The organism is Rahnella perminowiae (assembly GCF_019049695.1).
Lineage (GTDB): Bacteria > Pseudomonadota > Gammaproteobacteria > Enterobacterales > Enterobacteriaceae > Rahnella > Rahnella perminowiae.
Genome location: NZ_JAFMOT010000187.1, coordinates 57,672 through 419,224 on the forward strand (window position 1 = coordinate 57,672; position 361,553 = coordinate 419,224).

General features: G+C 53.0%; 304 protein-coding genes, 1 other RNA gene and 4 pseudogenes (1 of these 309 only partly in view). 146 read left to right on the plus strand and 163 right to left on the minus strand.

Annotated elements, in window-relative coordinates:
* From J1781_RS21960 to J1781_RS21985, 6 genes are all read left to right on the plus strand, one after another.
* On the plus strand, positions 1 to 461 hold the 3' end of the coding sequence (locus tag J1781_RS21960; RefSeq protein WP_217234199.1) for a SulP family inorganic anion transporter. 1,021 nt of this gene lie to the left of the window's left edge; the window shows 461 of its 1,482 coding nt (coding positions 1,022-1,482); the start codon falls outside the window, past its left edge; it ends in the stop codon at positions 459 to 461.
* Positions 462 to 740: 279 nt separating this feature from the next.
* Positions 741 to 1,385, plus strand: a complete 645-nt coding sequence (locus J1781_RS21965) for a hypothetical protein (protein ID WP_217234200.1) — start codon at positions 741 to 743, stop codon at positions 1,383 to 1,385.
* A gap of 253 nt (positions 1,386 to 1,638) precedes the next feature.
* A complete protein-coding gene (hflK, locus tag J1781_RS21970) occupies positions 1,639 to 3,609 on the plus strand; it encodes a protease modulator HflK (RefSeq protein WP_217234201.1) in 1,971 nt (656 codons plus the stop codon).
* Positions 3,606 to 4,643 carry a protease modulator HflC gene (gene hflC / locus J1781_RS21975; RefSeq protein WP_217234202.1) on the plus strand — a complete coding sequence of 346 codons (1,038 nt, stop codon included), beginning with the start codon at positions 3,606 to 3,608 and terminating at the stop codon, positions 4,641 to 4,643. The genes hflK (J1781_RS21970) and hflC overlap by 4 nt, the downstream gene beginning before the upstream one ends.
* Positions 4,640 to 5,683, plus strand: a complete 1,044-nt coding sequence (hflK, locus tag J1781_RS21980) for a protease modulator HflK (RefSeq protein WP_217218932.1) — start codon at positions 4,640 to 4,642, stop codon at positions 5,681 to 5,683. Before hflC ends, hflK (J1781_RS21980) begins: the two co-directional genes overlap by 4 nt.
* A 12-nt stretch (positions 5,684 to 5,695) precedes the next feature.
* Positions 5,696 to 7,609 (plus strand): heavy metal translocating P-type ATPase, encoded by a 1,914-nt coding sequence (locus J1781_RS21985; RefSeq protein WP_217234203.1) that lies wholly within the window; start codon positions 5,696 to 5,698, stop codon positions 7,607 to 7,609.
* A 73-nt stretch (positions 7,610 to 7,682) separates the two neighbouring features.
* On the opposite strand, the gene pth is transcribed toward J1781_RS21985, so the two are convergent.
* Positions 7,683 to 8,273 (minus strand): aminoacyl-tRNA hydrolase, encoded by a 591-nt coding sequence (pth, locus tag J1781_RS21990; protein ID WP_037034067.1) that lies wholly within the window; start codon positions 8,271 to 8,273, stop codon positions 7,683 to 7,685.
* 294 nt (positions 8,274 to 8,567) lie between these two features.
* Here pth and ychH point away from each other — a divergent pair, with 294 nt between their 5' ends.
* Complete coding sequence (gene ychH / locus J1781_RS21995) at positions 8,568 to 8,846, plus strand: stress-induced protein YchH (protein WP_129951345.1); 279 nt, start codon at positions 8,568 to 8,570, stop codon at positions 8,844 to 8,846.
* Between the two features lie 123 nt (positions 8,847 to 8,969).
* Here ychH and prs read toward each other — a convergent pair whose 3' ends face one another.
* The 3 genes from prs to lolB all read right to left on the minus strand — a co-directional run bounded on the left by prs (position 8,970) and on the right by lolB (position 11,568).
* Positions 8,970 to 9,917 carry a ribose-phosphate diphosphokinase gene (prs, locus tag J1781_RS22000; RefSeq protein ID WP_013575591.1) on the minus strand — a complete coding sequence of 316 codons (948 nt, stop codon included), beginning with the start codon at positions 9,915 to 9,917 and terminating at the stop codon, positions 8,970 to 8,972.
* A 162-nt stretch (positions 9,918 to 10,079) separates the two neighbouring features.
* The gene (ispE, locus tag J1781_RS22005; protein WP_217138669.1) at positions 10,080 to 10,943 is read right to left on the minus strand and encodes a 4-(cytidine 5'-diphospho)-2-C-methyl-D-erythritol kinase; all 864 of its coding nucleotides are present in this window, start codon (positions 10,941 to 10,943) and stop codon (positions 10,080 to 10,082) included.
* Between the two features lies 1 nt (position 10,944).
* Entirely contained in the window at positions 10,945 to 11,568 is a 624-nt protein-coding gene (gene lolB / locus J1781_RS22010; protein ID WP_129951343.1) for a lipoprotein insertase outer membrane protein LolB, read from the minus strand.
* Between the two features lie 276 nt (positions 11,569 to 11,844).
* Here lolB and J1781_RS26255 point away from each other — a divergent pair.
* The 7 genes and pseudogenes from J1781_RS26255 to kdsA form a co-directional block, all read left to right on the plus strand.
* Positions 11,845 to 11,922 (plus strand): annotated as a pseudogene (locus J1781_RS26255) (STM2901 family protein); the annotation flags it as partial.
* Between the two features lie 265 nt (positions 11,923 to 12,187).
* Positions 12,188 to 13,450 (plus strand): glutamyl-tRNA reductase, encoded by a 1,263-nt coding sequence (gene hemA / locus J1781_RS22020; RefSeq protein ID WP_129951342.1) that lies wholly within the window; start codon positions 12,188 to 12,190, stop codon positions 13,448 to 13,450.
* 32 nt (positions 13,451 to 13,482) lie between these two features.
* Entirely contained in the window at positions 13,483 to 14,565 is a 1,083-nt protein-coding gene (gene prfA / locus J1781_RS22025) for a peptide chain release factor 1 (RefSeq protein WP_217234205.1), read from the plus strand.
* Positions 14,565 to 15,398 (plus strand): peptide chain release factor N(5)-glutamine methyltransferase, encoded by an 834-nt coding sequence (gene prmC / locus J1781_RS22030; RefSeq protein ID WP_217234206.1) that lies wholly within the window; start codon positions 14,565 to 14,567, stop codon positions 15,396 to 15,398. Before prfA ends, prmC begins: the two co-directional genes overlap by 1 nt.
* A gap of 52 nt (positions 15,399 to 15,450) precedes the next feature.
* A complete protein-coding gene (locus tag J1781_RS22035; RefSeq protein ID WP_129951339.1) occupies positions 15,451 to 15,840 on the plus strand; it encodes a SirB2 family protein in 390 nt (129 codons plus the stop codon).
* A 2-nt stretch (positions 15,841 to 15,842) separates the two neighbouring features.
* Positions 15,843 to 16,652 (plus strand): invasion regulator SirB1, encoded by an 810-nt coding sequence (gene sirB1, locus J1781_RS22040; protein WP_129951338.1) that lies wholly within the window; start codon positions 15,843 to 15,845, stop codon positions 16,650 to 16,652.
* Between the two features lie 95 nt (positions 16,653 to 16,747).
* Entirely contained in the window at positions 16,748 to 17,602 is an 855-nt protein-coding gene (gene kdsA / locus J1781_RS22045) for a 3-deoxy-8-phosphooctulonate synthase (RefSeq protein WP_015689950.1), read from the plus strand.
* 62 nt (positions 17,603 to 17,664) lie between these two features.
* Here kdsA and dauA read toward each other — a convergent pair whose 3' ends face one another.
* The 7 genes from dauA to J1781_RS22080 form a co-directional block, all read right to left on the minus strand.
* On the minus strand, positions 17,665 to 19,332 hold the full coding sequence (gene dauA, locus J1781_RS22050; RefSeq protein WP_129951337.1) for a C4-dicarboxylic acid transporter DauA: 1,668 nt from the start codon (positions 19,330 to 19,332) through the stop codon (positions 17,665 to 17,667).
* Between the two features lie 172 nt (positions 19,333 to 19,504).
* Positions 19,505 to 21,064 carry a serine hydrolase domain-containing protein gene (locus tag J1781_RS22055; RefSeq protein ID WP_217234207.1) on the minus strand — a complete coding sequence of 520 codons (1,560 nt, stop codon included), beginning with the start codon at positions 21,062 to 21,064 and terminating at the stop codon, positions 19,505 to 19,507.
* Between the two features lie 74 nt (positions 21,065 to 21,138).
* Positions 21,139 to 21,912, minus strand: coding sequence for an ABC transporter ATP-binding protein (locus J1781_RS22060; RefSeq protein ID WP_129951335.1), 774 nt, complete (start codon positions 21,910 to 21,912; stop codon positions 21,139 to 21,141).
* Positions 21,909 to 22,739 carry an ABC transporter ATP-binding protein gene (locus J1781_RS22065; protein ID WP_217157285.1) on the minus strand — a complete coding sequence of 277 codons (831 nt, stop codon included), beginning with the start codon at positions 22,737 to 22,739 and terminating at the stop codon, positions 21,909 to 21,911. Before J1781_RS22065 ends, J1781_RS22060 begins: the two co-directional genes overlap by 4 nt.
* A complete protein-coding gene (locus tag J1781_RS22070) occupies positions 22,739 to 23,665 on the minus strand; it encodes an ABC transporter permease (RefSeq protein WP_129951334.1) in 927 nt (308 codons plus the stop codon). The genes J1781_RS22065 and J1781_RS22070 overlap by 1 nt, the downstream gene beginning before the upstream one ends.
* Positions 23,662 to 24,675, minus strand: a complete 1,014-nt coding sequence (locus J1781_RS22075) for an ABC transporter permease (protein ID WP_129951333.1) — start codon at positions 24,673 to 24,675, stop codon at positions 23,662 to 23,664. The genes J1781_RS22070 and J1781_RS22075 overlap by 4 nt, the downstream gene beginning before the upstream one ends.
* A complete protein-coding gene (locus J1781_RS22080; protein ID WP_217219583.1) occupies positions 24,672 to 26,267 on the minus strand; it encodes an ABC transporter substrate-binding protein in 1,596 nt (531 codons plus the stop codon). The genes J1781_RS22075 and J1781_RS22080 overlap by 4 nt, the downstream gene beginning before the upstream one ends.
* Before the next feature lie 237 nt (positions 26,268 to 26,504).
* On the opposite strand from J1781_RS22080, the gene J1781_RS22085 reads away from it, so the two are divergent.
* A complete protein-coding gene (locus J1781_RS22085) occupies positions 26,505 to 27,617 on the plus strand; it encodes a dipeptidase (RefSeq protein ID WP_129951331.1) in 1,113 nt (370 codons plus the stop codon).
* 77 nt (positions 27,618 to 27,694) lie between these two features.
* Here J1781_RS22085 and ydgH read toward each other — a convergent pair whose 3' ends face one another.
* Entirely contained in the window at positions 27,695 to 28,648 is a 954-nt protein-coding gene (gene ydgH, locus J1781_RS22090; RefSeq protein WP_129951330.1) for a DUF1471 family protein YdgH, read from the minus strand.
* 536 nt (positions 28,649 to 29,184) lie between these two features.
* On the opposite strand from ydgH, the gene pntA reads away from it, so the two are divergent.
* A complete protein-coding gene (gene pntA, locus J1781_RS22095; protein WP_129951329.1) occupies positions 29,185 to 30,714 on the plus strand; it encodes a Re/Si-specific NAD(P)(+) transhydrogenase subunit alpha in 1,530 nt (509 codons plus the stop codon).
* Between the two features lie 10 nt (positions 30,715 to 30,724).
* Positions 30,725 to 32,116 carry a Re/Si-specific NAD(P)(+) transhydrogenase subunit beta gene (gene pntB / locus J1781_RS22100; protein WP_129951328.1) on the plus strand — a complete coding sequence of 464 codons (1,392 nt, stop codon included), beginning with the start codon at positions 30,725 to 30,727 and terminating at the stop codon, positions 32,114 to 32,116.
* 63 nt (positions 32,117 to 32,179) lie between these two features.
* Here pntB and uspE read toward each other — a convergent pair whose 3' ends face one another.
* Both uspE and J1781_RS22110 read right to left on the minus strand, forming a co-directional pair.
* Positions 32,180 to 33,136, minus strand: coding sequence for a universal stress protein UspE (uspE, locus tag J1781_RS22105; RefSeq protein ID WP_217234208.1), 957 nt, complete (start codon positions 33,134 to 33,136; stop codon positions 32,180 to 32,182).
* A 134-nt stretch (positions 33,137 to 33,270) separates the two neighbouring features.
* Positions 33,271 to 34,026 (minus strand): fumarate/nitrate reduction transcriptional regulator Fnr, encoded by a 756-nt coding sequence (locus J1781_RS22110; protein WP_013575564.1) that lies wholly within the window; start codon positions 34,024 to 34,026, stop codon positions 33,271 to 33,273.
* 440 nt (positions 34,027 to 34,466) lie between these two features.
* Here J1781_RS22110 and J1781_RS22115 point away from each other — a divergent pair, with 440 nt between their 5' ends.
* Positions 34,467 to 35,492, plus strand: a complete 1,026-nt coding sequence (locus J1781_RS22115) for a TerC/Alx family metal homeostasis membrane protein (protein ID WP_217138662.1) — start codon at positions 34,467 to 34,469, stop codon at positions 35,490 to 35,492.
* Positions 35,493 to 35,571: 79 nt separating this feature from the next.
* Here J1781_RS22115 and J1781_RS22120 read toward each other — a convergent pair whose 3' ends face one another.
* Complete coding sequence (locus tag J1781_RS22120; RefSeq protein ID WP_129951325.1) at positions 35,572 to 36,792, minus strand: glycosyltransferase family protein; 1,221 nt, start codon at positions 36,790 to 36,792, stop codon at positions 35,572 to 35,574.
* A gap of 119 nt (positions 36,793 to 36,911) precedes the next feature.
* Positions 36,912 to 37,727 (minus strand): mannosyl-3-phosphoglycerate phosphatase-related protein, encoded by an 816-nt coding sequence (locus tag J1781_RS22125; protein WP_217234209.1) that lies wholly within the window; start codon positions 37,725 to 37,727, stop codon positions 36,912 to 36,914.
* Positions 37,728 to 37,941: 214 nt separating this feature from the next.
* On the opposite strand from J1781_RS22125, the gene smrA reads away from it, so the two are divergent.
* Both smrA and apbE read left to right on the plus strand, forming a co-directional pair.
* Positions 37,942 to 38,508 carry a DNA endonuclease SmrA gene (gene smrA / locus J1781_RS22130; protein ID WP_217156697.1) on the plus strand — a complete coding sequence of 189 codons (567 nt, stop codon included), beginning with the start codon at positions 37,942 to 37,944 and terminating at the stop codon, positions 38,506 to 38,508.
* 114 nt (positions 38,509 to 38,622) lie between these two features.
* Positions 38,623 to 39,663, plus strand: a complete 1,041-nt coding sequence (apbE, locus tag J1781_RS22135) for an FAD:protein FMN transferase ApbE (RefSeq protein ID WP_129990701.1) — start codon at positions 38,623 to 38,625, stop codon at positions 39,661 to 39,663.
* Between the two features lie 133 nt (positions 39,664 to 39,796).
* On the opposite strand, the gene glgX is transcribed toward apbE, so the two are convergent.
* Positions 39,797 to 42,082, minus strand: coding sequence for a glycogen debranching protein GlgX (gene glgX / locus J1781_RS22140; RefSeq protein WP_129951321.1), 2,286 nt, complete (start codon positions 42,080 to 42,082; stop codon positions 39,797 to 39,799).
* Positions 42,083 to 42,293: 211 nt separating this feature from the next.
* On the opposite strand from glgX, the gene J1781_RS22145 reads away from it, so the two are divergent.
* Both J1781_RS22145 and cbl read left to right on the plus strand, forming a co-directional pair.
* Positions 42,294 to 43,238, plus strand: a complete 945-nt coding sequence (locus J1781_RS22145) for a 2-hydroxyacid dehydrogenase (RefSeq protein ID WP_217138658.1) — start codon at positions 42,294 to 42,296, stop codon at positions 43,236 to 43,238.
* Between the two features lie 196 nt (positions 43,239 to 43,434).
* Entirely contained in the window at positions 43,435 to 44,388 is a 954-nt protein-coding gene (cbl, locus tag J1781_RS22150) for an HTH-type transcriptional regulator Cbl (RefSeq protein WP_129951319.1), read from the plus strand.
* A gap of 123 nt (positions 44,389 to 44,511) precedes the next feature.
* Here the strand turns inward: cbl and J1781_RS22155 are convergent, their stop codons facing one another.
* Positions 44,512 to 46,455 carry an exoribonuclease II gene (locus tag J1781_RS22155; protein ID WP_129951318.1) on the minus strand — a complete coding sequence of 648 codons (1,944 nt, stop codon included), beginning with the start codon at positions 46,453 to 46,455 and terminating at the stop codon, positions 44,512 to 44,514.
* A gap of 149 nt (positions 46,456 to 46,604) precedes the next feature.
* The gene (locus J1781_RS22160) at positions 46,605 to 48,911 is read right to left on the minus strand and encodes an FdhF/YdeP family oxidoreductase (RefSeq protein ID WP_217138657.1); all 2,307 of its coding nucleotides are present in this window, start codon (positions 48,909 to 48,911) and stop codon (positions 46,605 to 46,607) included.
* Positions 48,912 to 49,370: 459 nt separating this feature from the next.
* Between J1781_RS22160 and J1781_RS22165 the strand changes: the two genes are divergently transcribed.
* A complete protein-coding gene (locus J1781_RS22165; RefSeq protein WP_129951316.1) occupies positions 49,371 to 50,540 on the plus strand; it encodes a serine hydrolase in 1,170 nt (389 codons plus the stop codon).
* Between the two features lie 265 nt (positions 50,541 to 50,805).
* Complete coding sequence (gene oxlT / locus J1781_RS22170) at positions 50,806 to 52,065, plus strand: oxalate/formate MFS antiporter (protein ID WP_129951315.1); 1,260 nt, start codon at positions 50,806 to 50,808, stop codon at positions 52,063 to 52,065.
* A 60-nt stretch (positions 52,066 to 52,125) separates the two neighbouring features.
* Here oxlT and J1781_RS22175 read toward each other — a convergent pair whose 3' ends face one another.
* The 7 genes from J1781_RS22175 to J1781_RS22205 all read right to left on the minus strand — a co-directional run bounded on the left by J1781_RS22175 (position 52,126) and on the right by J1781_RS22205 (position 57,962).
* Positions 52,126 to 52,980, minus strand: a complete 855-nt coding sequence (locus tag J1781_RS22175) for a pirin family protein (protein WP_129990703.1) — start codon at positions 52,978 to 52,980, stop codon at positions 52,126 to 52,128.
* Between the two features lie 135 nt (positions 52,981 to 53,115).
* The gene (locus J1781_RS22180) at positions 53,116 to 53,343 is read right to left on the minus strand and encodes a hypothetical protein (RefSeq protein WP_015697366.1); all 228 of its coding nucleotides are present in this window, start codon (positions 53,341 to 53,343) and stop codon (positions 53,116 to 53,118) included.
* 131 nt (positions 53,344 to 53,474) lie between these two features.
* Positions 53,475 to 54,173: a DJ-1/PfpI family protein gene (locus J1781_RS22185; RefSeq protein WP_217234210.1), complete on the minus strand. Its 699-nt coding sequence runs from the start codon at positions 54,171 to 54,173 to the stop codon at positions 53,475 to 53,477.
* Positions 54,174 to 54,321: 148 nt separating this feature from the next.
* Entirely contained in the window at positions 54,322 to 55,260 is a 939-nt protein-coding gene (locus J1781_RS22190) for an ABC transporter substrate-binding protein (RefSeq protein ID WP_129951312.1), read from the minus strand.
* 9 nt (positions 55,261 to 55,269) lie between these two features.
* On the minus strand, positions 55,270 to 56,367 hold the full coding sequence (locus tag J1781_RS22195) for an LLM class flavin-dependent oxidoreductase (RefSeq protein ID WP_217234211.1): 1,098 nt from the start codon (positions 56,365 to 56,367) through the stop codon (positions 55,270 to 55,272).
* Between the two features lie 196 nt (positions 56,368 to 56,563).
* Positions 56,564 to 56,965: a NirD/YgiW/YdeI family stress tolerance protein gene (locus tag J1781_RS22200; protein WP_217234212.1), complete on the minus strand. Its 402-nt coding sequence runs from the start codon at positions 56,963 to 56,965 to the stop codon at positions 56,564 to 56,566.
* 79 nt (positions 56,966 to 57,044) lie between these two features.
* Positions 57,045 to 57,962, minus strand: a complete 918-nt coding sequence (locus J1781_RS22205) for a LysR family transcriptional regulator (RefSeq protein WP_217234213.1) — start codon at positions 57,960 to 57,962, stop codon at positions 57,045 to 57,047.
* A gap of 184 nt (positions 57,963 to 58,146) precedes the next feature.
* On the opposite strand from J1781_RS22205, the gene J1781_RS22210 reads away from it, so the two are divergent.
* A complete protein-coding gene (locus tag J1781_RS22210; protein ID WP_129951308.1) occupies positions 58,147 to 58,752 on the plus strand; it encodes a cysteine dioxygenase family protein in 606 nt (201 codons plus the stop codon).
* Positions 58,745 to 60,364 (plus strand): rhodanese-like domain-containing protein, encoded by a 1,620-nt coding sequence (locus J1781_RS22215; RefSeq protein ID WP_217234214.1) that lies wholly within the window; start codon positions 58,745 to 58,747, stop codon positions 60,362 to 60,364. The genes J1781_RS22210 and J1781_RS22215 overlap by 8 nt, the downstream gene beginning before the upstream one ends.
* 43 nt (positions 60,365 to 60,407) lie before the next feature.
* Here the strand turns inward: J1781_RS22215 and J1781_RS22220 are convergent, their stop codons facing one another.
* The 3 genes from J1781_RS22220 to J1781_RS22230 form a co-directional block, all read right to left on the minus strand.
* Positions 60,408 to 60,674, minus strand: a complete 267-nt coding sequence (locus J1781_RS22220; protein WP_015697358.1) for a YjbD family protein — start codon at positions 60,672 to 60,674, stop codon at positions 60,408 to 60,410.
* A gap of 185 nt (positions 60,675 to 60,859) precedes the next feature.
* Positions 60,860 to 61,153: a DUF1161 domain-containing protein gene (locus tag J1781_RS22225; protein ID WP_129951306.1), complete on the minus strand. Its 294-nt coding sequence runs from the start codon at positions 61,151 to 61,153 to the stop codon at positions 60,860 to 60,862.
* A gap of 52 nt (positions 61,154 to 61,205) precedes the next feature.
* Entirely contained in the window at positions 61,206 to 61,574 is a 369-nt protein-coding gene (locus J1781_RS22230; protein ID WP_129951305.1) for a DUF1283 family protein, read from the minus strand.
* A 133-nt stretch (positions 61,575 to 61,707) separates the two neighbouring features.
* On the opposite strand from J1781_RS22230, the gene J1781_RS22235 reads away from it, so the two are divergent.
* A complete protein-coding gene (locus J1781_RS22235; RefSeq protein ID WP_129951304.1) occupies positions 61,708 to 62,034 on the plus strand; it encodes a YnfA family protein in 327 nt (108 codons plus the stop codon).
* Between the two features lie 4 nt (positions 62,035 to 62,038).
* On the opposite strand, the gene J1781_RS22240 is transcribed toward J1781_RS22235, so the two are convergent.
* The gene (locus J1781_RS22240) at positions 62,039 to 62,944 is read right to left on the minus strand and encodes a LysR family transcriptional regulator (protein WP_129951303.1); all 906 of its coding nucleotides are present in this window, start codon (positions 62,942 to 62,944) and stop codon (positions 62,039 to 62,041) included.
* Positions 62,945 to 63,254: 310 nt separating this feature from the next.
* On the opposite strand from J1781_RS22240, the gene J1781_RS22245 reads away from it, so the two are divergent.
* Positions 63,255 to 64,550 (plus strand): NCS2 family permease, encoded by a 1,296-nt coding sequence (locus tag J1781_RS22245; RefSeq protein ID WP_129951302.1) that lies wholly within the window; start codon positions 63,255 to 63,257, stop codon positions 64,548 to 64,550.
* A 129-nt stretch (positions 64,551 to 64,679) separates the two neighbouring features.
* Here J1781_RS22245 and ydfG read toward each other — a convergent pair whose 3' ends face one another.
* The 7 genes from ydfG to J1781_RS22280 all read right to left on the minus strand — a co-directional run bounded on the left by ydfG (position 64,680) and on the right by J1781_RS22280 (position 71,764).
* Complete coding sequence (gene ydfG / locus J1781_RS22250) at positions 64,680 to 65,429, minus strand: bifunctional NADP-dependent 3-hydroxy acid dehydrogenase/3-hydroxypropionate dehydrogenase YdfG (protein ID WP_129951301.1); 750 nt, start codon at positions 65,427 to 65,429, stop codon at positions 64,680 to 64,682.
* A 126-nt stretch (positions 65,430 to 65,555) separates the two neighbouring features.
* A complete protein-coding gene (locus tag J1781_RS22255) occupies positions 65,556 to 66,611 on the minus strand; it encodes an aldo/keto reductase (protein WP_129952113.1) in 1,056 nt (351 codons plus the stop codon).
* Positions 66,612 to 66,636: 25 nt separating this feature from the next.
* Positions 66,637 to 67,731 (minus strand): ABC transporter ATP-binding protein, encoded by a 1,095-nt coding sequence (locus tag J1781_RS22260; protein ID WP_129951300.1) that lies wholly within the window; start codon positions 67,729 to 67,731, stop codon positions 66,637 to 66,639.
* On the minus strand, positions 67,732 to 68,685 hold the full coding sequence (locus J1781_RS22265) for a carbohydrate kinase family protein (protein ID WP_217138650.1): 954 nt from the start codon (positions 68,683 to 68,685) through the stop codon (positions 67,732 to 67,734).
* Between the two features lie 26 nt (positions 68,686 to 68,711).
* Positions 68,712 to 69,551: a carbohydrate ABC transporter permease gene (locus J1781_RS22270; RefSeq protein ID WP_129951298.1), complete on the minus strand. Its 840-nt coding sequence runs from the start codon at positions 69,549 to 69,551 to the stop codon at positions 68,712 to 68,714.
* The gene (locus J1781_RS22275) at positions 69,548 to 70,450 is read right to left on the minus strand and encodes a carbohydrate ABC transporter permease (RefSeq protein ID WP_129951297.1); all 903 of its coding nucleotides are present in this window, start codon (positions 70,448 to 70,450) and stop codon (positions 69,548 to 69,550) included. Before J1781_RS22275 ends, J1781_RS22270 begins: the two co-directional genes overlap by 4 nt.
* Positions 70,451 to 70,513: 63 nt before the next feature.
* The gene (locus J1781_RS22280) at positions 70,514 to 71,764 is read right to left on the minus strand and encodes an extracellular solute-binding protein (protein ID WP_217234215.1); all 1,251 of its coding nucleotides are present in this window, start codon (positions 71,762 to 71,764) and stop codon (positions 70,514 to 70,516) included.
* A gap of 419 nt (positions 71,765 to 72,183) precedes the next feature.
* Here J1781_RS22280 and J1781_RS22285 point away from each other — a divergent pair, with 419 nt between their 5' ends.
* The 7 genes from J1781_RS22285 (at position 72,184) to J1781_RS22315 (ending at position 81,115) form a co-directional block, all read left to right on the plus strand.
* A complete protein-coding gene (locus J1781_RS22285) occupies positions 72,184 to 73,356 on the plus strand; it encodes an ROK family transcriptional regulator (protein WP_205951560.1) in 1,173 nt (390 codons plus the stop codon).
* Positions 73,357 to 73,495: 139 nt separating this feature from the next.
* Positions 73,496 to 74,848 (plus strand): guanine deaminase, encoded by a 1,353-nt coding sequence (gene guaD / locus J1781_RS22290; protein WP_129951294.1) that lies wholly within the window; start codon positions 73,496 to 73,498, stop codon positions 74,846 to 74,848.
* Entirely contained in the window at positions 74,845 to 75,483 is a 639-nt protein-coding gene (locus J1781_RS22295; RefSeq protein ID WP_129951293.1) for a TetR family transcriptional regulator C-terminal domain-containing protein, read from the plus strand. The genes guaD and J1781_RS22295 overlap by 4 nt, the downstream gene beginning before the upstream one ends.
* A complete protein-coding gene (gene xdhA, locus J1781_RS22300) occupies positions 75,480 to 76,883 on the plus strand; it encodes a xanthine dehydrogenase small subunit (protein ID WP_217234216.1) in 1,404 nt (467 codons plus the stop codon). The genes J1781_RS22295 and xdhA overlap by 4 nt, the downstream gene beginning before the upstream one ends.
* Positions 76,876 to 79,275, plus strand: a complete 2,400-nt coding sequence (xdhB, locus tag J1781_RS22305; protein ID WP_217234217.1) for a xanthine dehydrogenase molybdopterin binding subunit — start codon at positions 76,876 to 76,878, stop codon at positions 79,273 to 79,275. Before xdhA ends, xdhB begins: the two co-directional genes overlap by 8 nt.
* A gap of 11 nt (positions 79,276 to 79,286) precedes the next feature.
* Positions 79,287 to 80,075, plus strand: a complete 789-nt coding sequence (gene xdhC / locus J1781_RS22310; RefSeq protein ID WP_129951290.1) for a xanthine dehydrogenase accessory protein XdhC — start codon at positions 79,287 to 79,289, stop codon at positions 80,073 to 80,075.
* Between the two features lie 368 nt (positions 80,076 to 80,443).
* Positions 80,444 to 81,115: an oligogalacturonate-specific porin KdgM family protein gene (locus J1781_RS22315; RefSeq protein WP_129951289.1), complete on the plus strand. Its 672-nt coding sequence runs from the start codon at positions 80,444 to 80,446 to the stop codon at positions 81,113 to 81,115.
* A 186-nt stretch (positions 81,116 to 81,301) separates the two neighbouring features.
* Here J1781_RS22315 and J1781_RS22320 read toward each other — a convergent pair whose 3' ends face one another.
* Positions 81,302 to 81,910 carry a hypothetical protein gene (locus J1781_RS22320; RefSeq protein ID WP_129990717.1) on the minus strand — a complete coding sequence of 203 codons (609 nt, stop codon included), beginning with the start codon at positions 81,908 to 81,910 and terminating at the stop codon, positions 81,302 to 81,304.
* Positions 81,911 to 82,174: 264 nt separating this feature from the next.
* On the opposite strand from J1781_RS22320, the gene J1781_RS22325 reads away from it, so the two are divergent.
* Positions 82,175 to 82,870 (plus strand): GntR family transcriptional regulator, encoded by a 696-nt coding sequence (locus tag J1781_RS22325; RefSeq protein ID WP_129951287.1) that lies wholly within the window; start codon positions 82,175 to 82,177, stop codon positions 82,868 to 82,870.
* A gap of 48 nt (positions 82,871 to 82,918) precedes the next feature.
* Here J1781_RS22325 and fetB read toward each other — a convergent pair whose 3' ends face one another.
* The 4 genes from fetB to manA form a co-directional block, all read right to left on the minus strand.
* The gene (fetB, locus tag J1781_RS22330; RefSeq protein WP_217219335.1) at positions 82,919 to 83,692 is read right to left on the minus strand and encodes an iron efflux ABC transporter permease subunit FetB; all 774 of its coding nucleotides are present in this window, start codon (positions 83,690 to 83,692) and stop codon (positions 82,919 to 82,921) included.
* On the minus strand, positions 83,679 to 84,350 hold the full coding sequence (gene fetA, locus J1781_RS22335; RefSeq protein WP_129951285.1) for an iron efflux ABC transporter ATP-binding subunit FetA: 672 nt from the start codon (positions 84,348 to 84,350) through the stop codon (positions 83,679 to 83,681). Before fetA ends, fetB begins: the two co-directional genes overlap by 14 nt.
* A gap of 64 nt (positions 84,351 to 84,414) precedes the next feature.
* Positions 84,415 to 85,956: a YdgA family protein gene (locus tag J1781_RS22340; RefSeq protein WP_217234218.1), complete on the minus strand. Its 1,542-nt coding sequence runs from the start codon at positions 85,954 to 85,956 to the stop codon at positions 84,415 to 84,417.
* Positions 85,957 to 86,090: 134 nt separating this feature from the next.
* Positions 86,091 to 87,272, minus strand: a complete 1,182-nt coding sequence (gene manA / locus J1781_RS22345; RefSeq protein ID WP_129951283.1) for a mannose-6-phosphate isomerase — start codon at positions 87,270 to 87,272, stop codon at positions 86,091 to 86,093.
* 246 nt (positions 87,273 to 87,518) lie between these two features.
* Here manA and fumC point away from each other — a divergent pair, with 246 nt between their 5' ends.
* Positions 87,519 to 88,916: a class II fumarate hydratase gene (fumC, locus tag J1781_RS22350; RefSeq protein WP_129951282.1), complete on the plus strand. Its 1,398-nt coding sequence runs from the start codon at positions 87,519 to 87,521 to the stop codon at positions 88,914 to 88,916.
* A 63-nt stretch (positions 88,917 to 88,979) separates the two neighbouring features.
* Here fumC and tus read toward each other — a convergent pair whose 3' ends face one another.
* Positions 88,980 to 89,915 (minus strand): DNA replication terminus site-binding protein, encoded by a 936-nt coding sequence (tus, locus tag J1781_RS22355; protein ID WP_217234219.1) that lies wholly within the window; start codon positions 89,913 to 89,915, stop codon positions 88,980 to 88,982.
* A 160-nt stretch (positions 89,916 to 90,075) separates the two neighbouring features.
* Positions 90,076 to 90,624, minus strand: coding sequence for a hypothetical protein (locus J1781_RS22360; protein WP_217138642.1), 549 nt, complete (start codon positions 90,622 to 90,624; stop codon positions 90,076 to 90,078).
* A 110-nt stretch (positions 90,625 to 90,734) separates the two neighbouring features.
* Between J1781_RS22360 and J1781_RS22365 the strand changes: the two genes are divergently transcribed.
* Positions 90,735 to 91,301: a DNA-3-methyladenine glycosylase I gene (locus tag J1781_RS22365; protein WP_217159534.1), complete on the plus strand. Its 567-nt coding sequence runs from the start codon at positions 90,735 to 90,737 to the stop codon at positions 91,299 to 91,301.
* A 55-nt stretch (positions 91,302 to 91,356) separates the two neighbouring features.
* Here the strand turns inward: J1781_RS22365 and yqfB are convergent, their stop codons facing one another.
* From yqfB to J1781_RS22385, 4 genes and pseudogenes are all read right to left on the minus strand, one after another.
* Positions 91,357 to 91,662, minus strand: a complete 306-nt coding sequence (gene yqfB, locus J1781_RS22370) for a N(4)-acetylcytidine aminohydrolase (protein WP_129952112.1) — start codon at positions 91,660 to 91,662, stop codon at positions 91,357 to 91,359.
* A 42-nt stretch (positions 91,663 to 91,704) separates the two neighbouring features.
* A pseudogene (locus tag J1781_RS22375) lies at positions 91,705 to 92,808 on the minus strand (Fic family protein); the annotation flags it as partial.
* A 92-nt stretch (positions 92,809 to 92,900) separates the two neighbouring features.
* Positions 92,901 to 93,638: a metallophosphoesterase gene (locus J1781_RS22380; RefSeq protein WP_217234220.1), complete on the minus strand. Its 738-nt coding sequence runs from the start codon at positions 93,636 to 93,638 to the stop codon at positions 92,901 to 92,903.
* Positions 93,639 to 93,967: 329 nt separating this feature from the next.
* Positions 93,968 to 94,573 (minus strand): transglycosylase SLT domain-containing protein, encoded by a 606-nt coding sequence (locus J1781_RS22385; RefSeq protein WP_217234221.1) that lies wholly within the window; start codon positions 94,571 to 94,573, stop codon positions 93,968 to 93,970.
* Positions 94,574 to 94,792: 219 nt separating this feature from the next.
* Between J1781_RS22385 and J1781_RS22390 the strand changes: the two genes are divergently transcribed.
* The 5 genes from J1781_RS22390 (at position 94,793) to J1781_RS22410 (ending at position 100,603) form a co-directional block, all read left to right on the plus strand.
* The gene (locus J1781_RS22390; protein ID WP_129951278.1) at positions 94,793 to 95,779 is read left to right on the plus strand and encodes a GlxA family transcriptional regulator; all 987 of its coding nucleotides are present in this window, start codon (positions 94,793 to 94,795) and stop codon (positions 95,777 to 95,779) included.
* 78 nt (positions 95,780 to 95,857) lie between these two features.
* Positions 95,858 to 96,868: a type I glyceraldehyde-3-phosphate dehydrogenase gene (gap, locus tag J1781_RS22395; RefSeq protein ID WP_129951277.1), complete on the plus strand. Its 1,011-nt coding sequence runs from the start codon at positions 95,858 to 95,860 to the stop codon at positions 96,866 to 96,868.
* 272 nt (positions 96,869 to 97,140) lie between these two features.
* Positions 97,141 to 97,599, plus strand: coding sequence for a MarR family winged helix-turn-helix transcriptional regulator (locus tag J1781_RS22400; protein WP_217159530.1), 459 nt, complete (start codon positions 97,141 to 97,143; stop codon positions 97,597 to 97,599).
* A gap of 188 nt (positions 97,600 to 97,787) precedes the next feature.
* Positions 97,788 to 99,506 carry an MFS transporter gene (locus J1781_RS22405; protein WP_217138637.1) on the plus strand — a complete coding sequence of 573 codons (1,719 nt, stop codon included), beginning with the start codon at positions 97,788 to 97,790 and terminating at the stop codon, positions 99,504 to 99,506.
* A 47-nt stretch (positions 99,507 to 99,553) separates the two neighbouring features.
* Complete coding sequence (locus J1781_RS22410; RefSeq protein ID WP_129951273.1) at positions 99,554 to 100,603, plus strand: HlyD family secretion protein; 1,050 nt, start codon at positions 99,554 to 99,556, stop codon at positions 100,601 to 100,603.
* Here the strand turns inward: J1781_RS22410 and J1781_RS22415 are convergent.
* Positions 100,593 to 101,621, minus strand: a complete 1,029-nt coding sequence (locus J1781_RS22415; RefSeq protein WP_129951272.1) for an isopenicillin N synthase family dioxygenase — start codon at positions 101,619 to 101,621, stop codon at positions 100,593 to 100,595. The two genes, J1781_RS22410 and J1781_RS22415, sit on opposite strands and share 11 nt — an antisense overlap.
* Before the next feature lie 169 nt (positions 101,622 to 101,790).
* Entirely contained in the window at positions 101,791 to 102,699 is a 909-nt protein-coding gene (locus J1781_RS22420) for an NAD(P)-dependent oxidoreductase (protein ID WP_255466694.1), read from the minus strand.
* A 193-nt stretch (positions 102,700 to 102,892) separates the two neighbouring features.
* On the opposite strand from J1781_RS22420, the gene J1781_RS22425 reads away from it, so the two are divergent.
* Entirely contained in the window at positions 102,893 to 103,264 is a 372-nt protein-coding gene (locus J1781_RS22425) for a YebF family protein (protein WP_129951270.1), read from the plus strand.
* A gap of 83 nt (positions 103,265 to 103,347) precedes the next feature.
* Here the strand turns inward: J1781_RS22425 and malI are convergent, their stop codons facing one another.
* Complete coding sequence (malI, locus tag J1781_RS22430) at positions 103,348 to 104,379, minus strand: Mal regulon transcriptional regulator MalI (RefSeq protein ID WP_129951269.1); 1,032 nt, start codon at positions 104,377 to 104,379, stop codon at positions 103,348 to 103,350.
* 255 nt (positions 104,380 to 104,634) lie between these two features.
* Here malI and malX point away from each other — a divergent pair, with 255 nt between their 5' ends.
* The 3 genes from malX (at position 104,635) to add (ending at position 108,603) form a co-directional block, all read left to right on the plus strand.
* A complete protein-coding gene (gene malX / locus J1781_RS22435; protein WP_217234222.1) occupies positions 104,635 to 106,248 on the plus strand; it encodes a maltose/glucose-specific PTS transporter subunit IIBC in 1,614 nt (537 codons plus the stop codon).
* 57 nt (positions 106,249 to 106,305) lie between these two features.
* Entirely contained in the window at positions 106,306 to 107,481 is a 1,176-nt protein-coding gene (locus tag J1781_RS22440; RefSeq protein ID WP_217234223.1) for a MalY/PatB family protein, read from the plus strand.
* Between the two features lie 123 nt (positions 107,482 to 107,604).
* A complete protein-coding gene (add, locus tag J1781_RS22445; protein ID WP_129951266.1) occupies positions 107,605 to 108,603 on the plus strand; it encodes an adenosine deaminase in 999 nt (332 codons plus the stop codon).
* Between the two features lie 62 nt (positions 108,604 to 108,665).
* Here the strand turns inward: add and J1781_RS22450 are convergent, their stop codons facing one another.
* From J1781_RS22450 to argH, 9 genes are all read right to left on the minus strand, one after another.
* A complete protein-coding gene (locus tag J1781_RS22450) occupies positions 108,666 to 109,685 on the minus strand; it encodes a bile acid:sodium symporter family protein (protein ID WP_217234224.1) in 1,020 nt (339 codons plus the stop codon).
* Positions 109,686 to 109,764: 79 nt separating this feature from the next.
* A complete protein-coding gene (locus J1781_RS22455; protein ID WP_217234225.1) occupies positions 109,765 to 110,811 on the minus strand; it encodes an oxidoreductase in 1,047 nt (348 codons plus the stop codon).
* Positions 110,812 to 110,973: 162 nt separating this feature from the next.
* Positions 110,974 to 112,329, minus strand: coding sequence for an MmgE/PrpD family protein (locus J1781_RS22460; protein ID WP_217138629.1), 1,356 nt, complete (start codon positions 112,327 to 112,329; stop codon positions 110,974 to 110,976).
* A complete protein-coding gene (locus J1781_RS22465) occupies positions 112,322 to 113,224 on the minus strand; it encodes a polysaccharide deacetylase family protein (RefSeq protein ID WP_129951262.1) in 903 nt (300 codons plus the stop codon). Before J1781_RS22465 ends, J1781_RS22460 begins: the two co-directional genes overlap by 8 nt.
* Positions 113,217 to 114,071, minus strand: coding sequence for a polysaccharide deacetylase family protein (locus J1781_RS22470; RefSeq protein ID WP_217234226.1), 855 nt, complete (start codon positions 114,069 to 114,071; stop codon positions 113,217 to 113,219). Before J1781_RS22470 ends, J1781_RS22465 begins: the two co-directional genes overlap by 8 nt.
* A 21-nt stretch (positions 114,072 to 114,092) precedes the next feature.
* Positions 114,093 to 114,914 carry an ABC transporter substrate-binding protein gene (locus J1781_RS22475; protein WP_217234227.1) on the minus strand — a complete coding sequence of 274 codons (822 nt, stop codon included), beginning with the start codon at positions 114,912 to 114,914 and terminating at the stop codon, positions 114,093 to 114,095.
* A 38-nt stretch (positions 114,915 to 114,952) separates the two neighbouring features.
* Entirely contained in the window at positions 114,953 to 115,717 is a 765-nt protein-coding gene (locus J1781_RS22480; RefSeq protein ID WP_129951259.1) for an amino acid ABC transporter ATP-binding protein, read from the minus strand.
* A gap of 13 nt (positions 115,718 to 115,730) precedes the next feature.
* Entirely contained in the window at positions 115,731 to 116,603 is an 873-nt protein-coding gene (locus tag J1781_RS22485; protein WP_129951258.1) for an amino acid ABC transporter permease, read from the minus strand.
* Positions 116,604 to 116,621: 18 nt separating this feature from the next.
* Entirely contained in the window at positions 116,622 to 118,049 is a 1,428-nt protein-coding gene (gene argH / locus J1781_RS22490; RefSeq protein ID WP_217219945.1) for an argininosuccinate lyase, read from the minus strand.
* Positions 118,050 to 118,236: 187 nt separating this feature from the next.
* Here argH and J1781_RS22495 point away from each other — a divergent pair, with 187 nt between their 5' ends.
* The 7 genes from J1781_RS22495 (at position 118,237) to J1781_RS22525 (ending at position 125,527) form a co-directional block, all read left to right on the plus strand.
* Positions 118,237 to 119,217 (plus strand): LysR family transcriptional regulator, encoded by a 981-nt coding sequence (locus J1781_RS22495; protein WP_129990732.1) that lies wholly within the window; start codon positions 118,237 to 118,239, stop codon positions 119,215 to 119,217.
* 274 nt (positions 119,218 to 119,491) lie between these two features.
* On the plus strand, positions 119,492 to 120,499 hold the full coding sequence (locus J1781_RS22500) for an ABC transporter substrate-binding protein (RefSeq protein ID WP_217234228.1): 1,008 nt from the start codon (positions 119,492 to 119,494) through the stop codon (positions 120,497 to 120,499).
* On the plus strand, positions 120,496 to 121,305 hold the full coding sequence (locus J1781_RS22505; RefSeq protein WP_129951254.1) for an ABC transporter permease: 810 nt from the start codon (positions 120,496 to 120,498) through the stop codon (positions 121,303 to 121,305). Before J1781_RS22500 ends, J1781_RS22505 begins: the two co-directional genes overlap by 4 nt.
* Positions 121,305 to 122,075 carry an ABC transporter ATP-binding protein gene (locus J1781_RS22510; RefSeq protein ID WP_129951253.1) on the plus strand — a complete coding sequence of 257 codons (771 nt, stop codon included), beginning with the start codon at positions 121,305 to 121,307 and terminating at the stop codon, positions 122,073 to 122,075. Before J1781_RS22505 ends, J1781_RS22510 begins: the two co-directional genes overlap by 1 nt.
* Positions 122,076 to 122,091: 16 nt before the next feature.
* Complete coding sequence (hisD, locus tag J1781_RS22515) at positions 122,092 to 123,432, plus strand: histidinol dehydrogenase (protein WP_129951252.1); 1,341 nt, start codon at positions 122,092 to 122,094, stop codon at positions 123,430 to 123,432.
* A 2-nt stretch (positions 123,433 to 123,434) separates the two neighbouring features.
* Positions 123,435 to 124,760, plus strand: a complete 1,326-nt coding sequence (locus tag J1781_RS22520) for a hypothetical protein (RefSeq protein ID WP_217234274.1) — start codon at positions 123,435 to 123,437, stop codon at positions 124,758 to 124,760.
* Positions 124,757 to 125,527: an SDR family NAD(P)-dependent oxidoreductase gene (locus J1781_RS22525; protein ID WP_129951251.1), complete on the plus strand. Its 771-nt coding sequence runs from the start codon at positions 124,757 to 124,759 to the stop codon at positions 125,525 to 125,527. The genes J1781_RS22520 and J1781_RS22525 overlap by 4 nt, the downstream gene beginning before the upstream one ends.
* A 347-nt stretch (positions 125,528 to 125,874) precedes the next feature.
* Here the strand turns inward: J1781_RS22525 and J1781_RS22530 are convergent, their stop codons facing one another.
* The 10 genes from J1781_RS22530 to J1781_RS22575 all read right to left on the minus strand — a co-directional run bounded on the left by J1781_RS22530 (position 125,875) and on the right by J1781_RS22575 (position 137,817).
* A complete protein-coding gene (locus J1781_RS22530) occupies positions 125,875 to 126,972 on the minus strand; it encodes an iron-containing alcohol dehydrogenase family protein (protein ID WP_217234229.1) in 1,098 nt (365 codons plus the stop codon).
* Between the two features lie 75 nt (positions 126,973 to 127,047).
* Positions 127,048 to 128,220 (minus strand): alpha-hydroxy acid oxidase, encoded by a 1,173-nt coding sequence (locus tag J1781_RS22535; protein ID WP_205951547.1) that lies wholly within the window; start codon positions 128,218 to 128,220, stop codon positions 127,048 to 127,050.
* Positions 128,193 to 129,359: a histidinol-phosphate transaminase gene (gene hisC / locus J1781_RS22540; protein ID WP_217234230.1), complete on the minus strand. Its 1,167-nt coding sequence runs from the start codon at positions 129,357 to 129,359 to the stop codon at positions 128,193 to 128,195. The genes J1781_RS22535 and hisC overlap by 28 nt, the downstream gene beginning before the upstream one ends.
* A gap of 164 nt (positions 129,360 to 129,523) precedes the next feature.
* Positions 129,524 to 131,221, minus strand: a complete 1,698-nt coding sequence (gene hutU, locus J1781_RS22545; RefSeq protein WP_217138621.1) for a urocanate hydratase — start codon at positions 131,219 to 131,221, stop codon at positions 129,524 to 129,526.
* 58 nt (positions 131,222 to 131,279) lie between these two features.
* Positions 131,280 to 132,830: a histidine ammonia-lyase gene (hutH, locus tag J1781_RS22550; RefSeq protein WP_129951246.1), complete on the minus strand. Its 1,551-nt coding sequence runs from the start codon at positions 132,828 to 132,830 to the stop codon at positions 131,280 to 131,282.
* Positions 132,831 to 132,953: 123 nt separating this feature from the next.
* Positions 132,954 to 133,739 carry an ABC transporter ATP-binding protein gene (locus tag J1781_RS22555; RefSeq protein WP_217234231.1) on the minus strand — a complete coding sequence of 262 codons (786 nt, stop codon included), beginning with the start codon at positions 133,737 to 133,739 and terminating at the stop codon, positions 132,954 to 132,956.
* A complete protein-coding gene (locus J1781_RS22560) occupies positions 133,739 to 134,620 on the minus strand; it encodes an ABC transporter permease (RefSeq protein ID WP_217234232.1) in 882 nt (293 codons plus the stop codon). The genes J1781_RS22555 and J1781_RS22560 overlap by 1 nt, the downstream gene beginning before the upstream one ends.
* A gap of 17 nt (positions 134,621 to 134,637) precedes the next feature.
* The gene (locus J1781_RS22565) at positions 134,638 to 135,618 is read right to left on the minus strand and encodes an ABC transporter substrate-binding protein (RefSeq protein ID WP_217234233.1); all 981 of its coding nucleotides are present in this window, start codon (positions 135,616 to 135,618) and stop codon (positions 134,638 to 134,640) included.
* Positions 135,619 to 135,862: 244 nt separating this feature from the next.
* The gene (locus J1781_RS22570; RefSeq protein ID WP_217234234.1) at positions 135,863 to 136,447 is read right to left on the minus strand and encodes a HutD/Ves family protein; all 585 of its coding nucleotides are present in this window, start codon (positions 136,445 to 136,447) and stop codon (positions 135,863 to 135,865) included.
* Complete coding sequence (locus J1781_RS22575) at positions 136,444 to 137,817, minus strand: formimidoylglutamate deiminase (protein WP_217234235.1); 1,374 nt, start codon at positions 137,815 to 137,817, stop codon at positions 136,444 to 136,446. Before J1781_RS22575 ends, J1781_RS22570 begins: the two co-directional genes overlap by 4 nt.
* Before the next feature lie 246 nt (positions 137,818 to 138,063).
* Between J1781_RS22575 and hutC the strand changes: the two genes are divergently transcribed.
* The 3 genes from hutC (at position 138,064) to hutG (ending at position 141,148) form a co-directional block, all read left to right on the plus strand.
* Positions 138,064 to 138,882, plus strand: a complete 819-nt coding sequence (gene hutC, locus J1781_RS22580) for a histidine utilization transcriptional repressor HutC (RefSeq protein WP_217234236.1) — start codon at positions 138,064 to 138,066, stop codon at positions 138,880 to 138,882.
* Positions 138,883 to 139,052: 170 nt separating this feature from the next.
* Complete coding sequence (gene hutI, locus J1781_RS22585; protein WP_217234275.1) at positions 139,053 to 140,315, plus strand: imidazolonepropionase; 1,263 nt, start codon at positions 139,053 to 139,055, stop codon at positions 140,313 to 140,315.
* Complete coding sequence (hutG, locus tag J1781_RS22590) at positions 140,312 to 141,148, plus strand: N-formylglutamate deformylase (protein ID WP_217234237.1); 837 nt, start codon at positions 140,312 to 140,314, stop codon at positions 141,146 to 141,148. The genes hutI and hutG overlap by 4 nt, the downstream gene beginning before the upstream one ends.
* 273 nt (positions 141,149 to 141,421) lie before the next feature.
* Here the strand turns inward: hutG and J1781_RS22595 are convergent, their stop codons facing one another.
* From J1781_RS22595 to bcsR, 5 genes are all read right to left on the minus strand, one after another.
* Positions 141,422 to 144,646 carry a cellulose synthase subunit BcsC-related outer membrane protein gene (locus J1781_RS22595; RefSeq protein ID WP_238483607.1) on the minus strand — a complete coding sequence of 1,075 codons (3,225 nt, stop codon included), beginning with the start codon at positions 144,644 to 144,646 and terminating at the stop codon, positions 141,422 to 141,424.
* A gap of 70 nt (positions 144,647 to 144,716) precedes the next feature.
* A complete protein-coding gene (gene bcsB, locus J1781_RS22600; protein WP_129951237.1) occupies positions 144,717 to 147,056 on the minus strand; it encodes a cellulose biosynthesis cyclic di-GMP-binding regulatory protein BcsB in 2,340 nt (779 codons plus the stop codon).
* On the minus strand, positions 147,053 to 149,668 hold the full coding sequence (gene bcsA / locus J1781_RS22605) for a UDP-forming cellulose synthase catalytic subunit (protein WP_217234238.1): 2,616 nt from the start codon (positions 149,666 to 149,668) through the stop codon (positions 147,053 to 147,055). The genes bcsB and bcsA overlap by 4 nt, the downstream gene beginning before the upstream one ends.
* Complete coding sequence (gene bcsQ, locus J1781_RS22610) at positions 149,665 to 150,408, minus strand: cellulose biosynthesis protein BcsQ (protein ID WP_217234239.1); 744 nt, start codon at positions 150,406 to 150,408, stop codon at positions 149,665 to 149,667. The genes bcsA and bcsQ overlap by 4 nt, the downstream gene beginning before the upstream one ends.
* Position 150,409: 1 nt before the next feature.
* Complete coding sequence (gene bcsR, locus J1781_RS22615) at positions 150,410 to 150,610, minus strand: cellulose biosynthesis protein BcsR (RefSeq protein ID WP_129951234.1); 201 nt, start codon at positions 150,608 to 150,610, stop codon at positions 150,410 to 150,412.
* 200 nt (positions 150,611 to 150,810) lie between these two features.
* Here bcsR and bcsE point away from each other — a divergent pair, with 200 nt between their 5' ends.
* Genes bcsE through bcsG form a run of 3 tightly spaced genes read left to right on the plus strand, consistent with a single transcriptional unit; the run spans position 150,811 to position 154,290 of the window.
* Entirely contained in the window at positions 150,811 to 152,409 is a 1,599-nt protein-coding gene (bcsE, locus tag J1781_RS22620; protein ID WP_217234240.1) for a cellulose biosynthesis protein BcsE, read from the plus strand.
* 4 nt (positions 152,410 to 152,413) lie between these two features.
* Positions 152,414 to 152,647 carry a cellulose biosynthesis protein BcsF gene (gene bcsF, locus J1781_RS22625; RefSeq protein ID WP_129990749.1) on the plus strand — a complete coding sequence of 78 codons (234 nt, stop codon included), beginning with the start codon at positions 152,414 to 152,416 and terminating at the stop codon, positions 152,645 to 152,647.
* On the plus strand, positions 152,644 to 154,290 hold the full coding sequence (gene bcsG, locus J1781_RS22630) for a cellulose biosynthesis protein BcsG (RefSeq protein WP_217234241.1): 1,647 nt from the start codon (positions 152,644 to 152,646) through the stop codon (positions 154,288 to 154,290). The genes bcsF and bcsG overlap by 4 nt, the downstream gene beginning before the upstream one ends.
* A gap of 88 nt (positions 154,291 to 154,378) precedes the next feature.
* Here bcsG and J1781_RS22635 read toward each other — a convergent pair whose 3' ends face one another.
* The gene (locus J1781_RS22635; protein ID WP_129951231.1) at positions 154,379 to 155,077 is read right to left on the minus strand and encodes a FadR/GntR family transcriptional regulator; all 699 of its coding nucleotides are present in this window, start codon (positions 155,075 to 155,077) and stop codon (positions 154,379 to 154,381) included.
* Between the two features lie 197 nt (positions 155,078 to 155,274).
* Between J1781_RS22635 and uxuA the strand changes: the two genes are divergently transcribed.
* Entirely contained in the window at positions 155,275 to 156,459 is a 1,185-nt protein-coding gene (uxuA, locus tag J1781_RS22640; RefSeq protein ID WP_217159479.1) for a mannonate dehydratase, read from the plus strand.
* A gap of 585 nt (positions 156,460 to 157,044) precedes the next feature.
* On the opposite strand, the gene araC is transcribed toward uxuA, so the two are convergent.
* From araC to J1781_RS22660, 4 genes are all read right to left on the minus strand, one after another.
* The gene (araC, locus tag J1781_RS22645; RefSeq protein ID WP_095922099.1) at positions 157,045 to 157,980 is read right to left on the minus strand and encodes an arabinose operon transcriptional regulator AraC; all 936 of its coding nucleotides are present in this window, start codon (positions 157,978 to 157,980) and stop codon (positions 157,045 to 157,047) included.
* A 176-nt stretch (positions 157,981 to 158,156) separates the two neighbouring features.
* Positions 158,157 to 159,161 carry an L-arabinose ABC transporter permease AraH gene (araH, locus tag J1781_RS22650; protein WP_013575455.1) on the minus strand — a complete coding sequence of 335 codons (1,005 nt, stop codon included), beginning with the start codon at positions 159,159 to 159,161 and terminating at the stop codon, positions 158,157 to 158,159.
* A gap of 17 nt (positions 159,162 to 159,178) precedes the next feature.
* The gene (gene araG / locus J1781_RS22655) at positions 159,179 to 160,765 is read right to left on the minus strand and encodes an L-arabinose ABC transporter ATP-binding protein AraG (protein ID WP_129951229.1); all 1,587 of its coding nucleotides are present in this window, start codon (positions 160,763 to 160,765) and stop codon (positions 159,179 to 159,181) included.
* A gap of 248 nt (positions 160,766 to 161,013) precedes the next feature.
* Positions 161,014 to 162,000, minus strand: coding sequence for an arabinose ABC transporter substrate-binding protein (locus tag J1781_RS22660; protein WP_015697441.1), 987 nt, complete (start codon positions 161,998 to 162,000; stop codon positions 161,014 to 161,016).
* Positions 162,001 to 162,417: 417 nt separating this feature from the next.
* Here J1781_RS22660 and J1781_RS22665 point away from each other — a divergent pair, with 417 nt between their 5' ends.
* The 6 genes from J1781_RS22665 to J1781_RS22690 all read left to right on the plus strand — a co-directional run bounded on the left by J1781_RS22665 (position 162,418) and on the right by J1781_RS22690 (position 169,848).
* Positions 162,418 to 164,097 (plus strand): ribulokinase, encoded by a 1,680-nt coding sequence (locus J1781_RS22665; RefSeq protein WP_129951228.1) that lies wholly within the window; start codon positions 162,418 to 162,420, stop codon positions 164,095 to 164,097.
* 36 nt (positions 164,098 to 164,133) lie between these two features.
* On the plus strand, positions 164,134 to 165,639 hold the full coding sequence (gene araA / locus J1781_RS22670; protein ID WP_217159477.1) for an L-arabinose isomerase: 1,506 nt from the start codon (positions 164,134 to 164,136) through the stop codon (positions 165,637 to 165,639).
* Positions 165,640 to 166,016: 377 nt separating this feature from the next.
* Positions 166,017 to 166,098: non-coding RNA, RtT sRNA (locus J1781_RS22675), on the plus strand.
* A gap of 273 nt (positions 166,099 to 166,371) precedes the next feature.
* Positions 166,372 to 167,121 (plus strand): ABC transporter ATP-binding protein, encoded by a 750-nt coding sequence (locus tag J1781_RS22680; RefSeq protein ID WP_129990752.1) that lies wholly within the window; start codon positions 166,372 to 166,374, stop codon positions 167,119 to 167,121.
* Between the two features lie 77 nt (positions 167,122 to 167,198).
* Entirely contained in the window at positions 167,199 to 168,140 is a 942-nt protein-coding gene (locus J1781_RS22685; RefSeq protein ID WP_205951558.1) for an ABC transporter substrate-binding protein, read from the plus strand.
* A gap of 49 nt (positions 168,141 to 168,189) precedes the next feature.
* Complete coding sequence (locus J1781_RS22690) at positions 168,190 to 169,848, plus strand: ABC transporter permease (RefSeq protein WP_129990754.1); 1,659 nt, start codon at positions 168,190 to 168,192, stop codon at positions 169,846 to 169,848.
* On the opposite strand, the gene J1781_RS22695 is transcribed toward J1781_RS22690, so the two are convergent.
* The 4 genes from J1781_RS22695 to J1781_RS22710 form a co-directional block, all read right to left on the minus strand.
* Entirely contained in the window at positions 169,845 to 171,341 is a 1,497-nt protein-coding gene (locus J1781_RS22695; protein WP_129951223.1) for an MDR family MFS transporter, read from the minus strand. The genes J1781_RS22690 and J1781_RS22695 overlap by 4 nt on opposite strands.
* A 128-nt stretch (positions 171,342 to 171,469) precedes the next feature.
* On the minus strand, positions 171,470 to 172,156 hold the full coding sequence (bioD, locus tag J1781_RS22700) for a dethiobiotin synthase (protein WP_129951222.1): 687 nt from the start codon (positions 172,154 to 172,156) through the stop codon (positions 171,470 to 171,472).
* A gap of 321 nt (positions 172,157 to 172,477) precedes the next feature.
* A complete protein-coding gene (gene mlc, locus J1781_RS22705) occupies positions 172,478 to 173,701 on the minus strand; it encodes a sugar metabolism global transcriptional regulator Mlc (protein ID WP_129951221.1) in 1,224 nt (407 codons plus the stop codon).
* A 167-nt stretch (positions 173,702 to 173,868) separates the two neighbouring features.
* Positions 173,869 to 174,768: a LysR family transcriptional regulator gene (locus J1781_RS22710; RefSeq protein WP_217234242.1), complete on the minus strand. Its 900-nt coding sequence runs from the start codon at positions 174,766 to 174,768 to the stop codon at positions 173,869 to 173,871.
* 142 nt (positions 174,769 to 174,910) lie between these two features.
* Between J1781_RS22710 and J1781_RS22715 the strand changes: the two genes are divergently transcribed.
* The gene (locus J1781_RS22715; RefSeq protein WP_217234243.1) at positions 174,911 to 176,203 is read left to right on the plus strand and encodes an MFS transporter; all 1,293 of its coding nucleotides are present in this window, start codon (positions 174,911 to 174,913) and stop codon (positions 176,201 to 176,203) included.
* Between the two features lie 77 nt (positions 176,204 to 176,280).
* On the opposite strand, the gene J1781_RS22720 is transcribed toward J1781_RS22715, so the two are convergent.
* The 6 genes from J1781_RS22720 to J1781_RS22745 form a co-directional block, all read right to left on the minus strand.
* Positions 176,281 to 177,375 (minus strand): ABC transporter ATP-binding protein, encoded by a 1,095-nt coding sequence (locus J1781_RS22720; RefSeq protein WP_129951218.1) that lies wholly within the window; start codon positions 177,373 to 177,375, stop codon positions 176,281 to 176,283.
* Between the two features lie 4 nt (positions 177,376 to 177,379).
* Complete coding sequence (locus J1781_RS22725) at positions 177,380 to 178,222, minus strand: carbohydrate ABC transporter permease (protein ID WP_129951217.1); 843 nt, start codon at positions 178,220 to 178,222, stop codon at positions 177,380 to 177,382.
* A 9-nt stretch (positions 178,223 to 178,231) separates the two neighbouring features.
* Positions 178,232 to 179,155 carry a carbohydrate ABC transporter permease gene (locus J1781_RS22730; protein WP_217234244.1) on the minus strand — a complete coding sequence of 308 codons (924 nt, stop codon included), beginning with the start codon at positions 179,153 to 179,155 and terminating at the stop codon, positions 178,232 to 178,234.
* A 63-nt stretch (positions 179,156 to 179,218) separates the two neighbouring features.
* A complete protein-coding gene (locus J1781_RS22735) occupies positions 179,219 to 180,493 on the minus strand; it encodes an ABC transporter substrate-binding protein (RefSeq protein ID WP_217138605.1) in 1,275 nt (424 codons plus the stop codon).
* A 62-nt stretch (positions 180,494 to 180,555) separates the two neighbouring features.
* Positions 180,556 to 181,734: an aminotransferase class I/II-fold pyridoxal phosphate-dependent enzyme gene (locus J1781_RS22740; RefSeq protein ID WP_217159468.1), complete on the minus strand. Its 1,179-nt coding sequence runs from the start codon at positions 181,732 to 181,734 to the stop codon at positions 180,556 to 180,558.
* Complete coding sequence (locus J1781_RS22745) at positions 181,721 to 182,434, minus strand: FadR/GntR family transcriptional regulator (protein WP_129951213.1); 714 nt, start codon at positions 182,432 to 182,434, stop codon at positions 181,721 to 181,723. The genes J1781_RS22740 and J1781_RS22745 overlap by 14 nt, the downstream gene beginning before the upstream one ends.
* A 307-nt stretch (positions 182,435 to 182,741) precedes the next feature.
* Between J1781_RS22745 and J1781_RS22750 the strand changes: the two genes are divergently transcribed.
* The 10 genes from J1781_RS22750 (at position 182,742) to nth (ending at position 192,589) form a co-directional block, all read left to right on the plus strand.
* Positions 182,742 to 183,947 carry an FAD-dependent oxidoreductase gene (locus tag J1781_RS22750; RefSeq protein ID WP_217234245.1) on the plus strand — a complete coding sequence of 402 codons (1,206 nt, stop codon included), beginning with the start codon at positions 182,742 to 182,744 and terminating at the stop codon, positions 183,945 to 183,947.
* 283 nt (positions 183,948 to 184,230) lie between these two features.
* Positions 184,231 to 185,598, plus strand: a complete 1,368-nt coding sequence (dcuC, locus tag J1781_RS22755; protein ID WP_129951211.1) for an anaerobic C4-dicarboxylate transporter DcuC — start codon at positions 184,231 to 184,233, stop codon at positions 185,596 to 185,598.
* Between the two features lie 253 nt (positions 185,599 to 185,851).
* Positions 185,852 to 186,292 carry a DUF2569 domain-containing protein gene (locus tag J1781_RS22760; protein ID WP_129990759.1) on the plus strand — a complete coding sequence of 147 codons (441 nt, stop codon included), beginning with the start codon at positions 185,852 to 185,854 and terminating at the stop codon, positions 186,290 to 186,292.
* Positions 186,293 to 186,332: 40 nt separating this feature from the next.
* Positions 186,333 to 186,914 (plus strand): electron transport complex subunit RsxA, encoded by a 582-nt coding sequence (gene rsxA, locus J1781_RS22765; RefSeq protein ID WP_015697462.1) that lies wholly within the window; start codon positions 186,333 to 186,335, stop codon positions 186,912 to 186,914.
* Positions 186,914 to 187,480, plus strand: coding sequence for an electron transport complex subunit RsxB (gene rsxB / locus J1781_RS22770; RefSeq protein ID WP_013575430.1), 567 nt, complete (start codon positions 186,914 to 186,916; stop codon positions 187,478 to 187,480). Before rsxA ends, rsxB begins: the two co-directional genes overlap by 1 nt.
* Position 187,481: 1 nt before the next feature.
* Positions 187,482 to 189,572, plus strand: a complete 2,091-nt coding sequence (gene rsxC, locus J1781_RS22775; RefSeq protein ID WP_217234246.1) for an electron transport complex subunit RsxC — start codon at positions 187,482 to 187,484, stop codon at positions 189,570 to 189,572.
* Complete coding sequence (gene rsxD / locus J1781_RS22780) at positions 189,573 to 190,625, plus strand: electron transport complex subunit RsxD (protein WP_129990761.1); 1,053 nt, start codon at positions 189,573 to 189,575, stop codon at positions 190,623 to 190,625.
* Positions 190,626 to 190,634: 9 nt separating this feature from the next.
* Positions 190,635 to 191,267, plus strand: a complete 633-nt coding sequence (gene rsxG, locus J1781_RS22785; protein WP_217220251.1) for an electron transport complex subunit RsxG — start codon at positions 190,635 to 190,637, stop codon at positions 191,265 to 191,267.
* Complete coding sequence (locus J1781_RS22790) at positions 191,260 to 191,958, plus strand: electron transport complex subunit E (RefSeq protein ID WP_129951206.1); 699 nt, start codon at positions 191,260 to 191,262, stop codon at positions 191,956 to 191,958. The genes rsxG and J1781_RS22790 overlap by 8 nt, the downstream gene beginning before the upstream one ends.
* On the plus strand, positions 191,951 to 192,589 hold the full coding sequence (gene nth, locus J1781_RS22795) for an endonuclease III (protein WP_129951205.1): 639 nt from the start codon (positions 191,951 to 191,953) through the stop codon (positions 192,587 to 192,589). The genes J1781_RS22790 and nth overlap by 8 nt, the downstream gene beginning before the upstream one ends.
* A gap of 609 nt (positions 192,590 to 193,198) precedes the next feature.
* Here the strand turns inward: nth and J1781_RS22800 are convergent.
* From J1781_RS22800 to J1781_RS22815, 4 genes are all read right to left on the minus strand, one after another.
* Complete coding sequence (locus J1781_RS22800; protein ID WP_217138602.1) at positions 193,199 to 193,693, minus strand: YjjA family protein; 495 nt, start codon at positions 193,691 to 193,693, stop codon at positions 193,199 to 193,201.
* 99 nt (positions 193,694 to 193,792) lie between these two features.
* On the minus strand, positions 193,793 to 194,713 hold the full coding sequence (locus tag J1781_RS22805) for a LysR family transcriptional regulator (protein ID WP_129951202.1): 921 nt from the start codon (positions 194,711 to 194,713) through the stop codon (positions 193,793 to 193,795).
* A 48-nt stretch (positions 194,714 to 194,761) separates the two neighbouring features.
* Entirely contained in the window at positions 194,762 to 195,742 is a 981-nt protein-coding gene (locus tag J1781_RS22810) for an alpha/beta hydrolase (RefSeq protein ID WP_217234247.1), read from the minus strand.
* Positions 195,743 to 195,966: 224 nt separating this feature from the next.
* On the minus strand, positions 195,967 to 197,385 hold the full coding sequence (locus tag J1781_RS22815) for a NarK family nitrate/nitrite MFS transporter (protein WP_129951200.1): 1,419 nt from the start codon (positions 197,383 to 197,385) through the stop codon (positions 195,967 to 195,969).
* A 364-nt stretch (positions 197,386 to 197,749) separates the two neighbouring features.
* On the opposite strand from J1781_RS22815, the gene narX reads away from it, so the two are divergent.
* Positions 197,750 to 199,540 carry a nitrate/nitrite two-component system sensor histidine kinase NarX gene (gene narX, locus J1781_RS22820; RefSeq protein WP_129951199.1) on the plus strand — a complete coding sequence of 597 codons (1,791 nt, stop codon included), beginning with the start codon at positions 197,750 to 197,752 and terminating at the stop codon, positions 199,538 to 199,540.
* Entirely contained in the window at positions 199,537 to 200,187 is a 651-nt protein-coding gene (narL, locus tag J1781_RS22825) for a two-component system response regulator NarL (protein WP_129990767.1), read from the plus strand. Before narX ends, narL begins: the two co-directional genes overlap by 4 nt.
* Positions 200,188 to 200,545: 358 nt before the next feature.
* Here the strand turns inward: narL and J1781_RS22835 are convergent, their stop codons facing one another.
* From J1781_RS22835 to J1781_RS22845, 3 genes are all read right to left on the minus strand, one after another.
* A complete protein-coding gene (locus J1781_RS22835) occupies positions 200,546 to 200,875 on the minus strand; it encodes a hypothetical protein (RefSeq protein ID WP_129951197.1) in 330 nt (109 codons plus the stop codon).
* 1 nt (position 200,876) lies between these two features.
* Entirely contained in the window at positions 200,877 to 201,386 is a 510-nt protein-coding gene (locus J1781_RS26260) for a hypothetical protein (RefSeq protein ID WP_238483601.1), read from the minus strand.
* 195 nt (positions 201,387 to 201,581) lie between these two features.
* Positions 201,582 to 203,090, minus strand: a complete 1,509-nt coding sequence (locus J1781_RS22845) for a YchO/YchP family invasin (RefSeq protein WP_217234248.1) — start codon at positions 203,088 to 203,090, stop codon at positions 201,582 to 201,584.
* Between the two features lie 348 nt (positions 203,091 to 203,438).
* Between J1781_RS22845 and J1781_RS22850 the strand changes: the two genes are divergently transcribed.
* From J1781_RS22850 to J1781_RS22860, 3 genes are read left to right on the plus strand one after another with little or no spacing between them, the layout of a single operon-like run.
* The gene (locus tag J1781_RS22850; protein WP_129990769.1) at positions 203,439 to 204,188 is read left to right on the plus strand and encodes a gluconate 2-dehydrogenase subunit 3 family protein; all 750 of its coding nucleotides are present in this window, start codon (positions 203,439 to 203,441) and stop codon (positions 204,186 to 204,188) included.
* Positions 204,189 to 204,203: 15 nt separating this feature from the next.
* Positions 204,204 to 205,967 (plus strand): GMC family oxidoreductase, encoded by a 1,764-nt coding sequence (locus J1781_RS22855; protein WP_129951194.1) that lies wholly within the window; start codon positions 204,204 to 204,206, stop codon positions 205,965 to 205,967.
* On the plus strand, positions 205,964 to 207,199 hold the full coding sequence (locus tag J1781_RS22860; RefSeq protein ID WP_217220249.1) for a c-type cytochrome: 1,236 nt from the start codon (positions 205,964 to 205,966) through the stop codon (positions 207,197 to 207,199). Before J1781_RS22855 ends, J1781_RS22860 begins: the two co-directional genes overlap by 4 nt.
* Positions 207,200 to 207,262: 63 nt before the next feature.
* On the opposite strand, the gene J1781_RS22865 is transcribed toward J1781_RS22860, so the two are convergent.
* Positions 207,263 to 207,682 (minus strand): hypothetical protein, encoded by a 420-nt coding sequence (locus J1781_RS22865; protein ID WP_129951192.1) that lies wholly within the window; start codon positions 207,680 to 207,682, stop codon positions 207,263 to 207,265.
* A 283-nt stretch (positions 207,683 to 207,965) separates the two neighbouring features.
* Here J1781_RS22865 and rstA point away from each other — a divergent pair, with 283 nt between their 5' ends.
* The 6 genes from rstA to J1781_RS22890 all read left to right on the plus strand — a co-directional run bounded on the left by rstA (position 207,966) and on the right by J1781_RS22890 (position 213,877).
* Entirely contained in the window at positions 207,966 to 208,697 is a 732-nt protein-coding gene (rstA, locus tag J1781_RS22870) for a two-component system response regulator RstA (protein ID WP_129951191.1), read from the plus strand.
* Complete coding sequence (gene rstB, locus J1781_RS22875; protein WP_129951190.1) at positions 208,694 to 210,037, plus strand: two-component system sensor histidine kinase RstB; 1,344 nt, start codon at positions 208,694 to 208,696, stop codon at positions 210,035 to 210,037. The genes rstA and rstB overlap by 4 nt, the downstream gene beginning before the upstream one ends.
* The gene (locus J1781_RS22880; protein WP_217220250.1) at positions 210,021 to 211,502 is read left to right on the plus strand and encodes a carboxypeptidase M32; all 1,482 of its coding nucleotides are present in this window, start codon (positions 210,021 to 210,023) and stop codon (positions 211,500 to 211,502) included. Before rstB ends, J1781_RS22880 begins: the two co-directional genes overlap by 17 nt.
* Positions 211,503 to 212,227: 725 nt before the next feature.
* Positions 212,228 to 212,656, plus strand: coding sequence for an acid resistance repetitive basic protein Asr (asr, locus tag J1781_RS22885; protein WP_129951188.1), 429 nt, complete (start codon positions 212,228 to 212,230; stop codon positions 212,654 to 212,656).
* Positions 212,657 to 212,775: 119 nt separating this feature from the next.
* A complete protein-coding gene (gene ydgU / locus J1781_RS26570; protein ID WP_455567028.1) occupies positions 212,776 to 212,856 on the plus strand; it encodes a small membrane protein YdgU in 81 nt (26 codons plus the stop codon).
* A 139-nt stretch (positions 212,857 to 212,995) separates the two neighbouring features.
* Positions 212,996 to 213,877, plus strand: coding sequence for a trypsin-like serine peptidase (locus J1781_RS22890; protein ID WP_129990772.1), 882 nt, complete (start codon positions 212,996 to 212,998; stop codon positions 213,875 to 213,877).
* Between the two features lie 77 nt (positions 213,878 to 213,954).
* On the opposite strand, the gene hrpA is transcribed toward J1781_RS22890, so the two are convergent.
* Positions 213,955 to 217,830 carry an ATP-dependent RNA helicase HrpA gene (gene hrpA / locus J1781_RS22895; RefSeq protein WP_217234249.1) on the minus strand — a complete coding sequence of 1,292 codons (3,876 nt, stop codon included), beginning with the start codon at positions 217,828 to 217,830 and terminating at the stop codon, positions 213,955 to 213,957.
* 300 nt (positions 217,831 to 218,130) lie between these two features.
* On the opposite strand from hrpA, the gene J1781_RS22900 reads away from it, so the two are divergent.
* The gene (locus J1781_RS22900; protein WP_129951185.1) at positions 218,131 to 218,748 is read left to right on the plus strand and encodes an FMN-dependent NADH-azoreductase; all 618 of its coding nucleotides are present in this window, start codon (positions 218,131 to 218,133) and stop codon (positions 218,746 to 218,748) included.
* 123 nt (positions 218,749 to 218,871) lie between these two features.
* On the opposite strand, the gene J1781_RS22905 is transcribed toward J1781_RS22900, so the two are convergent.
* From J1781_RS22905 to J1781_RS22915, 3 genes are read right to left on the minus strand one after another with little or no spacing between them, the layout of a single operon-like run.
* Complete coding sequence (locus J1781_RS22905; protein ID WP_408004165.1) at positions 218,872 to 219,225, minus strand: YdbL family probable chaperone protein; 354 nt, start codon at positions 219,223 to 219,225, stop codon at positions 218,872 to 218,874.
* An 8-nt stretch (positions 219,226 to 219,233) separates the two neighbouring features.
* Entirely contained in the window at positions 219,234 to 219,428 is a 195-nt protein-coding gene (locus tag J1781_RS22910; RefSeq protein ID WP_129951184.1) for a YnbE family lipoprotein, read from the minus strand.
* Positions 219,425 to 222,151: a YdbH family protein gene (locus J1781_RS22915; RefSeq protein ID WP_217159426.1), complete on the minus strand. Its 2,727-nt coding sequence runs from the start codon at positions 222,149 to 222,151 to the stop codon at positions 219,425 to 219,427. Before J1781_RS22915 ends, J1781_RS22910 begins: the two co-directional genes overlap by 4 nt.
* Before the next feature lie 242 nt (positions 222,152 to 222,393).
* Between J1781_RS22915 and J1781_RS22920 the strand changes: the two genes are divergently transcribed.
* On the plus strand, positions 222,394 to 223,380 hold the full coding sequence (locus tag J1781_RS22920) for a 2-hydroxyacid dehydrogenase (protein WP_129951182.1): 987 nt from the start codon (positions 222,394 to 222,396) through the stop codon (positions 223,378 to 223,380).
* A 73-nt stretch (positions 223,381 to 223,453) separates the two neighbouring features.
* Here J1781_RS22920 and J1781_RS22925 read toward each other — a convergent pair whose 3' ends face one another.
* The 5 genes from J1781_RS22925 to J1781_RS22945 form a co-directional block, all read right to left on the minus strand.
* The gene (locus J1781_RS22925) at positions 223,454 to 224,383 is read right to left on the minus strand and encodes a metallophosphoesterase (RefSeq protein ID WP_217234250.1); all 930 of its coding nucleotides are present in this window, start codon (positions 224,381 to 224,383) and stop codon (positions 223,454 to 223,456) included.
* Positions 224,384 to 224,403: 20 nt separating this feature from the next.
* Complete coding sequence (locus J1781_RS22930) at positions 224,404 to 225,219, minus strand: carbohydrate ABC transporter permease (protein ID WP_217138592.1); 816 nt, start codon at positions 225,217 to 225,219, stop codon at positions 224,404 to 224,406.
* Positions 225,216 to 226,127, minus strand: a complete 912-nt coding sequence (locus J1781_RS22935) for a carbohydrate ABC transporter permease (protein ID WP_129951179.1) — start codon at positions 226,125 to 226,127, stop codon at positions 225,216 to 225,218. Before J1781_RS22935 ends, J1781_RS22930 begins: the two co-directional genes overlap by 4 nt.
* Positions 226,128 to 226,144: 17 nt before the next feature.
* On the minus strand, positions 226,145 to 227,425 hold the full coding sequence (locus J1781_RS22940; RefSeq protein ID WP_129990777.1) for an ABC transporter substrate-binding protein: 1,281 nt from the start codon (positions 227,423 to 227,425) through the stop codon (positions 226,145 to 226,147).
* Between the two features lie 64 nt (positions 227,426 to 227,489).
* Positions 227,490 to 228,593, minus strand: coding sequence for an ABC transporter ATP-binding protein (locus tag J1781_RS22945; RefSeq protein WP_129951177.1), 1,104 nt, complete (start codon positions 228,591 to 228,593; stop codon positions 227,490 to 227,492).
* Between the two features lie 243 nt (positions 228,594 to 228,836).
* Between J1781_RS22945 and hslJ the strand changes: the two genes are divergently transcribed.
* Complete coding sequence (gene hslJ / locus J1781_RS22950) at positions 228,837 to 229,259, plus strand: heat shock protein HslJ (RefSeq protein WP_217138590.1); 423 nt, start codon at positions 228,837 to 228,839, stop codon at positions 229,257 to 229,259.
* 57 nt (positions 229,260 to 229,316) lie between these two features.
* Here hslJ and J1781_RS22955 read toward each other — a convergent pair whose 3' ends face one another.
* Entirely contained in the window at positions 229,317 to 229,598 is a 282-nt protein-coding gene (locus J1781_RS22955; protein WP_129951175.1) for a putative hemolysin, read from the minus strand.
* A gap of 236 nt (positions 229,599 to 229,834) precedes the next feature.
* Between J1781_RS22955 and J1781_RS22960 the strand changes: the two genes are divergently transcribed.
* Entirely contained in the window at positions 229,835 to 230,491 is a 657-nt protein-coding gene (locus tag J1781_RS22960; protein WP_217234251.1) for an MgtC/SapB family protein, read from the plus strand.
* A gap of 241 nt (positions 230,492 to 230,732) precedes the next feature.
* Positions 230,733 to 234,263 (plus strand): pyruvate:ferredoxin (flavodoxin) oxidoreductase, encoded by a 3,531-nt coding sequence (gene nifJ, locus J1781_RS22965; protein WP_217234252.1) that lies wholly within the window; start codon positions 230,733 to 230,735, stop codon positions 234,261 to 234,263.
* Between the two features lie 615 nt (positions 234,264 to 234,878).
* Here nifJ and J1781_RS22970 read toward each other — a convergent pair.
* The 7 genes from J1781_RS22970 to J1781_RS23000 all read right to left on the minus strand — a co-directional run bounded on the left by J1781_RS22970 (position 234,879) and on the right by J1781_RS23000 (position 245,192).
* Positions 234,879 to 237,536 (minus strand): family 78 glycoside hydrolase catalytic domain, encoded by a 2,658-nt coding sequence (locus J1781_RS22970; RefSeq protein WP_217234253.1) that lies wholly within the window; start codon positions 237,534 to 237,536, stop codon positions 234,879 to 234,881.
* Positions 237,537 to 237,582: 46 nt separating this feature from the next.
* Complete coding sequence (locus tag J1781_RS22975; RefSeq protein ID WP_129951171.1) at positions 237,583 to 238,881, minus strand: MFS transporter; 1,299 nt, start codon at positions 238,879 to 238,881, stop codon at positions 237,583 to 237,585.
* A 109-nt stretch (positions 238,882 to 238,990) separates the two neighbouring features.
* Entirely contained in the window at positions 238,991 to 239,857 is an 867-nt protein-coding gene (locus tag J1781_RS22980) for a helix-turn-helix domain-containing protein (protein ID WP_217234254.1), read from the minus strand.
* 252 nt (positions 239,858 to 240,109) lie between these two features.
* Entirely contained in the window at positions 240,110 to 240,820 is a 711-nt protein-coding gene (locus J1781_RS22985; protein ID WP_129951169.1) for a FadR/GntR family transcriptional regulator, read from the minus strand.
* A gap of 94 nt (positions 240,821 to 240,914) precedes the next feature.
* Positions 240,915 to 241,691 carry an SDR family NAD(P)-dependent oxidoreductase gene (locus J1781_RS22990; protein WP_129951168.1) on the minus strand — a complete coding sequence of 259 codons (777 nt, stop codon included), beginning with the start codon at positions 241,689 to 241,691 and terminating at the stop codon, positions 240,915 to 240,917.
* A gap of 10 nt (positions 241,692 to 241,701) precedes the next feature.
* On the minus strand, positions 241,702 to 243,840 hold the full coding sequence (locus J1781_RS22995; protein ID WP_217234255.1) for a heparinase II/III domain-containing protein: 2,139 nt from the start codon (positions 243,838 to 243,840) through the stop codon (positions 241,702 to 241,704).
* On the minus strand, positions 243,837 to 245,192 hold the full coding sequence (locus tag J1781_RS23000; RefSeq protein WP_217234256.1) for an alginate lyase family protein: 1,356 nt from the start codon (positions 245,190 to 245,192) through the stop codon (positions 243,837 to 243,839). The genes J1781_RS22995 and J1781_RS23000 overlap by 4 nt, the downstream gene beginning before the upstream one ends.
* A 257-nt stretch (positions 245,193 to 245,449) precedes the next feature.
* Between J1781_RS23000 and J1781_RS23005 the strand changes: the two genes are divergently transcribed.
* Complete coding sequence (locus tag J1781_RS23005) at positions 245,450 to 247,249, plus strand: sodium:solute symporter family transporter (protein ID WP_129951165.1); 1,800 nt, start codon at positions 245,450 to 245,452, stop codon at positions 247,247 to 247,249.
* A gap of 43 nt (positions 247,250 to 247,292) precedes the next feature.
* On the opposite strand, the gene nudI is transcribed toward J1781_RS23005, so the two are convergent.
* The 3 genes from nudI to J1781_RS23020 form a co-directional block, all read right to left on the minus strand.
* Complete coding sequence (nudI, locus tag J1781_RS23010; RefSeq protein WP_129951164.1) at positions 247,293 to 247,718, minus strand: nucleoside triphosphatase NudI; 426 nt, start codon at positions 247,716 to 247,718, stop codon at positions 247,293 to 247,295.
* 140 nt (positions 247,719 to 247,858) lie between these two features.
* Complete coding sequence (locus J1781_RS23015; RefSeq protein ID WP_129951163.1) at positions 247,859 to 248,101, minus strand: YgdI/YgdR family lipoprotein; 243 nt, start codon at positions 248,099 to 248,101, stop codon at positions 247,859 to 247,861.
* Between the two features lie 32 nt (positions 248,102 to 248,133).
* Complete coding sequence (locus J1781_RS23020; protein ID WP_015689902.1) at positions 248,134 to 248,367, minus strand: YgdI/YgdR family lipoprotein; 234 nt, start codon at positions 248,365 to 248,367, stop codon at positions 248,134 to 248,136.
* Positions 248,368 to 248,522: 155 nt separating this feature from the next.
* Here J1781_RS23020 and J1781_RS26265 point away from each other — a divergent pair.
* Both J1781_RS26265 and ttcA read left to right on the plus strand, forming a co-directional pair.
* Positions 248,523 to 248,654, plus strand: a pseudogene (locus J1781_RS26265) (site-specific integrase); the annotation flags it as partial.
* A gap of 101 nt (positions 248,655 to 248,755) precedes the next feature.
* Positions 248,756 to 249,691 (plus strand): tRNA 2-thiocytidine(32) synthetase TtcA, encoded by a 936-nt coding sequence (gene ttcA / locus J1781_RS23025; RefSeq protein ID WP_217220343.1) that lies wholly within the window; start codon positions 248,756 to 248,758, stop codon positions 249,689 to 249,691.
* 59 nt (positions 249,692 to 249,750) lie between these two features.
* Here the strand turns inward: ttcA and J1781_RS23030 are convergent, their stop codons facing one another.
* The 3 genes from J1781_RS23030 to J1781_RS23040 all read right to left on the minus strand — a co-directional run bounded on the left by J1781_RS23030 (position 249,751) and on the right by J1781_RS23040 (position 252,807).
* Positions 249,751 to 250,428 carry a hypothetical protein gene (locus J1781_RS23030; protein ID WP_217220346.1) on the minus strand — a complete coding sequence of 226 codons (678 nt, stop codon included), beginning with the start codon at positions 250,426 to 250,428 and terminating at the stop codon, positions 249,751 to 249,753.
* 280 nt (positions 250,429 to 250,708) lie between these two features.
* Entirely contained in the window at positions 250,709 to 251,692 is a 984-nt protein-coding gene (zntB, locus tag J1781_RS23035; protein WP_129951159.1) for a zinc transporter ZntB, read from the minus strand.
* A gap of 149 nt (positions 251,693 to 251,841) precedes the next feature.
* Positions 251,842 to 252,807, minus strand: a complete 966-nt coding sequence (locus tag J1781_RS23040; RefSeq protein ID WP_129990787.1) for a LysR family transcriptional regulator — start codon at positions 252,805 to 252,807, stop codon at positions 251,842 to 251,844.
* Positions 252,808 to 252,920: 113 nt separating this feature from the next.
* On the opposite strand from J1781_RS23040, the gene J1781_RS23045 reads away from it, so the two are divergent.
* Positions 252,921 to 254,123 carry an MFS transporter gene (locus tag J1781_RS23045; RefSeq protein ID WP_217234257.1) on the plus strand — a complete coding sequence of 401 codons (1,203 nt, stop codon included), beginning with the start codon at positions 252,921 to 252,923 and terminating at the stop codon, positions 254,121 to 254,123.
* Positions 254,124 to 254,187: 64 nt separating this feature from the next.
* Here the strand turns inward: J1781_RS23045 and J1781_RS23050 are convergent, their stop codons facing one another.
* Together J1781_RS23050 and ycjG are read right to left on the minus strand one after the other, a co-directional pair.
* Positions 254,188 to 255,822, minus strand: a complete 1,635-nt coding sequence (locus J1781_RS23050) for an ABC transporter substrate-binding protein (protein ID WP_217234258.1) — start codon at positions 255,820 to 255,822, stop codon at positions 254,188 to 254,190.
* Positions 255,823 to 255,967: 145 nt separating this feature from the next.
* Positions 255,968 to 256,945, minus strand: coding sequence for an L-Ala-D/L-Glu epimerase (gene ycjG, locus J1781_RS23055; RefSeq protein ID WP_129990790.1), 978 nt, complete (start codon positions 256,943 to 256,945; stop codon positions 255,968 to 255,970).
* Positions 256,946 to 257,081: 136 nt separating this feature from the next.
* Between ycjG and tpx the strand changes: the two genes are divergently transcribed.
* On the plus strand, positions 257,082 to 257,585 hold the full coding sequence (tpx, locus tag J1781_RS23060) for a thiol peroxidase (RefSeq protein WP_129951154.1): 504 nt from the start codon (positions 257,082 to 257,084) through the stop codon (positions 257,583 to 257,585).
* Between the two features lie 84 nt (positions 257,586 to 257,669).
* On the opposite strand, the gene tyrR is transcribed toward tpx, so the two are convergent.
* Complete coding sequence (gene tyrR, locus J1781_RS23065; RefSeq protein ID WP_129951153.1) at positions 257,670 to 259,244, minus strand: transcriptional regulator TyrR; 1,575 nt, start codon at positions 259,242 to 259,244, stop codon at positions 257,670 to 257,672.
* Between the two features lie 255 nt (positions 259,245 to 259,499).
* Between tyrR and xthA the strand changes: the two genes are divergently transcribed.
* Together xthA and J1781_RS23075 are read left to right on the plus strand one after the other, a co-directional pair.
* Positions 259,500 to 260,309, plus strand: coding sequence for an exodeoxyribonuclease III (gene xthA, locus J1781_RS23070; protein ID WP_129951152.1), 810 nt, complete (start codon positions 259,500 to 259,502; stop codon positions 260,307 to 260,309).
* Between the two features lie 4 nt (positions 260,310 to 260,313).
* Entirely contained in the window at positions 260,314 to 260,709 is a 396-nt protein-coding gene (locus tag J1781_RS23075; RefSeq protein ID WP_217138579.1) for a pyrimidine (deoxy)nucleoside triphosphate diphosphatase, read from the plus strand.
* 75 nt (positions 260,710 to 260,784) lie between these two features.
* Here the strand turns inward: J1781_RS23075 and J1781_RS23080 are convergent, their stop codons facing one another.
* From J1781_RS23080 to J1781_RS23090, 3 genes are all read right to left on the minus strand, one after another.
* Positions 260,785 to 261,099: a DUF1496 domain-containing protein gene (locus tag J1781_RS23080; RefSeq protein ID WP_129951150.1), complete on the minus strand. Its 315-nt coding sequence runs from the start codon at positions 261,097 to 261,099 to the stop codon at positions 260,785 to 260,787.
* On the minus strand, positions 261,092 to 263,041 hold the full coding sequence (locus J1781_RS23085; protein WP_165383681.1) for a DNA topoisomerase III: 1,950 nt from the start codon (positions 263,039 to 263,041) through the stop codon (positions 261,092 to 261,094). The genes J1781_RS23080 and J1781_RS23085 overlap by 8 nt, the downstream gene beginning before the upstream one ends.
* A 220-nt stretch (positions 263,042 to 263,261) precedes the next feature.
* A complete protein-coding gene (locus tag J1781_RS23090; protein WP_129951148.1) occupies positions 263,262 to 263,813 on the minus strand; it encodes an NAD(P)H nitroreductase in 552 nt (183 codons plus the stop codon).
* A 179-nt stretch (positions 263,814 to 263,992) separates the two neighbouring features.
* On the opposite strand from J1781_RS23090, the gene sppA reads away from it, so the two are divergent.
* The 3 genes from sppA to pncA all read left to right on the plus strand — a co-directional run bounded on the left by sppA (position 263,993) and on the right by pncA (position 267,651).
* Complete coding sequence (sppA, locus tag J1781_RS23095) at positions 263,993 to 265,846, plus strand: signal peptide peptidase SppA (protein WP_217138577.1); 1,854 nt, start codon at positions 263,993 to 263,995, stop codon at positions 265,844 to 265,846.
* A gap of 147 nt (positions 265,847 to 265,993) precedes the next feature.
* The gene (gene ansA, locus J1781_RS23100; RefSeq protein ID WP_129951146.1) at positions 265,994 to 267,007 is read left to right on the plus strand and encodes an asparaginase; all 1,014 of its coding nucleotides are present in this window, start codon (positions 265,994 to 265,996) and stop codon (positions 267,005 to 267,007) included.
* A gap of 14 nt (positions 267,008 to 267,021) precedes the next feature.
* Positions 267,022 to 267,651: a bifunctional nicotinamidase/pyrazinamidase gene (gene pncA, locus J1781_RS23105; protein WP_129951145.1), complete on the plus strand. Its 630-nt coding sequence runs from the start codon at positions 267,022 to 267,024 to the stop codon at positions 267,649 to 267,651.
* Between the two features lie 78 nt (positions 267,652 to 267,729).
* On the opposite strand, the gene J1781_RS23110 is transcribed toward pncA, so the two are convergent.
* Positions 267,730 to 268,890 (minus strand): Gfo/Idh/MocA family protein, encoded by a 1,161-nt coding sequence (locus J1781_RS23110; RefSeq protein ID WP_129951144.1) that lies wholly within the window; start codon positions 268,888 to 268,890, stop codon positions 267,730 to 267,732.
* Positions 268,891 to 269,208: 318 nt separating this feature from the next.
* Between J1781_RS23110 and J1781_RS23115 the strand changes: the two genes are divergently transcribed.
* Entirely contained in the window at positions 269,209 to 270,135 is a 927-nt protein-coding gene (locus J1781_RS23115; protein ID WP_217138574.1) for a glucosamine kinase nucleotide-binding domain-containing protein, read from the plus strand.
* A complete protein-coding gene (locus J1781_RS23120) occupies positions 270,132 to 271,259 on the plus strand; it encodes an ROK family transcriptional regulator (RefSeq protein ID WP_129951142.1) in 1,128 nt (375 codons plus the stop codon). Before J1781_RS23115 ends, J1781_RS23120 begins: the two co-directional genes overlap by 4 nt.
* A 48-nt stretch (positions 271,260 to 271,307) precedes the next feature.
* Here the strand turns inward: J1781_RS23120 and J1781_RS23125 are convergent, their stop codons facing one another.
* Together J1781_RS23125 and J1781_RS23130 are read right to left on the minus strand one after the other, a co-directional pair.
* Positions 271,308 to 272,393 carry an ABC transporter ATP-binding protein gene (locus tag J1781_RS23125; protein ID WP_217218765.1) on the minus strand — a complete coding sequence of 362 codons (1,086 nt, stop codon included), beginning with the start codon at positions 272,391 to 272,393 and terminating at the stop codon, positions 271,308 to 271,310.
* Positions 272,394 to 272,403: 10 nt separating this feature from the next.
* The gene (locus J1781_RS23130) at positions 272,404 to 273,006 is read right to left on the minus strand and encodes a GNAT family N-acetyltransferase (RefSeq protein ID WP_217138572.1); all 603 of its coding nucleotides are present in this window, start codon (positions 273,004 to 273,006) and stop codon (positions 272,404 to 272,406) included.
* Between the two features lie 555 nt (positions 273,007 to 273,561).
* Between J1781_RS23130 and J1781_RS23135 the strand changes: the two genes are divergently transcribed.
* From J1781_RS23135 to J1781_RS23145, 3 genes are all read left to right on the plus strand, one after another.
* Positions 273,562 to 274,908: an extracellular solute-binding protein gene (locus tag J1781_RS23135; protein WP_217234259.1), complete on the plus strand. Its 1,347-nt coding sequence runs from the start codon at positions 273,562 to 273,564 to the stop codon at positions 274,906 to 274,908.
* A 98-nt stretch (positions 274,909 to 275,006) separates the two neighbouring features.
* Positions 275,007 to 275,879 carry a carbohydrate ABC transporter permease gene (locus J1781_RS23140; protein ID WP_129951138.1) on the plus strand — a complete coding sequence of 291 codons (873 nt, stop codon included), beginning with the start codon at positions 275,007 to 275,009 and terminating at the stop codon, positions 275,877 to 275,879.
* Positions 275,879 to 276,694 carry a carbohydrate ABC transporter permease gene (locus J1781_RS23145; RefSeq protein WP_217219362.1) on the plus strand — a complete coding sequence of 272 codons (816 nt, stop codon included), beginning with the start codon at positions 275,879 to 275,881 and terminating at the stop codon, positions 276,692 to 276,694. The genes J1781_RS23140 and J1781_RS23145 overlap by 1 nt, the downstream gene beginning before the upstream one ends.
* A 91-nt stretch (positions 276,695 to 276,785) precedes the next feature.
* Here J1781_RS23145 and J1781_RS23150 read toward each other — a convergent pair whose 3' ends face one another.
* Both J1781_RS23150 and msrB read right to left on the minus strand, forming a co-directional pair.
* Positions 276,786 to 277,058: a YeaC family protein gene (locus J1781_RS23150; RefSeq protein WP_129951136.1), complete on the minus strand. Its 273-nt coding sequence runs from the start codon at positions 277,056 to 277,058 to the stop codon at positions 276,786 to 276,788.
* 95 nt (positions 277,059 to 277,153) lie between these two features.
* Positions 277,154 to 277,567, minus strand: a complete 414-nt coding sequence (gene msrB, locus J1781_RS23155) for a peptide-methionine (R)-S-oxide reductase MsrB (protein ID WP_217159392.1) — start codon at positions 277,565 to 277,567, stop codon at positions 277,154 to 277,156.
* 350 nt (positions 277,568 to 277,917) lie between these two features.
* On the opposite strand from msrB, the gene gapA reads away from it, so the two are divergent.
* The gene (gene gapA, locus J1781_RS23160; protein WP_013575362.1) at positions 277,918 to 278,916 is read left to right on the plus strand and encodes a glyceraldehyde-3-phosphate dehydrogenase; all 999 of its coding nucleotides are present in this window, start codon (positions 277,918 to 277,920) and stop codon (positions 278,914 to 278,916) included.
* Between the two features lie 166 nt (positions 278,917 to 279,082).
* Entirely contained in the window at positions 279,083 to 279,952 is an 870-nt protein-coding gene (locus tag J1781_RS23165) for a D-hexose-6-phosphate mutarotase (RefSeq protein WP_129951134.1), read from the plus strand.
* An 82-nt stretch (positions 279,953 to 280,034) separates the two neighbouring features.
* Here J1781_RS23165 and J1781_RS23170 read toward each other — a convergent pair whose 3' ends face one another.
* Together J1781_RS23170 and J1781_RS23175 are read right to left on the minus strand one after the other, a co-directional pair.
* A complete protein-coding gene (locus tag J1781_RS23170; protein WP_217234260.1) occupies positions 280,035 to 280,889 on the minus strand; it encodes an aldo/keto reductase in 855 nt (284 codons plus the stop codon).
* Positions 280,890 to 280,999: 110 nt separating this feature from the next.
* Complete coding sequence (locus tag J1781_RS23175) at positions 281,000 to 281,749, minus strand: MipA/OmpV family protein (RefSeq protein WP_217234261.1); 750 nt, start codon at positions 281,747 to 281,749, stop codon at positions 281,000 to 281,002.
* Between the two features lie 530 nt (positions 281,750 to 282,279).
* Between J1781_RS23175 and yeaG the strand changes: the two genes are divergently transcribed.
* Positions 282,280 to 284,214, plus strand: a complete 1,935-nt coding sequence (yeaG, locus tag J1781_RS23180) for a protein kinase YeaG (protein WP_129951131.1) — start codon at positions 282,280 to 282,282, stop codon at positions 284,212 to 284,214.
* A gap of 34 nt (positions 284,215 to 284,248) precedes the next feature.
* On the plus strand, positions 284,249 to 285,523 hold the full coding sequence (locus J1781_RS23185) for a YeaH/YhbH family protein (RefSeq protein WP_217138568.1): 1,275 nt from the start codon (positions 284,249 to 284,251) through the stop codon (positions 285,521 to 285,523).
* 777 nt (positions 285,524 to 286,300) lie between these two features.
* Here J1781_RS23185 and J1781_RS23190 read toward each other — a convergent pair.
* The 4 genes from J1781_RS23190 to J1781_RS23205 all read right to left on the minus strand — a co-directional run bounded on the left by J1781_RS23190 (position 286,301) and on the right by J1781_RS23205 (position 300,093).
* Positions 286,301 to 286,738: a PM0498 family protein gene (locus J1781_RS23190; RefSeq protein ID WP_015697206.1), complete on the minus strand. Its 438-nt coding sequence runs from the start codon at positions 286,736 to 286,738 to the stop codon at positions 286,301 to 286,303.
* Entirely contained in the window at positions 286,735 to 297,150 is a 10,416-nt protein-coding gene (locus J1781_RS23195; RefSeq protein ID WP_238483602.1) for a hemagglutinin repeat-containing protein, read from the minus strand. Before J1781_RS23195 ends, J1781_RS23190 begins: the two co-directional genes overlap by 4 nt.
* A gap of 36 nt (positions 297,151 to 297,186) precedes the next feature.
* Positions 297,187 to 298,911 (minus strand): ShlB/FhaC/HecB family hemolysin secretion/activation protein, encoded by a 1,725-nt coding sequence (locus tag J1781_RS23200; protein WP_238483085.1) that lies wholly within the window; start codon positions 298,909 to 298,911, stop codon positions 297,187 to 297,189.
* Between the two features lie 417 nt (positions 298,912 to 299,328).
* Positions 299,329 to 300,093, minus strand: a complete 765-nt coding sequence (locus J1781_RS23205; protein WP_129951128.1) for a DUF481 domain-containing protein — start codon at positions 300,091 to 300,093, stop codon at positions 299,329 to 299,331.
* 467 nt (positions 300,094 to 300,560) lie between these two features.
* Between J1781_RS23205 and nadE the strand changes: the two genes are divergently transcribed.
* Both nadE and J1781_RS23215 read left to right on the plus strand, forming a co-directional pair.
* On the plus strand, positions 300,561 to 301,391 hold the full coding sequence (nadE, locus tag J1781_RS23210) for an NAD(+) synthase (protein ID WP_129990805.1): 831 nt from the start codon (positions 300,561 to 300,563) through the stop codon (positions 301,389 to 301,391).
* Positions 301,392 to 301,541: 150 nt separating this feature from the next.
* The gene (locus tag J1781_RS23215) at positions 301,542 to 302,738 is read left to right on the plus strand and encodes a multidrug effflux MFS transporter (RefSeq protein WP_217219274.1); all 1,197 of its coding nucleotides are present in this window, start codon (positions 301,542 to 301,544) and stop codon (positions 302,736 to 302,738) included.
* A gap of 6 nt (positions 302,739 to 302,744) precedes the next feature.
* On the opposite strand, the gene dadX is transcribed toward J1781_RS23215, so the two are convergent.
* Together dadX and J1781_RS23225 are read right to left on the minus strand one after the other, a co-directional pair.
* On the minus strand, positions 302,745 to 303,818 hold the full coding sequence (dadX, locus tag J1781_RS23220; RefSeq protein WP_129951125.1) for a catabolic alanine racemase DadX: 1,074 nt from the start codon (positions 303,816 to 303,818) through the stop codon (positions 302,745 to 302,747).
* A 72-nt stretch (positions 303,819 to 303,890) separates the two neighbouring features.
* A complete protein-coding gene (locus tag J1781_RS23225; protein WP_129990807.1) occupies positions 303,891 to 305,192 on the minus strand; it encodes a D-amino acid dehydrogenase in 1,302 nt (433 codons plus the stop codon).
* A gap of 206 nt (positions 305,193 to 305,398) precedes the next feature.
* On the opposite strand from J1781_RS23225, the gene J1781_RS23230 reads away from it, so the two are divergent.
* The 3 genes from J1781_RS23230 (at position 305,399) to J1781_RS23240 (ending at position 308,456) form a co-directional block, all read left to right on the plus strand.
* Complete coding sequence (locus tag J1781_RS23230; RefSeq protein WP_217219276.1) at positions 305,399 to 305,710, plus strand: hypothetical protein; 312 nt, start codon at positions 305,399 to 305,401, stop codon at positions 305,708 to 305,710.
* Between the two features lie 128 nt (positions 305,711 to 305,838).
* Complete coding sequence (locus tag J1781_RS23235; protein ID WP_217219277.1) at positions 305,839 to 306,669, plus strand: alpha/beta fold hydrolase; 831 nt, start codon at positions 305,839 to 305,841, stop codon at positions 306,667 to 306,669.
* A 251-nt stretch (positions 306,670 to 306,920) separates the two neighbouring features.
* Positions 306,921 to 308,456: a SpoVR family protein gene (locus J1781_RS23240; protein ID WP_129951122.1), complete on the plus strand. Its 1,536-nt coding sequence runs from the start codon at positions 306,921 to 306,923 to the stop codon at positions 308,454 to 308,456.
* A 66-nt stretch (positions 308,457 to 308,522) separates the two neighbouring features.
* On the opposite strand, the gene fadR is transcribed toward J1781_RS23240, so the two are convergent.
* Positions 308,523 to 309,245, minus strand: coding sequence for a fatty acid metabolism transcriptional regulator FadR (fadR, locus tag J1781_RS23245; protein WP_129951121.1), 723 nt, complete (start codon positions 309,243 to 309,245; stop codon positions 308,523 to 308,525).
* A 242-nt stretch (positions 309,246 to 309,487) separates the two neighbouring features.
* Between fadR and nhaB the strand changes: the two genes are divergently transcribed.
* The 4 genes from nhaB (at position 309,488) to iraP (ending at position 313,835) form a co-directional block, all read left to right on the plus strand.
* Positions 309,488 to 311,065 (plus strand): sodium/proton antiporter NhaB, encoded by a 1,578-nt coding sequence (gene nhaB, locus J1781_RS23250; RefSeq protein WP_129951120.1) that lies wholly within the window; start codon positions 309,488 to 309,490, stop codon positions 311,063 to 311,065.
* Between the two features lie 181 nt (positions 311,066 to 311,246).
* Complete coding sequence (gene dsbB / locus J1781_RS23255) at positions 311,247 to 311,777, plus strand: disulfide bond formation protein DsbB (RefSeq protein ID WP_015697193.1); 531 nt, start codon at positions 311,247 to 311,249, stop codon at positions 311,775 to 311,777.
* 492 nt (positions 311,778 to 312,269) lie between these two features.
* A complete protein-coding gene (locus J1781_RS23260; RefSeq protein ID WP_129951119.1) occupies positions 312,270 to 313,379 on the plus strand; it encodes an AI-2E family transporter in 1,110 nt (369 codons plus the stop codon).
* Positions 313,380 to 313,493: 114 nt separating this feature from the next.
* A complete protein-coding gene (gene iraP, locus J1781_RS23265) occupies positions 313,494 to 313,835 on the plus strand; it encodes an anti-adapter protein IraP (RefSeq protein ID WP_129951118.1) in 342 nt (113 codons plus the stop codon).
* A gap of 79 nt (positions 313,836 to 313,914) precedes the next feature.
* Here the strand turns inward: iraP and J1781_RS23270 are convergent, their stop codons facing one another.
* The 4 genes from J1781_RS23270 to J1781_RS23285 form a co-directional block, all read right to left on the minus strand.
* Positions 313,915 to 314,364, minus strand: a complete 450-nt coding sequence (locus J1781_RS23270; RefSeq protein ID WP_217234262.1) for a YcgN family cysteine cluster protein — start codon at positions 314,362 to 314,364, stop codon at positions 313,915 to 313,917.
* Positions 314,365 to 314,471: 107 nt separating this feature from the next.
* Positions 314,472 to 315,128, minus strand: coding sequence for a fumarylacetoacetate hydrolase family protein (locus J1781_RS23275; RefSeq protein WP_217234263.1), 657 nt, complete (start codon positions 315,126 to 315,128; stop codon positions 314,472 to 314,474).
* Positions 315,129 to 315,154: 26 nt separating this feature from the next.
* Positions 315,155 to 316,318 carry a lytic murein transglycosylase gene (locus J1781_RS23280; protein WP_217234264.1) on the minus strand — a complete coding sequence of 388 codons (1,164 nt, stop codon included), beginning with the start codon at positions 316,316 to 316,318 and terminating at the stop codon, positions 315,155 to 315,157.
* 122 nt (positions 316,319 to 316,440) lie between these two features.
* Complete coding sequence (locus tag J1781_RS23285; RefSeq protein WP_129951114.1) at positions 316,441 to 316,713, minus strand: YcgL domain-containing protein; 273 nt, start codon at positions 316,711 to 316,713, stop codon at positions 316,441 to 316,443.
* 136 nt (positions 316,714 to 316,849) lie between these two features.
* On the opposite strand from J1781_RS23285, the gene minC reads away from it, so the two are divergent.
* The 3 genes from minC to minE are packed head-to-tail and all read left to right on the plus strand — an operon-like array spanning position 316,850 to position 318,649.
* Complete coding sequence (minC, locus tag J1781_RS23290) at positions 316,850 to 317,539, plus strand: septum site-determining protein MinC (protein ID WP_129951113.1); 690 nt, start codon at positions 316,850 to 316,852, stop codon at positions 317,537 to 317,539.
* A gap of 24 nt (positions 317,540 to 317,563) precedes the next feature.
* Positions 317,564 to 318,376: a septum site-determining protein MinD gene (minD, locus tag J1781_RS23295; protein WP_013575324.1), complete on the plus strand. Its 813-nt coding sequence runs from the start codon at positions 317,564 to 317,566 to the stop codon at positions 318,374 to 318,376.
* Positions 318,377 to 318,379: 3 nt separating this feature from the next.
* The gene (gene minE / locus J1781_RS23300; RefSeq protein ID WP_112290033.1) at positions 318,380 to 318,649 is read left to right on the plus strand and encodes a cell division topological specificity factor MinE; all 270 of its coding nucleotides are present in this window, start codon (positions 318,380 to 318,382) and stop codon (positions 318,647 to 318,649) included.
* Between the two features lie 335 nt (positions 318,650 to 318,984).
* Here the strand turns inward: minE and rnd are convergent, their stop codons facing one another.
* The 5 genes from rnd to J1781_RS23325 all read right to left on the minus strand — a co-directional run bounded on the left by rnd (position 318,985) and on the right by J1781_RS23325 (position 325,729).
* On the minus strand, positions 318,985 to 320,106 hold the full coding sequence (gene rnd / locus J1781_RS23305) for a ribonuclease D (protein WP_129990811.1): 1,122 nt from the start codon (positions 320,104 to 320,106) through the stop codon (positions 318,985 to 318,987).
* A gap of 97 nt (positions 320,107 to 320,203) precedes the next feature.
* Complete coding sequence (fadD, locus tag J1781_RS23310; RefSeq protein WP_129951111.1) at positions 320,204 to 321,901, minus strand: long-chain-fatty-acid--CoA ligase FadD; 1,698 nt, start codon at positions 321,899 to 321,901, stop codon at positions 320,204 to 320,206.
* Between the two features lie 320 nt (positions 321,902 to 322,221).
* Positions 322,222 to 322,854, minus strand: coding sequence for a Slp family lipoprotein (locus J1781_RS23315; protein WP_129951110.1), 633 nt, complete (start codon positions 322,852 to 322,854; stop codon positions 322,222 to 322,224).
* A 62-nt stretch (positions 322,855 to 322,916) separates the two neighbouring features.
* On the minus strand, positions 322,917 to 323,618 hold the full coding sequence (gene tsaB / locus J1781_RS23320) for a tRNA (adenosine(37)-N6)-threonylcarbamoyltransferase complex dimerization subunit type 1 TsaB (protein ID WP_217219328.1): 702 nt from the start codon (positions 323,616 to 323,618) through the stop codon (positions 322,917 to 322,919).
* 197 nt (positions 323,619 to 323,815) lie between these two features.
* Positions 323,816 to 325,729: a DNA repair helicase YoaA gene (locus J1781_RS23325; RefSeq protein WP_129951108.1), complete on the minus strand. Its 1,914-nt coding sequence runs from the start codon at positions 325,727 to 325,729 to the stop codon at positions 323,816 to 323,818.
* A gap of 143 nt (positions 325,730 to 325,872) precedes the next feature.
* Here J1781_RS23325 and J1781_RS23330 point away from each other — a divergent pair, with 143 nt between their 5' ends.
* On the plus strand, positions 325,873 to 326,217 hold the full coding sequence (locus tag J1781_RS23330) for a RidA family protein (RefSeq protein ID WP_129951107.1): 345 nt from the start codon (positions 325,873 to 325,875) through the stop codon (positions 326,215 to 326,217).
* A gap of 64 nt (positions 326,218 to 326,281) precedes the next feature.
* Here the strand turns inward: J1781_RS23330 and J1781_RS23335 are convergent, their stop codons facing one another.
* Both J1781_RS23335 and zwf read right to left on the minus strand, forming a co-directional pair.
* Positions 326,282 to 326,923, minus strand: coding sequence for a bifunctional 4-hydroxy-2-oxoglutarate aldolase/2-dehydro-3-deoxy-phosphogluconate aldolase (locus tag J1781_RS23335; protein ID WP_129990812.1), 642 nt, complete (start codon positions 326,921 to 326,923; stop codon positions 326,282 to 326,284).
* A gap of 258 nt (positions 326,924 to 327,181) precedes the next feature.
* Positions 327,182 to 328,657 carry a glucose-6-phosphate dehydrogenase gene (gene zwf, locus J1781_RS23340; protein WP_129951105.1) on the minus strand — a complete coding sequence of 492 codons (1,476 nt, stop codon included), beginning with the start codon at positions 328,655 to 328,657 and terminating at the stop codon, positions 327,182 to 327,184.
* 408 nt (positions 328,658 to 329,065) lie between these two features.
* Here zwf and J1781_RS23345 point away from each other — a divergent pair, with 408 nt between their 5' ends.
* From J1781_RS23345 to J1781_RS23370, 6 genes are all read left to right on the plus strand, one after another.
* Complete coding sequence (locus J1781_RS23345) at positions 329,066 to 329,935, plus strand: MurR/RpiR family transcriptional regulator (RefSeq protein WP_129951104.1); 870 nt, start codon at positions 329,066 to 329,068, stop codon at positions 329,933 to 329,935.
* Between the two features lie 232 nt (positions 329,936 to 330,167).
* On the plus strand, positions 330,168 to 331,610 hold the full coding sequence (pyk, locus tag J1781_RS23350) for a pyruvate kinase (protein WP_129951103.1): 1,443 nt from the start codon (positions 330,168 to 330,170) through the stop codon (positions 331,608 to 331,610).
* Between the two features lie 635 nt (positions 331,611 to 332,245).
* Positions 332,246 to 333,814 carry a pyridoxal phosphate-dependent decarboxylase family protein gene (locus J1781_RS23355; protein ID WP_238483603.1) on the plus strand — a complete coding sequence of 523 codons (1,569 nt, stop codon included), beginning with the start codon at positions 332,246 to 332,248 and terminating at the stop codon, positions 333,812 to 333,814.
* A gap of 13 nt (positions 333,815 to 333,827) precedes the next feature.
* Entirely contained in the window at positions 333,828 to 335,138 is a 1,311-nt protein-coding gene (locus J1781_RS23360; protein WP_129951101.1) for a lysine N(6)-hydroxylase/L-ornithine N(5)-oxygenase family protein, read from the plus strand.
* 13 nt (positions 335,139 to 335,151) lie between these two features.
* On the plus strand, positions 335,152 to 337,536 hold the full coding sequence (locus tag J1781_RS23365; RefSeq protein ID WP_217234265.1) for a GNAT family N-acetyltransferase: 2,385 nt from the start codon (positions 335,152 to 335,154) through the stop codon (positions 337,534 to 337,536).
* Positions 337,537 to 337,620: 84 nt separating this feature from the next.
* Positions 337,621 to 338,853, plus strand: coding sequence for an MFS transporter (locus tag J1781_RS23370; protein WP_217234266.1), 1,233 nt, complete (start codon positions 337,621 to 337,623; stop codon positions 338,851 to 338,853).
* A 33-nt stretch (positions 338,854 to 338,886) separates the two neighbouring features.
* Here the strand turns inward: J1781_RS23370 and lpxM are convergent, their stop codons facing one another.
* The 3 genes from lpxM to znuA all read right to left on the minus strand — a co-directional run bounded on the left by lpxM (position 338,887) and on the right by znuA (position 342,248).
* The gene (gene lpxM, locus J1781_RS23375; protein WP_129990817.1) at positions 338,887 to 339,867 is read right to left on the minus strand and encodes a lauroyl-Kdo(2)-lipid IV(A) myristoyltransferase; all 981 of its coding nucleotides are present in this window, start codon (positions 339,865 to 339,867) and stop codon (positions 338,887 to 338,889) included.
* Positions 339,868 to 339,960: 93 nt separating this feature from the next.
* The gene (gene mepM / locus J1781_RS23380; protein ID WP_129951097.1) at positions 339,961 to 341,295 is read right to left on the minus strand and encodes a murein DD-endopeptidase MepM; all 1,335 of its coding nucleotides are present in this window, start codon (positions 341,293 to 341,295) and stop codon (positions 339,961 to 339,963) included.
* Between the two features lie 20 nt (positions 341,296 to 341,315).
* The gene (gene znuA / locus J1781_RS23385; protein ID WP_129990818.1) at positions 341,316 to 342,248 is read right to left on the minus strand and encodes a zinc ABC transporter substrate-binding protein ZnuA; all 933 of its coding nucleotides are present in this window, start codon (positions 342,246 to 342,248) and stop codon (positions 341,316 to 341,318) included.
* Positions 342,249 to 342,343: 95 nt separating this feature from the next.
* Here znuA and znuC point away from each other — a divergent pair, with 95 nt between their 5' ends.
* Positions 342,344 to 343,102: a zinc ABC transporter ATP-binding protein ZnuC gene (znuC, locus tag J1781_RS23390; protein WP_129951095.1), complete on the plus strand. Its 759-nt coding sequence runs from the start codon at positions 342,344 to 342,346 to the stop codon at positions 343,100 to 343,102.
* Entirely contained in the window at positions 343,099 to 343,884 is a 786-nt protein-coding gene (znuB, locus tag J1781_RS23395; RefSeq protein WP_129951094.1) for a zinc ABC transporter permease subunit ZnuB, read from the plus strand. Before znuC ends, znuB begins: the two co-directional genes overlap by 4 nt.
* A gap of 45 nt (positions 343,885 to 343,929) precedes the next feature.
* On the opposite strand, the gene J1781_RS23400 is transcribed toward znuB, so the two are convergent.
* A complete protein-coding gene (locus J1781_RS23400) occupies positions 343,930 to 345,309 on the minus strand; it encodes a cation:proton antiporter (protein WP_217234267.1) in 1,380 nt (459 codons plus the stop codon).
* A 154-nt stretch (positions 345,310 to 345,463) separates the two neighbouring features.
* On the opposite strand from J1781_RS23400, the gene J1781_RS23405 reads away from it, so the two are divergent.
* Positions 345,464 to 345,769: an EthD family reductase gene (locus tag J1781_RS23405; protein ID WP_129951092.1), complete on the plus strand. Its 306-nt coding sequence runs from the start codon at positions 345,464 to 345,466 to the stop codon at positions 345,767 to 345,769.
* A 101-nt stretch (positions 345,770 to 345,870) separates the two neighbouring features.
* On the opposite strand, the gene J1781_RS23410 is transcribed toward J1781_RS23405, so the two are convergent.
* Entirely contained in the window at positions 345,871 to 346,197 is a 327-nt protein-coding gene (locus J1781_RS23410) for a hypothetical protein (RefSeq protein ID WP_129951091.1), read from the minus strand.
* 331 nt (positions 346,198 to 346,528) lie between these two features.
* On the opposite strand from J1781_RS23410, the gene J1781_RS26270 reads away from it, so the two are divergent.
* The 6 genes and pseudogenes from J1781_RS26270 (at position 346,529) to wrbA (ending at position 350,234) form a co-directional block, all read left to right on the plus strand.
* Positions 346,529 to 347,809 carry a YadA C-terminal domain-containing protein gene (locus J1781_RS26270; RefSeq protein WP_238483247.1) on the plus strand — a complete coding sequence of 427 codons (1,281 nt, stop codon included), beginning with the start codon at positions 346,529 to 346,531 and terminating at the stop codon, positions 347,807 to 347,809.
* Positions 347,810 to 347,871: 62 nt separating this feature from the next.
* Complete coding sequence (locus J1781_RS23420; protein WP_129951090.1) at positions 347,872 to 348,093, plus strand: hypothetical protein; 222 nt, start codon at positions 347,872 to 347,874, stop codon at positions 348,091 to 348,093.
* A 213-nt stretch (positions 348,094 to 348,306) separates the two neighbouring features.
* Entirely contained in the window at positions 348,307 to 348,756 is a 450-nt protein-coding gene (locus tag J1781_RS23425) for an STM2901 family protein (RefSeq protein ID WP_217234268.1), read from the plus strand.
* The gene (locus tag J1781_RS23430; RefSeq protein ID WP_235174096.1) at positions 348,741 to 349,070 is read left to right on the plus strand and encodes a DUF1493 family protein; all 330 of its coding nucleotides are present in this window, start codon (positions 348,741 to 348,743) and stop codon (positions 349,068 to 349,070) included. Before J1781_RS23425 ends, J1781_RS23430 begins: the two co-directional genes overlap by 16 nt.
* Positions 349,071 to 349,190: 120 nt before the next feature.
* Positions 349,191 to 349,375, plus strand: a pseudogene (locus J1781_RS23435) (transposase); the annotation flags it as partial.
* 259 nt (positions 349,376 to 349,634) lie between these two features.
* The gene (gene wrbA, locus J1781_RS23440) at positions 349,635 to 350,234 is read left to right on the plus strand and encodes an NAD(P)H:quinone oxidoreductase (RefSeq protein WP_217234269.1); all 600 of its coding nucleotides are present in this window, start codon (positions 349,635 to 349,637) and stop codon (positions 350,232 to 350,234) included.
* 36 nt (positions 350,235 to 350,270) lie between these two features.
* Here wrbA and J1781_RS23445 read toward each other — a convergent pair whose 3' ends face one another.
* The 3 genes from J1781_RS23445 to fusA all read right to left on the minus strand — a co-directional run bounded on the left by J1781_RS23445 (position 350,271) and on the right by fusA (position 353,063).
* Positions 350,271 to 350,582 carry a CcdB family protein gene (locus J1781_RS23445; RefSeq protein ID WP_129951088.1) on the minus strand — a complete coding sequence of 104 codons (312 nt, stop codon included), beginning with the start codon at positions 350,580 to 350,582 and terminating at the stop codon, positions 350,271 to 350,273.
* Entirely contained in the window at positions 350,582 to 350,818 is a 237-nt protein-coding gene (locus tag J1781_RS23450) for a type II toxin-antitoxin system CcdA family antitoxin (protein ID WP_129951087.1), read from the minus strand. The genes J1781_RS23445 and J1781_RS23450 overlap by 1 nt, the downstream gene beginning before the upstream one ends.
* A gap of 139 nt (positions 350,819 to 350,957) precedes the next feature.
* Positions 350,958 to 353,063, minus strand: a complete 2,106-nt coding sequence (gene fusA / locus J1781_RS23455) for an elongation factor G (RefSeq protein WP_129951086.1) — start codon at positions 353,061 to 353,063, stop codon at positions 350,958 to 350,960.
* Positions 353,064 to 353,300: 237 nt separating this feature from the next.
* On the opposite strand from fusA, the gene J1781_RS23460 reads away from it, so the two are divergent.
* Positions 353,301 to 353,654 carry an ArsR/SmtB family transcription factor gene (locus J1781_RS23460; RefSeq protein ID WP_129951085.1) on the plus strand — a complete coding sequence of 118 codons (354 nt, stop codon included), beginning with the start codon at positions 353,301 to 353,303 and terminating at the stop codon, positions 353,652 to 353,654.
* Here the strand turns inward: J1781_RS23460 and J1781_RS23465 are convergent.
* On the minus strand, positions 353,651 to 354,568 hold the full coding sequence (locus J1781_RS23465; RefSeq protein ID WP_217234278.1) for a LysR family transcriptional regulator: 918 nt from the start codon (positions 354,566 to 354,568) through the stop codon (positions 353,651 to 353,653). The genes J1781_RS23460 and J1781_RS23465 overlap by 4 nt on opposite strands.
* 124 nt (positions 354,569 to 354,692) lie before the next feature.
* On the opposite strand from J1781_RS23465, the gene J1781_RS23470 reads away from it, so the two are divergent.
* Both J1781_RS23470 and J1781_RS23475 read left to right on the plus strand, forming a co-directional pair.
* Complete coding sequence (locus tag J1781_RS23470) at positions 354,693 to 355,277, plus strand: chromate transporter (RefSeq protein ID WP_129990822.1); 585 nt, start codon at positions 354,693 to 354,695, stop codon at positions 355,275 to 355,277.
* Positions 355,277 to 355,795: a chromate transporter gene (locus tag J1781_RS23475; RefSeq protein ID WP_408004167.1), complete on the plus strand. Its 519-nt coding sequence runs from the start codon at positions 355,277 to 355,279 to the stop codon at positions 355,793 to 355,795. Before J1781_RS23470 ends, J1781_RS23475 begins: the two co-directional genes overlap by 1 nt.
* 58 nt (positions 355,796 to 355,853) lie before the next feature.
* Here J1781_RS23475 and J1781_RS23480 read toward each other — a convergent pair whose 3' ends face one another.
* Positions 355,854 to 356,141, minus strand: a complete 288-nt coding sequence (locus tag J1781_RS23480) for a Bor family protein (RefSeq protein WP_129951082.1) — start codon at positions 356,139 to 356,141, stop codon at positions 355,854 to 355,856.
* Between the two features lie 256 nt (positions 356,142 to 356,397).
* Here J1781_RS23480 and J1781_RS23485 point away from each other — a divergent pair, with 256 nt between their 5' ends.
* Positions 356,398 to 358,356, plus strand: coding sequence for a glycoside hydrolase family 3 protein (locus J1781_RS23485; RefSeq protein WP_217234270.1), 1,959 nt, complete (start codon positions 356,398 to 356,400; stop codon positions 358,354 to 358,356).
* A 6-nt stretch (positions 358,357 to 358,362) separates the two neighbouring features.
* On the opposite strand, the gene J1781_RS23490 is transcribed toward J1781_RS23485, so the two are convergent.
* Entirely contained in the window at positions 358,363 to 359,046 is a 684-nt protein-coding gene (locus J1781_RS23490; protein WP_217234271.1) for an O-methyltransferase, read from the minus strand.
* A gap of 352 nt (positions 359,047 to 359,398) precedes the next feature.
* On the opposite strand from J1781_RS23490, the gene J1781_RS23495 reads away from it, so the two are divergent.
* Positions 359,399 to 361,510, plus strand: coding sequence for a TonB-dependent siderophore receptor (locus J1781_RS23495; protein WP_129951079.1), 2,112 nt, complete (start codon positions 359,399 to 359,401; stop codon positions 361,508 to 361,510).
* Positions 361,511 to 361,553: the final 43 nt, after the last annotated feature.

The window sequence follows — 361,553 nt, forward strand, 5'->3', positions numbered from 1 at the left end:
GTATGCCGAAAGCCGACGTGCTGGTAATGCTGATTGTCACGGTCATCACGATTTTCACCGATCTTGCTGTGGCGGTTATCAGCGGCGTCATTATCTCAGCGCTGGTTTTTGCCTGGCAACAGGCGCGTATCCGTATTCGTGAGCACAAAACCAAAGGCGATCTGACGGTGTATAAACTGGACGGGCCGCTGTTCTTCGGTTCTGCGGCAACATTTGCTGAACTGTTTAATCCTGAAAACGATCCGCAAAATGTGGTGCTGGATTTTGCCGGTACGCGGGTCATGGATTCCAGTGGGGTGGAGGCGATTGATAAGCTGACTGCGCGTTATCTTGATGCCGGGAAAACCATTCGCCTGCGTCATCTGAGTAATGATTGCGTAAGTTTGCTTAAGAAAGCCGGGCCTTTCTGCTCTCATGAACTCGACGATCCGCAATATTATGTTGCGGAAGATAATTTGTAACGAATAGGTTAAATGTAATTTATTTTCCATCTTTGTGGATCTGACAGATAACTGAATTTGAAATTATAAATTCAGTTATCTATTTTATTTTTACACTTTACTATAATCATCTCATTTTCCGAACGGTATGCTCTGAATCATATTTAATAGTTATTAATCACTGATTGTTATATAAAAAGTGTATGGTTTTTATATCCTGGTCATTCAGCGGGGTGGTGGATAGCTTTCGCTGTTAACAGATTAAACTCGTTTAAAAGGAAGGGAAGTTAAGGATGATCTATGTATAAATTAATAAGTAATATTGAGCCAGCTTATGTTCGGTATGCGGATAAGATTGGAAGTGAAGGCGTGTGTATGGGGATGGTGCTGACATGGCTTGGCGATGTTTTAAAAAGCCCCATGGGGCGGAGTGCTGAAAAATGCTTACAAAAGTCTGTTTTCCCGAAAGATGTTGATGAGGCAGCACTGCAAGTCTTATTTGAGCGTTCAGCAAGAAAACAGACGCATTATACGGAAAGAAGTATTGCTTATATATTATCGGGGGGGAAAGAGCCTAATTTGAAATTTTTAGCGGCTTATAAAGACAAAAAGCAACGTATAAACGAAGTTAAACGTCATATCCCGGGGTTATACTACAGAGAATATCCGCTCACTTACTACAGGGATATTAAAGGGCTGGATGTTGAGAATGCATGCTCATCTAAGAAACAAGGGGTGATGATATCTGTTGATATGCACAGGCAAAAAGAGAATCCACATGTTACCGCTGCTATAAGAATGAGTGAGAGTCTGACTTATTTTCTTGATCCTAATTATGGTTTATATCGCATAGATGGCAAAGAGCCTAATAAAGAAATAGAGGCAATACTTTACCGCCAATATGGTCGTTTTTATTTCTCCGGGCAGATTGTCGTTAGTCAGTAATGCAGAGATTAACGGAGCCGCCGGTGAAGGTCTGTGGGTGTTATTCCCTGGCCTCGCAGATGTCAAACTGCTGACAGCGGGCAGGCCTGCCTGTCCGCATACTTTTAAGATAAACGCTTACAATTCGTGGCAAAAAAACGGCCAAATTCATATCGCTGAAAATTCTGTAATGTTATACCGTTACGACCGGTCAATTTCGCATTAACAGGTTTCAGGCCTGTTCTGCGGTTTTTTTTCCTTTGCCGGAGCGGACATGAGCACAGATAAGGCATCCGGGACTGATAACAACAGTAAACCACTGCGCTTTCAGTCAGCCGCCTCCCACACACATTGGCTGAGCGGGCTGATGAACGCCATCATGGTGATCAGCAGCCTGATGTACCTGATATTGCTGATGTTTTATCTGGTATCACCGGAATCGGTCTGGCCGTGGGTGACCGGCAATATCATGGCCGCGATGTGGGTTTGTGCGGCCTCTCTGCAATGCGCGAGGCGCATCAGTCGCTGGCGTGAGCAACAGTTTGCGCCTGCCATTGACATGGCGGCTGAAACCATCACACCACATACCTCTTCCGGATTTTCTCAACGCCTCGCGTCCCGGTCATGGATACGCCCGGTTTTACGTTATGTCAACGCGCAGGTGTTCTTTCAGGCATTTCCCGCGTTAGCGGCACTATTACTTATCGCATTATTGTGGCGATTACCGTTACCGGCAAATGACGCCGGTGCTGCGGGGTATTTTGCCGGTACGGTATTCATTCTTTGCGCTTTTGCGGTGCTGGTTCTGGAGCGTCACTGGACGCTTAAAAGCCCGCTGGAATGGCCGGAAGCGGCAAAACTCGCGCCAATATTGCGTATGCTGATTGGCGTTTTTTTGCTGAGTGCATTAGCGCTGATGTTTGCCCATGGTGCTTCGGTGTGGCCGGTGCATCTGCTGATGCTTACCGGATTGTTACCGGGACTGGTGGCGCTGGAGCTTGTCCTGCGGGCGCTGATGGCGATGTTTTCGCCGCTGCGGGAGGGTAAAGAACCTGAGTTTATTGCGGGCAGTCTGCTGGCTGCACAAATTTGCTGGCCGCCGCGTCCGTTACAGTTTGTGCAAAACGAACTGCATCACCATTTTGGTATCGATCTTCGTCAGATTTGGGCATTTCATTTTATGCGCCGTGCGCTGTTACCTCTGGCCGCAATTTTGTTACTGACCGGCTGGCTGCTGACGGGCATCAGCGAGGTGCCACTGACCCAGCGTGGGATCTATGAATCCTTCGGTAAACCGGTGGCAGTCAGGCAACCGGGTTTGCATGCCGGGCTGCCATGGCCTTTTGGCCGCACGCTGTTGGTCGATAACGGTGAGGTGCATGAACTTACCACGGGGTCAGAAGACGCTGCGATGCTCGCATCCGTCACGGTGGCTGACACCGCCGAAGGTCCGGCGCCGGAAAGTGCGAACCGTCTGTGGGACTCCGGCCACAGCAGCGACAAATCCCAAATTATCGCCAGCGCCGCGAACGACCGGCAAAGTTTCCAAATCATGGACATGGACGTGCGCTTCGTATACCGGGTCGCCATGAACGATGATGCTGCCATGGCAAGCCTTTATCACACCGCAAATATACCGGTGCTGATCCGCAGTATCGCCAATCAGGTACTGGTACATGATTTTTCTTCGCGCACACTCGACAGTCTGTTGGGTAGCGAACAGACACGCCTTGCCGCTGACATTGGCCGGAAAGTACAGAGTCAGCTTGATCATCTCAACAGTGGCGTGGAATTGCTGGCCACAGTGATTGAATCTATCCATCCGCCTGCAGGTGCGGCGGATGCTTATCATGGCGTACAGGCGGCACAAATATTGGCGCAAAGCGCGATTGCCGGTGAGAAAGGGCAAGCTGCACAGCAACTGAATGCGGCACAGCAATTTGCCCGTCTGGCGCTGGATGCCGCCAGCGCCAAAAATGACGAAAATCGCGATCAGGCGCAGATCATGGCGCTGCGCTTCAACGCAGAAAATCAGGCATATCAGGCCGGCGGGCAGTCGTTCCTGACCGGGCGTTATTTCAGTCAGCTGACGCTGGCAATGCAGCAGCATCCGAAGGTGTTGATTATCGATCATCGTATCAGCGGCGGAACGCCACCGGTGCTGGATCTGAGAAGTTTTACCCTGCCATTTACGCCCGCAGCGGATAAAGCGGCGCATTCTGTTAAAGCGGAGACTACCCGGTGACTGATTCCCCACAACCTGAAGTCCACGGACATGATCATGACGCACATGGTGGGCATCATCACGGCGCCGGACATCACCATCATCATCATTCCGGGCCTGCAACCCCCGGACTCTGGCGGCGGGTCACGATTGCCGTTGTCCTGGTGGCGCTGATTGCCGCCACAGCCTGTCTGGTACAGGTGCGTTCCGGTGAGGCGATGGTAATTACGCGCTTTGGTAATCCGGTGCGTGTACTGCTGCAACCCGGGCTGGCGTGGCATCTGCCGGTGCCGCTGGAAACGGCGATCCCGGTGGATTTACGTATCCGTACAACGTCCAGTGGCTTGCAGGATGTCGGCACGCGTGACGGGCTACGAATCATCGTGCAGGCTTATACCGTCTGGCAGGTGAAAAACGATTCCCAACATGTACAGCGTTTTATCCGTGCGGTACAAAATCAGCCGGATATCGCCGCCGCGCAGATACGCACCTTTATCGGCTCGGCGCTGGAAACCACCACCAGCGGTTTTGCGCTGGCTGATCTGGTGAACACAGACGCCGGCAAAATCCGCCTTTCCGGCTTCGAACAGCATTTGCATGATCAGATTGCCCGTCAGTTGCTTGACAGCTACGGCATCGAACTGGTGCAGGTCGGCGTTGAACGCCTGACATTGCCGTCGGTCACCTTAGATGCCACGGTAGATCGTATGCGGGCAGAACGCGAAACCATTGCCACCGAGCGGTCTGCTGAAGGCAAGCGTCAGGCGGCAGAAATCCGCTCATCCGCTGAGCGCGATGCCCGCGTGATTAAGGCCGATGCATTGGTCAGCGCGGCCAATATTGAGGCGCAGGCGCAGTTGGAGAGCACGGCAATATACGCCAAAGCCCGGGCCGGTAACCCCGAATTGTACGATCTGCTGCGATCGCTGGACACGCTCAACAACGTGATCACGCCGGGCACTCAGCTGATATTGCGCACTGATTCGGCACCGTTCCGGCAACTGGTGGAAGGCCCGCCGTCATTACCTGCCGCCAGTAACGGGACGCCGCCATGAATCCGCTGTCCCGTTTTCACGGAAATGCGTGGTTTCAGGCAGGGCGTATGGCCTACCTGGCGCTGTTTGCCATGACGCTGATTGCGGCCGCAAACTGGCTGTTCTCTAATGTCCGGCAGATAGCACCGGATAAGCGCGCGGTGGTGATGCGCTTCGGGGCTGTTTCGCGTACGGCGGGGGCCGGGTTGTTGCTGGCGTGGCCGGAACCGCTGGAACATGTTGAAATTTTGCCTGCCGCCGACCGGGTGATCGAACATCACGTTACGGCTTTGCTCAGAGAGAATATTGTGCCTGCCTGGAGCAATACCGGCGGTGAGAAAAATGATGCTGTCGCAGGTGCGGGGTATTTACTGACCGGTGATTCCGGCGTGGTTCAGCTGGATGTGCAGGTATATTACGTGATAACCGATCCGGTCGCGTTTGTCCTGCAAGGGGAACATGTATTACCGGCGCTTGATCGTTTAACCGGGCATGCGGCGGTCGCGATTTGTGCTTCCCGTGATCTGGATACCATTCTGGTCGCCCGGCCGGAAATGGTGAGTAACGGCAACTCTGTTGCAGAACGCCGTGAGCGGCTGCGTGGTGATTTACGTCAGGCAATTAATCAGCAACTTGCCGCGCTGACGGCGGCGGGCAGTAGCCCGGGGATCGAAGTCCGTCGCGTTGATGTGCAATCTTCACTGCCACCGGCGGCGGTTGATGCCTTTAATGCCGTACTGACGGCCAGCCAGCAAGCGGAACAGAACATCGCCACTGCCCGTAACGAGGCCGCACATGTTCATCAGGAGGCGGTTCAGTCGGCAGATCGTGCCGTGCAGGTTTCCCATGCCAAAGCCAGCGAGCAGATCGCGCGCGCCTCAACGGATACAGCAACCATTGTACAACTGGCTAACGACCACTCGCCTGAATTGCTGTGGCGTTTATGGCGTGAACGGATGCCGGGGATCCTCGCTCATGCCGGCAGCGTCACGGCTGTTGATCCCCATGACGACGCGCATCTGATCCTGCCGGGGCCAGACCGTCCATCATCTCAACCCTGAGGTATTGCTCCTGTGACTTCTTTTTCTTCTGAAGAACCGCAAACATCGCCGGCAAAAAGTGTGCTGTTAACGCGTCATGAGCAACGAAACATGGCGGTGCAGTTACTTCTGGCAATGGCGGCGTTTGGTCTGTTGCTGTGCGGCTGGATCTGGCAGTGGTTGTTTGCGCAGCAAAGTGACATCGGGCAAATTTTATTTGGTGTGGCGTCACTGCTGGTGGCGGTTCCGGTGCTGCGCTCGGCCCTGTACAGTTTACGCAGCCCCAGCCTGCATGGCGTTACCGATCAGCTGATTGCGCTGGCGATGTTGGGGGCCTGGGCTACGGGTGATCTGATGACCGCGGCACTGTTACCGGGCATTATGATTTTGGGTCATATTCTAGAAGAGCGCAGCGTTATCGGTTCGCAGGAAGCCATCAATGCACTCAGCCATCTGACCCGCAGCCGCGCCAGGCGGATGTTGCCCGGCGGTGAGATTGAGGAAATCGATAACCACCGGTTGCGAACCGGTGACCGGATTGAAGTGCGCGCCGGTGACCGGTTACCCGCCGATGGCCGCGTGTTAACGGGCAGCGCCAGCCTCGATACCGCACCGATCACCGGAGAATCAGTACCACAGGAAGCCCGCGTGGGTGACGATGTGTTCGGCGGTGCCATTAATCTCGACGGATTGCTTTGCGTTGAAGTCACGCGCACCGGTGCGGATGCTACGCTCGGAAAAGTGATCGCGTTGATGCAAAAAGCGGAGCATGCCAAACCGCCGATCACCCGTTTGCTTGAGCGTTATGCCGGGCAATACCTGATGCTTATTCTGCTGATTGCCGCCGCGACCTGGTTCGTCACGCAGGATGCCCATTCCATGCTGGCGGTGCTGGTGGCAGCATGCCCCTGCGCGCTGGTGCTTTCCGCACCCGCGACGGCAATAGCCGGTATCGCTGTGGCCGCGCGTCACGGCATTCTGATCCGCAGCTCGGCATTTCTTGAGGAACTGGCGGATCTGAATGCCATCGTGGTCGATAAAACCGGCACGCTGACGCACGGTGAATTGCATTTGCAGCGTACGGTTCTGGCCGGACAGGAATCTTCTGACGCTGTGCTCTGTCTGGCAGCCAGTCTCGGTGCCGCGAGCAGCCATCCGGTCAGCCGTGCGCTGGCGAAGTTACTGCCGCGTGAACAATACTTGCCGCTGGAAGATATATCAGAACAGCAGGGGATGGGGGTGCGTGCGCGAACGGCGCAAGGCGAGGCCCTGTTAGGGCGTCCGGCATTTTTCAGCCGGAATGCTATCCCGGTGACTGCCGAACCTGAGCATGACGGACCGCTGGTCGGGCTGGCGCTAAACGGGCGTTTTCTCGGCTGGTTACTTCTGTCAGATTCTTTACGGCCTGAGGCGCTAACCGCCTTAACCGAACTGCGTCAGTTGGGGCTGCAACGACAGCTTCTGCTAACCGGTGACCGCGCCAGTGTTGCTGAGCGTATTGCCAGTGAGCTGGGCATCAGTGATGTGGTCGCGCAGGCCTTACCGGAAGATAAACTGCATCAGGTATCAGCGGAAATTGCGCAAGGATTCCGGCCGATGGTGGTCGGTGACGGCATAAATGATTCTCTGGCGTTAAAAGCAGGCGTTGTCGGCATTGCGATGGGTGCGGGCGGTAGCGATATTGCGCTGGCCTCCGCCGATGTGGTGCTGATTGGCAGTGATTTGCGTCGTCTCGGCACCTGTGTCCGCCTGAGCCGGGCGTGCCGTAAAACGCTAAAAATCAATGTGTTCATCGGGCTGGGCTGGACGTTGTTAGTGATGGCTGCTGCCGCCACCGGTTTACTGGGCGTAGGCGGTGTGCTGATTACGGCACTGCTGCATAATCTGAGTACCTTGCTGGTGCTGGGCAATGCCGGACGTTTGCTGCGTTTTGACGAACCACTTTAGATAAATTAATGGAAAGTAAAACGGGCGCAAACATTTGCGCCCGTTATCGTCAGTACTGATCGCAAAGTGGTGTTTAAAGCTCTGCTTTAAAAGTATGTAACCGACGCATGGTTTTTTCCAAACCTTCTTTCATCAGCAACTCAGTACAGCGCAGTGATTCATCAATCGCATCGTCGATTAGCTTCTGTTCGCTGGCCGGTGGCTTACCCAGGACAAATCCTACCACTTTACTTTTATCGCCAGGATGACCGATACCGATACGCAGACGGTAAAAGTTCGGGTTATTGCCGAATTTACTCTGAATATCTTTCAGGCCGTTATGACCACCATTGCCGCCACCCAGTTTGATTTTCGCCATACCGGGTGGGATATCCAGCTCATCATGTGCCACCAGAATTTCATCCGGCTCAATGCGATAAAACTGAGCCATCGCCAGAACTGCTTTACCGCTGAGGTTCATAAAGGTGGTCGGCACCAGCAGCCGGACATCCTGACCTGCCAGTGACAGTCGGGCGGTGTAACCAAAAAACTTACTTTCTTCTTTCAGTTGCTGATTGTGCTGACGGGCGAGAAGGTCGACGTACCAGGCGCCGGCGTTATGGCGGGTCTGGGCGTACTCTGCGCCGGGATTGGCCAGCCCAACGATCAATTTAATGCTGCTCACGATGTTCGCTTCTTTAATCCGGTGAGGTGTAGCGGGCTAGTTTACCTGTCGCTGGTGGTTGTGCCAAACACCTGGCAGCGTTAATTCCTGCCGATGCATCAGAAACTGAATAGTTCATGGCGCTGACTATTAACCTTTCGAACGTATCTGTCTGGAAAACGTAAAGATTTGTCATTCAATATGCTCTGTCTGTGATCATGACCGCAAAGTGAACCGGATGGGACGTCTATAGTTAAAGGCAGGAAAAGACAAGACAGCAATGATGCTAAGACTATCGACAACCGGAGGTGACTTATGAAACGTAAAACCGCAACAATAATCGGCAATGGCCTGATGGGACTCGGTTTGCTCACAATGGTCGGTGGTGTTGGTTATTCTATCCTGAATCAGATGCCTGAACTGGGGTTACCGCAATTTCTGGCCCACGGAGCCATTGGGAGTATCTTTATCGGTGCTATTTTATGGCTGGCCGGTGCCAGAGTCGGTGGGCAAGAGCGTGTTGCAGACAGGTACTGGTGGGTGCGTCATTTCGATTCCCGCTGCACGAACGGTAAATCACACCGTCATTCCTGAGTGTATCAGAGAATGTTCTGATGTTCCGGGTCATAAAAAAACCGTTGTCGCTTTCGCGATAACGGTTTTTGCATTTCAGGTTCTGCAAAAGCAAAATGCCCCCTGAACACAGGGGCATGATGATTAATGCTCGAACATTGCAGAAATGGATTCTTCATTGCTGATGCGGCGGATAGCCTCAGCCAGCATGCCTGACAGGGTCAGGGTACGTACTTTTTTCAGTGCACGGATTTCTGCGGACAGCGGGATGGTGTCACATACAATCACTTCGTCGATCACGGAGTTTTTGATGTTTTCTACTGCATTTCCGGAGAAGATCGGGTGAGTGGCATACGCGAACACGCGTTTAGCACCGCGTTCTTTCAGTGCTTCAGCCGCTTTACACAGAGTGCCACCGGTATCGATCATGTCATCAACCAGTACGCAGTCACGACCGGCGACATCACCAATAATGTGCATTACCTGAGAAACGTTTGCGCGTGGACGACGTTTATCAATAATAGCCATATCAGTGTCGTTCAGCAGTTTTGCCACGGCACGGGCGCGGACAACACCGCCGATGTCCGGAGAAACAACAATCGGGTTTTCCAGGTTCTGTTGCAGCATATCTTCGAGCAGGATAGGGCTGCCGAAAACGTTGTCTACAGGCACATCGAAGAAACCCTGAATTTGCTCTGCATGCAGGTCTACAGTCAGAACACGGTCAACGCCAACGCTGGACAGAAAATCAGCCACAACTTTAGCGGTAATAGGCACACGGGCAGAACGCACCCGGCGATCCTGACGTGCATAGCCGAAGTAAGGGATAACGGCGGTGATACGACCAGCGGAGGCGCGGCGTAAGGCATCAACCATGACCACCAGTTCCATCAGGTTATCGTTAGTAGGCGCGCAGGTGGACTGGATAATGAAAATATCTCCGCCACGTACATTTTCGTTAATTTGCACGCTTACTTCGCCGTCGCTGAAACGACTGACGGCGGCGTCACCAAGGCTGGTGTATAAACGGTTGGCAATACGTTGTGCTAGTTCCGGGGTGGCGTTACCAGCAAAAAGCTTCATATCAGGCACGAGAAGAACCTCAGGCTTGCGTCCAGGGAAGACATTGGCTTTTGGCACCACCGGGCGGTGAGCGGTACCAAAGCATTATGCTCACGATACTTCTAAATCTTACTACTTAAATCTGTTGAATAATTGGCTGGCAAAGAACAGACACAAAATCTCTGTGACTCTCTACGCTTTGCCCGCAGTTCTCAACCAGACGTCACGAAAACGGTGTAATGGCGATACATTAACACCTTGTGCGACAAAACCCCGACTCCACGACGGTGTTTTATCTAAAACATGACGGGCGGCAGATTCGGTGTTGAATTCTGCAAACACACAGGCACCGGTTCCGGTCAGTCGCGACGGCGCGTATTCTAACAGCCAAGAAAGTAGCTGTTCAACCTCGTAAAAACGTTTTCTCGCAATCGGTTCGCAATCATTTGCGTAAGGCGTGTCCAAAAGCACATTAACAGTGCGTTTTGGTGTATTTCTGGTCAGATCAGGATCACCAAAAATCACCGGCGTCGGAATACTGACACCCGGATGTGCAATCAGATACCATTTTTCTGCCGGTTCGACCGGCTGTAAGATCTCGCCGATGCCTTCAGCAAACGCAGCATGGCCCATCACAAAGACGGGCACATCCGCGCCCAGCGTCACCCCTATTTGAGCCAGTTGAGGATCGGAAAGGCCGCAGTTCCAAATTGCATTCAGTGCCACCAGCACGGTGGCGGCATTGGAAGACCCCCCCCCCAGACCGCCCCCCATCGGAATACGTTTTTGCAATGTAATGTCTGCGCCCTGAGACGTGCCCGTGTGCTGTTGCAGAAGACGTGCGGCACGTGTCACCAGATTGTCTGCATCCGCCACGCCTTCAACAGGTGTGGCCAGCACGATATCGCCGTCGGCGCGGACGTTAAAACTCAGGCTGTCACCGTAATCTACAAACTGAAACAGGGTCTGCAGATTATGGTAGCCATCCGGACGCTGTCCGGTGATATAAAGAAACAAATTGAGTTTAGCCGGAGAAGGCCACCATTGCTGCGTCATATCAGTTTAGCGTCCAGTTATCCATTTTGAGCTTGATACGCTGTTCGCCCTGGGTCATTTCCAGACGTTGCGGGAGGGACGGTTTGGCATCTTCGTCATAACTCTGATACACCACGGTACCCGGTTTTCCGTTCTGCGTGAACTTAACTTGTGACAGGCGGTACTGGCTGTCGAGTGTGAAATCGGTGCCGTCACCTGGCAAACCGAGCATCCACAAACGCAGATTAGCCAGCGGAATCGACATACCGGTCAGCTTCTGGATCATGTCATCCGGATTATCACTGGTGTAATGCTTGCCTTCATTGTTGGTCAGCTGCGCAATCCCGCTTTGCACTTTCAATTCCATTTCCGTACTGCCCAGCGGATTGGTCAGCAACAGACGATAGCTGTCCGGGGAATATTGTTGCCAGAAGAAGCGCGCATAAACTTTTTGCTTATCAGAAAGATAAGCGAAAGAGCCACGGGTCTGATAATGCTCAAGCTGTTTAACCTGAGCTTCATGCTCACGCCATTGCGCAGAGGTCGGGCTGGTTGCCGGGCCTTTGGGTGCATTTATGGAACAGGCGGCAAGAACTAAACTTGCAAGAGGAAGAAGGCGAACGAAATGTGCTTTACGCATTGGCATAACCGATTAAATCCTTTGTGCTTTGGCGAAATGAGTTACCAGGACAAATGTGGCGAGCGTCAGTTTAGCACAGCCCGCGCGGCGGGTGATCTCAACCCTGCGCAGATGATCAGCGATTGAAAGACTTTGGGACAATGCTGATGTGTAAAAGGATTTAATTTAGATGACATCTTTCAAGGCATGACACGCGACACGCGGGTCAGCAAACCTTACAATCTTGCCTGCAACAGCCACCAAGAGTATTTTAAAACCCTTCAAATTGAATGGATATAACGAATGGATACGGTTGAGCAATTAAACGGAACTTATTTTTACGATGGAACATCAAATTTAAGTGCAGGCGAATTATTTTTTGGATGATGCATTGCGATGAAAATTCTTGGGGGGCAATGCTGCGCTGAATGCAAATAAATAACAGGAATAACAGCATGGGCGATACATTCCAAAAATCATGCTGCAAGCCGCTATCTGTGCGGTTTTTACCCAGGACAGACATAAACCCACATCATATTTAACCGAAGATGCTGTTCACCTTTTATTGATCTCGCGCATCTTGTAGAATGCGCAACAGACGTAAACCCATACTATTATAAAGTATAAGCCGAAAATCGCTCTCCCTATGACCCTGCTTGCATTAGGTATCAATCACAAAACCGCCCCGGTGTCTCTGCGTGAACGGGTAACATTCTCACCCGAGACCCTCGATCAGGCGCTCTCCAGTCTGCTCCAGCAACCGCTGGTGCAGGGCGGCGTCGTGTTGTCTACCTGCAACCGCACTGAGCTGTACCTGAGTGTTGAGCAGCAGGAAAACCTGCAGGAACAGCTGGTGAAGTGGTTATGCGATTACCATCATCTGAGTGAAGATGAAGTGCGCAAAAGCCTGTACTGGCATCATGATAATGAAGCGGTCAGCCACCTGATGCGTGTTGCCAGCGGGCTGGACTCTCTGGTACTGGGCGAGCCGCAAATTCTCGGGCAGGTCAAAAAAGCCTTCGCAGAATCACAAAACGGGCAGGCGGTTTCCGGTGAACTGGAGCGTTTGTTCCAGAAATCCTTCTCCGTGGCCAAGCGAGTGCGTACGGAAACCGATATCGGTGCCAGCGCCGTTTCTGTCGCGTTTGCTGCCTGTACGCTGGCACGCCAAATTTTCGAATCCCTTTCTGATGTGAGCGTGTTGCTGGTCGGTGCGGGTGAAACGATCGAACTGGTCGCGCGTCATCTGCATCAGCATAATGTGCGTCATATGATGATTGCCAACCGGACGCGTGAACGTGCGCAGGCGCTGGCGACCGAAGTGAATGCACAAGTGATCAGCCTGCAGGATATCGATTCCCGTCTGGCGGAAGCCGACATTATCATCAGTTCTACCGCCAGTCCGCTGCCCATTATCGGGAAAGGCATGGTGGAACGTGCGTTAAAAGCCCGCCGTAACCAACCCATGCTGATGGTGGATATTGCCGTTCCGCGCGATATTGAACCGGAAGTGGGTAAGCTGCCTAACGCCTATCTGTACAGTGTCGATGACCTGCACAGCATCATTCAAAACAATCTTGCACAACGTAAAGCCGCGGCTGTTCAGGCGGAAACCATCGTTGAGCAGGAGAGTTCCAATTTCATGGCCTGGCTGCGTTCGCAGGGAGCCGTTGAAATTATTCGTGATTATCGCTCGCGTGCTGATATCATTCGCGCCGACGCACAGGCCAAAGCTCTGGCCGCCATTGCGCAGGGCGCTGACGTCGAAGCGGTGATCCATGAATTAGCTCACCAATTGACAAACCGTCTTATTCACGCGCCAACCCGTTCATTGCAACAGGCAGCCAGCGACGGTGACGTGGAGCGTTTGCAAATTTTACGCGACAGCCTCGGGCTGGGTCAGCAATAGTTCTCCTTTTCTCACAGGGTTATACACCACGCATGAAGCCTTCTATTGTTGCCAAACTGGAAGCGTTACAAGAGCGCCACGAAGAAGTGCAGGCGATGCTTGGCGATGCCGGCGTTATCGCCGATCAAGATAAATTCCGCAGTCTTTCCCGCGAGTATTCTCAGTTAACCGCCGTCTCTGAATGTTTCCTTGCCTGGCGTCAGGCGGAGGACGATTTAGAAGCGGCTGAAATGATGCTCGATGATCCTGAGATGCGCGAAATGGCGCAGGAAGAAATCAAAGACTGCAAAACGACTATCGAAGAACTCGAACAAAAACTACAGCTTCTGTTATTACCCAAAGATCCCGATGATGAGCGCGGTTGCTTCCTGGAAATTCGCGCCGGAACCGGCGGTGATGAAGCGGCTATTTTTGCCGGTGATTTATTCCGTATGTACAGCCGTTACGCCGAAGCGCGCCGCTGGCGGGTGGAAATTGTGAGCGCCAGCGAAGGCGAGCACGGTGGCTATAAAGAAGTGATCGCCAAAATCAGTGGTGATGGCGTCTATGGTCAGTTCAAGTTTGAGTCAGGCGGCCACCGCGTCCAGCGTGTGCCGGAAACGGAATCTCAGGGACGCATTCATACGTCGGCCTGTACCGTCGCAGTCATGCCAGAAATACCGGAAGCTGAACTGCCGGAAATCAACGCGGGTGATTTGCGTATTGATACTTTCCGCTCATCGGGCGCTGGCGGTCAGCATGTTAACACCACCGATTCCGCCATTCGTATTACGCATATTCCAACCGGTATCGTGGTGGAATGTCAGGACGAACGTTCACAGCACAAAAACAAAGCCAAAGCGATGTCTGTGCTGGGCGCGCGTATCCGCGCGGCAGAAGTGGCAAAACGTCAGGCTGAAGAAGCCTCGACGCGCCGCAACCTGCTTGGCAGCGGTGACCGTTCAGATCGTAACCGTACCTATAACTTCCCCCAGGGGCGCGTCACTGATCACCGCATCAATCTGACCATTTACCGTCTGGATGAAGTGATGGAAGGCAAACTGGACAGTCTGATCCAGCCGATCGTGCAGGAATATCAGGCCGATCAGCTCGCCGCGTTATCTGAGCAGGACTGATGGATTTTCAGTCCTGGCTGCGTGAGGCTGCCTGCCGTCTTGCTGCGGGTGAAAGCCCGAAGCGGGATGCTGAAATTTTGCTCGGCTTTGTGACCGGCCGGGCAAGAACTTTTATTATAGCTTTTGGTGAAACACCGCTGACGGCCGACCAACTGCAACGCCTGGATACTTTGCTTGCGCGACGTGAGCAGGGTGAACCGGTGGCTTATCTGACCGGCGAGCGTGAATTTTGGTCGTTGCCACTGTCAGTCTCTCCCGCGACATTGATTCCCCGTCCTGATACCGAATGCTTAGTCGAACAGGCACTGGCCCGTCTGCCTTCTGAACCCGTCAGTATATTGGATCTCGGCACAGGAACCGGCGCGGTTGCACTGGCGCTGGCCAGCGAACGCCCTGACTGCAAGGTGACCGGTGTCGATCTGCAACCGGATGCCGTCCTGCTCGCGCGACATAACGCGCAGAAGTTAAATATCCTGAATACGCTTTTTTTGCACGGCAGCTGGTTTTCACCGGTAGCCGGTGAGCGTTTCGCACTGATAGTCAGTAATCCGCCGTACATCGATGCCGCCGATCCGCATCTGGCGGCAGGGGATGTGCGTTTTGAGCCCGCCAGTGCGCTGGTGGCAGGAAATGCCGGTCTGGCTGATCTGGCGCATATTATTCAGGCTGCACCCGCGTATCTTCATCCGGGAGGCTGGTTACTGCTCGAACATGGCTGGCAGCAGGCGGCTGACGTCCAGGCGTTATTGCACGATGCCGGTTATCAGCAGATCGCGACGATTAAAGACTATGGTGATAACGATCGGGTCAGCCTCGGACAGTGGCACCCTTAACGCGGATTCTAAGAAAATCAATCCAAAAAAGTAAATTTAAAGGAAACGGGCCATGGCATATGTCTGGATCAAGTATCTGCATCTGTTCACTGTAACCCTGAGTATTGTATTGTTTGTTTTACGATTTTTTTGGAAATGGGCGGGTTCTGCTATGATGCAGAAACGCTGGGTGAAGATCGTTCCGCATATGGTGGATACTTTACTGTTATTAAGTGGTATTTCGCTTATCTTCATCACACACTTTTATCCGTTCAGCCCTCAGGGAACCTGGCTGACCGAAAAGATTTTTGGCGTTATTATCTATATCGCGCTGGGTTTTGTGGCTCTGAGCAAGCGACCTGTTAGCCAGAACACCCGCTGGCTAGCCTTTATTCTGGCGCTCGCTTGCTTGTATCTGATTCTTAAACTGGCGCTGACGAAAATACCGCTGCTAATGGGATAACTATGAGTACCCTTGCTGATTTTGAATTTAACACCGCCCGGCTCAGTACCGGCGTGATCAAAGTAACGGAAGCCGTGCGTTTCGATTTCAATGCGGACGACGTTCGCCACCAGTTGCAGGCACTGGTCGATGAAGCCCGCCGCGTCGTTCCCGAAGAGCTTGATCAGGATCAGCAGCTCGAAGTGTTGATTGAACTGTTTTACCGCACCTGGGGTTTTGGTGGCGCGGGGGGCGTTTATCGTCTGTCTGACGCTATCTGGATCGACAAAGTACTGTCCTCACGCCAGGGTACACCGGTTTCACTGGGTGTGATTTTTCTGCACATTGCCCATGAACTGAGTTTGCCGCTGATGCCGGTAATTTTCCCCACTCAGCTTATCTTGCGTGCCGACTGGCTTGACGAAGAAATGTGGCTGCTGAATCCGATCAACGGCGATACACTCAACGAGCATATGCTCAGTGTGTGGCTGAAAGGGAATCTGGGCGTGATGGCGGAAATAGAAGATGACGATCTGGAAGAAGCGGAAAACACGCTGATCGTTCGCAAAATGCTCGATACACTGAAAGCCGCGCTGATGGAAGAAAAACAGTTTGAACTGGCTCTGCGCGCCAGTGAAACGGTACTGCAGTTCGATCCGGAAGATCCGTATGAAATCCGCGATCGCGGGCTGATTTATGCCCAGCTGGAATGCGATCATGTGGCGATCTCTGATCTTAACTATTTTGTTGAGCAGTGCCCGGAAGACCCGATTTCAGAGGTGATTAAAGTGCAAATCCATTCGATTGAGCACAAGCAAGTCACGTTGCACTAATTTATACTTACCTTACATCACATCCGGAATGCCGTTCCAGAACAATCCGTTATGTAACTTCCGGATGAAAGATTTATCACTAAAAAGGCCAAAGCATGAAACATAAAGTGGTTAGCATTCAGGACATCAAAGTCGCCAATGATCTGCCGTTTGTATTGTTCGGCGGAATGAATGTACTCGAATCGCGCGATATGGCGATGCGTGTATGTGAGCATTACGTCACTGTGACGCAGAAACTCGGCATTCCTTACGTATTCAAGGCGTCTTTCGATAAAGCCAACCGCTCATCTATTCATTCCTACCGTGGCCCGGGCCTGGATGAAGGCATGAAAATTTTCCAGGAGCTGAAAAAAGCATTCGGCGTGAAAATCATCACCGACGTGCATGAATCCTGGCAAGCACAGCCTGTATCTGAAGTGGTTGATGTGATTCAGTTACCGGCCTTCCTGGCGCGTCAGACCGATCTGGTTGAAGCGATGGCGAAAACCGGTGCAGTAATTAATGTGAAAAAACCACAGTTCGTCAGTCCGGGACAGATGGGTAACATCGTCGATAAATTCAAAGAAGGCGGCAACGATCAGGTGATTTTGTGCGATCGCGGCAGCAACTTTGGTTATGACAACCTGGTTGTCGACATGTTGGGCATGAATGTGATGATCAATGCCACTGGCGGCCATCCGGTGATCTTCGACGTGACGCACGCACTGCAAACCCGTGATCCGTTCGGTGCGGCTTCGGGTGGTCGTCGTGCTCAGGTCGCTGAACTGGCGCGTGCAGGTATGGCGGTAGGCATCGCCGGTCTGTTCATTGAAGCTCATGAAGATCCGGCTCATGCAAAATGTGACGGTCCGTCAGCATTGCCGCTGGATAAACTGGAACCTTTCCTGGTCCAGATGAAAGCCATCGACGATCTGGTGAAAAGCTTCCCGGCGCTCGATACCAGTAAATAACTGACAATGTGCAGATAAAACAAAGGCGACCTCCGGTCGCCTTTGTCGTTTACCGCGCAGAGTTATAACGCATCCTGTAAGGAGCTGTGGAAACTTAGCTTGCCTTCAACCGGTTGCATTCTCGCGCGGGCGAGTGTTTTCAGCGGCTGGAAAGGGATCTCTGCGATTCGCAGTTCCGTGCCCGGCGGCAGGGTATTGATGAAATGGCGTAATGCACTGACGCCACCGGCATCGAGCACGGCCACACGATCCCACACCAGAACGATGACTTTCTTACCTTCACTGCGTACCTGCAATTCACTGAAGATACGTTCCGCCGCAGCAAAGAACAGCGGGCCATTGATCCGCAGAACCAGCGCATCTTCGGGAGTTTCGGACAGGACTTCGGTCAGGCGGGTGAGTTTGGCAATACGGCGCATAAACAGCAGCGACGCCATCACGATACCCGCAGTAATCGCGATCACCATGTCGAACAGTACCGTCAGGCTCATACAGGTCAGCATCACCAGAATGTCGTCTTTTGGCGCGCGGCGCAGTAAATCCACCACTTTATGCGCTTCGCTCATATTCCATGCCACCATCAGCAACAGCGCCGCCATCGCCGCCAGCGGCAGCCAGGAAAGCAGGGGTGCCAGAATGAGCAGCGCGAGGATCACCAGCAGCGAGTGAATAATGGCAGAAACCGGAGAGGTTGCACCCGCGCGAACGTTAGCCGCAGAACGTGCAATCGCCGCTGTGGCGGTGATGCCGCCAAAAAAGGGGCTGATCATATTGCCGATACCCTGACCGATCAGTTCATTATCCGAATGGTGTTTTTTGCCGGTCATGCCATCAAGCACGACGGCGCACAGCAGTGATTCAATCGCGCCCAGCATCGCCATTGAGAACGCTGCTGGTAACAGCGCCTGCACCAGCGTCCAGCTCAGACCCCCACCGCCGTTTTGTGTCCACGGCAGGGTGAACTGCGGCAGAATTGACGGAATACCGTTGCCCTGCGAACCGTCAGGCAGCAGGAAATGAAAGCGTGAACCTATGGTGGCAATCGGGTGTCCTGCCTGCATGAAAATTGCCATCACCGCACAACCAGCCAGCAAAGCCGGAAGATGGCCGGGCACACGCAATCCCAGTTTTGGCCAGAAGATTAATATACCAAGAGTCACAATGCCTGTGGCGGCATCGCCAATATCCAGCGTGGGCAGCGCCATTACCAGCGCCGCCACTTTACTCAGATAATGTTCCGGCACTGTCGCCATCGTCAGACCAAAGAAATCTTTGAACTGCATGGTACCGATGGTGATCGCAATACCGGAGGTGAAGCCGAGGGTGACAGGTAGCGGGATGTATTCAATCAGCCTGCCAAAACGCGCCATCCCCATGAGAAGAAGCATGAAACCTGACATCAGCGTAGCCAGCAATAAACCGGACAAGCCGAACTGTTGCGACACAGGGTAAAGAATAACAACAAACGCCGCCGTCGGGCCCGAAACACTGAAGCGCGAGCCACCGAAAACAGCGATGACAATCCCTGCAATGGCCGATGTATACAGCCCGTATTGCGGCGGTACACCGCTGGCAATTGCCAGTGCCATTGCCAGCGGGATGGCGATGATCCCCACAGTGACGCCGGCAATGGCATCGTTGAGTAAACGTTGAAGCGTATATTTTTCACGAAAACAGGCGTCTATCAGTGCGCTGAAAGGCCTGATATGGCGTCTTCCTGAAGTATTCATAGGATGTAAATCACCTGACAGAAAAATGGATATGAACCCGGTACTCCTTCACCGGAAAAAGAGTAGCCTACGCCTTTCAGGCCCGCATCGCGCAGACATAAATCAAGCTTGGCATGAAAAAAACGCCACCAGACGTGCTCCGGGGGCGTTCTGCAGGATGATTGTACAGAAGTTATGTTCCCGGATGCCAGGTGCTGCGGCACTCATCACGGCGGAAATTCAATACACGGCTACGGTTGGAGATGAGTTTTACCGTGTAGCCCTGGAAATACAGGCAGAAGTTTTTCTTCCACGGACCGTCAGGAAGTTCCACCAGTAAACGTCCCGCACCCAGCGAAGTCAGCTGACCACTGGCGCGTAACGTGCCGACACCGATAAGCAATCGATCGCCTTCAATATCAAAGGCGGCTTTCGATTGAGGATGATACCAGCGTCCCTGTACCATTTTCAGGCAATCGTTGGGTTCCACGGGAGTGAAATAACGTGGTGCATGGCCGATCTCACCCTGAATGGCGGTGCCGTTCCAGCGCAGACGCATCGGCATATGCGCGGAAAGCGTGATGGCTTCGTCGACATCCGCGCCCTGATACAAATTATCCGCTGAACCGAGATAACTGGCAGTGCCGTTGCTCACTTTCAACCAGTAAGGCTCAGCCGCGCTGGAATATAAGCCATCCGGCAAAGCATGACTGCGTGCCGGAAGCGGCGTCGCTAACAGTGACGACATGACGTCCAGCGCGTGGGTAAAGGCCGTGGTGTCTTCGCGGTTAGAGACCAGCGCAATGCCTGCGTCAAGCTCAGGATGGAGCAGGAAATAGGTTTTATAACCGGCATGGGAACCCCCGTGGCCGTAAACCCTATGTTCACCGATTTGTGTCGAGGTGATGCCCAGTCCGTAAGCGGAGGGAATATTGCCATGCAAATAGCGTGGTTCTGTCAGTGTTTTCAGTACGCCCGCACCGGGTCCGCTTTGTGAAAGCAGGCTTTGCAGCCACACTGAAAGCGAACGCAGGCTGCCGGTGAGGCTGCCGGATGCGGACAAATGCAAACCCGCGACAGCTGTTTTCCAGCCTGTTGTGTCCTGCCAGTAACCGGGGACCAGATCCGGGACGATATCGAACCAGGTTTCCGGGGCATGAAAGACGATACCCAGCGGCTGCGCGATATGCTTTTGCAGCAGATCCTCAAACAAAATGCCTTGTTGTTTGAGGATCTCCTCTACCAGCCGGTAACCGGTATTGCTGTAGGAAATTTCAGTACCTGCCTTGAAGTTCAGCGCGCCGTCCTGCGCCAGAAATTCCATAATGGCAGCGGCTTCGCTGACGTTGTAAACCGAAATGCCCAGCAGAGAGAGGGTTTCCCGCACGTCCGGCAAACCGCCTGTCATGTCCAGCGCCTGCCCGATAGTGACCCGAGACATCGGCGCTTTCAGTTGCGGTAAATATTGGCCGAGGGTATCACTCGCCGAAAGACCGGCATGGCTTTTCAGCAAAGCCAGGGTGGAAAAAATATGTTTCGTGACTGAGGCATAGCGGACAACAGAATCGATACTAAAAGGTATTGAGGTGCTGAGATTTGCCAGTCCGCCGGTCGCGAAACCACGGAGAGCTTTACTGTCGAAAAGGGTGATTGCACCCCCCGGTTCACCGGGTTTATCCCAGTTCCGGGTGATACGCTTTGCTGTTTCTTCAGCCGCCTGCCACTGTAATGCAGACTGTGCGGTGGATGTCATTAATGTCTCCTGACTATCTTTCAGTGAAAAAGTGGGCCGCCCGTGAAATCCATAAACCTTCCGTGCAGGAAGGTTTATTCGGGTTCCTCTAAACTGAGACTTAACGATCGCAACTCAGCGGTATGCGGATGGCTGACGTTGCCCATCCGTAAATCGTCCGCGCTCAGAAGTTCGACCATTTCACCACCAATCATCACGCCAATGCTGGTGCAAAGATGCGTTACGACAGCCAGATTGTGACTGACCAGAATATAAGTCAGTTTGCGGCGCTCACGCAGGTCGCTTAGCAGATTGAGGATCTCAGCCTGCACTGAAACATCCAGCGCCGAGGTCGGTTCATCGAGCAGTAAAATTTCCGGTTCTGAAATCATCGCCCGCGCGATAGCGACCCGCTGGCGTTGGCCGCCGGAAAGCTGATGCGGGAAGCGAAAACGCACCGCCTGTGGCAGGCCAACTTCAGCCAGCGCATCAGTTATGCGTTTTTCGATATTCAGAAACCCGTGCACGATCAACGGTTCGCTGAGGATGCGGTCAATGGTCTGGCGCGGGTGCAGCGAGCCGTACGGATCCTGAAATACCATCTGTACGCGGCGGAAAAAGCGTTTCTGACGCACCGGCACCTGGTCTTCGCCGCCAATGGTCATCCCACCGGACCATGCCTGATTTAACCCTGCCAGCGCGCGCAAAATTGTGGATTTGCCCGAACCGCTTTCTCCTACGATGCCGAAACATTCGCCGGGTGCGACACTGAAACTCACGCCTTTCACCACCTCGGTATCGCCGAACGCGATGCGCAGGTTATTGAGGATAATTTTGCTGTTATCTAAAGGGGGGGATTCTACTGTCATGAGGTTTTCCATGCTTCGTCACGTACCAGCACCGGCAGTCTGTCCCGCGGATGTTTGAGCGACGGCAGGCATTCCAGCAGTCCGCGCGTGTAAGGATGTTGTGCTTTGAGCAAATCACCCGCCTGTAACGTTTCGACAATACGCCCGGCGTACATGACGGCCACGCGGTCGCAGAATTTCGACACCAGAGGTAAATCATGGCTGATCAGAATCAGCCCCATACCACGACCGGACACCAGGTCATCCAGCAGACGCAAAATCTCAGCCTGCACGGTGGCATCCAGTGCGCTGGTCGGTTCATCGGCAATCATCAGCTCCGGATCCGGTGCCAGCATCATGGCAATCATCACGCGCTGGCCCATGCCGCCGGAGACTTCATGTGCATAACGGCCCGCGACTTTGTGCGGATCACGGATACGCACCTGATCGAGCAGTTCTATGGCGGCATTCATCGCCTGTTTTTTCGAGCCTCCTTTATGTGTTTGCCAGGCTTCTGCCACCTGTTTACCAATCGGCATCACCGGATTCAATGAATACTTCGGATCCTGCAAAATGAAACCCACGCGCTTGCCGCGGATCTGACGCATTTGCTTTTCGCTGGCATTGCGCAGATCGATGCCGTCGAAAGACAGCGTTTCGGCGCGGCACTTTGCAGCGGAAGGCAGAAGGTTCATCAGGCAACGTGCTGTCAGGGATTTACCGGAGCCACTTTCGCCCACGATCCCAAATTTCTCCTTGCCCAATGACAGCGATACGCCGCGAACGGCGTCGAAACTGCCGCTATTGGTCTGAAATGTAATATGCAAGTCTTTAATATCAACCAGCATCATTGCTCCTTAGGATCGAGAACGTCACGCAGCCCGTCGCCGAGGAAGTTAAACGCCAGAGAGGTCACAAAAATGGCTATGGCCGGAATTAACGGTACCCACCATTCACTGAACAGGAACCGGCGGGCAGTGGCTATCATCGCGCCCCATTCCGGTGATGGCGGCTGAGCGCCCATGCCTAAAAAGCCCAGACTGGCGGCAGTGATAATGATCGAACTCATGTCGAGTGTGATACGCACTACCAGGCTCGGCACACACAGCGGCATAATATGGTGCAGCACGATGCGGGCTGGTGTCGCACCGGTCAGACGGCAGGCGGCAATGTAATCCGTGCCGCGCACCTGCATGGTTTCCGCGCGCGCAAGGCGGGCATACGGTGGCCAGGCCGTGAGGGCGATAGCCAGAATGGCGCTTTCGATACCGGGTTTCAGCGCAGCTACAAAGGCCAGTGCCAGAATCAGGCGCGGGAAGGCCAGAAAGATGTCGGTGATGCGCATCAGGATGCGATCGAGTAAACCGCCGGCATAACCCGCCACGCAACCGATCAGCAAGCCTAACGGGGCGACGATCGCGACTACCACGATCACCATACCGAGCGTAATCCGGCCACCATAAAGAATGCGGCTCAGGGTGTCGCGGCCCAGTTCATCGGTGCCCAGCCAGTGCAGGGAAGAGGGTTTCGCCAGACGGTGCGCCAGGTCTTGTACACCTGGGTCATAACTGGTCAGCCAGGGGGCGCAGAGGGAAACCAGCAAGACAAGCAGCACGGTGAACAGGCCGGTGACTGCCAGAGGATTTTTACGCAGGCCAAGCCAGATACGGTAACGGCGGCCCCAGACGGCTTGCGTACGGGTGTGCGGCGTATCCGCCAGCAGCCAGGCGCGGCTGCCCGCGCGGGGTTGAGGTGTGACAGGAAGAGTGCTCATTTTACGCGGGGATCCAATAGTCGGTAGAGAAGGTCAGCCAGCAGGTTGAGCAGCACATAAATCGCGCCAATCAGCAACGTTGAGCCGATCACCGGATTCATATCCGCGTTCATCAGCGACACGGTGAGATATTGTCCAAGACCCGGCCAGGAGAAGACGTTTTCTGTGACCACGGCACCTTCCAGCAAACCTGCGTACGTCAGGGCCAGCACGGTGATCAGTTGTACGCCGACGGTGGGGAATGCATGTTTCCAGATAACCCGTCGCGCCGGGAGGCCTTTGGCGCGGGCGGTGATCACATATTCGCCGCCCAACGCGTTGAGCATAAAAGTGCGGGTCATGCGGGTAATGTAGGCCATGCTGAAATACGCGAGGATCAGAACCGGCTGCACCATATGAGCGAGCGCGTCCCAAAATGCGCCCATATCACCCGCCAGCAGGGAATCGACCGTCAGTAAACCGGTCACCTGTGGGATCATATCCTGATAGATGATGTCCTGGCGCCCCGGTCCCGGCGCGATACCCAGCGCGGAGTAGAAAATCAGCAGGCTGAGCAGGGCCAGCACGAAAACCGGCAGCGAGTGACCGGCCAGACAGACCACGCGGATAGTCTGATCAATCCAGCTTCCCTGACGGGTAGCAGCCCAGACACCCAGCGGAATACCGACAATGGCGGCGATAATGATCGCCGCTGTGGCCAGCTCCAGCGTGGCGGGGAAAAACCGGGCGATGTCCGTAGTGACCAGATTGGAGGTCAGGGCGGATCGCCCTAAATCACCGTGGAATACCTGACTGAGATAATGGAAAAACTGCAACCAGAGGGGCTGATCCAGCCCCATTTCATGACGAACCCGTTCGACGACTGCCTGCGGGGCGTTATCGCCAACCGCAGCCAGAACCGGGTCCGTCGGCATGACGCGACCAATGAAAAAAGTCACTACCGACAGACCAAACAAAGTAAGACAAACGCTGATGCAGGTACTCAGAAATCCTTTGAGTCTCTTGCTCACGCTTTAACAACCTTCTCGTAGGGGCTGGTGCTCATTACAGTTAATACCACGCCGGAAATCACGTTGCGGCAGGCGGCGGTCATGGTCGGTTGCAGCATGATGGCAAACGGGCTGTTTTCCATATGTCTGGTCTGCAATTCTTCATACAGTTTGATGCGGGTGGCCGGATCCGATTCTTTCAGCGCTTTGGTGCTGAGATCTGAAATTTCTTTATCCTGCCAGCTGCAGCGCCATGCCAGTGTGCGACTCTTGGCTTTGTCGGTATTATCGGGATTGCTGCAGAAGGCTTCGGCGTTAGAGTTAGGGTCAAAGTAGTCCGCGCCCCATTGGGTCATCGCCAGTTGTTGCTGACGCGCACGCATTTTGGTCAGAACCTGGCGACTTTCCGCTGCCAGCAGCGTGACTTTAATCCCGACTTCCGCGAGGTTTGACTGCAATGCCTGCACAATGTCAGAAGAGGGTGAGGCGGAGTAGTGATCTAATGTAATTTCAAAACCGTTAGGGAAACCGGCTTCGGCCAGCAACGCTTTGGCTTTAGCCACATCACGTTTGTACATGATGGTATTCACTGCCGCCGGGAAACCTTCCGGCAGGAAGCTCTGATGGATTTTATGCGTCAGCGGCACGATATGCTGCTGGATATTCTCGTAATCGATGGCCCATTTGATCGCCTGCCAGACCTGCGGTTTAGCCAGATTCGGATGTGCGGTATTGGCAGACAGCATAAAGGTACCGGCGATACCTTTTTGTACCAGCGTGAAGTTTTTGTCGTTGATCAGCGGACGTAACTGCTCGGTGGTCAGGTTACGGGCGATATCCACATCGCCTTTTTGCAGCATCAGCAACTGTGCGGAAGGGTCAATGATATGACGCATAATGATGCGCTGGATCTTGCCCGCGTGCGGGTTGTTTTTGTTGCTTTCCAGAATCACAGATTCGCTGACTTTCCAGTCGCGCAGTTTGAACGCACCTGAACCGGCACTGTTTTTCTTCAGCCATCCGTTACCCAGATCATCTCCGGTCTGATTCGCCAGACAGGCAGATTTTTGCACGATGCTGCCGACGTTGGCGGTCAGGCAATAGAGCAGGAAAGATTCAGATGCCGGTTCAGCGGTTTTAATCACCAGCGTTTCGGCGTCAGGGGCGGTGATCAGGCTTTCGACGTTATCTTTAGTGTAACCAAACTGGTTAATAATATAGGCCGGGCTTTTATCAAGTTTTACCACGCGTTGCAGGGAGAAAGCGGCGTCTTCTGCGGTGACCGGTTTGCCATCGGCCCATTTGGCTTTCGGATCCAGCTTGAAGGTAAAGGTTTTTTTATCGTCAGAAGCGGTCCATGAAACAGCCAGATCACCCTCGATTTCATCAGGGGACGCCAGTTTAGGTTTCACCAGTTGCTGATACATATTGCCGGTAATTTCACTGCCCACGGATTCGAAGCTTTCATGCGGATCAAGGCTGGTAACGATGTCGAGCTGGATGGCCATGACCAGTATTGATGCCGGAGTGGCAGCAAACACGGCATCAAACTTCAGGTAGGACAGCACAGGTATTGCGGAAAAACCGGTAACAAATTGACGCCTGGTAACCATAACTACTCCCATGAGATTGATATATAAAAGTAAAATTAAAAATTACAGTGCCATACCCTTGACTTAATTCCGGGCAACGGGCTTAAATGAAAAACACGTCGTCGACATCTCATATCGAAAACGCATTTGAAGCGTACTGTCTTTGTTCAACGCTGGTGCAGCATGACGGTCTTACTGCACCCCGCACGAACAAATCTCCGTTGTCTTAGTCATGCTTAATCAAAGGTAGAGCTTTTTATGAATAACGTAGCGCACGGAACTGAAGAATTAATGCCGGTTTTTGATGGACATAACGATGTGTTGCTGCAGCTTTGGACAGCACATCGCCAGGATCCTGAGCGTGCATTCCTTCAGGGACCCGCCAGCGGGCAACTGGACCTGCCGCGCTGTCGTGAAGCAGGCTTTGCTGGCGGGCTTTTCGCAGCATGGGTGCCGACTCCTGATGTTGATCTAGCAAATAGCGTGCCGGATCGTTCAGTGGATACGCGTTTTCTGCCGGAAGGTACTCAAAAACATCCTGATTTTTCCCCGACGCCTTCTTTCGATTTTGCACGTGATGTCACATTTGGCATGATGGCATTCCTGCTGAGAATCGAAGCGCAGTCGCAGGGGAAGGTGAAAATTTGCCGCACTGCGCAGGAGATCAGACAGTCAATGGATAATCATGCATTAGCAGTGGTTATGCATATTGAGGGCGCCGAGGCGATTGATGAGGAGTTGTATAATCTCGATGTGCTTTACAGCATGGGGTTGCGTTCTCTGGGGCCGGTATGGAGCCGGCCTAACATTTTCGGTGAGGGTGTCCCGTTTAAATATCAAACCTCACCGGATACCGGGCCGGGGCTGACGGAGGCGGGGGTGCGTCTGGTGAAAGCCTGTAACCAGAAACGCATCATGATTGATCTCTCTCATCTCAACGAAAAAGGGTTCTGGCAGGTGGCTGAGTTAAGTGATGCGCCGCTGGTGGCGAGCCATTCCAATGCATTCAGCATCTGCCCGCAGTCACGTAACCTGACCGATCAACAACTGGGAGCAATCAGAGAAAGCCAGGGGTTCGTCGGGCTGAACTTTGCGGTGCCATTCCTGCGCGAAGATGGCAAGCGCAGCGATGATACCGGCACCGATATCATGGTGCGTCACGTGGATTACCTGCTTGAACACCTGGGTGAGGACGGGGTCGGATTGGGATCGGACTTTGACGGAGCTTCAATGGCGCCGTTTTTAAAAGATGTGCGCGGGTTACCGGTGCTGGTTGAAGCGTTGCGCAAAGCGGGCTACGGCAAGGAACTGCTGGAAAAAATCTGCTACAAAAACTGGGTGAACGTGCTGGAGCGTACCTGGGGAAGCTAATCTGACCAGAAAGGTTCTCGCGGTAAAAAAAGAAAAGGCAGCCACCGGGGCTGCCTTTTTGCTGCTGTTATTCAGACTTATTTGAAGAAGTCTGCGCTCACAGTCAGGTTGCCGCCGCTTTTGTTCTGCCACTGGCGGGTAATGTGGTAGAACTTGGCGCCTTTGGCCGCTGCACGGTTCGCGACTTCTTGCGAAACATCCGTGGTGCTGTTGAAGTGGCCGGTGAAAGTGGTGGAATCAAACGGAACCATCTGAGCAGCGGTCACGTCATTCACTTCCTGAATCTTAGCACCGTTAGTAGCAGTCACCGTGTAGCGCTGACCGGTTGAGGATTGTGTTTCAAAGAAACGGCCGACATCACGGCTTGGGCTACCAGAGGAAGCCACGCCGGGGATCTCAACCCTGGCTGCTGCTGCACCGCCTGCTGCCAGTGCTGCTTTACCGGCTTCAGAATCAGCAGGGATAGCATCCGGAGACTGGACAACACGCTTTTGCGCATCTTTCTTGTAAATAAATGCAGTGATGTACTGATTGCCGCCGCTGTTGGCATCAATCTGGCGAACGATGAAGAAGGAATATGCCCCTTTTTCTTTCGCTGCTTTCGTAATGGCATCATTGACGTCTGGCTGGCTGCGGTAGAAACCGTTAACTGTGACGGTATCGAAAGGTTCGAGGCCGTAAGCAACGTCTTTAGGCAATTCAACCACCCCGTTGATAACACGATAGTGCGGATCTTTGCTGATTTCTGGCGCATCTTTTTTATAGATGTCTGCAACTACGCGCCAGTTGCCGCTATTGTTAGTGCTGTTGGTATCCTGAATATAAAAATAATCTGCACCCAGCGTATCGGCACGGCGGGAAACGGCGTCAGCGGCGTCGCCCAGCGTGTTGAACCGCCCGGTAATAACAATGCGATCAAAAGGCTTGATGGCTGCTGCTTTCTGCGGGCTAATTTCCTGCGCGGCATGTGCAGCAGACAGCGCAGAAACAGAAAACAGGGCCGATGCGATGATCGTTTTTGTCAGCTTCATAAAAATCCTTTCACCTTGCGCAGTAATGTTGAAACGTGCTGAATTTTTGATGTGTAACAGGTTAGCGGCCGATTATTGCATGTAACAATGCCGAGTGTCTCAGCAATTTATGGCAATAATGCGAGCACGTACGACATATCACATTACTTTTTTCACTACACATAACGTATATAAGTTTGTTGAATAATCCAGGTAGTGAAATAAATGTTAATTATTCACTATTTTCTAACTTCTATGCCCACCATGAGCGGGTTAAGGAAGGGGGAGCTGAGTGATTGATCCGGCGTTATGCGCGTTATAAGGTGGATTAAAGGCTTGGTTCTCAAGGTTTGCAGCAGGTTTGCGGACTATATCAATTTTTTTATTATTAATTACCTGTCTATCACTGTGATACGTAGATTATTGATTAGATATTCAGTAGGTTATAACCAGCCTGAAAAAATAAAATTCGGTGACGGCTATTAACCGACAGGCTTGTACGTGATTTGTTATGTCGATGACAAAATCATCAATGAAAAGGGTGAAGGGAATAAATTATGCGTATTGGTGTACCAAGAGAGCGGTTGACCAATGAAGCCAGGGTCGCAGCTACACCGAAAACGGTGGAACAGTTGCTGAAGCTTGGCTTTACGGTCGCTATCGAACAGGGGGCCGGTAAGTTAGCCAGCTTTGAAGACTCTGCGTATGAACAAGCGGGGGCGACGGTCGTCAGTGGCGATGATGTATGGCAATCCGATATCGTGTTGAAGGTGAATGCGCCTGAAAACGATGAAATCGATAAATTACAGGCAGGCACCACGTTAGTCAGCTTTATCTGGCCTGCGCAAAACCCTGAGCTGATCCAAAAACTGGCCGACCGCCAGGTGACCGCAATGGCTATGGATTCCGTGCCACGAATTTCCCGTGCGCAATCCCTCGATGCCCTGAGTTCCATGGCTAACATCGCCGGTTATCGTGCGATCGTTGAAGCGGCGCACGAATTTGGCCGTTTCTTTACCGGGCAAATCACCGCTGCGGGTAAAGTACCTCCGGCAAAAGTGATGATTATCGGCGCCGGTGTGGCCGGTCTGGCTGCTATTGGTGCGGCAGGTAGCCTCGGTGCTATCGTCCGTGCGTTCGATACCCGCCCTGAAGTGAAAGAGCAAGTCCAGAGTATGGGAGCTGAATTCCTCGAGCTGGATTTCGAGGAAGAAGCGGGCAGCGGTGACGGTTATGCCAAAGTGATGTCCGAAGCGTTCATTAAAGCGGAAATGGCGCTGTTTGCAGCGCAGGCCGAAGAAGTGGACATTATCGTTACGACGGCGCTGATCCCTGGCCGTCCGGCACCGAAGCTCATTACCCAGGAGATGGTCGCATCCATGAAGCCGGGCAGTGTGATCGTCGATCTGGCTGCTCAGACCGGGGGTAACTGTGAACTGACCGTCGCCGACAAAATTACCACCACTGAAAACGGCGTGAAGATTATCGGCTATACCGACTTGCCAAGTCGTCTGCCTACGCAATCTTCCCAGCTTTACGGCACCAACCTGGTTAACCTGTTGAAGCTGCTGTGCAAAGAAAAGAACGGTGAAATTGAGATTGATTTCGAGGATACCGTTGTGCGCGGCGTAACCGTGGTCAGATCCGGTGAAGTCACCTGGCCTGCACCGCCGATTCAGGTATCTGCTCAGCCTCAGGCTGCGAAAGCCGCAGAACCGGTTGCCAAAGTTGAAGCCAAACCGGCGTCGCCGTGGACCAAATTCATCATTATGGCGGTAGCGATTGTATTGTTTGGCTGGCTGGCGAATGTGGCTCCGAAAGAGTTCCTTTCCCACTTTACCGTGTTCGCGTTGTCATGCGTGGTCGGTTATTACGTGGTGTGGAATGTCAGTCATGCGCTGCATACTCCGCTGATGTCGGTCACTAACGCCATCTCAGGGATTATCGTGGTCGGTGCCGTACTGCAAATTGGCCACGGCGGTTGGGTGAGTTTCCTGTCCTTCGTCGCGGTTCTGATTGCCAGTATCAATATTTTCGGCGGATTCACCGTCACTCAGCGCATGCTGAAGATGTTTCGTAAGAACTAAGGGGTAACATATGTCTGGGGGTTTAGTAACAGCAGCATATATTGTTGCCGCCATTTTGTTTATTTGCAGCCTTGCGGGGCTGTCGAAACATGAGACATCGAAGCAGGGTAATATTTTCGGTGTTACCGGGATGGCAATCGCGTTAATCGCGACTATCCTCGGGCCAGACTCCGGCAATGTTGGCTGGATCATCGTTGCTATGGTGATAGGCGGTGCGATTGGTGTTTATCTGGCACGAAAAGTCGAAATGACCGAAATGCCTGAGCTGGTGGCGATATTGCACAGCTTCGTGGGTCTGGCCGCAGTTTTGGTAGGCTTTAACAGCTATCTGGATCATGGTGCAGTGCCGATGGAAGGCGTGATGGAAAATATCCATCTGACCGAAGTGTTTCTCGGTATCTTCATCGGCGCAGTGACCTTTACCGGATCGATTGTGGCGTTTGGCAAACTGCGGGGGATTATCTCTTCCAAACCGCTGGCGTTGCCACACCGTCATAAACTGAATCTGGCGGCGCTGGTTGTTTCCTTCCTGCTGATGGTGATGTTTGTTCGCACTGAAAGCATCGGACTTCAGGTTCTCGCATTACTGATCATGACCGTGATCGCACTGGCGTTTGGCTGGCATCTGGTGTCCTCAATCGGCGGCGCTGATATGCCGGTTGTGGTTTCCATGCTGAACTCCTATTCCGGTTGGGCTGCGGCTGCAGCGGGTTTCATGCTCAGCAACGACTTGCTGATCGTCACCGGTGCGCTGGTGGGGTCTTCCGGTGCGATCCTTTCCTATATCATGTGTAAAGCCATGAACCGTTCATTCATTAGCGTGATTGCAGGCGGTTTCGGTACTGATGGTTCTTCTACCGGTGATGCTGAAGAGATGGGTGAATATCACGAAGCCAGCGCGGAAGAAGTGGCTGACATGCTCAAAAACGCCAGTTCAGTGATCATTACTCCTGGCTACGGAATGGCAGTTGCTCAGGCACAGTATCCGGTACATGACATCACCGCGAAATTACGGGCAAAAGGTATCAAGGTGCGTTTCGGTATTCACCCTGTTGCAGGACGACTGCCGGGACATATGAACGTATTGCTGGCCGAAGCAAAAGTGCCGTATGACATCGTGCTGGAAATGGATGAGATCAATGATGATTTCAGCGATACCGACGTTGTGCTGGTTATCGGGGCCAATGACACCGTGAACCCGGCTGCACAGGAAGATCCGCGCAGTCCGATCGCGGGTATGCCAGTGCTGGAAGTATGGAAAGCGCAGAACGTGATCGTATTTAAACGTTCAATGAATACCGGTTATGCCGGTGTGCAGAACCCGCTGTTCTTCAAAGAAAATACCCAAATGCTGTTTGGTGATGCCAAAGAAAGCGTAGAGAAAATTCTGCGTGCATTGTAATCACCCTCAGTAATGAAAAAGGCCAGTCAGTCGACTGGCCTTTATTTATGCATGAATCAGATTTTATTCGTCTTCATCTTCTTCGTCATCGGGCGTAATAGGGCATTCGAAATCATCCGGTTTGATTGCCAGCAAATCGCATTTCAGATGGTCGATCACCTGCTCGGTTGTGTTACCTAAAAATGCAGCGGAAAGGCCGGTGCGGCCAATAGCGCCGAGAACAACGACACCCGCCTGCAAATGCTCTGCAAGGTCAGGAATGACTTCTTCGGGCAGACCTTTTTCCACATGCGTGAACTTCTCATCCAGCTGGAATTTTTGACGCAATGCTTTCATCGCGATCAGATGCTGACCGCGGATTGCATCGTTATACACGCTCGGGTCAAAATCGGGCAGTTCGATAGCAATGTTGATAGGGGTAACCGGATAAGCGCCCACCAGATGTACTTCCGTCTGGTTAACGTGAGACGCCAATTCAATAGTTTCTTTCACCAGCTTAATGTTGAGCTGATCGTGATAAGGCTCTTCGCTGGAAAGGTTGACGGCAACAACCGCTTTGCCACCTTCCGGCCACGGCTGGTCTTTCACCATCCACACCGGACACGGACATTTACGCAGCAAGTTCCAGTCTGTCGGGGTGAAAATAACTGACTCAAGGCGATCGTGCTGATGGGCCATTTTTAACAGCAAGTCGTGATGTGAGGAAACGACTTCCTGAATAATGGCTTCGAAAGGTTTGTTATGCCAGACAACTTTGATATCAATGGGAATGCCCGCTTCGATATAATACCGACACTGTTCTTTAATCCATTCTTCCCGTTCGCTGATCACACTTTGTCGCATACTGGTCCGTTCGTCTGGCGACAGCATAGTGGTCATCTCATAGGAGAAGTCATAAATGGACAGAAAGGCTTTAATACGGCCGCCATTACGTTGCACCAGATAAACGGCACGACGCAGTGCGGGTTGGTCATCCTGATTGGGGTCTATAGCAACCAGTAAATTCTGATACTTAGCCATGGGGACTCCTTAACACCTGTAAAAGAACGGCGGTCAGTGTATTAAGTACAGAGTAAACCAAGATTAAGCAATCGGACAGAGGAGAAATTGAGTCGGATCAACAAATTATTGCTTGCAGATCCGATTCACAATTATCAGGCAGAAACCGGGGCCGACTGACCGGCTAACTGAGAAAGCATTTCATGATTCTCAATGGTGATATATTTACCTTTTACGCTCAACATTTCTGATTTCTGGAAACGGCCGAGTAAACGGCTGATGGTTTCCACGGTCAGGCCGAGGTAATTACCGATGTCGCCACGGGTCATGGTCAGGCGGAATTCGCGCTGTGAGAAACCACGTTGTGCAAAGCGGCGGGAGAGGTTGTAGATAAATGCAGCCAGTCTTTCTTCCGCATTTTTCTTCGACAACAGCAGGATCATATCCTGGTCGCCTTTAATCTCACCGCTCATCAGACGCATCATTTGCTGGCGCAGATTCGGCATTTTTCCTGAGAGATCGTCGAGGGTCTCAAACGGAATTTCACAAACCATGGACGTTTCCAATGCTTGTGCAAAACTTGGATGCTGTAAACCACCAATGGCATCAAAACCCACTAAATCGCCCGCGAGGTGGAAGCCAGTGATTTGCTCATCGCCTTGCTCAGTGATGGTGTAACTTTTAATGGTGCCGGAACGAATCGCATATAAAGACTTCAGTTCATCACCGGCTTTAAACAATGCCTGACCTTTTTGGATCGGCTTTTTCCTTTCGATAATGTTGTCTAACTGATCGAGTTCATGTTCGTTCAGGGTGAAAGGAATACAAAGCTGGCTGATGCTACAGTCCTGACAATGGATTGCACAGCCACCAGACTGGATACGTCGAATAATACGCTTTTCCGGGATCATAAGAGTCACTCTGGCAATATTGATATGGGTCAATTTTAACATCTTTTGCAGCGAGTGATAAGTGGCTGTAAGGTGCTAAAAGGGCGAAATGTTAAAAAACCCCGTTTTTTAACGGGTTTTTTTTCTAATTATTTTGATCTGCACGAAGAATTGAAGCTAATTGAGAATCAATGAGCTTAAAAGCGGGATCAATTTATTAAGCAAATGAATATTGAGATTTAAGAAAATAAGTCGAATGAATCAATTTAAGAGAGGAAATGTGAACTTCAATATCCGTCTGGGGGCGGTATCGGTCAGATTTTTTGAATCCTGGCAGCAAAAAAACGCCCCGGATTATGGCATAAAACGCCGTGGCGGATCGACTTTGATACCCATTCACCTCACAACCGCTTACAATGCCTTAATTCGTTTAGCTTTCGTTTACTTTTAGGAAAGGTGTAATGCAGTCTGATTCTCTGGGGTTTCCGTTTGAAACCACGATCGTTTTTATTGTTGTAGCCGTTGCGGCATTGCTGACCGACATCTTTGCCCACCGCAGTCATAAGCCTATCGGCCTGATAAGTGCCTCCCTCTGGACCGTATTCTGGATCGCTGTTTCTCTGAGTTTTGCCGGATTTTTATATATTCACCACGGGAAGGAAGTCGCCAGTCTTTTCCTCACCGGTTATGCACTGGAACAGGTACTTTCCATTGATAACCTGTTTGTGATTATGGCCATTTTCGCCTGGTTTAAAGTACCGGATGGCTATCGTCACCGCATTCTTTACTGGGGGGTGATTGGCGCGATTGTTTTCCGCGGCATTTTCGTGGTGATTGGTACCGGTTTGCTGGCACTGGGGCCCTGGGTAGAAATGGTATTTGCGGTGGTCATTCTCTGGACCGCTATTCTGATGATGCGCGCCGGGAAAGATGATGAGGAAACTGATGATTACTCTGATCATATTGCCAACCGACTGGTGCGCCGTTTCTTCCCGGTATTTCCTAAACTGGTGGGGCCACATTTTCTGGTCAGCAGTGAGCAGGTAGAAGCTGAACTGGCAAAGCCTGAAAATCAGGGATTCAGTTTTACCGTGAAGAAGGGCATGCGCTATGCAACGCCGTTATTGCTGTGCATCGCCGTGGTAGAAATTTCCGATCTGATGTTTGCCTTTGACAGCGTGCCCGCGGTGATCGCTGTCAGTCGTGAACCCCTGATTGTGTATTCCGCAATGATGTTTGCCGTTCTCGGTCTGCGTACGATGTATTTTGTGCTGGAAGCGCTGCGTAAATATCTGGTGCATCTGGAGAAATCAGTAATTTTCCTGCTGTTCTTCGTGGCTGCCAAACTGGCGCTGAACGCCAGTAATCACTTGTGGCATCATGGTATTGAAATCAGCGCATTAGCCAGCCTTTATGTGGTGCTGGGCGTTCTGGCGTTAGGTATTATTGCCAGCTTACTTTTCCCCGGAAAAAAAGACGCCGTATAACACAACCCTGAGATTCACCCATAAAAAACGCTGCGATTGCAGCGTTTTTACGTTCAGTGGTCATTCGTTTGAAACGGCGTTACACGTCGCCTTCGTTATCTTTTTCAACCGCTTCATGAATGCGGTCAAGCATATCAGGGAAGGCTGATTGCACGCGGCTCCAGCTGGGGATAAAGGGTTTTTCGCTCGGTGTATCCACAAAAGCCTGACCCGCTTCCATGATCGCACCCGAGAACAATTCTACTGCCGATTCCTCGCTGTGACGGTCAAAAGACAAACCGTTCATACGCGCATCATTTTCAAATCCGTCAATCATATCCAGCGCATTCCGGTAATAAGTGGCTTTCAGTATCCGGAAAGACTCACTGGTAATATTGACACCCAGAATTGCCATCTTTCGGTACAGCGCTTTGGTAATATCAATACTCATGCGCTGTAAACCATTTGACGCATCTTCTTCTGACATCGGCTGGTGCTTATGATCGTAATTGTCGGCGATATCCACCTGGCAAATACGTTTGGTCGCCGTATTTCGATGCAATTCTGACAACACGCCAATTTCCAGCCCCCAGTCACTCGGAATACGTAAATCGTTCAGAACATGCGTGCGCATCGCGAATTCACCGGAAAGCGGATAACGGAAAGTACGCAGATATTCAAGAAAATCAGAGTGGCCGTAAACGATTTGCAGGGATTTCAGTAACGGGAAAACCAGCAGGCGGCCGACACGACCGTTGAATTTTCCGTCTGCCACACGGGCATAATAGCCTTTGCAAAAATCGTAGTGGAAGTTCGGATTCGCCACCGGATACATCAGACGCGCCAGCATCTCACGGCTATAAGTGACAATGTCACAATCATGCAGCCCGACGACAGAGGTGCGGCGTGAGGCCAGCGTATAGCCCACACAAAACCAGACATTACGACCTTTACCGGGTTCATTGGGCGAAAGATTTTCTTTCTTCAGCTCTTCATCCAGTGCTGTCAGGCGCGGACCGTCATTCCATAAAATGCGGTGACGTTGTGGCAGTCGGGAGAAAAATTCGCGGGCAAATAAAAATTGATCGCGGTCAGCGCGATCTAATCCAATAACGATTTCTTCCAGATAGGGGACTTTCGTCAGCTCATCAACGATACGGCTCAGCGCCGGGCCTTCCAGTTCGGAAAATAATGACGGTAATATTAATCCCATCGAACGGCGGCCGGAGAACACCTGCAAATCGTATTCGAGTTCTTCAACTTTACGGTTTGTCAGATTATGGAAATTAGTAATGACACCATCCTGATAAAAATCGCTCATACGGTATTCTCCAATTTTAGAATAGATAAAATTATTGGAAGTCTTCTGTGTAAACACAAAACGTTAAACAATGTGAAAACAATCTATTAATAAAATCATTTGCCTTTTACGTATTACCCTCAACGAAGGGTAATAAAATGATTCAGCCCCTGACTCCAGCCGTGCGGGCCAGGCTCATCAGTGCGGAAAATATGTGCCACATCCTCCCGCTGCAGCGGCATCTCATGCTCATGATGGCCTTTGATCACCACGGCATAATTCACCGCTTCCAGCATTGATAAATCATTCGGACCATCTCCCAGACCCATGCTTATCACCGGCTGACCGCGTTTTTGCTGATAGCGATCTGATAACCATTGCACCGCCTGACCTTTACCGGCGCCGGTTCCCATCACATGCCAGAAACGCCCGCCGCGTGTCAGTGAGAGGCCTTCGCGCATCAGACATTTTTTCAGGCGTGCGAAATCCAGATCATTACCGAACCAGAGCAGCGGTTCAGATGCATCACGCTGCATCGCCAGTGCTGCCTCTTCCTCTGTGAGTCCGGTCCACAGGGCAACCTGCCTGGCCGTGACATCACCAAAGCCACGAAACTCGAAATCATAACGCTGGCGCAGAGCCACCAGAATCTGGCGGATCTCAGGATAACCCGCGCCGGAAATGTGAAATGGCACGGCGGCTTCGTCCCGCCAGTCAGGCGGCAAGTGAATGATTGCGCCATTTTCTGCAATAAAAGGCTGTTGTGTCAGGTTCAGGGCAGATTGCAATTCCGCCACTTCGGCTGACGTTTTGCTGGTCGTCAAAATTAACGGAACCTGTGCCGCCGAGAGTTTATCCAGCCAGGGCTGCGCGGGTTGCCAACTGTAATCATGATGGTCAAGCAATGAGCCATCCAGGTCAGTGAAAATAATCAAGGGATCATCAAGGTAAGGCATCTTTTCTCCTCAATTGGGGCAGGGAATGTCAGCGTAAGCTCAATGGTTTACTTCTTCCCCAGCAGCTAAGTATAGATATAAAAATGAGTTTTAACGGTTGTCAGGCCATTTCCGGAATTTTTACCGGCGCAGTTCCACTGGCATGCGGCTTTACCCGCAGCGGGTTTATGGCGATAATTTGGGGCAGTTCCACCGCTGAAAAAGAGGTAATCAGATGAGCGAAGATGATGATTTATTCAGTCAGGAGATGGCAGGTGTACAGCCACTGGCGTCGGATAAACGGGTGGTCTACCTCAAAAACTCCGCTTCCGGGCATAAGGTGAGTGCAGATACGGTGTCAGAAGTGCGTGAGAATCCGCTGACTACCGGTTTTCTGAATATTCAGCCTTGCGATGAGCCTCTCGAATACAAACACGACGGTGTGCAACAGGGAGTGCTGGATAAACTCCGGCAGGGGAAATATCCGCTGGAAGCCAGCCTGAACCTGCTGCGCAAGCCAGTAGAGCAGTGCCGTCAGGAACTTTTCACTTTTTTCTGTCAGGCGCAGGCTGAAAATTTACGCACTTTGCTGATCATTCACGGGCGTGGTCGGGAAGATGAAAGCCATGCAAATATTGTACGCAGTTATATTGCCAAATGGCTGCAGCAGCTCGACGACGTGCAGGCGTTTTGCGTTGCTGTTCAGAAAGACGGCGGAGCCGGTGCCTGTTATGTCGCGTTGAAGAAAACCGCGCAGGCAAAACAGGAGAACTGGGAGCGCCATGCAAAACGCAGCCGGTAATTTTTATGGCGCGACCGGTCATCGGGGTGTCCGTTGTGTCGTGGTTTAAGCATTACCCTTTACTGTCCTGATACTTTTCATGCCCGGTGACGGGCACCTAATCGAGTTATATCCATGTTCTTAAAACCGGTTTACCTGCGCTGTACACTTGTGTTGTGCGGCGTCAGCCTTTTATCTGCCTGCGATCGCAATGTTCCTGAGCCACTGGTGATTGAGGGCAAAACGATGGGTACGTTTTACCGTGTCAGTCTGGCTGGCGTGGATAAAAACCGGGAACCGGCGCTGCGTGAACAAATTGAAATGCAGCTCAAGGAAGATGATCACCAGTTGTCGACTTACAAAGATGACTCTGTACTGTCGCGTTTTAATCAATATCAGGGCAACGTGCCGCAGCCCGTCAGTCAGGGGATGGCGGATGCGGTTGTCACCTCCCTCCGGATTGGCCGGCTCACTGGCGGCGCGATGGATATCACTGTCGGCCCGCTGGTGAATCTGTGGGGATTCGGGCCGGACAAACAACCGGTAAAAATCCCGACGCCGGAACAAATCGATGCCGCCCGCGCCCGCACCGGTTTACAGCATCTTAAAGTGATCCAGCAAAGTGACGGACAGTACCTTCAAAAAGATTTAGCCGGTATGTATGTTGATCTCTCGACCGTGGGCGAAGGCTACGCGACTGATCATCTGGCACGTTTAATAGAAGGTAACGGCATCAGCAATTATCTGGTGTCAGTTGGTGGCGCGGTGGTTTCCCGCGGGCATAACGCGCAGGGCAAACCCTGGCAGGTGGCAATTCAGAAACCAACTGATAAAGAAACGGCGGTACAGGCGATTGTTGATTTACAGGGCATGGGGATCAGCACCTCCGGCAGTTATCGTAATTATTACGAACTCAATGGCAAACGTCTCTCGCACATCATTGATCCGGCGACCGGTTCGCCGATCACGCACAAACTGGTATCGGCGACAGTGATTGCGCCGACGGCGCTGGAAGCGGACGGCTGGGATACTGGCCTGATGGTGTTGGGGACCCGTAAAGCGCTGGCGCTGGCAGAGCAACAACATCTGGCGGTGTACCTCATCACCAAAGACGGCGACACGTTTAAAAGCTACATGTCTGAGCAATTCAAAGCCTATCTGAAAGACCCGGAATAGGTTAAGGCTCACGGTGCCGTTTGGATGCAAAGCCCGGCGGGACAGGGCTGTCTGAAGGCATGACTGTGACTTTATGCAGCAGGGCGGCAGGCGCGGCTTCAGATGCTTATTAATCTGAAGCCGCGCCAAAACCTTAGTGTTTCGCGGTGCTGAGCAGCTCGAATAACACCACAGTGCGGGACGTGCAGATGTACTCGCGGCCAAATTCAAAGTTATGCTCGTTGATGTCATCCGGCTGGAAGGTATCGAAAATATGTCGCCAGCTTTCACCATGCGCCACCGAAGGCAACGTGAACACCACGTCTTCATGTGACGCGTTGAACAGTAGCAGTACCGTGCTTAGCGAGCCCTGCCGCACCAGACCGGTCGGCTGGGCACGGCCATCGAGCAACATCGCAATGCATTTGGCATGAGGATCTTTCCAGGCTGCATCGGACATTTCCTGCCCCTGTGGCTGGAACCAGCTCACATCCTTCACTCCCAGTTTTTCATGCAGCGCGCCAGTCAGGAAGCGTCCCCGGTGCAATATCGGGAAGCGTTTACGCAAAGCAATGAGCCGGTAGGTGAATAGCAACAGCGCCTTGCCTTTGTCTCCAATATCCCAGTTTACCCAGGCAATATCCGTGTCCTGACAATAGGCGTTGTTATTGCCGTTCTGCGAGCGGCCAAACTCATCACCCGCAAGCAGCATCGGCGTCCCCTGAGAAAGCAACAACGTCGCCAGCATATTGCGCATTTGCCGCTGTCGCAGTTCATTGATGGCCGGATCGTCAGTCGGGCCTTCCACACCATAGTTCGCGGAAATGTTGTTATCGCTGCCATCTTCGCCGTTTTCGCCATTTGCCTCGTTGTGTTTATTGGCATACGACACCCAGTCATTGAGCGTGAAACCGTCGTGGGCAGTAATGAAATTCACGGAAGCATAAGGCTTGCGGCCCCGGTGATTAAACAAGTCTGCTGAACCGGAAAGTCGTGTAACAAACTGCGCCAGCTGACCTTCATCGCCACGCCAGAATTTACGCACCGTGTCACGGAACCGGTCGTTCCATTCCATCCAGCCTGGCGGGAAGCCGCCCACCTGATATCCGCCGGGGCCACAATCCCAGGGTTCGGCGATCAGTTTACATTGGCTGAGGATAGGATCCTGGCGGCAGGTGTCGAGAAAGCCGCAGCCCTCATCAAAACCATAGCTTTCACGTCCGAGGATGGTTGCCAGATCAAAGCGAAAACCATCGACCTGCATTTCAGTTGCCCAGTATCGCAGCGAGTCGGTGACCATCTGTAATACGCGGGGATGGCTGAGATTGAGCGTATTGCCGGTACCGGTATCGTTTATGTAATAACGCTTATTGTCCGGCATCAGCCGGTAATAGCTGGCGTTGTCGATACCTTTGAAAGACAGCGTCGGACCCAGCTCGTTACCTTCGGCGGTGTGGTTATAAACGACATCCAGAATAACCTCAATGCCTGCGGCATGCAGGGTGGCAATCATCTGTTTGAACTCATTAACGGTTTGCGTCGCCATATATTGCGGATGCGGCGCAAAGAAACTCAGCGTGTTATAGCCCCAGAAATTATGCAGACCATTATCCTGCAAATGCCGGTCATCGGTAAAAGCATGAACAGGCATCAGCTCGACAGACGTGACGCCGAGAGAACGGATATAGTCCACGATATGTGGCGTGCTCATGCCGGAAAACGTGCCGCGCAGATGCTCGGGTACTGCCGGATGGCGCATGGTATAACCGCGGACATGCGTCTCATAAATCAGAGTTTTTTCCCAGGGAATGTGTCTTTTTCGGGAACGGGCCCACGAGAATGCGGGATCAATCACCCGGCATTTAGGCAAAAACGCGGCGCTGTCAGTATTATCAATGTGCAAATCTTTCTTCGGGCTTTGCAGGTCATAGGCGAACAGCGCATCGTCCCATTTCAGTTCGCCGACAATCTGTTTGGCGTAAGGGTCGAGCAGTAACTTGGCGGGATTAAACCGGTGGCCATCGTGCGGCGCATAGGGGCCGTGTACGCGATAGGCATACAGCAGGCCGGGACGGGCATCCGGCAGATAACCGTGCCAGACTTCATCGGTATATTCCGGAAGTTCGATGACATCGTATTGCTCACCGTCTTCGTTAAAAAGACACAGCTCAACCTTGGTGGCGTTAGCTGAAAACAGCGCGAAATTGACGCCCAGTCCGTCCCAGGTCGCACCCAGTGGCACCGGCAATCCTTCGCGTACCCGTGTGGTGTGCCCGGAATCGAAACTGCGAACAATCTCACCATCACTGTAAGGCTCAATAATCCGCACGCCAAACTCATCTACTGCAATATCAACCTGTAAATGTGCCGGAATGGTGCGGGTTTCTTCCGTTGTTACAACAGGCTTACTTATCTTCTTGCTGGATCGGGCCTTTGCCATACTTGACGTCACTCCGTTTCAGGGAAATCTGACAAAAATTGCCGAAGGGGTCGACTGCGTGCATGCAGACGATAACAAGCAGTGTAGACCGGACTTGGTAACTTCTCCTGTAAACCGCCGAAAAGCTGTACAAGGGAAAGCGCATCGTTGATAGTGAAAGCGAAAAAGCTAGCCTGCTAGTGATTGACTGACATTATCCCGAGGAAACTCCATGACCATTGCGTTGCTCAGCCATATTGAACTTGATGCTGGCTATCCTGGCCGTTTTGAGGCCGCCGGTTTTTGCCTTTATTTTGCGACCTCGCCTGAACAGCGCGCAAACCTTGATCCGCAGATCGCCCGGCAAATCCGCGGGGTATTAACCATTGGCAGCATCGGATTAAGCGCAACGGAAATGGAGGTGTTACCGGCACTGGAAATCATTTGTGCGCAGGGAGTGGGCTTTGAACATATTGATGTCGCCGCAGCAAGACAACGGGGTATTCATGTCACCAATGGCCCCGGCACCAATAACGCCTCAGTGGCGGACCATACGCTGGCCCTGATGCTGGCTATTACCCGAAGAATTCCCCAATTTGATGCCGCCGTACGCACGGGGGAATGGAAAAAAACGCGCTGGAATACACCGGGAATGGCGGGTAAACGTCTGGGTATTATCGGCCTGGGTAACATCGGTGCATTGATTGCCCGCCGCGCATCAGGCGGATTTGATATGGAGATTGGGTATCACAACCGGCGGCAACAGGAAGACAGCCCGTACCGTTATTTCCTCACGACCACGGATCTGGCTGAATGGGCTGATTATCTGGTGGTGGCGACGCCGGGCGGCAAAAACACCGTCAGGCTGGTGGACGCTGCGGTGCTTCATGCGCTGGGGCCTGAAGGCTTTTTGATTAATATCGCGCGGGGAAGCGTGGTGGACAGTGCCGCACTGATTGCCAGCCTGCACAATAATGCCATCGCCGGTGCCGCGCTGGATGTGGTGGACGGTGAGCCGCAGGTGCCGCCGGAAATGTTCACGCTGGATAATCTGGTGCTCACGCCACATGTTGCAGGCCGTTCGCCGGAATCCGTCGAAAACATGCTGACACTGGTTCTGGCAAACCTTGAGGCTCATTTTAGCGGGAAACCGGTCATGACGCCGGTGCCAGAGTAATCTGCGGATTGTTAGCATGTTGCTGAGAGGTTTTAAAACCTGAAAACGCCGGTTACCGGCGTTTTTTACGATCGTCAAAAATCATCGCCTGTCTCCTATAGTCGTAAAAAGCATAAGTAACCGCTTTTTCTTATTTGTCTGGCATAGCAACAGATCGTAACAATAGGGTTTTCGGCAAGCAAAGAGGCAGACTGCGGTGAACTTTCAACAACTCAAAATTATACGGGAATCAGCGCGATGCAATTACAACCTGACAGAAGTATCGAACATGCTGTTCACGTCGCAGTCAGGTGTCAGCCGTCATATCCGCGAGCTGGAAGATGAACTGGGCGTTGAGATATTTATCCGTCGTGGAAAGCGCTTACTGGGGCTGACTGAGCCGGGTAAAGAGTTGCTGGCAGTCGCCGAGAGAATTCTTAACGAGGCGCAGAATATCCGGCGTCTGGCGGATGTTTTCTCCAAAGAAGACGCGGGTGTGCTGACCATCGCCACCACTCACACTCAGGCACGTTACAGTTTGCCTAAAGTTATCAAAGCCTTCCGTGCCATTTATCCGGGGGTCCGTCTCGAGTTACATCAGGGTTCACCACAGGAAGTGCTGGCAATGTTGCTCAGCGGGCAGGCGGATGTGGCCATCGCCAGTGAAAGGCTGATGAATGATCCGTCAGTCGCCGCATTTCCTTATTACCGCTGGCATCATGCCATCGTGGTACCGCAGGGGCATCCGCTGACGCTGCAACACCCGCTGACGTTACAGCATCTGAGCGAACAGCCTTTGATCACCTATCGTCAGGGTATCACCGGACGTTCCCGTCTTGATGAGGCTTTCAGCCGTGCCGCACTGACCGCTGATATCGTGCTGAGTGCGCAGGATTCTGATGTGATTAAGACATACGTCGAACTGGGACTGGGCGTGGGGATCCTGGCTGATAAAGCATTTGAAGCCAACCGTGATACCGGTCTTCAGTTGATCAACGCGGAACATTTATTTGAAGCCAATACGGTCTGGCTGGGGCTGAAGAAAGCCCAGTTGCAGAGAAACTACGTCTGGCGATTTATCGAGTTATGTAATCCGGGGCTGTCGGTCAATGAGATTAAAGAGAAGGTGTTTGCAACGGGCGGCGAACCGGTGATTGACTATCAGATCTGAGATAACGGGCTGGCTCCCTGCGAAGGGGGAGGAGCGAACAGAGCACTTTCTCAGCACGGCCTCTTTAGGACATAAAAAAACCGGTCAAATGACCGGTTTTTTATCTTCGCTGAAAGCGAAACCTTAAACTGCCGGTTTGGCAATCACATTCCGGTTTTCCATGCGGACTTCCGCAATGTTCACATCAATGATGTCACTCTGACGATAGGCCACTTCACCTTTGATCAGCACGGTGCCCGTCTCTGCGCTGCAGACCAGCTCATCACGCACACTGTGCAGGAACGGAGCCGGGATAAATGCTACGGCACCGATATCTTGCAGACGGACACGCAGGCCGCCGCGCGTGACATCGATGATCTCGGCGCTGAACTTAACCTCAGTACCGACTTTATCTTCCAGATAACGGGCATACAGCCAGTCACCGACGTCACGTTCGGCCATGCGGTTAGCACGGCGACGTTCTGCCAACTGAAGGGTCATGTCATCCTGAGGTTTTTCAGCAGACTGTTGCAGGATCATCGCTTTCAGCAAACGGTGGTTCACCATATCGCCGTATTTACGGATAGGTGATGTCCAGGTGGCGTAAGCTTCCAGGCCCAGACCGAAGTGCGGCCCTGGTGTGGTGCTGATTTCCGCAAAGGTCTGGAAACGGCGGATGCGGCTGTCAAGGAACTGCGTGGGTAAAGCATCAAGCTTGCGACGCAGTGCGCAGAAACCTGGCAGGGTCAGCAGTTCTTCAGCATTAGCCTCAACGTCATTGGCCTGCAACACGGTGATTGCGTTTTCAACCAGTAACGGGTCAAAACCGGTATGCACGTTGTAAACGCCGAAACCGAGGCTGTCACGCAGGGCAATCGCTGCACAGACGTTGGCGGCAATCATCGATTCTTCAACAATGCGGTTGGCAATGCGGCGATGCTCAGCGATGATTTCCAGTACATTGCCTTTCTCACCCAGCACGAAGCGGTAATCAGGACGATCTTTGAACACCAGTGCATGCTCGGTACGCCATGCACTGCGCACGTCACAGACGCGTTTCAGCAGGCGGATCTGGGAGGCAATCACATCGCTGGCCGGTTGCCATTCGCTTTTCTCATCCGCTTCCAGCCAGTCAGACACGTCGTCGTACGCCAGCTTGGCTTTTGATTCGATAGTCGCGGCGAAGAAGCGAATGTCGCTGCCCAGTGAGCCATCAGTGCCCACGGTAACAGAACACGCCAGAACCGGACGGCTGACGTCCGGCCACAGTGAACAGATATCATCGGACAATTCGCGCGGCAGCATCGGGATGTTGAAGCCTGGCAAATAGTTGGTGAAGGCGCGTTTTTTCGCAATATTGTCCAGATCGCTGCCTTCGCTGACGTAAGCCGTCGGGTCAGCAATCGCGACAGTCATTTGCAGGGTGCCGTCACCGTTGTCTTTAACATACAGTGCGTCATCCATGTCCTGCGTACTGCCGCTGTCAATAGTGACAAATGGCAGGGCAGTCAGGTCTTCGCGGGTCAGACCTTCATCGCGCAGTTCGGCAATATCCGTTTTTGGCGCTTCACGTTCGAGGTTATGACGGGCCAGCGTCACCCACCACGGCGCAAGTTCGTCGGCCCCGGTCGTGATCCATTCGGTGATTTCAGCCTGGAAACTGTGGTCGCCTTCTTTCAGCGGGTGGCGGCGCATCTCAGCCACACACCAGTCACCGTCGCTCACTTCATGATTGATATTGCGGGCAACGCGGCACTGAATAGCATCACGTAATAAAGGATGATCAGGAATGACAGAAAGGCGGTCATCTTTCTTCGTTACACGGCCAACAAAACGGCTGAGAAAAGGTTCAACCAACTTTTCCGGCTGGACGACTTCACGCTCTTTTTCGGTTTGCAGTGAAGCGATAACGCGATCCCCGTGCATGACTTTTTTCATGTACGGAGGGGGAATGAAATAGCTTTTTTGACCCTCTACTTCAAGAAAGCCAAAGCCTTTCTCAGTGCCTTTCACGATGCCTTCAACACGTGGAGTCTGAGAGTGAAGTTGCTGTTTTAGCTGCGCGAGCAGCGGGTTATCTTGAAACATATCGTCCAGAGAATTGGGGGTTAATGTGGCTCGATTAGCGGCAGACAGTTTTACGCGATCTGGCCCCTTCGGGCAAGCAGCATCTGCCCCTTTCGCCTCATAACCCTGAAGCGAAAGGGGAGATTTGCGCGATGTCTCGCAAGTAACACTTATGCGATACGTTGCAGGTCAACTTTTGGTTGGCAGCGACGGATAGTCACCGGCACAGCTTTCGAGGTCGGGGTGTGGGTCTGATCACCAAAACTGGACATCGGCACCAGCGGGTTGGTTTCCGGATAATAGGCCGCCAGGTTACCGCGTGGAATATCATAGCTGACCAGTTTGAAACCTGTGACTTTACGCTCAACACCGTCATTCCACAGCGTTTCGATTTCTACCAGTTCGCCGTCTTGCAGGCCGAGATCCGCCAGATCCTGCGGGTGGATAAACAGCACCTCACGCTGACCGTAAACGCCACGGTAACGGTCATCAAGGCCGTAAATGGTGGTGTTATATTGGTCGTGTGAACGTAACGTTTGCAGGGTGAACGGTGCATTCCGGTCACCCATCGGAATCAACACTTCTGGCAACGGTGATGCACTGAAATTCGCCTTACCGCTCAGGGTGTTGAATTTCAGTTCTGCTGCCGCGTTACCGAGATAGAAACCGCCTTTAATATCGCAGCGCGCATTGAAATCTTTGAAACCCGGAATGGTGGCTTCAATATGATCACGGATCAGATTGTAATCGTCAGCCAGCGCCATCCAGTCAAGGTATTTATCACCCAGAACGGCATTGGCGATACCGCAGACAATTGCCGTTTCCGAACGTTGCTCTTTGGATAACGGGATCCCCACACCTTCGGAGGCATGGACCATGCTGAAGGAGTCTTCAACCGTGATAAATTGCGAACCGGTTGCCTGCATATCCAGCTCGGTACGGCCCAGCGTTGGCAGAATCAGCGCTTCTGCGCCGGGTGTCAGGTGCGTACGGTTTAGTTTGGTGCTGATCTGAACTGACAGTTCCAGATTGCTCAGCGCCTGTTCGGTACGTGGCGTATCCGGTGCCGCCGCCGCCAGATTACCCCCGAGGCAGATCAGGACCCTGGCTTCTTTACGCAGCATGGCTTCCAGTGCTTCAACCGTGTTGTGCCCCGGTACACGCGGTGGCGTGAATTTGAAGTGGCTTTCCATCGCATCCAGCAGGGCGGCTGGCGCTTTTTCATCGATACCCATGGTGCGGTTACCCTGCACATTGCTGTGACCGCGAACCGGACACAAACCGGCGCCAGGCTTGCCAAGCTGACCAAACAACAGTTGCAGGTTGGTGATTTCACGCACGGTCGGTACGGAGTGTTTATGTTGCGTCACACCCATTGCCCAGGTACAAATCACACGTTCTGCATTCATATAAATAGATGCCGCTTCGCGCAAGTCCTGTTCGCTCAGACCTGACTGTCCAGTGATTTTTTCCCAGCTGGTGGCATCGACCACAGCCAGATACTCATCGACACCGGCACAGTGGGCTGCGATAAATTCTTCATCAAACAGGGAAGGCTGGCCGGAAGCAATACGTTCGCGGTGAGTCTGCAATAGCGCTTTAACCATTCCGCGTACAGCGGCCATATCACCGCCAAGGTTTGGCTGATAATAGGCTGCGCTGATGCGACCGGCTTTCGGTGTCACCACTTCCAGCGGTTTTTGCGGATCAGCGAAACGCTCCAGACCCCGTTCACGCAGGGTGTTAAAACTGACCACTTTTGCACCCCGGTCGGACGCATGACGCAGGCTGTGCAGCATACGCGGGTGGTTAGTGCCCGGATTCTGACCGAAGACGAAAATCGCATCGGCTTTCTCAAAATCATCCAGGCGGATGGTGCCTTTACCGACGCCGATACTTTGTTTCAGGCCAACACCACTGGCTTCGTGGCACATGTTTGAGCAGTCAGGGAAGTTGTTCGTCCCGAACATTCGGCCGAACACCTGATACAAATAAGAGGCTTCGTTACTCGCACGACCGGAGGTGTAGAAATCCGCCTGATCCGGGCTTTCCAGTCCATTCAGATGACTGGCGATCAGTGAGAATGCGGCATCCCAGCTGATAGGTTCGTAATGGTCGGTGGTGCGGTTATAACGCATCGGATGGGTCAGACGACCCTGATATTCGAGGAAGTAATCGCTCTGCGCACGCAGTTTGCTCACACTGTGTTGAGCGAAGAATTCGGGTTCAACGGCTTTACGGGTGGCTTCCCAACTGACGGCTTTCGCACCGTTTTCGCAGAAGCTGAAAGTACTGTGATTATCATCCCCCCAGGCACAACCCGGGCAGTCAAAACCTCGACCTTTGTTAACACGCATCAGGTTACGTAAGTTTGAAAGGACTTTCTTACTGTCGAAGACGAAACGGGTGGTTGATTCAAGTGCACCCCAACCGCCGGCCGCGCCGTGGTAGGGTTTGATCTCAGTTTTGAATTTCATAGTTATGCTTCGCAGGTGGTTTTTGTTTTGTCTGTGAACAAACCGGATGATGAATTGTTATCCGGATTGTTAATTTTATGTCACAAGTTTAGGAGGGGCATGCAAGAACGTCTAATCGAATGCTGTGATGGAGCGATAGAAATCCTCTATCGCAATAAAATATCGGGGAATAACGGAAATTCCCTGAAAGAAAAGGGGTTCATCCCTGTATTTGATCTGTTATGAAAACAGCGTGTTGCGATAACAAAACCTGATTGCAGCGGCGGATGAGGTTTTTGGTGAAAATTAACGCAAGTTGTAACAGAACCGTTTCACTATGAAATGGTTAGCAAAAGACTAAGGGTTTTTCTGACGGGGGTTTTAGTGCAACCTATGCCGCAGATTTTTATCCCATAGGTTTTTGATATATTGCCCCGTCTGTTAATAGATCGGCAATATGGCGCGTTTAAGGAAGATTCAGTGAAACGTAGTGTAATGAGTGTTTTATCTTGTGTATTGATGTTCTCCGCAGGCAGTGCGAAAGCTATCGCACCACTGGATTTCCCTGTCGTGCCACCGAGCATTGACGCAGCGTCTTTTGTGCTGATGGATTATGCCAGTGGTGATGTGCTGGCCGCCGGCAATCCGGATGAACGCCGTAACCCGGCCAGTCTGACCAAACTGATGACCGGTTATGTCATTGACCGCGCGTTAGATCATAAAAAAATCACCATGGATGACGTGGTGACCGTTCCGCAGGAAGCCTGGGTCGCCGGTAATAAAAGTCTGGCCGGTTCCTCACTGATGTTCCTCAAGCCGGGCGACCATGTCACCGTACGTGACCTGATCCGTGGCATTATCATTACTTCTGGTAATGACGCCTGCGTAGCCATGGCTGATTACGTGGCGGGCAGCCAGGATTCATTCGTAGGAATGATGAATCAGTACGTGGTCAGCATGGGCCTGACCAATACCCATTTCGAGACGGTACATGGCCTGGACGCGCCGGGGCAGTACACCACCTCTTACGATCTGGCGAAACTTTCCCGCGCCATTATCGGTGGGGAACCCGAGGAATATCATATGTATGCCGAGAAGTCGCTGACATATGACAACATCACTCAGCAAAACCGTAACGGACTTCTGTGGGATAAAAACCTGCAGGTGGATGGCCTGAAAACGGGTCACACCGAAAGCGCCGGTTTCAACATTATTGCCTCTGCAACACAGGGTGACCGCCGTCTGATCGCTGTTGTGATGGGGGGTAAAAGTGCAAAAGGGCGCGAAGAACAGGCGCGCAAACTGCTGACCTGGGGTTTCCGCGAATACACCAGTAAACAGATTTTCAAAGCTGATCAGACCGTTTCCAACGAACACGTGTGGTTCGGTGCGAATTCACAGGTCAAAGTCGGTTCCCTGAGTGATGTGTTTATCAGTGTGCCGCAGGCCGATGCCGATAAACTGAAAGCCCAGTATGTGCTGAGTAATCCGCAAATTGACGCACCGCTGAAGAAAGGCCAGGCGCTCGGCAGTATCAATATCGTGGATAACGGCAAAGTCATCAAAACCGTGCCGCTGGTAGCGCTGGAAGATGTTGCCCAGGGCGGGATCATCAGCCGTGCGATTGATTATGTGAAACTGAAAATCTAAGTGCTGTCCCGCTTGTCAGAACGCAAACAAAAAGCAAAAAGAGCCTGCCCGAAAAGCAGGCTCTTTTTTTGCACCTGCTGCACCACAGGTGAACATTCTGCAAGACCGGCGTGACATCTTTATGACTGTCGGTCGGACAGGGCAGGTGTAATTACCTGAAAATCCTATCGAATCAATGTGGCATGTTTGTTGCTGAGAACTTATTTCTTGCTAGCAATGTTAAAAATCTTTGGCTGGCGTTGACAGGAAATAAGGGAGACGACGAATGACAACATTGAATATGCCCATGACAATCGCGGCTGGCGCACGGTGGCGGCAGTTAGTGCTGGGGCTGATTTGCATGGCGGCGATTTCCAGTCCGCAATATGTCTGGACTCTGCTGACTAAACCGCTCGCGCTTAAACTGGGGGTTCCGCTGGCAGAGTTACAGGTTACGTTCTCGCTACTGATTATTCTGCAGACCTTCTTTTCTCCTTTTCAGGGCAGCCTGATTGAACGTTTTGGCCCGCGGAAACTGATTTCAATCGGCACGCTGTTATCAGGGTTCAGTTGGGTACTGGCCTCACAAGTCAGCAGCATTGCCGGCCTTTATCTGGTCTATGGCTGCATCGGCGGACTGGGTACCGGCATTGTTTATGTCGGTGTCGTCGGGTTGATGGTGCGCTGGTTCCCGCATAAACGTGGCTTTGCGGCGGGAATGGTGGCAGCCGGATACGGCATGGGGGCAATTCTGACCACGTTCCCGGTTTCGACGTCACTGACCAGTCGCGGGCTGGAAAGTACGTTGATTGTCTTTGGCGTTATTTTCGCTGTCATTGGTTTTTTGGCCAGCCAGGGATTACGGCTGCCGCCGTCGCTCAGCGAACGTCAGGATGTGCCGGTCATGGTTACGGAAGGCAAACAGTACCGTCCGAAACAAATGCTCAGGCAGCCCCTGTTCTGGCTGATGTTTTTCATGATGGCGATGATGTCGACTTCAGGGCTGATGGTTACATCGCAAATGGCGGTGTTTGCCCATGATTTTGGTATCACGGAGGCGGTGGTGTTTGGCATGGCTGCATTGCCGCTCGCACTGACCATTGACCGTTTTACCAACGGGCTGACACGTCCGCTTTTCGGTTTTATTTCGGATAAATTTGGTCGTGAGCAGACGATGTTTATCGCATTTGCGCTGGAAGGCTGTGCGATGATTTTATGGCTGATGTGCCGCGACAATGCTGTCTTGTTTGTTCTGCTCTCCGGCGTGGTGTTTTTTGGCTGGGGAGAAATTTTTTCCTTGTTCCCGTCAACGCTGACCGACACCTTTGGCAGTCAGAATGCCACAGCCAATTATGGCTGGTTGTATATGTCGCAGGGCATAGGATCCATTTTTGGCGGCCCGCTTGCGGCACTGATTTACCAGCACACGGGAGGGTGGAACGTTGTATTCACCTGTGCCATCACGCTGGATTTTGTCACGGCCATTCTGGCACTCTGGGTACTGAAACCCTGGCGCGCCCGTTTTATGCAGGCAGCCCGTGACTGAATAACCTTAAACAGCAAAAAGGCACCCTTTCGGTGCCTTTTTGCTGTTTATACTTTCCTGTCATAACTTCACATCAAATTTCCCGGCCTGATAATCCAGAATTGCCTGGTTAATTTCCTGTGTGGTGTTCATCACAAACGGCCCGTGTGACACCACCGGTTCATTGATTTTATCGGCATGGCCGAACAGGAACGTGGCGTCATCTTTTGCGGTAATGATGACGCGATCTTCATTGTTATCCAGCTCAATCAGATGCCAGGCTTGCGCCTCGTCACCCTCAATCGTCAGACGGCCTTTCACGGTATACAGAAACACCTGTCGCGCAGCGGGTGCCGGTAAGGTCACTTCACTTCCCGCTGTCATTTCTACTGTCATCATGGTTACGCCGGTGAGTGAAGCGATCGGGCCGGTGACGCCTGCTACGCTGCCGGAAATCAGATTGACCGTACCCTGACCTTTGCTCAGCGGGATCTGCGGGATTTCGTTTGCCTGTAAACCAACATAGCCCGGTGCTGTCATTTTCAAACGTGAAGGGAGATTAATCCACAGTTGCAGGATTTCCAGTTCGCCACCGCTACGTTTAAACGATTCCGGAGACAGTTCAGAATGGATCAGGCCGGAACCGGCTGTCATCCATTGCACACCGCCGGGGCCGATAATACTTTCATGACCACCGGTATCGCTGTGTGCCAGCTCACCACGGAGAATAAAGGTCACGGTTTCAAACCCGCGGTGCGGATGCGGACCAAACGGCAGACCGAGATTATCCGGTGCATACACCTGCGGACCGTGATGATTGAGAAACAGGAAAGGGTCGAGTTGTTCGAGCTGCGGTCCGGGGACTGGCCGGCGGGTTTGCAGATCACGAATATCATCGCGATAAGCTTTATATTGCTGAACAATTTTGCGGGTCATGGTGATGCTCCGGGAAAACATTGGGCTTTTTACGAAGACTAGCGAGGTTTTATGATGTTGTCACAGATGAATGTTAACAAGCTGTAATTCAGGAGAGCTCTGAGGGGCGACCGGCTCACGGACGCCCCGGAAACTTCAGAATACTTTGGATGAAAAATCAGTTTTCACTTCGCTTTCGATATAAGTATTTAATCCCCAGCCAGCACGCGCCAGTTCCTTCATCTTTTCAAGATGTTCAGGGCCGGGATGACGGATGTCATAAAGATAAACGTGATTATTTTTAAAGCGGACTTTAATCGAATTGGCATCAATCTGGAAGCTGACAACCTGTGAATCACCGCTTTTGTTGGCGTAATTTTCCATGCTGCATCCTGTTAGCTAAGCCTGATTTCGGGCGACATCCTCTATTAACCACGTCCGGGCTTTACTTGCAGGGCGACAGTTCACAGTTTATCCAACTCGCTGAAAACTTAGCGTATCTGTGTATGAATAAACTAGCCTTTGGGTAATTTAAGCCCTGCGGCGGCTGTCGCGAGTCGCCTTGTCTCAATAAAGGAGGCCATGTTTTTTTTTGCCTGCTCAACGTGTTTCGCGGATGCAACGCGGGGAGAACCTGATAAAAAGGGCGGTTCAGGGTCGTATTCCATTTGCAACTGAATACCTTGCGCTATGTCGTTGCCATAAATATCGGCAATGACATTTAAAGCGAAATCGATGCCTGATGTTACCCCCGCACCGGTAATCCTGTTGCGATCCCTGACCACGCGTTCATTCACGGGCTCGGCACCGAGTAAAGTAAGTTGGTCAAGCGAAGCCCAGTGGGACGTAGCTTTGTACCCCTGTAACAGGCCAGCTGCGCCAAGCACAAGAGAACCTGTGCATACGGAAGTCACCAGCCGGGCATTTTCACTTTTATGGCGAATAAAAGTGAGCGTCTCATCATCGGACATCAGTTTTATCTGGCTGGGTCCACCGGGGATGCAGATGACATCCAGTTCAGGGCAATTTTCAAATGTATGGGTGGGTAAAATACGCATGCCCCGGTCAGACGTCACGGGATCCGACGTTTTCCAGATAAGATGGATTTTGGCCCCCGGTGCTCTGGCGAAGACTTCAAACGGCCCCGTCAGATCCAATTGTGTAAGTTGCGGAAACAAAAGCATGCCGATTGATAAAGCCGGAAAGTCGCTCATTTACTGCTCCCTGTTTGCCGGACATCTGAGGTCAGATTGACAAATAAAGTGATTAAGCAGAGTAGTCAATTAACATCCGGATGACTACATATCCCTCCCCGATTTTTCGGGGAGGGATGCAACAGGCAGTTGTCATGCTTCTTCGCGATTATTTCAGCAGAAATGAGTGATCAAAGGTACCGGCGACGTTCAGTGCGACGGGCAATAATCCCTGCGCATGATAGAAATCCGCCGTTTGCTGTTGCTGCGTCTCGGTCGTGGCATCTATTGGTTGCCAGTAGGACTGACGGCGCTCGAACCCAAGCTTCGCGGCCTCCAGCGGGAAACCGATGATTTTCGCCAGTTTTTCGCTGTACGTATCCAGATTTTTATACGCCCATACCTGCGCATCACTCAGACGTTGCAGATAATCAGCGATGGCCTCGCGTTTAGCCTTATCTTTCAGTGCCGTATCCGTCGCAGCAAGGAAGCTGTTACCCGACCACAAACCGCGACCATTGACTAAAACACGCAGGTGATCCTGCGTTTCTGCGAATGCAGTGTAGGGCTCCCAGGTCGCCCAGACATCCACAGAACCTTGCGTCAGCGCCAGCTTCGCATCACTGGGTGGCAGGAAGCGGAACGTGACGTCTTTGGCGCTCAGTCCGGCAGAGGCGAGGGCTTTCAGCGCAACGAAGTGGCCTATGGAACCGCGGTTGGTCGCGATACTTTTGCCTTTCAGATCCGCCGCACTTTTGAGCGGGCTGTCTGGTTTTACCAGCAGCGCGGTGCCGTAGGCGTCTGACTTATCCACGGCGATGGCTTTCACCTGCGCACCTGCGGCTTGCGCAAATAACAGCGGCGCATCGCCGATAATACCCACATCCACCGCCTGCGCATTCAGCGCTTCTGCCAGCGGTGCGGCGGCCGGGAACTCTGACCATTCAATCTTATACGGCAGATTTTCCAGCTTATTCGCTGCTTCCAGCTGTGCCCGCATGTTGCCTTTCTGATCGGCGACCCGCAGGGTAATTTGTCCGGCACTGGCAGCAAACACGGCGCCGGTCAGCGTGACCAGCAGAAAAAGATTTCTCACATTCAGTCGCATCGGGGTTCCTTAACTCAGTGCGGTAACGGCGGTATGTTGTCGGACTTCACGGGCAGCGATTTTCTGCTTCGTCAGCGGGATCAGGCTTTTGCCGTATTCGACGGCGTCGTTAAGGGGATCAAAGCCGCGGATCAGGAAAGTGGTAATGCCCAGATCGTAATATTTGAGCAGTGCATCGGAAACCTGTTCCGGCGTGCCGACCAGGGCCGTAGAGTTGGAACCGCCGCCAATCAGCCCGGCGATGCCAGTCCACAGGCAGGAATCCAGACGGTCACCCTGCGCAACGGCATTGAGTAAACGCTGAGCACCCACACTTTGTGGTTTAGCTGCCAGCGTCTGACCTTTTTCAGCCTGCTGGGCTGTTGCTTTCGCAAGGATTTCATCGGCTTTCGCCCAGGCTTCTTCCTCTGTTTTACCCAGGATCGGGCGGAAGGAAATACTGAAGTTGATCGCCCGGTTGTATTTTGCCGCTGAGGCTTTCACGGCTTCCACCGTTTCTGCGGCACTGGCCAGTGGCTCTCCCCATAACGCAAACACGTCGGCCTGTTTGCCCGCCACGCGGATGGCATCATCGGAAGATCCGCCGAAAAATACCGGCAGTTTTTTCTGATAAGGTTTAATGGCGGAGAAAGCATTTTCCGCCTGATAAAACTCGCCCTGATGATCAAAACCGGTTTCTGAATACCAGCTCTGTTTCAGCACATCGATATATTCATCCGTGCGCTGATAGCGGCCGGACTTCGCCACGAAATCGCCGTCACGACGTTGTTCCGCATCGCTGCCACCGCTGATAATGTGCACCGCCACGCGGCCATCCAGCAGATGATCGAGGGTCGCCAGCTTTCGCGCAGCCAGCGTCGGTGCGACAAAGCCCGGGCGATGAGCGAGAAGGAAATGAATGCGGGATGTACTGGCCCCGGCATGCGCGGTGACCAGAAAAGCATCGGGCTGGTCGGAGGCATAAGCCACCAGAATACGGTCAAAACCGGCATCTTCATGGGCTTTGGCGAAATCAGAAATGTATTTTTTATCGAAAATGGGACCGGTCGGCGGGATGATTTCAGAAGCCAGACGGTGTCCGATCATACCAATAAATTGCACGCTCATAGGCTGTCACTCCTCGTGATGAGGCCAGCGGATGACATTCTGCGCTGGCAGGAGTTATCACCATAAACGGCAACTTACTATGTGAGAAATTCATTATCTTCATAAGCTAATATGAAAAATGTGCATCACAGGGGCGGGGGAGTGACACCCCGGCCGGCCTTAAGGCCAGTCCGGGGAGGCAGGCATTCAGAAACGGTTATTGTTTGCGTAAATGCTCAGCATTCAGCACTATTTCGTGCCCTTTCTTTTCGGTGCGTCCGCTTAAACTCACCAAATCCGCAGGGGTAATTTCCTGACCTTCCCAGGCTGATTTCTTAATAAACACATTCATCGTGCCGGTTTTATCACGGAAAATATACGTATCTTCACCGGTCTTTTTAATTAAATATCCTTCAATCGTCACCCAGTTGAGCGACTGTGTTTTCTGGATATTGGCAACGTTATTCTCATGGGCATCCTGCGTGCCACGCTTACCGCTGTCCTGTTTTTGCGGAGGCGGGGGCGTGTCGTCACTTTTAAATCCGCCACCGGTATCGGCCATAGCCTGTGTATTAATAGCGAATGCGGCCAGCAAAATAATAATCCATGATTTCATCATCAGTTTCCTCTGCTTATTTCCAGTAATAAAAAGCATGGCAGAAAATAACTATTTTGCCCGCAAACGGGGATGTTCCAGATTATTCCCCAAAACTGTTCGCGCTGTGTAGCGGTAAATCCAGCCCGTGAGCAATTGCCGCCGCAAACACATCTATTGCCGGTACCTGACTTGCAGGAACGTTGGGATAAATCAGCCACAACTGGCTGCGGGGGGCGAAATCTTTCAGCGCATACAATGTCAGTTCCGGACGTAGTGCATGTTTTTCAACCAGTGCGCGAGGCATCAGACCGAGGCCGCGCCCTTCGGCGATAAGGGATAACTGTAAGGTGGTGCCAAATGCCTCAAGGTTAATGAGCAAAGGTAAACCCTGTTCTGTCAGCGCGCGTTGCAGGGCGGCACGGAAACCACACCCCTGCGGATTGAGGATCCACCCGTGCTGATAACAATCTTCCAGACGTTGTGGTTCAGCCTGTGTGGCTTTCGGGCCGACAACCACTAAATCGACAGTGCCGAGCGGCTGGCTTTCGACACCCTCCGGGAATTGCTTACTGGCGGGGAACAGCACGACCGCCGCTTCCAGTTCCTGCTGCTGTACCCGTAACAACAACTCTTCGCCCCAGCCACTGGAAAGTCGTGGCTGGATTTCCGAAAACTGTGCAGACAGGGTTTTCAGGGCGGGTAACAGACTGCTTTCACTCAGACTTTGTGGCACGGCCAGACGCAGAAGTCCCGACGGCGGGCTGTCGGCGGCCACCAAATCACTGAGCGCATCCACTTCACGTAAAATATGCCGGCATTGCTGATAAACACGGTTGCCCATCAGCGTCGGTTTCAGGGGCTTGGTCTGGCGGTTGAGCAGCGCAATACCCAGCGATTCCTCAAAATTTTGTACCCGACGGGTAATTGCCGGCTGGGTCAGCCCCAGCTCATCAGCAGCCAGCCGGGTCGATTGCAGGCGGATAACAGCAACGAAAGCAGTCAGGTCTTCAATTTTCATGGGCACTCAGTGTCAGGATTAGTCATAACGTATCCGGGCAGAATAAAACAATTTTATGCAGGAAGCTGGATCCCGATGCACATTTTTATGTGTGATTTGCATATTAGCTTATCCATAAAATGAATTTTGGTTGCATCTGCCCGGTGCTAGCCTGTGAAGAAAATCATGAGACAGGAGCAAAGCGATGACCCCTTTACAGCTCGCGCCGCTGAGAGAGTTTCTGGCGGATTTCACCCGGCTGGTACAGGAACCGCATGAGCAGACGCAAATACTCGCGCAGGGAAGCCATCTGCTGGGCAGGCTAATCCGTGAGGATAACTGGTTGCCGCATGAGTTTGCGCAGCCGCATCCCGGGCATTATCAGCAATATCTGTTGTATGCCGATCCCTTGTCGCGCTTTTCCGTAGTGAGTTTTGTCTGGGGTCCGGGGCAGAAAACACCGGTACATGACCATCGCGTCTGGGGGTTGATAGGAATGCTGCGCGGCGCAGAAGTCAGCCAGAATTTTATCCGCCACCCGGATGGTACCCTGCAGCCCGAAGGAAACGCGGTGACGCTGCAACCGGGGGATGTGGAAAAAATCGCGCCAGATCAGCTGGATATCCACCAGGTCAGCAATTTTTATCAGGACCAGGTATCGGTCAGCATTCATGTTTATGGCGGTAATATCGGCGCGGTATCACGGGCGGTTTACCTGCCAGACGGCACAGAGAAAACCTTTATTTCCGGCTATTCCAGCCCGCATCTTCCCAATATCTGGGACCTGTCAAAAGAGAAAAATCATGTCTGATTCAAATTCGCTGCCTTTACGTCACTTTTCCGAACTCCGCGAAGCCCTGCTCGCCGGTCAGGAGGTGGCGCTGGTTGACCTGCGTGAGGAAGCGGCATTTGCCACCGGGCATCCGCTGTTTGCCGCTAACCTGGCCCTGTCTAAACTGGAACTTGAGGTGCAGGATCGCATTCCCAACCGCCATACACCGGTCACGCTGTATGATAACGGCGAGTTTTATAATGTGCAGCGCGGTGAGCGTAAAACTGTGCGGGCGGCTCAATTACTCAAATCGCTGGGGTATCAGGATATCGCGTTGCTGGCTGGCGATCTGGCGGGCTGGAAAGAGGCGGGCGGTGAGATATTTACGGATGTGAATGCGCCCAGCAAAGCCTTCGGGGAATGGGTTGAACATCACTACCGCACACCGTCACTGAGCGCGGAGCAGGTGCTGGCGTTGCAACAGCAGGGCGCCAATATTGCCGTACTGGATGTGCGCCGGTTTGATGAATTTCAGGTGATGAGTATTCCGGGCGGTGTGAGCGTGCCGGGAGGCGAACTTGTGCTGCGCCTGAAAGATGTGGTGCCTGATGAAAACACACACGTGATCGTTAATTGTGCGGGGCGTACCCGCAGCATTATCGGTGCTCAGTCACTGATTAATGCCGGATTTACGCAGCCGGTGTCTGCACTGCGTAACGGGACAATTGGCTGGACACTGGCGCGACAGAAGCTGTCTCATCTGCAACATACCCAGTTTCCTGCGCTGACTGAAACCTCCCGCAGATTCGCCTTAAAAGGCGCACAGACACTGGCTTTACGCGCAGGCGTGCGTTCAGTGACACTGTCACAAATACGTGACTGGCAACGAGATGAGACGCGCACGTTATACGTGTTTGATGTGCGTACGGCAGAAGAATTTCGTGCCGGGCACCTGCCCGGGGCGCGTCACGTTCCGGGCGGCCAGCTGGTTCAGGAAACCGATCACTACGCCAGCGTTCGCGGCGCACGTGTGGTGCTGGTGGATAATGATGGTGTGCGTGCACACATGGCGGCTTCGTGGCTGGCACAGATGAACTGGGAAGTGTATGTCGCGGAAGTTCAGCCCGAAGATCTGACTGAACAGGGCGACTGGAAATCCCGGGTTGCACCTGCACCGGCAGTGGAATCCATCAAACCGGAGCAACTGTTGGGCTGGCTGAGTGAGGGCAATACCGGCGTTATCGATCTCACGACCAGCGCGAATTTCCGTAACCGGCGCATACCGGGAGCAGTCTGGACCACGCGGGGGAATATCCCGCAGATTATCGCCTTACAGCCGGAGAAAGAACGTTGGGTTGTCACCTGCACCAGCGGTTTACTCGCACGTTACGCTGTCACGGAATTGGCTGAATTAACCGGCAAACCGGTGTACTTGCTGGAAAGAGGCACGGTGGGCTGGATTGATCAGGGGCTGCTGCTCGAACGCGGTGATTCTGTTTATCTGAGCGATGTGCAGGACAGGTATCGTCGCCCATACGAAGGCACGTATGTCAGCCCGCAAGCGATGCAGGATTATCTGGACTGGGAATACGGGCTGGTCGGGCAGTTAGAAAAAGACGGAACGCATGGTTTCAGATTACCGGAAGCCTGAGGCTGAGGCCTCTGCGTGAGGAACGCAGAGGTTCAGTTAGTTTTTAACGGCGGCCGCGCGGATGCGTGCGGGCTGTCCAGTCGTATGTTGCAGAGGTGCTTGGAACGGCTTTATTACGGCGCTTTTCGGCACGCGCTTTCGCAGCGACTTTTTCTTTTTCTGCCATCAATGTATCGATGTAGTCATCTTTAATCCGGTTATTTTCCGAATTCGTCAGCTCACGGCCCTGTGCTTTACGGGCTTTATCCAGCAGAGTTTTCAGCTCACGCTGTTCGCTTTCCGTCATATCTTGTTGGGTCAGTCTTTTCATTTTTACTGCATCCTGTGAGGAAAGTGGCTACCAGTGTAGTCGAAATGACCGCGGGAGTCGCTGCAACATTTTGGGTTGCCACCTAAACACCCCCTGTTGCTGCGCGGTGGCCTCCCGCCGGGTTACTCATCCCGATCAAACCCTCACTGCAAGTGAAAAGCCGTCCCGTCATATCCGGTCTGAGATCACTGTGAATCCTGGCTCGTCCCGGTCTTAGGACTGGCTGCTGAATTATCACCTGCGTCTGCAGTTTTGGTATAAACAATCTTCTGACTGTCATTACCGCAGTGACCAACCACCTGACCACCGGCCTGATCGGCCTGATCATTGGGCACGATATCCAGTTTAAATCCTGATTCAGGCAAACCGTTTGCCACGATTTTCTGGGTAATGTCCGCTTTCACGCTTTCACAGGAAGCCTGTGCTACCAGCGGTGCGAGCATAACGACAGCCAGAGCCGCCAGAAGTGTCTTTTTCATCATTCATTCCTTTTATGAAAACCAGTGTACTTATGAGTCTAGCAGACAGGATTTACGGAGCCAGTAACTGACGGCCGGTACGGCGATCAAGACAGCGCTCGGTGTTCGGTTCCCAGTACGCATTGATGTTCTGGCTGGCTTCACACTTGTCACGCAGATCAATTGAATTATCGTATTTGGAGAAATCTTTCTCGTTACGCTGGTTTTTCATGGCCCGCAGGCGCTGAGTTTCATTCCATTGCTCTTTGCTCTGACGTGCTTCTTCGTTGGTCATGGCATCATTGCCGGTTCCGCCAAAGACACAGGTTCCCCCCGCACAGTTGGTGGCCGCGAGCGCAGGCGCCTGCCAGCCGGCGGTCATGACCAGCAAAGCCACCGGCAGTACACTGCGGGTCAGTCGGGTTATAAACGTTGTATTCATTAGCTCATCCTTTTATATATACATATCGCTCAGGCGAATCCCTAAATTATAACATCCGGCTGAATGACGTCACCTTTTGCCTGTAAACTGGTTGATATCCTATTGAACTACGGACTGTAAACCTGGCCCTGTTATGCTCAAAACATCTTTACTGTTCTTTGCGACTGCGCTGGCAGAAATTATTGGCTGCTTTTTACCTTATCTCTGGCTGAGGAAAGGGGGAAGTATGCTGCTGTTATTGCCTGCGGCGGTCAGTCTGGCAGCCTTTGTCTGGCTGCTGACACTGCATCCTGCGGCCAGCGGCAGGGTGTATGCAGCTTACGGCGGTGTTTATGTCATGACCGCCATGCTGTGGTTGCGCTTTGTCGATGGCATGAAGCTCAGCACCACCGACTGGCTGGGCGCTTTGGTCGCCCTGGCGGGGATGCTGATCATTATTTCAGGCTGGAAACCATCCTGAAGCGTTAATGCGACAATCTTTCCATCAGCACAATCACTTTCTGAATCACAATCTGTGCCGCACGGGATAACTGGCGGCGTGGCGCAACACACAGCGCCAGTGTCAGCGGTTTGGCACTGCGACCCTGCAGCGGCACAAACGCCAGCCGCTTTTCCTGTAAATCCGGCAATACGTCTAACAAACTCAGTACGCCGACACCGGCCCCTTTACGGATAAGTTCGCGCATCATGCGCACGTCATTGCAGACGATCGACGGCGTTTCCAGTAGCTGATAACGGTTATACAGCAATCTGGCGCGGGCATTCACCATCAGCGGCTCAGAGGGAATGATCTGCCGGTAAGCGGCAATATCACTGAACGACAAGGATTCCTGCTGCGACAGTTTGTGCCCGACCGGCATCGCGATGCCGATGGGTAATTCCGCAAAAGCGCGCACTTCCAGCCCGGTATGCTCGACGGGGTCAAGCAACAGTCCAAAATCCACTTCCGCTGAACTGACCTGTTCACTGATATTCCGGCTGTCTTCGATGCGGATATCAAAAGTCAGATAAGGGTGCTCTGCACCCACATCGGCAATCAGCTCCGCCACCATGCCTTCACTGAGTGCGGCAATCATGGATATGGTGACATGCCCACGCCGCAGCCCCTGGATTTCATCAAAACGTTCGCGTGTGCGGGAAAACTCTTTCCGCCAGCGGCGGATGTCATCAAATAAAATTTCGCCTGCTGACGTCAGTTTCAGGCCCGTGGGTAAGCGCTCGAACAGCGGAGTTTCCAGCGTTTGTTCAGCCTGCAGGATTTGCCGGTTGATAGCCGATGCTGAGACGTGCAGCACTTCTGCCGCTTTGCGCAAACTTCCTGTTCGGGCGACTTCGGTAAAATATTGCGAAAAACGGGAGAATGGGGACATGGGTGTACTAATTTATGCAGTGAATAAGTGAGATAACTATTATGGACTGCATCACTCATTTTTCCTAGATTGTGCGATGCCCCTTTGTAAAACAATCACCTCAGGTTGTTTTACAGGCAAAGCGGGCAATGACAGGGTTCGTCAAAACACGTTTAAGCTCGCGTGCCTTATTCCACGGGATAATTGTGGGACGAATTGTGGCGTTCGTTCTGCTGTCGCGCGTGCGTGTTTTGAAAAACAACACTAATAACAAGCGTGCATTTTTGATCACCAGACTGAAAGTGATCACGCGACCAAGAGATTCTTTCTCATGTTAGAAAAACTATTTAAGTTAAAAGCTCACCGTACTAACGTGCGGACTGAGATTGTGGCCGGACTGACGACATTTTTAGCAATGGCCTATATTCTGTTTGTTAACCCGTCTATTTTGGGCGCGACGGGGATGGATAAAGGCTCGGTTTTCGTGGCAACTTGTCTTGCTGCCGCAATCGGTTCCGCACTGATGGGCTTTATTGCCAACTACCCGATCGCACTGGCACCGGGCATGGGGTTAAACGCCTTTTTCACCTACACCGTGGTTCTGCATATGGGTTACACCTGGCAGATCGCGCTGGGTGCTGTTTTCCTTTCAGCCTGTATTTTCTTCGCATTATCGATTTTTAAAATCCGCGAATGGATTATCCGCAGTATTCCGCTGCCTCTGCGCTCGGCCATTGCGGCGGGTATCGGTCTATTCCTCGCGCTGATTGCGCTGGAAAACGCCGGTATCGTGATCGCTAACCCGGCAACACTGGTGGGTCTGGGCGATCTGACCAAGCCGGGTCCGTTGTTTGCGATGCTGGGCTTCATTCTGATTGTGGTGCTGGAAGCCCGTAAAATCACCGGCGCGGTGTTGATCGGCGTGCTGGCCGTGACTGTTCTGGCCATTGTGCTCGGCTACTCACCGTTCGGCGGCGTGATGTCGATGCCTCCTTCGATCGCGCCAACCTTCATGCAACTGGACATCAAAGGCGCGTTTAACGTTTCTCTGATAAGCGTGGTGTTTGCCTTCCTGTTCGTGGATGTGTTCGACAACTCCGGCACCCTGATTGGCGTGACCAAACGTGCCGGTCTGGCCGACGAAGATGGCAACATCCCTAAAATGGGCCGTGCACTGGTGGCGGACAGCGCGGCTGCATTGTTCGGTTCACTGCTCGGAACTTCAACGACCACCAGTTACATCGAATCAGCGGCAGGTGTAAGCGCAGGCGGCCGTACCGGTCTGACGGCGATTGTTGTCGCAATCCTGTTCCTGCTGAGCCTGTTCTTCGCTCCGCTGGCAGGTAGCGTTCCGGCCTTTGCAACGGCTCCGGCTCTGCTGTTCATCGCGGTGCTGATGACGTCCGGCCTGGCTGAAATTGACTGGAAAGACATCACTGTGGCAGCGCCGGTTACCGTGACTGCGCTGACCATGCCGTTCACGTATTCCATCGCCAACGGCATCGCGTTTGGCTTCATCACCTGGACGCTGGCAAAACTGCTGACCGGCCGTGCACGTGAACTGAACGCAGCGCTTATCGTCTTGTCGATTCTGTTCGTGATTAAACTGGGCTGGCTGAGCGCGTAATCGTTACGTCAGTCATCAGCATAAAAGGGGGCGCGGGCAGTATAGCCGCGCCTTTTTTGCAGGCACTGATAACGTGCAGATAATAAAAAAAGCAGCCGGAGCTGCTTTTTTGTCAATCAGCAAGCAATATCACTCTTCGCGATGTACCTGTAAACCCGCGAGAGACTGGCTGACCGGCATCATTTCGATGCTGTTGATGTTGACGTGCGCCGGCAGGGTGGATGCCCAGAATACGGATTCGGCCACATCGGCTGCGGTCAGCGGATTCGTATTGTCGTAGGTTTTACTGACTTTCTCATCGTCACCTTTAAAGCGTACGTTGGAGAATTCAGTCCCGCCGCACAGGCCCGGTTCGATGTTAGTGACGCGAACATGAGTGCCGTGCAGGTCGGTGCGCAGGTTCAGACTGAACTGACGGACAAACGCTTTGGTTGCGCCATACACATTGCCACCCGCATAAGGCCAGTTGCCTGCGGTGGAACCAATATTAATCACATGACCGGTGTTGCGTTCCACCATGCCCGGCAGCACGGCGCGGGTCATGTACACCAAGCCTTTGGTGTTGGTGTCGATCATTTTGTCCCAGTCTTCCAGCGAGGCTTTATCCGCTTTTTCCAGACCGAGAGCCAGACCGGCGTTGTTAACCAGAACATCAATGTTACGCCAGTCAGCAGGCAGGCTGGCGATAGCCTCTTCAATAGAAGCACGGTTAGTCACGTCCAGTTCAACCGCGTACAACGCATCTCCCAGTTCGGCTTTCAGGTCATCCAGACGCTCTTTACGGCGGCCGGTGGCAATCACTTTATGACCTTCTTTAACAAACTTACGTGCGATTTCAGCACCAAATCCGGCAGTTGCGCCGGTAACAAAAATAATCATCCCGGTATTCCTCTGTTTTAAAGCAAGGTGTGCACGAGGCCCACTAAAGAAACTCTTTAAGTATTAACACAAAAATAACGAGACCGGCAGAGTTAACCGGTCTCAGTGCGTATCATTTTATTGCAGTTACTTCTTCAGATAGGGCGCGATCAGCGATAAATCCGCCGCAGACAAGCGATCCGGTGCGGTCTGCGCCTGATGCCAGTAAGGATACAACAAAGGCAACTGGCTGACTTTATTAAGTCTTTCAATTTCTTCGTTATTGAGGGTTAAACCGGCGGCGAGCAGGTTATCCTGTAACTGTGCGTCGTTGCGCGCGCCGACAATGACCGATGTTACCTGCGGACGGGCAATCAGCCACGCCAGCGCAATTTGCGCCGCAGAAACGCCACGTGCTTCGGCGATATCTACCAGCACATCGACTATGTCATACAGAGCACTTTCGTCACGCACCGGCGGTTCACCCCAGTCGGCCAGATGGCGTGTACCTTCGGGTGCTGCCTGATTACGGCGATATTTACCGGAAAGCAGGCCGCCTGCCAGCGGACTCCAGACCAGTACGCCCAGTCCCTGATCCTGCGCGGCGGGCAGCAACTCATATTCAGCTTCACGTGCCTGCAGGGTGTAATGGATTTGCTGACTGACCGGACGGATGAAGTGATTAGCGTCCGCTACACCCAGCGTTTTCATCACGTGCCAGGCAGAGAAATTGGAGACACCGACATAACGCACTTTGCCGCTGCTGACCAGATCATCGAGCGCCCGCAGCGTTTCTTCCAGCGGTGTCAGGCCGTCCCATTCATGCAACTGGTACAGATCAAGGTAATCTGTATTCAGCCGCTTCAGGCTGGCTTCACAGGCGCGCAGAATATGATGACGTGACGAACCCCGGTCGTTCGGGCCTTCGCCCATCGGGAAGCGGGCTTTACTGGCAACCAGTACGTCGTGACGTTTGCTGCCCAGCGCTTTACCGAGAATAACTTCCGATTCACCGCCTGAATAGACATCGGCGGTATCGAACAGGTTAACCCCTGCATCAAGACATAATCCTATCTGGCGCTTTGCGGCCTCAACGTCAGTTTGCCCGGTTTTGGCAAATTTGCCCTGACCACCAAATGTCATGGTGCCGAGACTGAGTACTGAAACTTTCAGGCCAGACCGGCCTAACAGACGGTATTCCATCATTTATCTCCCTCGAGAGTCATTTTTACCTCAAATCTTCCACCAGCCGTTCACCCGTTTGCGCGTCAAACAGATGGATCGCCTCGCAGTTAGCATCCAGATACAGCGGCTGACCGGCACTGACGCGGGCGCGTCCGGCGAACTGAACGTGCAGCGGGAAACCGTTCCAGTCGATGTGCAGCAGGCTGCTTTCTCCGGTCACTTCCAGCAATCGTAATGTGGCGGCGGGTTGAGCGTTGTGCGCTACCGGTTTTAAATCATGCGGACGCACACCGAGCGTGACAGGTTCTCCCTCAGAATGCCGCGCCTGCAATGCCCACTTCTCCGGTAGTGCGAACCACAACTGATTACAGTTCACACCGGGCTGACCGTCAACATGGCAGAAGACACCGCTGAGCAGGTTCATGGGCGGTGAGCCGATAAACCGCGCCACAAAGGTGTTTACCGGTTTGTCGTAAATCGACAGAGGGTCGCCTTGTTGCACGATAAAACCGTCTTTCATTACCACGATATTATCGGCCAGTGTCATGGCTTCAACCTGATCATGCGTCACGTAAACGGTAGTGGTGCGGAACTGCTGATGCAAAGACTTGATTTCGGCGCGCAGTTCCATGCGCAACTGTGCGTCGAGGTTGGACAGGGGTTCGTCAAACAAAAATACTTTTGGATTACGCACCAGCGCGCGACCCATTGCCACACGCTGACGCTGCCCGCCGGACAAATCTTTCGGCAGCCGTTTCAGTAAGTGATCAATACCCAGCACTTTTGCGGCCTGTTGTACTTTGGCCTGCTGCTCGGCTTTAGGCACTTTCTTCACCTGCATGTGGAACGCCATATTCTCGGCCACGGTCAGATGCGGATACAGCGCGTAACTCTGAAATACCATCGCGATATCGCGATCGGCGGGGTCGAAATTGTTGATCTGCTTTTTATCGAGCAGAATATCGCCATCAGAGAGGGATTCCAGACCGGCCAGCAGGCGCAGTAAAGTAGATTTTCCGCAGCCCGAGGGGCCGACCAGCACGGTGAAACTGCCATCAGGGATGGTCAGATCCAGCGGTTTCAGCACCTGTACTTTGCCATAATGTTTGGCGACTTTTACCAGTTCTACCAGAGCCATTTAGATTTTCTCCACAAGGCCAAAAAGCGATTGCCAGTCAGGATAACGGCGCGGGGAACTGCTGATGGCACAACCGGCAACGCGAACTCCCCATTGCAGCGCCGTGGCAGGCGGCAGGCCATAAATCAGCGCGGATAAAAATCCGGCATTAAAACTGTCTCCGGCACCAATGGTATCGACCACCCCGACCGGTTCAGCATGCTGATGTAGCGTCAGGCTGTTTGCCCACAAACGTGCGCCATCCGGTCCGCATTTCGCCACGCAAAAAGCGTTGTCCGCCATCTGTTCCAGTAACGTCAGCGCGGCGACATCCAGCGTGACGGCATCCGCCAGCCCGAGGGTTTCCACTTCATTGAGCAACAGTGCATCGCAGAACGGCAGCCATTTTGCTGCCTGTTCGCGCAATGCATCGCTCCAGTCTTCCGGCGGCCAGCCACTGTCGACGGCCACCTGGTAACCACGCTGTTTCAGTTGTGCCAGCAGTTGCGGATAGTCAGCATACAGCGCGGTACACAGCCAGGTACCGCACAGTAATACCCAGTCTCCGTCCTGAGCCGTTTCAGGGATTTGCCCCAGAACGTCCTGCATGGACAGGCGCACAATATGCCCCTGATTACTGAAGAATGTTCTTTCGTGATCAGGATGCGTCACGCCAAAGGTCAGTGAGGTTTCGCAGTCACAGGTTGGCCAGCGCGATGCGCTTTCCGGAAACATACCCGCCAGCCAGCCGCTGAACTGGTCATTGCCCTGATTCGCCACCAGCCGGAAAGGAGAACCGAGCGCAGAGAGCGCCAGCGCGCAGTTTCCCGCTGAACCGCCCGGGCGCAATGAACTGCTTTCGAGCATCGCCTCCGTGCCTTTTTTCGGCCATTCATGCAGCGTACTCATGATCAAATCGACGTTAATATTGCCCGTGACATACAGCGTGGCGCGGGTCTGAGGTTTGGTTGTCATTAATGAGAATTCCCTGGTGTTCATATTCAGCCTTTGCTGCCGCCGGCGGTTAACCCGCTGACCATGGTTTTTTGCAGCCAGAGCGCAATAAAGAGCGGCGGAATGGCCGCAAGGATCCCGACTGCGGCAATCAGACCGTCGTCGGTGGCGCGCCCGGCGGTGAATCCGGCGATGGTCACCGGTAACGTCTGGGCATCGATATTATTGGTAAACAGCAGGGCGTAGAAAAATTCATCCCAGGCCAGCAGCCAGCCAAACATGGCCGAGGCACCCAGCGCCGGTTTAGCCAGCGGCAGCGTAATACGCAGCAACACCTGCCAGTAACGCAACCCGTCAAGGCGCGATGCCTGTTCGATATCCACCGGCAGCGCGTCAAACTGATTTTTCAACATCCAGGTAAGGAACGGCAGGATCATTGAGCAATACACCAGAATCAGCCCGACATGGGTGTTCAGCAGTGTCAGCTGTTGCAGGATGAAATACAGCGGCAACACAAATGCTACCGGCGGCACCATGTAGATCGCCAGGCTGCCAAACAGCCAGCCGTCGCGGCCAGGATAACGGGAGAAACTGTACGCCGCCGGTATCGCCAGTAACAACGACACCAGCGTGGCGCCACAGGCGACCAGCACACTGTTGCCGAGCGCATGCAGGAACAGTACGCCGGGCGTCCCGGCCTGTAAGGTCAGCAGACGGCTATAACGACTGAAATCCCAGTGACGGGGCAACCATTCCAGCGGAATACGGGTCAGATCTTCCGCTGAGCTGACGCTCATCAGGAACATCCACAGCAGCGGGGCAAGGATCGAGACGGCCAGAACCAGCGCCGCGAAGTAGCGTAAAACGAGCCGGATTTTCTGTTTCATTCACTGCTCCCTGAACGGCGCTGGCGCACTAACATCACCATGTAAATCATGATCAGCAGGGCGCAGATCAGCGTCATCAGAATGGCGTACGCGGCACCGCTGCCGGCACGCAAATAGCTGAAGGATTCCTGATAAACAAAGAAGCTGACGGTTTTGGTACTGTCGAGCGGTCCGCCACGGGTCATGACATAAATGATATCGAAGATTTTAAAAGCATCGATGGTACGCAGCACAAGCGCCACCGCCAGAGGGGCGGCAATCGCCGGCAGGGTGATTTTCCGAAAACGACGGAAAGCCGAAGCGCCGTCGAGCCGGGCGGCTTCGAATAAATCTTCCGGGATGGTTTGTAATGCCGCCAGCACCAGCAGAGTGATCAGCGGGTAGTTTTTCCAGATGTCTGCAAACATCACGGCATTGATCGCCGAAGCCGGGTCTCCGAGCCAGCTGCGATAGGCATCAATCAGCCCGAGCTGAGAAAGCAGGGCGTTGATGCTGCCATAATCCGGGTTAAAGTTCAGCCGCCACATAGTGGCGTTGACGATAGTCGGTAATGCCCACGGTAAAATCACCAGCACGCGCAGGGCGCTGCGTCCCCAAAAGGGCTGGTTCAGTAACAGGGCCACCAGCACGCCGATGATGCCTTCAATAACCACCGAGACAACAGTGAAGTAGAGCGTCCGCCAGAGTGCGGCGCGAAAATCCGGATCCGTCAGTGCATAGATGAAATTCTCGCTGCCGACCCAGTTGGGGGCAGAACCATCGCCGATTAATCCGGCATCCGTAAAGCTGAGCCAGAATGTACGGGCGAGCGGCCAGGCGGTCAGTAAGAACATCATCAGCAGCATAGGGGCAAGCAGCAGCCAGGCCTGACGTTTCTCGCGTTGGGGTAAAGTCAGCATTCGGTTTTCCCACGCCCGCCGGGACGAAACCCGGCGGGCTTAATCATAGTGTTGGCGAAAAACTTACCGTAAACGATCGGCGGCTTTGGTTGCGGCTTCCATACCGTCCTGTGCCGGGGTTTTACCCTGCAATACCGCCTGAATATTTTGCTGCAATATATTGGATAAACGGGAGTAATCGGCGGTGACCGGGCGTGACAGCATGACATTAAGCGAGGTTTTCGCCGCTGCAATCAGCTGCTCCTGATCTTTCTGCACCGCCGGATCTTCATAAGAGGATTTCCAGATCGGCAGGCTGAGTTTGGCGTATTTGTTCTGTACCGGTTGCGACGTCATATAACTGATGTATTCCCACGCCTGATCCGGATGTGCGCTGGCTTTGGCAATGCCCAGTCCCATCGACCCGTTAACGCCGGATGCGCCGCCCGCGGTTTCTCCCGGCGCCGGAATGACGCCCACGTCACCCGCGACTTTGCTTTGTTTCGGGTCATTGGCCATGTTGTACATGTAGGTCCAGTTCAGGGCGAAAGCCGCATCGCCGTTGGAGAACGATTTACGCACATCTTCTTCCAGATACTCGCGTGAATTCGGGTTAGTCAGCCCTTTATCCAGCGTCTCTTTCATGTAATTGATGGCTTTCATTGCGCCGGAATTGGTGAAGTTCAGCTTGCCGTCTTTGTAGAAATCCCCTTTGAATGCGGACACCAGCGTGGTGTAGTCGCACAGCAGTGCCTCGGATTGTGACCAGCTCCAGACCAGCGGGTATTTCACGATGCCTTTTTCTTTGAGAATTTCAGATTGTTTTTCAACGTCAGCCCAGGTAGCCGGCGGGGTGGTGATCCCGGCTTTGGCCAGCATAGCTTTGTTGTAATACAGATATTTGGTGTCGAGGATCCACGGCATACCCCAGCGTTTGTCTTTGTAGGTCACGGTGGAAATTGCACCGTCAAAGATCTTGTTACTTTCTTCAGCCGGAATGCGCGCCGAGACATCCTGCAACAGGCCGTATTTGTTAAATTCAGCTGGCCAGATCGCATCGAACAGCACCACGTCATAGCCTTTATCACCGGCACCGCGTGCGGCAACGATTTTATCGTGCAGCGCTTCGTACGGCACAAATTCCAGATTCACTTTGATATCCGGATGCTGCTTTGTGAAATCAGCGGTCATTGCGCGGATATCCGTTTCACTGTAGGCCGCCTGAGTCATAAACAGGGCACTGAGCGTGGTTTCCGCCAGCGCGCTGACGGAATATCCCAGGGTGAGGGCAGAGAGGGCGCACAGGGTGGCCGCAGGGGTAAATCGTAAGCTCATCGTCATTCTCCAAAACAGGGTGAAGTTTATTAAATCAATTTGATTGCTTTAATCGGCTAAAAAAAATGGGAAGGCATAACTCTGCCAGTCCCTGCGTCCCTGCCGGATTTACCCTTCATACTTCGGGCTGCTGATGCGTTGGCTGCGCTCCATCACCCGAATCACTGACTTATGTCAGTTCATCGGGATTCACTCGCTTGCCGCCTTCCTGCAACCCGAATTATCTTGGGTATAAAACGTGTGCTACACGGATGATTCAAATCTCAATAGTGACTGGCGATTATTATTAACATACCAATAACATTCAAAGCTGTGATGCCACCGTCATATTCATCTTCTGTAATTTATAAAATCAATTTGATTGCTGTATTCACTGGCCACATACTGCCCGCAAGGTCTTCACCGTGGAGAGGGATGTGATAACAACTTCTGGCACCAATCTTGAGCACGCCCGTGCTCACAATCGTCGGGTAGTGATCGAAGCCATTCGCCTTAACGGTGAACTGACCCGGGCTGAAATCGCCCGGCTGACGTCGCTCACTCCCCAAACCGTCTCCAACATTGCCACCGAGCTCGAACAGGCGGGAATTCTCTCTTCCCACCTGCCGCGCCGCGCGGGAGGGCGTGGTCAGCCAGCAACGCCACTGACACTCAATCCTGACAGCGCCTATTCAATAGGCATCCATCTTGATCATCAGTCGCTGCTGACTGTGCTGGTGGATCTGACCGGAACCGTTCGTTTTCGCAAACTGATCCATGTGCAGAAACCGCAGCCAGAGCCCACGCTGGCTCTTATCGATCAGGTGCTGCAAGAAATGCGCCAACAGGTGAAAATTGACTGGCGAAAAATGTTAGGAATGGGCGTGGTGATGCCGGGTCCGTTTGGTGTGGAAGGGATTTCCTCACAAGGGCCGACCACGCTGCATGGCTGGGATGATGTTGATATTGAAGCGCGTTTAAGTGCCGCGACCGGCTGGCCGGTAACGCTGGAAAACGATGCGACAGTGGCCGCAATCGGCGAGCGTTTTCACGGTATTGCCAAGCAATTATCGTCGTTTGTGTATCTCTATATTGGTACCGGACTGGGTGCAGGCATTTTCACCGACGGGCGGATTTACACCGGTCATGCACACAATGCGGGCGAAGTCGGCCACATTGTGGTGCAACCAGGCGGTCGCGAATGCTATTGCGGTAACAAAGGGTGTCTGGAACGCTATGTTTCGTTACAGGCGGCCTACGAAGCCTGTGGCCTGGATCCGATGACCGCCATGCCAGAAGACCTGCTGAACGTCGGTGAGAAGGTGTTTGATAAATGGCTGGATACCGCCATCGAACCCGCGTTGCAGGCCATCAATATTATGGAATGTGTTTTTGACGCGCAGAGCGTCATTATCGGCGGAACCATGCCGAAACCGCTGGTAGAAAAGCTGATTAAGCGCCTGACACCGCTGTATAATTCAGTGCGCAGCCGCTATGCGCAAAGTGCGCGCATTCGTCTCGGCATGTCCGGCAGTGACACACCCGCGCTGGGTGCCGCGGCGCTGCCGATATTTGACGAATTCAATCCGCAATATGAAGTGCTTTTGAAGTAACGATATTCAGGTACCTTGACTGGGTTTCTGACCATCTGGTCTGACTCATTAATCTGACCAGATGGTCAGATTTGGCATGAGATTTGCAAAAGTTCTGTTATCAATTGTGAACGAGAACGTTGCAGATAAGGTAAATGCCATGAGTCAGATCATCACCCGCGCCGTACGCGGAAATTTCTTCGATATTCGTGAGCCGGTATTACAACCGGAAGAGTGTGAAGCGCAGGTGCGTTATATCGAAGACGGCCTGATGTTGCTCAGCGGCGGCACCATCGTCTGGCTGGGAAGCTGGCAGGAAGGTGAAGGCAAGCTGGCGCTGGCACGCAAAACTGCCGTTCTGGACATTGATGACTATCGCGATAAGCTGATCGTCCCGGGCTTTATCGACACCCATATTCACTATCCGCAAACTGAAATGATCGGCGCGTACGGCGAACAGTTGCTTGAATGGCTGACACGCTACACCTTTCCGACCGAACAACAATATCACTGTGCGGATTACGCCAGGCGCATGTCAAAATTCTTCATCAGCCAGTTGTTGCTTAACGGCACCACCACCGCACTGGTGTTCGGCACCGTCCATCCGCAATCCGTCGACGCCTTGTTTAAAGAAGCGTCCGACATCAATATGCGGCTGGTGGCCGGCAAAGTGATGATGGATAAAAATGCGCCCGCCGGCCTGCTGGAAACCCCTGAAGAAAGTGAACGGGATACGCGTGGACTGATTGCGCGCTGGCATAACCGCCAGCGCCTGAGCTATGCCCTTACACCGCGTTTTGCACCAACGTCTTCACCGGAACTGCTGCAAAGAGTGCGGCTGTTGAAGCAGGAATTCCCCGATGTGTATATGCATACCCATCTGAGCGAAAACGTCGCCGAACTGTCATGGGTGAAAGAAATGCATCCTGATCATCAGCATTATCTTGACGTTTACCACCAGTACGGGCTGACCGGCGAACGTTGCGTGTTTGCGCACTGTCTGCATCTGGATGACAGCGAATGGGATTGCCTGCACGATACAGATTCAACCATTGCTTTTTGCCCGACGTCTAATCTGTTTCTGGGCAGTGGTCTGTTTAACTTACAGAAATCCTGGCAGAAACAAATCCGCGTCGGCATGGGTACGGACGTCGGTGCGGGTACCACATTCAATATGCTGGAAACCCTGTCGGAAGCTTACAAAGTCGGACAGCTTCAGCGCTACCGTTTATCTGCCTTCGAAGCCTTCTATCACGCCACCCTCGGCGGGGCACGGGCACTGCATCTCGACGATAAAATTGGCAACTTTAATACCGGTAAAGAAGCGGATTTTGTGGTGCTCGAACCGGGTGTCAGTGCGTTGCAAAAATTACGTGCCGCCAACAGTGAAACGCTGGCTGAAAAGTTGTTTGTGCTGATGACGCTGGGAGATGACCGCAATGTGTATTGCACCTACGTTGACGGCGAACCGGTTTATGTACGGGATGCTCAGCAGGAGGTACTTTCAGCATGATGAACAGTGATACCGGCGGCAAAGTCCGTCTCGCACGTGAGCGTACGCTGGAGAATATCCATGCGGCGGCCATTGCAGAATTCAGCGAAAAAGGTTTTCAGGGTGCCACCACGCAGGCGATCGCGCAGCGTGCGGGGATCAAAAAAGCCCAGTTGCACTATTACATTGCAGGCAAAGAGGAACTTTACGAAGAACTCTTGCAGAAAGTGCTGAAAGCCTGGGGCGACATTATTCAGTTCGACCCGTCACTCAGCGAGCCGGAAGCCGTGCTAAGCCGCTATATCCGCAATAAGCTGAATTTCTCGTTTGACCAGCCTGAACTGTCGCGCATTTTTACCAGTGAAGTGCTTGGTGGTGGTCATTATTTACATAAATACTGGCCTCAGGCTTCGCAGAATATTCTTGGCAAAGAGAACCTGATCCATCAGTGGATTGTGCAGGGAAAAATCCGCGCACTGGATGCCCGTCTGTTCATCATGCATATATGGGCGCTGACGCAGTATTACGCCGACTTTGCCGTACAGGTGAAGCATATGTACGGTGATTTCCAGGGTGATATACAGGCGCGTGAGCACATTATTGATGAGGTTACGACGCTGATACTGAACGGCTGTAAGAAAGGAGACTGCGCATGATCCAATTTCTGATGAACGGCAGGATCCACACGGAAAATCTGCCAGCCGACACGACAGTATTACACTATCTGCGGCGTGACGCGGGGCGTTGTGGAACCAAAGAAGGTTGTGCCTCCGGGGACTGCGGTGCCTGTACGGTGGTGCTGGCAGAAAAGCAGGACGATCAGCTGGTCTACCGCACGGTTAACGCCTGCCTGACATTTATGCCTGCGCTGCATGGCAAGCAACTGATCACCGTGGAAGATCTCAGACATCATGGCGCGCTGCATCATGTGCAACAGGCGATGGTTGATAATCACGCCTCGCAATGCGGTTTCTGCACACCGGGTTTCGTGATGTCGCTTTTTGCGATGGAGAAAAACAAACCCGCTTTTACGGTTGAGGGTGTGCAGGAAACGCTTTCCGGCAATCTTTGCCGCTGCACCGGTTACCGGCCCATCATGGCGGCGGCAAAGGCAATCTGCGAATCGCCTCAGCCCGATCAGTTTGATGCTGATGCCCGGCAAACGCTGGATAAACTCGCGGCGATTTCGGCGACTGAACAGCCGGTAAGTATTGATGAACTGGCCGAACGTTATCTTGCCCAACCGGATTCCCGTCTGGTGGCGGGCGGTACCGATCTGGCGCTGGAAGTGACTCAGCGTTATCAGCAGATACCGAAGCTGATTTCGCTCGCGCATATCCCTGAGCTCAAAGCGATTACGCTGACCGGTCAGGCTATTCATATTGGCGCGGCGGCACCGCTCAGTGAATGCCAACGGGTTTTACAGCGTGAATACCCGCAATTTGGCGAACTGCTTGAGCGGTTTGCCTCGCAACAAATTCGGAATCAGGGCACGTTTGGCGGCAATATTGCCAATGCATCGCCCATCGGTGACGGCGGCCCGGTATTGCTGGCGCTGGGGGCGACATTGCTGCTGCGTCGTGGCACTGAACGACGGGAATTACCCCTCGACCAGTTCTTCCTCGGTTACCGTAAAACGGCGTTGCAGCCAGGCGAATTTATCGAACAAATCCGCATTCCCCGCAACACGCCGGTGGCCGGCCAGTTACGGGTTTATAAAGTGTCGAAACGGCTGGAAGACGATATTTCTGCGGTCTGCGCGGCGTTGCATATTGACGTGCAAAACGGCGTAGTGGTGCATGCCCGTGTGGCGTTCGGTGGCATGGCGGAAGTGGCGAAACGGGCCAGTGGCTGTGAAGCGCAGTTACTCGGACAGCCGTGGCAGACGGCAACCATCGAGCGGGCCTGCCAGGCGCTGGAACGGGATTTCACACCAATCAGTGATTTCCGTGCCAGCCGCGAATACCGCATGCAGGTGGCGAAAAATCTGCTGCGCCGCTGCCATATTGAAATGACTTCTCCTGAAACACTGATGCGGGTAACTCATTATGTCTGAATCCAAACCATCACTTTCTCAGGTTGAGATGGAAATGTTGTTCCGCACCGGGTTGCAGAGCGGGGTGGGCAAAAGTCAGAAACACGAAAGCGCGGATAAACACGTCAGCGGTGAAGCCGTTTATGTTGATGACCGGCTGGAGTTCCCCAATCAGTTGCATCTGGTACCGCTCCTCAGCCCGCATGCGCACGCCAGTATTTTACATATCGATACCGAACCTTGCTACACCGTACCGGGCGTGGTGCGGGTCATGACTGCCGCAGATGTGCCCGGTAACCTTGATATTGCGCCCCTGACCCATGGCGATCCGCTGATGGCGCAGGGCTGCGTGGAGTATGTCGGCCAGATCGTGCTGGTCGTCGCCGCAACTTCTGCCCAGGCCGCCCGTGCTGCTGTAGCGCTGGCAAAAGTGGAGTATCAGCAGCGTGAGGCCATACTGACGGTGAAGCAGGCGCTGGCACAGGCACATTACGTAGAAGAACCTCACCAACATAAACGTGGCGATGCGGAAATGGCGCTGGCCTGTGCGCCGCACCGTTTACAGGGCGAGCTGGAAATTGGCGGTCAGGAGCATTTTTATCTCGAAACGCAGATCGCCTCAGTGATGCCCGGCGAAGACGGCGCGATGCTGGTATACAGCTCGACGCAACACCCGACTGAAGTGCAAAAACTGGTGGCCTCAGTGCTGGATTTACCGATGCATAAAGTCGTGGTCGATATGCGGCGCATGGGGGGCGGTTTTGGAGGTAAAGAGACACAGGCAGCGGGCGCGGCCTGCCTTGCCGCTCTGGTGGCGCATCTTACCGGACGTCCGGCAAAAATGCGGTTGTCACGTCAGGACGATATGTTGATCACCGGCAAGCGTCATCCTTTTCATGTCAGCTATGACGTGGGTTTTACTGATGACGGGGTTATTCACGGTATCGACATTAAACTGGCGGCCAACTGCGGGTATTCGCTGGATCTCTCCGGTTCGATTGTCGATCGCGCCATGTTTCATTCTGATAACGCGTATTACCTTGGCGACGCGCTGATCACCGGTTATCGCTGCAGAACCCATATGGCGTCAAACACGGCCTATCGCGGATTTGGCGGTCCGCAGGGCATTGTGGCGATTGAGCATATCGTCGATCACATCGCCCGTGAACTGGGGATGGATCCGCTGACGGTGCGTAAAAATAATTACTACGGTCAGGAAAACCGCAACATCACGCATTATCACCAGCCTGTCGGGCAAAACCTGCTGCAGGAGATGACACAACAGCTGGAAGACAGTGCGGAATACACAGCAAGACGTGACGCTGTCACTAAATTTAACCGCAGCAATCCTTATCTGAAAAAAGGCCTGGCGCTGACGCCGGTGAAATTCGGTATTTCATTTACTGCCAGTTTTCTCAATCAGGCGGGCGCACTGGTGCTGGTGTATACCGACGGCAGTATTCAGCTCAACCACGGCGGCACCGAAATGGGACAAGGGCTGAACACTAAGGTCGCGCAGGTAGTTGCTGAGGTATTTCAGGTGGATATCAGCCGTATTCAGATCACCGCGACCGATACCGGCAAGGTGCCTAATACCTCACCGACTGCGGCTTCATCCGGCGCTGATCTCAACGGTAAGGCCGCGCAAAACGCGGCGGAAATCATTAAAGGGCGCATGGTGGAGATGCTGATGCGTGTCCATGATGTGCAGGACACTGACATTATCTTCAGCAACGGTCAGGTGCGGGTTAAAAATCAGTATTTCAGCTTTGAGCAGGTCGCGACACAGTGCTGGCTGAATCAGGTGCCGCTGTCGGCTACCGGTTATTACAAAACACCGAAGATATTCTACGATCGCAGCAAAGCCGCCGGACATCCGTTCTACTACTTTTCCTACGGCGCGGCCTGCGCGGAAGTGCTGGTCGATACCTTAACCGGTGAATATAAACTGTTGCGGGCTGATATTCTGCATGATGTGGGCGACTCGCTGAACCCGGCAATTGATATCGGTCAGGTGGAAGGTGGATTTGTGCAGGGTATGGGCTGGCTGACCACGGAAGAACTGGTGTGGAACGACAAAGGGCGCTTAATGACCAGTGGTCCGGCGGCATACAAAATTCCGGCGATTGGCGACATTCCGCAGGATCTGCGCGTGAAACTGGTAGAGAACCGCAAGAATCCCGAAGATACCGTTTTCCATTCCAAAGCGGTGGGCGAACCGCCGTTTATGCTTGGGATCTCCGTCTGGTGTGCGATTAAAGATGCGGTCGCCAGCCTGGCTGATTACCGTGTGCATCCCCAGCTTGATGCCCCTGCCACGCCGGAGAGAGTGCTTAACGCGGTGAATCACTTGCATTTTAACGGTGACGTTGTCACAGATATCGCTACCACCACCCTAAAAGTTGCCGGCTGAAGGAGGTTCTTATGCGTACTGATGACTGGGTAACCTGTTTACATGATCTGCAAAGTCGCGGGGAACCGTGTGTGGTGGCGACCCTGGTAGAGAATCAGGGCTCCACGCCGCGTGATGCCGGAAGTAAAATGCTGATCACCGCCAGCCGGCAATTTTATACGCTGGGGGGTGGTAACCTTGAGTTTCAGGTCACGGCCATTGCCCGTGAAATGCTGCAACAGGGCGCCAGTACCAGTCGCTTTGAGCGATTTTCATTAGGAGCACGTCTCGGACAATGCTGCGGAGGTATGGCTTCTGTGTTACTCGAACCGCTCGGGCAACGGCAACCGCATGTGGTGGTTTACGGTGCAGGCCACGTCGGGCGCGCACTGGTGAATATCCTCAGCACGTTACCTTGCCGTATTACCTGGGTGGATGCGCGCGCCAGTGAGTTTCCGCCACAGGTGGACCCGCAAATTACCTGCATCGTGGACGACGAACCGCAGGGTACGGTGGCGCAGATGCCCGCTGACAGTTATTTTCTGGTGCTCACGCACGATCACCAACTGGATTTCGCCCTGAGCGAACGCATTCTGAAACGGGGGGATTTTCGCTATTTCGGGCTGATTGGTTCACAGACCAAGCGTAAACGCTTTGATTACCGCTTAACCGGTAAAGGGATTTCTGACCAACAACTGTCGAGAATGCGTTGCCCGGTGGGGTTGCCTGATGTACGCGGCAAACTCCCGGCCGAAATTGCCGTGGCGATTGCCGGAGAGTTTATCGCGGCATATAGCGCACATTGTCAGGCTGGCAAATGAGTGGGTGAAGTTTCCGTCTCTGCCGGACCAGACACCAGAAAAGCGAGATCCGGGGATTGTGTTTCAGAACTACGCATTGCGGCTATCTGTTCATGCCTGTCATTGTTATTTAATTGCCTTGATTATAATGACAAAAAAAATCATTAATTGGCAGCCAGATGAAGAACCCCCTTTCATATTTCACATTTTAAATATATTTATAACTGCCTGAGTTTATTTCTAAAACCCCGCTTAATTTAATACATGTGATGAATATTCAACTTTATCAAAAAACAATTTTAAAATATTGAAACGCCATTTCATTAAGAATAAATTCATGTTCAGCCTTTGATTCCTTTTGCAGTTAATTATTTAAAAACGGGTTTAACATGAAAAAATACCTTTTACTCTCATTCTCTCTGGCTGTTACCAATGCGCATGCAGTCTATATGGATGTACGTCATGAATATCTTGATGACAGTAAAGCCAACTATGATCGTGTCTATATCTCTAACCGGTTTAGTAATGGTTTTGGTTTTGCTGTTGAAGCCATTTCAAAATCCGGTGGAGATGACACTAACAAAGCGTTTAACGATCTTGAAGTGCAGGGCAACGAATATACCGTTAATTACCAGTTCAGCAAGGGGCCTGTTGCCTGGCAGCCAGGATTCGTACTGGAAACTGGCAGTGGCTATTCCACCTACAAACCCTATTTACGTACGACCTGGACGATTAATGATGCATGGTGGCTGGGTGCACGTTATCGGTTTGAGTACACGCGGCGCTCTTCCGACTCCCGTGAAGACGATACGGTAAATCGTATGGATGTCTGGGCGGGATATAAATGGAATAACTTTGACTGGACGCTTGAAGGTATTTATAAAAAAGCCGATAAATATGACCTTTATAATAACAGCAAGTACAACTATGAATACAATTTCAGAACCGCTTATATTATCGGTGCATGGTCACCTTTTGTAGAAGTGGGTAATGTTTCAGTTCGCAGTAACAGTGATGAACGGCAAAGTCGTTTTCGTGTAGGCCTGGGCTATACGTTTTAATTATGAGGTCTGCATTAGTATTGTTTAAATAAACCTTGCGAAAGCGCTGAGATATTCGAAAAAAGCAGCGCTCATTGTTCAACGCTGGCCACTCAATACTGCATCAGTAATACATATCACCCTCATTATCTGTCTTTCATCAGCCTGGAAAAAAGCCTGCTGCACCCACTTGCAGCAGGCCGGATTTTACAGGGTTTTCAGGGGCTCACTGCGCTGCCGGAAGGCCAGGGCAGAACCCAGACACAACAGATAACCCATCAGTTCAGTGCCTTCTTCGACAATATTTTTCACTGTCCGCACATATTCGCCCTGCATTACCGCTCTCCAGATGATGTTCATTCCAAACACCCGCGAGAACACCAGGATCAGTACCAGACCACAAACCATATAGTGACAGGCCGGATGAGCCAGAAAAGCCGACAATCCGCGCAGGCTGGTTTTGGGTGAGATGCAGGCCCAGGCGATACAATAGACGGCGAACAGGCTGGCAAAATACACCCATGATCCATAGTGAATAAGATCAAAGAGCGCATCCAGCTCACGGATCAGCATGCAACTGAAAAATCCGCCAATCAGGATCATGCCCGCGCGCAATGCCGGATGTTTTTTGGCCTGTAAGAAAAACAATGCACTGATGGTCAGAAGGATCACTTCCTGCAGGAATTCAGTGGCGGAAATTTCCTGCACCCCGTCGTTAAAGACGGCCACGTCCAGCCAGATCACCAGCGCGGTACAAACGGCTCCCAGTGCTAATAAGATAAAATTGATTAAGTGTTTCAAAAGTATGTGTTTCATTATCGTCCTGTGTTCACCAGGTTGACGTACGTACTTACCGGTTCTGAACATTTGTCTGTGTAGTGTGAGAGTTTTTAAGGATACGCAAGCCCATAACAGGGAGATTGTGAATGTGTGCGGGAATGATAATTGCAATGAATGTTATGTGCTATTTGTTGAGATTTGTTACATGATTTAGAACTGAACGTCATTTACTAATGACGAACGTGGGCAGAGGGTGGTAGGTTGCACGGAAACAGCCAGAGAGAGGCCATTTAGCAATCCATGAGTAATCCAACTACAACCGCCAAGCAGCTGGAAGTTCAGCGCATTGTCGATGTTCTGTCTAAAGCCATCGCGCAGCAACGTCTGCGTCCCGGCACCCGTCTGGTGGAATCACAGCTTGTTGACGCGCTCGGCGCTAACCGTAACCACGTTCAGGTGGCGTTACAGCGTCTGGCGATGCAACGCATTGTGACCATTGAACCTAACCGTGGTGCCATGGTGTCGCAGCCGACCGCAAAAGAAGCGCGTGAAGTATTTATCGCCCGTCGTGCTATCGAACGGGCGATTGTTGAATGCATTGGCCCGGAAGTGATCCGCCGCCACCGTCACCGCATCAACAGCCATTTACGCGGCGAACGCGAAGCTGTGCAATCCGAAGACCGGCGCGCCATTGTGCGTGAGCTGAGTGAATTTCATCTCATGCTCGGGGAAGTGTCTGGCAACGATGTGCTGAGTGAAATTTTGTCCAATCTGATGGTGCGCAGCTCGCTGATCGTCGCGCTGTATCAGCGTAATGAAGTGCCGTCGTGTCAGTGTGATGAACATCATGCGATTATTGATGCGCTCGAAGCAGGTGATAATGCGCAGGCGGCAGTCATTATGCAGGAGCATCTGGATGATCTGGAAGGGGTGTTGGATCTGAGTGACGAGGCCGCCGGAGAGGTCAATCTGCGTCAGGTGCTGTCTGATTTATAAAGCCTGAAAAAGTCTGCCCGCCGTTTTTTCAGCGGGCAGCGGCACAGGTTACGATGATATCAAATCGCGTAGCTGCGCACGGTTATTGTAGAAACGTTTGTAGGCAAGATAGCCGGCAATGATCGTTGATAAACTCGCGGTCGCCAGCAGCATAAACGTCACCATAATCTGATATTTAATGGCTTTCACCGGGTCGATACCCGCAAAAATCAGCCCTGACATCATGCCCGGCAGGCTGACTATTCCGACGGTTTTTGCCGCATCCACGGTCGGGATCATGGCGGCACGAATGCTGTCGCGAATAATCCGGCCGGAAGCCATTTTTACCGGTGCACCGAGGCTGAGCATCTCGAGGATTTTTTGCTGATTATCGAGAAAACGCTGGTTAAGGTTGCTGTAACACAGCCCGACTGCCACCATAGCATTTCCGGCAATCATCCCCGAAATCGGAATCACCTGCATAGGCAGGAATTCAATCGAACCGCTCAGGATCAGAATCGTTAATGTCAGCGCGGTACCTGTTGTAATGGCGATAAACGAAATGATGAATCCGTTATCAATATTGCGGCTGCGTTTTTTGGCATTCAGGGCCGCATTTACGCAGATAAACAGCACCATCAGTACGGTTAACAGGCTGTTATTAATATCAAAAATGTATTTTAACACGTAGCCGACGATGATCAGCTGTACGATAGCGCGGGCGACACTCCAGATAATGTCTTTTTCCAGCCCGAGTTTTTCTTTCTTGCTGACGAGCAGGGCGACGACAACCAGGATCAGCGCGAGAGCCAGAGACTGGTTGGTAATATTATGCTGATTCATGCGCCGCGCTTCCTGGTAAATGACGGGACAGGGTAATGACGTTTTTGGCGTGGCGGATTTCGTTGAGATCATGGCTTACCCACAATACGGCGATCTGCTCTTTCTCAACCAGCCCGGCAATAATGTCGTTGATATTGATTTTATTCTCTTCATCCAGCGCGCTGGTGATTTCATCAAGCAATAATATATCCGGCATAAATTGCAGATTGCGCAGCAACGCGACTCGTTGCTTTTCACCCCCCGAAAGTTCCTGCGTGCGTTTGGTCAGCATATCTGCGGATAAGTTGACCCGTTGCAGCCAGCTGCGAAGCTGAGTGTCATCCGGCTTTTTATTGCGGATCTGATAAGGCAGGGCGAGGTTATCGTAAACCGTTTCGCCAAACAGCGACGGCGTCTGGAAGCAGTAGGATACGCGCTGGCGATACATTTCAGGTTTAATCTGCGTAACGTTTTCGCCTTTGAAATAAAGTTCTCCGCCGGTCGGATTTTGCAATGAGGCAATAATCTTCAGCAACGTACTTTTCCCGCTCCCCGAAGGACCGGTCAGTAAGGTAAATTCCCCCGGATTCAGGGTGAGGGAAACAGGTTCGAGCAGCGGTATATGGTTAAGCGTAAAAGAAACGTCTTGCAGACGAAGGAGATCGGTAGGAGTGGTCACGCCTGAAAAATCCTTAGGTAAGGAGGTTTTACTCCTCCCCTTAGCCGGGGAGGAGTAAAGAGGATTACTGAGCCGGTACCGGCGCTGGCGTCGGGGCTACCGGTGCTTCCTGTTCAGGGGTTGGTGCTGGCGCTGCCGGCCCGCCCAGGATCCCGAACAGACCCGCGAATTCCTGCAACGTCATTTTCTGGCCATTCAGGTCAACCTGATTGTCAGCGTAATGGAAGGTGCTGGAAATTGTGTCATCTTTCACCGTGGTCAGTTTGAACATCTGACCCATCGCGGCCAGACCCTGCACCTGCTGTTGCGCCAGTTTAGCGGCGTCGTCTGCATTGTAACCTTCCAGCTGAGCCACCTGTGTGGTCACCTGCGTCGCCATCGGCAGAGGAATTGTCAGTTTAGCATCTACCTTATTCACCATCTGAGATAACATCTGATCCTGAGCGGGTGCCGGGGTTGCGGCCGGATCTTTCAGATCCAGTTGCAGGTTGAAGCTGCTTTCGCCTTTGCTGTTTTTCCAGCTCAGCGGTGCAATGCTGATGCTCGGATTACCTTTGAGCAGCAGAGGCAGGTTAGCCAGCAGTAAATCGGCGGCCTGTTGCTGATAAACAGCCGGATCAATCTGGCCCTGTTGCATCAGAAGTGCGCGGGATTGCTGATTGTAGTTGTCTGCGAATTGTTTCATCGCAGCGCCATCCAGCTTGTCCAATTTCAGTGTCAGTTTGGCTGAACCGAAATCAGCCCCCTGAATTTTCAGTGCATCGATGGTGTAATCCTGCTGGCCGGCGATGTTATTGCCGTTTTCAGAGAATTTGCTCACCAGTTTGAAATTGTCGAGTGAACCCGCATCTTTGCCGTCAACATTCACCAGGATGTGTTTCACGGTCAGATTCTGATCACCTACACCGACCTGGAACTTACCTTGTTTCGTATCACTGTCCATGCTGAAACCGGCCAGGGTCACTTTTTCAAGCTGACCCCACTGATTTTTAGAGGTCAGGGCGACGCTGTCGGTGCTGGCGTCCAGTTTCATGGCCGTAAGATCTTTGTCCACATCAACATTAATTTTGCCACCGGAGAAGGCCAGCTGGCTTTCATCTTTCTGATAGGTTACCGGAATGATGTCAGCCGCCGAAGAACTCGCACCGCTGTAGGAAATACGGGTGTCAATCATGACCAGAGACTTGCCTTTAGTCACATCAAACAGGCCTTTCACCGTTGGCGTGTTTTGCAGCTCTGAATGAACGGAAGCCATGCTTGGGATCAGGTTGAATTTTTTCAGCTGAGCGGCAGGGAAAGGGCCATGATCGATAGTTTCGATAAAGGCAATTTCGTCACCGGTTTTCAGTACGCTGGTGCCCGCAGTTGCGGCAGCAGGATCCGGTTGCAGCACAATACGCATCTTGCTGCTGAACAGACCGCGCTGGTAATCCTGATAGCTGACTTTCAGCCCGGCTTTCGGATAAGCACTTTGCAACTGGCCGTTGGCCGCCGCAATCTGTTCATCCATATGTTGTTCGATCAGTTTGCCTGTATACCACGAGACGCCTGTCCAGGCCGCGCCAAGGACTACAATGACGCTTACAGCGACTAACGACTTCTTCATATCTCTGTTTATCCTTATGAAATATCCCGAAAATAAAAAACGCCTTACGGCGTTATTAGTCTACAGAGTGTAGCTGAATCAGCAAATAAATCACCAAAATGGGGCGGTTAGCCCCATTTTGTTTGATCTACTGTTCATTTAGCGAGTGTATTGAACACACGTGCTATGCGGCCGTTACCGCTGACAGTTACCGGTGACTCTGTGGCTGACAGGAAACACGACTCACCCGGATTGAGCACCAGAGTTTGATTGTTCTTTAACAGAACACTCTGACCTTCAATACAAAAGATGATCGCGGCGCTGTCCTGCTCCAGTGTTTGTGGTTCAGCCGCCAGGCTATGGATCGAAAACGCGAAATCTTCGACCGGGATCGGGAAGTTGAGTTCCGCCCCCTTGACAACCGGCGTGGTCAGCAATTCCGACGCGGGTTTAGCGTTGAATTTCAGGTTCGCCAGCAGCTCAGGAATATCAATGTATTTCGGCGTCAGGCCGGCACGCAGAACATTATCTGAGTTTGCCATCACTTCCAGCGAGACCCCTTTCAGATAAGCATGCGGCGTTTCGGCATACAGGAACATGCCTTCCCCCGGTTGCAGGGTGATCACGTTGAGCAGCAGAGGGGAGAACAGGCCGCTGTCATCAGGATAAAATTCAGAAATGCTGCGGATGGTATCCCACGGCTCACCGTGTTGCTCATCCAGAACCGATTTCAGCACGTCCAGTGCCCGGGATTTATCTTCACCCTCCAGACTCAGCAGACCTGCGAACAAGGTGCGCAGGTGATCCACATCCGGAGACGTCAGGAAAGTCGCAATTAAGGGATGCGCACCGGCGACGGGTTGCAGGAGTGAAACCATTTCGCGTAACTCGCGGAAACCGTTCATGGCCTGGAAAGGCGTAAGGGCATAGACCAGTTCAGGTTTGTGGTTCGGATCTTTGTAATTACGTTCGGCCGCATCCAGCGGAATACCCGCCGCATTTTCTTTGGCGTAACCTATTTCGGCTGCACTCTTGCTCGGGTGAACCTGAATCGACAGAGGCTGATCAGCGCAAAGCACTTTAAACAGGAAAGGTAATTCGCCAAAGCGCCTGGCCACTTTTGCGCCCAACTGGGCAGTCAGATCGGCGGTGATTTGTTCGCGCAGGGAGACAGACTCACCGCGGGAATTCTCAACCTGAGAGCTACTTTTCGGATGCGCCCCCATCCACAGTTCAGCCATCGGACGGCCTTCTGAGTCTTTAATTCCATAGAGTTTGGTCAGCGCGTCTTTGCTGCCCCAGGCGTAATTTTGCACACCGTTATGCATCTTTTGCATTGCTTCATCCTGAATAGAAAATATTGCTGCCTAGTAAACAATGACGACGGGGGCTTTACAACTGCGAAGGCCCAAAAAGTGCGGCTGGCATGTATTTTCAGATTGGAGATCGAATCGAATTATACGCCTGCCTTATATGTCACTATAATCAACAGGCCGCCAACGGAAGCGTGGGAGCGCGTGCGGCAAACAAAAACCTGCGGAAAAACTGATTTTTCATCGTAATAAATATCTAAGGAGACAGTAATGGCATCTACTCGCATTGAAAAAGACTCAATGGGGCCAATTGATGTTCCGGCAGATAAACTTTGGGGCGCACAGACGCAACGTTCCCTCGAACACTTTCGTATTTCCTCTGAAAAAATGCCTGCGGCGCTGATTCACGCGCTGGCACTGACGAAACGTGCGGCAGCCAGCGTCAATATGGACCTCGGATTACTGCCTGCTGAGCGGGCAAAGGCCATTATTGCCGCCGCTGATGAAGTGCTTGCGGACAAGCATTCTGCCGAATTCCCGCTGTCCATCTGGCAGACGGGTTCAGGCACCCAGACCAATATGAATATGAATGAAGTACTGGCTAACCGGGCAAGTGAAATTCTCGGTGGTGTGCGCGGGGAAGAACGTAAAGTTCATCCGAACGATGATGTGAATAAGAGCCAAAGCTCCAACGATGTTTTTCCGACAGCTATGCACGTGGCGGCGGTGATTGAACTGCGCGAAACCCTGATCCCGCAATTGAAAGTGCTGCATAAGACACTGTCTGATAAAGCGACGGCCTATCGTGATATTGTGAAAATTGGTCGTACGCATTTGCAGGACGCCACCCCGCTGACACTGGGCCAGGAAATTTCAGGCTGGGTAGCTATGCTGGGACACAGCCTGACGCACATTGAAAACAGCATACCGCATATTGCTGAACTGGCGCTGGGCGGAACCGCCGTCGGTACTGGCCTGAATACCCACCCCGAATACGCCGTGCGGGTGGCAAAAGCGCTGGCAGAACTGACTCAACAACCCTTCGTGACGTCCCCGAATAAATTTGAAGCACTGGCGACCTGCGATGCACTGGTTCATGGCCACGGTGCGCTGAAAGGGCTGGCCGCTTCGCTGATGAAAATTGCCAACGACGTGCGCTGGTTATCATCCGGCCCGCGCTGCGGGATTGGTGAAATCGCGATCCCGGAAAATGAACCGGGCAGTTCAATCATGCCGGGCAAAGTGAATCCGACACAGTGTGAAGCCATGACCATGTTGTGCGCACAGGTGCTGGGAAATGATGTCGCCGTCAATATTGGTGGCGCATCCGGTAACTTTGAGCTGAACGTATTTCGCCCGCTGGTTATTCATAACTTCCTCCAATCTGTCCGTTTGCTGGCAGATGGCATGAGCGGCTTTAACGAACACTGTGCAGCTGGCATCGAGCCTAACCGTGACCGCATTACTCAGTTGCTGAATGAATCACTGATGCTGGTTACTGCGCTGAATACACATATCGGCTATGACAAGGCGGCTGAAATCGCCAAGAAAGCCCATAAAGAGGGGCTGACCCTCAAAGCCTCAGCATTAAAACTCGGTTATCTTACCGAAGAACAGTTTGACGAGTGGGTACGTCCTGAAGCCATGGTCGGCAGCATGAAAGTCTAGGAGACCGCTTTTTAATAAGGAAATGAGGTCCGGGAAACCGGACCTTTTTACGTTCCGGGCGGCTTACAACGGAAAATCCGTATATAAATGCAGACGTTTGATCAGCAGGTGCAGAGGTTGCGACTGCGGCTTATATTTATGCTTAACGGAAGATACATCGTAGTCATGCAATTCCCCTAACTTGGGCACCTGCATCATCGGCGAACGCAGGCACAATGCAATCAGTGGCAGCGGGCAGGGGTGTTGCACCTGTTTCTGGTTGTTGCGATACCACACACGGGCGATGGGCTGCACTTTCACCGGACGTTTAAATTTGAGCGCGGCATGTTCGGGCAGGCGCTTCACGTCTATCATCTCTCGGTTAATATTCTCCATCCATTGTTCCCGTGTATAAGGAGAGACTGCGCGTCCGGCATTCAGGCTTTTTTCCAACTGGGCCAGGACTTCTTCGCGGGTTACATTTTTTATGATGTGCTTATTCGCCCAACCAAAGCGCACCGAATCCGGATCATTGAGATAAGTCACCGAACGATAAGCGTTCAGCGTAATCAGGCCGCGAAGGTGGGTATGCACAAACTCAAACCGCTGTTCACGGGCGAGACCGGATTCGATGGTCACGATGTGTTCCAGTTCAGCTTTAAGCTTATTCACTTCTTCAATCAGCAGCAGGGCTGACTGATGCTCAGCCGTGTCTACGGCATAGCACAATACACCCGGTAAACGGACGGCGGATTTACTGCTGATATTCTCGTTATTATGATGAATAAACAGCCGCTTAAAATGTTGTAATGCCAGTTGCTGTGCATCTTCACCGGTATGAGGCGTGACCGTAATTTTGTCCGCCGGATTATGTTCTTCGCCTTTCACGACTTCCGGCAGCGCAAAAACCCGGGCCTGTAATAATTCCAGTTTCCCCAGAAAATTCCCCAGATCATGCAATGCGATTTCCAGCTCGTTAAAACAACCGTTCATCCGGGCAATTAAATCATAATCTGCCATAAATCCTCCAGTTAGTTACAACATACAGTATAGGCATGATTATTCAATGTGCACACATGAACTTTGCGGAAATCATAAACATCGCATAAAAACAGTTTACCCAGACAGAAACTCAGTGCTTGCGGCTTTCAATGAGGAACCGTCCGGGAAATTTCAAAAATCACACCAAAGTGGTGGCGATATGACTTATTCTCTGGCCTTGAATGGGCCCTTCAATTTGGATTTCATCAACGCTGTTAAAATCGCGGATAAGCGCGTTATGCGCCAGCGATCGGGCCTCATCGACTGACATTCCTGCCAGTAATTCCGCCGGTAAAGAACTCAATATTGCCTCAACGAGCGCGTTTTTATCACGGTTGTAATTTTCAACAAATGAAAAACTGCGTCTACCTAATATGTTGATCTGATAGAGATACTGGAAGTTTTTTTGTCCCGTGAAAGTTCTCGTTTTGAGGAAAGCCTTCGCACCTTTTTTGGTTCTGGAGGCAAAAATAGTATTATCACCAAATACTCTAAACTCCGTGTTATCCCGGCTTATTGTCCCGACAAAGCCCTGGACTTTTATTATTTCCGGACCGCGCGAATCGTAGCGGTAAGTGCAAGAATTTCCTAAGGAAATAAAGGATGGCGGAAAAGTATTATTACTTTCCGCGTTCTTACCTTGCGGAGGTGTTGATGCGCTAAATAAACGGCCTAAACGACTAAACATGGTTCCATCCTTGTTTTAAAGAAGCGCAATATAATGGTTATACGAAAAAAAGATGATGACAAAAATCAATCTCGCTAGAATAAATGACTTTCTGATTTTAGGAGTTCGTGATGACTGACCTAATCCGTTGCCCGTGGGGTACGAATGACCCACTTATGATGGATTATCACGATCATGAATGGGGCAAGCCGGTGCGGGACAGCCGGGCCCTGTGGGAAAAACTGATGCTGGACGGTTTTCAGGCAGGATTATCCTGGCGGATTGTGCTGAAAAAACGTGATGCACTGCGGCTGGCTTTTTGCCAATTTGACCCCGTAAAAGTCGCCGGATTTACCGAAGAAGACATCGAACGGCTGATGAACAACGCCGATGTTATCCGCTCCCGTAGTAAAATTACGGCAGTGATCGGGAATGCCCGTGCGTATCTCGCCATGCAGCAAGCCGGAGAAGATTTCGGTGAGTGGATTTGGTCACAAATCGGCGGAAAAGCGATTCAGCATAGCGGTCCGGTACCCACCCGGAATGCGATGTCAGAACGTATTTCGAAAGATTTAAAAAAACGCGGCTTTAAATTCGTCGGGCCGACAATTGTTTACGCCTGGCTGGAAGCCACAGGCCTGATTAATACTCATCATCCGGATTGTTTCCGACGAGCACAGGTGGCGAAAGAAATCTGATTAATGGTTGAAGAGAAGGGCGCGCAGAGAAGGGATCCCGTCGCACCCTGAGTCACTATAGAAGACGAAACTCAATCATAAACAGTTCGTTTAGCCCCGGATAAATCTCACTAATGACTTGTTTCAGTTCTGCCAGCGTCATGTTTTCCTGTATGGCGTGCTGATCGTTCAGATCGGCGAACTGTACGGGAGTAATCGCGATGATCTCAATATTGCAGAAAAATACGTCGTCTTCATAACGGCTGACGCGAACCTGATCCCCTGCTGCAAAATTCGCGTCGCTGGCTTCACGCAGGGTGATTGTTTTACGGCCGGCAAGAATATCAGCCTCAAAACGACCGTAAAAAGTGATGTTTTTCATAGTTTTTCCTGCATTATAAGAATTGAATTTCCGGTGGATATGATAACGCGTGCTGCGCCCGCCCGAGGCAGATTTAACCAGGCAGCCACGCGAGACAAGTTCGGTCAGATGCCGTGTTGCGGTGGCCTTACTGACTTTTGCCACCTTTTGATACTGGCTTGCGTTTATGCCTTCAGCGAAACCTTTTTCGCCGCCATCGAGCAAACGGTTAAGCACTTTTATCTGTTCCGCAGACAGATTGCTGGCGTGATAAATCTGCCAGAAACGCGATTTATCCAGCGTCTGGTCAATGCGCTGAATTGCCGTATCCACAGTAGATTCAAGCACTTGCAAAAACCAGCTCAGCCAGTGTGTCAGATCCATGTCACCGCGCTGAGTTTTCTCAAGCACGTCATAATATCCGCTACGGTGCGTAAGAATCGCCTCCGACATAGCATACAACCGTACGCTGTCATGATCCGCCTGGTACAGAGCCATATCTGTCAGTGCCCGGGTGATACGGCCGTTACCATCTTCAAACGGATGAAGTGTGATGAACCAGAAATGAGCCAGCGCGGCGCGAAGCAGGGGATCCAGTGCTGGCCTGAATAACGACTGGTTATACCATTCAATAAAGCGGAGAAGCTCGCCGGTTAACTGTTCACGCGGGGGAGCCTGATAATGCACTTTTTCATGACCCGTACGGCCGGAAATCACGCGCATTGTGTCATCGCTACGCCATTTTCCCCGCCTTAGATAAGAAGGAGCAGGTTCGGGAAATAACCAGCAATGCCATTGAAAAAGGCGCATCTCTGACAACAAAACGTCTTCAGGATTAAAGACATCCATCATCATTTTCGCGAGACCTTCAGAGCGTTCCGTCATGGTGGCCGCGGGCTGAACGGCAATGCCCAAACGTTTAGCCAGGGACGAACGAACAGAATGAACATCGAGCCGTTCATTTTCAATTTCGGAAGATGAAAGAATATTGCTCAGCATGGCTTCAAGGGAATACCCGGCAGCTTCATCACCAGAGCGGGATTCCACTTTACCCACCAGCTTGCCCATTTTTAGCCGGGTTTGTCGCAACATGGGCTGTATAACGTCATCATCCCAGTTGAACTGAGGCCAGTCAGGTTTTTGCCAGATCCACTGCTTGTTGTCCATAACGGGAACCTGTGAGCCGAATAGAAAAGTTATTTGGCTCATTATAAGAGCCAAATAGAGTTTGTAAACGGCTCATAAAGATTTGCTGCCTATCAAAGAAGAACAGGGTGACTAACCAGCTGGCTGTCGGCGTACCGGTGGATCATAAAAGACGGCGCACCGTTAACGGGAGGTACGATCGCCGTCCCAAACCACAATGGGTTTTCCGGGCAGATAGAACCACAGATATAGGCCGGTATTCCTGCCAGCTGACCCGACATTGAACGGTGAACATGGCCCGCTGAAATAGCGATGGGTTTTCGCGGGTGGTCCGTTAAAAACTCAGCCAGCTTTGCCATATCACAACACATTATCTGATCTAAAGGCGGAATACCGCTGAGGATAACCGGATGATGCATAAAGAGAATGGAATCTGCGGGGCCGTCTTTGATCAGATTCTCTGCCAGCCACGGCAGGTGTTCACCAACAGCGCCTGCAGAATTTCCCGCAATGGTAGTATCAATCCCGATAAGACGAAGTTCACCGATGTCCGCAACAAAATGCAGCGCGCCATCTTCGCAGGTATTATTCCAGTAAGGACATTTCAAAATGGATTTCATTGAGGTGCGGTCATCAGAATTACCGGGCAATATGAATGACGGGTAAGATCTTTTATTCAGTTGAGCGGCGATGGCGGCATAACCGTCACACCAGTTGTCATCAATCAAATCACCGCTCAGCACAAGAGCGTCAGGCGTAATGAGATCAATCCACGCCAGTGCATGCTCAAAACGTGAGAGATTATCATTATTTTCTGCAGCATGAATGTCGGACACCTGAGCAATAATCACCAGAAACCTCCGGGAAGAAATCCCGTTAACGGAATAAGAACAATTCAATGTAGACGAGATAAGCTGGATAATCAAAGTACGCATAATGTATATTATGTTAAATAAGATATCCAGCTACGTACCCATTAGCTGTCTGTCTTTTATCAGGCCTCACCTGCTTCGGTGAACATTTCCAGACTGTCATCAATCACCGGCCAGATTGTTATTTTCTTCAGGCTGCCCATCCGGCCTGGTGTGTACATCTATGATGTTTGATCGCGCTACGTGAATTCTGCGTTACTCTGCGCACAAGACCTACTGCAGAATTCATGCAGCCACTCTCTCAAATGCTATAAACCCGCATAGGCTTTTTCTACTTTGGCCATATATCTGGGTGCCTGCGGTGCCGGATGATACTGACGGACATGCCAGTTAAAAGCTTCCGGCGTCAGCTGATTAATCATCTGGATTGCAGTCTGACGATTGCTGGAAAACGTCCGAAGCAGCGCTCCCGCACCGTTGGCATACGCAACTTCCGTAGCATAACGGCGCGTCACCGGATCGTTAATCCAGTTAAGCTGCTGACGTTGCAATGCACTGATATAGGCCGTGCCTAAATCAATGTTAGTTTCAGGATCCCGTAAATCATCATCGTCAGGACAACCTCGTTTCCCTTTATACCGGTAAGCGTCACAACCGCTGGTGGAAGCTTTTAGTTGCATCAAACCAATGGCATTGGAAGGACTGACCGCCCCGGGATTAAATCCGGATTCGACCTCAATAATGGCTTTAACAAGTTTACGGTCGACTTTATATTCATCCGCTGCATCTTCAATTTCATCATCCCAGGCATGGGTGTCGTATTTTTTATAATGGGGTTTACTTGAACAGCCAGCCAGAACGATCAGCATAACCAACGTGCTGAATTTTCTGGTTTTTTTAAACGATGAAATCATAATCTTCCAGAATTGAAATGAGTTATTCTCCGCGCTGATAAGATACCGTTATCGTCGCTCAGGATCATGTATTAATGAGAGTTTTACCGCGATTCAGCCGTACTAAAAGTGCGAAATGCGGTATGTCTGCCCTGCTCTCGCCTTCATCTGCTTGCTCAGGGACTCAATAAAAGCATTTGTGGATTTGACATATTTAATACAGATTGTATTTTTAATGCCATGAACACATTTCTGATTATCGTCCCCGACGGGGGCATGCTATTCGAAGCAGCAGGTATTGCTGACATCCTGACGCAGGCAAACCGCCTGTTGCCCGATACTCATCCTGAAGCAAAAAACGCACCCTATCAGGTCACGGTGGCGACCACGCAACCGCACCGTGTAGTCCACGGCGTCTCAGGGCTTAACCTTCTTGCGGATCACCGGTTGTGCGATCTTGATCCGACATTGCCCCGTGACACTATCTTAGTGACCGGCAAAGGTCTGTCTGAAGCAGAAGGTTCAGACGTTGTCCGCTGGCTGCAACAGGCTGCACCTTCTGCCCGCCGCGTAGTGTCTGTCTGCGGCGGCGCATTATTGCTCGCCCAGGCAGGATTACTCAACGGCCGTCATGCCACCACCCACTGGCGTCTGATCGATACTCTGCAGTCACAATACCCGCAGGTAACGGTTGAGCGCGGCCCGATGTATGTTCAGGACGGGCCGGTATGGACGTCAGGCGGCGTCAGCTCGGGCTTTGATCTCACCCTTGCACTGGTCGAAGAAGATCATGGTTTCAGCATCGCCAAAAGTGTTGCTCAGGATTTAGTCATGTTTCTCCGGCGTCCGGGTGGACAGTCGCAATTTAGCCGCTACCTTTTGAATCAGGCCAGTGATGGCCCTATCCGCAAACTTCAGACGTGGTTACCTGAACATCTCACGGATGATTTGTCAGTTGAAAGTCTTGCTGAACGTGTTGCGATGAGCCCGCGAAACTTTACGCGCGTGTTCACCCGCGAAACAGGTATAACCCCGGCAAAATATGTTGAGGAAGTCCGGCTGAGTGCCGCGCGACAGCTTCTGGAACAAACGACACAAAACATAGAGCGCATCGCCCTCGCAACCGGCTTCGGTGGCGGGCTTAACCTGCGCCGCGTTTTCGAACGTAATTTACAACTGACGCCCACAGAATACAGAGAACGCTTTTGTTCCAAAATATTGGCGTAAATTGATCTTTTATTGTCATTTCCGCCAAATCACCTCCGTACTAGATTAACTGTAAAGCAGATAACTAAGGAGTTCATCATGGTCAAAGTAGGCATTAATGGTTTCGGCAGAATTGGACGGAATGTTTTGCGCGCCGCTCTCGGACGCAATGATTTCCAGGTGGTGGCAATTAACGATCTTACTGACAGTAAGACCCTCGCTCACCTTCTGAAATATGACTCACTCTCCGGTACGTTAAAAGCGGATGTTGAAGCTGGTGACGGCGAATTGCGGGTGGATGGTAAAGCGGTGCGCGTTTTTTCAGAACGTGATCCTGCGGCTATTCCATGGAGCACGGTGGGTGTGGATATCGTTATTGAAGCGACCGGTTTCTTTACTGAAAAAGCTAAAGCCGAAGTTCATATCACCCAAGGCGGAGCAAAACGCGTCATTATTTCCGCACCGGCCAAAAATGATGACATCACTATCGTGATGGGTGTCAATGACGGCGAGTACGATCCGGCAAAACATAAAGTGGTCAGTAACGGCAGCTGTACTACTAACGGTCTGGCCCCTGCCGCTCAGGTTTTGCATCAGACTTTCGGTATTGAACACGGTCTGATGAACACCACACATGCCTATACGAACAGCCAGGCGTTGCATGATCAGCCTGAAAAAGATTTACGGGGTGCACGCGCGGCAGCGGTTTCGATTGTTCCGTATTCCAGCGGCGCAGCGAAGGCGATTGGGAAAGTGATCCCTGAACTGGACGGACGTATGACCGGTTATTCCCTGCGTGTTCCGGTTCCTGTGGTCTCCATCGTTGACTTAACGGTTAACCTGAAACGTGAAGCGACAGTTGAAGAAATTAACGCCGCGTTCCGCAAAGCGGCTGAATCCGGTCCGCTGAAAGGTATTCTTGGTTACAGCGAAGAGCCACTGGTGTCGAGCGATTATCGGGGAGATCCCCGTTCCTCTATTATTGACGGGCTTTCCACACTGGTGATCGGGGGTAAGCTGGTGAAAATTCTGGCCTGGTATGATAACGAATGGGGTTTTTCAAACCGTCTGGTTGATCTGGCGTTGTTAATGGAAAAACGGGGTTTATAACCCTCTCTTTCTGCTTGAAAAATGACAGACACCGCCTTCAGGCGGTGTTTTTTTATGACTCACAGACTATCACCGGTATTAAAATAACACATTGTATGTTGTAACTAATATTGCAAAAAAGAGGTCGGACTTTTGGCTCCGCTATCGAGGCTAATGAATCTTTCACTTGTCTCAAAATGTTAATGGCAGCCTGCCTTTTCTGGTAAATGTTGCATATCGTGCTAATCTGACGCCTCAAAAACACGCTTAAGCCCAGACAGTGAGGATCTCCTGTGACCCTATTACGCCGCCGCCCGGAAGCGACCTCGCCAGCCATCCGTTTCCTGCCTGAAACCATTCATATCGGCCGCCAGTTACGAACTTATTGCGATTCACGTTTTAAAACAATCGGTCTGACGCTGGCCCGGGGACAGGTCTTACTGCATCTGGAAGCCGCCAGCGGACGCCTGCCTCAGGGAGAACTGACAGCATTGCTGGAAGTGGAACACCCTACTGCCATTCGCCTGTTCGACAGCCTGGCTGAACTGGGCCTGCTGGAGCGCTGTCCCGGAGAAACCGATCGTCGCTCAAAAGATATCAAACTGACGGAAACTGGAACCGAACTGGCAAATCAGGTGCGTATCATGACGGATGATATTCTGATCAGCGTTATGGAAGGCATTTCGCCAAAAGATGTGGATATCGCCCGGGGTGTTCTCGCCAGTATTACCGCCAATATCGCTGCGCTTTAAAGGGCGCTTTTTCCTTGTTTGATGCCCTTTCCCGCCTGTAATCATCACTTGGGTTATTGATTAGTTATCCGTTATTTTCATTTGTAAATATCATCAATATGAATAATTGGGTAGACACCCTTGAGATGACTTATTACATTATGTAGCAAGCTACAAACTCGCAGGGTAATGATTTACGAGGCATAACGATGACGACGCGTTCTGATTCAGATGTCCGGCAGGACGCCGGTGAATTATCAACACGGGAAGCATCACCACAGAAAGAACTCCCAGTAAAACCTGATAAACCCGCGCCGGTTCCGCCGTCACAACATCACCCTTTTGCCGTTCAGGTCAGTACCTGGTTGCTGCACTATCCGCGTCTGCGGATGGTTGTCTATGCCACAGCATCACTGATTATCGGGCTGACGCAGGGGCTTGGGATCAATCTGGTCAGCTCCAACCTGCCGGGCATACAGGGCTCGCTGGGCATTTCCAATGTGGAAAGTTACTGGCTGGTGGCAGCCTATACGGCAACCAGCGTTACCGGCACGATCCTGCTGTACAAAATCCGTACCCAGTTTGGTTTTCGTCGGTTTGGTGAATACGGGCTGCTGTTTTTTGCTGTGGCGTCTTTGGGACAGACATTCACTCATGATTTCCAGACCGCCCTGGCCGTGCGGGCTGTCATGGGTTTTGCAATGGCGTCGCTCGGACCGCTGGCATTATTTTATATGTTTGAGATCTTTCCGCCGGCTAAAAAACTGACGGCTGGATTGTGTTTCGGGCTGGCGGGCAGCCAGCTGGCTTTGCCTGTCTCGCGCATTATATCCCCGCATTTGTTAGATCTTGGCCACTGGCACCAACTGGCGACGCTGGAATCCGGCCTTTCACTTATCTGCCTTACCATTATCTGGATTTTGCCGCTTACCCATCCGCCACGGGTGAAAGTGTTTGAACGTACAGACTGGATAAGTTATCCGCTCATTGCCACCGCGGTGGCTTGTATGTCGGTGGTGCTGACAATGGGCCGTTATTACTGGTGGCAGGAAAAAGACTGGATTGGTGAAGTGCTGGTGGTCGGGATTATTGCGCTGACGCTGTCATTTATGGTCGAACTGAAACGCAAGAATCCCATTATCGATTTGCGCTGGCTGATGACGCCTGAAATGGTGCTGTTCACCGGGTCGATGCTCTTCGTACGCATGCTGTTGTCGGAACAAACGACCGGCATGGTCGGGTTTCTGAATCTGGTCGGATTGCTTAACGATCAGCTGATGGCGCTGTTTTGCGTCATTCTGGCCGCAACCTTCGCCGGACTGGTGGTAGTCAGTATCATTCACAAAGCCAACCGGATCGTATACATCCATCTGTTTTCGATTGCCCTGATTGCGATTGCCTCATTGACGGACGCCGGTTCCACGGTGGATACCCGCCCGGAGCAATTTTACCTGACACAAGGAATGATCGCCTTTGCCGGGGCGGTATTTCTGCCGACCGCTCTCTGGCTCGGGTTTATCCGCGCCCTGCAGTTTGGGCAAAGCCAGATCATCAGTTTTATCCTGGTGTTTCTCTCTACTCAGAATGTCGGCGCACAGGTTGGCAGCGCCTTCCTCGGGACGATACAGATCCTGAGAGAGAAATTTCATTCCAGCGTATTGGTCGAAAACATCAGCCTGCAAAATCCGCTGGTCAGTGAACGGGTTGCGCAGTACAGCCATTTACTGAAACCGGTATTAAACGACGGCACGCAACTCAATGCCGAAGGTCTGGCCCTGCTGAGCCAGAAAGTGACACAACAGGCCGGATTGCTGGCCTATAACGATGTTTTCAGAGTGGTTTTTTATATGTCGCTGGGCTGCTTTGCCGTCCTTGTCGTACACATTATTGTCGGACGGATCCTGATGAAGAAACAGACTGTCGGGTAATTGCCTTGTTTTTATAGATGAATAAAAAGAGTAAAGCGGAAAAACTGATGAAAAATATCTTTCGTTATCCATCGATTATTGTGGTGCTTTGTCTGGGTATTATCGGGGTCATGATCGTGCTGTACAGCTGGCAATTGTTCCCGTTCAACTCGCAGGTGGAATCGACGGATAATGCCTATATCCGGGGCAATGTGACCCTGCTCAGCCCGCAGGTATCGGGTTATATCACTGACGTCAATGTGCAAGATTTCATGCCAGTCAAAAAAGGCGACGTGCTGTTTGTGATTGATGACAGTACCTACCGTCAGGAGTTGTTACAGGCAGAAGCGGCTGCCGCGCAGGCTCAGGTGACGCTGCAAAACTTTGAGCAGAACCGCGCCTCAGGTGCGGCCAACCTGCAACTCGCGGAAGCTGAGCTGCAAAGTGCCCAGGCCGCGCACAGCAAAGCCTTGCTTGATACCGGACGTAACGGGCCTTTACTGGAGAAAGGACTGGTTTCTAAAACCACCGGCGACGAGCTTCACGCCGCGCTGCTGACTGCGCAGGCTAATGTGGCTAAAGCCCGTGCTTCGGTGAATATTGCCCGACAGAATCTGGCGCTGGTCGATGCCAACAAAGCTTCACTGGCAGCCGCGTTGAAGGCGGCCCAGGCCAGAGTCGAAGTGGCACAAATCAATCTGCAGCATACGCAGATCGTTGCTCCGTCCGACGGACAACTCGGCGAAGTCAGCGCACGGCTCGGGCAGTACGTCAGTGCCGGAACACAACTGACCTCAGTTACGCCGAAACAGGTCTGGGTGACCGCCAATTTCAAAGAGCGCCAGCTGGCGGGTATGGCTGTTGGCACACCGGCGGTATTCACTGTCGATGCCTTGAATGATCAGGCATTTAAAGGGCATGTGGCCCGTATTTCCCCTGCGGCAGGTTCAGAATTCAGCATCCTTAAAGCGGATAATGCGACGGGTAACTTCACCAAGATTTCACAACGTATCGCCGTGCGCATTGAACTGGAACCTGGCCAACAAAGTGAACGTCTTCGGCCGGGAATGTCGACCGTGGTCAGCGTAGATACTGCGCAGGCGCCTGTCAGCCAGTAATATTTGCCACAAGCAGGTCAGAATAATAGCGCTGCGCGACATCAGGATGTGAGCGCAACCGCCCTTTCAGATAATTGAAACCCACATCGCGGAATAACGGATTCAGAGGATCGCTTGCCTCTCCCCGCGCTTCCTTTGCCAGTTCGGCTGGCAAAGGAAATAATGGCACAACAGCATCAAGCTGAGCCCCCAGGAAAAATGCCAGCGACAGGCGCTCATCCCCTTCAGGGGGTGATACAACCCGGTGTACCGTAGCACGCAAATAACCGTGTGTAGCAAGTTCAAGCAACTCGCCAATATTGACCACCAGCGTATCAGGGACAGGCAACACATTGACCCACTGCCCTGCTTCTACTTCAACCTGTAAACCGCGCTGTTCATCCTGCAACAGAAAACTGAGGAATCCGGAATCCTTATGTGCACCGACCCCCTGGTTTCCGGCACCCGGCGTACGCCCCGGATAACGGATCAGTTTGATATGTTCATTCGGTTTTTCACCGTACAGCGGATCAAAGGCCTCTTCCGGCAGTTTCAGTGCCAGCGCAAAAGCACGCAAAAGACGCAACGACATCGCCGTCATTTCCCTTTGCCAGCGAAGCAATAACGGGCGCAATTCCGGCAATGCTTCCGGCCACTGATTCGGCCCCTGTAATCTTGCCCATGCAGGCGTACTTTCTGTCACCGGTAGTTTTGGCCGCTCCGCGCCGAGATCAAACTGTTCGCGCCAGTCCGGCTGACCGCGGGTCATCTCCGAGGCAGCACGGTTATAGCCACGAAAGTGTGACGAATTAATCATCGCCACAGCCAGTTTGTCTTCCTCAGGCAGTGCAAAAAATTGCCGGGCAACCCGCTGAACATCCTTCAGTAACTGCGCATCAACGCCATGATTTTTGAGGTAGAAAAAACCAATCTCACGGGCGGCGTAACGCAGTTGTGCAAGGAATTCTTCCCTCTGTCCAGGCGTTGTGGAAAACTGGCTGAAATCGATCAGAGGGATAGGGGAAGATATCTGGCTCATCGCGCGCTCCGCAGTGATGTTGTTAATAATCATCAACGCTATCACGGTTGCCCGATAACAGACCAATAGCCAGATGGTCTGGTTTATACTTCAGGGTTATGAACGAAAGGCAAAATATCCGGCCCTTCCGTGGACCGGACAACGCATTTATTCGCAGTTTTTTAAAGACTTAACGTTTAGTGCCGAGATAGCGATATACCACCGCCAGATCCTTCCCGCCATAACCGGCATCGACCGCGCCCTGCCAGGTCTGACTGATTCGTTTCATGACCGGCAGTTCAAGATGACTGCCAGCCTCCAGTGCCAGATTGATATCTTTCAGCGCCCAGGTCAGTTGCATCTGCGGGGTATAATCACCGCTTTTGAACATCTCCATTTTGCCCCTGATATAGGGGGCTGCCAGCGGACCGCCTTCCAGCACATTCCACAGATCGTCAGTGGTGAATCCCAGTGCCTGTGCAAGCTGCGTCGTTTCTGCAATACCTTCCATCATGGCAATCAGCCAGGCATTGACCACCAGTTTCATTCTGGAGGCACGTCCGGCTTCACCGAGCCATTTTGTCGCTTTGGAGATAGCGGCGAATACCGGTTCAATGGCGGCACCGGCTTCACGATCACCGCTGGCCAGCACCACAATTTGCGCCTGCTCGGCCGGGGCTTTGGTGCCGGAAACCGGTGCATCAAAGAATACGACATCAGGACGCTGCGCTTTAATCAGCGCAATCAGCGCGTCTGTCGCTTCAACGCCGAGGGTTCCCATCTGGGCAATAATCCCTCCCTGTTTCAGACCGGCGAGCACACCGTTGTCTCCCTGACAGACTTCAAGTGACGTTTTGCCGTCGGACAACATCGTGATTACCACGTCCGCGCCTTCAGCCGTTTCGCGTGGTGTACGGCCTTGTGTAGCACCGGCTTCCACCAAATCATCACCGCGTGAAGCCGTCCGGTTCCAGACACGGGTAGAGAACCCTTTTTTGATCAGGTTAGCGGCGAACGCATGCCCCATTGCGCCCAGACCCAGTACCGCGACCGTGGGTTGTTGCTGACTCATACCTGACTCCTTACGTGAATAATGTATGTATAAAAAGGCTACCACCCCGGCCCTCTGTCCGCGGCATGGCTTCTGTAAGCGAATGCAACAGAAAGGCTGATATTACTTAACCTGTGCTAACTAAGTGGCGTAACATACGCGCTTTCGTGCCTGGCGTTAGCGATGGGTTTATCCGGGCAGCTAATGATTTGACTGATATTTTTCAGGAGTGACAAGCATTATGAGTAAAGTCGTATTAATCGGGATTGTTTCGGTCATTTTCGTTTTGATGGTGCTGATGCTGGGTTCAGTGTATGTCTATCCGTGGTGGATGCAACGCTCCACAGAAGGCGCCTGTGCCGATATCAGCAAGAACAATGCCATCGATACTGTCACCCGTGATTACATGGAAAACCGCATTCCAAACTGGGGTAACGACAAAGACAATATGGGCACATCAGTGCCGGTACTGAATTTCATCAGCGATGATGTTAAAGAAGACAAAGGGACTTACCACATCCCGTTCAGCGCAAAAGGCCCGAATGGCACCCTGGGTTATGTCGCTCACTTCAACTGTTCCAACCATTATGTGAAGTATTCAACTGTCGAGTGATTTTAGGGCCTGGCGACCCGGCGGACCTTTAGGTCAATACCCTGGGTCGCCGCCCTCCTTAAGGATGCCCGCTCAGTCACCCGCTAAGCCGATTCCCTCTCCACCAGCGCTGGCGGCAGGATAATATTCTGCGCTTCCAGATTTTGTCCCCCGATCCTCATCAGTAAGCGCCTCGCTGTCGCATAACCGATTTCGCGTGCGGAATTGGCAATGGAGGTCAGCGGCGGTTCCGTCAGTTCCGATTCCGGCGCATCTTCCATTCCAATCAGGGCAATTTTTTGCTGGAAGAAGCTGTCTACTGCCCCGCCACCCACTTGCGCACCGGTACGCAGCACGCCGAAATAGGCGCCCAGCGCGACGGATGATTTATGGCAGACAATTGCGCTGATTTTCGGGTAGCGGGATAATAAAGTTTCGGCAGCATCGGCGGCACATTTATGCTGATAATCACACTCGATAATCCATTCGCTGCGAAATGGCAGGCCGTATTGCAGCAGCGTGGCGCAGAAACCGCCGAGACGTTCGGCACGGGTTAACGAATTGCTCAAACCGCCGAGATAGGCAATTTGTTTGTGACCATGTTTGATCAGATATTCGGTGGCCATTTTCGCTGCGAGCATATTATCGGGTCGGACAACATCAACCCCTTCGATCCCCCCGGAACGTGCCGCGCAGATCAGCGGGACGTCATATTCTTCGGCCTTTTCTTTCAGCCCGGCGAGGGTATTTACGCCACCGGCGATCACAATGCCATCTACGCCGTGGGTCAGCAAAGTCTCGAAACAGCGCATCAGCCCTTTACCGGACGGGCCGCTTTGCAGCAGAAACAACACTTTGCCCTGCGCTTCAAACATCTCACTGAGACCGGCAGTCATTTCGGCATAAAACGGTTCACAAATATCGCGGACAATCAGCCCGACCACGCCGGATTCGCCACCGCGCAGCGTACTCGCCTGCCGGTTGCGCACAAAACCCAGCTCATCAACCGCACGGTTAACCCGTTCTGCTGTTATCCGGGAAATACGCCCCTTACCGCTGAGCACCAGCGAAACCGTGGTAACGGAAACGCCGGCATGCTGCGCCACATCTGTAATGGTGATTTTTTTATGATTCATCGGCTGTTGTCGTTCATTTGAAATTCCATAAAACGGGATCCCTTCCCGCCCGCTGTATCCGAAAACCGGAATAATTAGCGTGGTCAGACAGTTATACCTAATCCAGCCTGCCGAGTAAAACGTTTAACCTTATTTAACCCATGTTGCAGAAGGCACCATCAAATAGTGTGAGTTCAGACACGTATTATTTAGGTAAAACGTTTTATCTTAGCCGCCATCAACAAGTCGCTTAATAAAACAACTCAGGGAGCGGGTATGCCTGCCAACAAAAAACAACGTGTTACGCTTTGGGAGTTCTTCCAAAGTTTAGGGAAAACTTTCATGCTGCCGGTCGCTCTGCTGTCGTTTTGCGGCATCATGCTGGGCATCGGCAGTTCGTTAAGCAGTCATGATGTGGTGACGCTGATCCCCGCATTAGGTAATCCGATCCTCCAGTTGGTTTTCGTCTGGATGAGCAAAGTCGGGTCGTTTGCCTTCAGTTTCCTGCCGGTGATGTTTGCTATCGCTATCCCGCTGGGTATGGCGCGTGAAAACAAAGGCGTTGCCGCCTTCTCCGGTTTCGTCGGTTTCGCTGTACTGAATCTGGCAATTAATTTCTTTCTGACCGCTAACGGCACCTTGCCAACCGTCGATCCGCTGGTGCTGAAGGCCAATAATATCCAGATGATCCTCGGCATCCAGTCTATCGACACCGGTATTCTGGGCGCGGTCATCGTCGGTATCATTGTGTACATGTTGCACGAACGCTACAACACGATCCGTCTGCCGGATGCGCTGGCATTCTTCGGTGGCACGCGTTTCGTCCCGATTGTTACCACCGTGGTGCTTGGTCTGGTCGGTTTGCTGATCCCCCTTATCTGGCCTTTCTTCGCTGCTGGCATTAACGGTCTGGGCCGTCTTATTCAGGGAGCAGGGGTATTTGGCCCGATGATTTTCGGTTCCGGTGAGCGTCTGCTGTTACCCTTTGGCCTGCATCACATTCTGGTTGCATTGATCCGCTTCACCGAAGCTGGCGGCACGCTGGATGTCTGTGGCCGCGAAGTGAGCGGCGCACTGACCATCTTCCAGGCACAACTATCCTGCCCGACCACGCACGGTTTCTCTGAAAGCGCGACGCAGTTCCTTTCTCAGGGCAAAATGCCTGCCTTCCTCGGTGGCCTGCCGGGTGCGGCTCTGGCGATGTACCACTGCGCGAAACCTGAAAATCGTCATAAAATTAAAGGCCTGCTTATTTCCGGCGTCGTAGCCTGCGTTGTTGGCGGCACCACTGAACCGATCGAATTCCTGTTCCTGTCTGTGGCGCCGGTTCTCTATGTGATCCACGCCATCCTGACCGGTCTGGGCTTCACCATCATGTCCGTGCTGGGTGTGACCATCGGTAATACCGACGGCAATATCATCGACTTTGTGGTATTCGGGATCCTGCATGGCACTGCGACCAAGTGGTATCTGGTGCCGGTAGTGGCCGCTATCTGGTTCGCGGCTTATTACGCTATCTTCCGTTTCTCTATCGTGCGCTTTAACATCAAAACGCCGGGTCGTGAATCTGAGAATATGCCTGCTGCCGCCGCCGTGCCGTCTTCCAGTAAATCTGGCTACAACGTGCCGGTTATTCTGAGCGCGCTGGGCGGTGCCGGTAATATTGTTTCACTGGATAACTGCATCACCCGCCTGCGTCTTTCCGTTGCGGATATGTCGCGGGTTGACGATGCCACGCTGAAAGCTAACCGCGCTATCGGTGTCGTTCATCTTAACGAGCATAATCTGCAGGTCGTCATTGGTCCGCAGGTACAGTCGGTAAAAGATGAACTGGATTATCTGATCCGTACCGCAGCCAGTCAGCCAGCACCGGAACCGGTGATAGCGTAATACGATTAACAGGGCGCCTCCGGTCGCCCTTTCCAGCTTTATTCAGGGAGTGAAAAAATGAGTTTTGATTTTTCCGCCGTTACCGACCGTCATGGCACCTGGTGCACCCAGTGGGATTACGTCGCTGACCGTTTCGGCAGTGCGGATCTGCTGCCGTTCACCATCTCTGACATGGATTTCCCCGCCGCACCCTGCATTCTGGATGCGCTGCAAAGACGGTTGCAACACGGCGTACTCGGTTACAGCCGCTGGCATCACGATGATTTCCTCGGCGCGGTAGCACACTGGTTTCAGCGGCGTTTTAACAGCCGGATTGACCGGGAAAGCGTGGTCTACGGCCCGTCGGTGATTTACATGGTTGCGCAACTGATCCGTCAGTGGAGCCAGCCGGATGATGGCGTGGTGACCTTCACTCCGGCCTATGATGCGTTTTTCAACGTGGTAAACGGTAATCAGCGCAATATGATGGCCTGCCCGCTGCTTAAAAACGGTAATGACTGGTCGCTGGATGCGCAACATCTGGAAAGCCTGCTGGTGCAACCAACCTGTTCTGTACTGTTGCTGTGCAGCCCGCACAATCCGACCGGTAAAGTCTGGACACGGGAAGAACTGACACTTATTGCTGAACTGTGTGAGCGTCACAATGTGCGGGTGATCAGCGATGAAATTCACATGGATATGGTCTGGGGCGAACACCGCCACACGCCGTGGAATGACGTGGGACGCGGAGAATGGGCGTTACTGACCTCCGGGTCGAAAAGTTTTAACATTCCGGCGCTGACCGGCGCTTACGGACTGATCAGCCATAAAGCCTCACGCGAGGCGTATCTGCACCAGCTGAAAGCCTGCGACGGCTTATCATCTCCGGCCGTGCTTGCCGTTCATGCGCACGTTGCGGCTTATCATCACGGTGAACCCTGGCTGGATGCGTTACGGGAATATTTACAGGGCAATCTGCGTTACGTGGCGGAACAACTGAACGCCGCATTCCCGCCGCTCAACTGGCAGCCGCCACAATCCACCTATCTGGCGTGGATTGATTTACGCCCGCTGGGTATTGACGATAAGCAGTTACAAAATGAGCTGATCAGGCATCAAAAAGTCGCCATTATGCCGGGTTATACCTATGGTGAAGAAGGTAACGGTTTCCTGCGTCTGAATGTCGGCTGCCCGCGATCGAAGGTGGAAGCCGGTGTTGAAAAATTAATCACTGGCATCAGAGAGTTGGTCTAACTCCTCCCCCTGCGAAGGGGAGGAAGCAAATTCACCCCCCTTCTTGTTGCGCAACAACATTTCATTCAGGGTGATTCTCCCGTTATAATGCCCCGCACATTTCAATAATAATGAGTGCACACCATGATCGACACACGCCTTCCCCTGACAGACATTCACCGCCACCTTGATGGCAACATCCGCGCTCAGACTATTCTGGATTTAGGCCGTCAGTTTAATCTGACCTTACCTGCCAGTGAACTTGAAGCGCTGCGCCCGCATGTACAGGTGATGCATACTGAACCGGATCTGGTAAGTTTCCTGCAGAAACTCGACTGGGGCGTTAAAGTGCTCGGCGATCTGGATGCCTGCCGCCGCATTGCTAAAGAAAACGTTGAAGATGCGGCGCGCGCCGGCCTGCATTACACCGAACTGCGTTTCTCTCCCTATTACATGGCAATGAACCACAAACTTCCGGTCGCGGGTGTGGTGGAAGCGGTCATTGAAGGGATCCGCGAAGGTCAGCAGCATCATGACATCGATGTGCGTTTGATCGGCATTCTGAGCCGTACGTTTGGTGAAGACGCCTGTCTGCAAGAACTGGAAGGTTTGCTGGCGTACCGCGACGGTATTACCGCGCTGGATCTGGCCGGTGATGAACTGGGTTTCCCGGGCAGTCTGTTCCTCAGCCATTTTAACCGTGCGCGCGACGCAGGCTGGCATATTACCGTTCATGCCGGTGAAGCCGCAGGCCCGGAAAGCATCTGGCAGGCAATCCGTGAACTGGGCGCTGAGCGTATCGGCCATGGGGTAAAAGCCGCACAGGATCCTGAACTGATGGATTTTCTGGCCAAACATCAGATTGGTATCGAATCCTGCCTGACCTCTAACATTCAGACCAGCACCGTCGCGTCTTTTGAGCAGCATCCGCTGGCGATTTTTCTGCGCCATGGCGTGCTGGCCTCCATCAATACCGATGATCCGGCAGTTCAGGGCATTGAGATTGCTAACGAATATCATGTCGCTGCACCGGCTGCCGGACTGACGCAAAACGAAATCCGCAAGGCACAGGAAAACGGCCTGACGATGGCATTCCTGACAGCCGCTGAGAAGCAGGCAATTCGCGACAAAGTGTCGGCATAACGCTTTTCACCCAATAAAAAAGGGCGGGAATGTTCTCCGCCCTTTTCTTTTCATTCAACGGATTACACCGTTTTCACTTCTTCTTTCTTCACCTGCGCGGCGGCGTCTTCACGCGCCACACGTCTGGCATAGCGTGAGGCCAGTACCGCACAGACCATCAGCTGGATCTGATGGAAAATCATCAGCGGCAGCACCATCGCGCCCACGGCAGCAGCCGGGAACAGCACGTTCGCCATCGGAATACCGTTCGCCAGACTTTTCTTCGAGCCGCAAAATACAATGGTGATTTCGTCTTTGGTGTTAAAGCCAAACAGCCGCGCCACACAGGTGTTGATGATCAGCACAATGGTCAGGAGAACAATCGAACAACCGAGGATCGCCAGCAGCGACCAGCCGTTGATCTGATGCCAGATCCCCTGCACAACCGCTTCACTGAATGCCACATAGACCACCAGCAGAATCGATGAACGGTCGGTGACGTTGACGATTTTCTTGTGCCGCTGTACCCAGGCAGCGATCAGCGGACGGCAAAGATGCCCGATGATAAACGGCACCATCAGTTGCAGCACAATGGAACCGATGGCATGTAAGGTGTCACTGGTACCGCCCTGTGTATGCATCAGCAAACCAACCAGCACCGGTGAAAGGAACACCCCGAGAATACTGGACGCCGACGCGCTGCAAATTGCCGCCGGAATGTTACCGCCAGCCACCGAGGTGTAAGCAATCGCAGACTGCACGGTCGCAGGCAATGCACAAAGATACAGAAAACCGTAGTACAACGTCGGCGTCAGAATGCCCACCGGCACCAGCCATTTCATGCCAAGACCGAGCAGCGGGAACAACGCGAAAGTGCTAAGGAACACCACTACATGCAAACGCCAGTGGCTGATACCCGCCATGATCGCTTCGCGGGAAAGCTTCGCGCCGTGCATGAAAAACAGCAGTGCAATAGCGGCTGTGGTCAGATAGCCGAAGAAGGTTTTATAAATCCCTTCACAGGGAAAAAATGAAGCGATCACGACAACACAGACCAGGATCAGCAAAAACTTATCGATTTTCAGACGTTGTAACCAGGACATGAACCTTCCTTGCAAAATGAATAACAAATGAAAAATAAGAGTGTCACCGGCGTGACACTCTGGAAAACGGGATCCTGTATTAGTTGCTGATGACTTTCAGGGTCGCCTGTTGTTCTGAGGACTGCATCCCCAGTTCGAGCATTTCCATCACGCGGATGGCATCCCCGGCGGGTACCGGATTTTCACCCAGCCCGTTAATTGCATCGCGGACACCGGCATAATAAGCCGGATAGTTGCCCGGAATGGTCAGCAGCGATTTCTCTGCCAATACGCCGTCGTGGCTGAGCGTAATGACGCCATCACGTTTATCGACCCCCCAGTCCGGCTGCGGCAGACGTTCACCGGCTTTCAGACGATCTTCCTGCGGATCCAGCCCAAATTTCACGTAGCTGCCTTTTTCACCCTGCACGATAAACCGCGCCGTTTCAGCAACGGCATAAACCGTGCTGTGCAACACCACACGACGTCGCGGATAAGTCAGCACTGCGTTGAAGTAGTCGACGGCTTTACCGCCCGGCCGCAGTACAGCCAGATCCGCCTGCAATGTTTCCGGCAATCCGAACAATTGCAGCGCCTGATCCAGCAGATGCGAACCCAGATCGAACCAGATGCCGCTGCCCGGCGCCTCACTTTCACGCCACCGTTGCAGCACCTGGGGTTTATAACGGTCATAATGGGATTCGAAATAGACAATATCGCCGAGCGCACCTTCTTCAATCAGTGTCTTAACCGTGAGGAAATCCGAATCCCAGCGACGGTTATGGAACACCGACAGCACCTTATCTTTTTCACGCGCCAGCGCGTCAAGTTCGCGGGCTTCATCCAGCGTCACGGTAAAAGGCTTGTCGACGATGACATGTTTACCGGCCTCCAGCGCCAGTTTTGCCAGCGGGAAATGGGTGGTATTGGGCGTCGGGATCACCACCAGATCAATGGACGCATCGGCAAACAGCTTTTCCGGCGAATCTACCACTTCCACATTGGGCCAGTCCGCATGGACTTTGCCCGCATCACTGCTGGAAACCACCGCCAGCTCGATACCGGGCGTGCCGTCAATCAGAGGTGAATGAAAGGTTTTGCTGGCGAAGCCGTAGCCGACAAGGCCTGTACGTAGGGTCTGGGTCATGAGAGGTTCCTTTTTTTGGCGGTCTTATTCGCAGGACGCTAATCCTCTGATTTGACACCAGCTCCGCAGGATGAACAAGTGAAAATTTGTCCTGTCTCTTTGCACCTCCCCCACACAGAACCGGGTCGGTGTTTTGCTCCTCGCCCTGCGAAGGGGAGAGAGCTACCGCCCGATGAATGCATTAATATCTCGCGCCAGATCCAGCCGCATCCCCTGCTCCCATATCCTCTCTGCCCCTTCCACCGAAATCACCCGTGTCGCCAGCGAGATAAATTTCTCTTTCAGTTGCTCATCAGAAACCGGATTCCCCGGTGCGCCGAGCGCAATATCTACCCGCACGGTTTGCGATGCGCCAGAGCGGGTGATGAGCGTAACATCCGGCTCGCCGTCGGCACTCAGGGTATCGTCTTCCTGCAAATCAATCCGGCGGATCATCGCCAGTAAATCCGGATCCTGGCGTTTATCGGTGTCATACGCCGGCAGACCTGCGTGTCCGAACACCACGCGGGCGGCAATAGCGTAACGGATGCTCATCTGCGCGGCAGCCAGTGTGGCAATTTCGTTGTCACCGCACATGCCACTGAGGAACGGGCAAAGACGCACGACGATTTTTTCGACATCCCCTGCGCCGGCATTCAGCCTTTCCAGCAAAATACCGGTGGCATCGATGGCGGAATGTGTGCCACGACACGAGGCATAAGGTTTGATGGAACAGCGTTCCAGCTTCCAGATCTCCCCCAGTTGTGCCGTCAGGGCTTGCGGCGTCGCACTGGCCGGTGCCAGCGTGGAAAGAAATCCACCCCATTTATCCCCGAATAACTGCGACGGTCCGCTGATGCCTTGTCTGGCGCTCAGCGCAGCCAGCACCCCTCCTTCGGCAGCGCGTCCTGCATGCAATTTTTTACTCTGCGAACCGTCGTGGATAAACGCCCACAATCCGCCGCTGAAACTGCCGGAAATGCCTAACGCCGCGCTGACTTGTTCCGCATTCAGTCCCATTAATTTTCCGGCTGCCGCCGCCGCACCAAACACACCGCAGGTAGAGGTCGAATGCCAGCCCGCACCATTATGGGGTGAATATCCGCCACAGGCTTCAAGCACGCGGCGCGCCACGTCATAACCGATCACGACCGCCGTGATAAATGCTTTTCCGCTGACCGGCTGCGGACATAACGGCAGGACCGCCAGCAAAGCAGGAATGACCACTGCGCCGGAATGATCGCAGCCACCGGTGTCATCGAGTTCCAGCGCATGTGCCGCCACGCCGTTAAGCAGCGCGGCGTTGCGCGGCGATGTCAGTTCACGATAGCCCCACACCGGCGAAAGCGGGAAAGCGCCTTCACTGAGGATCATCGCCGCCACCTCTTTTGCGACATCGCTGGTGGAACCCACCAGCCCTGCGCCGAGCGTGTCGAGGATGTGTCGTTTGGTGCGCTCAACCAGTCGTCCTGGCAAATCATCAAAACGGGTATTCACCACGAATTCGGCCAACATTTGCTGCTGTGTGATATTACTCATGGCTGACTCCCGGCGCAGTGTGTTGCATCCAGATTTGCGCCGGATGCGACGCCTCGTTTTGCGGCCGGTTCTGCGACCACCAGTCAGCGACTTCCCCGGCCGTCGCTACCCAGACATCAGGATGTGACGTGATGTGATCCAACAGTTCCGCCAGCATACCAATCCGCCCCGCCGTGCCGATCACTTCCGGATGCAGTCGCAGCACGTAGCACAAACCAAAACGGTGAAATCCGTCAAAATCCATCTTCATATTACCGAGGGTGTGGCGGTAAGAGGCAATCCGCGACTGTGCCGGCGGCACCGCCGGGCTGAGGTTAAACGCGAAATACGGTTCGTCTTCCATTTCATAATGCAGCGGCAATTCCACCAGCCGCGACGGCTGGCCGTCCTGCACCGGCTGGAAATACGGTAAATCATCGCCGCGCCAGCCGGATGTCCAGCTGAACCCTTCGTCCGCCAGCACATCCGTAAAGCCCGGTGCCCAGTTACCTGCAGGCAAACGAAAGCCGCGCGGCACTTTCCCGGTCAGCGCTTTCAGCGCCGCTTTACCTCTTTGCAGACTGTCGGTTTGCTGATGCAACGACAGACCGTCAAAATGGGCGAATTCATAGCCGCAGGTCGCCAGTTCGTGCCCGGCGCGGTCTATATCACGGATCTTCTGTGGATTCTCATCCGCCACAATGCCCGGTACACACCACGAGCTGCGCAGATTTTTCCTCTCCAGTAACGCCAGCAACCGGTCGATACCGCGCAGCGTGCCATAACGCCAGACGGACAACGTTTTTTCGCGTCCGGCCACCGCAGGTACCTGGCTGAGAATGCCGTGAATATCATTGAAATCAACGGTGATTACCACTGCAGAGCGGTAACCTGCCGGCCAGTTATGATCAGTCATTGGCATGCTCCTGCATCCACCAGTGGGCGACTTCCCGGCAACGCGCAAACCACACGTCATCCCGCGCTTTCAGGTGCGCAAAAAAAAGGTCGAGTAACATAATGCGGCCAGGTTTTCCGCTGATTTTCGGATGGAACAACGTGGTCAGACTCAGCCCTTCGTTCATGGCACCGTCGAATTCACGGCACCAGTTATCCAGCGTCAGTTCATAACTGGCGGTGCGGTCTAACCCTGAGGGGAAATTCGGCTCGCGGGTATAGGCTATAGAGGCGTAATCGTCCATTTCCCAACGGCCGGGGATTTCCACCAGCGGGCGTTCATAACCGGGAACCTTCATGAGATAAGGCCGGTCGTCGCCGCGCATGCTGCTGGAATAGGTCACGCCGGCTTCCAGTAGCATGGCGGGCGTTTCCGGATGCCAGTCACCGGAAGGCGTACGAAAACCTTCGGCACGGATGCCCAGAAACTGCCAGAAAATCTCACGGGATTTTTGCATCACCCATAACTGTTTCTCCGCGCTGATGGCGTAAAAAGACTCATGACGATAGCCGTGATACGCCACTTCATGCCCGCGTCCGACAATCGCCTGACACTGTTTCGGCCAGTTTTCCACCACCCACGCCGGAATAAAAAAAGTCGCCGGAAGCTGGTGGTCATCGAGCAAATCAAGGATGCGCTCCAGCGCGCGATAGGGCCCGTAAGCGCCGAAGGTAAAATAATCCGCTTTCTGCCAGAGGGTGCCGTTAAGCATTGCATCACCGGTCGGGCCGTCGAGATCAAACGCCAGCGCCATGCAGCCGCGTTTGCCTTGCGGCCATAAACTGGCCGCCTGTTGTGAAATCGTCATGAGTCAGTCCGTCGCCTGAGGTTATTTGCCTTTGTTAATGGTCACTTCTTTGATTGCGCCATCCTGCAGGCCCCATTTGGTGAGGATTTTCAGATAAGTGCCGTCAGCGATCATGTCAGTCAGCGCACCTTTCACCGCATCAATCAGCGGCTGATCGTCTTTGCTGATCCCCATGCCGGTCACCTGATAGGCAAAGGCTTTACCCAGTGGTTTATAAGTGTCTTTTTCCAGGTTCATGATGTACGGCAGGGTTTCGCTGCCCTGCACCACGCCTTCAATGCGCCCCTGGCGCAGCTGGGTACGTGCATCCGCCGTGCCTTCCGCACCAATCACCACAATGGCGGGTTTGCCTGCCGGAACACAGTTGGCTTCGCTCCATGCCGCGATTTCAGCCGGGAATGTGGTACGGCGGCTGGTGCCGACTTTTTTGCCACACAAGTCCAGCATGGTATTGATTTCTTTGTGCGCGACGGTGGTATAGAACTGCGGTCCGCTGTTGTAGTAATCAACAAAGGTCGCGATATCCTGACGCGGTTTGGTGTCGGTCATGCCGGATAAGATCATATCGACACGTTTAGTGGCGACGGCGTTAACCATCTGTTCGAAGCCGATTTCCTGCCAGCTGATTTTGCGGTTCAGGTGTTTGCCGATTTCCGTGCCCAGATCGTAATCCATACCGGTCAGATTACCGGTGGCGGGATCTTTGAATTCCAGCGGCGGATAGTTCGGCATCATCGCCACTTTGATTTCGTCTTTTTGCTTCAGCTCCGCCGCACCGGCACCGGAAACAACGCCGTTCAGCAGGACGCCGGCGGTAATGAGGGACAACAATGTTTTTTTCATAAAGGCATTCCCATAGTCAAAAGTTAACGTCAAAAAGGTCAGATCAGGACGGCAGAAATAAAGTTCTGCGTCCGTGGATTTTGCGGGTTGAGCAAAATGTCTTCCGGATTACCGCTTTCTATAATTCCGCCTTCGTCCATAAAGACCACGCGGTTTGCCACTTCCCGCGCGAAACCTAATTCATGCGTGACCACAATCATGGTCATGCCCTCTGCCGCCAGGCCGCGCATCACCGCCAGCACCTCGCCGACCATCTCAGGATCGAGCGCCGAGGTCGGTTCATCGAACAGCATCACTTTGGGTTTCATCGCCAGCGCCCGGGCAATCGCCACGCGTTGTTGCTGGCCGCCGGAAAGTTCCAGCGGATAAGCATCGCGTTTATGCGCCAGCCCGACACGTTCGAGCAGCGCCATCGCTTCCCGTGTGGCCTCTTTCACAGGACGCAGCAGCACCTGACACGGCCCTTCAATGATATTTTCCAGCGCGGTTTTATCCGGGAACAGATTGAAACGCTGGAACACCATGCCGGTTTTCAGCCTCTGACGGGCAATCTGCCGGTCGTTAAGCGGGTACAGCTTTTTGCCGTCCATGCGGTAACCGACCAGTTCGTCATCGACCCACACCCCGCCGCTGTCGATGCGTTCGAGCTGATTGATGCAGCGCAAAAATGTGCTTTTCCCTGAACCGGAAGGGCCAATGATGCACATCACTTCACCGTGTTTAACTTCAAGATTGATGTTTTTCAGCGCCTGAAACTGATCAAAGTACTTATTAACATTGACGGCTTTGATAATGCTTTTCATGGTCGGGCTCCTGTCAGTGGCGGGTGCGGCGGCGGGTGCCACGGCCAAAATAACGCTCAAGACGGTTCTGCCCGAGCGACAGCACAGTCACCACCACCAGATACCAGATGCCTGCCACAAACAGCAGTTCCATTACCCGCGCATTGGCGAAGTAAATGGTCTGTGCGTTATAGAGCACTTCGGAATACTGGATCATGCTGGCAAGACTGGTGGTTTTGACCATGCTGATGAATTCGTTACCGATGGGCGGGATTATCACCCGCATTGCCTGCGGCAAAATGATCCGCCGCAGCGCATGCAGGCGGGTCATACCGATGGATTTCGCGGCCTCGTACTGCCCGAGATCGACCGAAATCAGCCCGGCACGCACCACTTCCGAGGTGTACGCGCCCTGATTAATGCTCAGGCCGAGCAGTGCGGCGGCGAACGGCGTCATGATGTCAACGGTCTGAAGGCTGAATACGCCGGGAATGGCGATGGTCGGAAAAATCAGTGCCAGGTTAAACCACAGCAGCAATTGTAAAATCAGCGGTGTGCCGCGGAAAATCCACGTATACCCCATTGCCACGCTGCGCAGCACCGGGTTTTGTGACATGCGCATGACGGCAATAATCACGCCGAACACGATCCCCAGTGCCATCGCCAGCACTGACATGACAATGGTATTGCCCAGACCAAAAAGAATGGCTTTGGCGGTGAGAAACTGTGCCACGTACTGCCATTCGATTTTGCCATGCGCAAAGGCGTTCACCAGCAACGCCAGCAGCAGCAGGATCACTGCCGAGGCAAAAATCCGGCCGTAATAACGCTGGGGTACAGCGTGATATTCACTGAGATCAATCTCTGCGCTTTTCGCACTTTCTGACGTTTTAGTGTAAAGGGTCATCAGGCTTCTCCCGCACGATTATAAAGACAGGCCAGCGTAACCATTGACCCAGTTTGCCTGCGCCTCGAGACGGGTTTTCAGCCGCGCAATCTGCTCTGCTACCCGCACCGGTGCCGTGCCACCCTTACCGCTGCGGGCGTTGATCGCCGCTTCCAGTGTCAGGCATTCACGTACATCAGCACTCAGGCGGGCATCAACCGCCAGTAACTGCGCATCACTGACTTCGTGCAGCGCCAGATTGTATTGCTCGCACACCTGCACCAGTTTGCCGGTGATTTCGTGAGCTTCCTTGAACGGCACACCACGACGCGAAAGCCAGTCGGCCACTTCCGTCGCCAGCGTAAAACCTTCCGGAGCCTGTTCACGCAAACGCTCAACATTGATGGTCATGGTGTCGATCATGCCCGCCATCGCAGGCAGCACTAACAGCAACTGCTCAACGGTATCCATCGCATTACGTTTGTCTTCGACAAGGTCACGGTTATAGGAGAGCGGCAGGCCTTTCAGGGTGCTCAGCATGGCAGTAACATTGCCAATCAGCCGGCCACTTTTACCGCGTGTCAGTTCAGCAATATCCGGATTTTTCTTCTGCGGCATGATGGAACTGCCGGTGGCGTAGCCGTCATCGAGCTCAACCCAGCGGAACTGGCGCGAGGCCCACAGGCACACTTCTTCACTGATGCGGGAAAGATTGACGCTCAGCATACTGCCTGCAAACAGGAATTCTGCGACATGATCACGGCTGGCCACGGCATCAATTGAGTTCTCGCAGGCACCGTCGTAACCGAGATCTTTGGCGGAAAGTTCAGGATGCAGGGCAATGGCTGAACCGGCCATCGCCGCCGCGCCCAGCGGCGACAGTGCACAACGTTTATCCCAGTCCTGAAAACGTTCAACGTCACGGCAAAATGACTGTGCATGCGCCATCAGCTGATGCCCGAATACAATCGGCTGTGCCTGCTGAAGATGGGTAAAACCCGGTGCCAGTGTATGAATATGCTGTTCCGCCTGCTTCACCAGTGCGGTCTGAAGTCCGAGCAGGGCCGCCACAATCTTGCGGGCGTTATCGCGCAGGTAGAGACGTAAATCGTTAGCGGTCTGATCATTACGTGAGCGCCCTGCCCGCAATTTGCCGCCGAGTTCGCCAAGCCGCCCGGTCAGGCTGCGTTCGATAAACGTATGCACGTCTTCATCCGCCTGAATCGGCGCAAGAATGCCGGCACGGAAATCCTTCGCCAGTTGTTTAATCGCATCGACCATCAGAACCGTTTCGTTTTCATCAAGCAAACCGGCCCGGTTTAATTCATAAGCATGGGCGCGGCAACCTTCCAGATCATATTCAGCGAGGGAAAAATAATATTCCGGGCTGCGCGATAACGCGCTTAAGGTGGCAGCTGGACCGTGTTTAAAACGGGCTCCCCAAAGCAGTTCTGGCTGTTGTGACATATTTTTTCCTTGTATGGCATAAATGTTGCAAAGCTGGTTCGGGCAGCATGTCTGGCGGTGAGTGAAATTAAGTTCCTTCCGGCCACATGACAAAGGGCACTGAACAATCCGGGCTTGCAAAGTAATAACGAGTGAGGCTAGGTGAATTTGATATTGTAGATTTTAAAGGCGGGGGTAAATATTAATTATGGAAAGTCCACTTTCCAAATCAGGAAACACATCACCCGCAAAAAGTGATATTAATCAGCACAACCTTGGCGTCGCCGATTTAAAGCTTTTGCGCGTCTTTAAAACCGTGGTGGAAGCCGGTGGCTTTACCGCAGCATGCAACGAACTGAATATTGGACTCGCGGCGATCAGCAAACAAATCTCTGATCTCGAAATCCGTTTTGGCATGAAACTTTGTACCCGGGGGCGCGAAGGATTTTATTTAACCGAACACGGTAAAGTGGCTTATCAGGCATGCCTGGATTTATTTTCATCCATTAATCAGTTTCGCGACAAACTCAATCACGCCCGTCACGAGCTGTTCGGCGAGCTGAACATTGGTATTATCGATAACACCATCACCGACCCGCAATCGCCGGTAATCAGTGCATTAGGCGAGATTTATCGCCAGGCTCCGAAGGTCAGTATACGCCTGCACGCCACCCAGCTGGACGAGATTGAACGCGGGATTATCGACGGACGTTTCACCTGCGGTATTATGCCGGTATATCAGGAAAAACCCGAGTTTGATTATTACTTTCTCTATCACGAAATGGCCTACCTTTATTGCGGAAATAAACACCCGCTGTTCAGTGTTCCTGCCAGTGAAATAAAAGAGTCGCAGATCAAATCATCACAAATGGTGAATCATTTTTATGCTAATCACAGCAAGAAAAATATCTTTTCGGATGTCACTTCCTCGCATGCTATTGCGGTACAAGTCGAAGCCGTTACCATGTTACTGATGACGGGGAATTATCTCGGATTTCTGCCGGAACATTATGCCAGTGCCTTTATGGGAGGACAAAAGCTTCGCGCCCTGATGCCGGATAATATTGAGATCGCTACACCGTTCAGTCTGGTACTGAAAAAAGGTGCACCTTTTAATTCTGTAATGACTTTATTCTCCAATGCACTTAAACAGGCATTAATCCCCGTTCCTGAAGCCAGAGCCAGCTGAAACCCTGTGCGCTATTAGGGCACAATCGCTTTTCCTGCACCCTGAGAGAGCAAAGAAAGTCATGTTGTGGTGCACATTATCACTTTTAATTATAAATTCGTTTACCTTCTTCTCATCAATTATCTAAAAATGTATAACATCAATGCCCTGCATGATTTCCTTCCGCGATTTCAACTGTGGCGTGGTAATTGCTTTATCAGCTTGTCTATACAGGGTTGCACATTAGGATTTTTATTAGCCGTCTTTTTCTCTTCCCACACCAAGCGAGGAAATTATGTCACCTTCTCAGACCCTTACGGGCTTTTTCAAAAACAAACTGGCACTGGCCTGCTGCCTTAGTGCCCTCGGCACATTCAGCCTGAGCGCCTCAGCCGCTGCACCCGAAGCGGGCACCTTCAAAATGGGCATTGAGCCCTGGCTGGGTTACGGCCAGTGGCATGTCGCGCAAAGTCAGGGCATTTTTAAACAGCAGGGGCTGGAAAAGGTCGATATCGTTAACTTCGCCGAAGATAAAGACATCAACGCCGCTTTAGCCAGCGGCCAGATTGACGGTGCAAATATTGCCACACATACCGCAATGGCGATGGTGTCCGCCGGTTTACCCATAAAAGTCGTGCTGTTGCTGGATCAAAGTGAAACCGCTGACGCTCTGCTGGTCGGCAAAGACATCACTACCCTTAAGGATCTGAAAGGCAAACAGATAGCCTTTGAAGAAGGCACGACCAGCGATATTTTACTGCACAGTGCGGTGAATGCCGCCGGTCTGAAATGGAGTGATATCACACCAGTGCCGATGCCAGCCGATTCAGCGGGCAGCGCGCTGATCGCTAAACGTGTGACTGCCGCCGTGACTTACGAACCCTATATTTCTGCCGCGAAAAAGCAGGACCCGTCACTGAAAATGCTCTACAGCGGCTCTTCCGATCCCGGACTGATTGGCGATGTGCTGGTGGTGCGTGATTCGGTGCTGAAAGAAAAACCGGGGCAAATCGCCGCCCTGATTAAAAGCTGGGACGCCGCCCTCACCCACTATCAGGCCAATACCACGGCGGATCGCGCCATCATCGCCAAAGCGGTTGGCGCAACACCGGCTGATCTGGAAACCGCGTTTGACGGCGTGAAATATTACTCGCTGGCGGAAAACAAACAGGTACTCAGCCATTCCTTCTCCGACCAGACCTTTGCGCACGTGCTCAAAGCTGCCACGGCCGCCGGGCTTATTCCAAAACCGGTGACGGCTGCGCAAGTGATTGACGCCAGCTTCGTGAACAGCCAGCCATGAGTTCACGTCGTAAACCGCTCAATCTGATGGTGATTGGCCGCCTGCCGTCGCGCAAATTGTTCGTCGGCATCGCCGTGGCGCTGTTCGTGGTCCTGTTTCTTGCCTGGGGACTGGCAACCCGCAGCGGCGCGATCCCGCCGATTTTCCTGCCCAAACTGACCGATGTCTGGCTGAAGATGGTCAGTCTGGCGCAGGACGGCACGCTGTGGAGCGACATTAAAAGCAGCCTGTACCGCATCAGTATTGCCTTCGCAATCTCCTCGGTGATGTCGATTGTGATTGGTGTGCTGGCGGGCTGCTACGGCTTCTTCAAAGCGCTGACCGAACCGCTGGTGGATTTCATCCGTTATATGCCGGTGGTGGCGTTTGTACCGCTGACCATTCTGTGGACCGGCACTGACGATGTACAAAAATTCCTGATTATCTGGATCGGCACCTTCTTCCAGCAGGTTCTGATGGTGATTGACGCCGTGAAACGGGTACCCGGCGATTTTGTCGGTTTAGGCCGCACGTTAGGCATGCCGGATCGCAAAATCCTGTTCCGTATCGTGTTACCGGGCGCACTGCCGGGCATCTGGGATGCCCTGCGCATCAGTCTTGGCTGGGCGTGGACGTGGCTGGTGCTGGCCGAACTGGTGGCATCCACTTCGGGCCTCGGTTACCGCATCGTGGTGTCGCAACGTTTCTTCCAAACTGACACCATCATCGGTTACATCCTGCTGCTGGGTATTCTGGGTTTAATCAGCGATCAGATCATGCGTGCACTGGAGCGCGTACTGTTCCGCTACAACAAGAGGCGTGCCTGATGTCGGTGTTAACCATTTCCCATCTGCACAAAAGTTTTCAGGTTGGCAGGCAAACGCGCGAGGTATTGCACGACATCAGCCTGACGCTGGCAGACAATGAATTTGTTTCGGTGGTCGGTACGTCCGGCTGCGGTAAAAGTACGTTGTTGTCTATTGCGGCCGGGCTTGAAGATTACGACAGCGGCGACGTTCAGGTGGACGGCAAAACCATTCGCGGCGCGGGCATTGACCGTGGCGTGGTGTTTCAGTCATACACCCTGCTGCCCTGGCTGACGGCGCGCCAAAACATTGAGTTTGCGCTGAAAGCCGCCGGATTCAGCCGCGCACAATGTCGTGAAAAGGCCAGTGAGCATCTCGAACTGGTGCAACTGACATCGTTTGCTGATGCCTGGCCAGCGGAGCTTTCCGGCGGCATGAAACAGCGCGTCGCCATCGCCCGTGCACTGTCTTACCGCCCTAAAATCTTACTGATGGATGAACCCTTTGGCGCGCTGGATGCCATGACCCGCCACCAGATGCAGGAATTACTGACCGGCATCTGGGAACAGCACCGGCTGACCGTCATGTTCGTCACACACGATATTGAAGAAGCGGTGTATCTGTCTGACCGTATTGTGGTGATGGGCCCCGGCACGATTGCGGCGACTTACAACGTGCCGCTACCCCGTCCGCGTCGTGAGGAACTGACCGCCAGCCCTGAATTCACCGACCTGCAACGCCAGGTTCTGCATACTATCCGCAGCGGCCATCCCCGCGCTGCACTGGCCTGATAACCGGAGATTGACCATGTCTGCACCTTTTCAAGCCGTGACTTTTCATGATCTGAGTGGTTCTTCCGAACTGCCAGCGGAGTTGTTCAAACGTACAGAAGCCGATTTATCCTTTTTCACCGAGCGCGTCGCGCCGATCATTGAAGCGGTGCGTACCGAAGGTGATGCCGCCCTGCGCCGTTTTGCCCGCGATTTCGACGGCGTTAGCGTGCCGCATATGAGCATTCTGGCGGAAGACACGGAATTCGAAACGGCATTCGAACGCCTCGATCCGCAGGTGGTGGAATCGATCCGCTTCGCCGTCGAAAACGTCCGTGCGTTCCATGAAGCACAAAAACCGGAAGATATGTGGATGAAAGAAATCCGCCCGGGCGCGTTTGCCGGTGACCGGCATGTGCCGATCGATTCCGTCGCATGTTACGTGCCACGCGGTAAAGGCTCATTCCCGAGCGTATTACTGATGACCACCATTCCGGCGGTGGTGGCAGGCGTAAAACGCGCCATTGTCATTACCCCGCCGGGGCCGGATGGTAAAGTCGATGACGCCACGCTGGTGGCCGCACGTCTGGTTGGCATCACCGAAGTGTACAAATGCGGCGGCGCACAGGGCGTGGCCGCCGTGGCGTTCGGTACTGAAACCGTGCCGAAATGCCTGAAAATTGTCGGCCCCGGCAGCCCGTGGGTGGTGGCGGCCAAACGTCAGCTTTCCGGTCTTATCGACCCCGGCGTTCCGGCCGGTCCGAGCGAAAGTCTGATCCTCGCTGATGACAGTGTGGACGGCGCGCTGGCGGCGCTGGATCTGATTATCGAGTCTGAACATGGCCCGGATTCTTCGGCGTATCTGGTCACCAGCAGCCGTCGGGTCGCGGAACAGGCCATCGCCGCACTGCCCGGTTACTGGGCACAGCTCGACGAAAAACGGGCCGGATTCTCCCAGGCCGTATTGTGCGGAACGCATGGCGGCGTAGTGCTGACCGAAGATTTCGCCGCCGCCGTTGAATTTGTTAATCAGTACGCGCCGGAGCATCTGGAAATTCTGGCCGAGGAACCGATGGCTGTCATGGGCAAAATCCGTAATGCCGGTGAAATACTGCTCGGTAATTACACGCCGATCACGCTGGGCAATTTCGTTCTCGGACCGAATGCGGTTCTGCCGACTAACGGTGCCGCCAAAACTGTCGGACCTTTGTCTGTATTCGATTACATGAAACGGATCTCCGTAGGCTACGTCACCCGCGAAGGCTATCAGCCGCTGGCCGATAAAGCGCACGCCTTTGCGTTGTATGAGGGATTCCCCGGCCACGCGCTGGCGGTATCGGCATTACGCACTGAGATCCTCAACAAAAAAGGCCAGTAATGATGAGCAATATGACGGGCAGTGAACCGCTGGCCGCGCAGGCGCGTCAGTTAGTGCAGGCGGGAGAATGGCAGCAGGCGGCGGACGTTTTGCGCCAGCTTATCGGCGAAGTGACCGGCGTGGCAGCCGGTCAGCTAACCATCAACCGCGATCAGTACAGCCTCAACTCCCTCAACGGCACCGTGACCCTTGATGATGGCCGCGCTCTGTTCTTCAAATATCACAATGAAGAAGGCGAAGATAAAACCATTGAGGAGTATTACAACGCGGAACTGTTGCGTGAAAGCGGCTTTCGGGTAGACGTGCCGGTGTATGCCTGCGGCGAGCCGGGGCGGCAGATCCTGATGTACACCCTGCGTCATGACCGGCGCATGGCAGACATCTGCCGCGATATCGAACAACAACAGGCGTGGGATCAGGAAGCAGAAATTGAAGAAGCGCAGCGTCGCGCCGACCGCGATATTCTGACCCATACCCTGCCGACGCTGAAGCCCGGCCTGGTCAGTGCGGTGGCGGCCGAACCTGTCCATCAGTTGTTCTATCACCGTCTGATTTCTCCGGAAAACCCGGAAATCACTGCCGGTTTGGGTGGCCGTGTGGCCCGTTTTTATGTCGGTAAAACTTTCCGTCTGGAAGATGAAGAACTGGAATGGCAGACACTGAGCAACCTGCGCTGGGTGATCAACGGCGTGACCTATCAGCACAGCCTGCGGCAATTATTCACTGAAGCCGGGATCCGCCTGGCACCGGCAGCGCTGGCTGGCCACGGTGTGATTACCGCGCACGGTGATGCGCATAATGCGAATGTCTGGTACGACACTTTGGAGGAAATTCCGCAACTGGTCAGCTTCGACCCGGCGTTTGCCGGTCGCAATATTCCGGCGCTGCTGGCGGAAATAAAAGCCACCTTCCACAACATTTTTGCCCATCCGTTATGGTTGTATGAGCCTTCCCGTTGCGGCGAACTTTACAAAGTAACCGTCATGAGACGGGGTGACACATTATATGTCGATCATAACTGGCAGTTAACCCCGCTGCGCGCCGCATTTTTACGCGATAAAGGTGAGGAATACTGGCAGCCGTTACTGGCGCAACTCGCCCGCCGCGGCTGGCTGCCGCCCCACTGGCAGCGGATTTTCCGGCTCGCCATGTTCTGCTGCCCGACGCTGGTCCTTGATTTACGCGCCGGGGGGTTCAGCGGCCATACACAGACCAGTTCCGCCCTCGGGCTGGCGATGGCAATGATGCTCGGGAGCGAACCGGTTGAAGACACTGATGAATTCAGCGACTGGCTGGCGGGGATCAGCCCGGCGGAGCAACCATTATGATATCTCCTTTCTCCCTGCAACGTTTCTCGCTGCAAGGCAGGCGGGTGCTGATCACCGGCAGTTCACGCGGCATCGGTCAGGCACTGGCTGCTGGCATGGCACAGGCGGGGGCCCGCGTGACGGTCAGCGGACGCGATATCACCACCCTGAATACCGTTTGTGAGCAGATCCGACGGCAAGGCGGTGATGCCACACCGCTGGTGCTGGATGTCACAAAACCCGCCACCTTTGCCGACGCTTTCGCCTCCCTGTCCGCGCCACCGGATGTGCTGGTTAATAATGCCGGTACCGAACAATTATGTCCCTCAATGGAGGTTGACGAAGTGCTATGGGATACCATTCTGACCACTAATCTCAAAGGCGCATTTTTCTGTGCCCAGGCCGCTGCGCGTCTGATGGCTGAAAACGGCGGCGGCAGCATTCTCAACCTGTGTTCCCTGACCAGCCAGGTCGGGGTGCCCGGCGCGGCTGCCTACGGTGCATCGAAATCTGCCATGGTTGGCCTGACACATACTCTGGCGACAGAATGGGCCGCCAGAAACATCCGCGTGAACGGCATCGGGCCGGGATATTTCAAAACAGATCTCACCGCTGAGTTTTATGATAACGCCAGCTGGTGCCAGCAGATGCAGGCAAAAATCCCGCTGGGAAGATTTGGTGAACTGGATGATTTGATCGGCGCAGCCGTGTTTCTGAGCAGTCCGGCAGCGGCCTATATCACCGGGCAGGTATTGTATGTGGACGGGGGATACCTGGCGGGGATCTGATGTCAGACCGGACATCGAAGCGGTTTCTCACTTGCCGTGAGGGCTTTTTCGCTTGCAGCGTAGTGCAGGATTGAGACAATTTCGGTTTTTCAATAACAGTTATCACACAGCCTCTCATGCCTAAACCGACCAAAGAGGGCTATGACGAGCCCTCTTTGGAATCTCCACGTCTTAAACTGCGTGCTCCGCTCGCTGACAATGTTTCAGGTATCACAGCTATAGCCGCAAAATCCCGCCGCTGCGCGGTTCCCTACGTTCGGGTTACAACCCGCGTAAAAAGATACGCGGTTTTTCACCTCTCCGTCGGCGTGATTTTGGAACCGGCCGCAGCCTTCTACTTCACAACCTCACCTCTCTTGGTAAACCCGATCCGCCATTTTCTCTACCCGCGAAATCGCCGCATACAACGTCTCTGCCGTCACCTGCCCCGGCATATTCTCCATATCCGGCGCGTGCAGTGATGCCTGCACAATACTTTCCAGCTCATCCTCATTGAGATCTGCTATCTCACTCAGACGCAGCGGCACCGCGCAGGCCTGAGCAAGTTTGATCGCTTCCAGCAATTCCTCATTGCTGCGGTTTTCCAGCGCCAGCAGACACAGGTTGCCGAAACCGACCAGCAGGCCGTGGCCAAATTCGCGGGTTTTATCACACACCGTAAAACCTTCATAGATGGCGTGGGAAGCAGCGGCGTGCGCCCCGCTGCTCATCAGCGATGTCAGGCCCGCAAACATGAAAATGGCATCAAGCACCTGATCAAGTTCGGCGTTCGGTTTACCGGCACGGACCGCGTCGCAGGCAGCAGGGCCGAAAGATGCGATCAGGTCATAGCAGATCCGGCTGTTGGCACTGGAAGAACGTGCGACGCCGCTCAGTTGACCGTGATGAGTGCTGATGGCACGAAATTCATACCATTTCGCCAGCGTGTCCCCAAGTCCAGCCGCCAGCCAGCGCAAAGGTGAAGCGGCCAGAATTTCGCTGTCGATAATCACTGCAGCCGGTGCCTGTGACAGCGGGAATAAATCCCGGAAATGACCGTCGTCGTGATAACGGATGGTCAGCGGTGTGACGGCCGCGCAGGTCGCAGCAATCGTTGGGATCGTGACGACCGGCACGTTAGTTTCTGCGCCAACCGCTTTACAGGTATCAAGAGATTTACCGCCGCCCACGCCAATCACGATATCGGCTTTTTTATCTTTAACGATTTTCGCCAGACGGCTGATATGACGCTCGCTGCTTTCACCGCCGAACCATTCACTGCCGGCAAGTTCCACGGCAGAACCTTCCAGCTGATGACGGATTTTATCCCCCACGACGGCCAGTGACTGATGCCCGCCAATCACCAGCGCACGCGTGCCCAGCAGTGCGCAAATGTCACCAAGCTGAGAGATAACACCGGGCCCGCGCAGAATTTGTGCCGGGAAGATAATATTCTGTGCCTGCATAACTGCCTCTTCGTAATGTTGTGTTTGACGGATCGGATGAAAATGCTCAAAGGATCTTTCTGTTCATTCAACTGCTTATGGCTGAAGACGTAACAAATGCGGCCCCAGCTGGCTGACCGACGTACAACCAAGCTGCGCGATTGTGCGGTCAACTTCCTGCAAAATAATCTCCAGTGCCCGTTGCGCACCCGCCTCACCGGCTGCGGCGACGCCATACAGCATCGGTCTGCCGAGCAGGACCGCATCCGCACCGAGCGCCAGTGCTTTCACGACATCAGTGCCACGGCGAAAGCCACTGTCAATAAGGATCGTCGCCTGCGAACCGCACAGTGTCCGGATATCCGGCAGCACTTCGAGCGCACTCACCGAGCCGTCAAGCTGACGTCCGCCGTGGTTTGACAGCACAATGCCATCGGCTCCGCTCGCAAAAGCAAGTTGTGCATCTTCCGGCGCCAGGATCCCTTTGATCAACAAGGCACCCTGCCACTGACTGCGGATCCAGCGCAGAGTTTCCCAACTGAGACGGGTATCCATCTGCGCCGAGAAGTAGCTCGCCCCACCCGCCCCGCGTTGCTTATCCGCCGGAACATAGGGTTTGAGATTACCGAACCCAGGCATTCCCGCCGGTTTTAAGGTTCGCCATACCCAACCCGGATGCAGCGCAACATCAAGCATGCTCCAAAGCGATAGCTTCATTGGCCGCCGGTAATTACGCTTATCTTTTTCACGGTTACCGAAATGCACCGCATCAACCGAGACCACCAGCGTGGTGCAACCGGCCGCTTTCGCGCGCGCCAAAAGTCCGGCAGTGACGGCACGGTCTTTGAGCACATACAACTGAAACCAATGCTGCGGCAGGTTTTCTGCCGCGATTTCTTCAACCGATGCAGTTGAAACGGTGCTCTGGATATAACCGATACCCGCATGTTTCGCTGTACGGGCCAGCATGGCATCCGCACCGAAACGCAACATGCCGTTATAGCCGGTCGGCGCAATCAGCAACGGCGCTGAAAGGCGCTGTCCGCACACCGTGACGGATAAATCGCGCTGGCTGGAATCGTTCAGCACCGGCGGAATAAAGCGCCAGCGCCCGAAAATCTCCCGGTTGTCTTTCAGCGTTTGTTCATCATCCGCCCCGCCTTCGACATAGCTGAATGCAAAACGGGGCAATGCGCATTTCGCCTGCCGGCGCAAATCGTCAATGTTCAGCGCAACACGTTTCACGCTGCCCCCTCCGCCAGGATACATTTCAGGCTGTCGATAAACTGACGGTTATCCTGTTCATTACCGATGGACACGCGGATCCAGTTTTCATAACCGGTTTCCCGCCAGGGTTTGATAATTACACCGAAACTAAGCAAGCGTTGTGCCAGTTCTGTGGCCGGGCGGCCGCAATCAAAGAAGAGGAAGTTGGCATACGATGAGGCGACGTTAAAACCAAGCGCGGTAAGTTCTGTCGCAACGCGTCCGCGCTGCGTGCTGACCAGCGCAATGCTCTCGCGGACATGATCTTTATCCTGCAATGCCGCCACGGCAGCGATCTGCGCCGAACGGTTGATGTTGAAAGGCGTACGCACTCTGTCCAGCAGGTTAACCAGTTCAGGATGACTGGCTAAACCATACCCCACCCGCAACCCGGCCAGCCCGTACGCTTTCGAGAAAGTCCGCAGCACGATCCACGGTCGTGGCTGGTCAGCCAGTACGCGCAGACTGTCAGGGTATTCAGGATCGGTTTCGCAATATTCGAAATAGGCTTCGTCAATCACCAGCACACAATCCGCTGGCGCGGCATTAATGATACGGGCGAATCCTTCCCGGTTGAGCATGCAGCCCACCGGATTGGAAGGGTTGCTGAAAATCAACATCTTCGCCGGTCCGGACAGCGCGTTTTCCCAGGCTTCGATATCAAATTCCTGCTGTGCATTAACACCCACCATGGTGACATCGGCACCCATCATGCGCGGGAAGATTTCATGTAAACCAAACGAGGGGATCAGCGTGACCACGCGGTCGCCGGGGCTAAGAAACGCCAGCGCCAGCATATGCAGAATGTCTTCCGAACCGTTGCCGATAACAATATTTCCGGCTGCCACCCCGGTATCTGCGGCCAGCGCATCACGCAGCGCCATGCTTGATGCATCAGAATAAATCGCACTGAAACAGGCGTCCGCTTCTAATGCGGCCCTCGCCAGCGGACTGGCACCCAACGGATTTTCATTACTGGCCAGTTTGGCAACATGCGTCACGCCATATTTTTTTTGCACAGCCTCTGCCGCAAGCCCGGCGTTATAAGCGCTCAGCGACCGTGCTGCGGGCCTTGCCAGTTTTTCCAGGAGCTGTTGCTGCTTTTCAAATACCGAATCAGAAACTGCCAGATCTGAAGCCATTATTCACCTCACGCTGCTAAGTTGCTCCCGAGTATGCCGTAAATCAGCGGTGTTTTACGCCTCTTTTTACAGCATTTTCCGAATACTTTAGAAACAAAACGGGCAACGGCCTGCGCCGCTGCCCGTGAGTATTGTTCAATTTAATTTCCTGACGTATTAATCACTTACAGTGATGACTTGCCAAGCATCGGCAAATTCAGATGATGGCGTTCAGCACAGTCTTGTGCCTGTTCATAGCCAGCATCTGCATGGCGCATCACCCCTGTCGCCGGGTCATTCCACAGCACACGTTCAAGACGGGCATCTGCTTCTCGGGTACCGTCAGCAACGATCACCATTCCGGCGTGCTGTGAGAATCCCATTCCGACGCCACCGCCGTGATGCAGACTCACCCAGGTTGCGCCGCCCGCCGTATTAAGCAATGCATTCAGCAGCGGCCAGTCAGAAACCGCATCAGAACCGTCTTTCATGGCTTCCGTTTCACGGTTTGGTGAGGCAACAGAACCGGTGTCGAGATGGTCACGACCGATAACAACCGGTGCTTTCAGTTCACCGTTACGGACCATTTCATTGAATGCCAGACCGGCAAGGTGGCGCTCGCCAAGACCCAGCCAGCAGATCCGCGCCGGTAACCCCTGGAAGGCAATGCGTTCACGCGCCATATCCAGCCAGTTGATGAGGTTTGCGTTGTCCGGGAACAGTTCCTTCAGTTTTGCGTCGGTTTTGTAGATATCTTCCGGGTCACCGGAAAGCGCCACCCAGCGGAACGGACCTTTACCTTCGCAGAATAGCGGACGGATATAGGCCGGCACAAAGCCCGGAAAATCAAAGGCATTTTCCACGCCTTCGTCTTTGGCAACCTGACGGATGTTGTTGCCATAATCGACAGTCGGAATGCCCATAGCATGAAAATCGAGCATTGCCTGAACATGTCTGGCCATTGACGCACGGGCAGCTTTCACCACCGATTGCGGATCTGCCTGCCGCGCATCCTGCCATTTTTCCAGGCTCCAGCCTTCCGGCAGGTAACCGTTCAACGGATCATGTGCCGAGGTCTGATCAGTGACAATATCCGGGCGCAGACCGCCTTCTTTCGCGCGGGCAACCAGTTGTGGCATCACCTCTGCGGCATTGCCCAGCAGGCCGACGGAAATGGCTTTTTTCTCAGCGCAGGCTTTTTCAATCATGGCCAGCGCTTCATCAATGCTGTGTGCTTTGTAATCGAGATAACGGGTGCGCAGACGGAAATCGATGCGCGACTCCTGGCATTCAATCGCCAGCACGCAGGCTCCGGCCAGTACGCCAGCCAGTGGCTGAGCGCCGCCCATGCCGCCCAGACCGGCCGTCAGGATCCATTTGCCACGCAGGTCACTGTTGTAATGTTGACGCCCTGCTTCCGCGAAGGTTTCATAAGTGCCCTGCACGATGCCCTGCGCACCGATATAAATCCAGGAACCGGCAGTCATCTGGCCGTACATCATCAGGCCGGCTTTATCCAGTTCATGAAAGTGATCCCAGTTTGCCCAGTGCGGGACAATGTTGGAATTGGCAATCAGCACGCGCGGTGCATCGGTATGCGTGCGGAAAACGCCGACCGGCTTGCCGGATTGCACCAGCAGCGTTTCGTCTTCACGCAGCTTACGTAAACTGTCGAGAATGCCTTCAAACGCCGGCCAGTTGCGCGCCGCTTTACCGATACCGCCATAAACCACCAGATCTTCCGGACGCTCAGCGACATCCGGATCGAGATTGTTCTGGATCATGCGGTATGCCGCTTCAATCAGCCAGTTCTGACAGCTCAGTTCCGTGCCCTGTGGCGCACGGATAACGCGGGCAACGGCCGTTTTTTGTGGAGCGTTCATCGTCGTTTCCTTCTCTAAAATAAGGGGTTATAAATCAGTCGGTATAAGACAAAATTGCTCAGGCAAAGCTTGGCAGCAGCGCTTCAATCGCAGCAGGCCAATGCTCGCGGGAAGCCCAAAGACGCATCATTTCAACGTCCGGTGCCATCAGGCGGTCTTTTTCAAGAAACGCTACGTTTTCACGGATCGCTTTCATTTCATTTTCCAGCGTGGCTGAACTGCGCAGCGGACGATGGAAATCAATACCTTGTGCGGCGGCCATCGCTTCTATGCCTACGACCACACTGGTGTTAAAACACATGTCCCCCAGACGGCGGGCGGCATAGGTGGCCATGGATACATGATCTTCCTGATTCGCCGAAGTCGGCAGGCTGTCAACGCTGCCCGGATGCGCCAGCGATTTGTTTTCCGACGCCAGAGCCGCTGCGGTAACCTGCGCAATCATGAAACCTGAATTCACACCACCGTCATTAACCAGAAACGCAGGCAAACCGGAAAGCCCGGTATCGAGCAGCAGCGCCATACGGCGTTCGGAAATCGCACCGATCTCAGCGACGGCCAGCGCAATGATATCGGCGGCAAAAGCCACCGGTTCGGCATGGAAGTTACCACCGGAAATCACATCACCGTTTTCGGAAAATACCAGCGGGTTATCGGAGGCCGCATTCGCTTCGATGCGCAGAATGCGCGCAGCGTGGTGCAGATTATCCAGACAGGCCCCCATCACCTGCGGTACACAGCGGATGGAGTAAGGATCCTGTACCCGACCGCAATCCGCATGAGACGTGACAATGTCACTACCTGAGAGAATAGCGGTCAACGCGGCTGCAACCCCCATCTGCCCCTGCTGCCCCCGGGCTTCGTGAATCCGCGCATCCAGCGGTTTCACTGAACCTTTAATCGCTTCGAGCGACAATGCGCCCGCCACCAGCCCGGCAGAAAATACACGTTCGGCCTCAAACAGGCCGGACAGTGCAAGAGAAGTGGAAACCTGAGTGCCGTTCAGCAGTGCCAGCCCTTCTTTCGGACCGAGTTCAAACGGCTTCAGACCCGCCGTCGCCAGACCGTCAGTTGCCGACATTTTTACGCCTTGTGCCGTAACCTGACCCTCGCCAATCAGCATCAGGGAAAGATGTGCCAGCGGTGCTAAGTCACCGGATGCACCCACAGAGCCTTTCTCAGGAATACAGGGATAAACCCCGGCATTAAACAAAGCAATCAGCGCATCGATAATCTCAATACGGATACCGGAATGGCCGCGCGACAGACTCAGCACTTTGGTCGCCATCACCAGACGCACCACGTTATCCGCCAGATCCTTGCCGATCCCGACGCTGTGTGACAACACCAGATTGCGTTGCAGTTCCGCCAGACGTTCCGCCGGAATACGCGTTTGGGCCAGCTTGCCGAAACCGGTATTGATGCCGTAAACCACTTTTCCTGATTCAACAATGCGGGTGACCGTTTCCTGTGACGCCAGCACGCCCGCGCGCGCCTCCTCAGCCAGTTCAAGGCGAACATTGCCCTGATAAATCTTGCGCAGCATCGGCAGATCAACATGACCCGGTTGCAGGCGGCAAAGGGTTAACACATGGGATGAAGAAGCCATAATCTATTCCTGTATAGACAAGTTAAACCGGAAGTAAACCCGGCGAAGGACTCAGCCCGCCGGGTATATATGCATTACATGACGAATCAAAAACCTGTTATCTGCAGACACATGGCAACGAAATCAGTGTTCGATTGTCTGCATCGTTTCGGTCCGAATTTCTTCGGTAACCAGCGCTTTCAGCGCCATAAATTCCGGCGAGGTTTTCAGGGTATAGTCCCGCGGATGCGGGAAATTAACCGCCACCTCGGTTTTGATCCGCCCCGGTCGCGCACTGAAAATCGCCACTTTGTTAGCCATAAAAATGGCTTCATCAATATCGTGCGTCACGAACAACACGGTTTTGCGTGAGGATTCCCAGATCGATAACAGCAGTTCCTGCATCATCACGCGGGTCTGGTTATCCAGGGCGCCAAAAGGCTCATCCATCAGCAAAATTTTTGGATCATTCGCCAGCGCGCGGGCGATGGCGGTGCGTTGCTGCATCCCGCCGGAAAGCTGACGCGGGAAATGCTGCTCGAAACCCCGCAGCCCGACCTTATGAATAAAGTAGTCGCTGCGTTCTTTTTGCGCTGCCTTACTTACACCACGCTCCTGCAAACCAAAACAGATGTTTTGCTCAACGGTCAGCCAGGGGAACAAGGTATAACTTTGAAAAACCATGCCACGATCGGCACCGGGTCCCTCCACGCGTTCACCGTCTAACCACACTTCGCCACGCGTCGGTTGATCCAGCCCGGCAACAATACGCAGTAATGTAGATTTACCGCAGCCTGAGGGCCCGAGGATGGTGATAAAGTCGTTTTCATTAACCTGATAATCCACCGGTAACAGCGCCTGTGTTTTCTCACCCTGCGGACCGGTAAATATACGTTCAACCTGACGGACACTCAGTTTCGGATGGCTCATCACAATGAACTCCATACAAACAGGCGACGGTTGGCCGCTTTGAACAACAGATCGGAGAGCAAACCAATGCAACCAATCACGATAATGCCGAAGATCATTTGCCCGGTATTGAGCAGCGCCTGGCTGTTAACAATCATATGACCGATACCGCTTGAAGAGCCGATAAGCTCTGCCACAATCACGTAAGTCCACGCCCAGCCAAGCACGAGGCGCAGCAACTCGGCTATTTCCGGTGCCGCACCGGGAATGATTACCCGGCGCACAACACTCCGGTTGGTTGCGCCTAATGTATACGCAGCTTCGACCAGATCACGCCGTGCTGCCCCGACAGTCACCGCCACCATCAGGGTTATCTGGAAGAAAGAGCCGATGAAAATCACCAGTATTTTCTGCATTTCACCGATACCCGCCCACAGGATCAGCAACGGCACAAACGCTGAGGCAGGCAGATAACGACAAAACGACACAAACGGCTCGAAAAAGGCTTCGATCAGTTTGTAAGATCCCATGAGGATCCCGAGCGGAACGGCAATAACGCAGGCCAGAATAAAGCCGCCCAGCACGCGCATTACCGTCATGCCGATGTCGGTCGTAAAATCAAAATCGGTAAACAGTAAAATCCCTTCCTGCAACATGCTCGCCGGGCTGGCGAGGAATGTTGCGGAAACGAGGCCGGTAAACGTCACCAGCGCCCATACGGCAAAAAACAGCACAAAAAAACAGAACCCGAGAAACCATCGACGCCGTGAGTCTACCGGGCGCAAAGGCACCATCATCGGGTTATGCCAGACTTTTTTGCTTGCGGGCAACGGTGCCGGCTCACGTAGAACTGACTGCGCTGTTATCTGTTGTTCTGCTGCCTGACTGACAGGACTGTTCATATCGCGGTCCTTCATGGCTATTTCACGTACTTCGCGTCATATAACGTATTGATATCTGGTGTTTTACGCAGGATTTTCATCTCAGTCAGCAACCGCGCAGCTTCGTTAGTGAAGGTCACGATTTCACCGCTGAAGAATTTCTGGTTGGCCTCACGATCCTGCCAGCGCAGATAACTGGATTCCTCTGCAAACTGTTTGCCGGTCTCTTTCACCGCCGCGCCCATGATTTCGTTGGATTTCTCCGGTTCTTTCCTGATCATATCCAGCGCTTCAAAATAGCTGCTCACCAGCGCCTGTGCGGCTTTTGGATTTTTATCCAGCCAGTCCGGCGTACAGCCCAGCGTATCCATCACCATCGGATAATCCAGCGTCGTTGCCAGAATTTTTCCTTTATCCGGGCTCTGACGGATGTTGGAAAGGTAGGGTTCATAGCTCACTGCAGCGTCATTCTGCCCGGCAATAAAGGCGTGCGCAGCGGCGTCCGGTCCGAGCGTGGCGAGTTTGACGTCTTTCATCGTCATGCCGTTTTTATCGAGGATCCACGCCAGCAGGAAGTAAGAGGAAGTACCCGGTGCATCCACGCCGATGGTTTTGCCTTTCAGATCGGTAATCTTGTTGATACCGCTGCGCACCGCGATACCGTCCGCACCGTAAGATTTATCCAGCTGTACGATTTGTTTGATCGGCACACCACTGGCATTCCAGGTTAAATAGGTTTCAACGGTGGTTGCCGCACATTGCAGGGAACCGGAAGCAATGGCCAGATGACGCGACTGCTGCGGCACCATTTTCAGCGTGACATCCAGACCGTTCTTTTTAAAAATGCCCGCTTTGTCTGCCAGTGTCAGGGGGGCAAACCCCGTCCAGCCCGAAATACCCACAGCAACCGGCGTATCGGCCGCCTGCGCCGCACTGACAGCCATACTGCCCAGCGCTACTGCCAGCCCTAACAACGACAACGAACGTTTCAGTACAACCCTGGTAATCTTGTTGCTCATCTGCCACTCCTGCCAATATGCCTGTCTCGGGGAAATGCCTGTGACTGTCAAACGCCGCAAGCAAATTACGCTACTGTATATTCTTGTCTATACAAGTGAGTCGAAAATAACAAAGCAAGCTTTATGCCAGTTTATGCTGATGCCGTTTTGCCACATCCGGCGGCGGTTACGCCTCGTCCCATGCGGGCTGGTGAATCAATTCAGTGCGTTGCATGCTCCCTTTTAGCGCAACCCTGCAGGGTATTTATCGTGTAATGGCCGCCCATAACAGCAGGCCTCTCTGTACCTGATCAACAGGGGTCAGACTCACCGATGCCTGTCGCGATGCTGCCGCTGTCTCAGACCAGTAATATCCCTCGCCCGCCCGCAGTAGCCCGCCATCCGCCAGTTGCCACGTCCCGCTGATGACATAAATCACGCCACCTTTTTCGCGCGTCACCGTCAGGTGCTCGCGTGCGGCAACCACCCGTGAGGCACATTCCGTGCGCCGCGTCATGATGTTGAAATCGGTCGTCACATCACCCAGCAGGCGGGCGCTGAGTGCAATATCACCACTGAAAGCAAACGGCTCGCCGGTGACATTGAGTAAGTGATCGACATCAGGCGGTGCCTGTAAATGCACACCTTCCCCGCTCAGCAAGGTGATGGAGCGGTCAATACCGGGGAATGCCGAGAACGGACCATCCTGTGCGATGGTGGCAATGCTGGCGCGCCAGTCAAAATCACGGCTACCGGCAGGAAAACTGAAGATTTCGCGGGTCTCGCCACCGCCATTACGCCACGGACTGACCGGCAGGCCATCGAAAGTGAAGTGCTGCCAGGCAATCATGCGACGTCCTCCGCCAACTGACGGAGAAGCGAGAGGAAATCCGCCGCCGCAGCCTGTTGCTGCTCATGCTGTCCGTTCACAATGCGCGCAATACCGCCAACATACACATCACGGATCTGCCCGGCATTACCGGCGAACAGCCAGCGGTTAAGCAGTTCACTGTTTTTTGCGGCAGCGAGATAAGGATCCTGCCCGTCGAGTACCAGCCAGTCGGCACGATACCCCGCAGAAAGCTGTCCGATAAGCGCGCCGCAAGCCTGTGCACCGCCCTGCAATGCCTGGGTATACAGCACATCGCCCACAGAATTTTGCGCGGCGGTCGTCAGCCGGTTACGTCGCTGATCACGCAGGCGTTGCCCGTATTCAAACCAGCGCAGTTCTTCAACTACATTCAGGGAAACATGGCTGTCGGAACCGATCCCCCACCGCCCGGACTGCGCCAGATAATCGACGCCGGGGAAAATCCCGTCGCCCAGATTAGCCTCAGTGGTCGGGCATAGTCCGGCTACCACCCCGCTGCCTGCCATGCTCGCCAGCTCGAAGCGGTCAGCGTGCGTGGCGTGGATCAGACACCAGCGGGAATCAATATCCAGATTGTCGTACAGCCAGGAAATCGGGCGCTGTCCGCTCCAGCCCAGACAATCGTTCACTTCTTTCTGCTGCTCGGCGATATGAATATGCACCGGCAGATTTTTGTCTGCGGACTGCAACACCTGCTGCATTTGCTCAAGCGTCACGGCGCGCAGGGAATGGAAACACAACCCCTGATTTTGCAGACTTTTGCCGCTGAGCTGTTTGCGGATAATTTCCTGTTGTTTCAGATAACTGTCCGCATCCTGAATAAACCGTTTCTGTCCGGCCTGTGCCGGTTGCGCGCCAAATCCGGCGTAACGGTAAAGCACCGGCAGCAGGGTCAACCCGATGCCGGTTTGTGAAGCGGCTTCACTCAGATGCGCGGTCATTTCACCGTGGTCGGCATAAGCCTGACCGCTGATGTCGTTATGCAGATAGTGAAATTCAGCCACCTGCGTGTAGCCACCTTTGAGCATTTCGATATACAACTGACGGGCTATTACGCCAACCTGCTCAGGTGTCAGGCGCTGCACCATGCGATACATCAGATCGCGCCAGGTCCAGAAGCTGTCCTGCGGATCGCCGGCAACTTCCGCCAGCCCGGCCATCACCCGCTGAAATGCATGCGAATGGAGATTCGGCATTCCCGGAACCACCGGGCCGGAAAGGGGCAGACACCCCTGCGGATCGCCGTCCGGGGTCACCGCCGTCAACATTCCGGCAACATCGACATCCAGCCGCACGTTGTGCGCCCAGCCATCAGCAAGTAAAGCGCGTGGAGCAAAATAAGCAGGCATGACAGCATTCCTGAGCAGTAAGAAGAAACATAAACGCAATTTTATGGAAACAATTGCAAAAGTTTTAAGCGACTTGTCTATACATATACATATGCCTGATTGCGCTGTAAACTTGCAACAACCCTTTTTTTATAAATTTAGTTTTCCGTCACGCCCTTTCCGTTTACTTTCCTTTGATGGAAACTGCCGGGCGGACAGGCAAACTTTCCCAATATTTCTGGAATTTCATTGAGTGAGGTAAGAGTCATGTCGGAGCCCACACCACTTTTGCAAAATGGTGCTACACAACAACAGGCTGTGTCACAACAGGGAGTATCACAGCAGACATTGTCCGAACTGGCGGCTGCGATGAGCGACACACCCGCGCCCATTTATCAGCGGGTCAAACAGGCGATCATCAGCCAGATCCGCGCCGGTGTCTGGAAACCGCATCAGCGTGTACCGTCTGAAAGTGAGCTGGTCAATGAAATTGGCGTCAGCCGCATGACCATCAACCGCGCCCTGCGCGAACTGACCAGCGAGGGATTTTTGATCCGCATGCAGGGCGTCGGGACCTTTGTGGCCGAAGCCAAGGCTTATACCCCGATGCTGGAAGTGCACAACATTGCCGATGAAATTGCCCAGCGCGGTCATCGTCATGACAGCAAGATTCTGGTGTGCGAAGCGCGACTGGCGGACGCCGATCAGGCGCTGCAACTGGGTATCGCCACGGGTACGTTGATGTTTTACTCGCAGATTGTTCATTACGAAAACAACGTACCTGTGCAGATTGAAGATCGTTTTGTGAACCCGGAAACCGCCCCCGATTATCTGCAACAGGTGCTGAACAAGCAGACACCCTATACGTATCTGATGGAAATCGCGCCGCTGACGGCGGGTGAACACCGTGTTGAAGCCATCAGTGCCAGCGATGAGCAACGCGAGCTGTTGCAACTGAACGAACATGAGCCTTGCCTCCTGATCCACCGCAGGACCTGGAGCGGCAGCCGCGTGGTGACTTCCGCGCGCCTGATTTATCCCGGTTCCCGCTATCAATTATTTGGACGTTTCACCAGCCACGGCTGATTCCGGCACACCTTAATGGCGGCTTTGCAAGGCCGCTATCTCTTCGTTCAAATTTTGGAAGACGTCTCGTAATAAGAAAAAACTATCGCTGGCTGCCTTGCCGGTTTCACGGTTATGCGTTAGGTTGACTTTAGTTGTCTATACAAGATGAATTCAGCCTGGAGCCTGTCATGCCGGTAGCGATATCCCCTTCTTTTTCAGCCGAACCCCCTTCCCGTTGTGACAGCGTATGGCGCGGTGCCACGCTGGTCACCATGCAGGACGGGCATTACAACCTGATTGAAAACGGCGCGATGGCGGTCGCAGACGGGAAGATCGTCTGGACCGGCTCTGCCGCAGATTGTCCGGTTTTCGCGGGAGCCACACAGCATGAATTCAGCGGCGGGATCATCACCCCGGGCTTCGTTGACTGCCATACGCATCTGGTATTTGGCGGCGATCGCAGCGCAGAATTTGAACAGCGGCTCAACGGCGTCAGCTATGCAGAAATCGCCGCAGCCGGTGGTGGCATTCTCTCCACCGTCAATGCCACCCGCGAGGCCAGCGAAGATGAACTTCTGGCGCAGGCACTGTTCCGCTTACAACCGTTGCTGGCAGAAGGCGTGACGTGTGTTGAGATTAAATCCGGTTACGGGCTGAGCGTCGAAAGTGAGCTGAAGATGCTGCGGGTGATCCGTCGTTTGGGCGTTATGCTGCCGGTGGAGGTGAAATCCACCTGTCTTGCCGCCCATGCCCTGCCGCCGGAGTTCAAAGGACGCGCGGATGACTATATTGATCTCATCTGCGAAACATTATTGCCGGTGGTTGCCAGTGAAAACCTGGCCGACGCCGTCGATGCCTTTTGTGAACATCTGGCGTTCTCTCCGGCACAGGTTGAACGGGTTTTTAATACCGCAAAAGCCTTGGGATTACCGGTTAAATTACACGCCGAGCAACTGTCTTCGCTGCATGGTAGCGCCCTGGCGGCACGGCATCATGCGTTGTCAGCCGACCATCTGGAATACGCCACCGCTGAAGATGCGCAGGCCATGGCCGCCAGCGGCACCGTCGCCGTATTACTGCCGGGGGCATATTATTTGCTGCGCGAAACACAATGCCCGCCGGTGGATGAGTTCCGCAAACATCAGGTGCCGATGGCGCTGGCCAGTGACGCCAATCCGGGCACATCGCCTGCACTTTCTTTGCGTCTGATGCTTAACATGGGATGTACGTTGTTTCGCCTGACGCCTGAAGAAGCGCTGGCCGGGATCACCTGCCACGGTGCGCACGCGCTCGGTTTACAGGAAACACACGGCACGCTGGAAGCGGGAAAAGTTGCTGATTTTATACACTGGCCGCTGTCACGTCCTGCGGAACTGGTTTACTGGCTGGGTGGTCAGTTGCCCTGCACTGTTGTCTATCGTGGAGAAGTACGAGGAGAGTTCCGTTCATGAGTCTTTCAACTGCTAATGTTATCGCTGAGCCATACCATTTTACCCAGGGTACCGCGCCGTTACTGATCAGCATCCCCCATGCAGGGACGCAGCTTACGCCAGAAGTGGCCAGCGGTCTGAGCGATGCCGCTCTTCCGCTTTCCGATACCGACTGGCATATCCCGCAGCTGTATGATTTTGCGCGTTCACTGGGTGCCAGTATTCTGGTCGGCCAGTATTCACGGTTCGTTATCGACCTGAACCGGCCTGCTGACGATAAACCGTTGTATACCACCGCCACGACAGGTTTATACCCCGAGACGCTTTTTGACGGACGCGAGACCTTTAAACCAGGCATGACGCCGGCAGACACGCAGCGCCAGCAATATCTCGATCAAATCTGGCAACCCTATCACCAGAAAATACAGTCAGAACTGGCGCGTATGAAACAGGAATCCGGCTATGCGCTGCTGTTTGATGCACATTCTATTGCGTCAGTGATACCGCGTCTTTTCGACGGCCGGCTACCGGATCTCAATCTGGGCACCAACAGCGGCGCAAGCTGTTCACCGGCGCTGAGTGAAATTCTCGACAGAACCTGCCAGCAACAAACCCGCTTCAGTCATGTGCTTAATGGCCGGTTTAAAGGGGGATATATCACGAGAGCTTATGGTCAGCCTGACCGGGATATTCATGCCGTTCAGCTTGAGCTGGCGCAGGTGAATTATATGGAGGAGATTGAACCGTTTTCGTATTCACCTGACAAGGCGGCCGAATTACAGGTGCTGTTGAGGCAGTTGCTGGAGGGAATGGTGGATTGGGGGGCGGACAGGTATAAACAAGGCGCTGGTTAATTTCACTTTTCGCTGGCCGCTAAGGATAGCCGCAAAATCCCGCCGCTGCACGGTTCCCTTCGTTCGGGTTACAACCCGCGTAAAAAGACACGCGGTTTTCCACCTCTCCCTCCGGCGGTATTTGGAACCGGCCTCAGGCTTCTACGTCGCAACCTTACTTGTTTTGTTTTTTTAAAAGCCAGGGGCGATTCAGAAAGCTTGCTGAACGGAGCGGCCTGGAGACCAAAGGCTCCAGGACCGAGTGAAGGAACCGCCCTAATGCCCGGTCTGGCATTACTTAAAGTCCGCGTACGGCACTAACGGTTCCGGTGGCATATCCAGATCTCCTTGCCAGCCGCTCATCGAGTATCTCGCGTACAGCAGGAAATGGCTTGGCGTATAATCCTTCGCTTGCTGAATATCAATTCCCCCGCCGATGGTCCAGTGAGAACTGACACGCCGTTCAACCAGTGCCTGCAACGTGTAACCAAAACCAGAACCACTACTGCCGGTTTCAATGGCGTTTTTATCCGGTAATGAATCCGGGATCAGATTCTGGATCGGATAACGTTTTTGATCGCTGGTTGAGGAGCGAGACCAGGAGACGGAACCGCCGAGTTGCCATGACCAGTTCTCCGTGCGCTGCCGGTAATTCACCGGTACGGCAAGCGAGAAATATTGTTGCGGACTGTAGTATCCCCCCTGTCCCAGGGTGTAGCCGCTAAGGTCTTTCTGATAATGCCAGAGCATGGAGCTGAGGCCCACCGTCGCGCGGCGGTTATCTTCGTTGATAACCTTGTAGTAATACCCCCCCATCAGGCGTTCGCGGGTATTGTCTTCGACATTTTCACCGGTCAGCTGATGCGCGCTGAGGTCAGCCCACACCCCGTTGGCCAGCCCCTGATCGTAACTTAACCCAAGGCTGGCACCGGTTGCGCGAACGCCACCCCAGGTGGTGCCGGTGCCCGGATCTTTTGCGCCAGCGAAAGAAAGTAACGAACTGGACACCGGACGGCGTGAAACCGTGGTCGTCCAGCCGATATCACCCCAGTCTCCGCTGTAAGCCAGCCCGCCTACCCAGTCAACCACAGGGAAACCCAGCGGCGTGGTGCCTAAATCCCCTTTCCATTGTTCATTTTCCCAGCCCGCGCCAAGGCTGACACCGTTAGCGGTCTGGCTGCGATATCGGCGGCAGTTCTGATCACGACAGGTGCCGAAACTGGCTTCGTAATTACCGTTTTCGTTATCAAAAGTTCCGGCATCCATACGCACCCAGTCGGCCCGCAGGAATCCCCGCCCCTGATACACCGGCATATCTGCCTGCAACATGGTGGTGTTGGCGGTGAGATCAGATTTGCCCGGCGTACCGCTCGAGGTCCACGAATCCGTATCCACCGTGAAATTGATATCCTGCTGACGGTAAAGATCACCTGCGTCAGAGCGGATACCGCGTTTCAGCCAGTCATCCGCCGGATTGTTGCGGATCAGACGTGTATAACTGTCATTGTCCTGTGGCGTTTTGTCGGTGATGCCACTGGCGACCATCGCCTGCCCGTAATCCTGACGCGCCAGTTCTGGCTCGCCGAGCTGCTGCTCAAGGCTGGCGGCATTACGATAAATCAGTGCTTTGTCTTGTCCGGCCGGTTGTGAACGCGCAGCCGTTTTCAATGGCTGCATCAGCGCAAAGGCCCGGGTCGTGTCACCAACATCACGCCAGGCCATGGCGATCTGCCGTTGCTGATTGAGGCTCAGGTCATGCAGATCAGCCTGCTGCAACTGCTGTTTCGCCTGCTGCGTATGACCTGCGGCCAGTGAAGCATCGATAGCGGCCAGGGTTTTACCGAGCTGAATGCGCTGCGCCACTTCACGCATGTTGGCGTCCCATTTCGCCTGCGGCAATGTATTCAGATGGTGCAGAGCGGCATCATCACGACCGGAGCCGGAAAGATAGAGCGCATAAGCGTAAACCTGTTGCGGATCCACCGGACGTTTCGCCGCAAGCTGTGCGAAAACCGTATCCGCCTGCGCCGGTTCGCCCGCCTCACGCAGGGCATTAGCGTAATGGTAGGTCGTCCAGACATCGTCCGGATTCAGCTTCAGCGCTTCGCCGTAGCGGTTCGCAGCCTGATTCCAGTTGTGCCGGGCAGCATATTTTTCCGCCTCCATTGTGACAACGTCACTTTGAAGTCCCCGCTGTTTGTCGCTGAGTTTCGCCTGTGAAGCAGCCGGCAGTGAACTGATGTAATCCAGGGCTTTTTGCGGCGACTGACGCTGATAGATATTTGCCAGACCGCGCTGGGCACTGCTGTTATCGCGCTCCAGCCTGAGTGCGCGGCGATAAGCCTGCTCTGCCTGCCTGTCATTTTTACGCTTAACCGCCACATCGCCGAGCCCGATCTGCGCCCACGGATCACGGGAGTCCAGTTGCTGTGCCTGGTTGTAGGCCGCTTCAGCCTGTTCAAGCTGTCCGGTTTTCAGCGCCCTGTCGCCCTGATCGATTTTCAGCCAGTAACTGTTGGTCTGGATCAGGCTGTTCCATTTATCCGCATTATAGCCGTCGGTTTCGGCGGCTTTCGCCTGCCGGAATAAGGTCAGCGCCTGCTGGCGGTTACCGGCACGGGAGTAAGCCAGCCCCATCGCCCCGAGAACCTCGGCATCGTTGGGTTTCGCCTGCAATGCCTGCTTCAGCGGGGCAATCGCGCCGGTTGAACCACCCCGATTAATTTGCGCCAGACCCCGGAGTCGTGCCTGATAACGCGGATCGGCCAGCAACGCCTGCTGAAGCTGAAGCTCCTGTTGTGCGGCAATCACCTGCGGACCGGTATCAAACGTAGTAATAAACTCTTGCAGGGCCTCAGCGCTCGGATGACCCACGGGTTGGTCTTTAATCTGAGCCAGCCATAAGTCAGCGGCAGGCGAACGCCCTTCATTGGTGGCAGCGATTTGCTTAATCAGCGCCACCGCTTTGGCATTATCCCCTGCGTCAAACGCCATCTGCGCCAGTTGCAGGCGTAACTGCACATCCCCCGGATACCGGTTATTCAGCGCCTGGAGCTGCGCCTGTGCGCTGGCTTTCTGCCCCGGCAGGCGCGCAATCAGTTGCCAGTATTCCACCGCCAGATCCAGCGTCGGCGGCTGGCCGCCAAACAGCTCGTCATATTGCGCCTTAGCTTCACCGAGCCGCCCGGCGGTTGCCAGTAAGCGCGTCTGCTGGAGTTTTTGCTGCATTTCCGGCGAGGCGATTTTCAGGCTCAGCTGTGCCTGCTGATATTCATCCGAACCGGGTGCAACCTGTTTAATTTTTTCCAGCTGCTGCTGCGCCCTGGTCTGGTCACCTTCGCGGAGAAGCAGACGCAAACGGGCGGACATCACTTTCGGGTTCTGCGGATCGATTAATTCCAGGCGAAACAGTGACTGACGTACCAGATCATCCTGATGACTGGCTTCACCGATCCGTACCTGTTCCAGCAACCATTGTTCCGGCGACACAACCGGGGCAGAAACCGCAGGCGCAGCCATCAGGGCCAGCGCAATGGTCAGCGCCAGTTTGTTGCGGGAAAGCCGGTTCGTGGAGTGTCTGTTCACGAAATTATTCCTGATCATCATCAGACAGACGACGACGGGCCAGAGAACGTAACCCGGTCCATAGCAGTATTGCCGCCAGGAACACCAGAATCACCGCCATGACTGCCAGCAATACCGGATGGTTCGCCATTGCGTTCCATACCCGTTCCCACCACGGTAAATGGCCCACATAATAGGTATCACCCACTTTCAGACTACTGATGCCGGAATCGCGTACCACCGCCACTGAACCAAAGATCCGCGCACGCTGTCGGGTATCCTGCACTGAGGTGTTCAGCATTGCGAAGCCCTGCTGACCGTTTGCCATCAGCGCGACCACGCTGCGCTGATCAAAGTATGGCGACTTTAATCCGACGATCGCCGCAATCGGACCTTGTGCACTGATTTGCGCACTGGCATCCACCCGCGCATCGCTGGCAGGTGAGTTGTTATCCGTTAACGACGCCTGACGGATGGGGGTGTTAACCGCATCACGGGCTGCCTCGATCAGTAAGTTAGCTTTTTTATCATCGCGCATGCTGTCGTCACGCAAATCCGCAGGCAAGTTACCGATCACCAGCAGATCGGCGTCGGTGGTTCTTGCTTTTGCCGCATCTTCGGTCAGCCCTACGCCAAGTGCCGGATAACCGGTGAGTGCGCCAATATTGCCCATCGCATCAAACAGCGTGGTGAGTTGCTCAGGTTGCGGTTGTGGCTGAACCAGAATCAGCGTCTGGGATAAATCCGCCAGGCGGCTGAACGGGAATCCGGCATTCGCGAAGGCGCGCAAATCAGGCATCGCCATAAAATGACGGTATCCGGAGAAATCGATGGTGGAGCTGTCGTCGATCACTACATGATTTGGCACGGTGTTATAGGTTTCACAGCGGCCCTCGCTGCCGCTTGCCAGCAGCGACGTGTAGTCAAAATCAAAACGCATCTGGTTTACCGCACCCAGTTTCAGCGCCGGAATATTCAGATCCTTGCTGCCATCCAGCAGCCCCTGCAACAGGGACAGATGCAGTAACCGGGAATCCTCATCGTGTCCGGTTTTCAGGGTCAGATCCTGCACAAACTGGTTGTTCAGGCTGATGCTCAGACGCGACGTGTTTTTGAGCTGTGGCGAGGTGTAACGGTACTTCAGCCGCATATCAATACCGGTGCTGTTAATCAGGAACAGATCCGGCGGCAGGTTAATGTTGAGCGTGACCGGGTTCGGCTGGATGCCGTCAGACTGTAACTGTTCTGCATACTGTTTCAGTTCGCCAAAATTCATCGGACGGTCGGTGCGCACCCAGTTTGGCGCATCATACGGCTGGCGTGGCTGGATCTGATCCACTTTATCGACACCGACCGTTTCGCCACGGAACAGGATATTTCCCTGCGCAATGCCTTTTACTGCTGTCAGTAAGTCCTGATCATCACGACCGAGGATCAGCAGCATTTTGACGTACGGATTATCCGGGCGGCTGACCATCTGCACGACGGGCCCTTTCACCGGCGGCATTTCTTTGAGGAAATCAGGGCGCTGACCGTTAGTCGCAAACACCACGGCGTGGCTTTCCGGCAACTGGTTATACAGCGCCGGGAAAGATTGCCCGCGCCACTGGGCTTTGGTGCCGAACCAGGAGGCCAGAATCGCCGCCGCCTGTTGCTGGCTGGCATCCGGAGAGGCGGCAAATACCATCGGCAGGCTCAGCGGACGGCTGTCACGCGCATCAAAGAATGGCACCGGGAAATGCGCCAGATCGTTGCTTAGCGGCAGTTTCTGGTATTGCAGACTGAGCGAACTGCCCTTGCCGATTTCCAGCCACAGCGTGGTGTTTGCCGGGTTTTCACAGACGTTCTGATAATGACCAATAAACTCCAGGCGGATACGGTTAAAGTCGGTGACATAGCGCGGATCAATCGTCATCTGTAAGTGATTTTTCTTGCCGAGCTGATCTTTATCAATCACTTCAACGCCCATCAGCTGGTCGTTGAGATACACCTTAAGATGCGACTGGACCGGGATCAGCGACGGCGACGGCGTGAACTCGAGATTCAGCGTAGCCTGTGTCACGACTTCGTCACTGCGCACACCGAATTCAATCTGCCCGTTCGGCTGAATACCGCGCAAGGTGATGGCCCCTGGCCTCGGTGCTACATCGGCAAAAGGTAATATCACGTTGCGCACCGGCGCGCCCGGAATAATCATCGGGTTCACCGCCGGTGCCACCAGCGGCAACGTCACCTGAGGCGCAGGTATCTCATTGCCCGGCACAACCGGTGCAGTAGCCTGTTCACTGTAGGCCGGTGCAGCAGAACCCAACGCCAATGTCATCAATGCGGATGCCATAAAAGTGGTGATCGGAAGTTTTTTCATTGTCTTGTCATCATCAGGTTGGATTCAACAGGCTGAACGGCCAGCGATGGATTACGCGGAGCAAAAGACAGCAACCAGCGGCCAAACGATCGTGTTCGGGACACCAGCGGTCGGTAACGTTGCGGGGCGATGTCCAGCATCCGCAGATAACCCCGGATGCCCAGCCCCAGTACCTCACGCAGGCTTTCCATCGGTTTGTCTTCAGGGAAACTGTCTTCGCGTAATACCCAGCTGTCGGCCCGGGCAAAAGTACATTGGATGAAATCGATATGTTGTTGGGTTGTGAGTGGCAATAGCTGCATACCGATGTTTTCACCAAACACACGGCTGATCTGCATCGGGAAGGTATATTCCTGCTGTCCGCGGCTCAGGATTAACGTGACGTTGTCACCAAACTGAAACTGGCTTGCACTCGCGGTTTCCAGCCCGACACCGCTGTCGGAATAGTCCTGGATGGTGCAGACATAAATATGTCCGTCTGGCTTGAGTAATGACGCGGGCATTCTGGCTTCTACGCGGTGTGCCTGACGAACCTGTTTGGATTCGAACGCCACGGCAATCGCCCCGCCCAGAATAATCATGTTGTAGATCACCCACGCCATGCTCACCAGTACGGTTAAAATTTCGTCGGGACGTCCATAAACAATGCGGTAAATTCCAAAGAATAAACCCGCCAGATTAAGCAACATCAGGATTTGATATGGCCGGCTGATTTTCCAGTCCACGTAAGCATGCTTGTTCAGCCCGCCCTTTGCCGTCACATTGAACGTCCCGGCATGGGGATTAAACAACGCCACCGTCGTTGGCCTGGCGATATACCACGCCAGCACGGTTTCGTAGATTTCATTCCAGAATGAATGACGGTATTTGCCCTGCACGCGCGAATTAGTCAGGCTGGCATGAATCATGTGCGGTAGCACATACAGCGCGATGGCAACAGCCGGTGCATAAATGATATAGGCATGTAACAGCAGAAACGCCAGGGGCGCGGTGAGGAAGATCAGGCGCGGAATACCGGCCAGAAAATGTAACATGGCGTTGGCGTAACACAGCCGTTGCGCCAGTTTCAGCCCTTTGCCAAACAGCGGGTTATCGAGGCGGAATATCTGCACCATACCGCGCGCCCAGCGGATACGCTGGCTGATGTGAGCAGACAGACTTTCCGTCGCCAGCCCTGCCGCCTGCGGAATACGAATATACGCCGAAGTGTAACCGTGGCGGTGCATTCGCAGCGAGGTATGCGCATCTTCCGTCACCGTTTCGATAGCGATACCCCCGATTTCATCGAGTGCGTCGCGGCGCAACACAGCGCAGGAGCCGCAGAAGAAGCTGGCATCCCACAGGTCATTGCCGTCCTGCACCAGTCCGTAAAACAGTTCGCCTTCGTTTGGCGTACGGCGCATTCGGCCAAGATTACGTTCGAACGGATCGGGCGAGAAAAAGTGGTGCGGCGTTTGCAACATGCTGAGTTTTTTATCTTTAAAGAACCAGCCGACGGTCAGTTGCAAAAAAGAACGGGTCGGCACATGGTCGCAGTCAAAAATCGCCACCAGCTGGCTTTTCGCCTGTTTCAGCGCATGGTTAATGTTGCCCGCTTTGGCATTTTCATGCGTTTCACGGGCAATGTATTTCACGCCGATTTCATGGGCAAAATCCGCGAATGCCTGCCGGTTGCCGTCATCGAGCAGATAAATGGTCAGTTTGTCACGGGGCCAGTCAAGCCCGAGTGCGGCGTACAATGTCGGTTTCACCACGCTCAGATCTTCGTTATAGGTCGGGATCAGCAGATCCACCGTTGGCCACGTCGAGATATCCGCAGGCATGGGCACCGGTTTACGGTTAAGCGGCCAGATGGTCTGGATATACCCCAGCACCAGCACCGTCCAGGAATAGGTTTCCGCCCCTAGCAGCAGCAGACCGCAAATCAGACTCAGCGGATCTTCCCAGTTCAGCGTTGACGTGTACCGCCACCATAAATAACGACAGGAAATGGTCAGCGACAATACAATCATCATCAGCGCCGGGAAACGTCCCGGAATACGGCGGATAATCATTGCAATACTCCACAGCAGCACCACGAAAACAAACTGCGCGATATAGCCAAAAGGCTGAGAAATGCAGAACATCGCCAGCGTGATCGTCAGCAAAGCAGTCAGTAACACCAGTATGCGTTTAGTGAGCCGGTTCATTTTGCCGATACGTCGTGTGACCTGAGTTTCCAGCGGATTTTGGGTGACCTGTCCGGGCAATGATCTGAGCCACAAATGGACTTTTCCGCGCAACTGCTGCGGCCAGCGGCTATAGATCACACGCCCGCGTCTGCCTTCAGATGGCAGGATGATCAGCAGCCACACACTTTGCACGATATAACGCAGCGGATCGGCCAGACGCGGCTGAGAGGGCGAAATTTGCGGATACCAGCGGGTGCGCTGTGCATTAACGCGCTGCCAGAACGGGGATTCAAAACGTAAAAATAACCAGCACAACGCCACACAGATAATCATCAGACCTGCGGCCATGCGTGAGGAATGGCTGGCGCGATAATGCCGGTAACGATTTTGTAATTCGAGAACGACCGGCGGCACCAGAAACAGATTGAGCAGACGGTTCATTTTGCCGGGCTCCGCGGCGTTTTCTGGCTATGCACGTCCCCGGGATGGCGTAAGTGCAGCAGGAACCAGTTCGCCAGTGTGTTAATCTCACGGCTGATTTTGCTGTTATTTTTCCATTCCCCGACAGGCTGTTTCGCCGCCAGTGACTCCGCCATTGCTTCATCGCGGTGTAAAATCACCGGGATCAGGGCGGGCAAGGTTTCCTGCCATAACAACAGAATATCCTGCTGTAACTGGCTGGAAGGAATGAACTGGTTGAGCAGATAATGCCCGTTGGCTGGCAGCACATACTGATGTAAACGCAGGTGTGACTGAGTATCAGCATGGAGAAGCACGACGGTGCGGTCGGCAAGTGTGCGTGCAGGTAAGGGATCGGCTGCCGGAGAGTCGATCAGGATCCAGTCATAGACACCGGTATTTTTAAGCTGAGTGATCGCCTTTTGCCAGTCGAAATCAGGCTGATTGTTGTCGTCCGTTGCGACATGCCCGTAAGGCAGGAGATCAAGATGAGAATGGTAGCGCAGTGCAGAGTTTTGCCAGGACGTCCCCATATTGTGCGCATAGCGCCATCCGCATGCCTGAGCGACAGGCATACCAAAGTGCAACCGCAGGAAGTTTTCCGGTGAAAAGTCGATCACCAGCACTTTCTCATTTAATTGCGCAAGACCCCAGGCCAGTGCAGCCGTGACTGAGGTGGTCCCCGTACCGCCACGAACGCCCTGTAAGGCAATGACAGCCATATTATTTTTTCTCCGCGCTGTGTTCGCCGTATTGCGCCAGCTCAGCCAGTAACGGCCAGCGGGACATTAGTTGCGGGATTTTTTCTTTACGGGCTATATCGACGTAATTTAATTCTGACAAAGAAAAAAGGCGACTCAGCGCAAAAAAATCATCATCTTTTTTCGGTTCGGATTCTTCCTGGTCTGCAATATTGGCTCCCACCGGTTCTTTCTCCCTGCATCAATCTAAATACTGAGACAACATGGCCAAAATGGCTTTACCTGTTTAGGTTTTTTAGTACCAAACATTATTATGAAGTATTATGATTATTTAATGTGGCAATGCTAGAATTTATTATAGTCACATTCCCGGTGTGCCCCAAGCAGACTTTTAATCAAAAATGACACAAGCAGATTAACTATATGGCACTCTCCTTTTCATTGGGCATGAAACCATTCTGGAATGGATTAACCCAGATGCAATCTCAGGGGCTTTACTGGGTTAATACCGACAGTGAGGAAGCCGCTTATCATCTTTGCGGTCAAACTGTTGAGGCTCAGCAAGGTGAAGTTCCGGTCAGTGTTTTTTTTCCGCAGCACAATTTACTTTGCACTGCACATGAAAACAGAGTACCGGATGACGACATTCTTCTCACTTATTTGAAAAAGTATCAGAAAAAAACCTTTTATTACCAGTTAGCGAATGGCAAAAAAGCGTTTCTCTCTCTTGCAGCCGATATTAATCGTCTGCCTGCTCACTCCGCCTCATTAATGATTCTATTACTCCCGGTCAGTACCTGGCAGGCGATAAGTGATAAACAATTCGCCCGCTGGTTGAGTGAAATGAGCTCTGGCACCCATAATAAAGGTGCAACGTTCCTTATTATCTGCTATGGAAACGGTATTAATGCGGTTAAAACTCAGCTTCACTTATACCACCGCAATATATACGGCGTTGCAGATTTGAAAACGGATGTTGAGCCTAATCAATGGGGTATTTCCTGGTGGCATGACACACTGGGCGCGCAAGCCAACACGCTTTATCCGCTGATACGCCACCACACCGGCTGGGAAATTCAAACAAACGTTTCTGCGGCAGTTTCCGACCAAACCGGCGATGACCAGTGGATGTTGCTGGCCGATCGCTCGGTGCTTGAAGGTGCGCCTGCGCTTTCAGAACGCTGGTTCCTGTTTGACGATAACGAAGCACTGGCCGCACGAGCGGCGCATGCCCGCTCGGCGACAGTCATTTTCGCCCTTACCGGCAATGACGAAGTGGAAGTGCTGGCCCGTCAGGTTCATCTTTTACGTATGCAGCGCGGCACGGGTTTGAAAATTGTCGTGCGTGAAATGAATGCCTCTTTGCGTTATGTCGATCAGCGCCTGCTTCAGGCCTGTGGCGCGAATCTGGTTGTCCCGCAGGCGGCACGCCTTTCCAACTTCCTGACCCTGCTGGATGACCTGCAAAACCTCACGTATACCCGGCATGTGCCGGACGATATCGAATTGCTGCTCGACAGCCGGCTGCCTACCCACCATAAGGGTTATCTGCCACTGCCGGTTTTTTGCCAGGTGATGCGCGAGATTTGGGATCACGCCTCTCTGGCGACGGAATCCCGGGGCATTTTAATTTCTCTGCGCCCTGCCGCCGGGATCAGCCCGCAGCAGGCGATGTCTTTATGTTCGCTGCGCCGTGACGGTGACATTTTGACCGTTACCGGGCGTCATCTTTATCTGTTTCTGTCGAACTGTCAGGTCAGCGATGTGGAAAATGTGCTGACATTTCTGTTTAGCCTGCCGGTCAAAGAAGTGTTCACCAGCCAGACGTTCTGGAGTCAGGAACCGGATATCCAGACGGAAGTTCGCCGTCTGGCCGCCAGGCCACCGATGGCAACACCGGTGCTGGCGGCAGAAACATACGTGCAACATAAAACAGAACCGTTAAAACGGGCGCAGGTGCACCAACCCGTGCCCGTTACGCTCGCCGTGAGCGATTCGCCTGTGATTCGGGCACCGGAGTAACAGCATGGACATCAGAGATATTATTGAAATTTTTATTCTGGCAGCGATGATTTTTTTCCCGGCAGGATATGTACTGCGCAACCGGCTACCTCGCTGGAAAAACCGTTTCGCGGCCCTTTTCCTTTCGCCGCGCTATTTAACGCGAATAACAGCCAGCTCCGTCAGTAAAAGCCGCAAACGCTCCGGTATACCGGCTGATGACTCCGCCGCAACAGGGAAATCCAAGACGTCACTATGAACGAATCGCAATCCTCTTTACCGCATTTGCGGATCTGGCAATCCTGGCGCGGCCTGGGTGCCTGGAACTACTATTTTTTACTTAAATTTGTTTTGCTTTCAACGGGGTATCTGAATTTTGATGCACTGAGCAATCTTGTCTTTGCCGCAGTATTGCTGTTCCCGTTACGTTCACTGCGCCTGCATCGCTGGAGACAGTGGCTGGCCCTGCCTTTCGGGCTGGCACTGTTGTATCACGATACCTGGCTGCCCGGCTGGCGTTCAATCGTCAATCAGGGGGCGGACGTTGCCGGTTTCAGTTTCAGTTATCTGCTTGAACTGGCCGATCGCTTTATCAACTGGCAGTGGATTGCCGTCGGTTTCGCTTTGCTGGTTGGTTATCTGTTTATCTCCCAGTGGATCCGGCTGACCACATTTACCGTTATTGCACTGCTGTGGCTTAACCTCAGCGGCCTCATCACGCCATTTTTCACGCATTATACGCCCCCGGCTATCGCCCAAAATACCGTGACGACACCGGTGACCGTTGCGCCATCAGCCACGGATAACACCGTGAATGGTCCGCCCACCAATGCCAATCTGAACGCTTATCTGGAGCAGTTTTACCAAAACGAACGGCGCAAGACGACGAAATTCCCTGATGCGTTGCCTGCTGATGCACAGCCGTTTGATCTGCTGGTGATCAACATTTGTTCGCTGGCCTGGTCAGATCTGGATGCCGTGAATCTTTCCAGTTCACCGCTGTGGTCACGTTTCGATTTTGTCTTCAGTAATTTTAATTCAGCCACGGCCTACAGCGGCCCGGCATCTATCCGCCTGCTGCGCGCCAGTTGCGGTCAGACCTCGCATCATGATTTGTATCAGCCTGCCGGTCAGCAGTGTTATCTGTTTGACGATCTCGCGCGTCTGGGCTTCACTTCCCAACTGGCTATGGATCATACGGGTGTATTCGGTAATTACATCGATAACTTGCGTGATGATGCCGATATGAAAGCGCCGCTGATGTCACAGGCCGGTCTGGGTTATGAGCTGACGTCATTTGATGGCACACCGATTTTCAACGACGGGCAGCTGTTCTCCCGCTGGCTGGAAAATCAGGAGAAAGCCGGTACCGCGCGCACCGCGACCTTCTTTAACCTGATCCCGCTGCATGACGGCAACCGTTATGTGGGCAGCAATAAAGGCGCGGATTACCATAACCGTGCACAAACCCTGCTGAATCAGCTGAATACTTTTATGGATCAGCTGGATAAATCCGGCCGCAAAGTCATGCTGCTGGTGGTGCCCGAGCATGGTGCTGCCCTGGTTGGCGATAAGATGCAAATATCGGGTCTGCGTGACATTCCAAGCCCGGGCATTACCCACATTCCGGTCGGCGTGAAATTCTTTGGTATGCAGGCCCCCCATGCGCCGTCACCGATGAAAATCGAGGGTCAGAGCAGCTATCAGGCGATTTCAGAAATGGTCGCCCGCGCAGTCGATGGCAAAGTATTTAACCGCCCGACAATGGACTGGAAAACTTTCGGCTCGAACCTGCCACAAACGCCGCTGGTATCAGAAAATGAGAACTCGGTGGTGATGGAATATCAGGGAAAAATTTACATCCGGCTCAACGGCGGCGGGTGGGTGCCGTATCCGAGCTGAGTGAAGCCGGGTCGGAACATAATGAATTTTAAGGGGCAGATTCTTTTGCTCCCCCCTTCGCAAGGGAGGGAGCTTAGGCTATCTTCATTTACTCTGCAAATAGCTGGTCATACACATGCTGTAAATGGCGGCTCATTCTTGCCCGCGCCCCTGCGCCATCTTTCGCCAAAATGGCGTCCAGGATCCCCTGATGATCGGCATTCATTTCACGGGCAAAATCCACTTCGGTGTAATGACTCTCCAGGCGCATAAACCGGCGTGAACGTCGCTTATCCCACAAATATCCCATCATATCGTGCAGCACTTCGTTGCCGGTCATTTCGCTGATCATCATATGAAAGCGGCGATCGGCTTCGAGGAAGGCGTCGTTATTAGCATTCAGTTCGTTTAATTCGCGGGCAATGGCTTTTAGCTTTTCGCGCTGATCGTCAGTGCCGTTAATTGCCGCCAGTTCTGCTGTCATCGATTCATAAACCTGACGTGCTTTTACCAGTGATTGCAGGCTGAATTCCTCTTCGGTATTCACCGTTTGCACCGCAGGTGTGGCCTGTGGCAGCGGATCGCTGACATATACGCCGTTGCCGGTGCGGATTTCCACCCAGCCGGTGATTTCCAGTGCAATCAGGGCTTCACGAATGGATGAACGGCTGACCCCCAGCTGTTTGGATAAATCGCGCTCAGAAGGGATCATCGCGCCCGGCGCAAACTGACCGGTATTAATGCAATTAATCAAGACATTAGAAATCTGGCGATACAGCCGTTCAACTTTAAGGGTGGGTAATGCCATTATTTTCTCCGTGTTCATGCTGAATCCCAGATCTGTTATCCCGATCACATTAAAGATCGGTTTGATGCTGAATCATATGTCGGTCTGATGGCCTGACCAGCAGACCACCTGACCAGACCGCGCATTAAGATTGAACTTATCACCGGCCATGCGTCAACTACATTCAGACAGTCAGTTAACAATTTTAAGGAAAACACATGGAACAGACATGGCGTTGGTACGGCCCGAACGATCCGGTTTCACTTGATGATGTGCGTCAGGCTGGCGCAACCGGCGTGGTTACCGCCCTGCACCATATCCCGAACGGTGAAGTCTGGCCGGTGGAAGAAATTCAGAAACGCAAGGCCATAATTGAAGCCAAAGGGCTGGTATGGTCTGTCGTGGAAAGCATTCCGGTGCATGAGGAAATTAAAACCCGTAGCGGAGATGTTGAAAAACATATTGCTAACTATCAGCAATCTATCCGCAACCTGGCGGAATGCGGCATCGATACAGTCTGCTATAACTTCATGCCGGTTCTGGACTGGACACGCACGGATCTCGGCTATTTACTGCCGGATGGTTCACGCGCCCTGCGCTTCGACCATATCGCGTTTGCGGCCTTTGAATTGCATCTGCTCAAGCGCGAAGGCGCAACCTCTTATTACAGCGCGGATGAGCAAAAACAAGCGGCCGAATACTTTGCGGCAATGACACAGGCGGATAAAGATCAGCTGGTGTCTAATATTATTGCCGGTTTGCCGGGTGCGGAAGAAGGCTACACACTGGATCAGTTCCGTGCACGTCTGGCCACTTACGACGGTATTGATAAAGCGAAATTGCGTGAAAACATGGCGCATTTCCTGCGCAGCATTGTGCCGGTTGCCGAGCAATGTGGATTGAGTCTGGCGGTTCACCCTGATGATCCTCCGCGCCCTATCCTCGGCCTGCCGCGTATTATTTCCACCATCGAAGATATGCAATGGCTGAAAGAAACGGTCGACAGTATTCACAACGGTTTCTGCTTCTGCACCGGTTCTTACGGCGTGCGTGAAGATAATGATCTGGTGAAAATGATGACCACCTATGCCGACCGCGTGCATTTCATTCATCTGCGTGCGACGCAGCGGGAAGACGTACCGGGAAGCTTCCATGAAGCAGACCATTTAGACGGTGATGTGGATATGGTGGCGGTAATCAAAGCGATTCTGACCGAAGAGCAAACCCGCCGCCGCGCGGGCAATCTGCGCGCTATCCCGATGCGTCCGGATCACGGCCATCAGATGCTGGATGATTTGCATAAGAAAACCAATCCGGGTTATTCAGCGATTGGACGCCTGCGGGGACTGGCAGAACTGCGGGGTGTGGAGCGGGCTTTGAAACAAAGCTTCTTTAGCGAATGAATTCGCACTTCTTAATAACTGAATTGTGAAATTTCGGTTTTTCAATAACGGTTATCAATCGGCCTTTCGCGCCGAAACCGACCAAAGAGGGCTATGACGAGCCCTCTTTGGGATCTCCACGTCTTGAACTGCGCGCTCTGCTCGTGGCTATGTTTCAGGCAGCGCCGCGACAGGCTGGAAAGCTTGCCGCTTTGCGGTGCCTTCACTCGGTCTTCGAGCCTCAAGTCTCGAAGCCGCTCCGTTCAGCAAGCTTTCTGAATCGCCCCTGACTTTTTTAAAAGACAAAATCACAATGAGTGAGGTTGTGAAGTATAAGCCTGGGGCCGGTTCCAAAATACCGCCGGACGAGAGGTGGAAAACCGCGCGTCTTTTTGCGCGGGTTGTAACCCGAAGGGAGGGAACCGCGCAGCGGCGGGATTTTGCGGCTATCGCTGTGATGCCTGAAACATAGCCAGCGAGCAAAGCGCGCAGTAAAAAGAGCCTGGGATTCTTAAGGGTGGTGGCGATAAGCCACCCTTAAGGCCAGTTTGGGTGGCAACCCAAGGTTTTAAGGTCGCCCCTTTTGCAGCGGCCCCCTCTGCAAACTCAAAAATGATACGCCACCGCGTTTTCCTGCTCCGGCCACGGATGGGATTTATACGGCTTGGCCGGATAGTTGATCTCGACACTCCGGCGGCGGAAATCACTCGGGCTCACCCCGACACGTTTACGGAATACCCGTGAGAAATACAACTGATCATCGTATCCCACCACGCGGCCAATCGTCGCGATGGATTCCTGTGTGGTCTGCAATAATAATTTGGCGCGGATTACCCGCTGATCTTCGCGCCAGCGCAGGATATTGATCCCGACCTGCTCACGGAATAAATGCGCCAGCCGTGAGGGTGAGAGGCAAACGTGGCGGGCAACTTCATCAATCCGCAATTCACCCGCCAGATTGCCGGTAATAAACTGACAGGCTTCGATAACACGCGGATCCATAATTTTTTGCGGGCTCTGCGGATCTTCTTCCATGGCGCGCAGCAACAAACGCTCCAGAAGATTCATCCCCAGCTCTTCACAAAAACGTCGCCCCGATTTCTGCGTTTGTTCGATGTTGGCAAACAAACGGTCAAATTCCAGCAACAAAGTGTTATTCGGTAAAGAAAGACGCCCGACGTCGCGGGTTTTGGTGTGCCATTCGAGCCAGTCTGCCCAGTAGGCGCGCGGGCGGAAATAAACCCAGCGGTGATACCAGGAATCAGCGTTAGCAGACCGGCTGTAAAGATGACGGGCTTTCGGCGGGAATAGCAGCAGATCGCCGGGGTTGCAGTAGAAGGTATCTTCCCCGTCGAAGACTTTCCCCTGCCCCTTCACCGTCAGGTTAAGGATATAGCCCTTCATGCCGCCGGGACGGTCAATGGCAAAATCCAGTGGCCCGTCAGCAAGGATTGGTGTCATACCGGCGACCAGATAGGCATTGAAACTGTAACCCGGTAACAGCGGATTTTGCTGCTGATCCTGAATCATACGGTGATACATCGAACCTCCTGAAACTTCACATGGCTATGGACTTTTCATCTATTCTAACCGGCAGTGAAAACGCTGCCAGTAAAGGTTACTATATTGTGAACAAACACGCGTTTTCCCGGCATTTAACCCGTGATGGCGCTAAATGCCGGACGATGACAGGATGAAAGCGTTATCACAAAACCCGATTAAACGGTCTTTTTCGCTTTCTGTTTGTAGCGGTCAAAGATCACCGCCGCCAGCAGGATCAAACCACGAACCACATACTGCGAGAACGGAGAAATATTCAGCAGGTTCATCGCATTTTCCACGGTACCCAGAATAAGGATCCCGGAAACAACATAGGAAATTTTGCCGATGCCGCCTTTCAGGGAAACGCCCCCCAGCACGCAGGCAGAAATAACGATCAATTCGAAGCCCAGTGAGGTCATGGGCTGGCCGCTGGTCATGCGTGACGCCAGAATGATGCCCGCCGCCGCTGACACCAACCCGGAGAGCACGAAGATGATGATTTTTGTACGCACCACCGGCACACCGGCCAGACGCGCCGCATCTTCATTACCGCCAATCGCCAGCGTGTTACGCCCGAAAGTGGTTTTGTTCAGCAACAGACCAAAGATGATCAGACAACCGACCGTCAGCCAGATGGGCGCAGGCAACCCCAGCCAGTTGGCGTAACCCAGAGTGAAGAAACGTTCGTCTTCGATACCCACCGCTTTACCATCGGAAATGATGTACGCCAGACCGCGCACGATCTGCATGGTGGCAAGCGTGGTGATCAGCGCATTGATTTTCAGGCGGGCGATAACAAAACCGTTGAGCAAACCGGTCAGCATACCGAGCAGTAAACCGGCAGCGACACCGATCCACAAGCTTTCGGTCATATTGATTACCACGGCGGTCGTGACGCCCGCACAGGCAATCACCGACGCAACTGACAAATCGAAGTCACCGGAAGCCAGGCAGAACAGCATCCCGCAAGCCACCATCCCGGACATTGAAATCGCCAGCCCTAACCCTTTCATGTTGATGAAAGAACTGAAGTTGGGCACGAAAATGGTACAGGCAATAAACAGCACGGCGAACACCACTAACATGCCGTAACTGTCCCAGATACGCATCAGCCCCTGGCCGCCGCGTGAGGCGGCTGAAGGTTGATCCGGTTTAGCTGAATTGGTCGTCATACTCGACATAATATTTTGCTCCTCAGTCAGGCAGCGTCATGGGCAGAATCAAGAACGGGTGTCCGCAACATGGCGAGCCCCAGCGCTTTTTCTTCGGTGGCGTCGTCATGCAACAGTTCGCCGGAGATTGCACCTTCGCGCATCACCACAATCCTGTCGGCCAGACCCAGCACTTCCGGTAAATCACTGGACGCAAACAGCACCGCAATGCCTTGTTTTGCCAGTGAATAAATCACATTGTAGATTTCATGCTTAGCACCAACGTCAATACCGCGCGTCGGTTCATCCAGCAAAATGACTTTCATTTCTTCCGATAACCAGCGACCCAGAATGGCCTTTTGCTGATTACCCCCCGAAAGATTCATGATCAGTTGCTGATCGCTGGGGGTTTTGATATTCAGCGCATCAATATGTTTACGCGCATTCTTCGCTTCCCAGGCGTTGTTGATCAGACACCCTGCTTTGACTGTTTTGCGACGGGCGCTGATGTTGATGTTGTCACGCACCGAGTGCACAGGAATGATGCCGTCAGCCTTGCGGTCTTCCGGACATAGCATGATGCCCTGGCGGATAGCATCCGCCGGTTTGCGGATATTCAGCGCTACGCCGTCGAGCCGGACGGTGCCACCGGTAATCCGCGTGCCGCCGAATAAGCCTTTCATCAGCTCACTGCGCCCTGCGCCCACCAGCCCGAACAGGCCGACGATTTCACCCTGGCGTACAGTGAGGCTGACCGGTGTTCTCACGCCCGGTGCTTTCACCTCTTCCAGTTCAAGGCGAATTTCGCCATGCGGACGCGGTGCATAACCGTAAATGTCATCGAGATTACGGCCAACCATTGCCTGCACCAGTTTGCTGTTATCCACCTGCGTCATATCGTCGAAGGTGCGGACATAACGCCCGTCTTTGAAAACAGTGACAGCGTCACTTAATGCGAAAATTTCTTCCATGCGGTGCGAGACATATAAAATCACGCGCCCTTCAGCACGTAACTCACGGATAACACGGAATAACTGTTCAATTTCACGGGCGGAAAGTGAACTGGTCGGCTCATCGAACGCAATAATTTTGGCATTACGTGCCAGCGCTTTAGCAATTTCAACCATCTGCCACTGGCCGATGGAAAGATATTTCAGCGGCGTATCGGGGTCGATATCCAGTCCGAGATGTTCAAGCTGAATTTTGGCTTCGTAACGCAGCAATTTTCGGTTCACGAAACCATGTTTGCTCGGTAACTGGCCGAGATAAATGTTCTCTGCCACCGTCATTTCCGGCACCAGATGTAATTCCTGATAAATAATCGCCACACCGGCATCGAGCGCATCCGTGGTATGGCTGAATGCGACCGGCTGGCCTTTGATGTGAATATTGCCCTGGGAAGGCTGATAGTTCCCGCTGAGGATTTTCAACAGCGTAGATTTACCCGCGCCGTTTTCGCCCATCAGCGCATGGATCTGCCCGGCATAACAATTGAAAGAAATCCCGTCCAGCGCTTTCACGCCAGGAAAAGTTTTGCCAATGTCATGGAATTCCAGATACGGCCTGGCCGCATCAAACTCCGTCAGGGACGGTGTCAGCAAAGGCGTCTTATTATCGAAAGATTGCTGAGTCATAGTGGCTACCTGGAAGTTGATTAAGTATGGATGCACGCCGCTGCACAGCAGAAAACAGTTCGTAAAACTTCCTGTCGTCCACTCTGCAGCAGCGTCTCTCCCCTTCATACTTCAAGTCGCAGATGCGTTGGCTACGCTTACTCACCCGAATCACTTACTTATGTAAGCTCATCGGGACTCGCTCACTTGCCGCCTTCCTGCAACTCGAATTATTTAGGGGTATTGCTTGTTTCAACCACATCTGAAGATCACATAAGACCTTTCTTCTTCAACTCTTCTTTGAAGTTATCGCGGGTGATGAGGACAACATCCGTCACTTCAGTAAATTTCGGTGGTTCAACGCCTTTGGTGACCCATTCATTCAGCATCTGGATACTTTTGTAACCATGGATATCCGGGCTAGGTAACAGGGAACCGTAGAAACCGGTTTGAGCACTTTTTGACAACTCATTCACCGCATCCACGCCGTTGATGCCGATGCCGATGACGTTAGCGGCTTTAAAGCCCTGACCTTCGGTTGCACGAACGCCACCTAATACCGTGTTGTCGTTCATGCCGATGATCAGCCAGTTTTTCACTTCAGGATGTTGCACCAGCAGGGAGTTACCGGCATCCAGTGCGCCCGGTATGTCGTTAGATTTGGTCGGGACTTTATAGATTTGTTTTTCCGGGAATCCGGCTGCTTTCAACGCATCCATCGAACCGGAGGTGCGGCGGCGCGCCGTATCGAGTTCATCTGCCGTAATGGCCATCACCCCGGTATCAGCCACTTTCCAGCCACGTTTTTGCATTTCTTTGTACAGTTCCTGCCCCTGACGTTCGCCGATTTTGGTCGCGGCCATCATAACTAACGGCACTTCTTCCATTGGCTTGCCTTTGGCATTCACAAACTGGTCATCCACCTGGATCACTTTCATGTCATAGCTGCGCGCTTTCGCCATGATGGCAGGTCCGAGACGCGGATCCGGCGTACAGATGACAAAACCTTTCGCCCCGTTGGCCGCCAGGCTGTCAATCGCATTCAACGTTTTTTCACCATCCGGCACGGCGATTTTAATGACGTCGAAGTGGAGATCCTTACCGGCTTTATCTGCGAACCGCCATTCAGTCTGGAACCACGGCTCTTCCGGCTGTTTAACCAGGAATCCCAGCTTCGGATTCTCGGCTGCCATAGCTGAATGTGACATAAGGGCAGCTAACCCGACCGCCGCTAATGCCTTAGTGAATTTATGCATGATGTTCTCCGACTTTTATTGTTGTTTTTCACAATCGCAGTCTTACATCGGGTGGTTTACCGCAATCGTGAAAACGTTATCAGTAGCGTAAAGAAACAAAGTGAAAGTGCGGCGAAGTCCGGTTTTATAGAGGATTTACGTCACACTCTCTTGTAAGACGGGTTAAGTTTTAGCGGTAATTTTGCAACGGAATGTAGAGCGCTATCACACGGCGGGAAAACAGCAGGTTTGTGCATAGATATAGCGATTTTAGCCAAACGCTAACATTTGACCAACCTCACAGAAACATCATTGGGAGCAGATTTGTGCATACTTCCAGCTAACGCCTCCTCACTCACTTTTTTGCATCCTCCTACTGTTAGAGCAATTCGATTCGCCGCCGTAATGACTACGGCAAACCTGAAGGAGTGAGAAAGAATGACGCAAGGTGCGATTGCTCTTGGTCTTGATTTTGGCAGCGATTCCGTCCGTGCCCTGGCAGTGGATTGCCAGACCGGTGCCGAGATGGAAACCGATGTGGTTTATTATCCGCGCTGGAATGAAGGTCGCTATTGTGATGCGGCAAAAAATCAGTTCCGCCACCACCCGCTCGACTACATAGAGGCAATGGAACAGGCGATTAAAAATGTGGTGCAACGTCTGGGCAGCGAACGTGCTGCGCGCGTGGTGGGTATCGGTGTTGATTCCACCGGTTCAACCCCCGCCCCTGTCGATAAAGAAGGCAACATTCTGGCGCTGAAACCGGAATTCGCCGAAAACCCCAACGCCATGTTCGTGCTCTGGAAAGATCACACAGCCATAGAAGAAGCCGAAGAGATCAACCGTCTTTGTCGCAGCGGCAATTTCCCTGACTATTCCCGTTATATCGGCGGCGTTTATTCCTCAGAATGGTTCTGGGCAAAAATCCTGCATGTATCGCGTGAAGATGCGGCGGTTAAACAAGCCGCCGCATCATGGGTCGAATTGTGCGACTGGGTGCCCGCCCTGCTTTCCGGCACCACCGCGCCGGATAAAGTGGTGCGCGGACGTTGCAGCGCCGGACATAAAATGCTCTGGCATCCGTCATGGGGCGGCCTGCCACCCAAAGATTTCTTTGCCGCACTTGATCCGTTGCTGGTTGAACATCTGCCGTATCCGCTGTTTACCGATACCGTTACCGCCGAACAGGCTGTTGGCACACTCACGCCTGAATGGGCCGAACGTCTTGGCTTACCGGCCAGCGTGGTGCTGTCGGGCGGTGCATTCGACTGCCATATGGGCGCCGTCGGCGCGGGTGCACAACCTTATACGCTGGTCAAAGTGATCGGCACTTCCACCTGCGACATTCTCATTGCCGATAAAGAACGCGTCAATGACCGTGCTATTGCCGGCATCTGCGGGCAGGTCGAAGGCAGCGTGGTACCGGACATGATCGGAATGGAAGCCGGACAATCCGCTTTCGGCGACATGTATGCCTGGTTCAGCCGTCTTCTGAGCTGGCCGCTGATTCAGGCAGCCAAAGCGCATCCTGAAATGGCACCGCAACTGACCAGCCTGCAAAAAAATCTGCTGACCGATCTCACTGCGGCCTGGGCGGCAAATCCGAAACTGGATCATCTGCCGCTGGTGCTCGACTGGTTTAACGGCCGCCGCACACCGTTTGCCAACCAGCGTCTGAAAGGTGTCATTACCGATATCAATCTGGGCACAGAGGCGCCGGAACTGTTCGGCGGTTTTATTGCGGCGACCGCTTTTGGCGCACGCGCCATCATGGAATGTTTCGAACAGCAGGATATTCCGGTGGAAAACGTGCTGACCCTCGGCGGCATCGCACGTAAATCGCCGGTCATCATGCAGGTTTGTGCTGATGCCATGAACCGTCCGCTGCAAATTGTCGCCTCGGATCAGTGCTGCGCGCTGGGTGCCGCGATTTTTGCCGCTGTCGCCGCCGGGGAATTCAACGATGTCCCTGCCGCTCAGGAAAAAATGGCCTGTAGCATTGAACGCACACTGCTGCCGGATCCGCAGCGCGTTGAGCAATATCAGCGTCTGTACACACGTTATCAGCAATGGTGTGCCACGACAGAACCACTGTTTGCAGCAAAACCGGCACATTAATTCGTATTTTACCTATCCGATATTCAGGAGTCATAAATGGACGCGTTTAAACATCTCGAAGTGTGGTTCGCCATTGGCAGTCAGCATCTGTACGGTCCCCAGGCATTACGTCAGGTAAAAGAGAACGCCGAGAAGGTGGTCAGTAGCCTGAACAGCGAAGCCGGGTTGCCGATCAAACTGGTGCTCAAACCGCTGGTGACCACGCCGGACGAAATCACCGCGTTATGCCGTGAAGCTAACTATGACAATGCCTGTGTGGGCATCATCACCTGGCTGCATACGTTCTCACCGGCCAAAATGTGGATCGCCGGGCTGAGCATTCTGCATAAGCCGCTGATGCAGTTCCATACCCAGTTCAACGCCGAAATTCCCTGGGAAACCATGGACATGGATTTCATGAACCTGAACCAGACTGCGCACGGTGGCCGTGAATTCGGCTTCATCGGTGCCCGTATGCGCCAGCAACATAGCGTAGTGGCCGGTCACTGGCAGGACGGCGAATCTCATCGCCGTATCGCTCAGTGGATGCGGGTTGCTGCCGCGAAAAACGAAAGCCAGCATCTGAAAGTGGCACGTTTTGGCGATAACATGCGTGAAGTTGCGGTCACCGAAGGCGATAAAGTGGCTGCGCAAATCCAGTTCGGTTACAGCATCAGCGCCTACGGTATTGGTGACCTGGTCAGCGTAATCAACGAAGTCAGCAAAGGCGACGTCGATACGCTGGTAGAAGAATACGAAGCCACCTATCGTCTGACGGATGCGGTAAAACTCAACGGCGAACGTCGTGAAAATCTGCTGGATGCCGCCAAAATTGAACTCGGCATGACCCGCTTCCTCGAGCAGGGTAAATTCGGCGCGTTCACGACCAACTTTGAAGACCTGCACGGTATGAAACAACTGCCGGGGCTGGCCGTTCAGCGTCTGATGCAGAAAGGCTACGGCTTTGGTGGCGAGGGTGACTGGAAAACATCTGCCCTGCTGCGCATCATGAAAGTGATGGCCAGCGGTCTGAAAGGCGGCACGTCTTTCATGGAGGATTACACCTACCACTTCAAGCCGGGCAGTGATCTGGTGGTGGGCTCGCACATGCTGGAAGTGTGTCCGTCGATTGCCAAAGAAGAGAAACCGCTGCTTGACGCGCAATATCTCGGCATAGGTGGTAAAGCGGATCCGGCACGTCTGATTTTCTCCACGCCAGCGGGTCCGGCGGTCAATGCCAGCGTCATCGATATGGGTGACCGCTTCCGTCTTCTGGTCAACCTGGTGGATACCATCGAACAACCGCATCCGCTGCCAAAACTGCCGGTTGCCCGCGCTATCTGGAAAGCCCAGCCATCACTGGCGACAGCAGCAGAAGCCTGGATCCTCGGCGGCGGCGCACACCATACCGTGTTCTCACAGGCACTCGATATCGACGCGCTGCGGTTATATGCAGAGCTTTCCGGGATTGAACTGCTGGTGATTGATAACGAGACGACGCTGCCGGACTTTAAGAATCAGATCCGGTGGAATGAGGTGTATTACAAGCTTTGCAATCGCTGATTTATTTGCAGAAAGCCGCTGCAAATTGCGGCTAACACTGCTAAAACAGATCGAAAACATTTCGGTTTCTTACGTGCGGTGATCATATAACACGCTGCGCCGAAACCGCCCAAAAGGGGAAAGTGCTTTTCCCCTTTTGGATTTCCCCACGCTTTTTCAACACGCGCTTCGCTCGCTGGCTATGTTTCAGCAACCATTGCGACAGGCTGGAAATCTTGCCGCTGCGCGGTACCTTCATTTCGGGATTGCAGCCTCAGGTCTGCAACCTCTCATTCAGCAAGCTTTCTGAACCGCCCGCACAATCTTAAGTTCAAAACAAAAAACCATCTGTTTTAGAAGGTGCAATGGCGTGATCAAAAATGGCACCGAATGAATGGTTCGAGACCTATGGCTCGAGCCGAGCGGAGCGAGACAACGTCACGAAGTGACGGCCCGAAGGGCGAGGCCGTAGGCCGAGTAAACCTGAAATTCGGGAATCGCGAAGCGATGACATTTTGCGCCACTCACCAATGCATCAGAACATGTCCGTCATACCCGCGACAGCGCGCAGTGAAAAAGCGCGGAGTCCAGAGGCCCGCGCGTTACCGGGTCTCTGGTCGGTGTGGGCCGACGCCCACGGTTTTGACCTTAAGGCCAGTTTGGGTGGCACCCCAAGGTGTTGTCATCCGTCCGTCACATTCCCCCTTTACGCTCACCAGCACAATTAAGTCCCAAAGAGGATAGTTCCCCACCATGATCATTCCAGCTACCATCAGCGGGAATGCGCCTGCGCGCATGTCTTCTCCTCCCGCTATCGCCATCCATGAGGTCTCCCATTTCTTTGGGAGTCACCCGGTACTCAATCGCGTTAATTTATCGGTGCCCGAAGGCACTATCCTCGCCCTGCTTGGCCCTTCCGGTTGCGGTAAAAGTACGCTGCTGAAAATGCTGGCAGGATTGCTGCATCCGGCGTCGGGGCAGATCAGTTTCGATGGCGAAATTGTCGCCAGCGGAAAAATCAATGTGCCACCGGAAAAACGCCATCTCGGCATGGCGTTTCAGGATTATGCATTGTGGCCGCATATGACCGTACAGCAGAACGTCGCATTCCCGTTGCAGATGCGCAATATCCGGGGTGCAGCGCAGCAGGAGAAAGTGATGGCAGCGCTGGAACGCGTCGGGTTGGCGGGTTTCGCTTCAAGACGCCCTTCTGAACTTTCCGGTGGCCAGCAACAGCGCGTGGCACTGGCGAGGGCCATCGTTGCCGAGCCGCGAATTTTGCTGTTCGACGAGCCGCTGTCGAATCTTGACCGCGATCTGCGGGAAAGCCTGTGCGAGGAAATGGCAACCCTGTTGCGCCAACTCGGCACCACGGCGGTGTATGTCACCCACGATCAGCACGAAGCTCGTGCACTCGCACACTGCATTGCGCGCATGGACAAAGGCGCAATCGCCAGCGTTGACCCGATTGACCCTTCCGTTGTTTCACCTTTTGTTGCTTAACCTTTGATGGAATGAAAATGATGAACCGCACACACAATAAAACCTCCAAAACGTTTTCCCGTATCCAAACAGGCGTAATGACAGCAATGACTCTTTCTCTCGCAATGGCAGCAGGCAGTGCACAGGCGCTGACGCTCTACACCGCCGGGCCGGGCTCTCTGGCAAAAAAACTGGCAGCCGGATATGAAAAGCAAACCGGCATAAAAGTGGATGTGTTCCAGGCAACGACCGGCAAAGTGATGGCGCGTCTGGAAGCAGAACAGGCAAACCCGCGCGCCGACATCCTTATCTCAGCATCCTGGGATACCGCCACCGATCTCGAACAGCGCGGCTGGTTGCTCGGATACCAAAGCCCGAACGCAGAAAAGGTTCCGGCGCAGTTTAAAACACCGTATTACGTCGCACAGGGAATTTCCGCCCTGGGTATCGTATGGAATACCAAAAGTGGTACTACCGAGCCTAAAGACTGGGGCGATTTAGCCAAACCGGAATTCAAAGACAAAGTCACTACGCCGGATCCGTCACTTTCCGGTGCGTCTCTGGATTTGCTGATCGGGTTACAAAATGCCCACGCACAGCAGGCCTGGAAACTGTTTGAGGATCTGAAAGCCAACGGCATGATCATAGCGGGACCCAACGCACAAGCGCTGACGCCGGTCTTACAGGGTGCAAAAGCCGCCGTCTTTGGTGCGGTTGATTATGTATCTTACGCCAGCATGCAGGACGGCGAATCCGTAAAAGTGATTTTCCCGGACAGCGGAACGGTCATCGCGCCGCGCCCGATGATGATCCTCAAATCCAGCCAGCAGCCAAAAGAAGCGAAAGCCTTTATCGATTACGCACTGTCGCCTGAAGGCCAGAAAATGGTGGCTGATGCCTGGCTGATGCCGGCCCGTACCGATATCGACGCCAGACGTCCGTTGTTTAAGTCACTGAAATTGCTTCCGGAAGTTTCTCAGGCTTCTGCGTCACGTAAAGACGTTCTCGACCGTTTTGCGAAGCTGTTCAGCCCGCAGTAATCCTTTCACGGGCTGTTAACCATTACAGCCCGCTTTTGAGATTTCATTAATGAGCAGAAACGCTTTTTTACCGGGCGTGACGGGCATTGCACTGCTGTTGCTGGTTGCAGTGCCGGTCACGTTTGTCGCCTTGCAGGCTGTCTTCCCGCATCTGGATACAGGCAGTTTTTCCGCGCCGTTCAGCGCCTTTCCCCCTGTGTTCGAAGAGCCTCAGTTACGTAAATTGTTCGCCACCACGTTAAAGGTCGGACTGGGCGTGGCGATATGCAGCGGTCTGATTGGCATTCCATTGGGTGCCTTACGCGGCCTGTTTGCGCTGCCCGCCGCCGCGCTGTGGGACATTCTGTTTCTGGTGCCCTTCCTGTTGCCGCCCTATATTGCCGCGCTGTCCTGGATGCTGGCGTTACAGACTAACGGTTATGTCCAGCAACTGCTGCCATGGCTACATCTGAATGATTTTTTGTTTTCGCTGCCGGGCATGGTGGTGGTGATGACACTGAATATTTTCCCGGTGGTGTATTTTGCGGTCTCACGCAGCATGGCGGCCAGCGGCAGCCGTCTGGCAGATGTCGCGCGCATTCATGGCGCAGGTCCGTGGCGGGCATTTATACGCATCACACTGCCGATGGCGTTACCGGCGATGGCATCCAGTTTATTGCTGGCGTTTACGCTGTCGATTGAAGAATACGGCGTGCCCGGCGCACTGGGTTCGCGCAGCGGTATTCTGATGCTCACCACAGGTATCGAACAACGCCTCGCCGACTGGCCGGTCGATTTGCCCGGTGCGGCGGTGCTTTCGCTGATGCTGGTGGCGATTGCGCTTTGCGCATACAGCGTTCAGCGTGCGGTACTGGCGGGTAAAAATGTTGAAAGCCTGACCGGCAAACCGGCTGACGTCACACAGAAATCGCTGGCTGGCTGGACTATCCCGGTGCTGATTTTGTTTATGGCGGTGGCACTGATCGCCGTCGCGCTGCCGATTGTCTCCATGCTGATCACCGCGTTTTCCCGTACGTTGTCCGGCGGGCTCTCGTGGCAGAATCTGACCTTAGGACACTTTGGCAATGTGTTTGCTGCACATGGCGATGCCCCTGCCGCACTTTCAACCAGCCTCGGTCTGGCGCTGGGCACTGCACTTATCGCAGGGGCAACCGGATTGATGGCATCGTGGCTGGTGGTGGCACGCAAAATTCGCGGTGCCGCATTGATTGACGGTTTATCGCTGCTGCCGGCGGCACTACCGGGGATTGTGGTCGGTGTGGGTCTGATTCTGGCCTGGAACCAGCGCTTCTGGCCGGTGACACCGTATAACACCTGGGGGATTTTGCTGCTGGCGTACTGCTGCCTGTTGTTGCCTTATCCGGTGCGTTATGTCAGCGCCGCATTAAAGCAGATAGGCGGAAATCTTGATGCCGCCGCGCGCGTGCATGGTGCCACAGCGGCGCAAACATTACGCCTGATCCTGCTGCCGCTGGTGTTTCCGAGTTTACTTGCCTCAATGATGATGGTGTTCGCCGTCGCGTCGCGCGAGCTGGTAACCTCTCTGCTGCTGTCACCGGCGGGCGTGCAAACCGTGTCGGTGTATGTCTGGCGCCAGTTTGAACAGGGTTCTGTCGGTGATGGTATGGCCATGGCGTCAGTGGCAGCGTTTCTGAGCCTGACGCTGATGTTAATTGCAGTCAGGCTACAACAACGAACCGCAAGTTAGTTTTCCCGCTGCGGTTCGGAGTGCGGGCGGTCGCCTGAAGGGATCAGTAAACCGGCTGCAACTGCCAGCACCGAAATCACCGCAGACACGACAAAGACCCAGTGCAGCGATGCCGCCACGCTGTCCGTAAGCATATTCAGCTGACTGCTTTCGAGCGTACCGCGCGTCGCTTTATCCATCAGTTGCTGTACGGGATCACTCACCTGTGGCAGACGATACTGAAGATTGAGATTGAGTGTCGCACCGAGCAATGCGGTACCCATGGCCGAACCGAGCATGCGGGTAAAAAGTGTCGAGGCGGTAGCAATACCCCGTATGGCAGGTTCCACGCTGTTTTGCACTGACACAATAAACGTGGTGTTGCACAGCCCCATGCCAGCGCCAATCGAAAAAGCGGCAAGACGCGCCATCCACAAACCGGACGATGGGGAGAGCACTAACAGCGCAAGACTGCCGCCTGCCAGCAATAATCCGCCTGTGACCGCCGTCATGCGATATGAGGTTGCCTGCATCAGACGACTGCTGAACATGCTCGCCAGCGGCCAGCCAATCGACATCAGAGCCAGCGTGGTGCCGGCCTGTAACGGTGTACCGCCAAGCACGCCCTGCACATAGGTGGGTAGAAATGCGCTGATACCCATCATGGTGGCACCAATGATCACCCCGCCGACGTTTCCGGCAATAATGACTTTATTTTGCCACAGTGCCAGCGGGAACAGGGGCTCCGGTGTTTTACGCTCCTGACGGACCAGCAACCAGGCGCTGCAAACTGACAAGGCCACCAGCGCCAGCGCCAGATATCCCAGTTCCTCTGCCTGCAACAGCGCCAGCAGTAAGGCTGCGACAGACAGTGTCAGATAGCCGGTACCGGCAAGATCTAACGTGTGCGGTTTACGCTGACCGTCCGGCGGCAGGTATTTCACCAGAATCATCATCGCCACCAGACCGATGGGCACATTCACCCAAAACACCACTGCCCACGGAAAATGAGAAACGATGAATGCCCCCATCAGCGGGCCGACAATCGCCGAGACGCCCCAGACGCTGGACAAATATCCCTGTGCTTTTGCCCTTTCCTGCGGACCATACACATTGGCAATCAATGTAGTGGCAACCGGCGTGATGGCTCCGGCCCCCAGCCCCTGTAAAGCACGAAAACCAATCATCCAGCCAAGCGAAGGCGCAAACCCGCATAAAACGGAACCGAGCAAAAACAGCGTGGTGCCGATAAAGAACATTTTGCGACAGCCGTATAAATCTGCCAGACGCCCGTAAACCGGCACGGTGATGGCCTGTGTCAGCAGATAGACCGCAAACACCCAGCCGAGCAGCGAGAATCCCCCCAGATCGCCAATGATAGTTGGCATGGCCGTCGCGACAATAGTGACTTCTACCGCAGCCATAAACATCGATAACATGCAGGCAGTGAGGATGAGCGGACGATGAGAGGATTTAACCGCAGCTGTTTTGACTTCCGAATGATTGACGGCCATGTTCTCTGTTTTCTTAGCATTGCTTTGATGAGTGCACTCAGGCAGATACACTTAATTATAGACAAAAAAAAGCGCTGAGTTTGCACACAGCGCCCGTTAATTACAGACTAGTAGTGACAACGTCACTATCAGGCCTGAGACATCATCTTCAGATCAAAACTGGACAGATTAATAAACCGGGTTAAATCGCGGCTTTCAGCTCGGGGTAAATACGGAATTTCCCCCAGCAGCGGCGCTGTAATATTGGCGCTGATCGCGTCAATCGTTTCCTGGTAGTGAGCCAGACACGGGTTAATGCGGTTCGCCACCCAGCCGAGCAACGGTAAACCATCCGCAATAATTGCCTGTGCGGTTAATAATGCGTGGCTGACACACCCCTCCTGAATACCCACCACTAATACTACCGGCATATTTTGCAGACGTACCCAGTCAGAATATAAAAGTTGCGGCGTGATCAACGTTCTCCACCCGTCGCATCCTTCAACCACTACAGAATCTGCCTCTTCACGCATGAAATTAAGACCATGAGTCATTATTTCAAAAACATTTTCGGGGATCTGGCTGGCATAAATGTCTTCGTCAGTTAAGGCCAGCGGGGTTATTTTATTAAAAGGATAAGAAATAGAAGATGACTGCTGAAGAGTTACCGCATCTTTATTTCGAACCCCGTCGGCCAGCTCCTGGCTGCCTGTTGCAATAGGTTTATAGCCTAAAACGCAGCGATCCTGCGCGGCTAAGGCCTGAAGCAAGGCACGTGTGACAATGGTTTTACCTACACGAGCGTCTGTCCCCGTGACGAAAAAGTGCGTTAACATGGAATTCAGGCTCCGGGATCTCTCCGTCTTATTGAAAGATAGTCTCCGGTAAGAAAACACCGCCAGAGACAAAGTAACGACAGAAAGTCTAGGCGATGCGCGATCAGAGCAGTTTGCGTTAGCGCAATGTTTTGTTGACTGTACGTGCGGTTAATGTGCAGGTCTTATATGTTTTTTATTTAAAAACAGACATAAAAGATCTATCCAGATTAATAAAATGACGACAAGGCAGTAAAAGAAAATCCCGCTGAGCAGGTTAATGTCAGTGATCCGGACGAACAAATGCAGCCAACGCAGCGTTAATTTGAACGCTGAAGGATATTAACCTTGCAGTAATTTAATTAACAGGGAACCGCTATATAACGCGTCTTTGACTAATGCCGCGCCGGGCATCGTGCCCTGATTATAAAATTGTGTCGATTCAAGTTTGATATTTTCGCTATAAGCGGGAAGTGATTGCTGTTGAATACAGGACATTATCGCGGGATGAAGAATATCCTGAGACAAATTAAGCGGTGAGCCGATCAGTACTTTCTCGGGATTAAACAGATTGACCATGATCGCCAGAATACGTCCGACACTCTGTCCGACGCTGATAATCACGTCGCGCGCCAGCTGATCGCCCCGGTTTGCTGCATCACACACGGCTTCGATGGTCAGCGATACGCCATGCAATAAGCTGGCCGGAACGGGTACCGTTAAACGCTGACGAACGAGATCAAGAATGCTGTCAGTGCTGGCTACGGTTTCAAGGCAACCGTGATTACCGCAATAACAGCGCTTGCCGTAAGGATCCACCTGCGTATGGCCGATTTCCGCCACACTGCTGCTGCCTGCGTGCAGCACGCGCCCGCCGGTGATCACTCCCGCCCCGACGTTATGATCGATGACCACCTGCACCATATTTTTACAGCCACGCGAGGCACCATATAACGACTCGGCCAGCGTCCAGGCACCGATATCGTGCTGTACATAGACCGGCAAACCGGTGTGTTCCGACAGCGTGTCACCCAGCGGCATATCGAACACATCATGATAAAACGGCATACGGTGCACAATGCCACGACGCGCGTCAATCATGCCCGGTAAGGTAATGGCGATAGCAGTAAGGCGTTCGAGCTTGCGCTGATGGCGGATAAAAAACTGGTCAATTTCAGAAATAATACGTTTGAGCAGCGGTTGTGACGCCTGTTCCGGCAGTGGAAGGACCTCTTCCACCACCAGTTTACTGCTGAGATCACGTAAACCGAGTGTGATTGAACCCAGGCTGATACGTGCCGAAAGATAATGCCAGGCCTGGGTGTCGAGCGCTAAACCAATGGCCGGACGCCCGCGGCTGCCGGGATCCTGAAATTCAGTTTCCAGTACCAGATGCGCCTGTAATAACTCACGGACAATCTTGGTGATACTGGCGGGAGCCAGTTGTGCCTTTTTCGACAATTCAATACGCGAAATAGGGCCAAACAGATCTATCAGGCGGTACACAGCACCGACATTGGTTTGTTTTATCTGATCGATATGTCCTGGTTGCCCGTCGGGGATCACTCAAGAAACTCCTGTTATTTTCGCGCTTCAAAATAAAGATTAGGGCTATGTTGGGGTTTTTGTCATATGTCGTCAACTATTTGATTCGTTATGTGATTCGGTGCACAAATTGCGGTAAAAGACGCTCGGAATTGACTGGAAATACAGCATCTTCTGACTTCAGCTTCTTATTCTTCACGTAACAACAATTCCATAAATGCACGGGTTGCGGCGGTCACCGGACGCCGCGCGTGATTAACCAGCCAGAGTTCTGTCGTGCCCTGCCGGTGACCAAATCGCAAATAACGCACGCCTTCAACCTGAATACGCAGATAAGAAGCAGGCAGAATCGATACGCCCAGCCCGGCGGCTACCAGCCCGATGATGGTCAGCGGTTCCCCTACTTCCTGCGTAATATAGGGGGTAATTCCCTGTGCCTTGAGCTGACCGAGAATGTCATCGTAAAGCGACGTGCCGACATCTTTGGAGAAGAACACAAACGGCTGATCGGCAAGGTGTTGAAAAGTCAGTTCACCCTCTTTAAGCGCATTCAGCGGATGATCGCTGTGCACCACGGCAATCAGCGGTTCGGACAGCACCAGATGATGTTCCAGCTCATCCGGCAAGCCGCCATTGCGCATAATGCCCAAATCCAGTTTTCCCTCCAGCAAAGGTTCGATCTGCTGTTTGCTGTTGAGTTGTTCGATGCGGATATTGACGTCCGGATAGGACAAACGAAAACGGTGTAAGGTACGTGAAACACGGCGTAAAAAAGGTGCCGAAGAGGTCAGCCCGAGCGTCAGATTGCCTGACTCACCGCGATGAATGCGGGCTGCCTGAGCGGATGCCTCACCGACCCGCTGCAAAATCTGCCGGGCTTCCAGCAAAAATGCCTGTCCCGCCTGCGTCAGTCTTACAGTGCGGTTGTTACGATAAAACAGCGTGGCGCCAAGATGGGTTTCCAGCGCCTGGATTTGCTGACTCAGCGGCGGCTGGGAAATGTGCAGACGTTCCGCTGCACGGCCGAAATGCAGTTCGTCCGCAACGGCGATGAAATAACGCAAATGACGCAGTTCGATATGATTCATGATGTGGATTAACCCAGCCCAATTGATATTTTAAACATATCATTTTTGACTGATTAATATATTAGACAATAACCGCCGCAGCGTTAAAATTCTTATACATTTTAAAATTAAGTTTTACCGCACTCCGCATTAAGGACTTACCGTGAAAACCTCCCGGCGGTTTTCTGCCGCACCAGCCAGTCATTCAGTCAACGACGACGAGTTAAATCCTGAAACTCCCGTCGCGCGCTCCGGACTTAAAACGCCCTTTATCAAACGTGGGACACCGGAGTTTATCCGCGTCACGCTGGCCCTGTTTTCAGCAGGGCTGGCGACGTTTGCCCTGCTGTATTGTGTTCAGCCAATCCTGCCGGTGTTGTCGCATGATTTCGGGGTTTCACCGGCCACCAGTAGCCTGTCGTTGTCGTTATCTACCGGTCTGATGGCCATTGGCCTGTTGTTCACCGGGCCTGTTTCTGACGCAGTCGGGCGCAAGTCAGTGATGGTGGTAGCGTTATTTCTTGCTGCGGGTTGCACGCTGGTCTGTTCCTTTATGCAAAGCTGGGACGGCATTCTCATCATGCGTGCGCTGATTGGCTTATCGCTGAGCGGCGTGGCAGCCGTCGCCATGACCTATCTCAGCGAGGAAATCCACCCAAGCGTGGTCGCCTTCTCGATGGGTTTATACATTAGCGGAAATTCCATTGGGGGCATGAGCGGACGTTTAGTCAGTGGTGTGCTGACGGATTTCTTCTCCTGGCGTATCGCCGTTGCATTCGTGGGCTGCTTCGCCCTCGCGGCGGCAATTATGTTCTGGCGCATTCTGCCTGCATCAAAACATTTCCGGGCAAGCTCGCTGAAACCTCGCAAGATGCTGATTAACTTCAAACTGCACTGGCGCGACAGCGGTCTGCCGCTACTTTTCGCCGAAGGTTTCCTGCTGATGGGCAGTTTCGTGACCCTGTTTAACTACATCGGTTACCGTCTGCTTTCATCGCCCTACCATCTGAGCCAGGCGATAGTCGGGATTTTATCTGTCGTTTACCTGATGGGTACCTACAGCTCGCCGAAAGCCGGTGCGCTGACCGGCGTTTATGGCCGCGGCCCTGTGCTGATCGGCGCAACGTCGCTGATGCTGCTGGGCATTTTAATCACCGCTTTTTCACCGGTCTGGCTGATTTTCGTCGGCATGATCCTGGTCACCGGCGGATTTTTCGCCGCCCATTCCGTTGCCAGCGGCTGGATCGGCAGACGTGCCCGTCGTGCAAAAGGTCAGGCATCGTCTTTATATCTGTTCAGCTACTATGCGGGTTCCAGTGTCGCCGGAACGTTAGGCGGATTCTTCTGGCACTCCTTTGGCTGGTACGGGATCACCGGATTCATCAGTTTGATGCTGATTGCCGGTGTCGGCGTCGGGTTTAAGCTGATGCGCTTACCTGAGGCAAAAGCGGTTTAACTTATCGCTCCTTCCCCTGCGAAGGGGGAGGAGCCGACCGGGATTGACTTATTCCCGCGCGAGAAATTTACTGCTTTTCACTCTCCCATTTTCCTCATCCGCTTCTGACTATCCGCCTCAAACAACTGCATCCGCGCGGTATCTATCTGTACCCATACCCGGTCTCCGGGCGCGGCGGCCGATCTGACCATGCTGTAAACACTCAGCTTTTCAGTGCCAAATTTGCCGTGAATAAGTTCACTCAGGCCGGTAGGTTCAATTAGCGTGATATCCAGTGGCACCGCGTCTGGCGCGCCCTCTTCGCACAGCACAATGGCTTCGGGGCGGACGCCATAAATCACCTCTGTACCACTTTGCAGATTCTTGATTAAAGGATCTACCGGCAGCGTCAGTTGCCCGTTAATCCGCAATTGCGGCGCAGAATCCCCCAGTTCCAGCGTACCGTTGATGAAATTCATAGACGGCGAACCGATAAAGCTGGCGACGAATTTATTGGCCGGCGTGTCGTACAGTTCAAGCGGCGTGCCGACCTGCTGGATCAGGCCGTGGTTGAGTACGACGATGCGGTCAGCGAGGGTCATGGCTTCCACCTGATCGTGCGTCACATAAACGATGGTGTTCTTCATACGCTGATGCAGGCTTTTGATTTCAATCCGCATCTGCCCCCGTAATTGCGCATCCAGGTTAGAAAGCGGTTCATCGAACAAAAACACCTGGGGCTCGCGTACGATCGCCCTGCCCATTGCCACACGCTGACGCTGTCCGCCGGATAACTCTTTCGGACGGCGATGCAGCAACGCGGTCAGCCCGAGAATATCGGCGGCTTTATTCACCGCCGCCTCAATCTCCGCTTTCGGCCGCTTTTGGACTTCGAGGCTGAACCCCATGTTACGTGCCACGGTCATGTGCGGATACAGTGCATAACTCTGGAATACCATTGAGATATCACGATCTTTCGGAGCCACCTGATTCATCAGACGTGAACCGATATGAATATCCCCCGCCGTCGCCAGTTCAAGCCCGGCGATCGTGCGCAGCAGGGTCGATTTACCGCACCCGGACGGCCCGACCAGCACCACAAACTCGCCATCTTTAATGGTCAGGTTAATGTGTCGCAATACTTCGACATTTTCGTAACGTTTTTGAAGATCGGAAATCGTAATCTGAGCCATAGAATTATCCTTTTACCGCACCGGCAGTCAGCCCCTGAACCAGGTAACGCTGAATGAACGCAAAGAACAGACAGGCAGGAATGAGCGCCAGCACAGCCGCTGCCATCATGTCGCCCCATGAAACCGCGAATTTCGACACAAAACTGAGTAAGCCAACCGGGAAAGTCATCACGTCGTTTTTGTTGATAAGCATCAGCGAGAACAACAATTCGCTCCACGCGGCGGTAAACACAAAACCTAAGGTTGCCGCCATCCCCGGCAGAGTCAGCGGGATAATGACTTTGCGCAGTGCCATAAATCGGCTGCACCCTTCAAGCATCGCGGACTCTTCCAGATCCTTCGGAATACTGTCAAAAAACGACTGCATCAGGAACGTGGCAAAAGGGACGTTAAAAGCGGTGTAAATCAGAATCAGCCCGGTCAGGCTATTGGTCAGCCCGAGCGGTGCCATCACTTTGTAAATTGGCGCGAGGATCATCACCAGCGGGAACATCTGGGTAAACAGCAGCAGCGCGGCCATCACCGTTTTGCCGCGAAAACTGAAGCGGGAAAACGCGAAACCCGCACCGGCAGCAATGATTGTGGTCAGAAATGCCGTGCCGAATGACACAATCAGACTGTTGAAGAAATACAGCGGAAACTGGCTTTCAGTAAACACACGCTGAAAATGGACCAGCGTCATCTCGCCCGGCCACATCCGCACACCTTCACTGTAGAGCAGTTTATCCGGCGTGATGGAGATTTTGATCAGCCAGTAAATCGGGAACAGCGCGAACACCAGATAGAACACAATCCCCAGCCGATGCCCGCCCTTGCGCAGCCAGGCGTTAATTGACAATGCACTCATATGAGCCCCTTATTTCAGCAACTGATGGCGGATGCGCAGTAAAACCAGCGCATAGAATGTCATCAGCACCAGCAGGAACACCGCCATCGCAGACGCATAACCAAAGTCGAGTTTGCGGTATGCAGTGGTGAAGATGAAACTCGACAGAATCGAGGTGGAATTTGCCGGCCCGCCGTCGGTCATCACCACAATCAGATCAGCAAAATTTGCGATCCAGATGGTGCGCAGCATGACCGTGATGGCAATCATCGGTGCCAGAAACGGCAGCGTGACTTTGCAAAACTGCTGCCAGCCGCTCGCCCCGTCCATCGACGCCGCTTCGTACAAATCTTTCGGAATCGATTGCAACGCCGCCAGCAGGGTAATGGCGAAGAACGGAATGCCGAACCAGACGTTCGCCACTACCGGGCCGTACAGCGCCAGTTGCGGATCAGACAAAATATTGTACGGTTCGGAAATGATATGCAGATCAGCCAGCCAGTAAGGCAGCACGCCAATTACCGGATTGAGCAACCATGCCCAGGTCAGGCCGGAGAGAAACGCCGGAACCGCCCACGGCAGAAACACCAGCGCCTGCACCCAGCGGCGGCCGGGGAATTCACGGTTGAGCAATAAAGCTAAGCCCAGCCCCAGCGCGAACTGCAACACCAGTGAAGTCAGTGTCCAGTTGAAGGTATGGCGCAGTGCGGCATAAAAATGCCGGTCATCGAACATGGTACGAAAATTATCCAGCCCCACCCAACCGGTATCTAACGGGTTCAGCAACTGTATGTTCTGAAAGGCATAGGAAATGCCGATAGCCATCGGAACAAAGATAAACAGGCCAATCAGCACCAGCGTCGGGCTGAGATAAACCCAGGGTTCCAGCAGCGCCCGCAAACGTGGGAAGCGCGGCGCGGCAGCGGTGTCTGGCGGTGAAACTTCCAACATCATGACGCGTCTCCGTTGAGAGGAATGGGGAACTCCGGCAGCAGATCCGTGCCGGAGTCATCCGGTTTACTTTTGCGCAGCCAGCCAGGCTTTCTGTTCTTTGGTCAGGTATTTCGCCCAATCTTTCACCATGCTTTCGGTGTCGTTCTGGCCGAGCAGCGTTTCCTGCGAACTGTCTTTCACAATCACCGAGTTAAAATAGCCCCAGCCTTTGAGGTGCGTCGGCATGGTCAGCGGGATGTAATCCGGGCTGTTCAGCTCGGCAAACCAGCCTGCAAACTGTGGCGCGTGGTAATATGCATCCTGCTCTGCGCCCTTATAAATCGGTAAGGTGCCGACGAATTTCGACCAGGTCAGGTTGTTTTCTTTATTACTCAGGAAGGAAATCAGATCCCAGCTTTGATCCTGATGTTTGCCCTGTTTGAACATCGACCAGCCGGTATAACCGATAGTCGGGTAGGCTTTACCGTTCGGCCCGAGCGGCATCGGCGCAACGGAGAAATCGTCCGGGTTCATGCTGTTCTTGATGGCGATCAGCGCGTCCGGATCCTGATCCAGCATGGCGCATTTACCGGAGTAGAAACCGGAAACGATTTCGTTAAAGCCCCAGTTAACACTGTCTTTGGGTGCATAACCTTTCTGGTACATGTCCACCAGGAACTGCGCGCCTTTGACCGCACCCGGTTTGGTCAGCGTGCTGTTGCCCTCTTTATCGAAAAAGTCCGGCGAGCCGTTCATTGCCGCCATAAACATCATCCAGGCATTCGTGCCGCCGACGCCGCCGCGCATGCAATAGCCGCTGATCCCGTTGCCCAGTGCGCTGATTTTCTTCGCATCCGCCATAAACTCATCCATGGTTTTCGGCGCGTCGGTCAGGCCCGCCTGCTGAAAGAGTTTTTTATTCCAGAACATCGCCCGCAGATAAAAACCGTACGGGATCATCGTTGCGGTGCCACCGGAAGAACGCGCCATGGTCAGCGTTTTGTCGGTCAGATCTGCCGTGCCTGTCCAGCCTTTCAGCCGGGGTTCGAGATCAGCCAGCATACCGTTACTGGCATACAGCCCCTGCCAGGTGTCCGGCATTTCCACCACATCCGGGTACTGCCCGCTCTGAATCATGGTGCCAAGCTTTTCAAACGCCTGCCCCCACGGCAGCGACACGACCTCGATCTCGACATCAGGATGCTGTGTTTTGTAAGCGGTTAACATCTTTTGCAGCATTTCGGTACGTGCCGGGCTGGTGATCACTTCCACCAGCGTCAGCTTAGTGGCGGCAAAACTGGCGCAGGAAAACAGGCTGAGCACCAGCAGGCTGAGCACATGACGTTTCGGGTGTCGCATAATCTTGATTCTCCACGGTGAAAAAAGTCGGAACACAGGAACGGTATTTTCAAAAAATGGCTTCAGGAACAAGCACTTTCGATGGCATTTTTCAAGTCACGCCATAAATCTTCAGTATCTTCCAGCCCGATTGAAATGCGGATCACACGGGGTGAGACGCCAAAATCTCTTGCCGAGTTGAATTCACCCGCCTGATTCAGCACCGAAATGGCCGGCATCACCAGGCTTTCAAAACCGCCCCAACTGACGCCCATACGGAATAAGGTCAGCGCATTGCAGAACGTCGGAATGTCAATGCCTTCGCTGAGCTCAAAGGAGAACAGGCCGCTGTAGCCGGTCAGCGTGGAAGTCGGCAACGGGTCAAGCCCCGGATGATTCACCTGCGTGATACGCGAATAGCCCTGCAGGCGGCGCGCCAGTTCCAGCGCGCTTTCGTGATGCTGGCGCATACGCAGCGGCAGCGTGCGTAAGCCACGCAGCAACAGCCAGGCTTCATTCGCGGAGAGTTTGCCGCCTAAAAACGGGCTGATATAACGACTGATGGCAGTGATGTGTTCTGTACTTGAAATCACCAGTCCGGCAACGACGTCGCTGTGTCCGCTGATGTATTTCGACGCAGAATGAATAACCAGATCGATGCCTGCCGCCAGCGGCTTCTGGAAAACCGGTGACGCCCAGCTGTTATCGATCATCGTTATTACGCCGTATTTTTTGGCCAGCGCGGCAATGGCTGGCAGATTTTGCTCGCCCATCACCCAGCTGTTCGGGCTTTCGAGATATAACAGTTTCGCCCCCTGAATCGCCGCTTCGAGTGCGGCCAGAGAACCCCCATCGACAAACTGTGATTCAATCTGGAAACGGGTGCAGAAACCGCGCAGAAAACGGTAGGTGTCTGGATAAACGTGATTCACACAGACGACTTTATCGCCGGGACCGGCCACGCTGAGAATGGCATTACTGATAGCCGCCATGCCGCTGCCGAACGCCAGACAGGCTTCGCCGCCTTCAAGCTGCGCCACCTTCTTCTGTAATTCGATCACGGTCGGGTTGTCGACGCGGGAATATAATGCGTGGTCGCTGTCACCACGAAAACGGGCAATCATGCTGTCATAATCGGTGAAACTAAATAACGACGACTGATAGATAGGGGGTGAAATCGCCCCGCGATCGTGGCGGCCGTCATGCACTAAATGCGTGTTTTCACTTAACTCAACCGGCTGGCTCTTATCATCTTGCTGCATTGATCACTTCCTTCATGTCACGTTCGGTTATGTTCAGAATGTCGTTGCTCAGCCTGCGCGCGTTTTCCGGTTCGCGGCGCGCAATGGCTTCATATAACAGGCGGTGCAGCGGAAAAGAGTCGCTGAAAAGCGCCTGTTCCGGTGGCGATTCGAAAAAGGCATGCAGCAGGTCGTAAATGCCGCCGACCATTTGCAGCAGCAGCGGATTGTGCGCGGCGCTGTAGATCGCCGCGTGAAACTGCCAGTCTTCTGCCCCTGCGGAACCGATGCTCAGATGTACTTTTTCCATCACAACCAGTTTCTGTTCGATGAACAGCAAATCGCTTTCCGTAGCACGCACTGCCGCCATTGCCGAAGCCTCACATTCGATGATCCGGCGCACTTCCAGCGCATGCAGCATGGTGGCGGAATCATTTTTAAAGCGCAGGGACAGAAAGCTGTCGTTAGCAGTAATTTCAGACTGCAAAAAGGTGCCACTGCCTTTTTTACGCACGATAATTCCCAGTGCCTCCCAGCGTTTGAGCGCCTCACGCACGGTGTTGCGGCTCACCGCCAGACCTTCAGCCAGCACACGCTCAGGAGGCAGTTTCTCGCCGATACGGGTGCCGGACTGCGCCACATAACGCGTCAGCGCATCCAGTACCAGGGTGTCGCTTTGTTGTGGCGCGATCGGATGCAATAAATTTATTTCGCCGCTCATTGGCTTCTCCGCACATTGTTTTCAACGGACACCGGTCCAAATTGGCCCAACAACTCAACCTGTGGACCACATTGCAATTTGTCTGCCAGTTTGCAGAACCACCGTTAAGTAATTGATTAAAATGGAATATGAATAAATAACGTTCCATGCGGGAAGATGACGGGCAGATCGCGGTGGTGCAAAAAAAGCCGGATATGTTGTACCGCTGTGCAGGTAATGTTCAGTGATGTAGCACGGGATGGATTGACGCGCAGGAGTGCAAATGATAACTGTTATCATATGAATTCATTCTGCCAGGCAGGTGGTTATGACACCGGATACAAAGTCTTCAGCAGCATCATGCTGCATTGTCGGGGGCGGTCCCGCAGGTTTAATGCTGGGATATCTTCTGGCGCGTAAAGGTATTGACGTCACTGTGCTGGAAAAACACCGTGACTTTTTGCGCGATTTTCGCGGCGACACCATTCACCCTTCGACGCTGGACATCATCTGGCAACTAGGTTTCCTCGACGAATTCCTCGCCCTGCCACACCAGCGCGCTGAAAAGCTATATGGTGAAATCGACGGCCAGGAAACCACGCTGGCGGACTTCAGTCATCTGCCAACGCAGTGTAAATTTATCGCTTTTATGCCGCAGTGGGATTTCCTTAACTTTATCGCCGGTAAGGCAGCACAACTGCCCAATTTCAGGCTGATCCATAATGCACAGGTGCTGTCGTTGCAGGAGGATAAAGGGCAGGTATCCGGTGTTATTGCTGAAGTGGACGGAGAAACGCAGCACTTTGATGCCGGTCTGGTGATCGGTTGCGATGGCCGTAATTCCATCGTGCGGGAACAGGCCGGGATGGAAGTCCGCCGTTATGGCACGCCGCGTGACGTGTTATGGCTGAAAATTCACAAACGACCGGACGATCCGCAGTGGTCAATGGGTCATCGCGGCCCGAAGAAAAACTTCATCATGATTGACCGGGGAGATTACTGGCAGTGTGGGTATTCGATTCCCAAAGGCAGTCTGGATTTGCTCAAAGCGCAGGGCATCGCGCCCTTTCTCGACCTGCTGACCGAAGTATCTCCCTTCGAACGCCCGCGTCTTCAGGAAGATATCCTCAGCTGGGAAGACGTACGCCTGCTGGTGATCCGCATTGACCGTCTGAAAGAGTGGGCAAAACCGGGGCTGCTGTGCATCGGCGACGCAGCGCATGCGATGTCACCCATCGGCGGTGTTGGCGTGAATCTGGCCATTCAGGATGCCGTGGCGACGGCGAATATCATCACTGAACCGCTCAAGGCCGGACGCCTGACGCTGCGGCATTTAAAACGCATTCAGCGCCGTCGCATGTTCCCGACCTGGGCGACGCAGGCGTTACAGATTATGATCAGTAAGGCCGGACAGAAACAAAGGAAGCGTGCCCCTTCACGGCTGGAAATCTGGCTACGGGGACGGAAATTTATACCATTTCTGTTTGGACGCCTCATCGGCGTGGGATTTTATCGGGAAATCCCGAAGCTTTGATTTTGGGTTTGCCACCCGAACCGCCTTTAGGTCAACACCTTGGGTTGCCACCCAAACTGGCCTTAAGGTCAAGGTCGTGGGCGTCGGCCCACGGTTTTGAACTTGAAGTTGTAGTTGAAGTTTTTTTAAACGCCCCTCGTGATGCCCGTTAAGCATCACAAATTTAAATATTCCCCGCTTTTTCATCACCCATAATTGATAAGCGTCATTACGCCCGGTGAGCTATTTCGGCAAAGTGCCCGCCTTTCACTTGGATCCATATTTAATCTCGGGGAATACAATAATGCTGGAATTACTGATCGGGCTGGTGGTCGCCGTCTTTGTCGGACGCTATATCATTAAAGGCTATTCACCCACCGGCGTGCTGATGGTAGGTGGCTTATTGCTGCTGATTATCAGTGCAATGATGGGCCACAGTATCCTGCCGGAAGGCACAAAAAGTACCGGCTGGAATGCCACAGATATCGTTGAATACGTCAAAATTCTGCTGATGAGCCGCGGTGGCGATCTGGGAATGATGATTATGATGCTGTGCGGATTCGCGGCCTATATGACACATATTGGGGCCAATGATGTGGTCGTCAAACTGGCATCGCGTCCGTTACAGATGATCAACTCACCGTACATTCTGATGGTTGCGGCTTATATCCTGGCGTGTCTGATGTCGCTGGCGGTATCTTCCGCCACCGGTCTGGGCGTGTTACTGATGGCGACACTGTTCCCGATAATGGTCAACGTCGGCATCAGCCGGGGCGCGGCGGCGGCGATTTGTGCATCCCCTGCGGCAATCATCCTTTCGCCAACATCCGGTGACGTTGTGCTGGCCGCGCAGGCGGCGAACATGCCGCTGGTGGATTTTGCCTTTAAAGTCACCCTGCCTATTTCGATTGCCGCCATCGCCGCAATGGCTGTCGCGCATTTCTTCTGGCAACGCTATCTGGATAAACGCGATACCACAGCCCAGGTGGATACGGTCGATTCAAATGCTGACGATGTGGCTGAAACCAATGCTCCGGCTTTCTACGCCATTTTGCCTTTCACGCCGATTATCGGTGTGCTGATTTTTGACGGAAAATGGGGGCCGAATCTGCATATCATCACCATTCTGGTGATCTGTATGCTGCTGACCGCCCTGATTGAAACCGTGCGTAACCGTAGCGGCAAAGCGGTATTCGCCGGTCTGGACGTGGCGTATCGCGGCATGGCCGATGCATTCGCCAACGTGGTGATGTTGCTGGTCGCGGCAGGCGTGTTTGCTCAGGGTTTAAGTACTGTCGGGTTTATCAGCAGCCTGATCGGACTGGCGCAAAACTTCGGTTCCGGCAGCATCGTTATGATGCTGGTACTGGTGGTGATCACCGTGCTTGCCGCCATGACGACCGGATCCGGCAATGCGTCGTTCTATGCCTTCGTTGAACTCATCCCTAAACTGGCGACGAAAATGGGCATTAATCCGGAATACCTGGTCATTCCGATGTTGCAGGCGTCCAACCTGGGCCGGACCCTTTCCCCGGTTTCCGGCGTTGTGGTCGCAGTGGCCGGCATGGCAAAAATCTCGCCTTTTGAAGTGGTTAAACGGACCTCCGTTCCCGTGCTGGTTGGCCTGATTGTGGTGATCGTCGCCACCGAAATTCTGGTGCCGGTGCACTAGTCCTCCCCGCTTTTAATTCCTGAATCGTTCAGGCTGTATCAGTGCGTTCACTGAGCGTGTCCCCGGAGCATACAAAAGTCTGTGACCGGGGCGTGTGAAGGCAGTCAACGCAGAGACGGCGGAAGGATTAAGGTATTGATCACATAAATACGATATCGGCTGAAGCGAACTCGGGTTAAGCTACTGCGCCTTGAAGGTCGGGGAAGTTTCCCTGTGCTGATTTGATGGCAAAACCAGCGTGAGAAAAGCTTTTATGTCGAATAATCCGGGCTATAAACGTATTGGCGGGTGGTTACTGGCCCCGATGGCGTATCTGATTGTGACGCTGCTCAGCGTCGTATTAATGCTGTTTCTGTTTTCAATGGCATTATTTGTACCGGAATCGCGTGAATATTTAATCACCAACTCGCAGGCATTTACCCTGCAATGGTATTTCTCTGTAGTGACCACGTTGGCGATGGGGTTATTTACCGTTGCGGTATTATGGCAATTTTGTAAGCGCGCCAGAGCGTTACCTAAAATGTATATTATCTGGTTATTGTGCACCGTGCTTCTGGCAGTAAAAGCCTTTGCATTCTCACCGGTTACCGATGATTTGGCCGTGCGTAACTTATTGTTACCTTTATTGGCCGCCGCCGTCTTTGTGCCTTATTTTAAGCGCTCACTGCGGGTAAAAGAAACCTTTACGGAATAACCCTGAATTTTTTAATGATTATTATGTCCGGGCAATTGCTATGACCTCTTATTTATTACTCTTCGTCGGCACCGTGCTGGTCAATAACTTTGTGCTGGTCAAATTTCTTGGCCTGTGCCCGTTTATGGGCGTGTCCAGGAAACTGGAATCGGCTATCGGGATGGGGCTCGCCACCACCTTCGTGATCACCCTGTCCAATATCTGCTCGTGGATCGTCAACACTTTTGTTCTGATGCCGCTGGGGCTGGTGTATCTGCGTACCATGGCCTTTATTCTGGTGATCGCCGTTGTCGTGCAGTTCACCGAAATGGTCGTGCGTAAAACCAGCCCGTCGTTGTATCGGCTGCTGGGTATTTTCCTGCCGCTTATCACCACTAACTGTGCCGTGCTCGGTGTCGCGTTGCTCAACATCAACCAGCAGTTCAACTTTATGCAATCCGCACTGTACGGTTTTGCCGCGTCACTGGGCTTCTCGCTGGTCATGGTGCTGTTCGCTGCCATTCGCGAACGCCTGGTCGTCGCTGATGTTCCGGCACCGTTCAAAGGTTCTTCGATTGCGCTGGTCACGGCCGGCCTGATGTCATTGGCCTTTATGGGCTTCACGGGTCTGGTGAAATTCTAATGTTTGAATTATGGGTAGCAATTGGCGCGCTGACCGCTCTGGCGCTGGTTTTTGGCCTGCTGCTGGGTTACGCCTCGCGTCGTTTTGCCGTCGAAGGCAACCCGGTTGTCGATCAGATTGACGATATTCTGCCGCAGAGCCAGTGTGCGCAATGCGGATATCCCGGCTGTAAACCTTATGCCGAAGCGGTCGCCAATGGCGACAACATCAATAAATGCGTGCCGGGCGGCGAAGCAGTCATGCTCAAGCTGGCAACCCTGCTTAACGTTGAACCTCAGCCGATGGGTGAAGACGCCGCGGCTGCGGTACCGGTGCGTAAAGTGGCCTACATTGACGAAAGCAACTGCATCGGCTGCACCAAGTGCATTCAGGCATGTCCGGTTGATGCCATTGTAGGGGCCACCCGTGCCGTGCATACCGTGATTACCGATTTATGTACCGGCTGTGACCTGTGCGTCGCGCCCTGCCCGACGGACTGCATCGAAATGCTGCCGGTAAAAACCACCACCGCAAACTGGAAGTGGGATTTGAAATCCATTCCGGTTCAGGTCATCCATGCGGAGTAACATGTTTAATCTGTTTGCGGCGCTCAAGAAAAACAAGATCTGGGACTTCGACGGCGGTATTCATCCGCCGGAAATGAAGACTCAGTCAAGCCACGTTCCGTTGCGCAACGTGCCACTGCCTGAGCGCTTTATCATCCCGCTTCAGCAACATCTTGGTCCTGAAGGTGAGCTGTGTGTGAAACCCGGCGACCGCGTGTTAAAAGGTCAGCCGCTGACCACCGGTCGTGGCCGTACCGTACCGGTTCATGCGCCGACCTCAGGCGTGATTACCGCCATCGGGCCACACATTACTGCGCACCCTTCCGGCCTGAAAGAGCTTTGTGTGTTAATCGACGCCGACGGCCAGGACACCTGGTGTGGCCGTGAATTCGTGGCCGATTACCGTCAGCTTACTGCTGACGAACTGAATCAGCGCATCAGTCAGGCCGGTATTGCCGGGCTGGGTGGCGCCGGTTTCCCGACCGCCAGCAAACTGGCTGGCGGCCTGACCTCGACCCGCACACTGATTCTTAATGCTGCCGAATGTGAGCCTTACATCACTGCCGATGACCGGCTGATGCAGGAACATGCCATGGAAATCCTCCAGGGTACGCGCATCCTCTGTCACATGTTGCATCCTGAACGTGTGCTAATCGGCATCGAAGACAACAAACCTGAAGCGATTGCCGCACTAAAAGCGGCGATCAGCGCTGAAATCTCCGACGGTGTGCGTTTCGAGCTGCGGGTGATCCCGACCAAATACCCGTCCGGCGGTGCCAAACAGCTGACTAAAATCCTGACCGGCCTCGAAGTGCCAAAAGGCCATCACTCGTCGTCCATCGGCGTGCTGATGCAAAACGTCGGCACTGTGTTTGCCATTAAACGCGCCATCATTGACGGCGAACCGCTGATTGAACGCGTGGTCACGCTGACCGGTGAAGCAATGGCAAAACCGGGCAACGTCTGGGCGCGTCTGGGTACCCCCATTGAGCACCTGATGCAGGAAGGTCAGTTACAACCGCAGGGTAATAAAAAGATGGTGATCATGGGCGGTCCGCTGATGGGCTTTACCCTGCCGTCGCTCAACGTACCCGTGGTCAAAATTTCCAACTGTTTGCTGGCGCCGTCCGAGTCCGAACTGGGACAGCCCGGGCCGGAAGAAGCCTGCATCCGTTGCAGCCTGTGCGCGGAATCCTGTCCGGCCGGTTTATTGCCGCAACAACTTTACTGGTTCAGTAAAGGCGAGGAACACGAGAAAGCACGCAAGCATAATCTGTTCGACTGCATCGAATGCGGCGCCTGTGCCTATGTCTGCCCGAGCAATATTCCGCTGGTGCAGTATTACCGTCAGGAAAAGGCTGAAATCCGCGCCATCGATAACGAAAGCGCACGTGCCATGGAAGCCAAAGCGCGTTTCGAAGCCAAACAGGCGCGTATGGAGCGTGAAAAATTAGCGCGGGAAGAAAAGCATCAGAAAGCAGCTGTAAAACTCAGCGAGACACCGGCAGCAGAAGCCCCTGTAGAAGAAAAACCCGTGGCTGACACGCCGGAAGTCGATCCGCGCCAGGCCGCACTGGCGGCGGCAATTGCCCGCGCTAAAGCTAAAAAAGCTGCCGCGCAGCAGGATATTCCTGTGGCCTCTGAACCGGTGGCTGAAACAGCACCACCCGCTGAGGAAGATGCCCGTAAGGCCGCGGTGGCTGCCGCGATTGCCAGGGTGAAAGCGAAGAAAGCCGGCAACACTGGCGTGGTTGTTGAAGCCAGAGAAAGTGAGCTTGCCGTTTCTCAGCCGCCCGCTGAGGAAGATGCCCGCAAGGCCGCCGTGGCTGCCGCGATTGCCCGTGTAAAAGCGAAGAAAGCCGCAGCATCACATCAGCCTGCCGGTGAAGAAAACGTGACAGCGTCACCTGCCGAACCTTCCGCAGACGACAAACGCAAGGCGGCAGTAGCCGCTGCCATCGCCCGCGCCAAAGCCAAAAAAGCGGCCGCGCAGGACACAGAAGAAACCGAGCCAAAACAACAAGAAAGCGATCCACGCAAAGCCGCCGTGGCTGCGGCGATCGCCCGGGTTAAGGCCCGTAAAGCCGCCCAAACAATGTCTAACGAGGAATAGATGGCCTTCAGGATCGCAAGTTCACCTTTTACGCATAATCGCCAGAACACCAGCACCATCATGATGATGGTGATCCTGGCGTGTATTCCCGGCCTGATCGCTCAGGTCTGGTTCTTCGGTTACGGCACGCTGATACAACTGACACTGGCTATCGTGATTGCTCTGCTGGCAGAAGGCGCCGTGTTACAACTGCGAAAACAGCCGGTGACGAAACGTCTGGGGGATAACAGCGCCCTGCTGACCGCGGTTTTGCTGGGTATCAGCCTGCCGCCGCTGGGCCCGTGGTGGATGGTGGTACTCGGCACGATTTTCGCCATCATTATTGCCAAACAACTTTATGGCGGTCTGGGTCAGAATCCGTTTAACCCAGCCATGGTAGGTTATGTGGTACTGCTGATTTCTTTCCCGGTGCAAATGACCACCTGGTTGCCGCCTGATACCCTGCAACACCATCACGCAGGCTTCACCGATACACTGCGGACTATTTTCACCGGGCATAACAGTCTGGATCTGACCGCCTATCAGCTCAATATGAACGTCGATGGCGTGACGCAGGCAACACCGCTGGATGCGTTTAAAACCGGTCTGCGCTCCGGCCATAGCGCCGATCAGATCCTCAGTACACCATTGTTTAGCGGCACGCTGGCCGGTCTCGGCTGGCAGTGGATTAACCTGGGTTTCCTCGCCGGCGGGCTGTTCCTGATGTGGCGCAAAATCATCAGCTGGCACATTCCGGTCGCCCTGTTAGGTATGCTGACTGTATGCGCGGGTATCGCGTGGGGTCTGGCACCGGAAAGCTACTCTTCACCGCTGGTCGGGTTGTTCTCCGGCGCGACCATGCTGGGTGCATTCTTTATCGCCACCGATCCGGTGACAGCCTCCACTACCCCTAAAGGCCGCCTGATTTTCGGTGCGCTGATTGGTTTACTGGTGTGGCTGATCCGCAGTTATGGCGGTTATCCGGATGGCATCGCTTTTGCGGTTTTACTGGCCAATATTACTGTGCCACTGATTGATCACTATACACAACCACGTGTTTACGGGCATCGCTGAGGAAGAATGATGTTAGCAACCATGCGACGCCACGGCCTGATTCTGGCTTTCTTTGGCGCACTGATGACCGGGATGACGGCTCTGGTCAACCTGATGACCAAGCCGACGATTGAACATCAGGCGCTGTTACAGCAAAAAATATTGTTTGATCAGGTGATCCCTGCAGGCGTGTACGACAATGACATGCAAAACGAATGTTACAACGTCACTGATGAGGCACTGGGTAACATGACGCCGCACCGTATGTATCTGGCGCGCAAAAACGGACAGCCTGTGGCCGCGGTGGTTGAAACCACTGCGCCTGATGGTTATTCCGGTGCGATCCGGTTACTGGTGGCGGCTGATTTTCATGGCAAAGTTTACGGTTCCCGCGTGCTGGAACAGCATGAAACGCCGGGGCTGGGTGACAAAATTGAAGTGCGCATTTCAGACTGGATCAAGCATTTCGCCAATCAGACCGTTAACGGTGCAGGCGATGAGCGCTGGGCCGTGAAGAAAGACGGCGGTATGTTTGATCAGTTTACCGGTGCGACCATTACACCGCGCGCCGTCGTTCGCACCGTAAAACGCACGGCGCTGTTTATCGGGACGGTACCGTCTCAGCTTTCCCACCTCACCCCTTGTGGAGCACGTGATGAGTGAAGCCAAAAAGATAATCGTTCAGGGTCTGTGGACCAATAACTCCTCACTGGTTCAGTTGCTGGGGCTTTGTCCGCTGCTGGCCGTGACTTCGACTGCCACCAACGCCCTGGGTTTAGGCCTTGCGACCACACTGGTGCTGACCTGTACCAACGCCATGATTTCCGCATTCCGTAAGTGGATCCCGGATGAAATTCGCATCCCGATTTATGTGCTGATTATCGCCTCGGTCGTCAGTACCGTACAGATGCTGATCAACGCTTATGCGTTTGGTCTGTATCAGGCGCTGGGGATTTTTATCCCGCTGATTGTGACCAACTGTATTGTGGTCGGACGCGCCGAAGCCTGCGCAGCCAGCAGTCCGATCCATCTGGCCGCGCTTGACGGTGCGATGACCGGGCTCGGAGCAACCTGTGCGATGTTTGTACTGGGCTCAATGCGTGAAATTCTCGGCAGCGGCGTACTGTTCAACGGCGCTGATTTGTTACTCGGCAGTTGGGCGAAAGTATTGCGTGTCGAAGTGCTGCATCTCGATAACCCGTTCCTGCTGGCCATGCTGCCGCCGGGCGCGTTTATCGGCCTCGGTCTGTTGCTGGCCGCTAAATATCTTATTGATCAGCGCATGAAAGCACGGAAAGCGGCACAGCACGTTGCTGCTGAAGAAAGTTTGCCAAAGGGAAGTGTTCATGAATAAGGAAAAACGCACCGAAATTCTCAGCCGTTTACGTGATAACAACCCGCATCCTACCACCGAACTGGTGTACACCACCCCGTTCGAACTGCTGATTTCGGTATTGCTTTCCGCGCAGGCCACGGACGTCAGCGTGAACAAGGCGACGGCAAAGCTGTATCCTGTCGCCAACACGCCTGAATCTGTTCTGGCACTTGGCGTGGACGGTGTGAAGGAATACATCAAAACTATTGGCCTGTTTAATGCCAAAGCCGAGAACGTGATTAAAACCTGCCGTATTTTGCTGGAAAAACACAACGGAGAAGTGCCGGAAGACCGCGCCGCGCTTGAAGCACTGCCAGGCGTCGGCCGCAAAACCGCCAACGTTGTACTTAACACTGCCTTCGGCTGGCCGACCATTGCGGTGGACACGCATATTTTCCGCGTCTGTAACCGCACGAAATTCGCGCCCGGCAAAACTGTCGATGATGTCGAAGAAAAATTGCTGAAAGTGGTTCCCGCCGAATTTAAACTTGACTGCCATCACTGGCTGATCCTGCATGGCCGCTATACCTGCATTGCCCGCAAGCCACGGTGCGGGAGTTGTCTGATTGAGGATTTGTGTGAGAGTAAAGAGAAGGTCTATGCGGAGTGAAAGGGCTTCCCTTTTAAATAGCTATAAATGACTTTACATAGAATTGAGTAAGTTTCGGTTTTTCAATAACGGTTATCACATGGCCTGTCGCGCCGAAACCGACCAGAGGGGAAAGGCTTTTCCCCTCTGAACTCCCCTCGCTTTTTCAAACACGTGATCCGCGCGCTGGCTATGTTTCAGCAACCACAGCGACAGGCTGGAAATCTTGCCGCTACGCGGTGCCTTCTCTCGGTCCTGAAGCCTTCGGTCTTCAGGCCGCTCCGTTCAGCAAGATTTCTGAATCGCCCGCAGCTTTTTGAAAGATTAAGAAAGTGAGGTTGTGAAGTTGAAGCCTGAGGCCGGTTCCAAAATTCCGCCGGAGGAGAGGTGGAAAACCGCGCGTTTTTTGCGCGGGTTGCAACCCGAACGTAGGGCACCGCGCCGCGGCGGGATTTTGCGGCTATCACTGCGATACCTGAAACATAGCCAGCGAGCGGAGCGCGCAGTAAAAGAGCCGGAGATTCTTAAGAGGCGCGGCGATAGGCGCCTCTTAAGGCCAGTGTGGGTGGCACCCCACGGTTTTGACCTTGAAGTTGAAGTTAAAAGCCGCCATTGCAGCGGCCTCTGCAATCAAATAAACGATTTCGCCTGCTTGAGCACCACATCACAGGCCTTGGTTTTCACTTTCTCTTTTACCTGCGTCAGCCCGTTCCCCAGGTTATTCAGATCGACACTCTGATCTTTACCGGTTTTCAGCAATCCCCCCAGACCCTGCTGATAATCCTGGCTTTCCGCACCCTCTGCCGTCTGGATACCCAGCTTGCTCAGCAACTGATCTTTCACATTCTCAGTGCTGGCTTTGGAAAGTACGTTGTTCTTCACGCAATATTGCAACACACCTGCGACGTTGTTCGCGCTGGTCGAGGTTAATGCGCTGTCGCCGCCGCTAAGCAACGAGGTCAGCGAAGAAGTGGTGCCGGTAGAACCGGATTTGCCGCCGCCGTTCAGTCCTTCGTTGGCGGCCTGCTGCAGTTGTCCCAGAAGATTATTCGACGCCTGTGCACCTGCTGAAAGCAAAATACCTGCAGAGGCCATCGCCAGAACAACGGCTTTCAATGTTTTCATGTGTTACTCCATTCATTTAACGCAATATTGCGCCAAAGCTTGAGCTTAAATATTCTTTTCATCAATAGGAATAGCGGAGATAAACCGTCGGAGGATGGTTTATCTGTCGGGTTTTTCTGTCTGCTGTTGTGCCAGCCAAAGCCCGGCGGCTGTGAAGAAATGCTGCGCCAGTGGCGTTGCCCTTCCCGCTTCGGCAACCACCAGTGCGGCGTGACGGCTCATCGGTGTGATATCCAGCGGACAACGTTTCAGTACAGGATGCATCTCATCAATCAGATGTCCGCGCGGAACCAGCGCACAGCCAATCCCGACGAACACGCCCTGCATCAGCTGGAAAATCGAGGTACTTTCAAGCCGCGGACGCAGCTCAAGCCCGGCCTGGCGGAAAAAATTATCCAGATAACGCCGGAAATAGCGGCTCGGCTCAGACAGACATAATGGCAGCGTGACTGCCTGTTCAGCGGTCATCAGTCCGATGTCCTGCAACTGCGGAAAATGATCCGGGTGATAGACCACATCAACGCCGCCATCATCAAGCGGCACCAGCTGAAAGCGCAGCTCATTGAGCGTCGAGAACTCAAAAAAACCAATACCGACATCCACTGAATGACTGCTCAGCGCTTCTATCAGCTGATCGGCACTGACTTCCGCGACACGATAATCCAGCCCCGGATGCGCCTCGCTGACCGCCTTAATCAGCTGCGCCAGCGACACGCTGCATTGCGGCATCACGCCGATACGCAATGTCCCGCTCATGCCCTGTTTCAGTGATTCGACTTCCAGTTTCAGCCCTTCATAGACGGCGACGATTTCACGCGCCCAGCTCAGCACGCGCAGGCCTTCGGCGGTAAAACCTTCAAAGTTATTACCGCGGTTGATCAGATTAAGGTCGAGTTCTTTTTCGAGATTTTTAAGGCGCATCGACAGCGTCGGCTGGCTGACAAAACTGGCTTCTGCCGCCCTGCCGAAATGTCGTTCGCGTTCGAGATTACACAAATAGATAAGTTGTTTGATATCCAATTTATTTTCTAATTCAGCCGGTTGTTGTGCCCTGTCGATTGCTGATGATTATAATCCAAAGTCATGATGATGACGCAGCGGATTAAAACCGGCCAGGGCGTCCTGACGCTGTTTACGTGCGCGGCGGGCCAGCGCATAGGCCGGATCGCCATTGAAACCGTGAAATCCGCCCGGATAAATGCTGAATTCCACCGGTACGCCGGCACGGATTAACCGGTGTGCATAGTCGATATTCTCATCGAGGAATAAATCTATCGAACCGACGCCAATCCAGGCTGGCGGTAATCCGCTCAGATCCTCTGCACGGCCCGCCGCAGCGTAGCAGGAAATATCCCGCAAACCCGCTTCATGACCAAGATAGGCGTGCCAGCCGAAACGGTTGTCCTCGCGCGTCCAGGAGAATTCACCCGTCACCGGATTCGGGTTGGGATCGGTCACGGTGCGGTCGTCGAGCATCGGATACATCAGGTTTTGAAACGCCAGTTTCGGGCCATTGCGGTCACGGGTCAGCAACGCCAGCGAGGCAGCCAGCCCTGCACCGGCGCTGTCGCCCATTACACCGATATGTTCGGGGTCGATGCCCAGCGCTTCTGCCTGAGCGGTCATCCAGACCAGCGCGGCATAGCAATCCTCCAGCGGTCCGGGGAACGGTGTTTCCGGCGCGAGGCGATAATCCACCGAAACAATGACACAGTCGTGCTGCGCCGCTGTCGGACGGGTCAGCGGCATCGATTGCTCAGGGCTGCCCAGCACATAGCCGCCACCATGAATATGCAAAATACCCATCCGCCCCTGGCGTGCATGTTGCGGTGAAATCACCACCACACGCACCGCCGGCGCGCCTTCGCTACCCGTAATGTGATGATGAGCGACGGAAACAGGCAGGCCATCATCCTGCAATAAACTTTCCAGTGCCGCTGCCTGCCGCTGAGCGCGCATATCAGGCAAAGCGGATACCTCCAGCACTTTTGCAGGCATCAGGGCCAGTAACGGGCGCAGTTCAGGGTCAACCAGGTGGGCAGTTTTCATCACAGGATCCATTTTTCAGTTATCGTCCCGTTATTTATAACGCCCTGAACCGGTTTTAAAAAGTCTGAATTGTTATTGCTTATGACTGATTACAGGTAGGTTTCTCATGAGGAAGCTGTCATGAAATGCGGGGCCACCCCGGATGTCATACCAAACGTGCCCGGCGTTCTGATCACGCAAAAAGGGGCCGGAGCCCCTTTCATTCCATTCACTGCCTGCTGAGATTACTTTCTGACTTGTTTGGTCGCAAAACCTTTGTTCAGTTTACGCCAGTACACCAGCCAGGTGATCAGCGCACAAACCACGTAAAACACCAGGAAGACTTTCATCGCGCCCGCCGGTGAACCGGTCATGGCCAGTGATGTCCCGAACGCTTTAGGAATAAAGAAGCCGCCAATCGCGCCGATGGAAGAGATAAAACCGAGCGCAGCCGCCGTATCGGTAACCGCTTCACGCAGCGCTTCATCATCGCTGGCACCACGGGCTTTAGCCTGATCAGTGGTGAGTTTGCGGAAAATCACCGCAATCATCTGATAGGTGGAGCCACTGCCCAGACCGGCCGTCAGGAACAGCACCATAAATACCGCGAAGAACGCCGGGAAATTGCCGCCCGCGCCACCGACCGGCAAGGTCAGGAACAGTAAACCCGCAAAAATCGCCATGACGATATAATTCACCAGAGTTACGCGAATACCACCCAGGCGGTCGGACAACATGCCCCCCGCAGAACGGGCCAGCGCACCAAAAAACGGGCCGAAAAAGGCAAATTGCAAAATATTGACGTCAGGGAACTGGGTTTTGGTCAGCATCGCAAAACCCGCTGAAAAGCCGATAAACGAACCGAAAGTCGCCAGATACAACACACTCATGATCCACAGATGACCGCGTTTCAGTACCGGTAATTGCTGGCGGATTGAGGCTTTGGAAGAGGCCAGATCGTTCATACCAAACCAGGCGGCAAGGGTACCGATGATCAAAAATGGCACCCAGATCCAGGCTGCATTTTGCAGCCAGATGTCAGTACCGTTCGCCAGCGTCTGTTTATCGCTGAAGGCCGCAAACACCCCCAGGGAGATGACCAGTGGTGCAATCAGCTGCATCACGCTCACCCCAAGATTACCCAGACCACCATTGATCCCGAGAGCGCCGCCCTGCTTCGCTTTCGGAAAGAAAAAGCTAATATTGGACATGCTCGATGCAAAGTTAGCGCCACCGAAACCGCACAACAGCGCAATGATCAGGAAAACGTTATAAGACGTGGTGGTATCCTGCACCGCAAAACCCAGCCACAGGCATGGCAGCACCAGAAATACAGTACTGATGGCCGTCCAGCGGCGACCGCCGAACAGCGGGATCATAAAGGAGTAAGGCACACGCAACAAAGCGCCGGATACTGACGGAATAGCGGTCAGCATAAACAGCTGATCCGTCGTGAAGTTAAAACCGACTTTGTTGAGGTTAACGGAGACCAGGCTGAACAGCATCCAGACGCAGAATCCCAGCAAAAGACAAGGCACGGAAATCCATAAATTGCGGCTGGCCACTTTATGCCCGGTTTTTTCCCAAAATGCCGGGTCTTCGGGACGCCAGTCCTGCAACAGGCGTGACGGTTTTTCCGTCGGTGAAGCTGATGTATGTGACATGTGTACCTCGGGTGGCAACGCATTGTTGTTGTAATGATTGAGTTCTGTCGCACACACTAGGTAGAGCACCACCCCGGGATGTTGATACAAATCAACGCAAACGCAGGTGGATAATGCCGGAAAAATCACCACAAATCCTTTGTGAGTACCCGGCGGAAAATCAATAAACTGTTTTCATTCAAAAGGTTGAAGAAGAGATATTCTTTGGGTTAACGACAGCATGAATGACATGGAAATAAAGGAGTAATCACAAAGGGGTATAGGGAAACGCTCCCTGATCATAAAAAATGCCCACACAGTACAGGTTTGTGTCATTCCGGCACGTTATCTGCGGCGTCCGCTATAGGTTCAGGAAATACTATTCATGTTTAAACGCGTACTGCCTTCTTTGTCGCTCATCAGCCAGATCACCTTGCTGATGCTGCTGCTCGGCCTTCTGGGCATTGGCGGAATGAGCCTGGCGGCGTGGATGGCGGGCAGTATCGAGGGCAATGCCCATGCGATCAATAAAGCGGGTTCGCTGCGCATGCAAAGTTACCGGCTGTTATCTGAAGTACCGCTGCAGGAAACCAGTGCCCGCTATATCAGCCAGATGGAAACTGATCAAAACAGCGCCGATTTATTACAGGCTGTTGAGCGCGAAAATCTGCAACCACAGTTTCTGGCGTTACGTCAGTACTGGCAAACCACCCTGCGCAACCAGCTTCTTACGGCTAAGCATCCGCAGGATGTCTCGGCCAATATTGCCGTCTTTGTCGGCCAGCTTGATGAGCTGGTCGCGGCACTGGAGCACAAAACCGAATACCATTTACAGCAGATTTCGCTGATCCAACGTGGACTTCTGGTGGTAACTCTTTTACTGATGGCGCTGACCATCTGGTTCCTGCGCCGCCATCTGCTGACGCCCTGGAAAAGCCTGCTTTCACAGGCCAGCGCCATTACCGCCGGGGATTTCAGCCGCCGCTATCAGCGTAACCGTGTGGTGAATGGCGATGCACATAATGAAATGGATATCCTCGGCGACTCACTCAACAGTATGTCTCTGGCCCTGGCGGAAATGGTCGATAAGCTGGCGCAGCGCGTGGCAGAAAAAACCGCCGATCTGCAACAAAAAAATCAGATGCTGGATTATCTGTACCGCGTGAGCCGTCAGCTTCACACCAGTGCACCGCCTGAGGCACGCATGGAACCGGTGCTGAAAGAGTTGCAGTCACTGACTCCGCTGAAGGGTATTCAGTTGCGGCAATACGAAAATAACAGCGCGGAAGTATTCAATGAATTCAGCCACACTTCGCCACGTCAGCCTGACATCCCAGAGGTCGGTGAACATGCACAAGACGGTGGCGAGTCCCTGAGCTGGAGCCTGCGCGACGATCGCGAAAATTACGGTGTGCTGCTGGCGCAGTTGCCGCCAGGGCAGTATCTGGATGACGATCAGCAGCAACTGATACACACCCTGCTGGAACAACTCACCAGTACTCTGATGCTGGCACGTCAGGCGGAACATCAGCAACAGCTGATGCTGATGGAGGAACGTTCGGCTATCGCCCGTGAACTGCATGACTCGCTGGCGCAGTCACTGTCATGCCTGAAAATTCAGGTGGCCTGCCTGCAAATGCACGCTGATGCCTTTCCGGAAGAAGACAAAAATCTGTTGCTACAAATGCGGGAAGAACTCAATACCGCTTATCGCCAGTTGCGTGAACTGCTGACCACCTTCCGCCTGACGCTGAACACCCCCGGCCTGCACGCCGCACTGCAACATACCGTAGATGAATTCTCACGCCGTATGGGCCTGGCCATTGATTTCGATTATCAGATCCCGCCGCGTTCCGTTCCGGCCAATCAGGGCATTCACCTGTTGCACATTGCCCGTGAAGCCCTGAACAATGTTTATAAACATGCTAATGCCACCCGGGTATCGCTTTCATTACAGTGTCATGACGGCGAAATCAGCATGAATATTTGCGATAACGGTGACGGTATTTCGCAGGACATCGGGCAGCAAAATCATTATGGGCTGATCATCATGCAGGATCGCGCCAGTACCTTACACGGCAAATGTCGGGTCGCCCGGCGCCCGGAGGGCGGCACAGAAGTCACTGTGCGTTTCCGGCCCGAAGCCCTGCCAGTTAATCCCCAGGAGCAAGTATGAACGACACCACCCCTTCCACTATTTTGCTGATTGACGATCACCCTATGCTGCGCAACGGCGTGAAACAGCTGATCGCGCTGGACTCACGCCTTAAAGTTATTGGTGAAGCCAGTAATGGCGAACAGGGCGTCGAACTGGCAAAACAGCTCGATCCGGACCTGATCCTGCTGGACCTGAATATGCCGGGCATGAACGGGCTGGATACACTCGACAGCATGCGTCAGACCTCCCTTTCCGGGCGGATCGTGGTTTTCAGCGTATCGAATCATGAAGATGATGTGGTAACCGCCCTGAAACGTGGCGCGGATGGGTATTTACTGAAAGATATGGAGCCGGAAGATTTGCTCACTGCGCTGCATAACGCCGCCGCCGGGAAGATGGTGCTGAGCGAAGCGCTGACACCCGTTCTCGCGGCAAGCCTGCGAGAAAGCCGCCCGAGCGGTGACCGCGATATTCAGTCCCTGACGCCGCGCGAACGCGACATCATCAAACTGATCGCCGAAGGTTTGCCGAACAAAATGATCGCCCGTCGTCTGAATATCACCGAAAGCACGGTGAAAGTGCACGTCAAACATCTGCTGAAGAAAATGAAACTTAAATCCCGCGTTGAAGCGGCAGTTTGGGTATTACAGAGTAATGTGCTTTAACCAGGCGTTAGCCCTTAAAACCGCCTCCCAACCTCCCCAGCGAAGGGCTGACTCTTATACATAAATCCCCGGCATTCATGACGGGGATTTTTTTTGAAATTTCCTTCTCCGTTGATCTTCTTTACAGGTAGAAAATGTGACCCAGGCGCGGCAGATCATCAGCTATTACGAACGGCGCTGGCGAAAATGGGTCATTGATACGACAGCAAACGTACGGGTCGTGCAGGCTGGATAGTGATGTGGGAAGGCTGGCTCAAGCTGCAGAATATCGTTGAAGGCTACAAACTTGCGAAGTCTCTTGATCAGGAGATCTGATCAAGAGACAGGCGAAGGTGGAGGAGCACTCCGAGTATTAAGGTCAAAAATAAAAGAATACGCCAGTATTGTACTCAATCGCTTTATTTATTTGGGACACCAATACTTCAGCATTGGCACGATCTGATGGAGAAACCTGCCCCAGAATACTCTTAGCCAATGTTAAATCACGAATGCCGATAATTTTCTCATCTTCGAATTCGTCTATGTTAATTTCGATGAACTGGTTCAATTGACTGATAACACCTGTATCGATTAGAGACTGAAATTGTTCATCAGTTATCGTAACTTCGATCAAATCTCCCTCAAGAGATACATCAAGATCAAGACGTTGCATGGCATCTTGGCTGGTCGGTACAGAGATACATTTCATGTTATTTACGTCCTGGAATGTTAAAATGCGTGACTTCATTATATTCACTCTGAATCCTTCCTATTTGCTTGCCCCCTTCAAGTATTTTGTTATTTGGAACAATACCATCAAGATCTAAATAGGTTCTTTTGCCTGACAGGGAGGGGTCATTGATGCGGAAATAGTCGCCGCTTAAGTCTTCAACGACTTGTACACCAGTCTCAGGGTGAGCGTAAATCCGTTTTCCTGAGTTCGTAGTTGTAACCAAAGGATGATTTCCGGCAAATTTCTTCAATGCTGCATCCAGATCCGCAGTCGGCCAATTTCCTGAAAATTTCTTAGCGCGGACAGCCCCTGCTGCTAACGTGCTGTGTCTTGGAGCTAGTTTTTCTAACTGAAAAATTTCACTGACAGTCCCTAACCCACTAAGCCCGAGCCCGGCCATCACTGACGTAATCGCAATAGCTGCACCCACTGTAGTTAAGTCGTTTAATATTGTCTGACAGGTAAGAATTACGTGAACATCATCCACTACATGACCACGAAATGAGCAGGATAGGGAAATGAAGTTTTGGGTAATAAAGTGTGGTGACTCCCTCCTCTGCGACTGCTTCTTGATGAGGAGATCTGATAAAGAGACTGCTCGCAGGGGGAGGAGCAAAAAGCTAAACCCTCAGTGGCCAGGTCGGCTCCCTTCCCCTGCGAAGGGGCGGAGCGAAAAACCCGATCAGAAATTCAGCCCTGAATCATTACCGTATTGCGGCTGAGCCGTCAGTGGCGGGGATACATTCAGCGTGATCCAGTTGGAGGTGACTTTCTGCGATTTGCTGTCTTCCACAGTCACCGACAGATGATAAATGTTGGTGGCGTCCGGGGAATCATCCCATGGTGGCACAATCACGCTCCAGCCATCAGGATTACGGTTATTCGCGGGTGGCGTCAGGCTCAGCGCCTGTGTATCACCCTGCCAGCTCAGCGCCACCACGGAATTCAGCGCGCGCAGTTGCAGTTTCAGCGGCACCGTTTCGCCCGGCTGTAATGACCACGGCGGCGTGGCCAGAAATACCGACAAGGTCTTACGCTGTTTGAATTCCATCACCGGCATATTATTGCGGTCAACCATGTCCATCCGGCTTCCGCGCAGCGAGCGCGCTGCCGCGACGTTCTGTGAGGACAACTGCTGCGACAGTGGCACCCCCAGCCGGTAATTCAGTGTCAGTTTCACTACATCCTGATTATCCCCATCCTGTCCGGCCTGATGCTCGGCCATCACCGTCACGATCGGCACCGGGGTGTAATTGACGCCAAACGACACTGCCGACGGATTACTCTGCCGCGTGCCGTTGCCGAACAAATCCACCTGATTACCGAAATACTGCTCATAACTCAGCGAAGCGCCTAACTGGCGGTAGAAAGGTAAATAGCCTTTGGTGGTAATGTCGTAGCCACGCGCCTGACGCCGCAGTTGCGCAGACGTGCTGCTGTCGGCTTTATAGGAGGAAAACGGCTGATAATAATTGGTAGAAAAGCGCAGGTAATCTGTCCCCGCCTCCGCGCCCAGACTGCCGCGCGTCAGCTGATGGTCGAAGTCGTTATCCACAAACGCGTTATACCCCAGCATCCACGTACCGGTATTAAAGCGCTGGCCGAGGCCGAAATTACCAACCGTGGCATCCGTCTCGCTTTGCAGGCCGATCTGGCTGTAAACCAGATTGGTTTCAGACTGGTACAGCGGGCTGAATAACCGACCGGAACTGCCGTCAAGATTATGGCCGGTCATGTCCAGCGAGGTGCTGACGGTGCCCAGCGGCGAAAGCAAACTGCTGGTTTCTTTTTGCACCAGTTTCGCCGCCTGACTCAGTGCCAGCGTTTCCGCCTGCACCCGTAAGGGATCATCGCTGTCCGCCGTCGTGGTTCCCAGCTCTTTCAGAGCGGTGGCAAGCTGTTTTTCCATGGCCGTGGGCCCGGTATTGTTCTGTATGTACTGGCTGCCGAGGCTCGGCAACATCCCGGCGGGTTGTGCCGGCGTTCCGTTATTAAAGACAGAACTTTGGTCACTGGCGGGCAGAAAACCGTTGAGGTTATAACCGGGAACGCCGTATTCGCCAGATCCTACCGTCAGCGCACTGGCGCTTACAGCATAGAAGGCGGCTCCCCCTGCAAGCAGCAAAGAGGCGCAGGTGTTTCCTGCAAATCGCTTCAATAAATCAGAAAAAAAATCTGTGACTTCAGTCATACCTTACACATTTCATGAGTAAGGTATGATCTTACCGTACAGTCAGCATAATTCAACCTTCACGCCACGAACGGCCACACACCGCCTTATCGCCAGTCAAATCATGCTCATTCATTTCCAGAGTGAACGCAGGGCTAATTTGTTGCCACATCGCAAAAAATATCGCCTAAAATTACATCAAAGATATCAATCACACACATTTAATAACATTTTTAACAAACGAACTATTTATCTTTACATTCTATTTTCATTTATCCTTAGCAGGTTAACGATTATCCCGATGCCACCCGACTGCCCTGGCAGAGTGCGTCCGGACCTTAAAGTGATATGTACAAACAGGGAACATAAATGAGCAAAAAAACCTTGCCCGGCGTGACCCGCAGACAAATTCTCTCATTCACGGCCGCCTCCGCAGTATTGGGTGCAGCCAAAGCCGCAAATGCGGTGACGCTCAAAGGCACGCCCGTGTGGAGCCCCTTTGACGCCAGCCCGCCGCCGCACATCGAGACCGATGGCTGGGTGTTCTTCACCGAAGCCGAAGCCGCCGCCATGGAAGCCATTGTTGACCGTCTGGTGCCCGCCGATGATCTGAGCGTGGGCGGTAAAGACGCCGGATGCGCGGTATTTATTGACCGCCAGCTGGCCGGATTCTACGGCACCGCCTCCCGGCTTTATATGCAAGGCCCTTTCCAGGATGGCACGCCGGAACAAGGCGATCAGTCGTCGCTGGTTCCGCAACAGCGCTACCGTCTTGGCCTGGCCGCATTAGATAAATACACCCGGTCACAGCATCAGAAGTTATTCAAAGATCTGCCCGGTGAGCAGCAGGATCACATCCTGTCAGGTCTCGAGAGCGGAAAAATTGCCCTTGAAGGGATCGACTCTAAAATGTTCTTTGCCATTGCACTGAAGAACACGATGGAAGGTTTCTTTGCTGACCCGATTTACGGCGGTAACCGCAATATGGTGTCGTGGAAAATGCTGGGCTTCCCCGGCGCACGTTACGACTACCGCGACTATATCGGCAAGCACAATCAGAAACTCGATCTCGAACCGCTGAGTATTTCCGGCGGTGACGCATGGAAAATAAAAAGCTAAGGGCAGAACACGATTATGGCAAAAAAATTACCTAAAACCGACGTCGTGGTGATCGGGCTCGGCTGGGCAGGTTCGATCATCGCCAATGAGTTGTGCGACGAAGGGCTGAATGTGGTGGCGATTGAACGCGGCCCGTGGCGTGATACCGCCCGTGACTTTAACGTGTCTACGGTGACAGATGAGTTACGCTACAGCTCCCGGCAGGAACTGATGTTACGTACCCGCCAGAACACCATTACCATCCGCAACAACCCGGCGCAAACCGCGTTGCCGATGCGCGAATGGGGTTCTTTTCACCCGGGAAATGGCACCGGCGGCGCAGGCAACCACTGGGCGGGGATTACTTTCCGCTTTCAGCCGGATGAATTCCGCCTGAAAAGTCATCTGACCGAGCGTTACGGCGCTAACGCCATCCCGGAAGAGTTGGTTCTGCAAGACTGGGGCACCGACTGGGATGAAATGGAACCGCATTACGCCTCTTTCGAGCGTCTGGCCGGGGTTTCCGGTAAAGCCAGCAACGTCAAAGGGGAACATCATGAAGGCGGTAACCCGTATGAAGGGATGCGCTCGATTGAATATCCGACCCGCCCGCTCGATCAGCCCTATGGCCCGACATTGTTTGCTGAAGCGGCGCGCAATATGGGTTACAAAGCGTTCCCGGTGCCCTCCTCCCTGATTTCCGAGCCTTATACTAACCCGCTCGGGGTGAAAATGGGGCCGTGCACCTTCTGCGGTTTCTGCACAAACTTCGGCTGCGCGAACTACTCCAAGGCCAGCGCCATCACCACCGTATTACCGGCGCTGATCCGCAAGGAGAATTTCGAAGCCCGCACTAACTGTGAAGTGATGCAGGTGCTGACCGACTCTACCGGCAAACGCGCCACGGGCGTGGTCTATATCGATTCTTCGGGCGATGAATGGGAACAACCGGCTGACCTGGTGATTGTGAGTGCGTTTACCTTCGAAAACGTCCGCCTGATGCTACTTTCCGGCATCGGCAAACCCTATGATCCGGTCACGTTAAGCGGCACCACTGGCCGTAATTATGCCTATCAGACCGCGAACGGCGTACAGCTCTTCTTTGATGACAAAAACTTTAACCCGTTCATCGGCGCAGGCGCGGTTGGAATGGGCATCGATGATTTCAATAACGATAACTTTGACCACAGCGGCCTGGGCTTCTTTGGCGGTGGCAGTATCCGCGTAACGCCCATCGGCGGAGCGCCCATCGGCTACCGCCCTGTTCCGCCGGGAACGCCGAAATGGGGCAGCGAATGGAAAAAAGCCACAGTCGCCAACTATCTCAGTTCGATGTCGATCGGTTGTGAAGCCAGTAGCTACACCACTAAAACCAACTATCTGTCGCTTGATCCGAACTATAAAGACCGTCTGGGGCGTCCGCTGCTGCGCGTCACTTTTGACTTCCCGGCAAATGACCTGAAAATGGCCGCCTATTGCACCGGTAAAGTAGCCGAAATCGCCAAGGCGATGAATCCTCGTCAATTGGTGGCCACCCCGATGAAAGGTCACTGGAACGGTACGCCGTATCAGTCTTCGCACGTCGTCGGCGGGTTTGTGATGGGTGCGGATCCGTCCACGAGTTCGGTGAATAAACATCTGCAGGTCTGGGATGTGCCTAATCTGTTTGTGGTCGGCGCGTCTGCCTTTCCGCAAAACCCGGGCTATAACCCGACCGGAACCGTCGGCGCACTGGCGTTTAAAGCCGCCCATGCAATCCGTAACTACTATCTGAAAAAACCGGGAGAGATGATCGCATGAAAAAGTTAACGTCATTCTCACTCGGTTTAGTGGCTTTGAGCATCAGCGGACTGAGCCACGCGGCGGGCGATGGCTCTTTCGAACAGGTTGAACGGGGGCGTTACCTGGCGACCCTGGGCGACTGCGCCGCCTGTCATACCGCCTCCACGCCGGACGCCAAACCTTTTGCCGGCGGGGTGCCGATTGAAACGCCATTTGGCCGTTTAGTGGGCGCAAACATTACACCGGATACGCAAACCGGTATCGGCAGATGGAGTTTCGATGATTTCCAGCGCGCAATGTCGGAGGGCATCGGTCACGGCGGAAAACGTCTTTACGGCGCGATGCCGTTCACGGCGTACACGAAAGTGACACGCGAAGATAACGCCGCCATCTGGGCGTATCTGCAAACTCTGCAACCGGTGCATAATGAAATTGAAACCAACCAGTTGCCCTTCCCGTTCAACGTGCGTACCAGTCTGATGGGCTGGAACTGGCTGAACTTCAACAAAGGCGAATTTAAACCGCAGATGGATAAGTCGGCCCAATGGAATCGCGGTGCTTACATCGTTGAAGGTCTGGGACACTGCGGTACCTGTCATACGCCGAAGAACCTGCTCGGCGGCGACAAAGACAGTGAATTCCTGCAAGGGACCGTGATAGAAGGCTGGGTCGCGCCGGATATCACCAGCAACAAACACACCGGTGTCGGTAACTGGACGCAGGAAGATCTGATGCAATATCTGAAAACCGGTTCTAACCGTTTCGATATTGCTTCCGGTCCGATGGCGGAAGAAGTCACCAATTCGTCCCGTCACTGGACGGATGATGATCTTAAGGCCGTGGCGGTTTATCTGAAAGACAGCGGACATGACAGCGGTAACAACGCCCCTGAGCCAGTAAAAGCTGACGATAAGGCGATGATAGCTGGCAAGAATATTTATGCTGATCGTTGTTCTGCCTGCCATACCCCAACCGGTATGGGCCAGGAAGGTTTGTTCCCTCGTCTGGCCGATTCACCGCTTATCAACCAGACCGACGCTACTTCACTTATGCGCGTAGTACTGGCGGGCAGCCGTCCTGTGGCAACGGACAGCAAACCGACCGCGCCATCAATGCCATCGTTTGATGCCACCATGAGCGATGCCGATGTGGCTAATGTGCTGACGTATATCCGTAACAGCTGGGGAAATGCCGCCGCGCCGGTTTCTGCCTCAGACGTGAAAGACTTACGCGCAGAACTGAAAAAATAAGCGGAAAGCCTGAAAACATAAAGGCCGCGAAAGCGGTCTTTTTCATGAATGCAGCCGGGGAAATCAATGCCGGGGAGGCATCTGCATAATCTGGACTAACAAATGATCATTATTCTGGCTTAACTGCACCAGGTGTTTGCATTCTACTTTTATTGCTGTGAGTTGTTCTTCCGTCAGCGAGTAAGGCAGATTGATATCAATACTGTACATATTTTGCTGCTCAGCCAGTTCTATCAGCCGGACAATATTGGTCTCGTCGCTGACCTGGGTGGAAACCACCTGTAAGGCCAGTGCACGCAAAGCTTCCTGCCTGGATTTTTCTTTTTTCGAACGGGATTTCAGAACCATACCAAAAAATGGCATCACGCCATAAATAGCATCAACAAAACTCCATTTCTTTTTGCAGGATGCGGACAAGTATTCCATATAGTCAAAGGATACTTTTTGACTGCGCGCATCGGGTACCAGGCGGTTTTCATTCATCCCCTCTTCCTCTTCCTGGTCAGGGTCAATCAATTATTTAATCAATGTATAACGCCGAAGATATTCATCTATATAATGGCATAATTCACTGACACTTTGCCAGTCGCTTGCGGTGCTTTGCGTAACGGAAACTGACAACGGCAATATTTCAGAATTTGACCAAAGTATTTTGCGGTTATGGAAAATACCGCGCAAAACTGACATGTTCTATTACGCTAGCACGATAGCGTCGCCCTGCGGGTCACGTTATGCTAATCACCGGATTTCTTAAAGCAGCAAGCCAATGAATAAAATCGTTTTTGTTGAAGATGATGCAGAAGTCGGCAACCTGATCGCCGCCTATCTGGGTAAACATGATATTGACGTGCTGGTTGAACCACGTGGCGATACCGCGCAGGCACGTATTGAAAAAGAAAAACCCGATCTGGTTCTGCTCGACATCATGTTGCCGGGCAAAGATGGCATGACACTGTGCCGGGATTTACGGCCGGTGTTCCCCGGTCCGATTGTGTTGCTTACGTCGCTCGACAGCGACATGAACCACATTTTATCGCTGGAAATGGGGGCCAACGATTACATTCTGAAAACGACGCCACCGGCGGTGCTTCTGGCCCGTTTGCGGCTGCATTTACGTCAGAGTCCGGCGCAGAATACCCAAAATGAACAACCGGTTCAGACACTCCGCAGTGGCAATGCCCTGCATTTCGGTCAGTTGTGCATCGACCCGGTTAACCGTGAAGTGACGCTGGTGGATGAAACGATAGTGCTTTCTACTTCCGACTTTGATTTATTGTGGGAACTGGCGACACACGCAGGGCGCATTATGGATCGCGAAGCACTGCTGAAAAACCTTCGCGGGGTCAGCTATGACGGATTGGATCGTAGCATTGATGTCGCGATTTCCCGCCTGCGCCGCAAACTGTACGACAACACTCTGGAGCCCTTTCGCATCAAAACCGTACGCAATAAAGGCTATCTGTTTGCTCCCAATGCCTGGGAGACCTTGCAGGAATGAAAAAGCTTTTCATTCAGTTCTTTCTGTTACTGCTGGTCTGTTTTCTGGTAATGGCGATGCTGGTCGGGCTGGTTTACAAAGTCACCGCAGAACGCACCGGCCGTCAGTCCATGAACGATTTGATGAAAAGCTCGCTCTACCTGATGCGTAGTGAGCTGCGGGAAATTCCGATAAAAGACTGGAACAAGACCATCAATACGCTGGATCTGAATCTGTCTTTCAAACTGCATATCGAGCCGCTAGGTAAACGCAAACTCAGTCCCGCACTGGATCAGCGTCTTAAAGATGGCGAAATTATTGCGCTCGATGACGAATATACCTTTATTCAGCGTGTGCCGCGCAGCCATTACGTACTGGTCGTTGGCCCTATTCCGTACCTGTTTTATATGCACGAAATGCGGCTGCTGGATCTGGGGTTGCTGATCTTCATCGGTTTATCGCTGGCCCTGCCGGTATTTCTGTGGATGCGCCCACACTGGCAGGATTTGCTGCGGCTGGAGAATTCCGCGCTGCGCCTCGGTAACGGTCATCTCGACGAACGTATTGATTTTGATTCGACATCCAGCCTCAACCGGCTGGGCGTTGCCTTTAACCAGATGGCAGACAACATCAGCACCCTGGTTGCCAGTAAAAAACTTCTGATTGACGGCATCGCCCATGAACTGCGTACGCCGCTGGTGCGCCTGCGTTACCGGCTGGCAATCAGTGAAAATCTGCCGGAGTCGGAACAAAACGCCATTAACCGCGATATCGGCCAGCTTGAAGCGCTGATCGACGAATTGCTCACTTATGCACGCCTGGACCGTCCGCAGGTGGCACTTAATCTGGAAAAAGTTAATCTGGCCGAATGGCTGGAAGACAAAGTCGATGATTTCCGGCTGATCACCGCGCGCACGATCCTTTATGACGCGCCGCAAAATACCGATTTCGGCGGCGTGGATTTACGCCTGATGGAACGTGTGCTCGACAATCTGGTCAACAATGGTCTGCGTTATTCTCAGGAGACATTGCGCGTCAGCCTGTGGCTCGACGGTGAACTGGCCTGCCTGCAGGTGGAAGACGACGGGCCGGGCATCCCGCCGGAAGAACGGACCCGCATCTTTGAGCCCTTTGTTCGCCTTGATCCGAGCCGCGACCGCGCCACCGGCGGCTGCGGGCTGGGGCTGGCAATCGTCCATTCCATCGCCGTCGCTTATCAGGGGCGGGTTGCTGTTGACGGCAGCCCGCTCGGCGGTGCCAGCCTGCGTTTCAGCTGGCCGGTAAAACCCACATTCAACCTGGCTGCAGAACAGCCTAATAACGAAAATCAGGAAGGGAGCCACAATGACCAGCGCCTATAAAAAATTACACGATACCTTCGCCCGCTTGTCCCGCTTTGGCCATTTATCGGCGATTGCAGGCTGGGATGCAGCAGCCATGATGCCTCCGGAAGGCGGCCAGGCCCGCTCGGAAGCGCTGGCCGAGCTGAGCGTGCTGACGCATCAGATCCTCACCGCGAAGCAGGTTGGTGAATGGCTGGAACAGGCTGGCGGCGAACAGCTTAATGACCTGGAACAGGCCAATCTGCGTGAAATGCGCCGTCATTATCAGCAGGCCGCTTTACTGCCGGAAAGCCTGGTTCAGGCCAAATCGCTGGCAGGCGCACGTTGTGAACAGGCGTGGCGTATCCAGCGTAAATCGAATGACTGGGAAGGCTTCTCAGAAAATCTCAAAAAAGTGGTGAAACTGAGCCGTCAGGAGGCGCAGTTACGCGCTGAGGCCGCGGGCATAAGCCGCTATGATGCCCTGCTCGATTTATACGAACCGGGCATGACCTCGCAGAAACTGGATGTGCTGTTTGGCGATCTCAAAACCTGGCTGCCGGATCTGTTACAAACCGTGGTCGAAAAGCAAAAAACGGAGACACGCATTGCGCCACAGGGGCCCTTTGACATCGAAAAACAGCGCCAGCTGGGTCTGAAAGTGATGGGCAAACTGGGCTTTAATTTCGATGCCGGTCGTCTGGATGTCAGCGCGCACCCGTTCTGCGGCGGTGTCCCGCAGGATGTGCGTATCACCACCCGTTACAACGAAAATGAATTCCTCAGCGCCATGATGGGCGTTATCCATGAAACCGGTCATGCACGTTACGAGCAAAATCTGCCAAAAGAATGGCTGGGCCAGCCGGTTTCCAACGCCCGTTCAATGGGAGTACACGAATCTCAAAGCCTGCTGTTTGAAATGCAACTGGGTTGCAGTGAGCCGTTCCTGAAATCTGTCTATCCGCTGGTTATCGAACAATTCGGCCATCGCGAAGGACTGGACGAAAGCAACTTTATGAAGCTGAACCAGCGCGTCCAGCCGGGCTTTATCCGGGTTGACGCCGATGAACTGAGCTATCCGGCGCACGTCATCCTGCGTTATGAAATCGAAAAAGCGCTGATGGAAGGTGAAATTGAAGTGGATGATATCCCGGCCCTGTGGAACAGAAAGATGAAGGAATATCTGGGCATCGATACCGTTGGCAACTACCGCGACGGCTGTATGCAGGATATCCACTGGACCGACGGCGGCTTCGGTTACTTCCCGACCTACACCCTGGGCGCGATGTACGCTGCACAACTGTTCCGGACTGCCAACAAAGCCATACCCACGTTGCAGGATGATATTGTCCGTGGCGACCTGACAGCGCTGTTCCAGTGGCTGCAACAGAATATCTGGCAGCATGGCAGCCGGTTCACGACAGATCAGCTGATGAAAAACGCGACAGGCGAAACGCTGAACCCGGCATTCTTCCGGGCGCATCTGGAAGGGCGATACTTGTAGGCGGAGGGAGTGGCCTTAAGGTCAAAGTCAAGACCGTGGGTTGCCACCCAAACCGGCCTTAAGGTCGTGGGCGTCGGCCCACACCGACTTGGGGGCGGCTTATCGCCGTCGCCCCCAAGACCCCCAGGCTCTTTTACTGCGCGCTCCGCTCGCTGGCTATGTTTCAGAAACATCTGTGACAGGCTGGAAATCTTGCCGCTACGCGGTGCCTTCTCTCGGTCTTCGAGCCATAGGTCTCGAAGCCGCTCCGTTCAGCAAGATTTCTGAATCGCCCGCAGCTTTTTAAAAAATAAAGAGAGTGAGGTTGTGAAGTAGAAGCCTGAGGCCGGTTCCAAAATCACGCCGGAGAGAGAGGTGGAAAACCGCGCATCTTTTTGCGCGGGTTGTAACCCGAACGAAGGGAATCGCGCAGCGGCGGGGTTTTGCGGCTATCACTGCGGCTGATGAAACATAGTCTCCAGCAAAGCGCGCAGTGAAAAAGCGTGGAGTCCAGAGGCCCGCGCGTTACCGGGTCTCTGGTCGGTGTGGGCCGACGCCCACGGTTTTGAAGTTGAATTTGAAGTTGAAAGACTATCTTATTGATTTTCCTAAAACCCCTCCTTTGTACATTCCGTTACACGCCGAAACCAATCACTCACGGACAACCTGACCTGACACGCCTAGTATTCCTCATACCGGCCCCGCAGTGGGGTGGACACTTAAACAAAAATTCTGAGGAATTAAAGATGAAAAAAGTATTAGCTCTGGTTGTAGCCGCTGCAATGGGTCTGTCTTCTGTCGCTTTCGCTGCTGAAACTACTGCAGCTCCGGCACCTGCTGCTGCAGCAACTACCGCTGCTCCGGCACCGGCTGCCAAGCACGTGACTAAGCACAAGACTCACAAGAAAGTCGCCCAGAAAGCGCAGGCTGCTAAAAAACACAAAAAACACGCTAAGAAAGCAGCTCCGGTAGCTCAGAAAGCGCAAGCGGCTAAAAAACATGTGAAACACGCTAAGAAAGCAGCTCCTGTAGCTCAGAAAGCGCAGGCTGCTAAAAAACACGTGAAACACGCTAAAAAAGCGGCTCCTGTAGCTCAGAAAGCGCAGGCTGCTAAAAAACACGTAAAACACGCTAAAAAAGCTGCACCGGCTGCAAAAGCAACACCAGCAGCATAAGTAGTCAGTAAGAAGTCTTTGTGAGCGTATCTACTCACCATTATCAAGACTGATGATTTAACACCCGGTTCGCCGGGTGTTTTTTTCTCCGGTTTTCTATCTTGAGGTACTGATGGAAGATGCTGCGCCGCTATCTGTTCGAAATCACCCTGTGCTCTCTGATCCTTTGCGGACTGATCACCCTGTTCTTCTACTTCTGAAGTACCCCGCGATGACGCCCGTCATCGGCTCAAAAGGCTGAGTTACCGGACAAATATATCCACCACGAAATATAACCGTCTATAATCGTTCCATAATAACGGCTTCCTGGGTTCTCCCTGTTTTCAAGGTCAGAATGTTATGCGCATCGCGTTACCGCTGTTTTTGTGCTTTTTCTGTTTTACCGCCAGTCCCCTCGTACATGCAGACTCTCCTGATGATGCAGATTCCGACACACCTTCAATCAGTTTGAAAGAAAAAACAGCCCTATTCTTTGGCCACGATCAACGCATACCGGTGGCCGCTGCGGCGCACTGGCCATGGCAGGCCATCGGGCAAATTGAAACCGAGAGCGGCAATTTATGCACTGCAACCCTCATTTCTAAACATCTTGTCCTCACGGCAGGCCACTGTGTGCTGGCACCTCCGGGTAAAATAGACAAAGTTGTGGCACTGCGATTCATTTCTCATCATCAGAAATGGCGATATCAGATCACCGCATTACAAACGCTGGTCGATCCGAAATTGGGCAAGAAGCTGAAAGCCGATGGCGATGGCTGGATTGTTCCGCCTAAGGCGGCGCCGTTTGATTTTGCACTGGTTCGCCTGACGGATGAACAGCTGGCATTGCCGATTAAACCCCTGCCATTGTGGGAAGGCACACGCGACGATCTGACCGCTCTGCTAAAACAGGAAGGCAGAAAAGTGACTCAGGCAGGATACCCGGAAGATCATCTGGATGATTTGTACGTCCATCAGGATTGTCTGATCACCGGATGGGCACAGCCAGGCGTGTTATCGCACCGCTGCGATACTTTGCCGGGAGACAGTGGCTCACCACTGTTGCTGAAAAACGCCGATGGCTGGTCGCTGGTCGCAATTCAAAGCTCCGCGCCGGCAGCAAAAGACCGGTATCTGGCCGATAACCGCGCACTGGCCGTTCCGGCTATCCGCGATGCCCTGAATACCCTTTCTTCAGGGATAATCAGCGCGAGTACTGCGGTAACGATGCCCGCTCAGTAACCGTAAGCATCACCATTTCAGAACATAAAAAAACCGCCTTTGTGTGTATAAGGCGGTTTCTTAGTGTTGAGAACCCGTTAAATCAGTTGCTCCATCGTCTGCAAAATCCTTTTATCCGAGATGGGATACGGGGTACCCAGTTGCTGGGCAAAGTAGCTGACACGCAATTCTTCAATCATCCAGCGCACTTCTTTCACTTCCTCACTTTGCTGACGTACCGGCGGCAATTTATTGAACCACTGCTGCCATTGCTGCTGGATGTGTTCTACTTTCAACATCTGCGCACGGTCGCGGTGAGGGTCCATGGCCAGTTTGTCCATCCTGCGCTCAATCGCCTGCAAATAACGCAGCGTATCCGGCAACCGTTTCCAGCCATTTTGTGTCACGAATCCACGATAAATCAGCCCGGACATCTGCGCCTTGATATCTGAAAGCGCCAGTGCCAGGGTGATATCAATTCGTCCTTTCAGCCGTTTATTAATGTTGAATACTGTCGTCAGGATCTGTTCCACCTGAATGGCGATTTGCACCACCGTATCATTCAGATTTGCGCGAACATGCTCATGTAATTTGGCAAAATCTTCTTCGCGCCACACCAGCCCGCCGGACTCTGCAATCAGTTTGTCGATGCCGCACGAAATGCAGTCGTCAATCAGATCCAGCACTTTACCGTACGGGTTAAAATACAATCCCAGTTTGGCTTTGTTCGGCAACTTCTCGTGCAGGTATTTGACGGGCGAAGGAATGTTCAGCAACAGCAAACGCCGCATCCCGCTGAGCATGGCCTGCTGCTGTTCCAGTTCACTGTCGAACAGGCGGATTGCCACGCTGTCCTTTTCATCGACAATCGCCGGATAAGCCTTCACTTCATAGCCGCCGCGCTTTTGTTCATAGCGTTCCGGCAACGTGCCAAAGCTCCAGACATGCAGATCGCGCTGTTCGATGCCGTCATCAGCCACCGCAGAAAGCGTTTGCTGCACCTGCTCTTTCAGACCCGATTTCAGCGCAGTGAGATCCTTACCCTCACGAAGTGTTTTGTTTTTATCATCGACGATGCGGAACGTCATTTTGAGATGATCCGGGACCTGATCCCATTGCCAGCTTTCCCGTGACACTGTCACGCCGCTCATCTTACGCAGTTCTTTTTCCATCGCATCCAGCAACGGCATCTCAAACGGTTTGATGCGCCCGAGCAAGGCATCGGCGTAATTTGGTGCAGGCACAAAGTTACGACGAACCGGTTTTGGCAGCGATTTGATCAGCGCCATAATCAGATCACGGCGGATCCCCGGAATTTGCCAGTCGAAACCTTCCTCACTCACCTGATTGAGCAGAGGTAAAGGAATATGTACGGTCACGCCATCAGCATCGGTACCTGGCTCAAACTGGTACGTAATACGCAGCTTGAGGTTACCCTGATGCCAGAAATTCGGGTAATCGTGGGCGCTGATATTGCCCGCACCCTCTTTAATCAGCATACTTTTTTCAAAGTTCAGGCTGTCCTGCGGCTGCGTTTTCCACCAGGTATCAAAGTGACGCGCCGATACTACTTCCTGCCCGATGCGTTGTTCGTAGAACAGGAAGAGAGTCTCGTCATCGACCAGAATATCGCGACGGCGGGATTTATGTTCCAGCTCTTCCACTTCGGTACGCAGGCGCAGGTTAGCGCGGAAGAACGCATGACGCGTTTGCCAGTCGCCTTCCACCAGTGCATGACGGATAAACAGTTCGCGCGAGACTACCGGATCGATGGTGCCGTAATTCACCCGACGCGCCGCCACAATCGGCAGTCCGTAGAGTGTCACTTTCTCCGTTGCCATCACAGCGCCCTGCGCTTTTTCCCAGTGCGGCTCACTGTAACTGCTTTTCGCCAGATGCCTGGCCAGCGGCTCGATCCATTCCGGTTCGATTCGTGCGGCAATGCGCCCCCACAGACGACTGGTTTCCACCAGTTCGGCCACCATCACCCATTTCGGTGGCTTTTTGAATAATCCGGAGCCCGGGAAGACGGCAAAACGGGCATTGCGCGCACCGGTATATTCCTGTTTATCGGCATCTTTCTGGCCGATATGCGACAGCAAACCGGTCAGCAATGCACAGTGGATTTCACGGTATTCGGCGGGTGTGCTGTTAACCGGCAGTCCCAGTTCTTTCACTCCCTGCCGCAGCTGGGTATAAATATCCTGCCATTCGCGCACGCGCAAATAATTGAGGAAATCGCTGCGGCACAACTTGCGGAACTGTGCTGAAGACAGCTCTTTTTGCTGCACTTTCAGATAATCCCACAAATTCACAAATGCCAGGAAATCAGAATCTTTATCAGCAAAACGGCGATGTTTTTCATCAGACGCCTGCTGTTTATCCATCGGGCGTTCACGCGGATCCTGAATCGACAGCGCGGCGGTAATGATCATCACTTCGCGTACGCAGCCATTTTTCTGTGCTTCCAGCACCATGCGGGCCAGACGCGGATCCACCGGCAGTTGCGCCAGCTGACGCCCCAGCGGCGTCAGCGTATAGCGGCCATCGACAGCACTGTTAATGGCGTTCAGCTCTTCCAGCAGACGTACGCCGTCCTGAATATTGCGTTTATCCGGCGCTTCAACAAACGGGAACGCAGCGATATCACCGAGACCCAGCGACGTCATTTGTAAAATGACGGAAGCCAGATTGGTGCGCAGGATTTCAGGATCGGTAAATTCCGGGCGCGACAGGAAATCCTGCTCAGAATACAGGCGAATACAGATACCTTCAGAAACGCGTCCGCAACGGCCTTTACGCTGGTTAGCGGAAGCCTGCGAAACCGGCTCAATCGGCAGGCGCTGCACTTTAGTGCGGAAACTGTAACGGTTGATACGCGCGGTGCCAGGATCAATGACATATTTAATGCCCGGCACGGTCAGCGAGGTTTCGGCAACGTTGGTCGCCAGCACGATACGGCGGCCGGAATGCGACTGGAATACGCGGTTCTGTTCGCTGTTCGACAGCCGTGCATACAGCGGCAAAATCTCCGTGTGCGGCAAATCGAGCCGGTTCAGTGCATCGGCAGTATCACGAATTTCACGTTCACCGCTCATGAATATCAGAATGTCGCCCATGCTTTCACGACCCAGTTCATCGACTGCGTCGAAAATCGCCTGCAACTGATCACGATCCACATCATCTGCGTCATCCACAATCGGACGATAACGCACGTCAACCGGATAAGTCCGGCCGGAGACTTCAATGACCGGCGCATGATTAAAATGACGTGAAAACCGCTGAGGATCGATGGTCGCCGAGGTAATAATAACTTTCAGATCCGGGCGTTTGGGCAGCAACTGGCGCAGATAACCGAGAATAAAGTCGATGTTCAGGCTGCGCTCATGCGCTTCATCGATGATCAGCGTGTCGTACTGCATCAGCATGCGATCTTGCTGGATTTCAGCCAGCAAAATGCCGTCGGTCATCAGCTTAACGAGGGTGTTTTCACTGACCTGATCGTTAAATCGCACTTTATAACCGACCGTGTTACCCAGCGTGGTATCCAGCTCGTCAGCAATACGGTTGGCCACGGTACGCGCGGCCAGACGACGCGGCTGGGTATGACCAATCACGCCTTTGATACCGCGCCCGAGTTCCATACAGATTTTAGGGATCTGCGTGGTTTTACCGGAACCGGTTTCACCCGCCACAATCACCACCTGATGATCACGGATGGCGTTATAAATATCGTCTTTCTTCTGACTGACCGGCAGGTTTTCCGGGTAGCTGATTTTTGGCCGCGAGGCTTCACGGGCGCTGACTTTCTTCAGGCTCTCGTTGATGGCAGTCTGGATCTCAGCACGTAACGCATCGAGTGCTTCGGGTTTATCAATCTTTCTGGCACCCTGCAAACGACGTTGCAGGCGTTGCCGGTCACGTAGCATCAGCCCGTCTAACTGCGCTGATAGTGCCGCGAGCGGTGATTTCACGTTCACAATTCCTTGTTGCATGTCAGCCGGAGGACATGGGCCGCCACCGGCTGAATCTGAATGGGTGATGAGGAAGGTTTATGCCTTACCTGCTTGCGTCTATGTTAACACAAGGGATTGAACATGCTGAAAACAGGCGTGCGATGCCTGGATTTTAAGTTGTTCAAAAAAATCGATGATAGGTCTCTAAATATTGCGCTATCACTGAATAAGCTTTGTGAATAAAGTAAGTTCCATTCCGGGGACATCGTGGTTATAAAAACCAACACCCTATGTATCACACCGTTAAGGAACTCACTAATGAGCAAAATACTCGTTCTGAAATCAAGCATTCTGGCTAACTTCTCTCAGTCAAACCAGCTGGCCGATTACCTGGTTGCGCAGTATCAGGCTGCAAACAGCGGTTCTGCCGTAACAGTTCGTGACCTGGCTGCTGATCCGATCCCGGTACTTGACGGTGAACTGGTTGGCGCACTGCGTCCATCCGATGCTCCGCTGACACCACGTCAGGAAGAAGCCCTGGCGCTGTCCAATACCCTGATTGAAGAATTGCAGGCGCATGACGTGATCGTGATCGCGGCACCGATGTACAACTTCAACATTCCTACCCAGCTGAAAAACTATTTTGATCTGGTGGCACGTGCCGGTGTGACCTTCAAATACACCGAGAAAGGCCCGGAAGGCCTGGTGAAAGGTAAACGTGTTATCGTTCTGACCAGCCGTGGTGGCATCCATAAAGACACCCCGAGTGACCTGGTTGCGCCATACCTGTCGCTGTTCCTGGGCTTCCTGGGCATGAGCGACGTAGAGTTCGTTTACGCGGAAGGCATCGCATACGGTCCTGAAGTCGCCACAAAAGCGCAGGCTGATGCGAAAACAGCAATCGATGCCGCTATCAAAGAACTGTCTGCCGCATAATTATCGTTATCACAATCTGAGCACCCATTCACTTAAGAATCTGTCCGTTCCGCTCAGATGATGTTGTGATAAAGCTATTGCGCGCTGAAAGGCGCGCTTTTTTTTGCCCTGTGTTTCCCCCGTTTACTTTTGCAACCACTGCCCGTTGATGCCCCGGACATATTCGCCCTTACCGGCTCTGGCGACCAGTTTTTGCCCGGCCAGTTTAGCCACATCCTCGGTGCTGACGTTGTTGTCCCGCGCAACTTGGGTGTATTGCTGCTTGCGGGCGTCGTTGATTTTTACAGTCAGTGCGACACTTTCCGGGTCCTGTTTAAGCGGAGCCAGATAGCCAGACAGCGTTTCACCCACGCGCCCCTGCTGTTTGGCTTCACTGAGCGTTAACGCGAATGCCTGGCTGCAAAACAGTAATCCGCTGATCAGCCACATCAGGCTGATTTTTTTGATGCCGTTCTTTTTGATAAATAGCCCGGACATACGTGCTCCTAGAATAAATCACTTTGATTTTTCAGCAGATCTTCCACATCTTTATCCACTTTAATATGAATTTCGTGTTCAATTTTCACGTTCATGTTGATGGTGATCGGCTCTTTCGGCGCGGCCAGTTCGATACGTGGCACACAGCCGCTGAGCATCATTACGCAAAGCACCATGCCCGGGCCGACAAGTCGCAATTTCATTGTTCCTTCCTCACTGTTGGATCCTTTTTCTGTCCCGCTGCGGGCGGACGTTTTGACAGCGCATCAGCAGGCAAAGACATCTGCTGTTGCAGCCACTCCTGAAGATTGTCGCCAAAACGCAAACTGCGCCAAAGCTGATAGATATTTTCCTCATGGGAATAATTGAGGACGATTTCACGTTTTTCTTTGTTGCCACCGTGCGTCGTGTCGGTGTAATTCACGCCGTCAACTTTGGCCTTCATGGTCAGCACACCAAGATTATCCAGGCTGACCCGCGCATCGGAACGGCTGATTTCCAGATACCGCAGCAGGCCAATTACCATACTATTGGCGAAATTACCGCTGGCCATGGCATCGGCAAACTGCGGATCGAGGCGCAGCGTCAGGCTGCCGTCGTTTTTGATCCAGCCGTTATGAATGATCCATTGCGGATTTTCCACATACAGCGGCAGCTCACCATAAATCACCCCCGACATCGCCAGTTGCTTAGGCTTAAGCGCCGTAAACAGTTCGCTGAGATTGATTTTTTCGAGCTTCAGCACTGCCGCATCATGTTGCGGCATGCGCAGCGCCGACAGGCTGAGATGGCCGCGCAACATATCAACGCCCAGATTGCTCAGGGTCAGCGGCGATTGTTCACTCCACGGATAATGCCCCTGTAAATCGGCCGTCACGTTCTGCATTTTGACCAGATTATTCACTTCGCCGATACGCAGCGTCACCGGCTTTTTCACGCCAAGCTGCCAGACCTGGTCCTGAAGGCGGTACGGCAGGCTGAAATCCAGCCCGCTCAGGTCGCCGTCTTTCATCCAGAAGCCACCGTTTTTCACCACCCAGTGGCCACCGGCCACAAACCCCTGACCACGGGCAGCCGAAAAAGCCGACTGTGCGTAGAAGGTTCCTTCACGTAATTTGATGTTCAGATCGGGTGTGAGCAGCGTCTGGAATGCCGTCAGTTGTTGTTTCGGCCACCAGCCTTCACCGCGCAGCCTTTCGCCGTCCCAGCGTCCGTTGAGTCGGATCGGGCCGATCGGTTTGGCATCCAGCATCCCGCGCATCATGAAACTGTCCGGACTGTCGCCACTGAGCTGTAACGCCAGCGTGGCAGGCGGCAGGTAGCCTCCGTTCGCCAGCGAAATCTTCCGGGCCACCAGCCTGATGTCCCCCTTAAACGCCGTCGGCATATCAGGATACTGCGGTTTGAAGCGGGCGGAGGGCGGACGTTTCCAGAGCAAAGGGTGTACAAGCGTAAGACGTGGGGCATCGACATCCACCAGCCCGTAATGCAGACGGTCAAATCCGGTCGAGAGCGAATTAATGCTGATCAGATTATCATGCCACTGGCCTTTGCCGGACATGTCCCAGCGGCCATTGAGTGGCGGCAGATGGCCATTGCCCCAGTAATTGAAATTCCACAGTCCGACATCAGGCCAGAATGCCAGCGACTTGCCGCTGAGATGCAGATCAAACGCGCCCCAGAAACGGTGACGGGCTTTCAGGATCGCCTGTAACGGCCCGCTCACGCCCTCTGCGGACACTTTGACCCCTGCCAGCGGCCATCGCGCATCGCTGATGGTCAGTTCCGGCGTCGGCTTACCCCATGCACGTAACAGCGAACCGCTGCGCAACGAAAGCGTCGGATTCAGCAGCGATCCGCTGAGCTGACCGGGCAATGACGCACTCAGGGACGTGGCCTGGAGATTTGCCTGACCGGTCAGGCGAAAGCCTACATCGCTGTCGAGTAAACCAATGCGTCCCGGCCCGAGTGTCAGTACCACGTTGGCCTTGCCGTTGTGGCCCTGCGTCAGCACGTTCAGCCGGGCGGTGATGTTGGTCTGATCAAACGCCGGTGACCAGTCGCTGAGCGTCAGGTTTACGCCCCCGGCCAGCGGTTGCGTCGCATAAGGCCAGCGCCATTGTCCCTGCGTAATCTGTAATTCGTTATTGTTGAGTTTCCACGGCAGCATCGCCAGAGGCTTATCGCTGCCCTTTTCGGCCAGCGTCAGTATGCCTTCGGTCGCCTGCCAGCTCAGCGTAATATCCAGCGGCTGAGGCACTTGTGCCGTCTGCATTTCGGCATGCAGTTCGCCGGATTCAGGCAACTGATCGAGATTCGCCGGAAGCAGCAGTTTACCGCTGAGCATCACCGGCTGCGGGCTGCCCGGCGGTGTCAGGCTGAATGAACGGATGGCAAGCTGAAGGTTGCCGTCAAGTTCGGCCTCAAGTTTCAGGGCATCGCCGCTGACCGACAGATGCTGTACGCCGTCAAGATTGGTGATCTGAACATTGGCGGCGTAACGTTGCCACGGCGTTACGGAAAGCTGACCAATGCTGACGCTGCCGGCAGGCAGCATGTTTTGAATGTCTGAGAGGGAAAACGTTGTCTGACTGTCGTTTTTGGGCAGTTTTGCCAGACAGGCGGTGTCGACCGTCAGTGCATCGAGCTTCAGCGACCAGCGACCGGTGTCGTGACTAAGACGGGCATTTCGCGCCGTTGCAAGGGTGCAGTCGCCGGCCAGATAGCGCAGGCCCGGCAATTGCAGATTACCGCCGGACCAGCGCGGCGTCCCCTTCAGCACCAGTTGTGTTCCGCCAGGCAGCCAGTGGCTGGCGATAACCGGTAACCAGCGCGGCACAGTTTTCCATAACACCCACAGCAGCAGCGCCATAATCACCACTATACTCAGGAGTATCTGCGCGCCTTTCTTTAGTCCGTTCCTCATGACTTGCCTTGTCTTATGCTTCACTAAAAGGTCTAAACGCCCGCAAGATATCATAATTAGCGTAATAACTGATGACAGGAATGCCAGGACGCCTGAATCAAATAGCACAGGATAAATTGTCTGCCTTCCTGCGCTCTGCTAGTTTGGTAACATATTGCGAATAGTTTCTGAAACTGTTTATTCCTTATAAAACATGCAGAAAGCATTTCGCCAGAGATTCAAACTCACTGCGGAGAAACACCATGAAAGTGGCTGTCTACAGTACTAAAAATTACGACCGGAAATATCTGGAACTGGTCAACGAACACTATGGCTATCAACTGGAATTTTTCGATTTTTTGCTGACCCCGCAAACGGCGAAAACGGCGGTAGGTGCCGATGCAGTCTGCCTTTTCGTTAATGACGATGGCAGCCGCGAAGTATTGCAGGAACTGGCGTCTTTGGGGATAAAAACGCTGGCCCTGCGTTGCGCAGGTTTTAACAATGTCGATTTAGACGCCGCGAAAGAACTGGGGATTTCCGTTGTCCGCGTACCGGCCTATTCGCCGGAAGCGGTGGCCGAGCATGCAGTGGGTATGATGATGTGTCTTAACCGCCACATTCATCGCGCTTATCAGCGCACACGTGAAGCCAACTTCTCGCTGGAAGGCCTGATCGGTTTTAATATGTATCAGCGCACCGCAGGTATTATCGGTACGGGTAAAATTGGCGTGGCTACGATGCGTATCCTGAAAGGTTTCGGCATGCGCATTCTGGCGTTTGATCCGTATCCAAGCCCGCTGGCACTGGAGCTCGGTGCGGAATATGTTGATCTGGATACGCTGTATGCAGAATCTGATGTCATTTCCCTGCACTGCCCGCTGACGCCGGAAAATCATCATCTGCTCAACGCAGAAGCGTTCTCTAAAATGAAGGACGGTGTGATGATCGTCAACACCAGCCGTGGCGGATTGCTGGATGCCACCGCCGCTATCGATGCCCTGAAAAAGCAAAAAATCGGCGCGCTGGGTATGGACGTTTACGAGAATGAACGCGATTTATTCTTCGAGGATAATTCTAATGAAGTGATCCTTGACGACGTTTTCCGCCGCCTGTCGTCCTGCCACAACGTGCTGTTCACCGGCCATCAGGCCTTCCTGACCAGCGACGCGCTGACCAGCATTTCAGAAACCACACTGATGAATATTGATCAGCTGGCGAAAGGGGTGGCCTGCCCGAATCTGCTCTGATCGCATTATCCGGTCAGGTGTCTGAGGCTCACTCAGGTGAGCCTTTTCTTTTAGCATTACTGCCGAAGCGCATTCAGCGACTCAGCACCCGGCTGATTTCCGTGCCGTAACCGGTGAGGGTCAGCACGTCATCAGCCAGCGTGACCGAGGCAAATGGCAGGCTGCTTTCCCCGTCGACCATGCCTTTGAGGGTAATAAAATCCGTATTATCCACACGGTCGTAGCCACCCCGGTGATCGTGGCCGGCGAAGTAAGCACGAACGTCGTAACGGCACAGCAATTCCACCAGCGTTTCGCAATTCCACAAGTTGTGGCTGTTAACCGGTGTCAGCGGGTAATGACCGAAAACCAGTACGGCCTCGCGCTGCTCACGCGCTTCATGCAGATTTTTCTCAATCCATTCAAATTGTTTCCGCCCGACAGCACCGTTCCACGGCTGCGCCTGTGACTGCTGGCATTCGGTCAGTTCTGCCAGCATATATTCCGCTAACTGACGGTCATCGCCATTGGCGTGGTTGCAGTACAAACTGACGTCGTTACCGTCGATGATCAGGAAACGATAACCCGGCAAACTGAAGGAATAATAACTTTTCGGTAAGCCGATGGCCGGTTTCTGCGCCCCGAGATGCTCGGAAATAACCTGTGCGTCGTGGTTGCCGATCACCGCCGCATGCGGGTGACGAAGCGCGTCATAACGGGCAAGAACGGCCTGAAAACTGCTCCAGTCTCTGTCCACCAGATCGCCAAGGGTGACGACAAAATCGAGTTTGAGATCATTAAGCTCATTGATGGCGGTGGCCAGTTTATTCAGGCTGTTGCGGTAGTAACGGATTTTCTCTGGTTCAGCATCGGCGTATTGCGGGTCAGCAATCAGCCCGAAGCGCAGCCTTGCGCCATTGACCAGCGCGTCGTGGACTTCCGGCAACTGATAGAGCGAACTGACATTGCCCAGTGCCTGTTCCTGCCGTTCAGATAATAAAGGGGATAACATGGACACGGTCATAATATTCTCCTGTCGGGATCTTACCGGATCCCTGCCCGCATAAAGGATTGAACAAACTGACGCTGAAATATCAGAAACAGTACCAGCAGCGGTAACACCGTCATCAGGGTGGCGGCGCTGATCAGCGCCCATTGCACGCCCTGCTCCGGCGCGGAAAATAACTGCAATCCGACCGTGACCGGCCGCACTTTGACTGAATCGGTGATCACTAACGGCCAGAGGAAATCGTTCCAGTGGAAGCTGACAGATACCAGCGCGAAGGCGACGTAGATCGGTTTCGCCAGCGGAATGTAGATTTTGCGCAGGATATAAAACCGGCTGGCACCTTCCACCACCGCCGCTTCTTCCAGTACCAGCGGGATACTTTTAAACGTCTGGCGCAGCAGGAAAATGGCAAACGCCGAGGCAAAATACGGCAGCGCGATGCCCGCCAGCGTATCGCGCAACCCGAGCGCACCAATGGTTTTGTAGTTATTCAGGATCAGCACATCGGGGCTTATCATCAGTTGCAGCAGGATCAGCGCGAAGATAAACCCGGCACCTTTGAGTTTAAACCGCACCAGGGCATACGCTGCCAGTGTTGCCAGAATCAGCTGACAGACCACAATCATCAGCACCAGCAAGGTGGTATTCATAAAGTAGCGGGCAAACGGTGCCGCCTGCCAGGCATTAATGAAATTCTGCAAAGTGAGCGGCGCAAACAGTGAAAAACTGCCCTGCACCGATGCCGGATGAATAGCTACCCAGACCGCGACCAGCACCGGTAAAAACCACAGTAACGCCGCCAGCCAGATAGTAAAATTCAGGATCAGACGGCTGAAAGAAAATGGTTTCACTGATAGTGCGTCCTTTTATCCAGCAGGTTGAATTTAATCAGCGCGATAACGGCCAGGATCACCAGCAGTACCACAGTCATTGCCGACGCGGCCGGTAAATCCCAGTAACTGAATGCCGTGCGGTAAATGTAAAACAGCAGCAAGCTGGTGCTGTTGTCGGGTCCGCCGTTGGTCATCGCAATCACCTGATCGACAATCCTGAAGGCATTCATCGAGGCGTTGATCAGCACGAATAATGTGGTCGGCATCAGCAATGGCCACTGCACCCGCCGGAAGAAATAGCGGCGCGATGCCCCTTCGATTTGTGCCGCTTCAGCCAGTCGCGGGTCGATTTGCTGTAATGCGGCCAGATAGAAAATCATGAAGAATCCGGCCTCACGCCAGACTGAAACCGCCATCAGGCTGTAAAGTGCCGTACCCGGCTCGCCCAGCCAGTTGACCGCTGGCAACGAAAACAACGCCAGCATTTTGTTAAGCAAACCGAGCTGAGGCGTATAGAAAAACAGCCACAGATTGGCAATCGCCACCATCGGTAACAGCGAAGGAATAAAGAAAGCGGCGCGGGTCAGTGCATTCCCCCGCAGACGGCGGTTTACCGCCAGCGCCATCAGCAGCGCAAGCGCGACGGACAGCGGAATGGTGATCAGGGCGTACAGTAAATTATTGCGTAATGACAACATAAACACATCGTCATCGAGCAGCGCACGGTAGTTATCCAGTCCGACAAACTGCGCCGGATGCCCGCTGCGGGCAGCGCTGAACAGGCTTTCCCATACCGTTGCCAGCGCCGGATAGTGGGTAAATAACAGCAGAAATCCTAAAGCAGGCAACACCAACAGATAGCCATAAAGTTGTAATGACAACCCGCGTGTGCGGGTGGCCGGAAGGACCGCGTGAAATGTGCTCATGCTGTTCCTTTTTATCCTTACTGATAAGGTTTCAGCAGCCGGTCAGCCTGTTTCTGCGCCGAACTCAGCGCCTCGGCTGGCGTTTTTGCCTGCGTGACGGCAGCTTCAATCGCGTGGTTCATCAGTTCCTGGATTTGCACACTGTTATAAGTTGAAAGTTCCGGCTGTGAATATTTCAGCTGTTCGCGGGCCACCAGTGCCTGCGGAACCTGTTTCACATAATCCTGCATGACCGGGGTTTCCCACGCGGCAGGCGATGTCGCGACATACCCGGTGGCGATGCTCCAGCGCGCGGCCTGCTCCGGAGCGGAAACCCAGCGGATAAACGTCAGCGCCGCTTTCTGTTGTTCCGGCGTAGTGTTTTTGAAGACGTAAAGATTGCCACCGCCGGTCGGGCTGCCACGCTGCGTTTTCTCCGGTAGCATCGCTACGCCGAACGGGAATTTGGCATTTTCACGCACGGTAGTCAGGTTGCCGGTGGTCGTGACCATCATCGCGGTTTTACCGTCGATAAAGTCCTGCGGCGTGGTGCCCCAGGCAATAGTACCTTTCGGTGAAACCGCTTCCTTCTGCGCCAGATCAGTCAGCCATTGCAGGGCTTCTACGTTGGCTGGCGTGTCGAAAGTCACCGCCGTACCTTTACCATTATCCAGATGGCCGCCGTTGGTGGCTGCAATCCCCTGGAAATTCCAGTAACCGTTTGGGGTGGAAGGAATTTCAATGCCCCACTGCTTCACCTGAGAACCGTCATGCACGACCAGTTTTTTACCGAAATCGACCACCTGCTGCCAGCTGGCAGGCGGTGTGTCGCCATTCAGACCGGCCTTCTCAAACGCCTGTTTATTCCAGTACAACACGACCGTCGAACGCTGGAATGGAATGCTCCACACTTTGCCCTGAATATGGCGGATAAAGGCCGGATAAAAGCCGTCGATCCATTGTTTGCCGTCCGCGTCATTCGCCAGATCGCTGACTGGCAAAATCGCGCCCGCGTCGATCAGGGAATATGCTTCGATATCGCCGATTACCGCGATTTGCGGAGCATTGCCGCCACGAAATGCAGTAAGCGCTTTGGTGACCGTCGTGGCGTAATCACCGGTATAGACCGGCTGAATGCTGATATCAGGATGCGTTTTCTGGAAATCTTCCACCAGCGTATCCACCGTGTGACTGATTTTCCCACCGACAGCAATCGGGTAATACATTTGGAGTTTCACCGGATCTGCTGCAAAAGCAGAGGTGCTGGTGATGAGCAGAACGGCGGTAGCAAGACGTGAAAAACGGTGAACAATAGACATAATTTTCCCTTCGGCAATAGGCGTTGTATGAGTCAGAAAAATAAATAACTGCAAAAAATGACAACTACACGGCAACTCTCTGATCTGACTGCAAACAGGATTGCTCAGCGTGGAAGCAGCGTTTTCCGTCTGCTGTGATGAAAAAATATTGTGCGCCCGTGGTCCATTGCAGCCCGATTCTCTGGCCGTCGGCAAAACGTTTCATGCCCGCAACTTTCACTGTCAGCAGCGCCGGATAGCCGGTCAGTGCGCAGGCCACCAGGGTATCTGCCCCCATGTATTCATGGCTGACCACCTGCGCGGTCAAACTGGCGTGTTCAGGCGAAATCAGCTGAATATCTTCGGCTCGCAGACCAAGACTCAGATCGTTTTCATTAAAGTTTTCCACCACGGGCAACGGCGTACCGGCAAGATAGTGATGCTGCCCGCGGCGTTCGAGCGGCAGAATATTCATCGGCGGCGCGCCAATAAATTGCGCGGCAAAAATACTGGTCGGGTTGTTGTAAAGGTTATCCGGCGTGTCGTGCTGTTCAATACAGCCGTCGTTGAGCAGGATGATTTTGTCGGCCATGCTCATCGCTTCTGTCTGATCGTGGGTGACATATAACAAGGTCAGGCCGAGCTTTTTCTGAATTGCACGGATTTCGCGGCGCATACTCTGGCGCAGTTTGGCATCAAGATTAGACAGCGGCTCATCCATCAGGCACAGCCTGTTATTGGCAATCACCGCCCTGCCCAGCGCCACGCGCTGTTGCTGACCACCGGAAAGCTGCGCAGGTAACCTGTCGAGCAGAGGTTCCAGTTCCATCAGCTTGCTGACATCCGCCAGCCGCGTCGCAAAATGCCGCTTGTCTTCACCGCGTGCGCGCAATCCGAATAGCAGATTTTCGCGAACATTCATGTGCGGGAATAATGCATAAGACTGGAACACCATCGACAGCTTGCGCTGAGAAGGCGTCAGCGTGGTGACATCAGATTGCTGAAAATATAACGTGCCGCTTTCTGCTGTTTCCAGCCCGGCAATGGTCCGTAGTAATGTCGATTTTCCGCAGCCTGAGGGGCCGAGTAAGGCAATAAAATCACCCTCTTCCACATCAAAGCTGATGTCATTGAGTGCAATTTTTGTTCCCCAGGATTTCCGGATATGACGGAGTGATAAAAAGCTCATGCCGCGATGCATCTCTCTGAACCATGATGGGCATAACCTAGCGGGCTAAAATGACGTTTTTATGATGGGAAGATGACGGGATAAAGACAGGTAAGGTTTTAAGCTCCTTCCCCTTCGCAGGCGAGGGAGTTAAGGGCTTAAAATTCTCATTCATTCACGCTATAATGCTTCAGAAAATATCGCATAAGTCAGTTGAATGTATCGACATGGCAAGCGCCAAAGGAATATTTCTCAGGAGAGAAGATGAAAAAGTCACTGTTTGTTCTGGCCGCCGCAATAACTCTGGGGGCTTGCAGCATGAATCAGAACACTGGCGTTAAACAGACTGATCTGCAGCATCACCGTTTTGAGTTGCTGAGCGTAGATGGGCAGACTGTCCCTGCTGCGCAAGGACGCATTCCGGAAATTGAATTTGGCTCAGACATGCACATATCCGGCAAAATGTGTAATAACTTCATGGGTCAGGGTCAGTTGCATAATAATGTACTGACCGTAAAAGGGCTCGCATCCACCATGATGTTATGCCCGGATGAAAACCTGAATAAATGGGATCATGTGATCAGTGATGTGCTCAATAACGGTGCGGCGCTCACCTTGCAGGATAGCAAGCTGACCCTCACCCAGGGCAAACACCAGTTGGTTTATCGTTTGAAAGACCGGATGTAAACGGGCAATTTGCTGCCGCGTTAAATGCAAAAACGCCAGACGGCTGTCTGGCGATTATCAGGCTTTACACACGCCCTGCATCAGCGCACTTTCCGAGCACTGGCGACCGTTGGCCAGCGAACACATACCGACGCGGCTGCCATCGAGTTGCGGCGCCATCCGTAATTGCCCGCCCGCCATTGAACAGGCTGCATACGCCGGGCTGTCCATGTTCACGGTACGTTGCCCGATATTAACGCTGTTACCTTTTTGGGGAACATCAGCCGAATCGTCATGGCTGCTGCATGCGGCTAACACCAGCACACCGGCGGCCAGTAACACGCGAAACGCAGTGATCATCTGTACTGCTCCTGAATATGACGGGGATTTTTTGCGAGTCGCCATCATATCCGACGTTTTTCGCCTGAGTCGAGCCCTTCAGTAAAATAACATCAACTTTTTCCTAAAATAATCTTAAATTTAAACACTCAGACACATTTTATTTCTACGGGTTATTTCTTTGGCTAATAAAATTAACAGTAATTAACCACTTTTTCCCCTGCATTGTCTGGAAAATATAATGATAAGGAGCTTGCATGCTGACCGACTTTTTACTTCGTATTGCCCTCGCCGGTGCCCTGGGCGGCTTAATTGGTATTGAGCGTCAGTTACGTGCCAAAGAGGCCGGTCTGCGTACTCATATACTGGTAGGGATTGGCAGCGCCATGTTTATGATTGTATCGAAATACGGCTTTGCCGATATTCTGATGCAAACTCACGTCAGCTTTGACCCGAGCCGTGTGGCGGCACAGGTGGTCAGTGGCATGGGGTTCCTTGGCGCCGGAACCATTATTATTCAGAAACAGATTGTGAAAGGTTTAACCACCGCGGCCGGACTCTGGGTGACCGCCGCCATCGGGCTGGTGATAGGTAGCGGACTCTATGAAATCGGCATCTATGGCGCGTTCATGACATTAATTGTGCTGGAGGTTTTCCGCCAGATCAGCAACCACTGGGTCGGACATCACCATTTAATTGAAATACGTCTGCTGCCGGAAAGTGTGCCGGTGGTGTTACTGGCGTTACAAAAAATGCGAATTCGTCCGGGCCATATCAAAATTAATCAGCGCGACGAAGATGACAGTAAATGTGAACTGGTTCTGGATGTGATCCTGCGGCCGAAACAAAGTGTGGATAAATTGTATGAAGCGCTGATGTCGGTGAAAGGAATAAAACGTATCGATATTAATTAATCCCCTCGGGCATTTCTTCTGTACCCTATTTAGCCGCTGTCTCAAACCGGTTGAAGCACAGCGGCTAATAATAATCCCAGTGCCTGTGGTCATTGCGTAACCACTTCAAATACCAGCTGAAATAGCCCTGCACACAATCAGGATAAATCGATTAATCCGGCCTCTGCTAAGCTTTTAACATTCTCGCCAGCAAAACGACTTTTCCGCTGGCCGCCATTATGAGCAAAGCAAAAGGTATTCCATGATCACCACTGATGGTAATAATGCAGTCGCTTCCGTGGCTTATCGCACCAATGAAGTGATTGCTATCTACCCGATCACGCCCAGTTCAACCATGGCCGAAATTGCGGGAGCCTGGTCAGGCGAAGGAAAGAAAAATCTGTGGGGCGATGTCCCGGCCGTCATGGAAATGCAGTCGGAAGCCGGTGCGATTTCTACCGTCCATGGCGCGTTACAAACCGGCGCACTGTCAACCTCGTTCACGTCGTCGCAGGGTCTGTTGCTGATGATCCCGACGCTTTACAAGCTGGCCGGTGAGCTGACGCCGTTTGTGCTGCATGTGGCGGCGCGTACCGTGGCAACCCATGCGTTGTCAATTTTTGGTGATCATTCTGATGTCATGGCCGTGCGCCAGACTGGCTGCGCCCTGCTCTCTGCGGCCAGCGTGCAGGAAGCGCAGGATTTTGCACTGATTTCTCAGGTTGCCAGTCTCAACAGCCGCGTACCCTTTATCCATTTCTTCGATGGTTTCCGTACCTCACACGAAATCAACAAAATTGCGCCGCTCAGTGATGACACCCTCCGGCTGATGTTGCCGCAGGCGCAGATTGACGCCCACCGCGCCCGCGCGCTGTCACCGGATCATCCGGTGATCCGCGGCACCTCGGCTAACCCGGACACCTATTTCCAGTCCCGTGAAGCCACTAATCCTTATTGCAATGCTACCTGCCAGCACGTTATCGACGCGATGAAGGCCTTTGCTGCCCTCACCGGTCGTGAATATAAGCCGTTCGAATATATCGGTGATCCGCAGGCTGAACGGGTGATTGTGCTGATGGGTTCCGGGATCGGCACCGCAGAAGAAGTGATTGAAACCCTGATGGCCCGCGGCGAGAAAGTGGGCGTGCTGAAAGTGCGGCTGTACCGGCCATTCAGCGCTGAATATTTGTTATCTGTGCTGCCGCAAACGGTAAAAAGCATTGCCGTGCTTGACCGCACCAAAGAACCGGGTGCGCTGGCAGAACCGTTATACCTTGATGTGATGACTGCGCTGGCGGAAGCGTATTCGCGTGGCGAACGTGATTCACTGCCAAAAGTGACCGGCGGCCGTTACGGCTTATCCTCAAAAGAATTCGGGCCGGATTGCGTGCTCGCCGTGTTCCGTGAACTGTCACTCAGCCAGCCGCGCCCGCGTTTTACCGTCGGCATTTATGACGACATCACCGGCTTGTCGCTGCCGGTCGCAGAAGAAGAGTTACCACAGCACGCGTCGCTCGAAGCCCTGTTCTACGGGCTGGGCAGCGATGGTTCCGTGTCGGCCACCAAAAACAATATCAAGATTATCGGCAACAGCACGCCAATGTACGCACAGGGTTATTTTGTTTATGACTCTAAAAAGGCCGGTGGCCTGACGGTGTCACATCTGCGCGTCAGTACAAAGCCGATCAAATCCGCCTATCTGGTGAGTCAGGCGCATTTTGTCGCCTGTCATCAGTGGCAGTTTATCGATTTGTATCAGATGGCAGAACGTCTGCGTCCGGGGGGCATTTTCCTGCTCAATACCCCGTTCAGCGCCGGTGAGGTCTGGTCACGTTTACCGCTCGAAGTACAGGCCACACTGCTTGAGCGCGGGGCGCGTTTCTATGTGATTAACGCAGCCAAAATCGCCCGCGAATGTAAACTTGGTGCACGCATTAATACCGTCATGCAGATGGCGTTTTTCCACCTGACACAGATTCTGCCGGGAGATGACGCGCTGAAAGAATTGCAGGGCGCGATTGCCCGCAGTTACCGCAGCAAAGGTGAAGAGATCGTGACCCGCAACTGGATGGCGCTGGCCGCCACGCTGGAAGAACTGGTCGCCGTGCCGCTGCAACCTGTTCCTGAAAATCCCCGCAAACGTCCGCCGATTGTGTCCGACGCAGCACCGGATTTCGTCAAAACCGTCACTGCCACTATGCTGGCAGGTCTTGGCGATGCGCTGCCGGTCTCGGCCTTCCCGCCGGATGGCACCTGGCCGACCGGCACCACCCAATGGGAAAAACGTAACATTGCCGAAGAAGTGCCGATCTGGAAGCCGGATTTGTGCACGCAATGCAATCACTGTGTCGCCGCCTGCCCGCATTCGGCGATCCGCGCCAAAGTGGTTCAGCCGGAATTTATGGCAGACGCCCCGTCTGCGCTGCAATCGCTGGATGTGAAATCCCGCGACATGCGCGGTCAGAAATATGTCTTGCAGGTCGCACCGGAAGACTGCACCGGCTGTAATCTGTGCGTTGAAGTCTGTCCGGCGAAAGACCGTCAGGATCCGTCGGTCAAAGCCATTAATATGGCGGATCGCATCACCCATCTTGAAGAAGAACGCGCCAGTTACGATTTCTTCCTTAAACTGCCGGAAATTGATAAAACCACGCTGGAACGTATTGATATCCGCACCTCTCAGTTGATCACCCCGTTGTTTGAGTACTCCGGTGCCTGTTCAGGCTGTGGTGAAACACCTTACATCAAACTGCTGACCCAGCTTTATGGCGACCGTTTGCTGATCGCTAATGCCACCGGTTGTTCCTCTATTTATGGCGGTAATCTGCCCTCAACGCCTTACACCACCAACTCTGATGGCCGTGGTCCGGCATGGGCAAACTCTCTGTTTGAAGACAACGCCGAGTTCGGGCTGGGCTTCCGCCTGACCGTTGATCAGCATCGCCGCCGCGTGCTGCGTCTGCTGACTTCACTGGAAGAGCATATTCCGGCTGACGTGCTCGGCGGACTGCGCGATGACACCTCCGCACCGGAAGTGAAACGCGGACATGTCACGGCGTTGCGTAAAATTCTGGCAGATATCGGCACACCGGATGCGCGTCAGTTATCAACGGATGCGGATTATCTGGTAGACAAATCTATCTGGCTGATTGGCGGTGACGGCTGGGCTTATGACATTGGTTTCGGCGGGCTGGATCATGTGCTGAGTCTGACCGAAAACGTCAACGTGCTGGTGCTCGATACACAATGTTATTCCAACACCGGCGGACAACAATCGAAAGCCACCCCGCTCGGCGCAGTCACGAAATTCGCCGAACAGGGCAAACGCAAATCGCGCAAAGATCTGGGGGTGAGCATGATGATGTACGGTCATGTGTATGTCGCGCAGATATCGCTCGGTGCCCAGCTTAACCAGACCGTCAAAGCTATACAGGAAGCCGAAGCGTATCCGGGGCCGTCGCTGATTATTGCGTACAGCCCGTGTGAAGAACACGGCTATGATCTGGCGCTCAGCCACGACCAGATGAAACAACTGACCACCACCGGTTTCTGGCCGCTGTACCGCTTCGATCCGCGTCGCGTGGAAGAAGGTAAACCGGCACTGACTCTCGATTCCAGACCGCCATCCGGCGGGCTGACCGATACGCTCAATAATGAGCAGCGGTTCAGAAGATTAAATGCCCAACAGCCGGAAGTGGCAGACATGTTGTATGCGGCGGCGGAGAAAGAGTTACAACAGAAATATGACTTTTTGGCCATGCTGGCGGGTAAGAAGACCGAATCAGAGTCTTGAGTCTTTTTTCTCAACTTCAAGTTCAAAGTCGTGGGCGTCGGCCCACACCGACTTGGGGGCGGCTTATCGCCGCCGCCCCCAAGACCCCCGGGCTCTTTCACTGCGCGCTCCGCTGGAGGCTATGTTTCAGCGGGCGCGGTGATAGCCGCAAAATCCCGCCGCTGCGCGGTGCCCTCCCATCGGGTTACAACCCGCGCAAAATACCGCGCGGTTTTCCACCTCTCGTCCGGCGTGATTTTGGAACCGGCCTCTGGCTTCTACTGCGCAACTTAACTGATTGTGGTTTTAAAAAAGCTGAAGGCGATTCAGAAATCTTGCTGAACGGAGCGGCTTCGAGACCTGTGGCTCGGGTCGAGCTATGCGAGACAACGTCACGAAGTGACGGCCCGAAGGGCGAGGCCACAGGCCAAGTAACACCGAGAGAAGGCACCGCGCAGCGGCAAGATTTCAAGCCTGTCACTGCGGTACCTGAAACATAGCCAGCAAGCGGTAGCGGGCAGTTAAAAAAGCGCGGAGTCCAGAGGCCCGCGCGTTACCGGGTCTCTGGTCGGTGTGGGCCGACGCCCACGGTCTTGACCTTGAAGCCCGTTTGGGTGGCAACCCAATGTCTTGACCTTAAACTAACCGGTATTCGATCCGATACTCCCCCGACCCCACCTCTGCGGTATACCCATCAGTACAGCGCACAAAATCAATCCCGTCCGCCGCCTCCACATGTTGGCCGTCTGTCAGAATCAGTGTGGCGGAGGTATTCGCCGGAATACAGACACAAAGCTTCACCTTCTGGCCGTTCACTTCCCAGCGCACACCGATTGCACCGTAAATGGACTGATAGCGGGTATCCAGCCAGCTCAGGCCGCCGCCGGTCTGTGGTCTGATGATGGCGTGTTTGAAACCCGGCTGCTCTTCATCGGCTTCAATCCCGGCCGCCACCCGGTAGAGCCATTCGCCCACCGCGCCGTAAGCATAGTGATTGAAGGAGTTCATGTCCGCGCTCCACATGCTGCCGTCCGGTTTGATGCCGTCCCAGTGTTCCCAGACCGTGGTGGCACCGGCTTTCACCTGGTACAGCCATGACGGGAAATCATCTTTCAGCAGTAAACTCCACGCCTCTTTGTTCCGGCCATTCTGGCTGAGTGCGTGACAGAAATATGGCGTGCCGACGAAGCCGGTGACTAAATGCCCGTCGTGTTCATTAAGCAGTTCTACCAGCGTATCGGTGGTGCGCTGACGGAACGCATCAGGAACCAGATTAAAGTACAGGGCCAGAATATGTGCGGTTTGCGTTCTGGCCGCCAGACGGCCGGATGGAGTGAAGAATTCCTCCTGAAAACGCCTGACAATGGCCTGATGTAAGGCATCGTAATGCTGATAGTCTTCAGTGCGGTTCAGCGCTTTCGCCGCTTTGGCAAACAATTGCGTGGAATACGCATAATACGCCGTGCACGTCAGGTCATCGGGCGTGGCACCGAAATAACTGCCCTCTTTGGCATCCAGCGCCACCCAATCGCCAAACTGTAATTTGTAATGCCAGAGGTGGTTTTCAGCATGCACGGTCATGAAATCTATCCAGCCTTTCATGCTGGCGTACTGGTTTTCCAGCACCTGCGTATCGCCATACATCAGGTACATCGTCCACGGGTTGATCACTGCGGCATCCGCCCAGGCCGATGCGGAATGGGTTCCGCCTTCGGACAGCAGCCGGTCTTTGCCACAATAGCCGGTCAGGATATCCGGGACAACGTGCGGCACACCGCCCTCAGGCGTCTGATCATAACGAAGATCGGTCAGCCATTTGGCGAAAAAATTACGGGTTTGCATCAGGTAACTCGCGGTACGGCAAAAAATCTGCGCATCGCCCGTCCAGCCCAGCCGCTCGTCGCGTTGCGGGCAGTCCGTCGGCACATCAACAAAATTACCTTTCAGCCCCCAAAGGATATTGTGATGTAGCTGATTCAGCGCCGGGTCTGAGCAGGCGAAATGCCCGGTCTGTTCCATCGAGGAGTGCAAAACAATGGCGGTGAAGTTATTCAGATCCAGCGGCGCCGGATATTGCTCAACTTTCACAAAGCGGAAACCTTGCCAGGTAAAGTGCGGATGCCAGGTCTCTTCGGCCTCGCCTTTGAGCACATACTCGGTTCGCTGTCTGGCAGTGCGCAGATTATCCAGATACACATTACCCTGCGCATCGAGCACCTCAAAGTGTCGCAATACCACTTTATCACCCGCCTTGCCGCTGGCCCTGAACGCAACCCAGCCACTGAGATTCTGGCCAAAATCAATAACAGTGTCGCCCTGCGGCGTCGTGATCAGCGCAACAGGCTTAATTTCTCCCATTTTTCTGACCGTGTTACTTCCCTGCGCCACCAGCGTGGATTTTTCATGCGCCACCACGCTGACGGGCCGCCAGCCATCTTCTGCGAAACCCTGCGCACACCAGCCGGGAGTTTCCCGGCGTGCATCGTAAATTTCACCGTCATAGATTTCTGAAAACAGAATGGCTGAATCGTATCCTTTCCAGCTTTCATCACTGACCACAATTTCACGTGAGCCATCTTTATAATTAATCATCAGCTGAGAAATAAGCGCGCTCCGTTCACCATAATAATTACGATGACGGCTGAAACCCATGTCACCTTTGTACCAGCCTGCACCTAAAATGGCACCCAGGACATTTTCACCTTTTTTCAGATGACCGGTTACCTCGTAAGTCTGATAAAGTAAATGGTTGTGATAACTCGTCCAACCCGGCGTCAGGCTATCTTCTCCGACTTTACAACCGTTGAGATGGCATTCATAAAGCCCGAGCGCACTGACATGAATAAAAGCCGACTGAATATCTGCTGCCCGGTTCAGAACAAAAGATTTCCGTAACAGTGTCGCTCTGGAATTATCTTTATCTGCCGGCGTTTCGACGGTGATGAAATCAGCCAGCCATTCACGGGGATAAAGCACGCCGGAAATCATCTCCGCAGGCGAACTCCAGGCACTGGTGTCGCCATAATTATCACGGATCTGCACCCGGATAAAATAATGCTGTGAAGAGATGAGAGTGAATTCATTCAGGGTGACATTATTAGAATATTCGCTGTCCTGCCATTCGCCCCGAAACAGGATTTTATCAAAACCCTGATCCTGGCTAATTTGGATCCGGTAAGCGGTTTGCCGGACATTTCTGTTATGGCTTGCAATTTCCCAGCCTAATACCGGAAATTCCTGCACACCGTACAATGCTGATTCCTGATTTAATGTAAGTCTGATCACTGTGAGCATATTCCTGAGTCCTCATGTAATATTGCCTGAGCGGTAAAATAAACCACTAGATTTGCTTGATAACGGATGCCGGATATTCAGATGCCGTTTCTTTAGTCACCGTACCGGCCTCGCTGTTGAATTCATTCCGTTGTTTGCCATGGAAACAGATCCAGCCGATCAACAAACCGGAAGCCACCGTAGCGGATAAAAGGGTATACAACACCAGCGGACCGGCATCGAGCAGCAGAGGCGTAATAAATGCCAGCACACCGCATAACAACCGGGAAATAGCGACGATAATACCTTGCGCAGTAGAGCGGAGCATGGTCGGGAAAGATTCCTGCGACCAGACTTTCATTATCCCTTCAAATGCCAGGCCGCTGCCTATGGCAGTAAAAAATAAGCAGCAGAACCAGGATGCGGGAGAAAATTTAAATAATACCGGCAGGAAGAATCCCCCCGCAAAACAACATGCCCCCAGAATAAATACCGGGATGCGTTTTGGTGTATCGACAAAACGCATAAACATGATCCCGGCAAATACACCGACCGGCATAGTCAGCAGGTTCCACAGTGAATGTTGCCCGACGGAAATACCCACGACATTCACCGCAATATACGTGCCAAACTGACCGCCGGTATTCGCGGCCAGATTGGTAAAGGCATAGAACAGACACAGCGCTACAAAAGGCCACAGGTATTTCCCGTGAATAAGATCCTTAAACGAGGCTTTCTGCGCACGTACCGTGACAATTCCTGCACGCCGTTCGTTTCGGGCAATCAGCCACAATGGAGACTCCGGAATTGTCCAGCGCAACGCCAGCAAAATCACGGCCACAGCGCAGACATGCAGATACATAATCTGCGCACCCGGACGCCCCCAGCCGCCGACGATGGCTGAAATCGCCATGGTTGTACCAATCCCCAAAAACCACAGTAAATTCGACAGTCCGATAATTTTCCCGCGATTTTTATCCGTTGCGGCTTCGGCAATGGTCGCCAGAGATACCGGCAAGTCTGCGCCGGTGGCCAGCCCGACCAGCAATGTGCCGGTCAGCAGCACCGGAAAGGTATTACCGAAAGCCAGCAACAGCGTACCCATAATGATCATCGCCATAGTGACAATAAAGACTTTGCGTCTGCCATAACAATCCCCCAGCCTGCCGCCCAGAAAAGCACCCAGTGCAATACTCAGCGTTAATATGCCGGAAAGTATGCCGATCTGAGCCGATGTTGTTCCTATTGCTTTCTGATAAATAACCAGGGCCGTTCCGTTTGAAACAATTGCGGCAGAATCAATATATGATGCCATGCCGGAAACCACCCCGACGTACCAGGGATTAGGTTGTTTAATGGTTGACATAATCATGTCCTTCAGAGGTAACGGTGAAAAAAATAATTCGTGAGCTGTCCTTAACACCTGCTGTTATTATGATTCCCTATTAGACGTTTCTTGTTTATGACGGTTATTATTAATAGTGCGCTTTAAGGACACTATTACTGACTCTCATTCGTTCCTGAGAGGGGGTTCTGTGAAATTGTTTTTTATAGGCCTCCGTCAGGCGGGATGTGGTGGAGAAACCGCACCGGGTAGCAATTTTGCCGACAGTTAAATCGGAGGTGCGTAATAACTCCTGGGTTTTTAATAAACGGTAACGCAACTGAAATTTTTCGGGCGTAAAGCCGGTCATTTCTTTGATAAATCTGAACATGGTTCTTTTTGCCACACCACTTTCCTCACACAAATAATCCCAGTTAATACTGCACGCGTAATTTTCGCGTAAATAATTCAGCAGATGTCGCTTGCCGGATTCTGTCGGACTGGCCCGGCATTCCCTGCGGGTGGCACATTGGTACAGCATGACTATCATCGATAAGAGATAAGATTCTGAAGCAGCAAAGTAGGCGTTATCATAACGGGTGTCCCACTGGCAGGTAATTTTATCGGTCAGTTCAGTCACTGTCGTCAGTTCCGCGTCCGTTAATCCGGTACGCCGTTTTTTTATTGAGGTGGTATATTCTTTTATCCCCGCAGTGAGTTGATCAATGTTATTGATAAAATGAAAGGGTCGTTGTTTATGCAGTAATATATTGGTAATTGATAGTTTATTGGTGGATTCATAGCAGTGGGTATCATGAGCGCTGACGATAAAAAAATCACCTTTATGAATAAATTCCACCTGGTCGTTAATGATATGAAATCCGCTGCCGTTGCGGACAATAACTAACTCATCGAATTCATGCCTGTGCACATCTTCCATCGACTGACGGTTCATATCGAATAAACTAAAAGCATGATGTTTCGAAAGGAAGAAATCACTGACCTTGAGTATTTTCATACATTCACCGGTTTAATGAATAAAATAATTAACTTTAATCAATGTGTGTAATAAAAATATATTTTCCTGATAAAATGATTAGACCGTAATAATTATGACAAGTCTATATGAGCCACTGGCACTGTGGCGTAACCGCCCGTGACATTTGTTTCATTTTTGTATCAGAAATCACTTCCGGGGATCATCAGACATAAAAATGCGCAGAAAGATCTGCGCAGCGGGGGAAATAGAATGAGACGGTTTTACTGAGCGTTATCTCTGGTGTAACCGGTGCTTATGCCCTTTCATCAGGCTCAGTGAGGCTGAAAACGCCGCGCCTTCGTCGCCGGCCATGATGGCTTCGTAAATGCGTTGATGTTCGCTGAGGCACATCCCCCCTTCTTTTGAGGAATACTCAAAAAACCATTTAAAAATGGTGGTCAGAACGTTGCCGAACGGCACGTAAAAACAGTTACCGGAAGCGATGAAGATCATCCTGTGGAACTGCGTATCGATATCCACCCAATGTTGGGCATCGAAATTTTCAGCGACGTGGCACATCTGGCGGTAAATACGCGACAGTTCAATGCGTTGCTCTTTACTGGCATTCACCGCAGCCAGCGCGGTAGCATGCGGTTCAATCGCCTTGCGGAATTCCAGAAACTGATGATAGATCTCTTCTGTCGCTTCCATGCCCTGCATCCATTCCAGCAACTGCGGATCCAGCATGTTCCATTGCGGACGCTCTTTCACACGGGTACCAATTTTGGGCCGCGACTCAAGTAACCCCTTGGAGGTCAGTAATTTCAGCGCTTCACGCAGCGCGGTGCGGCTGACGCCAAACTGTTCGCCCAGTTCAATTTCACTCGGCAGGATCGCGCCCGACGCCAGTTCGCCCGACAGAATTTTGCGGGCGATATCGCGGGCGATATGGGTATTCAGGCCACGGGTCATGCCTGCAGCGGTTTCAAACTGCATCGTCATATTCTTCCCTTTTTCCTGTGCAGGTTGCCGTCATCATAGTTCAGGCGGCGGTGAGCTGCATGCCTGCGCCGCACTGAAACTCCCGAACTGTGCGCTATGGCGCCATCTGGCCGCCATTCACATCCAGAATCTGACCGGTTATGTAGCCACTGCAGGCATGCGAGGCGAAAAACAGATAAGACGGTGCCAGCTCTTCAGCCGTGCCGAAGCGCCCCATTGCGATGGAACCGGCAATTTTCTCCCGCACTTCCGCACTTTTATCCGCATGGAAGACGGTGTCGATGGTGCCCGGCGCAATCACGTTAAAGCGGATGTTGTCCCGGGTGAACTCCTTCACCCAGTTGCGGTGCACATTGTGCAGCCAGGCTTTCGAGGCGGCGTAGAGACTGGCACCTGGCCCGCCGCCTTCCCGGCCGGCAATCGAGCCGGTGCTGATCACCGAGGTGGTTCTGCCGCTCTGTTTCGCCGCGTGACGCAAATGCGGAATGGCAAATTTCGTCACCATCAGCGCCGAACGGGCATTAAGATCCATCACGTGGTCATAAAAATCATCATCGATGTTTTCCAGCCCCTGCCGTCCGCCGAGTCCGCCTGCGTTATTGACCAGCACATCAATGCCGCCAAACCGTTCGACAAAGTTCGCCACCAGCGTTTCGCATTCTGCAGACTTTGTGACATCTGCGCCAAAATAGACCACCTCACCGCCGTTTGTAGCGATTTCTGTCGCCAGTTTGTCGAGACTGGCATCATGACGGTGGCCGTTAATACCGACTTTTGCGCCTGCCGCCGCGAACGCTTTTGCCGCAGCCAGCCCGATGCCTTTGGTTGAACCGGTGATCAGGACTCGCTGACCTTTCAAATCGTTAAACATAATGACTCCTTTATGATTCAGGGATATTCAGGGGTGAAACGGATTGCCACGCCACGCTGAAAGCGTCTTGCGCTGCCGGCGCGTCGCGGTTACTGATACGAACGTTTAGCGTCCGTTGAGCAGCAAAGAAAATATTCAGTTCGGTTTGTTGATCATCATGACTGACCACGCTGACCCGCTCGACCTTGCCACGCGCGTCCAGGGACGTTTCGCTGGCTTCATCGAAGTTACCGTGAGTTTCAAATACGCTGGCAAAAAGGGCCTGAGTGCCGTGGGTTCGCAGCAGTAATGCCGGTTCATTACGCAGGTTGAAATGCGGGTCGCTGGCACCGGTACGGGCGACAATCAGTTCGCCGCCATCCGGGAAGGCGCTGATCAGCGTGCGGTAGCTGTCACCGTCGAGCCAGCTGAATAAGGCCGAATCCCCCGCCGCCATCCCAGCCCGTGCGCAATCCCACAAATGCTGATATCCGTGCCCTTCGCCAAGCGGCGTTAGCTGGCTGGCTGCATGAAGGCTGGTATCAGTGCGGACAAACTGACCGAGATGATGCAGGCAATAATCGTACTGATGGAGTTCATGACTGGTAAGCCGGAATACATCGACGATCAGCGGCGAGGACAGTTCCGGCAGGTTCAGCATCAGCACCGTGCGTTGCTGATTGACACCCGGATAGTAGCCGCCGAGCCGCGCACTCATGCCTTGTCCGGCCGGATTATCCGTGACAAAGAAATGCCGTTCGCCCCAGCGTTTTTCTGCCTCCAGACTGTTACCGCCATTCTGGCTTTGTTCGTCAACCACCACGGTGTTATGTGCGACGGTCTGCTTACAATAACTATTGTTTTCAGGAATATAGCGACCACCGAATTTGGGCTCGACGTTAACCCAGCGGCCAAAGCCATAATCACGCAGGAACTCGCGTCCGCAGCTGAACAGGCTCAGATGCAGTCCGTCAAAATGGCCGTGATTAAGTGCCGAATGCAGGCGCGGGATACTGCCGTGCTGGCCATACCACATCAGCGCCATAGCCTGATTTTCTGCGCCACTGCGCAAAATTCCGATGCCGCCCTGCGCGCCTTGCGGCCCATCACGCAGTTCGACGCTTCCCCAGTCCACGGGCGTTGCCGGAGCATCTTTCAGGGCAGCTGAAAGTTCCAGCGCAGCCTCACTGACCCATACCGTCTGTTGTTGTTGCGCGACAGCGATCCACTGCGGGTGGTGACCATAGCGGGAATAGCAGACGCTGGCGGCGATCACCGCGCCGTCATCACGGATATTGATGGTTTTAGAGGAATCATTCAGTGCAGGCCAGACGCCATCGGGGAATGCCGTCTGCATCAGGGCTTCACAGGTTTTACGGATAATCTGATCGCGGAACTGATAAATCTTTAACGCCGGCTGACGCCGTTCAATGGCCTCCGCCAGCAGCAGCAACGGGCGCAGCGCGAAACGGTGATAATAGGGCCCTTCAATGTAATAACCGTCCGGCGAAAAAAGCTGACTGAGCTGGGCAAAGAATCCGCCACTTTCACTGTCACCTTTCAGACCATACAACGCTTTTTCGACCAGCGCCGGATCGCCCAGCGCGTAACCGCTGATCGCCGCCGCCGCCACCGACCAGATCCCGTGGTTATGCACGATATCAAAATCGCGGCTGTGCCGCTTCAGTGCATCATCCGCCATCACCCGAAACAGATTAGCTTCAATATATTCACGCTGAGCTGCATCAAGTGAGGGCATCACGCAGTGATAACCTTCGGCGGCGTACAACCAGAACATATTCTCATTCAGTGTCTGATGGAACAGGCGTCCTGGAGTATTGCTGTCTTTGCTGGTTGCGCTGCCCAGCGAGGGATAAATGTCAGCATAAGCGTTCAGCAGTGCCAGCGCGTAATCCGTATAACGGGGCTCCCCTGTGATCAACGCGAAACGCCCTGCCAGGTTGATCCCCAGATAGTTCTGCTTATGCTGCGTATGCTCCGGGCCGCCCGCTTCACCCTGGCCGGGAACCGACACGGGCTGCATGAGCATGTTTTCCAGCGTGGCGATTTGCGCACGCAGCGCCACCCCCAGAGGGGAATCTGCGTTAATCTGCCTGTGCAGTTTTTCCGCCCCGTCAGGGCTTATCAGCAACGGCTGCCAGTGGTTCATTTTTGTACCTCCGGCGGCTGCGGCGCGACATAACCAGCCGCAAAAGACGGCAATGACAGCAGCCAGGTGTCACGTTCGGCTTCCATTACCGCACCACGCGTAACATCTTCGTGATAACCGCCGGATGCCGGTTTCACCGCCGGCGGCAAGGTAAATTTCGCGCTGCGGATGTACTGTTCGTAACGTTTTTCCCCCGTCGCGTTATCCGCCCAGGAGAGCAAAGGCACCGGACGCACACGGAGCTGATCGAGTGATTTGTACGGCCACGGCACCGACGGATCGGTAAAGCGCGCCATGAAATCCAGCGAGGTCAGCACGCTGCCGCCTTGTGGTGTTTTGTAATGCCAGAGGTCAATGCCGTTTTTCTGCGCCAGCACCGCCATCATGCTGATCGCCTGTAAATTGAAATAGCTGTAATGAAAAGAACGTGTGCGCGCCAGCTCGGCGGGCTGAGTACCGTCAGGTTTCAGCTGTACATCAAGCTTACTTTTCATCAGTTTCGCCATATCGCCAATCACCGCGTTATCCCCCAGATACCATGCAATGCCCGATACCTGCGTCACATACCAGTTACCGTGATTGTTCTCTGTGCGCCCTTCTTTTTTCGCGATTTTACTGCCCTGTAACCAGCGGAGATACGCCTGCATCCACGCCCGCATTTGCTGTTCGTCGTTGTCCGTCCATGCCGGATCCCCGCGCAACAACACTAATGAATCCACGATCCGGGTGGAAAAATAGCGACCATCCAGCACACCGGCGTTGCGTCCCGGCGAGATGCCCGGTACGCCCTGCGCAAAATTCAGATTCGGGTTCATGCGCGTTTCCGGCGTGATAAACCAGGTACGCAGCAGGCTGACCGCCTTATCCGCGTATTTCTGTTCGCCGGAGAAATACCACGCCAGCGTCAGGTTCTGCACCCGTGCGGTAAAATCGGCCAGCCGCACCCCGTCGCTCTGATCGTTTTTACTGGCGGGATTCACATGGCCATCGTTGCGGATCCAGGGCAGCCCGTCGGATTTACTTTCGTCCGGCCACCAGTACGCACTCAGGCTGAGATAATCGTGCTTCGATCCCCCGGGCGGCGTCATCCCTTTGTCAGTGACGCTCAGTTCAGGCTTCTTCAGCGCGGAATCCGCCGCCGCCAGCAAGTGCTGATAGGCCTCTGCCGTTTGCGGTGCCGCACGGTGATCATGCAGTTGCTGACGGACAACGGCCATTTGTGCCGTATTTAAAAATGCCGGTTCGCCCGCCAGTGCATCCGCAGAAGCGGCCATCAGCGTCAGTATCAGCATCGCGCCCACCGTGATCCCCGTTCCCGCATCTTTCACATTACAGCGCTGAATTAACTTCATGTTTTCTCCCGGCTACACGCCGCTGCTCCGTTGAGATTTCACGCTTTAGTCATACTAATAAAGCAATGAACCTTCAGTTTCGCCAGTCGGAATTGACTCAAAAGCAGACAATAAGCCCAAATAGCGACCAGAATCACAATTTGATAACAAACTAAGCATTTCTTATTTGTCCGACTTTTAATTTCCATTCCCTCTTCTACGCTTGCTCATTACATAACCAAAAAACATCTCACCCTACAAACGAGAGAGTAACGACAATGGATATTAACGTTCTGGTCATGATCGGTTACTTCGTCTTAATGATTGCCATCAGTTATGCCTTCAAAAAAATGGCGTCCGGTTCCTCCAGCCATTATTTCCGCGGCGGCGGGCGAATGCTCTGGTGGATGGTTGGCGCGACCGCCTTTATGATTCAGTTCAGCGCCTGGACGTTTACCGGCGCGGCCGGTCAGGCTTACCGCTACGGTTTCAATGTCGTCAGCGTATTTGCAGGTAACGTGTTCGGTTATCTGATTGCCTGGTGGTGGTTTGCCGCACGCTTTCGCCAGTTGCGCGTCGATACTGCCACCGAGGCCATCAACCATCGCTTCGGCAAAGGCAACGAACAGTTTTTCACCTGGATGATCATTCCGCTGAGCATCCTCAGTGCCGGCGTATGGCTGAACAGCCTGGCGGTGTTTGCCAGCGCAGTATTCCGGCATGACATCACGCTGACACTGTGGGTGACGGGCACCGTGGTGCTGGTGATTTCGCTGCTGAGTGGTGCCTGGGGCGTGGTGGCCAGTGACTTTGTGCAGACGCTGGTAGTAGCAATTATTTCTATCGCCTGTGCGGCAGTGGCACTGTTTAAAGTCGGCGGCCCGGTCAAACTGGTGACTGAGTTTCCGTCCGGCTTCATTACCGGCCCTGACGTTGGGCCGCATTACATTTCCCTGCTGGTGGCCTGTTTTCTGTTCTTCTTTATCAAGAATGTACAGAGCATCAATAACCTGCAGGATTCGTACCGTTTCCTGAATGCTAAAGACAGCTTCAATGCCAAAAAAGCGGCATTGTTCGCGTTAGTGTTGATGCTGGCCGGTACGATTATCTGGTTCATTCCGCCATGGGCGGTAGCGATCTTGTATCCTGACGCGGCAACTGCACATCCGGAACTCGGCAAAAACGCAACGGATGCGGTGTATTTGATTTTCGCTGAACGCGCGATGCCGGCAGGCACCGTGGGCCTGCTGATGGCCGGATTGTTTGCTGCCACCATGTCCTCAATGGATTGTGCACTGAACCGAAACTCGGGAATTTTTGTACGCAGTTTCTGGACGCCCGTCATCAACCGCCACAGTGAGCGCAGCGACAAATACCAGTTGCGCGTTGGCCAGATTGCCTGCGTGGTGAATGGTGTACTGGTGATCCTGGTCGCGCAGTATATGCATACCATGCAGACGGTCAGCCTGTTCGATCTGATGATGAAAGTCGGCACGCTGATGCAGGCACCGATTGTCGTCCCGCTGTTCCTCGGCGTGTTTATCCGCAAAACCCCGGACTGGGCCGCGTGGGTGACTGTACTGTTTGGATTATGCGTGTCTTATGTCGTCGCCAATCTGTTCACGGCACCGGATGTCGCCCGCCTGCTGGGTATCTCGCTGACGACACGTGAGCTGCTGGATGTGGCCATCATGTGGAACATCTTTGCGCATCTGGTGTTTACCGGCGGGTTTTTCTGCCTGACCACCTTGTTTTATCGTGAGACCAATACAGCGCGTGAAACCCGGCGCAAACAGTTCTTCACCGATAGGGAAACGCCTGTCTATGCCGACCATGAACAGGATGAATTTGACCGGTTGCAACGCGATAAAATCGGCCGGATTTCGATGTACATGGGTGCGGGTTTGCTGCTGATGGTGCTGGTACCTAACCCGCTGTGGGGACGTCTCCTGTTCCTGCTGTGCGCCCTGTCAATTCTGCTCTTTGGCTGGATATTGCATCGCAGCGCAGAAAAAGGCATGAAAGCGGCTCAGGCTGAAAAAGCCTTAAAACGGCATGTAGTAACGTCACAACGATAGGGAAAATCACGCAGGGTTTCCGCCGGAAGCCCTGCCCGTTTATTTACAACAGTCCGCGCTGTTTCAGCGTCATGCGCGTGGCTTCATTAAGATCGTACTTCGCCAAATCTTCTTTGCGCACCCAGGCATAACGTTCAAATTCATCGTTAAGGGTGATGAGGGTATTCTTCGCCTGGCAATGGAAGATCAGATAAATCATGTAGATCTCTTCTTTGCGACCATCCGGATAAGTTTTAGTGCGAATATCATCACGGAAGGTCCAGGGCGTGATATGGGACAGTTCCAGCGATTCACCCAACTCTTCCCGCACTTCACGCAGTAATGCCTGTTCGATGGTTTCTCCCGGCTCCATCCCTCCCCCTGACAGTGCCCACTGACCGGGAAAGACACCCCGGCCGGAGGGCATTTTACACAGCAGATATGTTTCTTCATGTTCAATTAACGGGCAGACAATAGTTCTCTGGCGCATATTTTCCTACACAGTTATCGGGGATTTTCAGCAGGGAAAAATAGCATATTGCGGGGAACGGATACCGGTATTCATGTCATAAAAAACCCGTCCTGACGACGGGTTTTAATAGGAAACAAAATAAAGATTACGCACCGGGTTTATTTCGGGAGTTCTGATACCTGTTTCACTTCAGTTTTGCTGATTTGCTGTTTCACACCATTAGCATCAGTGTATTCGAGCAAGCCGGAATCGGCCTCTTTCGGTTTACCGTCACTGATAATGGTTCGCGCATCATTGGTCTGAATGGCATAACTGGTACGGGTGCAGCCTGATAGCGCAGCGACACACATAATAGCAGCTAAAGGTAATAACATTTTTTGTGGCAATAAATTCCTGTTCATCGTTCTCTCCTTAGGGGTTATTTCAGGGTAAATCAGTTATCCAGTTCACTCATATTTTTAACCTGGTCGCGGTTAATCTGCTCAGTTTTACCCGTCTCGGCATTTTTATAAGACACCAGACCGGTATCATCATCTACCTGAGGTTTACCGTCCGTGACGATGGTTTTCCCGTCCGTGGTTTTAATCGCCTGATTAGACGCACAACCTGCAACAAAAAGAATGGATACGGCAGCAAGTGATGCGGCAATAAGGTTTTTCCTGTTCATACTTTCTCTCCTGAAAGGGATCCTGATTTAACAATGTTTTCAGTAAGCTTAGTTAACATTTCAGACTCTTCATTCAGAAACATCTGTATTTGCCCTTCGTCACTTTATAAGCGGCGCGTCATTAAAAGCACAAAAACCCTTAACAGACCGGCGACTCCCTTTCCCCAATCGGCGCATGCTGGAATGCTGCTATAAAACGCGCTGACTTTTCACGGCGTAATCCGTATCATACGCGCCACACGTACGCATGCCGGATGCTGACTGCGGGAACGAACCCGCCTTTTATCATCCGCCGGTAAAGCATGAAAGCGACCCGACCGGTATGCTGAACAAGAAACTCGCGTTACAGGTTTTCCCTGTTGCGTCATCAGATGAATCGAACATAAAAATGTCAGATAATCAAACAGTTAATAAAAAAGAGCAGTACAACCTCAATAAATTGCAAAAACGCCTGCGTCGTGACGTAGGGAAAGCGATTGCTGACTTCGGTATGATCGAAGAAGGTGATCGCATTATGGTGTGTCTCTCCGGCGGGAAAGACAGCTACACCATGCTGGAAATTTTGCGCAATCTGCAACAAAGCGCGCCGGTGAATTTTTCACTGGTGGCGGTCAATCTTGACCAGAAACAACCGGGTTTCCCGGCACACATCCTGCCTGAGTATTTAGAAACACTGGGCGTGGAATATAAGATTGTCACCGAAGACACCTATTCCATCGTTAAGGATAAAATCCCGGAAGGCAAAACAACCTGTTCACTGTGTTCACGTCTGCGCCGCGGCATTTTGTACCGTACTGCGACAGAACTGGGTTGTACCAAAATTGCCCTCGGCCATCACCGCGATGACATTCTGCAGACGCTGTTCCTGAATATGTTCTACGGCGGCAAGCTGAAAGGGATGCCACCAAAACTGATGAGCGACGACGGCAAACACATCGTGATCCGCCCGCTGGCCTACTGCCGCGAGAAAGATATCGAGCGTTTTGCGATTGCGCGCGAATATCCGATTATCCCTTGTAACCTGTGCGGTTCGCAGCCAAATCTTCAACGCCAGGTGATCGGCGACATGCTGAAAGACTGGGATAAAAAATATCCGGGCCGTATTGAGACCATGTTCAGCGCAATGCAAAATGTGGTACCTTCACATCTTAACGACATGAATCTTTTCGATTTTAAAGGGATCCGTCACGGCGACGAGGTTGTGGACGGCGGCGACCTGGCCTTTGATCGCGAAGATATTCCGCTGCAACCGGCTGGCTGGCAACCGGAAGAAGATGAAGCGACGGCGCCGGCTGAGCGCCTGAAGGTGCTGGAAATTAAATAGTCTCCGGCGCAGCGTTCGTTGTGAATCTTATAGCCCGCGCAATGCGGGCTTTTTGTTTCTCAGGCTAATGTGAACGTCTCAGTCCAGTTGTAATTCGTCATGACCAGTTTCACCGGCAGACTCAGCGAGCCAAAGTCTTTCTGCCGGTTTTTCCGGAACCAGACACGCAGCGTTTCGGGCAGGTATTGCGCGCTGTAACGCAGCAACGTGCTGTGCCAGAAGACTTGCGGGATTTCCGTGTTGGGATATCGCTCTCTGATTTTTACTGCCCAGGGCGTATTCAGTAAATGTTCCACCAGCGCCTGCCTCACCCGCAAACTTTCCGCATCCGGAAATCCCGCCAGCAAAAGTTGATCCGGTAAAGCCACCAGCCGCAAATCGCTTATCTGCATAACATGGCTGCGGCAATATTGTTCAAAGATACTGATCAGATCCGCGAGATCTTCCGCGTCTCCCGGTTTGTCATACAACGCCTGCGTGATGGCGAAAAAGGTGAAATGCATTCCGTTCACCTGTGCCACATCGGCCAGCGGATCCCCCTGCGCCGCAGTGGCTAACTCGTCCAGTAACGCTGCCATCGGGGAGCCTGCGCGATGACCACTGGTGATAGCAAGCCGTGTCGGGTGATAGAAAGGTTCAGTGCGGATTTCGCCCGTTCCGCGGTGGGTATTCCAGATTGCTGACGTTTTAGCCGTCGTATTTTCATACGCCTGATGAATAATTTCCCGTGTGTGCAAAGCCACCTCCTGTTATGTCGAAAATAAGATCGTCAGGCGAAAATGCCTGTGCAGGCCTTCCGCAGCGAGAAACCCCAAAAAGATTGAGCGAAATCAACATTAGACGGGCCGGATCGGTGCAATATCTATTCCGCAGGTGAATGCAACGTCAAGCGATGGGCGTTGTGCTCCATATTGTCTTATTTCCAAATTTTTAGAATTAATGCATAGCACAATTTAATTCGAACGACGCCGGTCTTATGACCGGCTTTTTTTTGCTCTTTTTCAGCAGGTTAACCTTCTACAGCCAGCGACTTTTCTTCATCCACAGTGCCACCCCTCCGCCCAGTGCCACCAGACAGGCACAGAAAATCCCGAAGCCAAACGGTGACGTATTACCGGGAATACCGCCCAGATTGACCCCAAACAGCCCCGTCAGGAACGTCGCCGGCAGGAAGACCATCGCCAGCAGTGACATGGTGTAAGTGCGGCGGTTCAGTGAATCAGCCATCAGTGAACTGATTTCATCCGAGAGCACCGCTGTACGCGCAATGCTGGCATCCAGATCATCGAGCCCGCGTCCTAAACGGTCCGAAATTTCCTGCATCAGACGGCGGTCATCATCATTCATCCACGGCAGGCGTTCACTGGCAAGGCGCGAGAATACATCGCGCTGCGGTGCCATATAGCGACGTAATACAATAAGTTGTTTGCGCAGCAACGCCATTGCGCCCCGCTCCGGCACCTGCTGCTCCATCAAATCATCTTCAATATCGATAATTTTATCATGCAGGTCTTCAATGAAATTACTGGTGTGTTCAGTCAGCGCATCACAAATTTCCACCAACCAGCGCCCCGTATTCTTCGGCCCGCTGCCTTGTTTCATATCCCCGATCATCTCTTCCATGGAAAACACTTTCCGGTGACGCGTGGAAACAATCATTTTGTCGGTAAGATAGACGCGGATAGTGACCAGCTGATCGGGCCGTGCATCTGCATTAAGATTGATACTACGTAAGGTGATCAGCGTACCCTCGCCAACGCGCATGACTTTCGGACGGACGCTGTCCCCGGCCAGGGCTTCACGCACGGTATCCGGCAGCACCGGGGTGCTGTTAATCCATTGTTCGCTGGCGGGAAGCGTGTAATCGAGATGCAACCAACAGGGTTTATCTTCACTGGCGACACATTGCGGGCTGATGACATTCACACCGCCCTGTCCGTCCATCTGGAAAGCATAAACGGCATCTGAAACCTGTAATTCTTTTCCCTTAATGACTTCCACGACGTTCCTCGCTTTTTCTTCGTTATCAGTGTTAAGTCTGGCGTTAAGTCTCTGACATTCAAAAACCCGACTCAGGCCAACATGGCTGGCATCCCCTGCCAAAGCAGATCATGCCACGGGATTTATCTAAAGATGTTACACATATGCTGTTAAATATGTCGTGATATCACAGAGTGTGTCTCTCCGCCGGGCGCCTGCATTTCGGCCAGTTCAGGCATCACGCTGCGCATCATTTCGAGGAATTTACGCAGGCGCGCCGGATAATAACTGGAGTACGGATAAACCAGATACACCGGCAGCGGTAAGGCGTTCCAGCCGGGTAATACCCGCTGCAATCGCCCTTCAGCGATATCTTCTTTAACAATCCATGCCGACACAATGCCGGCTCCTAATCCCGACAGAACGGCCTTTCGCACGGCGTATAAACTGTCAGTCGCCATACGCGGCGAGATGCTGCAACTTTCCATTCTGCCGTCGTTATCATGTTTTAGCGCGAATTCGTTGCGGTAAAAGGTGCTTAAAGAAATCCAGGGCAATTGTGGCAGTTCGCTGACCCGGTTAACCGGATGCTGTTGCAGCAGTTCCGGTGTCGCCACCACAATACGAGGTACCTCGGCCAGCAAAATGGCGACCATCGACGGATCGACAATATTCCCCACCTGAATGGCGCAATCGATATCTTCCGAAATGAAGTCCGGCGTGCGGTCATTCAGCATCCAGTCCACGGAAAGATTCGGATAACGCTGTAAATAACGGGTCAGCGGCGCGATCAGTTGGTCCTGCCCGAACGCATGCGGCGCACGCACCCGCAGGATCCCCACCGGTTCATCGCCCGCACCGTTTAACTGATCTTCCAGCGAAACCCACCGCTCAAGCAGTAATTTTGCCTGCTCATAACACCGCTGACCGTCGTCGGTGAGCTTCATCGCGTGGGTGGTGCGCAGGATAAGTTTCGCACCCAGCAGACGCTCAAGTGACTGCAAACGGCGGCTGACGGTCGGCTGGCTGGTGCTCAGTTGCGACGCGGCGGCGGACAAACTGCCGCTTTCCACTATCCGCACAAAGGTTTGCATCAGGTCGATGCGGTCGATACCACTGGTGCCGGGATTGTTCATACGCCTCACGTATAACAGTTTTACCTTTCCACAGGCTACCACTTATAACCGTTTGGGTGAAGAATGCATTCCACGTACTTGCAGTTATAAACTTATTATTCAGGGGTCAGGCCATGTCAGAACTTACCAGCACGTCCCATGTCGAGGGATCCGCCCTGTCGGGCAAAATCATTTTTACGCTGGCCGCCGGTGCGGGATTAAGCGTCGCCTCGATTTACTACAGTCAGCCGATGCTCGGCATTATGGGCGATAATCTGCACGCCAGCCCCCCATCTGTCGGCCTTATCCCGACGCTTACTCAGGCCGGTTATGCATTGGGGATCCTGTTCCTCATTCCGCTGGGTGACCGCCATGACCGCCGCACCATTATTTTGCTGAAAAGCATGCTGCTGGCCGCGGCGTTGCTGCTGTGTGGTTTTGTACCGGGCATTCACGGCTTGCTGGTAGCCAGCCTGATCACCGGCATCGGTGCAACCATGGCGCAGGATATCGTGCCCGCCTCAGCGCATCTTGCACCCGCCGCGCTACGGGGGAAAACGGTCGGCACCGTGATGACCGGACTTCTGGTCGGGATTTTACTGTCCCGCGTACTCAGTGGTTTTGTGGCCGAGTATTTTGGCTGGCGGGTGATGTATCAGCTGGCGGCGCTGAGCGTCGCGCTGATTGGCATTGCGTTGTGGCGGATTCTGCCGCGTTTTACGCCGGACACACGCCTCAGTTATGCCAGCCTGTTGCATTCAATGTTTGGTCTGTGGAAAAACTATAAAACACTACGCCATGCCGCGCTGGCTCAGGGGTTATTGTCCGTAGCGTTCAGCGCCTTCTGGTCCACGCTGGCGATTATGCTCAACGAACAGTTCCACCTGGGCAGTGCGGTGGCCGGCGCATTTGGACTGGCAGGAGCAGCCGGTGCCCTGGCAGCACCGCTGGCCGGCGCATTAGCGGATAAAAAAGGGCCGGCGCGCGTAACCCAGATGGGCTCAGCACTGGTGATGATTTCTTTTGCGGCGATGTTCCTGTTACCGCTGTTGTCACCGCACGCTCAGCTGGCGCTGATTGTTCTGAGTGCCATCGGTTTTGACTTAGGTATTCAGGCTACGCTGGTAGCCCATCAGACGCTGGTTTATGGTCTTGAACCGGCCGCCCGTGGTCGTCTGAATGCCCTGCTGTTCACCGTCGTCTTTATCGGCATGTCAGCCGGTGCGGCGCTGGGCAGTAAAGCGCTGGCAACCGGGGGCTGGACAGGTGTAGTGGCGTTGGCAACGATTGCGGCGGGTGCGGCACTTTTGCTGCGTCTGTTCAGCCGTAAAAGCTGAAGGGTGGGATAAAAGATCAGCGCCCGCGGCTATTCGCTGCGGGCGCTTTTTTATGTCAGTCAGATCAGTGTTTCAGAATATACATTTCCTGACTGTAAGCCACGTCTTCCGGATTATTAATCGGGTAGCCTTTTACCCAGGGCTTGATCAGTCGGCCGTTGGTGTACTGATAAATCGGCGCAATCGGTGCCTGTCCGGCGATAATTTGCTCGGCTTTGTTGTAGTCATTGTTGCGGCGTGCGTCATTCGTTTCACGGCTGGCGTCACTGATGACTTTGTCATATTCCGCGTTGCTGAATTTGCTGATGTTGCCATTGTGCGTGGACGTCAGCAGCGACAGGAAGGTGGAGGCTTCGTTGTAATCGCCAACCCAGGAGGCACGGATCACATCGAAACTGCCGGTATTGCGGCTGTCGATGTAGGTTTTCCATTCCTGATTCACCAGCTTCACATCGGCACCCAGCGTCTTTTTCCACATCGAGGCCACCGCGATAGCAATCTTCTGATGGCTTTCCGAGGTGTTATACAGCAGCGTCAGGTGCAGCGGTTTAGCCGGGCCGTAACCTGCCGCCGCCAGCAGGCTTTTCGCCTGTGCGTTCAGTTCTTCCTGCGAATATTGTTGCAGCTCACTTTCAGCCGGTTTGAAGCCGTTCGTCACATCCGGTGTAAAGCGCCACGCCGGTTTTTCACCGGTGCCCAGCACTTTTTCAGCAATAATTTTACGATCGATACTCAGTGAGAGTGCCTGACGCACGCGGGCATCATCGGTCGGCGCACGGCGGGTATTGAAAGCGTAATAGTACGTTCCCAGCTGATACGGCGTGTAAACCTGTCCCGGCAGATCATGCAGCAACTTTTTATACTGGTCTTTTGGGAAGGATTCGGTGATATCGATATCATTAGCCAGATAACGTTTCGTCGCGTTGGACTCTTTATTGATCGGCACAAATGTGACTTTGGTCAGCACCGTATGGGCATGATCCCAGTAATACGGATTCGGCTCCAGCACCAGCTTTTCATTGACCACGCGGTCTTTCAGCATATACGCGCCGTTACCCACCAGATTGCCCGGTTTAGTCCAGTCATCGCCGTATTTTTCAACAGTGGCTTTATGTACCGGGAACAGGCTGAAGTTCGCCAGCAGACTGACAAAATAAGGCACCGGCTTATCCAGAGTAACGCGCAAAAGCGTCGGGCTGACAGCGGTCACGCCCAGTTTATCCACCGGCATTTTCCCGGCGATGATCGCATCAGCGTTAGCAATACCAGCCAGACCGGCAAACCACGCGCCGGATGATGACCCTTTCGGATCCACCAGACGCTGCCAGCTGTAAACGAAATCTTGTGCAGTCACCGGATCGCCATTCGACCATTTGGCGTCTTTGCGCAAGGTAAACAGGAATACCTGATTGTTCTGGTTTTGCCAGCTTTCCGCTACGCCCGGAATACTTTTCCCGGTGGCATCCTGATTTACCAGCCCTTCGAATAAGTCACGCGCCACCTGCGCTTCAGGCAAACCGACAACTTTAGCCGGATCCAGTGAGGCGGGTTCGTCTTTAATATGACGGACAATTTCCTGTTTCGCAGCAAGCTGGGTACCGGCGGGAACCTGTGCTGCCGTAGCCTGACCGGCAGTCAGTGCGACCAGTGCGGCGCATGCGGAATAGGATAAAAGCGGAAATGAATTTCCCTGCGGCATAAATTCTCCTGAACTGACAAAGGGCTACGCCCTGAAACATTCACGAGTTTTATCATTATCGGTAAGAATCCCCTATAAGAAATCGTTACAGATTTGCCTTCACGCACAAAACCGCCGGGTTTGATGAATAAAAAGCCGGATGAAATCAGTCCGAACCGGCAACATCAATGCCGCCGCAGTGGAATTTCAGCGCCGGTTCGACATCCTGTGCCAGCCAGGTCGGTCCATCAAGATCGATAAACTTCGCCCCTGCCGTCAGCGGTAAAGCGGCGCGAACCGCCCGTGATGTGCACAACATGCAGCCGGGCATGATCTCAAAACCCTGTTCACGCGCGGCGGCTGCCAGCAGCAGTGCGCCGGTCAGACCGCCGGTTTTATCCAGTTTAATATTCACCATGTCATAACGGTTTTTCAGCGCGGGTAAGCCTTCCACCGTATGACAACTTTCGTCGGCGCAAACCGGCAGCGGGTGGATAAAATTTTCCAGCGCCGAATCTTCACCGGCGGGCAGCGGTTGTTCGAGCATCAGGATGCCAAGGTCAGCCAGCAACTGACAGCGCGCCGCCAGCCCGTCGCTCTGCCAGGCTTCATTGGCATCGACAATCAGCGAGGCATTCGGCACGGCGGCCCGCACAGCCACCAGACGCTCTGCGATCAGCCGGTCATCAAGTTTGATTTTCAGCAGCGTCGCCCCCTTCTGTTGCAAGGCCAGCGCCGCTTCGGCCATGGCTTCCGGCGTACCCATGCTCACGGTCTGCGCCATGCTGACGGATGCCAGTGGTTCTGTGCCGGTCAGTTGCCATAAATTCAGGCCACTCGTCCGGGATTCAAGGTTCCACAGCGCACAGTCCAGCGCATTACGTGCAGCACCCGCCGGAAGCATATGTTGCAATTGTTCACGGGTAGCGCCCTGTTCAATCGCCGTTGCCACGCTGCCAATTTGCGCCATCACCGATGTTTCACTTTCATCATAACGCGGATACGGCGTACATTCCCCGACGCCACGAATGCCGTTTTCTTCAATTTCAACCACGACTACCCGCGCTTCAGTACGGCTGCCACGCGAAATGACGAACGGTGTATGTAACGGCCAGGCTTCCGGATAAAAACGAACATTTCTCATAACGTCTCCAGTGGTGAAATGCGCCCTGCGGGTTACAATCAACATATACAAGTTATTAACAAATAATCTATATCCAACATAGCATTGTTACCCTAAACTGAAAGCCGTTTGACTCCAATGGACATAGGAAATAATCATGACCCAGACAGTACACTTTCAGAGCAACCCGGTTAGCGTTGCAGGCAAAATCCCACAAAAAGGCGATGTCGCCAAGCCTTTCAGCCTGGTCGCTAAAGATCTTTCTGATGTCAGCCTGAGCAGCTTTGCAGGCAAGCGTAAAGTCCTGAACATTTTCCCAAGTATTGATACCGGCGTTTGCGCCACGTCTGTGCGCAAATTCAATCAGCTGGCGGGCGAAATCGACAACACCGTGGTACTGTGCATTTCGGCTGATCTGCCCTTCGCCCAGTCCCGTTTCTGCGGCGCGGAAGGTCTGTCTAACGTGGTCACATTGTCCACCCTGCGTGGCGGTGATTTCAAATCCGAATACGGCGTGGGTATCACCGACGGCGCATTGGCGGGTCTGACCGCGCGTGCCGTGGTGGTTCTGGATGGTCAGGACAACGTGCTGTACAGCGAACTGGTGAATGAAATCACCACCGAACCTGACTATGAATCTGCGCTGGCTGTGCTGAAGTAATCACCTCTTCACAGGCAACAGATGAAAAAAAAGCAACGGCGTAATCCGTTGCTTTTTTTATGTATGCGATCCCTGAGAAGCAAATTACTCTTCGCTGTCGCCCGTTTCTCCCCGACGGCTGCTGAGGCCGTATTCGCGCAGTTTATTGGCAATGGCCGTATGCGACACCCCCAGACGTTTCGCCAGTTTACGCGTACTCGGATAAGTGCGGTAAAGACGGGTCAGCACGGAACGTTCGAAACGTTTACTGATATCGTCGAGCGAACCGTTCAGCGCTTCCTCACCGAGGGTCACTTCCGCATCAAAATCTGGCAGAACGATGTCCTGCGGTCGCAGTTCACCGCCTTCCAGTTGCGTCAGTGCGCGATAAATGGCGTTCTTCAACTGACGGACGTTGCCCGGCCAGCCGTAATGCGTCAGGTAATTCGCCAGCTGTGAGGACAGCCTTGGACGCGGCATGCCCTGTTCATCAGAGAAACGCGCCACGAACAGCTCAGTCAGTGGCATCACATCCGCCGGGCGATCGCGCAGTGGTGGCAGTGTCAGGCTCAGCACGTTAAGACGGTAATACAGATCCTCACGGAATTCGCCGCGCTGCACCAGTTCCACCAGATTTTTTTGGGTGGCGCACATCACACGGACGTCCACCTTCACTTCATGCTCTTCACCCACGCGGCGGAAGGTACCGTCATTGAGAAAACGCAGCAGTTTGATCTGCATCCGGGGTGACATCTCACCAATTTCATCGAGCAGTACGGAACCGCCGTTAGCCTGTTCGAAGAAGCCTTTCTTGCCTTCCAGCGCATTCGGATAGGCACCGGCAGCGTAACCAAACAGCTCGCTTTCTACTACATCATCCGGCAAAGAGGCACAGTTAAGGCCGAGGAACGGTTTCTTACCCCGTGCGCTGCGCAGATGGCAGGCGTGAGCCAGTAAATCTTTGCCGGTGCCGGTGTCACCGACAATCAGCAGCGGCGCATCCAGCATGGCAAGTTTGCGCGCCTGATCTAAAACGTGACGCATTTTGGTACTGACCGCGACGATGTGGTCAAACTCGCTGTCGTCGTTAACGGTCAGATCCTGCAACTGGCGCCCCATGCGGGCGGCCGATTTGAGCATGACAACAGCGCCGGCAATCCCGCCTTTTTTGTCTTCGTCATCCACGTGGATTGGCGTGAGGTCCATCAGAAAATCCTGGCTGCGGATCACAATACGTTCAGTGTGTGGCTGGGCATTGTCGCTTTCCAGCCAGCGCGTGACGTTGTAACCGGTGATCAGGTTTGCTGCCGTCACGGTGCGGATTTTGTCTTCATCGAGTTCAAACAATGCCATCGCGGCCGGGTTAGCCTGTTCGACCTTGCCTTTCATATCAATGGAAAAAACCGGTTCCGGCATGGAAACCAGCAAAGCGCGCAGCGCGCGGTGTTCGCGCTCGGAAGGCATGAACGGCACGGTCCGCACATCCGTTACGCCATCGATGCGGCGGATTTCAGCCATCAGGGCGCGAAAAGTATCAAAATCCAGTTGGGAAAAATTCAGGTAAATGCGGCCAATCGAGGCAATCTCGATACCGCGTAAATCGATACTGCGTAAAACCAGTAAATCGAGGAGTTCACGGGTGAGACCCAGGCGGTCTTCGCAAAAAACTTCCAGACGCATCAGTGTTGACCTTTTTCTGCCGGTGCGGAAATCGCTGCAGGCATAATACTCTTTCATGTACAGCGGAAGAAGAGACTGTCACGAAAAGTTGACAAAATAATTCACTTAATGACCACGGCCCATCCTGATGATCCGGTCTGTATTTTGCTGTGGCAGTGATTTGTGCTGTCCGCACCCGCCATATGCCGGTTTCTCCCTTCGCCCTTTTTCTGCTACTATCGCCCTTCTGATTTCATCGCCCAATGGTTCCCGACTATGAAGTTCGTCTCCTTTAATATCAACGGATTGCGCGCCCGCCCACATCAGCTTGCGGCAATAATCGAACAGCACCAGCCTGACGTTATTGGTTTACAAGAAACCAAGGTGCATGACGATATGTTCCCGCTGGAAGAAGTCAGCCAGCATGGTTACCACGTCTTTTATCATGGACAAAAAGGCCATTACGGCGTCGCCATGCTGACGAAGCAAGAACCCGTCGCTGTACGCCGGGGTTTCCCCGGTGATGATGAAGAATCTCAGCGCCGTATCATCATGACCGATATCGAAACGCCGCAAGGTATTCTGACGGTGATCAACGGTTATTTCCCGCAAGGCGAGAGCCGTGACCATCCGACCAAATTCCCGGCCAAAGAGAAATTTTACCGTGATTTGCAGGATTATCTGACCACCCGCTTGTCGGTGAATAATCCGGTCGTGGTGATGGGCGATGTGAATATCAGCCCGACTGATCTGGACATCGGTATCGGCGAAGATAGCCGTAAACGCTGGCTGCGCACCGGTAAATGTTCCTTCCTGCCGGAAGAGCGTGAGTGGATGGATCGCCTGAAAGGCTGGGGGCTGGTAGACACCTTCCGCGCGGCGAACCCGGACACTGCCGATCAATTTTCGTGGTTTGATTACCGCTCGCGCGGCTTCGATGAAAACCGCGGTCTGCGTATCGATCTGATCATGGCGAGCACGCCGCTGGCCGCGCGTTGCACCGCCACCGGGATTGATTACGCTATCCGCGGGATGGAAAAACCGTCTGACCATGCGCCTATCTGGGCAACGTTCGATCTGAAATAATGCCATGAAGACGATTGAGGTGGTCGCCGCCCTGATTGAGTGCGAAGGCAAATTGCTGATCGCCCGACGGGATGCGTCCGGCGATCAGGCCGGTTTGTGGGAATTCCCCGGTGGAAAAGTGGAAGCCGGGGAAAGTCAGCCCGCCGCATTAGTGCGTGAGTTGTGGGAAGAAATGCGCATTAACGCGACGGTGACCGGTTTTGTCGCCACCAGCGAGGTACAACACGCGGCACGGCTGATCCGTCTGCACGGCTGGCGGGTCAGCGGATTCACCGGGACAATAACGTTACAGTGTCACTCTGAAATCCGCTGGGTAACGCCCGCCGAAGTGTTATCGTTTGAACTGGCACCGGCAGATATTCCGCTGATCGAAGCTTATCTGATGAAACTTGCCACGTAACCGGCTACTGCAAACAAAAAGGCGCGGACTGTTGCCCGTCACGCGCCTTTTCTTTATCTGAAGATTGAGACGGTGTTATTTCTTCAACACTTCCCATTTCAGCTCGTTGGTGCCCACCACGTTCGGGTCACGTGAGCATTGCAACACCACGCTGTCAGCCGTAACCACCGCACCTTCGCTGTAACTCTGGTTATTGTAGATGCAACAATTGTGACAGGTCGGCGCACTGTTATTGTTGTTGCCGCTGTTCTCCCAGATTTGCGGCGGCAAGGGCACCACGACATCCGCGCCGTTGCCAATATTGCTGCGGTTAGCCATTGCGGGTGCAGCCAGCAATGCGGAACTGATCAGCCATGTCATCAGCGCTTTACGGATAAAAATATTATTCATCACTGTTTGCGTCCTTTCCTTTGGTGCTCGCTTTGCGTCGTTTAGGGGCGCTTTTGCCTTTCGCTGCAGCGCCTGCTGGTTTGGAAGGCAGACTGCGGAATGCTGAAGACACCCGGTTCGTTTTGGCCTGCATGATGAGATTCTGCAACGTGGCGACCAGCGGTTGCATGAAATCCTGATAACGGCAGCTTTTTTCACTGATACGCGTCAGCGTGGATTCCCAGTCAGCGGTCATATCCGGGCGGGCTGCGATGTCCGGCAGCGAGTGGATCAAGGCACGCCCCGTATCGCTGGAATGAATATAGCGCCCTTTCTTATACAAAAATTCGCGGCGAAACAGCAGTTCGATAATCCCGGCACGCGTCGCTTCGGTACCCAGTCCGTCAGTCGCACGCAGAATTTTTTTCAGTTCCTTATCCTGCACAAAACGCGCAATCCCGGTCATGGCGGAAAGTAATGTCGCATCGGTAAAAGGCCGCGGCGGCTGGGTCTGACGCTCAACCACTTCTCCGTGCTCGCACAACAGTTCATCACCTTTTGCGACCACCGGCAGCGGAGTACCTTCGTTTTCCTCGTCGCGTTCTTTACTGCCCAGCAATGTGCGCCAGCCTGCCTCAGCCAGGAAACGCGCTTTGGCGATAAATTTACCGCCCGCGATATCCAGGTCGATCACACATTTGCGATACACCGCATCCGGGCAGAATTGCATCAGATACTGACGCGCCACCAGACCGTAAATCTTACGTTCGTCATCGGTCAGGTTGACGTGACTGCTGCGCGCTGTCGGGATGATCGCATGGTGCGCATCGACCTTTTTGTCGTCCCAGCAGCGGTTACGCAAATCAGTATCTATCACCGGTTGTGGCATCAGATCAGGACGGTGAATACCGATAGCGTTCAGCACGGCGTGACGCCCGGCAAAATGCTCTTCTGGCAGATATCGGCAATCCGAACGCGGATACGTAATCAATTTGTGCGTTTCGTACAATTTCTGGCAGATATCGAGGATCTGCTGGGCACTCAGGCCAAAGGCTTTCGAGCCTTCAATCTGCAATGTGGAGAGCGAAAACGGCAACGGCGCAATGTCATTCTCACGCTTGTCATTATAGCCGGTGACCATTGCCGGTTGTCCGGCAATGCGGGCCACAACGTGATCGGCCAGCGGACGGTGCAGCAAACGGCCCTCTTCATCCTGATAGGGTTCGCAGGAATCACTCGGCTGCCACAGCGCCACAAAACGCTCTTCGGCAGGCGTAACAATGTGGGCTTTCACTTCAAAGAAATCTTTCGGCACGAAGTTTTCGATATCTTCGTCGCGGCGTACCACCAGCCCGAGAACCGGCGTCTGCACGCGTCCGACGGAAAGCACACCGTTGTAACCGGCGTTGCGCCCCAGAATGGTATAGGCGCGGGTCATGTTGATGCCGTAAAGCCAGTCGGCACGCGCACGCGCCAGCGCGGAGACACACAGCGGAATAAAATCGCGGTTATCACGCAGACGTTCAATAGCGCGCTCAACGGCCTGCGGGTTGAGATCGTTAATCAGGCAGCGCTGGGTAGCCTGACGTTTTTCCGGCGTCAGTTCGAGATAATCCAGCACTTCATCCACCAGTAATTGCCCTTCGCGATCCGGGTCGCCGGCGTGGACGACCTGCGAGGCTTCGAGCAATAAACGCTTAATCACGTTGAGTTGTTTGGCGACTGAAGCGCGCGGCTGAAGCTGCCATTTTTCAGGAATAATGGGCAGATCCGCCAGTGACCAGCGCGCAAAACGGCTGTCGTAGGCGTCGGGTTGCGCCTGTTCAAGTAAGTGCCCGACGCACCAGGTCACTACCTGATCGTTACCACAGGCAATATAACCATCACCGCGGCGATGAGGTTTCGGCAGGACATCCGCAATCGCGCGGGCAAGGCTGGGCTTTTCGGCAATGAACAGACGCATCAACAGGCACCTGTTTGCGGTGTAATCGCGACAAAAATTTCCATTCCACCCTTCATTTCACTACGTCCTCATCATGCAGAATGGCTATGTTAGCCGCTGGCGGCGTAATTAGTAAGATGGTTAAAAGGATCCGCGAGAGTGGTCGCTCATTTAGGCAGCAAAAAACCGGTTTAATCGGAAAAGGCCGATCAAAACCGGTTAATCAGTGAGCATTCTGGTTTTATAAATGCGTGACGAAGGGTGAGCTGTCGGCCGGGATCACCTGCAGACTGGCTTTCAGCTGCGGCGTGCCGAGATACAGGAAACCGACAATTTTATCGTTTTCACCGCATTTGAATGCCTTGCGCACGTCCGGATGATCGGTCCACGCGCCGGTACGCCAGATGCCATTAAAACCCTGCGCCAGCGCGGCCATCTGCATGGCGTGCACGGCGCATCCGGCGGAAAGCAGCTGTTCCCACTGTGGCACTTTCGGGCTTTCTTTGCAGGCAGCAATCACGGTAATAATTTGTGGTGCACGCAAGGGGGCCTGCGTGGCTTTTTCGATGGCTTTTTCATCGGCGCCGTCTTTGATGGCTGCCGCGCGCAGCACTTCGCTGAAGCGGGTCAGACCGTCGTTTTCAGCAATCACAAACCGCCAGGGCTGGAGCGCACCGTGATCCGGAGCCCGCATACCGGCATGGATGATATTTTGCAGTGCTTCGCCCGCCGGTGCCGGAGCAGCCAGACGGGAAGCAGAACGGCGGTTAAGTAATAAATCCAAAGCGTCCATGGTGTTCTCCTGAGAATAATTGCTATTTGGATTACGTTAACATAAGCGTAACGCCTTTTTCCAACAGTCAGATGGCTTTCAGATAATGCATCACTGCCAAATTCTGACATGATTTAAAGCTGACATTTTTCTGGCGGGTCATTAGGATAGCGGGACTTATCTGTCTTGTTGGAGAGACCATGCGCACATTGTGGCGAATTATCGCCGGTTTTTTTAAGTGGACCTGGCGTCTTCTTAATTTCGTCAGAGAATTTATTCTCAACGTATTTCTGATCCTCATCATTCTGGCCGGTGTTGGCATCTGGTATGCCGTACAGGACAAACCGGTTGAAGCGACTAAAGGCGCGCTGCTGGTTGACCTGAGCGGAACGGTGGTCGATAAACCTTCTGTGAATAATAAAATTCGCCAGTGGGGTCGCGAATTGCTCGGCACCTCGAGCAGCCGTCTGCAGGAAAACTCACTGTTTGATCTCGTCGATACGATTCGCGCGGCAAAAGATGACAAAAACGTTACCGGGATTGTGTTACAGCTGACCGATTTCACCGGTACGGATCAGTCATCGATGCAGTATATCGGTAAAGCACTGCGTGAATTCCGCGATGCAGGCAAACCGGTTTACGCCATCGGCGACAGTTATAACCAGTCGCAATATTATCTGGCCAGCTATGCCAACAAAATTTACCTGTCGCCACAGGGCGCGGTCGATCTTCACGGTTTTGCGACCAATAATCTGTATTACAAATCGCTGCTGGATAAGCTGAAAGTCACCACCCATATCTTCCGCGTCGGAACCTATAAATCTGCCGTTGAGCCATTGATCCGTGATGATATGTCCCCTGCCGCCCGTGAGGCCGATAGCCGCTGGATCGGCGGACTCTGGACCAACTATCTCAATACCGTCTCAGCTAACCGCCAGATAACCCCTGAACAATTGTTCCCGGGGGCAGCGGGCGTGCTGGCGGGGATGCAGGCAACCGGCGGTGACATGGCGCAATATGCGCTGAAAGCCAAACTGGTTGATGCACTGGCGTCACGCACCGAAGCCGACAATGAAATGGTAAAAGCCTTTGGCTGGAATAAAAACACCAAGGATTTTAATTACACCAGCATTTACGATTACTCGCCGAAACCAAAACCGGACAATAACGATCCGCAAATCGCAGTGATCTTTGCGACCGGTGCGATCAACGACGGTGAGGAACAACCGGGTGCAGTCGGTGGTGACACCACAGCACAGCAAATTCGTGATGCCCGTCTGGATCCGAAAGTGAAAGCGATTATCCTGCGCGTTAACAGCCCGGGCGGCAGCGTCAGTGCTTCTGAAGTGATCCGTTCTGAACTGGCTGCCGCAAAAGCCGCAGGCAAGCCGGTTGTGGTATCAATGGGCGGGATGGCGGCATCCGGCGGTTACTGGATTTCAACCCCGGCCAACTATATTATCGCCAGCCCGAGCACCCTCACCGGCTCCATCGGTATCTTTGGCGTGATCAACACCTATCAGAACACGCTCGATTATGCGGGCGTGCATACCGATGGCGTGGCGACGTCGCCGCTGGCGGATATCGCTTCCACCAAAGCGCTGCCACCAGAATTCTCGCAGATGATGCAGCTGAACATTGAGAATGGTTACAAAACCTTCCTGGGTCTGGTGGCCGATTCCCGCCATAAAACACCTGAGCAAATCGATCAGATTGCCCAGGGTCATGTGTGGATCGGTTCTGATGCCAAAGCCAATGGTCTGGTGGATGAGCTGGGTGATTTCGATGATGCCGTGAAGAAAGCCGCTGAACTGGCGAAGCTACCAAACTGGCAACTGAACTGGTATGTCAGTGAACCAAGCCTGAGCGACCTGGTGTTCTCGCAGGTCAGCACATCGGTCCATGCCATGTTACCGGCTGCGATCCAGGCTTATTTGCCTGCGCCTGTCAGCAAAATGGCGACGGAGTTGAAATCGCAGGCTGATCTGTTCAGCAATATGAATGACCCGCAAAACCGTTACGCACTTTGCCTGACCTGTGGGGATGTGAAGTAAGGTTCAGTGTTGGGATAAAGAATCACCCTAATATACAGCCCGGAGCTTCTTGCTGAGAAGTCCGGGCTTTTTTATGGTGGGACGCCAGCCGCGAAGTCTTTATACTTAGGGCAGTTGCTTTCACCTTTCTAAAAAAAGAACCTCTCGATGACTAAAAAATCTATTTACGTTGCCTATACCGGCGGCACAATCGGTATGCAGCGTTCTGAACAGGGTTACATTCCGGTTTCCGGCCATTTACAACGCCAGCTGGCGCTGATGCCGGAGTTCCACCGCCCGGAAATGCCTGAATTCACTATTCAGGAATATGCGCCCCTGATGGATTCCTCCGACATGACGCCGGAAGACTGGCAGCACATTGCCGACGATATCCAGGCGCATTATGACGACTATGACGGTTTCGTTATCCTGCACGGCACCGACACCATGGCGTTTACCGCTTCCGCCCTGTCGTTCATGCTGGAAAACCTGAGCAAGCCGGTTATTGTGACAGGGTCACAAATCCCACTGGAAGCGTTGCGTTCTGACGGACAGATCAACCTGCTGAACTCGCTGTACATCGCGGCGAACCATCCGGTCAACGAAGTCACCCTGTTCTTCAACAATCGTCTGTATCGCGGGAACCGCAGCACCAAAGCACATGCCGATGGTTTCGATGCCTTTGCGTCACCGAACCTTTCGCCACTGCTGGAAGCCGGGATCCACATCCGCCGCCTTTCCACACCCTCACTGCCACAAGTGCCTGCGGCGAAACTGAAAGTTCACCACATTACACCGCAGCCCATTGGCGTGGTGACAATTTATCCGGGCATTTCAGCCGAAGTGGTACAAAATTTCCTGATGCAACCGGTGAAAGCGCTGATCCTGCGTTCTTACGGCGTCGGTAACGCCCCGCAAAAAGGTGATCTGCTGAAAGTGCTGAAAGACGCATCTGAGCGTGGCATCGTGGTAGTCAATCTGACCCAATGCATCTCAGGACGCGTCAACATGGGCGGCTATGCCACCGGCAATGCCCTTGCCCATTCAGGCGTGATCAGCGGCTTTGATATGACCGTAGAAGCGGCGCTGACTAAACTGCATTATCTGCTGAGTCAGTCGCATTCTCCGCAGGTCATCCGCGAACTGATGCAGCAAAATCTGCGCGGTGAACTGACTGAATAAATAAGGGGAGCGAGATGAAATCTGCTTTGTTGCTGGTCGATCTGCAAAACGATTTTTGTCGCGGTGGCGCACTGGCCGTGACTGACGGCGACGCCACGGTTGCGGTCGCCAATAAAATGATGACGTGGTGTAAAGAACAAGATATTGCCGTGGTGGCGTCGCAGGACTGGCATCCTGCCGGTCATCGCAGCTTTGCTACCAATTCCCGCGCGGAGCCCTGGACGCAGGGCGAGCTTAACGGACTGCCGCAGGTCTGGTGGCCGGTTCACTGCGTTCAGCACGAACCGGGCGCAGAATTTCATCCGGCACTGAACCTGCCGTTGGTGGATTTTGTGGTGCAGAAAGGCACCAATCCTGACATCGACAGTTACAGTGCATTCTTCGACAACGGACATCGTGCTGCCACGGTGCTCAATGACTGGCTGAAAGCGGCGCAGATCACGCATTTATATGTGATGGGGCTGGCGACGGACTACTGTGTGAAATTCACCGTGCTGGATGCGCTGGAACTGGGATATCAGGTGACCCTGCTGACCGACGGCTGCCGTGGTGTCAACTTACAGCCAGAAGACAGTACTGAAGCGGTTGTGACCCTGCGTAAGGCGGGTGCGAAAATCAGTACGTCTGCGGATATTACCGGCTGACGCTGTCTTCCGGCTTATGAAAAAAACCGCCCCGAAAAGGAGGGCGGTTTGCCGCAAAGGTTTCCCTGGTGTCGGGGGTCAAGATGATGATACGCGGCCTAACTCTTGATCGAAACGCTGCCAGCTTTCTGTTAAATCGATGACTGAACGTTTTTTTCGCGCTTCGTCGATTTTTATTGCCGTTAACCCGGCCTCAAGTGCATCCACCACAGAGACATTAAGCGGGCTGCCTGTCTTAAGATGTTTCACTACATGTTCGGCCATCAGTGCATCCGCACCGTAATGACCGTCATAGGCATTACCTTCGTATTCGGTAGAAATTACTTTATCCCCCGAACGTGCATCATGAACCCGGAAGAAATTACGTACAAAGTCCCCCTCTGCCATGCCCTGTGAGCCAATCACGCAGAAACGGCGGAATTCATCAGGAACGTTCAGATTGGCGTGAAACGCCAGCGTTGCACCGCCGCTATATTCAATCAACGCAGTCTGGTAATCGATAATGTCGGCATCGCTGGTAAATACCGCATCGGTACCTGACCAGCCGCTGGGTTTACTATGGTAAAGCCCGGCACTGGCGTTAAAATCACCCCGGGGTTCCTGATCTGGTGTGAACGACTTTCGCCCGCCAAAACTCGCCACTCTCACCGGTCTTTCCCCCATCAGGCCCTGATAGAGATCGATATCGTGGCAGCATTTTTCCAGAATGTACGGGCCGGCATATTTCTCATAGCGACGCCAGTCCCGTTGGAAAAAAGCGCCATGGAACGGGCGGATGTGCTCGGTGGCCTCAATCGAAGCAATCTCCCCCAACAACCCTTGCTGCCTGGCGTGCATCAAATCAATAAACAACGGCGAATAGCGCAGCACCAGACCCACAATAATATTGTCTGAGCCGTATTGCCTGATCAGCGCGGCCATCGCCAGGGTTTGCTCTTCGTTAATCACCACCGGCTTTTCAGTAAACACTCGCTTACCCGCCTCAAGGCCAGCCCTGACATGCTCCAGATGCAGATAATTTGGTGAGCCCACCATTAACAGGTCGAAATCGGCATTTTTAAGCAGATCATCGAGCGACGAATACGCATCTCCCGGCTTGATACCAAAGGTATGAAGATTAGGCAGACCGGCAGGCGCGGGGTCAACGTACCCGGCGATACTAAATTCCGGGTCTACCTTATGAAACTCATTAACCACATTGGACATGCGAAAACCGAGACCGACAATGCCTACTTTCATGTTTTATCCCCTGGCTGCCTTAATAAGGTGAGCTCAATGCTAAGGTCTGCGCCGGAGGAAGGTCGCCCGGCATACAATTGTATAATGATTAAACACCAACTTATTACGGTGATAAAAGTAATGTCAACAAACCTGACGGCGCATAAAGAGCATTATTGATTTATATCATTGAATATATTGATATTAATTTTATAATTATTTTCGATGTTTTTTACTGTTGCGATTTATGTTTTTTTACCCTATCTTTTGGCTCATCACAGGTCATCCGTTTCAATAGCTTATAAGGCTTGTGCTGCGGCGTCAGGCAGGAGGGGAATTTTGCAACCAGAATACTTCGTTGGAATTGATGCCGGTGGAACACAATGTCGGGCACGACTTACCGACCATCAGGGCAATGTGTTGGCACATAGCAGCACAGGCTCAGCCAACATATTCAGCGACTTTAAGGGCGCAATCGACGCCGCGCTGTCCGCCGTTGAAAACTGCTTCAGTATTGCTGAACTCCCCGCAGGCTCGTATCAAAAAACCGCTGCCGCCTTTGGTTTTGCCGGTGCAAATGTTACCCGCATTCGTCAGCAGGCGCTGGACTGGCCGATGCCCTTTCTGCAACGGGACATCGCCTCCGATGTGGAGATTGCCTGCCTCGGCGCACACGCGGGCCAGCCAGGCGCGGTGCTGATTGTCGGCACCGGAAGTCAGGGAACAGCCTACGACGGTCAGCATTTTCATTCCGTCGGTGGATGGGGATTTGCCCTTTCCGATGGCGGCTCCGGCGCGCAGCTGGGCCGCAGCGCACTTCGGCTCGCCCTGCGTTGCCACGAGGGTCTTTCCGCGCCCTCGCCGCTCACAGATATCGTCATGGCGTATTTCGACAACAGCCCTGAAAATATGCTCCAGTGGACGCTTACGGCAACGCCCGCGCAATGGGGAACATTTGCACCGTGGGTTTTCGAACATGCCGCGCGTCAGGACAGCAACGCTCTGTCGCTGGTTCATCGCCTTGCCGCAGATATCGGGCAACATCTTTCCTTTCTGGTGAACACCAGTCAGGCTAAAGTTTGCCTGATGGGCGGCATTGCACAACCTGTGACTCCCTATCTTTCACCCAAATTACAGCAACAACTGGTTGCACCGCAGGGTGATGCCCTGCAGGGCGCGTTGTTGTTGGCAGCACATCATCAAACGCTTGTGCTAAATTCAACGCAACGCCCCCCTTACACAAAAGATGACCGCCTAAAATTATGACCGCTGCTAACAAAATTGCTCCTAACGTTTCGGCCCGCCTCCTGCGTCTGATTGTCGAAAACGCCCCCATCAGCCAGTCTGATTTGAAAGTCCGCAGCGGATTAAGTATGTCGACGGTTTCTCAGGCCACTAACCGGCTGCTGGCAAAAGGCATCATCCACGAACTTGGTCTGCGCCGGGAATCGATGGGACGCCCCAAAATTTTACTGGGTCTTGATCCGGATCAGGCAGCCGTAGTGGGTATTCAGCTTAACGCTGAACGCAATCTGATTGTGATGACCGATCTTAACGGCAGACTGATTGGCGAACAGCAAATTCCGAGCGGCGCCATGACGCCTAAACAGCTCAGCGATGCGCTGGCGAAATTCCTTAAAAGTGTAGATGCCAACAAAGTCGGAGCAATCGGGCTGGCGTTATCGGGTATTGTCGACCCTGACAGCGGCTCGTGCGTTCGCTCCAAAGTCCTGGACTGGACAAATGTGCCCATTGCCAACATTCTGGCCGAGCGCTTCAACATACCGGTTTATATCGAAAACGATGCCAACGCCATGGCACTGGCCACACTGGTGTTCGGTCAGTTGGGCAATGCGCAGTCGGCGATTATTGCCACCTACGGCAAGGGGATTGGCGCGGGGATCATTATCGAACGCCAGCTCTATCGCGGCAGGCACGGGACGGCGGGAGAAATTGGAAACGGCCTGATTGGTGACGGGACATCAGCCAATCTGGAGGAAGTCGCATCTTCAGGCGCTATTCTCAAGGCGCTGGCGGCACAAACTAATACCCCTGAAATGACCAATCTGCTTGAAATTGATCAACATCCCTCTCCCGCCGCACTTGAAATTTTGGCCAGTGCCGGGCAGTACATCGGCATCTCACTTGCCAACCTCTCGATAGCACTCGATCCGGATGTTGTTTATCTGGCGATGGAACCTTCTATGGCCTCGCGGATCTTGCTGGAAAACATCACCATGAATTTTCAGGCAAACCGCCTGAAACTCACGCCGCAACTGACGCCGCTGATGTTTCTCACTGATTCAAACAGGATGTGGGCGCTGGGCGCAGCGGGCTTTGCGGTGAATAAACTGATTGATATTTTGGCGGCATCGGCAGACGAAGAGTAACTGAGCGGAGCCTCCTCCCGTCGGGAGGAGGCAACAGACAGGAAAAACTTAGCGAATTCTCTCACCGCTTTGCGCAAACAGCAGGCACTCTTTTGCATTGATGCCAAACCTGACGGTGTCGCCGTTGGCACACAACTCCAGCTGACGTTGTTCAACAACCAACGTTTTCTCGTCCGCATAATCCAGATAAAGGTAGTTAGTGTGGCCCAGCCGTTCAGCAAAGGTTAATGTGGCACTGAACTGGCAATCCGCGCTGTCCGGAGAAACGAAATGTTCAGGACGGACCCCCAGCCAGACCTTTCCGCCCTCACCCGGTGGATGCAGGAGCGGTACAATCAGGCTTTCTACACCCAGCGCCGCAATACGTAGTTGAACGTGCCCCCCGGTGGCCGCCACCACCTCAGCCGACATAAAGTTAATCCGCGGAGAACCGATAAAACCGGCGACAAACATGTTGTCAGGATCATGGTAAAGCCCGAGCGGTGAACCCACCTGTTCAATCACGCCCTGTCGCAGCACAACAATGCGGTCCGCCAGCGTCATCGCTTCAAGCTGATCGTGAGTCACATAAATCATGGTGTTGCCCAGGGATTCATGGAGTTTGGCAATTTCAATGCGCATTTGCAGACGCAATTCGGCGTCCAGGTTCGACAGCGGCTCATCAAAAAGGAAAATTCGTGGCTCGCGGATAATCGCCCGCCCGATGGCGACACGCTGGCGCTGACCACCGGAGAGCGCGCGCGGCATGCGGTCAAGCAGTTCGTTTAAATGCAACTTCTGTGCTGTCAACCCGACCAGCCGTTTGATCTCCGCTTTCGGGCGTTTCGCCACCTCCAGCGGATAGCTTAGATTACCGCGCACGGTCATATTGGGGTACAGAGCGTAAGACTGAAACACCATGGCAATCCCGCGTTCGGTTGCGGGTTGCTGAGTCATATCTGCGCCGTCTACCCAGAGGCTTCCCTGTGTAATCTCTTCCAGTCCGGCAATCATGCGCAGCAGTGTTGACTTGCCGCAGCCCGACGGGCCGACAAACACCACAAATTCACCGTCGTTAATCTCCAGATCGATGCCGTGGATCACATTGACGTTTTCATAGGACTTCTTGATCGCCTTGAGCTGTAGGTTAGCCATAAGTCCTCTTTTATAAGATTAAGCCCATATAAATGGCATTGCTGCGCATCAGAAATTTGAATCCCAGCCTGGAATAGAACCCGCAAACTTGCTCGTTTTGCAGGCTGACACCAAGATGTACGCCGCTGACGCCCGCTGCACGTAATGCATTGAGTTCAGTTTCAATCATCATCCGGCCATGTCCGCCCTTCTGTGCGGCGGGCAAGATATTAATATGCAGATGTGCGGGATAAGTGCCGGTCAGTTCATCGGAAGCAGGAGAAGGTTGGCGAATGGCATCCAGCACTTTGTCATCAAGCGGCGCGACAGGCTGACGACCGGCAAACTTTTCACGCAGGGCTGGCCACCACTGCGTTTCGAGACGCCGGTTAAACGCCACCGTATCCCGGGTGCCGACCACATAGCCAACAACCTGATCGTTCTGACACAGCACAAAGGCTAAATCAGGTTCTAATACGGCATAGGGTACAGAGAAGCGCAGCCCAGGATAGGTGGCATCGCTGTACAGCGCCGTGCCATCCTGGCCAGCGTCGGACGTTTTCAAACAAATTGCGGACAGGGCGTCGAGGTCACCGGTTGTGGCCTGGCGAATAATAACAGACGGCGTTGGCATAAAAAGTCCCCAGGGTTGTATAAAACCTGTCTTTAAACTAAAGAATGCCTACTTAGTTTGCAATATATAATAATTGCCATTCCGGGCAATCAGTCAACCTATGACGACGATCACAGGTTCACCCAAAAGAAAAACTGATTACCGGCTCATTCCCCGTTAACATCCTATCCTTTATTACCCGGCTAACGCGCTGTAAAGATTACGCAACCCCGTGCACATAACCATAAATTTATCCTATGACTGACAATAAGTTAGCTTGAAAACCACTGTTCAGTATATTCATATGAATTTCTCGCTGACATTTAAAATAATTGCGCTGCAGTGAGCATATTGTACAGTGTTTAACCGCATGATTTAGCCCTGCCAGTAGTGATTAATCTGGTTTTAAATCGGTCATAAGTCATACGAAAAGCTGTTTGACTTTATTTTATGATTAAAGTAAGTATTGATAGTCGGGTGAATTTTGAGTCAAAACATCATGCAAAGTGCCGGATGTGCCTTTGCCGCCAAAGAAAGGGATGCCTGTTTGTGTTGGATTGAGAGGAACGCACCACCATGTCTAAAGCCTTGCATGCACCACATCTTCATCACACCGTCGGTAATCGTGCGCCACGCGCCCTGCTTTCACTGCTGGCTCTCTCCCTCGGACTGAGTATCCTGCCGGCACAGGCCGGGACAATCGCTGCCTGGGATATCTATAACTACCCTTCGCAAACTGAGGTCATTGATCAGGCCATCAAAGATTTCGAGGCCCGGAATCCGGGTGAGAAAATCACCCGCAGCGTTCACTCCTTTGACGACACGCGCATTCCGCTGAAGCTGGCGCTTTCCTCCGGCGAAGGCCCGCAGGTGGCACAGGTTAACCAGGGCGGCGGTGACATGGGGGCTCTGGTCAAAGAGAAGTTGCTTTTTCCCATGGACGCCTACGCCAAGCAGTACGGCTGGGAAACGCGTTTTCCGAGTTCGATCCTCAAACGCAACCGTTGGTCTGATACACAAGACTTTGGCAGCGGTCATCTTTATGGCGTAGCCAGCCTCGGCGAAATGGTGGGTTTGTACTACAACAAAGCCGTGCTGGATAAAGCCGGAATACCGGTACCTAAAACTATGCCGGAGTTTGAAGCCGCGCTGGCCAGGTTAAAACAACAAGGCACCGTGCCCATCATGCTCGGTCTGCTCGATGGTTCTGTGGGTGCACAGTTGCTTTCAACCCTCTGGGAAGAGCAAATTGAAAGCAGCGATCGCAAAACGCTGGACGATCTGATTTATGACGTGGGAGGTTCGTTTAAAGACAGCAAGCTGGTAAAAGCCGCTCAAATCATGAAGGACTGGAATGCCCAAGGGTATTTCTTCCCGGGTTATCAGGGGATGGGTCGCGATGATGCCGCTTCACTGTTTCAGAATGGCCAGGCCGCCTTTTTCATCAGTGGCACCTGGTACATGGGGCAGTTTAAACCGAATAAAGACATTCATTTCTCGGCAATGCCTGCCGTGCCAGGCGTAAAAGCACCGCTGATGGTGGGCGGAACTGATTTACCGTTCTCTATTACAGTCACCGCCAAAACCAAAGCGCAGCAGGACACTGCGGCGAAATACATTAATTACATTGTTTCTGACAAGGTTGCCGAAGCCTGGCTTAAAGCCGGTTTCCTGCCCGCCTCGGCAGATAAAAATGCCAAACTTCCCGCTGACAATCCGCTGCTGGCCGACGTGTACCAAGTCTGGACTACCGTCAATGCTAATGACGGACTGGGCCATTATGTCGACTGGGCAACGCCGACCATGGGTGACGTATTGAACGCCAACGTGCAACAACTGCTGGCCGGACGCATAACACCTCAGCAATTGACTGAAAGGCTTGACGAAAATTACCAGCAATACCTTAAAACCCTAAAGCATTAAGGCGAAAAGACAGCCCAAAATGTGACAACAGGCTAACAGGCCTGTTGTCACCTCAGTAAAGCAGAAGGTCATGATGAGGGTAACCATGAGGCATATCCATGCTCAATAAATCAATGCTGCAAAATATGCTTTTTGTTTTGCCGTCGCTGCTGATCTACGGCGTATTTCTGCTGGCACCGCTGCTGTTTTCAATCTGGGCGAGTTTTACTGCCTGGGATGGAACCTCGTGGCCCGTATTCATCGGCATACAGAATTTTGTTCGTATGTTTTCCGATGCAACATTCTGGACTTCCATTGCTAACAACGCCCTGCTGCTGCTGTTTTACACGCTTTGCCCGATAGTCATTGGCCTCGCGCTGTGCAGTTTCCTCAACGATACCCGTCACCACGTTGAGCGCAGCATGCTGCGTATTCTGTTTTTCCTGCCCTATATCATGCCAATGGCGGTGCTGGGTGTGGTGTGGCGCTGGCTGTACAACCCGGCATTTGGCCCGATCGATCAATTGCTGCGCGCCGTCGGACAGCCACAACTCGCCGTAGCCTGGCTGGGCGATTTTAACTGGGCGCTGCCTGCGGTGGGCTTCGTCGCAACCTGGTATTTTTTTGGCTTCTGCCTGGTGCTGTTCATGGCTGGTTTGCAACGCATGGATCCCTCACTGCTTGAGGCGGCGGAACTTGACGGCTCAAGCCGCCGGCAGAAATTCATGCGCATTACGCTGCCGGCCCTAAAACCGGAAATCCGCGTCGCGCTGCTGTTGACAGTGATCGCGGGCATCAAATCCTTCGACCTGGTCTACGTCATGACCCATGGCGGGCCTGGTACTTCGACTCTGGTCACTAATATTTATATGTATCAACAAGGTTTTGACTTACGCCATTTTGGCTATGCCTCCGCTGTGGCGATTATCGGTATGGTGATGGTGTTTATTCTAAATGGATTCATCCATCTGGCACTCAGGGAGCGTCGTTAATGCGTAGCACTTCTCTTTTCTCACGCAGTGTGATTTGGCTGATAGCAATAATGACTATTCTGCCCTTTTTGCTGGCCCTGATGACCTCTTTCAAGACCCAGGCAGAACTGTTTCAGGGAGCCTTCACCCTGCCGGGCAGCCTGCAACTCGGCAACTATCTTTCCGCCTGGCGGGAAGGTCATTTTAATGTTTACTTTCTGAATTCAGTGATTGTGGTCATTCCGGTGATCGTCATCAGCATTTTGGCCGGGATTTTGTCGGGATTTGGTTTTGCTTTTTTGCGCCTGCCGGGGAAAAAATTCCTGGCATTTTTGCTGGGGCTGGGCATGGTCTTACCTTCGGAAGCTTTTATTATTCCGCTTTATCATGAGTTGCACTGGATGGGCATGACAAACACTTATCTGGCGCTGATTATTCCGCAGGTTGCGCTTTCGATCCCCTTCAGCACGCTAATGGTCGCCACTGCGTTCCAGCAGGTGCCGAAAGAGCTGGTCGAAGCGGCTGTGATGGACGGTTCGAGCCGCAGCAAGATTTTGTGGGGGATATTGGTACCGGCTATCTGGCCAACGCTGTCAACGCTGTCGCTGTTACTGTTTATCTGGACCTGGAACGAGTTTCTGATCCCGCTGATCCTGGTCAATAAAGATGAACTGCGCACTTTGCCGATCGGCATGATGTTTTTCCAGAATAAAAACACCTTAAATATTCCGGAACTGATGGCCGGTGCCATGATTGCTATTCTGCCCATCGTGGCGGTATTTCTGGCATTTCAGCGGAAATTTATTAGTGGTGTGACAGAAGGTGCCGTCAAATAGAGCCAATATCTTCCCGCTGCGTTAAAAAATTCATCCTTAAAGGCGCTCATCTGCGCCTTTTTTCAGTCACCCCCTTTCGCTAGCAGGGCACTCACTCAGGCTTAAGCTTAATCAGCATATCCTGCGCGAATTGCTGTTTCAGTTCCTGCTTGCTTTTCGTAACGATCTGCCCGTCCGTGCCAATGCTCATATGCTGGGCATCAACATTGTGACGAGACTGGTACAGCATTACGGCCTGCAGGCTGTGTTCTTTCTGTTGCGGTGTCAGTGCAACACCATCGGGCCATTTCCCGAGTTCAACAGCCAGGGCGAGGCGTGCATAAATTTCCGGCGTCATCACATCAATAAGTTGATTAATTTCCATCTGGGCCCCTCGTTTTCGTGCGCGATTATTCATACGGTTTGAATAATAGCTGAATCGATTTTGTCAGTTAGATTACATCACCATTTTCATACGCATTAACCGGCGGTTTTATCGCCGCTTTTGCCATCAGTGAAGCTCATTGAAGCAGAGTTTATGCAGTAACGCTCACCCGTCGGCTTCGGGCCATCCGGGAAAACATGTCCCAAATGGGCCCCGCAGCAGGTGCAGCGGATTTCAATACGCGCCATATTATGCGAATTATCAGTGAGATAATTTATCGCATCCGGGTGAACGGGTTGATAAAAACTTGGCCAGCCACATCCGGAATCGTATTTGGTATCAGAGTAGAACAAGGCTGAGTCACAGACCACGCAATGATAAATCCCTTCGCGGCGGTTGTGCAGCAGCTTGCCGGTGAACGGGGGTTCAGTGCCGCGTTTCTGTGTGACATAACGTTGTGTTTCAGTGAGTTGTTCGAGTGTAGAGGAAGATTTAGTTTCTATGCCCATAGTTTTCGTTCTCTGACGAATATAAAAATCAACGTAAATAACAGTTTATAATAACAAAAAATTAACAACGAGTCTGTCTGTTTTGTCCTAAACTGTATGGCATCAGCGTTAGCCAGCTTACAACTTGTGATGGCGATCACACTCTTGTTCATCCGGCTCTTTATATTCTGTTTTTCGCCCCCATGTGGTTGTGAGCCGATTAAAAAACCGGAACGTGCAATAAGCGAGCAGCAGTAGGTCGTCGCTTTGACTTACAGCAATAATTGACACGATTCCGCTTGACGCTCAGCAAGGTTTTTGTAATTTTACAACCAACCTTTTATTCACTAAAAAAATAGCTGGTGGAATATATGACTATCAAAGTAGGTATCAACGGTTTTGGCCGTATCGGTCGCATTGTTTTCCGTGCTGCTCAAGAACGTTCTGACATCGAGATCGTAGCAATCAACGATCTGTTAGACGCGGACTACATGGCATACATGCTGAAGTACGACTCAACTCATGGTCGTTTCAACGGTACTGTTGAAGTTAAAGACGGTCACCTGGTTGTTAATGGCAAAACCATCCGTGTTACCGCTGAGCGTGATCCAGCTAACCTGAAATGGAACGAAGTTAACGTTGACGTTGTAGCTGAAGCGACAGGTTTGTTCCTGGATGATGCAACTGCGCGTAAACACATCACTGCGGGCGCTAAGAAAGTTGTTCTGACTGGTCCTTCTAAAGACAACACGCCAATGTTCGTTATGGGTGTTAACCATAAAGAATACGCAGGTCAGGAAATTGTTTCTAACGCATCTTGCACCACTAACTGCCTGGCACCACTGGCTAAAGTTATCAACGACAACTTCGGTATCGTTGAAGCGCTGATGACCACCGTGCATGCAACTACCGCAACACAGAAAACTGTCGATGGCCCGTCTCACAAAGACTGGCGCGGCGGCCGCGGCGCATCCCAGAACATCATCCCTTCTTCTACCGGTGCAGCTAAAGCTGTAGGTAAAGTAATCCCGGCTCTGAACGGTAAACTGACAGGTATGGCGTTCCGCGTTCCTACTCCTAACGTTTCTGTTGTTGACCTGACTGCACGTCTGGAAAAACCAGCTTCTTACAAAGAAATCTGCGCAGTAATCAAAGCAGCTTCTGAAGCAGGCGATCTGAAAGGCGTTCTGGGTTACACCGAAGACGACGTAGTATCTACCGACTTCAACGGCGAAAAACTGACTTCCGTATTCGATGCGAAAGCAGGTATCGCGCTGAACGACAACTTTGTGAAACTGGTTTCCTGGTACGATAACGAAACTGGCTACTCAAACAAAGTATTGGATCTGATCGCTCACGTTTCCAAATAATTGGTAATGTGGATGAACTGATTGAAGGGCGACGCAAGTCGCCCTTTTGCTTTCTGTCGGATGCACTTTTTTATCAGCACATGAGTGCGATCAAACAGACAGGTTTGGTTCATGTGTAGTCTTGGTTCAAAATCGAAATTGTTTAACCCTGACAGGACTTTAGATAATGACAGAACAACTCTTTTCTCTTCCGGTCGTAAACCAGATCTCTACCTCCGTCAGCCAGCGTCTTATCGACGAACTGCCGGTGCTCGTGGTTACCCATCCTAAAGTACGTGCTGCGATTGCCCTGCAAGGCGCGCATCTGCTGTCATGGCAGCCTGAAGGCGAAGCACCTGTACTGTGGATGAGCAGCGCCAGTGCGTTCAAAGAAGGCGTCGCGATTCGTGGCGGTATTCCCATTTGCTGGCCGTGGTTTGGTCCGGCAGGCAAACCTTCCCACGGTTTCGCGCGTAACGTGGCATGGGAACTGACTGATCATCAGGAAACTGCTGAAGGTGTAGTACTGACTTTAACGCTGAAAAGCTCCCCTGAAACGCTGGAGTTGTGGCCGCATGAGTTCACGCTGACCGCACGCTTCACACTCGGCTCAACCTGCCATATCGAGCTGGAATCTACCGGTGATTTCGAAGCCAACAGCGCCCTGCACACTTATTTCAACATTGGTGATATCGCCGGTGTCAGCATCAAAGGTCTGGGCAACAGCTTTATCGATAAAGTCGATGGCGCAAAAGCCAAGCAGGAAGAAGGTGACCTGACCTTCACGGGCCAGACTGACCGCATCTATACCCAGCCACAAGCCACCAGCGAAATCGTTGATCCGGTTCTGAAACGTACGCTGGTTGTTGCGCATGAAAATAATGCTGATGTAGTGGCCTGGAACCCAGGTTCAGCACTCTCGGTGAGCATGGCTGATATGCCGGATGATGGGTATAAAACCATGGTGTGTGTGGAAACAGCGCAGGTTTCCCAGACACATAAATCAACACATGCTGCCCCGGCGCGTCTGGCGGTGACCTTCTCAATCCGGAAATAACCGGTTTGTGGGGGTAATCAAGACGAAAAAGGGGCAATTTTGCCCCTTTTTGTCGTCAGATGATTGATATGAAGGGCTGATGTCAGACCATGTCCAGCGGCGTTTTATGATCCGGCGCCGGAAATGCTGTGTCAATTCGTGCTATTTCCTCTTCCGTCAGGCTAAGCGTCAGCGCCGCCGCATTCTCTTTCACGTGCTGGGGTTGTACCGCTTTAGGAATGGCGATGACATTACCCGTGCGTATTACCCAGGCCAGTGCAATCTGTGCACCGCTGACACCCCGTGTTTGGGCGATTTCCTGAATCACCGGTGCCGTCAGCACCTCGTGACGTAACTTTCCTGCCTGTGCCAGCGGGCAATAGGCCATCACAGGAACACTGTGCTCCTCACACCATGGCAGCAGGTCAAACTCAATGCCACGGGCCGCCGCGTGATACAGCACCTGATTGGTCATACATTCATTGCCACCGGGGATTTTCCACAACGCCTGCATATCGTCAGTGTCCAGATTAGAGACACCCCAGCGGCGAATTTTGCCCGATTGCTGCAATGTTTCCATCGCCGCGACAGTGTCATGTAACGGAATCGAACCACGCCAGTGCAACAGATACAGATCCAGACAATCGGTTTTTAATCGCTTCAGACTCTGCTCACAGGCGGCAATCGCTTTCGCACCACCTGCATGGTGCGGATAGACTTTTGACACCAGAAACACATCATCGCGACGACCGGCGATGGCTTCACCTACCACCCTCTCCGCGCCGCCATCTGCGTACATTTCTGCGGTATCGATCAGCGTCATACCGCTATCCACCCCTTGCTGTAAGGCTTTCACTTCGGCACGGAGGTCGCTGTTCCGTTCCCCCATATACCAGGTACCTTGTCCGATTGCGGGTATTGTCGTGCCATCAGGCAACTGCACGGTTTTCGCTTTCATCTGTTTCCTCCGGTTGGGTCATGGGTGAAAAGCCCGTTGAACCATAAATGTGCAAATGGGGCGAATCGCCCCATTACTGTGCACCTCACTCACCAGAACAGTGCATCAGATCAGAAGGTGTAAGTCACTCCCGTCCACAGTACGCCTGTCCATTCTTTTTCAATGATCGGGCTGTCAGTCACTTCACTGGACAGGCGCAGGTAGCGGCCGGTCACGAATCCTTGCCAGTCAGGCGTGAAGTTATATTTTGCAGAAACTTCAACATATGGGCTGAAGCTGTCGTTCGGGGAATAACTGTGGAAACCACTGCGACGGGATTCGTCTTTGGTGACACCATAATAATATTGGGTGAGATTCGAACTGAACCAGGTCACACCAAAGCCCGGCACCACGGCCCAGTTAGAGCCTTTGATGGCATACAGATAACCCAGATCGGCGGTCATGCCATTGCTGGTGTCGAGCGTATCGGCATTAAAGCTGGCGCGGATTGTCCCCCACTCAGCGTCATGCGAATAAGCCAGACCTGCCATCAGCGTTGAGTGACGTTTATCCAGGCGCTTCATGCGTTTATCGTCGCTGTCACTTGGGTCGAAACTTAACGGGAAGTAGCTGCCGGTGATGCTGAGTTTGTTGGCATCATCATTCCACAGGTAATAGCCCGCCATCAGGGTGTGGAAGTAGAAATCATCATTGTCATAATTGATGACCGGCACCGGGTAGACGTGGTCATTATTACCACGGTACGGATCCGGAGCGACCAGCGCAGATGCACCTACCTGCCAGGTTCCCGCCACAGCAGCATGACTGCAAAGCACTGCCGCGCTAACAATGGACAGTGTTTTTAGATTAATCATTTTCATTGTCTTAATTCCATTAAGTAAAAAAACGTCGCTAGTGTAAATGAACCTTAAACGTCACGCTTAGCAATTCTGGGTCTATAAAAAGACATATCCAGAAAAACCGGGGCGATCGCACAATTTAACTGCAAAATATGAAATAAAAATGACTAAAGAAACAACTTCCGCTCTGCAGAGCACGTCCTGTAAGGCTTTTCAGAGCATTCCTGATAACTGAGTCATTGATATGACTTAAAAAACGCCTAAACCATAGAGGAAATTTTCTTAATGCCAAACTACGCTTATAAATAGATGAAAGACTTAGCCTGAACGGTTGCCCGTCCCACCGGGTCTGACAGTGACACATCATCAAGACTGTCAGCTTTGAAGGGTTCTGCAAGTTGGCATAAGGGTTGCTGTAATCAGGTGGGAGATCTTTCTTCCGGGGGCGCTGAAAAAGCTCTCATTAACCTGTGCGTTACCCGAATATTTGGAATTACAGCACGTTGGTGGTTCCAGAGACGAAGGGTAAAATAACGAAGGACGGGCATCGTATGAACATATTTGACCACTATCGCCAGCGCTATGAGGCTGCCAAGGACGAAGAGTTCACACTGCAGGAATTTCTTACCATTGCACGGCAAGATCGCAGTGCTTATGTCAATGCGGCGGAACGTCTGTTGATGGCAATCGGTGAACCAGTGATGGTTGATACCGCGCTTGAACCACGCCTGTCGCGTTTATTCTCGAACCGTGTTGTTGCACGTTACCCTGCATTTGAAGAATTTTACGGCATGGAAGAGGCTATTGAACAGATTGTCTCCTACCTGAAACATGCCGCGCAGGGTCTGGAAGAAAAGAAACAAATCCTTTATTTACTGGGCCCGGTGGGTGGTGGTAAATCGTCACTGGCCGAACGGCTGAAATCCCTGATGCAACGCGTCCCGATTTACGTGCTGAGCGCCAACGGCGAACGCAGCCCGGTAAACGATCACCCGCTGTGCCTGTTTAACCCGCAGGAAGATGCGCATATTCTCGAAAAAGAATACAACATTCCGCCGCGCTATCTCGGCACGATCATGTCGCCCTGGGCGGCAAAACGTCTGCATGAATTCGGGGGCGACATCACGAAGTTTAAAGTCGTGAAAGTCTGGCCGTCGATTCTCGAACAAATCGCCATCGCTAAAACGGAACCGGGCGATGAAAACAACCAGGACATTTCCGCGCTGGTCGGGAAAGTGGATATCCGTAAACTGGAAAACCACGCGCAAAACGATCCGGATGCTTACGGTTATTCCGGTGCATTATGCCGCGCAAACCAGGGTTTAATGGAATTCGTCGAAATGTTTAAGGCACCGATTAAAGTGCTGCATCCGTTACTGACGGCGACTCAGGAAGGTAACTATAACGGTACGGAGGGGATCTCCGCCCTGCCGTTCAATGGCATTATTCTGGCGCACTCCAACGAATCTGAATGGGTGACGTTCCGTAACAACAAGAATAATGAAGCGTTCCTTGACCGTGTATACATCGTCAAAGTGCCATACTGCCTGCGTGTGTCTGAAGAGATGAAAATCTACGATAAACTGCTCAGCAACAGTGAGCTCTCGCATGCCCCTTGCGCACCGGGAACCCTGGAAACGCTCGCGCGCTTTTCGATTCTCTCGCGTCTGAAAACACCAGAAAACTCCAGCAGCTATTCCAAAATGCGGGTGTATGACGGTGAAAGCCTGAAAGATACCGATCCGAAAGCCAAGTCCTATCAGGAATACCGCGATTATGCGGGCGTGGACGAAGGCATGAACGGGCTGTCGACACGTTTTGCATTTAAAATTCTCTCCCGTGTTTTCAACTTTGACCATGCCGAAGTGGCCGCCAACCCGGTTCATCTGTTCTACGTGCTGGAACAGCAAATCGAGCGTGAACAGTTCCCGCAGGATATCGCCGAGAAATATCTGGAGCACCTGAAAGGTTATCTGATCCCAAAATACGCTGAGTTTATCGGCAAAGAGATCCAGACCGCTTATCTTGAGTCCTACTCAGAATACGGACAAAACATTTTCGACCGTTATGTCACGTACGCTGACTTCTGGATCCAGGATCAGGAATACCGCGATCCGGATACCGGACAACTCTTCGACCGTGAATCGCTGAATGCCGAGCTGGAGAAAATTGAAAAACCGGCCGGGATCAGTAATCCAAAAGATTTCCGTAACGAAATCGTCAACTTCGTGCTGCGTGCCCGCGCTAATAACAGCGGCCGCAATCCAAACTGGACCAGTTACGAAAAACTGCGCACGGTGATTGAGAAAAAAATGTTCTCAAATACCGAGGAATTACTGCCAGTTATCTCGTTTAACGCCAAGACGTCGACTGATGAACAGAAAAAACATGATGATTTTGTCGACAGAATGATGGAGAAAGGATACACACGTAAACAGGTCCGCCTGCTGTGTGAATGGTACCTGCGCGTGAGAAAATCCTCATAACAGAAGATCGTTGGCAACGTCGTTTGGGGGAAATATGACGTATTTTATTGACCGCCGGCTGAATGGCAAAAATAAAAGCGCGGTGAACCGCCAGCGCTTTTTGCGCCGCTATAAGTCGCAAATCAAACAGTCGATTGCCGAGGCCATCAACAAGCGTTCGGTCACCGACGTGGATAGCGGGGAGTCGGTTTCGATCCCCAATTCCGATATCAACGAGCCCATGTTTCATCAGGGCCGCGGTGGCTTGCGCCACCGTGTTCACCCCGGCAACGACCACTTTGTACAGAATGACCGCATCGAACGACCGCAGGGGGGCGGCGGCGGCGGCAGTGGTCAGGGCGAAGCCAGTCAGGACGGTGAAGGCGAAGATGAGTTTTCATTCCAGATCTCCAAAGACGAATATCTCGATCTGCTGTTTGAAGATCTGGCGCTGCCAAACCTGAGAAAAAACCAGCACAAGCAGCTGAATGAATTCAAAACCCACCGCTCCGGTTATACGTCTAACGGCGTACCGGCTAATATCAGTGTGGTGCGCTCTTTGCAAAACTCGCTGGCCCGCCGTACGGCGATGACCGCGGGTAAAAAACGGGAGCTGCGTGAGCTGGAATCGACGCTGACCGAGGTCGAGCACAGCGAACCGGCACAATTACTGGAAGAAGAACGGTTGCGCAAAGAGATTGCTGAGCTGCGGGCAAAAATCGCCAAAACGCCGTTTATCGATACCTTTGATTTGCGCTACCGAAACTATGAACGTCGCCCCGAGCCTTCCAGCCAGGCGGTGATGTTCTGTCTGATGGATGTCTCCGGTTCGATGGATCAGGCAACCAAGGACATGGCCAAGCGTTTCTATATCCTGCTCTATCTGTTCCTGAGCCGGACGTATAAGAACGTTGACGTGGTCTATATCCGTCACCATACACAAGCTAAAGAAGTGGATGAACAGGAGTTCTTCTACTCGCAGGAGACCGGCGGCACCATCGTGTCGAGTGCCCTGAAACTGATGGATGAAGTCATTCAGGAACGTTACGACCCGGCGCAGTGGAATATTTATGCCGCGCAGGCCTCCGATGGCGATAACTGGGCTGACGACTCCCCGCTCTGCCACCAGCTTCTGGCACAGAAGATCCTGCCGATGGTGCGTTATTACAGCTATATCGAAATCACCCGCCGCGCCCACCAGACGCTGTGGCGTGAATACGAAGTGCTACAGGAGAAATTCGATAATTTCGCCATGCAGCATATCCGTGAACAGGAAGATATTTATCCGGTATTCAGGGAGCTCTTTCATAAGCAAGTTCAAGACCGCTGATGTTTAGCCTTTAAAACAGCTGGTTAAGTGGCATTATCCAGCTGTTTTCCCTCTTCCCAAGCGCTTTCCCTTTTCAATCAGAGCAGATATTTACCCTTCATTCTGGGGAAGCGCTTTTCTCTGCAAAATCTTTTCTTACGATTCCCTGTGAGGCCATGACGTGTATGAGGGAAAATTTTACGTCCTTGTAAGCACATTCTGCTGCTAACTAGATGCATCATATAAAGGATCTTTAACCCCATTGCCAGCCCACTGCGCTTCACTCGCCAGAGACTTATTTAGATTCAGGCACTCATCGCCCCCAGACTGCGCAACATTTTGAACAACTCCAGCAGTTTCTTAGCACCAACTGAATTTTAAATATTTATAGCTAACAATTTCCGATTATTTTGATATGTGGGGCGCTTACAGATCGTCTTTGCCCGTCAGTAAGTCACCTACAGATGCTTTTACAGACTGAAAAATAAAACTGAGCTTTTGCGAAGCCTTTGACACGGACACGGCAGCGAAATGGATGAAGCATTACCCCGGCGGCCTGATGTTTGCCGAGTAATCACACCCTCATCCCCGGCCAGCGCCGGGAGTTTTTTATTTTAACGCTAGGGTGTCGGGGCATGGCCAACTGGCGGTGGCCACAAAAGATTTCCTGTCCGGTTGCTGAAGCATTTCCAGACCACCGCCAAAGATCACGAACAAGAGCAATGGGATGAAGGCAGCACGGAGAGTCTGACCGGTAAAAATAACGTTCCCGGCGCGAGGGCTAGGACGTTTTTAACGTTAAATAGGTTCACTGGTTTCTAAAACTGCTTCCTTATATCCTTCAAGATTACTACTTAACCAATTTTCGTTCTGACGCTTCACATGAAACTTAACCACTGCACCAAATTCATCATGAGAAATAATCACATTTAATTTCTGGGACTGATTGTATTTTTTCCAGCAAGCTAATATTTGCTCACAAAATAAAAATGAGTAATCCAGATACCGTTCGGATACATAATCATCAATATGAAAAGAGTTTACAAAACATTCAACCCCTGTCCTATCAGGGAAATTATCTAACCCTTGGTAATTTTTGTATAGAGAGCGTAAAAAAACACAGCCGTTATCTTCTAAAAAACCGCCATTAATCCATGACTGCAAATCATCAGGAAGAGATAACCCCCTCCAATCTGCAACCTTCATTTCCTTTTCCATCAAATAATTACACTTCATTTCTTCTCTCCTAAATACTGAGTCAACCCTTTATTGATCGCCTTCCTAAATGATGGGTCATTCAATAGATTATTTACCGACTTAGGTGCATCGGGGAATGAATCCGTCTTGGGATCATAAAGATATTTATTATCCTTATTATCTTGATAATGTAGTTGCCCCGCTCTTTGTCCTGGTGCAGGATTTTCAACATCTATTCGTTCCTTACCGGCACCTTTCCATATAGTTTTACTGGACGTCTGAACTCCATTGGCCCCCAACATATGCCCATCAGCCAAATAAGCCAAATCATCCTTATTGGGCCCATCCGGGATCGGCGTCGTGGTGGTATTTCCGGCAGTAGACGGTGCGCCATCGGTATTTCCGGTATGACTGGCTCCGTTCTTATCCGACTGATCCGGGGTCGTCAGCGTGGTGGCTGTGCTCTCCGCCGGGGCCGGATTTTCGAGCTTACCGCCGGTCGGATCTTTATCCGCTATCGGTAACTCCGTATGCCCCGGGCCACGGGTGCCGTCACGCACCGCACACTGTTCACGGGTACCTTCACAAGTATATCCCGCACCTTGATCTTCTTTATTATCCTGTTGTTGCTGGCTTCCATTTCCAATTGCACCCGAGATTGCTGCATTCAGTGCAGATGCGGTGCTGCCTAATGCCAGTGCATTATTCTCAACCGCATTCTTCCCCGCTTGCGCCCCCGTCGTCGCAGAAGACAGGTTATTGCCCGCTGTTGCTCCGGCAACACCCGCCGCCAGCGTACTCAGTAAGCTGATTTCCTGCCGGTCGCTCTGCGAAAGTTTATCTATATCCGCCTGAGTGGTCGCATGGTAATAATATTTCGCTATATAACGCGCGGCAAGTTCACCACTGAACGCGCCGGCAGCACCCGCTGCTGCATTGCCTCCGGACATTTGCGCTGCTACAGCGCCCCAGACGGCATGGGCCATCGCATTAGCCGCAACGTTGGGCGTGCCGTCTTCATTCAGCGTGTGACTTTTGATTTCCCGGGCAATCAGCGGGCTTATTCCCCCTGCGATTGCTCCACTGATGTTGCCGCTGACAATCCCCTGCAATACGCCACTGAGTGCCTGTACCACCATCTGGTTATTGCTGCCAATACCGTAATTTCTAATTTCGGCCTGATAAGCATCACTGTTTCGCAGAGTTTTGAGATAACTTTCTCTGTCATTGGCAGACATCCCTTCAGGCACACCGCCCAGATTCTTCAACGCCTGGATATCGCCATAAGTATTGACGATATCGGTCATCTGACCCGCAATCTCCCCCACCAGCTGGCTCGCCTGCAGGCGCTTCTGCTCTTTTTCTTTATCAAAAATCGGACTGATACTGCCATTTGCATGGTCTGTGTCACGGCTTAAATCGGCCACGCTTTGCTGCTGATTAGCGGTATCACGAACGATAATGGTTCCGTCTGCCACCGCCGACTGGGTGGTGCCATCCGCATGGCCTTTACCGTTCAGCCCGGCCAGAACGTTACCCACGTTCGACATCGCGTTGCTCATCACGCTGGCACCATTGCCACCGCTCAGACTGATGCCACTGTGGCTGACCTTATAATCTGCTTCGTTGCCGATATCACTGAAACCGAGCGTACCGGTATCCAGCAGGTTTTTGTCCGCCGTTCCCTGACTGGCAATCACACCACCGTTCAGTTGGGTATGATCGCCCACATGGATATCAAACCCATCCTGCCCAGCATAAATGCCACTTTGCTCTACGACACTCTCGTAGGTGCTGTTCATTTTATCCTGGCTGAGGTTGATGTAGCCGGAACCGCTCATGGAACCAATGGTGAAACTGCCGCCTGCACCGAAGCTGGTTTGCTTCGATTTATAGTCATCGCTGTCCTGCAGACTGGTGATAGTCAGGTCGCGGCCAGCATCAACCACGACTTTATTGCCGTTCACCTGCGCGCCTGACAAGGTGGTATCACGTCCGCTGTTGAGGGTGACTTTACCACCGCTGTCGAGCGTGGTTTCTGACCAACGGGTGCCATTACCTTTATCATTGCCTTTTGCCCCATTAACGCTGGCAAATATGCTCAGTCCGGCACTCCCGCTGCCTACTCCGAAACTCAGGCCAACACCGCCGCCGCTGCTGCTATTTTTGCCCGTGCTTTCCTGGGTATTTGCCGCGCCGGTCAGCAAGATATCATTGGCGGCATTCAGAGACGTATTACCACCCGCTTTTAGCTGACTGCCGCCAATAGCAATATCACCACTGTGTGAGTCGTTACCTTTGCCTGTCGCAGTAATCGATAAATTGTCCCCCGCATTCAGCGTGGAGCCATTGACGGTATCACTTTGCTGATGTTGCGATGATTTTGACTGCTGCGACGTCAGCGAAATGCTGATACCTACGCCGTTATTCGGGTCTGCACTGACGTTAGCCTGCTGTTTAGCGAGCATGGCCTGAGCACCGGAAAGTGCCGCTTTGGTCGCCTGCAGCGCCGCCAGACGGCCATCACTTTCCTGCTTCGCGCTCTGTGTGGCAGCAATAGCAGAATTCACCGCATCAGCAACAGCACCGGAAAGTGCAAGCGTAAGTCCTGTTGATTTCTGTTCAAATTTTTCATCACTGCTGCGTTTATCGTGTCCGGGATCAATAACGACGCTGTCGCCAGTTATCGACATATCTTTAGCCGCTACAAGGTCTGCGCCACCAATATGCGCTTGTCTCCCTGAGGTGATACTCAGATTGCCAGCGGTGCTTCCCACGGTACTCACACTCTGACTTTGCGTTGTTCCCTGCTCTTTCAGTTCATGGCGTGTCTGTGATGACCCAATTGTCACGCCAAGGCCACCCGTGCCCATCAGGCCACTTTTTTTGGTCTCGCTCAGCCGCCAGCTTGAATCCGTGTTTGTAGCCGCGACAATATCGACATTGTTCCCGGCCTTCAGCGTCACATCACCATCGCCGACCACCGAAGAACCTTTCACCAGTAAATTATTGCCCGCCGTAACGGCAACATTATCGCCACTTAGCAGCGAACCTTTTTCGTGAGTGGAACTGTCTTCACTGATTGTGTGTGTGGTGGTTTTCGAGAAAAGGTGCTTCCTGGTTCTGGTCTTCTCATCGTAGGCATAACTGCTCTCTGTGGCGGTATCAAGATTGACATCTCGGCCAGCATTGACGGCAATGTCCTGCTTCGCCGTAACAGTTGCTGCGTTAGCATTAACATCCTGACCCGCTTTAATCGTGGTGCTCCCGCCGCTCACCACCGCTGTTCCTTCCTGCCCGACATTTTCACGGATACTCACGCTTTTGCTGCCGTGGGTTTCGCTGTAGGTGCTGGTCTGCTGCGCGTTCAGGTTGACGTCGCGACCGGCGCTGAGTGAGGCGTTGAGGTCGGCGGTCAGTTGCGCGGCCTGCGAGTTGAGGTCGCGCCCGGCGCTGAGCGTCAGGTCGCCGCCGCTGCTCACCACCGTGCGGGTGGCGTTGTTGCTGTCTGTCTGATTTTTACCGCTGGTCTGATGGCTGCTCTGGTCCATCGTGTTGAGGTTGATGTCGTTGGCCGCCGCCAGCGTGGCGTCACCTTTGGCGGTCACGGCGCTGCCCGCCACGGTCAGGTCGTGTCCCGCGCTGGCCGATAAATTACCGCCCGCGCTGACCGTGCTGGCCTGGCTGTCGGTGGTCTGTGTACTGCTTTTCGCCGTGGTTTTGCTGGTGCTGAGCGCGTTGCCGGTGATGTTGATGTCGTTCAGCGCCACCAGTTGCAGGTCACTGCCCGCCGTGAGCCGGGCGCCGGTGTTGTTGATGTTGTGACCGGCGGTGAGCGAAAGTCCGTCAGTGGCCGAGATACCGGCCACGTCGCCGGTCTGGGTCTGGCTGAAGGTCAGCTGAGACGTTTTGCTTTTGCTGGTGGTCGGCGCGGCCGTCCACTGCTGCGCCTGCGTGACGTTATTGATGTCGCCGCTGACCGAGGCCAGTGCCACGGTCTGTCCGCTAATCGAAGAACCGATATTATTGATATCGCCCAGCGCGCTCAGCTGCAGGCTGCCGTTAGAAGCAATCAGCCCTGCGCTGAGGTTATCCAGCCCGCCGCTGCTTTTTGCTGTCAGTTGGCTCCCGGCCTGCAGGGTACTGCCCGCGTTGACGATATGCCCGGCGTCGAGATTGACGGTGTTCCCGGAAATCACGCTGCCGGTCACCGCGTGGGTGTCGTTGGCAGAAAGATAGAGTTTAGGGGCCAGCACCGTCTGGCCGTTGACGGTGGTTTTTTCCCACCAGACGATGCTTTTGGTCAGGGCCGCGACCTGTTCCGGCGACAGGCTAACGCCAAGTTGCAGACCCAGACCGGCCTGCTGTTCGGCGGCGTTATCAATCAGATACTGCATCTGCGCGAGGTCTGACCCCGTGCCGCCGACGTAGCGCTGCCCGGTCTGACTGAGCACGGCGTTATCGACATAACGGGTATCGAAGGCGGCATCGCCGAGGAACTTATAGTCATAGTCCGGCGTCAGCTTCAGCCGGTCCATAAAGTAGGCCGAGCCGAGGAATTTGCTCTCGTCGGTATAGACCGGTGCCGTTTCAATGCGCGGGCTGGACGGCGTGCCCGGCTGAACCGCAGGCGTCAGCGTGCCGGACGTCGGGTGCGCGAGATAATCATTAAGCGCATTAAACAGCGAAGGATCAGTTTTCCCCAGACTGCCCAGTTGCGGGTTGGTGGTGATCAAATACGGGCTGGAAGGATCCTGACTCGCCACAAACAAACCGTTATTGCCGGTCGGCAGCGGGTAATCCGTCAGTGCAGCGCCCTGATTGCCAATCTGCTTTAAAGCATCGGTGACGGAATTGTTCCACTGTACCGAGCCGACGGTCAGGTTTTGAGCGGATGCCAGTTGTTTGCTTTGCGAACCGCTGACCGGTTGCAGGCCCGACGTGCCGTTAAGAGACGGGGCGCTTATCGCATGGGATAAACCGCCTGCGTTAGCCGAGGTCGTGGTATTGCTGATGTTATTGCTGAAACTGGCGTTAACCGCCCCACCGGCCTGAATAACTGAGCGGAGGCCTTCGCCGGTGCTGAGGGTTTCGTAAGCGGGTCCACCGGTTAATGTGTAGGTAAACTTATCCCCTAAATCCGTCCTGTAGTCTACCCCCCTTCTTTTCCCTTTCCGGATATCAGGGATAACGGTGGCATCGGCCGGTTGCACCCCTGTTGTGCCACTGTACTGATAGGTCAGGTACTCATTCTCAATGCTGTTTTCATAGGACTGGTTGTTCAGGTTGGTGCCGGAAAGCGTTATGTTGCTTCCGGCAAGAACAGTACTGGCAATATTATCTAACGTGTCGCCAGATATCGTTAAATTGCGGTTTGCGGCAATGCGGCCCGCCCCGCCGCTGGCAATGGCGGTTACAGTGGAAGTACCTACAAGAAATTTTCTGTCAGAGGCAGCTTTCGTAGGCGCTAAACCAACAAAAGTATATTCTTCTTCAGCGCCGTCTCCTTTGCCATTGCTCCCACCGGTGTGACGCCAGCCCGTTCCGGTATAAACCCCAATTTCATCATCATCTAACAAGCCGAGCTGAATGCTCATCGTGGCCTGCCCCAGAGATGCCGGGCTATTCGCCGCCTGATAAGAACTCGACGTACTCAACCCGTCCCGCTGATTCAGCAGATGGCCGGTATTGATGGTGATATCGCCGTTGGTGGTTTCGATATCCCCCGACGTGTTGACCACTTCGCTGTTGGCGTTGCCCGCCGCGTCCCGCTGCAGCCACAGGCTGTTGCCCGCCAGAATATCGCCGTAGTTATTGTGAATACTGTCGGCCAGCAACTGCATGTTGTTACCGGCGTACAGCAGCGCGCTGTTCGTCAGTTGGCCACCAGCGGACATCACCACGTTGCCCGCCCCGCCGACAAAGCCGCTGTTGTTAAGCACGCCACGGCTGGCCAGGCGGATATCCCCGCCGGACTGCACGCTGCCGCTGCCGTTGAGCTGGATGTTGCTGGCGTCCACGCCCACCGTACCGCCGCCGCCGCGCAACTGACCGCTGTTGGTAAAGTTGCCGGCCGAGCTGAGCTGGATGCCGTTGCCCTGCAGGGTGCCGAGCACGTTCAGGTCGCCCTGCGTGCTGAGATTGAGGTTCTGCCCCGCTGCCAGCGTGCCGGTCTGGGTAAAGCCCGAACCGAGTTGCAGCGTCATATCCCCCAGCGCCAGCAGGCTGCCCGCCTGATTCAGTACCGGCGTCACCAGCGTCAGGTTGCCTGCGCTGTAAAGTCTGCCGCCCGCCTGGTTGTCGGCGTTCTGAACGTTAAGCCCCAGCGACTGGCTGCCCAATACCGTGCCGGTGTTATGCAGTTCGTTACCGGTCAGCGTCAGCCGGTCGCCCTGAAGCTGGCCCTGATTGGTCATCTGCGTGACGTTCAGCGCGCTGTCGCCCTGTCCGGTCAGCGTACCGCTGTTGTTGAGCGTGCCGCCGGTCAGGGTCAGGCCCTGCGCCTGCAGCGTGCCGCTGTTGGTCAGCACCGGTGCAGACACTGTCAGCCTGCCGCCGGTCAGTAAGGTGCCCTGATTATTGAGATTATTGGAAAGGGTCAGATGAGTGACGCCGTCGCCCTGCATCTGGCCCTGATTGAGCAGCGACTGCGCGCCCAAATCTAACGTGCCCTGACTGCGCACGGTGCCGCCGCTCAGGTTGGTGATGCCGTTTTGTACCGTGCCCTGCAGGCTTTGCTGGCCCTGTAACTGCCCGGCGTTGCTAATACTGTTGGTGGTCAGCACAAGATTACCGGCCTGAAGAGTGCCGCTGTTAGCAATATTCCCGGCGTTCAGCGTGGCGGTGCCGCCGCTGAGTAATGTGCCGCCCTGCTGAACCTGAAGTTGCCCGCTGAGCGTGGCCGCAAACGCGCTGACACCGCTGATACCGCCGCTGCTGGTCAGCGCACCGCCGGTCAGGGTCAGATTATCCGCCGACCAGTTCCCCTGATTATTCAGGTTCGCCGCCTGCAAAATAGCCAGACCGGTTGAGATAATTTTGCCCTGCGCCTGCGTATTGAGCGCACCGGTCAGGTTGAGGTTCGCGCGCGAAGCGGTCTGGATAGCGCCGTTAAGATCTAACTGCCCGGCGTGTACATCGGCGCTGTCGGCCTGCCAGCTGCCGTTGTTGGTGACGTGCGTGGCGGTGACGGTGAGCGCGCCCTGCGTCAGCATCTTGCCGGACGTGGCGTTGGTTAAATCCTGCTGCAACTGCGCCGTCAGGCCCTTCAGGCCAATCAGGTTGCCGCTGTTGTCCGCGTTGTTCGCCGTAAGTGCCAGCGTGTCGCCCTGGATTTGCCCCTGATTGGTCAGATGGTCAGCCGTCACCGTGGCGGTTTTATCGCTGAGCAACTGGCCACTGTTTTCCAGCGTGGCGGCGTTCACCGTGACATCACCGGATGAGAGCAGGCTGCCGCTGTTGGTGAGATCCCCCTGCATCTGTGCGTTCAGGCCATTCGTGCCTAATGCCGTGCCGCCATTGGTCAGGCTGTTGCCGGTCAGGGTAAGCTGGCGGCCCTGTAGCCTGCCCTGATTTTGCGTATCGCCTGCCTGCACACCCAGCGTGCCGCCGGACAATACCTGCCCCTGCGTACCGTTGGTTAACGTACTGGCGGTGAGCGTGGTACCGCCGTTGCCCTGCATCAGCCCGTTATTACTGATACCTGTGGCATTCACGCCGACCGTTTGTGCCAGAAGCTGGCCGTTGTTGGTCACAACCGGTGCCGTCACGGTCAGGCCGTTGCCCGCCGATATCACACCGGTGCCCTGATTGGTCAGGCTGCCGGTAGCATTCACGACGACGTCATCACCCGACACGTTGCCCTGATTGACCAGCGTCTGGCCTTCCAGCGTCATCTGGCTCTGCGCAGACAGGCTGCCTTGCTGCTGCAAGGTACCGGCTTTCACATGCAGGCCGTCGTCGGCGGTGATGGCACCGTTGTTGGTCAGCGAGGTGGCGGTGATATCCACATTGTCCGCGCCCAGCGCCGCGCCGTTGGTCAGCGTACCGGCCTGAACTGTCAGCGTGCCCGGTGTCACCAGTTTCCCGGCCAGATCGGCTTTTTCAGACGCACTGATCCCCAGCGCGTTTTTACCCTGCGTCTGCGAGCCGTTGCCGGTAGTGAGCTGTTGCGCGGTCAGCGCCGCGTTGCCGTCGGCGGAGAGAAAACCCTTTAAGTTCGCGGTATCCGCACTGAGGTTCACATCGCCCTGGCTGGACTGTACCGATCCGGCGCGGGTGGTCAGCGCGGTGGCGTTAAGCGTTGCCCCCTGCGTGCCGGTCAGCGTGCCGCCCAGATCCGCCTGAGCGGTGTTGAGTGTCAGCTGACCGCCGGCCAGTAAGGTTGCCGCATCACCGTTGGTCACGCCATCCCGCGCGTTCAGTATGATGTCGCCGCGGGTGCCGGTCAGCCCCTGATTGTTGAGCTGATTCAGGGTCAGCGTCTGGTCACCGCCGGACTGCGCCGTGCCGTTGTTATTGAAGGTGTCGCCGTCAAGCTGCTGCGTGCCGAGGGACTGCAGCAGGCCGTTATTGGTCAGGGTGCCGAAGCTGAACTGACCGTTGCGGTTGGCGGCCAGCGTGCCGCCGTTGCTGAAATCGTGTGCGGTAAAGTTCAGATCACGCCCGGCAATCAGGCTGCCGGACCACTGCCCGCCGCTGGCAACCGTGGCCTGCACGTCATTTTGCGCCGAGGTTTTACCACCCTGTGCGGCATTAAGCTGGTCAGCGTTAATCGAAAGAGTATTGCCCGCGCTGGTGGTGCCATCGAGCTGCTGCTGGCGGGCGGATAACTGCATATCTCCCGTGGAGGCCAGCGAACCGCTGCCGGTCACCTGCAATGTACCGCCACCGGCTTCCAGCGTGTTGCCGTCGAGCGCACCGGCCAGCGTGGCGCTGCCGGTTGCCGTCAGGGATAAATCTTTATCGCTGTGAACGGACCCCTGCGCCCCGACGGACAGATCCTTAGCGTTCAGGCCCACGTTACCGGAGGTCGACAACTGGCCGCCCAGCGTCTGCTGCGCGGCAATAAACTGAATATCGCCGAGGCTGGTGATCAGCGAGTTTTGCCCGGCGTTCAGGGAAGTGCTGTTGAGCGTCAGGCCATTTTTGCCGGTCAGCGTGCCGTCGACGTTCATCTGACCGCCGCCGATGTTCAGCCGGTCACCGGCAAACAGCGAGCCTTGTTCACCCACGGTCATCTGGTCAGCAACCTGCAACCCCAACCCCTGCTGCGAACCGATCAGCCCCTGATTGCTGAGGGTATTAGCGGTGATGTTTTGCGCGCCGCCGGACTGCATTTTGCCGCTGTTGTTCAGGGCCGACGCACTGACGGTCTGTGCGCCCTGCGCCTGGATCAGCCCGCCGTTGGTCAGCGTTTGTGCCCGCAATTGTGCGTTACCGCCCGCCGCCAGTGTGCCGTTGCTGGTGAGGTCACCCGCCGATGTCAGCGCCATATCGCCGCCCGACTGCTGGGTACCGTTAAGCGCGATGGCCTGCGCATTCGCCGTCAGCTTGCCGGTGGCGGTCGCATTACTCAGCGTCAGCCTGCCGCTGGCATCAATCTGCATATCGCCGACCGAGGCGTTCAGGTTGCCGAGGTTGACCCCGACGCCCTTGTCGCTGGAGACCAGATGAATGCGGTTGGCGTACATGCCGCCGAGTGCGCCGGTGTCAATCGCCACCGCCGGTACGCCTGCGCCGGATATCGGCGTGGCATTGCCCTGCGCATCGACACGGTTGGCACCCAGGGTGACGTTCAGGTCTCTGGCGTACAGCCCGGCGTTAATCTGCGCGGCGCGGGAAATCAGTGAAAAAGAATCGCTCTTGCGGGCGTCCAGGCCCTGACCTTCAACGGTGATCGCACCCTGCGTGACGTCGAGGGACTGCAGCGAACCGTCCGCGTTCAGCACCGGCCGGCCGGTGGTCAGCGTGGCGTTCGGGGTATTGAGGAAGCCGCAGCCGTTACAGGTGATGCCATAGGGGTTGGCGACCATGACGTTCGCCGCTTTTCCCGCGACTTCAATGTAGCCGTTAAGTTGCGAAGGGTTCGCTGACACCACTTCGTTAATGATGCCCTTCGCTTCCTGACCTGCCGTAAGATTGGGGTTGTTCTGGATCAGCCCGCCCAGCTGAGTCTGGGTCAGTTTACCGGTGGCATTATTGAGGATGAGGCCCTGCTGGCCGACGTTGAAATCGTTGTATTTGTTATGCGAAATCCCGGACTGATTCGGGGTGGCGATGTTCACCACCGGCACGCCGTTACCCGCCTGATCGGTGCGGGTGTTGCCTTCGGCTACCGTGATACCGGCCGCAAATGCGGGCATCACCGGTTGCCAGACCAGCCAGCCCATCAGCCCGTATGCCAGTGCTTTACGCCATAACGCGACCGGTTGCTCTGTAATCGATTTCATCGCCGAATTCCTTCTCTCTTATGCAGAGGTACAACGCTAAAGTGCAAAGCCGATGCGGTAGTAGACCGTGACGCGATCCGGTGCCAGTGAGTCCGGATAGCTCAGCGGCCAGCCGACGGTAAACTGGCTGGAGAAATGTGCGTTACTGCTCGATAAACCCACCGCCCCGCCCCATAAGGTGCCGGACGCATTGGTGTCATGATTGCTGCGTTGCAGGTAGCCGCCGTCAAGCGCGGTCACGGCGCTGATCTGGCCGAGCACCGGCAGCGCGAACAGTTGGGTATCCAGCTCGTTGCGCCAGTAGCCGCCGTTGTCGCCGGAGAGGTATTGCTCTTTGAACCCCCGCACCGAGCTTTCACCGCCAATCGTCAGGCGTTCGCTGCCGTAAAGACGGTCATCGCCCCACTGGCCGTAGGCGCTGGTCAGCCAGGTAATGCGTTGGGTGACAGGCCGGTAATAGCTGGTGGACAGCGTCCATTTAGAGAACTCCGCGCGCGGGGCATCCGGATTTTTATCTTCATCGCTTTCGCCGCCAAACCACGGCACGCCACGGCTGAACGCCGGGTTGAGCGTGGCGTATCCGCCCCAGAGTTTCTGGCTGTGATTAATCCCTGCGGTCCAGCTGGTCAGGCTGCGGGTGCTGCTTTCCAGCGGGGCGTCGTTGAGATAATTTCGGTTGAGGCGGTGCGTCAGCCCGAGGCTGGCGGCGGTTTTCATGTCGCCGTTGCGAAACAGTACGCGGGAAAGGGTGAAGCGGTGCGCCTGGCTGTCGCCGGTGGAGCGCCAGAGATAGCCCTGCGATTCAATGGTGCTCAGGTAGTCGCTGTAGCTGTAGTTGTAATCGAACAGCCAGTAGCCGTAAGGCAGATTAACACCCGCCTGCACGCTTTTCGCGTCGTGGTCGCTTGCGCCGTCGCTGCTGCGTGACGCACTGACAAACCACTGGTCCGCCAGCCCGAGCAGGTTATTGCCCGTCAGCGAGCCGCTGACCTGTCCGGTGCCGGTGCTTTTCTGCCCTGAGTTGTCAAAACCAGCGCTGGCCTGCAGGGGAAACTCAGGCTCTGAGGTGAGGTTGACGATGGAGTATCCCGGCTGGCTGCCGGGCTGGATTTCAATCTGCACCGGCGTTTTGCGCAGCCGGTTAATCTGCTCCATCCCCTGTTCGATATCACGCAGGTTAAGGATATTGCCGGTCAGCCCCGGAAACGCCATCGCCAGCATTGCGCCGCGCTGGTTTTCCATTTTGATGGCTTCCAGCTTGCCTTCCATCACTGTCAGGCTGAGCGTGCCGGAAGACAAATCCTGTTCGGTGAGAAACGCGCGGCTGGTGATGTAACCCTGGCCGATATACCAGTCGGAGACCTGTTTCACCAGGGCATTAATCTGGCTAATGCCGAGGCACTGTTGCAGATAGGGTTGAGTGAGTTTTTGCCGGATGCGCGCGGGCATATGGTCTGCGCCGCTGAGGGTAATGTCGTGAATATCAAAGCACGGACCGCCGGGTTGCGCTGGGGTTTGCGGTGCGGGGGCGACTGACGTGCTGCGCTCCAGTTCCTGACGCTGTTGCTGGTTCTGCTGCAGAAGTTGCCGCTGCTGTTGTTCGATACTGTCGCGGTCGGCGGGGCTGAGCGGCGCGGCCTGCGCGGTGAGGGAAAATATCACCGGTAGCACCAGCAGACAGGAAACGCGCCATCGCTGGGCAAGACGCACGTACGCTGAAACAGTGCGGGCTAATGGTGTAACAGTGCTTATGATTTCCATATCCGCTGTTTTCTCGGGCCTGCACCACTTTGCTGTATGCCTCAAAAACACAGCATCAGAAATGGCTATGGCATTGATCTAAGATTAAACATTCACCTCCTATCGGCAGGGATAAAATTTACTTTAGGCATTTTTTTTAAATTTCCGTAAAAAATTCTACAAGAGAAAAAAATTGAATCATAAGAAATTATGATTTGTAGGGGTATTCATTCCGTTTAGGCTGCCTGCAGGGTTACCGGTTTTTTCCAGGTATTTTCGTATGCTTAAAAAAACAGAATTCAGACAATGAAAGTCAGACGTTTCGTTTAACAGCCCTCCGCTTATTTAAAATCCAGTTTAATATTCTGGCAAAATAAGCCATAAAAAAAGCCAGAGGATTTCTCCTCTGACTTTTTGGCATAACGTCCCGAAAGGAAGTTACAGACCGTACACCAGGTTTACAGACGTCACGGTATCGGTTTTATCCGGCGCGCTGGCTGGTGGCTTGGTGTTATAGGTGACGTCATACGCCACTTTCAACGAGAAGTGGGAGTTGATCGCAACGGTCAGCGCGGTTTCTGAGTTCAGCGTCGTTTCGTCGTTCGCTAATACAGACACACCCTGCGTGAAGCGCGCAGTATCGCTGATCTGATAACCGTAAGTGCCTGAGGCATAAGCCAGCGCACGGGTGGTGTTACCGCCCTGTTCGAATTCATCATGACGTACACCCGGACCGGCTTCCAGATTCAGTGTATGAACCGGACCGCTCCAGATCTGACGTCCATAACCGACGGCACCCACAGTACGTGAACGGTAACCGTTATAACGGTCACTCAGCCAACTGCCCTGACCGAACACATAGTTCGCGTTGTCAAGGTTATAACGTGTACGGCCACCGGCCTGATACTTCTCGGAGGAACGCACACCGGAAGAAGAGGTATTACGCGCAGAACCCCACAGGCTGTATGCCGTGTTGGTATCAAACCAGGTCATGGTGGTATCAGCATTCAGCGTGGAGTTGCTGGTGTTACCGGTTTGCGCACTGTAACCCGCCTGAACATTGCCCTCGAACGGCTTTTTCGCCTGAGCAGGGTCATCTAACGCGGTGAAAATGGTGGTGTCTGCAAGGCTTGAAATACTGAACAGCGCTGCACCGCAGACTACGGCACAAGCTGGTAAACGACGAACAACCCGAAAAAACATTTTGTTTCCCCAATAGGACTTAAGGCAAATAACGACACTGGAACCACACGATTTATGCCATAAATTAGGATCCGTTAATCAAGCCTGGCAACTCCATTTCGATGGCATATGCATACAAATATTTCTACCGCAACAAATATAACGCACTCAGCCCAGGATATCTTAATAAAGCGGCTTTTTTGGATAGTTCCGAGTGACATATATTTCCGGCAATAGAAACATACAAAATCATTACAATCCTGTTCATTGATTTTTTATTCCAATGAGGGGCGAAAATGATTTATTACGCGCCACACTTTACTTCTTCCTGCCGCTTTGGTTCGAAATATTGCGAGCCGGCAGCGTACAGATTTCCGCCTAACTCGTCGCTGAATCTTGTCCTTTTGAGTAATGCGGGGTAGTTTTACCCTGATAACGTCTTATTTTTGCCTCGGGTTCCTCGAAGGCAGCCTTCAGGAGGAGTAGTCATGGCTTTACAACAAGAGATTATTCAGGCTCTGCACGTTAAACCCCACATCGATGCCGCACAGGAAGTTCGTGTCAGCGTTGATTTTCTCAAAAGTTACCTGCTGGCCCACCCGTTCATCAAGACACTGGTTCTGGGTATCAGCGGCGGGCAAGATTCTACTCTTACCGGCAAACTTTGCCAAACAGCAATTAATGAATTACGTGCACAAACCCATGATGGCGACTACCAGTTCATTGCCGTACGCTTGCCGTATGGCGTGCAGGCGGATGAATCGGACTGTCAGGATGCCATTGCGTTCATTCAGCCGGATCAGGTTCTGACCGTCAATATCAAAAATGCTGTCCTGGCGAGCGAAGCGACCTTACGTGAAATTGGCATTGAACTGAGCGATTTTATTAAAGGGAACGAAAAAGCCCGTGAGCGCATGAAAGCGCAGTACAGCATCGCCGGGATGAAAAAAGGCGTGGTGGTCGGGACGGATCATGCCGCCGAAGCCGTAACCGGTTTCTATACCAAATATGGCGATGGCGGTACGGATATTAATCCCCTTTTCCGTCTGAATAAACGTCAGGGGAAAGCACTGCTCAGGGAAATGGGTTGCCCGGCGCATCTGTATACAAAAGCCCCGACGGCGGATCTTGAAGACAACCGCCCTGCCTTGCCGGATGAAGCCGCACTCGGTGTAACCTATGATTTGATCGACGACTATCTGGAAGGCAAGAAAATCGACGATAAATATGCCGCCATTATTGAGGGCTGGTACCTGCGCACTGAGCATAAACGTCAGCTGCCGGTAACCGTATTTGATGATTTCTGGAAGAAAAAATAAGCCTTCCGTCATGGCTTAGCTACCGGGCACCTGCGGGTGTCCGGATTTATTCACCGTGCTCACCGGTCTGATTATCACAAGCTTCTTTCCATTCATTAACGAAATCATTACCCTTAGCGTCCTTCCGGATGACTGACAGTGATGTTTTCAATGCAAAAATTTCTTTTCCTGCTGCTGAGTATGGTGCTGCTTGGCCCTTTAGGTATTGATTTATACCTGCCTGCCATTCCCGCCATTGCACTCGGTTTACAGAGCACCGAGGCGGTGATCCAGTCCTCAATTTCATTATTTATTCTGGTGATGGGGCTCGGACAGCTGGTGGCCGGTCCGCTGGTTGATAAATGGGGTCGTCGCCCGATCGCCATTATCGGCGTTGTGGTGTATCTGGCGGGTGCAATCGTTGCCGCGACGTCCGTCACACCGTGGATGTTTTTATTATCCCGCGTCATTCAGGGGCTGGCTGTCTGCTGCACGTCCGTGGTGATTTTCAGCAGCGTGCGCGACCGGATGAGTGGCAATGAGGCCGCCCGCGCATATGGTTTTCTCAACGGCACACTGAATATTATCCCTGCACTGGCCCCGCTGATCGGCGGCCTGATCGCCCAGTATTATGGCTGGCGTGCACCTTTCTGGGCATTGGCCGGTTATACGCTGGCGGTGATGTTGCTGGTGATATTCAAACTACCGGAGACACGCCCTGCTGATACCCAGACCAACAGCGGTCTGCCTTTCCGTCAGTATGCCCGCATTTTGTTCAACGCCCGCTTCATGACCTTTGCACTGGTAAATGCCGGCGCCATGGGGATGGCGCTGACGTATGTATCGCTGGCACCGACCGTATTGATGAACATCGCCGGGCTGACGCCATTGCAATTTTCGCTGGTATTCGGGGCGAACGGCTTCTGGATTATGGCGGTGAGTTTTATCGCCAACCGCATTATTCATAAAGTGGGACGCCCGGTTTGTCTGACTGCCGGCGGCATTCTTATGTTTGCCGGTTGCCTCGGGCTGATTGCCGGTATTACGCTGGTTTCACCTGCAGACCAAACCGCCACCTGGCTGTATATGCTGCCGGTCGCCAGCGCCTGTGCCGGTCTGGCGTTTCTGGTGGGTCCGGCCACCAGTTATGCACTGGAACCGTTCTCCGGCGAAGCAGGCGTTGCTTCAGCCCTGGTAGGTTCGGTGCAAATGGCGGGCGGTGCACTACTCGGTTTTATCGCCATGGCATTACCGTTACAGCCTAAACTGAGCCTGTCGCTGGTGATGCTGGCAGGCGGATGTCTGGCAGTGCTGGCACGTCGTGCGAGCAAAAAATCGACGGGCCGTCTGACCCGCCTGGAACCGTAATACTTTCTAACCGATTGTCGATACCGGTACGCGGGGTGCCAGCGCACTCAGCAATTCGTAGCCCAGCGTACCGGCCGCCGTTGCCACTTCATCCACCGGTAAATTATTTCCCCACAACTCAACCGGCGAACCAATCTGTGCCTGCGGACAGGGTGTTAAATCCACGGCCAGCATATCCATTGAAACCGTGCCGACCGTCGTTGTTCGCACGCCATCAACCCAAACCGGCGTACCGGAAGTGGCATGGCGCGGATATCCGTCTGCATAACCACAGGCCACCACGCCGATGCGCTGAGGACGCGTGACACTGTAACGCCCACCGTAACCCACACGCGCGCCGGCGTTAAGCTCCTGTATGGCGATCAGCTCACTGTTAAGCGTCATCACCGGTTGCAGGCCGGTATGCGCAATATCTTTCCACTCACCGCTCGGCGACGCACCATAGATAATAATTCCCGGGCGGATCCAGTCATGATGCGTATGCGGATGCCACAACGTCGCAGCGGAATTCGCCAGACATCGCGGGCCGCGGATATTCTGCCCGGCGAGGTTAATCGCAGCCATCTGCGCGTCAACCCCCTCCACGCTGTCAGCAGTGGCGAAATGGCTCATCAGCGTCATTTCTCCCACCTGCTTCAGCTCGCGTAACTGCTGCCAGACATCCCCGGCACGTTCCGGCGCAAAACCCAGACGGTTCATACCACTGTTTACTTTCAGGTAGATATCGACCGGCTGGCTGACGCTGGCATGTGCAAGGGCTTTTATTTGCCATTCGCTGTGTACGGACGTGGTCAGACGATATTGATCAACCCTCGTCAAATCCTCAGCCGTAAAAAAACCTTCGAGCAGTAATATCGGTCCCTGCCAGCCGGACTCACGCAATAAAATGGCTTCATTGAAATCAAGCAACGCGAAACCATCGGTGGCCGATAAACTGCGCCAGATACGGGAAATACCATGACCGTAACCGTTCGCTTTCACCACCGTCCAGACTTTACTGCGAGGGGCAAAGCCGCGAATGAGGTGTAAATTATGGGTTAATGCAGACAGGGATAATGTGGCTGAAATCGGGCGTGGCATACCGGCTCCGGCAATAAGCAAAGTAAAACCCATACAATGTCAGTCACCGTATGGGATGGGATTACAGCAGATTCAGCCTACCGGATGCATGTTATGCGGACCTGCCGGACGGGCGATGAAATCCGGGCTGTAACGCTCAACCGACAGATCATCGGACGGGATCGCAGGCGTCACGCCGGACATAATATCCGACAGCAACTGCCCGGAGCCACAGGCCATCGTCCAGCCGAGCGTCCCGTGGCCGGTATTGAGATACAAATTCTTAATGCGCGTACGCCCGACAATCGGCGTGCCGTCCGGTGTCATCGGTCGTAACCCCGTCCAGAAGGTTGCCTGTCCGACATTACCGCCGTGAGGATAGAGATCTTTCACCACCATCTCCAGCGTTTCACGGCGCGCCTGCGCCAGCTTCAGGTTGAAGCCGACAATCTCCGCCATCCCCCCTACGCGGATGCGGTTATCAAAACGGGTGATGGCAATTTTGTAGGTTTCATCAAGCACGGTAGACACCGGTGCAGAGGCCGGATCGGTAATCGGAATGGTCAGCGAATAGCCTTTCAGCGGATAAACCGGAATGGCGATCAGATCGCGCAGCAACGCAGTCGAATATGAACCGAATGCCACAACGTAAGCATCCGCCCTGACGATCTCATTGCCACACTGCACGCCGGTGATCTCGCCATTTTCAACATGCAGCTTATCTACCGTGCGGTTGAATTCGAAAACAACGCCCGCCTGACGCGCCATATCGGCCAGTTTACGGGTAAACATCTGGCAGTCACCGGTTTCATCATTAGGTAAACGCAGGCCACCGGTCAGTTTGTGCGCGACCTGTGCCAGCGCCGGCTCTGCGGTCGCCAGCTGGCTGGATTCGAGCAACTGATACGGCACACCGGCGTCTTCCAGCACGGCAATATCTTTCGCTGCACTTTCGAACTGCTGTGCGGTACGGAAAAGCTGCAATGTGCCGCCCTGCCGGCCCTCGTACTGAATGCCGGTGTCGTCACGCAGCGCTTTCATGCAGTCACGGCTGTATTCCGCCAGACGAACCATGCGGCTCTTGTTAGTCTGATAATGGTCCATATTGCAGTTACGCAACATTTGCCACATCCATTTCAGCTGAAACTGCGTTCCGTCGAGACGGATCGCCAGAGGCGCATGCTTCTGGAACATCCATTTAACGGCTTTGACCGGAACACCCGGAGCCGCCCATGGCGCGGCATAGCCCGGTGAGATCTGTCCCGCATTGCCCGCGCTGGTTTCTTCTGCCGGGCCTGGCTGACGATCAATGACCGTCACCTGATGGCCCGCTTTAGCCAGATACCATGCACTGGCGACACCGACCACACCACTGCCTAAAATCACCACACGCATATCGACTCCACTCCGCGACAAAACAAAGCATAATATTCTGATGACAGGAAATTAACCTGACTAAGAAAAATCACCAACACAGCCACTCATAACCGTGAGGTCTTTCACATTTATTTATCGTTCATGACAGCATTTTTTTCAATAGCCACAAATGAATAACGATATTTCGCAACATTCTGGCCATCCGGGAAGAAATTTATGGCGATATGACAGCAATGACTTCATTGAAATCAGAAGATATCCGGTACTTCAGGCGGCGTTTTGTTTTAGTTTTTTATTCTTTTATATCGTTACATTTAAAGAACAAAACACCACAAACCATCGCAAGTGTGATATTCCCTCGTCCCGGACAGAAAATTGACGTTCCGGTTGAACGGGGATTTATAAACGAGGCAAAGCAGAAGCTGATCCGTAAGGCGCAGAGAGCAGGAAGAATAGTGCCCTTAATAAGCAAAATTCTGGCGGCGTCACCGGGACACCAGGTTTCAATATATCCCCCCGCGTTCAACATCGGTTAATTTTTGCCACCCAGTCCTGCGATATTGTCAGTTTAAAATGTGATGCACATCGCAACTGTTTAATTACTGACCTACACTTCGAGTGGATTCATATCCGCACTGTTCATTTCAGCCATAAGGAGTCGCCTGTGAATAACTCAAACTTTCTGAAGCTTAAAGAGGGTACACAACTTTTTTATAAGGACTGGGGCAGCGGCCAGCCGGTGGTTTTCAGTCACGGCTGGCCCCTGTCATCTGATGCTTTTGAAGATCAAATGCTGTTTCTGGCGAATAAAGGTTATCGCGTTATCGCCCATGACCGCCGCGGCCACGGACGTTCTTCCCAGACCTGGGAGGGCAATAATATGGACCAGTACGGTGATGATATGGCCGAGCTGACAGCGCATCTGGACCTTAAGGATGCCATTCACGTCGGGCACTCCACCGGCGGTGGCGAGGTGGCCCGTTATATCGGCCGGCATGGCACTTCACGTGTGGCAAAAGCGGTGCTGATTGGCGCGGTGCCACCGATTATGATCAAAACTGAATTCAACCCGGTCGGTTTGCCGCTTTCTGTTTTCGACGGGATCCGTGAAGGCGTACGGAAAGACCGTTCACAGTTCTTCCTCGATTTGCCTGATGCCTTTTATGGCTTTAACCGCCCGGGTGCGCAGGCATCCGAAGGCTTGCGTCAGAGCTTCTGGTTGCAGGGTATGCAGGGTTCAATCAAGGCACTTTATGATTGTGTCAAAGCGTTTTCTGAAACCGACCAGCGCGAAGATCTGAAAAAAATGACTATCCCGACGCTGGTGATTTACGGTGATGATGACCAGATTGTGCCTCCGGCATCCTCCAGCGAAGCCGCGCTTAAATTGTTACCGAATGGTAAACGTAAAGTTTATCCGGGTGCCTCTCATGGTTTGTGCAGCACCCATAAAGATCAGATAAATCAAGATTTGTTAGAATTTATCCGCAGTTAATCCCCGCCGTTCGTTTTATTCTCTCCGGTTGTTCACCCAAAGCCTGACTGCCTGCGGCTTTGGGTTCTTCATGGCCCCCGATTGACAGTGTCCTGCCATAAGGATATAGATTTGTTGAGGAAGGGATTCAAGGTGTTTATCTAACGACACACTCAGATTGAGCTACGATTATCAATGGACGTACGAAATCTTAAGAAAAGGTTGTGAATCAAACACTCTGTAACGTCCATAACTGAATGAGGGTGCGGCTTATGACGACAGTGACCCATGAGCATAAAACTGAGGACAAACGTCTTAGCGATGGACCGGACTGGACGTTTGAGTTATTGCAAACCTATCTTGAAGAGATTGACCGGGTGGCAAAGTCCTACCGGCTGGAAACTTATCCGCATCAAATCGAGATCATTACCTCCGAACAAATGATGGATGCCTATTCCAGTATTGGCATGCCGATCAATTACACACACTGGTCGTTCGGGAAGAAATTCATCGAAACCGAACAATTGTACAAACACGGGCAGCAAGGTCTGGCGTACGAAATCGTCATTAACTCCAATCCCTGTATCGCCTATCTGATGGAAGAAAATACCATCACCATGCAGGCGCTGGTGATGGCGCACGCCTGCTACGGGCATAATTCTTTCTTCAAAAATAACTATCTGTTTAAAAGCTGGACCGACGCCAGTTCCATCGTCGATTACCTGCTGTTCGCCAAACGTTATATCAGCGAATGCGAAGAGCGTTACGGGGTCGATGAAGTCGAGAAACTGCTGGACTCCTGCCACGCGCTGATGAATTACGGGGTTGACCGCTATAAGCGTCCGCAAAAAATATCGCTGCAGGAGGAACTGGCACGGCAAAAAAGCCGCGAGGAATACCTGCAAAGCCAGGTGAATTCCCTGTGGAAAACATTGCCGCGCAAAGACAGTGTAGACACACCAGAACAGGCGCGCCGTTTCCCGCCGGAACCCCAGGAAAATCTGCTGTATTTTATGGAAAAAAATGCCCCTCTGCTGGAATCCTGGCAGCGGGAAATTTTGCGTATTGTGCGTAAAATCAGCCAGTATTTTTATCCGCAGAAGCAAACACAGGTCATGAACGAAGGCTGGGCGACGTTCTGGCATTACACCATCCTGAATCATCTGTATGACGAAGGAAAAGTCTCCGACCGTTTCATCCTGGAGTTTCTGCACAGTCACACGAATGTGGTGTATCAGCCGCCTTATAACAGCCCGTATTACAGTGGCATCAACCCGTATGCTCTGGGTTTTGCGATGATGCAGGACATCAAGCGTATCTGTCAGGAGCCGACGGAGGAAGACCGCTACTGGTTCCCGGATATCGCCGGGTCAGACTGGCTCGACACGCTGCATTTTGCGATGCGTGACTTTAAGGACGAAAGCTTCATCAGCCAGTTTCTTTCACCGAAAGTGATGCGTGATTTCCGTTTGTTTACGGTGCTCGATGATGATCACAATAACTACCTGGAAATCGCCGCCATCCATAATGAGGAAGGTTATCGTGCAATCCGTCAGGAATTATCGGCGCAATACAATCTGAGCAATCACGAACCGAATATTCAGGTCTGGAATGTGGATTTGCGCGGAGACCGTTCGCTGACCTTGCGCTATATTCCTCAGGATCGCGCGCCGCTTGATAAGAGCCGTCGTGAAGTCATGAAACACGTCCACCGTCTGTGGGGCTTCGATGTCTTCATCGAGCAACTCAATGAAGATGGCAGCGTTGAACTGCTGGAGCGCTGCCCGCCACGTCCGACGCCGCTGTAACTGAATAGGCTTCTGGCATTAAAAAAGGGCGCTGAGCGCCCTTTCTGATATTTGTCTATCTCACTCTTAACGATGCTTTTGCTCAGTCAGATCACCCGGCATCGCGCCCTGCATGCTGTGCCAGATTTCACCACTCTGACGTCCATAATTGCGCACACAATCCACAATTTGTTCGTAGCTTTTTTCGTGGCAAATTTCTGACAGTTTTTTATAAAAGCTGATGGCTAATTTGCGCGCTTCAGGGTTGGAGAAGTAATAGCGTCCGACGCGGGTATAAAGACCCCGCAGCCCGTTGATGATAAGACCATAAATCGGGTTACCGGAAGCAAATGCCAGACCACGGAAAATACCGTAATCAAGCGCCGTAAACGCTTCGGCATGATCTTCCACCTCTGTAGCCTTAGCGAGAACCTGCTGGGTTTCCTCCGGGTTGGTACGCATCGCTTTACGGATAAAAATCGTCGCGATGTTAGTACGCACGGACAGCAGATTATCAATCAGTTGCGGTACGCTGTCGTGATCCAGACGCGCCAGCGTTTCAAGAATATTCAGGCCGGATGTTTCCCAGAAATTATTCACTTTCGTCGGCTTGCCATGCTGAATAGTTAACCAACCGTCGCGGGCAAGCCGCTGTAACACTTCACGCAATGTGGTTCGGGTCACGCCAATGAGTTCTGAAAGCTCTCTCTCAGCAGGCAAAATGGAGCCCGGAGGGAAGCGGCTGTTCCAGATACTTTCGATGATATACTCTTCGGCAAAACCGGCAGGACTTTGTGCCTTAATAACCATGTGTTTGTCGTTCCGTGTGGGGCTTTTATTAGGGATATAGTTCTGCTCATCATACCAGATGAAAATGCCCTGTTATAGCGTCCGCAGGGAACTAATGCTGAAACTGTGGAAGGGCTTACAGAATTTCACCTTTTTCAAGCGTTTATTACCTTGTCCCTGGCATTGGAAAAATCCAGTCAGACGATTAAACTTACTTATCTTTTTGACATATTGACAAGCTATATAAAGGATCTTTAGGGAATATGGAAACAACCTACAGTCGTGCATTTATAAAGAATTTTCTCGGTCAGTCGCCAGCCTGGTACAAAATAGCAATTCTGGCTTTTCTGATCATTAACCCGCTGATTTTCTTCCTGGTCAGTCCTTTTATCGCGGGCTGGTTGCTGGTCGTCGAGTTCATTTTAACATTAGGCATGGCGCTTAAATGCTACCCGCTGCAGCCGGGTGGATTGCTCGCCATCGAAGCCGTGATGATCGGCATGACCAGCGCAGAGCGCATCCGCGAAGAAGTCTCTGCTAATCTGGAAGTCATCTTGTTGCTGATTTTCATGGTTGCTGGCATCTATTTCATGAAGCAGTTGCTGTTAACCGTGTTCACCAAACTGTTATTGAATCTGCGCAACAAAATCGCCCTTTCACTGGCTTTCTGTTTTGCTGCGGCATTTCTCTCCGCATTCCTGGACGCATTGACCGTGATTGCCGTGGTGATCAGCGTTTCAGCGGGCTTTTATTCGATTTATCACAACGTCGCTTCAAATCAGAACGAAAATGCTGAGATCACCGATGACAGCTCGTTTACGGGTAATCAGCAGCACCAGGCGGTACTTGAACAATTCCGCGCATTTTTACGCAGCCTGATGATGCACGCCGGTGTCGGTACGGCACTTGGCGGCGTGATGACGATGGTTGGCGAACCGCAAAACCTGATCATCGCGAAAAGTGCAGGCTGGCAATTCACCGATTTCCTGATCCGCATGTCGCCCGTCAGCGTGCCCGTTTTTATCTGCGGATTAATCGTATGTGCCCTGGTAGAACGCTTCCGCTGGTTTGGCTACGGTGCGCAACTGCCACACCCGGTGTATGAAGTACTTAAAAAGTTTGATCAAAAGAACAGCGAGAACAGCACCCGGCAGGAACGTATTAAACTGGCCATACAGGCGCTGATTGGCGTGTGGCTGATTGTTGCGCTGGCATTCCATCTGGCTGAAGTTGGCCTGATTGGCCTTACGGTGATTATCTTTGCAACCGCATTATGCGGCGTCACGGATGAACATGCGATCGGCAAGGCATTTCAGGATTCACTGCCGTTTACCGCCCTGCTGACGGTGTTTTTTGCCATTGTCGCCGTGATCGTAGAACAACATCTGTTCAGCCCTATCATTCACTTTGTGCTTCAGGCTGCGCCATCGAGCCAGCTTTCGCTATTTTACCTGTTCAACGGATTGCTTTCCTCGGTGTCAGATAACGTTTTCGTCGGTACGGTTTACATCAACGAAGCAAAATCGGCGCTGGAAAATGGCATCATCGATCTGAAACAATTTGAGATGCTGGCGGTGGCGATTAATACCGGTACTAACCTGCCTTCCGTGGCGACACCAAATGGTCAGGCGGCATTCCTGTTCCTGCTGACTTCTGCCCTCGCACCGCTGATCCGGCTTTCTTATGGAAGAATGGTCTGGATGGCATTGCCATACACCGTCGTCATGACGCTGGTTGGCCTGTTGTGTGTTCAGTATCTGCTGCCCGATATGACGCAGTGGTTTAACGACATGGGATGGCTGAGTTTGCCCCCGGTAACGCAAATCATGACGGTGCATTGATCGGGGTAAGCGTGAGTCAGTAATTTCCTCTAAACGGCTTCACTCAGAAAATTACAGAATTTAAAGTCGAATTGTCCGATTTATATTAATTATTTACCGAATATTTAATCGGACAGGCTGGCAGCGGCAAGCAATTGGTTTACACTGCGTGTCAGTAGCTCACTGCAGGGAAAAATTTTCTATGTTGCAATATCTTAACCGCTGTTCACAAGGCCGCGGTGCATGGCTTCTGATGGCTCTGACTGCACTGGCACTTGAGCTGGTTGCACTGTATTTCCAACACGTGATGTTACTTAAGCCCTGTGTCATGTGTATTTATGAACGTTGTGCCCTGATGGGGATTCTGCTGGCTGGCCTCGTCGGTGCTATCGCGCCTTCTACGTGGTTGCGTTATGCCGGGATCCTTATCTGGATCTACAGCGCTTACGAAGGTATCCGCCTGTCATGGGAACACACCATGATTCAGCTGCACCCTTCTCCGTTCGCCACCTGTGATTTTGCCGCGCGTTTCCCAACATGGTTACCACTGGACAAGTGGTTCCCGTGGATGTTTATCGCCAGCGGTGATTGTGCAGAAAAACAGTGGGAATTCCTGTCACTGGGCATGCCCCAGTGGCTGGTTGTGATTTTCAGCGTGTTCATGGTAATTGCTGTTCTGGTGCTGCTGGCTCAGTTCGTCAAACCCAAACGCCGCGATTTATTTGGTCGTTAATTAAACTATCGTTGAAACAAAAAAGCGCCTATCATGGCGCTTTTTTTATGTCTGTGGAGGAGAAGATGTTCTCCCTAACAGACGTGATGTATTATCTGCAGCGCCCGATCAACACGGGCTTTCTGCCTCTGTGAGTTTTATTACCATTATTGGAACGTGCAATGAAAAATCTTCCCGTCTGGGCCATTTGGGTCATTTGTGTTGGAGCCTGCGTCGCCTTCTGGATCGTCGCTGGTTTCGTGTTATACGGCCTGTTTAAATAAACTTTAAACATCAGGGAAGAAGGCAGCAGTGGCATTTAAGGGAAATGGAATGACAAGGTATTAACGCGGGGGCAATGGCGGAGTCCCATTAATCCCGACGTTGGTTTTGATCAGAGGTCACATTTTCTCCTTCCCGGCACGCTGCGCTGCATAAAAAGAAACCTACCTTTGTAAATTTCTCAATGCATTCTATGCTACGAGGGCTAAAAGATTTATCAGAGGAAAAAACATGTTCATTAAGGGATTTTCAAAAGGCTTTTTCATTGCGATTCTTCTTATCGTAACTTTGGCTTTTTTTGATGTATTAAGGCCTTACTATTCTTCCGTACTATGGGCAATTATTCTTGCTGTCATCTTCAATCCGCTAAAAAACCGGCTTAAACAGGTGGTCGGCGATCGTAACGGTATCGTCTCTCTGCTGACCGTTTTGATTATTTGTCTGATTGTCTTCACACCGCTGGCGATTATAACCTCGTCGCTGGCGCTTGAATTCAATACGGTTTACACCAAACTGCAGGGAAATCAGACACAGTTACCCGTGATCCTGGCGGATTTTATCCACCATTTACCACGGTGGGCACGACACTTCCTGTCGGATAACGATCTCGACAGCACGGCGGAGATCCAGAAAAAACTTTCTGATGCAGCACTTCAGGGCAGCCAGTATCTTGCCGGGAGTGTTTTCGTGATAGGTAAGAGCACGTTCGGCTTTGTCGTAGGTTTCGGCATCATGCTGTATATCTTGTTCTTCCTGATCAAAGATGGCGCTTATCTGGTCAATATGACTCTCGCCACGCTGCCGCTGTCACGCTATGTGAAGCATCACCTGTTTATGAAGTTTGCAGCAGTTTCGCGCGCGACAGTAAAAGGGACCGTTGTGGTGGCGATTGTACAGGGTGCGCTGGGCGGTGTTGCATTTTACATCGCCGGTCTGGACGGAAGTCTGCTTTGGGGCGCGCTGATGGCGTTCCTGTCGATCATTCCGGCAGTGGGATCGGCCATTATCTGGGTACCCGCAGCGATTTATTTCTTCGCGTCCGGCATGCTTTGGCAGGGGATCTTTATTGTGGTCTTCTTCGTTGTGGTGATTGGCATTGTGGATAACGTCTTACGCCCGTTACTGGTCGGTAAAGACACTAAAATGCCGGATTACCTTATCCTGATCACCACCCTGGGTGGCATGGAAGTGTATGGCATCAATGGCTTCGTGATTGGTCCGCTGATTGCAGCATTATTCATCGCCTGCTGGAACATTCTTTCCGGCAGAGATCATCAGAATAATACCGATGAGATTGATGAAGATTTTATCGAAGAAGGGAAAAAGCGTCCTGATGCCTGATGTTCTCAGCGGCTTCGACAATCCGCTGAGTTTTACCAAATATGATTATGAAGTTTTCATAACCTGGCGTAGAAATAAGAAGCAACAAATACTCTTTGTCTGAAGGGGCAATGAATGAAAAATATCATCTTAAGTATGGTCGCAAAGATCTCCAGGATGGAAGCTGATTCCAAGCAACTTACCGCTCAGGTTGAGGCTCAGTCCCTTTTGCTGAGTGCTGTATTTTTAACGCTTGGTAAAAATGGCGGCCCCCAGGAAACTATCGAAAGCGTCAATAAAGCCATCAATTCAGTGCTCGATTCTGCTGATGAGATGCTTAAATCAGACGCGACGATTTTATTCGAACAATTCCAGGCACTTATTGAACTAACCCGGCTGATTGATAAAGCCGATCCGGAGCTGGATGCTGAAGCACTGAGTGCCATGAACGGTGTCACACCCGACTCCGGGATCTAGTGTAAAAGCATCGGTAATAAAAAAGCCCCGGCCATAAATTGCCGGGGCTTTTTGCTTTCTGATGACGGACAAAATCAGCTTATTTCGCCCAGCCTGGCTTGTTCAGGATGTGATCCTGCCAGTCTTCCACGTCATCTTCACGCACAGCGATGTAGCGTACGGAAATCTGTGCCGTGTGCATGGCTGATTTTGATGCTTTGTTCAGCAGCGGATGCCACGGGAGCAACGGGCGTCCTTCACCGATCAGACGATAGGCGCAGGTTGGCGGCAGCCAGTCGAAGGTTGTCAGATTTTCGCGGGTCAGTTTGATGCAATCTTCTTCCAGCGTGAAACGACGTTCGTAGTTGCGACACTGGCACGATTTGATGTTGAGCTGATTACAGGCAACGTTGGTGAAGTAGATTTCATCGGTGTCTTCATCGATCAGCTTATGCAAGCAGCATTGTCCGCAGCCATCGCACAATGCTTCCCATTCTTCGTCGGTCATTTCAGACAGCGTTTTTTGCTGCCAAAAAGCGGGTTCAGTCATGATGTGCATCCGGTATAGAGAAAATGAGGGTGCTTATATAGACGCTTTAGCCTGCAGATGCAAGTAAAGCCGCCGGAAAACAGCTCCGGCGGAGAGGAGAAACACCGTCAGATCACGCGTGAGTTAACCTGTTTACCATTAAGTGTAGCCACAATTTCGTCACCCGCTTTTAACGGGCCGATGCCGTGTGGCGTACCGGTCAGAATGATGTCACCCGCACGCAACGTAAAGAAGCGGCTCATATAGGCAATCAGCGGCAGAAGCGGTGTCAGCATATCGCGGGTATTCCCGGCCTGACGGATTTCTCCGTTGATCTCTAACCGGAGTTCAGCCTGTTGTGCATCACCAAATTCGCTCACCGGAATAAATCCGCTCATCGGACAGGAACCGTCAAACCCTTTGGCTTTTTCCCAGGGTTGTCCGGCTTGTTTGAACGCCGTCTGCAAATCCCGCAGCGTCAGATCAAGCGCCAGCCCGTAACCGGCGATAGCATTGGCGACACGATCTTCCGTCGCCTGCTTCAACGGTGTGCCGATAAGCACTGCCAGCTCGATTTCATGATGTACCGAACCCAGATCCTTCGGAATGGCAATGGGCTGACGAAAATCGCATAAGGCGGTTTCCGGCTTGATAAATAGCACCGGTTCCGCCGCTTTCTTCCCGCCCATCTCTTTAATATGATCGGCATAATTACTGCCGACACACACTACTTTGTTGACCGGGAAATCCAGTAACGCGCCATGCCAGTCTCTGTGTTGGTACATACAGCCCCTCCTTGAGGTTAGGAATTTCAGCCGCTGAACGGGTTATGCGGTGCCGGCGCTAACGGTGCAGCAGGTGCCGGAGCGGAATCGCCGGAAATCACCGGCACCTGAGCGCCCGTAATGGCATCGGCCATCATGCCGATACTCAGGGCGAAATAGGTTGAACGGTTCCAGCGCATGATCGTGCGGAAGTTATCGTAAACCAGGAATGCGCGCCCCTGCGTATCATCCGGTGTGATAATCCATGCACGGGTGGCTGTCGAGGACAGCGGGCTGCCGTCAACCTGCGTTACGCCGCGCTGCTGCCAGTAACTGGCAGGATGCATCTGGTTGTTTTTCAGCCCCGCCAGAGCGCCATCAAAGTTAGCCGGTAATTTCACTTCCTGACCCCAGCCCTGATCGCCCTTCCAACCTTCTTTTGCTAAATAATTGGCTGTAGAGGCAAAAACATCATCGGTGTTTTTCCAGATGTCTATTTTGCCATCGCCGTTACCGTCAGCACCGTAGGTCAGATAAGAACTTGGCATAAACTGCGACTGTCCCATCGCACCTGCCCAGGAACCTTTCATCATATCGCTGGTGGCGTGTCCTGAATCGACAATTTTAAGCGCAGACATAAATTCTTTCGTGAAGAACGCTTCACGACGCCCTTCGAAAGCCAGGGTGGCCAGCGCGGAGAAGACATCTTCTTTACCCTGTATTTTCCCGAAGCTGCTTTCCATAGCCCATAACGCCACAATGTACTGCGGCTGAACGCCATAGCGGTCGCTGGCGCGGGTCAGCGCAGGCAAATTACGCTGAAACTGCTCCTGTCCCTGCTTAATTTTCCACTCAGGCAGAACGCGGGTCAGATAATCGTCGAGGGTAATTTTCTTTTCGAGCTGATTGCGATCTGAATTGATCACGCGGTCAACAAAATGAATGTTGGCGAAGGTGCTGTCTATTGTCTGCTGGCTGATCCCTTGTGTGCGGGCTTGTGCTTTGAGTTGTTCGACATAAGCCGGAAATTCAGCAGGATCCCGCCCCTGTTCAGCCAGGGATGTTTTGCCTGAAGGCGCTGCCGGTGCGGCGGCAATTGGCGGGTTAGCCGTAGTGGACGGTGAGGGAGTTTGCTCTGATGTAGCTTTCTGTGCTGCACAACCGCTGAGGATGATCAGCGGTGTTAACACCGCCAGTGCCGACAATTTCATCAATTTCTTCCTTTTGACTTCTGCAAGTGATTCATCACTCTAAGCTTTGAGCACGACAACCCTGAATGCAAGTCATGCCGTCCGAAAGTTCGAGGATTGCCGTAACAAATGTCAGGAATACGTTATTTACTGGCGTCGTTAAGATGAATATTCAATAAACTTTCTGCCGGCGGCGGAACTTGCAGATAATAACCCTGTTCTTCCAGCGACTGACGCACGTTAGCAATATCCGCCGTGGCCAGTTTTTCACGGTTCGCCAGGTTTAACATCATTGAAAATTGTGGCACGCCAAAACCTTTCAGTAATTCTTCAGGTACACGGGAAAAATCGTCTTTTTTTTCGACATACAGATAAGTCTGGTCGCGTTTAGTACTTCTATAGATCACACAAAGCATTTTTTTAACTCTATTTTATTGAAACGGTGGCTTGCCTAGATATAACTGTAACTATAACATGCTTATCGTACATCGGAATATCGCCCCCCGAGTGGTATTCCGGGGATTTAGAGTTGCTGAGACTGAGTCAGGATAGATGTCACAATCGCCAATAGAACTAAAAGGCAGCAGTTTTACCTTATCGGTTGTTCATTTACATAGTTCACAACCTGAGGTTATTTATCAGGCATTACAGGAAAAAGTGGAGCAAGCGCCTGCTTTTTTGAAAAATGCCCCTGTTGTTATCAACGTTGCCTCGCTGAACGGTGAAGCAAACTGGAAAGACATTCAACAGGCTGTCGCTTCTGCAGGCTTTCGCATTGTTGGCATCAGTGGTTGCAAAGATGAAGCGCAAAAACGCGCACTTTCCCGCACCGGCTTACCGCTGCTGAGTGAAGGCCGTGCACAGCGTATCGCCTCAGAACCACCGGCTCCTGTTGTGCCCGACAATGCCCCGGCTAAAACCCGCATTGTCAGTACCCCGGTCAGATCCGGCCAACAAATTTATGCCCGTAACAGCGACCTCATCATAACCAACAGTGTCAGCGCAGGTGCGGAGCTGATTGCCGATGGCAATATCCATATCTACGGCATGATGAGAGGCAGAGCGCTGGCTGGCGCCGCAGGCGATGCAAATTGTCAGATCTTTTGCACGCAGCTAGGCGCTGAACTCGTCTCTATCGCAGGGCAATACTGGCTGAGTGATCAAATCCCGGCCGATTATCTCGGTCAGGCTGCACGCCTTAGCCTGTTAAATAATGTGTTAACCATACAACCTTTAAACTAAGCCCTTTTGACAAGGAATCCATTCATGGCACGCATCATAGTTGTTACATCGGGTAAAGGGGGCGTTGGCAAGACCACTTCAAGCGCGGCCATTGCTACCGGTTTAGCTCAAAAAGGCAAAAAGACTGTTGTTATCGATTTTGATATCGGTCTGCGTAATCTCGACCTGATTATGGGCTGTGAGCGCCGGGTGGTTTATGATTTCGTTAACGTGATCCAGGGTGATGCCACGCTGAATCAGGCGCTTATCAAAGATAAACGCACCGAAAACCTGTTCATTCTTCCGGCTTCGCAAACCCGCGACAAAGACGCACTGACCCGCGAAGGCGTAGAGAAAATCCTCAACGATTTAGCCGAAATGGAATTTGACTTCGTCGTGTGTGATTCTCCGGCGGGCATCGAAACCGGCGCACTGATGGCGTTGTATTTCGCCGATGAAGCCGTGATTACTACTAACCCTGAAGTCTCGTCCGTTCGTGACTCCGACCGCATTCTGGGCATTTTGTCTTCAAAATCCCGTCGTGCGGAACAAGGCTTAGAGCCTATCAAAGAACATCTGCTTCTTACCCGTTACAACCCGGGCCGTGTCAGCCGTGGCGACATGCTGAGCATGGAAGATGTGCTGGAAATCTTGCGTATTCCTCTGATCGGCGTTATTCCGGAAGATCAGTCTGTACTGCGTGCGTCCAACCAGGGCGAGCCGGTCATTCTGGATCAGGAATCTGATGCAGGGAAAGCGTATGACGATACTGTCAGCCGTCTGCTTGGGGAAGAACGCGCATTCCGTTTCATTGAGGAAGAGAAGAAGAGTTTCCTGAAACGCCTTTTTGGGGGATAAACCATGGCATTGTTAGATTTCTTTCTGTCCCGCAAAAAATCGACAGCCAATATAGCCAAGGAACGGCTACAGATCATCGTAGCCGAACGGCGTCGAGGGGATAGTGAACCATCATATCTGCCTGAACTGAAACGAGACATTCTGGCGGTCATCTGTAAGTACATTAAGATTGACCCCGAAATGCTGCAGGTTCAGTTCGAGCAAAAAGGTGACGATATTTCCGTACTGGAACTTAACGTCACCCTGCCTGAATCAGAAGAAGCGCCTAAATGACAGCAGCTTGTTTGCAGGTGTTTTTTTCAGTATAGCGCCCCCTGTTACCGCAGGGGGCTACTGCCCTTTATCTCGATCCCTTCTGTTATTGTCTCTGCGCCGCAAATAATCACTGTATATATATCCATGTAAGAAGCTCATTTCCCCTCTGTTTGTTTTTATTATTGATAAATTTGATTAAGACTCATCTTATTCAGGCTGGAATTTACTCTCTCTACACTGCCTAATACGCATTTTTTATGCTTAAGCGTTATCGGGATAATATAAAATTAAAAGAGCGGGACATATGCCCGCTCTTTTTTAACGCTTACCCACTTTCTTTCATAAAAGAAGGATCAGTAATTACTCAAAATTTCTTTCAGTCTTTCGGCTAACAACTTCCCCCGCCAGCCACTGATTAATTCCGGCTGTGATTCTTTATCTTTTAACTTCCAGTGATAGGTCAGTAACTGATTAATCTGGCGACGTGAAGCCAGCATTTCCACGCTCAGTTTGCTTTCCTCACTGACAGTCTGAATGAGTGCTTTAATATCCTTAAACACTTTGCGGTAACCCGGCTGGTCAATCAGGTTCAGAACCGGTGCGGGGAGTTCAGTTTCCTCCAGTGCATGAGATTCTTCCACCAGCGCCAGCAACGTACGTCCGTGATAGCGAATTTCCGGACCACTCAGACCCAGCGCTTCCAGCTCCCCCAGCGACGTTGGCTGATAGCGCGCCACCTGCCAGAGGTTTTCCTCACGTACGACAAAATTAACGGCCAGATCACGCTGGCGGGCCTGGTTAAGGCGCCACGCGGCTAACAATTTCAGGCAACCCAGCTGACGCGGACGCAACTGAAAAGCGTTACTGATTTCCAGATAAGCCAGTTCCGGTTGCAGCACCTCTTTACGACGCCGGCACAGGGCAAGGCATTCATCCAGTGCAGCGTCCATCCACCCTGCTTCCCGGGTTTCGCGCATCAGTTGATCGGCCAGCGGCAGCAAATACCACACATCTGCAGCGGCATAGACGCACTGTTTTTCGCTCAGCGGACGGGCGATCCAGTCGGTGCGCGATTCACTTTTATCCAGCTCGACGCCGGTGGTTTCCGCCACCAGACGCGCAAAACCACAGGATAATGGACGCCCGCTGAAGGCGGCGAGGATCTGCGTGTCAATCAGCGGCGAAGGCATCACCCCGAAGGCATTCAGAAACACTTCAAGGTCTTCACTGCCTGCGTGAAGGAATTTGATAACATCAGGGTTAACCAGCAAATCGATGAAAGGTTGCCAGGCGGTGATCGGCAAAGGGTCAATCAGCGTCAGACGTTCGCCATCAAATAGCTGGATGAGCCCCAGTTGCGGGTAGTAAGTGCGGGTGCGGACAAATTCGGTATCCAGCGCAATTTTACTGTGCGCTTTTGCCTGAAGACAAACTTGCTCAAGCGCGTCATTGGTGGTGATCAACTGATAATTCAAAACGTCATTCTCTTAATCATTACTGCGTTATAACGTGACAACGCCGGACAGCGCCGGCGTTATGAATCTGACTCTTTCTGACTGAACAGGCAATCTGCTATGCCGCATCCTGCTTCGGACGGGCTTTAGGTTTCACCTGCTCGTCACGAAGTTCCCTTCTGAGGATTTTACCGACATTTGACTTCGGCAACTCATCGCGGAACTCAACAATCTTCGGTACTTTGTAACCGGTTAATAACCGGCGGCAATGTGCGAGTAGCTCTTCGCTGGTCAGTGAGGCGTCTTTCTTCACCACGCAAATTTTGACGATTTCACCCGACGACTCATCCGGCACACCAATGGCGGCAACTTCGAGTACCTTGTCATGTTGTGAAACCACCTCTTCAATTTCGTTAGGGTAAACATTGAAACCGGAAACCAGAATCATGTCTTTTTTACGATCGACAATCCGTAAGAAGCCCTGCTCATCCACTGTAACGATATCGCCCGTCGATAACCAGCCATCTTTTAGCACCTCGTCGGTGGCGGCAGGGCGTTGCCAGTAACCCAGCATAACCTGTGGACCTTTGACCCACAGCTCTCCAGGCTGGCCCGGTGCAACATCCTGTCCGTTATCATCCACAAGACGGACTTCCGTGGACGGGACCGGCAGGCCGATACTGCCACTGTAATGTTTCAGATCATACGGATTGCCCGCCACCAGGGGTGAACATTCTGTCAGCCCGTAACCTTCCAGCAGATGTTTACCGGTCAGCTTTTCCCACTTCTCAGCCACTGATTTCTGAACCGACATTCCGCCGCCGACCGAAAGACGCAGCGAGGAGAAATCAAGCTCACGGAAATCTTCATTATTGAGCAACGCGTTGAACAACGTATTTACACCGCTGATGGCGGTGAACGGATATTTACCGAGCTCTTTGACCATCCCCGCGACATCGCGCGGGTTGGTGATAAGCAGGCTCTTACCCCCCAGTTCAAGAAACAGCAGGCAATTCACTGTCAGGGCGAAAATGTGGTACAGCGGGAGCGCGGTCACTACCAGCTCATGCCCCGGCTGTAACAATGGCGCATAGGCTGCTTTCGCCTGCTCCAGATTCGCCTGCATGTTACGGTGAGTCAGCATCGCCCCTTTCGCCACCCCTGTGGTTCCACCGGTATATTGCAGGAACGCCAGATCATCATTAATGATTTCAGGTTTGATGTATTGCAGACGACGCCCGCGCTGTAAGGCGGTGCGGAAGGAAATCGCGTTCGGCAAGTGGTATTTCGGCACCAGCCGTTTGATATATTTCACCACAAAGTTAACCAGGGTACCCTTCGCCGCAGAAAGCTGATCGCCCATCCGGGTGAGGATCACATGCTTAATCTGGGTTTTGTACACCACTTTTTCCAGGGTATGGGCGAAGTTGGAAACAATCACAATGGCACTGGCACCGCTGTCGTTAAGCTGATGCTCAAGTTCGCGCGGCGTATACAGCGGATTGACGTTGACCACCACCATACCGGCGCGCAATACACCAAACAGGGCAATCGGATATTGCAGCAAATTAGGCATCATCAGGGCAACGCGATCGCCCTTTCTGAGTCCCAGTTCATTTTGTAAATAGGCGGCGAAAGCACGGCTGCGCTCTTCGAGCTTGCGGTAAGTCATCACCTCGCCCATGTTGATAAATGCCGCGTTGTCTGCGTAACGCAGTGTGGCATTTTCAAACATCTCGACCAGCGAACTGTAGCGGTCTGGATCGATGTTCTCAGGAACATCTGCCGGATATCGTTTTAGCCAAACCTTTTCCAAGGTATCACTCCTGAAATCATGTTCTGTTGCCGTCTCTATTCGACGAGTTTTATCACGTCTTTAACAATATTTTAACTCAGCTTACCAGTTGCGTTTCAAACAATGTCGAGGTTGAGAGGCGGGTCACTTTTTCTGCGCCCTGACTTTGCCAAACCGTCCATGGCAAAAAATAAAAAGGCGGCAATTAAGCCGCCTTAACAACGATCTTTTCTTCATGTCATTTCTTTGGCAGCGGCACAACCCCATGTGCCGCTGCCGGTTTTACTGCCGCCGGGCGTGGTGCGCCACGAGCAGGCGGTGCGCCGTGCGGCGGAGGCGGTCTACTCGGTGACGACGTTTTCGACCCGTGCCGGTGCGGCGTTATACCAGCCTGGCCCCCAGCCGGGACCAAACCCTCGCCCCCAGGAATCATAAGGTCCACCAAAACCATAGCCCCACGGACCGATAGGTTGCGGAGGCATAACGACTTGTTGCTGTATCCGCCAGCGTTTGTAGCTGTTGACATTAACGGTGACGAAATCATAAGACGTCTGGCCGATGGTGCCTTTTTCCACACCGGTAATAGGCCCGACGACGGTCACCAGTTGATTACGGTAATCCACCGGATCCACAAAGCCGTTAATGTAGGCCATGATACGCCCGCGCGATGCCGCCCCTAAAATCGGACGAGCACCGTCATCCAGCGGAACGGTGGCGATTTCCAGACGCGTCCTGTTTTGCAGGTTGGTCACAGAGATTACTTTTCCGCCAAAACGCGACTCCTGGCCGACATACAAACCAGGCGCACCTTGTACGGCCTGTAAATTCATTTGCGGCGTAGCCGTCGTACCCCGAATCTCATCGGGTACCGTGACACAACCGGATAATACCAGCACACTGAGCGCCACGGCACTCAGCGCCATTTTCTTACCCGCAATACCTGATAACTGCTGAACAACAGACCACTTACGCATTACGATGACTCCTGTGCAAACTCTTCATTTTGACCGTCTTTTGATGCACAAGTTGCCATCGTTTATCGGCCCGGCAGCTTTTTCCACGTAACTTCATTACGCAGGTAAGTCGGTTCAGCGTCTTGCGGATTAACGCGAACACCGTTTTCCCAGAGCCGGAGCGCCATCGGCAGCATGTCTTCCGCCTGTGGCAGTAACATTTTGCCATCAAATAATTCCACCACCGGCGATTCACCCAGTAAATCTGGGTAAGCTTCCCAGCCGGTGCCTACTGTGGCAAAACGCCCGGTTAACTCACCTGCACGCGCCAGAAGCTGTTCAGGTTTGATGACCTTTTCGGTATTCTCGCCGTGCCAGACACCTTGTACATCACGGGTAAATTCCCCCCAGTACACTTCGCCCATACGTGCATCAATGGCGGCAAGCACACGATCAGCGCCGGTCTGGCGATAAGCACCCTGCGCCATCGTTTGCAATGTTGAGACAGGTAACAAAGGCAGTTCCGCGCCAAGCGATAAGCCTTGGGCAATACCAATACCGATGCGCACGCCGGTGAAACTGCCCGGGCCTCGGCCGAAAGCCAGTGCGTCGAGTTGTTTCAGGGAAAGTCCCGCTTCGGCGAGAATTTGCTGCACCAGCGGCAAAATACGCTGCGTATGTTCGCGGGCGCAGAGTTCGAAATGAGCGAGCGTTTCGCCCTGATTGTAAAGCGCAACCGAACAGGCTTCTGTCGCCGTATCAATTGCTAAAATTCGCGTGGACATGCCAGACCTCAGGCGGGGAGATTAATAAGTTATACCCTAAATACTTCGAGTTGCAGGGAGACCACAAGCTCGTGAATCCCCGGGAACTTAGATAACTAAGTGACTGGGGTGAGCGAGCGCAGTCAACGCATCTGCAACGTGAAATGTGACGGGTATAAGAGCCTTTTTCGGGGCGGCATCTTAGCATAAACAAAGGGCTAATTCTGCTCTTCGGCGTTCTGTAAAAAGCGAATCGCGTGTGTGAGATCACGGGTACGTGGTGTGGGCGGCAAACTGTTGAGGAAAACTTCGCCATAAGGGCGCATAACCAACCGGTTATCACAAATCACCATCACACCACGGTCATCCGTATCACGGATCAAACGTCCGACGCCCTGCTTAAGGGTGATAACAGCATCCGGGAGTTGTACGTCATTAAACGGATCTCCGCCGCGCAGACGGCAATCTTCAATACGGGCTTTGAGCAACGGATCGTCAGGGGACGTGAACGGCAATTTGTCGATAATCACGCATGACAGCGTGTCCCCGCGCACGTCCACGCCTTCCCAGAAACTGCTGGTGGCAACCAGTAACGCATTACCGGCTTCGACAAATTGCGCCAGCAGCTGACCTTTACTGGTTTCACCCTGCAATAAAACCGGCAGCGTCAGGCTGGCCCTGAATTCTTCTGCCAGCTCGCGCATCATTTTATGAGACGTGCACAGGAAGAAACAGCGGCCTTTGTTGGCTTCGATAAGCGGGCGCAGCATACGTGCCAGCTGTTTTGCACCGCCCTGCACATTCGATTCGGGCAAAAAGCGCGGAACACATAACAGAGCCTGTCTGGCGTAATCAAACGGGCTCGGCAGCAACAACGTTTCTGCCTCATCCAGACCCAGCCGTTCCGTAAAATGATGCAACTGGTCGTTCACCGACAAAGTTGCAGAGGTGAAAATCCATGCCCCCGGTTTTTCTTTCATCATTTCGCTGAACTTGTCAGTCACCGACAACGGCGTCAGCGCCAGGACGAAATGACGTGAATTGCATTCGTACCAGTAGCTGTAACCGGGGATCGACACATCTTTCAGGCGCTTGAGACGGTTGCGGTAAAGCGTGGCGCGCTCGAAAGCGGCATCCAGCAGCGCAGAACGGCCGAGAGAGAGTTTGACCACGTCATAACAAAGTTCCAGCGCGTCATCAAGCAACAGTAAGGCGCGCTGAATGGCCGGCTGGCTAAGGACATCACGAAGATTGCCGCGAAATCCGGGCTCACCGAGCGCCAGACGGAAATCCATCGTGCTCTGGCTTAACCGGTCAGCGCTTTTCTGCAATTGCACAGAGTCACGGACCTCAGTCCGGTAAGCAATAGTGATGTCTTTCGCCATATCAAGCAGTTGGCGGCTGGTGACTTGCTGACCAAAATACTGGCTGGCAATATCTGGGATCTGATGGGCTTCGTCGAAAATCATCACGTCAGCTTCGGGGATCAGCTCGCCAAAGCCGCTCTCTTTCACCACCATGTCCGCCATAAACAGATGATGGTTTACCACCACCACATCGGCGTCCATCGCCTTACGGCGGGCTTTCACCACAAAACATTCTTTGTAAAGCGGGCAGTCACTACCCAGACAGTTATCGTTAGTACTGGTTACCAACGGCCAGACAAAGCTGTCTTCCGGCACCACGGTGCAGGTGCTGATATCACCCTCTTCCGTACTGCTTGACCAGTGACGCAGATGCGCCAGTTCACTGAGTGCCTGGCTGGCCAGATCGCCGCCGGAAAGCGATTGCTGCTCCAGCCGTTCCAGGCACAAATAGTTTGAGCGCCCTTTCAGCAGGGCCAGACGGCCTTTGAAGTTCAGCGCACTGGCAACTTTGGGCAAATCGCGGGAATACAGCTGATCTTGTAAGTTTTTCGAACCGGTGGAAATAATGACTTTTTTGCCGGAACGCAATGCGGGTGCCAGATACGCATAGGTTTTACCGGTCCCGGTTCCGGCTTCCACCACCAGCCCTTGTTTACCGCTGATGGCTTTGCTGACAGCCTGCGCCATCAGGCGCTGAGGTTCACGGGGTTTAAAACCTTCAATTTTCTGCGCCAGTGCGCCGTCTGTTGCGAAATCGTCTGTCACTGCGTCTCTCTGCCTGTACGGATCAGCAGTGATTATGCCAATCCCCCGGCCCGACTACCACCGCCATCTGTCAATCCAACGTATTCATGCTTTGTGATACCCTTAGCGGCATCATAAAAAAGTCACTAACGGGAGCTATAAACATGACCATCGAGCGTATCCGCCCTGAGCCACGGATGTCCGACATCGTTATCCATAACAACACCATTTACTACACGGCGGTACCGGAAAATCTGGACGCGGATGCAAAAGATCAGACAGCGGAAACGCTGGCGATCATTGACGCCGCGCTGGCGGAAGCAGGCTCAGACAAGAGTAAAATTCTTGATGCCACCTTGTTTCTGGTCAATAAAGATGATTTCCCGGCAATGAATGAAGCCTGGGACGCATGGGTATCGCCGGGCAATGCACCGGTGCGCTGTACGGTGCAGGCCAACCTGATGAACCCGAAGTATAAAATTGAAATTAAAATCATTGCCGCACGCTAATTGCTGATCAGCAGATATAAAAAAACCTCCCGCAGGAGGTTTTCATTCTTCGTACGTCGCAGTTTTAGATCGTAGCACCAGCAACCGCTTCTTTTGCCAGTTCAGTGATACGTGCGTAATCACCACTTTCCAGCGCATCAGCTGGCACCAGCCATGAACCACCGATACACAACACACTTTTCAGCGCCAGGTAATCACGATAGTTCTTCGGTGAAATCCCGCCGGTCGGGCAGAAACGCACCTGCGGGAACGGACCGGCAATCGCCTGCAACGCTTTCACGCCGCCATTGGCTTCAGCCGGGAAGAATTTAAATTCACGCAGACCGGCATCCAGCCCCATCATCAGTTCGGATACGGTGCAGATCCCCGGAATTAAAGGAATAGAACCGGCATTGGCTGCTTTCAGCAGAGCATCAGTCAGGCCAGGGCTAATCGCAAACTGGGCACCCGCTTCGGTCACTTCAGCCAGTTGCTCAGGATTGAGCACAGTCCCGGCGCCAATGATAGCGTCCGGTACTTCTTTGGCAATGGCGCGGATCGCATCCATTGCGCATGGGGTACGCAACGTTACTTCCAGCACACGTACGCCGCCAGCGACCAGTGCTTTGGCCAGCGGAACGGCATGCTCCAGTTTGTTGATAACAATCACAGGAACAACCGGCCCTGAGGTCAGAATTTGTTCCGCGCTTGTTTTCCAGTTTTTCATCTTTTTCTCCATTTATGCCCGCAGGCACCGTTGTGATTGATGGCGCGCCCCTGCCACAGGGACCGGCAGAGACTTTCTCCGCCAGTAACCGACCACACCCGATTGGACGATACTTCTCTCCCCGTCATATCTGAAGCCGCAGCGGCTGTGCGTGTTAACCCGAATCAAGGACGCATGTCAGCTCACCGGGTCTCACTTACTTGCCGCCTTGCGGCGACTTCATTTATTTGGGGGAGTCAAGACTCCCTACATTATCCGTTACTCGAATTCGTTCCAGGAACGCCCGTCGCGGGTGATCATCGCCACAGAAGCGACGGGTCCCCAGGTCCCGGACTGATACGGTTTTGGTGCTTCGCTCTCTGCCGCCCATGCGTTCATGATGGAGTCAACCCACTTCCAGGCCTCTTCCACTTCATCACGACGCACAAACAACGCCTGGATCCCGCGCATGGTTTCCAGCAGCAGACGCTCGTAAGCATCGGCAATATGCTGTTCATTAAAGGTTTCAGTAAAGCTCAGATCCAGCTTTGTCGTTTGCAGACGATGCTTGTGTTCAAGACCTGGCACTTTGTTCAGTACTTCGATCTCAATACCTTCGTCCGGTTGCAGACGAATGGTCAGTTTGTTCTGCGGCAGTTGCTGGTAAGAATCACGGAACAGGTTCAGCGCAGGATTTTTGAAATACACCACGACCTCGGAACACTTGCTCGGCAGACGTTTACCGGTACGCAGATAGAACGGCACTCCTGCCCATTGCCAGTTGTCGATATCCACACGAATAGACACGAAGGTTTCGGTGCTGCTGGTTTTTTTCGCCCCTTCTTCTTCCAGATAACCGGGAACTTTTTTGCCCTGCACAAAGCCTGCAGTGTATTGTCCGCGCACCGTGTTTTCACGCACGTTTGACTGGTCGATACGGCGCAGGGAACGCAGCACCTTGACTTTTTCATCACGAATACGGTCGGTACTCAGATCAGCCGGAGGCGACATAGCGATCATGGTCAGAATTTGCAACAGGTGGTTCTGGATCATGTCGCGCATCTGACCCGCGTCATCGAAGTAACCCCAGCGGCCTTCGATACCGACCTCTTCAGCGACCGTGATCTGCACATGATCGATCGTGCGGTTATCCCAGTTGCTGGCAAACAGATTGTTGGCAAAACGCAGTGCCAGAAGGTTCAGTACCGTTTCTTTACCCAGATAGTGGTCAATACGGTAAACCTGGGACTCAGCAAAGTATTCAGCCACCTGATCGTTGATGACCTGAGAAGACTCCAGAGAGTGTCCCAGTGGTTTTTCCATCACGACCCGCGCAGGCTCTTTGTTCAGTCCTGCTTCACCCAGACCGCGGCAAATCGCACCAAAGTGACTTGGCGCAATCGCAAAGTAGTTAATGGTAGCGCGGTTTTGCTGGTCGAGCATTTTGCCCAACACTTTGAAATGCTTAACATCGTTGACATCAAGGTTACAGAAATCAAGACGGGCACTGAGTTTATCCCACAGTTCCGGATCAATTTTTTCTTTCATGAAGGTGGTCAGTGCTTCTTTAACCACTTCGGTATAGGCCGCTTTGTCCCATTCCGCACGTCCCACACCGATGATGCGGGTGTCGGGGTGAATGTGACCTGCTTTCTCTAACTGATACAGGGAAGGCAACAGCTTACGGCGCGCAAGATCGCCCTTTGCACCGAAAATTACCAGATCACACGCCTGGGCTGTCTGAGTTACCGCCATGTTCTTCTCCTCAATGCAGGAATACCTAACATATTTCTGGTTGCTGTGCGTGAGCTGCAACTCGAATTATCTCGGGTACATATTGTAATTTTATTTCAGCAACAATGTACTCTGATTGCCTGTGAGCCGTAAACCATGATCTGACAAGGGGATAACTCTGCGTAAAACCTTGTTTTTATCATAAGTATCTCAGCTGCTGTCAAAACCCACAACATTCTGTAATTTTATGACAAAACTGAACAGAATTTACCATACTGAAAGTTAGATCTCGGTCAAACTCTGACAAAAAAAGCGGTTTTTTCGTCTGACTGACGCTGCCAACGGCATTAAGCGCGTAGTATATTTTCATCAAATCACTACGATTTCCTCTTTTCAAAGAAATCGTTGAAACCTATGAGTGTCATGCTTATGAATACATTGGAAAAAATCCAGACCCACCTTGACATTCTGAGTAAGTCAGAACGCAAAGTCGCCGAAGTTATTCTGGCATCTCCGCACATTGCCATTCACTCCAGTATTGCCACTCTCGCCCGCATGGCGGACGTCAGTGAACCTACTGTAAACCGTTTTTGCCGTCGCCTCGACACAAAAGGGTTTCCAGATTTTAAATTACATCTGGCACAAAGTCTGGCAAACGGTACACCTTATGTGAACCGTAACGTGGATGAAAGCGACAGCGTCAGCGCTTACACCAGTAAAATTTTCGAATCAGCCATGGCCAGCCTCGATCAGGTGAAAAACACCCTCGATATTACAGCTATCAACCGCGCGGTCGATTTACTCACCCAGGCAAAAAAGATTTCCTTCTTCGGACTGGGTGCATCAGCCGCCGTGGCGCATGATGCCATGAACAAATTCTTCCGGTTTAACATTCCCGTGGTGTATTTCGATGACATTGTTATGCAGCGCATGAGTTGCATGAATTCCAGCGAAGGCGATGTGGTGGTGTTGATTTCCCACACGGGCCGCACTAAAAATCTGGTCGAGCTGGCGCAACTTGCCCGCGAAAATGACGCCACGGTCATTGCCATCACCTCCTTTAATACGCCACTGGCGCATGAGGCAACGCTGGCTCTGTTACTGGATGTTCCGGAAGATACCGACGTTTATATGCCGATGGTTTCGCGTATCGCACAACTGACGTTGATTGATGTGCTGGCTACCGGGTTTACGTTGCGCCGTGGGACAAAATTCAGAGATAACCTGAAGCGGGTCAAAGAAGCGTTGAAAGAATCGCGCTTTGATAAGGGGATAGTCGTCCCTAACCTGTCAGAATAAGCTCGCCCACGGGTCGGCACATCAAATCATTCACAGAACATATGAACACAGCACCATTGATTTAATAGGGAGTCTGGCGGGAAATCTACGCGCAAAGTGCGCAGGGTAAATGTCAGACATGAGGTCAGCGGGTCACACAGGTGAAACCCTTTTGTATTACAATTACACCTAAACCTAATGTGGGCTCGCTGTTTTTTGCATTACCATTTTTCATCAGTTAACGGAGTTAGGCATGTCCAGAAGGCTCAGAAGAACGAAGATCGTTACCACACTCGGCCCTGCAACTGACCGCGACAATAATCTTGAGAAGATCATTGCTGCTGGTGCAAATGTTGTGCGTATGAATTTCTCCCACGGAACCCCTGAAGATCACATCCTCCGCGCTAACAAAGTCCGTGAAATAGCCGCGCGTCTCGGCCGCCACGTCGCGATCCTTGGCGATCTGCAAGGCCCAAAAATCCGCGTATCAACCTTTAAGGAAGGTAAAGTTTTCCTCAATATCGGCGACAAATTCCTGCTTGATGCCAATATGAGTAAAGGTGAAGGCGATAAAGAAAAAGTAGGTATCGATTATAAAGGTCTGCCGGCCGATGTGGTACCCGGTGACATTCTGTTACTTGATGACGGCCGTGTGCAGCTGAAAGTACTGGAAGTTCAGGGCATGAAAGTGTTCACCGAAGTTACCGTGGGCGGCCCGCTCTCTAATAATAAAGGCATCAACAAGCTGGGCGGTGGCCTTTCTGCCGAAGCCCTGACTGAGAAAGATAAAGCAGACATTATTACTGCGGCCAAAATGGACGTAGATTATCTGGCAGTTTCATTCCCACGCACTGGCGAAGATCTTAACTATGCGCGCCGTCTGGCCCGCGATGCAGGCTGTAATGCGCAGATTGTTTCTAAAGTTGAACGTGCTGAAGCGGTAGCGACAGATGAAGCAATGGATGACATCATTCTGGCTTCCGACGTTGTCATGGTGGCCCGTGGAGACCTGGGTGTCGAGATCGGTGACCCTGAGCTGGTCGGCATCCAGAAAAAACTGATCCGTCGTGCACGTCAGTTAAACCGCGCGGTGATCACGGCGACCCAGATGATGGAATCAATGATCACCAACCCGATGCCAACCCGCGCAGAAGTGATGGACGTGGCGAACGCCGTGCTCGATGGCACCGATGCGGTGATGCTGTCAGCGGAAACGGCAGCGGGTCAGTATCCGGCTGAAACCGTGGCGGCCATGGCACGCGTTTGTCTGGGTGCAGAAAAAATCCCCAGCATTAACGTCTCCAAGCACCGCCTGGACGTGGAATTCGATAATATCGAAGAAGCCATTGCGATGTCTGCCATGTACGCAGCAAACCATCTGAAAGGCGTGACAGCCATCATTTCCATGACTGAATCGGGTCGTACTGCGCTGATGTTGTCCCGTATCAGCTCCGGTCTGCCGATCTTTGCCATGTCACGTCACGAACACACCCTGAACCTGACCGCGATTTACCGTGGCGTCACCCCTGTCTTCTTCGACAGCGTAAATGACGGGGTAGCGGGTGCACAAGATGCCGTGAATTTACTGCGTGATAAAGGTTATCTTTTGTCCGGCGATCTGGTGATCATCACCCAGGGTGATGTCATGAGTACCATCGGCACCACCAATACCAGCCGTATACTGCGTGTAGAATAATGGCAAAATGTAATAAGATATAAATATAGGGCCGATCATGATGATCGGCCTTCTTATTTATTTACTCCCCTGCCCGAAAATTTACTCCCCTTTTTGCATATCCGCCCAAACGCTTAATGCGAATATTATTGTTGCCCTTGTTTTGAAATAATCAGGTGCGGCGTGCAAACGTTCCGTCGGTAAAAGTTATTACACTTACAAATACTGCGTCTAAATATAACTTTTGATAGTAAAATACGCCCCACTTAGACAAAATAATGTATAAAAAATACAGATTCTTCCCATAGGAATATTAAGAGCTTAATATTCAACCGCTTATTTATGTGACGAACATCACATTAAACAATCAAAAAGTTCTGTTATGCGCAAATGTTTACTCTCGTTGTTGAATGATAATGATTTGCATTTATAATGATTCTCAATCGTTAAAACATTGCATAAATCCGTACTAAGGAAATCAAACAAGACATAACACTTATTATTTTCCATAAGATAAAATATTTAACCATACACTTTACAGGCATGGCCATCAGCCCTGCCTGCTAATGCTTACGTTCACTGCTAAATCCTGACTTTATCCGGGCGGCCGCCCCACGCCTGCTGAGGATGAAAAGGACTAACCCAAAGGATACAGAATGAGCCAGATAAATAACTGGGAATTAATGCAATCCGGTAGCCAAAATCTCACCCCAGCCCAGGCAAATATAAGCAAAAATAAGGGTTATATTTTTAACCACCACAATACCCCTGACTGGCAGGCGCAGATTGAACAAGGCGTTGAATTAATTAAATCCCATATTAACCATACTGAGAAACCCTTTTCCGGTGTTTCTCCGGCTGAATTAGCCGAGCAATTTCGCCATATTGACCTGACTAAACCTCTGGACGGAACGCGGCTGGCGCTGGAAGAACTGGATGATTTATATCTTCAGCACGCGGTCTATTTCCATCATCCGAAATACCTGGCGCATCTCAACTGTCCGACCGTCTTACCTTCCCAACTGGCGGAGCTGTTTATCAGTGCCATCAACTCCTCGGTGGATACCTGGGATCAGAGCGCAGGCGGCACGCTCATCGAGCAAAAAGTCATTGACTGGACACTCGCCCGTATCGGTTTTGGCGCACAGTCAGACGGTATTTTCACCAGCGGCGGGACCCAGTCCAACCTGATGGCCATGCTGCTGGCGCGCGACAGCCATTGCAAACGCACCCGACCGCAGCACAGCATCAAATATCAGGGTCTGCCGCCGGAAGCCAACCGCTGGCGTATTTTCAGTTCACAGGTCAGCCACTTCAGTATTCAGAAATCCGCTGCCCTGCTCGGCCTGGGTTATGACGCCGTGGTTCCGGTCGCCTGCGACAGCGCTTTTCGCATGGATATTGCCGCACTCCGTCAGGAAATTGAGCGCTGCCACGCTGAAGGGTTGATCCCGATTGCGGTCGTGGCAACCGCCGGTACGACTGACTTTGGCAGTATCGACCCGCTGAATGAGATCGCTGAAATCTGCCGCCAGGAAAAAATCTGGATGCATGCAGATGCCGCATACGGCTGTGGTTTGCTGGTTTCGCCACAGCATCGTCAGCGGATTGACGGCATCCATCTGGCCGATTCCGTCACCGTGGATTACCACAAATCCTTCTTCCAGCCGGTAAGCTGCAGCGCGTTTCTGGTTAATGACCACCGTCATCTGGAGCACGTGACACATCACGCCGAATATCTGAATCCGCTGAGTGCGAAACTGGAAGGCACGCCGAATCTGGTGAACAAAAGTATCCAGACCACCAAACGTTTTGATGCCCTCAAAATGTGGCTGACGTTGCGCATTATGGGTCAGCAGGCATTAGGAGAATCCTTTGATGTGCTGCTGGCCCGCGCGACACAAACGCATCAGATGATGGAAGAGAATCTGAATATTGAAGTGCTGCATAAGCCGGAGCTGAGCACGCTGGTGTTTCGGTTCGTACCGCGTTTATCCATGACGCATGAACAGATTGACGACATCAACGCCGGGATCCGTAAGGCCATTTTCCGCGACGGCAGCGCCGTTATCGCCGGAACCAAAGTACATCAGCGCCAGTATCTGAAATTTACCTTACTCAACCCAGCCACCACCACGGAAGACGTTGCCGATGTGCTTAGCCTGATTACTCATTACGGCAAAGAACTCACTGCCAGTGCGCTGAGCGCCGCGAAAAACCGGTAAAAGGAGCCACACCATGAATACCCACCCAAACGACCCTATGTATGATTTTATCGCCGTAGGAATCGGTCCGTTTAACCTCGGGCTGGCCTGTCTGACTGAACCACTGAAAGCGCTGAACGGCCTGTTTTTAGACCAGAATGACAGTTTCGACTGGCACACCGGCATGATGCTGGAAAGCGCACATTTACAGACCCCGTTTATGGCCGATCTGGTGACGCTTGCCGATCCGACCAGCCCTTACAGTTTTCTTAATTATCTTAAATTAAAGGGAAAACTCTACTCATTCTACATCCGTGAAGATTTCTTCATGATGCGTAAAGAGTTCAATCAGTATTGTCAGTGGGCATGCAGCCAGCTGACCAGCCTGCAATTCTCCACGCGCGTGGAGGGCGTTACCTGGGATGCGGCACAGGAATGCTATCGGATAGAGGCGCGCTCGACGAAAAGCGGCGAAAAACAGATTTACCGTACCCGAAGGCTGGTTCTCGGCACAGGGCCGTCAGCGTGGATGCCTGCCTGTGCGCGGGATGCCGGTAGAAACGTGCATCACTCCTCGGCCTATTTACCGAATAAACAGCAGGTACAAAATTCAAAATCCATCACCGTAGTCGGCAGTGGCCAGAGCGCCGCAGAAATTTACTATGACCTGCTCTCCGACATCGACACGCACAATTATCATCTGACGTGGGTAACCCGTGCACCGCGTTTCTACCCGCTGGAATACAGCAAACTGACGCTGGAAATGACCTCACCGGAATATATCGACTATTTCCACGCGCTGCCGGTAAGCAAGCGCGATCAGCTCAATCGGGAACAAAAATGTCTGTATAAGGGCATTAACATCAGTCTGATCAACGATATTTATGACCTGATGTACGTCAAACGCCTCGACGGCCCGCTGAGTGTCGATTTGTACACACATTCGGAACTGACAGCGCTGACCCGCAGCCGCAGCGGCGAACTTGAAATGACCTTGTTCCACCACGAACAGCAACAGCAATACCGGCACCGCACGGAATCAGTGATCCTCGCGACCGGGTACGGCTATCAGCCACCGCAGTTTGTGGAGGGCATTTATAACCGCATTCAGTGGGATGAAGCCGGTCGTTACGCCGTCAACCGCAATTACAGCATCGATGCGCACAACCAGATTTTCGTACAAAACGCCGAGCTTCATACGCACGGTTTCGTCACACCGGATCTGGGCATGGCGTGCTACCGCAACAGCACTATTATCCGCGAAATGCTCGGCCATGAAGTGTATCCGGTGGAAAAAACCATTGCTTTCCAGACCTTTGGCACCCGCAGCCCTGACGCAAACTAACGGAGATTTACTCATGTCTGATGCCATTTCTACCGCCGTATTCTCCTGCCTGCGCGATGCAGGGAAACTGTCTTTACGCCCGCTGTCTCCGGAAAAAGACGCCGCCGTTTTACATGGCTGGATGACGCAGCCCTACGCGCATTTCTGGGGGATGCAAAACAGCACCATTGCAGAAGTCAGCAATTTCTATCGCGACCTGACTCAGGATAAACCGCTGGCAGCGCTGATGGGCGAAATCGACGGACAGCCGCAATTTCTCATCGAATGCTATCCGGTTGAGGATGACCCGTTGCATGAGCATTACGCTGTACAACCCGGTGATATGGGCATGCATATTCTGCTGTCACCGGCTGAAAAACCGGTGACTGGCTTCAGCTGGCAGGTGTTTTCAGCGGTGATGGAGTACCTGTTCAGCCAGCCCGATGTCCGGCGCGTGGTAGTCGAGCCGGATGTTCGCAATGAAAAAATTCATAAGCTGAATAAACGCGCCGGTTTCCGCTATCAGAAACAAATCCAACTGACACACAAAACTGCATGGCTGGCATTTTGCCAGCGCGAAGATTTTTTTCAGGCCAGCCAGAAGGAAAAACACACCATGACCCCTGCTAATCTGCAAACCGGGCAGCACCTGCAACCTGAAATCTGGGCGAAAGCGAATGCCCTGCTGCTGCGTAAATGCCTGTCCGAGCTAACCCATGAACGTCTGCTCACACCTCAGGCATTAAAAACAACCGGCACCTGGACGGATTATCAGCTGACGGTTCCCGCCTCGGAAATTGAATACCATTTCCGGGCACGCTTGCTGCCACTCAATGACTGGATGATTGATCTCAAGAGCATTAAGCGTCTGGATAATTTTACCGTGCAACCCCTGGATGCCGTTAAATTTATCATTGAATTCGCAGAACATATTGGTATCTCACAAGCCATGCTGCCGACTTATCTGGAAGAAATCAGCAGCACGCTTTACAGCAGCGCTTATAAACTGGCGAATAATCACACGACAGCAAAGCAACTGTCAGAAGCCGATTTCCAGACTGTCGAAACCAGCATGACTGAAGGCCATCCAGGCTTTATCGCTAACAATGGCCGTATCGGTTTTGATGCCGGTGATTATGTTCGCTATGCACCGGAAGCGGCCAGCCCACTGCAACTGGTCTGGGTTGCGGTTCATCATGACAAAGCACATTTCGCCAGTGTCGAAGGTTTGCCCTATGAAAAGCTGATCGCAGAAGAGTTGGGCGAAGCGCAGATTTGTGCTTTCACGCAGAAGCTGATTGATAAAGGTGTCGATCCGAAAAATTACTATTTCATGCCGGTGCATCCGTGGCAGTGGCAGAACAAATTACTGACCGTTTTCGCACCGGATATTGCCCGTCAGTTTCTGATTTATCTTGGTGAAGGTGAGGATAACTATCTGGCGCAGCAGTCAATCCGCACCTTCTACAATACCAGCCGTCCGCAAGGGCGTTACGTTAAAACAGCGTTGTCGATCCTGAATATGGGCTTTATGCGCGGGCTTTCGCCGTACTATATGGCGACGACGCCGGGCATCAATGAATGGCTGGCGGATCTGGTGGAAAACGATTCGTATCTGCAATCCACCGGTTTCAGCATTTTGCAGGAAGTGGCGTCGCTCGGTTATCACAATCACTATTTCGAAGACGCCATAAAAGGTGACAGCGCATACAAGAAAATGTTTGCGGCGCTGTGGCGTGAAAATCCGGTCGCCCTGTTGCAACCCAACCAGCGCCTGATGACCATGGCTGCCCTGCTGCATACCGACAAACATGGCGATGCGCTGATTGTCGAGATGATCAAATCATCCGGTCTGGCCACCGGAGACTGGCTTAAACGTTACATGCACGCCTATCTCAGCCCGCTGCTGCACTGTTTCTATCAGTACGATCTGGTGTTCATGCCGCATGGCGAAAACCTGATTCTGCGTTTCGAAAACAATATCCCGGTCAATGCCTTCATGAAGGATATCGCCGAGGAAATTGCGGTGATGAACCCGGATGCCTGTCTGCCTGAAAAAGCCAAACGTCTGGCGGTAGATGTGCCGGATGATCTGAAAATTTTGTCGATTTTCACTGACGTCTTTGCCGGCGTATTCCGGTTTATTGCCCGCATTCTGGAAGAGCATGGCGATTATCCTGCCGGACAGTTCTGGCAGGTGGTGGCAGAAGTGGTCCGCGATTATCAGACTCAGTATCCGGAACTGGCCGGGAAATTTGCCCGGTATGACATGTTCGGCGCCGAGTTTACGCACTCGTGTCTGAACCGCCTGCAACTGGCGAATAATCAGCAAATGATCAATCTTTCAGATCCGGCGCAGAATCTTAAGTTCGCCGGCACGCTGGAAAATCCGATTGCCGCCTACGCCAACCGTTACTGAAACCCCTTTTTCTAATCTGCAGAATTTTAGCGCGGCTTTCACAGGCCGCGCTTTTTCGATGTGAAATCCTGGAGTATTAACGTTATGTCGTCCGTTTCCGAACCCGCTTCGCGGTTGAATTTTCGCCAGAGGTTGTTCCCGCTGTCGCTGGTGTTATTCGAATTTGCCACCTATATCGCCCACGATATGATCCAGCCGGGTATGTTGCGGGTGGTCAGTGATTTCAGTGCCAGTGCCGACTGGGTTTCCACCTCACTGACCGCGTATCTGTGCGGCGGTATTTTGCTGCAATGGCTGCTGGGTCCGCTGTCCGACAGGCTCGGACGCAGACCTGTCCTGCTGGCAGGCGTGGCCTTCTTCACCGCCACGTGCCTGCTGACAGTTTTTACCCAAAACATTGAACAATTCATTCTGATGCGCTTTTTACAGGGCATGAGTCTGTGCTTTATCGGTGCAGTGGGTTATGCCGCCATTCAGGAAGCATTCAGTGAAACAATGAGCATTAAACTGATGGCGCTGATGGCTAACATCACGCTGATAGCCCCCCTGCTCGGGCCGCTGGCTGGCGCGGCGTTTATTCATTATGCGCCATGGAAAGCCATGTTTGTGTTGTTCTCGCTGGTCTCTGCATTTTCATTCTGGGGTCTGTGGCGCAGCATGCCGGAAACTGCCACCGGACGCGGGGAAAGATTTTCAATACGCCGCTTACTGACCGATTACCGCGAAGTGTTCAGCAATACCGGCGTGATTCTCGGGTCGCTGTCCATCGGGCTGATCACCCTCCCGCTGCTGGCGTGGGTGGCGCAGTCACCGGTATTACTGATTCAGGATGCCGGTATGACGCCGCTACAGTACGGATGGTTACAGGTGCCGGTATTCGCCGGGCTGATGATCGGTAATATCACACTCAGCAAAATCAGTGGGAAAGTGAATATCCGCACACCCGTCTGGATAGGCATTGTCCCAATAGTGCTCGGTCTGGCGGTCAGCGCCGGTGCCGCGCTGTTTATGGTGCACGCCTGGGGCTGGATAATTGGCGGGCTCAGCCTGTATGCGCTGGGCTCAGGGCTGGTAAGTGCCGGGCTTTACCGTCTGACACTGTTTTCCAGCCCGACCGGCAAAGGCACCGTTGCGGCGACGCTGGGGCTGATCACAATTGTGGTATTTGCGGCGGGCATCGAAGTGGCAAAGCAGTTGTATTTCGTACTCGGCAGCGGCATGTTTATGCTGACGGGTATGATTTCCGGCGCGACCGGCGTATTGCTGATTGCCGCGTTCCTCAGGCGTATCCCTGAAAAAAACATACAAAAAAGCTGAGGTGTGAGCCTCAGCTTTTCAAATTTTTAATGGTTACTTTTTGGGATAAAGTTCTTTGCGCGAATAAGGCTCAGGTTCACCCGGCTTTCGGGTTTTAAGCAGCTTGAGGATCCAGGTGTACTGTTCCGGATTCGGTCCGACCAGCACTTCCACCTCCTCGTTCATCCGCCGTGCGATGCGATTGTCATCGGCAGTGGCCAGATCATCCATCGGCGGGCGCACATAAATATCCAGCCTTTGTTCGTGGCCGTTATAGACAGGGAACAGCGGGATGATCGACGCACGGCACACTTTCATCAGACGTCCGACCGCAGGCAATGTTGCCTTGTAGGTGGCAAAGAAATCGACGAATTCACTGTGCTCAGCGCCGTGATCCTGATCCGGCAGATAGTAACCCCAGTACCCCTGACGCACTGAACTGATGAACGGCTTGATGCCGTCATTACGCGCATGCATTCGACCACCAAAACGACGGCGAACGGTATTCCACAGATAATCGGTCAGCGGGTTTTTCTGATTATGGAACATAGCGGCCATCGGCTGTCCGTCAGCGGCCATCAGCATCGCCGGGATATCCACAGCCCATCCGTGTGGCACCAGAAAAATCACATTTTTGCCTTCGGCATGCATCTGGTCGACAATTTCTTTGCCGTGCCAGTGAACACGCTGCATGATTTTTTTAGGATCACGGAGGGCCAGTTCAGCCATCATCACCATAGATTGCGGAGCGGTGGCAAACATCTCATCGATGATATGTTCACGTTCAGCTTCAGGTGTTTCGGGCAGACAATACAGCAGATTAATTTGCGCACGACGACGTGCGCCTTTCGCAAATTTTCCGGCCAGACGGCCAAGGCTGCCTAAAATAGGGTCGCGAACCTTCGCCGGCAGATATGCCATTCCGGCCATCGCTCCGACGCCCAGCCAGACGCCCCAGTAGCGCGGATGATAGAAGGCTTTCTGAAATTGCGGAATAAATTCAATAGTCGATCGTTTTTCTTTTTCTGGCTGCATGCTCAGGCTCTTATGACAAATTCTGCCTTAATGATAAGTGCAGTGATTTATTTTGCAATAAATCACTGCCTTGGAAAATTAAGCGCGAAGAGATCAGTCAAGCTTCAGTTGAGGAACAACCTCACGAACAGTGGCCAGATAAGTACTGCGATCTTTACCTGTCAGCCCTTCCGTTCTCGGCAGTTTTGCCGTCAGCGGATTCACAGCCAGCTGGTTAATCCACATTTCAAAATGCAAATGCGGACCGGTTGAACGGCCGGTATTGCCGGACAGTGCGATGCGATCGCCCCGTTTCACTTTCTGACCGGGTTTCACCAACAGCTTACGCAAATGCATATAACGGGTCATGTACTGACGACCGTGACGGATGGCAACATAGTTACCCGCAGCGCCGCCATTCTTGGCAACGACCACTTCACCATCGCCCACCGCCAGCACCGGCGTACCGACAGGTACGGCGAAATCGACGCCACGGTGCGGTGCTATGCGCCCGGTCACCGGGTTCAGACGACGCGGGTTGAAATTAGAAGAAACGCGGTATTGTTTACCGGTCGGGAAACGCAGAAAGCCCTTCGCCAGCCCGCTGCCGGTGCGGTCATAAAATTTGCCGTCTTCAGCCCGGACAGCGTAATAGTCTTTGCCGCCGGTACGCATATGCACGGCCTGCAATTCACTTTGCTCATTCTTACCGTCCAGTACTTCGTGGGACATCAGCACCGCAAAGTCGTCGCCTTTCTTCAATTTACGGAAATCAAGTTGCCACTGCAGTGCTTTAATAACAGCACTGACTTCAGCGCTGCTCAGCCCTGCGGCTTTGGCGCTGGTGACAAAACTGCCGTTCAGCGTCCCTTTCAATACTGAATCTTTCCATTCCCCTTTCAGGGTTTCCAGAGAGGATTTAAACGTGTTGCCCGAACGGTCAAAGGTGTAAGTTTCGCGACGTGATTTTTCCCATGTCAGGCGTTGCAAATCACCGGCATCATTGAGCGTCCACGAAATTTGCTGACCGATTTTCAGATTACGTAAATCACGGTTGGCATCTGAAAGTGCAGCGATTTCTGACATATCAATGCCGTACTGATTCAGAATGCTACTCAGCGTATCGCCGGTAGAAACCACATATTCATGTACGCCGGCTTCATTGACTGTTTTATCGTCAAGATCATCTTGCGGAATGTCATCATCGGCGGGGGGAGACTGGTCGATAGGCTCGCTGGCTTCAGGAAGCAGTGAACGTAATTGCTGGTTATCAAGGGTGATATTTTTAACCAGCGGTTTGGTATCGGAAAGGTCATTGTCCGGGTGATAGGCTAACGGTTTCCATACGGCCACAGCCAGTGTGACGACGGTAAGTGACCCCAGCATAATGCGATGGGGCCGCGGAAGGTTGCTATACGCCAGAGCGATAGATCGGGCTATCAGCTGCACTTAAATTCTGTCCTTTTAGCTTACTTCAGGCAGCTCAGGTACTGGTTCGCCAGCTGTGACAAAAAGTTCACGTAGCTGTCCGCACCGAGTGCAATGCTGCTCCCCAAGGGATCCAATGTGCCCATACGCACTTTTGTTCCCTGGGCAACAGCCGTTATGACGGCTGGCCTGAATTGTGGCTCAGCAAAAACGCAGGTCGCTTTTTGCTCAACCAACTGTGTTCGAATGAGATGTAATCGCTGTGCACCAGGTTGAATTTCGGGGTTGATCGTAAAGTGACCACGTGGCGAAAGGCCGAAGTGTTTTTCAAAGTAGCCATAAGCGTCGTGAAAAACAAAATATCCCTTACCCTGCACAGGCTGCAGCATAGTACCAATATTTTTGTCAGTTTTTGTCAGCCCGTCTTCAAAACGTGCCAAATTTACATCTAATTGTTGCTTTTTCTGCGGAACCAGCTCTGCGAGCTTGTTGTGGATCTCAATGGCGGCTTCGCGGGCGATTTCCGGTGACAACCAGACGTGCATATTATATTCGCCATGGCGGTGTTCATCCGCCTCATGCTCATGCTCATGAGCCTCGTCATGTTCATCGTCATCACTGCCTTTCATTAGCAATGGTTTCACTGCCGGTAACGTCGCGATGGCGACCTGACGGATTGGTGGCAGTTGCGCTGCTGACTTGGTCATAAACGCTTCCATTTCCGGCCCCACCCATACCACCAGATCGGCGCTGCGCATACGCTGAATATCGGAAGGGCGTAATGCAAAATCATGAGGCGACGCCCCGTCCGGCAGCAACACTTGCGTCGGCATGACGCCGTCGGCAATAGCGGATGCGATAAAACCCAGCGGGCGTACGGAAGCCAGAACAGCGGCCTGCGTGCTGAAAACCGCACCTGAACTTAATATTGCGGCGGCCAGAAACATCCGTTTAACGCTTTTTTTCTGTATCATGCTGAGTGAACTCATCTTCGGGTTGGGGGAAAACTGGTTATTTTTAGCGAAACGCAATATTATAACATCCGATTTGTTCTGCAAGACCCTATGACATGTCCACATTAGCTACGCTCCAAAATATTTCAGTGACTTTCGGTGCACGACGGGTGTTGTCCAACATCTCGTTAAGTCTGCAACCGGGGAAAATTCTGACCCTTCTCGGCCCGAATGGCGCGGGAAAGTCCACATTAGTGCGCGTTGTGCTTGGCCTGATTGCGCCAACAGAAGGCAAGATGACCTGCGAACCCGGTTTACGTATCGGCTATGTTCCGCAGAAAATTCATCTCGATCCTACCATGCCGCTGACCGTCAGCCGTTTTATGCGACTGAAGCCCGGTGTGAAGAAAAGCGATATTTTGCCCGCCCTGAAACGCGTACAGGCCGCGCATCTGCTGGATCAACCGATGCAAAAACTCTCCGGCGGCGAAAACCAGCGTGTTCTGCTGGCGCGTGCGTTAATGAACAGCCCGCAGTTATTGGTACTCGATGAGCCGACCCAGGGCGTTGACGTCAACGGACAGCTGGCGCTGTACAACCTGATCGACAGCCTGCGCTGTGAATTGGGTTGCGCCGTGCTGATGGTTTCGCATGATTTGCATCTGGTGATGGCGAAAACGGATGAAGTGTTGTGCCTGAACCAGCACATCTGCTGTTCCGGCTCGCCGGAAGTGGTCTCTGCGCACCCTGAATTTATTGCGATGTTCGGTAATCGTGGCGCAGAACAGCTGGCTATTTACCGACATAACCATAACCATCGTCATGATTTAAAGGGAAAGATAATTTTGCGCAACACCGGAGGTCGTGACGCATGATCGCGCTGTTATTACCTGGCTGGCTGGCAGGCGTTTTGCTGGCAATTGCCGCCGGCCCGCTGGGCTCGTTCGTCGTCTGGCGTCGTATGTCCTATTTCGGCGATACGCTGGCTCATGCGTCACTCCTCGGCGTAGCCTTTGGTTTACTGCTTAATATTAATCCTTTTTATACCGTTATCGCCGTCACTTTATTGCTGGCCGTATTGCTGGTATTGCTCGAACGTAAACCGCACCTGGCTGTCGATACCCTGCTCGGGATTATGGCGCACAGCGCACTGTCACTCGGGCTGGTGGTCGTCAGCCTGATGTCCGGCGTGCGTGTGGATCTGATGGCATATTTGTTCGGTGATTTGTTGTCGGTGACATACAGCGACATCTGGATGATTGGCGTTGGCGTAACGGTGGTGATTGCAGTGCTGTGCTGGCAATGGCGGGCGCTGCTTTCCATGACCATCAGTCCGGAACTGGCGCATGTCGATGGCGTAAACCTGCAACGTTCGCGCATCATCCTGATGCTGGTAACGGCGCTGACCATCGGTCTGGCGATGAAATTCGTCGGTGCGCTGATCATCACCTCATTGCTGATTATTCCCGCCGCGACCGCGCGGCGCTTCGCTAAAACGCCGGAACAAATGGCGTATGTGGCGGTGATAACGGGCATTGTTGCCGTGACCGGCGGCCTGACGTTCTCGGCATTCTATGATACACCTGCCGGCCCTTCTGTCGTGCTGTGTGCCGCGGTGTTATTTATGTTCAGCCTCAGTAAAAAACAGATTGCCTGACCGCAACGCCTGAGACAAAAACGGACGCCCTGAGCGTCCGTTTTTTTATGCATCTTCCTGCTGCCTTTTTTCCCGTGCTTCCCGTTCTTCCTGCGCCGCCTCCTGCCTCGCCTGCCGCCAGTGCAACACCGGTGATACCGTTATGCCGTGGATAACCACGCTGGCGACAATCACCGTGAACGCAATGTTAGTCATATAGTTGGCGTCCGCACCATGCAGTCCGTGCGTCCAGGCATAAGCGATATAATTCATACTGCCGATACCGCGAATACCAAACCAGCCGAGCATCAGCCGTCTCCCCTTCGGCACATGTACGCCGATTGTGGTGATATAAACAGCCAGAGGACGGATGACAATAAACAGCAGCGCGGCGATCAGCAGTCCCGTCGGTTCCCAGTGTTCTGCCAGCGTGATTCCAAGCACCATGACAATTCCCGCAGCAAAAATCCGCTCAATGGTATCGCCGAACGACAGTGCATCACCCACCATCAGTCCGATCGAATTGCGTGGCATTTCCGCTTGCATCGAGTGACGCTGGTGAGGATTGACCATGACTTCAGCGGGTGGCGGACGCGACCCCTCACTCAGATCTTCCGGCGGATGCAGGGAGACGACGCGTACTTCCGCGCTGCGAAGCCCGACACCGGCGGCAAATGCCGCAAGGAAACCGGAAGCATCGAGAGATTGCGCAGCCGCATAGCTGAGCGCTATCAGCGACAGCGCCAGAAAATCACTCGGTGCAACCGTACGCTGACGGCTGTGAAAACGCGTCGCACTGAGCCCGACCAGTTTCCCCATCGCAAAACCAATTGCCAGCCCGCCGAGCAACGCCCAGACCACATCGCGCCATGCCCATTGCCACCATTCGTGTGAAGATAATCCGTCCTGCGCCGTGAACAGCATCAGCGCCAGCATCAGCACAGGCAGCGCCGAACCATCGTTCATCCCTGCCTCGCTGGAAAGCGCAACCCGCAGCCCGTCGTCGTCATTGGCATCATTCACGGCAATCATGCTGGCCAGCACCGGATCCGTCGGCGCGATAATGGCACCCAATGCAAGGGCCAGCGGCCAGGAAATACCGGTAATGTAATGAGCAATAGCGGCGACGCACAGGACGGTGAGTAACATGGCAGGAAAAGCGAGTAACACACCAACACGCCAGCTTTGTGCGCGAAAAGGCAAGCGGAGTTTCAGTCCGGTAATAAATAATGACGCCGCCATGGCGATTTCAGTGAAATGAGCGGTGAGCGTGGAATACGCCACCAGATCGATATGCAATAAATTCAGAACCCAGGGACCACAAACGATCCCCGCAGCCAGATATAAACCGAACGTTGTCACCGGACCGCGGGAAATCCACCCGGATGCGAGCGACATAATCAATAGCAGTCCTCCGACCGCCGCTGTCCAACCTAAAAATCCCATGTCTATCCCATGCTAAATATCAATTCATTAAGCATAGTACATGTATGCAGATGAATGATTTTTCAGATAAATAACATCGGGCACAAATGGCGAGGCATATCATTAGCCGGTAAGCTAAAATTGATTTTTATCCGGGAATAAGACGAGACATAAAATGATTAAATACAGTGTGCTGTATCCAAATATTGAAAACGGAACCTTTGATCATGATTATTATCGGGATGTACATTTACCCTTGATCAAACGCAGGATGGGGGAGTTTTGCCATTCTTACGCCATCGATAAAATACCCGCAGATGCACCGGCGGAGGCGCCCTTCATCGCCGCCTGCCATATTTATTGCAACTCAATGGAAGACTTCGAAAAAGGCATGCAAGGTAATGCTGCAGATTTCGTCGCCGACGTGGCGAACTTCACTAATATCGAACCGGTGAAGATGATTTTCGACGTTGTGGTCTGACGTTTCCACCCAGCCCTGATCGTAAAAAAGGCGATTAACCTCTCTGGGTAATCGCCTTTTTTCACGTTCTTTATCTCGCACACCACGTCCTGTCAGCGCAATTATTGGGTCAGCAACTTTTTGATGGGCGCACTCGGTTCGCGCTTAATGGTATGTAAAAACTCCTGGGCTTTGTCATTGACGGCATAATCGGCAGTCACACCAAAGTCCTGCACCATCGCCCACTTTTCAAACAGGGCTTCATCACTGTTACGTATAAACCACAACATTCTCACTGCGGTTACCGCCACCTGAGGGATCTGTGTCACCGTACCATTGATCCACTTATTTAACGTGCTGCGTGGCAGTCCGAGCAGAATACACAACGCGGGCTGATCAATATCCAGCCTCCGGACATAGTCCAGGAATTCTTTTGCGTTATCTGCCATTCACTTATCCCCAATTTCTTAAACCCGCGCATATTGTACAAGAATCTTATAGATATTTCATCTGGTCGCTACTGGCGACTAAAAACGCTCCTTTTGATAGTTACAGAAACAAAAACTCGTGTCTGTTAGCCACCAAAGATGGCTCTGGATGAAACAAACTCATGTAGCGCAATAACTTTACGTTTCTTGACATAAGTCAAATGACCGGTTGATGTGTGAAGCAAGTCACATTCATTGTATGTATGATTTTGTTGAAGAGACAAAAACATCATCCTGATAACACCTCTTATTTGTCGCTAATAGATACTTATTTCAAGATCGGAAAAAACAAATGAACACTCAGTTTACAGAATGCAACATTCAGATCATCGCCGCTGGCAAAGCCGGTAAGAAACACAGGCTTCAGGCTCCGGCGGACTTCCGGGCACTACGCATAGCCGTTCAGCGCATATGCCTTGGTGTGGTGCTCTCAACAAGTGTTATTCCGGCTGTTCATGCACAACTTTCGGGGGATGACCTGGAGGCTGCCAAAGCCTACTTTGCCAATAATCCGGAAATTCCTTCAGATAAGCAGAATGAGATCTTGCGGAAAAACGACCTTATTCAGGTTTCCGACTATCTCAAAAACAACACCTACTGGAATGGTTCAAGCAATGTTCAGATGCCTGTTTTTGATCCCCTGGCAAGAATGGAAACGCCGATGACACAGACAGCCACTCTTCCCATGACCAACCTGACTCCGGCGGAACACACGATTTCGGTTGCGCAACCACCTGTCAAAAATGATCCAACAGGAACGCCGGTATTACTCACCCCCATAAAAAATGATCCCACAGGTATACCGGTAGACGTTCAGACACAGATGCAAAAAAAACAAGCTGAACAGGTTGCTTTGCGTTATGCGGCGGCGAATGCCCCTCATGATGGCCTTGATGGTAAAGATGGAATCGATGGCAAAGATGGCGCTAAGGGCGACACCGGCTTAGCAGGTACTGACGGAAAAGATGCCGACATGTCTAAAGTTAATGCCAACAGCGAAGCTATCCAGGGTGATGAAATGGCAGAAGCGAATCGTCAGCGGACTTCGATGCAACATGTGGATGTGGTTGCTCTCGCCCAGACAGCTCAGGACTCAACACAGAAAACGCAGGCAGAAACGAAAAAACAGATCGCCGCCGCTCAGGCTAAAGTTGCCCATGAACAGCAGATCGAACATATATACTACGATCAGCAAATCCAGCAATTAGCCGCAGGAGCTCACGCCGAAGTCTTAGCGGAATCCCACAGCCGGGCTGCGGGCGATGCCCGTACACTGGCTCAGGCAAATGACTACACCAATAAAAGATTTTCTGATCTGAAAACGCGGGTTGATGACAACAAAAAAGAAGCGGCGGCCGGTTCAGCCTCTGCCATGGCTCAGGCCAATATTCCGCAGGTGCAGGAATCTCAGCAGTTCGCGGTGGGTGCTGGTGTGGGCGGTTATGATTCAGAGAATGCCCTGTCAGTCGGTGCTTCCTTCCACGCGGGCAGGGCCACCATCGTAAAAATGTCAGTCTCCGACGACTCACAGAATAACGTGGGTTATGGCGCAGGCATGAGCGTTGGCTGGTAATCGCACGATTAAAAAGAGGCTGACCGTTTCAGCCTCTTCATCTCTTTCAAGGCCAGTCACAAATGAAAAAACGCCATAGCGATAAATTCAAACACCTGCCGCCGGAGCAGCAATATGTCTGCCTGAAAATGTTACAGCGCGTCGAGGAAACCCCTCTGACCGAGGGTGTGACGGGCGTTGCCGTCTCGGTGATAATGAAAGACGGTCACACTGCCACGCTCAGTAAGTTTATTGCCAAACCGGATGAAGTCTCCATATTGGTCAGTTGGGAAAGCGCCCCCTGACAGGGGTATGTAAGCACACCTGTTTTAGTTTCACGGACTTTTTGAAACCTCCGGGTCTTTGATCTCCTCACAATATCGGTGCCAGGATAAATCAGAGATCCGGGCCTGTTTGATCACTGCTGATCTACTCCCTGAAAACTTCTTTTTAGCCTCCTTTCCCTTATTCTTGGTGGTAGTATTTCGATAACTTAAACCTGGAATGGAAGCGATTAGATGGACACTACTGAAACGCTAAACGGGACATACTTCTACCACGGCAACGACAACGTTACTAAAGAAGAGTTGTTTTGGTTAATCTTCCTGGAGTCCTTCTCCCATCACGCCGGAATAGAAATAGAAACTGCGGCAACCATCATTGCTGGAGCGCCACTTATACCCAAACGCAAAGTCTTAGGTTCAAAGGGTAACAGGACAAGCATTGCATCAAAAATGTCACGCAGAATCTTCAGGGATGCGAAGCTTTCAAACAACCTGAAAATCCCGACAATCGCCTATGGTCAGGTAAGGAACACAAACCAGATTGGTACTATTGTTGGTCGCTGGGTTCCGTATTTAGGTTACGCTCAGGCGGTAATAATTTCTGCAATCGTGGCAAAGGATACACGCGATAAATACAACCTTATCGCCTACCCTCAGGACCGCATTGCATGGACGTATTTCTGATGGAAGTAGATGAAAATGAGATTCTCAATTACATCACGGAAAAATACAGTGAGTGGAGGAAACCTGTCAGCAAAGACTGGACGTTTCAGGAACACTTTAATTTAGTGACTGACGAATTAGGGGAAATGCTGATTGACCTCTTCACTCGGTATGGCATCAGCTATGACAACTTTAATCTCGATAATTATTTTGAGCCTGAATTGCCGTGGTGGTGGTTTCGGCTTCGACGGCAGTACAAAAACAAGGTGTACAAACCTCTTACTGTCGAGATGATTATTGAGTCTGCTAAGGCCGGAAGATGGCTTTACGATTAAGGGCCGTATGCCCCCTTTTTCACATTATGCTGTCTGGCGGTCATTCTGTAGTCCCCCCTGAATTTAGTCTTACCGCTTGATAGAGTTACCTGGTTAAAATACAACCAAAGGAGGCTCATCATGAAGAAAGCGCGTTTCACTGAAACTCAGATTCTGCGAGTTCTAAAAGAAGTTGAAGGGGTCGGCATGTTAAGGATGTGTGCCGCGAAAACGGCGTGTCGGAAGCCAGCTATTACAAGTGCAAATCTCAATACGGCGGTATGGAGTCCTCTGATATCAAACGAATGAAAGAGCTGGTTAAGCAGTTATGTCCCATCCATGCCCCATGAGGTAAAAGGGGGCTGTATAAAATAAGCTTAATTGATCTAATTAATTGAAGAGACTGTTCAAAAATTTGCGTTTGTAACTCCCCGATGATGCGCGGACGATGGACTTTCCCGCTCATTACAATCACCGACTGGTGGAGGAGAAAACGTGGGATTTTTAAGCGGATTTTTCGCCCGGATTACCGGACAGAAGCCCGCATCCGATACGGAAAAAACATCACCTCATGAGGAGTTAAAAATGGCAAAAGTACTGGTTCTCTATCATTCCATGTATGGTCATATTGAAACGATGGCACAAAGTGTTGCAGAAGGTGCACGCAGCGTACCCGGGGTTGAAGTCACGATAAAACGCGTACCCGAAACCATGCCTGAAGAGGCTTTTAAAGCCGCTGGCGGTAAAACTGACCAGATTGCGGAAGTGGCATCGCCCGCTGAGCTCGCTGATTACGATGCCATCATTTTCGGGACACCGACCCGTTTTGGTAATATGTCAGGACAAATGCGTACCTTCCTCGATCAAACCGGCGGGCTATGGGCTAAAGGCGCACTGGCAGGCAAAGTCGCCAGCGTATTCAGTTCAACCGGCACCGGCGGCGGACAGGAAACGACCATCACCTCGACCTGGACCACCCTCGCCCACTACGGCATGATTATCGTCCCGATTGGTTACACTACGCCGGAACTGTTTGATATTTCACAGGTTCGCGGCGGTACCCCTTACGGTGCAACCACGCTTGCCGGTGGCGATGGTTCACGACAGCCAAGCGCAGAAGAACTGCGTATTGCCGTACATCAGGGCAAACACGTCGCGAACATCGTCAGTAAACTGGTCAGCTAATTCGGCGTGTATAAATAAGGCGCAAATGTCTGCGCCTTAAATTCCTGTCACCAGTAAATCCAGAGCAGCCACGACATCCGCACGATGAATATCGGCATTAAACTCGGGCTCATGTCGCAACTGCGTTGTACTGACGCTGGTGAGCAGATTTGTCATCAGCACATATTGTTGATTTTGTATACGCACCAGAGGGTGAAGATGCCTGACGGGCCTCAGATTACTGAGTGAAGTCAGCGGGATCACTACCCGTTCGTTCAGTCTTTCAAATAATGGATTCTGAATATCCATAAAATAGGGATAAAGGTTTTTGCCATCCCCCCTGTTTTCATACACATCAAATTGCGCCATTACAATACTCCGCGTCCCTGAGAGAAGAGTCCTGCCTTTTCAGTAAAGGCATTGCATGAATCCATTGCTTGCTGATTTTCTTCTAAAAACAGTGCCCTTTGTTTCTCTTTCACCGCTTCTCCTAATGCTTTATCAAACGTGGCTGACAGGTTAATGCCGAATGCTTTGGCCTGTTCAAGCAGATCGGCACTCAATGTGACATTGGTTCGCTTCTTATTTCCTGCTATGGATAACATAACACCCTCTTTATACGCACATGACATGCGCACAAGAGTGTCACACAATGAAGCCATAATCTATCGCATCCTTTTCAAAAACCAAAAAAACGGCCCTTGCGGACCGTTTTGTCTCTGCCGGAGAGTACGCCTGTTATGCTTATTTTCCACGCGAAGCAATGATATTTTCCGCCACATTGCGTGGTGCCTCGGCATAGTGGTTGAACTCCATGCTGTAGGTTGCACGGCCTTGCGACATCGACCGCAAAACGGTGGAGTAGCCGAACATTTCAGACAGCGGCACTTCGGCTTTGATAATTTTACCGCCACCGCCCGCGATCTCTTCCATGCCCTGCACCGTACCGCGACGCGATGATAAATCTCCCATCACGCCACCGGCATACTCTTCCGGTGTTTCCACTTCCACTTTCATCATCGGTTCCAGAATCACCGGATCGGCACGTTTCGCGGCTTCTTTGAAACCAAAGATCGCCGCCATTTTGAACGCCATTTCTGAGGAATCGACCTCGTGGTAAGAACCAAAGGTAAGCGTCACCTTCACATCCACCACCGGATAGCCCGCCAGAATGCCGTTGTTCAGCGCTTCCGTGACCCCTTTTTCGACAGCGGGGATATAGTCGCGCGGCACCACACCTCCCTTGGTGGCGTCAACGAACTCAAAGCCCGTTCCCGCAGGCAGCGGTTCGAGGGTGAAGACCACATGACCATACTGACCTTTACCGCCGGACTGACGCACAAACTTCCCTTCGACGTCGGTGACCGTTTTGCGCACCGTTTCACGGTACGTTACCTGAGGTTTGCCGATGTTGGCTTCCACACCAAACTCACGCTTCATACGGTCAACGATGATTTCCAGATGCAGTTCGCCCATGCCGGAAATGATCGTCTGGCCGGATTCCTCATCCGTACGGATGCGAAACGACGGATCTTCTGACGCCAGTCGTGACAGCGCGATGCCCATTTTCTCCTGGTCAGCTTTGGTCTTTGGCTCGATGGCCTGCGAAATCACTGGATCCGGGAATTCCATGCGCACCAGCGTGATGATATCAGACGGGTCACACAGCGTTTCCCCGGTGGTGACATCTTTCAGCCCCACACAGGCGGCAATATCACCGGCACGGATTTCGTCAATCTCGATACGATCATTGGCATGCATCTGCACGATACGGCCAATGCGCTCTTTCTTGCCGCGTACCGGGTTATACACGCTGTCGCCTTTTTTCAGCACGCCGGAATAAACGCGAACAAACGTCAGCTGGCCGACATACGGGTCCGTCATCAGTTTGAACGCCAGGGCCGAGAATTTCTCACCGTCATCGGAATGACGGAAGGCTTCGTTACCGTCTTCATCCGTGCCGGCAACCGGTGGAATATCCAGCGGAGAAGGCATCAGTTCGATCACGGCATCGAGCATGCGCTGCACGCCTTTATTCTTGAATGCACTGCCACACAACATCGGCTGGATTTCCCCGGCGATGGTGCGCAGGCGCAATCCTTCGGTAATTTCATCCTCGGTCAGCGAGCCTTCCTCAAGATATTTATCCATCAGTGCGTCATTGGCTTCGGCGGCTGCCGAGACCATTTTCTCGCGCCATTCTTCCGCCAGTGCCTGCAATTCTGCCGGGATGGCTTCATAGGTAAAGGTCATACCCTGTGTCGCGTCGTCCCATAAAATGGCGCGCATTTTGCGCAAATCCACGACACCGGTGAAATGTTCTTCTTTACCGATGGGGATCACAACCGGCACCGGATTGGCTTTCAGACGGTCCACCATCATCTGACGGACACGAAAGAAATCTGCACCCTGACGGTCCATTTTGTTAACGAACGCCAGACGCGGCACTTTGTATTTATTGGCCTGACGCCAGACGGTTTCAGACTGTGGCTGCACGCCGCCCACGGCGTCGTACACCATCACCGCACCGTCGAGTACACGCATGGAACGTTCCACCTCAATGGTGAAATCCACGTGCCCCGGGGTATCGATAATGTTAATCCGGTGCTCATCGAACGAGTGATCCATCCCGCGCCAGAAACAGGTCACGGCGGCAGAGGTAATCGTAATGCCGCGCTCCTGTTCCTGAGCCATCCAGTCTGTGGTCGCACCGCCGTCATGCACTTCTCCCAGCTTATGATTCATGCCGGTGTAGAAAAGTATACGCTCGGTGGTGGTGGTTTTACCTGCGTCGATGTGTGCTGAGATACCGATATTGCGGTAGCGCTCGATTGGCGTTTTGCGAGCCATATAACGTCCTTACTGGTTGATGGCTAAGTTGGCGGAGAGTGGTTTTCACGTCCCGTCACAAAGTAATGGGTACTAAAATTCTTAATGCGAAGAGTATACTACAATTGTACGTGTATAATCGTACAATTATTTTATTCTATCGATGAAATCGGTCAGTGGCCGTCGCGTTGTACAGCAGCAGAGGGATAGGCTATATTGCGCGGCCGCCGATGAGCGTCGTTACCGTAAAGGAACAATATGATAGCCAACCACCCTGAGCGGGAGCAGATCCGCCTCGAAAATGTTCTGACTGCGCTGGGAAATCCGTTACGCCTGGCCGTTGTGCGCACGCTGGCCAAAGGTGGCGAGCATCCCTGCGGCACGTTATTGCAGGGTTTGTCGAAATCGACGCTGACCCATCACTGGCGTGTATTACGTGACAGCGGTGTCATCTGGCAGCGCCCGGACGGCCGCGCCAATTTGCTTTCACTGCGCCGCGACGATCTGGACGCGCGCTTCCCCGGCCTGCTCGATTCGCTGCTGAATGCCATCGAATCTGACGGCATTACGCTGGAATCCACCCGCAAACACATTTCCGGGCAACATCTTTAATCTGCCTTCAGTTGCGTTTTCACGAGATCGCAAAACATATTGATTATAGCGGATGAATGACTGTCTTCCCGCCGCGCAAGATACAACGGTGCGCTAAGTTGTGTGGCGGTGTCCAGCGGCAAAAATACCACGCCGTCTCCGCCCAGCCGGGTCATGGATTCCGGCACAATAGAAATCCCCAGTCCGGCACCGACCAGACTCAGACAGGAAGTTAAACGCGGCGCTTCCTGCACAATGTGCGGACTGAAACCGGCGCGGACATATGCCCCGAGTATGGCATCGTACAACCCCTGCCCGGCCCGCCGCCGGTATAAGACAAAAGGTTCGTTAGTCAGATCTTCAAGTCTGAGCGGCTGACCGGCCGTTTGCGATGCCAGTTTGTGCCCCGCCGGCACGGCCACCCACATCGGTTCATCCAGCACTTTTTCCATCTCTAATTCCGGCATATCTTTGACGCGCATGCGCACAAAAGCGACATCCAGCTCCCCCGCCACCACGGCGGACAGCAACTCGCCGCTGCCACTTTCCTCAAGCTGAGTACTGACCGCCGGATAAATTGTCCGATAGCGACGCAGCAGTGCGGGGACGAAGGTATGCAGCGCGGCGGAACTGGTAAAACCGATGCGGATCCGTCCCTGTTCGCCCTGCGCAGCGCGGCGCATGGCGGCACTGAGCTGAGCGGCGCGCGCCAGCACGGCACGGGCCTCCTGTAATAACACTTCACCCGCTTCGGTCGGAACCACACCGCGCGGCAAGCGCTCTAATAAAGAGATACCAAATTCCTGTTCCAGTCCCTGTAACAGGCGCGTCAGCGGTGGCTGCTGGATAAACAGCAGTTCTGCGGCGCGGGTAATGCTGCCCGCTTCCACCACGGTGACAAACGCATTCAGACGTTTCAGTTCAATCATATCCATACCTACAGAGTATCTTTCGCCATTAATAAATGCATTAGACATCATGGCACATCCACGCGCATGATCCTTAACAGAATTTTACGCCTCAGACGGCTTTGAATGACTTTTAAGGGGGTGTGTGAAAATGTCAGCACAAACGCAGGATAAATTAATGACTGATACAGAGGTTCAGAGCGCGCCGCAGCCCGGTTGCCGGCAACTGTTTATGGGTTTTTTCATCCTTGGCCTGACCGGTTTCGGTGGCGTATTGCCCATGGCGCGGCACATGCTGGTGGAAAAACGCCGCTGGCTGACTGCAGATCAGTTCACCGAACTGCTCGGACTGTGCCAGTTTTTACCCGGCGGTAATATTATTAATCTGTCGGTCGCCCTGGGGATGGAGTTTCGCGGGTTACGTGGCGCATTATCGGCGCTGCTCGGGCTGATCCTCGCACCGACGATTTGTGTGGTGCTGCTCGGCCTGGTGTATGCACGTTATCAGAACCAACCGCTGGTGGAACATCTGTTCGCCGGGATGGCGGCCGCCGCCGCCGGTTTACTGCTCTCGACCGGCATCAAAATGCTCGCCCCGTTACGGGGTAAATGGTTGCAACTGGCGCTGGTCGCTGTCGGTGTGATGGCGATTGCTGCGTTCCGCATGCCTATGCTGCCCGTCATGCTGGTGCTGGCCCCGGTCAGTATTTTCATCTGCGCGAGGAGTAAATTCTGATGCCGGTTCTGCTTTCTCTTGCCCTGTTATTTACCGAACTTTCCGTGCTGGCATTTGGTGGCGGAAATACCATTCTGCCTGAGATGCAACGGGCTGTGGTACAGGTGCATCACTGGATGAGCGCGCAGGAATTCAGCGCCCTGTTCGCTCTGGCGCAGGCCGCTCCCGGCCCGAATATGATGATCGTGCCGCTGATTGGCTGGCAGGTTGCCGGATGGTCAGGCCTGCTGGTGTCCTCGCTGGCAAAATTTGGCCCGTCCTCGATTATTACGCTTATTGTGATGGGCGGCTGGAAACGTTACAAAGACCGTCCCTGGCGGCAAATTGTGCAGCGCGGGCTGGTACCGGTAACCGTCGGGCTGGTGGTATCAAGCGGATTACTGATCGCCAAAGCGTCAGCGACCACACTGCCCCTGGTTGGGGTGATCGCGCTGTGCACGCTGCTGTCGCTGAGTAAGCGAATCCATCCGTTGTGGGTGCTGAGCGCCGGTGCGGTGCTGGGTCTGGCCTTTGGTTAAGCGTCCTTACAACGAAAAAGGCTGCCATAAGGCAGCCTTGGCGTGATATCCGGCGCGATTAAGAACAGAACACGCGGGCTTCACGCGGGGTATAGATACCAAACGTCACGACACCCAGAAGACCGTTGACGAAAGTTTGTTGTGATTCAACACGAACCACTTTATCTGCGCCACCGCAAACTTTAGCCGCATCAATGGTTTTTTTCTGGCCAATGCCGCTGACGAAGAAGTGATGCGTGGTCACTTGCTTAGGCGCGGTCGCAATACCCTGACCCATGTTGAAAGTTTGCTGTGCACAGCCGGATAACAGTACGGCAACAGCCGCAGCAAAAATCACCTTTTTCATGACAATCCCTTATAGAAGACCTTAAATGGCCATTAAGCCTCAGTAGCCGTCTGCAGGTATGCCCCATAACGAAACGGGACGAACCAACAGATCCAAAGGGGGTTATCGGAAGATTGACGAAAAAATGTAGGCTAAAGAGTGAAAAAAGTCGGTTTATTGTGGTTTTTAATTGAGAAGCCGCTCTCAGCATCTGTCCGATAAATAGCGTATTGATAATTCATTGAGTTTTTATATATAAAAAACGTTAAGGATGATAATGAAAAGTAAACCTCTGAGCCTTGCCAGTGCTGCCCTTTTGCTTTCTGCCACTGCCTCCGCCACCCCTATCCAGCCTGACCTCAGCCAGCGTGACGTAACACGGCTGACCGTTGACGGATTGCAGTTCAAGGATCTCAATCATTCCGGGAAACTGGAACCTTATGAAGACTGGCGGTTGACGCCGCAGGCACGCGCAGCGGATCTGGTGAAACGCATGACGCTGGAAGAAAAAGCCGGTGTGATGATGCACGGTTCCGCACCGACCGCCAGCAGTCCGGTTGGGGCCGGGACGTATTATGATACAGATGCGGCGGAAAAGATGATTGCCGGCGCCAAAGTGAACAGTCTGATCACCCGGCTTTCTGCGGATGATCCGGCCGTGATGGCCCGGGAAAACAATAAACTGCAACAGATTGCCGAAAACACCCGACTCGGCATTCCGGTCACCATCAGCAGCGATCCGCGTAACTCATTTGAATATCTGGTCGGCGCGAGTACCTCTTCCGGTAAATTCACCCGGTGGCCGGAAACTTTAGGACTGGCAGCGATTGGGGATGAAAAACTTACCCGTCGTTACGCCGATATTGTCCGTCAGGAATATCTGGCCGTCGGCATTCGTGAGGCACTTTCACCGCAGGCTGATCTGGCAACAGAGCCACGTTGGGCACGTATCAGCGGTACCTTCGGCGAAGATCCGACGCGGGTGCATAACATGGTGCGCGGTTATATCGAAGGGATGCAAAACGGTGCCGACGGGCTCAATCAGGGCAGCGTGATCGCTGTGGTCAAACATTGGGTCGGGTACGGTGCGGCTGAAAACGGTTTCGACAGTCACAATGTTTACGGCAAAAACGCCGTCTTCCCCGGCAACAATCTCAAAGAACACATTTATCCTTTTACCGGCGCGTTTGAAGCCAATGTCGCCAGCGTAATGCCGACGTATTCGATCCTGAAAAATGTCTCCGTGGACGGTAAACCGCTCGAACAGGTCGGTGCCGGATTCAGCCATCAGTTGCTGACCGATATTCTGCGCGGACAATACGGTTTCAAAGGCGTCATTCTCAGCGACTGGCTGATCACCAGCAATTGTGAAAATGATTGCCTGAACGGTTCGCCGCAAGGCAAAGAACCGGTGCCGGGCGGCATGTCATGGGGCGTTGAAAACCTGACGCCGCAGCAGCGTTTCGTGAAAGCCGTGCAGGCGGGTGTTGATCAGTTTGGCGGCGTGACCGACTCGCAGTTGCTGGTCAATGCGGTGAATGAAAAGCAGCTGACTGAACAGCGTCTGGACGAATCTGTCGTGCGTATTCTTGAACAAAAATTCAGGACCGGTCTGTTTGAAAATCCGTATGTCGATGTGCAGTACGCCACCCGGACCGTCGGGCGGGCTGACTGGCAAAAAGAAGCCGATGCGGCTCAGGGACATTCGCTGGTACTGTTGCAAAACACCGGAGACGTGCTGCCGCTGAAAAAAGGCAAAAAAATCTGGCTGTATGGCATCGGACCGCAGGCCGCAAAAGCAGCCGGTTTTACCGTGGTGGATACGCCGGAGAAAGCCGATATTGCGCTGATCCGCGCCCATGCGCCGTATGAACAACCGCATAAAGCCTGGTTCTTCGGCAAACGCCATCATGAAGGTTCACTGGCCTTTACCGGCGACAATGCGGATTATCAGGCCATTGTGAAAGCCAGCAAAGCGGTGCCGACAATCGTGACTGTTTATCTCGACCGTCCGGCGATCCTGACCAATGTGACAGACAAAGCGAAAGCGGTTATCGGTAATTTTGGTGTCAGCGATACCGTGCTGTTTAGCCGCCTGACCAGCCCTGAAGCTTATACCGGAAAGCTACCGTTTGAACTGCCATCGTCTGAGGAAGCGGTGCTCAGACAACAATCCGATATGCCGCATGACAGCGAAAACCCGCTGTTTGACATTGGCTTCGGGCTGGCGCGTTAAGCCCGGTTAACCGGTGACCCGTGCCAGCACAAAACCGTCCCAGCCTTTGCTGCCGACGGTTTGCAGCGCGGTCGCAGATAAACGCGGCTCCTGTTCGATCATCTCAATGAAGCGACGCACGCCCTGTACCCGGGCGTCGTCGCTGTGCGGATCCACCACCGCACCCTCCCGCACCACGTTATCGCCAATAATCAATGTACCCGGTTTCGACAGTTTCAGCGCCCACTCGAGATACAACGGATTACCCGGTTTGTCTGCATCAATGAAAATCAGATCAAACGGGGCTTCTGCCTGAAGCCCTGGCAGCGTTTGGGCGGCAGGACCGACGTGTAAGGTAATTTTGTCCTGCAAACCGGCCAGTTCAATATTGGTTTTTGCGACACGGGCGTGATGCGGATCGGCTTCCAGTGTCACGACTTTTCCGAGCGCCGGTAATGCCCGCGCCAGCCAGAGTGTGCTGTACGCGCCGAGCGTGCCGATTTCCAAAACTTTTTGCGCGCCGGTAATTTGTGCCAGGAGCGCCAGTAATTTCCCCTGATTGGGTGCCACATCGTGCGCGGGTAAACCGGCCTGATGGTTATTTTTCAGCACCTGTTCCAGAACCGGATCGCTTTGCACGAGATGACTTACCAGATAATCATCGACCGCAACCCATTTCCCGTTGTACTCCTCCTGACTCCCCTGACTCATTTTCGCCTCCCGGCAGTGAATTTTAGGTAATGAAAATATTTAAAAATGCCCTATTAACCGTAATCACTCGCGGCCATTTTTGCCCGAATTTTTAGTGCCCCTCTCAAAAAACCCTCGTTTTCATCAGGTTAAAAATGCGTCATTTCACACTTTTTGAAGAAAGTTCCCTTGAATTTACAAAATAATAATGATAACAATTATCATTAAGTTTAACATTTGCCAGGTTCGGTTACGTTACCGTCTGTCACGTATAGCCGTTTTTAGGCGGAACAAATGTTGGCTTTTGGGTTTATTACACATGCATCAATTAATCACTCAATAATTTATTGAGTGATTTATAGGGATTATGAATATGTTGTTGGCTTTCCCCCTCAAACGCTCGGTGCTCATGTGCGCGCTGGCAATGCCGGTTGCCTCAATGGCAGCTGAAGACACCGTCATTGTCAAAGCTGCGCCTGCGGATACCGCCGATGCGCCGACCCAGGGTTACAGCGCGAAAACCAGTAAAAGCGCGACCAAAACGGATCAGCCGCTGATTACCACGGGCCAGGCAGTTTCTGTCGTGACCCGTCAGCAAATGACGGATCAGAATGCCACCACCGTCAACGCTGCGCTGAACTATACACCGGGCGTATTCACCAACTTTGCCGGCGGCGCAACGCGTTATGACACCATCTCCCTGCGCGGTTTCCATGGCGGTGACGTCAACAACACCTTCCTCGATGGCCTGCGTATCCTCAGCGATGGCTCGACCTACAACTCCATCCAGGTTGACCCATGGTTCCTGGAACGTATTGATGTGGTGAAAGGCCCCTCTTCTGCCCTCTACGGTCAGAGCATTCCTGGCGGCGTGGTGGTGGAATCGACCAAGCGCCCGCAGTTTGCTGAAGAAGGTCATTTCCAGCTTTCCGGTGGCACGCAAAATACTAAAGGCGGCGCGTTCGACTACACCAACGCCATCAATGATCAGCTGGCGTTCCGTCTGACCGGTATGACCCGCAGCAGCGATACGCAGTATGATCATCAGCGTGAAGAGCGTTACGCGATTTCGCCACAACTGTTGTGGACGCCGGATGAAAACACCTCGCTGTTACTTCGCGCGTATCTGCAAAAAGATCCGTCCGGTGGCTACCATGCCGCCGTTCCGGCTGACGGCAGCCTCTATGGACAGAAACTGAGCCGCGGTTTCTTTGATGGTGAAAGCACGCGCAATCAGTTCAAACGCTGGGAACAAATCTACAGCTACGAATTCCAGCATGCATTTAACGATGTATGGTCATTCCGCCAGAACGCCAACTACACCCATTCCAATACCGAACTGGATCAGGTGTATCAGGCCGGCTGGAATGCGGATCGTACCGAGATGAGCCGTTATTATTCCGGTGAAAAATCATCCCTGGATACCTTCGCGATTGATAACCAGCTTGAAGCGGATTTCGCCACCGGCGAACTGGCGCATAAAGTGGTGCTGGGCTTTGACTATTCCCACTTTATCAATGATGTGAAATCTGACGCTGCTTACGCTGAAAACCTCAACCCGTACACCGGCGTGGGCGGTGATGCACTGGATTATTACAGCCTTAAACGCGGTAAAAACCGTTATGAGCAGATGGGTACCTATCTGCAAGATGAAATGAACTGGAACAAATGGTATCTGACCCTGTCAGGCCGTTACGACACGCTGAAAACCTCCAGCCGCAGCTACGAAAGCATTTACGGCACGCAGAGCAACAGCGAACGTAAAGACAGCCACTTTAACAGCCGCGCTTCCCTGCTGTACGCCTTCGACAACGGGATTTCTCCGTACGTCAGCTACAGCCAGGCGATGACGCCATCTGCCCTGCCGGGCGCTGACGGCACGCTGCTGAAACCGATGCAGAGTGAGCAATACGAAGCCGGGATCAAATACCAGCCTGTCGGTACTTCTGATATGTACACCGCGGCGCTGTATGATCTGACTCAGAAAGATGTGGGTAACCGCGTGGTGGTCGGCAGCTACTACGAGCCGGCGGGTAAAATCCGCTCACAGGGGCTGGAGCTGGAAGCTAAGAAACAGGTTACCGAACGCTTCAACGTGATGGCCGGTTACACCTACAACAAAGTGCGTATCCGTGATGCGGCTGAGAACAACGGTAACACACCGTATGTGACGCCAAAGCAAATGGCTTCCATCTGGGGTCAGTACAACACGCCGATTGGTGTGGATATGGGTGCAGGTGTTCGTTACATCGGCACCCAATGGGCGGATAACGAAAACACCCGCCACATGCCTTCCGCCACGCTGGTTGACGCGTCACTGCGTATGAATCTGGTGCAGTTCAATCCGCAACTGAAAGGCGCCTATGTGCAGCTGAACGCTAACAACCTGTTCGACAAAAAATATGTCGCAGCCTGTTACGGCACCAGCTACTGCTACTGGGGTCAGGAACGGACGGTGGTGGCTACAGTAGGTTACGATTTCTGATAGATTTTTCAGCTCTTCCCCCTGCGAAGTAATACCCCAACCC

Coding starts and splice junctions, on each gene's coding strand:
- guaD (WP_129951294.1), top strand. CDS start 73,496: ATGAGTCAGATCATCACCCGCGCCGTACGCGGAAATTTCTTCGATATT.
- smrA (WP_217156697.1), top strand. CDS start 37,942: ATGAGCGAAGATGATGATTTATTCAGTCAGGAGATGGCAGGTGTACAG.
- nudI (WP_129951164.1), bottom strand. CDS start 247,718: ATGCGCCAGAGAACTATTGTCTGCCCGTTAATTGAACATGAAGAAACA.
- J1781_RS23400 (WP_217234267.1), bottom strand. CDS start 345,309: ATGGGATTTTTAGGTTGGACAGCGGCGGTCGGAGGACTGCTATTGATT.
- J1781_RS23215 (WP_217219274.1), top strand. CDS start 301,542: ATGCAAAAATTTCTTTTCCTGCTGCTGAGTATGGTGCTGCTTGGCCCT.
- ispE (WP_217138669.1), bottom strand. CDS start 10,943: ATGACGCAGCAATGGTGGCCTTCTCCGGCTAAACTCAATTTGTTTCTT.
- hemA (WP_129951342.1), top strand. CDS start 12,188: ATGACCCTGCTTGCATTAGGTATCAATCACAAAACCGCCCCGGTGTCT.
- narL (WP_129990767.1), top strand. CDS start 199,537: ATGAACGACACCACCCCTTCCACTATTTTGCTGATTGACGATCACCCT.
- J1781_RS23080 (WP_129951150.1), bottom strand. CDS start 261,099: ATGAATAATATTTTTATCCGTAAAGCGCTGATGACATGGCTGATCAGT.
- xdhC (WP_129951290.1), top strand. CDS start 79,287: ATGCGTACTGATGACTGGGTAACCTGTTTACATGATCTGCAAAGTCGC.
- J1781_RS22160 (WP_217138657.1), bottom strand. CDS start 48,911: ATGAAATTCAAAACTGAGATCAAACCCTACCACGGCGCGGCCGGCGGT.
- J1781_RS22465 (WP_129951262.1), bottom strand. CDS start 113,224: ATGACTGATCATAACTGGCCGGCAGGTTACCGCTCTGCAGTGGTAATC.
- J1781_RS22910 (WP_129951184.1), bottom strand. CDS start 219,428: ATGAAATTGCGACTTGTCGGCCCGGGCATGGTGCTTTGCGTAATGATG.
- dadX (WP_129951125.1), bottom strand. CDS start 303,818: ATGCCACGCCCGATTTCAGCCACATTATCCCTGTCTGCATTAACCCAT.
- J1781_RS22195 (WP_217234211.1), bottom strand. CDS start 56,367: ATGAGCGTGCAATTTATTGGTATGATCGGACACCGTCTGGCTTCTGAA.
- xdhB (WP_217234217.1), top strand. CDS start 76,876: ATGTCTGAATCCAAACCATCACTTTCTCAGGTTGAGATGGAAATGTTG.
- J1781_RS23090 (WP_129951148.1), bottom strand. CDS start 263,813: ATGGACGCTTTGGATTTATTACTTAACCGCCGTTCTGCTTCCCGTCTG.
- znuB (WP_129951094.1), top strand. CDS start 343,099: ATGATCGCGCTGTTATTACCTGGCTGGCTGGCAGGCGTTTTGCTGGCA.
- J1781_RS22185 (WP_217234210.1), bottom strand. CDS start 54,173: ATGAGCGACTTTCCGGCTTTATCAATCGGCATGCTTTTGTTTCCGCAA.
- gap (WP_129951277.1), top strand. CDS start 95,858: ATGGTCAAAGTAGGCATTAATGGTTTCGGCAGAATTGGACGGAATGTT.
- araA (WP_217159477.1), top strand. CDS start 164,134: ATGGACGCGTTTAAACATCTCGAAGTGTGGTTCGCCATTGGCAGTCAG.
- nadE (WP_129990805.1), top strand. CDS start 300,561: ATGGCTTTACAACAAGAGATTATTCAGGCTCTGCACGTTAAACCCCAC.
- J1781_RS22325 (WP_129951287.1), top strand. CDS start 82,175: ATGAGTAATCCAACTACAACCGCCAAGCAGCTGGAAGTTCAGCGCATT.
- J1781_RS23145 (WP_217219362.1), top strand. CDS start 275,879: ATGCGTAGCACTTCTCTTTTCTCACGCAGTGTGATTTGGCTGATAGCA.
- pntB (WP_129951328.1), top strand. CDS start 30,725: ATGTCTGGGGGTTTAGTAACAGCAGCATATATTGTTGCCGCCATTTTG.
- J1781_RS22720 (WP_129951218.1), bottom strand. CDS start 177,375: ATGGCTCAGATTACGATTTCCGATCTTCAAAAACGTTACGAAAATGTC.
- J1781_RS23000 (WP_217234256.1), bottom strand. CDS start 245,192: ATGAAGTTAATTCAGCGCTGTAATGTGAAAGATGCGGGAACGGGGATC.
- araC (WP_095922099.1), bottom strand. CDS start 157,980: ATGTATCACCGTATGATTCAGGATCAGCAGCAAAATCCGCTGTTACCG.
- J1781_RS23240 (WP_129951122.1), top strand. CDS start 306,921: ATGACGACAGTGACCCATGAGCATAAAACTGAGGACAAACGTCTTAGC.
- araH (WP_013575455.1), bottom strand. CDS start 159,161: ATGTCGAGTATGACGACCAATTCAGCTAAACCGGATCAACCTTCAGCC.
- dauA (WP_129951337.1), bottom strand. CDS start 19,332: ATGAATACTTCAGGAAGACGCCATATCAGGCCTTTCAGCGCACTGATA.
- J1781_RS22660 (WP_015697441.1), bottom strand. CDS start 162,000: ATGCATAAATTCACTAAGGCATTAGCGGCGGTCGGGTTAGCTGCCCTT.
- J1781_RS22790 (WP_129951206.1), top strand. CDS start 191,260: ATGAGTGAAGCCAAAAAGATAATCGTTCAGGGTCTGTGGACCAATAAC.
- J1781_RS22940 (WP_129990777.1), bottom strand. CDS start 227,425: ATGTCTATTGTTCACCGTTTTTCACGTCTTGCTACCGCCGTTCTGCTC.
- J1781_RS23330 (WP_129951107.1), top strand. CDS start 325,873: ATGACCATCGAGCGTATCCGCCCTGAGCCACGGATGTCCGACATCGTT.
- J1781_RS22690 (WP_129990754.1), top strand. CDS start 168,190: ATGAGCAGAAACGCTTTTTTACCGGGCGTGACGGGCATTGCACTGCTG.
- J1781_RS22205 (WP_217234213.1), bottom strand. CDS start 57,962: ATGAAAATTGAAGACCTGACTGCTTTCGTTGCTGTTATCCGCCTGCAA.
- rsxD (WP_129990761.1), top strand. CDS start 189,573: ATGGCCTTCAGGATCGCAAGTTCACCTTTTACGCATAATCGCCAGAAC.
- xthA (WP_129951152.1), top strand. CDS start 259,500: ATGAAGTTCGTCTCCTTTAATATCAACGGATTGCGCGCCCGCCCACAT.
- hflK (WP_217234201.1), top strand. CDS start 1,639: ATGAGCACAGATAAGGCATCCGGGACTGATAACAACAGTAAACCACTG.
- J1781_RS22125 (WP_217234209.1), bottom strand. CDS start 37,727: ATGCCTTACCTTGATGATCCCTTGATTATTTTCACTGACCTGGATGGC.
- uspE (WP_217234208.1), bottom strand. CDS start 33,136: ATGGCTAAGTATCAGAATTTACTGGTTGCTATAGACCCCAATCAGGAT.
- J1781_RS22905 (WP_408004165.1), bottom strand. CDS start 219,225: ATGTCCGGGCTATTTATCAAAAAGAACGGCATCAAAAAAATCAGCCTG.
- J1781_RS22405 (WP_217138637.1), top strand. CDS start 97,788: ATGACGACGCGTTCTGATTCAGATGTCCGGCAGGACGCCGGTGAATTA.
- J1781_RS22295 (WP_129951293.1), top strand. CDS start 74,845: ATGATGAACAGTGATACCGGCGGCAAAGTCCGTCTCGCACGTGAGCGT.
- ychH (WP_129951345.1), top strand. CDS start 8,568: ATGAAACGTAAAACCGCAACAATAATCGGCAATGGCCTGATGGGACTC.
- J1781_RS23140 (WP_129951138.1), top strand. CDS start 275,007: ATGCTCAATAAATCAATGCTGCAAAATATGCTTTTTGTTTTGCCGTCG.
- J1781_RS22060 (WP_129951335.1), bottom strand. CDS start 21,912: ATGACAGTAGAATCCCCCCCTTTAGATAACAGCAAAATTATCCTCAAT.
- J1781_RS22685 (WP_205951558.1), top strand. CDS start 167,199: ATGACAGCAATGACTCTTTCTCTCGCAATGGCAGCAGGCAGTGCACAG.
- bcsA (WP_217234238.1), bottom strand. CDS start 149,668: ATGAACCGTCTGCTCAATCTGTTTCTGGTGCCGCCGGTCGTTCTCGAA.
- J1781_RS22915 (WP_217159426.1), bottom strand. CDS start 222,151: ATGAGGAACGGACTAAAGAAAGGCGCGCAGATACTCCTGAGTATAGTG.
- J1781_RS22725 (WP_129951217.1), bottom strand. CDS start 178,222: ATGAGTGCATTGTCAATTAACGCCTGGCTGCGCAAGGGCGGGCATCGG.
- J1781_RS22925 (WP_217234250.1), bottom strand. CDS start 224,383: ATGACCGTGTCCATGTTATCCCCTTTATTATCTGAACGGCAGGAACAG.
- J1781_RS23425 (WP_217234268.1), top strand. CDS start 348,307: ATGGACACTACTGAAACGCTAAACGGGACATACTTCTACCACGGCAAC.
- J1781_RS23190 (WP_015697206.1), bottom strand. CDS start 286,738: ATGAAGTGTAATTATTTGATGGAAAAGGAAATGAAGGTTGCAGATTGG.
- J1781_RS22815 (WP_129951200.1), bottom strand. CDS start 197,385: ATGTCACATACATCAGCTTCACCGACGGAAAAACCGTCACGCCTGTTG.
- J1781_RS22360 (WP_217138642.1), bottom strand. CDS start 90,624: ATGTTTAGTCGTTTAGGCCGTTTATTTAGCGCATCAACACCTCCGCAA.
- J1781_RS22850 (WP_129990769.1), top strand. CDS start 203,439: ATGAGCAAAAAAACCTTGCCCGGCGTGACCCGCAGACAAATTCTCTCA.
- J1781_RS22735 (WP_217138605.1), bottom strand. CDS start 180,493: ATGCGACACCCGAAACGTCATGTGCTCAGCCTGCTGGTGCTCAGCCTG.
- J1781_RS22120 (WP_129951325.1), bottom strand. CDS start 36,792: ATGAGCGATTTTTATCAGGATGGTGTCATTACTAATTTCCATAATCTG.
- dcuC (WP_129951211.1), top strand. CDS start 184,231: ATGCTGGAATTACTGATCGGGCTGGTGGTCGCCGTCTTTGTCGGACGC.
- J1781_RS23405 (WP_129951092.1), top strand. CDS start 345,464: ATGATTAAATACAGTGTGCTGTATCCAAATATTGAAAACGGAACCTTT.
- J1781_RS22275 (WP_129951297.1), bottom strand. CDS start 70,450: ATGCTGACTTTACCCCAACGCGAGAAACGTCAGGCCTGGCTGCTGCTT.
- J1781_RS22975 (WP_129951171.1), bottom strand. CDS start 238,881: ATGTCAACCATTAAACAACCTAATCCCTGGTACGTCGGGGTGGTTTCC.
- J1781_RS23355 (WP_238483603.1), top strand. CDS start 332,246: ATGAGCCAGATAAATAACTGGGAATTAATGCAATCCGGTAGCCAAAAT.
- fusA (WP_129951086.1), bottom strand. CDS start 353,063: ATGGCTCGCAAAACGCCAATCGAGCGCTACCGCAATATCGGTATCTCA.
- minD (WP_013575324.1), top strand. CDS start 317,564: ATGGCACGCATCATAGTTGTTACATCGGGTAAAGGGGGCGTTGGCAAG.
- J1781_RS22810 (WP_217234247.1), bottom strand. CDS start 195,742: ATGAAAACTGCCCACCTGGTTGACCCTGAACTGCGCCCGTTACTGGCC.
- J1781_RS22055 (WP_217234207.1), bottom strand. CDS start 21,064: ATGACATCCACCGCACAGTCTGCATTACAGTGGCAGGCGGCTGAAGAA.
- J1781_RS23420 (WP_129951090.1), top strand. CDS start 347,872: ATGAAAAAACGCCATAGCGATAAATTCAAACACCTGCCGCCGGAGCAG.
- J1781_RS23260 (WP_129951119.1), top strand. CDS start 312,270: ATGTTCATTAAGGGATTTTCAAAAGGCTTTTTCATTGCGATTCTTCTT.
- J1781_RS22745 (WP_129951213.1), bottom strand. CDS start 182,434: ATGAGCGGCGAAATAAATTTATTGCATCCGATCGCGCCACAACAAAGC.
- fumC (WP_129951282.1), top strand. CDS start 87,519: ATGGCATCTACTCGCATTGAAAAAGACTCAATGGGGCCAATTGATGTT.
- J1781_RS23335 (WP_129990812.1), bottom strand. CDS start 326,923: ATGAAAAACTGGAAAACAAGCGCGGAACAAATTCTGACCTCAGGGCCG.
- J1781_RS22980 (WP_217234254.1), bottom strand. CDS start 239,857: ATGAAAATACTCAAGGTCAGTGATTTCTTCCTTTCGAAACATCATGCT.
- J1781_RS22900 (WP_129951185.1), top strand. CDS start 218,131: ATGAGCAAAATACTCGTTCTGAAATCAAGCATTCTGGCTAACTTCTCT.
- J1781_RS23280 (WP_217234264.1), bottom strand. CDS start 316,318: ATGAAATTGTCGGCACTGGCGGTGTTAACACCGCTGATCATCCTCAGC.
- J1781_RS22280 (WP_217234215.1), bottom strand. CDS start 71,764: ATGAGCTTACGATTTACCCCTGCGGCCACCCTGTGCGCCCTCTCTGCC.
- J1781_RS22760 (WP_129990759.1), top strand. CDS start 185,852: ATGTCGAATAATCCGGGCTATAAACGTATTGGCGGGTGGTTACTGGCC.
- araG (WP_129951229.1), bottom strand. CDS start 160,765: ATGACTCAGCAATCTTTCGATAATAAGACGCCTTTGCTGACACCGTCC.
- J1781_RS22245 (WP_129951302.1), top strand. CDS start 63,255: ATGTTAGAAAAACTATTTAAGTTAAAAGCTCACCGTACTAACGTGCGG.
- J1781_RS23200 (WP_238483085.1), bottom strand. CDS start 298,911: ATGGAAATCATAAGCACTGTTACACCATTAGCCCGCACTGTTTCAGCG.
- rsxG (WP_217220251.1), top strand. CDS start 190,635: ATGTTAGCAACCATGCGACGCCACGGCCTGATTCTGGCTTTCTTTGGC.
- J1781_RS23410 (WP_129951091.1), bottom strand. CDS start 346,197: ATGGCAGATAACGCAAAAGAATTCCTGGACTATGTCCGGAGGCTGGAT.
- J1781_RS23460 (WP_129951085.1), top strand. CDS start 353,301: ATGATAGCCAACCACCCTGAGCGGGAGCAGATCCGCCTCGAAAATGTT.
- J1781_RS22920 (WP_129951182.1), top strand. CDS start 222,394: ATGAAAGTGGCTGTCTACAGTACTAAAAATTACGACCGGAAATATCTG.
- J1781_RS23205 (WP_129951128.1), bottom strand. CDS start 300,093: ATGTTTTTTCGGGTTGTTCGTCGTTTACCAGCTTGTGCCGTAGTCTGC.
- J1781_RS22485 (WP_129951258.1), bottom strand. CDS start 116,603: ATGACCCTTTACACTAAAACGTCAGAAAGTGCGAAAAGCGCAGAGATT.
- kdsA (WP_015689950.1), top strand. CDS start 16,748: ATGAAACATAAAGTGGTTAGCATTCAGGACATCAAAGTCGCCAATGAT.
- J1781_RS22070 (WP_129951334.1), bottom strand. CDS start 23,665: ATGAGCACTCTTCCTGTCACACCTCAACCCCGCGCGGGCAGCCGCGCC.
- J1781_RS22570 (WP_217234234.1), bottom strand. CDS start 136,447: ATGATTGCCTGGCAGCACTTCACTTTCGATGGCCTGCCGGTCAGTCCG.
- J1781_RS22740 (WP_217159468.1), bottom strand. CDS start 181,734: ATGCAGCAAGATGATAAGAGCCAGCCGGTTGAGTTAAGTGAAAACACG.
- J1781_RS23465 (WP_217234278.1), bottom strand. CDS start 354,568: ATGGATATGATTGAACTGAAACGTCTGAATGCGTTTGTCACCGTGGTG.
- J1781_RS23445 (WP_129951088.1), bottom strand. CDS start 350,582: ATGGCGCAATTTGATGTGTATGAAAACAGGGGGGATGGCAAAAACCTT.
- ydgH (WP_129951330.1), bottom strand. CDS start 28,648: ATGAAGCTGACAAAAACGATCATCGCATCGGCCCTGTTTTCTGTTTCT.
- tpx (WP_129951154.1), top strand. CDS start 257,082: ATGACCCAGACAGTACACTTTCAGAGCAACCCGGTTAGCGTTGCAGGC.
- J1781_RS23085 (WP_165383681.1), bottom strand. CDS start 263,041: ATGCGTCTGTTCATTGCCGAAAAGCCCAGCCTTGCCCGCGCGATTGCG.
- J1781_RS22425 (WP_129951270.1), top strand. CDS start 102,893: ATGAGTAAAGTCGTATTAATCGGGATTGTTTCGGTCATTTTCGTTTTG.
- minC (WP_129951113.1), top strand. CDS start 316,850: ATGTCACAATCGCCAATAGAACTAAAAGGCAGCAGTTTTACCTTATCG.
- tus (WP_217234219.1), bottom strand. CDS start 89,915: ATGGCAGATTATGATTTAATTGCCCGGATGAACGGTTGTTTTAACGAG.
- J1781_RS22110 (WP_013575564.1), bottom strand. CDS start 34,026: ATGATCCCGGAAAAGCGTATTATTCGACGTATCCAGTCTGGTGGCTGT.
- J1781_RS22505 (WP_129951254.1), top strand. CDS start 120,496: ATGAGTTCACGTCGTAAACCGCTCAATCTGATGGTGATTGGCCGCCTG.
- J1781_RS22390 (WP_129951278.1), top strand. CDS start 94,793: ATGAACACATTTCTGATTATCGTCCCCGACGGGGGCATGCTATTCGAA.
- argH (WP_217219945.1), bottom strand. CDS start 118,049: ATGTCACAACAGCCAGAACTGCTTTGGGGAGCCCGTTTTAAACACGGT.
- J1781_RS22530 (WP_217234229.1), bottom strand. CDS start 126,972: ATGCAGGCACAGAATATTATCTTCCCGGCACAAATTCTGCGCGGGCCC.
- J1781_RS22155 (WP_129951318.1), bottom strand. CDS start 46,455: ATGTTTCAAGATAACCCGCTGCTCGCGCAGCTAAAACAGCAACTTCAC.
- uxuA (WP_217159479.1), top strand. CDS start 155,275: ATGGAACAGACATGGCGTTGGTACGGCCCGAACGATCCGGTTTCACTT.
- J1781_RS22460 (WP_217138629.1), bottom strand. CDS start 112,329: ATGAGTAATATCACACAGCAGCAAATGTTGGCCGAATTCGTGGTGAAT.
- J1781_RS22410 (WP_129951273.1), top strand. CDS start 99,554: ATGAAAAATATCTTTCGTTATCCATCGATTATTGTGGTGCTTTGTCTG.
- J1781_RS23150 (WP_129951136.1), bottom strand. CDS start 277,058: ATGGAAATTAATCAACTTATTGATGTGATGACGCCGGAAATTTATGCA.
- pncA (WP_129951145.1), top strand. CDS start 267,022: ATGAAATCTGCTTTGTTGCTGGTCGATCTGCAAAACGATTTTTGTCGC.
- J1781_RS23225 (WP_129990807.1), bottom strand. CDS start 305,192: ATGCGTGTGGTGATTTTAGGCAGTGGTGTGGTCGGTGTCGCCAGTGCA.
- J1781_RS23050 (WP_217234258.1), bottom strand. CDS start 255,822: ATGCCGCAGGGAAATTCATTTCCGCTTTTATCCTATTCCGCATGCGCC.
- J1781_RS23125 (WP_217218765.1), bottom strand. CDS start 272,393: ATGGCTAACCTACAGCTCAAGGCGATCAAGAAGTCCTATGAAAACGTC.
- J1781_RS22240 (WP_129951303.1), bottom strand. CDS start 62,944: ATGTCCCCATTCTCCCGTTTTTCGCAATATTTTACCGAAGTCGCCCGA.
- hutI (WP_217234275.1), top strand. CDS start 139,053: ATGCCGGTAGCGATATCCCCTTCTTTTTCAGCCGAACCCCCTTCCCGT.
- J1781_RS23015 (WP_129951163.1), bottom strand. CDS start 248,101: ATGAACAGGAATTTATTGCCACAAAAAATGTTATTACCTTTAGCTGCT.
- J1781_RS23315 (WP_129951110.1), bottom strand. CDS start 322,854: ATGCGTAAGTGGTCTGTTGTTCAGCAGTTATCAGGTATTGCGGGTAAG.
- hslJ (WP_217138590.1), top strand. CDS start 228,837: ATGAAAAAGTCACTGTTTGTTCTGGCCGCCGCAATAACTCTGGGGGCT.
- J1781_RS22665 (WP_129951228.1), top strand. CDS start 162,418: ATGACGCAAGGTGCGATTGCTCTTGGTCTTGATTTTGGCAGCGATTCC.
- J1781_RS22225 (WP_129951306.1), bottom strand. CDS start 61,153: ATGAAAAAGACACTTCTGGCGGCTCTGGCTGTCGTTATGCTCGCACCG.
- J1781_RS22080 (WP_217219583.1), bottom strand. CDS start 26,267: ATGGTTACCAGGCGTCAATTTGTTACCGGTTTTTCCGCAATACCTGTG.
- J1781_RS22190 (WP_129951312.1), bottom strand. CDS start 55,260: ATGCGACTGAATGTGAGAAATCTTTTTCTGCTGGTCACGCTGACCGGC.
- J1781_RS22520 (WP_217234274.1), top strand. CDS start 123,435: ATGAGCAATATGACGGGCAGTGAACCGCTGGCCGCGCAGGCGCGTCAG.
- J1781_RS22560 (WP_217234232.1), bottom strand. CDS start 134,620: ATGAACAGTCCTGTCAGTCAGGCAGCAGAACAACAGATAACAGCGCAG.
- J1781_RS22450 (WP_217234224.1), bottom strand. CDS start 109,685: ATGTCCTGGTTACAACGTCTGAAAATCGATAAGTTTTTGCTGATCCTG.
- J1781_RS22695 (WP_129951223.1), bottom strand. CDS start 171,341: ATGGCCGTCAATCATTCGGAAGTCAAAACAGCTGCGGTTAAATCCTCT.
- J1781_RS23045 (WP_217234257.1), top strand. CDS start 252,921: ATGTCAGAACTTACCAGCACGTCCCATGTCGAGGGATCCGCCCTGTCG.
- sirB1 (WP_129951338.1), top strand. CDS start 15,843: ATGAGTACCCTTGCTGATTTTGAATTTAACACCGCCCGGCTCAGTACC.
- pyk (WP_129951103.1), top strand. CDS start 330,168: ATGTCCAGAAGGCTCAGAAGAACGAAGATCGTTACCACACTCGGCCCT.
- nth (WP_129951205.1), top strand. CDS start 191,951: ATGAATAAGGAAAAACGCACCGAAATTCTCAGCCGTTTACGTGATAAC.
- J1781_RS22180 (WP_015697366.1), bottom strand. CDS start 53,343: ATGGAAAATTACGCCAACAAAAGCGGTGATTCACAGGTTGTCAGCTTC.
- J1781_RS22595 (WP_238483607.1), bottom strand. CDS start 144,646: ATGGCTGCGCCTGCGGTTTCTGCCCCGGTTGTGTCGCCGGAACAATGG.
- J1781_RS22730 (WP_217234244.1), bottom strand. CDS start 179,155: ATGATGTTGGAAGTTTCACCGCCAGACACCGCTGCCGCGCCGCGCTTC.
- J1781_RS22935 (WP_129951179.1), bottom strand. CDS start 226,127: ATGAGCACATTTCACGCGGTCCTTCCGGCCACCCGCACACGCGGGTTG.
- add (WP_129951266.1), top strand. CDS start 107,605: ATGATCGACACACGCCTTCCCCTGACAGACATTCACCGCCACCTTGAT.
- J1781_RS22860 (WP_217220249.1), top strand. CDS start 205,964: ATGAAAAAGTTAACGTCATTCTCACTCGGTTTAGTGGCTTTGAGCATC.
- J1781_RS23185 (WP_217138568.1), top strand. CDS start 284,249: ATGACGTATTTTATTGACCGCCGGCTGAATGGCAAAAATAAAAGCGCG.
- rsxB (WP_013575430.1), top strand. CDS start 186,914: ATGTTTGAATTATGGGTAGCAATTGGCGCGCTGACCGCTCTGGCGCTG.
- J1781_RS23005 (WP_129951165.1), top strand. CDS start 245,450: ATGGATATTAACGTTCTGGTCATGATCGGTTACTTCGTCTTAATGATT.
- J1781_RS22145 (WP_217138658.1), top strand. CDS start 42,294: ATGACCATTGCGTTGCTCAGCCATATTGAACTTGATGCTGGCTATCCT.
- J1781_RS23270 (WP_217234262.1), bottom strand. CDS start 314,364: ATGACTGAACCCGCTTTTTGGCAGCAAAAAACGCTGTCTGAAATGACC.
- hisC (WP_217234230.1), bottom strand. CDS start 129,359: ATGGCTTCAGATCTGGCAGTTTCTGATTCGGTATTTGAAAAGCAGCAA.
- pntA (WP_129951329.1), top strand. CDS start 29,185: ATGCGTATTGGTGTACCAAGAGAGCGGTTGACCAATGAAGCCAGGGTC.
- J1781_RS23450 (WP_129951087.1), bottom strand. CDS start 350,818: ATGTTATCCATAGCAGGAAATAAGAAGCGAACCAATGTCACATTGAGT.
- hflK (WP_217218932.1), top strand. CDS start 4,640: ATGAATCCGCTGTCCCGTTTTCACGGAAATGCGTGGTTTCAGGCAGGG.
- bioD (WP_129951222.1), bottom strand. CDS start 172,156: ATGTTAACGCACTTTTTCGTCACGGGGACAGACGCTCGTGTAGGTAAA.
- tsaB (WP_217219328.1), bottom strand. CDS start 323,618: ATGTCCACGCGAATTTTAGCAATTGATACGGCGACAGAAGCCTGTTCG.
- J1781_RS22510 (WP_129951253.1), top strand. CDS start 121,305: ATGTCGGTGTTAACCATTTCCCATCTGCACAAAAGTTTTCAGGTTGGC.
- manA (WP_129951283.1), bottom strand. CDS start 87,272: ATGCAAAAGATGCATAACGGTGTGCAAAATTACGCCTGGGGCAGCAAA.
- zwf (WP_129951105.1), bottom strand. CDS start 328,657: ATGGCGGTAACTCAGACAGCCCAGGCGTGTGATCTGGTAATTTTCGGT.
- J1781_RS23135 (WP_217234259.1), top strand. CDS start 273,562: ATGTCTAAAGCCTTGCATGCACCACATCTTCATCACACCGTCGGTAAT.
- rstB (WP_129951190.1), top strand. CDS start 208,694: ATGAAAAAGCTTTTCATTCAGTTCTTTCTGTTACTGCTGGTCTGTTTT.
- J1781_RS23430 (WP_235174096.1), top strand. CDS start 348,741: ATGGACGTATTTCTGATGGAAGTAGATGAAAATGAGATTCTCAATTAC.
- nifJ (WP_217234252.1), top strand. CDS start 230,733: ATGATCACCACTGATGGTAATAATGCAGTCGCTTCCGTGGCTTATCGC.
- gapA (WP_013575362.1), top strand. CDS start 277,918: ATGACTATCAAAGTAGGTATCAACGGTTTTGGCCGTATCGGTCGCATT.
- J1781_RS22235 (WP_129951304.1), top strand. CDS start 61,708: ATGCTCAAAACATCTTTACTGTTCTTTGCGACTGCGCTGGCAGAAATT.
- J1781_RS22230 (WP_129951305.1), bottom strand. CDS start 61,574: ATGAATACAACGTTTATAACCCGACTGACCCGCAGTGTACTGCCGGTG.
- J1781_RS22480 (WP_129951259.1), bottom strand. CDS start 115,717: ATGAAAAGCATTATCAAAGCCGTCAATGTTAATAAGTACTTTGATCAG.
- J1781_RS22845 (WP_217234248.1), bottom strand. CDS start 203,090: ATGACTGAAGTCACAGATTTTTTTTCTGATTTATTGAAGCGATTTGCA.
- glgX (WP_129951321.1), bottom strand. CDS start 42,082: ATGGCAAAGGCCCGATCCAGCAAGAAGATAAGTAAGCCTGTTGTAACA.
- J1781_RS26270 (WP_238483247.1), top strand. CDS start 346,529: ATGAACACTCAGTTTACAGAATGCAACATTCAGATCATCGCCGCTGGC.
- J1781_RS23485 (WP_217234270.1), top strand. CDS start 356,398: ATGAAAAGTAAACCTCTGAGCCTTGCCAGTGCTGCCCTTTTGCTTTCT.
- xdhA (WP_217234216.1), top strand. CDS start 75,480: ATGATCCAATTTCTGATGAACGGCAGGATCCACACGGAAAATCTGCCA.
- J1781_RS23130 (WP_217138572.1), bottom strand. CDS start 273,006: ATGCCAACGCCGTCTGTTATTATTCGCCAGGCCACAACCGGTGACCTC.
- J1781_RS22575 (WP_217234235.1), bottom strand. CDS start 137,817: ATGCCTGCTTATTTTGCTCCACGCGCTTTACTTGCTGATGGCTGGGCG.
- fadR (WP_129951121.1), bottom strand. CDS start 309,245: ATGGTTATTAAGGCACAAAGTCCTGCCGGTTTTGCCGAAGAGTATATC.
- J1781_RS22535 (WP_205951547.1), bottom strand. CDS start 128,220: ATGTATCCTGGCGGAGGGGGCAGCGTGAAACGTGTTGCGCTGAACATT.
- msrB (WP_217159392.1), bottom strand. CDS start 277,567: ATGGGCATAGAAACTAAATCTTCCTCTACACTCGAACAACTCACTGAA.
- J1781_RS23495 (WP_129951079.1), top strand. CDS start 359,399: ATGTTGTTGGCTTTCCCCCTCAAACGCTCGGTGCTCATGTGCGCGCTG.
- J1781_RS22265 (WP_217138650.1), bottom strand. CDS start 68,685: ATGACAACCAAACCTCAGACCCGCGCCACGCTGTATGTCACGGGCAAT.
- J1781_RS22065 (WP_217157285.1), bottom strand. CDS start 22,739: ATGCTGGTTGATATTAAAGACTTGCATATTACATTTCAGACCAATAGC.
- J1781_RS22800 (WP_217138602.1), bottom strand. CDS start 193,693: ATGAAAACATTGAAAGCCGTTGTTCTGGCGATGGCCTCTGCAGGTATT.
- narX (WP_129951199.1), top strand. CDS start 197,750: ATGTTTAAACGCGTACTGCCTTCTTTGTCGCTCATCAGCCAGATCACC.
- ydfG (WP_129951301.1), bottom strand. CDS start 65,429: ATGATTATTTTTGTTACCGGCGCAACTGCCGGATTTGGTGCTGAAATC.
- J1781_RS22865 (WP_129951192.1), bottom strand. CDS start 207,682: ATGAATGAAAACCGCCTGGTACCCGATGCGCGCAGTCAAAAAGTATCC.
- J1781_RS22175 (WP_129990703.1), bottom strand. CDS start 52,980: ATGACCCGCAAAATTGTTCAGCAATATAAAGCTTATCGCGATGATATT.
- lpxM (WP_129990817.1), bottom strand. CDS start 339,867: ATGCAGCCAGAAAAAGAAAAACGATCGACTATTGAATTTATTCCGCAA.
- J1781_RS21965 (WP_217234200.1), top strand. CDS start 741: ATGTATAAATTAATAAGTAATATTGAGCCAGCTTATGTTCGGTATGCG.
- wrbA (WP_217234269.1), top strand. CDS start 349,635: ATGGCAAAAGTACTGGTTCTCTATCATTCCATGTATGGTCATATTGAA.
- J1781_RS23360 (WP_129951101.1), top strand. CDS start 333,828: ATGAATACCCACCCAAACGACCCTATGTATGATTTTATCGCCGTAGGA.
- bcsE (WP_217234240.1), top strand. CDS start 150,811: ATGGCACTCTCCTTTTCATTGGGCATGAAACCATTCTGGAATGGATTA.
- J1781_RS22340 (WP_217234218.1), bottom strand. CDS start 85,956: ATGAAGAAGTCGTTAGTCGCTGTAAGCGTCATTGTAGTCCTTGGCGCG.
- hutG (WP_217234237.1), top strand. CDS start 140,312: ATGAGTCTTTCAACTGCTAATGTTATCGCTGAGCCATACCATTTTACC.
- yqfB (WP_129952112.1), bottom strand. CDS start 91,662: ATGAAAAACATCACTTTTTACGGTCGTTTTGAGGCTGATATTCTTGCC.
- J1781_RS22440 (WP_217234223.1), top strand. CDS start 106,306: ATGAGTTTTGATTTTTCCGCCGTTACCGACCGTCATGGCACCTGGTGC.
- J1781_RS23480 (WP_129951082.1), bottom strand. CDS start 356,141: ATGAAAAAGGTGATTTTTGCTGCGGCTGTTGCCGTACTGTTATCCGGC.
- rsxC (WP_217234246.1), top strand. CDS start 187,482: ATGTTTAATCTGTTTGCGGCGCTCAAGAAAAACAAGATCTGGGACTTC.
- J1781_RS22495 (WP_129990732.1), top strand. CDS start 118,237: ATGGAAAGTCCACTTTCCAAATCAGGAAACACATCACCCGCAAAAAGT.
- dsbB (WP_015697193.1), top strand. CDS start 311,247: ATGTTGCAATATCTTAACCGCTGTTCACAAGGCCGCGGTGCATGGCTT.
- rstA (WP_129951191.1), top strand. CDS start 207,966: ATGAATAAAATCGTTTTTGTTGAAGATGATGCAGAAGTCGGCAACCTG.
- J1781_RS22555 (WP_217234231.1), bottom strand. CDS start 133,739: ATGAGCCATCCGAAACTGAGTGTCCGTCAGGTTGAACGTATATTTACC.
- iraP (WP_129951118.1), top strand. CDS start 313,494: ATGAAAAATATCATCTTAAGTATGGTCGCAAAGATCTCCAGGATGGAA.
- prfA (WP_217234205.1), top strand. CDS start 13,483: ATGAAGCCTTCTATTGTTGCCAAACTGGAAGCGTTACAAGAGCGCCAC.
- hutH (WP_129951246.1), bottom strand. CDS start 132,830: ATGGCTTCTTCATCCCATGTGTTAACCCTTTGCCGCCTGCAACCGGGT.
- J1781_RS22385 (WP_217234221.1), bottom strand. CDS start 94,573: ATGATTTCATCGTTTAAAAAAACCAGAAAATTCAGCACGTTGGTTATG.
- bcsG (WP_217234241.1), top strand. CDS start 152,644: ATGAACGAATCGCAATCCTCTTTACCGCATTTGCGGATCTGGCAATCC.
- J1781_RS22455 (WP_217234225.1), bottom strand. CDS start 110,811: ATGACCCAGACCCTACGTACAGGCCTTGTCGGCTACGGCTTCGCCAGC.
- J1781_RS23020 (WP_015689902.1), bottom strand. CDS start 248,367: ATGAACAGGAAAAACCTTATTGCCGCATCACTTGCTGCCGTATCCATT.
- J1781_RS22415 (WP_129951272.1), bottom strand. CDS start 101,621: ATGAGCCAGATATCTTCCCCTATCCCTCTGATCGATTTCAGCCAGTTT.
- ttcA (WP_217220343.1), top strand. CDS start 248,756: ATGTCAGATAATCAAACAGTTAATAAAAAAGAGCAGTACAACCTCAAT.
- apbE (WP_129990701.1), top strand. CDS start 38,623: ATGTTCTTAAAACCGGTTTACCTGCGCTGTACACTTGTGTTGTGCGGC.
- J1781_RS23285 (WP_129951114.1), bottom strand. CDS start 316,713: ATGCTTTGTGTGATCTATAGAAGTACTAAACGCGACCAGACTTATCTG.
- malI (WP_129951269.1), bottom strand. CDS start 104,379: ATGAATCATAAAAAAATCACCATTACAGATGTGGCGCAGCATGCCGGC.
- J1781_RS22085 (WP_129951331.1), top strand. CDS start 26,505: ATGAATAACGTAGCGCACGGAACTGAAGAATTAATGCCGGTTTTTGAT.
- J1781_RS23170 (WP_217234260.1), bottom strand. CDS start 280,889: ATGAAAGCGAAAACCGTGCAGTTGCCTGATGGCACGACAATACCCGCA.
- J1781_RS22955 (WP_129951175.1), bottom strand. CDS start 229,598: ATGATCACTGCGTTTCGCGTGTTACTGGCCGCCGGTGTGCTGGTGTTA.
- J1781_RS23120 (WP_129951142.1), top strand. CDS start 270,132: ATGACCGCTGCTAACAAAATTGCTCCTAACGTTTCGGCCCGCCTCCTG.
- J1781_RS22855 (WP_129951194.1), top strand. CDS start 204,204: ATGGCAAAAAAATTACCTAAAACCGACGTCGTGGTGATCGGGCTCGGC.
- J1781_RS22635 (WP_129951231.1), bottom strand. CDS start 155,077: ATGGCATTACCCACCCTTAAAGTTGAACGGCTGTATCGCCAGATTTCT.
- J1781_RS23075 (WP_217138579.1), top strand. CDS start 260,314: ATGAAGACGATTGAGGTGGTCGCCGCCCTGATTGAGTGCGAAGGCAAA.
- oxlT (WP_129951315.1), top strand. CDS start 50,806: ATGACAACATTGAATATGCCCATGACAATCGCGGCTGGCGCACGGTGG.
- minE (WP_112290033.1), top strand. CDS start 318,380: ATGGCATTGTTAGATTTCTTTCTGTCCCGCAAAAAATCGACAGCCAAT.
- J1781_RS22880 (WP_217220250.1), top strand. CDS start 210,021: ATGACCAGCGCCTATAAAAAATTACACGATACCTTCGCCCGCTTGTCC.
- J1781_RS22260 (WP_129951300.1), bottom strand. CDS start 67,731: ATGGCTCTGGTAGAACTGGTAAAAGTCGCCAAACATTATGGCAAAGTA.
- J1781_RS23175 (WP_217234261.1), bottom strand. CDS start 281,749: ATGAAAATGATTAATCTAAAAACACTGTCCATTGTTAGCGCGGCAGTG.
- J1781_RS23345 (WP_129951104.1), top strand. CDS start 329,066: ATGAATACATTGGAAAAAATCCAGACCCACCTTGACATTCTGAGTAAG.
- J1781_RS22255 (WP_129952113.1), bottom strand. CDS start 66,611: ATGGAATACCGTCTGTTAGGCCGGTCTGGCCTGAAAGTTTCAGTACTC.
- J1781_RS22220 (WP_015697358.1), bottom strand. CDS start 60,674: ATGAAAAGACTGACCCAACAAGATATGACGGAAAGCGAACAGCGTGAG.
- J1781_RS22680 (WP_129990752.1), top strand. CDS start 166,372: ATGATCATTCCAGCTACCATCAGCGGGAATGCGCCTGCGCGCATGTCT.
- J1781_RS22835 (WP_129951197.1), bottom strand. CDS start 200,875: ATGAAATGTATCTCTGTACCGACCAGCCAAGATGCCATGCAACGTCTT.
- J1781_RS23470 (WP_129990822.1), top strand. CDS start 354,693: ATGTCAGCACAAACGCAGGATAAATTAATGACTGATACAGAGGTTCAG.
- rsxA (WP_015697462.1), top strand. CDS start 186,333: ATGACCTCTTATTTATTACTCTTCGTCGGCACCGTGCTGGTCAATAAC.
- znuC (WP_129951095.1), top strand. CDS start 342,344: ATGTCCACATTAGCTACGCTCCAAAATATTTCAGTGACTTTCGGTGCA.
- J1781_RS23040 (WP_129990787.1), bottom strand. CDS start 252,807: ATGAACAATCCCGGCACCAGTGGTATCGACCGCATCGACCTGATGCAA.
- ycjG (WP_129990790.1), bottom strand. CDS start 256,945: ATGAGAAATGTTCGTTTTTATCCGGAAGCCTGGCCGTTACATACACCG.
- znuA (WP_129990818.1), bottom strand. CDS start 342,248: ATGATACAGAAAAAAAGCGTTAAACGGATGTTTCTGGCCGCCGCAATA.
- J1781_RS22710 (WP_217234242.1), bottom strand. CDS start 174,768: ATGAATCATATCGAACTGCGTCATTTGCGTTATTTCATCGCCGTTGCG.
- hutC (WP_217234236.1), top strand. CDS start 138,064: ATGTCGGAGCCCACACCACTTTTGCAAAATGGTGCTACACAACAACAG.
- J1781_RS22970 (WP_217234253.1), bottom strand. CDS start 237,536: ATGCTCACAGTGATCAGACTTACATTAAATCAGGAATCAGCATTGTAC.
- J1781_RS23195 (WP_238483602.1), bottom strand. CDS start 297,150: ATGAAATCGATTACAGAGCAACCGGTCGCGTTATGGCGTAAAGCACTG.
- J1781_RS22475 (WP_217234227.1), bottom strand. CDS start 114,914: ATGAAAAAAACATTGTTGTCCCTCATTACCGCCGGCGTCCTGCTGAAC.
- prmC (WP_217234206.1), top strand. CDS start 14,565: ATGGATTTTCAGTCCTGGCTGCGTGAGGCTGCCTGCCGTCTTGCTGCG.
- hutU (WP_217138621.1), bottom strand. CDS start 131,221: ATGAACGCTCCACAAAAAACGGCCGTTGCCCGCGTTATCCGTGCGCCA.
- J1781_RS22215 (WP_217234214.1), top strand. CDS start 58,745: ATGTCTGATTCAAATTCGCTGCCTTTACGTCACTTTTCCGAACTCCGC.
- bcsF (WP_129990749.1), top strand. CDS start 152,414: ATGGACATCAGAGATATTATTGAAATTTTTATTCTGGCAGCGATGATT.
- J1781_RS22115 (WP_217138662.1), top strand. CDS start 34,467: ATGCAGTCTGATTCTCTGGGGTTTCCGTTTGAAACCACGATCGTTTTT.
- J1781_RS22320 (WP_129990717.1), bottom strand. CDS start 81,910: ATGAAACACATACTTTTGAAACACTTAATCAATTTTATCTTATTAGCA.
- J1781_RS23475 (WP_408004167.1), top strand. CDS start 355,277: ATGCCGGTTCTGCTTTCTCTTGCCCTGTTATTTACCGAACTTTCCGTG.
- J1781_RS22035 (WP_129951339.1), top strand. CDS start 15,451: ATGGCATATGTCTGGATCAAGTATCTGCATCTGTTCACTGTAACCCTG.
- ansA (WP_129951146.1), top strand. CDS start 265,994: ATGACTAAAAAATCTATTTACGTTGCCTATACCGGCGGCACAATCGGT.
- J1781_RS22270 (WP_129951298.1), bottom strand. CDS start 69,551: ATGAAACAGAAAATCCGGCTCGTTTTACGCTACTTCGCGGCGCTGGTT.
- sppA (WP_217138577.1), top strand. CDS start 263,993: ATGCGCACATTGTGGCGAATTATCGCCGGTTTTTTTAAGTGGACCTGG.
- yeaG (WP_129951131.1), top strand. CDS start 282,280: ATGAACATATTTGACCACTATCGCCAGCGCTATGAGGCTGCCAAGGAC.
- ydgU (WP_455567028.1), top strand. CDS start 212,776: ATGCTGCGCCGCTATCTGTTCGAAATCACCCTGTGCTCTCTGATCCTT.
- J1781_RS23230 (WP_217219276.1), top strand. CDS start 305,399: ATGACAGCAATGACTTCATTGAAATCAGAAGATATCCGGTACTTCAGG.
- lolB (WP_129951343.1), bottom strand. CDS start 11,568: ATGCCAATGCGTAAAGCACATTTCGTTCGCCTTCTTCCTCTTGCAAGT.
- bcsQ (WP_217234239.1), bottom strand. CDS start 150,408: ATGGCTGTCATTGCCTTACAGGGCGTTCGTGGCGGTACGGGGACCACC.
- J1781_RS22525 (WP_129951251.1), top strand. CDS start 124,757: ATGATATCTCCTTTCTCCCTGCAACGTTTCTCGCTGCAAGGCAGGCGG.
- nhaB (WP_129951120.1), top strand. CDS start 309,488: ATGGAAACAACCTACAGTCGTGCATTTATAAAGAATTTTCTCGGTCAG.
- J1781_RS22995 (WP_217234255.1), bottom strand. CDS start 243,840: ATGAACCACTGGCAGCCGTTGCTGATAAGCCCTGACGGGGCGGAAAAA.
- tyrR (WP_129951153.1), bottom strand. CDS start 259,244: ATGCGTCTGGAAGTTTTTTGCGAAGACCGCCTGGGTCTCACCCGTGAA.
- J1781_RS23370 (WP_217234266.1), top strand. CDS start 337,621: ATGTCGTCCGTTTCCGAACCCGCTTCGCGGTTGAATTTTCGCCAGAGG.
- J1781_RS23275 (WP_217234263.1), bottom strand. CDS start 315,128: ATGTACCAACACAGAGACTGGCATGGCGCGTTACTGGATTTCCCGGTC.
- hisD (WP_129951252.1), top strand. CDS start 122,092: ATGTCTGCACCTTTTCAAGCCGTGACTTTTCATGATCTGAGTGGTTCT.
- J1781_RS22500 (WP_217234228.1), top strand. CDS start 119,492: ATGTCACCTTCTCAGACCCTTACGGGCTTTTTCAAAAACAAACTGGCA.
- J1781_RS22565 (WP_217234233.1), bottom strand. CDS start 135,618: ATGAGCAACAAGATTACCAGGGTTGTACTGAAACGTTCGTTGTCGTTG.
- J1781_RS22470 (WP_217234226.1), bottom strand. CDS start 114,071: ATGACGATTTCACAACAGGCGGCCAGTTTATGGCCGCAAGGCAAACGC.
- fetB (WP_217219335.1), bottom strand. CDS start 83,692: ATGAATCAGCATAATATTACCAACCAGTCTCTGGCTCTCGCGCTGATC.
- J1781_RS22200 (WP_217234212.1), bottom strand. CDS start 56,965: ATGATGAAATCATGGATTATTATTTTGCTGGCCGCATTCGCTATTAAT.
- J1781_RS22365 (WP_217159534.1), top strand. CDS start 90,735: ATGACTGACCTAATCCGTTGCCCGTGGGGTACGAATGACCCACTTATG.
- J1781_RS22960 (WP_217234251.1), top strand. CDS start 229,835: ATGCTGACCGACTTTTTACTTCGTATTGCCCTCGCCGGTGCCCTGGGC.
- J1781_RS23490 (WP_217234271.1), bottom strand. CDS start 359,046: ATGAGTCAGGGGAGTCAGGAGGAGTACAACGGGAAATGGGTTGCGGTC.
- J1781_RS23365 (WP_217234265.1), top strand. CDS start 335,152: ATGTCTGATGCCATTTCTACCGCCGTATTCTCCTGCCTGCGCGATGCA.
- J1781_RS23165 (WP_129951134.1), top strand. CDS start 279,083: ATGACAGAACAACTCTTTTCTCTTCCGGTCGTAAACCAGATCTCTACC.
- asr (WP_129951188.1), top strand. CDS start 212,228: ATGAAAAAAGTATTAGCTCTGGTTGTAGCCGCTGCAATGGGTCTGTCT.
- J1781_RS22985 (WP_129951169.1), bottom strand. CDS start 240,820: ATGACGATGCAGTTTGAAACCGCTGCAGGCATGACCCGTGGCCTGAAT.
- J1781_RS22315 (WP_129951289.1), top strand. CDS start 80,444: ATGAAAAAATACCTTTTACTCTCATTCTCTCTGGCTGTTACCAATGCG.
- J1781_RS23110 (WP_129951144.1), bottom strand. CDS start 268,890: ATGAAAGTAGGCATTGTCGGTCTCGGTTTTCGCATGTCCAATGTGGTT.
- malX (WP_217234222.1), top strand. CDS start 104,635: ATGCCTGCCAACAAAAAACAACGTGTTACGCTTTGGGAGTTCTTCCAA.
- J1781_RS22210 (WP_129951308.1), top strand. CDS start 58,147: ATGACCCCTTTACAGCTCGCGCCGCTGAGAGAGTTTCTGGCGGATTTC.
- bcsB (WP_129951237.1), bottom strand. CDS start 147,056: ATGAAAAAACTTCCGATCACCACTTTTATGGCATCCGCATTGATGACA.
- J1781_RS22890 (WP_129990772.1), top strand. CDS start 212,996: ATGCGCATCGCGTTACCGCTGTTTTTGTGCTTTTTCTGTTTTACCGCC.
- J1781_RS22750 (WP_217234245.1), top strand. CDS start 182,742: ATGACACCGGATACAAAGTCTTCAGCAGCATCATGCTGCATTGTCGGG.
- J1781_RS22945 (WP_129951177.1), bottom strand. CDS start 228,593: ATGAGCTTTTTATCACTCCGTCATATCCGGAAATCCTGGGGAACAAAA.
- J1781_RS22990 (WP_129951168.1), bottom strand. CDS start 241,691: ATGTTTAACGATTTGAAAGGTCAGCGAGTCCTGATCACCGGTTCAACC.